The organism is Photobacterium profundum, from assembly GCF_003026285.1.
GTDB lineage: Bacteria > Pseudomonadota > Gammaproteobacteria > Enterobacterales > Vibrionaceae > Photobacterium > Photobacterium profundum.
The window spans coordinates 576,715-1,038,087 of the sequence record NZ_PYOD01000002.1; the positions used below are offsets into that span (position 1 = coordinate 576,715).

Sequence of the window (461,373 nt, forward strand, 5' to 3'; positions counted from 1 at the left end):
TGGCACTACTTTTACCTGCATTATCAGTCACTGCGGCTCAGAATGATCACGATGAAAGCCTATCAAACATGCACGCTGAACAACTACGGATTAGTGCATTGGGTACATCACCTCAATCTGCACCATCAATTGCTTATACCGACCGTGATGAAAACACAGGCACCTTATACGCTGAATCATTACGTCAAAAAGCATTAACACCAAACATCCAAAACACCGTGTCTTATAACGTGATTGGCCACGATGAAAAAGTGTCTACCCGTTATGCCACGCAATTACGTATCGATGCGTTAAATAAGAAAAGTTAAGTGAACTATATGTATTAAAGATACGTATCAAAACCCAATAACTTATTTCAAATAAGGAAACACCATGAAAATTTCAACTGCCCTATTCAGCCTTGCTTTACTACTTCCAGCATTATCAGCAACGGCTGCTCAGAATGATCACGATGAAAGCCTATCAAGTATGCATGCTGAACAACTGCGAATTAGTGCATTGGGTACATCACCTCAATCTGCACCATCAATTACTTATACCGACCGTGATGAAAACACAGGCACCTTATATGCTCAATCATTACGTACAAAAGCACTCACACCCGTAACACGCGATGTGGTCTCTTATACAACGATAGATCGCGATGAAAATGTAGCATCGCACTATGCAACCCAAGTACGCATTGAGGCACTGAACAAAAAGAGATAATGAACCTAGGGCGGCTTATTGCCATACGGAAATGGTATAAGCCAAATATTCTCATCCAACAATATGTATCACGAACAAATATACTGATTACAGAACTAAGGTGCTTTTATGATTCAACAACAAATAAAAAAGCCGATTCAACCTAATGCTGAATCGGCTTTTATAATTTGTGTTCACCACTGCGCTTAAATAAATAGTCAGAGGTTTACAATAATCTCCATTCTATCTATTCGTTATGCCGTGATTAACCACGAATTTGACGAACACGAAAAGAACGTCCTTTCAACTTACCGTCTTCTAATTTTTTCATTGCAGCACGTACTGATTCACTTTTCACAGCCACATACGCAAAGTTATCAAAAATTTGAATTTTGCCTACTTGTGCGCCAGCAATACCGTTTTCACCCGTTAGAGCACCAAGAATATCACCAGGACGAATCTTCTGACGCTTACCGCCATCAATTTGCAGTGTTGTCATTGCAGGGCGGAATGTTGGTTGATCAAGCAAGTCCATTGACGGTAATGCTTCACCACTGATTGCTCTATCAAGGTAATCTTCCAGCATGGCTACTTTGTAGTGCTCTTTATCACTAATAAGAGAACATGCTACACCTTTGCTACCTGCACGGCCTGTACGACCAATACGGTGAACGTGTACTTCTGTATCACGTGCAAGGTGGTAGTTAATCACAGCATCAAGTGAATCAATATCTAGACCACGAGCCGCAACATCTGTTGCCACTAATACTGATGTACTTTTGTTAGCAAAACGAACCAATGCTTGGTCGCGCTCGCGTTGCTCTAAATCGCCATGTAAAGCAATTGAGCTAAAACCATAATCCACTAAATCGTCTGATACTTCTTGTGCTTCACGTTTAGTATTACAGAATACAACGGTTGACTCTGGACGGTGTTTTAACAGTAATAAACGTAACGCGGTTAAACGCTGCTCGTTACCATCGACTTTGTAGAAGTGCTGTTGAATACTGCTGTCGTCGTGCGTAGATTCAACTTTCGCCATCACAGGCTTGAACATAATGCGGTCAGCAATAGACTTAATCTGAGGCGGGTACGTTGCACTGAATAGTAATGTTTGACGGCGCTGAGGGGCTGCATCAATGATTTCATCTAATGAATCTTGGAAGCCCATCTCTAACATGCGATCAGCTTCATCTAGAATTAGCATTTCTAGATCATCAAGGTTCAATGTACCTTTACGTACATGCTCTTCAATACGACCCGGTGTACCCACAATAATGTGCGCGCCATGTTCTAGCGAACCAATTTGAGGGCCAAACGGCATACCACCACATAACGTCAATACTTTGATGTTATGAATAGTACGTGCCAGTTTACGGATTTCTTTTGCTACTTGATCAGCAAGTTCACGCGTTGGGCAAAGTACTAAAGACTGAACACGGAAACGCTTCACGTTCAATTTTTCTAATAGACCAAGACCAAAGGCTGCTGTTTTGCCTGAGCCCGTTTTACCTTGAGCGATAACATCCTCGCCCGCCAAGATATGCGGTAAGCTCTGCGCTTGAATCGGAGTCATTGACTCGTAACCAAGAGAAGTCAGATTTTTTAGCAAATCCGCGTGCAGGTTTAGGGTAGAAAAAGCTGTTTGGCTCAAGGTGATAATCCTATTTATGATGCTGAATGACTATCGTAACCGACAGGCAGCAAAGTTTATTTAATGCGATGGAATGGTACAAGGGCAGCGACACTACCAGTTTATGCCAGCCTAAACAATCTATGTGATGCTTTTACTGCTAGCTAACTCTCTCTAGAACATGACATGTGCAATATATTAACATGAAAGCGGCTCTACTCTCACACCTCTCCCTAGTTAATATGTTCATTATTAACATTTAAAATCAGTACGATAAGTGATGTTAAAAGCCTTTGTTACTGATGTCGAAGATAAACAAGTAAACGCTCACCTTATCGCGCCTAATAATGATGATAAAAAACGATTCAAACTGTATACAGAAAGATACGCTTGTAAAAGTACATTAACTGCTTATGCGTTACATACAAAAAACAAAGCGAATTGGTCGTAACTATTCACTTTGACAATAAATTTTGATCACATTTCAGTACGACATAGGGTATAAGTTATTGACTATAAGTATAAACGCCATTAAATTGACACTAAATTAGAGTTATTACTCAACATTGAGAGCAAAAATGAGAAGAAACGGCTTTACCCTTATAGAGTTAGTTGTCGTTATTGTGCTTCTGGGGATTTTAGCGGTAACTGCCGCTCCCCGTTTTTTAAACCTACAAACCGATGCACGAAATGCTGCACTAGAAGGCTTAAAAGGCTCGATAGAATCCGGCTTAGGGGTTGGCTACGGTAAAATGGCGGTCGCGGGGTTAGAAAGCTTATCTTATGTAACCAACAATAAAGATTATGTCAGAGCTATTCCCATTACTGGTTGTGAATCAAGTGAAACTAACACCTGTACTTTTCGTGATGGCTACCCCGAAGCTGATTTTTACACCATAACCACCTTGGTTGATGGTATCAACAAACATTACGAGAAAATCAAAGACTGGGGGATTATTCGCCAAGGTTCCAAAGGAGGTATCACTATCACTTCGGTAAAAAATCTTGATTACTCAGGTAAAAGACCTGTGTTAATTAATGATAATTGTTATCTAAGGTACAGTAATCTGACATCAATAGAATCACCTTATACTATCGAAGTTGTTCCCTGCCTATAGCAACCATACCTGACACGAATAGAGTTCACATATCACCACAATTAGGTTACGCCAAAAGACCTCATGAGGAAAAGCTTATCGAAATCACACGTGGAACTGAATAATTACGTGTGGTTTCTCTAACTTTCTATCATGCGGCCTTTGTGTTCAGGCATTATTTGGCAACTGATACGTGAGATTAAACGGAAGAGCCACATCCAACAATTTTGGTGTTGCCAGATTGCTATCCCTCTTTGTTCGTATTTCTATGTACTGCTTTTCTGTCACCGACGTATTAATCATTACGTTGTCACTCTTCTGTGTCGAGAGCGATGAACAAAGTTCAGGTTCTTCATTTTCAGAGGGGTAGTCATGACACAAATACACATCCGTGTCTTCAGGTAGCTCAAAGAGACGAGAAATAGACCGATACAAGTCTTTAGCGCTTCCACCGGGGAAATCCGCCCTTCCAGTCCCGCGTTTGGGTGCAAATAACGTATCACCAACAAAAATACTGTCACCGATATGATAAGTCAGATCCGCTGGCGTATGACCCGGCGTTGACAATACTGACACCTTTTCTCCACCCAAACTGAGCTCATCGCCTTCATCAAGTAGCACATCAAATTGTGCTAACGGCTGGCAATTCACTTTAGACGACCAAGTATCATACACATCAGTAATCTTTCGGCTAATGGCTATTTTACCACTAAGTGCACCCTTGACTGCCAGTGCGGCTGATAAATGGTCTGCGTGAATGTGTGTCTCAAGAATATATTTGAGCACTAACCCCTGCTCTTTGACAGCGTTAATCACTTGTTGCAGTGACTTCGTCGTTAGCTTGCCTTCTTTATAGTCGAGGACTGGGTCGATAATCACGGCCTCTCCACTGTCCGATACGAGATACGTCAGTGTCCCTGTAGCACGATGAAAAAAGTGTTGTACATTCATATTCAGTTTTCCTAAAAAACTGTTAGGGTCTGTCGCAAATAGATAGTTAAAGAACAAAAATGTCGAAATTTGCTATTTGCAACAGAGCCGGATTAACTCCAACTCTCTACGCACAGTGGCACGGTGAATTTGACCACCACAGCTATCACTATCCATCACACTGATTATCACTTTCGTACGGGTGGCTATTTTCATAATCACATATACAGGCTTGATAATTAAAGCTGCCACCGTTATCTAAACAGATATCTATCTTCGATTGCGTTTCAATAGAGTTAAATAAAAGCCCACCAAGACCAATAATTACCACCAAACTCAGTAACAATAATAGTTTCTTCATTTTTAATTCCTCTTGGTCAACATATTTGTAGGTAAGAGAGTAAAATAGCCTTTAAACTTAATGATTATTACCTCTTCTGCAATACCATTAAGCCTAGACAGACTGCATATAATTACCACCTCAGCTTGTTCTACTGCCTATAACTCCGCCTACAAATTTACCTCTAACAACGCTATAAACACTTATTTAGAGAGAAAGTTGGCACCTTCATGTGTCAGTAACCATGCCTTGGTATCGATTCCACCAGCGTAACCCGTTAACTTTCCACTTCGTCCAATCACCCGATGACAAGGCACTATGATAGGTACAGGGTTGCGTCCATTCGCCGCACCGACAGCACGCACTGCTTTCGGGCTGCCCACGTCAATCGCAATATCGGTATACGAACAAGTTTGCCCAAAGTCGATCAGTTCTAACGCCAACCACACTTGGTGCTGAAAATCCGTTCCTTGCATATCTAGGGATACTGAAAAGGCTTTGCGATCACCGGTAAAATATTCATTCAACTGATCAAAACATTGCTGAGTCACAGTATTCATTTTTTGTGATGCCGCTTGGTCGGCATTAAATTCAATGGCTACCACACCTTTGTCGCTCGCTTTAATATTAAGCCAGCCTATTGGGGTATGTATTAACTGATTAAACATGATCGTTCTCCGTTATAACGTGGTTAGTCACAGTCGGAACTGTGGCTGAATCAAGATCAGCACTCCATAAATAGAGGGTTAAGTAACTGCGCCATGGCGCTGCTGCATCGGGTGAAAACGCCTCATTCATCTTGGCTAACGCCTTCTTAATACCTAGATCGCCAATCAGAAAAATATCAGGATCACTTAATCCTCTCATTCGTAAATAATGCACTGTCCATGGTCCAATACCAGCAATGGCTAATAACGCTTTACTATCATCTAATGGTTTATTACATGCGTAGTTCGCAAGTAATCGGATTGTTTCTTTGCGTTTTCCTGGCATTTTCAAATAGGTGAGTTCGTCAGCGATAAGCTGTTGGGGCAAAGGGAAATAACACCGCTCATCAGTATTAATAGGGTTATTCCCCACCACTTTAGTCACTAAATTTCTTGCGGCTTGTACAGAAACTTGCTGACCGAGTATCGCTCTAATTCCCGCTTCAAAAGGGCTCCATGTGCCCGGTAGACGCAAACCAGAGATCGCCAGTATATCGGTATTTAATGCCCGCTTTAGTCGCGCTTCGATATGTTCTATATCGGCATCTAAATCTAAACATCGTCGAATATTGCGAATAACACGATTGAGATAACGTAAATCAGAAAGCTGAATTCGCACCAAAAATACCGATTTCTCTGGTATATGGAATGCAGTAAATTCACCAATGCAATCGAAGGCATCTTCACTATGGTTAATATTTTGCCCTGTATTCAGTACAGAGTGAGAACAGTCATCCGAATCAAAACTGAATGTTCGCCCATAGCTATTTTCATCACACCACTCTAGCCCCTCTATAATACGTGAAGCATAAAACTGCTGGAGATGCTGCCAATTATAGGGCGGTCGGTACGATAACGTTATAACGATATCTTCAGCCTGGTCATGTTTGTTTTCTACAGCATTTTTTCGTACTTGAGTCGGCGTAAGTGAAAACAATTTTTTGAAACAATCGTTGAATCGACGAACGCTATTAAAACCACTGGCAAGCGCAATGCTGGTGATATTCAATTGCGTATCATGTAATAATTTTTTAGCCAATAAACACTGCTGATAATGAGAGTAAGCAATCGGTGACAAGCCAAGTTCTTGTTTAAACAACATTCGTAAATAACGGTCGCTAATACCTAACCGTTCGGCTAATTCAGCTAATGATTGTTGCTGTAATGCGCCATCATCAATCAAATGTATGGCTCGGTGCAATGTCGTATTTTTACCTTGCCACGCTGGTGATCCTGGCGCGCTATCAGGTCGGCAACGTAAACAGGGGCGATATCCTGCATTCGCCGCAATCACTGCCGACTGAAAATATTCAACATTCTTTTCTAATGGCGCGCGGGCCGGGCAAATAGAGCGGCAATAAATACCCGTCGTTTTTACCGCAATAAAGAACAGCCCATCATAACGAACATCTCGTGATAATCGCGCTTCACGGCATTGCTCATCAGACAAGGCTGGTTTATTTAATGGGACGTTATCTGCTATCAATTCCGTATTCATACAACCAACTCAATATAACTACTCATTTCTTAAAACTAAGTCTAAAGACTATACCGAATTAAGCTAGCCAGATTCGGAAGTGACTGTACATTGTGATACATACCCACTGGAAGCCAACTTCTGTGTCTAGCTATTTCAAAAGAAAACCACTCTTCTATCAAACACTATCCTTAAACTCGACTCCCAGTGGTATTCTGAATGGTCAGATAATTAATAGAATTGGTATAACCATCAAGTTAAACATTGATTTTCAGTCATAAAACTGCACAAATAGGCAATACGTTCATTGCAGGAATTAAGCATGACAGCCTTTTCAGAATTTATTAAACATGTTGGGCGCGGTGAAAAAGGCCGTCGTTCACTGACACAAGAAGAAGCGCGCGAAGCGTTAAATATGTACCTCGATGGTAAAGCAGAGCTGCTTCAGCTTGCTGTATTGCTTATGCTGCAACGTGTCCGTTGTGAAACGGGTGAGGAGGCTGCTGGATACATCGAAGCGTTACGTTCTCGTATTTCGCCGCAATGGCAATCCATTGATGTCGATCTTGATTGGCCATGCTTCGCTGGTAAACGACGCCAGCCACCGTGGTTATTATTAGCCGCGAAGATATTAGCGCAAAATGGCAAACGCGTTTTCCTTCACGGTCATGCTGCGATCGATATGGTGAAATACCAAATAGAGACAGCCTGCCCGGCTTTAAATATTCGCCAAGCAAACACTGCTGAAGAAGCAGAAGCCATTTTGGCACTTGATAATATCTGTTATGTACCGCTTTCATCCTATTGCAATCCATTAGTAGATTTATTAGCGCTGCGCAGTCAAGTCGGGTTACGTACACCACTAAATACTGTTGCACGGGCGCTAAACCCAACAGCTGCCCCTTTTTCTATTCACGGTATATTCCACCAAGGTTATGAAAAGCTGCATGCCGATGCTGCCGCACTGGTGGGTGATGACAATATGGTAGCTTTTAAAGGGGAAGGCGGTGAAAGCGAACGTAGCCCACGCATTGCATGTCGGTTAGCGGGCGTCATTAACGGTGAGCGTTTTGACGAAGAATGGCCTACATTCCTTGAAGGTGCCTCTGGTAAACATGGGGAAATAAACGGTGAGTACCTGCAGAAAGTGTGGCTAGGTGAAGAGGATAATAACTACGGTAGCCATGCGGTTATCTCAACATTAGCCATTACACTAAAATTAATGGGCCTATGTGAAACACAAGAAGCTGCATTAGTATTGGCTGAGAAATGGTGGTTAGCACGTCACGATTTAAATCTGCCTAACGAATAGCTCTATCAAATAAAAGGTCGCATCATAATACCAACACGGTAAATGAACTTTCATTTACCGTGATTTAAACCACATATTGAATACACAACTAAAGTAAAACATCAGTACCAATATGCAATATTTCGCTAGTCTGTACCCACTAACTTAACGCAATCTCGCCCTGACGATTTAGCGTTATATAATGCTTTATCAGCCTGTGTTAACAGCGTATCCCATTGCTCAAATATCTCGTCGTTTTTAATCCCACCGATGGCACCAATCGACACAGTTAAAGTCAATTTGTGGTTAGCAGTTATTATTGGGGTTGATGATATAGATTCACGTAAGCGATTAAGTACAAATTCAATATTCGACTCGGGGGTTAGCGCTAAAACTAGTACAAACTCTTCCCCTCCCCAACGAATAACTAAATCATTATGGCTACGTGCGTTATCTTTCAAACGGTGCGCAATCTCAGTGAGCACATCGTCACCTATATCATGACCATAGTTATCATTCACTTTCTTGAAATGATCGACATCGACGACGAGCAAAATCAAATCATGGGCATCTAATTGATGATTTTTTTCAGCGGTTTCTAACCACTGTTCTAAATACCGTCGATTATGGAGCCCAGTTAAAGGATCTTCCAATGATTGCGATGCTAATGTGGCATTAGAACGACGTAGACTAAAGTTAGTTTTAGCCACTAACGTATAACGACGATAAAGAATATAAATCACTAAACAAAAAATAAGCGCTACCAGTATCCACAATTTGTCTAATGTTTGTTGCTCAGATATACGGGCTGTCTTCAATGCATTTTCATATGTTAGTAATTCAATTTCAGTTTCTTTATTCTTAGCCTCATAACTTTCTTGAAGGGCAAATAGCTGCTTACGGCGCTCATCAAATAAGTAATCCTTACCTTCATCTGTATATTGCTTATAAAAAGTGAGGGCTTGTTTATAATCTCCTCTTTCTTCATGAATCTTTGAAATAAATTCCTTCAATAAAATTGATTTTTTTCTATTATTAGTGGCCTCAAATTGTGCTAAAACCTTTTCAGCCAATTCCAAAGCTTCATCGTACCGCTGTTGTTTTAAATAAGTTTCAGCAACAGCTTCATTGCAATACACAATACCAACCTTGTCTGATACTTCGTTTGCAAGTACCAAGCAACGCTGGGCACTTGCTATCGCGCCCTCTAACTCACCTTCTTGAAGTAATAAGGTAACCAGATTGGAAAGCGCATAAATCTGAGCATAACGTGACCCTTTTTCAGTCGATAACTTGACTGCGGTACGAAGATGCTTCGCTTCTAATTCAGGTTTATTCAAATTCTTTGCAATGATTCCTGCGTTAATGTGTAGCATTGCTTTTACGCCCGGATTATCAAAATTCACTTTATCAATTAATTTAAATGCACGACGGCTATATTTATCGGCCTTCTGCCATTCTTCTAAACGAAAATAGACCGTTGAGATATTAGACAATACCCTTGCTTGTTGAATCTGATCTTTTTGATAGGCAAAGATTTTTAATGCAGAACGATAATCATCCATTGCTTTAGGATAATCTGATGATTCCACATATATATTGGCACGCCATTTCATCGCTCGAGCCAGTAAATGCTGATACTTTTCTTGCTTGGCGATTTCAATAACTAATGCAATGTTTTTAGAAGCTTGGTCGTAATCACCGGTTTCAACAAATTCAATCACTTGCTCTAATACCGCTTCACCCATCATCCAATTTTGATTTAAACGTTCGCCTAAAGATATGAGTTTGGCTATGTAGTCTTCTGCATATTTATTACCCGCCCATATTTCAGTCGAACCAAGTGCCCCTTCTAAGCGAAAAATTGTCAAATAATAAAGGGCTTGTCGAATGTTATCTTTTTTTTCGAGCTGCTCTAATGAAAATTTAGACAGTTTGTTACGCGCGACTTCAGGCTCACTATCGGCTAATTGATAGATTGAGAATAAAGATCGATCTTGCGCTGTTAACTTATTGGCAAGAAAAGGAGAAATAAGCGGTTGTTCTTCGGCCTGTACATTCAATGACAAGACAAGTAACAGAGAAGATACCCAAAATTTTGAGTAACCAAATAACGCTTTAGGCATAAGAGGTTTGGGCATAATTTAAATAGTAGGCAATAAGATATCAAGATCTTGATATCTTATTGTTTCGTAGTCAATGTTTTATACACATTAAAACAGGGGTATCTGTAAACTCACAGAGTCGCTGTACATATTTTTTTACTTTATAAATGGGGTTGTTGCAAAAAGTTCAGATCAAACATGGGAGCTACAGTGAGCTCCCTGCATGATCAAATATTGACTCGCTGAACCACTTATTTATCGAAAAGTGGTTTACTGTAATTTGAATTTATCAACAACAGATTTTAACTGACTGTTTGCAGCAGCCAGATTGATGGTCTCATTAGTTGTCATTTCTCCATTAGAAGATAACTCCCCTACGATTTCACGAATAGCTGCCATGTTACGAGTTATTTCACCCGCAACAGAGCTTTGCTCTTCGGCTGCGGTAGCAATGTGGGTATTGAGATCATTGATGTGCGTAACTGAGTTAGCAATAGTATCAAGGTCATTTTCTACCAAAGATGTACTTTCTGCTGTTTTCTCGCATGTTGATTTAGTCGCTTTCATTGCAGAAATTGCAGAGCTTGAACCGCTACGTAGTTTATTTAACTTTTGTTCAATTTCAGCTGTACTCGTCTGCGTTCTAGCGGCCAATGCCCTTACTTCATCAGCGACAACGGCAAATCCTCTGCCTTGCTCTCCGGCTCGGGCTGCTTCTATGGCAGCATTTAACGCAAGCAAGTTTGTTTGATCGGCGATTTCACCTATCACATTCAGCACATTGGTGATCTCCAAGGTATCTTTTTCAATTTCAGCAATACTGATAGATGTATCTTCGACGTTCTGCACAAGTTGAGATACCGTAGTTGTAGCACTGATTACAACATTTTTAGAGTCTGTAACTTGCGAATTGGTTCTATGAGTAAATTGGGAGGCTTCAGCGGCATTACTCGCGACATCATTCGCAGTGACGCTCATCTCCTCAATAGCAGTAACAATTTGCTCCGTCTCGGTTGCATGAGCAGTTAATACGTTGTTGTTAGCGTCTGCTTGGTTTTTAAGCTGGTCAACGCTTCGAGAAATGTGATCAGAAGACTGCGAGACTTCTAGCATCAAGGATTGCAGATTCTCGATAAATGTATTAACGCCTTCTGAAATTTGGCCCAAATCGTCACGACTGGTAACTGGCAGTCGTCGGGTGAGATCACCGTTTCCTTTTGATAGATCAAGTACCACATCTTTAAGTGTAAGTATTGGGCGGTATAGCTGATTTAATACAACAATGACAATCAGGAGTGCAATGATAAGAATAACAGCAGATGTTGATAATGCTTTGATTAATGCAACTTCAACATCGGCATAAACCACCGATTTATCAACGCCAACGTAAAGATACCATTTACTTCCGTCAACCAGTGGAATATCTGAAAAATAAGCACGCTTATCAGCTCCTGACCACTGATAATCAGCCGCACCAGAGCCTAAGGCTGCCATCTGCTGCTCTAATTTTGGAATACCAAAATAGCTCCCCAGTTCATCACTGGGATCTGTCGATGCCAGTTGAGAAAATTCTTCACTTAAGATTAAAATTACCGCACCAGGAAAATCAACGTTATTAATTGCGTCATTAAGACTTTTCAATGAAATATCACCGACCACGACACCCTCACTGTTAACTGGGGTCGCAATGCTCACCATCAAATCTCCAGTTGTGTCATCGGTATAGATATCGGTCAGTATGGTTTTATTTTTTGCCCGTGCTTGCTGGTACCAATCACGGGTACGTGGATCATAATCAATAACATCAAAGACACCATTGTTACCACCGGAATCACCGAAAGCACGGCCATCACTGTAGCCAACGGTAAAGCTGGAATATCCACCCGCTTCGGTGACCAACTTTGCAACCTCAACATATTCGCTATTTGAGTGATTAGTTCGGAAAAAAGCTTTGCTTGAGCTGAGTGCATCAACTTTTGTCTGCATCGATAATTCGACTTCACGTTTTGCACTTTTTACAATCAATTGCGATTTTTCTTCAATCGATGCAATTTTATCGTTTTTAAAATTGTTATAAGACAGCCAATTGGTGACCAACAGTGCCGCTGATACCAGTAAAGCAACAGTAAATATAATGCGTTGCTTAAAACCAACACGTCGAAATGAGAGGTCTTTCATATCTGCCTTCTTAGCTACTACTATAATAAATATATGATTTATCGGACGGATGAAGATTTTAATCTTAAATCGATGCACTGTAGAGAGCTGAGATTATCCATGCTCTATAGGGTTGAAATAGAAGTCGAATATTATGATAAGTGCTTTTTTGGGCAACCCTGACGGCACAGGGTTATTTTTATCTATTTATACAATAAATTAGTCACAATAATTATTGGCTGAAATAAGATAAAATCAGATAGACTGTGAAAACATAAACAGTCTTATTGCATACAAAACTACATACGTTTGCATTCAAGTATTTATTATATTGTTGTGTTTTGTGATGTTCGACCGATTTGATAGTCATTGGAGACATGAAAAAATACCGTGATGTCTCTCGCAAAGGTTTAGTCGCAAATTTATACAAACGTATAAACGTACTGATTTTCAAGTTTACTGGTTAGATCTGCATTCTCTTATTAATAACAACAAGCCCTTATAGCTAGACTTATGTAAGCCCCCACACAATTACACACCTTCCAAACTATTAATTCCGTTTTTACGTACAAGAAAATCCTCCTGCCACGCCACAATACGCTTTGTAGTGTCGCTTGAACATACATAGCGATCCCCATTCCGACTCATTTATCAGGAGGTCACCTTGGTAAACATATTAAAAAAATCCATTGTTGCAGCAACATTGGCAACATGTGGTATTACATCGGCTTATGCTGCTGAACAACCCAATATTTTAGTCATCTTTGGTGATGATATCGGTTACAGCAACCTATCAACTTACAACCAAGGCATGTTGGGATATCAAACACCAAATATCGACAGTATTGCCAACCAAGGCGGTAAGTTCACATCTTACTATGCACAACAATCATGTACTGCTGGTCGCTCTGCATTTATTACAGGTCAAATGCCTATCCGTACAGGCCTAACCAAAGTAGGGCTTCCAGGTGCTGATCAAGGTTTACAACCTGAAGACATTACCATGGCACAAGTGCTACGCGATATGGGGTATGCAACAGGTCAATTTGGTAAAAATCACCTTGGTGACAAAGAGTACATGTTGCCAACCAATAACGGATTTGATGAGTTCTTAGGAAACCTTTACCACTTAAATGCTGAAGAAGAACCAGAGAACCCTGACTACCCTCAAGATCCCGCATTCCGTGAGAAATTTGGTCCTAGAGGTGTTATTAAATCTTTCGCTGATGGTCGAATGGAAGACACAGGCCCATTAACCCGTAAGCGTATGGAAACCATTGATGACGAAACGCTTGGCGCCGCAATGGATTTCATGGAACGTCAGGTCAAAGCCGATAAACCTTTCTTTACTTGGTACAACACCACACGCATGCACGTAAATACACATGTGAAAAATAGTAATTTAGGTCGTACCGGTCTTGGTTTCTATGCAGATGCAATGGTAGAGCATGATGATCAAATCGGAGAAATTTTAAAGAAAGTTGATGACCTTGGTATCGCGGATAACACCATTGTGGTCTATACCACCGATAACGGACCAATGAATGCAACATGGCCTGACGCATCGTTTGGTCCATTCCGAGGCGAGAAGAATACCGGATGGGAAGGCGGGTTCCGAGTACCAGCACTGATCAAATGGCCGGGTCATATCAAGCCGGGATCCTTGTATAACCAAATGTTTGCTGGTGAAGATTGGTTCCCAACTTTAGTTTCAATGGCGGGTAAGAACGATATCAAAGAGCAGCTGCTAACAAGCTATACTGCAAGCAATGGACGTACTTATAAAAACCACCTTGATGGCTATAACCAACAAGATTATTTAACCAATAAAACAGATGAAAGTGCACGTGAGGAGTTCTTCTATTGGTCTGATGATGGTGATTTGTTGGCTTTACGCGATGGACGATGGAAGATGCATTTCAAAATCCAAGAAAATGAAGGTTGGGATGTATGGACGCGTGAATTCACTAACTTACGTATTCCACTGATCTTTGATCTTGAGGTTGATCCTTACGAAAAAGGTGATCAAGGCTTTGGCTATGATCGTTGGATGTTTGATCGTGTATTCCGTTTAGTACCAGCACAAGCAAAAGTCGCTAAAATGCTAAAATCATTTAAAGAATTTCCACCACGTCAAGAAGTGGCCAGTTTCTCTATCGATAAAATAATGGAAGAAACAATGAATGCCTCTAAGGCTGCTGAAAAAGCAGGTTTAGTGCAAAACAATTAAAAGCTAGTTTAGTGACAAACAACGAATAGCATACGAGTAAACTAAGATAATAATTACCTTATTATTCGTTATATAATTGGGAGTGAAAGCTCCCTTTTTTTACGTTCATCAATAGAGTAAATAGTGTGCTTACATTTAAAAAGTTTGATGACTTCAGGCAAACATTAATGCGCAACCTTAATGCCGATGTTTACCTTGGTCGTTGCCATAAAAATACCACCGTAAACAGCCTTACAGCACCTATATATCAATTCGATGAATTACAACGAATGCCTGTAACATTTTATCTTGCCTCTTCACCTGACCAAATTTATGGATTTGCACACAGCTTTAATATTGTACCTAACGTCAGCGCAGCAGAAGATAAATCCGCTTTACTAATGTTTCCGCTCGAAGCTGGCAGTTTTATCTTTAATGGTGTCACGTTAAATGCAAACCAGATGGGGCTTGTTACTTCACATTCAGGCTCAGCTTATTGTTTTCAGGTTCCGCCAGACACCCGCTGGATGATGATTCGATTTGAAACAACCTCAAGACATCTGAACTTAATTAGCGCATCGATGATGCCCATCGAAGTAAAAGAAAACCAACTAAATAAAATTCGCTTAATCGCACATAGTATTCTCGATGACAGTGATTCTAATAAAGGCTACATTGAGGAAAAGAAACCCGGATTAGAAATTGTTTTACAGCTACTGAAAGAACTTGAAAGTACCGCTCCACCACTACGCCCGCAACAAAACCAAGGTCGTAGCCGATTACCGAGAAAGCATATTCTTCCTTTCGCGATAAAAGCACTGAAAAATTTCACGCAGAACACGGGGTCAATAAATTCCATTGCCTCCACACTTGGAGTTTCAACACGCACATTAAATAATATGTTTTATGAAAGAGTTGGCTTAGCACCTAAGCAATACGCGATGTTAATTAAACTTTATGCATTACGGGATATTCTTCTTAATAAAGAATCGTACTCAATTACTGATGCTGCCTTGGCATTGAATATAACTGACTTAGGTCGCTTTTCTGCACGTTATAAATCGTTATTTGGCGAATACCCATCGGATACACTAAAACGCTAATTTACGAAACAAGCAGTTATAAATATCCAAGTATTCCAACAGTAATACTACTTACATTTACACTGTAATTTCAACTCGGTTGCCTTCGGGATCCAATATTACACTTTCGTAATAACCATCCCCCGTCCATCGTGGACCGTCTAGAACTTCGTAACCATCGGCGATAAATATCTCTGTTATCTGATTCACTTTTTCTTCAGAACCCACAGAAAATGCCATATGTGCGAGTCCTGTAAATTGGACGTAAGGATCTGATGGTAATATTTGAAATGACGCCATACTCATCAGCTCAATACGCGCCCCCTCAGGAAGAGTCAAAAAGTAGGAAGAGAATTTCTTCGCTTTATTTTCATATTTACCGCTACTTTTAGCACCAAAGTAGTGTTGATAAAATGAACTCATATTTTCAAGGCTATTACACCAAATCGCAACATGCTCAATTTTCATTTTGACTCCTTTTTACCCTGTGTATCCCAATCATAAAGTGATAATAGTGACGACATATAAACAATTGCCTCTTCCTCTATCATATTTCGAGTAGCAACCAATCGAGCTCGATAATGTTCAGCTAAAACTGTGTTGCCAGCTCTCTGCTGAATGATTCTTTTAATAACGTCTAACATAACCACGACCTCTGCTGCGTTAACAGATTTCATTATCAACCCAAATAGGGAACACATAAACAGAGAATAAAAACCGATTTACTTCCTGTTTTTAGCCATATTTCACGTAATCTATACCGCCACAAGGCATTAATGGCTAAAATGAGGAACCAAAAAATATAAACTGGTGCTCATTTTGTCTAAGTCTAAGAGTAAACTGATCCTCTACTATCTACGTATAGCCAAATTTGGGGTAAGAAAAGAAATTCTCATCACTCTGCATGACGTAGCGGAAGCCATGTTTACCAGTACCAGACATAGCCGCACCCTATTAAAGGAAATGCAAAGTGTTGGGTGGCTAGAGTGGGCTCCGAAGGTTGGTCGAAACCAGCGATCCATGCTTCACCTGAAATACAGACCGGATGAGTTGACGGCGGATCTCGCCAAAATGATGATCTCTGAAGGAAAATATGAAAAAGCTTTAGCACTTATCGACAATGACCAAACGCTATTTGGACAGCTACTACAAAATACCTCTGGCGCAACCCGACGTGAAGGGCAGCTGCATGTTCAGCTAACCTATCGTCGTCCCTTTTCACAACTACTGCCTCATATTCCACAGAGGAACAGTGAGCGCTTTCTGCTACGCCAAATATATTGCTGCCTAACCAAATGCGACGAGAATGGTATTGTCACTCCTCAGTTAGCACATCACTGGACTTATAATGAAGAGCGATACCACTGGCGCTTCTATTTACGCCCACAATTATCATTTCATGACGGCAGTGTAATTAGCGCAAAAGTGATAGCCGAATTATTTACCCAATTAAAAGATTGGCCGGGATACCAGAAAGAACTGGCACACATGGAAAGTACTTCTGTCATTAACCCTCACTGTGTGGAATTTCAGCTAAACCAGCCAGATCCAGGGTTTGCAGGGCTAATTGCAGATACAAGGTACTCAATTCAGCCAGTTTCACAGCTCTTTACCCCAACAGTGATTGTGGGTAGTGGCGCATTTCAAGTTCAAGAACACTCAGATAAACGATTACAGCTACAAGCATTCGATAACTATTACGGATGCCGTGCGCTCACCGATACTGTCACCGTCTGGCAGGTATCGCCACAAAAAGACGATTCATTTTGTACAACGACACTGCAAGCGGATATCGCACAAGATAAACGTTCTGTTTGCTCGCACTACCTCTCTATCAACGGAGAGAACATAGAAGCTGACAATGGCCAGCAGACCAGAATCGAAGACGGTTGCTTGCTTATGCTATTCAACCATCAGGCTGATCTTCCAATATTGCAACGTAAGTATCTGAGTCAGATTCTGACTACAGAAGAGATAATGGCGTATTTAATCAATGCAAAGAATCAGATAGAAGCAATCCCTGCGCACAACTTATTACCAACCTGGATAAAACCCTTTGGAATACCAATAACACAACAGCCATTGCCAGAAAAACTAACCATTGCAGTGTTTAAACATCAAGCTCTGATGGATTGCTCTGAAGCTATAAAAGAAATACTGAATCACGCCGGTGTTAAATGCCAGATCAACCTCTATTCCTTTGGCGATTTTCACGATAAAGCTGGCGCAAATCGCCTTAACGAAGATCTTATTCTGACGAGCTTAAACTTAGACGATAATCGCCCTACCTCTGCATTTCGCTGGTTGTTATCCAACCCAGTTCTACATCAGAGCCTAACGCCTGAAAACAGTAAATGGTTAAGTAAAGAGTTAATCAATATCCGACATAAAAGCCCTTTAACAGAATACCTACGTGAGTTGGAACCTATTGCTACCGCGATGATCAGCGAGAACTGGTTATTACCATTATTTCACCACAGGCAGACTCTGCATTTTGAAGGAATACTAAAAGGGGTATCCATTACAGCTTGGGGTTGGCCATCAATTCAAGAAATTTGGTCGGAAGATTAAAGTATAGAAAATAGTGGGAAGGCAGAGCCCACTATTCATATTTGGTATTAGCAACCAATCCGATAAACGGGCGACCTCTGCCGCTCCTGTATCGAGGGGCTATTTAAAGTAAACGTGCCCATAGTGGTCTTAATGACCATAACGTGAAGAACAGAGCAGACGGAGCATATTTCTTTTTGCGCCAAAAAAAACGTGACTGTTCTTTTAAAAAATCAGCGCCTAAAAATGAATCTGCAAGCTGTTCAGATTCACGTGAATTAGTCACTTTGAGCTCTTCTAAAGGGCTTCCTGCTAAAAATTGACGCGATTCATTATTTGCAACCCAATCTTGAGCAATGCGCTCAGCTTCTTCCATAAGCTGATGCTGAGGGACAACTTTTTGAACTAACCCAACGTCTAATGCTTCTTTGGCATTGGGTTTCCAACCTTCACTGCCTAACATACGCTGTGCATTCTTTTCACCCAATAATCGAGGAAAATGAAAACTAGAGCACCCCTCAGGGGTTATACCTAGAGCCGAAAAGGGAGTTGAAAAAGTTGCATTGTCTGATGCAATAATGCTATTTGCTAAAGTGGCAGATGTAACACTGGCACCTATTGCTGGGCCATTAACGGCAATAAGTAACGGCTTGTTACAGTTAAGAAAAATATCGAATAGCCTCAGGTTATTTTTTACGATCAAATTATGCAGCTTTTTCGGGGGCATAACTTTAAGTGACCCGCCTAAATTGACACCCGCAGAGTAGTATTTACCGGTACCCGATAAAATGATCGCTTTAACGGCATCGTTGGTATCTGCAACTAAAAACACTTCGCTAAGAGCATCCATCATTTCCATCGTCCACCCATTGAGTTTCTTGGGGCAATTCATGGTAATGGTAAGCACATTATCTTTGATATTAGTCAGTAGATGACTTGCTGCAACGCTTGAGAGTGTGAGGTTATTCATGATGATGCTACTTCCTGTAAAATATCCCTTAAATTTAATGCAACTCTAGCCCATATAATACGACCTTATATAAGGTGACATCATATTTTTTGAATAAGAAACACTTCAAAAATAAAGTGTACTAATTTGCTATGAGTATTAGCTCTAATCAACTATAGGACAAATCTGATTTAAGTGATCATCCTAAGTCACTTATGGGCATCAATATCTGCGGCTTTTATTTCAGAACTATAAAATGCCATGTAAAAAACTATATGCCATCTACCCTGAACATAATTATTTACCCGCAAAAGTAGTTTTTTTTGACTTGATTATTGAAACTCACTCCACTCTCCCCTATTTGAGTATTTGGGGAGAGTGTTATATCGTGCTATGAGTTCTTTGCTTAGAAATACACACGATTATCGCGTCTAAGAATTTTAACTTGTTTTAAATAACCCCAGTTGTCCTACGATGTTGTCTGTAACTTCACTAAGGTAGTACCCTTGTTGTTCAAGTTCAGCACAATCATTAGCATTTGAGCTAGAAAGCGTTTTTAATGCTTCAATCTCTTTACTGATATCTCTAACCAGCTTGTGAACATAAAGAATATCAACACTATCACTTTCACTGTCTTGACCAATAAGCGGGAGGATTTCATTAATATTTTCGCAGGCCGCTTCGAGCCCTGATTGGCTGGTTGTCGTGTAGTGAGACAATGATGTTATCGCTACAGACTGAGTTTTCATCTGTTCACCAGCGTCAAGAACCGCTTCAGATATCCCCGTTATTATCTGATTGATATCATCTAAACTTTCCTGAGTAGATTTCGCTAAGTTTCTCACTTCATCCGCCACTACAGCAAAACCTCTTCCATATTCTCCCGCTCTGGCAGCTTCTATCGCGGCGTTTAAAGCCAAAAGGTTCGTCTGATCAGCCAGGTTATTGATGACCGATACTACTTTTTCAATAGATTGTGTTTGCTTCGATAATTGGTGAAATTTGCTCTGAAGTGAGTCATTGTTTTGGATGTAAGTACCTATCTCTTTTACCATCACTCCCATTGTACTGTTTGAGGTAAGTAAATCATCTCGGGTCTGTTCAACTTTTGAGCGCGTTTCTTCTGCTTTGGACTGAAGAGTTATCGATGTCTGATCCAAAGTCTCAACTTGATTTGTTATAAAGTGGACTCGATTGTCTTGTTCCTGAATCCTTACTGAAATGTTTTGAGTTTTAAGCTTAAGTAAATCGGAGATTTCATCAGAGGTATTGGCCTGTTGTTGTATATCTACCAGCGCACATTTCACATTTTCTCTGAAGGTATTAATAACATTGAGTACATTACCCATTTCTTTGTTGTACTTACTGTTTATTTCGCAAGGCACAGAAAGATCTTTTCTTTCGAAATTCTTCATATAATTTGTGACATTTTCCAGAGAATCGACGCCCCAAAATTTTTCATCAATATCATGGGTAATCAAAGAAACAACAACAACATATTGAATGATTTGTGAAAATAACACATCAGTAAAAAATGTAGCATTTACCAAAAGTGCAATCGCACCTAACCAGTGAATGAACCTCATTCGAATAAAAAGTGAACGCATATACTGTCCCATTATAAGTGATGTTTTTTACTGGGTAATTCGGCATCTCTACTGGCTTTTATCTATTGTTAAGCTTGTATGCTTGTCCTTGATTATCAGTAAGTATTAAGATGTTAGCCGCTTCCCTATTGCGCAACATCCTATATAACATGCATATATAATACAAGTTATAGTTAACCCGAATCTTGGACGACAAAAAGAACGGTTGTGCTTCTTATATTATCCCTATCATTGCTCTACTTAACGCTTGGAACTTAGTTTCGTATAAAACTCGGTCTATTGGAGGGGGAATGACATTACGGCAGGGTTTGATCGATATCACTAACTTAACGGGGCATAAATACGCTAAAATAGCGCGCTATTATCTTAGCTCTGAGCCCTTTATATTAATGACTACTGCCACAACGCCAGCCAACTTTACAGAACTTGGCCTTATTTCACCTCTATTAGCTAGATTAACTGAGCTGGAATATCAACAGCCAACGCCTATTCAAGCGCAAGTGATCCCAAGTGTATTAGCAGGACGTGACTTAATTGCAGGGGCAAATACTGGTTCTGGTAAAACTGCTGCTTTTGCACTGCCTATATTACAGCACCTTTTTCAGCAACAACACGCTAACAAACCATTAAGCAGTAAAGGTAACTATGTTACTGGACTGATTTTGGTACCTACCCGAGAACTGGCTAAGCAAGTTGCTGACAGCATTAAATCTTATGCAGTGCATTTTAACGGTGCGATTAAAACGGTTGCTGTTTTTGGTGGTGTATCAGCGAATACTCAAATGCTCGCATTACGTGGCGGCACTGATATTTTGGTTGCAACGCCTGGTCGATTACTCGATTTGATTTCAAGTAATGCCATTAAGCTCGATAGAGTTAAAACCCTAGTGCTTGATGAAGCCGATCGAATGTTAAGTCTAGGCTTTACTGACGAGCTATCTGCATTGTTGGATTTATTGCCCAAGAATAAGCAAACGTTATTATTTTCAGCGACCTTTCCTGAGCAAGTACAGGCGTTAACTCAAGAATTGCTTAACGATCCTGTTGAAATTCAATTGCAAAGTGCAGATGCTAGCACTTTAGTTCAGCGTGTTTTTACCGTTAACAAAGGTGAGAAAACCGCCTTATTAGCGCATTTGATCAAGCAACATGAATGGCGACAAGCGCTTATTTTCGTTAATGCCAAAAACAGCTGTGAGCACTTAGCAGACAAACTCTCTAAACGTGGTATTACCGCAGAAGTGTTTCATGGTGATAAAGGCCAAGGCGCTCGTACTCGCGTGCTTGAAGCGTTTAAATCAGGCGAGATTGAAGTGTTAATTGCTACAGATATTGCTGCCCGTGGTCTAGACATCGAAAAACTGCCAGTGGTGATCAATTTTGACTTACCAAGAAGCCCGTCAGACTACATGCACCGTATCGGTCGAAGTGGCCGTGCTGGTGAAGTGGGCTTAGCATTATCACTTATCGATCATGACGATTATCATCATTTCAAAGTCATCGAAAAGAAGAACAAGATCCGACTTGAACGTGAGCAAGTAGAAGGCTTTGAAGCTGATGAAGTGAATGAAGCGTTTTTAATTGCAAATAAGCCGATGGCAAAACCTGAAGGCAGCGGTAAGAAAAAACGAAAAAATAAAGCATCTTTGAATGAAGATATCTGGCTGGACAATTTTTAACCAGATAAAAAATCAATCTAACAACAATCTGATTTTTAAATGGAAACCATTTAAAGGTTAATTTGTAACATGAACACCTCTCTGCAGGGCTAATCGATTTAATCATGTATTAGCTTGAAGGGGGGTGTAATACTCATTTTCCCTTAAGCGGCCCTCGCGACCACATCACATCAACGGTGAGTTGATCTATCAAATCCATCACAAGCCTCATTCGCAACCTCTGAATCCCCCGATGAAGTATTCGTATTATCTGAGATAGGGGTAATGATAATTTCGGTTTTGTCGCAAACTGGGGCGGTAGGTTATGATCATCCTCAACATTCATCACTTCCAATATTATGACTATTAAATTCACAGGCCGTCATTTTCCTTCCAAGATCATACTGCAGTCCGTTAATTTAATGATCTATTTAGGTGTAGTAAAAATGAATGAATAGAAAGTTATCGGATTTAGTATTATTGCAGCGCTCGCTTCACCCCGGCAATATATTCAGGGTACAGTGAAATATCGTTATGATCGGCTCCGCTGACTAGAACCGAGTCGATCAGTTGCTCTGTGAATTGAGCTTTTAACCGCTCGCTTCTTGCCCGCGGGATCACCCGATCGTTTTCCGCAATAAAGATATAAGTTTGTGCAGTAATGTTTTTCGCCCTGTTTATTGACTGGAACTTATCCTGAAGAAGCAGGGAGACCGGAAACATCCAGTAGATATTCTTGGCGACATTTACGATGCTATCAAAGGGAGTGACCAGTAGCAGTTTTTCCACCTGCCGGTTAACCGCCACATAGGTGGCAACACCTGAGCCAAGGCTTCTGCCCATCAAAGAGATCTGTTCATGGTTTACCTTTACCCGATCAAAAATATACAAAGCATCGTGATAGAGATATGCTTCGCTAGGCGTACCGGTACTGTTACCATACCCCCGATACGGAATTAAATATACGCTATAATTCGACAATACAGCTTCAAAAAATGCGATGTTATTTTCAATACGTTCTGCATTGCCACCATAATAGATTAATGCTTTCGGCTGGCCCTCATTAACCACCCAGCCGCTCAACTGTACACCGTCGGTAGTAAAGCTGATTTCAGTTATTCCTTTCACCGCAGCTGGCGGTTGCGGAAAATATATAAATTTACGTTGCAAAACGAACAGCAGTAGACAGAAAATAATATAGATTAGCAGTATTGTCGTTAAGGTACTTTTCATCCCCGTTTCCCGTCGTGCTTAGCCATACGCTTATAATAGACAAGACAATAAATACAGAGGTTAATTAGTAAAGCAAAGATGCCAAGCATTACCTGAATATTAGGGGTTAAATTATTCGGATAAATGATAGGAATCAGATAATGCTCGACAAATCCCTGCTCATAATCAGCCGAACCAGCAACTCGCCTCAAGTGATTTTCCAACGGCGTCAATGGACAAATCCAACCCTTAAAACTAATCAGCGCTGCCCAGATGACGGCAGGGAGGTGCACAAAAATAAGAGAGCCGCGCAACATAAGCAATAGCCCGCCTAAGAGTACAAAAATGATAAATAGCAAATGCACTAGCACCAACAAATCTGCCAGTATTAGGTAAGTCATTATTTTCACCTTACATATTAGCCCATGCTTGGCATTATAAGTTATATACCCGTTACCTATCGAAATGCAAAAATCAGCATATCTATAGCAATTCCAGATATTGATAACGCCTATAAAGAGCTTTGTTGAAGCGATCTGATAATACTCAATTATTCCATTAACACTGAGCTCAGTTATCATAACCAGCTCTTCATTCCGGTTAGCTGTTTAACACATGCCCTACAAACATAATGACGCCAAACGCCATCATTTTAAGAAGCATACCTACGCGTTAAATAACTATCGCGAGTACAACCAGGCTCTCAGGCAACGCGGCCGGTTCGACATTTGGATATCTGAAGAGATCATCAACCATTGGTAACATGATGAACGCGTTTATGATGGTACCGGCTCTTCCAAATAATCATCTTCACTAATCAGCGGAAAATATCAACAAAGCCACTATACTTACCAACTGGTACGATCTGCTAGTCTATTTATAGCCATTTCTGTTACCCCACAGAAGTTGGTTATCATAAAAGGAGGATACAAGCATGACGGAGTCAGTGGTACGGGAAAATCAACTGATAAAACGAACATTGGATGACCTACCCCAACCTAAAGGCTGGCCATTGTTGGGCAATTTCCTGCAGCTACAGTCTAAAAAACTGCATCAGGTGCTGGAGCAATGGTGTTTGGAATATGGTAATACATACAAAATCGATATTGCTGGCCTGTTGTTTGTGGTGATAGCAGACCCTGTGGTGGTCAAAGATATCCTGCGGCGGCGCCCAAAGTCTTTCAATCGTACCGCTAGTCTCGAGCGGGTATTCAAAGAACTCGGGATCCACGGTGTACTTTCAGCCAATGGCGAAAGCTGGAAGCGACAGCGCAGGCTAATCATGCCCGCATTCAGTAAAAAGAGCCTAGCTTCATTTTTTCCTCTGCTGGAACAAACCACTGAACGGCTTCGCCTTCGTCTCGTTAAGAAAAAAGGACAAGATACTCTCGCCATCCATGATGATCTTCGCCGTTTTACCGTCGATATCACCACCTCTCTGGTGTTCGGACATGACACCAGATTACTGGAACATGACGGAGATGGTCTGCAGAAACATCTAGAAGTGATCTTCCCGCAGTTAAACAGCCGCACCAGGATGCCTTTTCCCTACTGGAAATACATCAAATTTAAAAAGGATCGCAAATTAGATCAGGCACTGATTGAAGTTGAGAAATATGCGCTAAAGATAGTAGAACAAACTCGGGATGAACTGCAATTCAACCCGCAGCTGGCAGATGCTCCCGAAACCATACTACAGGCGATGGTCGCGGCTTCTGATGATAATAACCGCCTGACCAACGAAGAACTGTTTGCCAATATCCTGACATTACTGCTGGCAGGTGAAGACACAACCTCTAACCTGATCGCCTGGATGCTGTATTTTATCAGCCAGAGACCGGATATTCAGTGCAAAATAAATGAAGAGGCGGAACAGATCCGATTGAAGCATAAGGGTCAGATCAACGTACAGGGGCTGGATGAGCTGACTTATCTGGAGGCCGTCGCCCGTGAAACCTTACGCCTAAAGTCCACAGCTCCCATGATATCAGCTGAAACCGTTGATCAGGTGACACTACTGGATGGCACAGAGTTACCAGCTGGTACCGGTCTCTTTTTGATGACGCGGCTAGGCGGACTTAACCCAGAGCACTTTAAGGACGCAGAGCAATTCAGGCCTGAGCGCTGGCAGGAAGAAGCCGTGGCAGCAGAAGCTTGCCCGCACAAAGCAACCAGCCACTTTCCCTTTGGCGGTGGTGCACGCCACTGCCCCGGTGAAACTCTGGCTTTTATGGAAACAAAAATGGTCATAGCCATGCTATGCCAGCAATTTGACATCTCTCAGCCGGAGAGCCCGCCAGTAGTGGAAGAGTATGCCATTACCATGCGACCCAAGAACCTTCAGATCTGTTTGCAACTCAAAACTGTGGGCAAATAACCCGCCCACAATACTGCTGTCTAGTGTTTCAACAAAAACCACCTCCATTGGAGGTGGTTTTCACGATAGTACCTCTTTAAAACATACTTAAAGAAAAGAGATAGCCGCTACTTTAACGACACTTTCTTAGGATAAACATCTGATAGCCGAACTGACCAAGATAGTTGCTGTAAATGTCGACTTCTTTACTAATTTCTTTCAGTACCTGAGAGCCTTGCATTTCTGGTTGTACTTCTTCAATGCGCAATTTCAATGGTTCATAGTAGTTCAGCCATGCTTGGCGACTGAGCGTAAAGTTATTAATAACGTCATAACCAGCAATTTCCATCTGTTTGATACGTGTAGTAACCGTTTGAATATCAGGATATTCATGCTTCCAGAATTCGATAGCTTCCTCATTCGGCGTATCTGTCAACCAAACTAAGTCGCTTAGCATTAAAATACCTCCGTCATCAAGCAGAGGCTTCCATTGAGATAAAGCCTTGGTCACACCCATGATGTAAGCGCTTCCTTCTGCCCATAAAAGATCGAAACTCGCCTCACTAAAAGGCAGCGTCGTCATACTGGCACAAACTGTTGTGAGTCGAGATGCTAAGCCATCCGCTTCAAAACGGTCACTGAGTCTTGTTAATGCCGATTGCTCGTTATCCACAGCTGTAATAGATGCGGTCGTATTATTTGCCAGTACCGTCGTGGCCAGACCTTTACCACAGCCAATTTCAAGAATGACTTTCGGTTGCTCAGGTAAAAGCGACAACGCTTTGAGTGTTTCACTTTCACTTCCTGGCGCCCAACGGTCAAGTGCTTCAAAGACCGTCATAAATTCGGCCATATACTGTTCGTGTTCGTTCATGTCTTTTGATAACCATTTTAATCGCAGCGCTTCTTTTTCACTGAACCCCTGCTTCATTAACCAATCTAAATGCGCATCAGGCGCTAATTTATTTGTATTTTCATGCCACTCTTTAAGATTCCCCTCACCAAGCATCGCCGCGAGAAGCTGTCGCGACTGTTGTTTTTGGGCAATTTCATCATCCAATTTATATAATCGACGTTGTAAAAGTTTACGGTCTACTTTTGCCTCTAAGCACGCTTTACACTCTTTGAGGGTTAATCCTCCAGCCTGAAGTTGCCGAATTAAACGGATGCGCTGAAGATCACTCTCGCTGTATACTCGATAGCCGTTACTTAATCTTCGACCTTTTATAAGGTTTTGTTTTTCATAATAAAGTAGAGCGGTGCGTGACAGCCCCACTTCAACAGCGAGCTCAGAAATTCGATACACCATTTAATTCGATTCCATTGTTTGAATAAGAGCACTTTAAACTATGAAGTTATAGACAGGTCAATAACAAGTTTAGAAATAGCTAATTATTTTCAACTTTTGACTAAGCTTCTTAGATAACAACTAGCTAGTTAGAGGCCGTAATGAAAAAGCAGTTGCAAGTTGTCGTAACGGGTGGTCCCGGTGGAGGAAAAACCACAGCACTGGATCTATTCCGTAGAGAGCTAGGCCATAAAATTGCCGTTGTACCCGAGGCTGCAACCTTGCTCTTTTCCGGAGGGATAACGCGATCAGATAATGAGCAAACACTCAGAATGATTCAGAAAACTATTTTTCAGCTGCAGAAAAATCTGGAAGAAATCCATAAAAAACAATTTCCGGATAGGTTGCTGGTCTGCGATCGCGGGTCACTTGACGGCCTAGCTTACTGGCCAGGTACGGAAAGTGACTTTTTTAAAGATGTAAATTCAACCTTTGACCACGAAATCGCTCGCTATGATGCCGTGATTTTTTTTGAATCAGCTGCAGCCACCGGACATGATATCAGCAGTAACAATCCGGTAAGAAACGAGTCTTCTGAACAGGCAGTTCAATTAGATAAAAAACTGCAGAAGATTTGGTCTAGGCATCCTCACTTCTACTTCGTTGGCACTTCCGAGTCATTTGTCAGAAAAATTATGTTTGGAATAATGACCATAGAAAATGTGATAAACAGGTACCATAGATCATAGACAGTACCCCTTATTTTGCTGCTTGGTTTGTAGCTTTGGTGATGCTCTCGGACCAAAGAAGTAACATTACGGATATTCCCTCGAACTTGTAGGCACATTACTTGGATTAAGAAAACGTGGTCAAATAACGGTTTGATGAACAACTCGGGCATTGTTCGTAACTGGTGAAAAATTGAAGTTGCAATCAATTACGCCCAACGATTTCTTGAAGTCCAAACTTAATTTGGCTACTTTTCTGACTATATCTGGGGCTGAATTAATAAGATTGATATAAAACACTTTTTAAATAAACAGACCCAATGGGTCTGTTTATTTATATCTTTATTAATTGGGGTAATGCAGAAACAACCTAACCATAATTTGTTTCTTAATCATTCTTGATACCAAGTATATAAAGACATCGAACTAGTTCACGTCCTTACGTTGCCACTTGTGTCATATGTGTTGAGAGAACATGACCATCATGGAAATTCACAGGTATTACCGCATGTATTTCAGGTAAAAAGAGATAAGCATTATCAATTTCATAGTTATGCATTTCTACGATGACTTGTAAATGCTGTTCAATTGCTTTCTGTAGTTGGAGTGTACGCGGTTTACTACTTTGAGCACCAAACTTACAATAGTGATCTTTACTTGAATATACCCAGATATTGAAATTCTGCTTTCCACTTTTAAGTTGCTCGATAATATCGGCAATATTTCTCATGAAATTCCCTTTAAATAAATATCTTCGATTTGACGACTTAATTATTATGTACTAGAAAGTTTGTTCTTGGAATTCTCGTCCTCTATTTTTGTTGTTTTATGAGATCTTGGTGATGTTTTTTGAGAGCTACTGGTTGGTTTAACTGCCAACTAGACCATAAGGAGCATATGCGTTCGAAAATATCTAAATATTAGATTCAATACTCTAATTACATTGAGAGTTCATTTATTTCTAAATCAAGTTTTTTAAGCTACTTTTATATGTACGACGTGGTGATTATGTTTATTACCGACATAATCATTGACAACCATTTAACGCAACACTAAAGAGGTACTTTACACTAGGGCATTATATTCATATAAGTAAATTTAAACTAATATTAGGATAAAGGTATAACTAAGCTTTCTGAATCTCTTAACCCATAAAACTACTCATTACCACGTTAGTTTATTCGTTATGATATATTGAGTATAAGAATGAAAGGTAATACTTCGTTTGAGAGAGTGGATAAATTTAGTTAATCGTCAGCTGTTTAAAAATGCCGGATCTCTCGGATAAAAGAAAACAGGAAGCATGAAGTGAATAACTTTCACACAATAAAAACATAATGATGCGTACAGGAAAAGATAGCAAATTGGTGATAGATAAAAAGAGCAACATAGTAAACATACTACAAAAAAAACATTCTAAAGATCCTTTCTATTACCTATTCCTCATCAAATAGTCACAAGCTTATCTCCAAAGAACCCTTTAGTACTCACAAGACAAGTAGCGATATCTCAAACTTACTTCTGGACAGAAGCGTGTTAGCTCTTAAACTTATAACACGCTTCTATTTCATTAGTAATAACTAATGCACTGACTAACTAAATGCCTTTTTACCACGGGCAACATAACCCACAGAATAGATGTCTCCATCCATTTCATTAAACAGTTCTGAGTGAGTTATCCACGTGACCCCCAGCGTATTCCAGGAGGTAAAATTCAGACCGTAAACATCTGCATCCAGACTGACTTGATGATGTATACAAGCAAAATAACATTCCGAATCGGGTACCTTTGCTTCACCGTCAACAAACCAAATCTTAACTTCAGGCTGGCCAAACTGCTCACAGAGGCTTCTAAAACCATCGCTTTTAAGAAAAGAGACCATTGACTGATGATCCTGCCAAATATAAAACGGGGCATAGCTGTTTACTAAGGTTTTATAATTCTCTGCATCCTTACGTGAGTATAGGTATGCCTTAAAAACCAAGCCTGGATATCCATCTAACAGATATCCTTTTTCTCTTATTCGCGTTTCAATTTTTTCCATTGGATAATCAGCAGGGAGAACTATTTTATATTGCATTGCTATCATTTTACTTTCCCCGCTACGTCTTTCCATGAGAGGCCTGAAGAAAAAGACCAGTCTTCTGCCTCGTTAAATTGAAGAACCACCATGATATCTTCTTTACTAATGACTGTTTTTTTCTGAAGTTGTTCACACAGCGCTTTATACAAAGCTCGCTTTTGCTCATGACTGTGCGGTTTTCCTGCGAAGACATGAAATAGAGCACCGAATTTGCTGCGCCCTTGGGTTAAATTTGGGTAGTATTGATTAAATACTTTCTGCTGTGGACTGTGAACATCGAACATTTGAAAACAATCTCCACGTGGCACGTCAAAATGTTTTTCTAAACACTGCTGTAGAATCCTTGAAATTTGATGTTGATAATTTTTAAATAACTCATTACTAACTGATATCCGTGTCAAAGGCATTAGTAAGTCCTCAAACCGTTAATATCATCTAAGCGCTCGATTGCTGAAGCCGTCACAGGCCAGCCCGCATAAAAAGCCAAATGTGTCACTGCTGCACTCAACTCTTCTTTGCTGAGTCCATTATCTAATGCTCGTTCTAAATGCCCCGGTAATTGTTCCATTCGATTTAAGGCGACCAACGCGGTAACTGTTATCAAGCTACGATCCCGCAGGCTCAGACTTTCATCACGCCAAACTTGTTCAAACAGTACCTTAGAGGTGAGCTGATGAAATTGAGGGGCAACTCTAGCAAACGTCGCCATTAAGTCTTTTTCTTTTGAGGTCATATATTTTCCTTAGCTAATTGAGCTTACGGAACAATAATAAGTTGATCTTTTAATATAAAAAATCAAAACTATTTATAGTAACTGTTTTGATTTTCGGGATGATTGGTCATGCGTAATTTGGATTTGGATGCCTTGAGGTGTTTTGTCTTAGGTATTGAGCTGGGGAGTTTTGCTCTTGCCGCAGAACGACTTAACCGATCTCCTTCTGCTGCCAGTGCTCAGTTAAAAAAGCTTGAGCAGCAATGCAATACTCCATTAGTCGCTAAAATAGGCCGACACCTAGAGCCTACTGAAGCTGGAGAAATAGTTCTGGCTTATGCCCGACGTATGCTTCAGCTAAATGACGAAGCGCTGCACAGGTTAATGGGAAATACACTTGAAGGAAAAGTCGCCTTTGGCTTACAAGAAGACTTCAGTGAGGTTCTGTTACCACAACTTTTAGGCGCATTTTCACGAACACACCCACAACTGCAATTGCAATCTGTCGTTGGTCGCCATAAAGAACTCATTAATGGTATCAAATCTGGTGAATTAGATTTCTCATTAGGTTGGGAAGGAAAAAAAGCCGCACCATATAGTGAGTGTTTGGCAGAACTACCACTGCATTGGTATGGGCCGAAAAGCAAACACTTGAAAGAATCCGTTCAGTCAGCCAAGCCCTTACCTTTAGTGATGCTCGATTCCGCATGTATGATAAGACAACAAGCAACAGAAGCACTGGATCACGAAGGCATCCCATGGAAAATTACTTTCGTTGGCCGAAGCTTAAGCAACTTATGGCGAGGAGTTGAGGCCGGACTAGGTATTACTGTCCGCTCTTCTTTCAGTCATCCAGACAGCGTCAGCAAGTTGAATGGATTACCCAAACTTGGAAAACTTCGATTATGCCTTGATCGCAATCAATACCAGCTAGAGGAAGTTCAAGCTCAGCTATATGGTGAATTAAAACAACAGCTTTTGCAGTATCTTGAAAAATAGATTTATAAATGACCAGACATTTCTCGAATTAGATACGCTCAGTCAAAAGCTAGTTTTGACCAATATTGTTTTATGTGCTTTAACTCGTTTCGGGGCAAAAGTAAGTTAGTAACTCAGTTTGTTGGACATTTCATAAAACGCTAAATAGAGAGTTTCGAAGCAAACTGTTCAGAAAAGAGGAAACAACTTGTTCCCCTATTTTGGTCAGCAGACTGTTGTCAAATTGATGGCATAAATCCAAATCCATTAGCCAGCTTTATCAGAAGTAGAGCGCCCTCTAAAAAGGTTTGGGGCAGAAATTAGTTGAGATGATTTGTGTAGCAGGTTACTGCACAATTGGAAAATGAATCCTCCCATAAATTACGAAACAAGCCGCTTCGCAATTTAGTTTTATGCTTATCGAGCCACTGTTAAACACCGAATGAGGCAACTCTTAGTTTGTAGCCCTGCTAGCCTAGGTAGTAGCCTTACCCTTGTGCTTACTGGCTTTAGTAATTAACTGGAATTCCAAACCTGAATACTTGGTATTAAGCCTCATAAATTAACGTAGTTTAACCGCAGTGCCATAGGCAAGAATTTCTGAAGCGCCCTGCATGATCGCACTTGTTGTAAACCTAAGGTTCACGATGGCATCAGCACCTTGCGATTGTGCATCGGCAATTGCACGGTTTAAGGCCTCTTCACGCGCTTCTGTGAGCATTTCAGTATAGCCGCGAATTTCACCACCAAAGATAGTTTTAAAACCTGCCATAATGTCTCGACCTACGTGCTTAGATTGCACAACATTGCCCGTAACAACACCCAATGTTTCTGTAATTTCTCGTCCAATAATATCTGACGTTGTAACACATAACATAATGATTTCCTTTTTGTTATTCGAATGTTTACAGGTGCATTGCATACAAGCGCAAGGCGGGCTGATTATCTGGTTCTTCAACTGTACTTTCAAAGTCGAGCCCCAACTTTTCTAACAGCGTTATAGAGCGTTTATTATCAGCGGTAGTAATCGCAACTAACCGTTCAATCTTCAGGGCATCTTTAGCATAGGATTTTAGTGCAACACCCGCTTCATATGCATACCCTTTACCTTCAAATTCAGGTAAAAAACCGTAGCCGATATCGATATCATTAAGAGAGTCACGCTTTATTAAGCCACTAATACCTAATGCCGTCTTGTCCGATTTTAGTTCAACCATATACAAGCCCATACCAATGCGCTCATACATATTTAATGCACCCGTCAGTAAGTACTTACGAGCATCGTCTATTGTCTGTAAATTCTTATCGCCCACAAACTGTAAGAATGAATCGGTGTTATAAAGTCTATAAATAAACTCAGCATCATCTTCAATTAACCAGCGAATCGTTAATCGTTCTGTTTCTATGATATTCAAACTGTCTCCTCACTCTTCCATCATTCTTAGGGGCATTGCCATTGCATAAGCCAGTATGCTCGCAAAATTGTTTACTCACAATCGAATCAATAATTACACTATGATTTTTCCCTTATATTAAAAGGGTTACGTTTAACGCAACCCTTTTGGCTCGACGTCAGAAAATGGCTATTAAATTTAACTTGCAGAGACAGTTATTTAATTTCTGCTAAAAATTCAACAAAACGTGCCCAAGATTTTTGATCGGCAGCTGCTTGATAGCGATCGGAACCTTCAACAGTAAAGCCGTGTGGCGCACCACTGTATACAATCATTTCACTGTCGACATTACTGGCTTCAAGGGCTGTAGAAAGATCGACAAAGTCAGCCATAGTTACAGAGATATCGCCACCACCATGGAACACAAGTACCTTACCTTTTGTTTTCGCGTAATCAGCCCCTTCTGGTGTTTTTAATCCACCATGGAAGGTGACATAGGCTTTCATACCTGCGCCACTGCGAGCCATTTCAAGTACTGCTGCCCCGCCAAAACAATAACCCATTGCAACGGTATTATCGGCTTTTGCACCCAATGATGCAGCTTTCTCTAATGCACCATCAAGCAAGCCCAACATTTTTTCTTTATCTTGATATAAAGCGCCTGTTAGCTTTTTCTTTTCTTCTATTTCTGTGGGGCGTACATCTTTACCAAAGAGATCAGCTGCAAACACCGCATAGCCTTCATCAGTTAGCATACCTACGCGCTTTTTTTCATAGGCGGTAAGTCCATCCCAGTCATGAACCATTAAGATTAAAGGCGCACCTTTTTTGGGTGCCATATAAAAACCTTCATATTCTTCGCCATTGACTTGATAGCTTACGGATTCTCCTTGTGAAGCAAGCACAGACGTTGATACAAACAATAATATTGCTAGCAGCTTCTTCATCTCATTATCCTTTCACTTATGGGCGACAAGTCGTTTTAGTGTAGTTCACGCGATAAAACCAGAGCTTCTACGTTGGCGTCATGACCTATAAAGTACATATACCACAACACGATTAACTATAATTTAAACACCGACAAACACCCGCAAATAATCACCAATAAAGAGGTAAATAAAATACCACTTTGTAAATGGGAATATAACTAGTTATTAATACCAAACTTCAACTTTGATATTTATATAATGCTAGATAGTTATAATTAATCTTAATGCTGAGCTTGATCAATAACGCTATCAATACAATACTTCAAACAATAAATATAATAATTAATAAGCTAGGTTGCTGTGTTGTATAAATATATAATTATTACATTGCTCGTATTGATGAACAGCCCATCGATGGCCTCATCAACGCTGCCCGTTATTGTACAAACACCTAAATACAGCATCACCGCAGAACCCACTGAATTGCCTATTGTTTTAAATAAAATTCACTCTTGGATTATTCATATCGATGACACAACAGGGCAACCTGTTCAAGGGTTAGAGTTTCAAATAAAGGGAGGGATGCCCGCCCATCAGCATGGCTTACCGACGCAACCTCTGCTAATTAATGAACCGAAGCCCGGAGAATACATTGTTGATGGCGTGAAGTTTAATATGTATGGGGCGTGGATAATCGAATTAATTGATTTAAACCCCGATTCAAAATCCCATCAAAAAATAGAATTTGATCTGGATCATACTAATGCTAAATAAAGCAATGGTGATTGTAGGCTCAGCTATAACAGTGTTATTAATTTATTTAATAACCTATAACCCAGCGCCTGTAATAACAATTTGGACTGATGAGGAATTAGCCATACTTCGCAGCTTGCGCCTTCCAAGTAAATGGGAAATAAATGATCCGTCTAATAACTACTTACTCAATCCGCAGGCTGCATTACTTGGTAAGTTACTCTTTTCTGATACTCAACTGAGCCGCTATCAACAAATCGCCTGTGCGAGCTGCCACCAGCCAGAGCACTATTTCACCCTAGCGGCCAATAGCGATATCTCGTTAGATAAACAAGTACCAACATTGTTGGGTGTTGCTAGCTTCAACTGGTTTATGCTGGATGGCAGTGCTGATAGCCTATGGGCACAAGCATTAAAACCACTAGAAAATCATATTGAACATGCCGGCACTCGTACGCAATATGTGCAATACGTGTTAAATCGATATCCACAACTTTACCAGACTGTTTTCGGTAGCCTCCCTGCCCTGCTTATGAATACCATTTTACCAGAGCAGGCCTCTCCGACTAGCCAATACGTAGAAGAACAAAAGAACTGGCAGTGGCTAGGCATTCAAATACAAACGGAAATCAACCGTGTTTACGCAAATATAGGGAAATCATTAGCCGCTTATCAAGCAACCCTATGGCCTAGAGATACTCGGTTCGATCGCTATATCGATCAAGTCACCGCTCCACCCAGATCGCCCGATATCGGCGGAAAGCCTTTATTAAGCGAAAACGAAATTGCAGGGCTTAAACTGTTTATCAGCGCACAAGGACAATGTATTCGTTGCCATAACGGCGCACTCTTCTCGAATGGTGACTTTCACGCTACAACGGTTCCGATGCCTCACCTTTCCGCCCAGAAAGGACGATTTACGGGAGTAGAGCATGCTCTCAAAGACCCATTTAATTGCCTCGGTTACTATAGCGATAGCGAAGCAGCACAATGTAAAGAGCTGATTTTTATCAAAAGAGCCAGTGATGAACTAAAGGGCGCTACAAAAGTACCGAGTTTAAGGAACATTGCCGATACCGCCCCTTATATGCATGCAGGGCAATTCTGCACACTCACAGAAGTACTCCACTATTACAATCGGGCAGCCACGCCATTCGGGGCACATTCAGATTTAGCACCGTTGAAATTATTACCTTACCAACTCAACCAGCTCGAAGTATTTCTTCGAACGTTGTCAGAAGAAAACATCGACGAGCCAACAAGATAATCACAGGTTAGCCCTTTGGAAGAACAGATAATGAACAGAATACAACGAATACGCGCTAAACAATGGCTCTGCATCGTAGCTTCTTTTCCTGCACTTTGTTTTAGTCAATTTAGCCATGCTCACGTGAGGTGGTTTATTGCAGATGGCACCAATCCAGAGACAAGCCTCCCTTTCGATACCATCTCTTTTGCTATTGTTATCACAACACTCAGCCTTTTTTTGTTTGCAACGATGATCACATACGCTCCCATACTGCCTAACAAACTAAAAGCAGGGCTAACTCAACCTATTGTCACACCGCACCCTTGGATATGGTACTTCTTGGTACTCGTCATTAATTGTTATCTTGCAGTTAACCTGTTGCTGGGGGAGTTTCTTGCTCCAAACCTCTACTTATCACCTCAACTTGCGTTGTATGGCGTTATCATTCAGGCGTCGGCAATCGTGCTAATGGCCGTCTCGGTCAGCCTAACAGGCGTCGCGATTGCGCTAACATCACTCGCTCTATTCATTTTCTTTCCTTTTTTTATCGCGTTTGATTACCTCTTTGAGTTCTTATTTGTTGGTCTGTCGCTTATCTTTATTGGCCCCAGCTTAAACAATAATGACTACCGCCTATGCAAGTATTGGAATCAAGACAAAGAACAATGGCGCAGAATCGCAGTCCATTTAGTCCGTATAGGGCTAGGGCTTCAATTGCTAGAATTAGGTATCCACAATAAGTTAATGCTTCCAGGCATGGCATTGGCTTTCATCAACCAAAACGACTATTACAATTTCTTCCCGCTGCTTAGCCTCCCGCAAATTAGTAATCTGCATTTTGTTGTTTTTGTCGGTATCAGCGAAGTCATTCTTGGACTAATACTTATAGCCAACCTTGCCAACCGGATCATATACGGTCTGTTGCTGGCTATATTTATGACAACCTTTTTACTTTCGGGATTAGAAGAGCTTGTCGGTCACATGCCGATTATAACGATCCTCTTTATTTTGTTTCTCGAAGCTGGGAGACAAAAACCAGCTTGATCAGTAAAGAAGAATGCCAACTCCACTAATTATCTCTATTTTTCAAACAGGTGATGTAAAAACGCCAACAATTACGTTGGCGTTTTCAATACTAAACAGAACTTTAAAATCTCACATTGAGACAGCATGATTAAAGCAGAGATACCCACACTAATTACGCCACTTCTTGCATCTCGTTTTTATTAAACATCAACTCAAGTTTGGTGCCTTGTTCGAATAAACGCTCTGATGAACGGTTCAGCATATCAACAATAATGCTTGGCGTTGGTGCAACGTTTGGTTGCTGTGTTTCGTCTTGAGAAAGCACAACTTGATAACGAATCACATTGCCTAATAATTGATGGCTAACCACATTCGCTAATACCGGGGCTGAAATATGCTCACCATACTGACGACCCGCTTCACGTACATAGATAGATTCTGGTCTAATTGCGAGTTTTCCATTAATCGACATACCGAAAATATCGTGCACTTGTTTTGCACCCAGTAAATTGTAATTTCCCATAAAACTGGCAACAAATTCACTCGCGGGCTGGGTGTATATTTCTTCCGCTGTGCCACTTTGTACAATCTCACCTTTATTCATCAGGAAGATACGATCTGACATCGTTAAAGCTTCTTCTTGATCATGGGTAACAAAAATAGTGGTTAGGTTCATCTCTTTTTGAATAGTTCGAATTTGCTCACGAAGGTGCTTACGAATACGTGCATCCAGTGCGGATAGAGGCTCATCCAATAGTAAAATTCTGGGTTTAACCACCAATGCTCGTGCTAAAGCAACACGCTGGCGTTGCCCGCCAGACAACTGATGAGGGTAATACTGCTCACGCCCATTTAACTCAACCAACTCAATGACTTTACCTACTTGCTGCTTTAAATCAGCCGCTGACACTTTCTGCATTTTCAAGCCAAATGCAATATTGTCCCATACGGTCATATTGGGAAATAACGCATAGCTCTGAAACACCATACCAATGCCACGCGTTTGCGGCGCTGCATGGGTAATATCTTCACCTTTAACAATGATATTACCGTTATCAACATCATTCAGGCCGGCAATACAACGTAATAGTGTCGATTTACCGCAACCACTCGGGCCAAGCAAAGTAACAAACTCTCCTTGTTTAATCGTCAGGTTAATACCTTCAAACACAGTGTTTTGACCAAAGCGTTTACTTAAATTTGAAACTTCAACGTAATTCATGGTTCAGCTTTCCCTGTGTTCTAACGACTAAAGCGCGTTGCTAACCACGTTAAAAATAACGTGAAAAAGAAATAAGACATCACCAACGCAGAAGTAAAGTGACCACTGGTTTGGCGCATGTTGTAGAGATAAACTTGTAAGGTTTCAAAGCGCGTTCCAACCAATATATTGGCGAAGACAAACTCCCCAAGAAGAAAAGAGAACGATAAAAACAACGATGCTAACAACCCTTTACGAATATTGGGCAATACAATCGAGACAAAGGCACGGGGTGTGCTTGCCCCCAGTAAATGAGCTGCATCCATCAAATCGCGTAAATTGATCCCCTGTAGGCTATTTGCTAGGGCGCGATACATAAACGGTAATGCAATGGTGAAATACGTACCAATTAATACCCATGGTGTACCCACAATCGGAATTGGACCATCAGCATAGAGCTGTAATAACCCCACCGAAGATACAACCGGTGGTACGGCGAATGGCAGTAATATCAGTAAATTCATCCAACTATCTAATCGTGGAAAATAATAAAACACCACAAAAATAGTCGGAATAATTAATGCGCAACTCACCGCTAACGAAATAAAACAGAGCAATAATGAACGACCAAACGCCGCTAGAAATCGAGGGTCTTGCCACAGCTGTAAATACCAATCAAACGTAAAGCCATCGGGGGTAATAGTGGCGCCCCATCGCTGGGCTAATGAATACACTAACGTCGCAATAACAGGAATGGCGAGTAGCGAAATTAATCCATATACCACTGATTTATGGTACGTCGTCGCACTCATTTTAAAATTAACGTTTTGCATGGTAGCTCCTTTTCAGCAACCATTGATTTATCGCTGTTACGAAGCCCAGAATGATCATGAGTAATACCGATAAAGCCGCGGCTAAGTTCGGCTCAAGGAACAAATCACCCGACACTAGACTCGCGATACGAATCGTTACTAAGTTGTAATTACCTGTTGTTAACGCATAAGCACTGGCATACGCCCCCATCGCGTTAGCAATCAGAATAATTAACGTACCCAATAATGCTGGCGATAACACAGGTAAAGCGATGTGTAACCAATAGCGCCATTTATTCGCGCCCAATAACGCCGCCGCTTCTTCCCAATCATCGCGCAGGGCATCAAAGGCGGGGTACAGCAACAACATGGCTAGAGGAATTTGGAAATAAATATAGATAAACGTTAAGCCCGTTTTAGAGTACAAATTGAAATCGTCAATCCAACCCCATTGCTTTAATAGCAAGGTAATGGCGCCGTTAAAACCAAGAATAATCACGAAAGCAAATGCCAGCGGCACCCCGCTGAAATTGCTCGCCATATTCGTAAAGGCCACGACCCAATCTCGTATTTTACAATCCACCCGTCGTAACGATGCAACACCAACCGTCGCAATGGCTAGGCCTACCACACTCGACCACATCGCAATCGACATACTGTTACCAAAAGACTGCAATAAGAAGTCAGAATCGAAAATTTCATGGTAGTGTTCAACCGACCACGATTCATCGTAGATAAAGCTGTTAACAAATACCCATATCATTGGCGCAAGTTGGAAGAAGAAAAATACCACACTGAATGGCAGTAATAATAACGCCGGACGCCAGTGTTTATAGTGCGATTTATATTGCGGTTTAAAGCGTGCTGTCACCTGAACAGTACTAACGCTTGCACCATTACTTGGCTTCTTGGCAGAAGAAGCCGTTGGGATTAATTCACTCATTTAGACCCTGCTAATAACATCTTACAGCTGGCTTTATCGTGATGTTCTATACCCAATAAATCACACACTAAACCGCAAATTTCAGTCTGTTTCGGAGGCTCAATATTTTCCACAACATTACGGTGTGCAAACTGGTTTCCTATTACAAACATCGGTACTTCACGTTCTTCTGCTAATACACCACCATGGCTACGATCGTTATTCATACCATGATCGCTGGTTACAATAATTTGATAACCTTGATCTATCCATTGCGGAACAAAACGCGATAGATAAATATCGGCATAACGCGCTGAATTACGATATTGCGATGAATCCAAACCAAACTTATGCCCGGTATCATCAATGTTCATCGGGTGAATCAAGAGAAAATTAGGATTGTACTGACGGCGCAAATACTCGGCGTCCAAAAACAAATGCTCGTCGGGGTAATGATCTGAATGGTAAAAACAGCCATGCTGAATATTCAACGTTTCATCATTTGTTACGCGGTCACGAATAGCGTCATACGGGGCGCGATTATACAGTTCACTCATCCAGTGATAAGCCGCTGCCGCTGTAATTAATCCAGCGTCTTTCGCTAAGCTAAATACACTACTATGATGAGATAAACGCACGACTTCGTTATTCACAATACCGCTTTCAACAGGACGCTTACCCGTTAAAATACACTCATATAACGGGCGTGACATAGATGGCAGCTGTGCCTGTACTTTATACAACGTGGCTTGATGGGTTTCGATTAAACCGTTTAGGTAGCCCATGCAATCATGAGCTACCTGATAGTTCAGTCCATCAAGCACAACAAGAATCACCTTATTGCGCATATCAACCTCTTACTGCATGTGAATTAGAACGTTTTCTTGCCATTGGCGCGGCAATTTGCGGGCTGTTTTTTCCCAACGGTCAAAATCTGAAATTGGCTTCGCATTGGTATATTGTTCATTAGGCAATAACTTGGCTTTCACATCATCAGGTAAAGTGATTGATGAACGGATAGGACGCGCATAACCACGTGCTAAGTTAATTTGGCCTTCATCACTCAGAATATATTCGCGAGCTAACTTGGCAGCGTTAGGGTTTTTCGCAAATTTATTGATAATGGTGGTATAGCCCGAAATAACAGAGCCATCAGAAGGGATAACAACCGTAAAGCGAGAACGGTCAATTTGGTCACGGTAGTTCAAGGCATTGAAATCCCACATTATGCCCACTTCCACTTCACCTTTTTCAAGATTGGCGATACTTGGATCATTCAGTGATAAACGGCCTTGCTTTGCCAGCTCACCAAATAACTGTAGGGCGGGTTTAATGTCTTGCTCATTACCACCTTTCGCAAAGGCCGCCGCTAATACTGCATTGTTTGCTTGTGCTGCAACACCCACATCACCCACGGTGACGCGATATTGCCCTTTCACCAAATCATCCCAGCTTTTAGGGGCATCTTTAACGAGGTTATTATTGATAATAAAAGCGATCGTGCCTGTATATGCAAGCATCCAATGGCCATCTTTATCTTTCGCCCAATCTGGAATGTCTGCCCAAGTAGTCGGTTTATAAGGTTGAGTTACCCCTTTCTTCACTGCTACTCGACCGAAGGCAAAGCCCACATCGCCAATATCTGCGGTCGCATTTTTTTTCTCGGCTGCGAATTTCGCAATTTCTTGTGCTGAGCTCATGTCTGTATCTTGGTGTTTCAAACCATAGGTTGATGCCATATCAGCCCAAGTATCTTTCCAGTTTGCCCAGCCATCAGGCATACCGACACTATAAACTTGCCCTTCTTTTTGAGCCGCTTTAATTAATTGTTCAACATTTGGTTGAGCTTGTGCAGCCGTGCTTACTGTAAGAGCAGCAAAAGTAAGGCCAGCAATAAGTTGTTTCATTGGTTTCCATCCTCTGGACTAGGTCAGTTTTGTTGAGGAGGATATTAGAGGGCATTTATGACAGTGCTGATTCACATTGATGACAGTTATAAAAAGAAAACATGACGCTTAGATGACGAGTACTCATATTCATAGAAACATAAGTCCACTGAAAGATTATTGAAATACCAATGTCATTCAATTGTTATCTTTAGCGTCTATTTATAGAGGCCTAATACGCTAATGGACTAGGTCAGAACGACAATTACATGAAAAATCACGGCATATCACAGCTCAGTACAATTCGTGAAACGTTAAACCAGCAAATTGATAGTGGGCTGTTTAGTACCCGATCAAAGTTACCTTCAGAACGTGAACTCAGTGATATTTTCGAGACCAGTCGCATTACGATAAAAGATGCGTTAGTGGCTTTAGAAACAGAAGGAAAAATCTATCGTGAGGAACGCAGGGGCTGGTTTGTTGCACCTGAAAAAAGGTTGCGTTATAACCCGCTAAGCCGCTCTCATTTTCATAAGATGGTGGCAGAGCAAAAGCGATGCGCAGAAACCCAATTACTCTCGGTGTATTCTGCACCTGCTGGTATAGAATTAATGCAAACGATGGCACTCGATACTTTCACCAAAGTGCACCATGTTCATAGGTTACGTTATTTAGATAAAAGGCCAGTGCTATATGTAGAGAATTGTCTGATCGCCGAACACTTTCCCGATATTCTAGAGCAAGACCTTACCCGCTCATTAACGGAACTCTATAAAAACCGCTATCAACACGACACCAGTCGATCTCAGTTTGAGGTATTACCCACTGCCGCTAAAGGTATAGTCGCTAAAAAGTTGAATTTAGCAGAAGGGCAGTTGGTACTTAAAATACGTCGAGTGAATTACAATCAACACGGGGTAATTATTGATTGTGAATACGAACATTGGCGACATGATGCCGTAATGATTTGTATCGATAGTGCCAGTAATATCTAGCTGCACCATTAGCAGGTCTATCGCATGCCGAATAAAAAAAAACGCCACCACTCGGACTAATAAGTGGCGACGGATTATTATTTCAAGTTTTTATTTATGACTACTTTAATAACCACAATTAACAGCAATTATGATCTTAGCAATCCTTTAATAAAAACCTTAATACTTCACTTGATAATTTACGGTGTAAGTACGGCCGCGACCTTTATAGTCAAACATTTCTTCAGGTCCATAATAAGCGTACCAACCTTTTGCACGCTGCCCCCACACAGTAGTGTAGTCTTCATTAAGCAAGTTTTGGATACCAAAGCCTAAACGACCAACCGGTAGCTCGACAGAACCAATAACATCAAAGGTCGAGTAGCCATCGATTTCACCATCAGCATCATCGCTCAAATCAAATAACGTCTGATTTTGCAGCTTTACAGAATAATTACTCTCGTACCAACCAATCCATGCACCAGCTTTTGATGCACTGGCATAATTGATAGACAACTTCTTCCAATCATCGTTGGCATCTTTCTCTTCTGACTTAACAAAATGCCCCATAGCGCCAAGCTGCAAGTTGTCCATAACCCAATAAGACGCCTGCGCTTCTGCACCATAAACGCGCTTATCAGCATCAATGACTTCAACCGATAAGTTCTTGCTGCTGTGCTTAACAACTTTATCTGATGTAGAAATATACGCAGCAGCTTGTACACTAAATGCATCAACATTATGGCGGAAACCAACTTCGTAGCTATTTGTTTTCACACCTTCTAGCTTGGTATTGGCAACATCAATACCATCAACTAATTCATAATGACCATCATTATTGCTATCTGAATATTTACCCACGCCGTAATACTTTGCTGGATCAGGTAAATCGAACCCTTGCGAGAAATTCGCCCATATTTGAGTCTGCGAAGATAGGCGGTAGATGGTTCCAATATTGAATAAACCAATTTTATAATCAGTTTCACCACCAGGTACGGCATCTGCTGATGTACCAGCACCTAGTGCAATTTGGGTCTGCATTTTTGATGATACAAAATCATCAACAGTATTTTTCATGTATTGGTAGCGGTAACCACCTTCAACAGACCAAGCATCTGTGATGTCGTAGCCAGCCTGCACAAAACCAGCCAAAGAAGCGACTTCTGTTTCTGGGTAGCGCCCAATCGTATCTTTCGTTTTATTCACTAAGCCACCCGATTGGTAACTCGTTGCTGGATCGAAGATAACTTGATCACTGTCTAATTTGTCAATATAACCATCAACACCGTAAGTAAGTGTTAAGCGATCCATCGACTTCACCATAGCCGCTCTTACACTGAATACGTCGGTATTCTGTTGCGATGCAGCAAGGTAGGTACCGTAGATAAACGGGCTAAACGACATCTCTTCAGAACGGTACGAAGCTTGTACAAACAACTCATGACTTAAAAATTCTGCGTCATGGTAGGTTGCATTTAGCATTAAACGTTCAGTCGACGCCTGACGATCAGATTGATACCCTTTTCGTGTTTCTATCAAGCCAGTATCAGCAGGATTACCTGTAATATTATTGGGTGCACCCGCTAAATTTTGACCGAAATAAATGCCATATGGACTATCTTGTTCACTCAGATAATACTGTGCTAATACATTAATGGTTTTCGTATCTGTTGGTGTGAAGCTCAGTGACCCCATCGCATCAATAACGCGGTTAAATTGAAGAGACCCCTGAGTGATATCAGGTACAATAATATCCCCATTAGCATCGTAGTAACCGTTGGTCTCACCGTATACTAACGACGCACGACCACGTACTTTATCATTACCACCACTGACTGATTGTGCCAATTTATAGTCAAAATCATCACCACTATTAAAGCCTGATGAACCACTGACATACGTTTCTGCCTGTACCTCACCGTCTTCAGCTTTCTTAGTAACAATATTAATCACACCGCCCGTCGCACCGGCCCCATAAATAGACGTTGCACCCGATAACACTTCAATTCGATCGATATTAAATGGGTCAATTGAATCTAACTGACGGCTAATAGAACGCGATGAATTCAACGATACCCCATCAATCATCACTAGCATGGCACGCCCACGAAGGTTTTGACCGTAATTGGTTCGTCCTTGGCTGCCTAAATCTAACGATGGTACGGCTGAAGATAAAATATCACTCAGATTTTTACCTCCACGATATTCCTGATCGATTTGCTCAGAATCCACATACCAAACGGTACCTGCAATATCGCTGATACTTTTAGGTGCACGACTCGCGACCACCACCATTGTTTCCTCTGCTGATTGATATGACGATTCTTCAGCATAAGCACTTGCTGAATACATTGTTGGGCTGGCTAGCATCATTGCATATACCAAAGGGCTAACTACAAACTTCCTTGACTGCATAACTTATATTCATCTCTAATTGTTGTCGATGGTTCAAATAACGACGACTGTCGCTATCAGTAAATTCACAACCGCAAATAGCATTGATTGTGATAATTATTTTTATTCAACCTTTTGATTACAAAAAAACTATACAAGACGCGTGATCACTCGATCTATCTGCTGCTGTTTAGTCTGGCGATTACAGGTGCCACAAAGCTGCTTTTCAGGTAATCGGTATTTAAGACAACAGTTATTACGACGAGGAACCATTATTTCAAATTCACCTTTCTCTATCACCAACCACTCGAGTGCCTGTTGTAATTCTGGGCACAGGTGAGAGAAAAATTGCTGAACATCTTGTGCAACGATTTTTCCATTCACACCTTGCCCAACAAGCCGGCTCCAAGGTGAGGCAATTGCTAAAGCCGCATTCCCCCAAAACGTCTTTGGCGGAATCGCAAACGTATGGCGAAATAATAGGTAAAACGACTGAATCAGCCTTTCTATCCAGACAATGGAATCATTTGAAGGCACAGCACAAAACCCTTCATTCAGCCACATTACTGGCTTGCTAAAATCGGAAGGAATAACTAAACCAGATAACGAGAAGTGTGGTGACTGCTCAGATAACACATGCACAGCCACTAATGGCGAGATCAGCTGAGTCATCAGTTTTTTCTGAATTAATGATGCTGCTACTTTATCGTTAGGGGCCTGTAATGTTAGGCGGGCTTTTTTGACCTGTTCCGCTATCAGCGAGGTATTTAACAGCGCTGAAATTGTAACGGTATTTTCATCATTGCTTTGCTGCCAGCACCATAATGGATTTAATAGTGCCAATTGCTCATTAACTGAATTGGTTTCTTTAAGTTCAGGTAATAATTGATGAAAACATGTCATGATTTAATACACCATTTTTAGCATCGGCTTTCTTATCCCCCTAACGATGAGTTACTGAGCGGAAACATCGTTAAGTATTGAGGCTGTGGGAAGTCTTTATTTTTCATATTAACGCTACGTCCCCAACTATTGATGCGAATGATAATGACTATCATTCATTACATCAACCTTATAAAATTAATGGACATATGAAGTGAGTTTAAAAACTGTGGGATAAGAGCACAATTGTGTCGCTAAAAGTCAGGATATACCGTGAAATAACCATTAAATTAATCATATAAAAAGGTTATAAAACAAATAATTTTGCATATGAAGTTAAATAGGCTGAGATGTAATTCACAAAACCAGCCTATGAAGTAACGTCATTAAAGGTAAATAATCACTTACGCAGTAGGTATAAGAAGTAACCACCGCCAATAATGGAAGCAAGCAGACCAGCAGGGAATTGCCAAGGAAACCAGACATTACGCCCTACCCAATCAGCAAACACCATAATGTTTCCACCAAGCAAACACGCAATGACAAGCTGATGGCGGGCATTATATTGCCCTAGCGATTTAGCCATATGAGGAGCCAATAGCCCAACAAAGCTCAGCGGTCCCACTACCATGGTAGCTAAAGCCGTTAATGATGCTGCTGCTAACATCAATAACTGCCTGACTTTACGGCAATTAACTCCAATACTTTCAGCCACCGTTGAGCCCAGCGCCATGATATCAAGCCAGCGATGCCACAATAACAATAGACAACCTATGGATAGTATTCCGATAAGTAACAGTCCAGCATCATTGCTTCCAGCAAGGTATGTAGTCCCTGATAACCAACTAAGCAGTGCTTTAACATTGTCTTGCCCTGTTGATAAAGCAATGCGGATCATGGCATCAAGAAAGGCACTCAATGCTATACCCGTCAATAACATTTGCGTGGGAGCAAAGTTATTATTTCGCCCTGAAAGCCAAATGCAGCCCATTACCACCATCGAGCCGACAACCCCCAAGAGCATTTGCTCTGAGCGTGAAATAGCTATCCCGCTCATCGCCCCTAGCACAAGAGCAAAAGCAGCCCCAGCACTGATCCCCATTACTTCAGGGCTCGCCATCGGGTTACCCGTCATTCGTTGTATTACGGTACCGGATAATGCTAGAGCAACCCCAGCTAACATAGCGACCGCAACCCGAGGAAAACGCAACGCCAATACGGTATCGATCTGCGCACTGCCGCTACTATTAAGAAATACCCAACCGTTCGTACTATTACCAACGCACAATGCAAGGTAAATAACCAACATACTCACGATCACCATGCCAATAAAAACACCCCGAAAAGATCGTAGTTGATATTCAAGCAGGGCTTCTTGCTCTGTTTTTTGACTCGCGATAAACGAATGACGGTGTAATAACCACAATAAAAATGGTGCCCCAATTAAAGCCGTAATAGCACCAGTAGGTAGCAGCTCGCCGCCAACCCCAGATAACGGTTGGATCAGTAAATCAGCCCCTAATAGCAACATTGCACCAATCAGGCTGCTCATCAGCATGCGGGGGAAGAAATGGCGCACACCCGATAACGTCGCTAAAGCAGGTGAAACCAAACCAACAAAACCAATAATTCCTACTTGGCTAATAATGCTGGATGTCATAAAAACCGCGATAATCAATGTGGCTAAACGCAGGTAGGCAACTTTTACACCAACAGATTTAGCGACCTCTTCCCCTAGCTGCAAAGCCGATAAAGGCCGCTGTAACAGAAGTAATACAATAAAAGGAGTTACCACTAACGGAAGTAATTGCAATACACCTTGCCAATCATTTTGGTTTAGCGCCCCTGCCCCCCAAATAAATACACTGTTTAGCTGCTCTTCATTTAGCAACAGCAACATCATATTCAACGCGCCAAAAAATAGGCTTACCACCATGCCTGATAACACCATTTGCAATGGCGCAAAACCTTTTTTAGCGGTTAATACAAACACCAAGCCAGTTGCAACTAACCCACCAGAAAATGCAAACCAATAGTTACTGATCCCCAGCGCGGCAGGCACAAATAAAATGCCACAAACCAAACCAAGTTCAGCCCCTGCTGCCACACCTAATGTAGTTGGCGACGCCAACGGATTACGCAATACATGCTGCATAACACAGCCTGCCATTGCCAAGCCAGCACCGCAAATCAGTGCCATTACAATTCGAGGTAAATATGTGTAATGAATAATAATTTGTTGATAATCAGTCGGATCCGGTTGAAGCGTAGCATTTACCCATTGCGCCATAGACAAAGAATAAGGAGCACTTCGATGGAATAACCAAACAAACAAACAGATCAAGAACAATGTGACTATTGCATGAGAATGGCACATCACACGCCAATTCAGCATAGAACGGTTTTTTATGACTCCCCATACTGCTAACCGAACGTTCATCATTTTCTAACGACCTTATTAATATCCGATGCCGATAATAAGAGTGCCGTAATACTGTTACTTAGCCGTTGTGCTGATTTTAACCCCCCAAAGGTCCATACTGGTGGTAACTCATACACTCTTTTTTCTCGACTAAATGCCATGGCTTTCCACAACGGTGTAGCAAAGAATGTTTGCTTATATTTGTCATCTATCGGTCCAAAATAAATAAGGTTCGCTTGTTGTTTATCTGCTAATTTTTCTAACCCGATCGAGGCAAATCCCCATAGGTTCGTTTCGCCTTGCCAAGCATTGGTGAGCCCCATATTCGCTAATGTTTGACCCGCTAATGATGTGTTGCCATGCACGCGTAAATGCTTGTCACCAATCAAGCGCACCATCAATAATGCGCGAGTATCTTGTTTGGCTTGGCGTAAACGATCAGCATTTTCGACTAACGTCAGTTTTGTTTCATTAATGACTTGATCGGCTTTTTCTGGTCGTTCAACAATATTTCCTAAATTCCTCAATAAATCTTCTGCGGCGTGATAGGGATCTTTCTTGTTCGAATACACACTCATTACAACCGTTGGGGCAATGCTACTTAACTTCTCAAACGCTGGGCTTAAATGTTGACTCATAATAATGAGATCAGGTTTTAACTGCGCCAATAATTCTAAATTTGGCTCTCTTCTTGAGCCTACGCTATATACCGATTCAGGTACGGCAGGCAATTGAACCCACTCTTGATAGCCCTTTTTATCTGCCATGGCATAAGGGGTAATATCGAGTGCCAATAAGCTTTCAGCTATCACCCAATCTAATGCAACTATTTTTTGAGGTGATGACGTTAATTCAATCTGCCCCATTTCATGCTCAATTATCTGTGCTTGCAGCACTGAACTAAATAACAGAGCAGGATTAAATAAGAATCCAATAAGAATAAACAACCGCACGATACTCTCCTTGTTGGGCATTCACTGTAATGTAAATATTTATGGTTTGAATAATGACAAAAATAGGGAGGATCGTTAGCGTACGTAGCTGATCGCTTGCCCTGTTTCTGGATGGGTAAATATATTAAGTGGCACGCCATAAATGGCTTCTAATACTGATTCACTCATTAGCTCTTGTGGCGTACCAGATGCCATAATTCGACCTGAATGCATTGCGACAAGGTGATCACTGAACCGGGCTGCCATGTTAATATCATGCAGCACCATAATGACGGTGATCTTGAGCGATAGGTTTAATTCACGAATCAAAGAGAGCAACTCATATTGATGAGCCACGTCTAGTGCCGATGTCGGCTCATCCAGCAATATACATTCACTGCGCTGAGCTAATAACATCGCGACCCAAGCACGCTGCCTTTCTCCTCCCGATAACGTACTCACAAATCGATCGGCGAAATCAATTAGCCCCACATGCTCAATAGCTTGCTGTACCCATTCTTCATCTTGCTTGTTGTAACGTCCAAATACTCCTTTCCACGGATAGCGACCAAAACGGACTAACTCTCTTACTGTTACGCCATCGGTTATCGGTGGGTGCTGAGGTAAATACGCAACTTTCAGGGAAAATTCTCGGCTACTTAGCCGTTCACTCGGTAATCCATCGATATAAATTTTACCGCTACTGGCAGGTTGCTGACGGCTAAGTAACTTAATTAACGTAGACTTACCACTACCATTATGACCGAGTAGCGTCGTTACATTTCCTTTCTGAAAATCGATTGAAGTTGGGTGAAGAATGGTTTTGTCATGAATACAAAACGACGTCTCGGCTAAGGTGAACATTGAACGATTACGCTCCTTGTAACGGGTTCAACATGGTCATTTCTTGTTATATCGCTATAAAAACCATATTAATGCAAATGAGAATGATTAGTATATTCATTATAAGTAATGCACCTCACTCTGTCATTCATCTGTTCACAATACTTTTTACTGAGCCCCATATATGCGGATATCGCCAACCTCAAACCATAAAGAACATAACCGCACCACACTCTATTTAATCGCCGCAGTTGCCACCTTAATGGGCGTAGGACAGAACGGTTTACTGGTTTCATTACCAATATTGGTACAGGCTTCTGGTATTAACTTACCAACCTGGTCCATCATTATTGCGATAGGTAGCGTACTATTTTTACCAGCAGCCCCTTTTTGGGGGCACTACAGTGATCGCCACGGCCCGAAAAAGGTAATAGTGCAAGCTTTAGTCGGATTCATGGTGAGTTTTGCCCTGTTACTTATAATGAGTTTTATAGGCAGTGAAGGCCTGTTACCCAACAATGCAATCATTGCCGGACTCGTATTTGCGAGGATTATTTATGGTTGCACAGTAGCAGGTATGGTTCCCGCATCTCAGCATTGGGCTATTTTATTGTGCGGGGAAGATAATCAGTTATTGGCGATCACCACCATCAGTGCGGGATTAAGTACAGGTCGATTTGTCGGTCCATTATTAGCGCTAGTCACCTTAACTTGGCACCATTTCGCCCCCTTAATGTTAATGACTATATTTCCATTTATAGCTTTGATGGTAGCTCTTCCACTCAGGGGGCCCGAGCACTTACATGCGAGACATCAAGCCCAGAAGCAACACCCCAAACGGCATCCAAACTGTTGGCAATCGCCTCCTCGAGCTTTAGTGCCATTATTGCTAGTGGCTATTTGCCTATGTACCGCCGTTGCTTTAATGCAGTACAGCCTGTCACCATTAATCAGTCAGGTCACAAACTGGTCTACTGATGAAATCACTCAAACAATCGGCTATTTATTAACATTAAGCGCAGCTGTTACTTTGCTTACTCAGCTTAGCGTCATAAAGAAAAAGCGCTTGAGCATTTCAAGCTTATTTAAGGTAGGCGGTCTCTGCTTTAGTTGTGGCTTTATACTGTTTCTAATTCCCCACATAGTGCTGTTTTACCCCGCAATAACCTTAGTTGCATTTGGTGCAGCAATGATCGTTCCCGCTTATACAGCATCAGCAAGCCAAGTATCCAGTCATGGGCATGGCATTATTGCGGGGTATATATCAATGTCTCATACTATTGGTTACGGGATATCGGCGTTACTAGCATCACTGGTTTTTCTCTCTGCGTCATTGCCTATCTGGGTATGTGTAGGCTGTGCTTTGCTGTGTTTAAACATTCCTCTTTTTTACCGGCAGAAAGAAGTATTAACTACAAATCAGTAAGCACAGTTGATAGCTAGTTGCTATCAACGCGCAAACATACACTAAATCATCGATGCCAAAGCTTACGCCAAAATCAAAAGTGGGAAGCCAATCCATAATACCGTTGCCATTGAAAACCAAATGATATAAGTCACTTTAAACGACATGTTGAGCCTTAATATTATTACTATTTATAGAAATAGATTACGTGAGTAAATCAGCAAGAAAAATTCAATAATGATTAAAGAGACAATCATGAATATTGAATAAAAACAGTGGGAAATATGAAGCACTTACTTCATCATGTACGTAAATATTTTAAAAGGCTAATACGTATGGCTCAAGCACAACACCCAATAATCAAGGTTTTCAAAATACTGCACATCATCGGATTAGTTCTGTTTCTTGCTGGCACGATAAGTCTTTTCATGACAGATATAGGGCAGAATGTAACAGGTATGGTCGTGATCAGCAGTTTGATTGGTTTAGGCTTAGTGCTGATTTCCCCCTTTCCTATTGCTTTGGTTTTCCAGTGGGCAAATAACAACAAATAAAACTAGAAAAACTAGAAAAACTAGCGGATAAGTATCAAAAAAACGGTATGAATAGCTACCCCAATTCAAACGTCGTAATACCAAAAATTTTATTATTATCGATATTGGGTAACCCTTTTTGATACATTCTCGCGGTAGCGAATACAACACACATCTTTTCTTGCTCAGCTATTTTGACCGCTTCTTGATTAATTTCAGGTACATCGAGTAATACTGTTTCCCCTTCGATATCGACCTGAACCGCGTTTAATAACTGTTGGGCTACCTCGGCATTATCAGCAAATAAAGGACCAATTTTGTACCCTTCAAGGCAACGACGCCTGACAACATATCCCTTAATTTTACCGTCTGCAGTGTAGAACAATGATTTTGCCTGAGGTTGTGTAATCCAATGCGTTAAAAAGTTGTTTCTTGGTGCAGGAAAGCACTGACGGTCATAAACGAAAATCGGCTGTAAATCATCATTCGTAATAGGTTTGATATAGATAGGATTAAATAATTTTGCCGATGCCGTAAATTGATAACGGCGATTTTCATAAAAGGGAACATAACCTATGCGCTGATAAATCTTCACGTTTTCTAACACACCATCGATACCGATATTACGATCACCACAGTGTGCTAGGCGATGTTTTGTTAACGCTAAACCATACCCTTTACCACGATACTCTGGTGCGACGATATATAGCCCACAGAAAGCAAATTGATCATCATAAATAACCGCGCTACCTACGGCGATGATTTGATCATCAAGTTCACCAACAAAAAAGCCACTGGGGTCAGCATGATAAAAGGTTGAAGCATCGTTAAGCCCTGGGTTCCATCCTTCTTTTCCTGCCCAATTCACCGCAAGCGAAACGTCATCAGCCGTCATAGTACGTATAATGTAATTCTTATGATTGAACTGATTATTAACGGGTTTGTTATTAATAAATTGATTATCAGCCATATTTACCCTCACGATTATGCAGAAGCGGTATCGCTATCATTAATAACTATATACCCAAGTTATCTGAAGGTGCAGGATTTAGAGTGACTCCCGAAGAGCAAGTTTGATTGGGATCTATACGACATAACGAATCTTCAACGCAGAACCACTGTATCTAATTCGACTTTACCGTTAAAAAACCATGACTCGCGTATATTCAGTAGAGAAAAATACACTCTTAAAATACGCCATATGCGCATAATATTATTTACATCTAGCCAGCATAGAAAATTTTTCCATATATAGCCAAAAAATAGAATTTTCTTCTTAATAAACATTCATAAGCCTGCATCTTAGTAAGTTATTCCCCAGTGAAGCACGTATATTACCCGCGTATTAACTGCAAGACACAATATTAAACCACTATAAAAACAAGGCTATACGTCAGCGTAGCTGAGAATTAAAACGGATATTAACTATGAATAAGAAACGCCTTCCACTGCTATTATTTTGCTCTGTATGCTTTATTTGGGGAACCACATGGCTAGCGATGGAAATCGCTGTCGATACCATCCCACCTATTTTCGCAACGGGTTTACGCTTTCTTATCGCCTCACCAATCTTAATTTTGCTGTCGAAGATATTTAACCAACCGTTATTCTTTCCTAAAGGAAAAAATAAATGGGTCGCCATTGTAGCTATATTCTATTTTGCGATTCCTTTCACCTTAATGATTGCGGGAGAAATGTACATTTCCTCGGGGTTAGCCTCGATCATTTTCGCTAATATGCCCATTGCTGTGATGATCACATCCACCCTCTTTTTGGGGCTACGCCTTGCCATTCATCAATTTATCGGACTTTTTATTGCGGTGATCAGTCTCTTTATTATTCTATCAAACGAGTTGGGGATAGGCGGTGACAACTTACTGATTGGCTCTGGGGCATTGGGGCTAGCTGTTGCCATTCATGCTGCAATGTATGTGATGGTACAGAAGCATTGTAAAGATATTCAAGTGATCACCTACAATGCATTACCCAGTTTAGTGGCTGCTATCTTATTATTTATTACCTCATTGGTCTTTGAAAATATTAACGTACAGGCTTTCTCTTCATCATCACTAATGGCAGTAGGATATTTAGGCGTCTTCGCCAGTGTAGGCGGTATTGTGGCGTACTTTAAACTTGGGCAGATTTCGACACCCTTTACCGCATCAATCTGTTTCCTCATTTTCCCGTTGGTTGCTTTAGCACTTTCTGCTGCTACATCAGGCACGGCAATTTCAGAACAATCGCTCTTAATGTTATTGCCTTTATTAAGCGGAATCTTACTGACTAAAGTACCGTTAAGTAAATTTAAAGCAGCCCGTAAGCTGGTCACGAGTGCTTAATAGACCAATGTTCTGATAAAAATGCTCTGATATCACTGTATATCAGGGCATTCGTACAATTCAGTATCCTATATATGGATACATTAACACCTATCACGAGTTTCCTACCCGTAATCAAACAAGTCATCAATCATTTAAAGATACGCATCCTCGTCATATCGTTAAGAATCATTTAACCTGCGTTTAAATATTATAAGTTTTAATTAAACAACAAAGTACCTTAGTATCCATTTTGTTCAGAGCTAAAGGTATATCCATTAAGTGTTTAAGCAGGTTAGATTTGTTGCTTGGCTTTGGTAGCTTAAGTATTACCGTTGACGTTCAAAGTATCTTTAACTAACGAGGAATAATATGCATGCACTATAAACACATAATGTTAGCTGTTGGGTTAGATATGAACGCTAGTTCTTTAGTGCACAAAGCACAAGAAATAGCAGTAGCGAATAGTGCGAAGTTAAGCATAATCCATGTGGATAGAGATATTGCCAGTTTTTATGACGGTATTCTAAGCGTTGACTTAAATGAACATGAAGAAGCAAAACACCACAGCTCAGTTGCCATGATGAGGAAGCTACTTGATAATTTGAGTACTCCAATTTACAAGCATCTCCTTTACACTGGCACAATCGAAGATGAGATTTATCGGGGTGTGATTGAGAACGATGTAGATCTATTAATTATGGGTCATCACAGATCAGATATGCTTAATCAAATTTTCTTATACCCGACAGACCCATTAGTAAAAGAAATGCCTTGTGACTTGCTATTTCTAAAACCTTAATCCACAAGTTGCTGCCTCTTTCTGTCCTTTAATCGGCAATCCTACTATCGGGACAGTGGCTCACCACCGAGTTAGTTGCAATCTCTGAACACTTTTGCAGCAGACAGTAGCCGCCTGTAAGGGCGGCTTCTTTAATTTCATCTGTAATACCAACCTAAATAAGTTGAGAACAAAAATGATGTTAGGTCAATCAAAGCAAAATCACCCCCACGCAATCAAAGAAATTGACGAACTTAAGTACGGATTAAAAATTAGTTATACCAATGACGGTTTCTTCATGGCTGAATCGGAGCGCGTATCATTTACTTCTAATCAAGCTAATGTCTATCTTTCTGAGGTGATTGATATAGAAACTCGCGCTAAAGCATTCGCAATTAAAGACACTAATGGAAGAATATCGTTTGATATTACGCGTGGTGACTTCGGCACTATCCGAAATACATTAAACCTAAGAGTTGTTAGTCTAGAGCTATCATAAAGGGTCACATACATGATGATGGATGCAAAGAAAAAAACGTTAAAAGAAGATAGAGAAAGGCAGAAAGTATTAAAGCTTCTTGCTGATACAAATAAAGCAGTATACAACAAAAAATGGCAATCATGGCAATGTCTACTAATACCGATATTATCAATCATGGGATGTTTAATGTTAGCCATAATATGGTCACTGCTTTAATGAAAAAAGCCTGACTCAATGCTGTTATTCCACAAAATTTGCTGTTCATTGCTCAACACCTACTTTAGAAAACTAAAAAAAACCAAGTACATTGAATATACTTGGATTTTACCCCTCTACAAGAATCGGGCTCGACATCATTATCAATAGTACTTCACTTGCTGCTGTTCGATGTTATCTCACAGCAGCTTTATTGCTTTAAAAGATCTTCGCGGCCTCTGCTTCAATTTCAACTTTCCATCGTTCATCAAATAAACCATTTACGAACAATAATGTGGTTGGTAACCCGCCGACATCGAAAGGTAATCGTTGTTTAGCAGCCTGATATTCAGGTACCTCGTTACGGTTAACTAAATATAGTCTTACACTGGTTATATCTTCCATATCCATTTTATTTGCCTGAAGTACGCCTCTAACATTTTGCCAAGCTAATACAATTTGTTTTTCCGTGCTTTCTGCTACATTACCATCAGCATCAATACCTAACTGCCCTGCAATATGTAATCGGGTTGAACCTGTTGGTATTAAAGCGCATTGATGATAATTGGCTGCAGGGGCTGGCACTGAACTAGGGCTCCAGATCTTATTCATCACACTTCCTTAGACATCACGGTTATCACTGGCGCATCCGTAAGCATTGCACCTAAACGGTCAAAGTCACCAATGCTTTTACGCCAACCAATGTACTTATCAAAATGTGCAGGGCTTTCCCACTGTTCAAATAGATTAAGAGCATTATCAACCCGATCTTTGTTGTATAGTTCTGCAGAAATATTACCGTCGAATGTGCGTGTATCAGGCAATATCTCATTAAAAAAACGGATAATTCCCGCAGTATTTTCTGATGTATGTCTGAGTGTAAATTGCACTAAAATCGTCATTATTCTCTCCATTTATTGGATTTATCAGGGGGTAAAGAGAAGTCTACTTGTTTATAAACATAGATAAATACAGTAATATTTTACATATAGTTCGAGAATATAAGACAATCAAATACGATGAAAAACGAATTACATCGGATGCAAGTGTTCGCCCAAATCGTAGAATCTGGGTCTATAACCAAAGCAGCAGAAAAACTAGATCTTTCAAAATCAGTAGTTAGCCACCACCTACAGGCGCTTGAGCAATACCTCGAGGTCAAATTACTCACACGGACAACCCGCCGTCAATCATTAACAGATGCAGGAAAGCGCTTTTATCAGCGATGTTTGGAAATGCGAAAATTAATGTCATTGGCAGAAGAAGAGGCACGAGAATCCTGTACAGATTTCGCTGGCACCATTACCGTGACTTCACCCCATACATTAATGACGCATCTGATTGGCCCTACAATGTGTGAATTCATGCAGACTCATCCTCGCATAGAACCTCAATTATTGGCTAACGATCTACGACTCAATCTTATTGATAAGTACATAGATTTATCCGTTACTGTCGGTGAACTGCCTGATTCGACGTCGCGTGCCGTCAAGCTTGGTAACCTTGAACAAGTATTGTGTTGCCACCCTCACTATTTGGTAAAAAAAGAAATTCAGCTACCTGTTAATGGTACTGATTTTTCTGGTTTCGACTATATAGCCAACCAATGGGAAGGCATGAACATCGAAAGAAGTTTTAATATAGGTAAAGGTCAAATTCAAACTTACCAATTCCGAGCTAATCGAGTCGGAGATAGCGTTCCGACCATTCGAATGATGACTTTAGCTGGGTTAGGAATCGCTTGTTTACCTAAACGAGCAATCGAAGAAGAACTACGCCACAGTAAATTAGTAAACATATTGCCTAACGATATGAAACTAGAAGCCCCCTTTTATGCAGTACACAATTACGGGGCACAAATGCCTATCAGGATCAGAGCGTTCATCGACTTCCTTAAAATACGAGCTGAATCGCAAACATGGTAAAACGAGCAATACCGAGAGTCGAGTCACGCCTAAACAAGTGCTCATGTTTATAAAAAGAAAACAAAAAAAGCCGACGGCCATGCTCATGACTGTCGGCAAAAAGGTAAAGATACGCGAACGTATCAAACTTCCACAAGATTCAATAATTAGGTGTGAAACTCAAATGATCGTCATCACACCAACAGTGAGATCAGCTCCAGTCCCAACACACCACTGATGGCAGTGACAACAATAAGCGACGTTTTAAACACGGTTTTTGACCATGCCACATAACTATCTTGCGTAATCGGTTTGAACGTCACTCGGCACCACATCAAGCATACCAAAGATGACACCACCAAATATTCTGCCCCACCATGGCCAAACACAAAGAGTGCCAATGCCACCAGCATAAAAGCCACCACGTACGCCATCATATGACGGCGGGCGGTGTGAATCCCTTCTACAACAGGTAACACAGGGATCCCAGCTACTGCGTAGTCTTGCATTCGGAACATAGCAATGGCATACGAATGTGGCATCTGCCACAAGCAAAACAAGGTAAACAACAACACAGCATCGACACTAATAAAGTTGGTAACAGCCAAATACCCAACCAACGGCGGAATAGCTCCCGATACACTGCCCACCAAGGTGCCATACACCGAATGACGCTTGTACCACATGGTGTAAAAAAACACGTAAAACACATAGCCGAGTAATACCACCACGGCTGACAACGGATTCACCCAGCGATACAAAAGTGCCGTACCTAATAGCAGCATCAACAAGGCATACAAAAATGCCAGATCCACGTTGATCGTGCCTTGGGCTAACGATCGTTGTCGGGTGCGTGACATCTTTAAGTCGATATCACGATCGTAAATGTTATTGATCACACAGCCCGAGGCGATCACCAGCGCCACCCCCACCAAAGTACAGGACAAAAGGGGTAAAGATACCCCCTCTGTTTTGGCGGCTAAGAAAAAGCCCGCCAGTACGGAAATGAGGTTGCCGATAATGATCCCGGGTTTAGTGATAGCAATATAGCCTTTGATCATTTCGGGCCTCTCACTACATCATCATGTTGTGGTTCAAGTTCCACATAATCCACAAAGATCCGGCAATCAAAATAAACACCACGATACCAGTGAACACTAAAGACAACAGATTCCATTGGCCTTTTTCAGAGCGATCCATGTGCAGGAAGTACACCAGATGCACCACCACTTGTACGATGGCGCAGGCAAACAAAATCACCAGCGTAACTGCATGTGGCAGCATCTTGGTAGCAGCAAAGTAAAACGGAATAATAGTTAACACCAACGAGCCAATGAAACCCTTGGTATAACCATTCATACTCGATTGCGCATGTTGGTTACTCATTACACGACCCCCAACAGATAAACGATGGTAAATACACAAATCCACACAATATCGAGGAAGTGCCAGAACAAACTCAAACAATAGAAACGAGTCTGCATCATGCTGGTCAAGCCTTTGGTGCTAACTTGGTAGTAACATACCGACAGCCAAATCAAACCGGCTGTAACATGCAAACCGTGCGTACCCACCAATGTAAAGAACGCCGACAAAAATGCGCTGCGTTGCGGGCCAAAACCTTCATTAATCAGGTGATGGAACTCCCATAACTCCATCGCAATAAAGCTCAAACCAAATAAGAAAGTTATAGCAAGCCAACGTTTCAGCCCTGCGACATCATTGCGTTTCATTGCAATGATGCCAAAACCAAACGTGATGCTACTGAACAGCAGTAGCATGGTTTCAGTAAATACAAATGGTAGGTCGAATATATCTTTGCCACTTGGCCCACCAGCAATACCGTTCACCAGTACCGCATAGGTCGCGAAAAGGCTGGCGAACAAAATACAGTCGCTCATCAGATAAATCCAAAAACCGAACTGCTTGGTTTCACCCATATCATGATGATCATCGTGGTGATTATCATATCCAGCCACAGCTGATAGTGCCTGTTCGCTGATGTCAGAATTAGCGTACATAATCGACCTCCAATCCATCGTTCTCATCTGTCGTAGGCTTCGATTGACCTGCCGCTACACGTGCCTTATGCGCCATTTCAATATCACGTACTTCATCTGCCGTCACGTAATAATCAGTGTCTTCATTGAAGCTATGGGCAATCCACGCACCAACCATACCCAGCAATCCAACGCCAGCCAGCCACCAGATGTACCAGATCATCGCAAAGCCAAAAATCAACGAGAAGCCTGCAATGTAGATACCTGTCGCCGTATTACGTGGCATATGAATTGGCTGGTATTCTTCATCAGCGGTTTCACTTTTTGGCGACAATAACGCGGCTTGCTTCTCGTACCAGTAACCATCTAACACATCGCCTTTCGGTAACTTGGCAAAGTTATAAAACGGTGGTGGTGACGACGTCGACCACTCAAAAGTACGAGCCCCCCACGGATCGCCAGTAATATCGCGATTGCTTTCACGGTCGCGAATACTGACCACAATTTGGGTAACCTGGCAGATGATGCCACACATAATCAGCGCAGCACCAAATGCGGCTACCGCCAATAATGGTAAGAACTGAGGATCGATATTCTGACTTAAACGTCGCGTCATACCCATGAAGCCCAAGGCATACAGCGGCATAAAGGCTACGAAGAAACCGATGATCCAAAACCAAAATGCGCGTTTACCCCACATTTCATTCAAGGTGAAACCCGTTGCTTTCGGGAACCAATACGCAAAGCCAGCAAAACAGCCAAACACCACGCCCCCAATGATCACATTATGGAAGTGAGCAATCAGGAATAAGCTGTTATGCAGTACGAAGTTTGCACCTGGTACAGACAACAACACACCAGTCATACCACCCACCGTAAAAGTAATCATGAAACCTAATGTCCATAACATCGGTGTCGTGAACTCAATCCGACCACGGTACATGGTGAACAACCAATTAAAGATTTTCACTCCAGTTGGAATTGATATAATCATGGTCGAAATACCAAAGAAGGCATTAACGTTAGCGCCCGACCCCATCGTAAAGAAGTGATGAAGCCACACGACGAACGACAAAATAGTGATCACCACCGTCGCCCATACCAGCGAGGTATAGCCAAACAATTTTTTACGCGAAAACGTCGCCACTACTTCAGAGAACACACCAAATACAGGCAACACCAAGATATATACTTCGGGGTGTCCCCACGCCCAGATCAGGTTGATGTACATCATCATGTTGCCACCCAATTCATTGGTAAAGAAATGGGTTCCGACATAACGATCTAACGTCAGCAATGCGATGGTCACAGTCAAAATTGGGAATGAAATAATGATCAACACATTCGCGCACAACGATGCCCAAGTAAAAACGGGCATTTTCATCATTGGCATAGACGGCGTACGCATACGTAAAATTGTAGTGAAGAAGTTCACTCCAGATAATGTGGTACCAATACCGGATATTTGTAACGCCCATATCCAATAATCGACCCCGACCCCGGGGCTAAATTGCTGCTCCGACAACGGTGGGTACGCCAACCAACCAGTACGGGCAAACTCACCCACACCCAATGACAGATTGATCAAAACCACACCGACAATGAATAACCAGAAACTAAGATTATTCAGAAACGGAAAGGCCACATCACGCGCACCAATTTGCAGCGGCACAACAATATTCATTAAGCCAATAATAAACGGCATGGCCATGAAGAAAATCATGATCACCCCGTGGGCAGTAAATATTTGATCGTAATGGTGAGGCGGTAAATATCCTCCTTCACCCGCTGCCGATAGCAATTGCTGGCTACGCATCATGACAGCATCGGCAAAGCCCCGCACCATCATCACAAACGCCACTACGATATACATAATGCCGATTTTTTTATGGTCAATAGAGGTAAACCATTCCGACCACAAATACTGCCATTTCCCGTAATACGTGATCAGGCCAACCACTGCAGCACCAATCAAAGCAATAGCGGTGAGCGTAACCATAACAATTGGCACATCGAATGGGATGGCCTCAATACTTAATCTTCCAAACATAACGTGTCCTACTGCGTGGTATGGGCCGAGTCCATTTTCATGTCCATCGGCTTATCAACGCCCATATCCATGTTTAATGACCCTTTAAATTGCTGAACGATCGAGCCGTACAAATAATCTGGCAAGTGTGAGTAATACGTCACAGGAACCTGCTTACTTGGTGCTGCCAACGCTTTAAACGCAGCCATATCAATCATTGGAGGTGCCGACTGTTGAACTTGCTTCACCCACTGATCGAATGTTGCTTGATCAGGCATCGCCTGCGCTTTGAACTTCATATCAGAGAAGCCCGCACCGCTGTAGCTTGACGAGATGCCGTCATACTGACCCGCTTCGTTTGCCACCAAATTCACCCGCGTAACCATGCCAGCCATCGCATAAATCTGACTGCCAAGTTGAGGGATAAAAAAGGCGTTCATCACACTGTTTGATGTAACTTTAAAAGTGACAGGGACATCTTTAGGAAAAGCCACATAGTTCACCGTAGCAATGTGCTGATCGGGATAAATGAACAACCATTTCCAATCTAATGACACCACTTCAATGGTCATAGGTTTGACCGAACTCACCAGTGGCTTACCGGGGTCAAGTTCATGGGTGGTTTGCCACGTTATTGTGCCCAATATCGCGATAATAACGATAGGGATAGTCCACACTACGACTTCGATTTTGGTTGAATGCGCCCATTCTGGCGTATATTTTTCACCTGTATTTGAGGCGCGATATTTATATGAAAAATAAAACGTCATCAAAATAACGGGAATAACCACAATTAACATGAGAAGTAAGGACGTTATTATGAGATCTTTTTCTTGTTCGCCAATCAAACCTTTTGGGTCAAAAAGCACAGACTGACAGCCGGAAAGTAGCAACACTGAAAATGTTAGTATTCCTCCTAACACGAGGCGTTTATATCTTGAGGCTTCCATTTACAATTCTCGGTTTATTTGCCTGTTTTATTTTGGTGTGACAAAGCACAGCTCATGAAATAAAAACTGCATTATTGTTTTAAGTGAAATAATAACTAATGTGTCTATTTTTAGTGTGTATTAGCCTGACGTGCCAGTTATCGCATGTGTTAACAAATATCACCAAATGATGTTGTTATGGCTTAGCTGAACAAAGTGAATTACTCACTTTTCTTATTTTCATGATTAAACAACCCTCAATAAGTTAGCTACTTAGTAACACACAAGATTAATAGTCAGTTTGTTACACCCCCAAGAGCATTCCGTTACATTTGATAACATTGTGCTGATAAATTCGACACATAACACCATCCAAAAATGCAACATAAGTTTCATTATTTGAAGCACGCATTATATGTTGAACAATGTATACCTCATCAATATGGGGGATATTAATTACCGCTTCCACATAATATAAACTGAATTATTACCCATAAAAAAACAGCTCATACACATTAACAAGCTTATTAAAAATAACGTCACCGTCTTCTTTATTATTGCATTAAATATCTAAAAAACACTCAAGTGATATTTTTATCATTATCTTTTATTAATGATAAAATCGCCTCTCACGCCTTAAAAAACGGCATCTTTTACATCGGAATTACAAGACCCCCCCTTTCTTGGCCTGCAATAACTAGGTCGATAAAATAGTAGTCGTCATATTTTGCTTTATCGTCTTTCAACGTAAAAGTATCACTCAATTTGGGGCTTTTATCTCAATACACTTGTTGATCAGACTCGCCAGTTTTTTATAACTAATACCAGCAGAGAGTAGAGTTTGTCCGCAGTATGCTTCGATAGAAAAATGCACCTTTAAAGATACTGAATTTGTGATCTTATTGGCATTTATACAAAAGACTCAAAGGGAAGAAAAGTTAGACAATACTGTAGCCATTAAACATCCCTCAGTGGGTAAGAAACTCTCATAACAAAAATAAGCAGAGATCAAATACACTTATGGGTAGATGCTTTTTGGATAGCATAATGACTACATTGATTAAACTGAGCAAATGCCTGAAGCTTTTCTTCTAAAGCAGTAAAAAATATTTCTTTTTCCTTCACTGACGATTCAATGAATAAGTGAATCACATTGAGTGTGCTAGTTTGTTTATCGACCTTACAATCCGCCCTCGTAACTAGCGTCCCATCCCACACAACCGGTAAACAAAAATAACCGAACTGACGCTTGGCGGCAGGAACATAGCATTCAAGAAGATATTTATAATTAAAAATAGATTGTGTTCGCTTTCGCTGGATAAGTAAGTTATCGAATGGAGAAAGAATGTGAACTTGTTTTTTATTTAGCCGCTTGTCGAGTAGAAGCAAGGCATCACAGCAAGCAAAATAAACAAACTCATTAATGATGACTCTTTTAATATCGCCCCTTTCAAGCAACACATTCAACGCTTGACTAGCCAATGTTTTAACATTTTTAAGTAGGTAGGTAATTTCAGCCAAATTTCCGAAACCGTGAGCTCTTAAGTAACTCAATACTAAAAATTGCCCATGCTCTTGCTCTTGCTCTTGCTCTTGCTCTGTAGGTATTGAGGCATCTACATCATTTGGTAATACTCGCTGCGTTAAATCATAGACCTTATGAAAATTTTTACGCTCAGCGATCATAAGATCCCCCTGCATAAATAAAGTTTCTAAGGCTTGTTTAGAGGGTTTACTGCCCCACCCATTCGTTTTATGACTTTTAGAGACAAAGTCTTTCGCCATTAATGGGCCTTCACTCTCTATTCGCTGAAGAACATCAGCCATCAGTTTGTGATCTTTCTTATACCAATGGCTTTGTTGACCCATTTTGAGCGCCGTCTTGCGAGGTAGGCTGAATCGATAGTCCCTCATTGGCAGGTAAGAGGCAGCATGCGACCAATACTCAAATACTTTTTTGTCTGCAACGAGCTGATCAAGGTGAGCAACTTGATATCTGGGGTTTCGACTCCAAAGTGTATGATGATGTGCGCGCTGAACGACTGATATGGTATCTATCTGCACATAACCTAAGCGCTCAAAAACGTTTAAGGTTTCTGTATACGCGCTACCTTTTAGCGACCTTGTTGAAATACATTGTGAAAGCAGCGCAAGCTTTCGTGCCTGAGGCAAAGAAAGTGTTCTCATATTACTTTCCCTCATGAGTTAGGATTGCCACTAATAACCCTTCTATTCACATTACCCATTAGTATAGAAGCCATTTGTTGAAAGAAATGAGGCTTAAAACGCAAAGCAACCAAGTGTATAGTAAACAAAGCATTTGGGATTCAATATTACTTGGAGAGAGAAAGGTCCGAAAAAAAATTCGCAGTTTCATCACTGGCTCAAAAGGACTTCTAACAAAACCGAGAATGGAAAATCACACTGGCAATTATGTTCAAGAATATAAAGTATTCATCCAAGAGTTAGGGTTATAAAAACATCACGTTGACGCGTTTTACTCCGTAGTTTTAGTATGTGGTGTGCTTGGAAAATTAGTCGTGGCGCACCTTATGCCCGGCGGTAAATTTGAAGGCATTGTCAAAACTCGAGTGAATTTGGTGTAGAATTATAGAGTCGTAAACTGCACAAAAGTTAGGTATGAATGAACAATAACCGAGAGATAATCGCGCTTCTACGTGAGCGTATCCCGTCGTTCGAGTGTGTGGAGGGGTGCCACGATTGTTGCGGACCAGTAACAACGTCTTCGGAAGAAATGTCACGCCTGCCAGTGAAAACGGACGCTGAACATGAAGCCGCATTAAATGAGTTTGATTGTGTACACCTAGGTCCTAAGGGTTGCACAGTGTACGAGGAACGACCATTGATCTGTCGATTGTTTGGCACAACACCGCGTATGCCCTGCCCAAATGGTTGTCGCCCAAAAGAGATGATTGACTTGAAAACCGAGCGTCAGATCCATCATTACATCAGGAACACACGGCAAGTGTTGGTGTAGAACAGATAAGGATATGTGTCGCGAAGCTGGCACCGATCCGAAATCTTGAACAAGTTCGAGATCTATTGGCTATACACTTTTTTGAACATAATAAAACGTATGGCAAATCGCACAATCAACGACAAATGAAGCTTATGATTTCAGCGAAAACAAAATATCGCTGAAACAAAAGGTGTCTTTCCCTTCAAGTAATCCAAACTGAGTTTTCTAACAAAAAAAATCTTACATGGCGCTGAATCTGTCTGTAACTCTTTTGTCCAAGGGGCTGCACTAGAGCTTACCGACGGCAAGCGCATCAATAGTGTGAGCCTGGGTATGATTAAACAAACTATGGATCTGATACCTGGTTTAGATACAACTGGCGCGATCGATATTGATAAGGTGGTACAGGCATACCGTGAGGTGATTATGGATAGCAAGGTGAACGGTACAGTGCTGAAGATGATGCCATAGCACTTAAAACATTCGGAGCTATCTTAGCCGCAATGCCTAAACAGTAAGCTGGGTACAGCTAAATTCACAGGAAATGAATACCATCCAGCCGCACTATTATTATTTTTTTAAAGCCTCCTAATGTTCAAGAGAATTGCATAACAATATGAATTATAATAAAAATTATCACATCTATAAATTTACATTGCTATTGCAACTCCACTTAGAATCAGCCTTTGACACGCGGCGAATTGTCAAAGGCTGAGTTCAATTGAATAGCTTAGGTTAGGAGTAATAGTTTCTTTATATGTATTCGATAGTAGCCAATAGCACTGCTTATAATAAATAGAACATCTAATAATACCGCGACTGGAGATCCAACAATGATGTCGTGAATAAGCCAAACCACGGTACCTATAACCATAAGCCAACGCATGAGCTTATCGTTACGACTAAATGAAGCCTTAGTATGAAATAGCGACCCGATACAGCTCAATACACTCGTGATACCGCTGAAGGTTAGCGCCGTGCCCAGTAGTGTGACCAAATAAAATAGCCATTTCATTCTAGGATCGGATATGAAGATTCCAGCTAAGTAACGACATGCCCCAATGACAAGCAAGCATGCAGCCGTCCATTCTTTTAACAAGGCAAAATGAGCAGCAATTAGTAACGCGGAAATAAATAAAGTCGTTAAAAGTTTATTTCGATTTTTGAACTGGAATGAGGCGATATCGAATAGCGAAGCCAATCCAGCTAAGATTTGAGAAGCGATAAAAAATGACACATGTCCTCCATTGAGGAGATATAAATGATCAGGGGTAAGATGTGAAATTCACTTGCAGATGTGCTCTATATTAACAATGTGAAATAGCATTAAGTCATGAGCAGAAAACACTAACAAGAGGCTCAGTATTAAAAGCGATCAAGCTCGCTGGCAATGTTTAATGTCATTACTATCTATTTCAACGCCTTAGATACATTGAGTGAACGAATAGGAAGACTAATTACTGGGGAGGTAAACGGCAACGGCTTGAGAGGATAGGTAAATACGATATAGGCTTGAGAACATTGGACTAGCTAAAAAGCGCATTACTTTGTTCTCCGTTTTTACTTATTTGTAAAATAATTGAGTCGTCAGTTTATACGTTCACTCTAAACAAATAAACCAATGTTACTTTTTATTACAGTTCTATCCATCTAATGGAACCAATATATAATCACTCCATCGCGATTAGATTAATTCAAGTAGCATCAAATTACAGACAAAAAAATACTCTGATATCGGTACATATCAGAGCATTCAATCGATAGTGATGTACTGGAGTTGTTTAGCGACGCCTCTGTTTTTGGGTTAATTCAACGGCACGTAACTGAGCCATTGCTTTCGCCAAATCCATCTGCGCTTGCGCAAAGTTGATATCGTGACCTTGCTTATTAATATTCTCTTCTGCTGCACGTCGTGCTTCATTCGCACGAGCTTCATCAATATCTTTACCGTGCATGGCTGTATCAGCCAATACCGTTACTAATGAAGGTTGAACCTCAACAATACCGCCTGAAATGTAGAGAATTTCGTCATCCCCTTTCAAATCAGTTTGAAAATAAGCAACGCCAGGTTTAATACGACTCAGCAAAGGAGAGTGACCAGGGCGAATACCAAGTTCACCATCAAGACCCGAAATAGCCAAAGCATGTGCTTTACCACTAAATAACGGACCTTCTGCACTCACAATGTTGAGTTGGAATGTATTCTGAGTAACGCCGATAGCCATAAATCCTCCTCAAACTTACATAGTTTTCGCTTTTTCGATAACGTCTTCGATAGAGCCACAGTACAAGAATGCTTGTTCTGGAACATCATCGTATTCGCCACTCAATAAGCCTTTAAAGCCATTCAATGTATCTTTTAGTGATACAAAAATACCCGGTTGACCCGTGAATACTTCAGCAACATGGTAAGGTTGAGTTAGGAAACGCTCGACTTTACGTGCTCGGGCTACGGTCAATTTGTCATCTTCAGACAATTCATCCATACCTAAGATCGCAATAATATCTTTCAGTTCTTTATAACGTTGCAGTACAGTTTGTACGCCACGAGCAACTTCATAGTGCTCAGTACCAACAACTAAAGGATCAAGCTGACGCGACGTTGAATCTAGTGGATCAATCGCTGGATAAAGACCTAATGCGGCAATATTTCGCGACAGTACAACTGTTGCATCAAGGTGAGCAAATGTTGTAGCTGGTGATGGATCCGTTAAGTCATCCGCAGGTACATAAACCGCCTGAATCGAGGTGATCGATCCCTTGTGCGTAGATGTAATACGTTCTTGCAGCACACCCATCTCTTCAGCCAATGTTGGCTGGTAACCTACCGCAGAGGGCATACGGCCAAGCAGGGCTGACACTTCTGTTCCTGCAAGGGTATAACGGTAGATGTTATCGATGAACAACAGTACATCACGGCCTTCATCACGGAAGCGTTCTGCGATGGTTAACCCTGTAAGTGCAACACGTAAGCGGTTACCAGGAGGCTCATTCATCTGGCCATAAACCATGGCAACTTTATCAAGTACACCGGCTTCTTTCATTTCGTAATAGAAGTCGTTACCTTCACGTGTTCGTTCACCCACACCTGTAAATACAGATAGACCTGAGTGTGCTTTCGCGATGTTGTTGATTAACTCCATCATGTTGACGGTTTTACCAACACCCGCACCACCGAACAGACCAATTTTACCGCCTTTAGCAAACGGACAAATCAAATCGATGACTTTTACACCGGTTTCTAATAGTTCAGTGCTGTTCGCTTGTTCTTCATATGATGGTGGCTCGCGGTGAATTGGGTAAGAGGTTTTCTCACCAATTTCACCACACTCATCAATTGGATGGCCTAATACGTTCATGATACGGCCGAGGGTTTCTTCCCCCACAGGCACAGTAATCGGTTCACCCGTATTCACTGCGGTTAAACCACGGCGCATACCATCTGACGAACCCATTGCGATACAACGAACGACTCCGCTACCAATTTGTTGCTGTACTTCAAGTACAAGAGAGCTGTTATCGCCATCAATGATGTTCAAAGCATCATAAACACGTGGCACACTATCTTGGTCAAATTCCACATCAACGACAGCGCCGATGACTTTGACAATTTTACCAGTACTCATTTGATATCCTCTGAATTCTGTTTAAACGGCTTGTGCACCGGCTACGATTTCACTTAACTCTTGGGTTATAGCGCTTTGGCGAGCTTTGTTATAAATCAGCTGCAAATCGTTAATAATATCGCCTGCATTATCTGTCGCCGATTTCATCGCGACCATTCGTGCTGCTTGTTCACAAGCAATACTTTCAACGGTACCTTGATACACCTGAGATTCGATGTAACGCTGCATTAAGGCGTTGAGTATGTCTTTTGGATCGGGTTCGTAGATGTAATCCCAGCGACTATTTGCATCATTGGGTTTATTGTCTTGCGACTCATCGTTATCTGGATGCGGCAATAATTGCGTTATACGTGGATTCTGTACCATCGTATTAACAAATTCGTTGTATACCAAATACAAGCGATCAATTTTACCGTCATCAAAGTGCTCAAGCATGGCTTTAACAGTACCGAGCAAATCTTCCAATTTAGGCTTATCACCCAAACCCGATGTTTGTGCAATCACGTTGCCAAAACGGTGGAAAAACGAAACTGCTTTTGAGCCGATTAACGTCAAATCTACTTCAACGTTTTTCTCTTGCCATTGACGCATATCCGTTATTGCACGCTTAAACAGGTTGGTATTTAAGCCACCACATAAGCCTCGATCTGAGGATATGATGATGTACGCCACACGTTTTGCTTCACGCTCTTCAAGATAGGGATGCTTATACTCTAATGAGCCCGATACAACATGGCTGATTACCTTGCGCATGTTTACAGCGTAAGGACGGGTTGCCGCCATGTTGTCTTGCACTTTCCGCATCTTACTTGCGGCAACCATTTCCATTGCACTGGTGATCTTTTGCGTATTTTGTACGCTCGCTATCTTGGTGCGAATTTCTTTTGCGTTTGCCATTTTTAGCTCCTATCAACATTCACGATGGGTTGATGTCAGCGAGATTTACCACGCTGTATTTACCCTGTTTCGAGTTACCACGACTGTGTCGCGGTGAATGTTTTCAGTAGCTTGTGTAGGCTTTGTTCAATATCGTCGTCGTATTGACCCGTCTGGTTGATGGTATCTAGCAACGATGAATGTTCGCTTTTCGCGTACGCCATTAATGCGGATTCAAATTCCCCAATTCTGGCTAGTGGCACATCACCTAAATAGCCTTTTTCAGCAGAGAAAATAGCGATCGCTTGCTCCGCAACAGACATTGGTGCGTACTGCTTTTGCTTCATCAACTCTGTCACTTTTTCACCGTGATCAAGTTGCTTACGTGTTGCGTCATCAAGATCTGATGAGAACTGAGCAAAAGCCGCAAGTTCACGATACTGAGCAAGTGCAGTACGAATACCACCAGACAGTTTCTTCACAATTTTCGTTTGCGCCGCACCACCTACACGAGATACCGAAATACCTGGGTCAACCGCAGGGCGTAAACCCGAGTTAAATAAATGCGTTTGTAGGAAGATCTGTCCATCAGTAATCGAGATCACATTCGTCGGTACGAAAGCTGATACATCACCCGCTTGGGTTTCGATAATTGGTAGTGCTGTTAATGACCCCGTTTTGCCTTTTACTTTACCTTTAGTAAAGCGCTCAACATACGATACGTTTACACGAGATGCACGTTCTAACAGACGAGAGTGGAGGTAGAACACATCGCCAGGGAAAGCTTCACGACCCGGTGGACGCTTAAGCAATAGTGAAATTTGACGGTAAGCAACCGCTTGTTTAGACAGGTCATCATAAACAATCAATGCATCTTCACCACGGTCACGGAAGTATTCACCCATGGTACAACCAGAATAAGGCGCTAGGTATTGAAGTGCTGCCGCATCAGATGCTGTTGCTACAACAACAATCGTATTTTTTAACGCGTCATGCTCTTCCAGCTTACGTACTACGTTAGCAATGGTTGATGCTTTCTGACCAATCGCCACGTAAACACATTTAATACCAGAATCTTTCTGGTTAATAATGGCGTCGATCGCCATCGCCGTTTTACCCGTTTGACGGTCACCGATAATCAGCTCACGTTGTCCACGACCAATTGGCACCATCGAATCGACCGCTTTATAACCCGTTTGGATAGGCTGATCGACTGATTGACGTTCAATAACACCAGGGGCGATAATTTCGACAGGTGAATAACCATCGTTTTCAATTGCGCCTTTACCATCAATCGCTTGACCAAGCGTATTAACAACACGGCCCAGTAAACCACGACCAACTGGTACTTCAAGAATACGTCCAGTCCCTTTTACTTTAAGACCTTCAGCAAGATCCGAATACGGACCCATTACCACAGCACCTACGGAATGGCGCTCTAGGTTAAGCGCCAATGCGTAGCGATTACCTGGTAGTTCAATCATCTCGCCTTGCATAACATCAGCAAGACCATTAATACTAATAATACCGTCACTTACTGAGACGATAGTACCTTCGTTACGAGCTTGGCTCGTCACATTAAAGGTTGCGATACGTTGTCTAATTAGATCGCTGATTTCATTTGAATTTAATTGCATATCTATTACCCGTTACGCTTGTAGACTACTTGCTAGTCGGTTCATCGAGCTCTTGAGAGTGCCATCAATAACCAGTTCTCCAGCTTTGATAAGCATGCCGCCAACTAGCGATTCATCTATCTGACAATCCAACTCAACACTGCGAGAAAGACGCTTTTCCAATGCTTTAACCAAATTAACTTTTTGTTCTTCCGTTAATGGTTCAACAGATAACACTGTCGCTTCTATAGTGCGTTCAAAGTCCGCTTTCATTTCCATGAAAAGATTTAGAACGTCAGGAAGAACAATTAATCGGCTATTTTCTGCCATCACTCGAACAAAGTTCTGACCATGTTCATCAAGTAAGCCTTCACAGATATCTAAAAACATCAGCGTAAAAGCCTCGGCGTTTTTCGCGCCTTTGAAATCAATTTCTTTGATTTCCTGAAGAATCACGGGCTGGTGAGCAACATCTGCTGCGGCCATTAACATGTATGCCCACTGGTCGAGCGACTTATTGGCTAAAGCAAAATCAAACGCGGCTTTGGCATAAGGTTGAGCTATCGTTTTTAGATCTGACATGGTGATCTCCCCGATTACATTTCCGTAATTAGCTTATTAACAAATTCACGGTTTGCAGCATTATCAAGGTTGCGTTTAATCAATTTTTCCGCGCTTTCGATAACCAAATCTGACATTTCTTGACGAAGTTCTTGCCTTAGGCGATTACGCTCACTTTCGAGCTCTGATTGACCCTGAGCAATGATTCGAGCTTTCTCGGTATCACCTTCTAGCTTGGCATCTTCAATAATTTGGCTACGGCGTTTATTGCCTTGTTCAACCAAATCACTTGCACTTTGTTTCGCTTCAACCATTAGTTGATCACCGTTGGCTTTTGCTAGTTCAAGTTCTTTTGCCGCTAGATCCATCTGGCTAAGCCCTTCGGCTATTTCACGCTGACGTTCATCAATCAATGCGGTCAATGGTGGCCATACGTATTTCATACATAACCATACAAAAATCACGAAGGATATTGCTTGGCCAAGCATGGTTGCATTTAAGTTCATACATCCTCACTCTTTAATTAATGCTTGGTAGCAACAGCGCTAAACATCAAGTACTTCGCGCTGTATCACCGCAGTAGTCATTTATTAAGCAACAGCGAAAATGATATATAGACCAATACCAACACCGATCATTGGAACCGCATCGACAAGGCCCATCATGATGAAGAACTGAGTTCGAAGCATTGGAGTAAGATCCGGTTGACGCGCTACACCTTCAAGGTATTTACCCGCCAAGTTACCAATACCACTTGCAGCACCTGCCGCACCTAAACCAATTAATAGTGCGCCAGCAACGTAAAGAACTGCACTTACGATATCCATGAATGACTCCAAATTTGTTATAAATTAAATTAACGATAAATAAGATAAATAGTGGCTAGAGATTGTTAATAGCTAAGACGCTAAATAACTAGTGCTCTTCTGTTGCCATAGCTAAGTAAACAATGGTTAGTACCATGAAGATGAAAGCTTGTAAGAACACAATCAGTATGTGGAACAAGGCCCAAGGTACACTCAATGCCCACTGCATCCACCAAGGCATTAATGCAATCAAGATGAATATCATTTCACCTGCGTACATGTTGCCGAATAATCGTAAGCCGAGTGAAATTGGCTTTGAAATTAATGTAATTAATTCCAAAATGAAGTTCACTGGGTATAACAATGGATGTTCAAATGGCTGTGTTGTTAGCTCTTTAATAAACCCGACTATACCTTTGTTTTTCAAGGTATAACCAATAATTAATATAAAGACACCTAACGCCATTGATATAGGAACATTCACATCAGCTGATGGTAAATCTCTGAAATGCTCGACACCAAATAATCGGGTTAATGCAGGAACAAAATCGATAGGTAATAAATCGATACTGTTCATCAAAAAGACCCAGACAAAAATAGTAAGAGCTAATGGACCAATGAGCTTATCTTCAGTTTTAAATATTTCTTTAACTAGGTTATTTACAAAATCAAAAGTTATTTCAATGAAACATTGCAGGCGACCAGGAACACCTTTAGTCCCTCGGGTTGCAACATATCTAAATACACCAATGAAAAGTAAACCTACCATCCAAACCATGATCATGGAGTCAATATTAATACTCCAAAAACCTTTTCCTAATGTAAGGAAGGTTAGATGGTGCTCAATATATTCGTGAGCGGAACTGACATTATCCACCTTACGTCATCCTAAATTGAGGTTTATTAAGTATCGGGGTTAAAAAGCATCCTAAAAATGTCATGCCATAAGCAGATAACATTATTACATTACTCAATGCCATGAACCGGAAGGCTAAAATGAACATAACAACGGTGTACACAAGCTTGACCGTTCTAGTAACCCTAATTAACTCACTGATACTGCTATCTTTCTTTAGTTTCACTTTAAACGTTGCTGTTATCATTCCCATCATCGATGGAATAACAGCGATAGCCATACCTATTAACGCTGATTCGATACCTAATAGATCAGAATACATTACGACATAGGGCAAATAAATTGCACCACATATAATTTGACTAATTAATATCTGTTTTGCAGCTAATAATATATCACTACGACTGGAAGGAACTTCCATAGATTATCCCTCTTACATTAAACAGTATTTATATTCACCTACTCCTTAAACAATACTTACCCAATAAAAATAACGTCCACCCTTTATCACCATTACAATATATGTAATTACTTAAAATACTAATGGCACATTTTAATTAAAAGGAAAACTCCTTTAAATAAGCATCCAACCTTTTACTTAATTACAAAAACTGCAATGTGGGTTACCTACACTTATAAAAAGTTTGGAATCATTAATATTGACGTGATCTTCATTAAAAACTTGATGGTTGAAATTTACATCATACAAACTGTGACCGCTATCATAAAAAATGCAACAATGATTTTCATTTTTGAGTGTTGCTTGTTTTTCAATAAAAGAGAAACATATAAAACAAGAGCATACGGTTATTAAGAACTTACTTCTATTCACAATAATATTTATTAATAAATATATTTACACACCCTTACGAGTAAATAATTGCCACTTCAGAAGTACTTAATGAAACAGTATTCGTTAAAGTGATAACCATGGGCGGTTCAATTAAATGAAAAAAACAACCGAAATATTTATTCAAGAAGCGCATCATGTTCATAGCCAACGATACCACTATGAAAATTTCATTTACCTGAATGCGAAAACAAAAAGCCTCATAACCTGTACACTACATGGTGATTTCGAACAACGCCCTGATGCACACCTTGCAGGCAGAGGTTGCCCTAAATGTGCTGGCAAAGAAAAGAAAACAAAAGAGCAATTTGTTTTATCAGCCCAAAAGTTGCATGGTAAAAAATATAATTATAGCCAGTTTGAATACTTAGGCGCACTGACTAAAGGGCTAATATCGTGCCCTGTGCATGGTGATTTTGAACAGCGACCGAATGCTCACCTTTCAGGTAAAGGGTGTCCTAAATGTTCGAAATCATACCCAAAAAACCGCGAAGTGATCGTAAATGAAGCGATAAAGGTACATGCGGGTAAATACGATTATTCGAAATTTATTTATACCGGCGCGCTTTCTAAAGCCATTATTACCTGCCCCGAACATGGGGATTTTGAGCAACGCCCCGATGCCCATTTACGTGGTGTGGGTTGTCCGCTTTGCGCCAAAAAAGGCAAAAAAAAAACCAATGAACAGTTTACGCAGCAGGCTCAATGTATTCACGGCGAACGCTATGATTACAGCTTATTTGGCTATGTAAACGTACGGACAAAGGGCACCATTATTTGTTCACTACATGGTGAATTTGAGCAGCTTCCATCGAATCATCTTGCGGGTAATGGCTGCCCTCGATGTGCTGCATTAAGTAAGAAAAACCAGCAAATATCACCTAAAAAAGAGCCAGTAAAACAACAATATTTGATGTGTTAAAATCAATTACCACGAACAAAAACAGTCCCCTATTTCCATTTTAATGAAAATAGGGGGCTATTTTAGTTTAGCACTTGTATACCCAGCTAATTCAAGGCACTAAACTTAGAGTGACTTCAGCGTGAAAGCTGATTATTTAAATAGCTTTCCTGTAATGGTATACCAACCTCGATAAAGCAGTAACGCAAAAAGGATTAATGAACACCCTATTACCTTTTCTACTGGCATCTTCTCGCCGTACCACATAATACTCAAAAACACCGTCCAGACCGGCTCTAAAACCATAATAATGGCGGCATTAGCCACACTCGTGTGTTTCTGTCCTGCTGTTTGTAGTACATAGCGAATGCTTGTTGCTATCAAGACGCTAGAAGCAAACCAACCCCAAATTGCTATATCGACCGTTTGTGGCCATTGTTCAAACATGAGTGAAGCAATAAGCCCCATTAGACCGGTTACAAATAATTGAACACATGTCAGTAATAGCGTGGGAATACGCTGCGCATATCGACTATTAAAATTAAACTGCAATGCCAATAATGCTGCTGCCAATAAAAACCACACTTGGCTCACTGATTGATGCCAACCACCGCCAGATAACGATAATAAAACCAGACCAATAATGGCAAAGGGCAACGAAATCCAAAAAGGACGACTTGGCTTTTGTTTAAATAGCGGCCATGCCACTAACGGAACCAATAGCATAGAAAGGCTCATAATAAATGCCCCCTCGCCAAGAGTATCACTGACCGAAATCGCATAGATCCAAGTCAGTAATGCCGCCCCCAACAACATACCGACCAATGACGATTGCGCAATATCTTTCAGGCTCACTTGCTTAAATAAACGATAACAAAAAGGAAGTATAAGCAGTGAGGCCAGTACAAACCGTAAACCAATAAACCCAAAAGGCGGGAGCCCTTGAATGGTTTGCTTAGAGAAAATCCAACCCGCCGAAGCCAGTAATGTTGCACAAACTATCAATAAGTCTGCGCGTCTGTGCTGTGTCATAACATACCTAAATAACAAAAAAGAGGATAAAAGAATGGTTGGATGGGAATGCCATTCCTACACATGTTTCCCTTGAATTAAACACACTGAGGCCACTCTGAATCCTGCACCTTGAGGTGACTTGGGTATATAAACTGATATACTTGCGTTAGATTCTTTCATTGGCAATAAACATGACTCAAACAAACAACCCTCTTCACGGCATCACTCTCGAAAAGCTATTAACTGAACTTGTCGAGCATTATGGTTGGGAAGAACTAGGCTATCGCATCAACATTCGCTGCTTTAACCAAGATCCAAGCATCAAATCTAGCCTAAAGTTTTTACGTAAAACGGAATGGGCAAGAACAAAGGTTGAAGAACTATACATACGCACGAAAAAATAAACATCGTTCGTAGCTAGGGCGAGTATGCTTTCCAAAGAGCCCTCTTTGAATGATACTCGCATCTTAGAATAAACGACTATCAACCCGGTAGTACAACAACCCCTAAAGGTTCAAGTAATTGCTCTTGCTGCCAATCACAAATAGTCACCTTTGCAACACTCACTCGACGAATATCAAGCCCGGTAAGATCAACATGACACAAGTTACATTCCGTCATATCAAATTGTCCCCACGCTTCTGGCGAAAACTCACCACGACTTAAATCAGAACCTTTGAATGTAGCACCTAATAGGTTGGCACCATTCCATTTATTTTCGAATAACTCACACTTTTCTAAGCGTTGATTTTCAAAATTAGCATACGATAAATTACAACGAGAAATATAAGCAGAGCAAAAGAAGGTATTATGGGTGATGTAATTCGCAAAGCTGGCCAACACAAAATCAGCCCCTTTTAACTGGCTATCTCTTAATTCAATACCAAAGCACTGAGCACCTCGAAATTGCGCCATGCTCAAATCACAATGTTTAAAGCTAGCATCTTTTAATTTTGTATACTCAAACTGACAACCATCCACGTCGCCGCGCTCAATGAATTGGCATTCAATAAACGCGGCATCAGATAAATTTGCACGGTTAAAATTACAACGATAAAACTGACAATTTTCAAAACGAGCATCTTGAAGATCTTGCTCACTAAAATCGTGTTCAGTAAATGTTTTATTCGTAATATGCATGAATTGCCTTTTGCTTAAATGAGTAATGCCATACTTAACAAGTAGATGGTCAAATATTTGTGCAAGAAAAATAGTGAATAACAAAACAATAATTTGAAGTAACTAGGATCTGTTTACAAAATGTCTAACGTTGTTAGGCAATTAAAACCCGCAAGGATGATCTGATACTTGTCCATATGTCCATACCCAATATACCTCACTAACATACGTAGTGGACCGCAAAAATGCAATGTTCCCATCGTTCAATGCAATGAGAAGTAATTGTGTTAACTCATTTATTTAATAGCAAAAAAATACGACTATTTGATAAATACAGCCGTATTAATGATATAACTAAGTTACCTCAAGATGCTCGTTTCAGATAGAGTTGTTAGCTTTTCGTATCTCTACAAATTTCAGCAATCATACGCAACCGACGTTCAGGCTGGGCAACAAATGGATTGTCCGTATCCCATGCGTACCCTGCCAAAATAGAACAAATCATCTGTTTGATTTTATGGTCGGGATTTTCATGAAAAATCACATCTTGCAGCTCACCAGAATACCAACCTTCAACATAGGCTCTAAAAGTATTCACCCCTTTCATTAACGCATCAGCATAGTCTTTCTGCCAATCAACCAATTCACCATCGAATTGCCTAACCAATAAATCAGTCGCAATTTCAGATGACTTCATCGCAATTGTGACACCAGAAGAAAACACAGGATCCAAGAATTCTCCCGCATTACCTAAAAGCGCAAATTTATCGCTGCATAGCGTTTTTACATTCGCGGAATAACCGCCAATTTCACCTGCAGGGTTGGGGAACTCTGCCTTGGCTAGTAATTGTCGTAATCTGGGCTCTTCGCTCGCAAGTTGCTTAAGTGCCGCTACATCATCTTCTGGATAATCAGCAAAAAATGCAGGCTCTGCGACGATACCCAACGAACACGTTCCATTACTAAATGGAATTAGCCAATACCAAACATCCGGATTAGCAGGATGAACCGATATTAAAATTTTATTGCGATCGTAATCGAGGCTTTCTAGTGCTGATGTATCGATATTGTCGACTATATGCGTAAATAGCGCTCTTCGTGTTGGTAAACATGATGGTTCTTCTAATGCTAATAAACGTGGAAGCACCCGCCCAAAACCACTCGCATCCAATACGAAATCGGCCTCTAATTCATAACTCTTATCGTGTTCATCATTTACGGTTAGTACTGAGTACTTACCCGCAAGATCAATATTCATTAATGTGTGTTGATAACGAATTTCAACACCTTGCTCAACCGCTTCGTCGGCAAGCACTTTATCAAAATTTGCCCGCTGTACTTGAAATGTAGTGCCAGCACCTTCGGTAAATTTGTCCGTAAAATTAAAACAGGTATATTTGCCATCACGATGAAAAGCCGCACCATCTTTAAATTGAAAATTGGCACGTTCTACCGCTGATAACATATTCGCTTTTTCTATCACTTCCATACAGGCAGGTAGCAGGCTTTCACCAATAGAAAAACGTGGGAAAAGGCTTTTTTCAAGCACCACCACATCAATCCCTTTTTGGTGAAGTAATGCTGCGGCAACCGAGCCAGAAGGGCCTGCACCAATAATTGCAACTTGCGTACGCTGTTTTGAACTCAAACGGTAAATCCTCAAAAAAGGCAGTGAGCATTAATTAATGGTCGTTAAGTTATAACGCCCTAATTTTCTTTTGCTCATAAATTATTGTCATTTCTATTATGAGAATTATACCAAACTATCTGCATTCTCTTCATGATGAATCCCCTCCGGTACTAACATTTAATGAATGCAAGCTCTTTTGAATCATCACTCAAGATCATAAAAATAATGAGATGAGATTGATATGATCCATTTTCTACTTTCTTCCGTACAAATAACACAATCGGGGAGGTGGTAATGAAAAATATTATTGGTTTGATAGTTATCTTATTTTTTACTCAAGGGTGTGCAAACACTGCCTTTTTCGCGCCATCTAAAGCACAAACTCTTAATCCAGATATTCGCTGGATAGAGTCAGAGTCTGGTAATCGTATTGCACATTTATGGATACCAGCAAAAGAGGATATTCAGCATCGAGGTTTTGTTGTGCACTTCCATGGCAATAGCGGACACATGGAGCAAACCCAAGAAAAAGTCGATTGGCTCGCGAAACATGGATACGATGTGATGGTGTTTGATTATTCCGGCTTTGGTCATTCAACAGGTAGTGTTGGCGATAGATCTGCCTATTTAGACGCGATAAGTATCTTGAAACACATAGAAAAATTACAAACACATATTCAACAACCGACCTTCACAGTTGCTACGTCTACTGGCGGAAATATTTTTTTGCGGGCACTGGCCGATAATCCAATAAACCTTGATGGCATCATTATTGATTCATCGTTTACAAGTTATGTTGATGAAGCCAAGTTTGTATTAGATAAAGGCATGTTTGGCGAATGGTATTCATGGATTGCACATTTTATAATGCGTGACAATTACGCGGCTAAAGAGTTTGTGGCTACCTTACCTGAAATGCAATCATTAGTTATTCACTGTGAATCAGACAATATTGTACCCATAGCGTCAGGCGAAGAAATTTATCAACAGCTGCCTGGAAATAAAAATTTCTGGCGATTAGATACTTGTAATCACGCTCAAGCAATGACGAATGCCTTCCCTGATAATCAAAAGCGCATAGTGAATTGGTTAGAACAAGCTGCTCCATTAGTTGAAGCAGCAGATTCAACAGCGATGCCATACCAAGTCGCGAATACTAATTCGCCGGCATTTACTGAGAAAGAACTGACTAATAAAAGATCTTCCAACAGCAATAATATGAAAGATCAGCAGCCCCTAGGTTTAGCCCGCTTTTAATTCTAATAAAGTATGACCAAGGCCAATATCGTCGGTACGTGTCGCGACCACAAAGCCCGCCTCTTTAACAATTTCTAGAAAATCATCACTTCGATAGAAACGGCTGTTGCCATTCGCAAGGCATGTAAAATACAACGAGGTGGCATTTAAACTGTATGCAGCGGCATCATAGCGTTGCGAATCCCAGAATAGCTCAAGAATATAGACAGTCGCATCGTCAGACATTGCAGCACGTACACGACGTAGAATACTGAGGATTTCCATTGGCGAGAAACAGTCCAAAAATTGGCTCATCCACCACACATCAGCGCCCGTTGGAAGTGAATTAGAAGCATCCAACATGTTAGTTGGGTAGCCTTTTATGCGTTCAGAAAAACCATTTTCATCCGCATTTTTTAATGCCATTTCAATCTGCTGAGGCAAATCAATGATGGTCACTTCAACATCAGGATTATGATTACAGCATTGCAATGCCCACTTTCCCGTATTGCCGCCAATATCAAATAATCGCTTGGGTTTACCCTCAAATACACGATCGAGTAACACAGGGAAAGAACGATCTGAATAAAAGTGATCGAAATTAAACCAGCTTTCTTTCGCTTTTTCTGGCAACTGAGATAAACCTTCGTAGATCGTTGTCCAATCACCCAGCTCTTTCAAACCCGCAGGCGTGCCTTCTTCTATCGCTTCGGTCAAATGCATCATTGCGGCGTAACAAACATCCGCAGTGAAATCCATATTGGCACGAGTCATCCCATCATTCGCTAAGAAATAGCCTAGATTCGCCAAAACATAATTAGGTTTATCCCACGTAACAATATGCGCACTCAATGCCATATCAAGTAAGACTTTTACACCATATTCACTTACATTGGTTCTTGTAGCGATATCTACCGCATTGAGCCCTTGCTTACCCGCTTGATCTAATGCATTTAGAATACCTAAATCACGTAGTGTTCTTGCAGTATGAAAAACGATAGGAGCAAAAGCCAACTTTTGAGCTTCTGTTTTTGCATCAAGTGCATTAAATGGGTCGTTTTGATATAAAGTCACAGACAAATCCAATATGAAAGCGAAAGATAAAGTGCGTAGTTTGAGTAAATTATCATAATAAGGTGTTGTTCAAGGACAAAAATATGACGAATTTCTGAACTCCACAATCAACACGCTATATCATAACCCATCAAATAAATATGCTGTATTACAGAGCTAGCATAGCCAGCTTTCTCTTAATATCGACATCAAGGTTATTGACCCAACGATTATAGTTACGGTGTATTTTACCGTCGCTATACTTGAGGTTTTCTGAACTAACATAGTTAATTGAGTAGGTTTTATTATTGTATTCAACATCAATAACTGCATCATGAGATCGCGTAGAGTATTCGCCACGAATAGTTCCAGGTTTAGTTTCAGTCATTATCCAACCGCGGTTCATACCAGACTCTATAATTGCTTGTTTTACTTGCGAAATTTGAAGGTTATAAGCAACTGGAGTATTCTCTACATTATGGATTGGTTGTACACGACTACAACCTGAAACAGCCAATAATATTACAGCAATGGTCAGACCTTTAAATAGTTTCATTGTTTCTCCTTTTTTAATAGTTAAGGGCTTTTATGGGTGTTTTTTGTATTGTTAACAGATAAGCAAGTACAAGAATTCATTCGCGAAACATACACTTCATGGTGAATTCATTAACATTACTGATAGAACTAACAAGCCAACGAGTATACAATACCAAAAATGAACAGTGTACATTTCAATGTAATTAATTTTATCGCGCTATCGCCAAGTTTATTGGACCATAATGCGTGGCAAGAGTGGGCTAGCAATCAAAAGCTGTGGCCTGAGCCACTTACGCCTGTACCTCACCATTTAATACCGCCGATGATGCGTCGCCGAATGAGCGCATTAAGTAAACTGGCAATGCAAACAGCACTTGAATTAACGGAAGGTCATAACGTTGACTATATCGTTTTTGCCAGCCGCCATGGCGAACTCACAAGAACAGTCAAGTTAATGCAGGATATCTTAGCTGGCGAAGATGCTTCACCCATTGCATTCTCTCAGTCAGTACATAATACGGCTGCAGGTTTATACACAATAGCAACAAAACAGGCAATTCCGGTTACTTCGATCGGTGCTTGCGAGAATACACTTCATGCCGCTTTAATTGAAAGCGCAGCTTACTTAAGCGATAACCCTGATCATAAAGTATTGGTGGTTGATTTCGATGAGCCTCTTCCTGAACCTTATCAAAAATTTGATTCCACAGAGCTAAATACGTCTGCATACCACGGTTATGCCTTGGGTATGATTCTTTCGAGTGGAGATGGTTATCAGTTAGCCTGGGAAGCAGGGCTCAAAAATAAAAACGTACAAGAGTCAAAACAGCAGTACCCACAAACACTGAATGTAATCGCTAATTTACTTAGCGATAAACAAGAATGGACGATTACAGCGCCTCGTACGCTATGGCATTGGAAACGCTAAAACGATGGAATCTCGACCTCTTACAGTCAAACAAAGAGTCAATAAAGTGTGGCGAGTATTGGCTACTGGTTTGTGCTTTTCTATTTTTGGCTTAGGGGCGCTTTGCCTTACCTTCATCGCTTTTCCAATCATGACAATATCGGCTAAAAATCAGCACCAACGTGAAATGCGTGTACAGTCGATTATTCAGCAATCCTTTGCTTTTTTCTGTCGAACAATGCGATCTTTCGGTGCTATCGATTACACATTTATAGGTGTAGAAACACTGCAGCAAGATCGTAATTGCTTAATTGTGGCCAACCACCCAAGTCTGATCGATTACGTTCTTATTGCCTCATGTTTACCGCAATGCGATTGTTTAGTTAAAGCCAGTCTTTGGCAGAACCCGTTTATCAAAGGCATTGTAAAAGCGGCGGGATATATACCCAATCGAGATCCTGAAAGCTTAATTGAAGACTGCAATCAACGCTTAGAAAGTGGAAATGTATTGCTCGTATTTCCGGAAGGTACGCGTACGACACCAAACAAAACATCTAAACTTCAACGCGGGGCTGCACAAATTGCAGTCAGAACAGAAGCTGACTTACGCGTCATCCATATCACGGTTACGCCCAGTTTTTTGACAAAAGAGAAGAAATGGTACCAGGTACCGGATACTAAACCCTTTTTTCGCGTGGAAGTGAAAGGTAAGATAGCCGTTACACCTTTTATCTGTAAGGCTGATTCAGCAACATCGGCAGCAAGACATGTTAACCGCCATCTTGCTACGGTGCTTTTTCCACCTTCAGACTAACAATAAGCACTCAAATAGAATAAGTAGGCCCCAGTGGAACAATTACAGACCGAATTAAAAGAACTCATCATTGAAGCGCTTAACCTTGAAGATATCACGGTGGATGATATTGAAACGGATGCACCTCTTTTTGGTGACGGTTTAGGGCTCGATTCAATTGATGCATTAGAACTTGGCTTAGCCATTAAGAAAAAATACAACATTGTTATTGATGCAGACGATACCAATACACGCGATCACTTTGCATCTGTTGCTAACCTTGCAGTTTATATTTCAAAGAACAAAGCGTAACTAAACATTATATCTAGCCATAAGTAATGCCAACATTTGTGGGCACAGAAAAAGCGTATACATTATGACAGAAGTAAACCGTAACGAAGTTTTCAACCAAGTACGTGATGCATTGGTTGAACTATTTGAGATTGATGTTGATGACATCAAACCTGAAGCACAACTTTATCAAGAGCTTGATTTAGACAGCATTGACGCCGTTGACCTTGTTGTTCACCTACAAAATTTAACGGGTAAGAAAATTAAACCTGACGAATTTAAAGCAGTTCGCACCGTTGATGACATTGTAGATGCTGTCGTTGAACTACTAAAGGCTGAATAATGCGCTGGCTGACAATACTGTCAGCAATTGCACTGTTAGCTTATCCATTAGCCGTATACTACGGGCTTAGTCGTTGGGGGCTCGGTGCCGTTGCTGGATTGCTAGTGGTGCTATTTTTGCTGCGGATCATTGCTGGTAATCAAACTCGCTTACCCGAACTAAAATACATTGCTTGGCTTAGTGGTGGCGCTGGTATCGTGCTGGCTTTACTTGGCAGCCTGTTTAAGCAGGAAGGATGGTTTACCTTCTATCCCGTTATCGTTAATACCTTAATGCTAGGTTTGTTCAGTGCCAGTTTATGGCAAAAGCAAACACTGATTGAACGCTTTGCGCGCTTACAAGAACCTGAATTACCAGCTAGTGGTATTCGTTATACCCGTACTGTAACCAAAGTTTGGTGTGTTTTTTTTATCATCAACGGTTCAATTGCATTAACAACATGCTTTATGACGTTAGAAGTCTGGACCCTGTACAACGGACTCATCAGCTACTTATTTGCCGGTAGTTTATTTATTGGTGAATGGTTTGTTCGTCAATGGGTTAAAAGAAAGCAGGAACAATAAAGCACCATGAAAGAAACAGAAGTCGTTATGACCTTAAAATCACTGACTAACTTGATGGTTCAACCTTGGCCCGATACGCAACCAGTAGTTATCGCTCCATTAAATTGCACTGATTCTGAAAACACGGCATCTAACCGCATACCATCCGGTAACGTATTATGGTCACAATTCCACTCAGATGTAAATGTATTAACCCAGCAACTTACCGCCAGTAAACACCAACGTTGGGCTATTTGCTTTGACGATAGCTATTTTTTTGCGGTCGCCTTTATGGCTGCCGCACACGCTAATCGCCACATCATTTTACCAGGAAACTACCAGCCAGCAGCTTTAGCTGAACTAGCACCACACTTTGATGCCGTTTTACACGATGGCGTGGCCGATCTTAGTACCACAGACATCGAACTATTCACCGTAGATGCAGCATCGCTCATTGCGATGAGTGACTCTCAAACGACAAATAGTCCCCCATTTACATCATTACTTCTTAATGCTATTTGTTTAACGCTATTTACTTCAGGGTCAAACGGTACCCCTAAAGCGATAGACAAAACGCTTGCGTTACTCGATGCTGAAATTGAACAACTTGATGCGGTTTGGGGTGAAAAGCTTTCAAACTCAGCCATTACCAGTACCGTATCGCATCAGCATATCTATGGCTTATTATTTCGTGTTTTATGGCCATTATGTTCTGGTCGTGCATTTGAACGCTTAAATGTTATTTACCCAGAACAAGTCATTGCACACGCAAACCAAGACACCACTCTAATTAGCAGCCCTGCGTTGTTAAAACGGCTCACTGAAGAACATATGTCTAAGCCGTATCGTGCAATTTTTTCTTCCGGTGGCCCACTGTCATTGGATGCTGCACAACACAGCCATAATCTGTTTGAACAACGCCCTTTTGAAGTCTTTGGCAGCACTGAAACTGGTGGGATTGGTTACCGACAACAACAAGATGCCACGACCCCTTGGTTACTATTTCCAGCGATTAATATGATGTTAAATGCTGAAGGCTGCTTACGTTTATTATCACCTTTTATCGACCCTAACAATTGGTATCAAACCAGCGATCAGTGCGCATGCTTAAGTGAGCGTACCTTTATGCTAAAAGGGCGAGCCGATCGTATTGTAAAAATAGAAGAAAAACGTATTTCTTTAACCGAAGTAGAACGTCGTTTATGCGAGCTAGATTGGATTGAAGAAGCGGCTGTATTTCCACTGGAAGAAACCAACCGCTTAATTTTGGCTGCCGTTATTACATTGTCTGAAAATGGTAAGAAGACCATTGATGAATTAGGCAAAGGAAAGTTTTGGCTAACATTACGCCAAGCCTTACGGCAGTCAGTAGAACCTGTTGGCGTGCCCCGCCGCTACCGTACTGTTGATGAAATCCCGCTAAATAGCCAAGGTAAGCGTTTAGTACGAGACTTAGAACAATTGTTCATCGATTAAAATCAACACGATAGATAAGAGCATCATGATAAAACGTAAGCCTACAATTATTGCTCAACGCATTTCAGACAATAGCGCCGTACTCACGCTAAAAGCTGACGCTGATATATTGGACTTTCAAGGTCACTTTTCATCTCACCCTTTACTACCAGGTGTTACGCAAATCGACTGGGCTATGCATTATGGTCAAACATTACTTCATGCCAACCCTCTTTTTGCTGGGATGGAAGTAGTGAAGTTTCAAGAGCCTATTTTACCCGATAGTACCGTCGAATTATCGTTAACATGGTCAGATGAAAAACAGAAATTACATTTCGTTTATACATCCGATAAAGGCACCCACTCTTCTGGTCGTATTAAATTGGATGCCAAGTAATGACAACCTTCCATCCTTGTTTTCTGATACCTTGTTATAACCATGGTGAAACAGTACCTACTGTTATTGACTCGCTTGAACCTTATGGCTTCCCTATTATCGTAGTTGACGATGGTAGCGAAGAAAGCACCAAAACCATCTTGTGTGAGCAATCAAAGCGTGACAACGTCACTGTTATCACGCTTTCAGAGAATCAAGGAAAAGGTAGTGCTGTTACCGCAGGGGTCTATCAAGCGTATAAGCAGTGTTTTAGCCATGCAATTCAAATAGACGCAGACGGACAGCACAATTTAGACGCTTTACCCAAACTCATTACAGAATCAAAAACACATCTTACAGCGCTTATTTCTGGTCAGCCGGTATATGACGAATCGGTACCTAAATCACGCTTATATGGTCGCTACGCCACTCATATTTGGGTATGGATTGAGACACTTTCTTTCACCATCAAAGACAGTATGTGCGGTTTTCGCTCTTACCCTATTGGCCGTACTATCAAAATATTAGAACGTAATAATATTGGTAAGCGCATGGATTTCGATACCGAAATAATGGTACGCATGTATTGGGACGATTGTGATATCCGCTTTATCGATACCAAAGTGATCTATCCTGAAGGCGGGATCTCTCATTTCGATGCATTGTGGGATAACGTAAAAATCAGTGCCATGCACACCCGTTTATTCTTTGGCATGTTACCGCGAATTCCTAAGCTATTAAAACGCAAAACCAGCCAGCAACAACATTGGTCATCGCATACTGAACGCGGCACGATCATAGGCATTAAAGCGTTGTTAGCGGTATATGCGTTATTGGGACGTACAGCCTTTAATATATTATTAAAAGCAGTAATAGCGTATTACTACTTGACGGGAAAAGCTGCACGTAAGGCATCAGAAGAATACCTTGATCAGCTTAAAAAACACGCCCAGCAGCAAAACATAGCTTTACCCGCAAAGCTCAGCAGCTATAACCATTTATTGTCTTTTGGCCATACCATGCTTGATAAACTATCAGCATGGCGCGGCGACTTTTCTGAGAAAAACCTGACCATACATGGTCAAGAACATTTTGACGGCATTGTCGAGCAACAGCGTGGCGTGGTAATTGTCGGCTCCCATTTGGGTAATTTAGAACTTTGCCGAGCACTAAGCCGTCGCCATAAACATATAAAAATTAACGCGTTAGTTTTTACCGAACATGCTGAACGTTTTAATGCCGTTATGAAGGCTGTTAACCCAAATTCTGATCTCAATCTTATTCAAGTCAGCACGCTTGGGCCGGATACCGCTATTTTACTGCAACAAAAAATTGAACAAGGGGAATGGATTGTCATTGTTGGCGACCGTACCTCTGTCACCAAAGAACAACGTGTTGTCTGGGCTGATTTTCTTGGCCAACCAGCACCATTTCCTCAAGGTCCATTCATGTTGGCTGCCGTGCTAAAAGCACCGGTTTACCTCTTATTTGGACTTAGGGATGATAATCAAAAGACACCGCACTTCGATGTCTATTTTGAACCTTTTAGCGAACAAATCAAATTGCCCAGAGGTCAACGTGAAGAAGCCCTTACTCAGGTGGTCAATCAATATGCAAATCGTTTAGAACATTACACGATGAAAGCACCACTACAATGGTACAACTTCTTTAATTTCTGGCAGTTAAGTGGAAAAGATAATGACAAATAATACTCAGCAACCTATTACATTTGGCGCAGAACGTCTCACCATCGAAGATGTTATGTCTATCGCCAATGGCGCACCAGCCGCCATGAACAGTACCCCTGAATACACCGGGAAGATCGATCGTAGCGTTGCATTTCTAGAGCGCCTTTTGAAAGAAGAAGGGGTTATTTATGGTGTAACAACAGGCTATGGTGATTCATGCACTGTCGCGATTCCACCCAATCTTGTTGATGAGTTACCACTTCACTTAACCCGTTTTCACGGCTGTGGCTTAGGCGAAAATCTTGACCACCAGCAAGCCCGTGCGGTATTAGCGACGCGTTTGTGTTCTTTGTCTCAAGGTTTTTCTGGCGTGAGCCACGATTTGCTCAATCAACTTGTAACGTTAATTAACCACGATATTTCACCTCGAATTCCTCAAGAAGGTTCTGTCGGTGCAAGTGGCGATTTAACCCCGCTATCGTATGTTGCTGCGGTATTAATTGGCGAGCGAGAGGTTATCTACAAAGGTGAGATTCGACCAACAGCAGACGTATTTGCCGAATTAGGTATTACACCTATCAAGCTAAAGCCTAAAGAAGGCCTAGCCTTGATGAACGGCACCTCAGTGATGACAGCATTAGCTTGTATCGCTTACAAACGTGCCGAATACCTTGCTCAGTTAGCAACCCGTATTACAGCAATGGTGTCTTTAGGCATGCATGGTAATGACTTCCATTTTGATGAAGCATTATTTGCTGTAAAACCGCACCCTGGCCAGCAGGAAATTGCAAGCTGGTTGCGTTCAGATCTTCAAGCGGATACACCACCACGCAACAGTGATCGCCTACAAGATCGTTATTCACTGCGCTGTGCTCCACACGTGATCGGTGTATTGCAAGATACCCTACCGTGGCTACGCCAGATGATCGAAAATGAACTTAATAGCGCCAACGACAATCCAATTATCGATGGCGAAAACGAGCGTGTTCTACACGGTGGGCACTTCTATGGCGGTCATATCGCGATGGCTATGGACACCTTAAAAACCGCGGTTGCCAATATTGCCGATCTTTTGGATCGTCAAATGGCGCAGTTGATGGATTATAAATTCAATAATGGCCTACCGTTTAATCTAACCGGTGCAGAAGGCGAACGTAAGCCTATTAATCACGGCTTCAAAGCGGTACAAATTGGTATTTCAGCATGGACAGCCGAAGCATTGAAAAACACCATGCCAGCCAGTGTGTTCTCACGTTCTACTGAATGCCATAACCAAGACAAAGTCAGCATGGGCACCATTTCCTCTCGTGACTGTTTACGTGTTTTGCAATTAACCGAGCAAGTGACAGCGGCTTCACTATTAGCGGCAACGCAAGCGCTAGAGATCCGCAAGCGCCATAATGAGCTCGACGAGAATCACTTTAGCCCTGCGCTGAAATCCATGACGGAAGCTGTGCTTAATGATTTCGAATTTGTTATTGAAGATCGCCCACTAGAAGGGGATCTACGTCATTTCATCGAGATGATTCAACAGCAGCATTGGGATCTTTACTGATTTTCACCATCATTGATCCATGATCAAACACGGAGCTTTTTTAAATGACAGAACAACACCGTATTCTAGATGCCGACATCATTATGGTGACATCTTTCCAAGATGCCGATCCCATGGGTGTGGTTTATCACGGTAACTACTTCCGATATTTTGAAGAAGCTCGCCGTATTTTGATGGAAAAAATTGCCTACAGTTACCATGACATGATGGCTTCTGGTTACATGTGGCCGATCATTGATACGCGGGTTAAGTACGTTAAGCCTATCCCGTTTAATCATCAAATCCGTATTACTGCAACGTTGACCGAATGGGAAAACCGCCTGCGGGTTGATTACGTTATTTACGATGCAGAATCAGGGGTACGTATGACCAAAGCACATACCATGCAAGTTGCAGTTGGTATTGAAGATGGTGAGATGTGCTTTGTTTCGCCTAAAGCATTCACCGATAAAGTGGAGACATGGCATGCCGGCACAGAATAATATCGCGAGTGGCGACATTCGCAGCCCACGAACAACAGCTAAGCGTTTATTACACAACGTCACTCTTGGGTTAAGCCTATGTGCAGGGCTTATCAGCTTCTCTGCTAACGCGATAACATTACCTGATCTGCAAAAGAAATTATCGAATCAGCCGATTGTTCGTGGCGACTTTGAACAAACTCGAAAAATGGAAATGTTCAATGCACCATTAACCTCGCAAGGACAATTTCTATTAGCAGAAAAGCAAGGGTTACTGTGGCAGCAAACTACCCCTTTTCCCGTTGCCTTAGTGCTAACCAAAGACAAGTTAAGCCAGCAATTTGGCGATCAAGACGCACAAGTGGTTTCTGCAAGTGAAAACCCGATGGTGTTCTATTTTAGCCACGTATTCCTGTCATTATTTAAAGGCGATACGAGCCAATTAACTGAACAGTTTAAGCTTGCCTTAAACCAACAGCCTAATAAAGAAGAAGAGTGGCAGTTAGTACTTACGCCTAAAGCTGCTCCTTTGAATGCTGTCTTTAAGACAATCACAATCAATGGCGATACGTTCATTAACCATTTAACGTTAACCGAAATTCGTGGCGATGTGACTGACATTACATTTTCCAACCAACGTACAGCCCCTGCTGAACTGACTGTAGAAGAACAACGTGCCTTCCAATTCTAAACTTGCCTTTGCTTGGTTATTCATCACTCTGGTTTTTATTGGTGCCTTAGGGTATCAATTGACCGTGCGTAACCAGTCACCAATAGAAACTAATATTCTGGCATTGCTACCGGAAAATCGACAAGATCCTATCGCACAAGAGGCCTTTGATCAGGTCGCGAATAGCATGAGCGATAAAGTTATCTTTCTGATCGGAGGCCAAGATAAACAAGCGTTATTAGCGGCTTCTGAGCAATTATCAACAGAACTAGCAACGGTAGGGCTATTCAGTAAAGTCACAGGTAGAATCAGTCAGAACGCACAACAAGCTTGGGGTGAGTTATATTTCCCTAAACGCTTTCAACTACTGACACCTGAACAACAAGCACGCTTACAACATACCCCTGAACTGCAAAATCAACAGGTTCTTCAAGCTCTGTATAACCCATTTTCAGGGGTAACAGGCAATGAACTGCGCAGTGATCCGTTTCTGCTCTTTCGTGATTTTCTTTCTCAACTAACGAAGCAATCAGGAAATTTTCAATTAACCGATGGCTTTTTAACAACGGATTATCAAGGCAAAGATTACATATTAATTGCTGCCGATTTATCAGATTCAGCCTATAGCTTAAGTCTACAACGCCAGCTGCCAGCACTCACCACGTTAGAAAATAATATTCGTCAGCAATATAATGTCGACGTACTGCACACTGGGGTGATCTTCTATGCGGCACACGGTACTGAAAGCGCTAAAAGTGAAATAAGTACCATAGGGCTAGGCTCGCTGCTTGGCGTTATCGTTTTACTATTGGCGGTATATCGCAGCGCTTTACCTATCGCTCTTGCCTTGCTGTCTATTAGCTGTGGGTTACTGTCGGCATTTGTATTAACCGTCGCTATTTTCGGTAAAGTCCATCTGTTCAGCTTGGTATTCGGTGCCAGCTTAATTGGCGTATCTATCGATTACGCATTCCATTTCCTTACAGACCGTTTAGCGGCAGGCAATAAATGGAATGCACAACAAGGCTTACACCATATTTTTGCAGCTATCACTTTGGGGCTTATTACCAGTTTGATTGGCTACCTTGGTATGCTTATCGCACCTTTCCCAGGCTTGCAGCAATTATCTTTATTCTCTGCTATTGGCTTAACCGCGGCTTACGCGACAGTCGTATGTTGGTATCCGATTTTAGCGCGTAAACCTAGCCAACAACGCAGTGCCTTGCCATTCATGCATACAATGACAGCATGGCTAAATTTATGGCAAAAGCCGGTTATTCGTATTGCTCTCCCTTCCATCATATTCATCGCCGCTCTGATGGGTATGTATCATGCCGATTACAACGATGACATTCGCCAACTACAGGCATTGCCGTCTGATTTAAAACAACAAGAAGCAACGATTAAATCAATCACTGGCGTAAGCAGTAGCCAACAAATGTTGTTAGTAAAAGCCGATGATGAACAAGACCTGCTAAACCAATTACAACAAGTGACTCAGCAGCTTGATACGTACCAAAAGCAAGGTGCATTAGGCGGATACCAAAGCATTAGCCAATACTTGCCATCTGAAAATACCCAGTACAACAATTTCGCCTTAGTAAAACAGCTTTATCAACAGCAAGGCGATGCATTAACACAGCAGTTAAAGCTCAATGCACCTGTAGCATTTGAACAAACATTTACTCCTCTAACCATTGATGATTTTCTGGCGTCCTCCGTTGCTGACCCATTGCGCTTTATGTGGCTGGGTAAGTTACAAGGAATACAATCTGCCATCATTATGTTGAGTGATGTGCATCAACCTGAAATCATTCAACAGTTTGCGACTCAGCATCTTAATATCAGTTACCTTAATAAAGCGGATGAGATCTCCCTGCTATTTGGTGAATACCGAGTACGAGTGACAGAATTACTGATTGGTGCAACATTGGCAATTTGGGCGTTGCTTGCTTGGCGCTATGGCATGAAGAAGGGTGTTTTACTTATTTTACCACCAGTTATCGCAGGCTGTGTAGGCATAGCCGTTACGACAATTACTGGTGTACCGTTAAACTTATTTAACTTGCTCGCGCTAATATTAATTTTAGGGATTGGGATAGATTACACCCTATTCTTTGCTGAGCAGGATCATGCTATTGATGATAACGCTGAAGGCAACTCGGAATCGGTTTCGACCCAAAGTACATTTCTGGCAATCAGCCTATCAGCAGCTACGACACTATTGTCATTTGGTTTATTGGCCTTGAGTGCGACCCAAGCAATACACAGTTTTGGCATTACCGTACTGACCGGCATTATAGTGGCGTGGTTACTCGCTCCTTTATCCATGTCGGTTCACGCTAAACAGACCAGCAACACTCGACACAATGAGGCGAATGAATGATGTTCACCGTAACACAGCGATCAGTCTTGCAGAAAGTGCCATTCAAACCATTTGCGTTAGCCATGTTGGTATTCACCTTCAGCGGTTGTGCGATGAAGCCTGAACAACAAGCTAATCAAGTTAGTATTGCACCCGATACCTTGGTCACATTACCGACTGCAGCCCAATTAGGGCATTCATTAACCGCAAGTCAATTGATCACCGCTCAGTGGGCAGAACAAACCCACCAGCTCCCCGTGCAACTGCAAGTCGATAGTCAGAAGCTGGCACTGGCTGGCTTTTCATCGTGGGGATCTCGTATTCTGAGCTTAACCTATGAAAACCAGACAATTGAAGCCAGTGTATTACCAGGATTAGGGGACACGCTGCCCAAGCCTGAACAAGTATTGTTTAACTTGATGCTGACTCTATGGCCGTTAGATGCATGGCATAAGCCATTAAACGATGTGGGATGGCAACTAATAGAAACAGCACAGCACCGCCAGCTCATTGATAATAAGGGTATTGTTGTCGCTGATATAAACTATCAGTCATCACAACACCTTGATGGTGATATTACCTTTATCAACCATCAACTTGGCTACACAATCACCATTAAAACGTTAGATTACAACCAAGAATAATAAGAAAGGCGATGACGATTAATATGTCGAACACCACGAAAAAAGACAATAAAAGTACGCCCGTGTATATTCATGGCTGTGGGTTTCATTCTGCGTTAGGCAAAAATGCAGAAGAAATACATTCACGCCTGCAGCAAGGGGCTTCACCCGATATGCTGCCAGTAAAAGGCTGGTTGAATGATGGGTCTGATACGGTTGTAGGTAAAATACGCGAATTCCTACCTGCAGTGCCAGCACGCTACCAGCAGCAAGATACTTTCAATAATCGCCTTGCACTATCAGCCTTGCAGCAAATTACTGCACCGATTGAGCATGCGATTAATCAATATGGCAAAGATCGTCTCGCTGTAATCATCGGCACCAGCACCTCGGGTATTTCAGATGGCGAGAAAGCCTTAAGCCAGCAGATGGATAACGGCTCTTTTCCTGCTGATTATCATTACTACCAACAAGAAATTGGTAATCCCGCTGAATTTGTTGCTGATTATTTCGGGCTAGAAGGGCCAACCTATACCATTTCAACGGCTTGTTCTTCAAGCGGTAGGGTTTTTCTTTCAGCCAAACGATTATTAAAAATGGGCATTGTTGATGCTGTTATCGTCGGTGGGGTCGATTCTCTTTGTCAGCTAACCTTAAATGGTTTCCACGGTTTAGACGCACTTTCAAACACCTTATGTAACCCTTTTAGCAAAAACCGTAATGGCATTAATATTGGTGAAGCGGCCGCATTCATGTTGTTAGCCTTAACGCCAGAGTCTGACGAAAAACAAGCCAAACAGAAGATCGCTTTGTTAGGTGTTGGCGATAGCTCTGACGCCCACCACATCTCGGCGCCACACCCTGAAGGCAATGGTGCAGAAGAAGCAATGCGCAAAGCACTGGATGATGCAGGGCTAGCCCCAGAAGACATTGGCTACATCAATGCACACGGTACAGCAACCCCGTTAAATGACGAGATGGAAGCGAAGGCTATTCATCGTGTCTTTGGTACAAAAATACCAGTAAGCTCAACAAAACCTTTTACTGGCCATACTTTGGGTGCAGCGAGTGCTGTAGAAGCGGCTATTTGTTGGCACATATTACATTACGGCATTGATCTTCCTGCACAAATAAATGATGCAGAAATAGCAAATAGCCTTGCCCCTATTACGTTAGTTGAACCGAAAGCGAAACTTGTTCAGCCCGCGATTTTAAGTAATTCATTTGCCTTTGGTGGCAATAACATCAGCCTGATATTTGGGTATACACATGACTAATATTCCACATCTGCATCAACTTATACCTCATGACACACCGATGGTGTTGGTTGATGAGCTCATCGACGTAGGTGAAGAACATGTTCATTGTCGGGTGAATATCAACGAAAATTGTATTTTTTTCGATCCTGAAACCCGTAGCATTCCTGGCCATGTCGGCATTGAGTTTATGGCTCAATCTGTTGCTGGTTGGGCGGGTTATCATGCTTGGAAACAAGGTAAACCCTCCCCTATTGGTTTTTTACTCGGGTGCCGCCGCTACCAAACAGAATGCAGCGCTTTTAATGAGGGTGACTTACTCGACATTTATGCCGAGCGCCTAATGGAAAATAATGGAATGGCAGTTTTCACTTGCCGTATTGAACATCAAGGAACAGTGTTAGCCACTAGCCAATTAAATGCATTTGTTCCATCACCAGAAAAATTAGATCAAATGATCGGCCACTCTCAAGAAAATAGGAATCCTTCATGACCCGACAGGTATTAGTAACAGGCGCGAGTAAGGGTATCGGACGTGCCGTTGCTACACAGCTTGCTAAAGACGGCTTTACTGTCGCAGTCCATTACATGAGTGACAAGTCTGGCGCAGAAGCGACATTAAGCGATATTCAACACGCTGGCGGTTCGGGTCGTATTATTCAGTTCGATATAAGTGATCGTGCTCAATGTCGTGAACAACTTGAAGCCGATATTGCTAAATATGGAGCCTACTATGGCGTCGTCAGTAACGCTGGTATTACCCGCGATACCGCGTTCCCTGCGATGACAGAAGAAGAATGGGATGGCGTGATTCACACCAACCTCGATAGCTTTTATAACGTACTTCACCCTTGCGTTATGCCAATGGTACAGAAACGCAAAGGTGGCCGTATTATTACATTAGCGTCTGTTTCTGGCATTATAGGTAATCGTGGTCAAACTAACTATAGCGCAGCAAAAGCAGGCGTGATTGGCGCAACTAAATCGTTAGCACTAGAGCTAGCTAAACGAAAGATCACGGTAAACTGTGTCGCACCCGGCTTAATCGATACCGGTATGGTTGATGAACATGTTAAAGAACATGCCTTGCCACAAGTACCATTACGCCGCATGGGCGAACCTGAAGAAGTAGCGGGTCTTGTTAGCTACTTAATGTCTGATATCGCGGCGTATGTAACCCGCCAAGTAATTTCGGTAAATGGAGGACTAATATGATCCGTCGTGTTGTTGTAACAGGCATGTCTGGCGTAACTGCTTTAGGGAATGACTGGAAGGCCATCGAGCCTAAATTGCGTGCTTGTGAGAATGCGACCCAGTATATGGTCGACTATGAACAATATGATGGCTTAAATACAAAACTTGCCGCGCCTATTAATGACTTTTCACTGCCTAAGCATTACACCCGTAAAAAAATTCGCTCTATGGGTCGGGTATCCAAACTCTCAACCTTAGCGACAGAGAATGCCCTGATACAAAGCGGGTTACTCGATAACGACGTACTGACTAACGGTGAAACTGGCATTGCTTACGGCTCATCGACCGGTAGTACCCCCGCTATTGGTGCCTTTGGTGTCATGCTAAATGAAAAGAGCACCAGAGCCATCACCGCTACAACCTATGTGCAAATGATGCCCCATACAACCGCGGTTAACGTCGGTTTATTCTTTGGTTTTCGTGGTCGTGTTATTCCAACCAGTAGCGCATGCACATCTGGCAGCCAGGCCATCGGTTATGCCTATGAAGCGATTAAACACGGTTACCAAACCGTCATGATTGCAGGCGGCGCTGAAGAGTTATGCCCAACAGAATCAGCAGTTTTTGACACTTTGTTCGCGACTAGCCTTAAAAATGATGCTCCGAAAACAACCCCTCGCCCCTATGATACCGATCGCGATGGTTTAGTGATTGGTGAAGGTGCAGGTACCTTGGTACTCGAAGAATACGAACACGCTATTGCGCGTGGTGCCAAAATTTATGCAGAACTGGTTGGCTTCGCCAGTAACTGCGATGCGGCTCATGTCACTCAGCCACAACAAGAAACCATGCAACTTTGTATGGAAATGGCGTTAAAAAATGCGGATTTGTCGCCAGAATCTATCGACTACGTTTCTGCACATGGCACGGCGACAGAAAAAGGTGATATTGCAGAAAGTAATGCAACAGCCAACATCTTCGGCGATAAAGCACCGATTAGCTCATTAAAAAGCTACTTTGGTCATACTCTTGGTGCCTGTGGTGCCATTGAAGCATGGCTGAGTTTAGAGATGATGCACACGGGCTGGTTTAGCCCAACCTTGAACCTTGATAATATCGATGAACGTTGTGGTGCATTAGATTATATTCGCGGTGAAGGGCGCAATATTAATTGCCAATATATTATGAGCAATAACTTTGCGTTCGGCGGTATCAATACATCATTGATTTTCAAACGCTGGCAAGAATAGAATTAAAAAAGAGAACGTAGTGCTAGAAATTGAAGAGCGGAGCTTAGGGCACGCTCTTCAACTAATAGCAGGAGTTCAATCTTGAGCAAACCTACCGTCACTTTCTAAGTTGCATCCCCTCACTGTAGGTCATATGTTACCAAACCTCTGCATCAAAACACTTAGGCTAGCAATTCTGGTTACTTTGATAATCATATTTCAGCGATAGGTTTTGAGTTAAAACTCTATTTGCCATCAAATATTGGACGAAAATCACAATTTCCACTAACGGAATATGAAACCATACAAGTTATCTTCTACACGTTATTTTCTATAAATTCTTTTATAGAAACATTTTCCCTATTCTGCTTATCAGATTAGGGCTTTTTTTTGCTTATACAATAGTGATAAACCGCACCATTATTGCTAGTACATTGCAACTTTACACCCCACATTGGAAGCAAGATCACAAAACCATCAACTCATATGCCTATAATAGATTAGTTACCGCTTGGACATACTTTATATGTATGGGTCATTCTTTTATTCGTGAGTCGGTAGGATCTATGCAAATCATTGAAAAGTGCCCTTTTTGTCATGAGAGTTCCGTGTTTAATCAAATACACAGAACACTCATAGAAAAAACAGTTAAAAATAAATATCTTAAATATAAATGTGTAAATTGCTCTACTGAAATTTACTCCCACAAAACTCATCGAGATGTAAAAATGTGCCAAGATCGATAGCTAATTAATGAGTAAGGACTCACCTCGATTAATCTAGCTAGAAGCTGTAAGTTGGGCTTGTCACAAGGTTACTCAACAAGCCGAGAGTAATTATGCCCAACATGGAACCTTGATAACATCGATGAACGTTATGACGCATTGGGTTATATTCGCGGTGAAGGGGACAATAGGATTTAACGTAATGGTAAGGATCCACATGCGTGAATCCTTTCATCAATAAGAACCAATTAAAAATTAATTAGAAACGACATCCAACTTAAATGCCGTCACTTCATGCACTAATTCAGCCATACGTTGTTGAACAATATCCATTTCAGCATGAATACTAACAATCGTTTGATTAGTGCTTTGTGCCATTTCTAATAAATTATCAACATCGGAATCAACAGTGTTTGTTGTTTGCGATTGTTGCTCAGACGCGGTAGCAATGCTGGTATTGAATTCTGCAATGTCATTTACAGTACCAATCAACGCTTCCATTAATGTTTTCGTTTCTGACACAACACTTTGCGTTTCATAACTCGCTTCACGACTTTGCTGCATATTCACAAATGACACTTTGGCATTCTCACCGATACCATCAAGTAAATGTCGAATATCTTCTGTTGATTGCTTACTACGCTGTGCCAAAGTTCGTACTTCATCGGCCACAACAGCAAAACCACGCCCTTGATCGCCAGCACGGGCTGCTTCAATTGCAGCATTCAAAGCAAGTAAGTTTGTTTGCTCAGAAATAGCATTAATCGTATCTAATATCTGCGATACATTAACCATCTGCTTTTCTAGCCCTTCAATGCACTCATAAGTTTGATTAACACTATCAAGCAAACGTGTCGTGGTGACAAAAGATTGTTCACCATGATCATAACAGGCCATCGCGTTGGTTTTCACCAAATCAGTACTCGTTTGTGCTTCACCCGTAATGCCTGCAACTTGATCACTCGTTTGCGCCATTTCAGTCATCGCAGCGGCAATACTGTCACAACGTTGATGGGTCTGCTCACTCACAGTACGAGCGGTATCAACTAACGCGACCATGGCCACCATTTCTTGTTGAGTCTGACTCGCAACACGTAGGGATTTAGTTAAGGTGTCACTCAAGCTAATAGCAAGACCATCAAAGTGACGAGCGATTTCACCTAATTCATCATTTTGGTTATCAGATAAACGTACAGTGAGATCTTTGTTTCTAGCCATCATATCCAGCTTTTGCGTAAAGCCAGATACTCGACGACGTAGCTTTATAACAGACTGCATAGTTAGCAAAATTAAAGGCAAGATCACAAGAATACTTAAGCAGATATACAGTAATCGAACAAAACTCGCATTGTCTCGGTTAGCTTGAGCTTTTAATAAAATATCAGCAGTCAAACTATCGCGTAATCCTTTAACTAAACCAATTCGTTGAGTGGCTAAATCAAACCAAACAGAAGCTGTCGGACCTTGAATGGATGGCAACGCATTTTTCTGAGATAAATACTGTTGTTGAATCGTCATCACTTGTTGCCAAGTATTGGTTTGCGCTGTTTCGCTAATACGACGTTTAGCATCACCTTCCAATAACATGTTAGCTTGACGTAAAGCGTAACGCTCAGCATCAATATAGCTACTGACTTGGGCATATTGGTCTAACGAAGAACGCTTACCTGCAAAAGCACCGTTTAATGCCCCCCTAGCTTTACCTGCTTGCTCTTTAACGACAAGTAAAGACAGCAACCCTTGCAGTTCTTGTTTTAAATCACGGTTGCTAATTTGTGTCAGCAACATAGATAGGTTATCGAGCGATAAAGTATTCACATTTGAATAATAAGCAAAGGGTGAATCAACAATGGCTAAACGATCCACTTGCGTACGAATATTTTGACGATTATCTAATTCATTCTGTACAGCACGCAACAAATCACGCACTAAAACCATATCAAGGCTTTCTGGTTTAAATTCAACTAAATTACGGTAAGCCTGATCTGCAACGTTACGTTGATTATTCAATTTATCACGCTGCGTACCTTGCCCTTTAGCTGCGATAACGCCCGCAGTTAAACCACGTTCAACCGCAAACTGATGGGCAACTTCATCGTAAAGGTTAAACAGTTCAATAGTTTCACTTGATACCTCAGCATTAGCAAGTTGCTTATTTGCAGCATCAATTTGCATTCCAATAAAGAATAATAAAAAAGAAGTTGGAATGACAAAAACTAACAATATTGTCGTTCGAATTGTAATCGAGCGAAATGGCTTAGGCATGCTTAACCTTAACTATAATGTGTATTAGAACTGCATAATTTATCAAATGACACCGCATATAAATACAATACCTCACAGGTATTTAAGGTAATAGTGACCCAGCGCAACCAGGGTCAATTTCTTGACTTTTAACGTCATTATTAAGTCTTAACATTGCAGTTAGCACCACGACAAAACACCCCATAAGTGGTATTTACAGTATCACGCGGAATCATTTTCGGATAAATATTCACAGTGTGAATGTGGAATACAAAGACAGGATCGAGATTATTAAGCACCTCTAGTGATAATCTGATTAATATAAATTAACGCTTAGAGGGAATGGTGATATACCAAAGCCATAGTTACCCACTGTTTTTGTGGATAAGAACTTTTAATCCTTTAAAAACATACAGATAACTATTTCAATGATAATAACTATAATATTTTTCAAAATTAAATTGAAATAATGCAAAACGCTTATTGAATTGTAGCCGTTGCAGCCACTCGCAAGGTTTGGCAAATGAAACCGCTAGAAATAAGTGGAACCTTACTTTGGTGTTCACATCACACGGCTTAGAGTGATCACCAACCACAATCTATAAAAGATGGCTAAATTCTCAGCTTCACTATAGTTCTCCCCAGAGAGGTGCGCCAGATAGTTAGCGCACAGCTTCAATTAACATTGGGAACAATACCTGCCAGCTAAAGGCTACGATCGCCACTATCACAACTGTCCACACTAAACGTTCGATCCAACTCTTGCGGCTATAGTAGTTAAATGGGTCTGGCTCACCACACTGTGGGCAGCTATGGGCTCGTTTTGAAATTAATTTTTCGCAAGTTGGGCAGGCCAAAAGTGGCATATGACTTTACTCCTTCCGTTACAGTGACAATCTAAAGGTAGTGCAAAAATAATACATTATTAGCAACAGTTAATAAGTATATTCAATAATATCAAGATCTACCTGCTTTGCTTTATGCTACCCATGAACGGCCTTAAAACGTACAACACATTTCGGGGCAAAGATGAGTCAGCCAAGAGTTTAACATCAGTACAGTTCACAGTTTAACCGACGATATCCGACAAACGACAGTCACTATTTGATTGAAATTCAAGCTGCTTATTTTTGGTTTTTCTTGATTTTCTGAATTAGAGTGAACTTCTCCGGTGCTAGACTTAAGGCAATCATATAATAACTAATTGGAAAAAAGTAATGAGCTATAAGCACATATTAGTGGCTGTTGATTTATCTCAATCCAGCCAGATCGTCATTGATAAAGCGATCTCATTAGCTAAAGGCGCTAATTGCAAACTTTCATTTGTTTTTGTGGATGTTGATAAGGTGGTTTTGGCACAAAAAGAAAAACTGACATTACAGAAAGAGTTACAAACCCTGGCGGATCAGAGTGATTATCCGATTACAGACACCTTAGTCGTCATAGGCGATCTCCATATAAAACTCTCAGGGATAGTTAGAGAAATGGATATCGACTTAGTTGTTTGCGGCCACCATCATACATTTTTGAGTCGTCTATTCTCATCTGTGCCCAAATTGGCAAATGCCGTTGAGACCGACTTATTAGTTGTTTATCTTGACCAATAATGGAAGCATCATATTCGTAAGGCGTACCAAACGTCATACCCGTTTGAGAGGCATTAAATCAGCCCTTCTTCTCGGGCCTGCTCTAGTACAGCCTCATCTGCATCTGCCATCACCACTTCCCAGAGTTCACCGATCTGATCTGCCTCTTCGCCACTGGTCAGCTTCTCCAACTTGTCGAGATGGCGCAGTGATTCAATGGTTAAATGCTCCTTAAACAGGGCTTGAGCTTGGTGTAAATGGGTCATCATCTGTCCTTTGGTTAACTCGCAGTAGCAACCGCTTCGGTAATGAATGCAAAGGCATCCGGTAAAGTGCTTTCTAATCTCTGGGCCGCTAACAACCAAGCGGCAAATCATTCACTGTCATTGATGCCGCCGTATTTCGTTAATGATCGTCGTACTTTCACCTGCGGTGAAATAGAAAACTTACCCACTTTATACTAGACCTGATGAGCCATTTCGTGCGCCCAAGTCGTCACAATTCTGACTGATAAATTAAGTTAATTCTCTGTCGCCGCTGAAAATTACCAATATCGCGGGAGACAAGGTGCGGTAAGTGTCATCATTAAGAGCTAAATCTAAGGGAATGTTCATCTGCTTTCCTTCATGGGGGCGCTCTAGAAAATTCAGATACGTTTTTGAGCCAGTCACCATCACGGCAATAGCTTCAACATAGAGAGCTAATCATGGAGGGTTTATCGAAACCAAAAGATAAGCCGCACCATTGCAGTGCGGCTTTGTTCGATTTACTTACCTTCGTCTACCTACTCAGCACACGCAAGGTTTTTACTGTATATCGTCTTTCTGTCTTCGCCACTCATTACGATGAGTATGCCGTATTCGATGCTATAAGTAGCTTTATCGAACTAGTCTGTATTGGCGAAGTAAAACAAATTTTCGGTGTATCTACCAAATTGTTAACACTGAAGTTGTCGACTTAGTGCTTTTCGCATTACACATTTACTTTCATTTTTACTTGTTACTTTGCTTCTTTTACTTATTGCTTTGTTGCTTTGTTGCTTTGTTGCTTTGTTGCTTTGTTGCTTTGTTGCTTTGTATCGTAAGGTACCTGATGTAATCATCAAGCACACCCTGAAACCTGCATTCTGAGTAAGACGAGTACCACTCATATCCTCCGAGAAGCTAAACCATTTAAACACTCAATACAGGTCACAACTTAAATATGGTCAAGGATTACGAATTAAGCAAATTATTTTTCTATATCTATAGAGACAACTACAAAATTTCATTTGTCCAAAGATTTACACTGACTTTCACCACTAAAACGACGATAAAATGTTGATTAGAAATGTCACTTTTAAGCATCGATTAAACAATACAATGTTATTTTAGTGTAACCTTTGAAACGGGTTTTATAGTGCCAGATTTGAGTGCATTCTTAACCCCATGAAAATGAATAGAAATCAGAAGGATTGTGATATAGATGTCACCGATAGGCGTTGCTTTACAACAAGTTCCTACAGCCCAAGCCGCATTAGCATTGGCTTTTACAGGGTTAGGATTAGCATGGTCACTCTTTTTACCCAGTAGTGGCGATATTATTCGCGGAATATGTGCTCTTATTGGCGCCTGCCTATTAATACCTGTAGTACTCAAATATATCTTCAATCCGCAATTATTTATTGTCGATTTAAAGCACCCACTTTATGGCAGTTTAATGGCACCGATGTCGATGACTATGCTGGTTTTATCAGATTATTGGTCTTCTATGCATGTAGTGAGTGCCCGCTTACTTTGGTACCCAGCCTTACTGCTTCACTTTACTATGATGATACTTTTTTTTAGTTTTCAGCTACGTAAATTCCGCTTAATCCATCTCTACCCTAGTTGGTTTTTATACCCTGTAGGAGCTATCAGTGGTACGTTAGCAGGCGCTCAACTAGGACACTCCGATTTAGCCGTTACCATGACGCATTTCTGTATCGCAGTATATTTTATCATGCTACCTGTTGTGCTATATCGTTTGTGCTTTGCAGGTAGAATGCCTCGCCCAGCAAGACCGACATTGGCTATTATGGCTGCCCCTGTTAACCTTTCTTTAACCGCTTATTTACTGAATGTCGCTGAACCCGACCCTGTTTTAGTGGGCGCATTAGCAGGCATAGGTATCACCATGACTATTCTGGTGTATTTGTGTTATTTCGATCTTTTAAAACACCGGTTTCAACCATCATTAGCGGCTGTTACTTTTCCTTCGGTAATCAGTGCGGTATCGATCGACCGCTTAACCGACTGGCTAGTAATTGATCACCCACACTGGGCTTGGTTAGAACGATTAGGCATATTTGAAATTACCGTCGCGACAGGGTTAGTCTTGTGGGTAGGGTGGCATTATATTTTTTATTACTGGCCAAAAAAAAAGCCCGCAAGTAGCTTATCAACTAAGTAACGACTATCAATCAGCGTTCTCTATTATAACTTAGCAATATTGGTCAGGAACTTCATTCTCACAATACGGATACTTACTGCCATTCAAAAACAGATTTACAGATACATTGTGAATGCAAAAAGGTCATACAGTGCAGATAGACGAAAGTTACCAAAGAAGAATCAATAAGGTGTGTGACTATATATACGCACACCTAGACGACGAGTTAACCGTTGAGGAGCTCAGTAAAGTCGCTCACTTCTCTAAGTATCACTTTCACCGCCAGTTCACACACTATATGGGTATTGGTGTATTCAAATTTATTCAACAGCTAAGGCTTAAGCGCGCTTCTTATCAGCTTTTTTTCCATCAAGACACGCGCATAATCGATATCGCTCTTGATGCTAACTTTGAGTACCCAGAATCTTTTTCACGTGCATTCAAAAAAGTATTTGCTCAATCCCCTTCTGAATTTCGCCACCAATCCAACTGGTTGCAATGGCATCAAAAATATCATTATCGAGAGATAAAATTGGAGAAGAATATGAATGTTGAAATTAAACACTTCGATAAAACAAAAATAGCCGTTATGGAGCACCAAGCAGCTCCTGAACTCGTCAACGAATCAGTCAGCCGGTTCATTGAATGGCGTAAAACCACGGGTCTATCGCCCATTCTAACCAGTCGATCTTTTGGTATCATTTATAACGACCCAAAAGTAGCAGCACCTGAAGATTTTCGGTTTGATATTTGTGGCGAAGTAAAAACAGCAATTAAAGAGAATACATTTGGCATTGTAAGTAAAACACTTTCAGCAGGTCGATGTGCTGTTATTAGGCATTATGGCTCTCATAATGGCTTAGATACGAAAATTCATTACCTTTATGGTCAATGGTTACCTGAAAGCGGTGAAGAATTACGCGATGATCCCTGTTTCTTTCACTATATGAATTTCTTTCCTGAAGTGTCTGAACATGAATTAATCACTGATATTTACCTGCCATTGAAATAAATGAGTAAAGCTAACTTATCTTGAAGTAACTTGGGTATAGACTCGCTTAACTACATCGATATCTAAACGGCTTGTGGCATCAGAGCCGTTTTATTTAAACAGTCAGTGAAGGCGTCCGCATTTCCCCTCTTTAAATTATACTTTCATGTGTATAGGTTACCTTTCTTAAATATAAAATTGATTAAATGTACATTTTAAATACCTCTTTATAGGGGTAGTATCGTCGTCACAACTAACAAAAATGAAAATGATGATGGCTATTTCTCGTCGTACCCTATTAAAAACCTCTATTGCCACAGCTGTTGCCGCAGCGGGTGGTTTAGTGATCTTTCCAGCATCGAAAATTTTTTCTGGCGATGATGTTGATGTGATTCCGCACGCAAGTCACTGGGGGCCTTTTAACGCGATAGTTAAAGACGGTATTTTAATTGGTGTTCAGCCCCGCAAAGAACTGGATGCAATGCCAACTGAAATGTTGACTGAAGGCCTTCTAAGCCGTGTCTATGATAAGACTCGGGTGAAATACCCCATGGTAAGACAATCTTACCTTGCCGATCCAAAAGGTGACAATAAACCCCATTTACGCGGGAAAGAACCTTTTGTACGAGTGAGCTGGGAGACGGCGTTATCCCTTGTGGCCGATAGCATTCAAACCACAGCCAAAGAGTTTGGAAATGAGGCTATTTTTAGTAGCTCTTATGGGGGTTGGTCTCATGCTGGTTTAATGCGACCTCAAGTATTGCAGGGACGTTTCTTCAATTTAATCGGTGGTCAAAGTACAACAACGGGCGATTACTCTGGTGGTGCATCTCAAGTTATCTTGCCTCATGTTATTGGTGATATGGAAGTCTACTCACCACAAACCGCATGGCCTGTTATTGAAAAGCATACCGAAGTATTTGTACTCATCGGTTGTGACCCTTGGAAAAATAACCGCATTGAATTTCGCGTCGCAGATCATCAAATGTACCCTCGCTGGAAACAGTTTGCAGAGAAAGGCATTAAATTTATTTCGATCAACCCACAGCGTACCCGCACCGATGATGAACTGGATGCTGACTGGGTAAAAATAGTACCTAATACCGATACCGCCCTATTTCTTGCCATGGCGCAATGTGCCTATGAAAAAGAACTGTATGACCTAACGTATTTAGCGCGCTATACCGTGGGTGCCGATAAATATATTGACCATCTGATGGGCAAAAATGATGGGGTTGTGAAGTCACCACAATGGGCAGAGAAAATCACTGGTATTTCTGCTGAAAAGATCAAAGAAATGGCAGAGCTATTCGCTAATAAAAAAACGCAGTTTGCCGCAGGTTGGTCACTTCAACGGGCAGATCATGGCGAAATGGTTCATTGGGCGATCATTAATTTTGCAGCTATGTTGGGCAAAATAGGTAAGCCCGGTGAAGGGGTCGGTTTTAGCTGGCACTATGGTAACGGCGGTATGCCTCAATCAGGTAAAGCATTACCTGTTGGTTTATCACAGGGCAAAAATCCGGTAGATAAAATTTGCCCAGCATCGCGTATCTCTGAAATGTTAAATAACCCAGGTAAACGCTTTACTCGTGATGGCATCGAATATACCTACCCTGATGTTAAAGTCGTTTATAACGCAGGGAATAACCTCTTATCACATCAACAAAATACCAATGAATTGATCGCAGCATTAAACCAAAAGGTCGATACCTTTATTTGCCAAGATCCATGGTGGTGTGCTTCTTCTCGCTATGCTGACATCGTACTGCCGGCAACAAGCTCGCTAGAACGTGACGACCTTTCTTCAGGCGGCACGTACAGTAACGATAAAATCTATGCAATGCGCCAAGTAATCAAACCTTACGGCGAAAGCTTGGATGACTTTGAAATTTTCCGCTTACTGTCAAAAATGTTTGGGGTCGAAAAGCAATTTACCGATGGTTTAGCCTTTAATGATATTTTAAAACGTGCTTATAAAGCCTCATCGGCCATTTTGCCATTTGATGAGTTTTGGCAACAAGGTGTCGCACATCTTCCTATCGCTGAATCTGCTAATGATTGGGTAAGACATGGTGACTTTTATCAAGATCCTGAACAATTCCCACTTCATACCACATCAGGAAAAATTGAACTTTACTGTCAAGACATTGCTGATTTTGAGGTAAAAGATTGCCCACCTATGCCAACGTTCATTGAACCGTTTGAATACCTTGGTAATGCAAAAACCAATGCAGTGCATGTTGTTAGCCCTCATCCGTATATGCGTTTGCATTCGCAAATGGCCAATGCGGATGTACGTAAACGTGAAGATGTACAAGGAAGACAATACGTACTGATCAATGATCAAGATGCAGAAAAGCATGGGATCCGTTCTGGCCAGCTAGTAGAGATCTTTAATGATCGCGGACGAGTTATTGCAGGCGCAAAAGTGTCGAAAAAAATCATGCAAGGGGTGATCAGTCTAGAAGAAGGCGCATGGTTACAGTTTGACAGCCAAGGACGTTGTAACAGCGGAGCGATTAACGTTTTAACCTCTAGCAATGCTTCCAGTGAATTGAGCCAAGCCAACAGTGCAAATACCTGTTTGGCATATATTCAACGCTGTCGAGACTCAGAATCATCAAACTTGGCGTTCGAGCCCCCACAAATAGTCGCAATAGACGGCAACACTAACCTTACTAAGCCTGATATCACCCTTGCCGTCGATCAAATAAAGCTAAATGATGTTACGCAAAGTGCAGGGGAGAAACTTTTTTATCAGCGTTGCACCATGTGTCATTCAGCAAAAGATCCCCGTCAATACACTAAAGTGCAATGGCAAGGTATAACCAAGAGTATGTTCCCTCGGGCAGGATTAAACCCCGCCGAAAGAAAGCAAGTAATGGACTTTCTTGAGGAAAACGCAAAAGACAGCAAAGATGGATCTAAAATAAGCAACCTCTAATCCCCCTAAAAGAAAGAACGGCTCTAAGCATACCCTAAGAGCCGTTTTTCAAATAAAACAACAAGTCATCTTGGCCGGTATAATATCTAGCTAAGAAAGCACGTAATTACATGCTTATATTTTTCGTCATATTGTAGCCCGAGATTGTAAACCCAACCTCTTGATACAGTGCGAGTGCTCGTTGGTTATGGTAAGCAATGAAATAGCCGCAGTAAGCGGAATACTCATTCACACGCATATCTCGAAGGTTAACCACTTAAAAATCCTTTTGGGTTGTCAATGAATGCATAGACCTAGCAATGACTGCTACCACATTGATTATCGTACTCCATTAAGCCAATTTATACCCAGTTTGCTTGAAGTAACTGCAGGATTAAGCAATTTCGTTCAATACTCACAATACAGTTCCATTTAGTATGATAACAGTCAGGTTAAATTCGGAATCACCATGCAGTCAGTTTTGCTTTCTATGTCAGTCTTTGCTTTTGTGGGTGCGGTATCACCGGGCCCCGTCAATATCATCGCAGCCAGTGCTGGGGCACAATTTGGGTATCATAAAGCAGTCTTTCATGTTCTTGGTGCGACATTCGCTTATACCCTTATCGTGTTCCTTTGTGGACTTGGGCTAGAACAAGCATTGAAGATACTACCTGAAATGACAGGGTGGCTTACAGTGTTTGGCGGGGTATTTTTACTTTATATGGCGTTTAAAATTGCAACCACTGTTGGAACTGAAAACGCTAGAGGCTTAAAAAAGACAGCTCATCCTACTTTTTTTGAGGGCGTCTTGTCTCAAGGGCTAAACCCAAAAGCATGGCTCGTCGCGATGTCTGGTGTAAGCTTATTTGTACTGAAACACTCACCCACAATGTTGTACTTAATTATCTTTTGCGCCATCTCCTTTGTGGTATGCTTTTTAGGTGTCTCTGTATGGGCTGCTGCGGGAAATTATATTGGACGTTATTTATCCACCACAAAACGACAAGCCACTTTTAATATTATGATGGGATTACTTTTAAGTGGGACAGTGATTAACATGTTTTGGGGATATTAAGGAAGTCGCAATGAAACAAGACGACACCGTTTTTCTAATACAATGCGAAACCTTGCCTTTTGTGGAGGTCCGAAAAGCATCAAAGTCAGCCGCTTGTTACCAAGCGCATTCTCATGATGAATTTTCGCTTGGTGTCATCGACCGTGGCTCCGCCAATTATAAGAACTTAAATAAAAGAAACCGTATAGAGGCGACAAACACAGTCACCATAAACCCAGGTGATATTCATTGCTGTAATCCCGATTCTGATGATTGGTGTTACCGGATGTTATTTATTGATACACATTGGGTCGGGAAACTGCAATCTGAAATACTCGGGCGTGATAATATCGATTATCTCCCCTTTCCAAACAGCTATGAGACAGACCCTAACCTATACCGCGAATTTAATGTCCTGTTCGATACTTTAATGAATGAACGGAACCCTCTATTATCAGAAAGTATCTTCATTCAATATTTATCTCGATATTTTGGTCCCAGTAAAACCGCTTTCTCAAAAGCTGAAAAACAGATCTCACCCTATATAAAACGAGTGCATGAAAAATTACTCGATCAGCTAGAGAACAATCTCACGTTAAATGATTTAGCCAAAGAAGCAGGTCTAAGCCGCTACCACCTCATCCGACAATTTAACGCAATTTATGGCATGCCTCCCCATGCGTTGCAATTAGATGAACGCATAAAAAAATCAAAGGTCTTGCTCAAAGCAGGCAATACCTTAACAGATGCATCAGCACAGCTAGGCTTTGCCGACCAAGCACACTTTCAGCGACATTTTAAAAAACGTACAGCCATTACACCCAAGCAGTATCAGTCATTTTTTATTTAAAATATCAGTAAAGACCCGTACCTTTTACATCCTGCGCTTATACTTAACTATCAAATACAAACCTTAATTTACACAACAGACGGAATGGAATAAGCAAATGCTTATACTGCTCGCTATTGCATTATATACAGATATAAAAAAACGGCCCTGAGCATACACTCAGAGCCGTTTTCCCGTTCCGTAATCCCTGCGTTCCAAACAGGGTATTGCCAAGTTCATAGGCAACTTGGCAATACCAACCTTTGAAAGGTTGGTAAAATCTATTAAGCGTGTAAAAGCGCCATAGATTCTTTAGCAATTACCCACTCTTCATTGGTTGGAATAACCATTGCAAGAGGTGTATTTGCCTGCGTGATAACACCGTCTTTCCCAAAACGTGCATCAGCATTTGCTGCTTCATCTTCACGATAACCAAAGATCTTAAGAGACTTAAGAATTTGGCTACGGATAGGTAATGAATTCTCACCAATTCCACCCGTAAAGATGATGCCATCTAATTCATCTAATGCCACCATGTAAGAGGCAATGTATTTTGCTACACGGTAAGTGAAGATTTCAAATGCTAGTGTTGCACCAACATGACCTTCTTCCATCGCTTCAATAACACCACGACAGTCACTTGTTAAGCCAGATACGCCCAAGAAGCCAGAGTTAGAATTTAACTCTTTAAATACTTGCTCTGGAGACCAGCCTTTTTTCAGCAAGAATTCAATAATGCCTGGGTCCAAATCGCCACAACGTGTGCCCATCATTAAGCCAGATAACGGTGTAAAGCCCATGCTTGTATCAACACTTTGACCGTCTTTAATTGCACATACTGATGCGCCATTGCCTAGGTGTACTGAAATAAAGCTGCTTTTTTCAATCGGCTTATTTATTACTTTAGCGGCTTCGCGGCTCACAAAGTAATGGCTTGTGCCGTGGAAGCCGTAACGACGAATACCGTAGTCATCATATAGCTTACTTGAAATCGCACCAGTAAATGCTTTTGCTGGCATTGTTTGGTGGAATGCAGTATCAAACACTGCATATTGAGATAATGCAGGAAAAGCAGCGATTGCAGCTCGCATACCAACAACGTGTGCAGGGTTATGCAGCGGTGCTAGATCACTAAGATTCTCAATTTCTTGTAAGACAGATTCATCAATCTTAACAGTTTGAGTAAACTTCTCGCCACCATGTACAACACGGTGACCAACAGCAACGATATCTTGTTTAATACCTTGCTCTTCAAGTAAAGCAACAATACGGTCAATTGCTTGCTTATGGTGGTTGCCGTTATCGCTTAGTTGAAACTCATGTTTCTTACCGTCGATTTTCCAGCTAACGTTTGCGTCAGCAAGACCAAAACACTCACCAAGACCATTTAAGGTTGCTTCGCCACTAACCGTATCGATTAGTGCAAATTTAAGTGAAGAACTACCAGAATTGATTACAAGAACTAAAGAATTGCTCATGGTTATCTCATCAGAAAAAAGGTAAACAGGACAAAATGCTGTCCAAACACACGTCAATCAGACTTTGCAACGGAAAATGTGTCGTTCTGCATTTTCTTCGTTTTTATTTGCATAATCACATCATACTCAATTTTTTTTGAAAGTCTCAACTTTTGTTTTAATTCGAGGCTAAAAATTTAAGCGATACTGGTTTAGATCAATTTTCATCGGGTAAATGACGATTATCCGAACAAAATGCCAGCAAACATTCAACTTTAGTTGAGTAAAAGAAGCGAGGGAACGTCCTTACTTCAATTCTTTTTAAGGTTGAAGATGATAAATACTCATCTTTGGTGCAAGAAAAAAGTGATTTCACGTATTGCTCACTCACATTGTTCAAAAATGAAGGAACTCTAAGCCTTATTTGAGCGTGGTATATAAAACGAGGTAAGACAACGGGGCAACATGGGCATGGCAACCACCACTTTCGATAGACAATATAATAGGTATATTTCTCTATTATTTCTCATCTTGTTTTTGAAACCACGATCTTAAAAAAACCATTAAATGATGAATTCGAGGGTTCACCTGCACATCTCGATGACAAACTAGCCACCATGCAATATTAGGTAATGGGATATCTTTGAATATTTCAATCAAGCTAGGTGTTTTCTTGGCTAGTTCCGTAATCGTTACAGCAACACCTGCTTTTGCTTGAACTAAATTTAGTTGCATTTGGTAACTATCAGTTCGAAAGGTAAATTGCTTTTTGGATAAATTACGCCCCGATTTTTCAGCCTCGCTAATATACATATTGCTGTAGTCAAATCCTATAACGCTATACGGCGCATGATAAATATCATCTGGTGTTTTAGGATAACCTACATCACCGATATAAGCTTCATGAGCAAAAAAACCTAGGGTTCTACTCATTAAATATGTAACAACAAGATCGGGCTGTTCCGGTTTTTGCTGGCATATCGAAATATCTGCATCGCGTTTATTTAAATTCACTTTGCCATTCGACACAATCAACTCGACATTAATTAAAGGATGCATTCGGTGAAATGCAGCTAAAGCATCAGGTAGAAAATGAAAACCAAATAACTCACTCACAGCTAAACGTACATTGCCTGATTCTTCAATTGAACTGCCGTTAACCTGACGAGAAAAACGCTCTGCACCTAGTGCTGTATCTTTCGCTGACTCTAACAATTGACGACCGACTGGTGTCAGCTTTAAACCACTTGTTGAACGTTCAAATAAATGTAATCCAGTTCGCTCTTCAAGCGCCAGAATTTGACGACTTACCGTCGGTTGAGACATCCCCACAACATGCGCAGCAGCCGACATACTTCCATGTTCAGCCACTGCTAGAAATATCCGAATACTGTCCCATTCCATGCTATTCATATTCGTATATCCACCATACTTTACTGTAGGTTTACTATATCGCTAATCCACGACAGACTGCTTAATTAAATAGATGAGGTAACTCGCATAGATGAGGATATTGAATGAAAAATGCATTAGTCTTTGGTGTCTGTGAGGAAATGGGGAAACATCTTTGCCAAGCATTAATAGAACAACATTGGGAGGTTATGGGAGTAATCAAGGAAAACGAAATTAATGCGCCAGTTCTTGGTAATTTAACGTTGGTCGAACTCGCTCATACTGATATAGACTTTCTTTATGATCTCGTCGAAGATGTTGATGCTATTTTTATTCATCAACCAGAGAGCGATACTAATCAACACGACAACCTTATCTTTCCGTTAGAAAAAATCATTCAGTTAGCTGAATTTTTTAACCTCCAATTAATCATCACAACAAGTAAATATCACATTAAACAAACCCAACTCCTCTCATTTGCTTTTAGACATCAAAAGAAATCGATTAAAATTGCACTGCCACATAAACTGCATAAAAGGCTATACCATGCTAGCCAAACTGGTGTAAGAGTATTAGTAATAGGCTGCGGACATACACTCAGTTTTACCCATAGAAAGTGTCACTTAGCCATGCTCATAAAGGAAACTGAGCACCAACTTCTTTTGCAATCACCTAGCGAAAAAGCCATGAAACATCATTGGACCTATTTGCCCGACCTCGCTAAAAATTTGGTCCAGATTGTTACTCATCAACAGCATGAATTTAATACTTTCGATACGCTCTATTATTCAGGGCATACCGCGAGCATTAATGATATCGCACGCTGCCTAGCGTTAAGCAGTGGAAAGCCAGTAATGGTTACTCCTTTGCATTGGACAATAATGGAATTTATCGCCTTATTTTCTCCCTTATTTAGGGGGCTTTTAAAAGCACGGGCATTATGGCAACAAGGGGGGATGTGTCCTCATAATACCTTCCCGCGAATCAATAACAGTGAAATAACACACACGCCATTGGAATTAGCCCTTCAAAAATGCTGGGAACAACGCCATTAAGCCGTCGTAATAAGCGTGAAGAAGAACCTGAAGCCCAACGCACACAATAATACCAAGCGCTATAATTTCAGTATCTTAGTTTGCAGTTTTAACGCATGGGTTAGAGTGACTGACATTGGGTAAACTGTCTACAATGTCTGGTTGTAACTGGTGGAATCCTTATAGTTCAAGCCAAACCAGATGCAACAAAATATAAGCTTAAACGAATATATAAAAGCCATATTCACTCCGTCAGATCCTGCTAATAAACGTCTCATGTATAAAAGGCAAAGTTGTGATCGCCTCTCAATCATAAAGCGTTGTTATGCACAAAGAAAAAGTAAAAATCAGAGATCACCAATCCGAAATGTCGCTGTTTACTCGCCGCGCCATTACCGCTTTCTTATTTATGCTTGTCGGTGTAGGTGTGTTACTTACCAACCTCTACCATTTGCAAATTGAAAACCACAGCCAATATCAAGCACGATCCAATAATAACCGCATAAAAGTCATTCCTGTCGAGCCAAATCGTGGGCGTATCTACGATCGTAATGGGGTGTTATTGGCGCAGAATACGCCAGTCTATTCTCTCGAATTAATACCAGAGAAAGTACACGACATGGACGCGACTTTAGCGTCGTTAAAAAGCTTATTAGGCTTGAACGAGCACGACATTGCTCAATTCAAAAAAGCCACGCACCGAACGTTGCGTACCCGCCCGGTTACTCTAATTGAACAGATGAATGAAGTACAAGTTGCCAAGTTTTCGGTAAATCAATTTCAATATGACGGAGTCGATATAGATGCTTATCTTGAACGCTATTACCCGTACAGTGCGAACCTAACACATGTATTGGGGTACGTCGGTAAAATTAATGACCGTGATATTCGCCGTCTAAAAGAAGAAGAGAAGTACACCAATTACAAAGCAACACGCACCATCGGTAAGTTAGGAATTGAACGCTATTACGAAGACACGTTACACGGTGAATCGGGTTACGAGAAAGTCGAAATTGATAGCCGCGGCCGCGTGGTACGAACACTCGATTATGTCGCGCCTATTTCGGGTCAAGATATCAAATTAAATATAGATGTAGGCTTGCAGTTGTACGCGAACAAGCTGCTGACCATCAAAAAAGAAAATCCGATCACGCACAAGATGGAAGATTATCACCGCAGAGGCTCGATCGTAGTGTTAGACCCTCGTGATAATTCAGTATTGGCAATGGTATCTAGCCCAAGTTACGATCCGAATTTGTTTGTGCATGGCATATCATCGAAGCGCTACAATGCATTGCTGAATGACCCTGATCACCCGTTATTAAACCGATCAACTTTGGGCGTGTATCCACCGGGATCGACAGTGAAGCCACAGATTGCCGTAGCTGCATTGAGTGAAGGGGTAATTTCTCCAAACACCACGCGCAACTTCCCTGGTTGGTGGCGTATTCCTCATTCGAAAAGCCGTAAGTTCCGCGATGATGTACGTTGGGGGCACGGTGAAGTGAATGTCGTACAAGCGATCGAACAATCTGTAGATACCTTCTTCTACCAAGTGGCGTATGACATGGGGATCGATCGTTTATCAGTATGGATGAACAAGTTCGGTTATGGTAAACCGTCTGGCATTGACATCAACGAAGAAAGTACCGCCAATATGCCAACCCGTGAGTGGAAGCATGCTCATTACCATCAAGCGTGGTACCAAGGTGATACAATTCCAGTTGGTATTGGTCAAGGCTATTGGACAGCGTCACCGATGCAGATTGCGAAAGCGACTGCTGTGCTGGCTGATGAAGGTGTGGTACATCGCCCACACTTGTTGAAAGCGGTAATGGAAAATGGGCAGTTTGAGCCCGTGCTGTTCAAAGATTTTCCGCGTATCAGTGAAGCTAAAAAGCAAAATTGGGATTTAGCAATAGATGGTATGCACCGCGTGTTAGTTTCAGGAACAGCGCGTAAGTTATTTAAAAACTTGGCATATGAGGCGGGTGGTAAAACCGGTACCAGTCAGGTATTTGGGTTGGCAAAAGGCCAAAAATACAACTCGAAAGAGGTGGCTGAACACCTTCGTGACCATGCTTTGTTTACAGGTTTCGCACCATTGAACCATCCGAAGGTATTGGTAGCTATTGTGCTAGAAAATGCTGGTTGGGGTAAATATGCGGCACCACTTGCGCGTAATATCATGGATTATGTTCTGGTGAAGCCGACCATTAATTTAGATACTGATCCATCAAATTTACCGCCAGATCAATTAATAACACACGATGGGATACATGTGAATGTACAGAAAAATACACAAACAACATTACCCAAGAAAGAGCTAGCGCATCACAAAGTAAAAACGCTCGACAGTGAACAAGTGAAGCACAGTTAATATACGCTGATTGCAATACGTGAAATAAACAGTAGGCAATTCAAAATAGGGCCATGGTATTGTTCCAATCAACCGTACCATGCCCTATACACAAGTTACCTCAAGATACTCGTTTCAGCGAGAAGTGAGGTAGGTTGGGTATATTATTTCCACATCTATTCATCAGCCTTTTTTAACATATCCTGAAACTGAAGAAATCGTTGATATAAACCATCAATATCAGAGCTACACATTAAATCCATATTGGCTTGTAACACTTCAATAGGCCAATTCCACCACTTCATTTCAAGCAGCATTTCAATTTGTGGCTCAGTAAAACGGGATTTCACTGCGTTACCGGGATTACCAACAACAACGGTGTAAGGTTCAACGTCTTTTGTCACTACTGCCCGCGCACCAATAACGGCACCATCCCCAATAGTGACACCTGGCATGATGACACATTCACTGCCTACCCAGACATCATTGCCAATGACGGTATTACCCGCTAATTCGAAACCAGACTTTACTTTATCGCCAAAGACCTCGTAATCGAATGGGAAAGAGGATATCCATTCGTGCCGATGCCCTTGATTACCCGCCAACATAAATGTCGCACCAGATGCAATTGAGCAATATTTACCAATGATCAGCTTATCGACGTCACCAAACACCCCTGACTCCCACACACTGTGGCTAGAGCTATCCCCAAGTAAGTAACGCACACATTGATCTTCAAAGTGCTTATCGTGGTAGTAACCAGAATAATACGTGAAGTCACCCACTTCGATATTGGGATTAGTAACATGCTTATTTATTTCGTAGCCACCAATCCATGTTGAAAAAATGGTAGAAGATGATTTTGAAGACATAGAAACACCCTATTGTGCGCTGAATCATTATTGTATTTTGACTAGAACCTTATCTATGCACTTTTTTATTGGCATTTCTAATAAGAACAACTCTATATTCATAACGCAATAAGTGTTCAGCACAGCCGTTATCTGCTTTTATTAAAAAGTATAGCCTGTTACTCACAACGACAATATCTCACTTTGACGTATATCGTCGATATTTCTTTATATTGAAACCATTATTTCAAGCGAACAACACCTCTATACCCAAGTTACCTTTAATCACAGAACTAAACGAATGTTTGAATGGCTCAATATCGCAAACTTTTCGATTAAAACGATAATTTACCGTTTAAAGATAACAAAACATCAATATGCACCTTGTGGAAATGATTTTGCTGTATTAACTGTGTATGCAGAGAGGAAATTAGGAGCAGTTAGCATGGAAGAGGAAAGACCTATTCAATGTGTTATTTTTGATTGCGATGGCACACTAGTTGACAGTGAAAAGCTATGTAATCAAGCATTAGTCAATATTTTTTCCAAGTTTGGTGTAACACTCGACCTTGACGATTGTATGCGTCATTTCCAAGGTGGAAAGATGGCTGATATTCTAACTGAAACCTGCAAGCGAGCTGGCTTAACCATTTCTCTTGATGTACTTGAACCTATTTATCGTCAAGAATGTAATCAGCTATTTGAGAAAGGCTTACAACCCATACAAGGTGTACCTGAGTTATTAGCAACGCTGACGAATAATAATTATGAAATGTGCATTGCGTCGAATGCTCCTATTCATAAAATTGAACATATACTGAGTTTAACAGGCTTACTGCCATATTTTGATGGGAAGCTATTTAGTGCCTTCGAAGCCAATAGTTGGAAGCCTGAACCTGATTTACTTCATCTTGCGGCAATGAATATGGGAATCCCATTGCATCAATGTATTTTCGTTGACGATACAATAACCGGCGTAATGGCAGGCATTAACGCCGATATTCGCACATTCCATTTTCTCGCAACCCCAGAATCAGAACAAATTGAACATCCCAATGTTACACAGCTCAACGCGATGCCGCAGTTATTAGAATATATTTAAGCGTAACGTCCATCAGGGGAAAAGCTGAAGAACAAAACCAAAAGGCTCAAAGAATGAGCCTTTTGATCATGTGAACGTTATTCAAACAACACACGCTTTAGAATTGCATCTCGCTACCTAGAGGTAACCTTATCTTGAGTTTCATTCTCTAATGAATCCCAAGATGATGCCCAGCTTTGCTGCTGGTATTGGCTGGTAGCTGTCTCATTTTTTTCCGCTGCTTGCCCATTTTTTGTTATCTCAGCACTCTTTGTTAGCACTGCACTTGTTGTTACATTTGCATTAGATTTTACTGATTCAGCTGCAAACATGGGAATAATCGGAATATCAGTAACAATCTCTTTCGTTGGTTCAGCTTCCGATAACACATTACCTGGCAGAGTACAGTCCGATATTATTCGGTTCAATTCTTCATCTGTTGGTTGATAGCCAGCTCGCCCGTAAACCTGATCCAGAAGGTCAATTAAAGAATGTGATGCAACAGGTTGTACGCGTAACGCTTTATACATTGACTTAGCAACGTTCTGGACATTCAAAATCGATTCAATACCAATATGTTGTACCACTTCATCACGACTTTTTTTAGCGTCTTTATAACCCGATGCATAAGCAATCGAAAACCATATATAGGCTACCGCAGCATCATTCGCGTTTGACCCTAAATGCATTTGAGCTGCGAGATATTGCGCTTCACTATTGCCTTGCTCAGCTGCTCGCTCTAACCAATAAATAGCATAGATCCGATTCTTTTCGATCCCAATGCCACTTTGGTAACAGTAAGCCGTTTTAATAAATCCTTTAACATCATTGTTTTTTGCTGCTCGTAGACGCCAAATAAATGCACTGTGAGGTTCTTTTAGCGAATTAGACTCAGCAACGTACCAATCCCCTAAAAATAGCTGCGCGGGAACATATTCCATCTCGGCAGATGCAATGATCTTTTCAATACCCGATCCAATATCAGACTCAACACCACTTCCTTGAATGAGAAATTTTCCCAACGAAAACAAAGCCTCTTCATCTTTGCGTTTTGCTTTTACCACCGCCTCCCAGTACAAAGATTTAGCTTCACCATCCGGATCATCAATATCAGCACGGCTCAATCGTGCCATTGCATTTTGGCCAATATCATTATCTAAAACAGCGGCTTTGTTATACCAATTAAGCGCTTCACGAATATTGGTCAATTCATATTCTTTACCGAGCGAAAGCTGACTGAGTATATGGCCCGTCTGGGCTTTAAACATTTTTTCTTCTCGCTCTGCGATCTTCGCTTTTTCTAAAACTAATCGGTATCTTTCATCTTTCAATGCTTGTTGCTTAGCTTGCTCTTCTTTCTTCTTCACCACAAAGGAATACCTGACCACTCCCCAAATCAGTGGCACTACAAGTAATCCTAACCACATAATAAAATCTGGCATACATCCTCAAACAAAAAAGTAACTCACCACTTATAGCGGCATGGTTTCCTAATTCTGAAGCACAAAATACTGAATTTAATGCGTGATTCTTCTGTAAGAAGAAAAGAGTTAAAAAACCTACCGAATAATCTTTCATTTCGCTTATAACAATAAGAGTCATGTTGATATGAAATCTTATAAGACAATAACTTATCTGTTTTTTTTAGAATAAAAGATCATTTAGAACTACAATCTATGCAACTGTGATGTTAATGTTAACTTATTAACAAATTACGTTAACAATCAAGACTCAACAACGTTACAATTTATGGCTTACCGGCGTTACATTGCAAATAGAGACTTTAAGGAGCACGGATGTTTCTCGACTATTTCGCATTAGGGTTACTTTTCTTTGTTGCTATCGTCATTTTTTATGGCGTCATCGCAATACACGATATCCCTTATGAAATTTCTAAAAAACGTAATCACCCTCACCAAGATGCTATCCACTATGCAGGATGGGTAAGCTTGTTCACATTACACGCTATATGGCCTTTCTTATGGATTTGGTCCACATTATGGCGAGAAGATCGTGGCTGGGGTTTTACTAAAATTCAAAACGAGCAAAGTGAACTTCACCATGAAATAGGGCAATTAACCGAACAAGTCGAAAAATTGACAGAAAAAGTGGCTCAGCTTGAAGTAGCACAAGCGAAAAAACCACCAGCTCAAGCAGCACAACAAGGGGAGGATATCTAATGGATTTACTACTTATTCTTACCTATACCGCATTATGTATTGCTGTATTTAAAATATTTAAAATCCCATTAAACAAGTGGACTGTACCGACAGCGGTGTTAGGTGGCATTGCATTAGTTGGCACACTGATTCTATTAATGAACTATAACCACCCTCATACGGCACTTGGCGGTCAATATTATGTTACAACGCCTATTGTTCCAGGTGTTCGAGGTGAAGTTATTGAAGTACCTGTAACAGCTAATGTGCTACTGAAAAAAGGGGAGGTATTATTCAAATTAGACCCAACGCCTTTTCAAGCAGAAGTGAATTTACAACAAGCCTCGCTAGCCGAAGCAAAACAATTGGTATTAGGGCTAGAGGCTTCATATAAAGCCGCTCAAGCAACAACATTTAAAGCCAAAGCCGAACGCGATCGTACGTTACAGCAATTCAAACGTTATGAAAAAGGCTATAAAAAAGGCGCATTTACTCAATCAGATGTTGATAACCGTCGCCAATTCTACTTAAGTGCAGAAGCATCATTGGAAGCAGCAAAAGCTGAAGAGCGACGTGCAAAACTGGCTTTTGAATCAGAAATAATGGGAGATAATACCAAGGTTGCCCAAATTCGTGCACTATTAACCAAAGCACAATTCAACCTTCAGGAAACCGTTGTAACAGCGCCAACAGATGGTTACGTTACACAGCTTACCTTACGTCCCGGTATGATGGCTGTACCTGTACCATTACGCCCTGTAATGACTTTTCTTCACCAAGAAGAAGAGTTTTATGTCGGCGCTTTTCGTCAAAACTCACTGCTACGCTTAGAAAAGGGATTTAAAGCTGATTTCATTTTCAAAGCATTACCAGGTAAAACATTCCAAGGTGAAGTAATCGGTGTTCTTCCTGCAATCGGGGAAAGCCAAATTCAAGCACAAGGTACGTTAGTCGGTACTGACGCTCTACGTCGTCAAGGACGTCCATTGGTAACATTGCGTATTACCGATGATATTTCACAATATAATCTACCACGTGGTACGAGTGTTGAAATTGCGGTTTATTCCGATAGCTTTGAGCATGTCTCTATTATGCGTAAAGTCCTTATTCGGATGAAGAGTTGGCAGAATTACCTTTACCTTGATCATTGATCCGTAATTGATGTTCAACAGCAAATTTAAAAGCCCATAAACTTGTAACAATAAGCTGATGGGCTTTCTTTTATGCTGATTTAAAGTCTAAAGCCAACACCTAGAACAACGGCGTTATTTTCAACTTCACCCATATCTCGATACTCATAACCAAGGGTTAAATCGATTAATGGGATTAATGTTAAAACAAAACCTGCTCCGCCAGTAAATCCCCAGCCATCATCTTTAAAACTCGCATTTGAAATATCAACATCGTAATAACTAGTACCAGCTTTAGCGTAAAGGCTACCAATCAATAACGGCAAATCACCACGAACCGTGATTGGTACAGCGGTATAATCAATATCATTTTTAGATGATGAAAAATCATCATCCACATCAGCACTACCCTGAACGATACCGACATTCACACTAAAAATATCATTAATATGGTAAGTACCATCAATACCATATTCATACCCAGTATCACTGTTACCTTTATAGTCAACACGTGATGCACCCGCACTTGCACCAACAGAAATCCCTAGTATATCGGCACTAGCAGGTAGGCAAGTCAATGCGAGCGTAGCAGCAAGCAATAATTTCTTCATTACAACGTTCCTTCGTTTAGCTATCAATATGAAATAAAAGGGGGTTTTTCCTAACTATAACTTTTAGCCCATATTGATTAACTACGCCAACTTACATCCTGTGTTTCGTGCTCAACCTTTGATTATTTTACCAATATCAGCAGTAAGAATTTATCGTCTAAGATCTAATAAAATATTGCGAAGGTGATGTAGATGTATAATCCATTAAATGTACGTCTGAGGCTAAACAGATTATTTATTGTTTTTTCTATTCTCGCCATAATTCTGATTACTGTAAGTTGTGATGATAGACACCAGCATGCCGACAATATTTCCTCAGCCGATACTATCTATTTAAATGGTAATATTTTAACCATGGCAATCCCTGAAACAGCAGAAGCACTTGCAATTACAGATGGAAGAATCATTGCTGTAGGTAATGTAGAGACAATCAATTTTTACCGTAATGCTAACACTACCGTCATCGATTTAAAGGGGAAAACCCTGCTACCTGGCTTTATTGATGCTCACAGCCACTTCACAACCGTCCTTAAAATTAATAATTGGGCGAATATTTCAGCTCCCCCTGTTGGCATAATCGAAAACTTTATAGATTTGCTCGCAGCATTGCTTAAACACAAAGAACAACACGCGATCAAAAAAGGGGAATGGATCATCGCTTATGGTTATGATCCCACCGCATTAGAAGAGTTATACGACATAACGATCAATGAACTTGATCCTGTCTTTCCCGATAATCCAGTCATGATCATGCATGTATCAAACCATGGTGCAGTGCTGAACTCACTCGCGCTTGAAGCTTTCAACATTAATAAACAAACACCCACTCCTTATGGCGGTATTATTAGCCGGATCAAAGGCACAAACGAACCCTCAGGGTTAGTGATGGAGGCTGCGTTTCTCCCTATTTATCGAATAAAGTCTAAACTTGATGAACAAGCATTGGGCTCTTTATTTCGAGCCCAAATGGAATACGCAAAATATGGCTATACAACGATTGTTGATAGCTCAACATTAGAAAATGAGTTTGAATTACTACAAAAAGCTGCACTGAATAAACAACTCTTTCTCGATGTTATTTCATTACCGTTATTCACTGATATAAAAAACATTCTAGATAAAAATAGCGTGGAACCCGCGCAATATTCCGATCGTTTAAAACTCGGGGGAATGAAACTTATCATGGATGGCTCACCACAAAGCAAAGGAGCTTGGTTTACTCAACCGTATTTAACAGGAAATGCTGACCCAGATAATCTAGATAACACCAACTCAGCTTGGCGTAGTGAGCCAATTATGCCTTACAGTAAATTCAAACAATATTATCAATATAGTGTTGAACAGGGCTTACCCGTTTACACATCAGCGAATGGTGACGCTGCAATCGACACAGTCATTCAAGTTAACTATGAACTCAAAATCAATCACGAACAAAACCACCGTCATGTTGTGGTCAATTCACAATTCATGCGCTCTTCTCACTTTGATCAGTTTAAAAAGCTTGGGCTTATCCCTAGTTTTTTTAGCAACAATGCTTTTTTCTGGGGTGATGCACAGGTAAACAATTTAGGTAAAGAACGGGCTTTTACGTCCAATCCTATGCAATCAGCTTTAGAACAAGAATTACGATTCACTAACCATACCAATTTCTCGGTGACCCCTTTAAACCCTTTATTCATGGTATGGACGGCGGTCAACCGACTATCTCGAGGTGGCACTATAATTGGTACCGATGAACGAATATCTCCGGTTCAAGCTTTAAAAGCAATCACCATCAATGCGGCTTACCAATTTTTTGAAGAATCAGAAAAAGGATCATTAGAAGCTGGTAAAATCGCAGACCTTGTCATACTCGATAAAAATCCACTCACTGTCGCTGCTGGCGAGATAGATACCATTCAGGTTGTCGAAACAATCAAGGCAGGTAAAACAATTTATCCCCAAACACCCGTAGATCAACTTGCGCCAGAGCAATCAGAATAACAATTTTTATTCCTCACTTATCTTTTCATACACCAGTTAGATGAGAATTAACTGAAAACATTCGATGAAAACCATTACAAGATCACATTATTAATATTTTGTATTCATCTTGTTCATAGTGCATCACATGAAAATAAAAATCATATTAATTCAATAACTAACAACTAATATAAATATCATTAAGAATTTATTCAGCACCAATAAATAGAGCTTTAGCAAACGATTCCCCTCTCATTTTCAACAGATTTAGTTATCAAGGTGCTATTTTTGTTAGGGAAGAAATAAAAATGTGATCATGATCTCGAGACAAGAAAGAGCAGTTCCATAAACTAGCCACACAACAAACGGTAAGCTTTACCAATTTGAAATTGGCATTGATTAAAGGCGCCTTCCGATAAAAATCGGACCAATAGAGCAGCCTATTTACCGTTGATATTTTATGTAGATATGTAACACACACAGAGGGTAAACACATGAGCGAGATTATGCTTGCTATTTTTGCTGGCTTCATTGTTGGCGCATTCTTTACTGCGGTTAAACTGCCGTTACCGGCCCCCCCCGTACTGTCTGGCATTATGGGAATCGTAGGTGTTTACCTTGGTGGTGTTGCCTACCAAACAGTTATTGAACGCTTTTTCTCGTAAGTATTAACTTACAGATTCAACTATTCTAATCAAATTTCTAGGACCTAATTATGGCTACTCCACATATTAATGCTGAACTTGGTGATTTTGCAGAAACAGTCTTAATGCCAGGTGATCCGCTTCGCGCAAAATTCATCGCTGAGAATTTCTTGGAAGATGTAAAACAAGTGTGTGACGTACGTAGCATGCTAGGTTTTACTGGCACTTACAAAGGTAAGCGCGTTTCAGTAATGGGTCACGGTATGGGTATCCCTTCATGTTCTATTTACGTTCATGAACTTATCAAAGATTTTGGTGTGAAAAACATCATTCGTGTTGGTAGCTGTGGCGCCGTACACGACGACGTTAAATTAATGGACGTTATCATTGGTATGGGTGCATCAACTGATTCTAAAGTGAATCGTATCCGTTTCAATGACCATGATTTCGCAGCAATTGCTGATTTCCACTTACTAGAAACATCTGTACAGCAAGCACGCCTACAGAACGTTAATGTACGTGTGGGTAACATTTTCTCTGCAGATTTATTCTACAGCCCAGAAGAAGGCCTTTTCGATAAGATGGAAAAGCTAGGTATGCTGGGTATAGATATGGAAGCGGCTGGTATCTACGGTGTTGCTGCAGAATTAGGTGCAAAAGCACTGACTATTCTAACCGTATCTGATCACATTAAACGTGGTGAGAAACTAAGCTCTGAAGATCGCCAAAAATCGTTTGGTGAAATGATGAATGTTGCGCTAGAAACAGCAGTAAACATCTAAGAAAAGTAGCTTCAGGCACCAAAACAAAACATTGCGGTTAGGGTTTTCCCCGATTCTCTGGCCGCTCTTCTGCCCACGCAGAGTTAATATCAATGGCAGTGTGATTTAAGTCAAACTGTCATCGCTATTAACGTAAAACAGAAATACGAAAAAGGGAAAAGTTAGTGTCACAAGGAGGCTGTTATTGAGCATTATCGCAGCTCAATTTTTTGTAAAATGTGGCGTCTTACACAATTTGAATTGAGAAAATAATCATGTCGATTCTTTCTCAGCGATTAATACAAAATAACAACTAACTTGCACAACGCTAATGCCGTACTGGACAGAAGGTTTACTGCCTTTTGTCCAGTGCCCTTCTCCCCCAATCTTATTGCTCCAGCACAAGGATAGGGTTAGGCTGTCATGATGAAAACACTTCACTCAAACACTGACAATACTTTGCTGCCTCTAGCGCATGAGTCTTTGCAGCTAAATCATTGCAAAACAGTCAGTTGCAAAAATTTTGGTTCCAAAAATGAACACCACTATGTTATGCAACGCACGAACCCAAGCCGTCCTACCTTAATATGTCGTGAATGTGGTGCTTTTCCTCCGGTATTAAACAACCATGACGTAGTCGCTGAAGTTACTCGCCTAAAAGTCGCACAAAGTAGTGGCTTACCGGCCTGCTGTAACCCTGATTGTAATAACCTTGGTTTACCCGTGCTGACACATCGTCACCTTTACCATGCTTTTGGTTACAGTGGTGATCGACAGCGTTATCGCTGCAAATGTTGTCAAACAACCTTCGTTGATCGCTGGTCTGGCTTTAATGGCAAACACCTTGTGCAACAGAAGTTACTCGCAATGCTTTTCACTGGCTATTCTGTCCGTGATATTTGCCGCCGTTTGAGCATGAACCCTAAATCGTTCTACGATCAGCTTTCACACATTGCCAGCCGTTGCCGTCGTCAGCTCTCGATGTTTGATGCTCGCTTGTTTAAACATGCACAAACACTCAGCTTAGCGACAGATATGAAACCATTACAGCCCACTAGTGATAATGGTGTGTTATGGATTGCAACTGGTGAAGCCACATCAGGCTATATCGTCGGGCAGCATGTAAATTATCACCAAAGTGATGTCCAAAACCCGAGCGAAAGTCACGACCCATATAAAAATGATACCCGCTTTATGGCAGCTCCTGCGCCTAAATTGGTAGAAGTACCATCAGCACACCCTCAAGGTATTTTAGCGCGCGTTGATGCGATGTATCGTGAAGTATTAGACCGCACCAATATGGAAGATCCACTCAGTAATATTGCACGGTTTAATTACCCTTCAAAAGGGTGCTTAATCCGCCCACAATATACGGTCTATGCGCATTATCTGCACTTATCACAAATGCTTGAATATAATGAATCTTTGGCAATATTTATGCCTCAAGAAACCTTATTGCGCTCTGCATGTGTCTCTGTTTTTATTGACCGAATTAAAAATAAAACCATTAATCCACTTTACGTCGTAGAAGATAAAGGCTGGCAACGCGGTCAAGTGGCTGGACGTGTTGATATCGTATTGATGGGATGGTGGCGTGATCGCTGGGCATTTACTCGTCATGGTGAAATAAACAAAGGGATAAGTCATTTAGGCGGTGACAAAGGTAACGAGGCTAAATGGCTAGAGCTGGCATCACACCGCAATATTAGCGAATACCAAACACGATTCCATGATCAGTTTTCGCAGTTAGTGAATGAACCACGTCGTAAGCTTCGTCCTGCAGGTTTACTACCTTTACTGGATATTTATCGAGCATGGCATAACCTTTGCCGTCAAGATCGATCGGGTCTAACGCCAGCTCAACAAGTTGGACTCACGCCTGCCCCATTAACACTGGAACAGTTGCTTAATTAATTCTTTTAACAACACGTAACCTTACAACCTCTGTCAGCAAGGCGGGCATATACCTAAAGTCTGCCTTGCAATCCGCTTTCCTTTCCCTCTTCGCATACAATAATCAACAGATAAGCATTGGTATCATCACATATTATTGAGATATAGATAAAATTGTTAGTAAGCAAGTCGATACTAAATGTATAAATATTGTTAATATCGCTATTCCGTCGTTATTGCTACAGAGAATCGCGTCGTTATGGTTAGCTTGTACTCACTACGTGCCTTCGTTCGATATTGAAATGGATTTCATAAAAGAGATGTTATGCGGTTAATTCCAAACAAAATTAAGCCTATTTTATTAGCCAGCATGTTAGCTGTTGGTATTCTTCCAGCTTTCTTATACAGCTGGATAAGCAGTGAGAAACTGTCAACCGTGGCATTGGGACAAATAGCAAAAGGGATCAGTAGCCGGACCAACATTGCGGCGAAAAACATCGATGATATTATCGCTAATCGATTATTAAGCTTAAAGGTATTATCAAGTTCACCAATATTTGAACAAAATGTACCTATCGCATCTGACAGCCAAAAGTTTATCAGTCACTACCTGACCAAGGTCACTGAGGTTGATCAGGCCTTTAATGCTATTCATCTTGTTGAGCAAAAAGGTGATGATTTTTTTATTAGCAGTTCTTCCCGCTCTTTAAAAGCCGTTAATCTTGACAGTGAACTACGAAAATTCGGCCTAATAAACATTGAGTCCGCCATTAAACATATGGCAGCGACAGGCGATGATGTCTTCATTTCGGTGCCACAAGATCTAATTTCTGTACCTTGCTTTCTACTCGTTACCAAAGTAAACAATGATTCAGATACAGCCACGAGCAAAGACCGTTACCTCGTCGTTGAATACCTTTTAACTGAAATTAATGAACGTCTAAGTTATTTTTCCGATAACATCGCCAGTGCTGAGTATGTTTTCATCATCAACAACGAAGGTAATACGATTCTGTCAGGTCAGAATCAAGGACGGTCATTACAAGTCTTCAACGACTTTAAACAAAATTATAGTGCAGGTGCATTTAGTGAGAACAATATGCAATATGGCGTTTCTCATTACACAAATCGTTATAATGAAGAGTTATTTACGACAGTATCACCACTGAATACACTCAGTAATGACAATAAAACACAGTGGTCATTAGTCACTATTACACCGCAACATGTAGCAACCCAAGCTATCGATTACCTTCATCGGTATTTCATGCTGGCGCTATTGTTTACCGCTTGTATTGTCATGGTTTTGTCGATAGTGCTGACAAAGCGAATCACCGTACCGCTAGCAAAACTCGCGCGTTTTGCGGCACAATTTAAGCTTGGTAACTACACCAGCCAGCATACTCTTAAAGGTCCACATGAATTTCAAGTGCTGCAAGAAGCACTGAATCAAGGCGCTACAAAAATTGCGTATGATACACAACGGTTGAATCAAGCATTAGAAAAAGCAGAAGCCGCTGATCGCGCAAAGTCGACCTTCTTAGCCAACCTCTCGCATGAAATTCGCACCCCAATGAATGGGATGTTAGGGCTATCACAGTTACTATTAAAAACAGACCTAACACAAGAACAAAGACATCACCTTCTGACGTTGCTCGATTCAGGTAAGCACATGATGTCGATACTCAACGACATTTTGGATTTCTCTAAAATTGAACAAGGACAGTTCAAACTTAATAAAGCCAATTTCTGTATTACAGATTTAGTCGGCACAATTGAAAGTACTTACTATTCACTGGCAAAAGAGAAAGGTCTCGGTTTCTCCATTCAGTGTAACTTTGACTATAACAGTTGGTTTTTTGCCGATAAATCTCGTATTCGCCAAATACTGTTTAATGTGATTAACAATGCCATCAAGTTTACTGATAAAGGTGAAGTAAGCGTGTCGTTAAACCAAGATCAATGTGACGACCCTAGAGAAAGAAGACTCATTATTACCACTCAAGATACAGGAATTGGTATTGCTGAAGATCGTATGCAGCAAATTTTTGACCCATTTTCGCAAGCAGAAATATCAACCAGTCGTCGGTTTGGTGGCACAGGGTTAGGTTTAAGCATTGTTAGCCAGCTGGTAAACCTAATGAATGGTGATATCCAATTAGAAAGTACATATGGTAAAGGATCAACGTTCACTATTACCTTATTGGTAGAACAAGGTCACTATGAGCAAGAAAAACAACAAGAAATTGAATTTGACCGTAGTGCTTTTATTGATTTAAAAGTGCTTATTGTTGAAGATAATAATTTGAATGTACTCATCATCGAATCATTCCTTAAACAATATGGCTTTAATACACACGCTGTAGAAAATGGCGTGGAAGCACTAAAAATACTCGAACATGGATATTTTGATATGATCTTAATGGATAATCATATGCCAGTAATGGATGGCATAGAAGCCACTAAACGTATTCGTGCACTTAATTCAGCTATTTGCCAAATACCCATCTTTGCATGTACTGCCGATGTATTTGAAGAAACCCAAAAAAACATGCTCAATGCAGGGGCAGATTGCGTTATCACTAAACCACTTGATGAACGTAAATTGCAGGATGCATTACAACGATTCAAAAGCAAAATTACAGCAATGGCCTCACTAAGAGCTGAGCCAGAATACATTACACCAACAATGACAGCTAAAGCATCTAGCTCGCTATTACTGAATAACAACATTAAAGAGGCTGAGTTCCTTACAACCGAATACTACGGCGCAAGCGGTAATATAACACTCGACCCAACGCAGTTTAGGTCCATCGAGTTGAATACCTTATTAGACATGATGGACGACGACCATAACATTGTTGTTCAATTTCTGATGATATTTGCAGAAGAGCACGCCAATGATGTCAGTAAATTCGAACAAGCACTGAAACGCTCTGACTTTGATGCGGCAGTTTTAATTAGCCATTCTTTAAAGGGAGCATCGGGCAGCATAGGTGCATTTAAGGTTAGCCAGGCAGCTCAAAACGTCGAAAAGAAAGTCAAAATAAAAGCATTGCCGACAGATAATGAAATCGCATTACTCACAAATGAACTGCATTACGCAATCGACGAAATTCACCAACAAATAACAGTTACAGCAATATAAAACTGCAATAAAAAACAATCATAATAGCGTATGGATCGACTTACTATTTGGTCCATACGCTTAATGACTTACTCTACCAGTACACCGACTGCATCGCATAATCAACAGTAATTGCTCACCAACACCGAACATTTGATCGCAGTATGGATCATTTGCTCATTAATTGACTACACTGAACAAAGATTAAAATCGCTCATCAATGCGGTTCATTAGGTAATAAACAGAACTTACCTGATAAAAAATGAGATCTAAACACGCTTTGATACAGTTGATAATTGACAAATTCCAGTAAAAAGACAATTATCGATACATCAATTGCTCTTAACCAACCCATTTGTTCACCAGGTATGTTTTTGGTTTGCAGGAATTACGTTAAGAACTCGTGAATATACTTTTGCTAGCTTCACTTTAAGCTAGCATTGAGACAAGCCCAAATAAGTTGAAGGTCGAGATATATGAGCACTAAACTGGAACAATTGCGCGCACTAACCACTGTTGTTGCTGACACTGGCGACATCGAAGCAATCAGTAAATATCAGCCTGAAGATGCAACGACAAATCCATCGTTGATTCTTAAAGCAGCTCAGATTGCTGAATATGCTCCTCTTATCGACGCTTCTATTGCTTACGCTAAAGCACAAAGCAATGACAAAACTCAGCAAGTTGCAGACACCTGCGACATGCTTGCCGTTAACATCGGTAAAGAAATCCTAAAAGTTGTACCTGGTCGTATTTCAACAGAAGTTGATGCGCGTCTTTCTTACGATACAGAAGGCAGCGTAATCAAAGCACGTCAGCTTATTAAAATGTATAACGATGCTGGCATCACTAACGACCGTATCCTTATTAAGTTAGCGTCTACTTGGGAAGGCATTCGCGCCGCTGAAATCCTAGAAAAAGAAGGCATTAACTGTAACCTAACACTTCTATTCTCATTCGCTCAGGCACGTGCTTGTGCTGAAGCGGGTGTGTTCTTAATTTCTCCTTTCGTTGGTCGTATCATGGATTGGTATAAAGCGAAAGAAGGTCGTGACTTTGAAGCATCTGAAGATCCAGGCGTGGTTTCGGTAACGGGTATCTACGACTACTACAAATCGTATGGCTACAAGACAGTTGTTATGGGTGCTAGCTTCCGTAACATCGGCGAAATTCTTGAGCTTGCGGGTTGTGATCGTCTCACTATCAGCCCTAACTTACTTCAAGAACTTGAAGACGCAACGGGTGAAGTGGTTGAGAAGCTGATTGACACGAATGGCACTAAAGAGCGCCCAGCAGCAATGACGCACGCTGAATTCCTATGGGAACATAACCAAGACCCAATGGCTGTTGAAAAGCTGGCTGACGGTATCCGTAACTTTGCGGTTGACCAAGGTAAACTTGAAGTCATGATTGCAGAGCGTCTATAAGACTTTATTGTATTTCAGAAAGCGGCCTTCCAGCCGCTTTCTTACTTTTGAATCGTTTGAATTTTTGGTGAAATGAATATGGAACATAACGGTCTTTCTCGCAAAGTGCTGGCAAATGCAATCCGTGCCCTAAGCATGGACGGTGTTCAACAAGCTAACTCTGGTCACCCTGGTGCACCAATGGGTATGGCTGATATCGCTGAAGTACTGTGGCGCAGCCACATGAACCACAACCCACAAAACCCACAGTGGGCTGATCGCGATCGCTTCGTACTTTCTAATGGTCACGGTTCAATGCTGATTTACTCACTATTGCACCTAACAGGTTACGATCTATCGATTAACGATCTGAAAAACTTCCGTCAACTTCACTCTAAAACGCCAGGTCACCCTGAATACGGTTACGCACCAGGCATTGAAACAACAACAGGTCCACTAGGCCAAGGTATTACTAACGCGGTAGGTATGGCGATTGCTGAGAAAGCAATGGCTGACCAATTCAACCGTGACGGTCACAAGGTTGTTGATCACCATACTTACACCTTCTTAGGTGATGGCTGCATGATGGAAGGTATCTCTCATGAAGCATGTTCTCTAGCGGGTACGCTGGGTCTTGGCAAGCTGGTTGCTTTCTGGGATGACAACGGTATCTCTATCGATGGTGAAGTAGAAGGTTGGTTCACTGACGATACACCTAAGCGTTTTGAAGCGTACGGCTGGCATGTTATTCCTGCGGTTGATGGTCACGATGCTGACGCAATCAACGCGGCAATCGAAGCTGCAAAAGCTGAAACAGGTAAGCCAACGCTTATTTGTGCTAAGACTATTATCGGTTTTGGCTCTCCAAACAAAGCGGGCACACACGATTGTCACGGTGCTCCTCTAGGCGCAGAAGAAATCGCAGCGGCACGTGAATTCCTTGGCTGGAACCACGGTCCTTTCGAAATCCCGACTGACATTGCAGCAGAATGGGATGCGAAAGAAGCAGGCTCTGCAAAAGAATCAGCATGGGACGAGAAGTTTGCAGCATACGCAGCAGCTCACCCTGAACTAGCAGCTGAATTTAAGCGTCGTTCTGTTGGTGATCTTCCTGCTAACTGGGAAGCTGAAACAAATAAAATCATCGCTGACCTTCAAGCTAACCCAGCAAACATTGCTTCACGTAAAGCGTCTCAAAACGCACTAGAAGCATTCGGTAAGCTTGTTCCTGAATTCATGGGCGGCTCTGCTGACCTTGCACCGTCTAACTTGACGATGTGGTCTGGTTCGAAAGCACTAGAAGCTGGCGACTTTAGCGGTAACTACATCCACTATGGTGTACGTGAATTCGCAATGACCGCTATCATCAATGGCATGGCACTACACGGCGGTTTCGTACCTTACGGCGCAACATTCCTGATGTTCATGGAATACGCACGTAACGCAATGCGTATGGCTGCCCTGATGAAAATTCAGAACATCCAAGTGTACACGCACGACTCAATCGGCCTGGGTGAAGATGGTCCAACGCACCAGCCAGTAGAGCAAATTGCTTCACTGCGTCTAACACCTAACATGAGTACATGGCGTCCATGTGATCAAGTTGAATCAGCTGTTGCTTGGAAACTGGCAATCGAGCGTAAAGATGGCCCTACAGCGCTTATCTTCTCGCGTCAGAACCTAGCACAACAACCACGTACAGATGCACAAGTGGCTGATATCGCGAAGGGTGGTTACATCCTGAAAGATTGTGAAGGCAAGCCAGAGCTGATTCTTATCGCAACAGGTTCTGAAGTTGAGCTAGTAACAGAAGCTTACGCGCAGCTAACCGCTGATGGTCGTAAGGTTCGCGTTGTTTCTATGCCAGCAACAGATACATTTGATAAGCAAGATGCTGCTTACCGTGAGTCTGTATTGCCTTCTGATGTGACTGCACGTATTGCAGTTGAAGCGGGTATTGCTGATTTCTGGTACAAGTATGTAGGCTTCGACGGTCGCATCATCGGAATGACAACATTTGGTGAGTCTGCACCAGCAGGCGAGCTATTCAAGATGTTTGGCTTTACGGTTGAAAACGTTGTTGATACAGCAAAAGAGCTTCTTGCTTAATAAACAACGGTAGAAAGAACTATTTGTCTCTTTCTCGATAAAAACTGATTATCTATAAAACCGAGTGTAGGCTCGGTTTTTTTTCGCCTGAAAATAAACAGAATGGCGAACTATATAACCATTGAGTAATTTTATAGTACTGCGTATGATAAAGATCAAAGACAGTCAGCTCGTGATGTCTTTGGGACAATCGGAATCCAATTAACAGACAATCTCCCTGAAAAGAGAGAGGCGTGTGTATACATGCTATAAAAGTATCTGTATTGCCTACTTATTGTAGGCTTTTTTTTGCTTTCGTTATACTGTCCACACTCCGTTCTTCTCCGGCTATGCTCATCATATACATTCACTAAGAAAATGGCATTCAACAAGCCAACAAAAATGATGATGTGTATATCAGTAACCTCCTAACGAACAAAATTATATATTCCATTCAACTCACAGTTCACATTTGGTCACAAAAAAGTCATCAAAATTGCAAAAACACTCTGATTTTTAACCCTATAAATTCATACTGTAGGATATGCTCTACATCTTTCAGGTATATTGAATATCAGATTGAACATTTACGTATTTAACGAACCTAATAAAACAACTGGTTATTATGCCTATGTACAGGCAAAAAGACGTAAAGTAAGTATTACTACTCACATATAAGGTATCGACTATGACGTTGCAATTATCAGATCTTCTTCCGATTCTAAGCGAGCATGAAGGTTGGCAGATTGAAACCAATGAGCAAACGCTTGTTCTACGTAATGAAGATAACATCGAAGCGTACCTTGCCGTTGCGGGTGAGCAGATTCTTGTTGAAGTATTATTATTTCCACAAGACCAAGTAAAAGATGTGAATGCGTTAAACGATGAGATCTTACGCACGCACATGATGTTCCCATTATCGACCATTGGTATTAATAGCATTGATGGTCACAGCTATTACATTGCATTTGGTTCTTTATCTTCTCAATCCAATGCACAAAGTGTTGTTATTGAAGTAGCAACTTTATTCCGAAATGTAGAAGCATTTATCGAACTTTACCAAGAACACCTAGCGGAGACAGTATAATGAGCGTTTGGAAAAAATTATTTACCGCAATTAAAGGCGGAGCAAACGACGCTGCAGAATCTGTAGCTGATGGTCAGGCACTGCGTATTCTTGATCAAGAAATCCGTGAAGCAAAACAGGAACTTCGTCGTTCAGATGAAGCACTTGTTAGCATTGTTGCAAAACGTAAAATGTCACAACAGAAAGTGGAAGCATTCAACAACGGAATTACAGAATATGAAGGCCATGCACGTGGCGCAATGGAAAAAGGTCAGCAAGAACTGGCTCTTGAATGTGCGCAAAAAGTGGCTGCACTGCGTAACGAACAGCAAGCTGAGCAAACATACCTTGATCAGTTTGTAAAATCAGAGCAAAGCATGCGCACTAATATTGCACAAGCAAAAGACAAACTACGCCAGCTAGAACAACAGGTCGATGTTGTGAAAGCTAACGAAGCAGTACAAAAAGCACAATCAGCAGTATCGGCAACTAACGTGGGTGCCAATGCTAAAATGCACACTGCTGTTGAATCACTAGAGCGTATTAAACAACGCCAAACAGAGAAATCAGCACAACTTGAAGCTGCAGCAGAAATGGCTGAAGAGCAATCTGGTAGTAGCCTTGATAAGAAACTGGCTGAAGCGGGTATCACCGCTGGTGGAAAATCATCGGCAGAAGATGAACTTGCGCGTATTTTAGGTAAGTAATTAGACTATCCTTCGTTATAATATTGAAGGATAGCGACAAGGAGGTAATTAATGTCGATATGGATTCTCTTTCAACGTTGGGCCGTAAAAAACTTAGGGCAGTTGAATGGACGAAACCTTTTACTTACCTTGCTTGGTTATAGTGCAATAAGCTGGCTATTGCTTATGATAGCCGGTGAGCGTGCACTTACGCACTCACTTACCGATTTTGTTTATTATCTATTCGTAACAGCATCAACAGTTGGCTATGGTGACATGTCACCAACCACTGTGATGGGTAAGTGGGTCGTTTCTTTATTCATTATTCCCGGTGGACTTGGGTTATTTGCACTCGGTGTTGGGCGTATTGCAGGATTTTTCATTACTTATTGGAAAAGTGGCCTGTTGGGAAGACGGAGTCTTAAAGTGGACAATCATATTTTAGTGCTTGGCTGGAATGCACAGCGCACCTTGCATCTGATAAAAATGCTGCAACATGAAGAAAGAGGCAACCGCCCTATCGTATTATGCGTGCGCCCTGAAATAGAAAATCCATTACCGGGTGAAGTGGAGTTTGTCCGTGTGGCGAGCTTTACCGATAATGAAGGGATGGCACGAGCAAGCATTGAACATGCAAGCTGTATTGTGATTGATAATCCTGAAGACGACGTAACGCTATCGGCAGCCTTATACTGTGCCAATAAGAACCCTACCGCACACCTACTTGCCTATTTCAATGACGAATCCTTAAGCCAGTTGCTTAAGCAGCATTGTCCGAATGCTGAATGCATTCCCTCTGTCGCGGTAGAGATGCTAGCAAAAGCAGCGGTTGACCCTGGTTCAAGCGAGTTACACCACGAATTACTGAGTACGGATCAAGGCATGACTCAATACTCTGTCACTTACCCAAGTGGTTCAGCTATTACGACTATCGATATTTTATTCACGCTCTTTAAGCAAGAACACGAGGCGACTCTCATTGCGATTGATACGGGAGATGGCGTAGAGCTAAACCCTGCGCTACAGCGTGAAGTACCACCAGGAGCTAAACTTTTTTATATCTCCGATGAACGTATTAACAAGTTCAACTGGAAATAATAAATCTCTATTTGATATTCTTCTGAAACCGTTTAGGAAGCAACATGTTTAATTGGTTTAAAAAGAAAACAACGCCTGAAGTTAGCGTACCTAAAAGCCCTGAAATCTTAGGATTAAGGCTTGGTGGGGCGTTTGAACTAGATGATCTTAAACTTCGCCTTATTGAACCGGATCTTGTTATCGAGGGTGCATCACGTACTCAGCTTATCAAAGCCGTTGGCGTCGTTCAGCTTGATGAGCAAACGCGTTTAATCCGTTATTACACCGATGACGAAGGCTTTATTCAAGTGCTAACCCAAGGTGAAACAGAAGCCGATGTCAGTGAAGTGAAACTGTATTACTTCTACGATACCAAACCGATTGATACGGAATCGGAATGGAAGCATTTGCTCCATAACCAAATTGTACAGCCAACGTGGGAACTCGAAGGCCATACGTTTGATAAAGTATGGGACAACAGTAAACCCGTCGCGATGACAGAAAAAACCTGGCTCGAAAATGGTTCAATTAGTGAAACTGATCAATTTGTTATGATCTATGAACGTAAAGTGGGCAATGACATTTTTGAATCTGTTTTAGTATCAGGTGAAGAAAAGATAATCCATAACCGTGCCGAACGCTGCTTAGCCACGAGCACTGGTATAAATCTATCCCCTACAGACTTTAAGCTCATTGGCTAGTTTGTAATAACTTACTTATTTAGGAATCCACATGGATGTTTTAGCAAATTCGCTGGCAGGCCTTGGCTCTTTTCTTCTCTATTTCTCAATGTCATTGGCTTTCTTGATGTTGTTTAAATTTGTCTATGTTCGCATTACGCCACACGACGAATGGAAACTGGTTAAAGAAGATAAAAATATCGCGGCTGCAATCGCGTTGGCGGGTTCAATTATTGGTTACAGCATTGCCATTGCTGGGGCTGCAAGTAACTCGGTAAACTTAGTCGACTTTGCCGTTTGGGGCATTGTGGCGCTTCTTGCTCAGCTTATTGCTTTCGTTATCGTTCGCTTTGGTTTTATGCCAAAAATTGTTGAACGTATTGAAGCTGGCGAAATACCGGCAGGTATTCTTATGGCGGCAACCTCTGTATCTGTTGGTCTACTGAATGCCGCTTGTATGACTTACTAGGAGCAGCCAAAATGAAACGAAGTAATCAGGTTGTACTAGCCAGTATGCGAAAAAATTGGCGCACATATTCTGTTGCGCCAGTTACTGTCGCTTTTGCAGGTGTGTTATCTGGATGTACTGATAACAGCAGTGAAGCATCCATTTATCAAGGGTTAAACGACTGTGTCGATGACAACCCTAGCTACACCAGTGAGTGCCAAGCTGCCTATCAGAATGCGCTAGCAGAAGCAGAGCGCACAGCACCAAAATATCAAACCCAATACGACTGTGCTGCAGAGTTTGGTAACAATGCTTGTGTACAGTCGCAACAGAATAATTGGTTTATGCCAGCAATGGCAGGCTTCATGTTCAGCCGAATGATTAACAACAACAACCGTGGCTATTATTCACAGCCAATGTTCCGCTCATCATACCCAGGAAGTATTTTTTATGATCGCTGGACGACGGCAGATGGTAATGATTACGGCCGTAGTAGCTATAAAAAAACCAAAGTCCGAGTATCGAAAGATCAGATGAAACCTAAAGCAACAGTCAACCGTACGATCTCTCGTGGTGGGTTTGGCTCAACGGTTTCAGCGAAGTCGAGCTGGAACAGCAGCAAATCATCATCCGGTAGTAAAGGATGGGGTGGATAAACCCTCCCCCGCAATCCAAACGTCATTAATGAAGCACCAATAGCACACTAGCGAGTCGAGTCATTATTTATGATTCAGGCTCGCTTTCTTCATTTATAACCTCAGGAAAAGGGTTACTGAAGATGGGATTCACTAAAAACGCTTCGTCTGTTAATGCTTCAAGAAACATGACCAACGCCTCTTTCTCTTCTTGGTTAAGATCAAAACGTACCGGGCGACCGCTAGAAGAATTCCTTCGCCTTAGCGCAGGGGCTAAATTAGGGTGTGCCTGAACACCGCTATTATAAAATTCAATCACTTCGTCTAAGTTACTAAAACGACCATCATGCATATAAGGAGCTCTTACCGCGACATTACGCAATGAGGGTACTTTAAAGAAACCACCTCCCACACCTTGATCAGCACTTGTATTGGCATCTAAACCATTTACGTGTTTATTGTCGGCCGCATGCGCTGATGTCTGGTGGCAAGTATCACAGCCAAGTGAATCTGAATTATCATCTGGCACACCAGAAAAAAGCTCTAAGCCTCGTAGTTCTTGCTCAGAAAAAACGGCGCTAAAATCCGGAGTATCAGAGCCACCTACCGTAAAAGCTTGGTCATATTTAGAACCATAACTCACCATAGAGCGAATAAACTGTGCTAGTGCTCTTGATATACGATCACTGGTAATTGCATCGTCACCGAATGCAGCTAAAAATAGAGGAGCATAAAAACTGGTTAGTCCTAACTTAACTTCAAGATCGAGTAAGTTCATTCCCATTTCAACACTATCTTGAATGGGCATTAGTACCTGCTCTTCTAGCGTACCCGCTCGCTCATCCCAGAAGAAACGGCCTCTAGAATAATAAGTTGCATTGGTTAACCCCATAGAATGACGACCTGTTTTACCGCCATCAAAGCCATTGCTCAGCACTTCAGGATCAGAGAACCCATGTAGCTGAATATGGCAAGACGCACAAGCCACACTATTGTTAGCCGACAAGCGAATATCGTAGAAAAGCACTCGACCAAGCATTGCCCCCGCATTCGAAACGTTGTTATCTGCAGGCGTATTATCTTGATCGACCACATTACCAAAACGCGCACCTGCGTCCATGTAATAGCTTGGTCTCGCATTTAAATAAGCTTCGTAGTCGTGGAGAATACTCAAATCTGGCAGTGGTAAACCATCCTTATCGAATAGCTTTACTGTCGGCTCTTCTGGTGGAGGGTCTGCTGGTGATGGATCAATAGTATCATCAGGCGGTGAGGTATTACTTCCCTCAGAATTTTCAGTGCTTTCTTCTGCATTTACAGTACTATCGGAAACGACAGTGGGAGTTTCATTGTTTAGCTCGTCGTTATTCAATGTGTCATCAGAACTATCATTGCAGGCAACAACAGTAGTCAAAATAACGACCATAACCAATACATTGGAAGTAGTCATAAGATACCAAAACCTAGCAAGCTCATTATTATTAATTTATACAGGTAACTACCTCAACAAAGGTAAGTCGCATATTTCCTCTAACTGTAAAGACAGTCAAAAGCGCTGATATTTATTACCGTAGCTACCCTATAATTCAGGGTATATTTAAATGGCAGGTCTTAATTCTGATTAATGAGATAGTTAAAGCAGTATCAATATGTTGCTAGTATCTGTTGTCGTAATTGATGCGTAATATACCTACGCGGCATAAAAATAGAATGATAAAAAGATCGAAGAATCAATACTTCATCAACAAAGCTTTATTTTTGAATATGCCAACGCATCTCTTTTAATCCATATTGCGACAATGTGTGAAAATAAACAGTTTGCTCATCTAAAAACACCCCATCAGTACCGATGTATTGCCATAAATAAGGATCGTATAATCGCTGCTTGAGGCTAATGCTGGTTTTATTCACATCAAGTACAACCAAACCCGACGGGGCAATGGGGTAGACAACTCTTTCCACTTCATTTTGGTAATCAATAATCGCAGGCTGAGCTTCACGCACAAAAGGGGGTAACATGCTGAGTGCATTTACAACGGACCCTTGCTCATCAATTAAGTATGCGAAACCTGTATTATTTTCCTTCGTGCCAGTAATTAAGAATCGATTCACGGTAGGCAAAAATTGCACATCATACGTGTAGTACTGAACATCGTCACGGAGTGCCATTGGTTGCTTAAGCAAGGTGTTTTTTATTGGATCATAAATCGAATACATTAATTGAGCATCTGTTTTATCATCAACAAATCTCTGCCATAGCAATAGTGCAACATGCTGAGAACCCGCTAATATTGGCCACCAATCACGATGATTGTCACCAACAGATACAGAAAGCTGCCCTAGCTCTTTTCCTATTGAATTATAAGTTTTAAGCAATACATCATCACCCGAGCCAAGATCATCAACCCCGCCTCCGTCTACCCACCCTTCAGAAAAGAATATAACAAAGAGATTATCAACAGCAGCAACATGCCCCGAATGCCCGCCATCAAAAGCAACTTGTTGGTAAGGGGCTATCGATTTAAATTGAGTATCAAACACGGCATAAGATTGCATTAATTCATGCTTAGCCTGATAAGCATCTTCCATCGTCACCATGATATGACCATCACGGCTTATTGCTGAGCTTGCAGGCTCTTGAGCAGTATGATCGGGTGCAGAAATTAATAATTCAGGAGAGAGTCGCGTAGAGACATTGGAAAATGAAGCCATATATACGTCATGGCTCCATTCCTTATCATTATTTGATAATTGTAATTTATCTGATACAACAGAAGACCAAATTGACACATACTGACCATTCGGTAACGGCAGAATATCTAAGCCATGCTGAAAGGCACGAAGATCGCGATCTTCGGTATGCCCTACAGACGCATAGAGCAATCCTATTAGCAACAAAGCCTTAGCGCCAAATGTCCTAAATCGTTCAGTTGTCATACTTACGCATGTCAGCATGTACTTACTCTCAGCCTAAAACAATTCGAGTATGATAAGACTAATACATAAGAAAAAAGTCGTAAGCTAAACTTGCATTTAGGGCTTTTTTGAAGCGCTCAAATAACGTTCAATATTTCATTGCCACTAATATAAGGCTGGGTTCAATTATCATAACCAGCCTTACAAAGGTAATAACGCCAAACACCATCTTTTGAGCCTGCTAGACAAAAATATTCGCCAGTACAAAACCGAACGGTACAGCAGCCACGATACCCAACATGCCCGGCAGGAAGAACGGATGGTTAACAATGAAGGAGCCATTCCACCGACTGCTGAGGAAAGAGCCAGTGTCATCCGTTGCAATGGCGAAAGCCGTTGTTGGATAAATATTGGTCATATACAGCGCACTCACCGCAACAAAACTGGCCAAGATTGTAGCTGGATCAACATTTAACGACGCTGCAATTGGCACTAACAAAGCACTGGTTGCTCCTTGGCTAAACAGCAAAGCCGATGTACCAAAGAAGACGACCGCCAGCAGCGCCGGATACTCATTTAGTACATCACCCGCCAGTATTTTTATCTCAGGAATATGCACCCCAATAATGGTCGAGCTCAACCAAACAATACCGAGGATCACGACTAAGCTTTCTGCACCATCAGCAAAAATCGGTGCTTTCTTGATTGAAGTAAGCTGAACCTTACACACCATTGCCATAATAAAGCTGGTTAGCAGCATCACAATAACGATGATGTCACGAGAACCCAAGGCATGACCTAGCAGCGGTTTAAACAACAACAAGGCGACAATAAATAACACACCGCCAAGGAACAACCACACCGAACGCTTGGCTTCAATCGTCGGTTCAATCTGTTTCTGCTCTTCCGGCGTAAAGTTTACCAACCCTTTCTCGACACGTTCTTTGAAGATTGGATCATCTTTCAGCTCACACCCCTGACGACTTGCCACGAATGAAGCAACAACAGTACCAAACAAGGCAGCAGGCATGATCACGCTTAGCGCAGTGCCAAAACTTACCCCCATAGTTTCAACCACGACGTACATCGCAGCGGTCGCTGCCGAAATCGGCGAAGCGGTAATCGCGATTTGAGAGGCAACAACTGCCGAGCTTAGCGGCTGACTAGGACGAACCCCGTTTTCCTTGGCGACTTGCTGGATAACATTCAATACCGACATTGCCGTATAACCCGTGCCCGCAAGTGTCGTCAGCACAAAAGTAGTGGCCGGAGCCAGAATATTGATGTACTTAGGGTTATTACGCAGCATTTTTTCAGCGCAATTTACCATGTAGTTCATACCGCCCGCTTGCTGCATCACCGACAGCGCCAAGATCACGGACATAATGATCAAAATCACCGAGACCGGAATATCTCCCGGTGGTAAGCCAAGCCCAAAAACAGCAATCGCCATTCCTAAACCACCCGCCAACCCTACCCCGATACCACCTAAACGAGCAGCAAGAATAATCGCGCTTAATAACAATACTATTTGAAATATAATCATCGGATACCTCCTTCCACTCCCGTTATTAATTCAGGAGTTGGTTAAGTTCTTCATACGTTGCAGTTTCTAAATGCGCTAATACTGTTAGCCAGTACAGGCATCGATTTTCGCCATATTTGGCTACAACACAGGCCATAAACTTCCGGTCTATTTCTTCCTGTAAAAAGGGCTTTTCTGGGTTACCTTTCGCGAGATCGTTATCGAGGCTGATCATCTCGCCATTTTTTAAATAAACCTTGATTTTGACAGGAGCCGTACCGATGAACCCCAGCTTTTCGAGTTCGGGATCAATACGCATCTGAATCTTCAGCATCAGCGCCTGAATACGCTGATCCAATACCGCTTCATCGGTAAATTCAGTCAAACCCACCCCACCATGAATCAATCGAGCAGCAAGGGCATACGGCATTGAAAACTTAGCCTCAATGGCATTTTGGGGGCAATTACACACCAGCTCTCTTGGCCCCAATAAGCTCACGCCAACCTGTAAATACTCAATGTCATCAGCACCTAGTGACCTTTCTTGCAAAAAAGCATCCCAACAATCAATGGCAGGATGGCTGCCGCTACAACACGGATATTGCTTGAAAACCAGACCATTTTCTTTCAGATCCCAGTATTTACCCAATGTCACCTCTGCCCCTTCGAGGGTAGTAATACCGGTGAAACACTGAGCGAAACCATCAGCAGACTCAATCACATTGGGCTTCCCTGTTACGCCAATCATTGCCAACTCAACGGCATTGATACCGTTAAACGCTGCCAACCCTGCATGCATCGCTTTGGTTTGACTACCGAAGTTCCCTCGAACGCCGGATGCCGACGACGCGGCAATCGCTAGCGCATGAGCTAAGGTATCTTCATCAAGATCAAGCAGGATCCCAGCAGCAACAGTTGATCCAAAAACACCAATCGTCGGGGTGGTATGCCAGCCCTGCTCAGACAACTGCGGCATCACCCATCTTGCTATCTGATGTTGAGCTTCAACGCCTGCGATATAAGCTCGTAAAATGCTCGCACCATCCAACTTCCGCTCTTCGGCTACAGCAAAGGCCACAGGAGCGACAGTCACAGTTGGGTGACCAATCGTCGCCCAGCTCACATCATCAAAATCAAGAGCGTGAGATGCAGCCCCATTCGCATAACTGGCATAAGCCATATTGCTTTTTTGTTCAGTGCCAAACACACTACAATTACCCTGTGGCGCACGCTGAATGGCAAACTGTTGAAGATTTTTGGCAACTGGCATATCGCTACCGGCAATAGTGACGGCAACATAATCGGTCAATGCTGTTTTGGCGATATCGATAACTTCATCAGGAATATCTTCAAACCGAAGACCCACGCACCAACGTGCGATTTGCAGTATTAAGGAGTCAACCATTATACCAACTCCTTAGTATTAACCTCAGAGTTCAAGTTTTTCTGAGGAGTCGCTATTTCCTGTTGATAACGAGTGACTGCCGCCGCACTGGCTTTGGGGTCAGTCATAACCATCGGATCCAACAAATAGTCAGCCTGCTCTGACGTTAGCAACTGCTCGTCTAATACTACATCTCGCACACGTAGGTTCTGTTCGAAGGCTTTCGCAGCAATACGGCATCCTATTTTGTAGCCAAACAGAGTCGCTATCACCGTGGCTAATGCGGTACTTTTCTCCGCATATTCACGACAAACAGGCTCGTTGGGTAACAAGTCTTTCAGACACTTTTCAACAAACAATGGGATAGCATTGGTTAGTAAGTTACACGACTCAAACAGTGCTTTAATAATTACGGGCTCCCAGACATTGAGATCCAGCTCGCCACCTTCAACCGCCATCGTAATCGTCACATCATTACCAATTACCTGATAGGCAATTTGATTGATCAGTTCTGGCATCACAGGGTTAATTTTGCCCGGCATAATTGAAGAGCCTGGCTGAACAGCGGGTAAGAATAATTCGTTGAAACCAGCACGCGGACCACTTCCCTGAAGACGAAAATCAGTTGCCATCTTAGATAAAAATGCAGCCAACTTTTTCAGCTGGGCTGCAACTTCAAGGTAGGTATCGCCATTTTGCAAACCGTCGAAGAAGTTATCTTCAGCAATAAACTGTTCACCCGATATTTCCCGAAGCTCGATATATACCTGCTCTAGGTAGCCCTCATGCGTAGACAAGCCCGTACCAACCGCCGTAGCACCTAACGGTAAATCAAGTGTTTGTTCGCTTGCTGTTTTCAACGATTGATGCAGACGGCGAACTTGATGTAAATAGCCGCTGAATTGCTGGCCAAGAGTAATCGGCACCGCATCTTGCAGGCAGGTTCTCGCCAGCTTCACCACGTGATCAAATGCTTGGGTTTTCTCTTCCAGCATGGCTTCAAGTGCTGCGACCTCTGCGATCAGCGCATGTAAGTTAATACGGCAAGTCATCTTCATCGCTGCAGGGATCACATCGTTAGTCGACTGCCCCATATTGACGTGAGTATTGGGATGTACAACATCATAGCCTTTCTTTCCGGTAAGAATTTCGTTAGCGCGATTTGCTATCACCTCGTTGGCGTTCATATTGGTCGAAGTTCCGCCGCCACCTTGAAAAATATCAATCGGGAACTGATCATCGAAACGGTGATCCATCATTTCCTGTGAAGCCTGTACAATCGCTTTGGCCACAGTGGCGTCTAGCGCACCAATTTTGCAGTTAGCTTTAGCTGCAGCTTGCTTGATAGCCGCTACGGCCCACAAATAATGCGGTACATCTACCGCCGTACGACCAGATACAGCAAAGTTATCACGGGCACGAACAGTCTGAATACCGTAGTAAACCTCATCGGGTAACATCATCTCGCCTAATACATCCGTTTCTTTTCTCATCGCTAAGCCCTGCATTTTTTAGATATTTTGGAAATACTTTTTAAGTACTTTCGGAATAACTAGGATTCTATGCCATGGCTTTGTTTGATTTTTTGACGTAACTCCGAACTTAGCTAGCAGTGGAGAATATAATAGAGAGTATTAGTTCAACTTATAATGCAGCCACATATGGACAATATTGCCTTTGATCTTCGCCAACTCAGAACCTTCATTACCGTGGTCGAGACCGGCTCATTTAGCAAAGCGGCCCAACAGCTTAATCAAACCCAATCTGCGGTTTCACAGCTGGTTCAGAGCCTAGAGCAGATACTTGACAGCAAACTGCTAGACAGAAGTAAGCGTCCAATCAAACTGACACTGGCTGGACGTGAACTGTACGAGCAGGGCAGCAAACTACTGGCTGAATCGCGCAAACTGCAAGACTGGATGCACTCGATAGAAAAAGGCAAGCTACCCCGATTGCGTATTGGCATGGTCGATTCGGTTACCCAAATTGCGGGTATAGAGTTGCTCAAATATCTCCAACCCAAAGTTGCCCATATCAACCAGATAACTGGCACCGCCCCAGAATTGCTAACCTCACTTCAGTCAGGCAAAACCGATATCATCATCAGTATGGCTAATCAGGATATCCCACAGGATCTCGCCATGTTCCCACTATTGGGAGAGCAATACGTCGTTGTTACCCCTGCAAACTGGGAAACGAAAGACATCCAATGGCTGGCTAGAAACAAGCCTTATATCGCCTATGAAAACTGGACACCGACAGGAACCCAAACCAACAATTGGCTACGCTGGCGTAACTACAAGCCACAGAGTCAATTCTCTCTTGATCGCGCCGATAACGTGCTGGGTATGGTGGCAGAAGGATTGGGGTGGTCGCTTTCCTCACCCACGTTTTTGGCTCGACAGCTTGAGCTACTGGATAAGCTGGAATGCCAGCCATTACCTGCTCCTGGCATCACCCGACAGTTAGCCGTCATCAGCCGAAAGGGGGAATTTGGCAGCTTGATTGAAGAATTTGTTGAGGATATTAGGAATATTGTTCTCAATCAGAAAGTACAAGAAGTGCAAAGGCGCTGGAATTGGATTAACGTCGAAGGGCTTTAGCGCCAATAATGAAATAAAGAAGAACGGTCAACAAGCTTCTCCTCATCGGAATTATTGGATGCTATCTTACCGTTTCAACCAAACCAGCACTTAACAATCAGTCACTGACGTTGTTCAGCATAAAATGATGAGATGTTATATTAAAGCCTTCACGAAGATAAAAGCGATGAGCACCATAACGCTGTACACCTGAATCTAAATGTATTTCTCTACATCCTTCGTTTTTAGCGTACATCTTTAGCCATTCAATCATGTGCTTGCCCGCCCCAACAGATCGTGTGTCTGAATCGGTAACCAAGTCATCAACGTATATTGATTTACCCCACGCCAATTTTAGGTTAACTGTAAAGCCAGCCACACAAACAACTCGCCCATCGAGTTCGACGTAAGCGACTTGATATCCCTGCTTTTGCTGTTGAATAATTTGTTCACACAATGAAGCAATATTAAATGCAGGGCGTAATTGCACAAGAACAGTGGCAGCCCTTTCTAATTCTTGTTGGGTTTTAGCAATATGTACTTCCATGATTCCCTCCAGTCAACTTCATAAGACCAATAAGACCAACTATCATAATTACAGTTTCTGACGTTTTAATGAATCTGTTATCTCAATTTCAGCGTTACTTATTATTGTGAGTTAAACACCAATGGAATTGCTGCACCTTTGTCATAAACATCTTGCCACCAATACGCCGTTTTCTCTGCTAAAGGCAGATCAATAGAAGCACCTACCATCGGTGTCACTAACTCAACACCATATTTAGCCGCTTCTGCAATCAAATCATTTACAGGCTCATCCCACTGATGAATAAAAAGTTCATACGTTGACCAATGGACAGGAAACAATTTATCAGCTTGAACATCTAAATGTGCCTGCATGGTATGAGATGCTTGCATATGCCCCCAGCCTTCAACAGGATAACCACTGTCTTCTTTTAAGTTGGCTGCAACTTCAATAAAAGCCAAATCGAACGGACCTAAGCGTTCGCCTATTTGCTTAAAATGCTCACCATAAGCAGTATCGCCACTAAAAAACACACTACCAGTATCAGCCTGAATTGCCCAAGAAGCCCATAGCGTTTTGTTTGAATCAAACAGCCCTCTACCTGAATTGTGGTTGGCTGGTGCCGCAGTAATGGTTACCGAATTTATTTTCTGACTTTCCCACCAATCAAATTCTTTAATATTTGTTGGTGGAACACCCCATTTTTCAAGGTGACGTCCAACCCCTAGCGGCACAAAAAACATCACATCTTTGTTGGCATAAAATCGGGCTGTATTTTCTTCTAAATGGTCATAATGATCATGCGAAATCACAATCACATCAGGTAATGGTAAATCTTCACGGCTTACAGGGGCCGCAACATTACGCTGAAACATTCGGGCAAAAAAAGCAGGGGCTGCATATTCAAATACAGGATCAATTAAAATACGTGTTTTGTCGGCTTCTATAAATAATGACGAATGCCCGAGCCAAGTCACACGTAATTGCTCACTAGGGTTTTGTAATCGTGTAATATCAACATCTTGATACGGTAATGCTTGTGAAGGCTTATATTGGCTACGTTGGGCAAAAAATTTCCATAGCGTTTTTACAATACCCTCTTGGTTTTCAACCTGTGGAATGCGAGAAATAACTTTGCCATCAAAGAATTGAGCTGATTGTTCAATACGCGTTTGACGTAAATCAGCACTCAGAACATGTTCCCCCGTAATAGGATTATCATTACAGGCAGCCAATCCAAGTACACTCATTAAAGGAATCAACGATGTTTTCAACTTGGTATTCATATTTATGCTAGCCTCAAAAGTAAACGATGGTGTATACTTTTAATAATAACGTGAACCACCACAAAGTAAACACATACGTTTACTTTTATTTATAATATTGAGTGATATATGGTTAAAGTTGCTGAAATAAAACAAGAAAATATTATTCTGGCTGCTATAGCCCTTTTCACTGAGAAAGGGCTAGAACAAACCAGCATGGAAGCAATATCCAAAAAAGCAGAAGTCTCTAAGCGGACGCTTTATAAATATTATCCAACGAAAGACAGTCTATTTAGCATGATTATTGAGCGTCTATTCTCAAACATACACACCATTGCTGACGTTCAATTTAATACCACAACATCGGTAAAATCTCAGCTTACCGCGATAGCAGAAACAGAAGTCAAATTGCTTTGCAGCGATGAATTTCTTTCGCTTGCACGCATGGTTTTATCTGAATGTATGCGATCAAGTAAATCTGCGACCATCATGCAAGAAAAAATTCAAGATTTAGAAGGTTGTATTGGGTTAACTCAATGGATAGAAGCAGGGATTGCAGCCAATAAGCTTGATGTCGCTTATCCAAAAGTCGCTTCTGAACAATTTTTTGCCTCAATCAAAGCGATTATCTTTTGGCCTCAAATATTAGTCCACCTTCCACCAGCAAATGCAGAAGAACAACAAATAGCGATTGAAACATCGGTTACACAATTCTTATGTACCTATTTAAAAGAATAGTATTTCAAATCAGTTCAAAATCGGTACTCATCTTCTGGTGAGTGCCGCATCCGCAATACATTTCAATAAATACCTTTCCCTGATCCCAACTTTAGGCAAGTAAGCATTCAATAGTTGAATGCCTTTCTGATTAAAATTCCCAATATATATATAAAAAGGTTTACACGCCAATCTATTGACGGTAAATTTCCACAAAATATAAAACACCGTTCAACACTTAAAGGGAATAAAAATGAAATGCTCAAAACTACTTGCGCTAATAACATTGTCGCCATTTATATTGGCAGGGTGCCAGACAACAAGTATGTTTGATATACCTAAATTAGTGAAATCTGGTCGTATTGCCCCAGTAACTACAGAAGAATTACATGCCATCGATAAAGGCACCGAGGTTAAGGTCGTTCAAAGTATGTTCACCCGTGCTGGTGGGACATGCACCCTCTTGGAGAAGGCACTTGAATGCACAGATAAAAACTCCGTGTATAAATTTAATATACTAGATGGTGCAGTCGTAAGTAGTAAGCACCAAAAAATCATGTAACCGACTTCTCTTATATTCCATAACACCGTATATCTTTTCTAAATCAATTTAGGTGTATGAAATACCACTGTACATAAAGCCATTGGAAATCCTTTTACTTTGGCTTTTTAATGATCCCTTCGTTTAACTCGCTCCTCCTCAATATTCGGTATTCGTCTTTAAATATTACAACTCAAGTTTGGCTATCACGCTGAAAAGTGTCATATTCTCAGTAGCGTAACGCTTTATACCCAAGCCACCTCAAGGTAACTTGGGTATAACACCCTTTGTATGCAGTAAGGACAATCACGAATGCTCAGAATTGACAGTAAGGAACGTAAACATTGGCGTGAATTAGCCGCCGAATATGGCTTTGGCTTTCACTCGATGTATGAAGACCCTTATTGGGATGAGACCGCTTATTATCAATTCACGTTAGAGCAAATTGAACGTGATATCGAGGATCCAACCGAAGAGATACACCAGATGTGTCTTGATGTGGTAGATACTGTCGTACGAGATGAATATTGGTTACGTAAATTCCAAATACCAGAAGCCATGTGGCAAAACGTATTAGATTCATGGCAACGTAAAGAACCCTCACTTTATTCTCGCTTAGATTTTGCCTATGACGGTACAGGGCATGCGAAGCTATATGAAAACAATGCGGATACGCCGACCTCTCTTTTCGAAACAGGGTTCTGGCAATGGCTATGGCTTGAAGATCAAGTTAAAAGCGGGGCTATTCGCCGTGATGCAGACCAATTTAACTTACTGCAAGAGCTGCTGATCAATCGCTTTAAAGAGTTAGCGCATTCTCAGCCAGGCCAAACACTGCACTTTTCTTGTTGTCATGATACAGAAGAAGATCGCGGCACTGTTCAATACATGGAAGATTGTGCAAAAGAAGCCGGACTATCGACTGCCTTTGTTCACATCGAAGATATTGGCTTGAACAATAGAGGGGAATTCACCGATATGGCAAGCCGCCCTATTCGTTGGATGTTCAAACTGTACCCTTGGGAATTTATGTTCCGTGAAAACTATGCAGAAAACCTAACCGATGCCAAGGTTAACTGGTTGGAACCGATGTGGAAATCAGTCATTAGTAATAAAGCACTATTGCCCCTTTTATGGCAAAAATTTCATAATCACCCCAATCTATTGCCCGCCTACTTCCCTGATGACAAAGGGCTTAGTAGCTTGCGAGACTACGTTATCAAGCCGTTATTTGCACGTGAAGGAGCTAACATTTCCATCGTCCAAAATGGTAAGCAAACCTTGCGTGTTGATGGTCCTTACGGTGATGAAGGGGTGATTTATCAGGCATACCACCCTTTGCCTAAATTTGGTGATTATTACACCCTAATTGGCAGTTGGTTAGTTAATGACAAACCGGGAGGGATCTCGATAAGAGAAGACAAATCGAAAGTGACTCAAGATATGTCGCGTTATTTGCCACACATTATTTTGTAGTTAATACAAAGAAGGGAATACAAAAGAAATGGATCTCAAACCTATTCATACCGGGCAATGCCATTGCGGTGCCGTGAAATTTACCGTGAATTTACCTAATGGACTGGAAAAATTACGCCGCTGCGACTGTTCCATGTGCCGACGTAAAGGGGCTATCGTGGCATCCGTAACCTTATCCAACCTGACTATCACAGCAGGCGAAGAAGTATTACGTTTATATCAGTTCAATACCCACACGGCAAAACACTACTTCTGCTCTAACTGTGGTATTTACACACACCACCAACGCCGCTCAGATCCGACGGAATTCGGTATCAATGTAGGGTGTTTAGACAGCATTAACCCGTATGAATTAGGTGAAGTGCCGGTTAGTGATGGTGTAAATCACCCTGCAGATCGTCAATCTTAGGGTAAGTTAAGTAGAGCAAACAATTCTGACGAAACCATAGCTTCATCACCATTACAACCCACGTTGCCACTCAGCTCAAAGAGGCATTACATCTGGGTTCGAAGCATGATCAGAGCGAAACACGGTTTTATCCAGCTCAAGGTGTTCCAATAATACTTTCATTTCATTAAACAGCTCAGCTTGTGTTAATTGACGAAATTGCCCATTAAATCCCGCGGCAAAACGTGCTTCTCCTAAAGGGAAAGAGACTACCAAAGTCGATAAATACTCTGGCTGAGCAGCATTCATCAATTTTGCTGAAGCAATCGCATGCTGCTCACTTAAAAGTGGTCCCCCCAAGCCATTAAGGATCATAACCGAACTTTTCATACCTGCGACTTTGATCTTATTCAGCACAATTAACGACGACTCGAATGTCTCGCCTTTTTGTACTTTGGCTAACACTTCGTCATCGCCACTTTCACATCCCACATACAATAAACTCAAACCTAATTGGCGTAACTCGGCAAGTTGATCTTCGGTTTTATTAGTAAGATTACGGGGTAAACAGTAGCTCAAAATACGCTGAACGTCGGGTAAATACTGGTTAATCAGGGAACAAATATGCTGTAAACGCGCGAACGGCAAAGTCATCGCATCCCCATCAGCCAAAAACACGATGTACACGTGTGCCAGATGCTGCGATTTTTTGTAACTCTCGTTCAATATCATCAGGTTTCTTGGAGCGAAATTTCTTGTGTGGCTGAGTATACATAGTGAAAGTACACTGGTTATGGCTACATCCGTTGGTCACTTACAAGATCAACGATTTCCACTCAGATGGCGGACGAAACACTGGTTCAATGTAATTCAGCATCACAGATACACACTCCTTTTAACTAATCAATATATCGATATTATCTTACATTACCCAAGCAACCTTGGTTAATGTAAGAATGTCGCTCTCCAATGTTAGATTCGATTTTTATATTTTCAAATAAACCTTTACAATATTCGAAATCAAGGTACTATCCATCTCGCTCTGTTGTTCAGAGTTATTAATGAAACATCAAGTAAAAGTAAAACCTCAGAATTTCTTCGTTAGTGTTGTTATCCTCAGCGTTTCCCTTAGCTTCATCGTAACATTCAATAATTCAAGCTCTCAGCACATCACACTATCGTGATAATTTATGAATTTAAATATTAAGGGACACTACATGTCTAATACAACAACTGGTCTAGTAAAATGGTTTAACGAAGATAAAGGTTTTGGTTTTATTACTCAAGACAACGGCGGCGCTGACGTATTTGTTCACTTCCGTGCAATCGCTTCTGAAGGCTTTAAAACGCTAGCTGAAGGCCAAAAAGTATCTTTCGAAGTAGAGCAGGGTCAAAAAGGCCCTCAAGCAGCTAACGTAGTAGCGCTTTAATTTCGAAAGTCGACGTAAATGGTTTAATTATCATTTACGTCACTTTTTAATCAGTAAATTATATTGTATTTTAGAAAATATTAACATTTCAAACATCTGCTTTTTGTATATGTCGTTACGTTTCTTATTCACTTCGTTACATTATAATAATTAACATTAAATATCAATGGCTTAAAATCATATCTAGGTTTGTACTTATTGTGATATGCCATAAAGATAACAAAGCTAAGGATGCTTATGTCTCGTTCAATCGGTCGCAAAAGATTTTGGTACCAACAATCTCGTGAAGAAAATAGCACAACAAAAATAAAGGTGAATAAATGATAGTAAACTTTAATATTTTAAACAGTGGAATCTCTTGGAAAGCATTAATCCACCAATTAAATGGTGATATTTTATTGCGCCATATTTTAATGAAAGGCAATGTGGATGATATTAATCTTAAACTTTCATATTGCGAAGAAACATGTGAAGGAAATATCACTAATAGCAACAATCAGCTGATTGGTAACTTTTCTATTTCTTTCTAAGACCATTAGATAATTGGCATAATTATTAATTAAATATTCAGAATAACGATTATAAAAAATAAACCTATTTAATAGTTTTCTCCTCGTTATCTTTATTGCATGAATGCAAATATCAACATAGACTTCAGCTCTAACCTATATGATAAGCATGTTCTCACCTATTTAAAAATAACTGTGCATATAAATTATCTCATATAAGAATACTTCCGCTTTCAAAAATCCGAGAGATTTATTGCAGAGCTTAACACTTGAATGCTAGAAAAATTCGTTTGTTAAGTCAAAACGGTGCATAGCTTAAAATAGAAAAAGGATGGTTCATTTTAATGACCATCCTTAACGTTTACCTACTAACCAAGCCGCTTAATTTCACGATTTCATCAGCATAGCTGGTATACCAACCATCATAACTTCTAACTCCATGATTGTGCTTGCCGATTACTCAATCGTTGGGTACATAGCCTACCACTGAAAGACCAACACCCACGAAGAAACCACCAGCAGTACCTGCAAATTTAAAGCTGATTTTTTCTACTAACTTCACATTTTCTGATACCAATTTCTCTTTTACATTATGTACAACTAAGAATGTACTCATTACAAACAAAATAGCAATGAAGCCTTCCTTACGATAAAAACGCCGACCTCGTCATGGAAACGTTTCCAGTGGTTATTTACACTCGGTACAGAGTTAGGGCTCAACGATAAAAAACATAAATAAAAAGTAGGAAAACCATAATGGCACTTTCAGACATTATCCAACGACGTGACTGGGAAAACCCTCAATCCGTGAATATTCACTGCCTTAAAGCGCACAGCCCGCTTGCAAGCTACCGTGATATTAACCATGCCCGTGATGGTATTCACGCTCAGCGTCAGTCACTGAACGGTCAATGGAAATTCAAATTATTTAACGCGCCAGAGCAAGTTGAAGGTGAGTTTATTGATGTGCAATTCAATGATTCAGCGTGGGGCGATATTACAGTTCCTTCTAACTGGCAACTTCAAGGCTACGATAAGCCGATTTATGCCAACGTTAAATATCCGTTTGAAGTTAATCCTCCTTATGTACCTGCAGATAACCCAACAGGTTGTTACCGTACGCACCTGACTCTGACTGACACCGATCTAGAAAATACTCAACGTATTATTTTTGACGGCGTGAACTCTGCTTTTCACCTATGGTGTAACGGTGACTGGGTAGGTTATAGCCAAGACAGCCGCTTGCCAGCAGAGTTTGACCTTTCCCAATATTTAACAACTGGTGAAAACACTTTGGCAGTAATGGTGATCCGTTGGAGTGACGGTAGCTACCTAGAAGACCAAGACATGTGGTGGCTAAGCGGTATTTTTCGCGATGTGACTTTGCTGTCAAAGCCAAAACAGTGCATTGAAGATGTATTTATAACGCCCGATCTTGACGCCTGCTACCGTGACGGTAGCCTATCGATCGTTACCCACATTTCTGCGCCAGAAACTAGCCAAGTTCATGTGCAACTTTTCGAGGGTGAGCAAGCAATCACAGAGCCTTCTGTTGCTCGCCCACACAACCGTCGTATCGATGAACGCGGTAGTTACAATGACGTCGTATTCCACACACTGCATGTTCGTGAGCCACAGCAATGGACGGCAGAAACACCCAACCTTTACCGCGCAGTGATATCACTGCTAGATGCAGAGGGTAACCATTTAGAGAGTGAAGCGTATCAAGTTGGTTTCCGTAAAGTGGAAGTCAAAGAGGGTCAACTACAACTCAATGGTAAGCCGCTGCTTATTCGTGGTGTAAACCGCCACGAGCATCACCCAGAGCTGGGTCATGTAATGACCGAAGAAGATATGATCCGCGATATTTGCTTAATGAAGCAGTACAACTTCAACGCAGTACGTACCGCGCACTACCCTAACCATCCTCGTTGGTACGAGTTATGTGACCAATACGGTTTGTATGTTTGTGACGAAGCAAATATCGAAACCCATGGCATGATACCGATGAACCGCCTGTCTGCCGATCCGCAATGGGCACACGCGTACATGAGCCGTTATACACAAATGGTAATGCGCGACAAAAACCACCCATCGATTATTATTTGGTCTTTGGGTAATGAATCTGGTCACGGTAGCAGCCACAACGCAATGTACGCTTGGTCAAAGCAATTCGACCCATCACGCCCTGTTCAGTACGAAGGTGGCGGCGCAAATACAACCGCAACAGATATTATTTGCCCAATGTACGCGCGCGTGAATACAACCATTGAAGATGAAGCCGTACCTAAGTGGCCAATCAAGAAATGGATCTCTTTACCGAATGAACAACGCCCACTGATTCTGTGTGAATACGCCCACGCGATGGGTAACAGCCTTGGTAGCTTTAGCGAATACTGGGACGCGTTCCGCGAATTCCCTCGCCTACAAGGTGGCTTCATTTGGGACTGGGTAGATCAAGGGTTAAGCCAATGGGATAACGACGGCAAACACTTCTGGGCATACGGCGGTGACTTCGGTGACACGATCAACGACCGTCAGTTCTGTATCAATGGTTTGCTCTTCCCAGACCGAACGCCGCACCCAACATTAGAAGAGGTGAAATTCAGTCAGCGTATGATCACGGTTGCCCTTACACATCAAGACAAACAGCAATGTTGCTTAACTGTAACCAGTGAATACGTGTTCCGCAGCACAGACAACGAGCAACTACACTGGAGCGTATTAGAAAACGGGATTGAAATTCAGTCCGGTCAGTGCCCATTAACGATAGATGCTGGTAGCCAACAAACACTCGGTATTACTCTGGATTTCCAACCGGAAGCGGGAGCCCAATATCACCTCAACACAGATATTTGCTTAATCAGCGCAACGCCTTGGGCGCAAGCGGGGCATGTGTCAGCCACAGAGCAATTTGCGCTAAGTAATACCAGTAGCCTAACGCTACCAAAAACCAGTACTTTGCCAGCACCTCAATTAAGCAAACAAAGTGGCAACATTCTAGTATCTAGCCTAGACAAGAAACACCAATGGCAATGGAACATCGCAAGTGGCTTATTAACAAGCTGGACAGTTGACGGTCACTCTCAACTACTTCACGCACCAGAAGATAGCTTCTTCCGCGCGCCGCTCGATAACGATATTGGCATAAGCGAAATCGATAATATCGATCCCAATGCGTGGGTATGTCGTTGGGATGGGGCAGGTATTGGCCGCTGGGAACGTGAATGTGTTAGCTGTACAAGTGAATCATTGAGCCAAGCTGTAAAGGTAGCCTCAACTTTTGCTTACCACCACAACGGAGGTGTTCAAGCGATTACCGTTTGGACTTACACGCTGGATGACCAAGGTCACATGTATATCGACGTGGATATCAAATTGGCGGATCACTTACCGCCAATGCCACGTATAGGTCTAGAGCTAGCATTACCGCTACCAAGCGATAATACAACAGTGACTTGGCAAGGTTTGGGGCCCTTTGAAAACTACCCGGATCGTTTAGCAGCAGCAAGATTTGGGCAATATACTCAAAGCGTAGAAGCGATGCATACCCCATATATTTTCCCGACTGACAACGGTCTACGCAGTGGTACTCAATGGCTCAATGTGGGTAATGTGGAATTTACTGGTGACTTCTTATTCAGTGTGAGCCGCTTTAGTCAGCAGCAACTGACAGAAGCGAGGCACACCAATGAGCTGACGCCAGAAGATAAAATTTATCTACGCATCGATCATCAGCATATGGGAGTTGGGGGTGACGATTCATGGAGCCCGAGCGTACACAAAGAGTTTCAACTAACGGATAACGCATACCGTTTCAGTATTATGCTAAAACCCCATCACAACTAGGCATCACCCACAGAAGGTGCAATCAATCCCCAAGCCTACTTGGGGATTTTCATTCCAAACTAAGCGGTAAACTGGTATCACAGATCGCTAACAGCGAAGACACAGTATCAAGAGTAAATACGTTATACAGGCGTCTCCTTCTCGCTTTCCCTTTTCACTTACCTTTGTGGTGACGATTTCAGTAGCCTCACTTTTTAGGCGAAAGTTTCAATTCTTTGGCTGTAAATATCCATTCAATGTTTTCATCAATTACAGCAATAGGTTATATCGTTTATCCCGGTTACGTACAGAACACTATAATGCGCGGCTTACATACCAAGAAGTACATTTTATAGGGGATTTATGTCTTTTAAGACAAGTATTGTAGCTGTATCACTCGCGCTAGCATTCAGCGCTCAGGCGTCAACTATAACGAAAGATAACGGCGCATATGTTGGTGATAACCAAAATTCGATAACGGCAGGTGAGAACGGTAGCGTATTGCTGCAAGACGTTCACTTAATCCAGAAACTGCAACGCTTCGCCCGTGAACGTATTCCTGAGCGTGTTGTACATGCTCGCGGCACTGGCGCTCACGGCGTATTTGTATCAAGCGGCGATTTTAGTGAGCTAACGATTGCAGACCCATTTGAAGGTGCAGGTAAAGAAACACCTGTATTCGTTCGTTTTTCAACAGTAGTTCACTCAAAAGGCTCGCCTGAGTCACTTCGTGATCCGCGTGGGTTCGCAACGAAATTCTATACCGATGAAGGCAACTGGGATCTGGTAGGAAACAACCTACCTGTATTCTTTATTCGTGATGCAATCAAATTTCCAGATATGGTTCATTCATTGAAGCCATCACCAGTCACCAACCTTCAGGATCCTAACCGTTTCTTTGATTTTTTTAGCCATAATCCAAGCGCGACACACATGCTAGCTCAGCTTTACTCTAACTTGGGTACACCCGCGAGTTATCGCGAAATGGATGGCTTCGGGGTGCATGCTTACAAGTGGATCAATGATCAAGGTGATGTTAAATATGTGAAGTTCCATTGGCAAAGCCAGCAAGGCATCAATAGCCTACGACCGACTGAATTAGCCAAGGTGCAAGGTGAAGATTTCAACCACCTTACCAGCGACCTATACAAAGAGATTGAAGATGGGAATTTTCCTAAATGGGATCTATACGTAAAGGTTCTTTCTCCTAGTGAGCTTGTTGAACTTGATTATAACGGTCTAGATGCTACGAAAATATGGTTGGATGTGCCTGAAACCAAAGTTGGCACCATGACGCTAAACAAAGTACCTGATAACTTCTTCCAAGAGTCTGAGCAATCAGCTTTCGCACCTTCAAACCTTATTTCAGGCATTGAGCCATCGGAAGATCGCTTATTGCAAGGTCGAGTATTCTCCTATGCAGATACTCAACTTTATCGACTAGGCGCTAACCTCTCTCAACTACCTATCAATGCGGCTAAATCGAATATAAGCAACTACAACCAAGACGGACTTGGCAACCAAGGTAATACGCGTTCTGACATCAACTACGAACCAAGCCGCCATGTTGAATTAAATGAAAACGCCCGTTCTCGTGCTGTTGAAACGGATCTAGCGGGTACTGTTCAGCAAGTGGCGATCAAAGAGCAGCGTAACTTCTACCAAGCCGGTGTGTTTTACCGCGACCTTAGTCCCCAAGACAAATCAGACTTAATCACCAACCTGTCTGGCGATCTTGGCAAGGTGAAAGACGACGGTATTAAGCACACTATGCTGAGCTTCTTTTATAAAGCAGATAACGATTTTGGTCGTCGTTTAACCCAAGCGGTTAATGGCGATATCGACCGTGTGAAGATAATGGCATCAAGCCTTTAATCGATCCTATTTAATCTAATGCCAGCTGATGCCATACACCTATCAGCTGGCTTTTTGGTTGGAATATGAAAAAAATATTTATAGCCCTAGCATTCGTATTGTTATCGACAACAACATCTGCAATGAACGTAAAAATAAATGAAAACTCCGAATACCAAGAGTTGGTGAACTACTTTTTTGCTGCCGCGAGAGTGGGGGATATAGAAGTACTCGATAGATTCTTATCAGCTGGCTTCCCTATCAACCAACGAAATAACCAGACTTATACTGCACTAATGGTGGCATCATATAGCGGTCAAAAAGAGGCGACGCAGCTTCTTTTAGATAATAGCGCAAATGTATGTCTGCAAGATAAGCGCGGTAATACGGCCGTTATGGGTGCCTTGGTAAAAGGAGAGCTATCCATTGTTAGGATGCTATATAACACCCCCTGTAGTAAAAATTTGAAAAATGCGGCAGGCCAAACATTGGAGGCGTTTGCTGACATGTTTGGAAAAGGTGATTTTATTAACCAGTTAAAAAATAATACGGTCGATTAAGGTATAAATCAATATGTACCGCAGCCCTCAGATGAACGTAATATGAATAAGTACCTCACTTATCATTCAGTTCATTTAGTGTGTAATGCCCATTCAGGTTACATACAACAATAGAGATGGATAGTTATGAAGTGCGTCATATTGAGCCTTACAGCTTGCCTGTTCTTTAACTCTGCAGCTGTTTTTTCGCAGCCAAAAGAACCTCTAAATACATTGCCTCAGCAAGCATCAATTGAGCTGATCGCTTTTATCGATCATTCAAATATACTCAACAAAAAAGAGCAGCTTGAAGAAAAGATTATTACCCTAATAAATGATAATAATTTTGACTACACCAATGGCCATACTGATGGGCATATCGAAATTCGCAAAGGCGAACGAAAGCCCGAAGACGATGAATACTCACCACCTATCGCATAACCGTATCCACATTACCATTTACAATCCACGTTGCCACTCAGCGCGAAGAGGTATCACATCAGGGTGAGAAATAGCCATATTTACTTTATCTAATAGCTTGGCTTTATCGCGCCCAAGTATGCCTTTCAACACTAAATAGTTCGAAGCATGATCAGAACGAAATACGGTTTTATCCAGCTCAAGGTGTTCCAATAATACTTTCATTTCATGAAACAACTCCGCTTGTGTCAATTGACGAAATTGCCCATTGAAACCAGCGGCAAAGCGCGCTTCCCCTAATGGAAAAGACACCACCAAGGTTGATAAATATTCCGGCTGCACAGCATTCATCAATCTAGCAGAAGCAATCGCATGCTGCTCGCTCAAAAGTGGCCCACCCAACCCATTAAGGATCATAACCGAGCTTTTCATGCCTGCCGCTTTGATTTTATTCAGTGCAATTAATGACGACTCGAATGTTTCGCCTTTTTGAACCCTAGCCAGTACCTCATCATCACCGCTTTCACACCCCACATACAATAGACTCAAACCTAGCTGGCGCAATTCCGACAATTGCTCTGCGGTTTTTTTCGTGAGGTTACGGGGTAAGCAGTAGCTCGAAATACGTTGAACATCGGGTAAATATTGATTAATCAAGGTACAAATATGCTGTAAACGTGCGAATGGCAAGGTCATCGCATCCCCATCAACCAAAAAGACACGATGTACGCGATCCCCAGATGCTGCTACTTGCTGTAACTCACGCTCTATGTCGTCAGGCTTCTTTGGGCGAAATTTCTTTTGCGGCTGAGTATACATATCTATAAAAGCTACACTGGTTATGGCTGCATCCGTTGGTCACTTGCAAGATCAACGATTTCCATTCAGATGGCGGACGAAAGACAGGTTCAATGTAATTCAGGATCACAGAAATATACCTCTTTTAACAAATCACAACACCGTGAAATTAATCATATATCCAAGGTACCTCAAGATACACATTCCAGCGAGAGTTTGTTGGCTTCTAGCCAAATACGTCCCTTTCTTAATTAGTGTAATTTAAAATTTTCACAGCTAACTATACTTCCAATAAGCAATAAATCAGGCGTCCTGACTGTATTGCACATGCTGATATTTCAATTCATCGAAAGAATCTCAATTTGATTTGAAATACGATACTAATCCAGATGTTAAATAGACGCAGACTATAGCGACAAAGCACTGCGCATAACATTGTCTGATAAAAGGCGACGATCATGAAATGCATTCAAGGTGCGGTCATGGCTTTCTTGATTTCACTCTTTTTTACATCATTCGCATATGCTTCATACCAACACGCTCCCCCTAGCGAGCGACTTCCTTTAACCTTATTGACACCGTCATCACCCGCAATCACATTTGAACAGGTCACCTTTCACCTCGAAGTCGGTACAATTCGAAATAGCGATTGGGGACAATTTAAAATCAGACCCAATCAACTCTACGACCGATATGGTGCCCCCTTAGGTACTGGCTACATCAATGTTTTTCTTAATGGGCAGCGACAAGGCGGCAGCTGGGTCATCAATAATCTTTTTATTCCGCCCGCACCAGAACAACACAAACGGCATAGGCAGCATAGTCGGTACACTGGCTCACCATCAAATCCCTCATCTGCTGTGGTCGCGTCTTACTTTGATTTACGACCAGGGCAAACAGGTCGAGGAATAAAAAAACGAGTGAATGCAACGGTCTTATTTTCACCTCAACCGTTACCGACTATTATTGATATCGCCCTGTTGGCGCAGCGCTTTCCCTCATCGCGCTTTACCGTATTACCAGCGCACATCAATGCTGAAGGTGCTGGTGAAATCGATGGTCGAATGCGAACAACCCCTCAACGCTCATCAGCGCCCCGCTCATTGGCTTTAGGTTTTCCTCCACAAGCCATTGAACCTAGCTCAACACTGCCTGACGATCTCCTATTTCCGATTCAAGTCATTCAAGCCAGTGACCAAAATCTGGATGCGGCAAGAAACCAATGTGTTCCAATGGCAAATGCCAACGCCTTACAGTACCTCGAAGATCGCTACGATAACTTACCTCTCGTATGGCGCTTACCTGAATTGCATATTCGCGGTATTGGTCGTATAGGCGCAGCAGGTGATGTTCTTTTTTGGGAACCCATACCTGAAAATAGTTTGGTTGCCAATGTCGATACGTTTGGCCGACGCAATGGTGTGCATGATCTTGACAGTGGCAGTTATACCAGTCTGTGTGGGTTGATCCGCGGAGTATTGGGCTACCTCACACAATCTGGTGATCAAGCTATCACAACAGTGCGTCATCAAGGCAGTAGCTCTCTAGAATTAGGAGATAATGGTGCAGATTGCGATACTGAAACCATGTTATTAGGCGGTATGGTTTCTGTACGTGATGGTATCGAACCGACATGGGAATGGATGTTCGAGCAATTACAACTAGGGCGGGCCGTTACCATTATTTACAGTTGGTATGATTTCCAAGGCGAATGGCAGGGAGGGCATAGTGTACGGGTATACGGTGCCTCTGAGTTTGATGGCCGCCGTTACATATACACCTTAGATGATGCCGATCAAGGCGATAACTTCAGTAATGTCAGCGATCCGAGAAAACAACAATGGGAGGTAGCTGATACTGGTAGCCCAGGTCTTCTTGGTGTACCAAATGGTCGTTTAAACATGGATGGCATGAACTGGGAAATCACCTTTGCCCTTTCTCTCGAAGCCAAACCAACCTTGGTCATTCCTTAATAGCCCACTCGGTACCTTCTACTATCCACAGGCAGGACGCCAGTGGATGAGTACAAGGTCATAATATTATCTTTCACCCAGACAACATGGGGCACCTTATTACATCTGTATCATCAGAGCTGGGTATTTCAATTGTTCCAAAATGCAGATACTCAATAGCTACCGAGTCGAATAACCAAAAATAACCTGCAACTTCAAAGGTTATCTGCCAATTTAAGATCGAACCACCAAGGCCGATTCTATATCGATAAAATCATAGTTTAGACGTGTTTACGGCCCTAAAAATCGAGGAGGGAAGCTATACAAAACAACGTTAGCTAGGTAGTATTCTGTCAGTAAATATTGAATAGTGTTATCACGATGGAACAAAGTAAAAGCGTTAAAAATGCAGACATATTGTTGCAACAATATGCAGCCGTTGCCGATGGTATTACCCTACTGTTTTCAGATTATGTTGAAGTCATTATTCACGATCTGGACAGTCAGAGCGTGGTCTATATTGCCAATAATATCTCTAAACGAAAAATAGGTGACCCGTCCTCGTTAGAAGACGTTAATTTCGATCAAGCGGAAACGGTAATTGGTCCCTATGAAAAACTAAATTGGGATGGCAAAAAGATATGCTCAACGAGTGTGGTGCTGAGAGACGCAAAAAATACTCCAATCGGCATGTTATGTATCAATATGAATACAGCACCAGTCGAAGCCGCACAAGAAGCATTAGCTCTATTGTTGCCGATCAAAAACCTCATCCCACAACCTGAAAAATTATTTCATGATGACTGGCAAGATAAAGTAAATAGCTTTATTCATGCTTGGCTCGCAAGTAAACATCAAACTATCTCTTCATTGTCACAACAAGAGAAGCGGTTGTTAGTTGAGGCACTGTTTGATGAAGGGGCTTTCAAAGGAAAAAGTTCGGCGGATTATATTGCTAATGTATTAAGTATGGGACGCGCGACAGTCTTCAATTATTTACGTGAGATCAAAAAAGCACGTCAAAAATAGCAATCATGCCCTCAACAAATTAAGGGCATGAATTTCAATATGTTAGTGTGATATTTCAGCAAGAAACTCAGAAACCTTCTTCAACCCTTCTTTTAGCACTTGCGGGTTGTTGGCATAACCTATCCGTACATACCCTTCCATTTCTAATACACTTCCGGGCGTAAACATCACCCCTTTTGATTCAAGTAACCTCACGCAAAAGTCGCGCGATGACATGTCTAAATCATATTTTAGTAACGCTATCGTTCCCGATGTTGGCTTTACATAGGTAATAAGTGGTTCATTCTTGACCCAAGCATCCAACACTGCTCGGTTGGTTTGACAAATATCGCGACTTCTTTGCAAGATAGCGTCACGACACTCTAACGCAATACAAGCAAAGTGATCATTCAACATGCCAACGCTTATCGTATTGTAATCACGGTGAATGCAGACTTTTTCAATCAGCTCTTCAGGGGCTGCAATCCAACCAAGTCTTAATCCAGCCAAGGAAAACGACTTCGACATGCTTGCCGTGCTGATCCCCTTCTCGTATAGATCGGCTATCGAAGCCGTAAAACCATTACCTTCAGCATCGGTGCCTCGATACACCTCATCACACAAGATATATGCGTCACAAGCTCGAGCAATGTCTACAATTCGCTTTAATAAACTTTCATCCATTAATGCCCCTGTTGGGTTATTAGGGTTATTGATAGTAATTAGGCGAGTATTTTGCGTCGTGAGTTTTTGTAGCTGTTCTAAATCGGGTAAAAATTGATTTTCTTCTTTCAGCTTTAGCACCTGCACGTCTGCGCCATAGCTTTCTGGGATCGAGTAATGCTGCTGATAGGTAGGAAGCACAGATACGACGCGATCACCCGGTTCAATCAAGGTTTCATGAATCAGCGCATTCGCTCCAATTGCACCATGGGTGATCAATATATTGCTGCGCTTCTGATTATGATAAAGCGTGGTCACATTATCACGCAGTCGATCAGAGCCTTCAATCGCACCATATGTCAGCTTCATGGGTAACAATTCGTCGATGATACAATCTTTCTTACCCGACATATCGAGTAGCTGCTCGACCGTCAATGACTCCACACACGTTTCTGCTAAATTATAGATACAGCTATTTTCGTATTCATTCATCCAAATCTCGACACCAAACTCTTTGATTTTCATTGTATATCCTTTATTAATGATGGTCTGAAAGTAACTGGTATTTTAGGTTATTCACCTTTTAGAGCTTGTTGCCAAATGCCATAAGCGATCGCAACATCCTCCAACCCCAATCCAATTGAACGGAAGAAAACAGGTCTTTTATAATCAGGCATATCACACTTTCCTGAAACAAGATCTGCAAGGTCTCCTACTATGTTATTGGTATCCCAATCGTGTAATTTGACCGCTAAACACATTTCTCCCGCACTGCTCGGTGTCGTTTCTTTGTAATCACAATATACATCGATATCATTAAGCATTTCTGGTGGGATTTCATGAGCGTTCACTGCGTTGGTACTGATAGAAGTGATCAGTGCCGATGCCTTTACATGCGCTTTGGCAATCACAGGGGCCGCTGAAGAAGTGCAGAGCATGATGACATCCGCTTGGTTTGTTGCATCCATAACAGAAGTTGATATTTCGATTCTTGGGTCCATGGCACTAACGATCGCCTGACGTTCTAAATCATCACTTAATTCTGGCGCGAAAACATGAATGGTTTTCCAATTACGTAGATCTAACACATGACGAAGATGAGCTAATGCAACATTACCAGCCCCGACCATAGCCAATTGTTGGCTTTGTTGAGGTGCAAGGCAATCAATCGCGAGGGCAGTTGTCCCTGCCGTTCTTTCTACCGTCAGTTGTCCAGAATCACACCACAGTAGTGGTTGTCCGGTCTTCATCGACATCAAATTCGTCCATGCAGTAATAATCGGCGTGGTTTCTGTCACTATATACGGTGAAAGCTTAGCACCAAATACGCCTTCATCAGCTAACGCTCCCAGGTAAGTAATGTAGTCCCCTTTATCACCAGGAAAAGGGGTGAGTGTTTGATTTGGCTGAACCGCCTTTTGATTTGCGATCGCGATAAACAACTCTTTCATGAGCGATTGAACATCTAGTTTAGGTAATAATTCACTCACCGCTTTATCATCTAAAATGAAAGGAGCGTGGCTATGATTGAAGTGGTCTATAAGCATCTTTTTCACACATCTGATTGATTAACACAACAAGAATAATACTACTTAGTATAATTTATACTGTGAAGTATATTGTGTTTTTAATTTAATCCCCCTCTAATAACTTATCGAAGAAATACGTGTTTTGTTGCAAACCAGAGTGATAAGACGTGATCAGGCTCAATACCAACGAAGGCACCAAAAAATGAGCTTAGGAATAAAATGTTTCTATTATAATTGAGGGATGTTCATGAATCGCTAAACTAGCTTTAGGGAAAGAAGAGATACTGAGACGTGGTTAAATTTTCATTTGCTTTACATTGTAAATTTCATACAAAGTCATTATTTCCTTTTAACTTTAAATCCTTAATACCTTGCTTAATCAGCATATTAATTTGTTCTCGGAACCAAATATGCATCGGTTCTTTGCTAACTCGAGCATTCCAATACAGGTAAATATCTACTTCTGGTAATCCTTCTACATCAGTAATAACTAACTCACTAGAGTCTTGTGCCATGGTACTCACCACTAATCGGTTAAAGCAGGCAATATGTCGCCCTAGTTTGATCGTTTCAAGCGCAATGTTGTACGACGGCGTTTTTAGCGTAATGGGACGATTAATACCTTGCTTTCGTGCCGCCTCATCAACTAAACGTTCACCTTCAGCCCCTGGATAAATTCGCACATGAGGAAACGAGAATACATCTTCCAATTTAGGCGAAGAGATTCGAGTAAATGGATGATCAACATGAGTAACTACCGATAAACGAGAGGTATAATATTTCACACCATAAATACTCGGTGGAGCGGATCCTAATCCACCGAAGACCACATCTATATCACCATTTTCAAGCGCATTAAAAATGTCAAACGGCCATTCCACCAGCTCTATACACAGGTTGGGGGCAGCTACAGAGATCTGACTGAGAAGCGGTATCAATAAATGCTTTAACGAGGCATCTTGGGTACAAAACCTGATTGTCCCTTCTGCATCAGCAGGTAAAAAAGTACGCTTGTAAACCGTGCTATCTAATTGATTAAACAGCTGCGATAACGGAACTTGTAAGGCTGCTCCCAAATTGGACAATACCATCCCATTTTTACTTTTGATCAGTAGCGGATCATCAAACTCTTTCCGTAACTTTTGCAAGTGATAACTCATAGTAGCTTGGCTAATATTCAGCATTACGGCAGTTCGGCTTACATGTTTTTCTTCTAACAATGCAGCCAAGAAAACCAGTAAATTTAAATCTTTTTTTGCCAAACGTTGTAATAATTCGAGCTGCATTACCTGCCCCTTATGGATTATTGAATTTATCGATAACAACTATAGAAAACAGTGTATTTTAAGGTAATCATTATTTAGATACTATAGTCCCATCACCAACAAACACAACGGTAGCGCAGACAATGATGAAAAAAATAACGATTCTACTTGGGGCTTCTTTACTCACCGCATGTTCTTATAACGCAGCACCAGTCGTAGGGCCTCACGACAAAACAGATCAAGAATATCAACAAGATTATGCCGAGTGTGAAATGTACGCAGCAAGAGTAGACAAAGGCGAAGCGGTTAAAACTGGTATAGCAAATGGTGCATTAGTCGGCGTGGCGAGTGGTGCTATAGCAGGCCTAATTGATGGTGGCGTTGTCGAAGGTGCGGCTATCGGTGTAGCTGTTGGGGCTGGTTCTGGCGCAGCTGGTGGGGCATTAAAAGCCACTGACGATCAAAGTTTAGTATTACGTCGCTGCCTAGATAGTAAAGGCTATGACGTTTATGACCTACGCAGCTAATCGTTATCAATTAACGCGGCATGGTTTAGCTACGCGAATAAAACTTCTGAGCTCTCTCGCAAAGTAATTTTATCGTAAAATGATGCTACTGTGTAAACCGACCATTGATTATTTTTATTCTATATTATCAATAGCTTCTACTAAATGAGACGAGAATCATAAAAAGAATATTCTTTTGATTAAACATCAATACTCAAGGCGTATCATGTGCAACCTGTACATATACCAATCAGGAGTATTGTTGTTATGAATATTTATGGCATTTTATCTGGCAAATCAAAAAAGGCTATATTGGCTGTTCTATTTTCAGCTATTTTCTCGTTATCCTCTTCAACAGCAGTGGCTTCTCCGTCAGGAAAGGACATGTCAATTTGGTTTGATGTCGGCGGCCCAGTAGGAGGACCATACGCAACCGTTGTTCAAAATGGAGCGACACAGGCGGCGGATGATTTAGGGGTCGATCTACGCGTAATGTACTCAGATTGGCAACCGCAAAAGATGATTGAAAATTTCAAGCTGGCATTGGCTGCCAAACCGACAGGTATTGTTGTAATGGGGCACCCTGGTGACAGTGCCTACGAAAATTTGGTTAATGAAGCATTTAGCAAAGGCATTCAAGTTACGTCTGTTGATACAGCCCTTCCAACCACGATGGCAAATGAACAGAGTAAAGGGTTTGGCTATGTCGGAGTGAGTAACGCTGCACGCGGTATTCACTTGGCCAAAGAAGCATTACGTCGCGGTCAGTTCAAGGCAGGTGACCAAGCAATGGTCTGGGGGATCAAGGATATTGCCGAGCGTAGTGACTCAACACGGGGGCTGATCAGCACTCTTGAAGAAGCAGGTTTAGCCGTCGATTTTCTTCAAATCTCACCAGAAACAGATAAAGACCCTTCTCTGGGAACCAATGTAATCACGGCCTACCTAGCACGCAATCCGAATGTGAAGCTGATTATGGTGGATCATGCAGCGCTTACCTCACAAATGGGGAACTTCTTGCGTAATGCAGGTATTCGCCCACAAGAGCTGTATGTTGCAGGATTTAGCCTTTCGCCAGCAACTGCGGATGCAATTAAAACAGATTACGTCCAGCTTGTTGCCGATAGTCAGCCATATCTGATGGGTTACCTGTCTGTGGTACAGGTTGTATTGAGCAAACGTTATGGTTTTTCTGGTCTAGATATCAATACTGGCGCTGGATTTGTCAGCCAGAATAATATCGATTTTATTGCGCCCTTGGCAGCAAAAGGGATTCGTTAATGACGGATCGAGTGCTTAAGTTGACTGGGCTGAACAAATGGTTTGGCCAAGTCCACGCGTTAAAAGATATTAACTTTTCACTTCATCGTGGTGAGGTATGTGCTTTGCTCGGTGATAACGGAGCCGGAAAATCAACCCTCATCAAATTGATTGCCGGTGCCGAGCAAATTGAAAGTGGTCAATTAATAATTGGTGGCGAGAAGGTGCCAACTCATCGCTATACGGTACAACATGCCCGTCATTTAGGCATTGAAACTGTCTATCAGTCTGGTTCTCTCGGCGAACAGCAGAGCGTTTGGCGTAATCTGTTTCTTGGCCGGCATCTTCGTAACAGGCTGGGGTTTATTGATCACAAAGAAGAGCGTCGTCAGGCCGCTCTGCTCCTCAAGAAATTAGACTTTCGTGGGGTCGGAGCCAATATCGATGCCCCTGTGAGTTTACTATCAGGCGGTGAGCGTCAGGGATTGGCCATCGGTCGTGCCATGCTATTTGATGCTCGGGTGGTGATATTAGATGAGCCGACCACGGCGTTATCGTTGGGCGAGGTCGAAAAAGTGTTGTGCTTTATTGAAACATTGAAATCGCAAGGCAGAGCATGCCTGTTAATCACCCATAACATGAATGACGCCTATCGGGTTGCTGACCGATTTGTGGTAATGGATCGCGGCAGTATGGTAGCTGAATACCGAAAATCAGAAATGACTCAGTCTTCGTTACAGTTGGCACTGTTAGATGCTGTAGGACGGGGAGCATAATGAATTCATTTATTACTCGTCACCGTGTTCCATCATTGACCGCATTAATCCTTGTTGCCTTATGGGCACTCTTTACGGTGTGTAGCCCAGAAACCTTCCTACATGGCCGTATTTACACCGCATTCATGTCGACGATTCCGTTCACGGCTATGCTGGCTTTTGCTTTGACGTTGCTCATTATCGCGCGTGAAATCGACATGAGTTTCCCCGCGGTTGTCGCGCTGGGAGGCTTCGTTTTCTCTGCCACCTTTCAGGCGACAAACTCCCCTCTGTTGGCCCTCGGATGTGCGATTGCTGCAGGTTTAGCTTGTGGCATCCTGAACGGAATACTGGTGGTCTATTTTCGTATCCCTTCGATCATTGCAACCATCGGCACCCAGTTTTTTCTGGGTGGACTAACAACCGTTTTGGCTGATGGTCTCGCCCTGAGTATTCCGCAAATTCGTGACAGTTGGATTCACACTCTGATGGTTGGGCGTATTGCCGAAGTGATTCCTGCTCAGATGTTATGGGCCTTACTGGTAATTTTCTTGCTCTGGCTGCTCCTTTCACACCATGTTTTTGGTGATAACGTCAATTTTATTGGTGATAACCCGACTGCAGCACAAGTGATGGGAGTACCGGTTGAACAGACTCGCTTGTTGTTATTTATGCTGATGGGCGCGATGTCGGCTTTCGTCGGAGTCTTTGTCAGCCTTGAGATGAGTAGCTGGTGGCCTAATCAGGGGCAGGGTTACATGCTATTGGTTTTTGCCTCGGTATTCATTGGCGGAACCTCTGTTCTCGGCGGGCGCGGCACCTTGATGGGCACACTGTTTGGTGCCTGCATTATCGGTATTTTGGAAGCCGGGATCATCAGTGCCGGGTTGGCGGGTTTTTGGACTCGCCTAATCTACGGCGTCACCATTCTTGTTTCGTTAATGGTCCATAGCATGCTGTTAAAACAGCACATAGGATCATGGCGACGGTTACTTTTTAATAAGGTATAGATATGACTAAAATAACCATTATCGGTGCGGGTAGTGTGATGTTCACCCGTCAGATTACTTCAGCCTTACTCTCTTATCCGGCATTAAACGATATTGACTTGGTGCTGATGGATATCGATCCCGAGGTACTTAAAAGAAGCCATCAGCTTATTAGTAAAATGGCAGAGCAAGCTAACACTCGTGCTCGGATCAGTATGACCACAGATAGGCGTGTGGCGTTGACCGGTGCTGACTTTGTGATTAATGCCATTCAGGTTGGAGGCTTAGAACCGTGGCGACTGGATATGCAGATTCCGACCAAGTACGGTGTAATACAAGAAGTTGGCGATACCATGGGGCCGGGTGGCATTTTCCGCGCTCTACGCCATATCCCCCCAATGTTGGCCATATTGCGAGACATGGAAGAGGTATGCCCCGAGGCGTTGTTTATCAATTATGCCAACCCACTCGCGCCATTAACTTGGGCAGCAAAAGATTCCAGCCCGATTAAGTCTATCGGTTTGTGTTATGGCGTGCGCTATACCGCGGCTCAGCTTGTCGGGTATTTAGGCGAAGGCGACTGGGTAGAGCACCCTTCAACCCCCGAACGCTGGCAACGACTGATGTATCACGATGTACCTTCGCACATTGACTATGAATTCGCGGGCATTAATCACATGACGTGGATAACCAAAATGATGGCGAATGGCAAGGATATGCAGCCTAAAATCCGTGAATTGGTTAATAACCCGAAGGTCTACGCTGCTGATGGTGTGCGCTGTGAAGTACTGAAATTTTTTGGTTTATGGTGCACCGAAAACCACTGGCACTGTAGCGATTACCTGCCCTATTTCCGTAAAAATGAAGAGATGATTAATCATTTCCTTCCTCAGCGCTGGGATTTATTGGCGTTGGAAGAAAAAGTCCATTCTGCTGGTGAAGCTGAAATTGACGCCCAGTTGGCAGGAATACAAAAGTTTACGATTGAACCAAATATGCTAAATGCACCGAAGCTGATTAACGCGATGCTCAGCGGTGAACGGACACGGATCAATGGTAATGTGCCAAATCGCCAATCTGTGGGGTTATTGATCGATAACCTACCTGAAAACTGTGTTGTTGAGGTACCGATTTGGGTTGATAACCAAGGGATTCATCCGCAGAAAATGGGCCGTTTACCGATGCAATGTGCTAGTTTGATCAAAACCAATACCGCGGTACAAGAGTTAATTGTTGAAGCGGCGCTGACTTGTAATCTTGATGCTGCACGGTATGCCCTGGCTCTGGATCCGGTAACGGCGACAGTGTGCACCCTTGAGCAAATTGATGCGATGTTTACTGAAATGTTTACTGCACAGCGTCAATGGTTGCCACAGTTTGCCAATGTACCTTCAACTTCACTGTAGCTAAACGTGCAATAAAGATAGTGACGCTGATCATACCCAAGTTACCTCAAGATGTTCGTTTCAACGAGAACTTAGGTAGCTTGAGTATATAAGCAATTTTATCCAGTAAAGATGATCAGGTACTTATCTAGATTGATATAAGTTTTATCACTCCTTCACATACAACGTCGCTTTCGACTCTTTAATTAGCTGTGCCGCATAAGACGGTGTTACTTCACGCAGCTGACCTTTAACAGAGTGAAAGTACCCTTCCCAGTAGTGATCACGATAGATACCATTTTTTTGGAATTCAACAACAACTTTCATAATGTACTCACTTGTTATGATCTCGTTGTTTAAACATAACAGGTTATAAAAATCATAAATGCAACATTAGATTTACAATAACTTGCATTTTTCGTTGAACTTTATAACCCATTTATTTCATTACACTAAACCCATAAAAGCAAAGCCAGCCCATACATTTGTCACACAAAACGATCTATCATAATAACGAATACAATTAGGATTTACCCGAGTGCCATACTGGCACGTTATTGATGATGGAGTAACAATAATGCGTCAGTTAATCAAAAATGCGACGGTAATTGATGGTCGTGGTAGTAATGCTTTTAAAAGTGATATATTAATTAATAATCAAGTTATTACTGACATTTCCCCTTTTATCACAACCGTGGTTGATCACGTCATCAATGCTGATGGTGCTTTTGTGACACCGGGATTTATTGACGTTCATAGCCACACCGATCTAGCAACGTTTTTACCACAAGGGTTTAAGCCCAAAATAATGCAAGGCATCACCACCGAGCTTGTTGGCCTCTGTGGTCTTGGTGTTTCACCATTGCTAAAGGAACTGCAAGCTGAACACAGAAAGCGTCTAATTATAGGTAATCCAACGATCGATTGGGACTGGGACGATTTTCCCAGTTATACATCTGCTCTTGAGCAGCAGGGATTAGAAGTTAACGTATCCGCTTTCTTACCGCATGGCTTACTGCGTTATCAGATCTGTGGTAACAGCAGCATACCTATGAATAAAAATCAGCGAATGAAACTGGCTCAATTAACAAATGAAGCCCTAGGAGCTGGAGCCAGAGGGGTCAGTCTGGGATTGATCTATCACCCTGCTTTATTTAGTGATCGCGATGAACTGTTAACCGTAGCTCAGGTTGCAGCTAAACATCAGAAACCAATTGTTGTACACATGCGCAGTGAAAGTGATCAGATCCTTGAAGCACTACAAGAGATGATCGCATTATCTGAACAAGCTGGTTGCCAGTTACATATTTCCCACCTGAAGCTAATTGGCCGGCGTAATGCGGGAAAACTATCATCGTTACTATCATTGATCGAACGTTATCAGATCTCCTTCGACCAATATCCGTACCATTACGGAAGTACAACGCTATTTTCTATATTGCCTCCGGCCCTGATCCGCGCCTACGCACCGGATGAATTGATGGAAAAATTACACACCTCCACCGTCAGACGACAAGTCCATGACTGGCTTTCTGAACGTATTTTACCTCAGGCAAGCGAACCTTGGGATAACCTACCCGCGTTAGTCGGTTGGGAAAATATTCTTATTTGCGAAGTTGAAAGCCAAGAAGCTCAGAAATGGGTAGGGATCTCTATTGCTGAATGTGCACAACAAACTGATCAACATCCCGTCGATTTTGCGTTAGATCTTCTCATCCGTGAACGGGGTAATGTCCGGATGATTGATTATTTTATGGATGAGGCACTTGTTGAGCAGATCCTTCAGCACCCACAGGGTATGGTTGGCTCAGACACCCTACTCGGAGGCAGGCTTCACCCGAGAGTCAGTGGCTCGTTCCCACGGATCATTAACCAATTTGTCACTCAACGTAAATTACTGTCGCTTGAGCAGGCGGTTCGTAAAATGACGGCGTTAAGTGCAGAGACATTTTCACTTCACAAGCGGGGAAAGTTAGCACCAGGCTATTATGCCGATATTGCTATGTTTGGCGCTGATTTCAGTGATCATGCAACGATAGAGCAACCAGAAAGGTATGCAACCGGTCTACACAATTTATGGGTAAACGGTCAGCAAAAAGTCGTCCAGGGAAAATATATGAACACACGTTCAGGTCAAATTTTATTGGCAAAAAGCGGTAATAACGGTGTTTAGATAAACACGTTATTACCGCTTTATTTTCACTATCGGTTTTTTCAGTTCACTTTACAGCTATGCAGTCGCCATTTTTTGTTGACGTGCTTTGACTTTCTTTTGGGCTAACGCGACGCCACTTAATACCATCACCCCACCAATATAATGATAAGACTCTAACTGCTCATTCAATACTACGCTTGCAATAAATGCAGTAATGACTGGCATCAAGTTCATAAACATTGCAGTACGGTCAGCACCTAAGCGTTGAATACCTAACAACCAGCACCAAGGAGCAATTAATGAACCCAGCATTGCTGCATACATCACTAATGGAAATGCTTCTGCAGTAATTGCCATACGTTCACTGCTTAAAAACATTGGAAACAGCATGATGACAGCGAGAACACCTTGTACATACACTGATTGCCAATTTGTGAGTGGCATCTGCCAGCGTTTCAATAAAACACAATAAAGTGCGTAAACAAAAGCAGCGAGCAACAACAAACCATCACCTTGAGTAATTCCTTGCGCAGCTAATTGATTGAGATTACCGTGGCTAAGCATCAACACCAATCCACCTAAAGACAATATTGCCCCAACAATGGCAAGCGGCGATAAACGTTGACTAAGTAATGGCACACTTAAAAACATACTGATCAACGGCACTAGCGATATGATCAATGCCATATTTGTCGCTGTGGTTGTCGCGGCGGCAAAATAGCCCAAAGACTGATTTAACACCATGCCTAATAACGACAGAAATGCTAATTTTGGTAAGTACGGTTTAATCGTTTTACGATGCTGCCAAATAGATTTTGCTAAAAATGGGGTCAGCACCAGCATGGCAAAAAACCATCGATAGAATGCGATCGCTCCTGGATCAATCACGCTAAAAGAAAGTTTGTTTACTATGGCATTCCCTGCCCAGATAGAAACGGTTAATAAGGGAAGTAGGTAGAACATTGATTGCCTTTTTGTATGAGTTCGTTTTTTATCGGGATAACGTATTTTTCTTAGGTGTATTCTGACACGTCACTAAAGATATAAATATCTGCAATCAGACATATAGACTCTATTGTCAGACATTTACTATTTCAGCGGGATAAAATAATTTCACCCATTAAACCGTCATGAACAAAAACAAAATAAGCTTTTGATTTTAAATATAAAAAATAAATCTTTCATTTAATAACTGAATCTTTCCTAATAAGAAATAGTGTAAAAACTGTGAGGCATGACCATGACGTATGGTTGATTTTTGACCACACAAAATGTAGCGTGGTCAGACCAGAGTGCTATTTGGAAAAGGAATTTTCAATGCGTAAAAATCTTAAAACTTATCGTCGAATAACCAAGCTACCATTCGGACAACATCTATTCACTTTTATAGTTTGCCGTATGGCACCTTATTTTTCTTCCATAAAGCCCTTAGTCACCGATCTAAAACCTGGCTATTCAAGCGTAAGTATTAAGAAGCGTAGAAAAGTGCAAAACCACATTAAAACAGTACATGCTATTGCTATGTGTAATATGGCAGAGCTCGCAGCAGGAATGATGACCGATGTTTCTGTGCCAGTAAAGAGTCGCTGGTTGCCAACTGGCATGTCTGTTCAATACCTTAAAAAAGCAAAAACAGATTTAGTTGCTGTGGCTGATGGGGGAAATATTGATTGGGATACTGACGGGGATAAATTAGTACCTGTAAGTGTGACTGATACTGAAGGTAATCTCGTATTTTCAGCTGAAATTACGATGAACGTACGCTTTACATAATTACCTGATCATCTTCTGCCTTTAAAGGGTAAATTTGGTATGGGTTATTACCAACACAACCCATACCAAAGCATGATCACTTATGTTTTTCTTGAGTATCGCTATCGCAAAAAAGCGTTCTTGTTAAACGAGCAAGGTTATACGCATCAACATAACCTGAATGCTGTCGACCTTCCCACTCAAGACCTGCGATTTCCATGGCAGCGCGTTGACCACAACGCTTCTTTTTTACATGACGTTGTAACCGAAAAATCATTGCTAAATTTATGTACTCAGTAAAAGGGACTTTTAAACCTTTCGCAGCACACTCAGCATGTAAAATACGATCGTCGTGTCCCCATGCAGCATAAATTTTGTGCTTGCCACCAAATTTAGACTCCATAGAACGTAAGATTTCAGCTAAAGGCTTACCATTTTTATGAATAACCTGCGGTTTAATACCTGTTAACTCGGTACAAAACTCAGAGATTTCATCATGCTCAGGTTTTACATAATGTTGAGTTCGTCGCACGATCTCACCAGTATCTAAATCCAATTCCGCTAACCCAATTTCAATGATTTCACCGGTTTTTGGATCCCGGCCATCATTCCAACAACACATTTCGAGGTCAAAACAGACAATACGATTAAAATTCATTACTTTTCCGAGCACAACGCTAAAACTGGGCAGGAAGGATACCATTTAGAGCGCTATTCGCCAAAGCGAGTGAATAGAAAAAACAGTCAGCCCAAAGAATGACTAGGGTGAGTAATAGCAACTCTCAATGCTTCCCGCTTTGTTTTGTGAAAAGGATCATTTGCATAGCGCCGATGATAGATCATATACAGCTTTAGTGGTTTTATCGCAAAAGGATATTTATGAATTCGCAGGTTTAGTTTAGGAGCCAATTTTTCTGCAATTGAGCGAGGAGAAGAAGCAATATAATCACTTTCAGAAGATAAGATTAACATACTAGATAATGAGCAGGTTTCAATTTTCACTTTACGCGGTTCAATGGGCTTCTCTGATAGGTTATTAATAGTATTCGTGTTGTTTCGAGTGATTTTTACTGCTACGTGCTCTTCTTCAAAATATTCTTCTAGCGTAATTTGAGATTGAATTCTAGGGTGATCTAACCTTGTTAGACATGTCGGTTCTTCTTGATGAAACTCTTCCACAATAAGTGAATGTTGCTTGCTAGACATTACATCGATAACTAAATCGACTTTTTGAGTAAAGAGATCATCAAAGATAGCTTTTTCTTCCAGTGGTGTTTCACTTAGCTTTATATTTTCTACATGACAAACTAGATGCAATACCACTTCGCTGCAATAGACATTAAGGTACTCTTGCTGTTGGCCAATCGTTTCTAATACGGTTATCGGGGATTCAATTTTGTTTGCCAACGCGACAGCAGCGCCAGTTGGTGAGATCCCTCGCCCCTCTCTAACAAATAGAGGTTTACCTATTACACTTTCTAGTCTTTTTAACGCAGCACTCACTGCTGGCTGTGATACATCTAACTCTTCTGCCGCGATGGTAATAGAAGTGTGTTTATAGACAGCCATAAATGTTGTCAGTAAATTTAGATCCATGCTCACCTACATCTCTGAGTGGCTAACTGTCATTACCTCAATCAGGTTTTATGTAATTCCAGCCGACATTAAATTTTTTTGTGACTTTGACTAGTTTAGTCCTTATTTGATTCAAAATAAGTAAAACTGGAGTTAACCAGCACATGCACCTCAAGATAGAAGAACAAAATAGTATTCGTATCGTATTAAAATACGGGAAATAAATCAGCACCGATTAGCCAATTATTTTGCCAGAGGTCTACTTTAGGAAGATTGTATCGTAGAGGTTTTGAAGGGTCGTAAAATTGCTTTCCTCTCACCACTCATATTTGAGCCCGTTTCAATGGTTTAGAAAAGTGATGACTGATAAGTCGAAGAAGATCTATCAGTCATTCATTGAGGTTTAATCGTTGTTCAAGGTGGCTTGCGAATCATGTTCCTGTTTTACAAATAATGATAAATCACCACTGCTAGATGCTAAGGTATCTACTTGCATCTGGTCCGTTCTAATTATTAAACGTTCGTAAGGTTGATGAATATCTGTCATCGACACGACTAATGCGCACAATAAAGCGATTGCTAAATATTTCATTTAAGTACCTCTGAATCAGGAAAGAACTGAGTCCAAATGCCAAAATGCACACCGTTATGGGTCGCTACTTGTTCGCCCATTGTGTTGACCAGTTTTATCACATCACCATCGGTAGAAATCTGCAGAACATCATCATTTAGTTCGAAGACAAAGCCGTCATTCGCACGTGCAAAATCAGGGTCGATAGCAATTTGCTGTGTACCATTGTCGTATCCTAGAATCTCTGATTTAGGGTTAAGACGTGAATCTGTAAGGTTTAATGTGTCGAACATGAAGTCTGGGTTATCAATGTCACGCTGCTCCTTCAACGGTTTCTCGAATAAACCTAACAAAATGCTATCAATAAAACGCTCCATACCATAAATGTATACCTTTGCATCAGGGTACATCGTTTTCGCTTTTTCCCAATCCATTTGAGTATTAGGATGAACCGTGGTCATGTGATCGGTAAACTCTGACTGCATGGTAATCTGTTGGATAGCCGTACCGTTATTAACATCTTTAAAAATAAGGTTATTATGCGCTTGGCCTAATACCTGCAAATCGGAAGTACCAAGACCATAGTCAGTTTCAACGACCATTGGGAGATTAGAAAGACCACAGTAAGTAATTGCATAGCCTGTTCCTTCCGACTCCCAACCTGCTACGTGAGGCACTTGAAGGTGGTAACGAGGAAAGATTCGAATTTCACCGTTAATCTCAGTTACATATACTCGCGAATCTTCCTCTGGGATGAACCTGTTCGCATCCTCCACAGAGTAGTATTCAGCGTTTAATTGCTCTGTCGGGAACGCGGTAGGCATTGCGTAAGACTGTGCCCAAAAAGTTATGCCAATACCAATAGATGCTAAGCACATCCATAGTGAGTTCCAGAATTTTCCACGAATGTTCGCTATCCAAAGAATAATTAATGCAACAATTTGCCCAGCCCAAAATAGAGGCATATAGCGGAAGTAACCCAATAACCAGTCTCTTGGCACACCAATAACTTGGCCGGGCTCTGTCATCAAAACAACACAAGAAATAGCAAATACCGCGAGTGTTAATGCATACAAATTAAATATAGTTTTCATACAAATATCCTAAGGAGTGCCTGCTTGTAACCCGTCCACGTTAAACAAGCACTGAAGAGGGAGTAGCTAACGCATTATTCGTCATTCCAATGAGCTACTATGTTTAATATTCAAAAACACCACCGATCCCAGCCGCAGGTTGGTTCCATCAAGATCTAGTTTTCCACCTATATATCAAATGTTATTAGTTACTTAATAAGCTCTCGATTTCAGTAATTCGCAATTTTTTCGGTACAGTGAGTGGGAGCGCCTTTGTTGTTTGTATTAAAACACTGGATGACAGCGGAATACATAATGCTATCGATGGTTTATATATAAACCGTAGTTATGTTTTCACAACACTAAAACTCGGTAGACCATGTTATTTAATCTTCACTTCAGCAGCCAACCCAAATGAAAATTTTTCATTATCTATTCAATTCCCCTTTATATTACTTATTTTCAACGTAGAGCGTAGGTCTATAAATAAGTGCCTTGCCTAGAGCCCAACAAATTCTCGCTGAAACGAGCATCTTGAGGTAACTTGGGTATAAGTTGCTATGAATGCTTAAGAGGATTATGTTAGTTGAAATCCATACACCTCTTTATTAATAAGGCTATGTTTGATGTCTAAAATTTATCGACCATTGTTTGATGATGATAATCCACCTGGCGATATTTTTTTTGGTCATGAAGTTTTTCTGCCTAATACGACAACGCAAAAGCACAAACACTCTTGGGGACAACTGCAATTAATCAATGGCGGAATATTAGAGTTACATGCTGAAGGTAAACATTTTTTATCACCCTCAGAATATGCCGTTTGGGTGCCTGCTGGTATTGAGCATGAAAGCCATATGCGCCGCAGCATGAACTATTGTTCGATGAATATTATACAGCCACTTGCGATTCGATTACCTAGCTACGCCTGCCTATTAGAAGTGGACCCTATTGTCAGCGCAATAATTAATAGTTTGCGTGAGCGCTGTGTCTCGGTACCTAAAACACCTGAAGACCATCGTTTAGTTCGTGTGTTATTAGATCAGGTAATCAATGCTAAAGAGCATCAACAATTTCTACCAACCAGTGACGACAAATTACTCAAACCTATTCTTATAGAACTAGAAAAAAATCCAACCAATAATAAAACGCTCGCACAATGGGCTGAGACTATTCACACAACAGAGCGCACCTTAGCAAGACACTGCCAAGATAAACTCGGGATGAGTTTTACAGAATGGCGACAACGCCGTAAATATGTTTATTCCTTACATTTACTGCGTAAAGGGTTATCCATAAAAGAAATAGCCTTAACACTCGGTTATCACCAAGCGTCACCTTTTATTACTCTATTTAAAAAACACGCCAACTGTACACCAGAACAATATCGCCAGCGATTAGGCATTAACCAAACATGACACCCCAGTTACATTGATTCGCAGGTAACCATTGTCCGTTAATGCCCTATTCTTGCTGAACGAATAGGGTATTAACGGAAGCATGATCAAGAGTGACATTGAAAATATATTGGCGGTGAGTGTCGGCAATATTATCTGTGATGAAAGATTAGCAATAGCGTTCATTCCGTTGGCTTAGCATGTACATCAATATTGTCGGCTGTTTTTCAATTATGCAGGAATATACCCCTTAGCTTTAATGATTTTCTGACCTTCAGGCGAATCAATCCACTTAATAAAATCTTTTGCTGCAACCTTTATCTTACCAGGCTGGCTCATCACGATGAATGGACGAGACAGTGGGTAACTATTGTTCATCACGTTCTCTACACTTGCTTGGTGTCCATCCACATTGATCGCTTTCAAGGAGCTATCAATAGAGCCAAGTGAGACGAAGCCTATGGCTTCTTTATTATTGGCCACAACCGTTTTTTCAATACCGTTACCACTTGCTACTTGAGCATGTTGGCTAATGCTGGAGACCTTGATTCCGTTAATTTTAGTCGTCAGTTCTATTAATTCTTCAAATGCACCACGTGTACCTGACCCATTTTCACGAGTGACCACGACAACAGGTTGGCTATCACCGCCTACGGCAGACCATTGTGTAATATCACCAGTAAAGAGCGATGCAATTTGCGCTTTACTGAGAGATTGAATTGGATTAGCAGGATTTACAACCACCGCGATACCATCACGAGCAATCACGTTTTCTATTAGGTTTGCTTGCTTTTCTTTTGTCGATAAATTACGTGATGCCATACCTAAATCGGACACACCTTCAATGGCTGATTTAATTCCTGCACTTGAACCCGTACCGTTTACATCAATAAAAACATCTGGATGAGTTTGGTGATAGGTCTCAGCTAACACTTCCATAATTTCAGTAACAGACGTCGAACCTGAAATTGAAATATGATCATTAGCAAATGCCGTTGCAGGAAGAAGAATAGAAGCTGCAAGTGACAGTGTAATCAGAGATTTTTTCATTACATTAACCTTATTATAAAACACCAGAACTTAATTGATGAAATGCCTACTTTACGTACAAGTAAGCAGTGTTGAATTTATGCTACAAACGTTAACTATTAAATGTGACAAAAATGCTTCAGCTATGTATCTTCAGGTGAAATGTAAGTTTTCAAAAATGTAATAAATAGAGTTTGAGAGATAAGATAAAAAGTGAAAAATTCAATATTTACAATGTAAATCAGCATCTTGGATTGTTAAAGTAATTTTCGACATAACTAAATTACGTTTGATTATTGATAATCTTTGTTTTTGTGATGTGAACTTGCTTGAAGTCGCTATGTCTTATTCTCGGTACTTCATCTTGCTTGTGAGTAATTTGAAGCAACGTTGACTCTCTATAAATAGAATTTATTTCTTTTGGTGATGACATGAAAAAAACGATTCCTCTAGCGCTGTTTTTACTTTCATTTTCGGGACTATCACAAGCTGCTACCGTTGATTACCTTCAGTCACGTAACGGTGTTGCCTATCAAGTAAATCAGGAGAAACCTTTCTCTGGCACGTATGTACAAAAATACGAAAACGGTCAAAAAGCCATTGACGTAACCTTCAAAGAGGGAAAAGAAAACGGTGTGGCCACTGAGTGGTATGCCAGTGGTGAAAAGCGTGGTGAAGCGCATTATCTTGACGGTAAAACAAACGGTTTGATGACTAAGTGGTATGAGAATGGTCAGAAATCGTTTGAGACGACCTACAAAAATGATATGAAAAACGGCGTAACAACAGAATGGTACCGTAATGGTCAGAAGTCTGAAGAAGCGACGTTTAAAAAAGGCAAAGAAAATGGCGTATCCACTGAATGGTACGTGAACGGCCAGAAACGTGAAGTGGCAAACTTCACCAATGGTAAGAACAGTGACGGTGTTATGACTGGCTGGTACGAAAACGGTAAGAAGGCCCTTGAAGTGACATTCAAAGATGGTCAAGAAGTATCACGCCAGTATTGGACTGTTGATGCAGCCTAAACATGGCTTTATTGAAGCACTCTGATAATACTCAATAATTCCATTTCCATAACGTTTAGTGATTATAGCCAACCTCTTTATCAGGTTGGCTATTTCCTTGAGGTTATTTACGCTCACCTTCTTTAAGGTAACGAATAGGCTTCGCGGGAGATCCGACACAGACACTGTTTGAAGGCAGATCTTTCACCACCACACTACCAGCCCCCACAACAACATTATCGCCAATGCTCACGCCGGGGCAAACGGTAACATTGGCACCAAACCATACATCATTGCCAATCGTAATCGCTTGAGCAAACTCATCCCCCCTCGCCCTTTCAACAGGATCAAGCGGATGACCTGCCGTTGAAATAACCACTCCAGGGGCTAGTAAACAGTTATCACCAATCGTAATAGGTGCAGCATCAAGAATGGTACAACCATGATTGATATAAAAACCGCTACCGACTTTTATGTTGTAGCCATAATCACAGTTAAAGGGGGATTCAATCCATGCGTCACTGTTATAGCCAAGTAGCTCATTAATCAAACCCTGTCGAACATCTTTCTGAGTCGGACAGGTTTGATTGATCTTAAAACATAACCCTTTGGCGCTATGGCGTTCGGCGGTTAGCTCTTCATCCCACGCTTGATATATTAAACCAGATAACATCTTTTCTTTTTCTGTCATTACCATTCCATTAAGCAATCTTTATAGTCGATATTATGCGAAATTGTATGGAGTAACTCATAAAAAGTCATTCACGAGATAGAAGGTAAAATCAGTTTTTCAGCCATGATCACACTTGGTAGGAGTGATGAATCACCCAAAGAAATGGTCTTCAGTATTAATATACTCAGCGCAAATTTCCCCTCTATTTAATTAACACTTGTATCACCACGCAGCACAACAAACACAGGCTAAAATTACGTTTTAATTTGCGAATAGAACATCACTAATTCCGCGATAGTTTTTGCATGAAGTTTCTTCATCAAACTAGAACGGTGCACTTCAACCGTACGTACAGCAATACATAATTCATCGGATATTTGTTGGTTTTTATAACCTTTGACTAATAAACGTAAAATGTCTTGCTCGCGAGTCGTTAATGTTTCAAACGCTTTGTGTAATAACAGTTGGCTTTGATTGTGTAAGGATTTTTTTTCAGCATGATGAATTGCAGCCACTAGTTTTTCACCATCAACCGGCTTTTGGAAGAAATCAATCGCACCATGTTTAAGTGCTTCAACAGCCATAGGCACATCACCATGACCAGTCAAAAAAATAACCACGAGGGGGCTGTGTTTATCTTTTAATAGCCGATGAACTTGCTGTCCCATCATGATTGGCATTCGAATGTCTAACACCACGCAACCGGCTTGTTCAATATTCGCTTGATCAAGAAACGTTACACCATCAGCATAACTTTCAACCTTAAAATCATACCCCTCAAGCATGAAGGCTAATGAATCACGTACTGATTCATCATCATCAACAACAAAGACTGGTAATGGCACGTGTAGTTTCCTTCTTTAATTTTCGGTATTAGCGATATAAGGCAAACGCACTTCAATACGACAGCCATGAGGATTATTAGCGGTCATCGCCAATGTACCGTGATGATCTTCAACCACATCACGGCAAATAGCTAAACCCAAACCTAACCCCTCTTCTTTTGTGGTAAAGAAAGCACTCTGCAATAACGCAGCATCTGCTTCCAATCCAATACCATTATCCGTAACCACCAGCTTCATTTGTTTTTCTACTGGTAGGTATTCTGTATCAATCACTATTTGATACTTTTCTTGAGTATGCTGCTTCTGAAGGCTCTGCTTTTGATCATTCAGCACACAAGCATCCATCGCATTTTTGACTAGGTTCAACAGTAATTGCTGGAAGCCAATAGGGTCAAGATAGACAGGCACAGCTTGTCCGCTTTCTGTCATCGATAACGTAATTTGATGCTTAATTAAGTCATGATCTAGCAACATGACGGCATCGGTGATCAATGCCTGCACATTGCTGTATTGCTTGTTGATTGGCCGTTTTTTTATCAAGGATCGTAACCGCTGAACAATATCATCCGCCCTAATAACTTGTTGTTGGATTTTTTCTAATACCACTTTAAGATCGTCAGCTGATGATCCTTTGTTTATTCGCACTAAACCACCTTGGCTATAGTTACGAATAGCAGATAACGGCTGGTTGATTTCATGGGCAATACTGCCGCCTAACTCGCCGACAATTGCCACTCTTTGGGCATGTTCTAGCATGGCATTTTTTTCTTTTAATCGATTTTGAGTCGCAATTAATAGCCGTTGATTGCGGCTAAAACGGTACTCCAGTAAAAAGTGATACAAATTGAGAACAACAACAAAGAGTAGAAACGTCCAACCCCATTGCTGATTACTCTTCAGCCAAGTTAATGCTTCTTGCCACCATGGCTTTTGTAACGGGTGAAGATCAAGATCTTGATACAACTTATCAATTTTTAATTGACTGATCGGTGCCGACCAACCTAATGAATTCGCAGCGATTGCCGCAGGATCTCGCTCTGGAAGATCCAACAATGCGCGTGCAATTTTCTTGGCTAAGGTTTCAGATGCTTTACCTGTTTTGGCAAAAGACCAATTAGGGTATAACGCAGTTGATACTTGGCAGCCAAAACCCACTGGCGCTTGGTTATCTAAAACTCGGTACTGACTAAAATCAATTAACCCTTCCTTTCCCATTGTTTCTAGTTGGCAAACAGGTAGTACCGCCGCTTCTACGTGTTTATCACGTAATTTGTACAAAATGGCATCGAGTGGAAAACCAATAAAATCAACTGTCGAGAAAAAACGATTCGGATCTAAGCTCAGTTGCTGCATATTTCGGCGTAAGGTTAAATAGCCGCCAAATGCACTATCAGATACCGCAGCCACTGGCTGGTTATCTAAATCAGTAAGCGTGAAATATGGGGAGTCGTTACGCACTACCAAAGCAGAACCTATTGCCAATGTCGTGCCACCTTGTTGCTGACTTCTTAACGTTGCCAACCAAGAAAGGGGATATTGACGCCCTAATCGAACAGACTGCCCAGGGTTGGTGATCACAAAATCGACCGTCTGAGTTTTTACCGCATCTGTCATTTGTTCAAGCGTATAGGGGTGTAATAAAAATTCAGTACGGGGAATTTTACGTTCTAACCAATCCATGGTTGGCTGCCAACGGTTTAAAGCTTCTAAACTACCTCTAGTGGCTAAAATACCGACATCAACTTTTTGATTAATGGCACTATTGGCAGGCGGGGGATCTTTCGCGAAAATAGTGTGAGGAAAAGCGATAGCAGCAAGAATCACCACAGAATAACCGATCACGTTAAGCCAATATCCACCAGCAACGCATGATCTTTGCTTCTTTTTGGGCTTCTTTTTTTGTGAGTTTCTTTTCAGGCTAGGCACTATCCAACACTTCATTTCGTTCATTTATCCACTTGGTCATGATTGCCGATAAAAGATTTTTCTTGACTCATTATGACACTAACTTCACCGAGGATGATGCGAAGCGTGAGGTATAACACTGTTTTTTCTTGTCTTAGATCAATCCTAAATAGGGTATGTGGAAAACCACAATAGGCGCTGAACCATCGATTTCCGACAATCATCTTGTCTCTTCTACTAATGAGCAAGGTATGCAGTATGGATCCGAGTAAAAGACGATTGTTATCAGGCATTGGCGCAATAACCGCGGGTGCCGCATTAATTCCTGTCGTACAAGCAAGCAACACCTCAACAGGTCACATTGTGGTGGGCAATAAATTTAAAAACAACGATCAACCTGACCGCAAAGGCATGAAAGGAAAACGCTATGCCATGGTGGTCGATTTACGTAAGTGTGTCGGCTGCCAAGCTTGTACAGTCGGCTGTAGTATTGAAAACCAAGCGCCTATTGGCCAATTCCGCACCACCGTAAAGCAATATGAAGTTACCCTTGATGATGGTAGTACAGACACGAAACAGGTGAAGTCTTTTATGCTGCCTCGTCTATGTAACCATTGTGATAACCCACCCTGCGTCAAAGTCTGCCCAGTACAGGCCACTTACCAACGTGAAGACGGCATTGTCATGGTTGATAACAAACGCTGTGTTGCCTGTGCCTATTGTGTACAGGCTTGCCCTTATGATGCTCGCTTCATCAATGACGAAACCCTTACAGCCGATAAATGTACGTTTTGCGCCCATCGCTTAGAGCAAGGTTTATTGCCAGCTTGTGTGGAAACGTGTGTGGGTGGTGCGCGGATCATTGGGGATTTAAATAACCCAAACAGCGAACTCAGCCGACTGCTCGTTGAACATAAAGACGAAATAAAAGTATTGAAACCGGAAGAGAACACCAAGCCACATGTGTTCTATATCGGTTTAAACACTGAATTTAGCTCACACATTGATGGTAAAGCGGCGATTTATGATCCCCAAGGAGAGAAGTAATGAACATCACTGAAATTCTTGTTCCTCCACAGGACATCGCTTGGTTGCCCTGGGCAGTACAATACTTTTTCTATATTGGTTCAGCTTACGCCGCGGCCATTTTATTTTGTATCGCATGTGTATTTAAACACCACACGAGCCATGCGTTACGTGCGGCCCTCGCACTTGTGTTAGCTATTTCAGCGGTTGTCGGTCCGTTAGCGTTAACTGCCGATCTTCATCAACCAGGGCGTGCTTGGCACTTCTTTACCCATTTAACATCATGGTCGTGGATGTCGAACGGATCATTATTCTTACCGATTTTTTCTACTTTAGCAGTGTTAGTCGCATGGCTGTATTTGCGTCCTGATATTCAACAACTCGAAAACAGCCCCTACCGCATCGTTAAACTCGCCAGTAAGTTAACCCTTGGAAATTGGACGGTACCATCAAACGCTTTTATCGCATTAACCGTATTGACCGCACTATCTGGTTTAACCATTGCGCTGTATACCGGCGCTGAAATTGCGGTACTTCAAAGCCGTCCGTTATGGCATCAATTAGCTTCACCATTACTGTGGTTTGTCACCGCTTTTCTAGGAGCGATTAGCTTAACCGGCATTATGTTGCTGCTCACAACCGAGCCGAGCCTCACAGCAAAACCAGCCTTCACTAATGGTGATAGTATTCTGCTTAAAAGAACCACCTTATTAAGCGCTATTTTGGCATTAATCTTATTGCCTCTATGGGTAGTGAACAGTAATAGCTTAGCGTTACTTAACGATCCGCAATGGGTTACTCGTTTAACCGTGCTCACTATTTTATTTATTTGCTGTATTGCCCTTGCCATTCGTTTTACGGCACAGTGTTTTTCCACCAGAAAAATAGGCTTAGTCATTACCAGTACCATCACGTTAATCAGTTGTTGGTATCTTCGCTGGGTCACCATTATGGATGTACAAACCATCCCCCGTTACGATGCTGGCACTTATCCTTATGAGTTGCCAATGGGACCTGCAGGCCTATTGGGCATTGTCGCCATGGCAGGTTTGTGGATTGCACTAGCCGCGGTATTAAGCGAAGTCGTGCATCAAGCTAAAACTTCCCGAACTCTTTCATCTTCATCTGTTGCGCCGTCTGCGCACCACGTACTGTAGAGGGCAATATTATGGATAAGAAACGTCGTCAATTTATCAAGTCTGGCCTAGCTGTCGGTGGTGTCACTGCATTTGCGGCAGGCTATTCTTCAACCGCTCAAGACATGGTAGAAGGCTTAGTAACAGGTACATCAGGTGTACCGACCAAAGATGCTCACTTTGGTAATTCACTGGAGCCTGAATACAAAGTTAATGAGAACGGTAATTTAATTTCAAACCCTAATCAGCGTGTTGCCCCGTCCATGTGTTTCGGTTGCTGGACACTATGTGGTGTAAGGGTACGCGTTGACAATAAGACAGACGAAATTTTACGTATTTCAGGTAATCCTTATCACCCGCTATCAAATGATCAGCAAATTCCCTTTAACACCCCAGTAAAACAGGCGTATCTGTCGCTAACAGGTGAAGCCGGTTTGGCAGGGCGTTCAACTGCCTGTGCGCGTGGTAATGGCATGTTAGAAATACGTAACAGCCCATACCGAATTACCCAACCGTTAAAGCGCGTTGGTAAGCGTGGTGAAGGAAAATGGATCCCCATCAGTTATGAACAATTACTCACAGAAGTGACTGAAGGGGGCGATCTATTTAACGAAGGTCATGTTGATGGTTTAAAAGCCATTCGCGACCTAACCACTCCCGTCGATCCCAATAACCCTGAATATGGCCCTAAGGCCAATCAATTATTAGTGACCAATGCCGGTAATGAAGGACGTGATGATATTCTAAAGCGCTTTGCCTTTAACAGCTTTGGTACGCGTAATTTTGGTCATCATGGATCGTACTGTGGCTATGCCTTCCGTGCTGGTTCAGGCGCACTGATGAATGACTTAGATAAATTTTCACACGTAAAACCCGATCTGGATAATACTGAATTTGCATTGTTTATTGGAATGTCGCCGGCACAAGCGGGCAACCCTTTTAAACGCCAAGCAAGGCAACTCGCTAATGCCCGTACCAATGGCAGTTTTGAATATGTCGTGGTTTCCCCCGCCCTGCCTGCCTCATCAAGTTTAGCCGCAGGGTTAAACAATAACTGGCTACCGATCAACCCCGGTACCGACTCCGCCCTTGTGATGGGCATGATCCAATGGATCATTGCCAACGAGCGTTACAACCGCACTTTCTTATCACAACCAAGCGCTCAAGCCATGCATGCAGCAGGTACTGCGCACTGGTGTAACGCGACACACTTGGTGATCAGTGATGAAAGTCATCCGCGATTTGGTTCTTTCTTGCGCGCTTCCGACATGGGTATGCCTTATGAGGGTGAAGTGCGTTCAGAAACAGATGCTTATTTAATAATGGATGCAAAAACCAATACCCTGAGTATCAATACCCAAGCAGAACCTGCTCAATTATTTGTTGATACAGAAATGGAAACGACACAAGGTACGGTACGGGTAAAATCATCCTTTCAGCATTTAAAAGAACAAGCCTTTAAATACGACATCGCATACTACAGCGAACAATGTGGGATCTCAGAAAACCAAATTATAAGCCTCGCTCAGCGCTTTACGTCACACGGCACTAAAGCTGTTGTCGATACCCATGGCGGCAATATGCACAGCAACGGTTTCTATAACGCCTATACCATTCTGATGCTGAACGCGATGATCGGTAATATCAATCTAAAAGGTGGTGTAATGGCCAAGGCTGGTGGCTACCCAACATCCGGTAACGGACCGCGTTATGATTTCACCACCTTCCCAGGTAAAGTTGGACCTAAAGGCGTGTTTTTATCACGTAGTAAATTCCCTTACGAAAAAACCAGCGAATACAAACGAAAAGTCGCGGCAGGCACATCGCCTTACCCTACTCGTGCGCCTTGGTATCCAATCTCTGCCCCGTTATTAACGGAACATTTATCAGCCGCAATCGATGGTTATCCTTACCGTTTAAAAGCGTGGATCAATCATATGGCTAACCCTTTATATGGTGTACCAGGCTTACAAGATCTTATTGGTGAAAAGCTCAAAGATCCGAAAGAGCTGCCATTAATTATCTCTGTCGATGCATTCATTAATGAAACAACCGCACTTTCTGATTATATCGTGCCAGATACAGTCACCTATGAAAGCTGGGGAATGACCAGCCCATGGCATGGTGTTCCGACCAAAGCTGTAACAGCACGTTGGCCAATCGTGAAGCCTCTTACAGAAAAAACTGCCGATGGGGGCGCCATTAACTTAGAAAACTTTTTCATCGATATTGCCAAGCGTTTATCTTTAGGAGGCTTTGGTGAAAAAGCGATTAAAGATGCACAAGGTAATTGGCACGCTATTCATAATGCTGAAGATTTCTACTTACGCTCGGCTGCTAATTTAGCGTATGTCGCAAAAAGCGTACCCACCGCCAGTGCAGAAGATATGTACCTATCAGGGTTAGAACGCCTACTGCCCGATATGCAGCGCGTTCTGACAGAAGAGGAATTGGGTAAAGTCGCCTTTATTCTTTCTCGTGGTGGGCGCTTTGAAGATGCCTCTGAAAGTTATAGCGGTGAATTCATGAAGTATCAGTGGAAAAAGCCATTAGCAATTTGGAATGAAAAATTGGGTACGTCACGAAATACGCTATCGGGTCAGTTTTATTCTGGTTGCCCAACATGGTATCCACAAAAACTGGCTGATGGCACGCCCCTTCGTGAACAATATCCCGAACAAGAATGGCCATTTACTTTAACGAACTTCAAATCCAATATTCACAGTGCAGTTTCAAATTTATCACCGCGTTTAAATTCGATTAAGGGGGTAAACCCAGTGTATATACACCCGCAAGATGCGCTGAAGTGGGAGTTAAATACAGGGGATCAATTCACGATTACCACCCCGAGTAATTCGACAGTCGCTATCGCGATGATTGTCGAAGGGGTACAACAAGGCACTCTCGGCATAGAGCATGGCTTTGGTCACAAAGAGCTAGGAGCAAGATCGCACACCATTGGTGATAAGGTTCAGCCAATTAATCAATATAACGCTGATGGCGTAAATATTAACGATATAGGCTTAACCGATCCAACACGAAAAGGGAAAGGGGTATTACTTGATTGGGTAGTCGGTGCAGCAGCAAGGCAGGCTCTTCCAGCTAAAATAGCAAAGATCTAAAAAGTATCTTTGGTATTATTTTGATTAGATAACACCCTGACAAAAAACAGGCAAAAAAAAAGCGAGCCATATACGTGGCTCGCAAAAACTCATAATTTACATTTCAATAAAAAAGAACATTCAACATCTACCATCCATGACAGATCATCAACATCCCGCAGCTCTTATTGAAAGGGACAAAGGTTATATCGCTAACCAGTTTGCCTTTTCCTTTATATAAAATGTCAGCCTAATGTCAAAACATTCATGTTGTTAATCAATCGTTTTCATTATTTGAAGGAGCCCCCCAAAGAGAAATAGACTGAACTCTCTTTGCCATCCGCTAGACCATAACCTAAATAAACAGGCCCGATCGGAGAATCGATCCCGATATAGAGACTACCTGCAGTAATCGCACTATTCCAATTGATGTCTGACTTATCATTCCACACGCCACCTTGTTCTAATGATCCGCCAAGGTAAATCGGGGTAGAGAAGATACCAAAGTCATTATCAATCCAACGGTAACGATAAATAAGCGCACCAAAAGCACGGTAACGACCATTCAATTCGTAGCGATGATAGCCAGATAGATTGAATAACCCACCAAGGTCTTGTACGTATATCGGCAGTAATTCATTCGAATCTGAACCGCCTGTTTTCAGCAAAACAGATACTGTATGCCTATCATACGAAAAAGGTTTCATCAGATTAATATCATAATAAAATGTCTTATCATCTGTTTCATTACTACCGACTTGGCTGCTGGTTTGACTATGCCCGAACCGAGCATCAACCAGTAAACCAGCTGATGGGAAGTAATAACTATCAAGCGTATCGTGAGTCGCGGCAATATAAGGACCATATGCACTGTATTTTTCTTTGGTGCCATCATTGTCGATTAATGTGACATCACCTCGTTGTCCTTGATAACCCACCTTGAGTGCGCTCCACGGACGTATATTCCAGCCAATCTCAGCAAATGTATTCACATCCTCATATTGAGTCTCAAAATTAAACAGCCCAGGTTCCAGCGTTGAAAATGAGTCGTTCCCTGCGGTAAATTTACGTATTTCGTTATTCCACCCCAGACCAAAAGCAGTGAAATACTCTTGTTTGTAGTCAATAGGAAAGTAAAACTCAGTATTTACTTTTTTCCAGCTTCCTATTTCCCATTCCAGTTTCCATTCACCACCACGATCGGTTAAATCGGTATAAATGTACTGGGCACCAAACGAAAAATCGGAACGATTGGTAAAGTCATCTTCAAATGAAAATTTGAAATTAAGGTAGCCAGGTCCCCACGACTTTTCTGTCACATCAAGATTCAGAACGTTCTCATCACCTTTTTGATCAATAAAATACGTGATTCGAGAAAAATTATCTTGCGCATGCAAACGTTCTACCGCTTTCTCAAGTTCTTCGGTCGAAATAACCCGTTCAACAGGAAGATCCAATAAGGCCAACAATGCCTGATCCGACAACAAAGTATGATTATCCAACACAATGTTATCAATATAATATGCAGGTCGACTTGATAAACGGCTACGACGATCTTGTTTTGCTTTGATATAAGCAATGTAATCTTCTTCAGATAACTGATATGGCAGCAATTGTGGTAAAGAGGTTCGCGCAACGTTTTTACCTGCTTGATAAGCTAATTCCATCTTATCAAAATCAGGTGCGAGCATGAATGCCACATCTGGTTGCAAATACACATCGCCATCTTTCATTAAGCTGATTTGATGATCTGTATTTGAATTTGTCATGAAAGTGGTTAGCTGAGAAATAATATTTAGCGCACTATTAAGATCACTTTCAGGTAATAGAGGGTCGCGTAAATCAACGGCAATAATAACATCAGCGCCAAGGCTTTTAGCCACATCCACGGGCATGTTATTCACTACCCCGCCATCAACTAATTGTTTGTTATTCCAAATAACAGGCTTTAACGCACCAGGTACTGTCATAGATGCTTGCATGGTCGTCGCAAGATGCCCAGAATCAAGTACAACAGGTTGAACTTTAGCAATATCTGTCGCAACACTACGATAAGGGATAGCCAAGTCATCAAAGCTTTTTAATGTCGGTAGATTGTGGGTTAATGAGCGTAGTAACACCGCCATACCCTGCCCTTGAAATGCCCCCGGCTTGGATTTAAACTCGCCCTCAAGGGAAATACCGAGATCAGTATGCAGTTGGTAATCATCATTTTGTTGTTTACGACGCAGTACTAAATCATTGCGTCCTACTCGCTCTTTATATCCCCCCTCCCAATCGGCTCCAAAAGTACGGTTTTTAACTTCTGTTGCATCTAATCCCATGGCATACATGCCGCCAACATACGCGCCCATGCTAGTACCAGTCACAATATCGACCGGAATTCGATTAGCCTCAAGTACTTCAATCACCCCAATATGCGCAGCACCTTTCGCGCCACCACCACTGAGCACTAACCCTATTTTTTTCCTATCATGGTTAGGCTCAACATCAGTGGTCACTTGGGCAAATGCCATTTGATTAAACGCCATAAGGCAAAAAATACTTCCTAGCATTCGATATTGCTTAAACAAAATACGTCCTTATACATCGGTAAAAAGTGCAATATCATTCTAGATAAGTAAATGGTCAAATAATTGCGCAGGAAAAATTGATAATAACAAGGCAGAAATTGAAATAACGAGTGGCTCTAATGATGAAATTTCTAACGATGTTATAAGTAATTTTAACTAACAAGGATGCTCAAATACTTGTCTAGATTGGTATTACTATTCAACTACTAATTTACGGGGATTCAGCTAAAAGTAAACGTTAAAAAATATGTGTTTAGCGATTGTATGATTAAAAGAGAAAGGCTAACCAATAAAAATGGGAGACATCTTAGTGATGTCTCCCATTGGTATATTTACACATTCTCTCTGAGTGGCTTTCAAGCAAATTGTTCAAAATATTTACAGTGTAAATAGCTTAATGATAATTACTTTATTATGATTTAGACGCCACGAGCCACATCATCTAATGCTGCCAATACTTGTTCATTGACATGACCTTCATGAACAAGTTTACAAACCTTACGGCGTACTGCAAGACCGGAAATGAGACGCTCAATGGATAAGTGTCGTTCACCTTCTTGATTATTGTATAACTCAACCGTCTTACTCAGTGTTTCATAGCTAACGACTTCAGTACCCACATATAACCACTCAAGCTTCTGTAAGAACGCCTGACACTCTTCAGTGACAGTTGTCGCTGAATGACCAGTCATTGCAGATAATGCCGTTATACTGCGCTGTAGCGCCTCTGATGACGTATATTTGGATAAAACTATTGTTAATTCATCAGCATTAATTTCAACTAAGTGTTTTCTTAGCTTCACCCGACGGCCTAAACGCCCCTTCGGTCTGCCTTCTTTTCGTTGAATAGGTTCAAATTCACCATCAATGATCTCGGATAACTGATCAAGCTGCTTTTTAGGCATGATCTCGTTACGAAGCGGGTTTGGCATCGTTGGTGCCATGTTCCGCTTCCCTTCATTGGTGGTTTTAGCTCGAGAATAACGGATCACTTCATCAGCATCACACTTAATATCGATTTGATAATCACAATAACGTTTAGTCACATCTTCAGGTTTGATGGTTAAGTGATAACCAAACAAATTAACCGCAAAGACATCAGCAGTCACTGTACCTTCAGCAAGTTTGCGTAATTCACGAATTAAATCAGACGAGAAACGGCGCCATTCAATATTACGTGCCAGTTTCTGATTTAACTCACTGAGCATCATTGAATCATTGGCACGGCGTGACATACGACTACGGAAGAAGGTGTACAGCTGAAAGACTAAAGTATGCTGACGTAAGATTTCAGGTGGAAACAAGAAGAAATAATCACGCGTTAACAATTCATCGAAAAATGACGGTTCCCACACCAAAATATAAAGATTTGGCTTAATACGGATCTCGCCATCATCGCCTTCTTGTGGTGCTTCTTCTGATGCTGTGATTGTTCGCGCAATAAAACGGAAGCGATCACTTTTAAAGCCTTCTGGCATATTGTCACTTAACCAACGGCCTGTGAGTTCATGCAGTTGAAAGTCTGTAAATTCTATGCGATCAATACTTTCACGAATCGAATCACGGGCTGGACCACTGTCTTTTTTACCACGAAGGGCAAGAATATCAGTAATATAGACTGGCGTTTTATTGCCCAAAGTGCGAGATTGGATCTCATAATCAGATAAATGATGATCATGATATTGAACCGTTAGCGTAAATAACGCGAATAACGTCATCAGATCATCAACAGTCATGATCGACTTTGATGATCGTGTTTCAATGATTGCTTTGGTACCACTGATCGCAACCATCGACTTTTGATAGCTTTTTTTAGTACGAGGTGGGGCTAACGCTTGATCAATGATCCCTGCCCAGCTGGTGGGTGAAACAACGATTTGATCCGCTTCATCAGGCATTGATGGTGGAGTGCCTAACCCATATTCATTTAACAAACGTCGATTAACGTGATTTTGCGCTAATGCTTTTGAGCGCTTTTGTTTATCTTTTTCTTTGCTTTGTTCTGATAGTAAACTGCCAGTACCAAGTTGAGAAATAAGTAGAGCTGGATTAATGAAATGATGAAGCATGGTTTTACCAGCAAGGCCTTGTTCAAATCGAACAGGTTCTTGATTAAATAAACCAACATTTACAGCAGCTCTGAGCCTTTGTTGAATGGCAGCACGCGTTAGTTGACCTTCTGTTGCTTCTACAAGTTCAGTGGTTGAAACCAATCCGTCTTTCGTCGATAGGCCTCGTAATGAGATCAAGTTTAATAATTCAATGATGCTTTTGGTCACACCCTTGAAATGTTGATACTGCGGTAACCAATCAACCAAAGCCGACGGAATTGAAAATAAATGTCCATCTTTGTGAGATCGAGGATCGAGGATCAGGATTTTCTCAATTACTTTTTTATCGTTATTTGGAGCCGGTTTCATTTGTCATTAGCCGTAGAAGCATCATCTTTCCGAAAGAATAATCTAAAAAGATCCAGAAAGAAAGTTCTTTTTATTTAAAGATTTAAATACTGATCTTTATGTTTAAAGTGATCTATATGATTAACTGATCTAATGATCAGGCTGAAGAAGTACGTGTAACTCTTTGATTGTAAGGAGTTAAAAAAAGAGTCATTTCGGAAGTATGATCATGGAACTTACGGAAAAGTGATCAACAAACCATTGAAAGCATGATCATTAAAGCATTGGAAGTATGATCATTATAATCGTGAAACCATGATCACTAGCAATTCGTAACGATGATCAAGATATTCTTACAGCTTACCCCCAGAGTTATCCACAGGCTTGAGACAAATTTAAATTCTATTGATGAAAAAAACGGTTTTTTGGTACAGAAAGATGATCATGGAAACGCTTTTCAACCTACTTTCATCTCTTACTGTGGCTTTACAATGCTTTTAGCGCTTTATTTGCCTTAATTGAAATGACACTTACCGTAAGATGTTACTGATTTTATATGTGTCCGACTATGGATTAATGATCAAGTGCTATTGTTTGCGTTTGAATTTCGATTTATTGCCATTTTAGCGTAATTTTTTTGCTTTGTTAGCGTCTGTGTTAACAACAAACCCCTTTTATAACCTACGTTCACCGTAAATTATCACCTGATATACATGCTTCCGGCGGGATCCCTAAGTTTGATAGCTATTGATTCTCGCTCTTGATCATACTTCCGATCTTATTCGTATCATAGTTATTGAATTTACATTGTATATTTCATCTTCTCGCTCTTGATCATTGTTTCGATATAGCGCGCTTTTAACCAGAACGATGATCAAGTTATTGCCAATTCAATCGTATGTCTTCTTAAAGCACTGCAACACTGACTTAGTCCCCTACCTTCTGTATTTCGTCGGTTTAGAACCAAGATTAGCTAAGTTGTATGTTTTTATCTGATTTCATATTTAAAATGAGGCTGAAATTATTGAAATTACACTAGCCGTAGTTTAGGTGTAATTTATCACGCTTCCGGTAGCAAGTTTTATATTCTCTTTTTCTTCTTCAAGAATGATTTACAATGTAAAAAGGTGACGCTGTAACAGTTTTAATGTTTGATGTTTAGTGTGTGATTATCAGTAAACATCAAGCAATTATTTATCTTAAAATTTAGCTTTATTCCATTAACGGAGTTTTTTACTTGAGATTAACATCACATCCATATGTTCAGCTTTTTATTGTTCTAGTTTTGCTTTGCTGTACAATGGATTGCAGTCAACAGTAATGGCGAATAATAAAAATGAATAGGGAAAAAACGATACAGAATTTGCTCAATATTGCTGAGCAAACAAAACAGGTTCAAGCTGATCGAATTGAGATCGTATTAGAAGAACGCCGTGATGAACACTTCCCTCCAATGTCAAAAGCATTGATGGAAACACGTTCTGGGTTAACGCGCAGAAAGCTTGATGATGCAATTTCTCGTATGGAAGCGACGGGGCATCAATTTACAAAAAATAATGCTAATCATTATTCAATTACGCTAGATGAAGCGCATAAGTTAATGAAGGCAGCTAAAAAACCTGCTTTTCATGAACGTGAAGGTGCGGGAAGAAAGCCTTGGGTTGTTAACGTCCAAAACCAAAAGGGCGGTACTGGTAAATCAATGACTGCCGTTCATATTGCGGCTTGTTTGGCACTTGACCTTGATAAGCGTTACCGTATTTGTTTAATTGACCTCGATCCACAGGGATCATTACGTCTATTTCTGAACCCATTAATCAGTGTTGGCAAGCAAGATACCATTTATTCTGCCGTCGATGTAATGCTTGGAAATGTGCCAGAAGGTCAAGAAATGGATAGAGATTTCTTGATGGATAACGTGGTTTTGCCTACTCAATATCCTAACTTAAAGACGATTGCAGCCTTCCCTGAAGATGCGATGTTTAATGCGGATGCATGGCAAGATCTGGCGGTAAATCAAGACTTAGATATCGTTCGTTTGTTAAAAGAGCGCATGCTCGATCCTATTGCTGACGAATTCGATATCATCATGATTGATACTGGCCCACACATTGATCCACTTGTTTGGAATGCGATGTATGCATCAAATGCGCTGATTATTCCGTGTGCGGCTAAACGTCTTGATTGGGCTTCAACCGTTAACTTTTTCCAGCATTTACCGACTGTATATGAAATGTTTCCGGAAGAATGGCATGGCCTTGAGTTTATTCGACTTATGCCAACAATGTTTGAAGATGATAATAAAAAGCAAGTATCTGTATTAACCGAGATGAATTACCTGCTACAAGAGCAAGTAATGATGGCGACAGTTCCTCGTAGCCGTGCTTTTGAAACATGTGCTGATACGTATAGTACTGTTTTTGATCTAACAGCTGCTGAGTTTGAAGGGGGTAAGAAAACTCTTTCAACAGCACAAGATGCAATTCAGCGTGTTGGTCTGGAATTAGAGCGAGTGATGCATAGTCACTGGGCAAATTTAAACCAGGAGTAACATAACAGATGGCGATTAAAACCAAAGATCTTAATGCTCGTCTGTTTGGTAAAGCGGATAAACGCCGTGCAACCAATGTGACAGAAGCACAAACAGCAGCAAAAGATAAAGCCGCTGTTATTGAACTTGCAATTGCAGGTGAAGAAACGGTTGCTTTTGAGCTGATTAAAATTAATGCCGCAGAAGTAAAAACGAAAACGCAGGTTTTTTCACAAAATGCACGTGAACAAGCGTTTTTAACTGAGCATGCTCTAGCCGACATTCTTACCACATTAAAAGATCGCGGTCAGCAGTATCCTGCTGTTGGTCGTTGGTTAGAAGATGGAAAAATTGAAGTACTCGACGGTAGCCGTCGTCGTATGTCATGTATTTTAGCTGATAAAGACTTTCTGATTTATGTCGCAAAAGGCATTAATACAGAACATGCTAAATTTCTATCTGATGTCGCAAATGCACATAAACCCTTGTCATTATTTGAACGTGGCAAAGAGATGCAAGCCCTGCTTGATAGTGGCAAAGTTACGGATCAAAAAGAGCTCGCCAAATATTGTCAATGCAGTGAAGCATTAGTCAGTGGTGCATTGAAAGCGGCAAGTTTACCAATGGAATTGCTAATGGCATATCCAAGTGTTGGTGAATTAGGTCGACCAACAATTGTTAAATTACATCGTATTTACTTTGGTCTTGCAGGGCAACAGCAGCAGCAGCTAATTGAACAATTAACGTCAGCTGACAGTGCGATGTGGAAGCGAATTGATGCGCAGGGCATTACTAGAATTACGCGAGAAGTCACGATTCAACTTGAGCAAATGGGGGACTCACTGCAGCCCAAGCTTTTAGTTGAAAAGGCCAAAGCGCAAGAATTGGTTAAAGGAAAAGTGACCTTTACTCGAGATGGTGACAAGCTTCAGCTTAAACTAAAAAAAATGAGTGATCGCCAAGTCGAAGATATTTTGGCTTATTTAAACGATTATTTAAAATAAGTTATTTTGATTCTTTATTAAAGGCCACGTCAGTCGACGTGGCTTTTTTATATCTGATATTTAACTAGATCAGATAGCGCTCTAGCTTGGGTATATCATCGGGTGCTATGATCAGTAGGTTGTTGTTTTATGAGTATCACTATGACTGATTTATTGCCTTTTTCATCCCAATTAATAGCTCAAGCAAAGAACGCCAATTGCCGTCATTTAGTGGTATTAGCGGGTGACCTAGCGTGGGGAACTGAGTCTGCTAATTCCTTTACTTCAGGTTACCCAAGCTATTTTTGGGCTGGGGAGAATGCGCCTGAAAATGCCGACTCATTATCGATTAAAAAAGCAAAAAAACTTTTAGGACAAGAAACAGATTGTTTAGTTTTTAATGCGCATAATGGCTTTGACGCTGATGCATTTGGTGCGCTTTCTGGCACTGTTATTGGGGGCGGTTTATTACTGTTATTAGTACCGAGCTGCTGGTTTGATGCTACGCTAACACAATTGCCTTTTATTCAGCGCTTAGTTAGATTGTTATCTGCACCTGATGTTTTGCTTATTCAGCAGTCAGATACTTGCCTTCCTGATCTACCACCTTCTTATTTGGCTGAAAATGATTATCAAGATTTACGGTTCAGTTGTTTAACTCAAGAGCAAACATTAGCTGTTGAAGCAATTAAAAAAGTGGTGACTGGACATAGAAAGCGTCCTCTTGTTTTAACGGCTGATCGAGGCCGAGGAAAATCGTCTGCGTTAGGTATCGCTGCTGCAAGTTTAATGACAGAACGTAGAATTCGTATTGGGGTAACATCGCCAAGTTTTGCGAATGTGAATACTTTATTTACAAGAGCCGCAGAAGTATTAGGTATCGATTATAAGCAAGAAAAAAGTTTATCGTTCGAATCTAGTGACATGGTATTTTTCGCTCCTGATACATTGCTGACAACACTACCCGGCATAGATTTCTTGATTGTTGATGAAGCCGCTGCCATACCAGCACCTTTACTTTCGCAAATGTTGACACATTATAATCGGGTGGCTTTCGCCAGTACGATTCATGGTTACGAAGGAACCGGGAGAGGTTTTGCTATTAAATTCCGTCAACAACTTGATCTGAAAACACCACAATGGCGTCAGTTATCGATTACTCAGCCTATACGTTGGGCGATTAATGACCCTTTAGAAAAATGGGTATTTAGCGCTTTATTACTTGATACTGATGTTATTCCAAGTCATTGCTTATCAACAAAAGCGAGTTCAGAAATTACGTATCGTACGGTGCCAACGAAAGAACTTATTGTTGATGAAGTTTTGTTATCTTCGTTGTTTGGCCTTTTAATAAATGCACATTATCAAACGTCTCCTAACGATATTAGCCAACTGCTTGATGATGCGAATATACAGTTATTAGTCGCAGAGTTGAAGAATGACAGTACACAGGCTGCAAGCATTGTTGGTTGTTGTTTAGTTTCTCTTGAAGGTGGTTTCGCCTCCGATTTAGCCCAGCAAGTTATGTTAGGTAAACGGAGAGTAAAGGGGCATTTATTAGCGCAATCTGTTGCGGCTCATATAGGTATTCTTCAAGGGGCAACTCAGCATTGTGCACGTATACTTCGTATCGCTGTGCATCCCTTTTTACAACAACAAGGTATTGGTTCATCATTAGTAGGCTTTACTCAAGAATGGGCTAGTCAACAAGGGTTAGACTATATCGGAACCAGTTTTGCTGCTGCCCCTGAGTTGGTGTCTTTTTGGCGCAAAGCTGGTTTCTTACCTATTCGTTTGGGGGTCACTAAAGATGCTTCTAGCGGTGCCCATTCTTTATTAGCTGTTCAACCAATATCTGACGCGGCGCAATTTTGGCTGCAATGTGCTGTCTCGCTATTTTCAGCAAACTTTTTAAGCCAACGAGTCGAACAATTTAATAAGCTTGAGAATGAGTTATTCATTTCCCTTTTTCAATATTCTTCTGCGCAGTTAGATATTGCGACGTACATGCCGCTGCCATTATCGTTTCGTGACCTTCAATTAAATTGTTATTGTCAAGGAGGGTTAGGGTATGATTTAGCTATCGCGAGTATTGAATCTTGGTTATCTGAATGGGTCACTTCAGACGATTTTATCCATGATCCTACTGCGGCTTTGGCGGTGGTTAAAGTGCTTCAGAAACAGAGTTGGGATACGGTTGTTGCGCAGTTTTCATTACCAAGCCGAAAACATGCAGAACATGCTTTACGTTCTTACATTACCCAGCATTATCAATCTTCATTGTAGGAAAAGGACATTATGCAGCTTCTTGTTGATACACATACGCACACAATTTCTAGCGGCCATGCTTATAGCACTGTATTGGAAAATGCCGCGGCAGCCTCGCAAAGAGGGTTGGAAATGTTCTGTGTGACAGATCATGCTCCGACAATGCCTGGTGCTCCGCATTTTTGGCACTTTGCAAACCAACGGGTTATTCCACGTATTCTTCATGGGGTTGCTGTTTTACGCGGTGTTGAAGCGAACATTCTTAATACTAAGGGTGAGATCGATTTAGATGAGCGCATTACCAATCAATTAGATTGGGTTATGGCGAGCTTTCATGAACCTATATTTAGATACACCAATAAAGCAGATCATACCCAAGCTTTGCTAAATATTATTCGTTCTGGCCGCGTTGATGCGATCGGGCATCCTGGGAATCCCAATTACGATTTTGACTTTGAATCTGTTTTTAAAGAAGCAGCTAAGCACAACGTTGTGATGGAAATAAATAACTCATCATTAAGTGGTTCACGTGTTGGTAGCGAAATCCGCTGTGAAGACATAGCAATGTATATAAAAGAAATTGGTGGTCGAATTACAACGGGATCTGATGCTCACTTCGCTGCTGATGTGGGTAACTTTGAAAGTGTTGAGCCGTTATTGAAAAAAGTTAACTTCCCAATCGAGAGTATTATAACTCGTCATCCTCGATCTTTTCTGAACTTCCTTGAAGAGAGAGGTAAAAGTACGATTTCAGAGTTAGCTCACCTCTAGCGTGTTTCTATTTACAGTGTAAATTTTGTTTTTCAGCTTGATAATCTATTTACACTGTAAATCCACCTCTCTTATTTTTAATACAACCAAATGTATTAACTACAAAAAAATACTTTATCGTCAATTTATCGTCTACAGTTAAGATCTTGAGGGTTATTTTGGCTCGCGTTATGTTTTGCGAGAAACAGAACCTTTTTAAATCATGCATCATGCTTACAAGGGATTTCGAGATACAAAAGGAATCATTGTATTTAGGAGAGTGTCATGAGTTTAGTCAAAATTCAAAGTAAAGTACTTAAGCAACTATCGGACCCTATTCATTCGATAACCAGAGCAAACGTTTCTTATACATTAAGCAATGGTGGTGTGGCTGCGCGTTTATATAAACATGTGATGTTTACAAATTCACATGCATATGATGTGGGGCTTAGAGTATCGATTGTTCGTCTATACCGAAATAGTATGATAATAATCACTGACCGTGAGTTAGATGTATTGGGATCTTACGAACTGAGTTTGCAAGGCATTCATCAAATGAACGGTTATATTACAATGCAAGAAATGGCTAGTGATAGTGCTGAGTCTTATACGTATGAATTCCATCAAAATGACAGATTAACAGATCAAGAACTGAGTTTGCTGATTGCTGATCTGCTCTAATTTAATTATGCGGCTATAATGTTTGCTAAGACGCCCTGAATACTCAGGGTGATAAACATTGTTAATACGCATCACATCCCTTTTGAACTCTGCTTTACATGCATTTTCCAATTTATTTAGTGGTTTTTTAAACCCTTTTATTGGGATCTAATACGCCTATATATAGTTATTTCAGATACTACCTCTACTTAATATTGCAATTATTAATATTTATACTTTATATGCTTAGCCATCCTACATGACAATGTCATGAGCTATGACGCTAGAGGGTCTTCAATGTTACTCTCCATTGTCTCTCATCCCGAATTGTGACTCGTCTACTCCTGTTATACTGATGGTTGGGTTAATATGTAATAGTCGACGTTTTACTGAACATCACGATTTATGGCTTTTAACGAATGGATATAATTTAGAGTGAAGGATCCCGCTATGTCACAACAGCCTCTCCAGCTGTATCAGCAAGGTCATACTGTCTCTTTACGTGTAGAGCCGTTGGATCATGCTGAAATGGAAGTTTCGAGAGGTGATGTATACGCTGCACTTTCAGATATTAATGCGAATCAATTTTTTATCTTTGAAAATGCTATTGATTCTGCACTTGAAGTTTTCAATAGTGACTCTGCATCAAATATTTCAGTCGAACCTAAAACCATTATTATTGCGGAAAAACGCTCTGCGACGTTAATAGTAAAAACATCGCCAGATCTAATGACAGCTTCAATAACTATAGTTGGTGCTTACGGTGGCAATCGTGTGACTGCGAATGAACTACTTTCAGCTTTGAAAGATAATCATATTATTAAAGGTATTCGCAAAGTTCAGCTGCAAGAGTTACTAACAAAAGGTCAATCACTTGCCTCTGGAGAGAAGCTGACTTTGTCTGTTGCTTTTGGTAAACCTGCTGAAAATGGGACCGATAGCCAATTTAAACCCTTAGTCGAAGATATTAGTCAGCGTGTATTACGCCCGCAGCATAAGGCTGATGGTACCGTCGACATGCTTAATCTTGGTGAAATGGTAACTGTTACAATCAGCCAAGCAATTATGCGCCGTATGCCCGCAACGCCCGGTGTGGTTGGTTTTAATGTTATTGGTAATGATCTTGATTGTGTAGCAGGGCAAGAAGTGCCGTTTACGGTCGGTGATGGTACAGCTATTAGTGATAACAATGAAAATTTATTAGTTGCAACTAAATCAGGTATCCCCTTAATTACGAAAAACGGGATGCAAGTTGATGACGCCTTAATTGTTAAAGGTGTGAATGCCACGACTGGGCACATTAATTTTGATGGTAGTGTTGTTGTACAAGGTGATGTTACCTCTGGGATGAAAGTGACAGCGACGGGTAATATTTCAGTAAGTGGCTTTGTTGAGCTTGCTGAATTAAACGCTGGCGGTGATATTGTCGTTGTTAATGGTATTATTGGGAAGCCTCATCATAGTAATGAGGGGCACCTAGCCTGTTATATTAAGGCAAAGGGTAGGGTAACCAGTAAATTTGCTCAATATGTTGAGATTGATGCTGGAAGCAATGTGGAGTTATCGCTCCATGCGCTACATTGCCATATCCGTTCTCAAGGTGAAGTTATTGTTCTCGATCAGTTTAAAAGGCATGGAACATTGAGTGGTGGCATTATCGAGGCGGCTTACAGCGTTAAAGCACTCAATATTGGTGCCTTGGCAGGTACTCCGACAGAAATTTCAGCCTTTAGTAAATGCTACGATTTACGTAATCAGTTAAATAATACTTTTAAGTTGCTTGAAGACGAACAAATTCAAATGACAAAAATTCGAGAGGTCGAATTGAAACTGCTACAAATACCGAGTACCAAAAGGCCAAGTGAACTTGTAACGAAGGTGATGGAGACGAAGGAGAAGCACGTAAAAAAAATGTCTTCGTTAAAAGAACATTACCGAACTCTTCAAAGTGAATATGATGAGGTGCGTGGTGCTGTATCTATTGCTGCGCTTAACCATTTTTTTTCTGGTGTAAGTTGCCGTTTAGAAAAATTAACAATGAATGTTAATGAAGAACACGGCCCCTGTCATATTAAGTTCTCCGCGAATAAACTAGATATTACCCCTCTTTAATCGCCTAGTTTACACTGTAAATTCGCTTTTGATTCTTTTGCTTTACACTGTAAATTGAGGTCTATTTATAGCATCTTAATACTATTAGGGGCTGATAAACTACCAATCATATCTTTTTCAACCAATACTTCATTTCTTTTTTCGATAATATAGCCTTGAAATCCGTTAACAAATAATTCGGAAAGCCTTTCTAGTTGTGTTTCTGTCTCAACCCTTGTGGCGATTGTTTTGATATTTAATCGGTGAGCTGTTCGTGAAATAGAGGCTAACAAATCTGACTTAGTTTGATCATTTAATTGATGCGTATAAGCAAAATCGATTTTGACGTAATTAGGGCGGAATTCATTAAGGTAATCTAATGATTTAAAATGGCGTCCGTAGTTATCGACCCCAAACCCAAACCCATGAAACTGCATTGCTGAGCAAAGTAAACCAGTCGCATCTGGCTGTCGAATAAAACTGGCTTCGGGCAACTCGAAAAACAATCGACCCGCCAGTACTTTGTTATGTTGTAGCAGACTGCCTAACCATCTGATGAAGGTTGGGTCGCTTATACTGCTATAAGTTAGATTTACAGCAAGAGGACCTAGCTTTCTGTCGTTATTTAATTTTTTAATAATGTCTTGTATAACGTGTCGATCAAATAAGCTTCCGATCCCAAGATCTTCAAGTGCACCCAAAAACTGTCCTGCGCTGAATTCTTCTTTTCCCTTTTTTATCGATGTTAATACTTCAAGATGGTAAATATCAGCTGATTTAAATATGACGGGCTGAAAATGAAATACAAAGTAATTATTGGCAATGGATTCTAACAAGAGTGATTTCCATTGTTGTTTTCCCAATGCAGTTTCAGCCTGAGATCCTTTAACTAATACTGCTGGTAGCTGAGGATCCTGTGCTGCTTTTGATAATGCATTGTCGAGTTGAGTGAGCAAAGTTCCTGCTGTAGTGGGTATATCGTTTAGTAGCAATCCGACACGGGTTGATTGTTCGTCTTGAATCGATGAATCAAGTTGTACCTTTTCGACAACGCTTAATATTGTTTCACCCATTAATTTTAATTCTTCGACGGTAATGCTAGGCACTAAAATAGCAAATTCATCAATGGATAAACGTGCAAGAATTAAGTCTGAATAAATGATGGATTCATTAAGTTTAGAGGCGATTTTTTTAACGAGGCAGTCGCCAGATTCATAACCAAAGTTGTGATAATAATCATCAATTAGGGTGGTCTTTATTATTGCCAGCCCGCCGTTATGTGATTTTTTAAGCCAAGAATTTAATTCGTTAATAAAAAAAATACGATTTCCAAGACCTGAAACTTCGTCACGGTACGCGCGCTCTCGTAATTTAATGGCTTCATTAGCTTGCTCTCTGAAGTTGACTTCAAGATGGGCGTTCATCTGATTCATCGTTCTGACAATTGTTCGTAAATCTTGCTGTTGCGGTAGCAAAATTGGCTGATAAGGCTTTCCATCTTGGAGGCGAGCAGATTGCTCCGTAATATACTTTAATGCACGTAAACCATAAGCAAGTAACGGTATGATCAAGAAGATGCTAACAATAAAAAGCATCAATGATATGAACCCATAATGCAATGTCATTGACCACAGTTGTTGGTTAGAATATAGCGCGTTGGTGGTAATTGTTATTTTTACGAAAGGGTCTACTAGCTGCTTAGATACCGTTAACGTGTTTATTGACAAGACAGACTTAAACCAAACAGGGGCGCTAGCGACAGAGGTGTTTTGAATGCTATTCGTTATATTGTTACTAATAGAATTTGGATTAACTTGAAAATTGGCATCACTGATCATTGGTTGATGTAATAGGGTATCTAATGTTGATTCAATGAGTTCTGATTTTGCTTTTTGTGGTATATCACTATCTATTATTGATGTTAAGACCGTGCTATTTAACGATAGGGTTTGTTCTAAATAACGGTCCTGTTGGTTATTTAATACAGTGATATGTGAGAAAAACAGAACAAGAAATAAAATTAAACACACAGTAAAGCTACAAGAAATTGCACCTAAAGTAAGTTGTTTGTATAGAGTCATGTTGTTTCAACCATCTGATTAAAATTATTATTTTTCGCGAATTGCTACTACTTAGGATTCTTTCTCACTCTAAAAAAGAGAAAAACTGATTGAATTGAAAGTTATACGATATATAAAATGTAATTTAGCAAACCTACTTCCAATCATTCACACTGTTTTTTCTAAGGACGTCAGTTTCGATATATGTGTCGAATACAAAATGCAAGAAGAGGGCAGTTACATGTAAATTATGGGGTTATTTTAGTAACTAGAGTGACTTGATAAGCTGCTGCCGTTAGAGTTTTTTCGCTGGAAACTGTGGCTTTATGGGGAAGATTAATAACTGGGAGTTTAATGCCAAGGTGTTTGGTAATACTACTGAGTGAGCAGTATTACCTTGAAAAATATAGCCCATTAGGAATAAAGTACCAAGTAACTTGGGTATAATCTAATGCGCTACTTTAAAATCGTCTTTATCAATACCGTGCTTCTTCATTTTGTCGTACAGCGTTTTTCTCGCTAAGCCGAGTTCTTCTTGCGCCTCTTTCAAACACCCATTATGGCGTTTTAACGCATCGCAAAGTAATGTGAATTCAAACCGATTCACGCGATCGCTCAGGGTTAAATTAAATTGCTCATCACTTATCTCTCCTTCATTACTCAGGCCTACCGTGTCTCCCATTAAAACTAGGCGTTCTGCAAGGTTCCGTAATTCACGCACATTTCCCGGCCAGTCATATTCGAGCAGTTTAGTTTGTTGTTCTGGGCTAATTATTGGGTGCTCAATACCATAGCGTGTTGATGCCGTACGCGTGAAATTTTGAAATAAGATCAATAGGTCATCTTTTCTGTCGCGTAAAGAGGGAAGGTTCACACTCACAACATTTAAGCGATAATAAAGGTCTTGATTGAATTCACCTCGTTCGCTCATCGCTTTTAAGTCTTTCTTGCTTGCACTAACAAAGCGTATATCAAGATCCATCATTTGATTGATGGCTGAAGATTCAACATTTCTATTTTCCAAAACGCGTAACAGTTTTTTTTGAAGAGGCGCTGGCATCGATTCAATTTCATTTAAGAAAAGCGTTCCTCCATTTGCATGCGTAAGCTTTCCTGAACGTTTTTTTTGTCCACTCAAAAATGTGCTGGATTCAAAACCAAAGAGTTCGCTTTCGATCATATTCTGCGGTATAGCATTACAGTTGATTGTGATAAAAGGTTTATTTTGTCGGGCACTATGATCATGTAGGAAGCGGGCAACAAGCTCTTTTCCTGTTCCATTTTCTCCTTGAATGATTACATTGGCAGCGGTATCTTTTATATGACTTAGAATTCGACGCAGCTGTTTTATTTGTGGGTTACTGCCTAGGATTCGGGGGCCAGGACCACTTTGCGCCTCTAATTCACGGCGCAGTTCTCTATTTTCTAAAATAAGCTCGCGTTTATCGCCTGCCCGTTTCACTACGTCGAGTAATGTTTCCGTTGAAAAAGGTTTTTCTAGAAAATCATATGCGCCGATCCTCATAGCATCTACGGCCATAGTTATATCGCCATGTCCGGTTAAAAGAATGATAGATAGTTCCGGATCTATGGCTAAGGCGCGCTTTAAGAAGGTTAAGCCATCAATACCTGGCATATTGATATCTGAAATGATTACACCTGTATATTGATTATCAATAATATCTAATGCTGGTTTTGCACTTGAAAATAAACTTACATCGTAATCTTCAAGTTCTAATGTTTGTCCTAGTGCATTGCGAATTGACTTCTCATCATCAATAAAAATAACATGTTTGTTCATTGTACATCCTTAATATTGGCAGGCAGTTTGATGATAAATTCCGCGCCACCGTCACTATGATCTTGAATGATCAGGCTGCCAGAAAAAGAATCGATGATCCTTTTTGAAATAGTGAGCCCCAACCCTAATCCATCTTTTTTTGTGGTAAAGAAAGGAGTGAAGATACGTTGTTTTTGAGATTCATTGAGTCCTGGGCCGTTATCCCATATACGAATTTCTACACTATCACCTTGCTCTGTTAACTCTATGCCGATTTGAGGGGAGTACGTATGTTCCAGTGCCTGAATAGCATTATGCAGTAGGTTGATTATTACCTGTTCTAATTGAACTGCATCAGCGTTAACTTGTAAATTATCAGGCAGCTCGCCTAAGCGTAAAATTACCCCGCTTTTGATCAGTTTATTTCCTAATAAGCTGATTGATGAGCGTATTGAGTCTGCAGCAACAGTACAGCGATTGGTTTCTACTGATGTTTTACGTGCAAATACTTTAAACCGAGCAATAATTTCAGACACCATGATATTGAGCTTAATTATTTCATCTATATTGTTTGCTACAGAATCATAACGCTCTTTAACTAAGAGTTTACGGCTGTTTTCTGCATATGTTCGCATTGCTGCTAATGGCTGATTGATTTCGTGGTTTATACTGGCAGAAAGCTCGCCGAGCATGGCTAATTTTGCGGCTTGTACTAATTCATTTTGGGTTTGTCTTAGCTCTGCTTGGCTATGTTCGTATTGTTCAATGGTATCGCGTAGTTGTTGGTTGGTTTCTAATAAGTTATGTGTTCGTTCAATAACTAATTGTTCCAACTTATCATTGAGTTGTGCTAATTCTTTTTTAGTCAGTATGGTTTGTAGCCAAGACATAAGAGCAAAACATAGCAACATATAAAAAGCTGTAAAGATGACGATAGCTTGTAGAACATATTGATAAGCCGTGCTGATTGGACTAAATCCATAAATATTCCAACCTGCTTTATCCATATTGTGGGTTGCAATGAGATAGGCGTCCCTTTTCCCATTATCAGACTTTTTTATATTGCTGATCTCTTGGCGTTCAAAAGCATCTAGATCTTGGTATTCACTGAGAGCATTGAGTTCTGTTTTACCATACTGACGTGAATCCAAAACTTTCTTGCGTTGCTGTTCATCTAGGATTGTTAGCGAATGATAGAGCCAGTCATCTTCAGAGCTATAAAATATGACACCTTGCTGATCGGCAATAGCATACTCAATTTGATCGTATTGCCAAATATCTTCGATTAAAGACAAATCGACTTTGATCACCAATACACCAATAATTTTGTCTCGCTCATAAACAGGCGCAGAAAAGTAATAACCGCGTTTTTGTGAACTAATGCCTAGCGCAAAATATTGCCCCAGATTTCCTACCATTGCATCTTTAAAGTAAGGTCGGTAACCGTAGTTTTGCGCAACAAAGCTTTTATCACTTTGCCAATTACTTGCCGCTATTGTATTACCACCTTGGTTAATGAGGTAAATAGTATCTGCATTAATACTATTCGACCATGTTTGTAATAGACGGCTGGTTGTTTGATATTGCTGTGAAATAGGAGTTGTCGCTGTTTTGTTTGCAATGAGTGGTGCTAATAATCTCGGGTCGTTAGATAACACCTCGGGTAACTGGCTATAACGTGAAAGTTGAGCATCTAGTTTTTCACCAAGTTGGTTTACATCATTGATAATTTTATAGGAAAGGTGTGTTTTTGCTTGCTGATAAGTCACATTGGCTATTAGCCCACTAAGCAGTAGCCCAATAATGATGAGTAAAGTGAGGTATTTTTTCTTTTGCACGTTAGCACCTAGCTTTTGTTTAGAATGAAACGCTAGCAAATTTTTAGTCTTGAAAACAAGAAGTAGCTTGCAGAGATCTAACATCATTGTATATATCGGGAATAAATTATTGAAGAAAAGAAGCTAAGGTTAGGCTGGTACTTGTTTTTCGTATTAGCAAAGCGCACAATTTCTATTATTGCATACAGGCTTGAGCCAATAAACGGAGATAACAATGGATTTGTCTGATATTCGTCGTGAGTATACGCGAGGTGGGCTACGCCGTAATGATTTGCCAGATGAACCACTACCTTTATTTGAGAAGTGGTTGCAGCAAGCGATCGATGCAAAAATCACTGATCCAACGGCGATGACTGTTGCTACAGTTGATGAATCAGGTCAACCTTTTCAACGTATTGTTTTGCTGAAACATTTTGATCGTGATGGCTTTATTTTTTATACCAACTTGGGTAGCCGTAAAGCACTTCATTTAAGCCATAATGCAAAGATAAGTTTGCATTTTCCATGGCATGCTATTGAACGCCAAGTTCATATTACAGGCGAGGTTGAGAAACTGTCGTCGTTAGAGGTTATGAAATACTTTACCTCTCGCCCTAAAGAAAGCCAAATAGCGGCTTGGGCAAGTAAGCAAAGTAATCGAATTTCTGCACGACAAGCGTTAGAAGGTAAATATTTAGAACTGAAACAAAAATTTTCTCAAGGTGAAGTACCTGTACCCACTTTTTGGGGTGGGTATCGTGTAAAAGTTAACTCAATTGAGTTTTGGCAGGGTGGAGAAAACCGTCTGCACGATCGTTTTATATATTCCCATGATTCATCTAATTGGAATATTGATCGTCTAGCTCCATAAATATAACTAAATGTTATTGTTAAAAAATAGAAGTGCAGTGAAATACCTACGCTTCTATTTTTTTGAGCTGAATATACCGAGCTTTATCGTTATTAGAAGTATTATTTATCAATATTGTTCATTTGAGGTCACGATACTAACCCCTTCAGGGTGACGTGTATTCAAGGTTTCTTCCGCATTTTTGATCGAATCAATTTCAGAGTTAGCTAAAATGTTAAATTTAAACGGTATATTAAAGTGCGGATGTATAACGTAAGTAATTGTAAAAGGTTTCATACTATTCCCAATGATAATCAATAGTCTGATGCAATAATTGTATTACCTCAGATTTTTGCCATCTTGTATGGCGGTTCATGGGACGTATTTTAGCTTTTTCAAAGTGAGTTAAATTTGATCTAAAAATTGATTATTTAAAGGAATAGCCTCATTACAGTAAACTTAGATTCATGGATTACACAAAATAACTGTATTTCTTATTATTCTTTAAGTATTACAGATAGTTGGCGTTTTAACATGCTTTCTGGAATATGCGATCCAAAACCTAAATCTAATGCTAAATCGATTAATTCTGCTTTGGAGTTAGCGTTAAATTTTTCACGTAACCGCAGTACATAGTTTTCTACTGTTTTTACAGAGACATTAAGTACCTTTGCAATGTACTGAGGCTTCTTTCCGTAAAGTAATAAAAAAAGTACTTCAGATTCGCGTGTATTAATGGCTACTTTTTGATTATGTAAATCTAAGCTAAATGATGCCTGATCATTTTTACTAATACCTGCGGCTCGACAAATCCAATGTCCGACTTCTAGAATCGCGGTATCTGTTAGTTCTACGCCTGAAAAAATAGTACCAACCGTTTTATTCTCTTCATTTTTCCACGGTGTTTTTGTGAATAAGTGTGCACGCCAGCTTCCGTCGGAATAAGGGTGTATATCAAGCACTCGCATGCGCTGGCCAGAAGCCATTACTTGCAAATCCTGTTCTTGAAATGACGGAGCACATTCAATGGTTGGGCTTGGCATATCAAAATCAGTGCGACCAATACAATCTAAATGATGCTCAACACCAATTATTTTCCCGTATTCTGAATTAGCGTAAACAAAGACAGAATTTTCATCTTTACAACCCCAGCAACCAGGAAGTTGATTAAAAATATGGAGCAAGGATGGATCTACGTTGTCTTTCACTCTTTTAGCCTAGCAGTATCAGGATTAAATTGAGAATAAGAGTAAGTCTAATAGATAGCAGAAATGTTACAACCAGCAGCAGAGTGTTTATTAAACAAAATCGTAAATAAAGGTAAAAAAAAGCCGGTCATAAGACCGGCAAAGACAAGAGCTTGACTCCGAAGAGTACAATCCTGTACGACGTGTAGAAGAGGTATCCAATAAAGTTCATATCTAAAATATGAGGGTATATATAAAAGTAAACTCTATTGGCATGTATCCAAAGTTGGATACTGCAGACAGACAGCAGTGAAGTATGCCCCCTGTCTACGAAAGAAACTATAACCGAGAGAGAACCAATAAAGAAGGGGGGAAATCACCTATTGACACCCCGGTTAATATTTGTTTGTGCTTTATTTGCGCTTAATTACAGTGAACTTTTTGTCTGAGAATGTTTATTTTTTGATGGCTAATTGAATAACTAACTATGCAAAACGCGCGAAAAATTCATGTTTAGTGATTTGTTATTCGAAAAGGTAATAATAACCATAAGCAATAATTAAAGCTGGGATCGATGAATACACCGTTGCCATTAAGGCTGCTTTAGGCGCAAGTACAATCGCTGGAAATAAAGCATCACCGTCATTACTGATTGAATTGCCCAGTTGTGCAGACAGTGGCACTGCACCACTGATATAGAGGCTGGTGACTAATATTTGAGGACCACAGCCTGGCAGTAAACCAATAACAACACCCATTAGGGGAATGTAGGCTGACCATTCTGTAAATGCAGATGCTAAATTGACACCCGTCCAATACATCGTTAATTCAAATAATAAGAAAGCACAAATTACCCAGCTTGTTACAAAATTGGTATCTTGGGCGACTCGTTGAAAAAGGGTATTGGTTTGCTCTTTGGGATCTTCTGATACCGCTGATTCATAGTCTGTAATGTCTCGGCTTATTGCCCACAAAATAATAGAAACAATAGCCGCAGTTGCACCAATAACGTTGATCGTACCTGCTTCAAGATGAAAAAATTGGTCAATGTTAACTTGGAATGATCCCATAATCGCAATCACCGAAGCTGGTAATAGCATCCACTTCCAAAAGTGACCCTGTAACTTCAATGAGGATTGATGTGGTTCATTTTTATTCGCACAAGATGGGGTAGGTGCATCTTTAATGACTGGTCGCATGAAATGCTCACCGTGAATAGCATCGACAACCCAACCAGAGAGCAAACCCACGACAAATCCTACGCTGATAACCAATAAGCCAGTTTTGGGTTGTGCGGCAAGCAACAAAAAAGCGGCATCCCCCATGGTTGCAGTGAGTACGGCGACAACAGACCCAAAACTTAGCCGACCTTTCACATATTGTGTAATAACAACAATTGCGCCCCCGCACCCAGGTAAAGCCCCCATAGATGCTGAAAATAAGACCTGGAAATAAGTACTTCTATTGAGTAGCCCAGTGAGCTTGTTGGTATTACTTAATCGTGATGAAATCGCATGGTAGATAGTAAGGGTGGCAGCAACATAGGTTGCAACTTGCCAAAAAGCATCAGATAAAACAGAAATAGTGATCTCTCTAGTATTCGCCACCGTGAGTAGAGCAAGCAAGATAATAGGAAGGATGAGGCGTTTATTCGTTAAGCGCCATTTTATATGCTCTTGTAGCTGGCTTGGTTGTTTAATCTGTGATGCCATAAATAGCTCCGAAATGTTCAATCACTAAAATGATGAGTGTCGGTATATTTAAATGCAAATGAGAATTATTATCAAGTGTTTGTGATGTGTTATTTGAAGTGAGCTATCTAAGATGGGGATAAAGGCTAGATAACCTTAATCCCCTAAATTGTCCATAATGAAGTCTAAAAAACATCGTACTTTAGCTGACATATGCTTACGACTTGGATATACCATAAAAATATCAATAGGCAGGCGAGGAAAGTCGGAGAAAAGGGCAACTAACTTCCCTTGTTCTATTTCATCGTGTAAGTGAAAGTGCGGCAAGATTGTGATCCCTTGGCCTGCCATACACAGTGCTAATTCCATGTATGAATTATTGGTTACTACTTGGCTTTTAATGGGTATATGAATTGTTTGCCCGTCTTTATCTATTAAATCCCAAGAATTACCTTGGCGAATATAACTATAACTAATGGTTTTATGTTGTGATAATTCACTTGGATGTTTGGGAGTGCCGTGCTTTTTCAGGTAATTAGGAGAGGCAATAACAACGGCATAAGAACGCCTTATTCGGCGGCTAATTAAGCTCGAATCATCAAGTTGCTTTGAAGCGCGTATTGCGACGTCATACCCTTCAGCGACAATATCAATTTTTCTATCGTTTAAATCCAATTCTAAAACTATTTTAGGGTATTGCGCGGTAAATTGAGACAGAATTGGACGTAAATTTGATAAACCAAAACTGACAGGGCAACTGACTTTTAAACGCCCTTGCGGTTTTTCTTGTTGGCCTGTAATTGCATTCTCGGCTACTTGTGCATCTTCAATGAGCTGCTGGCATTGCTGAAAGTAGAGTTCACCTTCAGGAGTTAAGCTTAGAGTGCGCGTCGTACGATGAAGTAACCTTATTCCTAAGCGGGCTTCTAGTTTATTAATCTCTTTGCTGATGTAGGATGTCGAATGACCACTGTTTAACGCAGCTTGTGTAAAGCTACCACTGTTCACCACTTCTGTAAAAACCACCATGCCATCAAACAAAGCCGCGTTAAAAGCCATTGAATCCATCTCTTTATTTTATATTGGAAGCCATATGGAAATAATCATTACACATTTAGGCTATTAATCAACATATGAGTACAAAGTATAGTTAGTCCATGGAACAAGCAGGCATAGAAAGGATCATATGATGAAACAGATTACCCGAATTAATCATATTGGCTTACGTGTTCGTAATTTTGGAATCGCGCGAGATTTCTATGCCAAATTAGGATTTGAACATATTACTGGTCCTAGCGGTTCAGAGCCTGTTGCGATTGTTGAACACCCTGCAGGTATCAATATTAACTTTATTCTTAATGCAGATCAGAATGATGATGTTAATCAGCTGATGGATATTGAGACCAAACATACAGGGTATACCCATATCGCGATAGAAGTCGACAGTATGGCAGATACTTTAGCTGAACTGAGTAAGCTGGATATACCTTTAAGTGGTCAAACAATGAAGCACCCTACAGGCGTATCTTGTTTTATCCGAGACCCAGATAAAAATGTTATTGAGTTCATTGAATATATCGGACTGAATGCGTTTAAAAAATAAATATAAAGGAATCATTATGAAAGTATTAGCTTTAGCGGCAAGCAGCAGCTCAACATCTATCAACAAACAATTGGCAACTTACGCAGCAAGCTTAGTTGAAAATGCAGAAGTAGAAGTCTTGGATTTAAATGATTTCGATATGCCCATTTTCAGTGAAGATAGAGAAAAAGAACTGGGACAGCCAGAGCCTGCACAGCGTTTCTACAAGAAACTAGGTGAGGTTGATGCCATCATTATTTCTTATGCCGAGCACAATGGCTCATACACAGCTGCATTTAAAAATGTGTTTGATTGGACGTCTCGCATCGACATGAAAGTCTACCAAAATAAACCTGTTCTTATGCTAGCAACATCGCCGGGTCCAGGTGGTGCATCGTCTGTATTAGCGGCGGCGACAGGTTCAGCGCCTTATTTTGCGGCTGACGTGAAAGGCTCTTTATCTATTCCTAGTTTTTACGATAACTTCGATATGGCACAAGGCAAGCTAACGAATGCTGAACTGCAAGATAAGCTAGCAACTGTGGTTGCTCAGTTATAGCAGAAGCGCTATGCATTATTAAAAGCATCTTAGTTGAACAGTCGACTGTTTAATTAAGATAGCAAGGGCGTATTTTACGATTCTAGTGCCAACAAAGATCGTATGAATACGCCCTTTTTGTATCTGAAATGGAAAAGCAAGTAATAGAAAGATAGAGAGGGCACCATGGATACGGGACTTCTAAATAAACCAGTAAAAAATGCATTGGTATCAATGGCGGCTCCCGCGGCGTTTGGAATGCTAATGACCTTTATTTTTCAACTGGTTGATACCTTTTTTATTGGTCAGCTTGGCACGAAAGAACTTGCCGCAATTAGCTTTTCTTATCCGATCTATATCTTTATTGTTAGTTTTTTTATGGGAACGGCTGCTGGCGTTTCTTCTGTGGTAGGTAAAGCGTTAGGAGAAGGGGATTCAAGCAAAGCACAATCACTAACAACCCTTTCAATTCTTGTCTTTATGTTTCTCAGCGTATTACTTGCTGTTGCGGGAATCTTCACGATTCAGCCTACTTTTTCATTACTTGGTGCGACAGCTGAAACCATAGCGATGATTTCAAGCTATATGTTGCCACTGTATATCGGCATGTTTGCATTAGTCGGTACTTTAATTGGTAATGCAGCGCTAATGTCAAAAGGCATCATGATTCAAACAACTGTTATTATGGCGATTGGTGGGATCATTAATGTTATTTTTGATTACTTTTTGATTTTTGGTATTGGATTATTTCCTGCTTTAGGCTTGCAAGGGGCTGCGATAGCGACACTCATCTCTTGGGTGAGTATTTTTGGGTTAATGCTTTTAGTATTGATTAAGGAAGGTTTGTTTTCTCTATCATCATTGCGTTCTTTTTCACAAGCGAAAGTCTATTTTAAAGAGATTATGAGCATCGCATCCCCCGCGATTGCAGCACAGATTCTAAACCCAGTAGCCATTGCGGTGATCACTCGTATGGTCTCTCAATATGGTGATAATGCCATTGCAGCTTATGGGATTGTAACTCGCATTGAATCACTTATCTTAACTGGAATACTGGCGTTGAGTGTTATCGTAACGCCATTTGTTGCCCAGAACTATGGTGCTAAATCGTACAAGCGATTAGATCAAGTGATTGCGTATTCCGGCAGAATGACGGTCTATTGGGGGTTATTCTTTTTTGCCATTATGGTGTTATTTTCTCAATCTATTATTAGTGTTTTTACTGACAGCCAAGAAATTATTGAATATGGGAAAATGTACTTCAATCTTGTGGGATTATCTTTTCCTGCTTTTGGATTGGCACTTATCACGACATCATTTTTCAATGGGGTTCAGCAAGCAAGCTTGTCGTTACGTTTAACTTTAGTGAAGTCCATTATCTTTATTCTTCCACTTACGGTTGTAGGTGCTTGGATGGGGCTTACATTCATTTGGATTGGGATAGCAATAGCGAACGTATTGGCTGCTGTTTATGCTAAAAAATTACTGAATGAGTGGTTAGAATCAAATCATTCTGAGCTTATAATGGCTTCTCCTTTATTTGATTACTTTAATGACATTAAATCATTGTGGTCGAAGCGTCGCATTAGCCAAAAGTAACAATTAAAATGACGGAAAAATCAAGTTAGGCATATATCGTTGATCTATCTGGTGTTCTTATCGTATCAATGAATCCAAATGGAGAGCGGTTTCCATTTCAGTGAAAACCGATAATTGAAAATAGTCGTTATCTTAAGCTGAACGTGATTTATGCGCTGCGGTTACGCTTTAATTTCAACTCTTGTTCGATCAGCATTTTTTCGTGTACTTTAAAAAAAGGCTTATAGATAAACCACGAATTGAGAATGGCTAGTAAGCTCATACAGAGGTTATTAATACTACCATTTGCAGCCCAAGCAGCACCGATAGGTGCAGGCATAGACCAAGGTAACATAGCAACAAATCTGTCTAAGACTCCGATATCGGTTAGGTACCATGCTAGTGATGCATTAAGTAACGGTACACAAATAAATGGAATTAAGAACAGTGGATTCATAATTATTGGAAAGCCAAATAATATGGGCTCATTAATATTAAATAGTGAGGGTATTAAGCCTACCTTTCCTACCGAACGTAGTTGTTTTGATTGACTGCGTATTGCCATGAATATTAATGGTAGTGTTGAGCCTATACCGCCAATTAAAATATAATAATCCCAGAAACCTTGTAAATAAATGTGTGGCAATTGTTCTACACCGGATGCTAAAGCCTGCTGATTTTCAATTAAAGATCTCATCCAAAACGGGTTCATTATTCCTGTGATTATTAACGCACCATGAATACCTACAAACCAAAGTAAGTGGCTAATTAATAATGATATTAATACGGCTGTTAATGTATCTGATGCAACAAGTAACGGTTGAAATAAGAGCTCTACAATTTGTGGGAAAAGAAGTTGAAACTCATGTTGAAGATAAGCATTAAACAGTGTGAGCGTAAAAAGAATAAATATTAATGGTGTTATTAATTTAAAGCCTTGTATGGTGATAGTCGGTACTTCATCGGGTAGTTGAATATACCATCCTCTAAGATAGAAAAAGCGTATAATTTCAATGGCATAAAAGCTTGCCATTAATGCAGTAAAAATCCCCATCCCTCCTAAATAGCGCATTTCTGAAGGTTCTGGGCCATAAAATCCCGCTAGTAATAAAAAAGACAAACAGCCCGTTAATCCAGAGAGTCTTTCAGGAATTTGGTATTGCTTTGCCAAACTAGCTGACGTACCAAAAGCAATCATTAAGGCAATTAAACCAAGGGTTAGCTGAAAAGGCGGTAATAGAAGTTCACGCCACTCAACCGAGAAACGGTACCAAGCACTACCTATACCTGAGCCTGCATCTTGTAAAATAGGGGGGAAAATTAAAGGAACAAAAAGGCTTCCCACTATTACAAAAGGCATTGCGAGTTGAAAACCATCGCGAAGTGCTGATACATGCTTACTACGAGTCAATACATTTGCTAATGGTGAGATATATTGCTCTATACCATTAGCGACGACCCGCATCAGTTGTACATTCATCACTTATTCCTTACCAATATTGTGGGGCTAGCCTACTATCATTGGAAACCGACGGAAACATAAAAATAATAAGCTTGAGGTTATTAACTAACCTGATACTTAAATGGTGATCTACAGCTCAAATTTATGGAGTGAATATATTTTAATTCTTATGATTCTCTAACTTAAAAATAAAATCGCTTTTATATGTAATCTACCCCTTCATCTTTTAACGTTTAAAATCAAACCCTTAAAAAGCACGCTCATTATAAATCAAATAGTTACCTTCAATTTAATTATATTCTAATTCTTATATCGCTTTGATCACAAAAAATATGATGATCTTATTAATCTTATTGATCTCATTCACAGTTCAACTGGAATCTTAGGGAAACCGGTTTCCATTGGTTTCCTTTGGGTCTATATTTCTCTCCATCGAGGCAATTAATGCTTCTTCTTAAATCGATTTGGAGAGATGAAATGAAAAAAATCATGCTTTGTTGTTCTGCGGGAATGTCGACCAGTTTGTTGGTGAAAAAAATGGTTATTGAAGCAGAAAAACGTAGCTTACCTGTTGAAATTGAAGCTTTTGGTGCATCTGAGTTTGATCAGAATGTAGGTAATTATCAAGTCGTGCTACTTGGACCTCAGGTGAAATATATGCAAAGTGATTTACAGAAAAAAGCGGATGCTCATGGCATAAAAGTTGAGCCAATCAACATGATGGATTACGGCATGCAAAAGGGTGACAAGGTATTGGATTTTGCTTTATCGCTGATTGATTGAAAGTGAAAAGAAGGATGTCTATTTACAGTGAATAAGCGAAAACTCAGAAAGGAATAATAACAATGAGTGCCCTATACGATAAATTAGTTGGTGTTATTGAACAAAAAATAACACCAATCGCAGGTAAAATTGGTCAACAGAAATATGTGACGTCCATACGGGATGGTTTTATTGCAGCTTTACCCTTCATGATTGTTGGTTCGTTCATGCTGGTGTTTATTTTCCCTCCTTTTTCTGCAGATTCGACTTGGGGGTTTGCCCGGGCATGGTTAGATTTTTCAGATGTACATCGTGATGCACTAATGCTTCCGTTTAATCTTAGTATGGGAGTAATGACCGTATTTATTTCGGTCGGAATAGCATCAAGCTTGGCGCGACATCATGATTTAGATCCAGTTACAACTGGGCTTCTGGCTTTGATGTCGTTTCTTTTAGTGGCTGCACCTGTTCAAGATGGCATGCTATCGATGCAGTACTTCTCAGGGCAAGGGATCTTCACTGCTATTATTATTTCGATTTATTCAACTGAGGTATATGCGTTATTAAAACGTAAAAATATCACTATTAAATTACCACCTGAAGTACCTACAGGTGTGGCACGTTCTTTCGAAATTCTAATTCCTGTTTTAGCGGTTATTTTAACATTACACCCTTTGAATTTATTGATTGAAGCACAGACAGGCATGATTATACCTCAAGCGATTATGTCGCTAGTTGAGCCTCTTGTTGCAGCATCAGATACTTTACCGGCACTATTACTTGCGGTACTCGTTTGTCAAATTCTTTGGTTTGCTGGTATTCACGGTGCGCTTATCGTGACGGGTATCATGAATCCTTTTTGGATGGCTAACTTATCGATTAACCAAGCCGCAATGGCTGCGGGTGAAGTGATTCCGAACATTTTTGTTCAAGGCTTTTGGGACCACTATCTATTAATCGGCGGTGTTGGTTCAACATTACCGCTGGCATTCTTATTATTGCGTAGTAAAGCAATTCATTTACGTACGATTGGTAAAATGGGTACAGTGCCAAGTTTCTTTAATATCAATGAACCGATTCTTTTTGGTGCTCCTATCATAATGAATCCAGTGTTCTTCCTTCCATTCATCTTAGTACCGATGATTAACGCTACGCTTGCCTATTTCGCTCTACAAATGGATTTAGTTGCACGTGTTGTGTCGTTAACACCTTGGACGACACCTGCACCGATAGGTGCTTCGTGGGCTGCAAATTGGGCGTTTAGTCCTGTGATTCTTTGTTTATTGTGCATGGTGTCTTCAGCAATGATGTACCTACCTTTCCTGAAAGCGTATGAAAAGCAGCTGCTTGAACAAGAAGCGAAAGATGAACAAGAGTTAGTTTCAGACCAGCCAGTAACTGCGTAATTCAAGTGTGATATCTGACTACACAGCTTATCTCTATTAATAAAGGGCGGTGATATCACCGCCTCATAAATCGGAATTTACTACTATGAAATATCAATTTCCTGAAAATTTTTGGTGGGGCAGTGCCTCATCAGCAACACAATCTGAAGGGGCTGCTTTTGACGGTGGCAAAGGGGATAATATTTGGGACCTTTGGTATCAAGAGCAACCTAACCGCTTCTTCAATAATGTAAGCGCGACAAAGGCGTCAACGTTTTATCAAAATTACCAAACTGATATAGCGTTAATGAAAGAGATTGGCCATAACACATTTCGTACCTCAATTTCTTGGTCGCGTTTAATACCAATGGGTCGTGGGGAAGTAAACCAAGAAGCCGTGGCATTCTACGGTAAGGTGATTGACGAGTTAATTGCGAATGATATTGAACCCTTTATTTGTTTATTCCATTTCGACATGCCTGTCGCAATGCAAGAAATTGGCGGTTGGGAAAACCGTGAAGTTATTGAGGCATATGCTGACTTTGCCGATATTTGTTTTAAGCTTTATGGTGATCGCGTAAAGCATTGGTTTACGTTTAATGAACCGATTGTGCCTGTTGAAGGTGGGTACCTTTATGATTTCCATTACCCTAATGTAGTCGACTTTAAACGTGCTGCAACGGTTGCCTTTAATACGATGCTAGCCCATGCAGAGGCAGTAAAGCGTTATCGCGCTCAGCAACTCGATGGTCAAATTGGTATTATTTTAAATCTGACCCCGTCGTACCCACGCTCACAAAATATTGCTGATGTAAAAGCGGCAAATATTGCTGACTTACTGTTTAATCGCAGCTTTTTAGATCCGTCGGTTAAAGGTGAGTATCCGCAAGAATTGATAGCCTTTCTACAAGAACATGATCAAATGCCAGTCTGTCAGGAAGGGGATCTTGCCACTATAGCTGAGGGTAAAGTTGATCTTCTTGGCGTTAATTATTATCAACCGCGTCGTATTCAAGCCAAATTGCATACAGTGAATACCGACGGTCCATTTTTGCCTGAATGGTTCTTTGATTATTATGAGATGCCAGGCCGTAAAATGAACCCACACCGTGGCTGGGAAATCTACGAACAAGGTGTGTATGACATCCTGACGAACCTTCGAGAAAACTACGGCAATATTCCATGTTATATCTCTGAAAATGGTATGGGAGTCGAGGGTGAAGAGAAATTTATTGAAAACGGTCAAGTAAAAGATGATTACCGTATCGACTTTATTAAAGGGCATTTAACTTGGCTACATAAAGCGGTTCAAGAAGGGGCTAACTGTAAGGGTTACCACCTTTGGACATTCATTGATAACTGGTCGTGGGCTAATGCTTATAAAAACCGTTATGGCTTCTACCGCCTCGATCTTGAAACACAAACACGTACTGTAAAGCGCAGTGGTGAATGGTTTGCCCAAGCGTCTAAAGCGAACGGGTTTGATTAAATTGTTATTTAGTACATCCAACTATCAGTTTTAATTGTTTTAATTTTGGCGGTTTGGCAATATCCATTATTAATAAGCATCTTAACTTTTTATGTTTGGTTATTAATAATAGTGTTAAACCGTCTTTGCTCACTATTAATTGAATATTTTTACGGGAGAGAAATAATGGATTTAGAAGAACAAGTTATGGGTATTATTATTAATGCAGGTCAATCACGCAGCTTATGTTATGAAGCCTTAGGTCATGCTAAAAAAGGTGAATTTACTGAAGCTGAAGGTTTGTTAAAAGAAGCTCAAGAATTTGCAAATCAAGCACACCTTGTTCAAACCCAATTAATTGAAGCGGATGAAGGTGAAGGGAAAACGAAGATGACGTTAATCATGGTTCATGCACAAGATCATTTAATGACCTCAATGCTGGCGAAAGAGCTTGTGATTGAAATCATTGAGTTGCATCGTCGTATTGCTGTCGAATAAAGCAGGTTTATCTATATATGTATTGGGCTGAGTATTCGTTTCTCTTCAGAGATCATACTGCCCACTCGTAACCTTTTCCCAAAAGCCATCGAACAATATGAAATACCATAGGAAAGGTTGTCGATGCTAGTCATTCCAACGATCTAACAACCTAAAGGTATCTAAACATTAGTGTGTAGTTAGAATAAACTTTGCAAACAAATAATAAACTAGTTCCCTATATTTTATAGGCTAATTACGATTTTCTAACTAAGAATGAATGTTCGTATAAACATACGGTACCTTTATTTAATTAGGGGAGAATACTCATTAAAGATATTGTTGCTTATATTAATAAAAGAATTCAATACAAACGGCTTATTAAATAAGTCGGCATCATTATTTGGTTTATTTTAAGGGATATAAAAATGAAACGACTACCAATAGCAATGGCGGTTGCGGCGATCTTATCGCCAATGTCGGTAATGGCTGAATTATCAACGACAGCACCTTCACAAGTTCCGAATCAAAATCCGGCAACGTTATCAGGTGATTTTGTTGATGTTGATAGTAAAGGTAAGTTGGAACAAGAACCCGTATCCATTTTACCAACGGTAACAGAAGCCGTAGATAATAGCTTGACGTTCAGTGGTTATGCGCGAATGGGGGCTGGTTTCACTGACACGGATCCTGGTTCAGAACTGTATGAAGGGTCGATTCAAAATGGCCAAAATATTATCCGTACCGCAGGGTCACAATACCAAGCAACAGGTCGTCTTGGTAATGAAGGTCACGGGCTTGAGTTTGGTTTAAATAAGCGTTTTGATCATGTCAAAGGTCACTGGGATGTTTTCATCATGGTCGATGATAATTACGGCAGTGGCTCAAACTGGAATGATGGTGATGATAAACTAAAAATCGCACAGGCATTTGCGGGGGGGAATGGCGTATTTACTGCCCAACCTGACGCATATGTATGGGCTGGTAAGCGTTTTAATGGCCGTGAACATGTCGATCTGAATGATTATTTCTGGTTCATGAATGATGGTAATGGCGGTGGTGTTGACGATCTTGACTTTGGATTCGCTAAGTTCGATTTTTCGGTAGTTGCTGGTGATAATGGCAACAATGGTCGTTATGCGTTAACCACGAAATTGCACAGTATCACCATAACCGAGAATGCCAGTGTACGTTTCTTGGCTAACTATGGTTTTGGTTCTGCCAATGAAGTTGAAAACGACGATGGTTTGCTAGAAGACGTGAAAGACTCTTACCAATTGGGTGCCATTTATCATCAATCTTTTGCCAATGGTTGGAGCGAATTTGGAGCGCGTTATAACGATGGCGCACGTAATCAGTTATTAGGCGGCAACGGTAAAGACGGTGATGGTATGGCATTAACCGCGCAAGGTGAATTTGAGTTAAGCAGCGCATGGGAATTGGCGTATGCATTAATATACGAAAAAAACGGGATGGAAGATGAAGATCAAACATGGTCACAAGCAGTCGTACGGCCTGGATACCGTTGGAATGATTACTTAAGTACGTGGCTTGATGTGGCGTATGACCAAGTTGAGTTTGATGGCAAAGGTACAAACTCTTCGTGGAAGGCAACAGTGTCACAAAATTTCGGTTTAGGTAGCTTCTTGGGGTCTCGCCCACAAGTACGTGTATTTGCAACCTATGGTGAACTGGATACCGAATATGTTGGTGACTCTGGTGCGAAACAGGGTAAAGATTCAGCAACAACGATCGGCATTATGTTTGATGCGTGGTGGTAATTTTTGTTGAAGTGATTCGATAATACTTACCAATAGTATGAGTAGGCATTACGTCATTATGGCCAACCAGCTTAAATTGGTTGGCCTGATAATAAATAGCTAAAATTTCAGACTTCCATCTGAATGCCTTCATCATGTTGTGCACATATGTAAAAATATTCGGCGATATTCCTTGTTGTTTCTTGTTCGGTTCAGACTCATCAGTAAGAACGATGTGGTACAATCTTTGAGTATTTTTCTGTTGTATAGCGATGCTATAAATATGTCGATAAAGAGTATGGCAACAATTACTGATGTATCCCGATTAGCGAATGTGTCTAAAGCTACGGTATCACGCGTTTTGAGTGGTACAAGAGGTGTGCGTGAAGACAGCCGTCAAGCTGTATTACGTGCTGCTGATGAACTTCAATATAAGCCAAATGCAGCTGCACAAGCTTTAGCTGGGAAAGCGTCAGAGTATGTTGGTGTTATCTTATCTTCAGCAGATGCTGGGCGTATCTCGTCGTATTTACCTTTGATTGCTAAAGGTTTACAGAAGTACAGTAAACATATGCTAGTACATTTTGCAGAAACGCGAGAAGAGCAAAAAGCATTAGTTAACGAACTCGGAAATGGCCATTGCAGTGCGATTATTTTAATTGGTGGTAAAGATGCCAATTTACAATCAGATAAATTAATTCATCTTGATGGTGTTGCATTAGATTCCCCTTATTCTATCGGTTTTAATTACTCGTTTGCGGCAGAAAGTGCATGTCGTTTTTTAATGAGTAAAGGTCATCGTAATATCGCGCTTATTATCGATAATAATAAAGACGCGTCATCGCTTAAAACGGTTGAGGGTTATAAGCTCGCTTTACAAAATCAAGCGTTGCCGTTTAATCGTCAATTAGTTGTAGAGACAAACAGTAACCCTGAAGAAGCTGTAATGGCTTTACTGAATAGCTATACACAGTTTTCGGCTGTAGTGGTAATGCATGATAGTCATGCTGCCCATGCTATGCGCTTGTTTCGTGAGTTTAACCTTGCAGTACCGCAAGAGGTTTCAATTATTAGTATTGAAGACTCTGAACTTGCAGGCCAACTTAACCCTCCTCTAACATGCATTAGTTTTCCTTCAGAACAGTTAGTTAATGAATCAATGCGTATGTTAGGCGAGCTACTTAATAACCGACCTACTCAAGTACAAGAACAGCGTGCTCTTTCTGGTCGATTAATAAGCCGTGAATCGGTGTCGACTCATCGTTAATAATTGCACTGATTTTATAGGTTCAAACTGTTTAAGATAGTTATTCCTAAGCTACACGAAAACAGTGATCCCACTGTGGTAAGGGCAATAATATTGGCTGCTAGCTTTGCATTTGCCCCCATTGAGCGTGCCATGACATAACTTGCTGCTGCCGTTGGTGCGGCACTCATCAAGAAAATAACTCCTAGTTCTAACCCTCTAAAGCCCAGCATATAGCCAGCAAGCGAAATTAACACCGGAGCGATGATCAAGCGCCCACAGGTTGAATATTTTGCATGAGTAGAATCTTGGCGCAGTTGTTTCATATCTAAGCTAGCCCCTGTGCACAGTAACGCCAAGGGCAGTGTCATATCTGCAAAGTAGCTCCCTGATTTAAGTAGTACTTCTGGAATACTGATATTTAAATAGGAAAAGGGGACTGCAGCACAAATACCGATGATTAAAGGATTTTTTACTATAGAACGTAATAAATAGCCGGTATTTAGTGATTGGTTACCAGGGGAAGATCGCGTTAGCGTTATCACGGCAAGAATATTGTAAAGTACCGTTATTACAGCAACATATAATGATCCAACCACTAAGCCATTTTCGCCATAGGCATTGGAAACATATGCCAGGCCAATGATTCCTGTGTTTGCTCGAAACGCACCTTGAACAACCACGCCTCTTTCTGCTTTATTTTTTACTAACCAATGCGCTAAACATTCAAAAATGACAAAGGTTGCGGTGTTTGCTGCTAAAGCAAACAGCAATAAGTTGATATTACCCACCTGTGCTAAGTCCGCTTTTACCACGCTTAAAAATAATAATGCTGGCAGCGTAACGGTAAAAACGAGCTTCGACCCCGTTTCAATGAACTTTTCTTCAATGATCCCCCAGCGTCTAAGCGCAATACCGAGCCCGAGCATGATAAAAATAGGTCCAGTGACAGAAAATGAGTATTGCAGTTGGATCCAGAATTCGTTCATTTCAATATCCTTATTAATCGGTCTATTTGTAACACAAAAAGAGCGATATATGGATAGTCCAAGTTGTAACATCTTGATATTATACTTAATCTATTGTTTTTAATCGTTTTTATTAATGGGGTGTTTTAAATGGTCATGTTTTTTTACTGGAACAATGATCAAGAGGCACGAATAAACGGGGGGTGTCATCTCAATTGGAACGATGATCAAGAAAGATCTTATGTTTAGATCGTTAACTATTCGGATCGATGATCAAGAGGGGATCTTATTTTCTTGTCTAGTTTAGAGCTACTTTTACTTATGCCACTAAAAAACTGGAACGATGATCAAGTATGTAGTTTATTTAAGTTTTTGATTTTATGTGTTTATATTAGTTTTTGGTACATTTTACGGTATTTTATCGATATGCTTTCGAGTGATGCAGAATGACCTGTGAGCCCTTGTAACATAAGGGAATAAGCGTGATCGCCGAAATTGAAATCACACTGCCCGTAAAGAATACTATCTTGATCACTTTTCCGGTGTGTTTACGTGGCGAAAGCACTATACCCAAGCTACCTCAAGAGGCTCGTTTCAGCGAGAATTTTTTGGGCTCTAGCTAAGACACTTATTTATAGACCTAGTGGTTCTACGTTGAAAATAAGTAACATCGCATAGAGCCCAACAAAACTCTCCCTTCGGGAGTGAATCCTGCATATTGAGGTCGCTTGGGTATATATTTAGAAGAGAGATTGTTCATTAAGAGAAAAGAAACTAGAGTCTAGGCACGGTTACTGAGACAATGCTTTATTCATTATTGGTTTATTTGTTATAGATGAATACTAAGTTTAAACATTCAGAAATTGTCATACTGCCAGAACAGATGGAACACCATAATCATGGCTATAACCAAGTTGTGATTGGCTTATCTGGACAGACAGAGTTTGATATAGAAGGCTATGGTAATCTTGTTTGCCCTGGTCAGGGGTGTTTAGTGACCGCTGATTCTGAACATGCCTTTTCTGGTTTAGGTCGAAATGAAATATTGGTTCTGAATATACCAGTCTCCCAAAATTCGTTTGAAGAAACCTACGGCCATTTACAACCTTCTTATGCGGTGGAACGTGTCGAACGCTTATTTGATCAGTCGAGCTATTTTCATCTTGATAGCCAAGCTCAAAACCTTATTAATGCACTGACTGTTGAAATGACAGCGCACCCTGATGATCTGTTATTAAGTAAAGCATGTACTGATACACTGATGTGCGTATTACAGCGACATTTTAAGCCGTTAGCATCCGATCGCCATATTGCACGTTTAAATATGGATATTGTCGATCAATACATTATTAAGCACCTAACGCGTAAAATTTCTGTAACACAATTGGCGGGGCTGGTTTTTTTAGGTGAAAGCCAATTTCATTTATTGTTCAAGAATCAAACAGGTGTAACACCACACCAGTATGTTTTAAAAAAGCGCCTCGAAATGGCGAAACAATTAATGGAAGAATCGCAGTTGAGTTTGGCCCAGGTGGCACAAAGCTGTGGATTCTCGGGTCAGAGTAGCTTTACACAAGCGTTTTCACGTTTATATGGCATGCCACCTGCGCGTTTTAAAAAAGATAACTTATAGCTTCATTTATTGTCTTAGTTGAATGGTGGTTTTTATATTTAATTTAATTCAACGGCTTAATTGAAAGTGTCATTTTTTTTGTTGCTTATATTCATCATTTTTTAACTCTTCTCTGTGTCTCTTCTTCTCTAGCCTCTCTCGTTACCATATTCATACTTACGTAGGAACATTCACTGTTTTTGCGTAACTTTTTATGTTCATTTTTTGCAGCTAACTTTACGTTAATCGGTATGAAACAAGTTTTTTTGATGATGTTTTGTGTCTAATTTTGTTAAAAAACGGACTTTTTCTAAAAATTAACGGAGAATATGGCAAGACTAGACGAGCTGTGGAAAATAGAATCCCCTCAATAGTAACACTGGTGTAACATTTATCCTGACGATATAGATAAACTTCAGGATTCATTATTGAGGGAATGATTATGTTCAATGCGGCAGATGTACTTCAGCCATCCTTTATTGAGCGTCCGTTAAACGAAATCTGGACACTGATTTCGCCGCTCTATTCTGTTGATGAGTCGTTATGGCTAGAACAGCTATTGCCTTTGGCTGAGCCGTCAGATGTAGAACGTAAACACACAACAGATAAAGCTGCTGAGCTTATTAAGCGCGTGCGTGCCGATGAAAATGCGGTTCAAATGATTGATGCACTATTATTGGAATACAGTCTAGATACTAAAGAAGGTATTTTACTGATGTGCTTAGCTGAAGCTTTGATGCGTATTCCTGATGCCGCAACGGCTGATGCTCTTATTCGCGACAAACTCAGTGTTGCTGATTGGAAATCCCACCTTAAAAATTCTGATTCTCTGTTTGTCAATGCCTCGACTTGGGGCCTGATGCTGACGGGGAAAGTAGTCACAATGGATGCCAAAGAAGACGGTAAGCCATCTCATGTGATTAATCGCTTAGTTAATAAAATGTCTGAGCCTGTGATTCGTCAAGCAATGAATCAGGCGATGAAGATTATGGGTCACCAGTTTGTACTGGGGCGTACGATTTCAGAAGCAATGAAAAATGGTAAGAGTAACCGTGATAAAGGTTTCACTTATTCATTTGATATGTTGGGCGAAGCTGCATTAACGGCACAAGATGCTCAAAAGTATTTTAAAGATTACATCATGGCGATTGAATCTGTTGGTCGTGATGGGTATGCAAGCCAAAAAGGCAGTAATAAAAAATCGCCAGATCCAACGGTGTCTATAAAGCTATCTGCTTTACACCCTCGTTACGATGTAGCGAATGAAGCCCGTGTATTAGATGAAATGTATGAATCAGTGCTTACATTACTTTCACGTGCGCGTGAATTGAATGTAGGTATTACGATTGATGCTGAAGAAGCCGATCGTCTTGAGTTGTCATTAAAGTTATTTGCAAAGCTCTACCGTTCAGATGCAGTTAAAGGCTGGGGCCGATTTGGTATCGTTGTTCAGTCTTACTCTAAGCGTGCATTGCCTGTACTGGCATGGTTAGCAGCATTAAGCAAAGAGCAAGGCGATATTATTCCTTTACGCTTGGTGAAAGGCGCGTATTGGGACAGTGAATTAAAGCTTTCTCAGCAAAGTGGTTTTAGTGACTACCCAGTCTTTACCCGTAAAGAGTCAACAGATAGCGCATATCTTGCGTGCGCTCGTTTCTTATTGTCTGAGCATTTGCGTGGGGTGATTTATCCGCAGTTTGCTAGCCATAACGCTCATACAATCTCTGCTATTGTGGCAATGACTGATCACCGTGATTTTGAATTCCAACGTCTGCATGGCATGGGCGATGCACTTTATAATCATGCAATGGACATGTATCAAGCGAATGTACGTATTTATGCGCCTGTTGGTAGCCATAAAGATTTGCTGCCGTACCTTGTGCGCCGCTTACTTGAGAACGGTGCTAATAGCTCGTTTGTTCACCGTTTGGTTGATGCCGATTGCCCGATTGAATCATTAACAGAGCATCCGGTAGATACCTTGCGCTCTCGCCCTTCGTTAAATAACAGCCTTATTCCACTGCCACCACAGATCTTTGGTGAGAGCCGTAAAAACTCTGCCAGCATTAATATTGATATTGAATCAGAGTGGACACCGTTCAATGCTGCTATTCAGGCATTTAGTCAGCATCAATGGCAGGCTGGCCCTATCGTTAATGGCGTTACGCTTGATGGCGAACAACACGCAATTACTGCCCCTTATAATCGTACGGAAAGTGTAGGGCAAGTCGCATTTTCTAGTGCAAGCCAAGTTGCTCAAGCCATTGATGTTGCAAGTGAAGCATATCCAGCATGGTCACAAGTGGCTGCTTCTGAGCGCGGGGAGTGCTTACAACGTTTAGCTAATTTACTTGAGCTTCACACTGGTGAGCTGGTTGCCCTTTGTCATCGTGAAGCAGGCAAAACAATTCAAGACAGCATTGATGAAATTCGTGAAGCCGTGGATTTCTGTCGCTTCTATGGTGAGCAGGCGTCGACTGAATTAGCCAGTGCAAAATCAATTAAAAGCTTTGATGGTTTAACCAAACAGCTGACTTATCAAGGTCGTGGTGTATTTGCATGTATTAGCCCATGGAACTTCCCTCTAGCGATTTTCTTAGGGCAAGTATCAGCGGCATTGGCTGCTGGTAATACTGTTGTTGCCAAACCTGCTGAACAAACTTCGTTGATTGCTTACCGTGCGATTGAATTAATGCTTGAAGCGGGTATTCCTGCTGGCGCGATTCAATTATTACCAGGTACAGGCGCTGAAGTGGGTGCAACGCTTACAACAGATGTACGTATTGCTGGCGTGGCGTTTACCGGTTCAACAGAAACCGCCCAACGTATTAACCGTTCTTTAGTCGCACGTGATTGTGAAGCCGTTCCGTTTATTGCAGAAACTGGCGGGCAGAATGCGATGATCGTTGATAGTACTGCGTTACCAGAGCAAGTAGTGCGTGATGTGGTGCGTTCTGCTTTTGCTTCTGCTGGGCAACGTTGTTCTGCGTTACGTGTGTTATTTGTTCAAGCCGATATTGCTGATCGCATAATTACTCTTATCAAAGGTGCGATGGCTGAGCTATCTGTCGGGCGCCCTGAGTTACACAGTACTGATGTTGGTCCTGTTATTGATACCGCAGCAAAAGAAAAGCTGCTAACTCACATAGAGTCGTTAAAGAATCAATCGAAACTGGTAGCTCAAGCTCAGCTGAGTGATGAATGTAAGTTGGGTGATTTTGTTGCACCAACAGCATTTGAAATTAGCAGTATTGATATTTTGAAAAATGAAAACTTCGGCCCAATTCTTCACATCGTTCGTTTTAAAGCGAATGAAATCGATCAGGTTGTCGATCAGATTAATCAGACAGGGTTTGGTCTAACGCTGGGTGTTCACAGCCGTAACGAGCGAACTTATTGTCGTATCGAGCAACGCGCTCGGGTGGGTAACTGCTACATCAACCGCGATCAGGTTGGTGCTGTGGTGGGTGTTCAGCCGTTTGGCGGACAAGGCCTATCGGGTACTGGTCCAAAAGCGGGTGGTCCACATTATCTGTATCGCTTCACTAAAGGTGTACTGAGTGCGTAATAGCAGCTGTGTCTGAATTGAGAAGGAAGAAGTTATGACTACAAATATTCAAACCATGGTGGATAGCAACCTATCAACCTGGGAAAGCTGGAATGGCTTAGGTTACAGCGAGCGTACTGCCATTTTAACGCAGTGGGCTAGCCAGCTAGAAGCCAATGCGAAATCGATGGTGGAGTTTCAATGCCGCAATGCGTTAGAGCATGTGGGGGAAACACTATTAATGCCAGGGCCAACAGGTGAAACCAACGAACTGTACAGTGCAGGTCGTGGTGCATTTGTGGTAACGGCTGATATTGAGGCAACTGTTACGGCAATTGTCGGGCAAATTACAGCGGTATTAGTGACAGGTAATACCCTGTTTATATGTTTGCCAGCTGACAGTGCATTATCAGGAAAAGAACTGGTAACACAGCTTGAAAAAGCAGGCTGTCCGCAAGGTGTTATCGTTGCTGTTGATAGTGATCAACTTGCAGATTTATCAAGCCATACTGCAATCGCGGGTGTGGTTTATGCGGGTAAGTTATCAACGTCACAAGCGATGGCTCGCCAGTTAGCTGCGCGTGATGGTTTATTAGCACAGTTAGTAACAGAAACAGATTGTGAGTTGTTACCTGTGATTGGTAGCCCAACGTACATCTTGCGTTTTGTGACGGAAAGAACACGCACCATTAATATTACCGCTGTAGGAGGTAATGCAACACTGCTTGAACTGGGCAGTGGCGAACATTAATTTTTAGTGGTTGGCTGGCTTATGGTTATTTCCCTCAATTATGTCGTGTGACTGAAGGAAATAGTGATAGGCCGGTTAACCAAGTAAACATGCTGAATAGAATATTCAGTAAATAAAATACCCGCAATGAATGGGTATTTAAATAAGTGAGGGAACTCGACAATGATTGAAAACAGCTTTGCTATTACAGGAACGTTTATCGTTTATCTAATAGCTATGATGGCAATTGGCTATATAGCCTATAAGCGTACATCTAATTCATCTGATTATTTCTTAGGTGGTCGTTCGTTAGGTCCATGGCCGGCTGCGTTATCGGCAGGTGCTTCTGATATGAGTGGTTGGTTACTACTGGGTCTACCTGGTTATGCTTATGCTGCTGGTATCGAATCACTTTGGCTAGCTGGTGGCTTGTTACTGGGTACATGGCTGAACTGGTTGATTTGTGCGAAGCGCCTTCGTACTTACAGTATTACTGCTGATAACTCGCTAACACTTCCTGAGTTTTTAGCACGCCGTTTTGATGATAAATCTAAACTGATCCAAACTATTTCAGCATTCTTTATTTTGCTGTTTTTCCTTTTCTACACCAGTTCAGGTTTAGTTGCAGGCGGTAAATTATTTGAAACAGTATTCGGTCTTGATTACAGCATTGCTGTTATTGTCGGTACTGTTTGTGTTGTGTCGTACACCTTATTTGGTGGTTTCTTAGCTGTATCATGGACAGACCTTGTACAAGGTTTATTGATGTCTGCTGCATTGCTTATCGTGCCGATTGCAGCAATGAGTGGTGGCGTCGGTGATCTTACGGCAGCGCTAGAGCTGAAAAACCCAGAACTAATGACTCTGTTCAACGATGTGAAAGGCCAACCGTTATCTGCCATTGCGATTATTTCTCTTGCAGCGTGGGGTTTAGGCTACTTTGGTCAGCCACACATTCTTGCACGTTTTAAAGCAACACGTAGTAATGCTGATATTACAACAGCACGCCGTATTGCGGTTATCTGGACTGCATTATCAATGACTGGTGCGGTACTTGTCGGCTTGGTTGGTATTCTTTATGTTGATAACCAGTTGGCTGGCGATCTAGCTGATGGTGAGAAGATCTTCATGTTACTTGTGAACTCAATCTTCCACCCTGTGGTTGCGGGTATTCTATTAGCCGCGATTCTTGCGGCTATCATGAGTACTGCTGATTCACAGCTATTAGTGTCATCTTCTGCATTAGCGGAAGATTTCTATAAGCAAGTATTCCGTCCTGCAGCTCCAACAGAAGAAATCGTCATGGTCGGTCGTGTTGCTGTTATCGGGCTTTCTATTGTTGCACTGGTACTAGCAATGAACCCTGATAGTTCGGTACTTGGTTTAGTCTCTTATGCGTGGGCTGGGTTTGGTGCGGCATTTGGTCCTGTATTGTTACTTAGTCTTTACTGGAAGCGTATGAACCGTAATGGTGCGCTAGTCGGTATTATTGTTGGTGCATTAACAGTTGTTATCTGGAAGCAGATTACAGGCGGCATCTTCGATATCTATGAAATCGTACCTGGCTTTATTTTAGCGACATTGTCGGTAGTGGTTGTGAGCCTGACAACGGGTGAGCCATCAGAGAAAATTCAAAAGCAATTCGAACAATACGAGAAGAACCTTGTAGAGTTTGATTAATGCTTAATCAGTGTTAATTGAAAATAAAATGCCAGTCTGATGACTGGCATTTTTTTTGTCTGATGGATATACCCTAGTAGAGTGTTCGAACTAAACTTAACGAGCTTAGTTTTTTATTTTCGTGATTTTGCCACATTCGCATTTGAAAATAGAGGTGTACAACCAGCGTTGAAACCATGTCCGTTTTATTCTAATTATATTTTTATTACACATCGACCACCTCTGTTTTATGAACTGTTTTAGCTGCTTTTGATACTGACCATTAAATCGTACTTCATTCTGTATATGGGTTCAATACAGATGTGAATTTGAACGTCAATATTTTGTCGCGGCTAGCAAGACAAGGCAGAGTGGGTAAAACAGTCTAAAAAATCATCAAGGTAGGAGGTAAGTCAAAGTTCATGAACAAGAAGATTATTATGATAAACAGGAACTAAAGCTGATTAGCTTTGGGTTTTATTTCATTTTCAGCGTATTAAGAGAGGGTACTATGACAAATTATCAGCACTATTTGGCGACCGTTGAACGTGTGTACCCTGTCGTATTAGCAGAGCTTACAAATAGTACATGGTGTGTCGAATGTTCAGAAACCCGTCGTGATCAAATTAAGTTGGTTGCGACTAACGGAGCGGTTTATCACCGCCTTGATCTAACGCCAGCCAATACCCCAGATATGTGGCCAGATAAACAACCAATTTCAGAGGTATTTATTGATTATATTGCACGTGGATTTTCGCGTGTTGCACCACTACGTCAGTCTGTTTATCGCAATAATATGAGCCATTGGTTAGAGCACGGCTTACAAGGGTTACAGTCCATATTTTCAGAACAAGGGGAGTTACTACAAGCGGTGAGTCAGGCTGATTACCCGTATCCAAGTAAAGTGAAATTGGATGGTGATTATTTTCCGTGTTGGGTGTTGGGTGAAAAAGACAGCCAGATCATGGTAGCGGTTATTGACCGTCGATGCGGCACATTGATGAAGTCGTTGCCTGTCGTGAGTGAACAACTGGTCGATACCGAACACTGGTTCAGCGCGCAGGTAATCGATTCAAGTGAAGAAGCGATCGAGACTGCCCACCATCATGTTGCTGATTTAGTTACAGCACCGATAGATCGCACCGATGATGAGCCAAAGCTTGCCGATGTTATTACCAACCCTTGCGCATCAACCATTAGCCCCGTGGTGAGCGTAATGTTGATGATGGCTGTGGTTGTGGCTTTCTTTGTTATTCTTAAAATTGTACTTGGCTTTTAGCATAGGCAAAGATCCTAGGGGGCTTGGAATGAAATGATTAGATTGGTATTACAGCTAAAATCTTATAAGATCGGTCATCAATCGTAATGCTGTCGAGATCAATTATGCAAAACCTATCACTTCTATCCCAAACAGAGAGAAATCGCATCGAATTAGATAAGCAGGCTGCTTATACCGTGTGGAAAGTGAAAAATGCCAAAGCGGGTTATGAAGCATTTGCAGAGTTGAGTAATAATATTTCAGACGATGATGACCGTGATTTATTTGAACGTGCAGTCAGTAAATACAAGGTGCAAATGGGTGTAAAATAGCCGTGATTGATGGCGGTATATTATGAATCGTGCCTTTCGTGCTTGAACTGTAGAGTGATCACCGACAACGAAAGGCATCAGTTAGTACTTATACCAATCTAGACAAGTATCTGACCATTTACTTATCCAGAATGGTATTACACACTTTGCGGCGCTTAGGTAAAGCAAATCTTTACCTTTATTCAGATAAAGGCGATTAAGCTGAACTTTATAACAATAAGCTTTCTCCCAGTTTTTTAGCCACTGTGTCATCCACTACTACTTGCACTGAGATATCCATATCATTATTCCATTTCAGCGCATACGCTGATATAGCTGCTGCGCTATCAGATTCACAGATTGCGGCTCCTGTGCCACTGACTAAATCATGCCATCGCCCAATCATTTTAATCTCATCCCCCATCATCGCTTTATCTTGTTCGTCGGAAAGTTGAGAGAAGTGAGCTAATATCGGGTGAAGTTTACCCTGATGGATCTGCCATGTGATTAAAAAAGTCATCGTTAATACCTCATAGAAGCAGAGGTATTAAGTATAGACGGTGATTTAATCTGTATTTTTTACCAAAACAGGGAAATAGCGGCATCAAAAACTAGGCTATATTATTCAATGTAATGATGTTTATGTCTTGGCGATTTATGGTGTTAATTGAATAAGGAACCTTGATGAGTGTAAAGGGAAATACTCTCAAAAGAACCGTTTATATAGGTATACATATTTGTCTATTAGTCGGCATATTGCTTTGTGTCGGCTTAATTCTTCCTAGTGCCATGGCAGCACAACCCGTTTCTTGGGATCGCCAAAATCAAACATGGTTAAGCCAGCAATCTGAACATTTTACCATTCACTTTCGTGACGGGCATCAATCACAAGCTGCTAAATCATTAGACATTGCAGAACGTGTTCACAGCGAGCTGCTGCCATTTTTTATTTATGCTCCAGAAAAACGTACCGAAATTGTATTAGTCGATGATTTTGATTTTTCTAATGGCTGGGCAACGCCGCTTCCTTTTGCACAAATCCGTTTATTCATAAGCCCCCCAGAAGATGTTAATGGTCTTGAGGCGAATGATGATTGGTTACACATGCTTATTCGTCATGAATACGCGCACATCATGCATATGGAGCTAGGTGCAGGGGCTGTAAAAGGAGTCCGAAAGGTACTTGGTCGTAATGGCTTGCTATTTCCTCATGCCTTAACGCCTTCGATGCTTATTGAAGGGGTAGCTGTTTACTTAGAAACAAATAAAATACTGGGCTATGGTCGATTACAAGGTAGTGTGTATGACATGCAAATGCGGATGGAAGTGGCTAGCGGTAAGTTTAATGATCTTGAACAGGTTGTAGTGGCGTCGCGTGAATGGCCGCTAGGGTCGCAATATTTGTATGGTGCATATTTTATTGAATACCTTGCGACAATGTATGGTGAAGAAAAACTAGCGCTTTTTTTACAGGATTATAGTCGAAAATTACTCCCCTATTTTTTATTGAATGGTTCGGCTGAAACTGTATTTGGTAAAGATTTTTTCCAATTGTGGGATGATTTTCAACAGGATTTTGAAATACGTTATGACACACAAATAAGAGAACTTGCTCAGCAGGCAGTAACTGGGCGTGATATTGCTATTAATCCATATTTACAAGTAACCACACCGGGTTATCATGGATTATTAGTTACCCGTAAAAATGGTGAAGATCGTGCGGTTATTTCTCGGCTCAATAATAGCGTTCAGCCTGAAGATAAATGGCAAAATATCACTAATACCAAAGGTGTTACAGCGTTAGATCTGCACCCTATTGGTGGGTTAGTTGTATCACGGATTATTAATTATACTGATGGTAGACAAATTAATGATTTATTTCGCTATCAAGATAATGGCTGGATAAGGCTGACAGAAAGGCAACGTTTTCGCAAAGTACGCTGGATGTTAAATGGTAGGCAGCTATTAGCCAGTCGAAAAATTAATGGATTAAGCGAACTGTGGTTAATCGATTTGCAAAATTCACATACATCCTTAGTGTGGCGCGGTGAACAAGGTGATGTGTTAGGTGGTTTTGATATATCACCAACAGGAGACTTTGTCGTTGCGTCAATGAAACGGCCACATCAAGGGTGGAATTTAGAACGTCTGCCTATTACTGCTCTTCAAACAGATAATCTTTTAGACATAGATTGGCAGCCCCTTACCGATACAAAGGCAACTGAAAATAGCCCTGTATATTTACCTGATGGGCGCATTGCATACAGTGCTGATTATGAAGGGGTATATAATATTTTTGTTATCGCCCCCAACTCTGGTGAAGTAATGCAATGGACGCGTGAAATCGGAGGGGCATTTCAGCCACAGTGGCAGCCTTATTTAGGATTAGCCTATCAAGCGTATGATACTGATGGGTATCACTTGAAAGTGATTGAGCAGCCTAAGCCATTAACAACATTTACGGTGAACAGTCAGCAAGGTCGTTATGATTACCCGCCAGTTGTGGTTAATACCCGTGAAAAGTCAGCCGTTGAATCTTATAGCCCATGGTCAAGTTTACGTCCACGAACATGGCTGCCATTACTTTTTATTGATGATAACTCAACGGAAGTTGGGTTTCTTACCTCGGGCTCTGATGCATTAAGCCGCCACAATTATTGGATTTCAAGTACTTGGGATTTTGACAATGATGTCGCCAATTTTAATGCAGCTTATCGTTATGACAATCGTTGGTTATTTACTTATGAACGTAGCCATAATTTTGAAACGTTTATACAAAACACCTCGTCAGGTAATGAGATTACAGGCAAGCGTATTACTCAAGATGACAGTATATTATTGCAACGTAATAACATTTTCACGTCATGGGAAGATGATCTAGCGTTACATGCTGGTGTTACTTGGGAAAAAGAATCACTGGTATCAGAACCTAGCTTGCCTAACCTTCCGCCATATCGACCCGCTGATGAATCATTGTTCGGCTTTGCGTTTACGTTCGATAACCGCGAAACATATTTAAATGTGCCCGGTATTGGCTGGGGACATTATGCGGATTTTCTTGTGGAAACAAACGCATTATTTAATGGTGATTATAGCGGTGAAAAATATCAAGGGCAGTGGCTAGGAACATGGGATTTCCCCGGTAGAACCACGTTAACTGGGCGATTAAGTTTTGGTTATGCCGATGATAGCGCGAAGTCATTCCGATTAGGTGGAACTGATCTTCTTGAAGAATCGCGTTTATTTGGACGAGATACGCAAGCACTACGTGGCTACGATGAATCGGTACAGCGAGGTCATCGCTATGCAACGCAACGGCTAGAGGTCGAAACATGGTTGGGTCGATTAGAGCGAAACTGGAGGCTGTATCCCGTTGGTATTGGTGATATCTCAGGCTCAGTGTTTATTGACTCAGGTGCTGCGTGGAATGAGAGTCATAATATTGAGCAGTTAACGGGGGCAGGTATACAAATATCGATTGAAGCTAAGTTAGGGTATGGCTTAACGTTACCAGTTACCTTGGGTTATGCGCATGGATTTGATGACGAACTTGGGAAAGAGCAGTTTTATCTCAATATTTCGGGCAGTTTTTGGTAATCCCAAGAAAAGATAATTAACGTTGGAACTATCAATCTAATATTCCAAAAACGATCATACAAAGCGACTGACTGAATAGTCATTTTTCAGCATTTATTCAGAAATGTACTGATATTATAAAGCGGTATATTATACGGTGGTCGTGCCATGGCTCGCTGGGTATATTTTTCAAACAATACAGTGTTATTCAAGAACGTACAGTCTGTAAATTTATGGCTATACTTCATTATTTCTTGATCTAAATATTTCTTTTGTGGTTACCAATTTGATAAACCTTAGACTTAATGTATTAAGTCTAATTATGATACACTGTTTTTTATTGTAAGTACCAAGCGTTCTTTATGTGCAATGAATAAGGAATTATTTTCAAATTATGAGTAAGTTTACCCCCCCTACGTTTAAGAAAGCTTTTTTACACCCACGCTATTGGCCGACGTTAATGATGATATCTATTTTATATCTGATTAGCTGGCTCCCTTATTTTATTCAATTCCGTATGGGGCAAGGTGTAGGTTGGTTAGCTTTTCGCCTTGCATCCCGTCGTAGAGAAACAGTTAAGCGCAATCTAGAGCTGTGTTTTCCTGATATGTCTGAACCAGAGCGTGATGCCTTGATTCATAAGAATCAGGAAAATACAGGTTTAGCGTTATTCGAAACCGGAATGGCGTGGTTTTGGCCAGATCTTCGTGTTCAACGGCATGTTGAAGTTGAAGGTATAGAGCATATCAAAAAACTGCAGGCTGAAGGTAAGGGCGTTTTACTGATAGCTATTCACTCGATGAATTTGGAGTTAGGTGCCCGTGCGTTTGGTTTAAGCACCCCAGGAGTTGGTGTTTATCGTCCGAATAACAACCCTTGTTTTGATTATTTTCAATATAAAGGTCGCTCGCGCTCGAACAAAGACATGATTGATCGTAAGGATGTAAAAGGCATGCTACGCGCTTTACGTAAGGGCGAGTTAGTCTGGTACGCGCCTGATCATGATTATGGTCGCCGTCGTTCGACATTTGCACCGCTATTTGCAGTTGAAAATGCCTGTACAACAACAGGTACAAGCCTATTGGTTGATGCATCTGGTTGTGCGGCTGTGCCATTTGCCATGATTAGAAATAGCGATTCAGGAAAATACACATTAAAGATTTTCCCACCATTAGATGCCTTTCCGCATAAAGATCTTGATGCTGCTGCCGCTTATGTTAATAAGGCTGTTGAGCGCTCCATCATGGAAGCCCCAGAGCAGTACTTGTGGTTACATCGTCGCTTTAAAACACGCCCAGAGGGTGAGCCATCACTATATAAGTAAATCATGAAGAAGAGGGCTTTTTAGCCCTCTTTTTTATATGTTTTTTCTACCTGCTTTATGATTTTCTCATTAGCATCGAATGTTTTTCTTCATATTCTCACAGCCTCATTCATTGTAAGAACGTTTCCTTATATCAAAGTTCCCTTATATACGTGGCATGCTTTATGTATGTGTATTTACAGTGGACGCTATTTGAAATTAAAGCGTTATTCGAAACGGAAGGTTTGAATTTAGTGAGTGTTCGTGAGAGGTATGAAATGAAAACGATATACCTTGTTTGTGATATTACTTTGCATAAGGGAACAAGTTTTTTTGATTATTTGTATCAGTTAGAAACGACAGAATATCGCTTTGTGCTCGTTACACCAGATATTACAAGAGATGCTAGGAATGCATTGGAAAACAAAGGATATAAATATGAACGCGTATCGAATGTGGTTCAGTTGATGCTTCTGCTGCGAGGAAGTCCTGCAAATATGATTCATTTTCATTTTTATGGTATAGGGCATTCGTACTTATTGTGTTCAAGACTACTTTGTTCGAATATCATTTTGACTGCGCATCAATCATTACCCAAAGAAAAGCAGCCTCTTAACGTGAAATTTCGTTCAAGAATACAATCTGCTTTGGTGAGGGGTAAACGTAGAGTATTAATTCTTTTTTTAAGGCGTACAGTGGCGGTTTCATCGTTTATTTATCGTTGGCTTATAAATGATATTCCGAGTCATTCTGTAGTTAAAATTGAAAATGGAATTAATTTGCAACGTTTTTCTTATGTTGATCTACCGCCTGTTTCTACTACGTTAAATTGTTTTTTTGTTGGTTACTTATCTGAAGAAAAAGGTGTTTGCAAATTACTGTACTTATTCTCTGATTCTGAAATATCAAAGGTGGCCAATATCAGTATTATTGGCGATGGCCCAATGCAAGAAGAGGTCAAACAGGCGGCAAAGAAATTTTCATCCATTACCTACCTTGGTCCATCAGAATATGTTGAACAAGATTTAACAGGTGCACACCTTTTGCTTGTTCCATCCCAATGGCAAGAAGCATTTGGCTATGTAGCTGTTGAAAGTATGGCGATGGGACGTCCTGTTCTCGCCCAGCCTACAGGTGGATTAGGTGAGTTGTATTCACATAGTAATCATAGCTGGTATGTTGATTTTAATGATAAAGGTGCCGTTGAAAAATTACTTAAAACATTATTATCTCAGCCTGAATTAATAAGAATAACAGGTATTAAAGCGCGCAGATGGGTTCATGAACACTATTCTTTAACACGTCAAATAAATCAAACTCATGCACTCTATTCTGAATTGCTTAATTAACGTAATGAGTAGGGTTTATCTTTGATAAAGGAGCGACATATGATTAATACACTCAGACGGAATATAAAAAAACAAGACTCAGTAGTGAGTCAGCTTCTTTATCGTATAGTGAAATTTGCAAAATACGGCCAGCTACCGCCACTGACAATACTCTATAAGCTTGTTTATTTATGTTACAAATTGATGGGTATCGCTTTTCATCGTTGCATGAATTTATTCATCTATCTGCCTATGCTGCAATCGCAATTAACTCAATACGCAAAGGGGTTGCAACTTGAAAATGGTATGCCATTAATAGTTGGCCCGGTTTCAATTTCTATCGGTAATAACGCTTGTCTTAATGGTGCGATGAGTATTCATGGACATCCTGATAATGAACAGTGTCAGTTAGTGATTGGGGATGATTGTTATATTGGCTGGCAAACGGGTATTACCGTTGGTACAAAAGTCATTATTGGTAATAATGTGATGATTGCCGGTAGAACAATGATAAGTGGCCATAGTGGCCATGGTGTGAGTATTAATGAACGTGATAACCCTAAAATGGCTGATTTAGTCATAGAAGACAATGTGTGGTTATGTACCAATTGTCATATTGTTCGGCCGGTTCATATTGGTAAAGGTTCTGTTATTGCTGCTGGGTGTATTGTGACGAAAGATGTACCAGAAAATGTATTATTTGGCGGTAACCCTGGTAAAGTTATTCGCTATTTAAATACCTAATAACGTGTATTAACGCTTTTTATTGGCTTTTGAATATCGAATAGCTATAGGTAATTTAATGACGTTATTACATGAAAATCTGTTCTCACAATTGAAAGATGAAGGTGTTGTTGTACTGCCTGATTTGATAAAAAGTGAACAATTAAGTGCAATGAAAAATGCATTTGAATGTCAGCTGCAACAACCGAGTTTTAATGCGTGGCAAGGTTATCATCAAACAGATCGGCGCCGATTGATGCTTGATCAATTATTGACTGTTGAACAAGGTTTTGTGGATGTAGCCTTACTTTCTTTAGTGCAGGTTTTAGTTAAACGTTACTTAGGTGAATCGGCTTGTTTACAAGAAGCAAAAGGGTGGCAAAGTTTACCTTTTAAGGATAATTTTCATCCCCTTCACCGAGATGAATGGTATTGCCGCAATCACTATTATGAGCAGAAAAAGCCGATGTCATTGAAGCTCGGCTTGTACCTTGATGACGTTGATACGGGGGCTTTTGCTTATATTCCAGGCTCACACTGGAATGTGGGTGGGGATCATGGCACTGTTGATGAGCTATCAACACTGATCACTGGAAAAGCAGGCACGGTGTTCTTGTTTGATCCTGAAGGATTACATCAGCAAAGTTTTCCAAATTTAAAAAAACGTAATGCCGCCTTTTTTCATTTTTTTTCCAGCGATATTGTATTGTCACAAAACTTTATCCGTTGGGGGCGTTTTCGTCAGTTATTAATTGAGTCAAGCTATTTACACTCATGTTCGCCAGAGCAATTAGCCTTTCTTGGTATAGGTCGGCAGCCATCAACTCACCCTATTGAGATTCAGCATTTTCGCTGGGCGCGTTATTCAATAAATGGTTTAGTGCGTGGAATCAATGAAGGGCAATATTGGTTTCAACGCGTGCAAGCACGGCTTAGCCGTCGTTAAATATTAGCGCCTGTCTTTCTATATAGAAAGGGTAGTACGAACTTTCGGTCATTCAATGTTGTGAGAGTGGGAGTCAAACAACACCTCATTTAAAAAGCCCGTACTACATATTCATATCTACAGTGTCATATTGGAATTGAGCTGCCAGTTACCACCGAGGGCTTTGTGCAACCCTACCGCGATCTGAGCAGTCTGTAAGCGTGCGGTAACAACACGATCTTGTAATAAGTGCTGCTGACGCTGTGCATCTAATACTGACAAATAATCTACTAAACCGGCTTCATAAAGTGATTCCGCTTTTGATACTGCACGATCTGTTTGCTGCTTAGATTCTAATACTAGCGATTGATACTCCTGACTATTACCGTAGCCTTGAAGTAAGGTTTCTACTTCGCCAATCGCATTGTTGACTGCGTATTGATAGGTAAGAGCACTGTTTTGAAAACGGGCTTCTTGAATATCTACCATAGCATCGCTTCGTCCACCATCAAAAATATTCCAACTTACCCCTACACTGGCAATCCATGCGGTTGAACCACTGCTAAATACGTCATCGAAATTACTTGCCACAAGACCAGGTGCGCCAGTTAAGAAAAACTTCGGATATTTAGCCGCAATCGCTGCGCCTAATTCCTCATTTATCGCTGCCATTTCACGCTCTGCAATACGTAAATCAGGGCGGCGTTGTAGTAAGTCTGATGGTAATCCTACTGGGATTAAACCAGACATTTCAGGCATTTTGTTTGCCGAGGTTTTTTTGAGCCTCTTGTGCATTTGTGACGGTGTGTCACCGAGCAAAATTGCTAAGCGTTGGCGGTGCACATTTTCAGCTGTTGCCAGTTGTGGCACGACGGCTTTCGATGCGGCAAACATGGCTTTCGCGCGTGCCAGATCTAACTCAGAACCGTACCCACTCGCGAGTACTTTTTGTACTAATACCAGTGTGCTTTTTTGATCTTTCACGGTTTGCATTGCGATTGTTTTTCGTTCTTGAGCCCCGCGCATTTGCAGGTAATTATGAATCACATCGGCTGTGATAGCGGTATTTAAGCCTTCACGGAAAATGATTGCCTGTTCTTTTCGTATCGAAGCGGCTTGAGCTTGGCTATCGATACGGCCAAATAAATCCACTTCCCAAGCAATGGTTGCCCCAGCGAAAAAACCACTTTGTTTAGCATCCATTAATGGCACTCCCAGTGGGTTATTAGCCGAAACCACCGGACCTAATAACGGGTCATTATCACTGAACTGCGCCGTACTGTAGCCAGCACCTAGACTAACGGTTGGCACTTTAAATGACTCTATGGCGTGTTGGTAAGCCTGCGCCGCTTTAATGCGTTCTGCTGCCATTTTTAAGGGAATATTCTGTTGTTGAACATCTGCAACCAACTGATTCAAAACAGTATCATCAAACTGATACCACCATGGCGTATTATTCTGTTGAGTATAGAGTTGAGATTGAACCTTTTGCTGATCATCTTGTACGGTACCGTTTGTATCTTGGTATAAGTACTCAGTATCAATTGTATGCTCTGGCTTTTGATAATCAGGCCCTACAGCACACCCCGTTAGCGTCAATGCAAGTACAAGTGCAATCGGAGACCACTTAAGCGTTTTCATATTGACTCTCCTCTGCTTGAGCTTTTGTTTTCGGGCGATAGAACAAACGATACAACGCGGGCATTACAAACAGTGACAGTACCGTTGCTGCAGCTAAGCCTCCGATAATCGTGGCGGCCATTTGGTCGAACAAGCGGTCAGATAATAATGGAATCATACCCAGAGCGGTGGTGAGTGCACCCATTGAAATAGCCATGGTTCGGTTGAGTGTTGCTTCTTTAATGGCCTCATCAAGTTCACGGCCATTAGCACGCTCTAATTCGATTTGATCCATTAACATGATGCCATTTTTGATAATCATGCCCGATAGTGTGATAGCGCCAATGAGTGCCATAAACCCAAAGGGTTTATCTAACAATAACAAGGTCCATGTTGCGCCAGTAGCTGCGAGAGGAAGCGTGATTAAGATAATAACGGGCTGTTTAAAGCCATTAAATAAGGCAACCATAATGATGACCATAATAAGCATCGCTTTAGGCATTTGCTTTAAGGTGTCAGTGATCGAGCGGTGTTCATCGTAGTATTCACCTCCCCATTCAAACTGATAGCCAGCAGGCAATGCAATAGATTCAATCGATTGAGCCAGTTGCTTACGCACATCAGATGCAGTGGCACCGCTGACATCCGCTTGTACCGTGATTGCTGGTAAGCGATTACGTCGCCAAATCATGCTCTGCTCTGTCTTAAGCTCAAAGCCATCAACCACTTGCCCTAAAGGTACGCTGTGCATACCGATAAGCGAACGAACGGGCAGTGTTTCCATCGATCCTATATTGGCTTCGGCACTTCGCAGCTTGATAGGAATAAGCTCATCCCCTTGATGAAGCTGACTTAATGTGACGCCATCGGTTGCACGTTTCATCGCAAGCGCAATATCGGTGCGGTTTATACCTGCACGACGGGCTTGTTCTTGATTGATGATCGGTACAATGACTTTGCTAGGTTGACGCCAATCATCGCGGATATATTTCGTATGAGGGTTAGCCGCCATAATGGCTTGGGCCTGCGTTGATAATTGCTGCAATACCTCTGGGTCTGGGCCAATAAAGCGCGCCTCAATACTGTATTTATCTTTGGTTGCGAGCTTTAAAGGACGAAAGCGTGGTTCTGCATACGGGAACTCAGCTTTAAGCCATGCATCACCTCGAAGAGTTAATGCCGTGATAGCTTCATAGTCTGTCGTGTTAATAACAATTTGACCATAGCTTGGATCATAAGGTTCTGGTTCAACGGTGACCGAGAAACGAGGTGCACTAGCACCGATATAAGCTGAAATAGTAGTGACTTCTGGCTGTTTGATTAGCCATTGTTCTATACGCTTCATATCTGTCGATGTTTGCTCTATTTTGGCGCCATTAGGTAGCCAGTAATCAAGAAATACCATTGGGCGATCAGAGCTAGGAATAAAGTTAATTGCAACGTTGGGCACAGCAATACCAGTAGCGACTAATAATGGGATCAATAATGCTAATGTTTTTAGCGGATTCGTGACTGTCCAAGATACTGCGCGATAGTAAGTTGAGGCTTTCGGATCCGAAACTGCACCTTCTTTGACTTTTTTGGGTTTAATCCATAACCAACACATAAGCGGCGTTACTGTCATGGCAATGAGCCAAGAAAACAGTAGCGATGAGCAGACAATTAGAAAGACGGAACTGGCAAATTCAGCAGAATCTGTTTTTGAAAATAGAACGGGGCTCGAGCCCATAATCGCAATAATGGTAGCACCTAATAAAGGCACCCCTGCCTCTTTCACCGACCCAATTGCTGCTTTAGTGCGATCAATACCTCTATTGAGTTTAACAATAAACATATCGGCGATGACGATGGCATTATCAACCAACATACCGAGCGCTAAGATGAATGTGCCAAGCGAAACCCGTTGCAAGTCGATACCCGCAACATACATGTAAATTAAGGTGAGGAGTATGGTTAGTAATAAGCTTGAGCCGACAATGACTGCGCTTTTAAAGCCCATAAAAATCAGTAGAACAATAACAACAATCGCGACACTTTCGATTAGGTTAGTCACAAAGTTATTGATTGATTTACTGACTTCATCAGGTTGGAAAGCAATGGTGCCGATCTCGACCCCAAAAGGTAATGTTTGTTGATATTCGTTAATGATATTGGTGATTGAATCGCCCAAAGACACAACGTTAATACCACTTACTGGGCTAACAGCAAGAGTGATGGCATCGTAACCATTAAAGCGACTTTCTGATAATGCTGGGGTTTGGTAGCCCATAGAAACATTGGCAATATCACCAAGGCGGATCAAGCCTGTACTGAATTTACTCACACCGCCTTTAATCATTAAATTACGAATATCATCGAGTGATTTAAATGCGCTACTTTGATCTATGCGAATACGCTCAACGCCTGCTGCGTAACTGCCCGCATCGAATGTCATGTTTTGGCTGGTCAGTTGGTTGACGACTTGCGCGGCTGAAATCCCGTATTCAGCTAAACGCTCGTCGGGTAAATCAATATTAACCACTTGATTGCGTACACCATGAAGCTCAATTTTCTTTATGCCTTCAACGGTTTTTAAACGACGTTGAAGCTCTTTGGCGTACAAACGTAATTCTGATGGTTCGATACCGTCACCATAAACAGAAAACAACATGCCATACACTTCAGAAAACTCATCTTGCACAATACTGATTTGTGCCGTGGCTGGCAGGGTAAGTTTTACGTCATTCACTTTACGGCGCAGTAAATCCCATTGTTGTGGCAGATCTTTAGAATTGGTTGCTTCTTGCAGATCAATAAAAATCATCGAACTACCCGGACGAGACAGTGAACGCAGTTTCCATACTGAGCCCATTTCTTGTAATCGAGTTTCAATTTTATCGGTGACTTGTTGTTCTACTTCTTGCGCTGATGCCCCTGGGTAGAGTGCTACTACCACGGCGCTTTTTACGGTAAAAGAAGGGTCTTCTAATTTTCCGAGTTTAAAATATGAACCAATACCTGTAATCACACACAATACGCAGAAAAAAACCACGAAAGTGCGTTGCTTAATAGCAAATTCCGCTAAATTCATCGTTCTGTTCCTTATTGGGTGATCTTGATTGTTTCAGTTTTGCCAACCTGAATACCAGTTTCTAAAAAATGCACCCCCGCAGTCACTACTTTGTCGCCTGCTTGTAGTTTGCCTGTAATACAGGCTTTATTTGCATTGAGGGCATTAACTGATACGGGCGTTTGTACTGCAATATTGTCTTTAACGAGAAAAACAGACTGTTGATCATTGCTTGATATCAGTGAGGAATATGGCACGCAATATTGGTTGTTCATTTGCTGAAAAGGCACATCAAGCTGAATGGCCTTACCGGCCAATAAGCTATCGTCAGTCTGGCTTAACAAAAAGGTGACGGTGAAGGTTTGTTTGATCGGATCAGGAATGGTACTGATTTCTTTTAAGGTTGCAGGAATAGATTGTTGGCTGCCGTACCAGCTTACGTTTATTTGTTGCTGGTTAGTGTGTTCTGTTTGTTGAAGGTCGCGATTACCTTGGCTTTGGCGCTGCTGAATTTGCGCTCTTTTTATCGAAATAAATTGATTAGCTAGATTCTCTGGTACGTCAATCACCGCTTGTAATTGGTTAGGCTGATGCAAGGTAAAAGCTGGAATGCCAGGGGCCGCTTGTTCAAATTGGTCAAAGAAACGATGGCCAATTACACCATCAAACGGGGCTTTTAGCTCAGTATAAGACAATGCATCTTGGGCTTTCCTTAGATTTTGCTGTACGACTTGTACCATGGCTTTACTGCGTTCGTAGCCACTGATTGCACGATCTAAATTGACTTCAGCAATGGCGTTATCTCCCGTTGCTTGTTTCACGCGTTTTAGTTCTATTGCTGCGAGTTTATGGGCTGCTTTTGCTTCTGCTAAACGGGCGTCTAATTCTAATACGGTAACTTGGTAATCATTCGGATCGAGGCGGGCAATAACCTGACCTTGCAAAATAGTGTCACCCGCATTGAATAATATTTCGGTAATGGTACCCGGAACACGAAAAGCCAGATTGGCAGAATCAGTAGATTCAAGCACACCTGAAAAACGTTTAACACTGGTGCTATCGAGCGCATTTAATTGCATTACTTGAATAGGGCGAGGGGATTTATCTGCCGTCATGGCAGGTGCATCAGTACAACCTGATAAGATAGCCGCTGTAATTGGTGCTACTAGGCATAAGGCGAGTTTCTTTTTAAATCTACTTTCTTGTTTTATAAGCGATAAATTTTTCATTATTGACTCCCACTGTCATTATGGGGGCCAGTCTAATCGGTTCATTGCAATAGATAATCATGCCAACGCATGAATAACTGTCTCGATAATCATGACAATTAAAGTTTCTTTGGCAGCTCTTGTAATAGTAAATCAATCAATAAACGGGTGGCGTGGCTGATGCCGTGACGATCTGGGTACAATAACCACACATCATCTGCACGAGATTGATATTGAGGTAAAACGCGAACCAAAGCCCCACTTTCCATTGAGGCAAGTGCGAGCAGTGGGGGTAAAAAACCAATTCCTCGTCCATCTAGCATGGCTCGGCGTATAAAGCCGATATTATTACTGGCGAGGCGAGAGGTAACTTTTACTTCTTCATCAATCAAGTCCCAGTTATCTTCCAGTGTGCCATCTGGCCATCGGTAACAAATACATTGATGAGTGGTGAGTTCAGCCAATGTATTGGGCATGCCGTATTGCTCGATATAACTTGGGCTGGCTAAGAGCATTCGGCCGAGTTGAGCGATATGACGGGCAACAAAGCTAGAGTCATGAAGTTTACCTGCATGAATAGCAAGATCTAATCCTTGCTCATACATATCGGTATAGCAGCTGTTGGTCGAACGAATGTCTAGATCGATTTCAGGATACATATCTTGGAATTGGTAGAGAATATGCTGAATAGCTTCGTCACTTTCAGGTAATAACCCCAGCTTCACTTTACCGGCAGGGCGGTCATCAAGTTTGAGCAAGGTGTCATTGGCTTTTTGGTAAGCCTCTAAAACAGCTAAGACTTCTTTATAATAAGCTTCACCATGCTGACTTAAGCGCAATTTTCGTGTGGTACGAAAAAAAAGTTGAGCATTGAGTGATTTTTCAAGCTCACCAATTCGGCGACTCACATTGGCACGTGGTAAATCCATGGCATTTGCAGCAACTGTAAAACTACCCAGTTGGACTACAGTTGTGAACAGTTTTAGATCATCAATACGCATGATATTCACTTAAAGCGACGACAGATAAAAAATCATTTTGAAGCAGTCTGGTTCACGGAGCAATAAGATCATGCTGTTATCCCATATTTCCGTAGTTTACTTTGTAGCGTTGTTCTGGGTATTTTCAGCTGTCTTGCCACTTCGCTATGGTTGTTTTTATATCGTGCCATTGCATTCGATAATAATTGTTTTTCATAGCTCGCAAGGTGCTCGGTGAGTGATTCTGGGATTTCACTGTTTTTTATTGGTAACTTTTCTTGATAATGCGTAATGGACTCTATTGCTGTGAAAGGCTGTGTTAATGTGTCGAGGTGATATTGATTCAGTGCATCATCATTGGTTTGTGAACACATTAACATGCTACGGAGTACTACATTTTCTAGCATCCTTACATTTCCAGGCCATGACCGTGACTCAAGAGATCGGATGAAGTCTGGTGTATAGCCATTAATGTGGGTGTTTAACAATGGATTATGTTTACGGATAAAAAACTCAACCAAGTGTGGAATATCATCTAGCCTATTTTGCAGCGAGGGGAGAACAACCATACAAACACCGAGACGATAGAAGAGGTCTGAGCGTAATTGTTTTTGTTGGATCGCAACCTCTGGTTGTTCATTCATCGCGACGATATAGCGAATGGTGACTTTTTTTTCATCGTTCCCCCCCAAAGGTCGAAAGTAACCATCTTGAACAACTCGCAGCAGTTTGCTTTGTACTTCAATCGGCATTGAGTTGATTTCATCTAAAAACAACGTACTGCCATTCGCTAATTCTAATAGCCCTTTTTTATTTTCAGCCCCGGTAAATGCCCCTTTTACTGTTCCAAATAGGGTACTTTCAATTAAGGTTGGCGGGATTGCACCACAGTTGATCGTTACCATCGTACTATTTTTTGCCGCGCTGTTCTGGTGAATATACCGAGCAACTAATTCTTTCCCTGTACCTGTTTCACCAGCGATCAAGACAGGGAGCGGTGTCTGAGCGAAACACTTCGCATCTTTGAGTAACCGCTTGAATAGCTTATTTTGCGTGACAATCTGTAGATCTTGATTAGGCAGGGAACGCGTTTCTTTTAAGGTCTCAGTCAAATGGATCACATGATCGGTTAACTCTCTCAAGTTACTGATGTCATGAACGACTTCGATGACAAACATTATCGTGTTATCAGGGTTAACTATGGGAAATGTTGACGAGGTTAGGGTCATCACCTTACCTGCAGGTGTCTGGTAGCTTTGTGCTTTGTTCCAAATTGGCACATTGCTATTTAGTACCATGATCATTGAACTTGAGCTTCTTGTTAGACTTGGAAAAGCATCTAGCAATTTTCTATGAAGTACTTTTTCTACCTCTACACCATCAAGTTTCGCACTCATTTCGTTATAGGCAATAATTGTTTCTGTAGCATCGATAATAATGTACGAGCTGGACATGCGATCGAATACCGCCATTATTTGGGAAAGAAAAGGCAGTAAAGGTGTTGAGACTTTCTCTATCATTACCATGTTCCAATCTGACGATATATCGTCATATTAAATCATTATTTTATGGCCAATATCGCGAAGTGATTCACAGTAATGTCTTATTAATCAATAACCTTTTCATAGGTGCTGAAATTTCACCACTGACGATATTTCGGCATGGCATAAGTTATTGTTTTTCTGTGCCCACTCCACGTAACCTATTGAATTTTAATGTGTTAAGTGTTTGGTTTTATTGTGGCATAGTTCTCGCTTATAAGTAATTACTTAGCGTTAAAAACGGATAATAAAAGGAATGATTATGTTTAATTACATTATTGCGCGTACCCCTTGTAAAGCACTTATCGATGGTATTTCATCTGCAGATGATGGTAAACCAAACTACGAGCTGGCGATGAAACAGCACCTAGCTTACTTAGATGCGCTCAGAATGTGCGGTGTTGAAATATTGTTACTTCCTCCCCTCGAAAATTATCCAGATTCTGTTTTTGTTGAAGATCCTGCGTTGTGTACCAAGCACTGCGGTATCGTAACCCGTCCGGGGGCGGACAGTCGTCGTGGGGAAATTGATTCAATTGAACCTGCACTTCGTCGTTTCTATGGTGATAACGTCGAGCGAATTGAAGCCCCTGGTACGCTTGATGCCGGCGACGTCATGATGGTCGGAGATACCTTTTATATTGGTCTGTCGGCACGAACTAATGCTGATGGGGCTGGCCAATTGGTAGCCATACTTGAGAAATACGGTCTAACCGGTCGCTTAGTCACAATGGAGAAGGTTTTACATCTGAAAACTGGGTTGGCCTACCTTGAAGATGGCAATTTACTGGCTGCTGGTGAGTTTGTTAATAAGCCTGAATTCTCACACCTTAATATTATCGAAATTCCTGAAAGTGAAAGCTATGCAGCTAACTGTATTTGGGTAAACGGCAACGTCATTATGCCAAGTGGCTATCCAATCTCTGAGAGTAAGATCCGTGACCTGGGGTATAACGTGGTAACGGTTGATACTTCAGAGTACCGAAAAGTTGATGGTGGCGTCAGCTGTATGTCATTAAGGTTTTAGGATGTGATAAGGAGGGCAGGATGCCCTCTCTTTAAGGAGAAAGAAGATGGCTCGGCAGAGTGAGAGTAAACTAGGGTTGTTGGCAATGACGGCTCTTGTAACAGGGGCGATTGTTGGCAGTGGAATCTTCAGTCTGCCGCAAAATATGGCTGAAGGAGCGGGAGCTGGCGCGATCATTATTGCTTGGATTATCACTTTCTTTGGCATGATAACCTTGGCAAAAATATTTCAATGGTTGTCGATCAACCGTTCAGATATTGATGATGGTGTTTATGGTTACGTTCGAGAGGGATTCGGTGACTACCTTGGCTTCAATGCCGCATGGGGATATTGGATTTCGGTTTGGGTTGGTAACGTTGGTTACCTTGTCGTAATTTACAGCGCACTCGGTTCATTTCAAGCTTTTGACTTCTTTGGTGACGGCAGTACTTTTCCCGCTATGGTTTGCGGCATCATTACATTGTGGGTACTGCACTTTTTTGTGTTACGCGGTGTTCAATCCGCAACGACACTGAATATTATCGTGACTATCGCAAAAATAATTCCCATTCTGTTATTTATCTTACTCGTTGCATTAGCATTTAAAATTGAAACGTTCCAAATTGATTTTTGGGGATCTCCTGAACTCGGATCTGTGACTAGTCAGGTTAAAAACACCATGCTTTACACTGTGTGGGTATTTTTAGGTATTGAATGTGCCACGGTTTATGCGTCTCGCGCTCAAAATATGCAGGTTGTTAGCCGGGCAACGATCTTAGGGTTTCTGATTACAATCACTCTTCTTATCTGTGTTTCTTTGCTTTCTCTCGGCGTAGTACCACAAGCTGAACTTGCGGGAATGAAAAATCCATCAATGGCGCAAGTTCTTGAATTTGCAGTTGGTCCTTGGGGAGGTGTACTGATTAATATCGGGTTGATTGTCTCTGTTGGTGGGGCATTGCTGGCATGGACAATGATATCTAGTGAAATGCTCTTTCTTGCTGCTAGAGGGTCTAAAAATACCGCACCATCTATTTTTGGAAAACTTAATAGTAAACAAGTGCCTGCCAATGCAATGTGGCTGACTAATAGTCTTATCTCGCTATTTTTAGTTATTAATTATGTTAATGATGCTGGTTATAATATCTTAATTCAACTGGCCTCATCGATGGCGCTAATACCATACTTGTTGTGTGCTGGTTTTGGATTGAAGCTCGCGCTTAAGAATAAACAACATGCGGTCTCTTTATTGCTGATGACATCAATTGGCTCTGTCTACGGTTTATGGCTGATCTATGCTGGTGGGTTAGACTACCTATTATTGTCGCTATTACTTTATTCGTGTGGATTACCATTTTTCTTCCGTTCAAGAAAAGAACGCGGGCTAAGTTTTCTTATTAGTCCAATAGAAAAGGTTTTAGCTGCGATGGTTATCGGAGGAGCTCTTACTGCTTTACACTTGATTCTTTCAGGTACTTTGTCACTTTAGCTGTTAGCTATGTATTGTATATTACATATAGGCAGTATTTAAAACGATAAGGTTGCCACAAGGGCGACCTTATCGGTATTAACCTCAACGCCAGCTTAGATGAAAATTATTGGCAATCTTGCGTCATGCTGCCAAGCGCTGCTGGTTGTGTCATGGTGTATTTACCCTTTAGGCTTCGGTATACACGTGTATTCCACACTTCACCATTATCTAACTCAAAATCAATCGCATAGTTTATGCCGTTTACAACTTGCGTTTTTACATCCAAAATTTTGGATAATTGTGCTGATGTATTCATCATGGCTAACACACTGTCTACCGCAGCTGTTGCTTCTGGTGTTACAGCTGAATCATGCCAGCCGCCGGGCATACCCGCTTCAGTATTACAGAGTGGGTTGATGTTTTGCTCTTTTTCTGTCGTCGCTTGCGTCGATTGCTGTGAACACCCAACCGCAGTTAGAACACAGAATGATAAAACCAAGGCTAATCGTTTTTGCATGCGAGATGACTCCCCATCGTTCATATACAGTTACAGAAAGATAAATTCCCTTACTATTTGTACGTCAATATATTTGATATTAAATCATTGTTCAAATAATTTATAAAATAGATTTGAAATGCCAGTATTGAATAGCGTCCCCCTTAGTCCCTCGTAAGCACTATAGTAAAGAGACCTTCTCTACAGAGAGAAACACGATGAAAAATTTCCTTATTGTCGTGTCGTTATGGCTATTCTTTTCAGGTGGAGCTGGTGCGGCACAGCAATTCAACTACGTTACAGCTGTCGCAACGCCGGGGGAGGGGCGGTTAATCACCATGGAAGATTACTGGCTAGTAGCCCTTAGCGATACGTACGAGATTCGCTTACCCGAAGAGGTGGATGAAGGACAAAAATTAGATATCAAAGTCTTTCACGATGGCAAGTGGCAACAAGAATTATTTATAGTGCGTGCCATCAGCATTCACAATGACTTGTGTCGGCTTCATGCACAGCATCCAAGCAAGGATGGACGATTCCCAAGCAATGCTATTTATGTTCAGCCTTGCCACTCTAAATAAGCAGTATGCCCCGAATTATTTGCCGTAAATAATTCGGGGTACATAGCGAATGTTAAACCAGTCCGGTTGCGAGGTGGACCACAATTACCGTGAAGGCTGATAACAATGGAATTGCCATGGTGACAACGGCGATATCCCCATAGCTTTGTCGGTGGCTCAATCGGCAAACTGCCAGCAAAGTGATTACTGCACCGCAATGCGGTAGCGTATCGAGCCCCCCTGCGGCGAGCAATACTACTCGGTGTAGAACTTCTGGGTTTATTCCTGTACTTAGGAAGTCGTTGCCGAGTAGAGCCAATACCATTCCTGTTCCGCCTGAAGACGAGCCTATGATTCCAGCCAAACTGGTTGATGTGATTGCTACCTTGAACAAGTCGGGAATATCAATGGCGGCAATACCGGCCTTAACCACAAGAAAAGCAGAGAGAGCGGTGATTACTGCCCCGTAACCGACTTCGGAAGCCGTATTGAAAATCGGTAATAGCGAGCCAACCGAACCATCAAAAACCTGTTTGTTGGGATCGATTAGGTAGCGACGGAAAACAATCAGCATAAAGGCAATGGCAAATCCTAAAGCCAAAATCACAGACCAAGTGCCGTTGATACTGGCTTCTAAGGTTTGGTAATTGGCAACAACAGTAGGTGATTTGAAATAAATATTTGTCATTAAGAAATTGATGATAAAGACCAATAAAATTGGAATCAGTGACATTAGGACTCCAGGACTCTGCGTCGAGGCTAGATCTTTAGATTCTGTATCTTCATCTTCGCCATAGCCTTCACCTGCCGCTATCGCTTTTCCGGCGCGAAATTTTATCCAGAGTATTCCCAGAGTCAACATCATGGTTGCCGCTAAGATACCCAAAATGGGTGCGGCGTAAACTGTTGTCCCAAACGGAATGGTAGGCATGGTATTGAGGTATTGAGGTGAGCCAGGTAGTGCCGTCATCGTAAAGGTAAAGGCGCCTAGGGTAATTGCTGCGGGCAGTAGGCGCTTGGGAATACCAGCCGCGCGGAAAGTTTCAGCCCCTATCGGGTACATAGCAAAGACCACGACGAAGAGAGAAACCCCACCATAGGTAAGGAGCGCGGTGGCTAATACCACAGACAGAATGGCATGGCGTGGACCCAGATTCTTGATTATAAAAGCAGAAAGTGTTCGTGCGGCCCCCGAAGCCCCCATTAGTTTGCCGAAAATAGCACCGGCGATAAATACAGGAAAGTAGAGCTTAATGTAGTTGGCGGCAGCAGGCATAAAGACATTAGAAAGGGCATAAAGAGAAGGAAAGTCATTGGTTAACAGGGCGGCAAGCATTGCAAGGATAGGTGCCAGAACAAGCACGGAAACACCACGATAGGCAAAGTACATTAAACCTATCAGGGTGAGAAGGATTACGGCAACATCCATATTAGTTTTCTCCAGCAAGGTAAAGTAAGTAACAGTTTGTTAACATGCTAGAACGTCTAATGAAGAATGGAAACAACGTAAAACAAGGCACTTACATCGAAGCATGCAAAGTGAGATCTAACTCAAGTAATGGCCTCTCCGATGACGGTTTTATTACGAAGGTAATAAGCATTAACTACTTTTATATCAGTGGCTTAATTTAATTTCATGTTGGTTGAAGAACAGATTTGGAAAAGATAATTTCATTTATGGATATTAAACCGAACCGTAAGTACTCATACACTTTTTTGCATGGTTAATAAAAATAATTAATAAAAAGGAACAGTGTATGCCAGTCTGCCAACTTACCGCTGAGCAAGCGGCCACCTGGGTACAAGATGGACAGTCTCTGATGTTGGGCGGCTTTATTGGTTCTGTGGTGCCGGAGTCTATTGTTCGAGCAATCGGAGAGCGCTTTTCCCAGACAGGTGTACCTCAGGATCTGACGTTGATTTTTGCGGCAGGACAGGGCGATGGGAAAGGTCGTGCGGCTAATCATTTAGCTCAGCACGGGTTGGTGAAGCGGGTAATCGGTGGCCACTGGGGGCTGGTTCCTGAGTTGCAAAAAATGGCGCTCGATAATGAAATTGAGGCTTATAACTTGCCGCAAGGGGTGATCTCCCATCTATTGCGTGATACTGCTGCTGGTAAGCCTGGCACCTTGACTACTACCGGCCTAGATACTTTTGTTGATCCTCGGTTGGAAGGTGGAAAAATAAATGCGATCACCAAGGATGACCTCGTTCGTATTCATGAGCTGGACGGTCAGGAGTATCTATTTTATTCAAGGCTGCCAGTTGATGTGGCAATTCTACGCGGAACGACCGCTGATGAAGACGGCAACATCACTATGGAAGATGAATGCTTAATCGTCGAGAATCTGGCTGCTGCTCAGGCAGCTCGAAATCAGGGAGGCCGAGTGATTGTCCAAGTGAGGCGCATTGTACCCTCAGGAACACTTGATCCCCACAGTATTAAAATTCCGGGAATTTTTGTTGATGCTATCGTATTGTGCCAAGACGAAACTGAACATATGCAAACCTTCGCGACGCGTTTTTCCCCAGAGTTTGTCGGGCGTCGATCTTCGGCAATAGCCCACATTGCGAAGTCGTACGCCAAAGAGAAAACCGCTGCAGTACTCGATGCCAAAACCCTGATCGCTCGTCGGGCCGTAATGGAGTTAGAATCTGGGGCAATATTGAACTTGGGTATAGGGGTGCCAGAATATATTGCAACAGTCGCAGGGCAGGCTGGCATACTCGATAGTTTAACCTTGACGATTGAGCCTGGTGCAATCGGCGGATTGCCGGCCAGTGGACTAAATTTTGGTGCTAGCTTCCTTCCCGAAGCTATTATTACCCAAGATCAGATGTTCGATTTCTATGACGGTGGTGGTATCGACCAAGCTTTCTTGGGTTTGGCACAGTGCTCGCGCCAAGGTGATATCAATGTCTCGCGTTTTGGCAATAAACTCCCGGGGTGCGGCGGTTTTATCAATATTAGCCAGCATACTAAATCACTCTTTTTTTGCGGCACCTTCACTGCGAATGGGCTCGAGGTTGCCGTCACCGACGGTCAGGTCGATATACGATCTGAAGGGAGATTGAAAAAATTTGTCACGAAGGTTGAACAAATTACCTTTTCTGCCTCAAGAGCAATCGCGACACAACAGCCTGTACGTTATATCACTGAACGGGCAGTGTTCCGTCTTGATGAGAAGGGATTGATACTGGAAGAGATTGCTCCGGGCATCAACCTAGAGCGTGACATTCTGGCTCAGATGGCATTTCACCCTATTATTGACCCTGATCTTAAATTAATGCCCGCGTGTGTTTTTTCTCCTGATTTTTCGCTGAATAGTGATTAGGTGTGGGAGTGAAATACTGTGAGGCAGATTACAAGAAACTGACTTTCCGGTTGGTGGAATTTTCCTTACCAAGCATCATAAATGGCAAACTTATGATCAACAGGGAAAGGTTATGTCATTGCCAACAGCCGGAATAAATCCCCGTCAGCAACAACTGAATAAGATCGCATTTTTTTGTTCTGTTATCCAGAATGGTTCGTTTCGGGAAGCCGCTGAAGAGTGGGGGATTTCTGCAGCCGCAGCTAGCCGGTGGATCAAAGAGCTGGAAACCCTGATGGCAGTAGAGTTGATAAAACGTAGTACTCGTCAATTGGTTCCTACTGATGCTGGTGAGTTGCTCTACCAGCGATTTTCTACCTTGCTGCCGGAAATCGATACTATCTGCTCTGAGGTGGAAAGTATGGCTGATGAGCAGCGAGGGGTGATCACTATCTCTTCCACTCCGCTATTTGCGTCCTACTACCTGCGTGAGATTATCGCGGAATATATGGAAATGCATCCGAAGGTAAACTTCCGACTGTTTATCGAGGCCGGTGAAACCGATCCCTTGTATGTGGATTTTATCATTCGTGCCAAAGCGACCAATAGGGAAACGGAAGAAAAGGATTCATTGCTAATCCGCCGTCCGCTTCTGAGTGAGCCGCTGTATGCCTGTGCAGCACCTAGTTATCTAGCCCGCTGCGGCACGCCGGTAGAACCGGAGGAATTGGGCGATCACCGATGTTTGTATGCGAGCTCTCTTGTTGGTGGGAATCGCTGGTATTTCTGTCTTGATGGTGTGAACCGAGCGGTAACAATTAGCGATGCGCTGGAGTGTGATAACAGTGAGATTTTGCGGGATCTGGCAATCCGTGGGGCGGGAGTCGCTTATTTACCTTATTCAGTAATCCGCGGTGCGCTGGCCGATGGACGACTCAAAGTGTTTCTTACTGATTTTGTTGCCAGCCGATTTGATATCAATCTCTATTTTCGCCCTCGTCATCCGATGTCGGTTCGTTGCAAGACTTTTAAGGACTACATGTTACGCCGTACTAAAGAAATCGTGGGGTAGCTTTTGTAGCTACACGTCTGTCCGGTTACAATAATAAGAAAGAAAAACGTCAAAAACCGGACTTCGACGATGATTATTGACCATGATTCTAAATTTAATGTTGATGATATAGATACGCAGATTATTGGCATCGCCGCCGATGTCGGTCGTCACGATTCAGGTATGCACCAACATCAAAAAGCACAACTTTTGTATGCTCCAGCGGGCTGTATGACAATTACGTTAGATAATAAGCAGTGTGTATTACCGCCAACGAGAGCCGCTTGGATTCCTGCGGGTACTGTTCATTGTGCTCAAATGCGTAACGTTGTCGCGTATCGTTCAGTGTATTTTGATGTCGCGACCTTTCCAGCATTGCCAAGTAAAATGAAAATTATTGGGGTTAATACATTGCTACAGGCGCTTATCGAAAGAATGGCTATGTGGGAGTGGGATATGCCAGCTCAGCTGCAAAATAATATTTCTGCGTTATTTATTGAAGAGTTAGCGGCAGCGCCAGAGCAATCATTACAATTAGTATTGCCGACAGATGGGCGATTGATTCTGTGGTTAGATTCATTGCAATCGGGTAGTAAAAACCCTCAACAGTTGAACCAAATGGCACACGAGATAGGTGCTAGCGAGAAAACAATTACCCGTATCTTTACCAAGCAAACAGGTATGTCTTATCAAGCGTGGCGACAGCAATGGCGTCTACATGGTGCAATAGAGCAATTAGCGGAAGGTAAGAGTGTGTCTGATGTGGCTTTTGCGTTGGATTTTTCGAGTGACAGTGCTTTTATCAGCTTTTTTAAACAACACTTAGGTGACACGCCAAGCCAGTTCATGCGATCGAAAATAGAATAAGGTATTCATTGAGTGCGTGGCCTATTAATAATCATTTTTTGATAAACAGCTAAAAATATTTCCCCGGTGTTTCGCCAAACTGTTTTCCAAACGCAGCAACAAAAGCAGATAAAGATTCATATCCGCACTCCATAGCGACTTGGGTAACGGGCATCGCTTGTTCTAATAAATTTAATGCAGAAAGTAGCCGTAAGCGTTGTCGCCATTGTTGAAAGGTTAAACCTGTTTCTTGTTTGAATAACCGGCTGACGCTACGCCCAGATAACCCCACTTTATGACCAATCTGATCAATATTAATCTGTTCACCAGTGTGAACTTGTAGGTAATCAAAAATAGCCAATAAACGCTTATCACTTGGCATCGGTAATTGTGTTTGTGCTTGGGGTAAATCATCAAGTGTATCTAATAGTACATTTGCGAGACGATTTTCTTTTCCATTAAGTTTGTACTCACTATCAAAACAGCCAAAGCGTAGTATGAGTTCTTTCGCCAAAGAACTGACTTCACAAACACATGCGTTGTGCCAACATAAATTTATTAAACTACCCGTTCGTATATATAAACTGCGCATTTGAGCAGCACCGCTTGAAATAACTTGGTGCTCAACCCCTTCAGGCACCCAAATGGCGTATTGCGGTGGTGCAACAAAACGACCCGCGTGAGTATGTACAACAAGCACGCCTTTTATTGCGTAAGACCATTGCCCCCATGCATGCGAATGCCACAGTGTTTGCGTTCCTGAGTGATCCCAGTTTTCACTGCGAGCATACACAGGACGTGGTAACTGTGTTAAAGCAGGAATAGAGCGATATTGTCTTTTATTCGACATTTACTAGCAACTTATCGATAGCGAGAAATAATGATATTAGTATCCTACTTATAGAAAGTCATCACTATCGAAAGGATATAATATGGGATCTGCCTGTATTCAATACATAAAAAAAGAATGGTTCTTAATGGGAATGTTAGCCGCAATTGCATTGGCTGCTATCTTACCGTCATTAGGGCAATCGGGCGGTTTATTGCATCTCGATACCATTACAGGTTTAGGTATCGCTTTAATCTTCTTTTTGCACGGTGTTGGCTTATCGCCACAAGCGATCAAACAAGGTATTAGCAATTGGCGTTTGCATATCTTTGTACAAAGCGCGACGTTTATTGTGTACCCCTTATTATGGTTGTTATTCGGTCCTGCTTTTCAAGCTGTTATGCCATCGGCATTGGCTTTTGGTTTTTGCTACTTGTTTGTCTTGCCGAGTACAATTTCTTCATCTGTCGCAATGACCAGTGTTGCCAAAGGAAACGTGCCAGCTGCGATATTCAATGCATCGTTATCGAGTTTGCTAGGCGTGTTAATAACGCCGTTTCTCATTCAACTATTCATGGGGATGGAAGGGGTTAAACTCGATATTCTCGATACTGTATTATCCATTTCAAAATTGCTGTTATTACCTATGGTTGTAGGGCAGCTTTGTCGACCTATTGCATTAAAAGTGCTGGAAAAAAGAAAAACAATTATTAATAAAATTGATAAATGGGTTATTTTACTGATTGTCTATAATGCCTTCAGTGATTCTGTTGCTGATGGTATTTGGCATAATTTTGAATGGCAAACATTGGGCGTTGCGTTAATCGCTGCCACGTTGGTTTTATTGCTGATGGTTCACAGTATTACATGGGCTGCTCGCCGTGCTGGTTTTAGCCGTGAAGATGAGATAACCGCTGTTTTTTGTGGCACCAAGAAAACACTGGCAGCTGGGGTGCCAATGGCGAAAGTGATATTCGGTGCAAACCCAATGTTAGGTATGATCTTGTTACCGATTATGTTTTATCACCAGATTCAAATATTTTATTGCGCAATACTGGCCAATCGTTATGCCAAGGAAGCAGAGTTGATGACTGAAAATGAGTGATCGAGCTATCTACATTTATCTTTATGATGATTGATAAAAGTCGTATAGATATGTTAAAAAATGCCAGTCAATGTTGAATTGACTGGCATAGTATTAAAGGGACCACTGCTTTATAATAAGAGGTACGGGCGCTTTAATGATTAAAGTGACAACATGCCTTCCCAAGCAATTTGACGGTAACGATCAGCGTTGGTATCGCCTTCAGTACTGAAAATCATCACAACAGCATCTTGATCAAGCCCGATGCTCTGCGCAATTTTTTGTCCTTCAGGATGGTTAGCCAACAAGTACAGTAAACCCATAGTAATAGCACCAGATTCACCACTGGTGATAGCTTGATCACCCTTTAAAGGGTTGCCTAAAATACGCATGCCTGTTGCTGCAACGTTGTCGTCAACAGAAACAAAGAGATCACTACAATCACGTAGAATTGGCCAGGTCACTGGATTTGGTTCACCACATGCTAGACCAGCCATGATTGAATTTAGATCGCCTGATACATTAACCATATTGCCGTCTTCACTGGTTCCAGAGCGGAAAATACAATCAGCTACAGCAGGTTCAGCAATGATGGCTTTGAAATTATCAGCACCTAGTCTGTCAGCTAAATAGCCCAGAATACCGCCAGCCATTGCACCTACACCAGCTTGAAGAAGCACATGTGTTGGTTGACCTTCAGGCATTTCAGCTGCTTGATCAATGGCTTCATCTGCCATTGTCATGTAACCCTGTGAGATCCACGTTGGAATTTTATCGTAACCTTCCCAAGCGGTATCTTGCACTAGCATCCAGCTATTTTCTTGGGCTGTTTTATTGGCCAATCGTACTGTGTCATCGTAGTTTACATCGGTGATGATGCATTCAGCACCTAGCCCACGTATACGCTCTGCACTGACTAGTGAAGACCCTTTTGGCATATAAACAACCGCTTTCTGACCCATCTCTCGAGCAGCCCAAGCAACACCTGTACCGTGATTACCAGCGGTTGCTGTTGTAAAAACTAGCGGCTTGTCTAATTTTGAAGAGACTGTTTTTAAATCAATTTCAGCAATATCAATATTAAGGTATTCAGCTAACAAACGGCCTAGCGCGTATGAGCCACCAAGTACCTTAAAAGCATTTAGCCCAAAGCGGTGAGATTCATCTTTCACTAAGATTGATTTTACACCTAGCTTTTCAGCTAATAATGGTAATGAAACCAAAGGTGTAGGTTTATAGCCTTCTATTTGGCCATGAAACGCACGAGCTTGTTTAGCAATGTCTTTATTAAAGATTGGCGATGTTTGGCCAGTATAAAAACTGTTTTTAGATACGTTAAGCATGATGTTTACTCAGAAAGAAAGGTCGAGAAAATAAGGCTACATAAGCAGCCTTGTGGTTAATTATTTAATAAAAGCAATTGCTTCTACTTCTACCAAGGCATCTTTAGGTAAACGCGCCGCTTCAACACATGAACGTGCTGGCGCAACGTCTGTTCCGAATACTTCAGTGTACACTTCGTTGAAAGCGACAAAGTTTTCCATATCAGAAAGGAAACATGTTGTTTTCAGTACTGTATCTAAACCAGCGCCACTTTCTTCAAGTACGGCTTTTAAGTTTGCAAGAGATTGACGTGCTTGCTCTTTAATACCACCTTCAACAAATGCCATGGTGCTTGGATCTAGCGGTAACTGACCAGATGTAAATACCATATCTTTAAAAGCTAAACCTTGTGAGTAAGGGCCAATTGCTGCAGGTGCAAGATCTGTATGGATTTTTGTTTTCATTATCTTCTCTTTATCTTTCAGTCGATTATTACGCTTTAAATTCGCGAATATATTTATAAATGGCATGACGAGTGATTCCAAGATGCTCGGAAACCATCGCTGTTGCCTCTTTTAATTCAAAGATGCCGTTTTCAAGCAATAATTTAGTAATTGCTTTGTTTCGGCCCTTTAGGTTGATCGATGCATCCCCGTCAATTTCGAGTACAGCATGATTAATTGCTTGCTCTATTACATCTGTTGCCGATGAACTGAAATTCTCGCTAACGCCGACATGTGAATGCGCCATATCAGGCATGAGTGTTTTAATTATTTCTGGAAAAGGATGGGACAAGTTCATGTTGATACAGAACAAGCCAATCGGTTTGCCATTTTCACCAGCCAATACGCAAGTTGTTGATTTCAATAAAGAGCCATCTTTACTGTTGGTGAAGTAACTCTTTGGCGTCACTTCGCCTGTTTTTTCGATCAGGCTGAGCATTTTTAATCCCAAATCCGTGATCGGTGAGCCAACTTTACGACCAGTATGGTGTCCATTCACTATCTTGACGACTGACTTCTCAAAACTTTCGAACGAGTGGATTACCACTTCACAGTGAGGACCAATGAAGTCAGCAATCGTGTCGGCAAGCCTAAAATAAGTTACCAGGAACTCTCGATCTTTGTCGGTAAACTCTGCATTAAACGCTGAATATGCTACTGGTTTCATTTTGGTTCACTATAGTTAACTAATTCTGTTAACTATAGTGGTCTTCATAAGCCCAAAAGACAAGTTCAAAATCAATTTTGTGTAACTATAAAACTATAAAATGCGATGTCAGGCAACTCTAAAGTTCACTAAATATAACTAAAATTGATTTTAATCACAAGTTTATTCAAATTAGGTACCCTTTAGGTCACTAAAGTTAACTGCGCGACTTGGGTCACATTATTTAACTGAATAGTCAGTAACATGCAGCTCCCTAACGTAAACAATATTGAACTGTGTAGCGGTTAATCGTTCACTTTTGTGCACTGCAACTAGTTGCTATACGACCATTACAATAAGGAAGAGGTTGCAATGACTAACTATTTACAACGTGGTTTTGAACAGTCTGAGTTTGAACATAGAACAGCACGTGCACAGAAAGTTATGCACGAAATGAATTTGGACGCGATGATTTTCACTACTGAACCTAATGTGCGTTATTTCACCGGTTTTCACACTCAGTTCTGGCACAGCCCGACTCGTCCTTGGTTTGTTATTGTGCCAGCAGAAGGTAAGCCAATTGCGGTTATTCCTGAAATTGGTGCAAGTGGTATGGCGGGAACCTGGATTGAAAACATCATTACTTGGCCATCGCCTCGCCCTGAAGATGATGGCATCAGCTTAGTGGCGAGTGCATTGAATTCATTGCCATGTCGCCATGGTCGAGTGGGTGCAACATTGGGTATTGAATCCCACTTACGTATGCCTGTTAACAATTACTTGAAGTTAACCACCATGGTTAAAAAAGAGTTTGTTGATGTATCACTGGCAATGCATGAGTTACGTCAAATTAAATCTCAAGCAGAAATTGAGAAGACGCGTGAAATTTGTCGAATTACTAATCTTGGTTTTAACAAGGTTCCTGACTACGCCCGTTCAGGTATGACTGAACGTGAAATTTGTAAGCAGTTCCGTATCGACATGCTGTTAGACGGTGCTGATGAATGTCCGTATATCATTGCGGGTTCTGGCCCTGATGGTTACGACAGCATCATTATGGGACCGACAGATCGCATTATTGAAGAGGGTGATGTGCTGATCATTGATACCGGTGCAGTACGTGACGGATATTTCTCTGATTTTGACCGTAATTGGGCATTTGGTCATGCAAGTGAACAAACTAAAGCTGCATACCGTGCGACTTATGAGGCAACCACGAAAGGCTTTGAAGCTGCACGTCCAGGTGCCACAACTACCGACATCTATAACGCGATGTGGGGAGTATTAGAGTCGAACGGCGCACTTGGCAATGACGTTGGTCGACTAGGTCATGGTCTAGGTATGGAGTTAACAGAGCGCCCATCAAATACGGCTACCGATAACACAGTATTGAAGCCTGGCATGGTAATGACCCTTGAGCCTGGCATGGTATATGCGCCAGGTAAATCAATGGTTCACGAAGAGAACATCGTGATCACTGAGAACGGAGCGGAATGGCTAAGTGAGCGTGCTGAGCCTGAATTAATCGTAATTAAGTAATAAAAATTTTGCCCAAGACCCTGTGCCATGTTGAGGGAATTCGACATGGCAACATATAACTATAAGAAAGATCATAATCATGCAAACGATTGAAGAGTTCAAAAAATTTGAAACCCCCCTTGCCCATACACAAGCTTCACGTATTAATCGCACCCACATCGGGTTAGTTCAACTGAGTACAGATCACTCCCTAGAAATGGACTGGGCAAAATTGCTTGGTACGCAGGCTGGTGTATTCAGTTCTCGTGTTTATTACAGTAGTGAAATGACCCCAGAAGCGTTAGATCAGATCGCAGTCGGTATTAGCGAAGCCTCTGATTTAATTGCAACAGGTTTGCCGATGGATGTAATGGCATTTGGATGTACTTCTGCTTCTATCATCATTGGTGAAGAAAAAGTCGCGAATTTGTTGACTAAAAACCGCGGTGATATTCCAGCGACGAACCCTTGGACTGCCGCTCAAGCAGCATTCAAATATTTGGGTGCAAAGAAAATTGCGGTTTTCTCTCCTTATACAACAGAAGTTAACCTTCCTCTCTATCAACAACTAACCAACGCTGGTTTTGATGTTGTTGTTCTTGGCTCGCTGGGTATTGAAAAAGATACCGATATTACCACTGTTGCGAAAGAGTCGATGTTTCAATCTCTGGATCAAATTTTACCTGAATCTGGTGCTGACTTGGTCTTCATGTCTTGTACCAATTTACGTGTACTTGATCATATCCAAGAAATTGAAGAGAAATTTGATATCCCTGTTGTGTGCAGTAATTCAGCCATGTTCTGGCATGCCATGCACCTCACTGGAAAGTCTCCACAATGTCCAGGCTACGGACGTTTATTGAATCAATAATTGATGACAGGAAAGGATTAGATCATGACAAATACAATGAAAGGTTGGATCGCGGCGATATTTATCGGTTCACTTTGGGGTATTCCGTGGATTGTTGGTACGCCAATTTTGGAAGTAATGGATCCACAAGTATTGGTGTGGGCACGTTATACCGTTGCCTTTATTACTTTAGGGATCGTATTTAATGTCGGTTTGGCAACTGGAAAGCTGAAGAAAAAACAAGATTTTAAACTGACGTGGGCTAATCGCCATGATGTGTTTTGGGCTGCGGCTTGCGGCATTATTGGGCAGGGAGCGTTCAGTTTCTTCTCATTTTTATCGCTGGATTATATTACAGCCTCAGAGAATGGCGTTATCCAAGGATTAATCCCTATTCTTATCTTGAGTGTCGGCTTCTTTCGTCATAATGCGCGCTTTAATATGATGCAAATGGTTGCTGCACTGGGTGCATTTGCGGGTGTTGCGATTCTAGTGATGGATCCAAACTCAGAAACTAATGGCTTTAATATTGGTCACCTAATTTGTTTGGCAAGTGCTGCTAGCTTTGCATGTACGGCTTATGCTCGTGCAGAATTAGCTGAAAAGTATGGCTCTGTTGCCACTATGTTCCACCAGTTCGTTTTTGCCTCTATTGGTTTTGGTTTTTACTTAATGTTCTCTGGCGCAGACTTCTCGTCAGCACTGGGTATTTTCAGTTCACCATTACGTATTCTATGTATCGTTATTCTGGGTGTGGGTATTTCTGGTACGAGTTATCTTGTTTACATTTACGCGATGGAGCGTGTAGGTGTTGATGGCACAGGTATGGCTCTGAACCTAATGCCACTGTCTTCGTTTGTATTAGCAGTCTTTGCACTAGGTGAAGCCGTAACACCTATGCGTCTGCTTGCGATTGGTGTCGTTATTGCTTCTATGGTGTTGTTCATGAAGTTTGGACGTGAAAAAGCATCTGAACAAGAGACAGTATTAAAACCTGTAACAGATTCTCAGTAATTCACTATTAGGCAGTACGTAACAGTGCTGCCAATTCAATCCTATTTGATTAACGTATCGACTGGAAAGATCATGAATATAACAAAGAAAGATGCACTGTGCGGATGGATTGCAGCCATTGCTGTAGCTATTATTTGGGGCGTTACGGGAGTTGTTTCGAAGCCGCTGTCTATGGCCGTTGATCCTATGACCCTTGTTTTCTTCCGTTATGTCACTGCTGTAATTGGTTTAACGATTATTTATAGCTTTACGTCTCGTAGTGAAAGTCTCAGTAAAGACCTTGGTAAGTCTCTAAAAATTGAAAAGAAAGATTACCTAAGAATTGCATTATGTGGAATCGTTGGCCAAGGGGTGTTTTCACTCTTTAATTTTCTCTCTTTATCCCATATTGGTGCCACAGAGAATGGTGTGATTCAAGGTATGCAGCCATTTGCCACTGTCTTTTTTGGCATGATGTTCATGAATTTTAGAATGAACAAGGTTCAGTGGGGAGCATTTATTGCATCAGCTGTTTGTATTTATGCAATGAGTGTTGGACCAACTAATAGTATAGAAGGTGGTACACCTCTACTTGGCTATGTTTATGTAACTTGTTCAATGTTAGCACTTGCATGGACGGCTCACCTGCGTGCAAGTCTTGCAGATAAGTATGGTTCTGTTGTGTCAATGCTGTATCAATATATATCAGTTGCAGCGTTGGGTATTGTAATGGTCTTTGTACTGGATTTAGACTTATCACAAATTAATATTATTTTATCTAGCCCATTACTAATTGGTTTACTTATTTTCCTTGGCACAGGTATTTCTGGGGGGAGCTACCTAGTTCAGCTTTACTCATTTAAACGTATTGGTGTAGAGAAAGCCACAATGGCACTAAACCTAATGCCGTTAGTCGGGTACTTAGTTGCTGTTATGACACTTGGCGAGGAAATGGTACTGGGTAAAACAATTGTTGTGTCACTAATTGTTGTTGCACTGTACGTATTTACTAAGTTTGAAACAAAAGAAACTGACGAAAAAGCCTTAAAACCTCAAGAAGCTTAATTGATAGATGCGCAGTGGTAATGTACCACTGCGCAGATTTTGTTGGAGAATATAAATGACCATTGAACAGAAAGTTATCGACTGGCGTCGTCACTTACATAAGCATCCTGAATTTGGTACTGAAGAGTATAAAACATCAGAATTTGTTGCCAACAAACTAGAAGAGTTTGGGCTTGACGTTCATCGCGGTATTGGTGGTACTGGTGTTGTAGGGATTCTAAGGTGTGGCAATAGCAATCGCTCTATTGGTCTACGCGCTGATATGGATGCATTGCGCATTTGCGAGGCTAATACATTCTCTCATGCATCTATTCATGATGGCGCAATGCATGCCTGCGGTCATGACGGTCATACCGCGATGCTTCTTGGGGCCGCACACGAGTTATCAAAAAATAGAAACTTTGATGGCACAGTCTACTTTATTTTTCAGCCGGATGAAGAGCGTGGTACTGGTGCAAAAGCAATGATCAAGGATGGCCTATTCACGCGTTGGAATATGGATGCAATTTATGCCATGCATAACTTGCCTGGTATTCCAGAAGGGCAATTTTTAACGCGACCTAGTTCGTTAATGGCCAGCGAAAGCAGCTTTGAAATTGATGTTATTGCAACGGGTGGTCATGCGGCTATGCCACATATGGGTACCGATCCGATAGTTGTCGGTGCGCAGATTGTTACCGCAATGCAGACGATTATATCGCGTAATCTGAGCGCGATTAATGAAACTGCAGTTCTTTCAGTGACTGAGTTTGCCACTAACGGCACTGTGAACGTTATTCCATCTCAGGTGAAGATTACGGGTGATACTCGTAGTTTTACTGATGAAGCATTAGGCAAGATTGAAAAAGCGATTGAGCGTATTGTTGCTGGTCAATGTATGTCGGCAGGTGTGGATTATAAGTACCATTTCAATAATAGCTTCCTTTCTACCATTAATACCCCAGAAGAGACAGCACGCGCTATTAAAGCCGCAGAGAAGGTAGTCGGTGCTGAAAACGTGAATGGTAGTTGTGAACCCTTCACTATCAGTGAAGACTTCTCTTTCATGCTTCGTGAAGTGAAAGGTTGTTATATTTTGGTTGGTAATGGGCAGGGGGAATGTGGTGGTACGGCACTGCATAATCCACTGTATGATTTTAATGACAATATTTTAATGAAAGGTGTGAATTATTGGCAGGCGCTTGTAGAAGGTCAGCTTAATAAAGGCTAGAACACACACTATATAATAATTGCTCCGTATTATGATAACAGAGGCTTGTAATGTTCAGGCTTCTGTTAGCCTTTATTGTGTTTAGAGTATTCCCACCTGTGGATATAACTTGCATTGATTTATATTTATCCCTAACGACTAATAGTAAAAATATAGCAAGCTAATGCCGATAGCTTATCGATACTTATAGTCTTAAGAAAAAGGAGTTTGTTATGACTGCGCTAAAAAAAGGATTGTTTCCTATTTTATTCAGCTTAAAGTCTTTTTTTTATCTATCTTATCCAATGTTGCAACTTCTGTGTTCTCTAGGTATAGGAATCGGTCTTTTACTTAGTGTTTCATCATCAGATGTAAAAGAAAGCAGCAACATTATTACCGTAGTGTTCATATTCTTTAGCCTGTCATTGGTATTGTTTAAACAGCATTATCGGGAAATATTAATATGGTCAGATTTGCGAAGTAATAATGTTATCTATTTGCATTGATTCATTACTGGTATTAAGGCGCCACTTTTTACAACATCATCAGCCATATCACGCCGATTTCTTGCTTGATTAGTCGTACTTGCTTATGCCGAGACGGGGAGCTCAGGGCAGAGAGAGCATCAACATTAATTACATTGTTCAGGATGAATAGTATGTTTTCTCGTCTTCATGGGAATTTCATCGCGATTATTGCGTTTGTGATCTGGGGGGGATTACCTTTATATTTTCAGTTTCTTCCTCTGGCTGATACTAATGAATTACTTGCGATGAGGATTATCTTCTCGGTACCATTAATGTTGCTGGTTTTGAAATGCTTTAAAATATCAAATTTAACTTTTTCTATGGCGATAAAATATAAAAAAGCATTATGCCTTTGCTTTCTAGCCGGATTATTTAATTGTATATCGCTTTATACGTTTACATGGGCAATAACGCATGAACAGGTATTAGCAGCAAGTTTAGGATATTTTATTAATCCACTATTCTCTGTTGCACTAGGTATGGTTTTTTTTAAAGATAAGCTATCTTTGGCTCAACAAATAGCCGTTGTTCTGGCAGTCTTCGGTATAGGATATCAAGTGTATGGATATGGTGAGCTACCATGGGTTTCATTAGTTATGGGCTGTTCATTTGCGTTGTATGGCCTAACAAAAAAGTTTATTCAGTTTGATTCGTTAACATCAATGTCGATTGAGGTAACGTTGTTAATGCCGTTCGCATTAGGTTATATGTTATTGAGCTTTTTAAGCCAGACGTCGACTGTATTTTCTAGTGATTTCTCGACGGCTGTTTTATATGCAGGAGCAGCACCAATTACTTTGGTTCCTCTGGTATTATTTGCTGTTGCTGTTAAGAAAACGACACTGACTATGATTGGTTTAACCCAATATATCGAGCCTAGTTTACAGTTTTTACTCGCAATTTTTGTGTTTCATGAAGTATTGGATCAGGTGAAGCTGGTGAGTTTTAGCTTTATCTGGCTTGGCTTATTATTATGTACTTTAGAGGCATTAATACTATCTAAACGCGTATTTCACCGCGCTTAAATGATAATTGCATAGTACTCGCTCAATATATCGTTACTTGTTGGTCATGAATATTTTCTAATGCTTGAATCCGGCGGTATTGGTCGGATTCAAATGTAAGTTCACGCAGTGTTTGTATAGCTAGCCGTTTGTCGTCTTGGTTATTGTTTGTATTGAGCAATATCTGTTCTCGTTTTATTAAGTATTCATCAATTTGTTGTTTGAAGCTTTCTCTCTTTTGATCTAAATTTGTGAGTCGCATTGCTGCTTCACTACCCACTAGCTCTTCTCTTATCAGGAACTGGCTTTGTGCATCCATATCTTTGGTTAATTCTAATCGGTTGAGCAGGCTAGCATTGCGATAGCTTTCTTGTAAGTTGGGGGGTAACTGGTTTAATTCATCTTGCCAAAGTTGTTGGTAGTCTACGGGTGATTGCGCTTGGTGTTTGAGTTCTTGTTGCTTTAAAGCAAGTTCTCGTAGTTGGTTTTCTTCCCCAAATAAAGCCTGTTGCTGTTCGGGAGTGAAAAATTGTCGTTGTATCTCCAATAATTGCTGATGTATTGCTGAAAGCTGAGAATTTACTGAGATTTCACCATTACTCGTCGTACGTTCTAAGGTAAATAATGCCGCTTTATAGTCGATATATTGTTGAAATAGTGCCTCATCGATTTTGACTGTGTAGTTTTGCTGTTCATTAAATTCGGCAAAATTCTTCTTTAGGGCCTCAATGTCTTTTTCACCTAAACCAGAGAGAAAATACTCGAACGTATCTCGGTTAGAATCAATATCAACATTGGTATCATTTTGCGATGCGGTTTTGATTGCTGACGGTGCTGGCATCGATGTTGTTAACAAAGGTTCTGCCTTATCAGTATTAAACAGGTGCAAGTTGAATATGACCGCACCAAAAATACAGGTAGCAAAAACGATAGATATTTTAAGCGCGGTCTTTTTCATGATTACAATCCTTGTAGCTGTAAGCGGTTTGCGTGCTGGCGATAAAGGGTTTTAGGATCCGTTTCAAATAAATGATGAATACCGAGTAAACCGTTAATTTCATCAAGATGATTCATTTTATAATCATCGCGAATAACCTTCCCAAGATGCGAGCTGCATTGACCGACTAAGCCATCATTCGGCTCATCGAATGCGAAGCCTAAAATTAACATCGCAGGATCAATAGGGTCGAGTACGTTGGTATAGTTTGAAGTGCCCGTCCATGAGTAATAATACACACCGTTATCGGCAACCCAATCACCGTCGCCACAGTCTGAAGTGGGGATCCCTTCCGGGTATTTTTGGTTAAATGCTAAAGAACCTGCTGTGGTTAAGGCTTCAAGTGATGCGAGTGGATCTTGGGGGAGATCACTGCCACCAGAAAGTAACCCAATGAGTGTAGTTAACCCTCCTGCCAATTTAACCGCAATATCTTCTGGTAATGAGCCTTCAGGAATGGTTCCTCGCATGATGTCGGCAACAGTTGAACCTTTATTGACTCCGCCAATACTGGTTACTGAAGCGACATATTGAGGGGCGACGGATGCGACATAACGTGCAGTTGGTCCGCCATGGCTATGCCCAATAAGATTCACTTTTTCAGCACCTGTTACAGCAAGTACTTCTTCAACTTGTAAAAGTAGTTGTTCACCACGTAGCTCTGAACTATTAGTGGCAGATATTTGGGCAACATAAACTTTAGCACCACTTTTACTGAGTTCTTGAGGGATACCGTAAAAGTAATCAAACCCTGCAAGTGAATCAAAACCAAATAACCCGTGCACTAAAATAATGGGGTATTGGGTCTCTGTGTAGCCTTTTTGGGTTGCATTATTTGCACTGGTTGATGCTTGGCATGTGACTGCTGCTAAGCAAAGGGTGAGTAGAACAATTAATTGTTTCATTTATTCTTCCTTGTCAGACCTCCGATGAGTATTTGATGATAGTTAATGAAAATATTCTTTCCGGGAATAATTTATAAACTGTGATCTTGTGTTAAAAACAAATCATTCTCGTGGTGAATATAATGATTATGTGGTGATTATCAATTACATCTATTATTCATTGCTTTAGGTGATTATATATATCTGTATATATGAAAGGTCATCAAGGCTTATTATTCATTAGTACAGTGAATATGGTTGAGGGGATAACGCTATTAAATCGGGTACTGAAAAAAACATTGTACATTGGTATGGTATAACATAACAATATTGGGTAAAGTACGCCCCGTCAAAATCAATAAGGAGCACAAACTGTGGATTCAAGTAGTTGTTGTATAAATACTAATTTAAAATCACTCTGACAGTCTCTCCATTGAGCTGCCTCCAGAGTGAGGCGGTGTAAAGTTCTCTTCAAAGCACTTCTACCTGCCCGGTCAACAGACCATCTTTGTTTTTAACAAGGCTACATCATGCAATCAAGTAAACAGGAACCCCCTAGTCGGCGGTTTACACTTTCTCGCACCTGATGATCTGAAGACAACTACGTCTTCAGGTCTGGAGACGTATTATGGAATTAATTCAAAAAAATGTAATTGAACAAAAAAATAAGATCAATGAAGGCATCGAGATGCTTCGAAAAGTTGAAGAAAATGGAAAAGTGCTATCAGAAGCTGAAGTAACAGAAGATATTCATAAAGGCGCTTCCATCGATACACTGAGTGTCAGCATTAAAGATGCATCGATCAGTATGCTCTACAAGAAACGCGTATTTTGGTTAGTGCTGCTTGTGTTTGGAAACCTATTTTCGGGTGCTGGTATTGCTTATTTTGAAGATATTATTACCTCCTATATCGCACTTGTTTTCTTCTTACCATTATTGATCGATAGTGGTGGAAATGCGGGCTCTCAATCATCGACACTCATGGTTCGCGCTTTGGCAGTGGGCGATGTCGCGCCAAAAGATTGGGCAAAAATGCTTGGACGGGAAGTATTTGTTGCGCTTGCTCTTGGTTTAAGTATGGCTGTAGCGGTCTTTTTTTTAGGGGCATACCGTGGCGGTTATGAGATTGCAATGGTTGTTGCATTAAGCATGATCGTTATTGTTCTGATTGGCAGCTTAATTGGTACTGTTCTTCCTTTCGGTTTACATAAAATGAAGTTAGACCCTGCTTCTGCGAGTGCCCCAATGATTACTTCTATCGCAGATATTACAGGCGTTATGATCTATTTTGCTATCGCTTCATCCTTACTTGATATTGGTGGCTAACCCGCTATATCTACTGTTTGAACCTCCGAGCGTTTCTATTAGTAATAATTGATGGTCGGAGGTTTTTCACGTTAAGGTAGGCAACATTTTACGCTATATTTCTCATGGTGGGTTTCATAACAGTTTTCATATATTGCTTTGGGGTAATACCAAACTGTTGGTGAAAACGTTGACCGAAGCGTGATTCTGATTGATAACCACAACGTAGTGCTAGTTCAAGTTGAGTATACGAATATTGCTGCATTAAGCTGAGCCCATGCAACATTCGTACTTCAGCTAACACGTCGCGAAATAGCGCATCTTCCTTGGCTAAATGGCGAGTTAACGTCGCTTTACTGGTCGCAAAGTGCTTACAGGTTGTTTCGATAGAATGATGATCCGCAGGGTTGGTGGATAAGTACCGACTGACTTTTTCTCGCATCGATAAAGTAGAAGCGGGGAAAAGTAAATGCAATGCGCCTATTTCCAGTAACTGTTGATAAAAACCATTTAAATAATGTTGTTGTACCTCAATACTTAGCTTTTGTTTCACAATGGCTATCAATTGCGAGAAGACAAAATCAAGGGCGGTATCCGTCGCAATTAAGGGTCGCTCAATATGCTGTAAGTTATGGTTGTACTTGTGGTTATGATTATCAATCGCACTCATTATCCCCTCAGAAGGTGGTGATAAAAATGAAATCTGGACGGAATTAAATTGCGCCTGATGTGGTTCATTAACAAAAGTGAGTTGTTGATTAGCGGGAATAACTAACCAGTTTTTCTTATTAAATGTTAACGCATCATCATGCCATTTCAATATTTTTCGACCAGACTGAACGGCAATAATACTTGGGGTGTAGATCGGCACATTTCGTAATGGCTGTGGTTTTGTTGCATGGTAGGTATTGACCCGAATTAGTGCTTTCAACTGACACCCCAAGTGATTTAATTAACGAACATACGTTGCGGTTAATATTGCTTTATCTATTGCCATACTATTGAGTGTAAACCCTACAACGGCAGGTGAAATATCTGCAGGCAAATCGATTTTCTCTTGTGGTAATGCCCACACTGTAAACTGGTAGCGGTGCATACCATTACCCACAGGTGGACACACACCACCAAAGCCAGGTTTACCATAATCTGTTCGTGTTTCTAAGCCTTGCGTTAATTTACCTGATGCACCTTGTGGCAGGTTGTTTGTTGTTGCTGGAATATTTAATACTGTCCAGTGCCACCATCCGCTGCCTGTTGGTGCGTCTGGGTCAAAAGCGGTAATCGCGAAACTTTTTGTGCCTTTGGGTGCATCTGCCCAAGATAGCTGTGGCGATTGATTTCCACCATCACATCCCATACCTGAGTATTCGAATGTTTTTGCCATCAATTGTCCTTCATGAATATCCTGGCTTGTTATTTCAAGTGCTTGGCTATTGAATGAAACGGCAGTCGCCAACACAGATAATAAGTAAATATATTTCATTAGATAATTCCTAAGTTCAACAAGATAGTGGAATCATCTTAGTGCTTTACTCATGAATAAAATTAACACTAAGTGTCATATTAACTTTGAAAATACATAAAAGTGAGTCTTAAGGTGACTTTTAGGGCGAAGGTAGAAAACAGAGAACAAGGGCTGATAAGGGAAGGTAGATGAGGTTGCTGTTATTGAGATATAAAACTAGGTATAAAAATGGGGGCAATATATACCCCCCTTTTATCAAATGTCAGAGCATGAATCGAACTGATTATTCGTTAGTATCGTCGCTTGCGTTGTCTTCAGTGCTGTTGCTTGCACTTGGAGCCACGTCAGTTTTTTTAACGCGAATTTTATTACCAGCAACTTTTAGACCGTTAAGAGCTTGCATTGCAGCTTTTGCTTCGCCAATTTTTGGCATTTCAACAAATGCAAAACCCTTTGAAGCGCCAGTCTCTTTATCCATGACCAATGAGCAAGATTGCACTTTACCGTGAGTCTCAAACATTGCCTGAAGTTCAGCTTCAGTTGTGATGCGATCAAGGTTGCGAATTAATAGTTTCATGGGTGCGCCGTGTAGTTATAAGTTAATAATTTTTATTTCGTGAGGATTGTCGCAGATATTTGAGAGTAAACCAAGAAAAGGACGCATGCGAAAGGCATTGTAATCATTTCCTCAATGCTAAATACGGCATTCCACTATTCGCGGTGTCACTATCGGGCTAGATTGCCAGTGCGATCCACAGTAATAAAGGCAATGTAATGATGGCGAAAAAATTGCCAAATAACACCATTGATGCCACATTTTCAGGTTCGATATTAAAGCGTTCTGCAAACAAAAAGTTCATTACTGCAGGCGGTAGCATAGTGAATAACACCATCATTTGCAGTTGTTGATGTGGTAAGGGTAAAAAGAAATAAATAACAGCAAAACTAATGGCACCAGTGGTTAAGCTAAATAGGGTAGTCATTAAGCCTACCCGTATACCTGACTTATGTAGGTTGACCATTTGTGCGCCCAACGACAGCAGCATGACAGGTATCGATGCTTGACCGAGTAAATGCGTGGCTTCGTATAAGGGCTGCCATATCGGTATATTCAATAAATTAAAAGTTAATGCTGCCAGCGTCGCCAGAAAAAGAGGTGTTTTAAAAAGTTGTTTGAGCGAGAGTGATTCTTTATTACTCAGTAACGCCATGCCTAGAGTGATGTGTAGGGTGGTTGCAACTACAAACAATAATACCGCCGCCCCCATTGCCGATTCACCAAAGGTATAGCTAAACAGTGGAATGGCAAGGTTGCCGCTGTTTCGAAACATTTGCGGTGGTGCCCACGCTTTGAAAGACAACTTATTTATGCGGGTGAGTGGGATCATTAGTAACCCCGGCAATAATACTGCGCATGCAGCCGCGACCAATAGCCATAACTGGGTGGTATCGGGTTTCATCATCACTAAAGATGAAAAGATCAAAGCAGGACAAAACACATCCATATTAATCCGGTTAATCGGTTTGAAATCGGGTTTGAGTAATTTTGCGATGGCATAACCCACAAGTACAATTGCAAAAACCGGAAAGAGTATGCCAATAACTTTTTCTAACACGTTAACATCCTTGTGATATGACTCATCTTGCCTGATAGCGATAAACATCCAGTATGTTACGTACTGAACGTTTAAGTACTAATCACTTTATTTTGTCGTACAAATTCATATCATGCAAGGAAGAGAGGGGCTGGTTTCGAGTAATTATCTTATTTATCAAAAAGCCGCTTCTCTGCGTGCACCAAAGAAACGGCTAGGTGTTTGTAAACGGGGCTATTTAGATGTTAATGGTGCTGCTCTTGTGTTTTTTCAGGTTTCATTTCCATCTGATATGTTGCTTTTTCAACGGCAACTTCAATCGTGATTTTTCCCGCGTTTTTAAAATGCAGTGTTAGTGGGAAGCGATCGCCTAGTTTTGGCACCTTAGTAAGGTTAAAAAACATGATGTGGTTGGCACCAGGTTTTAGTGCCGTACCATCATTCGCTGGGATCTCAATATTTTTAACTTCACGCATTTTCATCATGCCGTCTTCATGAATATGAGCATGTAATTCTACTTTGCCAGCAATTGGGGATTCAGCACTGATCAATACATCATTTTCGCCGCCATGATTCGTTATATTGAAAAAAGCTGCAGCAACCGATGAATTGGGTGGTACTGCTTTTGACCAAGGGTGGTCAATTTGCAAGTCGCCCGCTTTGTAATCGTGCGCATTTGCAAAGCTTGATAGAAATAGTGCGCTACTAAATAGCAGGGTGATGAATGTATTTTTTTTCATAACTTTCTCCATGTTCCACCTCGTTGTGCTTGTTTTCAAACTGCATTGTGCATGGGTGGATATTTTCTTCTAATTGTTAGCTGATTTTTTTAGTTATTTTTTCATAGCGATAATGAAGAGGGCGGAGATTGTTTAGGTGCATAAATAAGGTACATTTTTTCATAGCAGAAAAAGGGGCAAAGCGAGAGCCTCTTAAGCATCACCACAATTAACATTGCGAAGAGGATGAATATACCCAAATACGCCAATAGTTCTGCGGGTTGGTGGTGCTTTAAGAGCGGGCAGTGAAATTGGTAGTGTTGGTATTGATTGTGATTAAGTGATGATTTGTCACTGGCTATTGCTGATTGTTGAGCATTCTTTTGCAGTAATGTACTTGGGTCTATCCATTGCAGACCTTCTGCTGTACAAATTAATACTTTTTCAGTGAGCGGTGCTGTTAACCAATTACTATTGCCAGAAAATGCGGTTGGGTTAAGCACAACAATGGACGATAGAAAGCCGTTTAACACGATCGACAATATGATAAGCGCACTTACCCTACTACTATTTTCACGAAACCTTCTACGGCTAGCTTCCAATGCGCTTATCACTTCCTTATATAATTTCGAGCATGTTATCAAAAAATAGCTCAACATCGTAACTTGTTGTATTAATTGTTTTCCAATCGTTAAGTTGAGGTGACTTTATAAAGGGGAATTGCGGACGGGGAAAAATAAAAACTCAAAAAACGTTTTAGTGATAAACCTTAGGTAGCTCATTACAGCTAAGCTCATAAAGTGGTGGTTTTGGGCGTTAATATGCTCGTAAGATTTTGTCAAATGGCCAACCAATATAATTAGGTTGGCCATGATAACTGAGCTATTTAACAAAGTTGCTCGTTGGTTATTTCAATATATTACGGTTTATATTGTTTTTGAGGTCGGTCAAGGTTCCTTTGCTGGTATCTATGATGAAGTGGTCGCTGGCTTCACCTGTGGCAAAGCGTTCAAGAATGTAAAACAGCGATCCAAAACGATGTTTAAAAACATCTCCTACTTTTACGTCACCGAGGTTGTCTTCAACAGAGGCGTACACATTGGGCTTAAAATTGGTTAATGCTTCACTTACCAATTGGTATTGATGTAAACGTGTTTTTTCTATATCGCGGAATGCGAGTTCATCGGCATTGCGTAACCGATAAAAATCGGTTGCTAGCGTCATACCGTCCCATTGAGAAAGATCGCTTAGCTTGATCCCTTTCGCATTAGCCATTTTAGCTGCGAGTTCCTTTGCTGTATTCCAATCATGGTCGAACGTGGTAAGCAGCTTTTTATCATCACCTGATGGGCAACTATTTTTGTCATCCCCCGTTGCATTTTGCAGTTCGCAAAGAGAGATATTTGTATCAATAAGCGATAAAATCAGCATCTCTTCGCCATTCATTTTAAACAGTAGTTCGCGTATGTCTTCAGGCCACTCGTTAGGGAGAAAACGTAGCCTAGTTAGTTCTCGAATATGCCAGTCGGTTAGCTCGTAGTAATTTTCAGAGGTCAGGATATCTTTGTTCCAAATGCTGTCTGTTTGATTCAAGTTTTCCTGCATTAAGTAGTTGTATTCTGTTTCATAATGTTCAAACAGTTCATCAAACCGTGGCACATCTTCAATAATGACAGTTTCGACTTCAATCTTACTATCGGGCTGGATATTCAATATCTTATATGCAGGGACATAAGCCGCCAGTGACGGTGCCTGAATATTAAACAGGGTGTGCTTTTTGCCATCGATATTGTAGGTTTTAACACCAGTATCATTGAAATGCATATGACCTCCAACGTGCACATTAAGCCCGGTAGATGCTAGGGCTTTGCTGGTGTCACTTTCCGGATTGCGTGCCAGTTGGAAGTTGCCTTCGCCAAATATATCTTCAATCTCTTCTGATGCTCCGTTGTAGAAGTCGGTCATCGGAAAGTGACTAAATGAAATTAAGGTTTTATTTTTCTCTTTTGCTGCTTTCACGATATCGCTGATCCACGAAACCACATGTGCCTTATGGGTAAGCATCATGTTATATCCTGCATTGCCAGAACCATCGTATTGATTGGGGTTGCTTTCTCCCCCGATAGTAGATGCCTGCGGTTTATAGACATTGGCATCAATGGCGAGTAGCCATAACCCTTCAACGGGCTCTACTAAGTAACTGGTATCTGGAACTATCGAGCAGCTGGTGTACCCCTCTTGCTTGTATTCTCCGCCTGTACCTTCGTAGCAGATTTCATACTGGCGATTTGAATACTCGGCCTCGAGTTTTGCAGTTTCAAATTGATAATTTTGACGTGCTGCATCACTGCTGTAGGGGGTTTCAAAATAGATATAGTCTTGTTGTGGAGTGAAACCATGGCTAGATAAGATCGCCATGATCTCTTTGTATCCCCATTGTTTGATTTCCTCAGTGCAAATCGTGGGTAGTGGATTCCCTATATCAACCGTCGTCCATTCGGCGGTGTAATCGAAGTTGCATTCGTTTTTGCCTTTACTAAAGAGACGTTGTTCGGCGCCGTCTTTACCTAAGAAGTCACTCTTTCCCTCTGGGCGGGAAAAAGGCCGGACAGGATCATGGTTGCCGGGGGCGGCAAAAAATACTAAGCCGTGTTCTTCATGGTAACGATCAAGAATCTTAGCGAGGCCGCGCATGTGGATGGGTTGGCCATCATCACTGAAATCCCCCGGTAATGCGACATATTTAATTCCTTTTTCCACGACATCATCTAGCGCAGCGAGAAGTGCAAAGTAGTTCTCATTGAATAGGCGTGTGGAATTCATTTGTGCTTGCATGGTACGGATTGTGGCTTTGCTGTTGTTTTGGCTACTAGGGAGGCCAGAAAACGATCCATCTTCAAATGTTGCATAAACATCATGGAAATGAATATCTGGCATGAAGGCTACTTTTACCGGTTGCTGTAAGTCACCAGCTTGGGTGCTCTGGCTCTTTTCAGAAATATTGGCGCTGCAGCCACTGATCAATGCGGCCATCAGTATTGCTATGGGCGTTAGTCTGTTTTTGTCCATGTTTTACCTACATTATACTACTGTTTCACGAAATGGTCTGACAGTCGATGTCCGTCAGTTTTACTCTTCTTTCAGCACGCGAGATCGCGTTTATCATTGTTTTGGCAGAGTGGTTATTTGAACGACATATTGGAAATGACAGATAGGTGATCAGAAGAATAAATACCATCTCGGATGACATTTTTGTATTCAAAGGTATTTACAGTTAACGAATCATTAACAAATATGTAGTCAATGTCTTCGGAGGGCGCATTTCCGTAGCCATGGTAGGTGTACGCTTTGCCATTATCAGCTCCTTTGAATGGTGCTTTGGTGATCTCTCGGGCATCATTAAACAAGTTTGTGATCGCATGGTAGGACACGGTGTCGGTTCGTTCAAAATTCAGATCGCCAAGAACAATTACCGCATCATTTCCGTCACCAATGATCTCTTTTGCCCTATCACTCATTAATTTGGCGCTTTCTTGACGAGCAACTTTGCCGATATGATCAAAATGAGAATTAAACACCAATACACGTTTTCCTGTGCCTTTCTCTTCTAGCCTTACCCAAGTTGAAATTCGAGTCAGTTCGGCATCCCAGCCTATACTAGCAACCAGTTCGGGTGTCTTTGATAGCCAAAAGGTGCCACCGGACAGTTTCACATACTTGTCGGAACGATAGAAAATTGGGACGGCTTCACCTTTGGCGTTACCATCATCACGACCCACACCGACCCAGCTGTATTCAGGCAGATTTCTCGCAAGGTACATGATTTGATCGCTGAAGGGTTCTTGCAATCCAGCAATATCAATATTTTGGTCGTGAAAAATGGAGGTAACGATTTTTTTTCTATTTTCCCATGTATTGTTTCCGTCATAGATACTGCCAGAGACACTATCTTTGCTGTTTCTGACATTAAATGACATCACGTTAAAGTCATCAGCTATGGCAGGAAGTGAGCCAGAAATGGCTAGTAAAGAAAGAGTGAGTAAAGAAACGTTTTTTTTCATGTAGAGACCTTTTTCTTATTTAATTAAAAAACCAAGATTATTTTTAATTACGAACTTTAATAAATATATATTGATTGGTAAGTAATATTATTCTCGTAAGTTAAGTGTTTATATTTAGTGCGAGCTTAATTTAAATATTTAAATTCTATCGAGATCGAGATCACAAGTGGAATTAATTTGAGGTGTTTTTTTGGTTTTGTATTGCAGGTTGATATTTTATGGGTTATTTAAGTATTTTATGTTTTTCATGTGTATTTGATCTTGGGTTTTGATTGTGTAATGCAATAATGATTATGGTTGTGATTATGCGTATGCCATATTATTAATTGTGAGTTTTCTGTCTTCGATTTTCTTTTATCTGTTGGGGGGTTAAATGTTCATTTGTTATTTTACATTTATCCATAATTTCACGAAACGTGATCATACCCTCATATTTAGGTTGGGTTATAGAATAGAATCTACGGCAATACTTCACTGGATAATGAACTGAAATGAATAAATTTAGCCATAAAAAAATTGCAGAGGAGATAGACATGTTGTTGTCTATTCTTTGCCGTTTTTTTGCTGGGTTTATTTGTTGTAGTAATTATTTGGATTCAATGGAATCTGCAAGTGAATCTACCGTGTTGTCAGTCGATGATGAGTCTGTAGAAGGCACTTTTTATGAGCAGTGGTGTGAGATGTGGTCTGCATCAGTATCATTGATGAAGAGAGTGAATATAACTCACCATACAAAAGACGACTCAATGATTAAACAGAGTGAATTTGAATCGTTGTGCTTGGTAAAGCACATCAGCCAAATGGTTAAAGCTCTGTCTTACATTGTGATAGTAAGTTTCACTAATATGCTTAAGTCATGCGTATGCTCTTTGGTTTATAGAGTATTTCATGGCGAATGTGGAATGTATAACCGTTTGAAAACACAGCACCTTTTAGGTCGCTGTGTTTTTTTTTGCATGAATGAAAATAAGGAAGAATTATGTATATCGTATGTGTAGCTGCTTGTCCAACTGGCGTTGCCCACACCTTCATGGCTGCTGAAGCATTGGAAATTAAAGGTAAAGAGCTTGGAATTGAAATTAAAGTTGAAACTCAAGGGAGCATGGGGGCTGACAATATCATTTCGATGATGGATATCGAACGTGCTGATGCTGCTATCCTAGCTGCTGATGTAGCAATCAATGACGTTGAACGCTTCAGCGGCCTGCCAAAAATTGAATGTAGTGTTGCAGACCCGATTAAACATGGTGATGCACTGTTTGCAGCATTGAAACAGGAGGTTTTGTGATGGCAACGTTTAAAAGCAATAAGTCGATTGGTCTGGATTTAAAAAATGCGATTATGACCGGAGTTTCTTACATGCTTCCATTCATCATTGCCGGTGCGGTATTGATGGGGATTGCACGTATTGGGGCATCTATGTACGGCATAGAAAATATATGGGATGCCAGCCATAGTGAATCTGCAAATAACCTTATTCGTATTTTTCATGATTTCGATGGCTTTGGTGGTTTAGCACTCTCACTGATGCTACCGATTGTGGCTGGTTATATTGCCTTTGCTATTGCAAATAGGCCAGGGCTTGCACCAGGTATGATCGGCGGGATATTGGCTGGTTCTTTGGGGACGGGCTTTCTAGGGGCGCTGGTAGCTGGTCTTATCGCGGGTTATATCGTGAAATTCTTAGCTGAAAAAGTAAAGTTACCGCGTGCGCTGGCATCTGCTGGTCCAATTTTTATCCTACCTGTTGGCGGTACATTACTTACCTGCATTATCATGATGTATATTATTGGTGATCCGCTTTCTATGATGAACAAAGGTCTAGAGGCTTGGTTGTTATCCATGTCTGGTACCAATAAGGTTCTTTTGGCTGCGGTTATCGGTGGTATGGTAGGTTTTGATCTGGGGGGACCTGTAAACAAGGCTGCGGTAACGACTGCAATGGCACTACTTGCTTCTGGTATTTACGACCCAAATACTGCAGCTCAAGTAGCGATTATTATCCCGCCAATTGGTCTTGGCCTTGCGACTTTAATTTGGAAACACCGTTTTCCTGCTTCATTGCAGGAAGCTGGGAAGGCTTCCACCCTTATGGGGTTGATTGGTGTGTCTGAAGGAGCAATTCCATTCGCTCTGGCAAATCCTAAAATTATACTAATTAACGTTCTGGGCTCTGCAACGGGTGCTGCGATGGCTGTGGGTTTAGGTGCTGTTAATAAAGCGCCGATCTCTGGTTTTTATGGGTGGCTGGCTGTTGAAAACTGGTTTATATATATAATATCTATTGCCGTTGGTTCCCTTATTATTACACTTGGTTCACTACTGTTTTTCAAAGTGGACGAAAATAATGATGATAAGAAAAAAGAGATGGTAAAAACAGAATCAAAAACATTTAGTGTAACCCGTTAATTAGTTATTTAATGGTCATGTAGATATGTGGCCTTTATGTTTCAATTAATCCTGCATAAATAACTGGGAGGGTGAGTCTCACCTCGCTAATTTAATATGAAAAAAGTTCATCTTGTTCAACATACTCATTGGGATCGTGAGTGGTATTTCACAGAGAATGATTCTAAAGCATTACTTTATTATTTTATTGAAGATGTTATTTTTCAAATGGAAAGAGATATTTCTCTTCCTCCTTTTATTCTTGATGCTCAGCTTGTAGTTCTTGATGATTATTTTGATGTTGCGCCAGAAAATAAAAAGCGTATATCTGCATTAATTAAACAGGGTCGGATATTAATAGGCCCCTGGTATACCCAAACAGATTTTTTAATTGTTAGTGCAGAATCTATAACTAGAAATCTGTTATTGGGTATCAATGGCGCAGAGAAAGTTGGGCAAGTAATGAAGGTGGGTTATGTACCTGATTCATTTGGCCAAACTGCTCAGTTACCTATGTTTTTGAATGAATTTACTATCGATCGCGCAGTGGTGTGGCGTGGCTGGTCAGAACACGAGGTTGATAGTACGGAATTTATGTGGCGTTCTGCGGGGGGTGACACTGTCACTACAGCGGTATTTCCTTGGGGGTACGGTTGTGCCAAGTGGCTTCCTACCGATGAACCTAGTTTCACCAAAACCATCGTTGAAAAAGCTCGTAAGCAAAGCCAGTTTTCAGCTACTGACGTGGTCATATTGCCTAATGGTAATGATCAGTCACCATTTGAATACCAAGTGCCTGGAATGCTGGAGCGAGTAAACGCTGCGCAAGACGAGTACAACTTCAAAGCCAGCAGCTTTGATGCCTTTTTTGATGATTTGTCGCAGCAGAAAGGCTTACTCCCTACTTTTGAGGGGGAGCTACTTAACCCCAAGTATATGCGTATTCATCGGGGGATATTCTCAACACGAATGGATATCAAGCTACTAAATACAAAACTGGAAAAAACTGTCAGCCAGTATCTAGAGCCCTTGCTGTCTTTGAATATGCTCAATGGATTTCCTTATCCCCAGACAGCGGTAAATAACATCTGGCGAGAGGCGATGAAAAGCCATGCTCACGACAGTATCGGTTGTTGCAACTCTGATCGGGTCAACAGCATGGTCAGTAACCGGCTGCAATCTGGGATTGAAATGGCCGAACAGTTGATTGAACTGAACTTCAAAAAACTTTGTGACGGTATTACTGCTAGCCAACAGGGCACCAAGGTTGTTGTCTTTAACAGTGTACCTAAAAAGCGGGATTGTCAGGTTGAATTGACGATCTACACGCCAGCCAATTCGTTCTCACTGGTCGACGGCAATGGGAATCCGGTTTGCTTCCAGATCGTGGCGGAAGCAAGGCAGGACATGTCGACCATTATCCAAGAATTATCCAACGATACGACCATCACGTGGTACCGAAAAATCAGTTTATTGGCGGATGTAAAGGATATCCCAGCATTCGGCTACACAACGATTTATATTCAAGAAAGTAACGAAGGTCTTCTTGAAACGCAGAGTGAAGAAGCCTTTGGCGAAACAATTGAAGTATCCAATCGTTGGTTATCGTTGAAAGTAGAAGCAGACGGATCATTAACCTTGTTGGACAAGCGGTCGGGTAAATCTTTTTATCGTGTATTTGAGCTGACCAATGGCTCAGACGAAGGGGATAACTATAACTTTTCTCCGCTTGCCGATGATTGGGTGATCAGTAGCTTGGGACAAGCGGTTAACTACCGTGTTACCCACGGTGAGTTGGTCAGTACATTGGAGGCCCGACACGTAATCAAGGTACCGAAAGATCTTAGTGAGAGGAAAAAACGTCAGGCGAGCCGAGAGCTGATCATTAATATGACTTTAACCCTTCCTCATAACAGGGCGAGTATTGATGCAAACGTGGTAGTGGAAAATAACATCGAGGATCATCGTATTCAGGTCTTGTTCCCGACAGGCATCATGTCGGATGTTCATTATGCAGACCAACCCTTTGGACTGATCCGTCGCGAAAACCAGCCGAAGGTGATGGATATCTGGAAGGAAGAAAACTGGACTGAAGCGCCGGTTGCTCTTTATCCCATGCTGAGCACTGTATATATGAATGACGATACACAGGGATTGGCTATTGTTGCTGACGGGATCCGTGAATATGAGATCCACGACAACAGTCCCGAGACTATCGCCATAACGCTGCTACGATCTGTGGGCTGGTTGGGGCAAGCGAATTTGACCTACCGACCAGGTCGCGCCTCGGGCATGGTTTTACCATCACCGGACTCTCAAATTCAAGGTATGCATGCGTTTACATTTAGTTTGATCCCGCAAGACAACGGCGCTGATGATACGTTTTGGCGTGTCGTCGAAGACGTTAAAACACCACCGCTGGTGTATGTTGGTACTGACTGGTCGCGATTTAGAATGAATGGCCATTCGCTGAAATTCCCCGAACAATACAGTGTGTTTGAGTGGAACACATCGCTTCATTTCAGCACAGTTAAAAAAGCAGAGTCTTCTGACGATCTTATTATTCGGACCTTCAACCCCAGTATTGAGCCGATGGATATGGGCACGTTGAGATCATCGTTGGGTAAAAGAATTACCCGCTGTAGCTTGTCTGAACAGGCCAAAGGAAAGCTGAATGTGTCGGTTCAAGCCTGCACGCCTATTACGTTAAGAGTTGAAAGCTAATATGTTAGAAATTCATTTTATCTGCCCGCTTCCTAATGGGGTGCATGCACGTCCGGCGACCGAAATTGAATTGCGCGCCAATAAATTTAAGTCAGACATTACTATCGAAAACGTGACCAAGAAGACTAGCGCAAATGCGAAAAGCGTGCTGTCCATGATTGGTGCCGATATATTATTGGGTGATGAGTGCCGATTCATTATTCAAGGGGAAGATGAGCAAGAAGCACATCGGCACTTGGGGATATTTGTTGATCAAGAACTGACGGGAATCGATAGCCCACAGGCCGAAGTAACAGGCAGAGAGGCTAAAGCTCTGCCTGGGTATTTGAGAAGAACTAAACCGAATCTACTTAGAGGTAGTATTGCGGCCAGCGGTATTGGGCGTGGTAGGCCTGAGGTGGTGGGATGCGTTGATCTTCATGCACTAGCGGCAGAGCTGCCAGTGGTCTCTCTGGATGACAAAGTGGCTGCTATTGATCTTGCTTTAACTAAAACAAGGCAAGATCTTGAAGACCAAATAGCACTTGCGGGGGATGACGTCAGAACGATCCTGACCGCGCACCTGTCTATTCTCAATGATGCCACCTTGACTGCGAACATTGAAAAAAATCTGGGGCAATGCAATGCCGTTGCTGTAATTGCCGCAACCAGCGATGAACTCTGTGAGTCATTGCTTCACAGTGAAAGCGCTTATCTGCGCGAGCGAGCGCTGGATATCAGAGACATTGCCTCGCGCCTTGCCAGTAATATTGTTGGGTATTCCGTTTCTGCGGATATGCACCTGACTCAAGATAGCGTGATTATTTCTAATAGCCTGCTGACACCCAGTCAACTTCTTGCATTGCCACTGGATAAAATTAAAGGCTTAGTCATGGGAGAGGGCGGTGACACCTCTCATACTGTGATCTTGGCACGTTCATTTGGTATTCCCACACTGAGCGGAATAAAAGAGGCGGCTACACTCTGTCGACAAGCCAGCGTAGTGATCCTTGACGCGGATATTGGTGCATTGGTGATAGATCCAAGCTCCGATACTGATCGTTACTATATGCTTGAGGCTCAGAAAAAAGAATTAATAGAGCGCAGGCTTAAGATGGTTAAGTTTCGAAAGATTGCGACCAAAGACCACGTGCCTGTTAATGTTTCAGCCAACATTGTGACATCTGGTGAAATCGATACGGTATTGGACAATGGTGCCGATGGGGTCGGACTTTATCGTACTGAAATGCTGTTTTGTGAGTGTAGCGCACCACCTTCGGAGCAAGAACAGTTTGACCATTACAGGCGGGTTATTGAAAAAGCACAAGGCAAGAAGGTTATCATACGTACGCTCGATATCGGTGGTGATAAACCGTGTGAGTTTATGGGGTTCCCGAACGAAGAAAACCCGTTTCTTGGTTATCGTGCCATTCGTATGTACTCAGAGTATATCGAGATAATAAAAAACCAGTTTCGCGCGTTAATTCGTGCGAGCCAGTTTGGCGATGTATCGATTATGGTACCGATGATATCCAATCTCGATGAAATCCGTTGGATTCGTTCACTACTCGATGCTCTGCGAACAGAGCTTGAACAACAAGGAGTTGCGATCGGCAAGGTGTCTTTGGGGATCATGGTGGAGGTTCCATCTACGCTGTACTTGCTTGAAAAATCTTCGGAATATATTGATTTTGTGTCTATCGGAAGTAATGACCTGACTCAGTATTTCTTTGCCTGCGATCGCGGAAACGAGCATGTAGCTTACCTTTATAATCATCGTGACCCCAGCTTTCTGGCACTGATCCGAGACATTGTTGCCCGTGCAAACTCTGCAGGGTTGGACGTAAGTATGTGTGGTGAAATGGCTGCAGACCCAGTGTCTATTCCGTTGCTTGTTGGTGCGGGGCTGCAAAATTTCAGTATGTCTGCGTCGCGTATCGGATTAACAAAGGAACTGGTTGAGAGCCTTAGCCAAAGCTCCTGCCAAACTTTGTTGGAAGAAGCGATTTCTTCTGAGTCATCAAAGGCAGTGACAGCGTTGGTGGAGGAAGCATTTGCGGTTAATCAGCAGAAATATATCTTGGATGAAAGCCTAATCTTTACCCATCAATCATTGGCGACTAAGGCTGATGTGATTAAGGTGCTTACCGATAATCTAGAAGTACAACAGCGTACTGGAACTGCAGCAGATGTAGATCGAGATATTTGGGAACGTGAAGCTATATTCTCGACTGCACTCGGATTCTCCGTAGCTGTTCCACATTGTAAGTCGGAATATGTTATCCACAACAGCTTGTCGGTGATGACACTCGAGAAGCCAATATCATGGGGGGAAGGTATCGATGTGGAGATGATCATTATGATCACGGTGAACAAGAGTGATAGCGACGATACACATATGAAGGTTTTCTCAAAAATTGCCCGCAAACTAATGCATGAAGAATTTAGAAATGCACTTCTTAATTCGTCTGATCGTCAGGATGTCCTAGCGCTGATGCAGGAAACTATTACCGTATAACCGGTGTTGATATATTCATTAATAAGGAAGGTCAGCCTATTATGCTGGCCTTACATCACTATGGCTAATACAAACCGAAACGGATTGGTGTTGCTTTCTCTGACTTTTTTGTCATGGGGGCTACTTACATCCGCAAATAGTATTCTTGTCCCTCACTTTCAGTCGCTTTTTGGACTGAATTATAAGCAGTCTATGTTGGTACAGATAGCCTTTTATCTGGCCCCTTTTGTGACCTGTATTCCCTGTTCACAAGTGATGAACAGATTAGGTTATAAAGTATCATTGAGCCTGTCGTTACTTCTGGCAGCTGTGGGCGGTTGCTCTTTTAGCTTCGCTATTGCCATGGGTTCTTTTACTGGTTCTCTTGTTGGTATATTTGTGATTGCGCTTGGTGTTGCTGCAATGCAGGTGGTTGCAAACCCTTATGTTACGCAGATAGGTGAAGTCAGAACGGCATCTCGACGGTTAACTTTTACATCGTCGATCAATTCACTCGGCACGACTTTGGCTCCGCTAATCCTTGGTATAACATTGGCGTCAGCAGGGGTTGAGAATATTTATCTTATTCTCTCTGTTGGTTTGTTGCTCTTAAGTTTACTTACTTGGAAAGGACCGTTGCAAGATGTACGGGGGAAAGGAGGGGTTAAGTTGCATGGCCAGCTGATTGCACTAACGAATCACAAACCTTTCTTACTTGGTGCTGTAACTATCTTTGTTTATGTCGGTGTTGAAGTAGCAATTGGAACAGTCACTATCAGTTACTTGAGTGATAAAAATATCGTCAACTTAACGAGTACTGCAGCGGCAAGTTTGATCAGCCTATATTGGGCTGGATCGATGGTTGGTCGTTTTGCTTACAGCTTTTTGGGTCGTAAGGTCGAGTCAATGAGGGCTTTATTTTTCAGCGCATTACTCGCCGTTCTGCTTATTATCCTCGCCATGTTTAATGGCAATGTATTTGGCGCAGTCTGCCTGATAGCAATAGGCCTATGTAACTCATTTATGTATCCGGTAATTTTTTATAAATCGATTGAAGGGCTAAAAGATCTAACCAGCTCAGGTTCCGCAGTGCTGGTGATGTGTAGTGTCGGTGGTGGTATAGTTCCTTTCGTTCAGGCAAGTCTGATTGACCATACCAGTATCCCATTTAGTTATATAGTGCCGCTGCTGGGCTATCTGATAATTGCCAGTTATGGGTTATATAGCAAATCCTCAAGTTCGAAGCGCTGACGAGTGCCTCGCTATCAAATATTCGCTACACTGACTGTATATTTAAATTCATACAATCAGGTCATGGTTATGAACAAAAGTAGTTCTGTTATGTCTCATCTTTTAGTTATGGTGAGTTTTTGTATTGGGGGTAATGTATTCGCTGGTGTGATAGACCCTGACTGTACACCAGAAAAAGCCATGAAAAGCACAGCGGCTAAAGCGACAGTTGGCGTAAGTGGGCGATGTTCACCGACAGAAGCCGCAAAGGATACGGCGACAAAATCGGTGGGTAATGCATTGCCTAATGATGGTGTAGCAGGAAAAGCCGTTGATATGGCAACTCCAGATAAAGATCAAGGCGCATTAAAAAAAGCGGGCAAAGCGGCGTCTAATTAGATCAACCGAATAAGGAACATGAAGTTGAGCGTTTTAAAGCATTAATCAAAACACCTTTCTATTTTCTTTGCTGATTGAAAGAAAATAGAAAGGTGTTTTTTGTCATTGTAATAGTTATAAACAATATTTCGGTTAGTATTGGCTGCCTAAATTAAAGTAATTATATACATTGGGAATATAAGACATATTGATGGTTAAGGGTAATAATGAAAATTAGTTTGGTCCAGATGGATGTCATTCATAAAGATGTGGCAGGTAATATTGCCTTGCTAGATCAGCTTATGAACCAAGCAGTCAATAATGCTATTGATATATCTGGTGGTGGTCTAGGTGAACTGGTTGTTACGCCTGAACTTTTTTCGACGGGCTATCTTTTTGACCACCCAGGCGAGATCCATCAATTAGCAGAAAGCATTGATGGAAAAACGGTTACGTCTTTGATTACACTTGCTAAGAAGTATCACGTTACTTTGGTTGCTGGTATTGCAGAAAAGCGACATGGTGAATTTTATAATAGTGTCATTGTTGTTAATGAATCAGGTTTGCAAGAAGTTTATCGAAAGTTAGCGCTTACTAATGTCGATAAGCAGTATTTCTCTCGTGGTGATGAATTAGTTACGTTTAAATTACAAGGAATATGTTTCGGTATCGCTATTTGTTTTGATCTATGGTTCCCTGAAATTACCCGCTTGTACGCACAACGTGATGTTGATGTGTTATTGCATCCTGCCAATTTTGGCGGTGAGCAAAGCTTAGTAATTAGCCGTGCCCGTGCTATTGAAAATGCAATGTATGTTGCAACGTGTAATCGCGTTGGGATAGAAGAAACTCAAGCGATTAGTGGTCATTACTGTGGTGGTAGCCAAATCATCGACCCAACAGGAAATGCATTAATTCAAGCTGACGATCAACAAGCATTACTCACCGTTGAGCTGCCTATTTTGACCGGCAATAAACCGAAACGAGTGATTGGTGTCCCAATGCTGGATGAAGCGTTATGTATAAATACAGTATTACAGGTATCAGATAAGCATTCATTAAATTGATGAAGTGAAGAATAGTATGTCAGGTTTTTGTTATAAAGCCTGAAATCTGAATGGGCATCAAGAAGCGAAGATAAAATCATACACAGACTAAATTGTGTTCATAGACTGTTAGGAGAACGGTGACTTAAGAGAGTATTTATTGATGGAAAAATATAACCTTTACCAAGCTAGCTATCAGCGTTGTATGGGCAATGATGATTTTTTACCTTTATTCTATTCGTTATTTATAAATGCAGATATTGCTATTAAAGATATGTTTGGAAGTACGGATAAAGAACAGCAAATACTTACATTAAAAGCATCTCTCGCGATGCTCCAGCCTGCTCAAGACCTAATTACTCACGAACAGTTAATCAAAAGTATTGCCCTACGCCATAAAAAAATGAATATTGCTCCTCATTTATTCAATGTTTGGTTTGATTGTTTAATGCAAGCCGTCAAACAATACGACCCTCAGTATAATGAGGACTTGCATACCATCTGGCGCGAGCAACTCGATTTTGGAATAAAGCTAATGACCAAAGAAAGTCAGTAGCTTGTTGTTTGCATGTAGTGTTCAGCGCTTCATTCAACTTTCGGGATGATTGGGGTATGCGCCTCTCCCTATATTCAATACTGCTTCTCATCTTGTATTATGACTAAACCGTGAGATGATGATTTTCCGCATTCATTATCAATATTCCGCGTGAAAACCTCATTTTTTGTCTTAACAAGGCATAACTGCTGCAATCGCCCTTGATAGAATTTTAATCTCGAAAACTATTCGTGAAAACAATCTCGAAAACATCATGTGTATCTCATAAAAGGACGATCATCTATGCCACTACTGACAGGCACATTGACCCATTTTTCTAACCATAAAGCACATTCAGATACTGAATATTCTGCCGATCAGCGCACTATTTTAAGCGTGGAAAGTGCAGATCAAGCTATCAGTGATATCACACAGTGGCCGGGTTACGCTGTCACGCCATTGCATTCATTGAATGATATTGCGATATCAACAGGGCTTGAGAAGTTGTGGTACAAAGATGAATCACAGCGCTTTGGTTTAAAAAGCTTTAAAGCATTGGGTGGCGCTTATGCCGTGGCACGTCAGTTACAAGCGGTGCTGACGGTTCGATATGGAAAAACCCCCACGATTACGGATTTATTGGCTGGTAAGTGGCAATCTGAAGCTGCTGAAATTGTGGTGAGCTGCGCGACGGATGGCAACCATGGTCGTTCAGTTGCTTGGGGGGCACAGATGTTTGGTTGTGGCTGTGTGATTTACATTCACCGCGATGTATCGGAAGGGCGTAAGCAAGCGATGGAAGCTTTTGGTGCTGAGGTTGTTCGTATCAGCGGCAATTATGATGAATCGGTGCGTTTGGCTGACTCTGAAGCTAAAGCGCATAATCGCGTGATTGTGTCAGATACTTCGTATGAAGGTTACATGGAGATCCCAAAAGATGTGGCATTGGGTTATACCGTGATGCTGGCTGAAATTGTGGAACAATTGAACGATGAAATCCCAACACATGTTTTTGTACAAGGTGGTGTGGGTGGTTTAGCCTCAGCAGTATGTGGTTACTTTTGGGATTTATGGGGTAAACAGCGCCCACGTTTCATTATCGTAGAACCAGAGCAAGCAAACTGTCTTCAGCAAAGTGCACAGGCGGGCAAACCTGTTGTTGTTGGTGGCGACCTTGATACCTTAATGGCAGGCTTGGCGTGCGGTGAAGTGTCGAGCTTGGCGTGGACTATTCTGGAAAATGGTGCTGATGACTTCATGACTCTCAGTGAAGATGCTATTCCCCAAGCGATGCGCTTACTCGCGAAAGGCTATCAAGCCGATACTGCAATTGAAGCGGGTGAATCTGCAGTGCCGGGTTTTGCGGCGGCTGTATTAGCCCGCCAACATCCTGAATTTGCACAAGCGATGCAATTGGACACATCAAGTCGCGTGTTAGTGATTGGTACTGAAGGGGCGACTGATCCCGACCTGTATAAACAGCTTATCTCTGAATAGCTAATTGCTTAATAGTAAGTGATTTATTAGTAGTTAGTTAATAGTAAAAAAACGGTGTGAAGCTGATCTTCGCACCGTTTTTTTATCAATCTTGTTGGTCATCAATTGGGATGGTCAGGCCCACTTTGACTGGATCCATCACTACATTGGTTTGAAAGCTTTTGATATTAGCGTTATCAAAGAAGGCTTCACGGGTGAAATTATCGTATCCCTCCATATCGACAGCCGTCACAATCAAAATGAAATCTGAACTGCCTGTTACGTAATAACACTGTTGAACAGATCGGTTAGCATTCATCTCTTTTTTAAAGTTGTGCATCAAATCTACACGTTCGCGTTCTAACGTTACTTGAACCACAAAAGTCATCGCATGCCCAATCGCTTTTGGGTTGATGACTGATACGTCAGCTTGAATGATGCCCTGTGCACGCATACGTTTTAAACGACGTTGAACTGCAGCTGGCGATAACCCTACCTGTTCTGCAATCTGATCTGACGTTGTTCGGTTCGATACTTGAACAATATCCAGAATTTTACGATCGAAATTGTCTACGGATGGGGTCGGTGAATGAGCCATACCAATGTATTCCTTGTTTTTTTGTTGTGAAAATGTTGCTCGTTTTATGTGACCGATCTAAAGGTAATTTTTATCACGTAACGTACGTGTTTGGCTCGGTAATGAAAAAGTACTATAGCGCAAGAAAAATGCGGATATTCCGCATTATTTAGGGTGTTTTGAAGGAATTTCTTTAATGCGCTCGAGGCATTATTGATCTTGTAAACGAAATGTAAAGAAAAGAGTCGTGTGAAATTGGTTGGATTGTAAATAAGTGATGATTACATCGTTTTAACAATGACAAGGATAGATTGTATGAAGGTTGAAACTGTTGTTCCACGATTTGAATTAGAACATTTGGCCCCTGCTGGACGCATTGGCGTTGTGGCATTGGCGACAGATTTCAATATCGAAAGCGATCTACGTCAGTTATACCCGAGCGATGTACAAGCATTTACTAGTCGTGTGCGTAATGTAAACCCGTTAACGATCGAAAACCTGCGTAGCATGGCACCAGGGATCAGTGCAGCCGCTGATACTATTCTTCCTGGTACCGATTTGGATGTGATCATCTACGCATGTACGTCGGGTACGGTAGCCATTGGCAGTCAACGTATTACGGACCTAGTGCATCAAATACGTCCAGGCGTCGCGGTGACTAATCCTGTAACCGCCGCTCTAGCCGCTTTTGATATTTTAGAAGCCAAACGCATTTCTATTCTGACGCCTTATACCGATGACGTGAATCGAGATGTGGCAACACTGTTTACTGAGCAAGGTTATGACGTACTGAACATTGCCGGTTTTGGCTTTGAAGATGACACCGCGATGACTTACATCTCGCCACAAGATATTCAGCAAGCGGCATTGAAAGTGTGTGATCCTGACGCTGATTTGTTATTTATTTCTTGTACGGCTTTACGCGCAGCAGGCGTTATTGAACACCTTGAAGCGACGTTGAATAAACCCGTTGTCAGTAGTAATCAAGTACTGGCGTGGCACTCATTACGCCTTGTGAATTACCCACAACCCGTTAACGGATTTGGGGTGTTAATGGCAAAGCACCTCGCGCAATAACATGATTTTATATTTTATTTCCAGTCTTTGAATATAGGGCCCACCGCCAAGGAGTATTCACTATGTCACCGCTTTCATCACCCTCTATTTCTCCCGAACAGCTTTCTTTGCAATTGATTGCTGACATGACGGAATGGCGTCAGCATCTACATCGCTTTCCTGAATGTGGTTTCGATGTGAACCTGACCGCCAATTTTATTGCAGATAAACTGCAAAGCTTTGGTATTGATGTGGTACGTAATATTGGTAAAAGCGGGCTGGTGGGTATTTTACGTAATGGTAACAGCACTGCCAGTGTTGGCCTACGTGCTGACATGGATGCATTACATATTCATGAACAGAATACCTTTTCACACTGCTCGCAACATGACGGTAAGATGCATGCTTGCGGTCATGATGGTCACTCCGCCATGTTATTAGGGGCTGCGTGTTATTTGGCCGCAAATCCAATATTTGATGGCACGGTATACTTTATCTTCCAGCCCGATGAAGAGCATGGTCATGGTGCACAAGCCATGATTGATGATGGCTTGTTTGAGCGATTTTCAATTGATGAAGTGTACGGCATTCATAATTTCCCTGGCTTAGCAGAAGGCGAGTTAATGGTGCGTCCGGGATCGTTAATGGCGAGCGAAAGTAGCTTTGAAATTACCATAAACGGTGTCGGTGGGCATGCCGCATTACCGCATCAAGGCATTGATCCAATTGTCGTTGGAGCACAAGTGATCATGGGTCTCCAAACTATTGTGTCGCGCAATCTCAGTGCAATTCATGAAACCGCAGTCGTGTCAGCCACTGAATTTGTTACCAATGGCACCGTTAATGTGATTCCGTCACAAGTGGTGATCAAAGGGGATTGTCGCTGTTTTACGGAGGATTCATTAACGCATATAGAACAAAACATGGCGCGTATTGTGGCGGGTATTTGTCAGGCAGCGGGCGCAGATCATACATTTGAATTCATTAATACTTTTTACCCTACGGTAAATAATCCCAAACAAACTGCGTATGCAGTACAGGCTGCACAACAGGTCTTGGGTGCCGACAAAGTGAACGCCGCTTGTGATCCCCTTACGATTTCAGAAGATTTTTCTAGCATGTTGCGTGTGAAGCCGGGCTGTTATGTGTTGTTAGGTAATGGCACAGAATCAGTGGGTGGCTGTGCGTTGCATAATCCCAAATATGATTTCAATGATCGCATCTTAAAACTGGGTGCGAATTATTGGATCCAACTGGTCAATGGTCGGTTAAACGTAACGGTTTAGCCCTTGTGGTGTAAAGAACAGATCGATTGAATCAGACAACAAGCTGTTAGTGAAAACAGTGGATAGCTAACCATTTTGAATAGAATTATTCAATTCAACGTGTATTTAGGACAGCGACTTAAAAGGAAGAGCAGGATGAAACGATTAGGTGTAGCACTACTGAGCTTAGGTATGATCTTTAGCGCAAATGCAGAGACATGGAAGTTCGCCTCGGAAGAAGACAAAACCGACGTACAAGATATCTATGCGCAAAAATTCGCGGAAGTAATCAAGAAAGAGTCGGAGGGTGATATTCGTGTACGTATTTACTATTACGGTCAGTTAGGTACTGAAAACGATATCGTCGAACTTGCAGCCAAAGGTACGATCCAATTTGTGTCTGTGGGGGCAGGGCATTTGGGGTCGTATGTGCCGGAAGTGCAAGCTGTGAGCTTACCGTATGTACTGGGCACCAATGAAGCAGTGACGCACAAAGTATTGACGGAAAGCCCAACGATTTATAATGAATTGGCGCCGAAGTTTGAAAATGTAAATCTGAAACTGTTGTCGATGATGTCGGAAGGTGAAATGGTGTGGGGCGGTAATAAACCGATCCGTACACCGGAAGATTTCGCTAACCAAAAAATCCGTACCTTTACATCAACGATTCCTGTTGAAACTTATAAAGCGTTTGGTGCTACACCGACACCCTTGTCATGGGGTGAAGTGTATGGTTCTTTACAGTTGAAAACCATCGATAGCATGGTGAACCCAATTTACTTCATCTACAACGCGAAATGGCATGAAGTACAAGATTACTTGATGTTCCCAGGTCAGCAGCCTTATGTCAGCACTGTTTCGACCAACAGCAAGTGGTACAACGACTTGTCAGCTGAAAAGCAAGCAATGGTCACTAAAGCCATTAAAGCTGCAGACCAAGCGGCATACGACTACCAAATCCGCATCAACAAAGAAAACATGGCAAAAATCCTGAAAGAACGCCCGGAAATGCAAGTGGTGGTCTTAACGGATGAAGAGCGTAATAGCTTTAAAGTGTTGAGTGAAAAGCTGCACGCCACTTACTTTGATGTGGTTGCTAATGCCTACCCATCGGCAGAGCAAGATGCTGCACGTCAGGGTGCTGAAGACATCCTACAAAATATTTTGAAAGAAGTGAAAGTGGCGTCTGCCGCGCAATAATATTATCTCGCATGGAGTGCTGCTATCCGCTATGTCAGCGGATAGCGTTTTCCTTAATACTTTTGCCTATTTACAGTGTTCGTAACTGACAAAGTATTCATGGAAAAGATGTCGCTGACCGTTGTATGGAGCTCAGCTTGTTATGAAAAACTTATTACATAAAATCAGTGTGGTGACCGAGAAGATAGAGCGCTTTTTGATCATGACCGCAATTCTCGCCATGATGGTGAATTCGACGGCTAATGCGATTGGTCGTTATGCCTTCAATAAAAGCATTTTCTTTTCTGAAGAACTTAATCAATTTTTGATTGTGGCTGTGACATTTATCGGTTTCGCCTATGCTGTTAGAAAAGGCCGTAATATTCGTATGACTGCCGTGTACGATTCACTCAGTTTGCGTACTCAAAAATGCCTTACTACTGTTATTGCACTGTTTACCTCATTACTAATGTTTTATCTTGCCTACCAAGCCTTTTTATATGTTGCAGAGTTGAAAAACCTCAATCGACTGAGCCCTGCATTGCAGTTACCGGTTTACTGGATTTACGCGATTATTCCTGTTGGTTTTGCGATAGCAGGTTTGCAATACGGGATGAGCTTCATCATGAATCTCCTTCATAAAGAGATCTATCTGTCTTTTGATGTGATTGAAAATAAAAACGACAAAGTAGGTGAGTTGTAATGAGCGAAGTTGCGCAGTTTTTCTCAGACATTATCGCCGGTGAGCCCGATATTTACGTTATTACGTTTACGCTAGTGGCCGTGATGGTGGTGTTACTTTTTCTAAGCTTTCCAATGATTGTACCGTTGGCGGTCGGTGCGTTGATCGGGTTAATTCACTTTTCACAAGTCGATCCTGAAGTCATTATTCAACAAATGGTAACGGGTATTTCACCGAATGCCTTGATTGCCGTACCTATGTTCATCCTTGCTGCCGATATCATGACGCGAGGGCATACAGCACTGAATCTATTAGGGCTGATTCAAGCATTCGTTGGTCACCTTCGTGGTGGTCTGCCGATTACAACGTGCATCAGTTGTACCTTGTTTGGCTCGGTATCTGGCTCGACGCAAGCAACGGTGGTATCTGTTGGGCAAATTATGCGCCCGAAGCTACTTCAAGCGGGCTATAAAGACAGCTTTGTGATGGCTCTGATCATCAATGCTAGTGACATTGCGTTTTTGATTCCACCCAGTATTGGTTTGATTCTTTATGGTACTTTGGCCAATGCCAGTGTCGGCGAATTGTTCATTGCCGGTATAGGACCTGGCTTGGTGCTAGCAGGTTTATTCTCACTATACAGTTATGCATACAGCGTGAAGCACAGTGATAGTTTGACCTTGGTAGAGAAAACCAACACCGCAGAAAAAATACTTGCCATCAAAAAAGCGATCCTACCGTTGGGCTTTCCTACGCTGATTATTGGCGGTATCTATTCGGGCATTGTGACACCGACTGAAGCAGCCTCGTTTGCAGTATTGTACGCCATCATTGTGGAATGTATTTTCTATCGCAAGTTAGGCGTGAAAGACATCTGTGATGCCGCGTTAAGTACGGGACTGATCACTGCCGTGGTCTTCGTGTTGGTGGGTATCGGTCAAGCTTTTTCGTGGTACATCTCGTTCGAACAAATCCCGCAAGAATTGCTAGCACCGTTAGATCTTGAAAATGCGTCACAAGAATACATTCTGTTTGTGATTGCTTTGGCTTTCTTTGTTGGCTGTATGTTTGTGGATTCGCTGGTGGTGTTGTTGATTTTGACACCAATCTTTATGCCTGTGGTCAATGCAGCAGGACTAGATCCAATTTTGGTTGGGGTTATGGTGACGTTGCAAATGGCTATTGGTTCAGCCACACCGCCTTTTGGTTGTGACATCTTTACTGCTATTGCGATATTTGAAAAGCCTTACATGGAAGTGATTCGCGGCACTCTACCGTTCTTTTTGATTTTACTCTTTATGTCGGCATTGTTGATTTTCTTTCCGGGCATCGCCTTACTGCCACGTGATGTGCTGTTTAACTAATTAGGTCTGATGATTTATCTGATACTCACTCAATAAAGGATGAATGTAATGAGTACACTGCCTTTGGTTTCCCCCGCGCGAGGATTCGAATTTGCTGAGTTTGAGCAACGCACTAGCCAATTACAGCAATATATGCATGATCAGAAGATTGATGCGGTATTTTTTACCACTGAGCCTGAATTTCGCTATTTCAGTGGCTTTAAATCGCAGTTTTGGGAGAGCCCAACTCGGCCGTGGTTTTTGGTCGTCCCCTCGGTCGGGAAGCCGATTGCTGTGGTGCCAGAAATTGGTGTCGCAGGCTTTGAACAAACGTGGATTGATGATGTGCGCAGTTGGCCATCCCCACGACCTGAAGATGATGGCATTACGCTATTGGCGGCAACGCTAGCCGAAGCCAGCACGCGTTCTCGTCGATTGGGGGCCATGCTTGGTCCTGAAACTCACTTGCGGATGCCTGCAGCGAACTTTACAGCATTGCAACACCGGCTTAGCCAGCATGACATGGTCGATGTCTCTTTGATTGTGCGTAATATTCGTAGCATTAAATCCGCAGCTGAAATTGAAAAAATTCGCTTTGCTTGCCAAGTGACGGCGGCCGGGTTCGACTATTTGCGGCATCATCTTGCGATAGGCATGACAGAGCGTGAAGCGTGTAAAGCGATGCACTTAGAAATGTTGCGATTAGGGGCAGATGCGTGCCCATATTTAATTTCAGCATCAGGCCAAGGTGGTTATGACAATATTATTATGGGGCCAACCGATCGGGTGTTGAACGAAGGAGATGTGCTGATCATTGATACTGGTGCTAATTTCGATGGTTATTTCAGCGACTTTGACCGTAATTACGGCTTTGGCCATGTTACTCCCGATACCGTAGATGCGTATGAGGCTGTTTATGCCTCGACAGAAGCAGGCCTGAACATTGCCGCACCGGGTAGAACAACAGGTGAAGTTTGGCAGGCGATGTGGTCGGTACTTGAAGAAGCAGGCGCATTAGGTAATGACGTTGGTCGGATGGGACATGGTTTGGGCATGCAACTGACTGAGTGGCCGTCAAACGTACCCAATGGTGATGTCGAGCTAAAGCCGGGCATGATTTTAACCTTAGAGCCGGGAATGGCTTTTGCGCCTCATCGTATGATGGTGCACGAAGAAAACATTGCTATCACCGAATCAGGTTGTGAAATGTTACACGATAGAGCGTGGCAACAGATGCCCATTATTCAGTAAATCTGCCTTGTTGTATTAAATTTATTATTCATCCATCAATCAGAACGACCGACATTATACGGTCGTTTTTTTCTTACCTGTTTTAGTTGTTGCTATATTCCCGATATTCGCCATTTATTTTCTGTCTAAATACTTCGCTAATCGTTTAGCTAAACAAATTAACGTATACGTTGGCGGTAGCCCCCACGCTTCTGGAATGACAGAGGCATCACAGACGTATAGCCCTTGAATGTCAGACTGTAAATTGGCATCGACTACTTCGCCAATTTTAGCGCTACCACCTTGATGGGCCGCAAAATGATGAGTGCGATACAGGCTGGTCGCACCCGCTTGGTGTAAAATATTTTCTGCAATATCAGCACCTGTATTGAGCCTTTTTTTGTCATCACTACTCAATGTTTTATTGACCCATTTAGCCCCGATATTACCGCTTAATTCATCTTTCGCTTTCACCATAATGGATAGGGTATTGTTAGGGGATAATAAGTGCTGAAATTTACCAACTTGTGCCGTGAATAAGTGGAAAAAAGGTTTAGGTAAGCTTAAGTCTGAAAGCATCAAACCTTCTTGAGGAAGGTGTAATCCCGCCGCCATTGGGAGTTCCCCATCGGGGTAGGATTCTGGTACTTTTCCCATCACCGCAATAACGGGATCCATAAAGAAATGCTGCCCTGCATTGTGCACTCCGCTTGCTTGTAATATCTGGGCGGAACCTATTCCTCCCGCTGCTAAAATGATGTTGCTAGCAAAGGCAGATTCAATTTTGCCGTGGTGTTTGAATTGGACACCGATTGCTCGATGTTCTTTGGTAATAACCTTCAGTACTTTTGCATGTGTTAGCAGCATACTACCTTGTTGTACCGCAGTATCGAGGAACATACGTGCATTCCATTTTGCATCATAGGGGCAACCGTATGAACACAGGTGGCAAGCAGAACGGCATTTGTTTATATCAATGAATTTATCGAGTTTATTCCAGTCGAGACCAAGCTGTTGAGCGGCAGAAGCAATTCTCTGTGCCATCGGGCCGATAAGTTCATCAGGTAATATTGAAAGGGGAAGGGTACTTTCAACGTCAGCTATTTCTGCCGTTAAATCGATACCATAACGCTGAAACATCTCGACGGGTGGTTTCATGGCGGTGGCATAATTTATTGCTGAACTACCACCTGCAGTAATACCCCTAATGAGCAAAGATAAATCTGAGTTAACAAAAGCCCCTTTGCCTGGAATAGCCGCCATCTTAGCCATTTGGATGAAAGAGCCTTTGAGTGGTTCATTGTCTCCCCACTCAAGAATAAGAATACGTTGTCCTTTTAGTGCTAACTCGTTGGCGACGGTTGCACCACCAGGACCACTACCTACAACAATGGTGTCATAAGTGCTGTGTGTGTTTTTATACATGGCTCTGGTACCTAGAATGATGAGGTGACTGGGGTATAAAATTAGCGCCACTATACGGTAGGTGCACTTTTAAATATACGGACATCAGTCAGTTGAAGAACATAACAACCTAAACGGCCAGCTTATTGTTATGAAATGATAAAAAATAACGCCATGCTTAGTACGGCTGTGAGCAATACATTTTTGGTGCGCCATGCCAGTAATATGGCAAATAAAGCTGCGATTAAATAAGGGTTCTTGTACGAAAGCATCAATTCGCCTTCGGGTAAAAAAACAATCGGTGCCCAAATAGCCGTTAATACCGCAGGGCTGGAATAGCTTAATAATTTTTGAGTTTGCGCAGTGAGCCGCAAAGGCAGCTTTGGCTCTAAGAATACATAGCGACTGGCGAATACAAGCAATGCCATCGCGGCAATCGTTAACCAAATCATGCGTCATTCCTTTTGATGCTATCGATTGAATAACCACAGAACATGGCGATTAAGCTGGCGATCATTAACCCACCATCAACGTCAAAATATTGCAGTATTACTGAAAGAGTCATCGCGACGAATACGGTGACCAAAACTGATAATTTCTTGATTGTAGGTATGACAATGGCAATAAATGTGGCCGCGACAGCGAAATCTAACCCGATCGTATCAAGGTTGGGTATGAACTTTCCGGCAACAATGCCTGCGAAGGTGGCAATATTCCAGCAAATGTAAAACCACAGACCAGTGCCAAGGGCATACCAACGATTGAATTCTTTTTTCGATTGGTGTCCACACAATGCAAACAATTCATCGGTTAATAAAAAGCCGAGGCCTAACCGCCAACGCAGAGGTAAAGGGCTTATCTTGTCGCGCATTGTCACGCTATATAATAAATGACGAGAAGTAATGAATAGCGTTGTCAGTAAAATAGTCCCTAATCCTGCCCCCACTTTGAGTAAACCGGTGGCGACAAGTTGGGCAGAACCCGCAAAAACAATGGCTGATAATGCTTGGCTTGCAAAAGGGTCGAGACCAATCTCGATCGCAAATGATCCCGCTAATAATCCCCACGGGATCACTGCAATGCACAAAGGGGTAACGGCGATGGCACCTTGTCTGAATAATGCTCGTTTTTCTTGGTTCGTTAATTCTGAATTCGTTATTTCTATATCGTTATGAGACGTGTCCATATTCCCTCTTATAATTCATTACGTATTTCTATACGCTTCACTTTATGTTCATCAAATCGAATTAACTTGTACATTATTGCGCTTTCATTGTGCGATATTTATTGGTGAACAGCGTGAAATAATTCAGAAATATAGGTGTGCTATTGCGATGGGGGATGAAGTAGGGCGTCGCTGTGGTTTTAAAGGCGCAGGTGAATGTGTTGTCATTCTCTATTTGACGGTGAATTTTCTGGGGGGCACCTCGCGTGAGATGCTGAAATCTTATTAAACAATGAGTACGCCATTACTAACCAGCATATCAATGGTTTTCTTTGGGATAGAATGGTCGGTAATTACACCTTCAAAATCAATTAAATCAGCGACAGGATAAAATGAAAATTTATTAAACTTGCTGCCTTCTGCAATCAGATAATTTTCATTTGTGTTATTCATTACTAGCTGCTTAGTCTTTGCATTGATTGCATGCGGTGCAGTCACTCCATGGACCAAGTCAAAGCAATTAGTCGAGATAAATGCGATATCAAATATATAATGCTCTAATTGATTTAATGCAACATTCCCTGTAGTGAATTCGCAATTGTTCGATACAACTCCGCCGATAAGTGTCGTTTGGCACTGGTTATAATCCTTTAAGAAGAAGGCAATATTCATATCGATAGTGATTATATTGATGTTCATGTGGCATAAAACTTTTGCCAGTGACAATGCTGTTTTGCCACTATCTAGGTAAATAGTCTGCCCGTTCTTAACCTTATGAGCCGCTCTGGCGATTAAACTTGGTGATACAAGGTCGCTACGTTGGTTTCTATTACTAACAAAGGCGTTAATTGAAACGCCTCCGTGTGTTCTTTTTATATTTGGATACATGGTCACCATCGCGGCTACATTGCGGCGAACAGTGCTGGAAGATACATGAAGCATTTCACTGATCTCTTGAATACTAAGCGAAGAACGCTCATTAAGAAGGCAATGTATTGACTCTTGATGTTTCAGTGTTTGGTTATGTGATGGCATATAACTTCCAGCAGGTATTAACGATTAGACTCTTTTCGGAAGAACTCAATGACTTTAACTAAAGCGTCATCGTCGCCATGACTACCGGCCTTAGTTGCTATAAGCGTTCTTTCGATACCGTCCAAGTATCCGACAGGGATACAAGGCAATATTTCTCCTTTAATTGTATAGCTCTTACTCCCAAGAGACGCTGCGCATGATATTGCGATGTCGCCACCTGTAAATAAAATACCGGATAGATTAACACGATGAGTGATGGCCGATGCTAAGTTACCTAAGAATCCAGAAATGAAACTACCAAAATCAGCACGTGTTAGCCCATAAAGCTTACAGTTTGCATCTACATCGAAGCGGTCTTGCTCTGACTTAGCTGATTGGATAATGCAGTTACGCCCATCATCCAGAATAGGAATGATACCAGCTAAACATTTATCCAAATAATCTTGGTCTTTCATGATTGAGTGGATATCTACAAAGTATACAATGGCAGCATCATTCTCTACGGCGACTTTAGTTTGGTTAATTGTTACTGGGCTCATCGTTCCTGCGATCACCAAGCTAGGTTTGATGAAGTCTTGTTTGTAAACAGAGGGCGGCAAGTGAGATGCAAGACCAGACGAGCCGATTAGAATTCCGCCGTCCATAACTTCTGCGATGGTTTGGCCAATGTATGCCAAATCGTCATTAGTTTTTGTATCTACAACGAAGACAACGTTAGTGCTTGGGTCTTTTTCTGCCGCTTTGATTGAATCTCGTAAATCGTATTTACAGATCGAATATACGTTGATGGATGATTGGCTGGCAATTATTTCAGTGATGCTATCACTGATTACAGGTGTTTTTGGGTCGGTTGCGAACTCACTTTTAGTGACGCCTTGACCGCGATACATACATTTTCCATCTTCTATCGTGCGGTGCTTACTCGGTAGTGCATTACACAATATAGCGAAGCTGAAATGAGTCGAGTCAATCAGTGCCTCTATTTCTGAACCGATATTACCTCGGAACGTGGCATCAATCTTTTTGTAGATAAATGTGTCTTTAGTGATGGAGCAATGATCGATGACTTTGAATATTTCAGTCTTCGCATCTTCTTGGGACATACTACGGCTGTCAGTATTGTATACGACGATATCGCAATCGAACTCTCCAGCCTCATTTATTAATGACACAGCGACGCTACATCCTTGATTATAAAACTGCATACCAGTGTCATTTGCCCCAGTAAAATCATCTGCAATAACAACGAATGAATCCATACTACATACCTCTAATTAACATGACGTGAAAAACTTCCACGTCATCTGATATTTGTGTGACTTAAAAGTGGGAAATACTTTTGCACGTAATGATAATACCGAGAACTAAGATGGTGAAGTTCATGATTTTTTTAACATCAAACTCTTTACGTTGGACGTAATCAAATAAGCGCATACCGATTAAGCCACCGCCTAACATTGTTGGTATTGACCATGCGGTGATTGTGCCTACATCTTCAGTGATTACACCGTTGCTGAATAATTTAAAGATTACAGTTAGCATGGCTAAGAAGAAGTAAAAGTTAGTTGTTGCCTTGATTTTCTCGGCACTAACCTTCAGGCAGTTCATGTAAGTAACAATTGGAGGACCAGATTCACCAGCACCTGCCCCTAATACACCTGATAGCAAACCACAAATAGCCGCAGAAAAGATATTATCCTTAACGCGAATAGGGCGGTTAATAAGCGTTGATCCGCCAACAAATATTAAGATGATACCCATAGCCAACAAGATGTAGGCTGATTCAACGTTCTTAAGCAATTCGCCGCCGAATTGGATGCCAACAATTGCTGGGATATACAGAAGAAACGCCAGTTTAAAGTTAATGTGTTGTCGCATTTTAAGGCATACAGGAATAGTAATTAACCAGCCAAATACGGTGGCAATCGGGATCGCCATCTTCACGTCTAAGAATAGTGATAGGATTGGAACAGACACCATACCAAGTCCGAACCCAACCATACCTTGTACAAAACTACCAATAAATAATGTTCCTGCTGCTAGAGCAATGATAAGTGGCGTCATGTTAGCCTCCGTTGTTAATTATCATTTATGGTTATGGTAATTAATCAGACGGAATAAATAGTTGATCATACAAGCTAGAGTTGAGCAGATAGATAGTGGGTTGATTGAGGTCTCTATTTAAATGCGTGTAAGTCAATATTTCGTGATGCGCAGCACTAAATAACAGCATTATTCAACATTAATATATGCACGTTAGGTGGCGTTGAAATTGTATATGCGCAAAATAATTTCAGAATAAGAGAGAAATGAGCAAATAGAATGGGAGAAGTGACCATAATTTCACTTGGTTCACTAACTATATTAATTGTCGAATTTTATGCCCTTGGCTAATGAGGGGGTAGACTCTGGTAATGACTGTATAGTAAAACAAAAAGGATCAGGGGCAGAGATAATTTATAGGCTGCTCGTACCCACTATGACGTATACATTACAAGGTGTTGCTGGTGAAGATGATAACGTCACTGGTGATCTGGATATCTATTCTTCTGACAATATTTAAATTATTGGTACTGGTGCTTATCAGACAATCATCCAGGCAGGTGAGATAGCAACTGACGTTTCAGTTGACCGAGTTTTCCATATTAAAAGAAACAGCGAAGGTATCTCTGGTGATGTGCTGCTATCAGGTGTGACGGTTAGACTCGGAGATGTGGGGGAGGATTATGCTGGTGGGGGGATTCTTGCCAGTGGTGGGAGCGGAACGCGCTTAACTATCAAACAATGTGTGATTACAGCCAACGAAGGTAAATGGGGAGGCGGCCTTTCTCACGAAACAATCGATGGCATTCTACACATTAAAAGTAGCTACTTTACTGATAATAAGACGACCAGATTTGGTGGCGGGGGCATCCGTCTCAGCGGTACTGATAGTACAACGACGATTAAAGGGAGTACGGTTTCGCGTAACGAGGGCATTTCTGAGAGGGGAGGGATTGAACACTTCAGCACAGGTGGCGATTTAACCATCCGCAATAGCTTAATTAGTAATAACACGGTTACGGAAGGGCACGGTGGCGGGATAAGTCACGACGGCAATGACGACGGTTCCTTAACTATTTACGGTAGTCGTATTCAGGGTGATTTTGCGGAAACGAGTGGTGGCGGTATGTTTGACGAATCTACAGGGGAAGATAATGTCATATCTTTAGTCGGTGTCAGTATAAAAGGTAATACCGCTAACGCGGGAGACGGCGGAGGGATCTTACAGTCTGAGGCAACCCTTAATGTTAAATTCAGTACGATTCGCAATAATACTGATGTCGGTGGTGAAGCACCCGACTGCAGTGGCACCTTAAATGCTAGGTATTTCGTACTTATTGGTGATCCAACAGGATGTACTATTATCGAATAAGTGAGGCTTTCTAATATTCCCCCTGATATTTTCAGGTTTTCTGTCTAACTCGCTTGTTGTATTCAATTTTTAAAATCCGCAGTGGAGACACTGCGGATTTTTATTTCCCTATCCTTCGCTACGTATTTTTAATGCTTCATAGACGGAAGGGATCTTCTCGTTGTAGATGCGTTTTGACGTAAATGTATAGAAACGGCTAACAAACCGTTTCTTTTTTGAGGGAGGAGGTGAAATATCCCTAAATAAGTTTATTGCGAATCTGAATTACCACAGCTTCAGCAATAATAACGACGGCAAAAATGCTGACTAATACCATTGCTACTTTTTGCCATTCAAATAAGTTCTGAGCATCATTCAAAATAACGCCTACACCACCGGCACCTACAAGCCCTAATACCGCAGACTCACGTACGTTTATATCCCAACGGAATAGTACAATTGAATAGAAGGCGGGCATTACCTGAGGCCAATAGCCTTTTAATAAAATACTTGCCGATGAAGCACCTGTTGCTTTTAATGCTTCAATGGGGCCCATATTTACTTCGGTAATGGCTTCTGCCAATAGTTTTCCGACAAAGCCAATACTTCGAATGGCAATGGCCATAATGCCGGCTAGCACGCCAGGACCAAATAGAGCAATAAAAAGTAAAGCCCAAACCAAAGAGTTGACCGAACGAGACGATACCAAAAAGAATTGAGCAATCCAGTTAAGCGTTTTACTCGGTGTAATATTGGGGGCATTCAGTAACGCTAACGGAATTGCAAAAATTAGCGTAAATAAGGTACCAAGTGTAGCGATATGCAGCGTTTCAATCATGGCTGCGTGAATAGATTCAGGATAAAACGCAAAATCTAATGGCACCATACGCTGAAACATATCGGCAAATTGAACGGGGGCGTCGTAAAGGAATTCAGGGATTACTTCAACGGTTTGCCAAGACCAAACAATCGCAGAAACTAAGCATAGGTAAATAGCAAATCGGGCAATGCGTTCGCTGGGTGTGAAGCGTTGCCATTCTTTATCGATGTGTGCCGTTGTCATTAGAAAATTCTCCTAACAATATTGGAAAGAAACTCACCGACTAAAATCAGTGCAATGATGGTGATTAAAATAGCCGCGACAAAATCATAATCAAACCGCTGAAAAGCAGAGAATAGTGTGCCACCTAAACCGCCAGCGCCTACAATGCCAACCATGGTGGAATTGCGTAAATTGGAGTCGAGTTGGTAACTTGCAAAGCCAATGAAACGGGTAAAGACTTGCGGCATAACAGCATATAAAATCACCGACATGAAACTGGCACCTGTTGCCCGAATTGCTTCAACGGGTTTAAATGAAATCTCTTCAATAGCTTCTGCAAACAGCTTAGCAATGAAGCCAATAGAGGCAAATACCAAAGTTAATATGCCGGCTAATGCACCAAACCCTACCGCTTTTACAAAAAGAATTGCGATGATAACGGGGTGGAAAGATCGACATAATGCGATAAAGCCACGAATTGGGATCGATACAATTGCAGGCATCATATTGCGCGCTGCCATTAGCCCAAGAAAAAGTGAAATTACAATGCCAAAGAAACTTGAGATGATCGCAATTTGTAGACTTTCAGCTAAACCGCTTAGCAGTAAACTTGTACGTGAAAAATCAGGTGGAAACATACGAGAAAGTAAACGTTCACTTTCTCCAAACCCGATAATCAATCGATCTAACGTTAGTCCTAACGTCGACATGCTATAAAATAGATAACCGATAATGGCTGCAAAAATGAGCCTGTTTACCCAAGACGTTTTAAACGGGGTTTCTTGGTTGGGTGTTGAGGTTAGTCCAGCCATGATTCGCCTCCATAGATCACTTTTAAATCTTCTTCTGTTATGCCTTCAGGACTACCGTCGTAGTGCACTTTTCCGTCACACATGCCGATGATGCGTTTAGCAAAACGTTTGGCTAAGTTCACGTCATGAATATTGACCAATACTGGAATGTTCTTCTGCTGAGCGAAAGTTTCCATTAACTCCATAATTTCAACTGCCGTTTTAGGGTCAAGTGACGATGTCGGCTCATCTGCTAGTAAAATATAAGGGTCTTGCATGACGGCGCGCGCAATACCCACCCGTTGCCTTTGACCGCCTGACAAGCTATCGGCACGTTGATTGGCGAAATCGGATAGTCCAACAAAACTTAAGAGTTCAAAGGCATTATTGAGATCTTCAGAGGAGTAATTTCGTCGCCAAGCATTCCAGGCACTTATGTAGCCCAGACGCCCACTTAACACATTTTCAATAACAGTTAGGCGCTCAACAAGGTTGTATTCTTGGAAAACCATACCAATATGCCTACGTTGTTTACGAAGCTCTTGTCCCTTTAATTTAGTGAGATCTTCACCATCAAAAAGTATTTCACCCTCAGTTGGATCATTAAGGCGGTTGATACAGCGAAGTAGGGTACTTTTACCTGTTCCTGAAGGGCCGATAATTGCGATGATACCGGGTTGGTCGATATCGATATTAATCCCTTTAAGGATTGGTTTACCTGCTACATATTGATGATAAAGATTGTTGATTTTTATTCCGTTACAGCTGGCTACGGTCATGCTACTTATCCCTGTACGAATATTTGAATGTTCTATGCCCTACCCGTGAGGGCATAGAATTATAGAGAGGTTAGATTTAGGTAATGGCTGGGTATTAACCAATCACTATTGGTTGCTGGCTTGTTTTGCTAGCAGGGCAGCTTTTTTCTTTGCACGTTTGGCGGCATCTTTTTCAGCAAGCTGTTTTAGACCTGCTTTTGTGTATGCCGTGCCGGTTGCATGGGCGATATCTCGAATGACACCCCATTCTTCTTTGTAAGTGATTGGTGCGAAGCGATCAGCACCTTTGAAGGTTGCGCTCATTTCTGGAGTGAAACGGTAGCTATAGAAAGCCTCTTGGATTTTTTCAACCAGCTCTGGTTTTAAGTTATGCGCGTAGCCAAAAGCGGATGTTGGAAAGCGTGGACTACGGTAGATTATCTTAAGTTCAGAGCCATCAACTCGACCAGCATCGACCATACGATCGTATACGTCAGATGCGACAGGTGCTGCGTCGTAGTCTCCATTGAATACACCGAGAATAGATTGGTCATGCTTACCTGAGTACAGCACTTTGTAATCTTCATCGGGTACTAAACCTTTGGCTGGGAAAAGTGCGCGTGGTGCAAGGTTGCCTGAATTTGAAGACGCTGATGTGTGAGCGACTTTTTTACCTTTGAGATCAGACATTGAGTTAATGCCGCTGTCTTTACGCACGATGGTGATCAGGTTATAGCCTTGAAAGCCATTTTCATCCCCTTTAACTGCAATGGGCACGTAACCTGCTAGGTTTACCGCATAACCTGTAGGACCGGTTGAGAAACCCGCCACATGAAGACGACCAGAACGCATGGCTTCTACTTGCGCAGAGTTTGAGTGTACGGTGTAGTAGATAACGCGTTTGCCTGTAATTTTACTTATATGTGCTTGGAAGTCGGCAAAAGCATCTTTGTAGAGTGCAGGATCTTCAACGGGTGTATAAGTAAATACAAGTGTACTTGGATCGCTCCACTCTTCGGGGTCTTTAGGTGAATCGGCCACTAAATCTTTATCTTCATCACAGTATCTATCGTCTAGTACACCACGACTAGAGCACTCACTTGCCATAGTGATTGATGGGATCAGTAGTGAGCTAGCGATTAACAGTCCTTTAACACTGATTTTCATATTCAAACCTTTTATTTACGTATTGTTAGAATCACTTTATCTATAGCAGGCTTTGTGCCAACTTTATTTTCATTTAAATTCAATGCTTTAATTTATTTCAGTTACTGTTGATTGAAGCTTGGGTCATTTGTGTCCAGTGATTAAATAGGGGGTTGGGTCATTTTTGTCTTGCCTTAAAATAAGTAAAAGAAAAGAGCTCGAAAGCTCTTTTTTAATTAAGTACGGCACCTATATGCCAAGGTAAAACGTTATTTAATATTCATGCAGTTTGCATAGTAGGTAACAGTTGCAGGCCAATCACTAAATACACCTAATACTTTAATATCTTGTGCAAGCACATCGAGCATTTTCATCATGTCGCCATCATTGTTGATACCTTCATTAACACTTTGATAATACCAACCGCCACCTTGAGCAAGTGGACCTGAACGTTCAAGAGTCCATGCGATAATGTCTAAATTAGCTTGTTTAGCAAGCTTGGCGTAATTAGAAGCAACCATTTCATTTTTATCGTTTAATTCGACTAAAGCAAAAAGTGGTGGCGCAATGATGTTGACCCCTGCCTCAGCGAGCGCTTTCATGTTTTCTTTTGATGCGACAAAATCTGTTTGTTCATAGACGCGATCATCCAGATAGACAGCTTGTTTACCAAAACTTGGGTTTTTCTCAATCCAATATTTGACGTCATCCAAATTGAAAGATTGCACGTAGCTGTCAGACGCTGGTATGCCTGCAGCTTTGAGTTCATCAATCAATTTTTGAGCATACATCTCTTGAGTGAAGCCATTAAATGGCATGTCAGCGGCGGCTGACTTCAATTCTGGTGTCACTTTTACGCCGTGTGCTTTGAACAATGCGGCACTTTCTGCATGAGTCATGAGCGTTCCGTTTTGAACGTACAGATCGGTGCGCCAAGCGGGTGTACCTTTCATATATTCTTCGACGGTTGTCGCTTTGGGGTTTGCACCATCCATTTTGCCTTTTAAGGTCTTAAATTCCGCCAGAGTGAAATCAGAGGTACGACATTCTGCTTTTGCTTCTTCACCCGTTGTCGCATTTGCTGGCGTAAACGGAGTGGTACATTTTTTCGCGAGATCGGGGTGGGCGAGTACATCGGTGGTGGTATGTAGATCGTTTTGTGAGTGTCGACAGACGAGCTCTTTGTCTTTCGTGAAGGTAACATCACATTCAACTACCCCCGCGCCCATTTCAATGGCAGCGAGATAAGACTCTTTAGTGTGCTCTGGAAATTGCATTGCAGCACCACGATGACCAATAGAAAAGTTGCTTCGATAAAATGGGTCTTCACTGCATTGTAATAACTTTGTTTTGAGTGGGCCATCATCCATGTTATTGACCAAATATAAGGGGCGAGGGCCTAAATTAGCGGATGGTTGAGCCCAAACAGTGATTGAGCTTAATCCTAGTATTAGAGCGATAGAACCCTTCAGTATTTGCTTCATTTTTATCTCCTTGCAATAAGCAATTATCGAAAATTATCCATTTTTCTGGTTGTGTAAATAAAACCAGTAACGGGTGACATTTCGTCACCACATGGGTAATTGCACGCATTGTGCCAAGTATTATATTTGTTAAATAACATGGCCTTATTGTAATTTGATGTTCTGGTTTATAGTTTGTGGGTCATTTGTGTCTCTGTTTTTATGAGTGTTAATGGTAATGAATGATGCAGCCCTATTGTGTTTTGAAACTGTCTTTATCGAGGTGGTGTTTTTTCATTTTCCGGTAGAGGGTTTTACGAGGTAAATTGAGTTTCGTTGACACCTCATTGATGTTACCCAATGTTTCGATGAGGGCTTCAGTCAGTACATTCCTTTCGTATTGTTCCATCTGTTTTTCGAAAGCAAAATCGTCGCCACAAGACTCAGCGATAGGTGTTTGTAAGTCGAAGCCATCTCCGACAATGCCCAGTACAAAGCGGTCTGCAACATTACGTAATTCACGGACATTTCCAGGCCAAGAGTGACGGCAGAGTTGTTGTATTTGTTCGGCATAAATAGTGGAAGGGCGTGTTTTATATTTCTGACTCGCTTGAATAACAAAATGTCGGAATAACAATTGGATGTCTTCTTTACGTTCTTGCAATGAAGGGAGGTGTAAGCTCGCAATATTGAGGCGATAAAAAAGGTCGGCACGAAATTCCCCCGATTCACTGAGGCTAGCAAGGTCAGCTTTACTGGCTGCAATAACAACCATATCAATAGGGATCAGCACATTACCGCCTACCCGCTCAATTACACGCTCTTGAATGACGCGCAACAGCTTAATTTGCACTGCAATAGGCATGCTTTCTATTTCATCAAGAAATAGAGTGCCACCATTGGCTTGTTCTAGTTTTCCTATACGCTTTTTATTCGCACTGGTAAATGATCCTGCTTCATGACCAAATAATTCACTTTCAATGATGCTCTCTGTCATTCCTCCACAGTTGATGGCGACAAAAGGTTTGTCTTTGCGGCGGCTAAAGGTATGTAACGCACGAGCAATGACTTCTTTTCCTGTGCCTGTTTCACCATTGATGATGGTATCTACACCGGTATGGGCAAGTGCCAATACTTGTTTGCGAATATTCTCAATGGATTTCGATTGGCCAATGATGGCGGCTTCTATAGGTATATCAGGTGTGGTATCTGTTGAAGATTGGGCTGTTTGGGTTTGTTGACTGTGCGTTAATGCGAGGTTCAGTTTACTAATTATTTCATCTGCATTGAGTGGTTTTTCAAGAAAATCGAAAGCACCTAGTTTGATTGCTTCTATCGCCATCGGAATATCACCATGTCCACTCATTAATAGGACTGGCACATTGGGTGCTCTGTGTTGAATGGCACTCAGTAATGTTAATCCATCAATCGCGGGCATCCGAACATCGCACAATACAACTGAACGACTATTTGGAGTGAGTGACTTCAAGCCCTGATTTGGATCGGTGAAGGCACTGACCCGAAAGCCTTCTAATTCCAGCATTTCACTTACGGCTTCTACAACGTCGAGTTCATCATCGATGAGTACAATGTGCTTGTCTAAAATCATGATTGTGTGCCTTGCTGTAGAGATACAATGAATTCTGTGCCTTGGTGTTGGATAGATTCGGCTCGAATCGATCCTCCAAAGTCTTTAATGATGTTATAGGCAATCGATAAGCCTAACCCTAAGCCTTTGCCTGATACTTTTCGGGTATAAAATGGATCGAATATATGCGGGATATCTTCAGTTGGGATCCCTGCGCCATTGTCTTTTACGATAATTTGAACCGTGGATAATGATTCACCAACCGCGATGGTTATTTGTGGGGTCGGATTGTGTTCGACAGCATCGATAGCATTGCTAATGAGATTGACCAACACTTGTTCTAACCGAATGCTGTTAGCACGAACCCAATAAGGCGCTTGGTTAGAGTAATTAATGACGATGTTATTGCGGCGGCTTTCAAATAATTCGATAGCATCTTGGATCACGCTAGCAAGTTCGACGTCTTCCATCTTTCCATCGCTTTTTCGTGAAAATGCTTTTAAGTGACGAGTGATGGCTGCTGTTTTATCTAATAACACATCTATTTTTTGTAAATTGATCAACGCTTTGTCGACTCTCTGTTTTTCTAGCCATCGCTGTGCACTACGAACATGGCTATTTACAGCGGTAAGTGGTTGATTGATTTCATGAGTAATACCAACACTCAGTTGCCCTAAAGCGGCTAATTTACCTGCTTGGATTAATTCATCTTGGGTAATTCTTAGCTTTTCTTCTGCTAATGTTCGTTCTCAACCTCGGCTTCTAATTTTCTATTGGTTTGCTTAACCACCTTGGCGGTTGTTTGGAATACGGTGAGGTACTTTGCCATTTGAGTCACTTCATCGTGGCCTCTAATCGCGACTTCAGTATCTAAATGACCCGTTGAAATAGCAAACATATTGTCTTTTAGATGAAGTAAGCGTTGCAGAATGTTTTTACGTACGTAGAACCATGAAATCGCAGCCGCTGCGACCACACTGAATATTGAAAGGAGTAAAGATAGGCGTTGATTATCCATTAAAGACTGCTGTGCTTGGCTGATCGACGTGTCGATATTACGGTTCATTTTTGCGGTGTTACTTTCTATTTGTACGATCAGTTGGTTGAGGTGTTTACGGCTATTTTGTAGGAAGTATTGCTCTTGATAGCGATGATCGAGCGTTTTGTTTTTAAGTGCATATAAACTGCTGCTACTTGACGCGAGGTTGTAGATGACGGTGAGCTGTTGATCAAGAGTTGGGTGATTTTGTTTAAGATTACCGATTGCCCAGAGTTTCCACCATTCCTCTCCGATTTGTTCTAGGCGATAGCTGGTGTAATCTAATTCATTAAAGCTGGAATCGTTATAGAGTTTTTCGACTAGCCCCAATTGGTAGTACAGCAAAGATTTGAGTTGCGCATATTGGATTTTATTTTTGCTGCTTTCTGATAGTTGGTCGAGGGAAGTACTGGCTTGTTTTAATAATGGATAAAACCCTTCGAGTAGATTTCGCAGTTCTTGATTAAAATGCTGAGATTCTATTTCACTCTGAAACAATAAACTGAGGCTATTGCTGACCTGTGCAATAAGATCTTTGTAATAAGAATGATATTCAGGAAAATGGATCATGATGTTATCCATGGTAAGGATAGCGTGTTCAATTTTTTCCATGGCTTGCTCACGTTCGATATTAGATTCTGCCTCACTGAGCTCAGAAGAGGTCGTAATGATAATTCGGACCATATCGTTCAATCGTGCGGCTTGCTCTAAGGCGGGAATATCACTCTCTTTTAAGGCGACTAAACGTTGATTTAAATCGTTGAAAGTAAAAGATGATATGCCAGAAAGGAACAACGTTGTCATCGACAGCATTGCGAGCGCCAATACAAGTCGAAGTTCAATTCCTTTCCATTTGAACATAGCTTTTCCCATGACAACCTATTTGCTATAAAGCAGAGAAACGAAGTTATCACAATATAAGTTGTTAACGATGTGTTAACATCTCATATTGTTAATCTAAATGATATTTTTATCGTTTATTCTTCAGGTTGATGTGTTCATACATTGCACACCGTAAAAATAGAATGCTGATTTCTTGAGGGGAATAGTGCTGTCTCTGTTGCTACTGGCTCTTTATCTTTAGATGTTTCGCGAATTGCCCTGGAGTGATTCCAATTGCTTTTTTGAAGTGGCGGTGTAGGTGGCTTTGATCATGAAAGCCAGCTTCTTGAGCGGCATCAGAGATTTTATGTCCTTGGCTAATGAGCTTTTTAGCCAATCGTAAACGAGATTGAATTTGATAAGCATGTGGCGGCAAACCAAAGGTTTTTTGGAATGAACGAACTAAGTGGAAAGGGCTTATTGAGGCTAATTGTGCCAATTCTTGCAAGGTAATATCAGCACTGGGGAAGTCATCTAAAAATTCTTTAACAAGAGCAAGTTGACGCTGGCTTTTTGGTGGTTCGCTCAGTGTTGTTCGACCTTTACCATGCTTACACATTAACTTTGTGAGCGCGCTATACAATAAGGTTTCGCGTAATAAACGGTTAGATGATTTTTCTAAGGTATCGAAAACTAAACGTAATTGATTAGCGAGTTCGAGATCGTAAACGACAGGATCAGAGAAGTAGGGCGCACTTGAGCATGGGGCGTTCAATTCTTTTCGTATTTGCTCAAACTGTGCAGGCAAAGGGTACATCGCCTTGTATGACCAACCTCCTTCAGCTGCTGAATGACCACTGTGAACATCATCGGCGTTAACCAATATAATACTGCCTTGGGGAGCAACATGGTTTCCCCCTGTTCGATAGAATTTTTGTGCGCCTTTTTCAATAACGCCAACGGTATAGCCTTCATGGCTATGGCGGGAAAAATTTTGATGATGGTACTGCGCATCCAAAACTTCTAAGCCACCGAGTTCATCTGCGAAGCGATAGGTCGCTTGTTCCTTGATGGCTGGCGATTTCTTGATACTGTCTTGTTGGCTTGTATTTTTTGACTCAGACACATCCACCGCCCAGTAAATTGAAAAAAGAAACACAGCGATAATTTGCTATGCCTTTCATCATAACCTACTCGGAAAACCTTTTTTTGTACAAAATTGCTCAAATGAATGCAGTGATAGCGGTTTGAGCCTCTGGAATATGCAGTACGCCAAGTTTTACTGCCGACGGTACATTTAAAGAGCCTTTTACTATTTCAATCAAGGCATCAATATCGCTAACGATGGTATCGTTGATGTTTGTTCCTGTTGGTATTTCATGCAGTAAAACGCTCGCTTTTCCTTCTTTGAACATCACTTTAAAGTAGTGCCCTTTACTGGATTCGAACACATAGAACTCAGTGTTTTCTTGTTGAGTTAAATCTTTTTTATTTAGTTTCATTTGCATTTGATAGAGCAGCATACTCAGCTTTTGGTTGTAGTTGCCACCTTGCGAAGCTGAAATGAAATTCGCATTTATAGCCTGATACATAGCGGCTTGCACCGAGAATGTTTTACTGGGTACATGAGTTAATGCACCTGAACCTAAACCGTCCATCACACAGGCGAAGCTCGTGCTGGGTAAGATCAATGATATTGCTAATAACAGCGGTTTGATTGTCCGTTTTTTTTGACCCGTGCTTGTTTCTTTATCAAAGAATGATATGGGAAGTAAACGCATTAAATATACCTCTGAATTAAATAAATAAGACATTGTTACATTAAAAAAAGCCACTTAGCGTTATTTACATCAATCGATACAGGGCTGAACTCTTGATGTGAGGGGCTCTATTAAGTGGCTAGTTTTTTCTGTCATTAGTTACCCATACTGTTTTTCAACGGTAATTTTATTGATTAACTAATGATATCGTTTAGGTTATGTATTAACGGTTGATCGGTGATTCTTGTGTTTTCGATTTACCGTAACTGTAGCCTGAGTGGTCTTGTGGCTCGATGATATTGAAGTAGGCTTCAAAATTATCTAAGTAGCCTGTCAGTTCACCCAGTTTGTCGAGTGTACCGTCGAATTCAACTTCGCCCGTTTTGATCAGCTCTTGCATCGTGGCTGTTTGGGTCAGTAGTTTAGTGAAAGCACTGCGATTCATCGTCAGTGAAAAATCAGGGTTAATAACGTCAAATCCTTCGATAGAGCTTAAGCGTCCGTTCTTTACTTCAACAGCGAACTTTTCATTATCATCTTTCACTATAAGGTTTGCGCGCATTTCAAAGCCCGCTTCAGCCGCTTTAGGGCCATTAAGTCGTACACCCATATAGTTTAAGAAGTCAGACGTTGGCATATTTTGAATCATATCGGCACTGGCTGTTTTGGTTGATGCGCCTTTACTAATACCATGGCGCAATTCATCAACCCCAACAAGGAATACGTTACGCTCACCCGATGACTCGCTTTGGTATCCTAGCTGTTCTAAACAGTCTGCCTGTAAAAAGCGAGCCTGTTTGTTGGTTGGCTCAGCAAATACCACCTTATTTACAATTTCGGCACACCAGCGGTACTCTCCTTTTTTAAAGGCTTTAAAACCCGCGTTCATGATGTTCTCTGTACCAAAGTCAGCCACATAACGATCGGCCGAATCTTTTGTGCTTAACGGTATCAACGTCGCAGGGTTCATATCAAAATAACCTAAGTATTTATTGATTACTGCTTTGGCATTACGGTGGTAACTGCCATGATAACCTCGTAAATACCATTCGTTAGATAGCGCATCTGGTACGTAGAATTCATCTTGAATATCGTTAATGTTGACACCGTGGTTAGCTAATCGAAGTGATTCATCGTGAATATAACCATACATATCGCGTTGCTTTTCAAGGAAATCGACAATGTTGTCATTGCCCCAACGCGGCCAAGTATGGGATGCAATTAGGGTCTCAGCATCATGACCAAACGAGTACAGCGCTTCGTTAATCACATCAGCCCATTGCAACGTATCGCGAACGAATGCACCACGCAGGGTGTACACATTATGTAATCCACCAACAGTGGTTTCTGCACCCCAATAGGTTTTGTATTCTGGTATATAGGTATTCATTTCTGATGGTGCTTCTGTTTCTGGTGCGTTTTGCATCACCATCTCTAGCCCATCGACTGTAATAGTTTCTATATCATCTTTGATTTCTTTGGTTGGGATGATCAGAGACAGCTCACCTGAGGCCACACTTTTACCGATAGCAGCATCAACTTGTCCTTGTGGCCCTTTATCAAGCGCGGTGCCGTATTGGTACAGTACACGGCGTGACATGGCAGTACCGGCTAAAATATTTTCAGAGATTGAATGTTTAGTGAAACCACGCGGTGCAATAATTTGTACTTTACCTTCGTTCACTTCTTGTTGAGAAACAATGCCTTTTACGCCACCGAAATGGTCTGCATGGGAGTGTGAATATACAACGGCTTTAATGGGTAGATTGCCGTCTTTTACATGTTTCTTAAAGAGAGTGTATGCGGCTTCTGCTGTTTCTGGAATCGTGAGAGGATCAAAAACAATCCATCCATTATCTGAACGGATAAATGTGATATTTGCAAGATCGTAACCACGTACTTGATATACGCCGTCACGTACTTCAAACAAACCATGCTTCATATTTAGAACGGCCTGACGCTGCATGCTTGGGTTGACAGTATCGAAGTCTTTTCCTTCAAGAAGGAAGTCGTAATTGCCTAACTCCCAAGCCACATTTTTACCATCTTTACTTATTATTTTGAGATTATCTTCACGAGCAATTAAACCTTTATCCGCGAGCTTAAAATCTTTTTTATCGGCGAAATTAAGCTTCTCTCTTAACGATTGATTAAATTCAGCTGTTGTCTCTGTTGCTGCTTTAGATTCTGCCGTGAATTCAGGTAGCGTGATTAGATTTGAATTTGCATATGAGAAAGGAGCTGCAATCGCAAGCGCTAACGGTAGTAGTTTAGTTTTCATGTCATCTCTCTTTAAATTAATGTAGCGATTCGAAAGGACCGTACTGTTTTTATGAGATGATTTTAAAAAAAACAGCTATATTGAACACTATAGTCAACGTATGTTTAAGTATTTACAATATGAATGGCTGTTTCTTTTTGCTCTTGGGTCAGTCGTAACTGCACTTATTATATTTACAATGTAAATAATGATGATAGTTCTCATGCAGTGTGAATAGTAGGGATACTGATGTCACAGAATAAACATTTTGATTTGAACCTGTTACGTGTTTTTTTAAGTGTATATAACACGTGCTCATTTACAAAAGCGGCAGAAGAGTTAGATCTTACTCAATCATCAGTGAGTAATGCGATTTTGCGTTTAAAGAAAACAGTCGGGGAAGAATTGTTTATCCGTGCTGGGCGTGGCATTCAACCGACAGCGGTAGCGAATCAGCTGTACCACCAACTCGAAAACTCCATGTTGAAAGTAGAGCAAACGGTGAATAGCTTTGAACAATTTGATCCATTACATACCGCACGAGAGTTTCATGTTTATGCGATTGAATCCGTGATACATATATTGCAACCGAGGCTAGATAAGTATCTAAAAGATTACGCCCCAACGATTATTTTTCATGAGCTACCTGCTCAAGAACAGCAAATGTATGATCAGTTGCAAGCTGAACAAATTGATGTTGTGCTTGATATTGTTCAACCTGATGTTGTCTCGTTATCGAGTGAGGCAATATTAAGTGAAAAAATGTGCTGCGTTGTAAGCCGTCATCATCCACGTATTAATGAAGTTCTATCGAAAGAGCAATTTCTTGAAGAGTCTCATGTTTTTTTCAATATGCGACGCTTTAATCTGACGATTGCTGATTATTTTACGTATGAGCGACTGCCTTACCGAAAGATGTATTGTGAGCATAGTTCACTCATGAGTATGCTAGCGACAACCGCACGCAGTGAAGCCATTTCAATGGCACCCTATTCATTAGCTAAACAATGTGAAGGTATGTTTGAATTGAGGCTAATTGATTCTCCTTATAAAACGAAACCAATCAATATTTTTATGGTGTGGCCTTCTCGTTTAAAAAATAATACCTCGCATACTTGGTTACGAGAAGCGATATTGACGGTTTCGAAAGAATTGAAGAGTCACTGATTTACAGTGATGGTACGTTGGCTTGTTATCGTTCATTGTAAAAGCTCCTATTATCAAGGAGCTTTTATTGAATGACGAACAAAGCGGTTTAGAATGTATATGCCAAGCGGTAGATCAAAATGTCACCATACCCATCAGCGCCTAACTTGTTATGATAATAACGGTACATGATCGTTGTATTAATATTATTCGTGATATTCCATCCTAAATTCAAACCACCATTAAGACCTGTACTTCCATTGTTATTAGTTGCGTAATCGTCAGCACGGAATAATTCAATTTCATTCCAATTGGCCAATAGTAAGTCTTCACCCATAAACTCAAATACATAACCAGCACTCCAACCAACCGTTGCGCCATTAAATCCGTTAAAATCTGTAATTACATTAAAGTCATTTTTAACGTTGGTATAATTAGCAGCAACCCAAGGTGTAAACCACCAACCATCACCACCAATATCGGTATATCCGAAGCCTAAAAAGCTATTTGTCTCTTTTCTATTGTTCTAAATTTTTCTGCTTTATTAACTTCGATTAATCTAGTGCCACCAAAGAACAGATCAACAATTCCTTTTTCTTTTGATAAGTCACGCCGAACTGTTCTTTCGTTTACATCAAATGTATCGCGTTCTCTTATCGCGTTTTGTGTATATGTGAAACAATTGTGCTTTGAGAAGTAGATCTTGAAAGTGATGAGAAGAGAGCTATTCATGATTCTTCGCTGGCTGCAATTCGCTTAAATACCCCAGTATAGTATTTATCGTTAATGTCATCTTTACCTATGAAAATGAATTGGTCTTGATCGAGAAAGCGAATTGAGACTAAAGATGCTTTTTTTATCTTAATAACGGAAGGTATGACTTGTAATTCATTATTTATGTAACAGGTGGACTCTTGTAAATCTAACAGAATTCTTTTCTCAGATTTTTTTTCATGTTGGTAACGATAAGTGGTTTGACAGATGTAATTATTTATATTGCTCTTCGTATTTTTATCCCATTCCCTCTTAATCATAGAAATGACCATTTTTTTATTTGTTATATCAGCAAAGTGTTTGGTTGTTTTTATAACGTTTTTTCTTTCTGTAATTGTGATGGCAAGCCATCGCCCCATTAACGTTGGAGAGTTATTTTTTGAGATTATCTTGAACGTTAATATTATAGTTGAGATTAATAATATTAACGTAATGATAGGTAATACTAAATTTCTATGCAATGTAAAATCTCTTTAGATGCATCATAGCGGCAGTGATATTCATTAAGCCCAGATGATATTTCAATTGAAAGGCTGTTATCTATATTCTTCAGACGTAAGGAGTTATAAGAAAATTCATAGTGCCCATAAGGAGAGTAATGATCGTCAGATACGAAAAGATTGAGAAATAAAAGTATTAATACCAACATAGTTAATATGGCTATTGGGTAGTACAGCGTTTTTGATGAATTAGGCTTAAACGCCCAAGATGTAGAATCGAGCATGCTATTAGCTTGTGTGTTGTCAGTAGGTATAGTTTGTGCTCTGTTTGTGCTCTCACATTCAATGTGAATATTTTCAGTTCTGATTGTCAGGCGATACCCTCTGCAAGGTGTATTTATGATCAACGTTTTGGCATCGTCACGAATAGCTTTGCGTAAGCGCTTAATAAGCTGAGTGACGCTCTCGCCACAGATATGCCCAGAGGGCCATATTTCATCAATGATTTGCTGTTTTGTCACATAGTTAGGTGACCCCTTCATTAAAAGAAAAAAGAGATCGCTTTCTTTACGTGTTAGATGCTGTTTATAGCCACCTATATGTATTTCATTTGTATTTTTATCAATAAAAATTTTGTTATTATTGATTTCATTTGGGTTCATAAAAGCTACGTCAATTGGTAAGTATTGAGTGTGTTGATGTAAGTTTTGTTATTATAATTCGTGTAAATAATGGATGGCGACAGTCTTGATAAATATAACTCATGTTTTTTTATAAAAAAAATTAATCTTCCTATATATGTTTGATATTGCTTCCAATTAACTTTTTCAGATTTTTAGCGTATCTCGTTTTTAGAAAGTGTCATATAAGCATGCCAAATAACCGTCATTTTATTAATGAATGAGTGGCGTTTAAATGTTGAGGTTCTACTCTAAATTTATGGTGATGCAAAAGGTTAAATATTTATTTTACCATCAATCATGTTGTTTATATAAATGAATCGGTGTAGCTGTCATATTGAACTTTGACGTTATTACCTTTATGGCACTTGCAAATTTTGTGTTGAGGGTTAGGTTTAATGATCTAACCATAGTTTAGCTAGTGAGCGGGTTGTCTTAATGATTCCGTGTTGAACACTCAATTAGTTTCAGTAATCAATTCACTTACGTAATAGGTGGGTTAACGGCTTAATTGGACGGGATAAAGCTGTCGCTCGCTCAATTTATTGGTGAGCGAGCGGCAGTATAGCGTCGAGGTTAAGATTATCGAGGTGAAAGGACTACTGTGAGCGAACCATATTTGCATTAGCGATCTGTACTGAATGCTTTTGACTGCTATGTTGAATATCTCTCCATAAAAGAGGTGCAACAATTAGAGTCAGCACAATATTTGAAATTGGTACAGAAAGCCAAATACCATCTACGCCTAACCATTGTGGTAAAAAATACAAAAATGGCAACTGGATCAGCATATTACCGATCGAGATTGCGAGCGCTTTACCACCTTGATTGACGGCCATAAAATACACCGAAGCTAAGAAAATAAAGCCATCAAGATACAAAGCAAACAAGTGTAAACGTAAACCATTTTGGGTTTCTGCAAGCAACAATGGGTCATTTTTACTGAACAAGCTAATAACTGTTTCTGGGTACAAATTTAATAGTGCAACAGAAACAACACCAGAAATCAGAATGATTTTTAATGCCAGCATCACTGTTGCTTTAATTTTGTCTATTTGTTTAGAACCAAAATAATAGCTTACTGGTGGCTGCATACCACCTGCAATACCTTCTGCAATTAGATAATACATGGTACCCAAATAACCAATAATGGCAAAAGCGCCAACATGTATAGAAGAGCCATAAACCATGAAAAGCTTATTGTGTAATGCGACAATGAAGCTAAAGTACAAAAACATAAATAAGCTCGATGCTCCGAGTGTTACCGCTTTCGAAGCAATTGAAAAATTGAGGGTTAGTTTATTTATTTTTATCTGAGAACGTGCCGAGAAAAAATATCCCACCCCAATAATAAAGACGGTAAGTTGCGAAATAACTGTCGCGATTGCGGCACCTTTTAAACCGAGATCAAATAATCCAATAAATAGATAATCTAGGATTATGTTCATCACCGCGCCAAGAATCATTAATCCAGTAGCAAAGTTAGGGCTATCGTCATTGCGAATAAGCATTGGCAATGCGCCTGCGGCTATAGTGAAACCCGCTCCCCAAGTGAATACATTAATGTAATCGAGGCTGAAGTTGAGCGTATTACCAACAGCGCCTTGTGCTGTGAGTAATGTTGTACCAAAGTAATGAATCAATAGCATGGATAAAGCACCAAATAGCGCAATTAACCAAAGACTGCTAGACAATGTTTGTTGTGCTTTAGCATTGTTGCCTTCGCCACGATAAATTGAGAGTAAGCTACCAGCACCCATGCCGATCATGATGCCTAAACCCGCAATAATACCAATAATTGGCCACGCGATATTAATCCCCGCAAGACCTTCATAGCCCACGTAATGACCAACAAAAATACCGTCGATAACCTGATATAAGCCATTTACAACCATCGCAGCGATAGAAGGGATAGCATAGCGCCAAAAGGTACGGGCAATGGATTCGTTAGAATCGATAGTAATTGTATTGTCTTGCATAGCATTGTCTTTCACTGAATATGATGAAACACATTATGCTTGTTATACAGATTGGTGGAAGTTAGTATCTATCCGAATTTCGGATACTTCTGGGGTGAGAAATGAATTGGACATTGGATCAACTTGAAGCGTTTGTCACGTCTGTGAAGCAAGGCTCATTTTCTGCTGCGGCACGAAAGTTGGGAAAGGCGCAATCTAGAATAAGTACTGCAATTGCTAATTTAGAAGCGGATTTAGGTTTTGAACTTTTTGATAGAACAGCACGACTACCCGTATTAACGCAGCAAGGCGAAGATATGTTTATCGAAGCACAAGCAGTGTTATCCCAATGTCAGCGATTACAGTCTCGCGCACTTACTGTGAGCTCTGGTGAAGAACTGTCGCTAACGGTAGCGATGGATGAAGCTGTCCCTATTGTTGCATTTGAATGTTTCTTTGAAAAAATCGCCCAGCGCTACCCATTGTTAAAATTAACCATTATCAATGGTTCTCAAGATGATATAGCCCAATGGGTCGATGAAAAAAAAGCGGATCTTGGCATCTTGTTCTATCTCAAAGAATTACCTGACAGTCTTGAGTTTGTCCCGACAGGTCAGTTTCGTCAGTCATTAATTGTTTCTGCTAATCACCCATTATCAAAGATTGCAGTGCCGACATTTTCTGATCTTAACCAATATCGCCAATTAGTCATTCGTGATCGTATGGGGGACACACAGGCGAAATCTATTTCTTCTCAATATTGGCATATAGACAGTTATTACTATATTACAGCGCTGGTAATTCGTGGTGTTGGTTGGGCTTTAGTGCCTGAACATGTAGCAAGTGCAGAGTGGTATACCAATGATCTTGTTGAATTATCAACCAAACATATCCCCGATTCATTGGTGGTTGAAATGGGGGTGGTGAAACGCCGTGATAAAGGTAATGGTCCTGTTATGAATTGGATGTATTCACAGATGGAAATAATGTTCTCGGAAGACGCCTGACCTTTCTAATCTATTCATAACTTTACATTCAGGTAACTCACTTCGTTCAAAAAAAGGGTATGATTATTGATGGTTTCTAGTGAAGTGTCTAGTTAGGGTTGTGTCCTGTTTATGTCTGATTGTTCGTCTACTGCTATGTCTTCGTTTATTGGTTCTTCAACTGCCTTACCACTATTGCTGGCTGGCCCTATTCTACGAAAAGTAACACCAAGCGACATTGCCGTTTGGTTAGTCACATCGAAACCGCTTGTTGCCACCTTTTCATTATTCCATGAAGGTCAAGAGAGTGCGTTTTACCATGCGACGATAGATGAACAAGCACAGATCCAAATCGGCAAATCTGCTTGGGTAGTATTAGCGCAATTTCAGGGTGAGTTTCCAGTCGATACGGTATTGGAATATCAATTGGATACTCAAGATGGCGATATCACGCATTTAGTGCCCAGCCTTCTATATGATGAAGAACAGCGCCTATCGTTCACTATTAATCCCCGAGCAGATTACGTATTGCATGGCTCATGCCGAAATCCGCATTACCCTAGCAAAGACAGTTTAGTGGCTGCTGATAACAAAGTCGCTGGGCAAAAAACGCTTGAGCGCCCTTCATTATTAATGATGAGTGGTGATCAGATTTATGCTGATCATGTCGCAGGCCCTATGTTGGATGTGATTCAGCAAGTGATTGGTTTGCTTGGTTTACCTGATGAGACGTTTGTACAAAGCCCCGTCGCAGATAGTGCGAGTTTGTATCAGCATGATTGTAACTTTTATGGGCGTGATAAAATCTTGCCGCACTACCATGATGAAGCCTCACTATTTCGTACATTCTTGCGCAAGAAAGGACTATCAACCAGTTGGGTTCCTCATCGTGGTTCGCCCGTTTTTAGTTCAAGTGAAAGTGAAAACCATCTAATTACTTTTAGTGAGTTTTTCGCGATGTATATCTTGGTTTGGTCGCCGCAGTTGTGGGCATTAGTCGATTCCTCGCGATTACAGAAAAATGATTTCCGCAGTGGTGAGCAGATACTCACGCCTAAATGGCAACAGCTATGGCAAGATGAAAAACAGAATATTGATAATTTTGTTGCAGGTTTACCGCAAGTTCAACGCTTAATGGCGCATATTCCTACCTATATGGTTTTTGATGATCATGATGTAACCGATGACTGGAATTTAACCGTAGGGTGGGAAAAAGCGGCTAACGACAACGCCTTTTCACGACGAATCATCGGTAATGGCTTATTAAGTTATTGGTTATGTCAGGGCTGGGGCAATGCTCCTCAAAATTTTGATGAATCGTTTTTAATGCTCGCGAGGCAATATTTCGCTACACCCACTGCTACCCATCAAGATGTTTTTATCGATCATTTGTATCGGTTCGAGCAATGGCATTACACCATTGAAACGACCCCTAAGATGGTTGTTCTAGATACGCGTACTCGTCGTTGGCGCTCAGAGTCTAAAATGAATAAGCCATCAGGGTTGATGGACTGGGAAGCGTTAATTGAAATGCAGCATGAATTATTACATCAACCTGCTGTGATCATCGTATCGGCAGCACCCATTTTTGGCGTGAAGTTTATCGAAACATTGCAGCGAGCAATGACGTGGATTGGTCAGCCTCTAGTGATTGATGCCGAGAACTGGATGACGCATCCGGGATCGGCTAATACATTATTGAGTATCTTTACGCATACTAAGACGCCAACCAATTTCGTGATTCTATCGGGCGATGTGCATTACTCGTTTGCTTACGATATAAAAATGCGTTTTCGTCGCAGTAGCCCCAATATCTACCAAATAACCTGTAGTGGGATTAAGAATGAATTTCCTAATCAGTTACTGCGTTTTTGTGATGCAATGGATCGTGCTTTATATAGCCCACATTCGCCATTGAACTGGTTTACTAAACGTAAGCGTTTAAAAATAACTAAACGTGATCCTGATGTTGCTGGTGGTCATCGATTAATTAATCGCAGTGCAATTGGCGAACTACGCCTAGATGCAGAGGGTAAACCCAGTGATATTTCTATTCTGACCGCAGAAGGGGAACGAATAACGTTTCCACCCATTAAGAGATAACGATATTTAAACAAGTGACCTCTTACTCTTTGTTAATTAATGATAAGCCGATTGTTGTTGAAATCCACCCTGATAATTATTGCACCTGTTGGTACAGGTGTTGTTTTGTATATGATTTATTTCTACTTATTGATCATGCTATTACGTGATATGCTAAATGCTGCGTATTCAGTGAACTAAATTAGATAATAAGTATCCAACCTTAAAACCTGAATATGAACTGATGACAAATCAGTCACATACTATAAGCATAAAGATTAAATACTATTTGTACATAAACCATATTTAGTAATGTTATTACGTTACTTTGATGGATAAATATCTAAGCTGTGAATGTAAAAGGGATGCGATAAAAAGTCATTATGAACTTACGAATAGCGGTAGAAAAGGATTTAGAGTGTATTTGCTTTCTCGCACAGCAGATAAATAGCCAGCATTATAATGGCGCGCCCCATGTTTTTGCTGAGCCTGAAGGGGTTCATCGAGATAGAAGCTATTGGCGAAGTAATTTTAGTGCTGATAACACGGTATTTATTATTGCTGAAATAAACGATGAAATAACAGGATTTGTACTTGCGAGTATTACTGAAAATACGACAGTAACGTTTCTTCAAAAGAAAAAGCTATGTCGAGTACGAACAATTGTTGTTTCGGATAAACATCAAGGTCAGGGTATTGGTAAAAAGTTGTTGAAAGCTGTTGAATTATGGGCAATCGGTGAATGTGTAGATGAAATAAGGCTTGAAGTGATGGCTTTTAATAATGGAGCACAACAATTTTACGATACTCTTGGTTTTGAAACACAATCACGTATTTTGTCTAAAAAGTTAAATTAAGGGTCATTTCAATACTATTCAATATAATTTATAGTATGCCACCCTAAAAAATAAGTGGCGCGAATGATACCTTCTCTAGTCATGTTTATTTTTGATGTGTTATAAGTGAATTATTAACCTATTTCAAGTCGGCTAATCCATTGTTGAATAATAGGCTGCAATATCTGCGAGATCTTGATTTTTTAAGCTTGATAACTGTTGTTTCATCATCTTTCCCATCGTATTCGTACGCTCGCCGTTTTGATAAGCCTTCATTGATTGGTAGAGATATTGTTCATTTTGACCATTAATATTTGGATAGGTAGGGTTTGCTGCTATTCCATTGCTACCATGACAAAATTGACAAGTATACGCTTTAATTTTTCCTGCATTAGTATCCGTTGTTGTTATGCCCATAGAGACATTACCTGAGGAAAACGTTGTGCTAGAGAAAACAATGGAAGTACAAATAGCAATATAACTCAGTGCTTTGATATTTTGCATTTTTATTGATAGTGATAATATTCTGATTATTGTGTCAGTTATTCTCTTATAAAGTATTGGGCGAGGTCAAGTGAGTGTTTTTTGTTATTTTAAATCATGCTTATATGGTCGAAAATCGGTACTTTTCCCGTTACAATATTCCCTTGGATGCTTTGTATTCGAGTATTTAATACCATTCTAGATTGGTATCTCACTAGGGTCTGTTTAATAAAAGGTAGTTAATAATGATTGAACGTCTGGAAACTGGCGCACGTATGAGCCGTATTGTTAAGCATAACGGAACAATTTACCTATGTGGTCAGGTGTGTAAAGACGCAACTCAAGGTATTAAAGAACAAACAGAAACAATGTTAGAGAAAGTTGAAGCACTACTTGAACAAGCCGGTAGTGATAAAGAACATATGCTTTCAGCGACGTTATACATAAAAGATATGAAAGATTTTGCTGAAATGAATGCAGTGTGGGATAGCTGGGTTCCTGAAGGTCATGCACCTGCTCGTGCTTGTGTTGAAGCAAGCATGGCGCGTGATGTGTTACTTGTTGAGATTTCTGTGATTGCAGCAGAAAAATAAGCTCAGCTGTTCATATGATTACCTCGCCATTGTGTGAAGTGGAATATGTATATAGAGAAGCAGTTACCTTGGTAGCTGCTTTTTTATTACAGCGCTAAGCAAAAAGCATATTCGAGGTTCGTATGTTGTTAAGTTTTACTTAACGAAGTAATAGAAAGTATCAAATATTCAAACAAAGTCAATACGATTATCCTTACGGAACATTAACCATTAATGAGTCTTTAGGGGATAATTCAATGCCAGGAAAGCATATTTCATGCGCGATTAAAAATTATGAATCATTGTCTTTTCTCTGCCCTGATGTAACGAAAGTTGCATTAGTTACAGAAGGAGGGGGACAGCGAGGTATTTTTACTGCGGGGGTATTAGATGCCTTCTTAGAGGCTGATTTTAATCCGTTCTCATTAATGGTTGGCACATCTGCTGGTTCATTAAATTTGGCATCGTTTATCTGTGGTCAGACTAAGCATGCGTACCGTGTTATTACCGAAGCAACGACAGACCACGATTTCTTTGATATTTATCGTTTCCTGGCTGGCAAAGAAGGTTTAAACCTAGATTGGCTATTAGAGCAAACTCAAACTCGTTTGCCGTTAGATTGGCAGCAAGGCCACGAGAATATGCGCTCTTGCACAGTACTTGCCAGTGCAAGCCATGCCGATAATCATCACGCGACATTTTTTGATCTAGATAATGATGATTGGCATGTTGCTTTAAAGGCATCATGTGCAATTCCTATATTACGTCGTCAACCGATATTGAATAAGCAGCAATATTGGGTTGATGGTGGTGTAGGTGCACCTATTCCTGCTCAAGAAGCTTATGAACGTGGATTCCGTCACATTGTGGTGATTCGTACCGTTCCCATTACTGCACATTTTGATCATTGTTGGATGTCGGTTATAAAAAAAGTGTTGGGTAAAACTAAAGCGGCTGAGGTTATAGCTTTACTGCTCGAACATGAAGAAAACTACCGACAAACCCAAGAGTTTTTGAATAATCCACCGGCAGACGCAACCATCTACGAGATTCACCCAACAAAAGAACTGCATTCCAAGTTAATCGGCAGCACAAGCGATTCGTTAGAGCACGATTATCAGCTAGGACATCGTTCTGGTCGTTATTTTATGGCGACAGTTGGACGTAACTTTGGTGTAAATGCTAAGCCTGAGAGTAACAAAGAAAAAATTTGTGCATAGGAAATTAAAATGACTCAATTATGCATAACGGAACTTGTCACGAAGGAATCGAGTTTTACCACGTTAATGACACATGAAATTCATCAAATGTGGCAACAACGTCAGCAAAATATATTTCTGGGGGTAAATAATTTACCGATCAGTTGGGTCAGTATTACAAACCCTAAAAATACACAGTGTGTTGTTATTGTTAATGGTCGCAATGAAAGTTTTTGGAAATACCAAGAAGTATTTTATGAATTTAGTCGTCGTGGCTTTGATGTGTTTGCGTTGGATCATCGTGGACAAGGGGCTTCAGGACGTATGACCGCAGATCCTGAAGTCGGTCATGTTGATAATTTTACTGACTATGTTGAAGATCTACATCAATTTGTTGATTCTATTGTAAAGCCAACTAATTATAACCATGCGTTTATTCTGGCGCATTCAATGGGCGGTGCAATAACAACACTATATCTAGAGCAGCATCCTAATATCTTTGATGCAGCAGTGTTAAATGCTCCCATGTTTGGCCTATGTATGCCTGCGGCGTTGCATTCTATTGCGCCGTCTCTGGCGAAAGTATTGACGAAAATCGCAGATAAGTACCAACAACATCCCTCCTATTTAGTTGGACAGAAGGCGTATCATGAAGCTCCTTTTGAGAATAATGACCAATGCCAAAGTTTGATACGTTACGTATGGGCGAAGCATTTATATCAAGTTCACCCTGAACTACGTATTGGAGGCCCTAGTACTCGCTGGTTGTGGCAAGCGTTAACTGCGGCAAATAACTGTATTCGTGATGCCAAAAAATTGAAGACACCTGTTTTGTTATTGCAGGCGGGTAGCGACACAATCGTTGATAATAAAGCTCAGCATCGTTTTAATTGTGTGAGTGAACAATGTCAGATAAAAGTGATAGAGCAGGCTAGGCATGAACTATTGATGGAGAAAGATGAACTTCGTAACCAAGCATTGACGGAGGCTGTCTCCTTCTTTGACCGTTTTACTGTGCTCAATTAATCGTTATCTACTATTCTGTAATACTTCGCAATATTTTTTTCAGCTGTTATATCCAAGCCACCTCAAGTCACTCCCGAAGGGACGGCGTTGCTCATTTTAAACGTAGAACCACTAGGTCTATAAATAAGCGCCTTGCCTAGAACCCAACAAATTCCCGCTGAAACGAGCATCTTGAGGTAACTTGGGTATACAATCGCTATATTAATGTTTTAACTAAGTAGTGATTAACAATGAATGGTACAAGCCGCTCAGATATTCATGCTGGATTAGAAGTACAAATCGTTTTAAAAGAAGATCAACGTACAGGCAATTTAACGAAAGGTATTGTGAAAGATTTACTGACTAAATCTGCAACGCACCCTCATGGTATTAAAGTTCGTTTAGAAAGTGGTGATGTTGGGCGAGTAAAAGAAATTCTGTAATGACAATAAACTTAACTGTGTAAGGCTCTGTATAACAGCGCCTTTTTTCGATTAAGGTGAACAGTTAAGCCACTGGTTACCTTATTTTAAGACAGTTTTTCGAGTGAAAACGAAATTTATCTGTACAAAAGCGACATACCTGTTAGTATGTCGCTCAGCAATTCAGAGAGTTATTACATGCAGCATCAAGTACAAGTTAAACTTACAGCTACAAAAACGTTATCGTTATGTGCCTATATGTTTCCTTTTATTTAGCGTAATAGTGTATAATTCAACAAATTATCACGTCGCATATGCGACATTTGAATATTAAATAAGGGACAAACATGTCTAACACAACTGGTATCGTGAAGTGGTTTAACGAAGAGAAAGGTTTCGGTTTCATCACTCAAGACAACGGCGGCGCTGACGTATTCGTACATTTCCGTGCAATCGCTTCAGAAGGCTTTAAAACGCTTGCTGAAGGTCAAAAAGTTTCTTTTGAAGTAGAGCAAGGCCAAAAAGGTCTTCAAGCTGCAAACGTTGTAGCTTTATAATTCTTTAATAAAAAGAAATGATAGAAGGTCGCCTAGGCGGCCTTTTTTGTTTCTGGAATTTGGAGAATTAGACTGTGGTGTTATGGCTATCGGCAATATAGAACGATGAAAAGCCGTAAAAATACGGCTTTAGTAGATAGGATTTCTTAGTTAGGTGCAAATTACTGGCTATTAATCGCCTAAGGTTGCAACCATAATTGCTTTAATTGAGTGCATTCTATTTTCTGCTTCATCGAAACAAATAGTGTAAGAAGATTCAAAAACGTCTTCTGTCACTTCAAGACCTTTCATATTGAATTTCTCTTCTATTTTTTTACCCACTCGTGTTTCGTCATTATGAAATGCAGGTAAGCAGTGCATGTATTTAACCGCTGGGTTCTGCGTTGCTGTGATAACCGACATGTTCACTTGATAGGGTGCTAGATCGTTTATGCGAGCTTCCCACAGTTCTTCTGGTTCACCCATAGAAACCCATACATCACCGTAAATAAAGTCTACGCTATCAACACCTTCCTGGACATTATCGGTAATAACAATTTTACCTCCTGAAATTTTGCACAACTCATTGCACTCCGCAACAAGAGCTGGATCTGGCCAGTAGGCTTTAGGGCCAACAAGACGGATTTCCATTCCCACTTTTGCCGCGCCAACCATTAGTGAGTTACCCATATTATTTTTTGCATCGCCCATATAGGCGAGTTTCATTTGATTTAGGCGCTTGCCGTTACCGTGTTCTAGCATTGTCATCCAATCTGCGATGATTTGAGTTGGGTGCCATTCATCGGTTAAACCATTCCAAACCGGCACGCCGGCATGCTCTCCTAGAATCTCAACGACATCCTGCCCAAAACCACGATATTCAATGCCATCATAGAAACGACCTAAAACACGGGCAGTATCTTTAGTACTTTCCTTATGACCCATTTGCGAGCCGCCGCCAATGTAAGTGACATGTGCTCCTTGATCATGGGCTGCTACTTCAAACGCACAACGGGTACGAGTGGACGTTTTTTCAAAGATGAGAGCGATATTTTTACCCTTCAGCTTCTGTTGTTCAGTGCCCGCATACTTGGCATGTTTTAAGTCTTGCGCCAATGCTATGAGGTGTTCGATTTCTTTGCCTGTGAAATCAAGTAATTTTAGAAAGTTACGGTTGCGAAGATTAAAAGACATAGTATTACCTTATCGTATCTCTGTGATGTAGTTATAAGCGCTTAATGTATTTTCTATGGGAATGTACATAGGATTAAGTCGCCGTGTTGTTTTGCAATTACTATTCTCTTTTCCCTTCACAGCGTCTATTCGAGTTTAATTAAACCAGTATTAATATTTTTTTAATCAAGGAATTATACTCACTAAATACCGCATATTTATTCTGACTAACAGTTAACACTTTACTGACCGTTAGCAGACAGATGTATCGCTATAATTGAAAGTTATCGATAGGCAGTTGTATATAGGTGTACTGATGAAACGAAATCTACTAGTTGTAACAGTTATGGGATTATTATTGGTTGGCTGCGATCAAAAAGCTTCAACAGAAGTAGTGCAACCTGAGCAGGCTGAATCTACTATCGTCGCTGCAATTCAAGATCAAGCAGAAGTCATTGCAGATGCACATAACGCACGTAATGCACTGGATTGGAATGGTACATACAATGGCATTTTACCGTGTGCTGATTGCTCGGGTATAGAAACACAGCTAATGCTTAGGCAAGACGGCTCTTATATGCTTACTGAAACCTACCAAGGAAAAGAAGGTGGCGATGTCGAGCGCAGTGGTCAACTTGAATGGAATGCCGCTGGTAATACAGTCACGTTGCTCAACGATAATGGAAGTAGTATTCAGTACTTTGTTGGAGAAAGGCGCTTGTTTCGTTTAGACCGTGAAGGGAAACGAATCACTGGCGATTTAGCTGAAAATTATATATTACAAAAGCAGTAAACCGTCGTAACGTTAGTGTACTTTGGGCTTCGAAGTTCATTCAGGTAGTGCAGATCGCCCTAATGAAATCACTCGTAGTATTGAGTCTTTAAACAGATAGAACAGCATCACCGCTAAGGTTGTAACTTGGGTATATATTTATGATGGATGTATACAACATTATTTGGACAGTAAACCTGTTACTATTCTTATAAGAATAAGAAATAAAGCTTTGGTAAGGGATATAACATGAGAATAATGAGCCAGCTGTGTGGGGTATTGATAGCCCTAACAGCAACAAATAGTGCTTGGGCTGCAGATAAAGTGGTGGTGTTAGAAGATGGTCGACAAATTGTATTACATGATGACTTCACATGGGAATACCAAGCAATAAAGACGACCGTTTTACCTGTAGAGGTGAAATCGACGCCAATCGAAACGATAAGTGCAGTACCAATAGCACCTGCTACCTCTAGTATTACGAAGGGTGCTACCGCTATTCCCCTTACTCAGGCACCTAAAGGAGCACGTATAGAGCTGGGCACGAGTAAAAACATTCAACAACTGAGTAATAGTGGTATTGATGTGCTACTTACAGCTGCCGAGTATGACGATGGTGTGCTTGTTATTCCGACAATGATGACAAATCAGAGTTTGCAATCGGTCGTTACAGTGATTGTAAAGGTTGCCTTAAACGATGAAAATGGAAATCAAATCGGTAGTGAAGAGGCGAAAATTTGGTCATCAATAAAACGTCTTCCTGATACGTATTTTAGACCTAAGACCCAGCAAAAAGGTAACCCTATCACTTTTACAGTACCTGAAAAGTCGGTTTACTTTATCAGCGCTGAAATTGTTGAAGTTGAGCATTGGTAATATAAATAAGAGACTAAATACGAAAGTGTCGAGACTTTTATAATGACGTAATTTTAAAGAGCATGAAATCGAATGATTACATGCTCTTTTTTTATAACAAAATTATTTATTATATTTAGTGGTGTGACTATTACTATCATCTATTTATTTTGTTATGTTTGTTTTATGTAAATTAAGCGCTTTAAATTTGTTTCTATTTCTTTGTTAAAAATCAATGTATTGATAATTCCATACTCATTGTGTGTGTTAGTCACAAATTTAGTGTGGGAAAATCTAATTCCCTTGTAAGTGTCATCGGATAAGTGGAAATATATCCCATAGATTAAAGATTTGGGAAATAAGCCCCATGGATAAAAAAGACTTCATCAATGCAGTAAATGGGTTAGGGGCGCTGACTGTAGCAGAAGAGCGTATTACCCAGTACTTTATGAAGCATTATACCATGCTGCCTTTTGCAAAAATTGATGAGTTATGCAAGCAGATTGGGGTTGGAAAAGCGACATTAGGGCGCTTTTTACAACACTTAGGCTTCAGTGGCTTTTTGGAATTCAAGAAACATGTAGCCGATGAATTAGCCCAAACGTTGACGACCCCCGTTGAACGATATGAGGTTACACAACACACTGATAATGAAAGTATATTGACGAAACATTACGATGAAGTAATGTTTAATATGACTAAAACCTTTGCATCAATTTCGGATGACGATTTCGAACGTGCGATTAGGTATATGCAGAACCCGAAAGGAAAGTTATACGTGATGGGCAGTGCTTCATCAGAAGCCTTAGCTAATTATTTCTTTTTATTGGCTAGGTACTTACGTAAAGATGTGGTGTGGTTGAAAGCTGATATATCGACATTACCCCATCAGTTGGCGGATGTGACAGAAGACGATACCTTATTTGCGATTTCCTACCACCGCTTTTCTACAATTACTATACGTTTAGTGAAGTGGTTTCATCAGTTTGGCGGCCGTATTATTTTTGTTACCGATCAGCCTGTAAACCCGTTTGTGGCGTATTGCGATATTCAGTTTGCAGTTGAAAGTGGCAGTGAAGGTTTTTTTAATAATCGATCTTCTGGCTTTGCATTGATTGAAGCCTTTATTAAAGGGCTTTCAAGGCAGAAAGAAAAAAATAATCGTTTTAATCGTATTGAAAGTGTATTTGATGAGTTCAGTGTTTTTTAATTAATTAGATTATCGCTAAAAATAACATTTAATGTACAGCTGTAATTCATCAATGAATGACAGTGTAACTTTGTGATTTCTATAAATAAGTTTTTTGATTTGTGCTCATTTATTTTAAATGAGCAGCCCTACTATGACTGTAAGATAATGAGGTTTTAAATGATTACTTTATTAGCGTTACCTACGATATTAGGCGTCGGGTATTTTATTGTAAAAAAATATAATACTCAGGCGGTATTATTCCTTGCCGGTTTATTAATGATTGCGCTTGGTGTGCTAAATGGTACGACAGATTTTCTTCCTAAAGGGGGAACTCCAACCGGCGCCATCATCGTTGATTTTTTTGAAGTAATTAAAGTTATTTCTTCATCAACGTTGGCGAAGTTAGGTTTGATCATTATGGCCGTGGGGGGCTTTTCGAAATATATGGGGCACATTGGTGCTGCCAATGCGATGGTCCAAATTGCGACTAAACCACTTTCTCACATTAAAAATCCGTATCTAGTATTAGCGCTGGCGTACATTATTGGTCAGTTGATTAATATTTTCATTCCGAGTGCGACAGGTTTAGCACTGTTGTTATTAGTCGCTATGTATCCAGTACTTGTGGGGGTTGGTTGTAACCCAGCAGCTGCGGCGGCAGTGGTTGCGACAACGGGCTGTTTGGATTTAGGGCCAGCCTCTTCAGCCGCGAATAAAGCAGCTGAAGTCTCGGGTATCGACGTTGCAACGTATTTTGCGAGCTATCAGCTTCCCGTTGCGATGGTCGCGATGTTAGTGATTGCAGCGCTGCACTTTGTATGCCAGCGCTACTTTGATCAGAAAGACGCAGAAAAAGGCGTTACCCACGAATTTAATCTTGATGCAAAAGAACAACGTGATGCGCCTAAGTGGTTTGCAATTCTGCCTGTATTGCCACTGATGTTACTACTAACATTCAGTAAGTTTGCTGTTACCTCTGTGCGTATGGATGTGGTAACGGCGATGTTCATTGCCCTGTTTGTGTCAATGATATGTGATTACATTTACACTCGTGATGGTAAGCAAGTGGCTGCGTCACTGAAAGTGTACCTAGAAGGAATGGGTAATGTATTTACTGGTGTAGTGAGTTTAATTATTTCTGCTCAGGTATTCGTAACTGGCTTAACGGCGATTGGCTTCATTGATTTATTGCTTAACTCGGCATCTAGTATGGGGTTAGGTTATTTGGCGATGGTAGTGGTATTAGTACTGATTATTGTGATGGTGACTATGTTGTCTGGTTCAGGCAATGCCTCGTTCTTTAGTTTTTCTAACTTGGCACCTGATGTGGCTGCGCAAGTGGGTACAGCTGCTGCGCACGTTGCATTACCAATGCAATTAGCCGCAGGCTTAATGCGTTCAGCATCGCCAGTTGCTGGTGTCGTCATTGCGTGTGCTGGTGTGGCTAATATCTCGCCAATTGAGTTAGCAAAGCGTACCGCAATTCCGATGTTCGGAGGTTTATTGACTGTGCTTATTTGTTCTCAGGTTTTGGTATAACCACGTTAAATTGAAAAAGCTATATGTTATCAGGCCGTACAGAGATCTTGTGAAGTACTGTGCGACCATTTACTGAAAATATGCCTTAATATCCATTAAGGCTTTTTTTGAAATAATGCAAAGCGTTGGAGTTATACATGAACATTGTTGATCGTTTCTTACATTACACCCGCATTAATACGACAACGAGCCGTGAGAAAGGTGCTGCTGGTATCATGCCTTCTTCTGATGGTCAGATGGAATTGGCGCAATTATTGGCGAAAGAACTCGATGCGTTAGGTATGGAAAATATTGTGTTGCGTGATACCGCAATTCTTACTGCCACCTTGCCTGCAAATATTCCTTCAGTTCAAGGAGCTAAACCTATTCCGACGGTCTCATTTTTTGCTCATTTAGATACCAGTGCCGAGCAAGCGAATGACACCCATGCACAAATTGTTTGCTATCAAGGTGGTGATATTTGCTTGAATTCGGCATTGGATATTGTGCTTAAAGAAAGCGAGTTCCCAGAACTAGCAAACTACGTTGGTGATGATATTCTAGTGACCGATGGTACTAGCTTGTTAGGTGCCGATGACAAAGCCGCTATTGCCGCCATCATGCACGCATTACAGGTGTTAAAAGCCAATCCAGAGGTTCCACACGGTACAGTTAAAGTGGCATTTTTACCGGACGAAGAACAAGGGTTACGTGGCGCAAAAGCTTTTGATGTTGAAGGCTTTGGTGCTGATTTCGGTTATACCTTAGATTGCTGCGGGATCGGTGAATTTGTACATGAAAACTGGAATGCGGGTAATGCGGTTGTGACGTTTACTGGGCAATCTGCTCACCCTATGTCAGCCAAAGGAAAGCTCAAAAACTCGTTATTGATGGCACACCAATTTATTAGCATGTTACCCGCAGGGGAAGCACCACAGTATACCGATGGACGAGAAGGGTATTACTGGGTGAAAGAAATGGCGGGTAATAGTGCAAAAACGATACTGAAGATGGACATCCGTGATTTTTCTCAGGAAGGTTATCGCGACCGCATGCGCTTTTTACAAAATTTGTCAGACAGTTGTGGCAAGCTGTGGGGTGAATCTGCAATTTCCATTCAATTGGATGATCGTTACGAAAATGTGGCAAATAGCTTAGAAGGTGAAGCGAGTTTTCCTATTGATATCGCGAAAGAAGCTTATGCACGAAACGTCATTGCGATGAAAGCGATCCCTATGCGTGGTGGTTACGATGGTGCAGTTCTATCGCAAAAAGGTTTACCATGCCCGAATATTTTTACTGGTGCCCATAATTTTCATTCGATTTATGAATACCTACCTGTGAAATCTTTGCAGGCCGCGAGTGATGTGGTGATTGAAGTGATTAAGATTACCGCAGAACGTCATCAGTAAATCTAATCAGACCTAAAAAAGAGCATGTAATCGAATGATTACATGCTCTTTTTTGAATTGAAAAATCGATTTGTTCAGTCGTTACAGTATTTCTGTTATTGCAGTGTTGAAATGTACTGCACAACAACGTTTTTAACGAACTCTTGATTATCTTTTGCTGTTGTAGGGTCGTACTTGCCGCCATTCGTTAGGTTATTTGATAACACGCGAATGCCAAGAAATGGCACTTGGTACGCTTCAGCAATAAGTGCTGCTGACGCTGTCTCCATCTCTTCTACACTGGTACCAAAGTTTTTGTGTAGCCAGTTCATACGGTCGATTTCATTATTCCAGAAGTTTGCTGAACCAATAGTCCCCTCAACCACTTTGCCACGCTTATAACTATCTTTAACTGCATGCGCAGCAGCGAGAAGTTCAGGGCTGCCTTCGTAGTAACGAATTTTTTCGGCATCTGAACTTTCACCAGCACTACCAGATGAGGCCATTACGTCCATTGGAATCCAATTAAATGGGTCTGAACCTTGGCCTTCTGCTGTGATCGGTGTTTTTAAGTTGCCCACATTCACGGAACGTTTACCCAATACAATGTCGCCTACATTCAGTGATTTATCATGGCCACCAGATGTACCCTGATTAATAATTGCACGTGGATTATAGCGCTCAATGGCAACAGCAGTTGCAGCAGCAGTATTCTCAACGCCTTTACTCGTTTGAGTTACTACGATTGGGTAACCATTGAGATCACCAATATAAAACGTGAAGTTACCCGTGCTTTCAATTTTTACGTTGCTCAGTAAACCTGCAAAATATTCAGCCTCAATTGGCATAGGTCCTTGAATCAAAATCGGCTGTTTTGGCGCAGTATGAGAAGGAACTGACACACTCTTCATTGTGCTTGCAGTCGCAAATGATGTAAATAGCAGTATAAAAAGCGTTACAAGCAGTTTTTGGGGCATGGCGAACATTGTTCGTACTTCCTGTTTATGGGTTATAAGGGGGTATGAATAAAAATATAATGAGCTGTAATTTTTAAAGGAATATATAATGCGCAAACGATTGCGTCAAGGGTATTGAGCAGAGAAATATTTGTCATTAAAGGCTTATACCAAGTATAAACTATTATAAATTAAGCTAATGTTTTTATTATTCGTCATGGAGTTATTTATATATTACTAAACCAGTGTTGATATTGTTTGGAAGGTAAGTGAGTTGATTTTCATACGTCAAGGTAATTGAATGTATTTTAATATTTATATCTCGTATGTGAAAGAAAAAGGAAACGATATTATCGCTTCCTTTTATTGTCTATGGTGTTGAGGTGGTATTTATATTGTTTTTAAGAAACTTTCAATTTTCATTTTGTGTTCGGCCAGTGTTTCTTGGCTTGGTTGCTTAATATGATTGTGAGTGAAGTAAACTAGCAGTGCCATTTGGGCTGTTAGGCGGTTTTCTGCTTCATCAAAAATAACAGAGCGTGGTGACTCCATCACTTCTCGAGTACATTCGCGTTGATCATTGGCTGGTAAGCAGTGCATGAACATTGCATCTGGTCCTGCTTTTTCCATCATGGTTTCAGTTACAACGTAATCAGGGATAAACGTTGAAAGACGGATATCTTTTTCATCTTCTTGACCAAACCAGTAGAAGCTATCGGCTACAATAATGTCACAGCCAGCAACTTCGTCAGTATTATCGGTAATAACGAGCTTACCGTTAGATGTTTCACAGTTGTCTAAAGCAATATCGACCCACTTCTGCGGTGCTTTAAAACGTTCAGGGCAGATATGTTTGAAGGTCATGCCAAACTTAGTACATGCAAACATCAGCGAAGAGGCAACGTTGGTGGCATCACCCACAAAGGCAACCGTTAAATCACTAAGCGTTTTACCTTCAGGTAGGTGCTCAAGCATGGTAAATAAATCTGCCATAATTTGAGTTGGGTGTAACCAGTCACATAAACCATTGATAACGGGAACAGTTGCTTGTTCAGCTAAGCCTGCAACCGTGCTGTGATCATCAACACGCGCCATAATAACATCGACCATACGAGACAATACTCGCGCTGTATCTTCAAGTGATTCTTTACCACCAAGGTGAATATCTTTTGGCGACAAGAATAAGGCATGGCCACCAAGCATTGTTGCGGCGGTTTCAAAAGAGACACGTGTTCGAGTTGAAGGTTGCTCGAAAATCATAGCAACAGATTTACCTTTGAATAGCTGGGGTAGTGCATTGTCATGGCGTGCTTGTTTTAGCATTGCCATTAGTTCAAGAATATCGTTTAACTCTTTTTTAGAGTAATCTTGAGTTTTCAGGAAATGACGTAAACCTTCTTTATTCAAATTAGTAGCGCTTGAAGATGGCGTTTTCATGATTTTTCCCTTCTAAATAACGGTTGTTGTCGAAACGCGTAATAAGTTACGACATGTAATAAGATGTTCTATCTATTCTTTATGTTTTTATTATGTGCTGGTTCGGTGATTAATTCTTAAACTAGAATCACTAATCGATTTGTTTTCAAATAAACGAAAAATGTTCATGGTATAAATCACAAATAATTATTTGCTTGGCGATTAATAGTCGATAATTGATTCTGATGTTTAAATAGCGCTGTCTAAATATTTTGAATTATAAAAGACCTATTTTTATTAATGGTTATGGATAATAAATGCCAAGCAGCAGAAAAACGCTTATAACCGTAGTTATAAACGTTTTTTGCCAGGCTAAAAGTTGACTTAGTGTGTGGTTATTTCAATTGGTTTTCTTGGTAAATTTTTAGGAAGGTAAGTGCCTAAGTAGGCTTCTGTTAACGTGATCGCTTCACGTGCCATCTCTGGTGGAATACTGCCATTTTCTCGGTAGTTCATTGAGTAAACTTTATCGGCTACTTGCAAAGCTATGGCAAAAATATTCACATTGGTAGGCAGCTCTGGCAATACGAAATATTGACGATAAATTGCTTCGACATGTTCGGCCAGTAATAGGTCATTTTGTGCATCAGCATGGCGGATAGAAGCGTATATGTGCTGCCCAAGTAAAATGCGCTGAACAAGCGGGTTCTCGCTGTAGTAACTGACAAACCCTTGCTCAATCATCCGGTTGATGTCACTCCAATGATGGATTCTTTCAGCGATGATAGAGTCCTGTAAGACGTTTGTGAAATCAACGAAAATATCTTCCATCAATTCGTATATTAACGCTTCAATATTAGGGTAATGATGGTAAACGGTAGATGCTGCAATCGCGGCTTCTTTAGCGACATCATAAATAGAGATTGAGTTGACGTCACGATGAGCGACGAGATGAGTGATAGCTTTATGAATCCTTTTAAGCCTTTGATCTGTTGATTCCTTTTTCATCTCGACCTCTTATTTTTTTTGTACATATCCAGATTATTTGAGCCACTATTATTCTTATATTGTGCTTGCGCTTTTTTTAGGTAACGGCCATTAAGCTCGAATGTGTGTGCCAGATTGATCCATCATTATTTCGTATGCCTTATGTAATGAGCCGATATGGCCTGTGCCTAACGTCTCTAAGGCAAATTCACAGCAAGCATCGACTTTGGGTGCCATAGAACCAGCTGCAAAGGTGTATTGGTTCAGTTCTTTAACGGTTACATGTTGAAGAGGCTTTTCAGTTGGTGTCCCCCAATCAACACACACATTGTCACCATCCGTTAAGATCAAAAAGTGCTGTGCACCAAGCTCTTTTGCCAGCATCGCTGCTGAAAGGTCTTTATCAATAACGGCTTCGATACCATCGTAACCATTTGACGTTTTAATCACTGGGCAACCACCGCCACCGCAGCATATAACGGTATGATCTGCCGCTAATAAAGTACGAATGCTATCAAGTTCAAGTATATGTTGCGGTTTGGGGGATGGAACAACGCGGCGCCAGTACTGCCCATCTGGCTTTATTGTCCAACCAAATTGTTGTGCTTTATCTTCCGCTGTTTGTTGGTCATACACTGGGCCGATAAATTTATTTGGTTCTGCAAAAGCAGCGTCATTCTCATCGACAATTACTTGCGTTAATAGCGTGGTGAATTTTCCGTTGGGGGCAGATCGCTTTAATCCTTGTGCCATCATGTAGCCGATCATGCCTTGTGTTTCAGCGCCAAGCACATCCAACGGGTAGGGAGGAGCATCAGAGTAAGCTAAATTTTGTAGGGCTAATAATCCAACCTGAGGGCCGTTTCCATGCACGATAACGACTTGATATTCCTCACTCAACTTCGCTAATGCTTGTGTTGCGACGGCAATATTATTGAATTGATTGTCGTAGCTCATTAGCTCACCACGTTGCAATAAAGCATTTCCACCTACAGCAACAACAATGATTGGTTTGTTCTTTTTCATGCCACTCTCCCTGTTTAATGATTTATCTAACAATATTGGTTGGCATAAAAAGTATCCCTTAATGGCATCTTATTCACTTGATCAGAATCAATTTTATCGAATAAGAGGGATTGAGTAGCCATATCTGAATTTCAGGTCACGCCTTTATCATCATTAAAGGTGAACTCGTCGATAAGTGATTCTAATAACGAAACAATGCTGCGTGGTCTGTTTAGATAATAACCAACACGTGAGAAGTCTTAGCAATAAAAATAAATATTATACGTTTGAATAACCATGGAGATGGATTATGGACACGCAAGCATCGACAGGAAAGATGGGGGTCACAAGTCTGGCTCTCTTTAGTTTATGCGCCGTTATTGTTGTCGATACATTAACGGCTTCAGCATCGATTGGGGTGAGCTCTATTGGCTGGTGGATTTTAACACTGGTTGTTTTTGTTATTCCTTATGGATTAATTACCTCTGAATTAAGTACAACCTACCCCGGTGAAGGGGGGATTTATGATTGGGTAAAAAAAGCCTTTGGTTATAAATGGGCAGTAAGAACAACATGGTTTTACTGGATAAATGTCGGGTTATGGATGCCTGCTGTTTATATTATGTTTGCGGGTATGTTTTCTGAATTATTTTTCCCTGGCTTATCTTTATTCTGGCAAGTTGTTATTTGTATTGTACTAACATGGTTAACGATCTGGATTTGTAATGTATCGGTCGATGTGGGTGTATGGGTTACAAATATTGGTGCAATACTGAAAATAGCGGTTATTTCTGTATTGGGTTTCGGTGGTTTTATTTACGCCGCTAAACATGGTGTTGCGAATGAATTTAGCTTTTCCGCCATGATGCCAAGCTTAGATACTGGGGTCGCCTTTCTGCCTGCATTGGTGTTTAACTTGATGGGCTTCGAGCTTGTCGCTACCATGACTAAAGAAATGAAAGATGTACGTGACATGCCCAAAGCCATTTTCCTTGCCGCAATAATTACAGCCTTTCTTTATGTGTTTGGTACTGTTGGTATTTTGATGGCATTGCCTGTTCAAGATATTGGTTTAGTTGCTGGTATTATCGATACGTTACGTAAACTGTTTGGTGACGGTGATTTTGGTCAGATGATGGTCTACATTATCGGCACAATGGCACTGCTGACCTTCATTGGTAACATGGTGACATGGACAATGGGCGCAAGCCGAGCAGCAGCAGAAGCCGCAAGTGAAGGCGAACTGCCTGATGTCGTAGGTAAGATGTCTGAAAAGCATGATACCCCTATCGGTGCTAATAATATTACCGGTGCACTCTCGACTGCAGTTATCTTAGCGTATGCCATCTTTGCCCAAAGCAGTGATGAATTATTCTGGTCAGTGTTTGCATTCTCAAGCTGTATTTTCCTTTTACCTTATTTATTCATGTTCCCGTCGTATTTGAAGTTACGTATTAGTGATAGTCAATGTGAGCGTCCTTTCCGTGTACCTGGTGGTATGGGGGTGCAGTGGTTATTAAGCACAGTGTGTTTCCTTACTATTGCGCAGGCTGTTGTATTGTTTATTTTCCCTGATTTGATTTCGCTCTCCGTTAATTGGACCTATAGCGCGCCTGTATTAATTGGTGTGTTGCTGACTATTGCGATTGGTGAATATTTATTGAAGCTGGCTATAGCGAAGAAAAAACAAGCCAATAAATCACAAGATTACCAAGAACATACTGCATAGCGATGGTATATATAAATTATAAAGGTGAATATCATGACTAAACAATTAAGCACAAACCCAAAGCAAGATGGATTTAGAATGCCAGCAGAGCACGAACCTCAATCTGCTATATGGATGGCATGGCCAGAGCGTACCGATAATTGGCGTTATGGCGCAAAACCAGCACAAGCAACATTTGTAGAAGTTGCCAAAGCCATTGCGAAAACAACACCGGTTACTATGGTAGTGAGTGCCGAGCAGTTTGAAAATGCCCGCGTAGTATTGCCAAGTTATATTCAGGTACTAGAAATGAGTACCGATGATTCTTGGATGCGCGATATTGGTCCTTCGTATGTGGTGAATGATCATGGTGAACGACGCGGTGTTGATTGGCACTTTAATGCGTGGGGCGGATTGGTTGATGGGCTCTATTTCCCATGGGATAAAGACGACGCAGTCGCACGAAAAGTGTGTGAAACGTTAGGCGATGATAGTTATCGTGCTCCTATCGTACTAGAAGGTGGCTCTATTCATGTGGATGGTGAAGGAACGTTATACACCACTGAAGAATGCTTGCTTCACCCAAGCCGTAATCCCGATTTAACTCGGGAAGAGATTGAAGATGTACTGAAAGCAAACCTCTCTATTGAGAAGGTAATATGGATTCCCCAAGGCTTGTATAACGATGAGACTAACGGTCACGTTGATAACTTGATTCACGTTGTACGCCCAGGTGAAATTGCACTGACATGGTGTGATGATGAAACGGATCCTCAGTATATTATTTCACGAAAAGCGATGGACGTATTATTAACCGAGACTGATGCCAAAGGTCGCCAGATTAAAATTCATAAACTACCGATGCCGGGCCCACTGTATATTTCAGAAGATGAAGCGAATGGTGTTGATGTATCAGAAGGGATGGAGCGAGTACCGGGTGAGCGTTTAGCAGGATCTTATGCAAACTACCTGATTTCAAATAAACATGTTATTTATCCGTTATTGGACGAAGTACATGATAAAGACGTCGCGATGCTGCTAGCTGATTTATATCCAAACTATGAAGTAACGGGTGTGAATGCGCGTGAAATATTATTGGGTGGCGGAAATATTCACTGTATTACCCAACAAATCCCTAAGGTTTAATAAAGTAAGCTATTCGTCGTTGATAAGATAAAGTGAATAAAAAAGAGAGAGCAATTGGCTCTCTCTTTTTGTTTTCTTACTGTGAATGACTAAGCCATAATTGGCTGGGCAGGAAGGTTATCTTGCTGTGAACCAGGAAGCTTGATAGTGAGCGCAATGATGAGCGAGATCACCAATAGCGCCAACATAAGGTAGAAGGTTGCTACGAATCCACCGAAGAGCGAGGCGACAATAGAGCCAACAATACTGCCGATACCAAAGCCAAGGTAAATTAAGCCGTAGTTTTTCGTTAGGTTGTTTAAGCCGAAGAAATCACTGATCAATGATGGGAATACAGTAATTGTGCCGCCAAAACTAAATGCAATACATGCGACAGCAAAATAGAAACTAACTGTACTTTGGTGCGCAAAAAGTAGCGCACACACACCGATTAAGCAAATGAAGAGTGCAATAGCGATGACTTTAATACGGCTAATGCTATCTGAAAGCACGCCAAGCACTAAACGACCACTTAGGTTTGCTATGGCAATGATAGCGACTGAGGTTGCTGCAATTGCCATAGGAAGGTGCTCATAACTCTCACCGATATCTTTTGCGACACCAATAACGTACAGACCACTCATGCACACAGTTAGAAAGACCAATGCTAGCATCCAAAACTGTGAGCATTTTACTGCCTCTGCCAGGGTGTAATCACGAACCGGCGTTTCTGCTGTATTTTGTTGTTCTTGTTTAGGGGCATCTTTCATCATTAGACCGCCAAGGATAACCATGACCATGGCTATAACTCCCCAAGTGCTGAACGTGTTTTCCAATCCAGTGTTTGTTAGGAAGTACATGTTGATGTATTTAAACCCAAGGCTACCTAAACCATACGCGCCAATTGCACACGCAGAGACCAAGCCTTTACGCTCGGGAAAGAGCTTCACACAGTTAGATAGTGTCATCAGGTAGCCTGTACCGTCGGCAAAGCCCACTAACAACCCCGCGAAGATATACAGTAAAATCAGGTTCGATGCATGGGCTGTCAGCAATAAGCTTGCACCTAATAATAGTCCAGAGCAAATAGTGACTTTACGTACACCAAAGCGTTCTTGCAGTTTGCCTGACAACGATGATGCAACGGCTAACGCTAAACTTAAAATACCAAAAGAAAAAGCCACACGGCTAACAGGCTCTGATAGCTTGTCTGCTAGCTGTGAGTTAAATAGACTCCACGTATACACCGACCCTAAAGCAAATTGGGTGATGATAGTGCCAAACAACGTAAAGAGTCGATCTCGGTTTGATATTTGAGTCGCCATAACGTTAATCTCCAACGAATTTAAAAGCATGAAGGCGACAGTGTTTGTCACCTTGTTAAGCTACTAAAATACGGTCTACGTTGGAGATGACAATAGGGAGAAATGAATAAAAAATGAAATGCAATAAGTGCGGAATGAAGTGCAATATAGCGGCATGAATTACAATTTCATTAATTCACGAAATGCTTTTATATTGCTACGACTCACTGGTATTTCACTGCCGATACCGTGCACTTTAAGTTGGTAGGTACAGTTTATCCAAGGAATGATTTCTTGAATTTTTTCTATGTTCACACAGTAAGAACGATGGGTGCGGAAAAAATTTTTTTCAGGTAAGCGATTGATTAATTCACTCATAGTGAAAGGGACAATAAAAGCACCTTCTTTAGTAAATACATTGGTCACTTTTTCATTGGCCACTGCATAATAAATATCGTCGACTGCGGTAACAAAAATGCGGTTGTCTTTGACCAAGTTAATGGTTTTAGCCCTGACTTTTTCGGGTGGGGCGACGTGGCATTGATGGGTTGCTTCTAGTTTGGCTAATAACCCGATGATGCGCTTTTCGTTCAGTGGCTTTAGTATGTAATCAAAGGCTTCAAGTTCAAAAGCATCGACCGCAAATTCTTTATAGGCTGTCGTAAATACAATATGCGGTTTTTCAGAAAATTGATGAATGTTACGTGCTAGCAACATGCCATCGATCGATGGCACATTAATGTCTAAAAAAGCAATATCGACCTTATGGGTTTGGAGATACTTAAAGGCCTCTAAACCATCTTCAAAGGTAGCGATAATTTGGATATTACTATGGCGCTCAATTAAATACGTCAGCTCTTCCCTTGCTAAATATTCATCTTCTACGATTAGGGCTTTCAACATGGTGTGACCTTTATTTCAATTCGTTGACGTAAAATACGACTTCTGTGCCTTGCTCAAGACGTTTGATGTATAAACCTTCGCCATACAATAATGAAATCCGCTGATGTACATTCATTAAACCAATATGGTGGCTTTCCATCGTGCCGTTATAAAGCTTATCAATGGCATTTTGGCTAATCCCTATTCCTGTGTTTTGAATAGTTATTTTGAATCGTTCAGCATCCCGCTTTACCGAAATATTCACTTTACCGGGCTGGCGAGAAGGTTGAATACCATGCTGAATCGCATTCTCTACCAATGGTTGAATCAATAAACAGGGAATAGTGGGATGCACATCATCAACATCGAACGTTACTTCTAGCTTGTCACCAAAGCGGGCTTGCTCAATGGCGACATAATCTCTTACTTGTTGTAACTCTTCTTGGATATCGATCAAGTCATTATTACGTTCGAGGTTATATCGCAGAAAATCCGCTAAATTAGCAATTAATTGACGCGCTTTATCAGGGTGAATACGCACTAACGTTGAAATGGCATTCAATGCATTGAATAAAAAGTGCGGATTAATTTTGCTTTGTAGTGCAGAAAGTTCAGCTTTGCTGGTCATGGCTTTCAATTGTTCAAGACGTGATACTTCCATCTGAGTAGAAATCAATTGTGATAAGCCTATCGTCATTTCACGTAATGACGGCCGAATACGGTGTGGCTGGTGGTAGAATATTTTTAACGTTCCGCTAACGGCACCATTTTCCCATAGTGGAATAATTAACAGTGAATGAAAGCCATGCACATTAAGATTATTACTAATGATTTGCTCGCCAGTAGTGACGGCTTGTTGGGTCATCAAACTGATTTTATGGTACGCATCCAAGTAATTTTCTTGTCCTATACCGACATAAGCTAATACATCTTTTACATCAGTAATAGCGACGGCATCTGCATGGGTTTCTTCGCGAATAATGCCACATACTTTCGTCAGTGAATCTCGATGATTATTTCGAAAGTAGGGTAAGGTTTTGTTAGCGATATCGAGGGCAAGTTTTGCTTGTTTAGCTGCGATTAAATCTTTTTCTTCATCTAAATCTTGAACCAATTTAATAATGAGCCCAATGCATACTGCCCCGGCGATCATAGGTACGCTAATATGTTCCACAATGGTGTAAGCCAACTGTTTATTTTCAGATAAGCTCACAATTAAAATCATGGTTAAGATTTCGCAGAACATGCCAGCAAGAATTCCCCATTTTGCGTACGATTTTTTGTGGCATCGAAAGTGGATCCATGTTGCTAATAGCCCCGCAATCGTACTGGAAATTAAACAAGCTACCGATGTTGGTCCGTTCATGTCGATAAGATAGCGGTGTAAGCCTGAAATAATACCTGCGGGAATTCCCACCCAAGGCCCAAAAATGATCCCACCAGATAAGACTGCAATAATACGAACATTAATGAGTGAGCCATCAACATTGACGCCCGTGTAGGTACTAAAAACAGCGAATAGAATGAAAAGTGCAGAGATGAGCGCTGTTTCAACGGGGTGTCGTTGGGTTTTGATAACAATATGCTGGAATAGGTTGGTACGCGTTAAGAAAAACAGCGCCATTAGCATCAGTGCTGCGCGTTCAAATACCGCTAGCAGCATCATAAATTGTTCGGTGTACACAGAGAAAAGCCTTAGTGTTGTCGGATAGAAGAGATTTTTCGCTTTTATTGTACACGGGGCGTGTCTTTAACCCCACAAGTTGTGGGGCTTGAAAAGATAGTTTGCTGAAATGGTGTTTAAGAACGACTATTCTGGTTGCGTGTTCTTGCGTAAGAAACCCATGCCGATTGAATCTTTATTTTTATATCCGATGGCTGAATAAAATAAGATAAAAACGTAGCAGATAAAACTGAGCAAAAAAGTATTAGCAATAAAAAATTGGTCAGCTAGCAGTGCTTGGATTAACGGTAATATGGCCCCGCCAGCTCCCGCCATGATTAAAATACTCGATGCTTTTGCTATTTGATCACCTAATTGACGAATCGCTAATGAAAAAATGACTGGATACATGATGGAGTGACATAATCCAAGACCAATCATTAGGTAGCCGCTTGTGAGCCCTGGCAATAAGATAGCCCCTAAAATAATAAGTCCAGAAAGAGCAGCATTAATACATAGTACTTTCCGAGCATTTATTTTACTAAACAACAGGCAACCTGCTATGCGTCCAGCCATTGCGCCTCCCCAATAGAAAGTTACTAATTGCCCTGCTGTATTTAATGGCAGGTTACCAGCTTGGTTCAAGTAACTGACTAAATAAGTACCTATACTGACTTCTGTACCGGTATAGCAAAAGATAGCTATTACCCCTAACCAGTAGTGTCGCTGATTGAGTGTGGCATTATCGACGTTGTTTACTTGGTTAGTTGAATTAACGTCAGCGGAGGTTTGTGTGCGTTTTGTTGGTGGTGTATTGAAACGAGTTACCAGTAAGGTAATTGTGACAATACTAATGAAAGTGGCTAACAGGATAAAAGGTATTTGAAGGTTGTTTGCTTTTTCTATCGGAGATTGAGTTATTTCGGGAAAAAAATATGCAGCAGCAAGCCATGGCGCAACGGTTGTTCCTAGTGCATTGATAGATGATACAAATGTCATCCTGTTTGAAATGGTATTGTCGCTCCCTAGCGATGTCACGATAGGGTTGGTGACAACTTGCATCGCTGCGACAGACATTGCGACTATGAAGATAGCGACTAAAGTTACGCGGTAAGAGTAGTGCCATGCTGCTGGCAAAACGAGTATACAGCCGAGTACTGCAAAGCAAAGCACACCAATAAGTGCGGGTTTGTAGCCTGTACGGTTAATGATTGCTGCCATTGGTAAACTGATGATCAAAGGTGACAATGAAAAGATAACTTGTACCCAAATGGACTGGGTATAACTTAGGGAGTAGACATCTTGTAAATAAGGGACTAATAAATTAGTAATAGACGTTAGCATTCCCCAAATAAAAGGAACAAGGCTTATTAACCATAACGTTAGTTTGGTTGATGGTGTCAGTAATGAAAACATACAATGAAACCTGCTAAAGTTGCCTTAATCAGTGGTTAAATACCACCCAAGGCTACTCTCTGATCATTTATTAAGATGGTATAAAAAATATAAATAAGCCCTTCAAGTTAAGTATAAAATATCCTGAAGGGCGGTAGTTGAGGTAAGTTAACCTTTTAGTATTGCTGTTATTGCGGGAATACTCGCTTGAATCGCATACCCATTTTTGCGTTGTTCAATGTCAACATTAGCACCTGACTCTTGTAGAATAATGACACCAGCCATGATATCCCAAGTATTAAGGAAGTCCTCTCGGTAACCATCGAAGCGTCCTGCTGCTACATGTGCTAACCCTAATGCGGCAGAGCCGTGACGGCGATGTTCAATTCCATGATCGAGAAGCCGGGTAATGGTTTGTAAATAGGCATCTAAGGGCATTTTTGCTGAATATCCAACGTTAACGATACTAACTATGTCTTGAATGCCTTGGTTTACATACATGGCTTGTTCATTTAGCCAAGCCCCACTCCCCTCAAGTGCAGAGAAAAGCTCGTCATGTGTCGGATCATAAATGACTCCAATGATGGGTTTGTCATCAATCATATAGGCTATCGATATGCACCATAATGAGTGCTGGCGTAGGTAATTTGTTGTTCCATCTATAGGGTCAACAACCCATACTCCTTGCCCTTTTTTATGTTCCTCCTGCCCGGTTTCTTCACCTAAAAAGCCATCTTCAGGGTACGTTGTGGCAATACAGTTTTTAATGAAATTTTCTGTTTCTTTATCTGCTTCACTTACAAAATCTTGGCGCCCTTTTTGGCTAACGGTTAATTTGCCTTGCTGAAGTTGAGCTTGGAAGTTAAGGGCAAGAGTGCCAGCTTCTTTAGCGAGTAATTTTGCAAAAGCATATTTTTGTCTTAATTTATTGTTCATGGGCTGTTCTTAATGTGTATTAAAGAGTGCTGCGTCGAACGAGCTCAACATCAAGCTGAATGGTTCGGGCTTCTTGTTCTGGATTATCAATACGGTTTTGCAGGAGTTGAACTGCATGCTTTGCCATTATGGATGTTGTTTGCTTTACCGTTGTAAGCTGATAACTTACCCAACTGGATTGCGGCATGTCATCAAAACCTGCAATGGCAATATTGGTGATTTTTTCAATTCCTAGGTGTTCTTTCAGACCGTCAATGACACCTAAGGCTAAATAATCATTGGTACAAAAGATCCCATCTGGCAATGTCGGGTTGTTTAGTAAGGATTGAGCTGCGGTTAAGCCACCTTGATAGCAGTGTTTTTCAGGTCGCAATATTTCGATATTAATATTTTCTGATGCCGCATATTCACAGAAGAAAGATTCTCGTTGTTGAATACTATAGGAGTAATTTTTAGAGCTAATGATCGCGATGTTTTGACACTTTTTTGCTGCAAATTCTTTTATCAGCAACGCAACGCCTTTTTCGTTATCGCAAATAATTCTATCGACCTTTGCATGCTGAGCCAGCTTGTTAATCAAAACGACAGGAACATGGTGCTCAATGCAGTTTTGAAAAATGGCTTCTGGTGGCGTATCTGACGTGATGATCACGCCAGATACGTTGTAGCACATCAACATATCTATTATTTGAGAACTGTCGCGATCTTTTGCTGTAGGAATTAATAATGGTCGATAATTATTTGCGAGCAGTGCATCACTTAAATCATTCACTTGTTGGCTTCTAAATGGGTTATCCATGTCTGTGACTACAAGGCCGACAAGATCTGAACGTTGACGGTTAAGACTTCGAGCCAGATAGTTAACGCGATATCCAAGCCCTTTTGCCGCAGCCATTACTTTGTTACGAGTGGTTTCTGAAACATAACCATTATTCGAAAATGTACGTGATACTGCAGCACGTGATACGCCTGCTGCTTTGGCTACATCAACAGAGGTTACCTGTTTCACTTTAGGTGCAATCACAGTGTTGATTCCTGCTTTTTAAGCCACTCTTTGTACGCATTACTGAATGCAAATGGATGGTCGATATTGACCATGTCGGGGTATAGTGCAATAAGCTCTTCACTTGTAGTCAAACAGTGCCCAGGATAACGTAGCATCACTTTAATGCCATGATCACGGCAAGTACTAAACTCGCTGAGATCGTCAATTAGATAATCATATTCAATGATGGTAGGCGCACCATCTGTGATTAAACTTTGTAGATCTGTAAAGTCTTGACGACGCTTCATTAATTGCGCTGTTGGATAACGAGATTCAATATCTTTAATATAGCTATTATTAAAGCTCCAAAAAAAACATCGTGAAAGCGCATTATGGCTAACTACTTCAGCTAATACTTGATCGATATTGGCTTCTTTTAGTTCCACATATAGTGACTGGTCGAATTGGGTTGCTATGTGTAAAAAATCGCTGAATAAGCAAACATTTTGTTGGCTAAAGCTCGGATCGAACCAGCTACTAGCATCACACTGCAAAAGCTGGTTTGCGGTTAGCTGGCTAATGGGGCCTACTAGGTTTGTGGTACGATCGGCCGTCGTATCATGTATTACCATCAGCTGATTATCGGCACTGGTATTGATATCGAGCTCGATAACACTAGCGCCCATGCGATAACCAATTTCTGTGCTTGCAAGGGTATTTTCAGGTGCAACATTGTTAGCGCCACGATGTAAAACTAATTCAATTGGATTTCGCTTATCAGGGTGATACCCAGAAATTAGTTCGGGTAAATCACTGCAAATACCTATGACTGGCATTGCCATTAATTTCTGAATTTCTGTCGAGCGTTCTTCATGCCAAATAATAATGGGTAATGAATGCTGTTTGGCTGTTGCTAATAGCTCTTCTGTTAATAATTTATGAGGAGTATCAGAAGCGCGTTCCCAGCATAAATGGATCATATCTGCTTTGGCTTTTCGGGCTAGCTTAAATGGGTCATCTCCTACTCGAACAAGTACAGATAACGGGTACGGACTTTTTGCATGCTCCAGTTCGGCTACCCATTCTGGCACGAAAGAGCCTATTGCTATGTTGTCATAATCTGTCGAGGCTAAAATTTTGAGTATTTCAATCCCCGCACCTTCGCCTTTGAGTTCAATATATAAACCGCAATTTGTGGTAATTGCTAAATCAAGCACAACCTGAAAAGTGGGTACTGTTTCGCCATTGTTGAGAGTGTATGTCTGTAGCTCTTGATAGTTAATCGCAGAGATATCGACATTAATTCCCGCAGTATGGAGTAGGTTGTCGTCATGGCTTACAACACAAACACCATCAGCCGTTAACCTTACATCAATCTCCCACATGTCGGCGTTTAGTTTGGCGGCATACGAGAAGGCTTCTAATGTATTTTCTAACTTATGACCGCTCGCGCCTCGATGAGCAATACAAAGAGGCTGAAAGCGAGCACGATCAACTAGCTTTTCTAAACGTTGTTTGCGAAGCATATAGGCGATCTCCATTGTTATTAAAGACGAGAATGTGTTGTGGTTGAATAACCCAATTTACTTCATCCCCCAGTTTTAAATCATCACGTACAGGCTGGATGGTACGAATGATTTTTCCGCCTGCTAATTTAAGGTCATATAAATTTTCACGACCTTGGTTTTCAATGAAACATACAGTGGCTTTGTTATGTGAACGGCGAACTAGTTGAATGTTTTCTGGACGAAGCCCAATTTTGACATTGTCATAATCGTCGCTGTAAGTTGGAAGGGGGAGTGAAATATCGTCGTTATTGTTGATGAAGTGCTGTGATGTTAATTGTCCTTCAATAAATGAAATAGGTGGATTACCTAGAAAGCTAGCAACAAAATCATTTACGGGGTTGTTGTACATTTCTATGGGGGTATCGACTTGAACTATTTTCCCATCATGCATTAGGGCGATACGGTCACACATACTCATGGCCTCTACTTGGTCGTGAGTAACCAATACTGCGGTAATCCCTGTTTCTTGTTGAATACGACGAATCTCAGAACGCATTTCTAAACGTAGTTTGGCATCAAGGTTTGCGAGCGGCTCATCAAGTAGTAATACGTCAGGTTTACGTACAATGGCGCGGGCTAAAGAGACTCGCTGCTGCTGACCTCCGGAAAGCTCTGCTGGCTTTCGGTGTAGCAAGTTGTCAATACGAACCATCTTGGCCATTTCTAAAACTTTGCGTTTTATTTCGGCTTTACTTTCTTTACGGATCATCAGCGGGAATGCAATATTCTCTTCCACTGTCATATGAGGATATAGTGCATAAGATTGAAAAATCACGCCGACATTACGTTTTTGTGGCGGTTGGTTTGTCACATTTTTACCGGCAAATAAAATGTCGCCTTCATTAATTTTGTGGATACCACTAATTGCAAATAGAGTCGTTGATTTTCCACAACCAGAAGGGCCAAGCAGGGCAATCATTTCGCCAGAACCAATGTGCAGGTTCATATTATCGATTACTTTGGTGTCACCGAACATTTTGGTGAAGTTATTAATTTGAATACCCATTAGCCTTTATTGCCTCCGCCGTACATATTCATCAGCTGTTTTTGGAAAATGATGAATAAAATAATTACAGGTAAGACATAGAACAGCCCTACCGATTTAAACATTGCCATATCAAAATTGTTGTCATCGGCAATTAAGCCCGCAAGGTATACTGAGAGTACCTGGGCATCATTACCTGGTGCCAATACCTGTGGCAGAATGAATTCACTCCAGCTAGCAAGAAAAGAGAAAATACCAAGAGCCGTTAGAGCGGAACCTACTTGCGGTAATACGATTTTCCGCCACACCATAAAACGACTTGCACCATCTTGCATGGCCGCCATTTCTAATTCCCATGGCACTGAATCGTAGAAACCTTTTAATATCCAAATACCAAATGGAAGTTCCAGCGACGCTTTTACTAATATGACTCCTATTAAGGTATCGTAGAGCCCGACATACTGAAGGATCAAAAAGATAGCAATCAGTAATGTTACGGTTGGGAATGAATGTAAAACCATCACGCTGCCAAGAAAGAAACTTCTCATCGGGATATTTAAACGCGATAAGGCATACGCAGAAGTTGATGCAATGGTTAACGTTAGTAGGGTCGATACCACTGAAAATATCAATGTATTGAACGTGACTCCCCAAATGTTTGGTTTTCCGGGTAAGTCTTCCCACAAGAATCGCCAGTGTTCTAGCGTAAACTCATAAGGTAAAAGAGCGCCTTGGGCCGTATTGGAAAATGTATCAATGACGAGGTATAGATACATCAATAGTAATGGGGCGCTTAATATCCCCAGAGCAACGACCGACTTCCGGCTAGTGCGAGTATCAGACATGGTTCCCTCTAAATCTCAATACGTGGTTTGGCGACCATTTTCTTGAAGCCAAATAATTTCAGATAAACAATAGACATAATCAGGCCTATCCCCACAAGTACCATGGCAAGTGCCGCACCATAGCCATATTGCAGGTTACCGGCATAGTTACTTAATGCCGTGTTGTATGCCCTTAATGCCCAAACTTCCGTTGTACCGCCAGGTCCACCGCCAGTAGCAAGTAAAATGTAATCAAACGAGGCCAATAAAGAGAGGGTTTGGTAACAGGTCATGAATAAAATTGGCCAACGAAGCTGGGGTAAAATAATGTGGCGAATTTGTTGCCATCGGTTTGCCCCATCGACTTCACTTGCCCAAAAGTGGCTTTTGGGGATAGCGTTAATTGCCGATGACAACACCAACATCCCCATCGATGCTCCAACAAAACCATTGATTAGAACAATAAATGTCCATGCATGAGTTGGTGTATCTAGCATCCAGTTTTTCGCGGGAACACCAAAGGTGCTGAGTAGGTTGGAAATAAAGCCGGTATCCCATGCTAACCATTTCCAGAGCAGTACATACAAAACTGGCGGCGTGATACGTGGCAATAACCACACGGCGCGGTAGAATCCCGCTGTACGTTTTGGCATGTAATGGGTAGCAAGAGCTAAGACCAAAGCGAAACCAATATTGAATAGTGTCAAGGTTGTGAATACATAAATCAGTGTGTTTGATAGCGCTGTTTGTGTATCAGGCAGTGACTCCATGCGTCTGTAGTTTTCTGTCGTCCATACCCAGCCAGTATAAGATGCTTTGATTAAGGCGTTTTGCTGAGTCGCATCTAGTTCAATACCAGCATTGGTGACAGCCTGTAGCATGGCTGCACTATCAGAGTAACGCGTTGTGCCAACAGATCGTTGAAATGAGTCAGCCAGAGTATTAATTTCCCTAGTACTACGTGGGCTATGACCTAAGTTTTTTAGCGAGCGAGAAAGTTCTCTGCGGCTTTTAAAATTTTCACCTAATAAATTATTCTCTACTTGGTTGATAAAGCGATTATCGACATCTTTATGATGAAGTGCATCAAGACCTAACTTATCAACAGTGTACCGGCTTTCTTTAAGTTGGTTAGCAATGGCTGGCATCGCAAATTCATCGCTTAGGCGGCGAAGTGAAGACGGTGTAATTTGGTAGGTTCCGTTGCTTATTCCTGTAGCTGTACTCATATTTGTGAATGAGAATACAGCGGTCATAACAACAGGTAATAAGAAAAAAAGCAGCACGAAGACTAAAGTCGGTGCCATCATTACCGGACCTAAGGTTTTTGAACTATTCATGGTGGTTCTCTCAGATACCCCGCTCTCTAGTTAGTCGAACGGGGTGAGTGATAAATCAAATAACCCGTTGTCTTATAAAACTATTACGTTACCCGCAAGTGTGCCGCGGATTTCTGTTTCAGCATCGGCAACAGCTTGTTTTGCTGTTTTCTGACCTGTCCAAGATGCTTCAAGGCCTTTCCAATAGATATTCCAGAAAGAGCCAAAATCGGCATTATTTGGCATAGAGTTAGCGTGAGGAAGTAAGCGCTTAGTAGCTTCTACTGACCAGCGGTCATTGCTGTAAAGGCTAATATTCATTTGTTCAGGGTTAATACCTAAATGTGATGACTTAATCGCATGTAACGTATTGATTCGTGGCTCTGAAGCAATTTTGATTAGCTTGGCAGCTACATCCATTTTGTCTTCATTGTCTTGATTTGTGAGCAGATAAACTAAAGGTTGCGTTAATGTGTTGGCTTTGCCGTTTTCAGCTCCTTTGGGAATTAAGCTAAATTGAATATTGCCAAAGAAATCATCAAGGCCTTCAGCTTCTGTGTAACGTGAGTAGTGCCATGTTCCACCGTGCCAGAAAGCGGCTTTACCATTGGCAACTTCGGCATACCACTGATCCCATGGGGTACCGAGGTGGTTGCGTCTGGTAACACCTTTTTCTACGGCATCAATAAAGAATTGATAGGTTTTTTCTAGTGCTGTTTTATCTAAGATCAAGCGCCCTGTTTCAGGGTCTTCAAGCTTGCCACCAAAGCTGGTATAAAATTGCCAAAAATCAGGACCATTAGTGACTCGAGGATAGAAACCGTAACCTTTTTCAACTAAACCAAGATCTTGGGCTTTTTTTGCGTCGTCGAGCATGTTGTAAAGTGTATATTCTCCGGATTCGATACGATCAGGCATTACCTCTATTGCACTTTCATCATAGCCAAGAGCTTTAAGGTGTTTTTTCCAAGCAAAGAAAGGACGGGCTTCAGAATCTTGAGGTATGCCGTAAACCATGCCATTGAAAGATGAAATCTGAATGAGGTTTGGATACAAACCATTTAATGGCCAAGAATCAAGATCAATATAATCTTCAACTGGGGTGATTAATCCAGATTGCGCCCAAGGTGCAATGTCGGTATGGCTTGTAACAACAATATCGGGAGCACTACCAGATTCAGAAGCAAGAGTGACGGCTTGTTTGAAGCTATCCCAGTCGGAATAGTTACGTTTTTTTACGGTGATGCTTAACTCTTCACCTGCTGCATCTGCCTCTTTCATCAAAATGTCTGCCGCCATTTCAATTGCATCGGTACGGTAATGGTCGTTTGGACCCGCACCGCCTGCAACAACAGAAATTTCGTAATTAGCAGCTGTAGCCAGGCCTGCATATGACAGTGATAGGCATAATAATCCATGTTTCAATGCGCGTTTCTTGGTTCCTGAATTTATCACTAGGTATCTCCAAAAGAGGTAAACAAAACAAGTGTGAACACGTGTACATACTTTAATGCTGAACATTATTGATAAACTAAATGACAGTGGAGTGAACTTGGTGTTACGAATTGGTGATAGAAATAATGCGGATATAACGTAACTGGTATTCAACTCAGAATTTAAGCGGGTAGGAGTGGTTTGTTTTTTTGTGATGATAAAGTCGAGAATCAGCTCTATCGCGAGTATGTGATAGAGCCAGAGATATCAGGCCGAATACGCGAGCTTTGACGTTAATTTAATATGTAAGAGATAACGTTAATTAACCCACTTTTATTGCGACCTTCTTGGTTGTAATTATCTCACTGGCTGAAATAGCCCCTAGAACAATCAGCATCATTGCCAAAATGGTATTCATATTCAGTGACTCAGCAAACATAGGCACGGCAATTAAAGCGGCTAACACAGGGGTAAATGATCCTAGTGCGGCACTCATTTCAGCGCCTAAACGTGAAATAGCATAGCCAAAAGTGAAGTTCGCAATAAGCCCGGCAGCAATACCTTGGATAATAAAATGAAAAGCAATCTCACTGCTTGGTGCATTCAGTAAGTTAAAATCAACGAAACCCAATAAGTACAAAACAGGTAAGCAGATACATGCCGAGAGTGATAATACCGCCCCGCCTTCAATAGGGGTTAAGCCCGATACTCGCATCGCAATAGTAAACCACGCCCAACTGAAGCTCGCCATTAAAAGCAATGCATGCCCCGTGGCGATTTGATCGCTTCCACTTAATAGAGAGGTTGCTAGAAACAGGCAAATACCAAGAAATATCAGCATAATGCCGGCTTTTCGCATTGAAGAAATACGTTCCCGATAGCAAATAGCTGCAATAGACGTTACGAACAAGGGCAAGATACCAGGGATCAACGATGCACCATCAGCAACGGGGGCATAACGTAATCCATTAGCGGCCAGTAATAAAAAAGGTAAGCCAGCACCAAAAGCAATAGCAAACAGGTAGCGTTTGGGGGCGTGTTTAATCTTTGCTGCTTTGGGGAAGGCCAACCAGCCAAACACTAATGCGGCGGGTAAGAAGCGTAATAATGCAATATCCCCAACAGTGAGTGAAGATTGGCTAGATGCACGTAGTGAGATGAAAAAACTCGCCCAAATGAGCAATGTTACTCCCATTGCCATTAGGCCAAAGCCGAACTCTTTTCTTTTCTGGATTTCCATGTCTCACCATTCTTTTATCGATAACTGGTAGCACAGCATGTGCAGTACTTTATTATCGGTAACAACGACAGGGTAATGTTGGCAAAGTAGTGTTGATTATTTCTCAATATTGGTGATATTTTCTAAGATTGAAGGGTAAACTAGCTATTTTTATCAAAACTGGAAAAGGGATAAGCTGGTGGATAAGAAAGATAAGCAAATATTAGCGGAACTTCAGAGTGATGTTCGCAAAACAACGGCTGATATTGCCGAGAGTGTCGGGCTATCGACATCTCCTTGTGCTCGTAGAATTAAAAAATTGGAATCAGACGGGATTATTTCGGGTTACCAAGTAAAACTGGATCGGCAAAAATTGGGTTTGATGATGACATTTTTTGTCAATGTAAGCCTAAGTAACCATCGCGACCAAGCCATTAGTGAATTTGAAAGTGCGGTGAATTGCATGTCAGAAGTGATCAGTTGCCATGTGATTTCTGGGTCATACGATTATTTGCTGGAAGTAGTGAGTAAAGATTTGACCCATTACGAATCGTTTATGCGCAAGCTACAAACATTAAGTATGGTAAAAGACATTAATACTAATTTAGCGATTAGACCGGTTAAATCGGGAACACCATTGCCATTATGAATATGAGGTAAAAGTATTATTTTTGAGGAGAGGTGATACATATGTAGGGAAGGGTAGTTAGCTGTATGTCTTTCTACTTTATGTAAGTCCAATCTCGTGTGAGATCGAACTTACAACCATTTATTAATCAATCTGTGAGTGATTAAACTAGTTTCATCTCTTGGATGATATCTGAAGCAATTTCAGGTTTTGTGCTAGTTGGCTTTGAATGTAGGTCTGCTTTCAATTGACCTTTTCGGTTATGTAAGCCTGTTTCTAGCTTTTTCAAGGCCGCAGAAATTGCTGGGTACATGACGCTTTCTGTTGCTTTCGCTGAAACTCGTACACCCTCATAATTAGTAAATACTTCTACGCGGTGTTGGTTATGTTCTTTCGTGATAATAATGTCTGAGCTTACTAGATCTGGGAAATGAGAGACGATTTTGCTGAATTTACTTTCAATGTCTGTTCTTGTCTCATCACCTAATGATACATGGTGATTTTGAATGTTTATTTTCATAAAGTCACTTCTCTCTTACTTGTTAGCCTGTAATTAAGTTATAGCAAAATGAATGTTATTTACGAACACAAACGGTCAAAAATGACGAGTTGATCGAGATTGCTGGTAAAATGACCGCAGTAATCAAGGTGAACTTTTCACGTCTAACACGTTGATAACGTGCATGATTTCCTTATGGCACGTTGTTCAGGTTGCATTTAACTTATTGATTAACAAAAGATTAAATCATCACTGTCTTTTGTATGAATACTTTGTTTAGACAGGTGATTGCTATAATTGGTTCGATTTTTTTATCTAATGTTTCTTTGTGCTAATGAATTATTGAAAAGTAATGTTCTAGTGGCTTTAATCGTTGGTAGAAACCTACGTTATTCTTTCGATATCACGCGAAGGAAAGGGCTTAATATTCCATTCTATAATTAACGATATGATATGCGTAGAGTTGTTTATCTTACTTGTAACATTGATTATCATTCTGGTTGTAAAAACTACGAAAATTCGTTTGAGCGATTATTTGCTTCAAAAAAACACTGTCTAAGTCAAAGTTTCTATCAGTTTGCAGTGATTTCCCTTTAACATTGATTAACACTATCAATTCTGTGTTAATGAACCGTGTAATGTTGCTAGGTTAGAAGGAATTCCATAATGATTGCGAACAAAAAGGTGCTCGTCGTTGATGACGATCAGGAGATTCGCGAACTCTTAGACGAGTATTTGACCAAGTCTGGTTTTACTGTCACCACTGCAGCTGAAGGTGAAGAAATGAAGCGCCGTTTGGCGAGTGGATATCCTGACTTAATTTTAATGGATGTGATGATGCCGGGTGACGATGGATTCACTTTGTGCCAATACATTCGCAAAACGTCGGATGTGCCAATCATTATGCTGACTGCCGTGTCGGATGAAATGGATCAGATCATTGGGTTAGAGCTAGGTGCAGATGATTATATTGCGAAACCTTTTAGTCCTAGGCAGTTAATGGCGCGTATTAAAGCACTATTGCGTCGTGTTAAACCCACCGTCACGCAGAAGATGCCTGAAACACCTAAGTCTATTTTGTTTTCTCATTGGCGTTTAGAGACAGCCTCTCATCGTTTATATGACTTAGACAAAGGCAAAGATTACGAGTTAACGGGCAGTGATTTTTCGTTGTTAATGTTGTTTTTATCACGCCCTAACGAAATTTTAGATCGCGATACAATTTCTTGTGCCACGCGAGGTCGAGAAGCCTTACCATCAGAGCGTGGTATTGATGTGCAATTAAGCCGCTTACGTCAGCGTTTAGGCGATAAAGGCAAAACGCAGCGTATTATCAAAACAAGCCGAGGTAATGGCTATATCTTCACCCCTGAAGTGAAATACGAAAGCTAGACTTCATTTTTCTATAATGCCAGCCGAAAGACACTCACGCTTAGGTTGGCTCCCATCTTCTTTTTTTCGATAAACGCTCCTGACGTGTTTTGATACTTTTGGTATTTCAGATATAAGCGGTTTATTGCAAAAGGCGACTATTCAAATGACATTGAAATCTCTTTGGCCGAAGTCTTTATTGGCTCGCACGCTGTGGTTTACACTTCTGGCGGTCTTTCTTGCTCAAATGATTGCGACCATGATTTGGTATGGTCAATCAAAACAACGTGATCTTGAAGGCTTAGAATCTACCTCGGCCAGTATGGCTAATATGTTTGCCTCTACAGTTAATTTCTTTCAATCATTGCCATTAGAATATCGTCATATTGTTTTAGACCAATTACGGAATATGGGTGGCACACGTTTTTTTGTCTCCTTTAATACCGAAGAAATTCTGATTAAACCCATTCCTAACTCTGTGATGAAAAACACGGCTGTTACAGTTTTTGAAAATGTATTGAGTGAAAAGTTACCAAGACTTGATGAAATCAAAGTGGAATTTTCACGACCAGAAACATTACATGTCTTAAAAAATGATATTTTACTGAGTGATTTACCTCCATCTTGGGCACACTACACATTGAGTTTAGAGCCATTAAATCCGCCTATCTTAGTAGTGCAAATTGAGCTTGCTGAAAATGAGTGGTTATATATTGCAGCGTTATTGCCAGCCCCTTACGTGACACTCGAAGATGAAATCATTACTAAGCAGCAAGTTATCTTCTTGGTTTTCATTACCGCATTATTGCTTTTCTTCACTTACTTAATGATTCGTCGTCAAACCAAGCCGCTAAAACGTTTAGCGAATGCTGCCAATGCATTGAGTCTAGATATTTATCAGCCACCTTTAAGAGAAGAAGGGGCGAGTGAACTTGTAACGGCAACTCAAGCATTCAATCGGATGCAACAGAGATTACGACGTTATATCGACGACCGTGAACACTTGTTCTCATCGATTTCTCATGATTTAAAAACACCGATAACGCGCCTGCGTTTACGGGTAGAGTTGATGGATGATGACACCAAAATTGAGAAATTTAACCGCGATCTTGATGAATTAGAGATGATGGTAAAAGGGGCGTTGCAAACGGTACGAGATACCGATTTGCATGAAAACCTCGTTAAAGTGGATCTTTCTGAAATGCTGCACAGTATTGCAGAACGTCATAACACGGGACTAATCCATGTTGTGATTCCAGATACTAAGGTATCGCCTCTAATGGGTAAGCCTCTCGCATTGAAGCGATGTCTAAGTAATCTTATTGATAATGGTGTTAAATATGGGAAGTTCGTTGAATTAATCATTTCAGATGAACCGGAAGACGTCGTACTAATCATCAAAGATCAAGGTGATGGTATTCCCGAAGCATTATTAGAAGATGTGTTTGAACCTTATTTTCGTGTAGCGAAAGATGACGAAGGGCATGGCTTAGGTATGGGTATCGCTCGAAATATCTTACATGCCCATGGTGGGGATCTCACAATCCATAATTCAGAACAAGGTGGCTTAGAGGTTAAAGTCTTTATTCCGCGGTTGGTTAAAACTGTTTAGGGTCTCTATTGAAAGAGAAGCCATTTCGAGCACACATGCCACGTAAGAGCGTCTTATTGTGGCTATAGCACATAGAGCAAGACATGAAATTATCCCGAATATTGCTGGGTGCCACATTTGCCCTCGCACTTTATGGTATGACAGCCAATAGCTATGCTGGTGAGGTTGAAGTACTTCATTGGTGGACATCTGGCGGTGAAGCAAAATCTGTTGATGTACTCAAGCGGAAGATAGAAAAACAAGGGAGCAGTTGGAAAGATTTTGCCATCGCTGGTGGTGGTGGTGAAAGTGCCATGACGGTACTGAAAACCCGTGCTGTATCTGGCAACCCGCCTTCTGCGGCACAAATTAAAGGGCACGATATTCAAGAGTGGGGGCGGTTAGGCTTCCTCACTAGCCTTGATGATGTAGCAAAAGCTGAAAAGTGGGATGAGGTTATTCCTGCAGTTGTTGCGAATATCATGAAATATGATGACACCTATGTGGCTGTGCCTTTTAATGTTCACCGTGTGAATTGGCTCTGGGCGAATCCCGATGTATTTAAGAAAGTAGGGGTGACGGTTCCCACCACACTTGATGAGTTTTTTAATGTTGCAGATAAGATCAAAGCAGCTGGCATAATTCCATTGGCTCATGGTCGGCAAGCTTGGCAAGACGCCACATTATTTGAAACAGTTGCTTTAGCCGTTCTGGGTTCTGAAGATTACAATAAGGCCTTTGTTGAACTAGATATGGATGTATTGTCTGGTGAAAAAATGGTGGATGTGTTTACTCAGTTTCAAAGAATGAAAAACTATATCGATCCAAAATCAGGTGGTCGTCGTTGGAACTCTGCAACTGCGATGGTAATTACTGGTGAGGCAGCCATGCAAATTATGGGTGACTGGGCCAAAGGTGAGTTTGCAGAAGCCGGAAAAGTGCAGGGGAAAGATTATATTTGTGCTCCTGCGCCAGGAACAACAAATCAATTCACTTTTAATATCGATAGTTTTGCCTTTTTCAAACTCAGCGGTGCAGAAGAAGATAAACAAGCGCAGAAAGATCTTGCGAAAACAATCATGACCAAAGATTTTCAGCAAATCTTTAATTTAAATAAAGGGTCGATACCGGTTCGAACCGACATGAACATGGCAAAATTTGATCAGTGTGCACTTGACTCGATGGCAGCCTTTAAAGCAACCGCACAAAGTGGTGATTTAGTGCCAAGCATGTCGCAAGGGCTATCGACGACCAGTTATGTACAAAGTGCCATTTTTGACGTGGTTAGCACTTTCTTCAATCAAAAAGGTGCAGATCCTAAAGAAGCAGCGCATAAACTTTCACGAGCTGTTAAAGCGACAATGTAACGTGACTTTATGGTCGTTCTATATATAACGGCAGAAATAGCGAAAGTACATATCAGTTGCGATTGAAGAATAGAAAAAGCGCAGTTTTTATGGCGGTCATCATGGAGTGAAGGTGATAGCGCAAAATAAGCATTAATCGACTACCTTTGAGCAGCTAATATCTCCGGTTTATTAGCTGGCTTAAATGATAAATAAGCCGGAAAGAGTTTTGCACTCTTTTTGGCTTATTAGTATTAAATATTACGAGGTGTTAGTGTCTTGTTCTTCGGAAACGGCTTGGTGCTTCAGGTGCAGTAGGAGCTACAGGTTCAGAATAAGTTGGTGCTTCAGGTTCTGTAGGTGCGACAGGTTCAGAATAGATAGGAGCTTCAGCTGCTGCCTCTTCTTCATCTTCCTCAGCTAACAATAAAATATGATTTTCAACATAGGCAACGAGTGCTTGTTTGTAAGTTGGAGAAAGTTGCTTGAATAGTGAACGCGAGGTTGCAGCGTCTCCACCGTGATTCATGACGGCATCAGTGATCGTTGGTGAGCGACCATCATGCATGTAAGGTGCGGTTGAACCAGCCCCCCATAGTGGTTGGGTTATAAATACAGATGCACCTGTACCTTCTTCATCGACTGATTCTGCAATTTCATACCCAAGATCATGACGTTTTAGGTCTGAATATATATCAACACTGGTACGCCCATAATTGTCTTTCTTAAAGTTACCAAGGTGTACAACATTGCCATTTGGCAGAGTAATAATATTATCAGGCATGTCAGCGGCTAAATCGAAGGTGATCGCATTCGCTGGCGTTAAGCCGTGGCTAGCAGGTGAATCCCCGTTAGGGAACAGGGCATCTCGGTGTGTGGCACTTTGGCTTGGCTCACTAAATATTGAGTCATCAAGGTAAAGGGTCGGTACGTGACAAGAAGCGCACTGCACTTGGTTAAAGAGATCTTTACCCTTTAGAATATCTGCTCTTTCTTGGTAGCTTAATTCCATTAAACCAAGATCGGCCAACTCTGTTTTAGTGACAGGACGTGGTTGACCTGCTTGGTAAATAGCAAGTGCGGTAATGTCGCCAACAGAAATTTCATTGATTATACCATCATAGTCACCATCATAATTACCTACAAGCTCTGTTGCTTGTAACCCTATCTCGTTATTTTCTGCTTCTCTAACAAAGCTTCGAATACTAAGTTCAACCCCTTTCCATTGTAAGGGTTTAACGATCAAGTCTTCATCGACACCTTCTACCATCGAAGTGTTTACACTACCGTCTGGGTTCGCTTTTATCTTCCCGAAAGAGATGTTTTTTGCAATTAAATCTTTAGTGACCATAGTGTTATAACTGGTTGCTTGCGCGATAGCCGCGGCTTTTATCGCAAGTAGTTCTGCGGTCATCTCTTCTGCTAGTTTTTGTTTTGCACCAATACCAAAAATATGCGGAGGCTGACGAGTAATGAAATCTCCTATCTGTCCGCTGCGCATTGGGTCGCGGACATTATTGCCTGAAATAGGCCCCGAACCATCACTAACCGCTTGGAAATGACACTCAATACAAGCCTGAGAGTTTGGACCTGTTACTCGGGCTGGAGTGTGGGTTGCCCATTCACCGTAACCGTTAAGATCCATTCGAGGAAACTTCGCAAACCGTTGACCTTCCCCAACGTTTGCCCCTGCGCCATCTAATTCATTAGCAGGAGCTTCAAATAATTCGTCACCGACTTCAAAGGCGGTAATAAACGCTGCGGCAGGATCATTATTGACGAGTATGTTAAGTTCAGATTGTTCTATGTGCTCTAATTGAGGCTCATTCGTTTGGCTGCTCTGATTTAAATCACTTGCCAAACCAGATGCGTTGGCTTGCGAAATAGCAAATAACACAAGTAAAGAAGTCAAAGTTCTTGTCGGAAGTTGTTTTTTATTTTTAACGTATATCATAACTGCCCCTATTTAACGTCATTAAATAACTAACCGGATATGTTCTTTTTGATAGCTTTATTATATCGCTACCTTTTATTTGAATTGTTACGGCTATTTATAAGGATAATCAGCGTAGTGATTATAACAATGCTAATTCAAATGATTGTTGACGGTATATTAACATTAAGAATGAAGTCGGTAATAGTGAGAACGGTTTAAGTATAATTAACAATTAAGTCATAATAACGATAAGTCTGTTTGTTTTAAGAAAGGTGTTAATTATTGAGAATGTCTAATGATTGTTCAACTGTATGATTGTAAGTGCAAATTATATTTACAATATAACCTTTTTTATTGTAAGTGTATATTTATCGTCGACTAGTTTTCTATGAGCTGAGCTCTTATTTTCCTTACAATTAAAGGGAGGGAAGTATTAAGTAAAGTGGCAATAATAATCAAGCTTATACCTGTTACTTTATTCCATTCTAATGACTGATTGAAAAAAATGATTTGCCAAACAAATGAAAATATTAAATTAGTGAAAATTAAAGGGGCGAGTTGTGAACTAGAGCTTGATAGTTGATAAGCTTTTACTCGGAATACTTGGGTATTGACAATGCATACAGCCAGCAAGATCAACATGGGGAATAATAATGTTTGTATATTAGTCATGTTGTTTACTGTTTGTTGAAGCATTAAGGCATCTGTCTGAAAGATAGCGACAGGAAGTATGATGACTGCAGCAAGTAAGAATCCCCAAGCATTTAGCGCGATAGGCGAGAGTGAACCTTTACTCACTCGGTATAAACTTACTTGAGAGCCTGCATTAAATACCCCAGCCCCTAAACCTACGAGAAGTTCAGGTTTTAATTCTATTCCTGATGTACCATCTGCCATCAAAAGTACACCTGTAAATGTGATTGCTAAATTGATTAAGGTCGTATTTTTAATTTGTATTTTAAATAATAGTTTTTCTAACAAGGGGATGAAAAGAGGACCGGTGCTAAATAAGACAACCGTTTCAACTAAGCTGAGGCGATTAATAGCAAACAAAAAGCACAACTGGCTCGCTGCAATACAAAAGGCGCGCACACCTAATGCTTGCCACATTTTTCTATCGGGAACAGCCCACTTTGTTAGTGCCATCAACCATAACAGCAGTACGGCTGGTAATAAAAAACGTAGAAAGCTGAGCATTTCAATACTTAAACTTTCACTCAAAAACTTAGCCAGTAAGCTATTGAGAGATAAGCTAAATGTTGATATCAGCATGAAGATTACAGGGCGTGAGTCAGTTATCATTTTACCACTCCTTAGAGGCTAAAAAGTATAGAACGGTTGCACTCATCAAAAAAGCGAATAATATTAACTTAAACTGTTAGGAAAACTTACAGATGCGAAAGTTAATCCCCCTTAAATCTATTTATGCTTTTGTGGCTGTAGCAGAAACAGGCAGTATGACTGAAGCGGCAGCGGTACTCAGTGTGAGTCACTCGGCAGTGAGTCAGGCAATAAAGGCACTAGAAACTCAGCTAAGTTTGCCTTTATTTCGTAGGGTTGGTCGTCGGGTTGAATTAAATCAGAATGGTCAAAAATATTACCGCAAAGTCGCTCCTGCATTAGAACAAATTGTAGATGCCAGCGAAGAGTTAATGCACCACAATAACATCAATCATAATCGTTTAATGGTTAACATGGTGCACTCGCTAGCCCTGCATTGGTGGATCCCTCGAGTACCTGAATTTCAAGATATCGCCCCGCACATTGATGTCCGTATTTCGAACTTAACGCAGACGTTTGATCTTAATCGAGAAGGTATCGATGTCGCCCTGATTCATGGTAAAGCAGATGAATGGAAAGAATACTACTGTGAAAAGTTAGGGAGTGATGAGCTGATTATGGTCTGTAGCCCGCATTTACTTGAAGGGGTAGATGATAAATCCCCCGAAGCCCTGTTAGAGAAATACCCAGCTATCTTTGTGACGAACCCGCGCCGAAAATACGATTGGTTGGTATGGTGTGAAGCCAATGGTTTTATTGTGCCTAATAAGCAGAAGAATTTAACCTTTACTGCTTCTATACAAGCGGTACAAGCCATTACTCGACGTTTGGGGGTATTGATTACACATGAGCTATTTGTGCGTGATGATATTCGTCATGGTGTATTAACCAAAGTAGGTGAAGCAGTACCCAATCCTCATCAAGATTTTTATTTTGTATGCCTGCCTGAAAAATTAACCCAAGAAAGTGTACTTACATTGCGTTCTTGGTTACGTAAAGAATTTATAGGATCGGTACAAATACGTAGCGGAAATAAATAGGTTCCCTAAATTAGCTCAGATCAACAAAAGCGCAGTTATCGCGGCGTTTCACCAGACTTCCGTTTACAGCCATTACGTCACGATGTAAAAATCACATCACTCTCGATGTTAAGGTTTCTGCATGCAAACGACTCTCGACCAAGCAATGTTACAAATTGCACTCGATCTTAATTTAAATTTGCCTTCAGGGCACCATTACCAACGTTTAATGCAGTCACTGCAAGCAGTACTACCTTGTGATGCTAGTGCTTTGTTTATTCTGGATGATTCTGGTTTATTGTCTGCAGCTGCCGTTAATGGTTTGTCAGATGAAGTACTGGGTCAGAAGTTCGATCCGCAGCTACACCCTCGTCTTCACGCTATTTTAACCAGTCGTGAGCCGGTACGATTTCCTGCAACTTCAACCTTACCCGACCCATTTGATGGATTATTAAAAAATGATCCAAACCGATCGGTAAACGTGCATGACTGTATGGGGTGTAGTCTATATGTCGAAGATCATTTAGTCGGGCTTATCACTCTTGATGCTATGCAGGTCGGGGCTTTTAACAGCATTGATGATATTACCGTTGCGACATTTGCAGCGTTAGCCGCGGCGACAATTAGAAATGTAAATCAAGTTGAAGCCCTGCGAAAAAGCCATCGCCAACAGAAAAACATGAATCAAGTTTTGATCCAAGAAGCGCGTAAAAAAGGTGGCGAGTTGGTGGGTGTAAGCCCTGAGATCCAAAGCCTGCGTGATAATATCAGTATGGTTGCCTACTCTGATTATGCGGTACTCATCAGTGGTGAAACAGGTACAGGTAAAGAGCTTGTCGCTCATGCTGTACATTCAAATTCATCACGTGCTACACAGCCGATGATTTACGTAAACTGCGCCGCACTACCAGAGTCACTGGCTGAAAGTGAATTGTTTGGTCATGTTAAAGGTGCTTTTACTGGTGCAAATAGTCATCGCGCAGGTAAATTTGAATTGGCTGATGGCGGTACGATATTCTTAGATGAGATTGGTGAGTTACCTTTATTAATGCAAGCAAAATTGCTACGCGTTATCCAACAAGGTGAAGTACAACGTGTCGGTGCAGATAAGAACTTAATGGTTAATGTCCGTATTATCGCTGCAACTAACCGTGAGCTAACCGAAGAAGTCGCTGCAGGTCGTTTTCGAAGTGACCTATTTCACCGTTTAAATGTATTCCCGATAAATGTGCCACCGCTGCGTCATCGACAAGGTGATATAGCGGTATTATCTGGGCATATACTTGACCGAGTGCGTACTCAATTCAATGTGGCTAAATTACAATTACACCCGAAAGCCTTAACTGCACTCACTGGCTATAGTTGGCCTGGTAATGTTCGAGAATTAGAACATACCTTAATGCGTGCAGGCTTACGGACTATTCAGGCACAGCAAAGCTTGATCTTACAGGAACACCTGTCTGATGAAGTGAGTCATACATACTCTAACTCGACAGGCTCAGAAAACGATGATTTGCCCACGACATCGTTTGAACTACGCGGTGCCGTTGAAATTTATCAAACCAAGCTTATTTCCCACGCCCTACAGCAATCAAACTTTGTATGGGCACAAGCAGCGGATTTTTTACAGATGGATCGCGGGAATTTATACAAAATGGGAAAGAAACTTGGCATAGAACCCAAAGAGTTACGTACGACAGAGCTAGTATAAAATTAATATTGACGCACTTGATGTGATTATTACATCAAGTGCGTTGTGATAACCACATCAAGCGCTATGCCAATAAAAAATAAAATCATTTAAAATCAACACGATAAAAGTTGGCACGTTAGATGCATTTAGATTCTGAAATCATCGTTAACTCGATATTAATAATATAATTATAACGGAGTCTTAAATGTTCTGTATTCAATGTGAGCAAACTGTCCAAACACCTACAGCTAAAGGTTGTTCTTATACTCAAGGTATGTGTGGTAAAACGGCTGATGTGTCTGACCTACAAGACGTATTAGTATTTAACTTGCAAGGCGTATCTTTCTGGGCAGAACTAGCGCGTAAATACAACATTATCGATGCTGAAATTGATGCTTGGGCACCACGTGCTTTCTTCTCTACATTAACTAACGTGAACTTTGTGCCAGAGCGTATTACTGAATACACTGAGATTGCTGAGCGTTATAAGATCCAATTAAGCACCCAAGTAATGGCAGCAGCAGCAGCAGCTGGTGAAGCATTACCTGAATTATCACCAGCAGCGCAGTTTGTGTTACCAGCAACCGCTGAAGAGATCATGAACTTTGCACCTGAAGCGGCTGTAAACCGTGGTCACGAAGAACTGCATGAAGACATCATTGGTTTACGTTTATTATGTTTGTACGGCCTTAAAGGTGCTGCAGCATACATGGAACATGCAAATGTACTTGGTCAAAGTGAAGAATCAATCTGCGCTGAATACCACCAAATCATGGCGTTTTTAGGTACTGATCCAACAGATGCAAATGCTCTGCTTGAAACATCAATGCAAATTGGTCTACTTAACTACCGCATTATGGAAATACTTGACCGAGGCGAAACAAATACCTTTGGTCACCCACAACCAACACAAGTAAACGTAAAGCCTGTTGCTGGTAAGTGTATTCTTGTTTCTGGTCATGACTTACATGATTTAGAAAAAATTCTACAACAGACTGAAGGCAAAGGTATCAACGTTTACACCAATGGTGAAATGTTACCTGCACACGGTTACCCAGAATTAAACAAGTACCCACACTTAGTTGGCAACTTCGGTAGCGCTTGGCAGAATCAACAAAAAGAATTTGCTAATTTCCCTGGCGCAATTGTGATGACATCAAACTGTCTAATCAATCCAAACGTAGGTCAATACGCAGATCGTCTATTCACTCGTAGCATTGTTGGCTGGCCTGGTGTTGTTCATGTTGAAGGCGATGATTTTTCACAAGTTATTGACTGTGCTTTAGCGCAACCAGGTATCGCGCATACTGAAATCGAGCACATGATCACTGTTGGCTTTGGTCGCAATGCACTAATGGCTGCTGCACCTGCGGTTATTAATGAAGTTAAATCAGGTAATATCAAACACTTCTTCCTAATCGGTGGTTGTGACGGTGATAAAGAAGAGCGTAGCTACTTCTCTGACCTTGCTGTTAGCGCTCCTGAAGATTCAGTTATCTTAACGCTAGCTTGTGGTAAATACCGTTTCAACAAGAAAGAATTTGGCGATATCAATGGTATTCCACGTCTATTAGACATCGGCCAATGTAACGATACTTACTCTGCAATTCAGTTAGTGTTAGCACTGGCAGAAGAGTTTGATTGTGGTGTGAACGAGCTTCCATTAAGCATCGTCTTATCTTGGTTCGAGCAAAAAGCGATCGTTGTGTTACTAACGCTATTCGCTTTAGGCATCAAAGGTATTTATACCGGTCCAACTGCACCTGCATTCTTAACTGACAACCTAATCAAAGCATTACAAGATAACTTTGATATGCGCAGCGTTGGCAATGTTGAAACAGATTTAGCGACTATGTTAGCGGGTAAATAATACTTGTTAATAAATAGTGCTCGCTAACAAATCGTACTCGTTAGTAAATAGCGATCATATGCTGCATTGGTTAAAGGCGTTCGACTGTTATCAAACATCGATCGACTTTAATCAATGCTCATTTCTCCCTCCTTACACATTCAACCTTTTATTATTACAGCCATGGGTGCAAATAATGTCTTCTTCGAAAACGCCTTCATCTACACTATCAGCACCGGCTCTTAAGCCACTTAAACTAAATAGTTCAGGTCTTGGTCAATCAACAAAACCGTCATCACCAAAGCTATCTACACCTAAGCTTAGCTTTTCACTCGGTGGTGATTCACAGAATACAGCTAAATCAGACACCACAAAAACATTTGCAAAGCCTCAATTTACTAAACCAAAGTTGGCTGCACTCTCTCTTGGCGAGTCAACCGCTAATGTTATTAAAAAACCAGCGCCATGGTCACCATCAACAACAGCATTAATCTTAGTCAAACGTGAAGTAGAAACACATGACTCGATGAGCTTTACCTTTGCAGCCGCCGATGAAACATTGTTTGATTTTAAGCCCGGTCAGTTCGTGACATTAGCCGTCAAAATAGATAACAAAACACATTATCGTGCTTATTCAATTAGTTCTGTACCGCAACAAAAACAATTACGCTTAACCATTAAACGCGTACCAGATGGTTTAGTGTCTAACTGGCTTGCCGACAATCTAAATATCGGTGATAGCTTGTCAGCATTAAACATCGCTGGTCAATTCAATAGTAGTGACTGCAAACACAAACCTAAACTACTGCTTATCAGTGCGGGTTGTGGTATTACCCCTGTTATGTCGATAGCCAAAACATTGTTAACGCATGATAGCGACACTGATATTGAATTCTTACATTGTGCCCGAGACAAAGACAACGTTATCTTCCATGATGAAATGAAGACGTTACTTGCTCAATATCGCAACTTTAACGTGCAGTTACTGTTAGAAAACAGTGATGGTTTTGCCAGTTTTAGTGCCGATGAAAATACGGATAGCAGTGCTTTGTCACATCAAACTGGCATGGTGAGTTCAGACGTTATTCAACAGTTATATCCCGATCTCAAAGAACGCACTATCTTCCTGTGCGGTCCTGTTGGTTTTATGAAAGCGGTAGAGAATATTGCCCAAGAAAGTGATTTCGATATGGCTAACTTCTTTCAAGAAAGTTTTACCCCTGCAGCAAATAACGAGCACCAAGATCAGATCTCATCAGACGCTTCAACAGCAAGTGTCATGTTGCACGTTCCTGACTTTTCTGTAGAGAAAGAGGTCGTACAAGGTTCATCACTATTAGAAGTATTAGAAAATAATGGCGTACCTATTATTGGTGCTTGTCGCGCAGGTGTTTGTGGTTCGTGTAAATGCAAAGTCACTAAAGGCTCAGTAAAATCGACCAGTACTGAAACGCTTACCGCAGAAGAAATTGCACAAGGGTATGTATTAGCCTGTTCAAGTACCGTTGAGGAAGATCTCGCTGTAGCACTCAGCTAATACTCAATTATTTCATCATCATTAAGTTTAGTTATCATGGCCAATCTATTAATTTAGATTGGCTTTTTTATATGTCTCTTATGACACCAAACAGTAATTCTTTTAAGAAACATACCTGTGCGTTCAATAATGACTGTTAGTACAACCTAGCTCTCTGACGGAGGAGATAGCACTGGTAGCGGTAGTGTCGGTTTTAGTGAGGTATTGCTACTGTTTGCTTTATTGACGGGGTGTTTACGTTGCTCTAAACAGAATAGAACAAAAAGGAAAGTTGTCGTTAATTACAGGGTTAGTGATTGATTTAATCGGGTGGTTCTACGTTATTTATAATCGTGGAGGTTGTGTGAGATTACATGGTGAATGTAATCTCATACAAAAAGCAGTTCATTTAACATAGCTTCATGTCTCCAATACTTTGTAGGGCTGTCTTTTATTGGCAGGGCTACATTTCTACATGTTGCGGTTATGAACGTATAGCTGGGGGGGTGTTTATGCTTTTAACAGTTCCGAAGCGATGATTGTGCTTACCGGAATCAGTAAGAGCATGAACGAGACTTCTATATCAGAAAACCAATTATGGTTAAGAGCATGAGTACCTAACGCGACAGCAGCGAATGCAACGAGTGGATACATGATTGATTTTTTCATTTTTCACCTTGCTGAGTATTGCCTCTAAGAAGAGGAGGACGAACTTTCGAGTCGTAATCATCAATCTGAATCGATGAAATAGATAGTTTTTTGAGTGAAAGCTCAATTTTCAAGAATGAAACGACGATCAATATTTCTATAAATATCAGCGGGGTATTACTTAAGGTCTAGCTACGTTCTAAGCGTGGTCAGTAGTTTTATATTTTAAAATACAGGGATATTTTTAACGATTATCTGGATGTTGTAGTGGAATAAGTGATCATCGTTTATTTTAAGATAACGCGTTTTGTTGTGTTCATATTTGCAAATCCGCTTCCTATTTTTGGCTATCGATAGATTGAATTTTAATCAGGTAAACTCTCAACCTTCTTCAACCTTCAACCTTCAACCTTTAATTTTTAATGTCAGGGATTGACAGTAATATTCCCTCGATTTTTATAAAAATAGTCCGGAGCAAGTTATGTCAACTAATACGGCTACCTATCAAAATCATTCATTCTTACAACGATTTTCGTCACTGTGTACGGCAATTGTGCAACGCTATTTACCTGATCCTTTTATATTTGCAGCATTACTTACTTTTGCTGTATTTATTGTTGCGATCCCCGTTACACAGCAAAGTCCAATTCAAATGGTTGATGCTTTTGCTGGTGGTTTTTGGGCGTTATTAACCTTTGCTATGCAAATGGCATTAGTGGTAGTAACAGGTCATGCAATGGCATCGGCACCTGTTTTTAAACGCGGTTTAGCTCGCCTTGCTACGGTGGCTAAAACCCCCGCTCACGCCATTCTTATTGTCAGTGTTGTCTCAGCGATAGCATGTTGGATAAATTGGGGATTTGGCTTAGTTGTTGGTGCTATCTTCGCGAAAGAATTGGCAATAAGAGTAAAAGGTGTCGACTATCGGTTGTTGATTGCATCGGCCTATACAGGTTTTTTGTTTTGGCATGCTGGTTTATCGGGTTCTGTGCCACTAGCACTAGCCAGTGGCAGCAACTTAGATGCGGTGACTGCAGGCGCTGTAATGGAAGCAATAGGAACAAGTGAGACAATATTTTCGAGTATGAACCTCATTATCTTATTTGCGATGTTAATTACTATTCCATTGTTGAATAAAGCAATGCATCCATCAGCAGAAGATGTATTCACAATTCCAGCGAAGCTGCTGGAAAAAGACACTGTTGATGATGATTTCATACCATCGACGCCAGCTGAAAAACTAGAACATAGTCCTTGGATTAACCGATTACTAGCTCTGTTAGGTGGTGTTTATATTGCCAGCTATTTTATAAAAAATGGCTTTGCCTTAAATCTTAATATCGTAAATTTTATCTTTCTGTTCACCGCTATTTTGCTGCATGGTACACCCGCTAAATTGATTAAAGCGGTAGCTGATGGAACAAAGAATACAACCGGCATATTACTTCAATTTCCTTTTTATGCAGGGATCATGGGAATGATGGTCGCGAAAGGACCTGAGGGTATTTCTTTGGCGGGTGCGATATCTGATATGTTTGTATCTATTTCGAATGAATATACTTTCCCACTCTTCACATTTCTTAGTGCTGGCTTAGTTAACTTTTTTGTACCATCGGGAGGTGGTCAGTGGGCCGTTCAAGCACCCATTATGATGCCTGCAGGTTTAGAGTTAGGTGTACCTGCTGCTAAAACAGCAATGGCTATAGCTTGGGGAGATGCCTGGACGAATATGATACAACCATTTTGGGCATTGCCTGCATTGAGTATTGCTGGGTTAAATGCGAAAGATATTATGGGCTTTTGTATTGTAGCGTTACTTGCATCAGGGCTGATTATTTCATTAGGTCTTTTACTTCTGTAGCGTTGTTTAGGCTGTTAAGTTCTATATTTTAAGAACTTCTAAGATCAGATTAACCGATTAAACAGCCCGTATGTCGGGCTGTTTTTACATTTGTTCACTCTTTATTTAATACCGCCGCTTTACGGTTTTATTGCCAGCTCTGGCAGTACTGATGGGAATCCCCAACCGTTTTCACCAACAACGACGTTTTCCCGTGTGATGTATTGATAAATTGTGGGAGCGAGTGAGCCATTAGCCACCGATTTTAGTTGTTCGCCGTTACCAACGGGCGTGCCCCAGAAACCAATAAATGCATCTTTTTCAAGGTAGTGTTCACCAGCGTGTCGACCAGGCACTATGGTGTTATAACCAATACCTTCTTTGGGGAATAGATTAACGGTACCTGCACGATCTTCATCATAAAGATGGGCGAGCTGATTAACCGAATCAGGTCGTGGTGTCATGCTGGTTAGCTGTCGCCATTGCTTTTGATTACACCAAGTATCAGTATCATTTTCTTGTGCGTCTGTGATGCACATTTTAATGAGTTTTTGTTTTTCGTAATGTTTTTGTGGGGTTAATGCTTGGCTATAAGGATTGGTCGATTCAATGTCGAGCAATTGCGGTATGTTACTCGTTGCGAGTGAGGAATAAAAAGCCCGTTCTCCCTCACGCTGAATACTTTCGTCAATACGTTTACCATTGCGGTGAGCGACAAGACGAATAGTACAACGGGTGAGGTTACAGTTACTTTCACGCACAACCAGGTAGTCGAGAGTTTCACTTAAGCGGTTACTGATCTCGCTGATCATATCGATGGATTTCCCTTTAACTGTGCTATCGAGTGGTCGCCATTGGGTTAATTCGTTGTAATGAGGTTGATATGACCAGCCTTGCGTCGAGTTAAAGAAGTCCATCATGAAATTTCCCCCAGCTGTCGAGGCGACCACAACATCGATACCTTTATTAGTTGGGTAGTTCAGTGCATTGGTTATCTTTGGTCCTTCGCCCTCATCGGATGATATTTTTTCTATTTTTAAGGTAATGCTATAGTCTTTTTCGAGTTGCTCTAATACTTGTTTTTCAGGGTTTAACGCATAGAAAACGGGCGTTAATCCATGATCGCCTGCCATTCCCCACAAGGTTTGATCATAAATACCCGCATCTTTATAGGTTTGAGTAAATTGTGTTAACCAGTAATCGAGGCGATTTAATTCCCCTGTAGGCGCAATAACTTCGTCACTGAAAGGGCCAGTGAAGTGGGAAAAGTGATCCGGCCATGGATTATAGATCAGTGTGTAATCGGGCATACCCTGTTCATCACGTTGTGCCAATTGTGCAATCTGTTCATGGATGTGCTTTTTCTTTGTAATACGAGTGAGCGGTGTCCATAGGCTAATGTCTTGGTAATTACTGATCTGTTTGATCAAGGCCGATCTTGCTGCTTTTAGTTCTTTCTCAACTTCTGCGCGGTTAGTGAGTTCACGTAAACAGCGTTGCTCACCAAAATCACGTATTGCTTCACCAACAGCCAGATTGATTAATCCATCATAGCTGACCTGTGCATTCCAATCGTATTGCGCATTGCAGTTCAGGGTTTTTAGGTAATTAAGACGATCAAACATGGTTTGCACATGGTTATCTTCTATTAGGCGATCGAGTTGCAAAGCATCGTTACCGAAGAAGTAATAGGCGCGATCTATTTCACGATCTACAAAGTGAAAGTTAGGGATACCTGTTCCGCCATTACCCGCTACATTCGCCCCTGTCATTATGATTGGGAGGTTTCGTACGCTAATCGTGGGTGTCGATGAAATACCGGATTCAGCAATACTACGAGAATAGCTTTGATAGAGTGATTTGAAGAACGGTAAGTAATGTGCATCGTTTGTTGATGATGGGTTATTTGTTGCTAACGATGTTAAATAATCTAACTGTTGCTGGTGTTCAGGCTGAATCGTCTTTTCGTGTTTTGGTCGGTATTGAATAGCGTTGAGGTGTGTAGCGTAGGCATGATCAATAAATGGATTATACGATTGAGTCGGTGAGTTGTTTCCTGCCAGCGCATTGATCATGCCTTGCTGTAAGCCATCGACCGTTATTTGCACACCATAACGCTTATTATTTTGGCTTTGTAGAAATAGAATCAGTTCAGGCGGATTTTGATTAAATGTATTTTCCATCCAGCGACTGAAAGCATCGATACGGTGTTGTTCTAATGAATATTGTCGGTAGCCTTTTAAAACATTTAAGCGAACGAAATCGACCAAGGTTATTGTGATTGCTTGAGCTTTATTATTTGGCTTATGGGCGCTTTCAGGCTTGGCATCATCAATAATAGCCATGATTGCCGCTTTAATTTCACCGTCTTCTATCGATTGGCTATATTGTGTCATCAACTCAATAATTAACGCTTGAATTGTATTAATCAGCTTTAGATCTTCAGGGCTTTTTGTTAGGTACGTATAGTGCTCTGGTAGATTGTTACCTAGTAGCCATTCATCGTTATTAAACAGGGTATCGTAAATGGTAACCATTGAGGCAATGAACTGATTATTAAATGATAAGCCAGTATTTTTAGCCGTATTATCGGATGTTATTGTCGGATTTAGAGCGGATTTCTTGTAACTCAATAATGAGTGTTCGTACTGTTTTAGATCTTGTTCTGTGTATACCGTTTGCAGGTAGTTTTTGAAAATGTCGGTGTTTTCTAACCCGGAATAGCGGTCGTAAAACATATATAAGAAGTGCCCAAGTTGTATTGAATACAAAGGGTTCGTTAAGCGGCTGATAACTCGAGCTTTTACTTTGGTATCAAGTGGAAGTGTTAGTATGTATGCGTCTAACGTGACACCACCAATCGTAAATAAGGTAGCATCACGGGTGGTGACTGCTGTCTTATTGATACCCGAATATATTTTTTCTTTGATGATCTGAGTGGAATTATAGAAAGCACCGACAATCGGCGTACTACCAATATCAGCTTGTGCTGATGTGTTGAACATACAGCTACTCATTAAAGCAGCAGAAAACATGAGTCGATATGGCTTTCGTGGTTTTTTTGAGGCGTGTGTTAATTCTACGCAGTGACGATAATCGAACTTCACCATTTTTAGTGCTCCATTCATGATGACAATATACCCAATAAAACTCGCTCATAAGGAGGATATCGGTTATACAATGGCAAATTCCGTTTGCTTGATTTTATACCATTAATGATAAATTCGTAGAAAAAACATGCAGTAAATAGAGCGGTAACAAATATTAACAATCATATTGAATATACACTATTTGCTACCACCAGCTATTCAGTGTGTGTTAAAAGCTGTAGCGATAACCGACTTGGTAATTGGTTTCATCTAGGTTATCCCAATGGCGGTAACCCGCATTCAATTCTAACGCTGAATGTTGCGTGAATTCGATTAAGTTAGTGAGACGCAACTCGTGTTGTCCTTTTTTACCAAAATCGGTATAGCGGTATGAGGGTTCCATTTGTAGCCAACGTAGTGGTTTAAAGCGTAGCCCTATCTCACCAGATATTCCGCTACCATCCTCACTGAATGTACGTTTTTTGCACTCTTTATCGTTGTCTAAAAGACCACAGCCAGCATCAATATCTCGTTCCGCGTTGTAGCCTGAATAGCCCATCGATGCATATATGCTAGTGTCTGTAGCTAGTGGAATGTAGTAACCCATAGCGAGGTAGTCTTGAACAAGTGTTGACGAAGAGCGGGTAGTAGCGCCAGTGCGGTATTCAGCAAAGAAGTGATCATAAAAATTCCAGCTGCCGCGAAAGTACAGCCCATGTAAATATTTGCTGTCTTCACTATTGTTGTATTTGTCAGCAAAATATTGTCCCATGCCATTTTCTGCAACACGAGTAAATTGATAACCACCAGAAAGGAAAGAGTAAGACTGAGTGGCATTGGCGGTAAGGCTAGTGAATGCTATTGCTGCTAAAAGTAATCGTTTCATTGTCATTATTGTTATTTATTTAAAAGGTAGAGGCATAATAAATATCAATAGAACAATATTCAATAAATAATTGCACGTTGTTTTATATTTTTATTGCGATGAAAGCATCTTTTTCAACAGAAATTGGTATTTAAGAGGAATCTGTCCAATTTAATGTGAAATTTCTGGGTGAGTTCTCAGTATATTAAAGATAAAAAATAATATTCTTTTCCGTACAAGGAATAACCGCAAGCGTTTGCGCGGTAAAACAATATTGGCTATAGTGCCTGCGCCTCGCTGCTGCGGGGCATTTTTGTATATAAATCTTCTCAAACCGATTAAAAAGGAAAGTGAATGACGTTTTTCAAGCCACTAACAGCATTATCTGTTGCCTTGATTCTTGCTGGCTGCTCACAAAGCTCTCAACCTGACGCTGTATTTAATTTAACAGTGGCACATATTAACGATACTCACTCTAACTTTGATCCTGTTAAATCGAGTTTTGAAGCGAACGGCGATAAAGTTTATAACGAGTTCGGTGGATACCCGCGCTTACTTACGATGGCTGATGAATACCAGCAAGATGCGAAGCAAAAAAATGACAGCTTCTTGTTCTTACATGGTGGTGATGCGTGGCAGGGCAGCGCTTACTTTAAGCTAAACCAAGGCGCGATGAATGCTGAATTGCTAAGTAAAATGGGCATTGATGCAATGGCATTGGGTAACCATGAATTTGATTTGAATAACAAGAAATTGAATGAATTCATTGGCAGTATTAATTTTCCTGTTTTAGCGGCAAACATTGATGCTAGCAAAGATGCCGATCTAAAAGATCAAACTAACCTACGTCCATTTATGGTTTACGCATTTGATGGTAATCAGAAAACCGTTGTTGATGATCTAGATAATTTACCAACTGATAAAGATCTAGTCGCGGTATTCGGTATTGCACTCGATGATATGCCAAACCTTGCGCCCAATACGGGTGATGTGCAGTTCTTTGATATGGTTGAATCGGCGCAGACTACCGTTGATATGTTAAAAGCTAAAGGTATTAATAATATCGTTGCTGTAACACATATTGGTAATTCAGTTGATGTCGATATCGCGTCAAAAGTGAATGGTATCGATCTGATTGTTGGTGGTCACTCACATACATTATTAGGCGATTTTACCAACTTAGGCATGAACAATGACGGTATCTATGCGCAATTGGTGAAAAACCCAAATGGTGTAGGTCAAACGTGTGTTGTTCAGGCGGGTCAATATGCGCAAGCGATTGGTCGTCTACAAGTCGGTTTTAATCAGCAAGGTGATGTCGTTAACTGTAATGGTAAGAATACATTATTAAGCAATGATGAATTTTATACTCAGCCAGCACGTCAAACGAGTGAAAAGTTTGACGCAGCAGCTACACAACGTGTTGTTGAGTTTATTGAGCAAGAAGATAACATCGAAATTACGGATGAAGATGCAAACATGCGTAATTTAATCAATGTTAAATATAAGCCAGCGGTTGATAAAGCATACGGAAAAACAATCGCGCAAGTGCCTGTTGAGTTGATTCATGAGCGTCGTCCTGGCGATCGTGGTACCGACAAACACGGTTCAGATGTTGCACCTTTAATTGCGGAAGGTCAGTACTATTGGGCGAATACAGCAGCAGTACAAAAAGTGACTGGCATGAAGGTGGATTTTGCACTGATTGGTGCTGGTGGCATTAGAACAAACATTGAAGCGGGAGAATACCGTGAAGGTAATGTGTCGTTAGAAATGCTGCCATTTTCTAACTTTATGTCGGTACTGCCCGTTAAAGGTAGTGCGATTAAAGCATTAATCGACAGTACAGTAACCGCGACCTTACCTGAAGGTTCACATGCGGGTAAGTTCCCTTATGGCGGTCATATTCGTTACAGCTTTACTGAAACGAAAGCGCAAGAAGCGGGTAAACTTGATGCTGTTGAAATAATGACAGGTACAGAAGCAAATCCAGTATGGACGAAAATTGAAAACAACAAGGTGTACAACATTGCGCTGAATAATTACAACGCAACGGGTAACGATGGTTGGACACCACTGTATGAAGCACAGAAGAATAACTCGGATCGTGTTGATTTAGCTTACGTTGATGGTAAGTTAACGGGCTTTGATGTGAAAAATATCGCGAAGGTCGGCGATAAATACAAAGTCAATTACCAAGGTGCTGCGCCTAATTGTAAAGCGGCAAACACCGTGTGTAATACAGATGCTCAAGCGATGATTGATTACATTGCGGCAGAGCGTCAAACCGTTACGCCATTAGGCTACGAAGTGGTTACATTTAATCGCGCACAATAATCGGTTCTACATGTTGTTTTAGTCTTGTTTAATACAGACAGTGTAACGCTATTTAAGGCCATCAATGATGATGGCCTTTTTTGATCGTATCAGTTAATGCTATCTGTTGGGATCATTTGCGACAATTGCTGCTGAAGCCAGCGAATGAATGCGGTGTGTTGTAAATCATCGGTATGGCGCTCTTTGTATACCACGTAATCATGGTGGGAAGGAATAAAACCGAAAGGAGCAATAAGCGCCCCACGCGCTAAATCATCTTTCACTAAAGGGTATGACCCTATAGCGATGCCTAATCCGTCGATAGCGGCTTGTAAGCAGAAGTAGAAATGATCAAAATGACGATGTTGCCCATCTAACAGTACCGTTTGTTTTGCGTCTGTTGCCCATGTTTTCCAAGCAGTTGCCCGAGTATGTGTATGCAGCAGCCGCAGGGGTGAAGCTTTCAAGGAAGCATTTTCATTTGGTTCGCTAGGGCAAACTGTTTGCCAATATTCCGGTGAACAGACGGGGCCGACCCATTCTTCCACTAAATGTACTTTGTCATAATCTTGATCAAGAGCGAAATCGTCACGGCGAATTGCGAGTGAAAAACCCGCTCGTTGTAGATTCACAGGTCCGCCTGCGGTTGATAGACGTACATCAATGTCGGGATGCTGATCTTGAAAGTCGACTAAACGGGGCATAAGCCAACGCATGGTCAGTGTTGGTTCACAAGACACATCAATGGCTGTATGTGACGACGTCATGACTTTATCTATACCTGCCTGTAGCGTTCGAAAAGCATCTTGGGTGTAGTGTGCCAAGGTTTCACCATCTGATGTAAGGCTTACATGCCGTCCATGACGAACGAATAGTGGCTTACCTACATAGTCTTCCAATACTTTAATTTGTTTACTGATGGCACCGTGAGTCAGGCACAACTTCGTAGCTGCTTCTGTAAAGCTTCTTGAAGTGGCAGCAATATGAAAAATTTGAAACGCTTTTAAATGTCTCATGTGAATTAAACTCACAGCTAAAGTGACTTTTATTCGATTTTAGCGAGTGACGAAGTTACCTACAATAGCTACATGTTGTTTTGAAGGAGTGAGCAATGGAAATTGTAGGTTTATTGTTATTGGGTATCTTAATCGTTATAAGTCCTGGGGCTGATTTTGTTTTAGTGGTAAAAAACAGTTTAGCTAATGGTCGTCGTGCTGGCTTATTAACAGCGTGTGGTATTAGTACTGCTATTGGTATACATGTCGGTTATTCAATGCTGGGAATCGGTTACTTAATCTCACAGAATGAGGTTTTATTTTCACTGGTTAAATATGCAGGCGCGGGGTATCTGTTCTATTTGGGAATTACTGCATTGTTTGCCCGTAAATCTGTGGTGTTAGAGAAAGGACATACGACGGATCTGTCTAGTGCTGCGTATTGGCGACAAGGCTTTTTCTGTAATTTGTTTAACCCTAAAACGATGTTGTTCTTCATAAGCTTATTCAGCCAAATTATTACTGCTGAAGGCAGTAGCCCTGTGTTGGCAGTATTGTATGGTGGGTATCTTGCACTACTTCACTGTCTATGGTTTGGTCTTGTGGCTTATGCTTTATCTGCACCTGCATTTGAAGGTTATGTGAATCAGTGGAAACAACGAATTCAACAATTATGTGGTGTAGGACTAATGGGATTAAGCGTGGCATTGGTATTAAAAAGTTAGGGTTATTTAAATATGATGTAATGGGCTGCCGCACGATCTGTAGGCTTAAAAACAGCGGTTAGCTCACAATTTTCGGTTGTTCGCTTATCTATATGAAAAAACATGCTTAATTACAAGAGGGGTGTATTTGTGCCCCTTTTTTCTGCGGTACCTCTCATCTTTCCTCTTTGGTTGCAAAATTGTTATTTTTTGTGTCAATTAGTCCTGTTCATTTTATCAATATTACGACCATAATTTAACGTGGTATTAACATTTGATTTTAATCACATGATGCATTAGTCAATTCGACAAGGTGAATACAATACCATTTATCGTTTGTCTAAGCATTGTTCAGGACATCCCACTTTCATAACAATAAAAAGTAGTGGGTTTATTTAAGGATAAGAGGACAGTGAAATGAAGCATTTAAAGACAACCCTTACAGCATTAACACTTGCTTTTGGCGTAGCGGGATTTGCACATGCTGCACCTATCGAAATCAAGTTCTCGCACGTTGTGGCAGAAAATACACCCAAAGGACAAATGGCGATTAAGTTTCAGCAATTAATTGCCGAGCGTATGCCAGATAAAGTCGAAGTTAAGGTGTATCCAAATTCACAGCTTTTTGGTGATAACAAAGTGCTAGAAGCTATGATTTTGGGTGACGTTGAAATGGCTGCACCATCGGTATCAAAGTTTAATAAATACACCAAGAAACTACAGATCTTTGATTTGCCTTTCTTGTTTAAAGATATGGATGCGGTCGATCGTTTCCAGCAAAGTGATTCAGGGCAAGAACTACTGAATTCATTAAAGAAAAAAGGCTATGTTGGATTAGGTTATTTACATAATGGCATGAAACAAATTTCGGCAAGTAGTCCGTTACAAGTACCTGCAGATGCAAAAGGTAAGAAGTTCCGTATTATGAGTTCAGATGTATTAGCCGCCCAGTTTGAAGCGCTTGATGCAGTTCCTTTGAAAAAACCATTTTCTGAAGTATTTACGCTACTACAAACCAAAGCCATTGATGGGCAAGAGAATACATGGTCTAACATTTATTCGAAAAAATTCTTCGAAGTTCAGCCTTATATTACTCAGTCAGATCATGGGGTATTGGATTACTTAGTGGTGACTTCAACGGAATTCTGGATGGGATTACCTGATGATGTACGCGCTGATGTGAAAACTGCGCTTAATGAAGCCATTGTTTACGGTAACAAAGTCGCTAACGATAAAGCCATGGCAGATAAGCAGGCGATCATCGATTCAGGGCGAAGCAAAGTCATCGTATTGTCTGATGACGATCGTCAGCAATGGATAGAATCAATGAAGCCGGTATGGAAGCAGTTTGAGAAAGAGATAGGTCCCGAGCTGATTCAAGCAGCCGTTGCCTCAAACCAGTAATACCGTTGTGAAAGATGCCAGAGCTTGCTTTGGCATCTTTGCATTAGGAGCAAGGGAATGATTAAGTTTCTTCATAAGTTCGAAGAATCAGCAATTGGATTATTATTAGTCGCGACAACATTGTTGGTATTTATCGAAGTTGTTTTACGGTTTGTTTTTAATACTGGTTTGTTGTGGGCACAAGAGTTAACCCTTTATATGTCGGCGTGGATGGTATTAATGGGAGCCTCTTGGGGGATTCGAGAAGGTGCACACATCGGTGTCGATGCCTTTGTAAAAAAGCTGCCTGAATCAAGTCAAAAAATCGTTACGTTAATTGCACTGGCAATGTGCCTAGCGTATTGCGGTATGTTTCTTTATGGCAGTTGGATTTATCTGAGTAAGATGCATTTGATTGGCATCGAGATGGAAGATTTTGCCATTGAAAAATGGAAAGCAATGAGTTGTTTAGTGTTGGGTTTTTTATTGCTGACATTACGTATTGTTGTTCTAGCGATTCAAGTGATTAAAGGTGAGCGGCTTGGTTTTGGCTTTGCTGATGAAGCCAAAGAGAGCATGCACCTCGCTGAAGGTAATGATCAAACGGAATTACCTCCAAGCAACAAGGAAGGGCAGTAGTTATGACTATTTTTGCATTATTCGGCTTACTTTTTTTCTGTATGTTTATTGGTATGCCCATCGCGATTGCGCTCGGGTTATCAAGTGTCGCAACCATCCTGTTATTCTCGAATGATTCATTGGCCTCTATTGCCTTAAAGTTATTTGAAGCAACTAGCGAACATTACACCTTATTAGCCATTCCATTTTTCATTTTATCTTCTGCTTTTCTATCAACAGGGGGAGTTGCCAAACGATTAATAAATTTTGCCATTGATGCTGTCGGCCATATTCGTGGCGGTCTTGCAATGGCATCGGTGATGGCATGTATGTTGTTTGCGGCGGTGTCGGGGTCTTCTCCTGCGACGGTTGCGGCAATTGGCTCGATTGTTATCGTTGGTATGGTGAAGGCTGGTTACCCGAAAAGTTTTGCGGCAGGTGTGATTGCGAATGCGGGTACATTAGGAATTTTGATCCCTCCTTCTATTGTTATGTTGGTTTATGCGGCAGCAACCGAAGTGTCGGCATCCCGTATGTTCATGGCAGGTTTTATTCCCGGCTTAATGATGGGAGGCATCTTGATGATTGCCATTTACATCGTTGCCCGTATAAAAGGATTGCCATCACAACCGTTTCCAGGTTTTAGTTCATTGCTTATTTCGGGGCTGAAAGCGCTTGGCGGTTTAATGCTCATCGTGATTGTATTGGGGTCTATTTATGGTGGTATCGCAAGCCCAACTGAAGCGGCATCTGTTGCTGCGGTATATGCATGGTGTGTGAGTGTTTGGGGTTACCGCGATATTGGTCCGTTGAAAGGCGTACCATGGCGATATGAACATGAACATGTTGTAAAAGCAATCGTGCGCAATACCGCCAGCTTTCCATTGGCATTAATCCGCTCGTTTACCGATAAAGAAGTCAGCCACGTTGTGAAAGATGCGGCGAAAGTCAGTATTATGCTGTTGTTCATTATTGCTAATGCAATGCTGTTTGCACATGTGCTTACAACCGAACGTATTCCACATATGATCGCCGAAACTATTGTGAGTATGGGTCTACCTGCTTGGGGATTCTTAATTGTCGTGAATATCTTGCTGCTTATCGCAGGTAACTTCATGGAGCCCTCGGCAATATTACTAATAATGGCGCCAATATTGTTTCCTATTGCAGTTCAACTTGGTATTGATCCTATTCATTTAGGTATCATTATGGTGGTCAATATGGAAATAGGCATGCTAACCCCGCCTGTTGGGCTTAATCTATTCGTGACGGCTGGAATAACAGGAGAAAGCATGGGGTGGGCAATTCGTGCTGCATTGCCATGGCTTGGCTTATTATTAATCTTCTTAATGTTGATTACTTATATTCCTCAGATCTCATTATTTCTACCGGAATATATTGATAGCCTTCGGGTACCAATAAAGTAGCTAGACTGAAGCTGTTGAAAAAATATTGATGGCTTTAAGGGGCGGCTGCATATTGTTGCTGCCCTTTTGGGTTATATACCCAAGTCATTCTTCTTCTAGATGCGCCGCTGTTATGTTCTCAACTTGGATAGTATGTAGGAAGATAATAATGAACTGATTGCAGTATGACTTAGAAAGGGAGTGACGATTAGTGAATCTAATGGCCAAAAATTGGAAGTTGTGGGTGTTGATAATGATTATAACCCACGACTCTGGTTTGCGACAAAACCTAGAAAAGGCTTCATCATTCTATCTGCAACTTGAAACTATTTAACGGTTAGTAACCTCTTCCTGGCGCTTTTGTAAAGCTTATTTAAAACCTTCTTGGGGTTTGATAAATTCCATCTCAACCACGCTATGATTATTATTCTCTTTCTTGATTTGGTATTCTTACCTGTAGGGTTTCTTTTCATATACGAGTAATATCGTTCAGTAGATTTTCTTTCCCTCATTGCTTGATAAAACTCTTCAGCAACTATGTGATTACCAATGAAATCTCTAATTAGAAGTGACAAATACCCACATGCTGATACTGATTCTATCCCCCGATGTCCAACGCCATATGTGTGAAGTTCACTTGCTGGTTGTAGTGATAATGCTTGCTTTTTGTCATTTGCACAGAATGGGTCATAAACAACGGTTATATGCATGCTATGCTCTGGCAGCGTCACGCTATAAAGGGTAGGGGAGAATAGTAGCGCCCTGTCTATCATCAAATGGTGAGACAGTAGCAATGCACCACAGGCGCCCATACTCACGGCATAAGCTAATCGCTCTTTATGGTGTTGAAACATAAAAGAGTTAGATTTTGCCCACTCAAGGAGCTCTATTTCTTCATATTTGTGATCCGCAGATATTGGGTTGAATGAAACAACGTTAACTCCTCGTGATGATAAGTATTTAAACCCCCAAGGAAGCTCGCCGTTATCCACTTCATAGTGTGTTAGTACTGTACCGGCTGGAGCAAATGCAAATACAATGGGACCATTGTCAATTATGGCACCTTGTATTAAAGTGTTTTTTACTGTTATCCTAAATTCTCGATTATTTTCCATCCGTGCTCTATTAGAAACTTCTAGAGATAACTGCTTTTGTTCTGTTCTATTTTTCTTATTCATCTATCTAAATCCAGTATTTTTACAGACGTTATGGTAAATAGGTCTTACTTGTTCATTGATACGATAATGTTAATCCACTAATGCTAGTCGGTGGTTGTTTGTTTGGAGTCACAATAAATTCTATAGATAATGAATATGTTCACGATAATAAATGATATCTTTATCATTGTACCGCCGTTCTACTTTAGAAATAAGCTTTTTAGTCAATAAAATGACATGTTGAGTGCATATGAATACCTTGGGCTTTGATTAGTCCCTAGCTTGTTACTGATGTTCCAAAGATATTTAAATTTCACAGCTATCCTTGAGTGCTTTAAGTTATTGAAAGTTAAGGTGTTGTTCTTTATTTCTGGTTGTTTTTATTGGCAATCGAACGTATGGGGCACATATGACCGCCGAAACTATTATGAATATGGGTTACCTGCATGGGGTGGGCAATTCGTGCTGCATTGCCATGGCTTATTATTAATCTTCTTAATGTTGATTACTTATATTCATCAGATCTCATTATTTCTACCTGAATATATTGATAGCCTTCGGGTACCAATAAAGTAGCTAGACTGAAGCTGTTGAAAAAATTAAAAGAGCGCTGATAGAGTGCTCTTTTTTATTGTGTATTTATACCAATCTAGACAAGTACCTGAATACTCCGAATATTGGTTCACCAATGCCATGTGAATGATAACCATTCTGTGACCTATTTAACAAAAAAAGTATTGTTATAAAGTGTAAGTATATTTTTGTGAGCAATAGGGACTGAAAATTAAAATTGGTTGATCTGATTGGCACTTTCACCTTATTTGGTTAACCAGTTTGTTTTTCTGCCTATATTATTAGAACTGTTGGATAGCAGTGGCACATAATAATAAGGATTCCTATGAACCGTAAACTCTTTACCTTAGCACCTATAGCAGTGGCGCTAGTACTCGCAGGTTGTAATTCATCAAACTCAAATGACGGCAAGGATGATCTTCTTCAACCAATTGTTCAATCGAAAGTACACGACATTCTTAACGTTGATGGTTACCAATTCCGTGATGCCAATGGTGATGGCAAGCTTGCACCCTATGAGGACTGGCGTTTAACGTCGGCAGAACGTGCTGCTGACCTAGTTAGCCGTATGACTCTCGAAGAAAAAGTCGGCATGATGCTGATCGATACTTTGAATGCTGAAGCGTATGGATATATTGGTAGCGAACACCAAAATTTGGTCAATCGTCAGATGATGAATCGTTTTATCTTCCGCAATACGATTCTGACTCAAGACGAGATTAATGCACTGACTGATGAAGAGCGACAAGATGGTGGTGCAGGCGGGCCTATGGGGGCTAACTATAAAATCAGCCCGATGGAAGCTGCTCAGTATATGAATAGCATGCAGGAGTTGACTGAACGTACTCGTTTGGGTATCCCTGCGTTATTTAAATCGAATGCGCGTAACCATATCGACCCGAATGCTAAAGCGGGTATCAATGTTGATTCAGGTGCTTTCTCGTCATGGCCGAAAGAAGGTGGGCTTGCAGCTACGGGTGATATGGCGTTGATCGGTGAATTCGGTAATATTATGCGTGCAGAGTGGAATGCTATTGGTTTGCGTGGCATGTACGGTTATATGGCTGATCTCGCTACTGAACCGCGTTGGTATCGTGTGCATGAAACTTTTACAGAAGATGCAGATCTGGCTTCAGAAATTATGACATCTTTGGTTGGCAACCTACAAGGTAAAGACGTTTCCTCCGACAGTATCGTACTAACCATGAAGCACTTCCCTGGTGGCGGCCCGCAGTTCCTTGGGGCAGATCCACATTATATTGCTGGTCAACATCAGAGCTATCCGGCGGGTAATTTTGATTACCACGTCAAACCCTTTATTGCAGCGATTGATGCAGGTGTTGCTGCAATGATGCCTTACTACGGAATAGTCGGGGGCGGTGAGTGGTCAATCAACAACCCTGATAGCACAGACTTGGATGCTGGTGGTATACCTCTAGGCGATCTTCTACATGACCGCGTGAAAAATACAGTCCGTGTACCGAACAATGATTACTCTACTAGCGTCGGTACGCCTGCAGGTAATGTTGGTGTCGCTTTTTCGAAAGGCATCTTAGATGGCCTTCTGCGTAAAGAGCTGGGCTTTAAAGGGGTTATTAATTCCGATACGGGTATCATCAATGATCAAAATGAAGTGCATACTGATTATGAGATGATGCACAATAATCGTGCTTGGGGTCTACAGGATAAAGACAAGACAGAGCAATTTGTTATCGCCATTGAGGCAGGTACAGATGTATTTTCTGGGTTCAAGAATAATGCAGAAATCCGTACTGTGGTTGAGCAAGGATTAGTTTCTGAAGCACGTATTGATGAGTCAGTTAAACGTCTTCTGGAAGTACAATTTGACTTAGGGCTGTTTGAAAATGCTTATGTCGATGCCGACACAGCGAACGCTATTGTGGGTAATGCTGAATTCCAAGAAAAAGCTCAGCTAGCACAGCGTATGGCCGTTGTATTACTTGAAAATACAGATGCAACTTTACCATTACCGACTGCATCTAGCCTCTTTACTATGGGTATGGATGGCGAAATCGCAGAAGAGTACGGTTTCGATGTAACCATCGGTGATGACGATGAAGGTAATAAAGTAGCAGCTGCGACTGAAAGTGATTATGCATTAATCCGTGTGCGTGTTGATAATATTCCGGCAGTTATTACGGGTGATACTCCCACTAACCGTGCATTAGTATTTGGTGGTTCTGATTTTGACGAATTGTCAGTACTTGATTTCACTGGCATGGCTAAATCTGAGTCTTGGGTAATTACTCCGTCTCTAGACGATATCCAAGCTGTGATGGGGGAGGTTGGTGCTGAAAATACCGTCCTTTCTGTGTACTTCCGTCAGCCATACGTGCTGGATGATACCAGCGGTTTGAAGGGCGCTGGCGCGATACTAGCAACATTTGGTTCGGATGATCGTGCTGTGATGGATGTTATCAGCGGTGAGTTTAAACCTACCGGTAAACTACCATTTGCATTGGCTAACAGTGCCCAAGCGATTCTTGACCAAGATTCTGATGCTCCGGGTTACAAAGAAGGTGATGAGCTATATCCATTCGGTCACGGATTAAACTACAAGTAAATAAATGAGTTTAGTGATTTCAGCGAGATAAAATGCCAGATAACTATCTGGCATTTTTTATATATGAATACGGATCAAGATCAATAAAATACGACTAACTGGTCAACCAATTGATTGTGGTGGTATATAATGTTTATATTCCATTCGTAAACATACTTTTGGTAATACTTTAATTTTCAAATCATTTAGATTGATAGAGGTTCTTTTGTTTAAAGGTAATTTAAATCAGTTACATTCAGTTTCAGGTTTACCTGAAAAAATATTGGAATGTATCAATAGCGTAAAAAACATTTTAGACCACAATGCAGAGGTGGGCACTTATCCATTGCTGGAAGATAAAGCATTTTTCTTTATTGTTAATGACCATACAGAACTATTAGAAAAAAGGCGCTCTGAATGTCACCAAAAGTATATTGATGTGCAAATAGTATTAGAAGGTGAAGAAACCTTTGGTTATAGCGAACATCCATTTTTATCGTTAGATGAAGACTTGTTTGAACAAAAAGATATTGCTTTTAGTGAAGACATTATTAATGAACAATTTGTAACACTACAGTCTGGTGATTTTATTGTTTTCACTGCAGAACAGCCTCATCGTCCATTAATCGCAGTTAATACGCCAGCTCCAGTTAAAAAAGTAGTTATTAAAATAGATAGAACATTAGTTAATTAGGTGAAAACATGAATCAATATATTAATGTACTTACTTGGGATGACAGTAATATTCCGCATCGATTGTGGGTTGAAAAATGTGATAATGGCGGTGCTCGTTTATGTTTGAAAGTGATTAAAGATGTTGAACCTGAAATACTGTATTTAGACTTACCCGTTAATCAGCAGCAAGTAATAGGAGCATGGCAGGGGAAAGCATCACCAATATCGGATGAATTCAATGATGGGAAGCTGTATTCTCAAGTAAGAAGCTTACTTAACTTACCGCAAGGTTGCGTCGTTTGGACTGTTAATCATATTCAGATGCCGAGTGGATTAAAAATGTCGGCAGATAAATTGGCATTTATACCAGAAATGAAACAAGAACATGGTTTGTTAGTTGCTATATAGTCAGTGTGATACAGTTTTTAATAAAACATCCCCATCAATGATGGTGTTATATTATGGGGATAATTATTTTATGTATTTTACGATTGTTATATACCCAAGCTACCTCAAGATGCAGGATTATCTTGAGGTAACTTGGGTATAACTCACTAGACGGTGAGTTGTTTGGAATTACGATACATTTTATAGATAGTCACTGCGTTCACGATAATAAACGTTGCTTCCATCATTGTGCCGCCAATCGAACCTAATAATAAATTATTTGTTAGCCAGCAAAATGAATTAAATAGAATTAATAAGCGCATATGAATACCTCGGGCTTTAAATAAGCCCCAAGTAGCAACTGATGCCCCAAATATAGTCAAAATTTCATAGCTATGTTCAACATTGGGTAATCCCATTACCCATAATAATCCAATAAAAAACCACATTACGAGGCTGGATTGCGTTTGGGTGGAGGCATAACTGCGTAGCGCGCTGATTCCACAGCCTACGGCGGCAGTAACCGCACCCATTAAAATGAAGTGAGAGCAAAGAACAATTTGAAATACGGTTAGATGAAGCCGAAACTTATGTCCATCTTGATGCAAAAATGCTGTCGCGCCGATTAAAAATGCAACTATACCAATAGTTTGTGGAAAATCTAATTCAGGCATGTGGCTTTACAGCCTCTGCAAGGTAACGAAGGCACAGTTCTGGGCTCGTTAATATTTCAAAGCTGCTTTCATTACAATACTGTATTGCAGGTGCCATAGATGTTTGCGCTAATACAATAACAGTTGGTTTGGTCTTTACTGCATTAATATGTGCTGCGATTGTTCTGGCATACATTTCTGTATTTCCAGCGAAATAATAGGGCCAGGCTTTAGGTACTAATTCCGTTTGGATGAATGGCTGCTTTTTCCGTTGAGCTGTTGGTTGATCTAGGTGTTTGCTTGTTTCCACTTCGGTATTAACGGAATGCAATAATTCAACGGTAGGTGTTAATGTGCTAGAAAGTGCTGCAAGTACCAATATATTGTCATGTTGAATAGCGGCTTCTGCCATTGGGCGATCGACACGAATAACCTTCGCCGAAACATTAGGCGTTTTTTCAGCTAAATCACCAATAGTAGAACAGGTACAAATAATGATATCTACATTACTTTCTGCAATTTCTGTGATGGTTTGTTGTACGTCATTGGTTACTTGTTCGGTTAGACCGTCTTCCATAGCGTTTTGTAATAAACGTTCATTAGTATGATGTGAAATCGTAACCGAGGGGTCTTTAAGGTATCTATCAATATATGGCTTAAAGAGCGCTTCATTGGCTTTTAGGGTATAAAGAAAGCAGATATTCATTGGTGAAGTTCCCTTTATAAGTTGGTTTAAGTCATCTATTGGTATCGCGTATTTTCAGTAAAAGAAAGGCCTCCAGATGGAAGCCTTAATATTATAAAACTGCTATATCAATTATTTCACTAAGTCGGCAGCTTCACGCGCTAAACGACCAATTTCATCCCAACGGCCTTCGTTGATCATCGTCTTATCGACCATCCAAGTACCACCACATGCGTAAACTCGGTCAATGGCGAGGTAGTCTTTTACATTGTTAATGTTGATACCACCTGTCGGCATTAGCTGAATTTGAGTATACGGCGCAAGTAGAGATTTCAGCATATTAATGCCACCTGATGCTTCCGCAGGGAAGAACTTCAATGTAGTTAGACCAAGTTCTAACGCGGCTTCAACTGCACTTGGGTTGTTAACACCAGGAACGATATCGATGCCAATTTCCTGACATGCTTTAACGGTTGTTGGGTTTAAGCCTGGAGAGACAACAAACGTTGCACCTGCATCTTTCGCTGCCTGTGCTTGTTCGCGGTTAAGTACCGTACCAGCACCGATTAGCATATCTGGTTGGGCTTCGCGAAGCAGACGAATTGCCTCTACTGCTGCATCTGAGCGGAAAGTGATCTCAGCGGCAGGTAGGCCATTTTCAGCCAATGCTTTGCCCAGAGGAATAATGTCTTCAGCGCGGTCGATAGCGATAACTGGAATAACTTTAATTTCGGCTAGTTGTTGTGCAATGGTGCTCATTGTCTGACTTCCTTTATAATTTTGTTGTTATGGTTGAAGCGGTCGAGTGGAGATTAAAATCCATCGCTTCGGTGGCATAGCATGGGATAATCGCCCCTTTGTGCTGGATCACCGTACCGGCTAACTGATGACCCTGAAGCGCCGCTTCTCGTGGCGTTTTATCGGTAAGGTAACCTGATAAAAAACCGGCATTAAATGAATCACCAGCCGATGTAGTATCAATAACCGTTTCTACTGGTGTTGTACCAATAAGTTCTGGCTTATCGGTAGTGTAATCAGTATATAAGCAGCCTTTGGGCCCCATTTTAAGCACGACTTTTTTCACGCCAGCGCTCTCTAAACGATCCAATGTTGCTTGCGATGAAGTATCTCCCCATAAGGTTTCTTCGTCGTCGTCAGTCACTAACGCAAGGTTGGTAAACGACAATATTTGCTTGTAGCACTTACGCGCTTCATCGGCATTTTCCCACAACGCAGGGCGATAGTTGGAATCAAAAGCAATTTCAACGCCATTGCGAGACAGTTGTCCAAGCAACGTGACTAATTGTTGACGATCTTTCACGGGTAAAATCGCTAAGCTAATACCGCTGACGTAGACCATATCAACGGTTTGCAAATGGTTTTCTACTTGCGAAAAATCAGGGTGACGAACAAGATAGCGTGCCGCCGATTGGTTACGCCAATACAGGAATGTACGTTCACCTTGCTCATCAAGTTGGATCAAATATAAACCAGGCCGACGTGTTTTATCACGTAACACGTGTTCGGTATTGATCCCTTCTTGTTGCCAGCGAGAAAGCATACCGTCACTGATAGCATCGATACCTAGTGCGCTGATGTAATCAATTTCGACAGATTGTCCTGCGGTACGTGCCATATATACCGCAGTATTCAGTGAATCGCCGCCATAGGCTTGCTGCATGGTGCCAAAAGGGGCGCCATTGAGCTCGATCATGCATTCGCCGATAATTGCGATGCGTTTCATGCAAACTCTCCAGGTAATTTGAAGTAATTTTTTGCGTTGTTGAAAGCGATATCTTGAACAAGCTTGCCTAACATTGCCATGTCGTGAGGTGCTTCGCCATTTTGTACCCACTGACCAATCATGTTGCACAGAATACGACGGAAATATTCATGGCGGGTATACGATAGGAAACTACGAGAATCCGTTAGCATACCCACAAACTGGCTTAACAGACCCAATTGAGACAATTGTTCCATCTGACGTTGCATGCCATCTTTTTGATCGTTGAACCACCAACCCGAACCAAATTGTACTTTGCCAGCAATGCCGCCACCTTGGAAGTTACCAATCATTGTCGCCATCATTTCGTTATCGCGAGGGTTCAGGCAATAAAGAATGGTTTTTGGTAGCTCATTTGTGATGTCCATGGCATTAAGTAGCGAGGCCAATTCCAATGCAAACGGACGGTCACCTACAGAGTCAAAACCGCTGTCGGCGCCTAAGAGCTTGAACATGCGGGTGCTGTTATTGCGTTGTGCGCCAATATGAAGCTGCATTACCCAGCCACGCTTCGCATATTGAGTTCCTAGCCACACTTGAACAGCTGTGCTGAATTGGTCGACTTCTTGTTCAGTCAGTATTTCGTTATTAAGACGTCGTGCTAGCATGGTATCCAATACAGATTCTGCTGGTATTCTGCCGTAGCGAACAATCTCAATGCCGTGGTCAGCGGCACGGCAGCCATGCGCTGCAAAATGCTCAAGGCGACGATCCAATGCTGTGAGTAAATCTGCGAAACGGGTAATCTCAATATCAGCGACTTCACCTAAAAGTTGCATATATTCTGAAAAGCCGTCTAGCTCGATTTTGAAGGCACGATCAGGGCGCCAGCTTGGTGCCACTTCGATATCACAAGTCTCATCTTCAGCAATGGCTTTATGGTGCTCTAGTGTATGGATAGGATCATCGGTAGTGCCCGCCATAACCACGTTCATTTGTTTCATGATACCGCGCGCAGAAAACTCAGGGCTCGCTAGCATTTCATTACATTCGTGCCAGATATCTTCAGCGGTTTCAGGGCTGAATAGTTTGCCAGTAATACCAAATGGACGACGTAATTCTAGGTGAGTCCAGTGGTACAGTGGATTGCCCAGTGTCTGTGGTACTGTTTTAGCCCATGCCATGTATTTTTCAAAATCAGAGGTTTCTTTACCTGTGATGAGCGACTCGCTAATACCAGCAGCTCGCATACCGCGCCACTTGTAGTGATCGCCTTCTAGCCACATTTGACCAAGATTGTCGAAACGACGGTTATCTGCGACTTCTTGCGCGTTAAGATGGCAATGGTAATCATAGATAGGCATGTCTTTCGCGAAATCATGATATAAACGACGTGCAACCTCATTGGTTAGAAGAAAATCGTCACATAGAAAAGCTTTCATAGATGGCTCCAGAAAAGTCTCCCCTCGAAAAGTGTATTTTTCGAGGGGATAGAATTAATTAAAGTGATGCAACCGCAGCACGAGCGCCGTCAGTGATTATTAGCTGATAAGCGTCGGTTATAACTGTAACCAATTCTTCGTTCTTAATAAGATCGGTACCGAAGATAGCTTCAATGCCAAGAAGAGCCTTAACCACAGAAGTATTAATACCGTGCTGCTGGTAGATCTCTTTAAATAGGTCAACCATTGGATCACGAACATCAATAGGGTTCGCTTTTTCGTCAGAGCCGCTGATGTACGTCATCCAACCTGCAATACCCATTGCCAGCCATTTGTAGTCAGAACCAGCGTCAAGGTGGAAACGTAATGAGCCCCCCATACGTTGAGGGATCTTCTGGCTACCATCCATCGCGATTTGCCATGTTTGGTGCTTCAAGCTTGGGTTGGTGAAGCGGTTGATAAGCAAGTTTGCATAACCTTCTAAATCGGTGCCTTCAGGCATGTTTAGGGTCGGTGCTTGTGCTTTCATCATCATGTCGAAAGCCGCTTTACGGTAGCTTTCATTGGTCATGGTGTCAGATATATGCGCGTAACCTCCCAAATAGCCAAGGTAGGCTAAGAAAGAGTGACTACCATTGAGCATACGCAGCTTCATTTCTTCGAAAGGCACAACATCAGCGACAAACTCAGCACCAACGATATTCCATTCAGGTCGACCATTGACAAAGTTATCTTCAATAACCCATTGTCTGAATGGTTCACAAGCGATACCACATGGGTCTTCAACACCGACTAAGGTTGTGATTTCTGCTAGTGTTTCAGCGGTTGCTGCTGGCACTATGCGATCGACCATGGTGCATGGGAAAGTCACGTTAGCTTCAATCCAACCAGCAAGGTCTTTATCTACTAGCATTGCAAAATCTAACACTGCTGCGCGGGCAACATGACCATTTTCTTGCACGTTGTCGCAAGACATGACGGTGAAGGATTTGATGTTTAGTTCACGGCGGATGCGCAAAGCTTCAACAATGTAACCAATGGCAGATTTTGGCTCGCTTGGATTAGCTATATCGGCTTTAATTAGACTATTGTTTTTATCTAAACGACCAGTGGCAGGATCGGCACAATAGCCTTTTTCTGTAATAGTCATTGATACAATAGCAACCTGTTCTTCTGCCATTTTTTCAAGTACGGCACGTTGTCCATCAAGTACAGGATGCAGAGATTCAGTAACAGAGCCTACCATTTTCACTGTAGTCGCATCGGCACCTTTTTCTGCCACAGTGTATAAGTGGTCTTGCTCACGTAGTTGCTTGATAAGCTCTTCACCGCCGAACAAGTTAATTTCACAAATGCCCCAATCACTGCCATTCTTTTCTAGCATTTCACTGGTAAATAACGCTTGGTGAGCACGGTGGAAAGCACCAAAGCCTAAGTGAACGATACGGCTCTTAAGGGCTGTTCTATCGTAATTAGGACGGATGACTTGAGCATTGATTTCAGTATTAGCAATATTTGACATGTTGTGTTTCCTTTATTTTCTCACCGGTATATTACCGGTGAGAAATGTATTAATCGGGATATTCTTATGTATTGATAGTTGTTTAGTAACCTAGCACTAGACCAGGTAGGAATAGGCTTAGTTGTGGAATAAAGGTAACTGCCATTAGTGCAAGAACCAGTGCCGCATAGAAAGGTAGTAATGGTTTTATGATCTTATCAATCGAGACTTTTGCAACCGAACAACCAATAAATAACGCGCTGCCTACAGGTGGAGTACAAATACCAATAGCAAGGTTAAACGTCATCATGATGCCGAAGTGTACTGGGTCGATACCTAAATCTAATACGATAGGTAAGAAGATAGGAGTGAAGATAAGTACTGCTGGTGTCATGTCCATGAAGATACCAACAATTAATAAAATAAGGTTGATAATCAATAAAACAACTAGAGGGTTATCAGAAACAGCCAGTAGTGCGTCGGCAATCATGTAAGGGATATCGGCGTTAGCCATTGCCCATGACATGCCCATTGATGCACCCACTAACAGTAGAACAATTGAGGTTGTCACTGCTGACTCTAAGATGATAGCAGGAAGCTGTTTTATTTTTACTTCACGGTAAACAATTACTGCAAGTATAAAGGTATACATCACTGCAATAGCCGAAGCTTCAGTTGCTGTGAAGATACCGCCAATAATACCACCCATAATAATGACGATAAGCATTAAAGAAGGTAACGCTTTTAGTAATGTATCCCACACTTCAGCCATACTTGGTTTTGCTGCAACAGGGTAGCCACGGCGCTTGGCAATAAAACCAGCAACACACATTAAGCTCAAGCCCATAATCAGACCAGGGATATAACCCGCTAGAAATAATGCTGCAATCGATGTGCCGCCAGAAACAAGAGAGAATACGATTAAGGTATTACTTGGTGGTATCAGTAAGCCAGTAGGGCATGATGTAATGTTCACTGCCGCAGAGAAATGCTCATCATAGCCGTCTTTCTTTTGCAAAGGAGACATGGTACCGCCAACTGCTGCTGCAGAGGCAACCGCTGAACCTGAAATTGAACCAAACATCATATTTGCCATGATGTTTACGTGCGCCAGAGAGCCAGGTAGACGACCACCTAATACTTTTGCAAAATTAATAAGGCGAATCGCAATACCGCCTTGGTTCATAATATTTCCCGCCAAAATAAAAAACGGGATCGCAAGTAATGCAAAGTTATCAAGGCCAGCGGCCATACGCTGTGCTACCACGGCAATTGCAGGTTCAAGTGGCAGGCTTAGCATAATGGTTGCTAAAGAAGACAGACCAATAGCAAATGAAACCGGAACCCCTAACGTTAAGAGAACCGCAAAGCTACCAAATAGAGTAAGAATGACTTGCCATTCCATAATGAAATTCCTTTTTAAATTAGTTTTATTGAGGATCTGCGGCTACTTGGGCTTCACCTGATATCAGTTGTTTCACTTTTTCTGAGCCAAAAACAAATGAATAAAAAATTATTAATGCCCCGCTTAATGGTAAGCAGAAATAGATGTAGCCCATCTCCCAACCCAGTGCTGGTGTTACCTGACCTGTCGCTAACGTTTTAAGTGCGAGATTGGTGCCGCCGTAGATCAGTACAATAAAGGCAAAAACGGCAATAGTGACTTGAATAAAAATTTCGTTAATCAGCTTCCGCTTGCCTGTTAATTTCATTGTTAATAAATCGATAGCAAGATGACGTTTTTGACCAGTAGTGTAAGCCGCACCAATAAGTGCAACCCACATAAATAGATAGCGTGCTAATTCATCCGTGATAGTGCTTGGTTTGCCAATAACATAACGTGAGATCACCTGCCAGATAACACAAAAAACAAGGAAGGTAGAGAGAGACACAGTAAATGCTGCCAACCCTCTATTGATATAACCAACCAATTTATTCATCTTTAATTCCTTAGTGTGTGGAAGTATGGGAGTTAACAGTTGGTTAACCAATGTAAAAAAATATTAATCAACGTTATTTGTCACATACTCGTTTCTGGTGTGGATTATAGGTAATGGTCAATAAATGTCATGTGAGCTACTTCACAATTGAATTGGTTGACCAATATGGGGGTTATTATTGTGATACAGGTCAACCAATTGATGTTTTTGTTTTGACGAGGTACATATTTGACGCCAATATTGGTCCCGTATTCCAATATACCCTACGAAATGGACAACCAATCTCACGGAGATATAACAATGATGACACGTAAAAGTGTACTAACAGCTCTAATCGGTACAGCGCTAACAATTGGTGCTTCAGCTTCTGCTTTTGCTGCAACTACATTTAAGCTGAGCCATAACCACCCACGTGACCACGCAGTCCATCAAGCAATGGATTCAATGGCAAAAGAAGTACGTGAGCTGACAAATGGTGAAGTGCGTATTCGTATCTACCCTGATGCACAATTAGGTACGCAACGTGAATCAATGGAGCTAATGCAAAATGGCGCACTTGATATGGTGAAAACAAATGCTGCTGAATTAGAAGCATTTGCCCCAGCTTATGCGGCATTTAACCTACCGTACTTATTCCGTGATAAGGAACACTATTACAATGTAATGGAAGGTGCGATTGGCGAAGAGATTTTAGCGTCATCTCGTGATAGTGGTTTCATTGGTTTAACTTATTACGATGCTGGTGCACGAAGCTTTTACGCGTCTAAGCCGATTAATACACCAGAAGACCTTAAAGGTTTGAAAATCCGTGTACAACCAAGTCCTTCTGCAATCAGCATGGTTCAGTCTTTAGGTGGAAATGCGACGCCTTTGGCTTATGGTGAGCTGTATACAGCCCTACAGCAAGGGGTGGTTGATGCCGCAGAAAATAACATTCCTTCATTCAGTTTAAGCCGCCATGGTGAAGTCTCTAAATACTACAGTTTAGATGAGCATACTATGGTTCCAGATGTGCTGGTTATCTCCAACAAAGCTTACGATGGCCTGTCAGAAGAGAACCGTGCAATACTTAAAAAAGCAGCGATGCATTCTGCAGAGTTGATGAAAAAATTATGGGCGGAATCAGAACAAACTGAACGCGCTAATGCAGAGAAGTTAGGTGTGACATTTGTAACACCAAACAAAGCAGCCTTTGTCGACGCAGTACAGCCAATGTATGATGCTTTAGATAAAACAAACCCAGATCTAGCTGAAATTGTTGAGCGTATTAAAGCTGTTAAATAATCGATAGATTAGTTATTAGCGTAAAAATAACAAGGTGTTGCTACTCTTTACCATAAAGAGGTTGACCAATTTTTTTAGGTCTTTATGATGGCGTAGAGTGCAATGGAATATAGTGACAATATCAATATGATGCCTTTTGAAGCAAAAAGACCTTATCAAGAATTAGGGTTGATACTAAGACAAGAATTAATGAGCGGTCAGTATAGTGTGGGTGACCGCCTGCCACCTGAACGTGACATCGCTGAAAGGTTAGATGTGAGTCGTACAGTGGTGCGCGAAGCCATCATTATGCTTGAACTTGAAAATCTGGTTGAAGTTAAAAAAGGATCAGGGGTATATGTCCTTAATATTCCTAGTGAAACGAATAGCCGCGAAAATGTGATTAGCGATGAAGCCGGTCCATTTGAAATGTTGCAAGCTAGGCAGTTATTAGAAAGTAATATTGCTGAGTTTGCTGCGATTCAAGTAACACCGGGTGATATTGTGAAAATGCGAGTCGCACTTGAGCTTGAGCGTAATGAAATCGCAAGTGAATCTACAAATTGTAACGGTGATGAACAATTTCATCTTTGTATTGCCGAAGCAACCCAGAATTCAGTGCTGGTGGATATGCTTAAACATTCTTGGGCGCGTCGTGAGCAAAGCCCAATGTGGAAAAAGCTTCATTCTCGTATTAATGATCAGGCTTATCGCGAAGAGTGGCTAGACGATCACGCAAAGATTCTTTCAGCGATGCAGCGAAAAGACCCTATTGCAGCAAAAAATGCCATGTGGCAACACCTTGAAAATGTAAAACAACGATTACTTGAGTTATCCGATATCGATGATCCAAATTTCGATGGATATTTATTTAGCTCAAACCCTGTTGTCCTTCTTGGGGATGATAAATAAAATCGAAACCTTAATATAAGGCATCGATAAATAAGACCAGCATCCTTGTTGGTCTTTATTTAGAACTGCTACTTCTAAGTGACAGTTAATTAAATTTTTTAAATACTTTACTCGTCAATATTTTTCGAGCGGGTTAAGTGTGTCTGCAAAAGGTGATTGTCATGGAACAAACTTGGCGCTGGTATGGTCCTAATGACCCAGTTTCTCTAAACGATATTCGTCAGGCTGGAGCAACGGGTATTGTGAACGCGTTACACCATATTCCGAACGGAGATGTGTGGACGAAAGAAGAAATTCTTATTCGCAAGGCTTTAATTGAAGATAAAGGCCTTACATGGTCAGTGGTTGAGAGTGTTCCTGTACACGAAGAGATCAAAACTCAAACGGGTAATTACCAGTTGTGGATTGATAACTATAAACAAACATTACGTAACTTAGCAGAATGTGGCATTGATACCGTATGTTATAATTTTATGCCCGTTTTAGATTGGACACGTACTGATCTTGAATTTGAAATGGCCGATGGTTCTAAAGCACTACGCTTCGATCAAATTGCATTCGCTGCTTTTGAATTACATATTTTAAAACGGCCAAATGCAGAAGATGCTTATTCTGACGAAGAACAAGCACAAGCTAAAGTCTATTTTGATAATATGTCTGATGCCGACATAGCTAAATTAACAGGTAATATTATTGCAGGGCTACCAGGCGCAGAAGAAGGCTATACATTACAAGAATTCCAAGCCCAACTAGATCGTTACGACGGTATAACGAAAGATAAGCTTCGTGAACATATGGTGTATTTCTTAAAAGAATTAATGCCTATCTGTGATGCTAGCGGTTTAAAAATGGCAGTACACCCAGATGATCCACCACGCCCAATTTTAGGTCTACCTCGTATCGTTTCAACGATTGAAGATATTGATTGGCTAACAACTGAAGTACCAAGCCAAATGAATGGCATTACAATGTGTACTGGTTCGTATGGTGTACGTGGTGATAATGATTTAGTGAATATGATTAGACAACACGGCGATCGTATTTATTTTACTCATTTGCGTTCGACTCAACGTGAAGACAATCAGCTTAGCTTCCATGAAGCTGCACATCTTGATGGTGATGTTGATATGTATAACGTCGTGATGGAAATCCTGAAAGAAGAACAACGCCGTGACGAAGCTGGTGATGTACGGTTAATACCAATGCGACCAGATCACGGTCATCAGATGTTAGATGATTTGAATAAAAAAACGAACCCTGGTTACTCGGCTATAGGTCGCTTGAAAGGTCTTGCTGAAGTTCGTGGGTTGGAAATGGCATTAAAGCGCGCATTTTTTACAAAATAAAAATAGAATAAATTGTATAAAGGTCCGATTATCGGGCCTTTTTTATTTGTTTGTAATCAGAGAGTAGAGCTTTGTTGATTATCTTTCAATCGTTATGTGAAAGATAATCATAGGCCATTATTTAATTTATTTTAAATACTTTACATGGGCTTCCATTTCTTCCCCTATTTCTTTACGCATATTCATTAATTTAATGGCTGAATCACGTAATTCAATATCTTCAGGAGTCTGCGGAATCCATTCAGGAATAGGCGTGGATTTACCGTCTTCATCAACAGCAACCATAATGACAATACAATGCGTAGTCAGACGGCGTTCTAATTGTTTTGGATCGCTTGCTTGCACATCTATCGCGATATGCATTGAAGATCGCCCTGTATAAATAACCTTGGCACTGACTTCAACAAGGTTACCTACTTGAATGGGGGCGACAAAACGAATCCCACCAGCATAAGCAGTAATACAGTATTTAGCACTCCATCCGGCAGAGCAGGCATAAGCGGCTAAATCGATCCATTTCATGACAGCGCCGCCATGGACTTTACCACCAAAATTAACGTCACTCGGTTCTGCTAAAAAACGAAGTGTTACATCACGCTGTCCACCTTTCATACAACTATTCCTCAGAGCTAAAGAGATACGATTTAATTTTATGTAAAAACAGATGTATCAGTAGTGTTAATTATTTGTTTTGCTATTACACCCTTACAAAACTGATAGATCAAGCGCTTAGTGGTTAATTTTAGGAATAAATACCCCCGCTAGCCTTAACGTTGCTTGAATTGTAACTTGAACGTAACAAGGTGCGGTTCTACTAGTGCTGGGGGATAAAGTGATGATCTTGTTGTCAAAGTGGTTACGTTTACAATGATGCAATAAAGTGTTTTCAATGGGTTGTATCTAGTCACTACGCTAGCATTGATAGTTGTGTCACAAATTTTACATTTTGTCATATGTGAGTTTTTAATGAACAGAAGAACAATAGAAATTATAAATATTAAATAAAATCATGAGTTTAAAATCTGATTTTTTCTTTATGATAGTGTGGTCAATTAAATTGTTTGTAATGCTTATTTATCGTCAAGTTATTACTGCATTTCTATGAAATTCTGTAGTTTTATTTGTTGTGTGAATGCATTTTATTCATATGAATTACAAATCTATCATTATGATTACTAGGAATAAATTTATTAATGTCATTCCAGTTAGCAATTTATAAGTGTATGAATATTAATCGGCAACATAGTTGGCAAAACTAACTAACATTACGCGGTTGTAACTATTGTTACATTGGGGAAACGTTTACATTAACACCGTATCGATCACGTTAAACCTAATTCCAATCAATGTAGACTTCGCTTAGAAAGGTCAATCGAGCAGAGGATATTGCTCGAACCTCTCCCTACAAAAGCAGTATAACTATAATAATTGACAGGATTAGTTCGATGAAAAAACTGACTATACTCGCTACTCTATGTGCTGGAATGTCTTTCGGTACTAGCGCACTTGCTGAAACGACGCTTGGTTTTACGGTTTACAAATATGATGACAACTTTATGGCCGTTGTTCGTCAAGCTATCGTGAAAGTTGCAGATGAAGACAAAGATGTTCGTTTGTTAATGAATGACTCTCAAAATAGCCAATCAATGCAAAATGATCAGATCGATATTATGCTTGCTCGTGGTGTGAAAGCCCTTGCAATAAACTTGGTTGATCCTGCGGCGGCTCCCGTTATTATTAAAAAAGCAAAAATGGATGATGTGCCAATTGTTTTTTATAACAAAGAACCATCAGCGGCTGCATTAGCAAGTTACGACAAAGCATATTATGTCGGAACTGATTCAAAAGAGTCTGGTATTATTCAAGGCGAACTGATTGCTAAGCAGTGGTCAGAAAATGCCGATTGGGATTTAAATAACGATGGTGTTATTCAGTATGTTTTACTTAAAGGTGAACCTGGACACCCAGATGCTGAAGCACGTTCGAGTTATGTAATCAAAACATTGAACGAAAAAGGATATAAAACAGAACAATTACATCTTGATACTGCCATGTGGGATACCGCAATGGCAAAGGATAAGATGGATGCATGGGTTTCAGGACCTAACGGCAGTAAGATTGAAGTTGTTATTGCTAACAACGATGGTATGGCAATGGGTGCTGTAGAATCATTGAAAGCGGCAGGTAAAACCGAGCTTCCAGTATTCGGTGTTGATGCATTGAGTGAAGCATTAGCGATGGTACGTTCTGGCCAAATGGCTGGCACAGTATTGAATGATGCAAGTAACCAAGCAAAAGCAACATTTGAATTAACCCGCAACCTTGCAAATGGTCTTCCTGCAGGTGATGGAACAAATTGGAAAATAGAGAATAAAGTTGTACGTGTACCGTACGTTGGCGTTGATAAAAGTAACCTAAACTAATTTTCTGCCAACTAGAAGTGGGAGACGTTCTTCTCCCGCTTTTATAACCTTCTGGTTAATGCCGCTATGACAATAATAAATAAAAATGAATTTCTGTTGGAAATGACAGGAATAAGTAAAGAATTCCCTGGGGTTAAAGCACTCGATAAAGTGAACTTGAAAGTGCGCCCTCATTCTATTCATGCATTAATGGGAGAAAATGGCGCAGGGAAGTCGACTTTATTAAAATGCTTGTTTGGGATTTATGAGAAAAACGAAGGAGACATCGTTTTCTTAGGTAAAAGTATTAATTTTTCATCATCAAAAGAAGCGTTAGAAGCTGGTGTTTCTATGGTACACCAAGAACTAAATCAGGTTCTGCAGCGTACCGTTATGGATAATATTTGGCTTGGCCGTTATCCGACAAAAGGTTTCTTTGTTGATCAAAAGAAAATGTATGAAGAAACTAAAAAAGTATTTGAAGAACTCGATATTGATATCGACCCTAATGTAAAAGTCGCGACCTTATCTGTATCTCAAATGCAGATGTTAGAAATTGCAAAAGCATTTTCTTATGACGCAAAAATTGTGATTATGGATGAGCCAACATCGTCATTAACTGAAAAAGAAGTTAATCACCTATTCAAGATCATTAAAAAGCTAAAAGAGAAAGGCTGTGGCATTGTTTATATTTCTCACAAGATGGAAGAAATATTTGAAATCTGCGATGAAATTACCATTTTACGCGATGGTGTTTGGGTTGATACACGCCCGTTAGAAGGTTTAACCATGGATCAAATTATCGGTATGATGGTTGGACGTGAATTAACGCAGCGATTTCCTGAAAAAACAAATACGCCGAAAGAAACCATTTTAGATGTGAAAAATTTAACGGCGTTGAATCAGCCTTCTGTTAAAGATGTTAGCTTTGAACTCCGCAAAGGTGAAATTCTAGGCATTGCTGGATTAGTGGGGGCGAAGCGAACCGATATTGTCGAAGCCCTATTTGGTATTCGTGAGCGTAGCAGCGGCGATATTATTTTACATGGTAAACACCTAAAGAATAAAGATGCCCACGAAGCCATTAATAATGGTTTTGCGTTAGTGACAGAAGAGCGACGCTCTACAGGCATTTATAGCAACCTCGATATTACATTTAATTCTTTGGTAGCAAATGTTGAACAATATAAAGAAGGCTTAGGGCTGCTCAGTAACCGAAAAATGAAAAGCGATACCCAGTGGGTAATCGATGCAATGAGTGTGAAAACACCGTCGCATAAGACAATGATCGGTTCATTATCTGGTGGGAATCAGCAAAAAATCATTATTGGGCGTTGGTTATTAACCGGTCCTGAAATATTAATGTTAGATGAGCCAACGCGGGGTATTGATGTTGGTGCGAAATTTGAAATCTATCAACTGATATTAGAGTTGGCCAATAAAGATAAAGGGATAATTATTATCTCTTCTGAAATGCCTGAACTTTTAGGTATTACTGATCGCATACTCGTGATGAGTAATGGTCGTGCTGCTGGCATCGTAGAAACAAAAAATACCACACAGAATGAAATTCTCGGTTTGGCCTCTCGTTACCTTTAAGGATTAGGGTTAATGGAAACTTTAAAAAAACTCAGCATGATGCGCTACCTCAAAGAAGGGGGCATTTATGCGGTGCTATTTATTTTATTGGCAATTATTGTTATTCAAGAACCAAGCTTTTTAAGCTTAAGAAACCTGAGTAATATTCTTACCCAATCATCTGTACGTATTATTATTGCATTGGGTGTTGCAGGACTTATTGTTACTCAAGGTACTGATTTATCGGCAGGTCGTCAGGTAGGTTTGGCTGCGGTATTATCGGCTACTTTGCTTCAAGCGGCAGATAACGTTAACAAGGTTTTTCCCAATGTTGGTGAAATTCCAATTGTTGGCGTTATTATCGTTGTGTGTGCCGTGGGTGCATTAATCGGTTTGATCAATGGCATTATCGTTGCGTATCTACATGTTACCCCGTTTATAGCAACATTGGGTTCAATGATCATGGTATACGGTGTTAACTCGTTATACTTTGATTCAGTTGGGGCATCACCGGTTGCCGGTTTTGATGAGCGTTTTTCTGATTTTGCTCAAGGCTTTATTCGCTTTGGTGATTTTAGATTATCGTACCTTACGTTTTACGCCATTATTGCTATTATATTTGTCTGGATTCTATGGAATAAAACTGTTTTTGGTAAGAACATTTTTGCTATTGGTGGTAATCCAGAAGCGGCAAAAGTATCGGGTGTTAACGTGCCAATCACACTGCTTAAAATCTATGCCTTATCGGGTGTGTTCTATGCATTTGGCGGTATGTTAGAAGCGGGTCGAATTGGTAGTGCGACTAACAACCTTGGCTTCATGTACGAACTTGATGCCATTGCTGCCTGTGTTGTGGGTGGTGTGTCATTTGCGGGTGGTGTAGGTAGTGTTGCAGGTGTTGTAACTGGGGTATTAATCTTTACCGTGATTAACTACGGTATGACGTATATTGGTGTTAGCCCTTACTGGCAGTACATTATTAAAGGCGGCATTATTATTTTCGCTGTGGCACTTGATTCAATGAAGTATGCAAACAAAAAATAATAATAAGTAACGACAAAGGCAAAGAGCTAATCGCTCTTTGCCTTTTTTCGTTTAATTGAAATAGGAATTCAACGTATGTCTTTTAAAGGTAAAATATACGCATTATTTGGGTTTATTATTGCTCTTGCAGTATCAACGTCATATTTAAGCGTGAATTATTATATTAGTCAGTATATTAACGATAACAGTATTAACAATATAAACCATCAGCTTAATTTGGTGCGTGATAAGCTTTCTGGTGATATTAAAAATAAAGTCTTACTCGCTGAAAATATAGATACAAGTTCATCAGGGTTAGCAGAGTTACAGGAACAGTCTGGGTTCTATCGCATCAATAAAATCATTCAAGGGATGGTTTTTACTGATACTGGTACGGTGACTGATCCTACGATTACTGAACCATTGGTGTCTATGGTGAAGGCTGCGGGTGATAAGGTAACCGTTAGTGACATCTTTACTGATCAAGGCAAGGCTGTGATTACAGTGACCAAGCCGGGAGCTAATGGGCGAGGTGATATCTTCTTCATTGATCTGGGTGATATTCAAATCTTGCTAGAAAGCTCGACGGCTAAAGGTAGCTATCTTGAGTTGACTGATCAGGCAGGCACATTACTATTCAGTAATAAAGTGTCAGGTGATTTAATTAAAGCGGAATACCCCGTGGCGGTGGGTGATAAGACTTGGTTGTTAACGGGTTATATTGATAAAGCCTTTATCGAACAAGATACGAGTGTGCTTAACAATGCGATTACTTTGGCATTGTTCATCGCTGGCGTGGCGATCATTATAATTAGTATTGTGCTAGTGAATATTGCCTATCGTCCGATTAGTAGTCTTCGTGACGTTGTCACTGATTTGGCTGGGGGAGAAGGGGATCTTACCAACCGATTAGATGTGTATAGCAAAGATGAACTCGGTCAGATTGCCGGAGCGATAAATCAATTTACTGAAAGCTTACAGAAACTCATGCTGGGTGTTTCTGATTCCACTAAAATACTGGGTGATGGCGTAGGGCAAATTTCTGCGCATGCAGAACATAACCAATCTTTAATGGCGACGCATGTCGCTGAGACCGAGCAAGCCGTCGCGGCGATTACAGAAATGAGTGCAACTGCTGATTCTGTCGCCCAAAGTGCTTTGTCAGCAGCACAGCTAACAGAACAATCAACGCAACAGGCTGAACAATGCAAAGCGTTAGTTGGGCAGTCAGTGCAGAGTGTCGAAGCTTTAGTGAATGAAGTGGAACATATGTCTGGCTCTATCCATACCTTAAATCTAGATATTGGTAAAATTAGTAGTGTATTAGGGGTAATAGGTAGCATCGCTGAACAGACCAATTTGCTAGCGTTAAATGCTGCGATTGAAGCCGCGAGGGCGGGTGAGCAAGGACGAGGTTTTGCGGTTGTTGCCGATGAAGTACGTGCGTTAGCCGATCAAACCCAAAAAAGCACTAAAGAAATTAATGAGATGCTAACGAAGTTGCAGTCAGGCACGAGCTCTGTTGTATCGGCAATGGAGAAAACGAAGCAAGGTTGCCAAGTATCAGCTGCCGCGACAGCGCAAAGCACAGTATCGTTAGATGCCATGACCATATCGATTGCTGATATCAACTCGCTTAATACCCAAATAGCCACAGCCGCTGAAGAGCAAAGTGTCGTGACGAACGAGATTTCTCGTAACATGGAAACGATTCAAACTATGATTGCGGAGCTAGATGAGAGCGGTAAAGCAACACGCTTGAGTACTGCTCAACTAGCGGAAACAAAAGCGCAATTAGTCGAGGTTGTTGAGCACTTTAAACTGGCTTAATGTGTGAATCCAATCTTGACACGTACTAGAACATTGACTTATTTATTTGGATATAAAAAAACAGTTCACTCTTACATAATTGTAGGAGTTGAACTGGTTTCTATTTTTTATCATGGCGATTTTAAACCGATTTACACCGTAAATTTTGCCATTTCGTTATTTAAATCGACCACTTTATTTTTGATTTCTTGGGATGTGGCATTTGCGCTGTCGCAATTATTAGAAACGTCATTGGCGGAATCTGATAGTTGATGAACGAGATTTGCCAATGATTGTGAAACCGAAGATTGTTGCTCGGTGGCTACAGCAACATCACTGACTTTTTGCGAAACATCCTGCATTTGATTAATGGTTTCAAGCAGCATATTACTGGCTGTAGAGGTTTGTTGGGTACCTGTTTGTACTAACCTTTGACTCTCGCCAATAACCTTAACTACTTGTACGGTTGAGCTTTGAATTGCTTCAACAATGCTATTAATTTCGGTGGTCGAGTCTGTTGTACGCTGTGCCAGTAATCGAACCTCATCGGCGACAACCGCAAAACCCCTGCCTTGCTCGCCCGCTCTTGCGGCTTCGATTGCTGCATTTAATGCTAATAGATTCGTTTGCTGTGCAAGGCTTTCTATTACCTCGGTTACCCGCTCTATACGGTTACTTTCTTCACTTAAACTGTGCACCATACCACTGGCACTTTCAATTAACTGGTGAAGCTCTTCGGTGGTCAGTTTATTTTGAGTGAGTGCTTGCTCACCATTGGTTAAGTACTCTGTTGAAGTCTGCAAACTTGCAGAAACATCTTGTGTGTTTTGAGCTGTTTCATTTGCTGTGACAGAAAGTTCTTCAATTGCCGTGGCCATAGAGCCTACTTTATTCGCTTGATTCTGCGTTTCATTCGCTGTTCTAGTATTTATATTAAGTAAACTTGTCATACTTGAATCGACGTCGCCGGCTTTGTTTGAAACAGCTTGAACTAAAGAAGAGAGCGAGCCTGTCATACGGTTTACTGCAACCATTAATGTGGCTAGCTCATCTGAGTCACTATTTTTTAGTGGGCTACCTGAAAAGTCCCCGAGAGAGATATCTTCTGCACGCTTAGCGATAATGCCTAGGCGTGAGCCAATATTACGACCCAGCCATGTCGCAATAATAAGGGCACTCACACTTGCAATAATGGCGGTAGCACCAAGCATCCATATAACATTAGCAACACTCGTATTGATAGCGAAGCCGCTTGCCTGTGCGGTTGTTTGCTGGTTTTGTACGACTTTCTCGAGTGATAATTCAAGTTGGGCTGCGATAGGTGTGACGTTATTGGCCATCAAGAAGTTCGCTTTGTTCCAATCCGGTGCTTGGCGCAATACGATAACTTGATCTGCTAATGGCAGATACATTTTCTGCATCTCTTCAAATAGTTGCCACAAATTCACATCACTTTCACTTAAGCGGTCGATTTTAGCGTTTATTTCAGCCACTGATTTTTTATGACTGATAATTAAATCATTGTATTTGTTTGCATAATCTTGTTCGCCATACAATAAAAAGTCACGCAGCACACTTAGGCTGTTAGCTAACGAATTATAGCTATCTGCATAAACTTTAATTAGGCGCTTTCTCTCACCACCAAAAGGATTGTTTTCTTCTTCATTTAACAAGCCTTGAAGCTGGTCAAGCGCGACCTCTGCAATCGGTGCGGCTTCATTTAATAGTAAGGTATGAGCGGGAAGGTTCTCTTCAGTATGACTGATATCCATTATCTTGTTTTGTGCACTTACCAGGCTTTTCCACTGTAGGTCTATTTGGTCATAATTATCAGAGGTTAAATGTGCTTGTAGCGTCGGTAATAATGCATCAACCGATGCGATTGTTTTTGCCAGTTCACCTTTCAATTTAGCTGCGGTATTTTCATTTGTGCCGAGTAGCATGTATGCCCGAACTGATGACATTGAGGCTTGTACTGATTGCTGTAGAGAGCGACTAGCATCGACTGTGGGTAGGTCAACATTCAGCAAGGAATTGGCATTGGTTTCTACTTGGGATACCAAGTTATACAGTGCGATAGAAGAGAATAAAAAGAGGGCTGTAACCAACGAAAAGCTTAGTCTGAGTTTTCGTGCAATCGATAATTTCATAACATCGTAAATCCATTTACAGTAAAGTCATGGTTAATATAATGTTAAATTAATCAATTAGGAATGGTCGTTTTATCAAACTGTATCGAAATGGCGTATTGTTCTAAACGAGTATATATAAAAAGATTTTGATGCTTTATAGACCGAAAATATTGATTGGATGTACCCAGTTTATTGAATCCCTATAACCATATATGTGGTTGTTTATTGCTCATATTTAAGTCAATGGGCGTAGAATGCTTGGCTCATATGTATGACTTATATCGCTTGATTGGTAAAAGGTACAATTCAGGACTAGCCTGATCATTATTAACATCGCAGGTGTGGCTGCGACGCTTAACTAACGATATGAATTAACATAAGGATATGTGATGAGTGAGAAAGTGTACCGATTTAATACTCCGCAGCGACTCTTCGTGGGTTATACACTGGCTGTTTTGGTCGATCTGACCGTCCTTAATTTCTATGATGAGTACTGGGAATTCGTCAATATAGAGTCTTTTACGGTTTCATTTGCAGCAGCGTTATTATTGCAGTTGTTACTCAAGTTATCGCTTGCCGCTGAACACAAGCTAGCAAATTATTTCAAACAAAAACCAGGTGCTGCCGCAAAATTTTATCGTGGTATGAGCACATATATCATCTTAGTGGGCTCAAAGTTCGTCATGCTTGAAGCAATTAATATTTTGTTTGGCGATAAAGTGCAATTTACGGGGCCACTGCATGGTGTTGTGGCATTCTTTGCTGTTGTATTCACTATCTTAATCAGTGAAATTATTGTATCTAAAATCTATTTCGCGCTGGATAACGGTAAAGAGTAATGGTCACCTTTGTTTCCAACCTTTGTCCCCAATAAAAAAGCAGCGGCCTAGCCGCTGCTTTTGTTTAATATTTTTTAGTGCCGTTGTGGCGAATGATATTAATTGCGTCGTTAAACTTTAAGCCCTTTCATTAATCCTTCCAGAACATCAGCTTGATGATTCAGACGCTGTATTTCGCTGGTTGATTGAGTAACCATATCAGCCACGCGTTGCGACTGTTCACGTACTTGTTCAACGTCTGATGCGATATTATCCGCAACTGCACCTTGCTCTTCTGCTGCGGCTGCAATTTCAATACTACGATCTGCAATATATTGGTTTTGCTCAGAGATATGACTAATATCTTTACTGACTGACCCCATCATTTTTTCGCTTGATTCTGCATTATTAACGGTAAGGTGCATGACTTTCATCAAGCTCTGGCTATTGGTTTGTAGCGCCTCGATCATTGACTTAATTTCAACCGTTGCAGTTTGAGTTCTACCTGCAAGGGTACGTACTTCATCAGCAACAACAGCAAATCCACGGCCTTGTTCGCCTGCACGCGCTGCTTCGATGGCTGCATTCAATGCAAGTAGGTTTGTTTGTTCTGAAATAGCATTAATTGTTGTTACAACATCATCAATTTGGGCGGCGTTACTATCGAGTTCAGCAACGGCTTCAGCGGCAGAATTTATCTCTACTCCTAATTGATTTATAGATTTAAGCGTTTGATTTACCTGAGCTAAACCCTTGGTTGTTGTTTCTGTCGCTTGGCTAGTTTGGCTTGATGTATCTTGTGCATGACTAGCAACTTCGCGAATTGAACCTGCCATTTGTTCTGTTGCACTGGCGAGAGAATCAATTCTATCTTGTTGCTCGTGTGTTAATTGCTCATTTTCAGAGCTTCGTTGGCGTAGCTCTGAGCTAATTTGCTGAATTAAAGCAATGGCTTCTTGTGTTGCTTTCACTAACTGTTGCTCTCGATCTGATACGCGATCGATTGTTTGTGCAATAAGATTAAAATCGTTTCGTGCAGGAGAATACGCAATACGTGAGACTAAATCGCCATCAGCAAGACGTTGAACAGCATTATAGATATTATAAAGAGCGCCACCCATGAAAGTCATGATGTAGTAAAGGCACATAATAATGAAAAGGCATGAAGCTAAAATAATGCTTATGTGGCTGAAGGCCAATGATGAGATTAAGCTCGGCTGCTCTTTTATCGCGAGGCTGTAAGAGGTATTGGGTACTGAAACGGTATCGATGCCATAGCCACCAACCTGAATATTACTGCCAGTCAGAATACGATTAACGTCATTTTCAGTCAGATTTGATTGAGCGATTAAGTTTGCAACAGTTCCCATGTTTTGTTGTAGCAATTGTTTTTGCTGGCTCTCTGATGCATTTATTAATGTCAAGCTGACAATGATTATTGCTAGAACTGGCGTGAAGAAGAGAATTAAAAAATTCTCTTTAAGAGTCACATTGACTAAATATTTATCAATCCAACGGAATGCAATTTCTTTCATTGTATTTATTCTCTAAGTACAGCTATGAATAGTCAGGGTTTTAAACTGCTCATATTATGTATGTAAACAATGTTCTAGTTCTGTTGAATTAAGTGATCCCAATCACGAATGTAATGATCAAAGTTATTCAGCCACTCCGCCCTTCCAGAGAACCAATTGAAAACGAGAACTTGGTGTTCACGTAATGGCCTCTATTTAATTATCCAGCGGTTCAATACGTCGTGATCAATATTGATTCTTATCCAGCATAGGCGGCTTCAATTTTACGGTAACTCAATTTGAAAAAGAGATAGTTCTGACTCATTGAAGGATGATATCTGCTGGAAAATTGAAGCCAAAATTTGATGGCCATTCTACTGGGAGTAGAGAGTGGTGACGGAGATCATAACTTATTGATCCTGCTTGAGATATTACCCAAATTTGATACGTGTGTGGCAGTTTTAAACTTACTGAATGATATAGTCCTCGAAAATACCTATCTATAACAAAAGGTTATGATAATTATATCAATAATTTAAAACATACAGTTTAGCGTAGATTTCCACAGTTCTTACCTTATTAATATCATGAACAAATTGATAATGCCTAACTAATAAGGCACACAACCGACACAATTAAGCCCACATATTTGGAGTGAAACATGCAAGACCATAATTCAAGGTTCCCTACGATTTCTAAGATTCTTATCTTACGGCAACTTCTTTGGGGGGCTGCCTTCTACGGTACGTACGTACTTTTAACTAAATTTTTTCTAAATGACTTAAATTACAGTGAAGCAGACACCATTATGATGATGGGTGCCTTCGGTGCTGTTGGTCCTGTCTTCTCGGCGGTTGGTGGGTTTGTTGCTGACAAATATATTGGTGCTTTCCGCGCTGTCTATATTGGCTACACAGCGTATTTAGCTGGATTTGTATTGCTGGGAGTTGGTGCTAGCGGCCTCAATGTACCTTTAAGTATCTTTGCGATTGCATTAATTGGTTATGCACGCGGCTTATCTGCTACTTGTCCAACGGTTCTTTTGGGAAACTCCTATTCAGAGACCAATCGAGAGGCATTCCAACAGGGTCTGACGGTAAACTATTCAATCAACAATCTTGGCTCTTTTTCTGCTAAGTACCTATTTCCTTTCTTGATTGCTTACCTTGCATATCAGGGGGTTTTCTTTATTGCTGGGCTACTCATGGCTTGCATCTTGATCATATTTTTCAAGTTCCGTAAAGAGCTAGAGAGTGTGGGTAACGATTTAGATAAAACACCACTGCCATTCATGACATGGGCACTCTTTTTTGTAGGTTCAATTGCGACGTTAGGCTTGGTATTTTGGATTTTCTCAAACCTAGATATGGGGAAATACATTCTTTACTCGCTAGGCTTTGGTGCTATTGGCTACTTTATTTATGAAATCACTAAAGCAACTCGTGCTTATCAATTCAAAATGGTCGCGGTACTGATCACTGTTTGTATTCTAATCGTGTTCTATTTTTTCTACGGCCAAATGTTCACATCAATGAATATGTACGCTATTAACCTGATGGGTGACAAGCTACTTGGTTTCATTCCAATTTATCCTGAATCTAATATGGCATTCAACCCACTATGGTGTTTTGTTCTGGGTGGGCCAATGATCCAGATATATGCTTGGTTAGATCGTAAAGGCTATTCTCCGACGATTCCAACTAAGATCGCAGGCGCATTTGTACTCAGTGCTATCGCGTTTACGTTATTGGGTCTATCTTCAGAAAACATGGGGCCGGATGGTAAAATCTCAGCAGACTGGATTCTATTAGTACATTTCTTTCAATCTGGAGCTGAGTTGATTGTCGGTGCATTAGGTGCTGGCTTTATTTTTGAGATGGTACCTCGCTATTTAGCTGCTTTCTCTATTGGTTTGCGCGCCGTCGCGATTTCACTCAGTGGTATTTTGGCTGCGGTAATTGCAACTAAAATCGCGTTGCCTAAAGACATTGTATTTACGCCAGAAGTGGTCGAAGCGGTCTATACGGGTTATTTTTATATGTTAGCCCAGATTGCTGCATTCATGTCTGTCTTGACCTTCGCTTTGTCACGCGTGATCCAAAAGTTGATTTTACGTGGGGAAGAGCTTGAAGCAGAAGAAAAAGGCGAAAAAGAAGCAGCTCTGTCGCATTAAGTGTTGTGAGTCGCGAATGTAATGATGAAGCTTGTTCAGTAATCAAATAATCGTTCTTCATAGGTTTTGTATCATTTTACGGTAATACGAATTAGAATCATTATCTAAAATTTAAAGGTGTGTGACTTATGAAGACGATTGCTATTTTTGGTGCGAATCGAGGTTTAGGCTTAGCAATAGTTAAGCATTATGTTCAACAAAACTATTCAGTGATTGCGATGGTACGGAGCCCTGAAAAGGCAACCGAGTTGGCTGAATTGAACGTCAAAATCATTCAGTGTGATGCTGTTAATCAAGCCGATGTTCAATATGCTGTGGGTTGCTTACCGAAAGATGCCATTGTGATTTCGGGGATGGGAAGTTTTCAAGCTCAGCAACCTGTCGACTATATCGGTCACCGTTATTTGATTGATGCGCTTGAAGAACAAGAAATACAGCGCTTCTTAATGGTGACGTCGCTAGGGTGTGGTGATTCATGGTCGATGCTTTCTGATCGTGCAAAAGCGGTATTTGGCGGTGCGGTACGTGAAAAAAGCTTGGCGGAATCTTGGTTACAAACCAGCCGATTGGCTTACACAATTGTAAGGCCTGGAGGTTTAAAAGATGGTGAATCAACAGGAAACGCTGAAATTTACCAAAATGAAGAAGTGCATGGTTTGATTAATCGAAGTGACGTTGCTGTGATAACAGAAAGGTTGCTGAATGATGACTCTTCTATCGGGCAAATTTACGCAAGTGTTGATCCTACATTGGGCTACTAATAAGGTTGAGTCTAATTCTGCTATAAATCATCTAAAAAGGAGAGCATCGCTCTCCTTTTATTCAATTATTGGGGTGAGATTAGTCACCGCCTCCATCATCGTTATTAGAAGAAGCTCCGCGCGCGTATTTTTTATTCCGTTCTTCCAATTCGAGTTGATCTTCCTCTTTTTGCTTATTGATAACAGCTTCTGCTTCATCATCTTTTGGCGTGAATAAACCTTTAGCCCATTCGAACATATCCTGTACCTTTGTTGCTTCATATTACGAAGCTTTGTTTAAAGTTTAGTCTACATTAACAGCAACATTAGTTGTGCTTTTCTGAGCTGACAACCTTTTTGTATTTATCGGCTTGGCTAGCCACACAATAGGAATTAAGCATAAGCATAAAATGCCCGTCATCCAGAATATGTCAGTAGTTGACATCATATAGGCTTGGCGAGTTAATTCGCCATTCACTGCGGTTAGGTTATCGCCCATTTGATGGATGAATTCCATTGCGCTTTGATTCGCATTGGTAAAACCTTCCGCTAATCTGGCATGGTGAAATTCCATGCGTTCATCCCACATTGTTGTGACGATAGAAGATGAAAAGCTACCAAACAAGGTTCTAAAGAAGGTCGATAATGCAACGGCATTGGCGATTTGGTCACTGCTGACGCTTGTTACAACCAGGTTTTGTAGTGGTACAAAAAACGCTAAGGTGGCAGCCCCTAGTACGAATTGCGGCAGCATAATGTAACTGTATGGAGCATCAAGGCTATAACTGGCTCGCCAAAACCCAACAATAGAAAACACAACGAAGGCATAGCTGAGTATGATCCGCAGATCGACCTTTTGTACGAGCTTACCAATAATGGGGGCGCTGATTATTGCCAATATACCGATGGGTGCTACTGCATAGCCAGACCAAGATGCGGTGTAGCCCATCACACCTTGTAACCATAGAGGAAGTAAGACGGTTGACCCAAAATACATCATGAAACCCAAGCACATCACAACAACCGCAACAAGGAAGTTACGTTGTTTGAAAAAACGGAAATTCACGATTGGGTTATCATGATACCATTCCCAAATAATCATTATCCCCCATGACAAAATGGCCACGAAGGTCAAGCCAACAATGAGGTTTGACTGAAACCAGTCATTATCTTTACCTAAATCGAGCATCATCTGTAAGCTACCCGCCGCGATAACCAACAGACCAATACCAATATAATCGATGTTCTCACGCTGTGTTTTGGTATCGCGATCCTTAAGCAAAACATAAACCAGTATACTGGCAATAATACCGATGGGTACATTGATGAAAAATATCCACGACCAAGAGTAATTATCGGTAAGTACGCCCCCCAGAATTGGGCCCATAATGGGGGCGACAACCACGGTCATCGACCATAAAGCCATTGCCATTCCGTGTTTTTCTTTTGGAAAGTTACGTAATAATATACTTTGTGACAAAGGAGCAATTGAGCCTGAAACTGCCCCCTGCAGTACACGGAAGAAGATCAGCATCTCGATACTGCTAGAGATCCCGCACAGTATTGACGTAACAATAAAACCCACAACAGCAAATGTGAATAAACGTACTTCACCAAATCGGCGGCTTAGAAAGCCAGTCATTGGCATTGATATTGCGTTGGCGGCACCAAACGCGGTAATTACCCATATACCTTGGTCGGTAGATATGCCTAAGTTACCCGCAATAGTGGGTATGGCAACATTGGCAATAGACGTATCCAAGACCATCATAAAGGTCGCCATTGATGTGGCGAGAGTGATCAATAAGAGGCGAATCCCTTTGACAGGTGCTAAATCATTCATATTATCACCTCATTACAAGGTGATTTGATGAACAAATGTGTCAATATGTTGATCAACAGCTTGTAGGTGCTGTTGAGTAATATTGGCAAGGCTTTCATCAGTGGTAAAAACAGAGTGGTCAAAGGGTTGATTAGCAGCCGATTCAGTATCAACCGTTACTTTCATCGACATACCGATACGAAGTGGGTGGGTTTTGAATTGTGCTGGATCAACGTAAATACGTACCGGTACACGCTGAATCACTTTGATCCAGTTACCTGTCGCATTCTGTGCTGGAATCGCAGAGAACGCACTGCCAGTACCTGCTCCTATACCAGCAACAACGCCTGTGTAAGTGTGTTTGCTACCGTATAAGTCAGAGATTAACGTAACAGGTTGCCCTGCTTGCATATTGGTTAGCTGAGTTTCTTTAAAGTTTGCTTCAATCCATACTTTATTCAGTGGTACTAGCGTCATAAGTGCTTGTCCTGGTTGAATCTGTTGACCAACTTGTACGGCACGCTTGGCAATCATCCCGCTTTTAGGCGCAATAATTGTGCTGTTGACCTGTGCCAAATAGACTTTACGCAACTGTGAAATAGCGGCTTCAACCTGTGGGTTATTAAGCAGTTTCTCTTTAGGCAGTAATACCTCAGAAGCTTCCAGTTGTTTGTTCAATGCTACAAGATTTTGTGAGCTGATGTTGACTGCGTTTTTAGCATGAGCAAGTACTTCTGGTAATACTGAGCCATCTTTGTCGCCGCCAATTCGGCGGTTGTAATCTTGTTTTGCTTGTTTGTAGGCGATTTTTTCAGCTTGAACTTGCGCTTTTAGTTGGTCGATTTTGATGTAATTGCTTTGAACCTGACGCAAGGTAGCTTTTAGGTTCGCTTCAGCTGACTGTTGCTCTAATGATAATTTATTACGATTCAAAGTGAGTAGTTCACTGCCTTGCTTAACCGCTTGTGTATCATCAACGTTAATCGTGTCTATTGTTCCGGGTTCTTGTGAGGTAATCATTACCTGCTGACCAGCCACATAGGCATCGTCTGTTTGCTGTTGCGTAGTCGGTAGTAACATGAACCAAATACCTGCCGCTACCGCAACAATAAGGGTGAAGCTGGTTAGAATAATATTACGTTTTTTCTTTGATGAGTTAGATAGTGTTTGAGCTGTCATTGTTATTCTCTTTACTCGTTGTTGCTTGGTGTTGATGCCAAAACGGATTGTTCTTGTTGGTAATCACCACCAAGTGCCACGATTAACTGCAATTGATTTTGTAAAATAGCGGATTCAGTATTGGTGGCCTTTACAACCTGTTGGTGCCATTGCATACGGGCACTGTTCATATCAGCAAAGCTTGATAAACCACGCTCGTAACGATTATTTAAAATGTCGTATGCTTGCTGGTAATGGGCAACGGATGATTGTGCGAGTACTTGCTGTTTTTGTGCTTCTTGTAAGCTGACAATGGCATCGGAGGTTTGTTTTACCGCGTTAAGTACTGTTTGATTGTAATTTGTGACAGCTTGATCAAAGTGAATATTGGCTGATGCGTAATTGGCATCGCGCACCCCACCGTCATAAAGCGGTAAGCTCGCTGCAACTGTGGCACCCCCTAAAAATAAGCTGGCAGGGTTCATACTTGAGAGCTTTTGAAATACACCCATTACCATCAAGTTCACGTCTGGATAATATGCCGCTTTGGCTTGTTTAATACCTTGCTCGTTCGCTTCCACCATCCATTTGCTGGCAATAATGTCAGGACGACGACCGAGTAAATTCATCGGTATCGTATCGACTGCTGCCAATTGGTTGATTGCTTGAGCATTCGGTAAGGTTAATTGACCTAACTGATCGGGAGTTTTAGCAAGATACAAAGCGAGTTGGTTTTTTGCTAATTGCTGTTGGGCTTTTGCATCTGATAACTGAGCTGATAAGGTATCTATATCACCTTGGTTTTGAAACGATTCAGCTTCACTGGCTAAACCACGCTTTACTTGCGCGGTAATCACTTTATTTTGATGATTAATTTCGTCTAATAACGTGGTTAAGTTTTGCTCTAGACGATAATTATTCTGTAAAGCAAAGTAACTGCTGGCAATAGATGCCGATATTACTAACCGAGCTTGTGCTTCTTGCGCTTGCAAAGACAGCTTTTGATCACTTGCTGCGGTAATTGTCGCTTCGTTCTTGCCCCAAAAATCAAATTGGTATGAAAAAGAGGGGAGGAGCATACCTATAGCAGAGTAGTCAGCATTTGAGGTATTGAACGATTGCGTATTAGCGCCAATACCACCGCCACTTACATTTAGGTTTAGTTTGGGTTTATCACCAGATTCAGCAAGAGCCACTTGCTGAGAGGCCAAAGCAATGCGCTGTTTGGCTTGTTGTAATGTAAGGTTATTTGTAAGCCCTAGTTGGATTAGCTGTGTGAGCTGTTGATCACCAAATTGATTCCACCATTGACGATGAATAGCTTGAATATCATGACTTTTTAGTTGAATTTGTTCATTTGTTAACATCGATTGATGTTGCGGTTCTTCTGGGGGAATCATGCTACATCCAGAAAGTACCGATAGGGATAATAATATCGGAATGGATGCATTTTTATGAAAACGGTTCATCGTCTGTCCTAATCTGTTTTATAGGGCAAAGTATAAATATGATCCAATTGTTGATATATACGTCATAAAGGAAAAGACTGTTGCAGACAAAAAACAATAAGATTGGTTTCGATCTGAATACCCTTGAGATGTTTGCGCGAGTAGTCGAGTGCCATAGCTTCACACAAGCTGCGGCAGAGTTAGAGATAACGAAATCAACGATTAGCCGAAAAATCGCAGAGTTAGAAAAACATTTAGGGGCTCGACTATTAACACGATCAACGCGAACCTTGGTGCTAACGAAAGAGGGCGAAACGTTTTACCAATCTTGTACCCATATCATAGAGCTTATTGAGCAAACTGAATTGGAAGTTATGGCAAGCCATGATCTGATTCGCGGGCCATTGAACATTGTTATGCCTGTAGAGGTAGGGAATGGGTTATTAGGACGGTGCATGAAAGAATTCATGAAATTACATCCTCAAGTAACTATCCATTTGGAACTATCTAATAGAAAAGTTGATCTGATTGCTGAAGGTATTGATTTAAAAGTACAAGTCGGAGAGCTGGATGAGTCGTCGTTAATTGCCCGAACATTCCACTATTCGACGCGAATTCTTGTAGCTAGTCCCGAATATTTAGCAGAATACGGAACTCCACAATTACTTAGCGATTTAAAAGCGCCTCATCAGCAAATTAAAAATAGTAGTTCAGTACGAACAGCAGATAAAAACGTATTAGCTGGATTGCCTTACCGCTTCAATGTGAACACGATAAATTCATCATTGGAAGCTTGTTTAGATGGTTTTGGTATTACTTTTATGCCTGAGTTTATTTGTAAAGAACACATAGTGACAGGACGTCTAGTACACGTTTTACCTGATGTATATTCGGCCCAGATCCCCATTAGTTTTGTTTATCCCGAGAGAAAGTTGATTTCAAAGCGGTTGAGAGAATTTATTGACTTTTCCATTATGCGTTTTGAACAAGAGATAACGTTACGAAAAGTAAATGAAATTTAGATCTCATTATGTACAGCGTGTGCTACGTGTTTAGAGGCGGTTTATAGCCATGCAGTGTGATCTTGGTCATCTTTTACAGTGCTATGCAAATGAAGGTGAAATTGATAATGAAGCGATTGGTAAAACTATTGGTTGTTCTATTTAGCTTGTCTCTCACTGCTTGCGCTAATAACGGCAGCTCCTCTTCATATAATGCGAACTACTACACTGGGTCGTGGTGGTATGACGATTACTACTATTACTGGGCCGATAACTATCCTTGGTGCTGTGATTCTGATGATAAGTGGGATGAAGTACTTAATAGCTGGTGGAATAATCTAGACGAAGATAAACAGCAACAAGTAAAAGATAACGTGGCAAATTGGAAAGAGAATGGTGAGAAACCAGATTTAACAACATTGAAATCTGATTTCAAAACACATTGGAGCAGCCTACCAGAAGAAAAGCGCAACAAGGTACTTGATTCACGAGAAAAGCATTTGAATGATCCATCGACAGCCAAAGACCGCCTCGAAAGTGTAGATAAAGATAAAGTTGCTCAGAAGGTTAATGATAGTGATAAATTGAGAGCTAACCTAAATGCTGATCATCGTTCCCAATTTCAGTCTCGTATGGGAAGCGCACCAGTAATGATGCGTGGACGTTTAGGTGGTGGTTTTAGGCATTAAAGAATGCCATTCCTACAGACATTTCCCTTGAATTAAACACGCTGAGAACACTCTGAATTCTGCATCTTGAGGTGATTTGGGTATAAATGGACATCAGATTCTGCTGTGCTAGGTAGATTATATGGTGTAGAACGGGATTATTACGTTATTTCACTTTTATTAATCAGAGATATAAAGGTGAAAATGCTTAATAAAGAGGCGAACAGTAAGACCCTTATGTTTTCAGGTTCTTTATGGTGTTTTTTTAAGTCTCTGTTATATAGGTATTTCCGTAGGCGCGTATCAGAATATGTGTGCTTTTTTTGATTTTTTGCCACATAAAAAACAAAAAAGACTACCCAAATCCTTTTAGGATGCTATTATTCTTTCCGGCTGTAATTCAGACCTATTTATATGCAATATTATGTTTTAGAAAACCTTTGCTGCACTGCTTTTCAAGTATGTTGTTTTTGAAGATTTCACTCATAAGTTATCATCACATAAATAATTCTATTCTGGCTAAAACCGCATTATTGCGAATTATTTCGAAAATTTAGGAGACTATCATGTCTAACACAACTGGTATCGTTAAGTGGTTCAACGAAGAGAAAGGTTTCGGTTTCATTACTCAAGATAACGGCGGCGCTGACGTATTCGTTCACTTCCGTGCTATCGCTTCTGAAGGCTTCAAAACTCTTGCTGAAGGTCAAAAAGTTTCTTTTGACGTTGAACAAGGCCAGAAAGGTCCTCAAGCTGCTAACGTAGTTGCTCTTTAATTTAGAGTCTATGTAACAGTATAAAATGTCGGCTTAGCCGGCATTTTTTTTATCTGCTATTTGTATACCCACTTTTATACCAAATCCTTTCTGTGTGTTTAATCACCGATCATCCGTGGTTGCTAAATACGTTCAATTTGTTGATTTATATATAAAAAAATAGTTATGTGAAAACTTTAATATGCACTTAGTCACATTTGTGGGATGTTCGGTAAATAAAGCTACCCAACCGTATATTCTGTGGTAATATGTGTCTCGGCCTGTAATTCAGACCTTATTTATATGCAACATTATGTTTTAGAAAAGCTTCGCTGTACCGATTTACCCAGTAAGTTGTCATGAAGGTTTCCACTCATAAGTTTCGTTCACATAGATAATTCTTTTTTCGGCTACAAACGCATTTTTGCGAATTATTTTATTGAAAATTTTGGAGACTATTATGTCTAACACAACTGGTATCGTTAAGTGGTTCAACGAAGAGAAAGGTTTCGGTTTCATTACTCAAGATAACGGCGGCGCTGACGTATTCGTTCACTTCCGTGCTATCGCTTCTGAAGGCTTCAAAACTCTTGCTGAAGGTCAAAAAGTTTCTTTTGACGTTGAACAAGGCCAGAAAGGTCCTCAAGCTGCTAACGTAGTTGCTCTTTAATTTAGAGTCTATGTAACAGTATAAAAATGTCGGCTTAGCCGGCATTTTTTTTATCTAAAATTCAAAATTAACGTTATTTTGAATCACCCATCATTTTCCTTCATGTTTGTAATGATTCCTATCAATTTGAGTCATAACCTTCTATTTTGTACACTGTACCTAACAAAACGCGCTGAGATCACCCTTAATTCTGCACCTTGAGGTTACTGGGTATAATCGTATTGCGGAGGGGATATGACAAACAATACAGATATCTTGCTATCAATTAATCAGTTAGGTTCTGGGCTTGAAACTAAAAGCGGTATGTTACTGACTAAAACCGTTAAGTCTGGCGAACACCTTGCCATATCTGGATCATCAGGATGTGGAAAAACGAGCTTATTAATGGTCTTAGCTGGGCTGAAAGAACCCAATAGTGGAAGTTTTTTCTGGCAGGGACAATCCGTCTTGGTCGACAGACTCACTTGGTGGCGACAACAATTTTGCTATTTGCCACAGCAGCCTGTTATGGGGGCTGAAACCATTAGCCAAGTACTGCGGTTACCTTGGACACTAAATGCGATAAGAAACGTGCCTTCTCCTTCTTCTGAAACATCACTATTGAGTCAAGACGCCGCAACTGAACCAAGTGATCAAGCTTGTATTCATGCTTTGCGACAAGTAGGGCTGAAACAATCATTAGACACTGATGTTAATTTACTTTCTGGTGGTGAAAAGCAACGTATTGCTATCGCCCGTGCTGTATTAATGCAGCGACCATTGTGGTTATTAGATGAGCCAACATCAGCATTAGATGGCACAAGTCGTGACACTATCATTGAATTGCTAGCCAAACTTGCCCCTACTCGAATATCTGTATCACATGACCCTGTGTGGTTGGCATCGAGTGATCACCTGTATCATATGGAATCAAATAATGGATAGTGTGGCCAATATTCAGAATGTCGCCTTAGCTGCATTCTACCTGTTGCTATTATTGCCCTTATTTTTATTTCATCGTTGGCAGCTAGGCTTAACACGTGCTGTTGTTGAAGCGGTATTAAGAATGACGTTACAACTTGCTATTGTTGGCATGTATTTACAAACGTTATTTACTTGGCAAAACCCAACGTTGAATATTATTTGGCTGTCTATCATGGCGTTTGTTGCCAGTTATAGTATTTGCCGAAGAGCAGAAGTTAATCTGCGGAAAGTATTTCCAGCAGTATTGCTAGGGCAGGGGGTCGCATTATTGGTTGTCTTACCGGCTATGTTAGCGGGAGTGATCCAAGCTGAACCTTGGTGGCAAGCGCAATATATGATTCCAGTGGCAGGAATGTTATTAGGTAATTGCTTAACTGCCAACGTATTAGCGTTGGAACGCTGGCATAGTAGCTTACGAGATAAACAAAATGAGTATCAATTTTATCTTACTTTAGGGGCGCCTAACCCGGTTCAACCTTTTATTCGTACGGCTGTAAAAGCAGCGCTTGCGCCTCAACTCGCATCGATGACAACATTGGGAATTGTGAGTTTGCCAGGCATGATGACAGGGCAAATTCTTGGTGGAACAGAACCACTGCTTGCTGTGAAATATCAGCTTGTCATTATGGTGGCGATTTTCATTGCCGGTGTATTATCGGTAACAACTTGTTTAGCGCTTGTGAGCCGTTATGCTTTCAACCGTTACGGGCAATTGATGATATAGAGGTTGAATGCAGAGACTGCATTGATGCCATAATATTTGCCAATTTTTCAATTTTGAGATTAGAAAGTTGGCGATAATCAAAGTAAGGACACACTACCACTCTATGCTCTTCATTTATGGCAAATTCGTGATCAAGCCAAGTGAGTGAGACTGTTAATTTACCTTCGCTAACGAGCCGTTTAGCATACGTTCGTCCCATAATGATATGGAAAGATTGTTGAGCATGCTTTTCTGGTGAAAATGGTTCAGATGATGGAGGCAATTCAGGTTGTGGAGATAAAGCTGGTGGTGAGAACAGCAATGCCGTATCGCTATTTGTTTGAAGCAATAATTGGTCACGATAATCTTGCCAGCACGACGTAGACTCGACAAGGTTAAATAGCCTTGTATCTAACGTGAAAAGTAATTTGGCGTAAACGTTAAAAACTTTCCTCCAGCCATTGCCACAGGCTTCCCCAATAGCGGTAACCTCACCGGGCATTACTGGGGTTATCTCAGTTAATGATTGGTAGTTCATCATGGCTGGAGTATTTTCTATGTACACTGCAATCTGACATTCTGGGCACCCAAGACCAATACGCTGTTTCATCGAAACTCCTTGTTACATTTAATTGCTCTTAATCTAGTCTGAACCAGAGCGTTTTATAGTAGTTATAACTAGCCGTTTTTAATAGATTCTTAGCAAAGAATGGAACTTATTCGCTATGTTTTTGTCCAATTCTGTCGATCTCATAACACGGCACTGACTTTGGCATGACACTTGCCGAAGGTTCAAATGTACCATGTTCATAATAAAAATTACTTATGAGCATTTTATGAAATTATTAATTTCTATTTTCTTGATGATGTCATTCGCGATTCCTTCGTACGCTTGGGCAGATAAGGGACATGGCAAAGGGCACGGTAAAGGGCATAAAAAGCACCATCACCATAATACTGTTGTGGTCGTAAAGCCGAAATATAAGAAGAAAAAACATCATCATCATCACAATACTGTTGTGGTCGTTCAGCCGCCACGTAATCGCTATTATCACCGTTCTCGTTTACCTGAGATTGCAACTTTTGCAGTGATTGCTGGTGTCTCTTACGCTATTGTTGATAACGTTTTTTATAAGAAATCGGGTGACCGATATGATTATGTAGACAGTCCACGTCGTTAATATGATATTCAGAGATGTATAAAGTAGGCATTAGACATGTACGTTTGATGCCTATTTTTTCCCTTCCTTCTTATTTATTCCACCTCCAATCTCATCATTTTTCATCGTATGTTCTACAAAGGCTATAAATGGGCGCTTGCTCACAAACAGAATAATGCACTGCTTTTTAGCTGCTGAATACATCATTACATTCTCTATGTGATGATTTTTAGTTGTTAATTATTAGTGGTTTACGGTTTTATTGGTGAACCCATCTAGTTTTACGCTAGTGTAGATGCTTAATTTGAAGTGTTAATCTGATTTAATGTGAAATAGTGGTTTATAATTTCGTATTATTTGTTTTAATCGAAATTTAAATTGTCTTTACTTGGCTTTTGCAGTTTTTTGTTTAATTCTAATTGTAATCGAATTGTTACAAAGTGGCGGCGCCGAATAACATTCTTAAGCGTTAAACAGAATGTTGGTTTTTGCTAGGGATTTAAGCAAGCATTAGGACAAGATGATATGAATTCTACGCTAGATCGTACTCTACAACTGACTCAATTAAGTGGACAGGCTGTAAAAGAACTTTCTCCATCATTCGACCAATTACCCAAAACTGATCACGCTGATGGTGAATATCGATTACGTCGTTATTCAATTGTGAGAGTAAGTAATGGCAAAGTTCAAGCTATGCCTAAACGTCGCTTTATGCAGTCTGATGAGGTTAATACCTTTCAAGGAAATGTTTGCCGAAGCTTTGAACCATTAGATGAAAGCATGCTTGGTAGCGCCGGTATGTTTGAGATGTGTGAAGTCTTTAAAAATGCCAACGTACTGTCTGATGAGCAAGAGATCGAGATTCATCAAATTCGTATTGCTGCAATCAATGATGAAACACAAGTTGCACCAGAAGGTGTTCATCAAGATGGGTTTAATCATATTGCCGTGATTGGTATTGACCGTCATAACATTGAAGGTGGCGAATTCATGGTTTATCGAGATAAAACAGATATCCCATTTTTAAGCATGGCGTTACAACAGGGCGAAGTTGCCATTCTGGCGGATAACCAACTATGGCATAACGCTCGTCCAATTAAAGCGGTAAAGCAAGATGAGCAAGGCTATCTTGATTTATTTGTACTGACTGCAAAGGAGGCTACTCATGCTCTTCACGCCTAGTGCTGTTCGCCCTGCCTTTCCTGCCTTACATCAAACTGTCAATAATAAGCCCGTTTACTTTTTTGACGGTCCTGGCGGATCACAAGTTCCTCAGTCTGTTTTAGATGCAATGGTAGGGTATCTTGGACACTACAACTCTAACTTGGGTGGTTCTTTTTTCTCAAGTTCAGTAACCGTATCTTTGATGCAAGAAGCGAGAATATCGGCTCAAGCATTATTAGGTGCAGCGTCACCCAACAATATTGTGTTTGGCGCAAATATGACCTCACTTACCTTCCAATTAAGTCGTGCGATTAGTCGCGATTGGCAAGTAGGTGATGAGGTGATCGTTACAGCATTAGATCACTATTCAAATGTGTCTAGCTGGCAACAAGCCGCAGAAGACAAAGGTGTAATTGTTCACCAAGTACGGGTGAACGAAGATGATTGCACATTAGATTATGATCATTTTGAATCTTTGCTTAGCGATAAAACCCGTTTGGTTGCCGTAACGTATGCCTCGAATACGAGCGGCTCTTTAGTGGATGTGAAGCGATTAATCGATGCTGCACACGCTGTTGACGCGCAAGTTTATGTTGATGCGGTTCACTATGCGCCACATGCCCTAGTGGACGTACAAGATCTTGATTGTGATTATTTAGTGTGTTCAGCCTATAAGTTCTTTGGTCCGCATGTGGGGATTGCTTACATTGCTCCCCAGTGGTTACAGACATTACAACCTTATAAAGTTGAACCTGCGACAGATGAAGGTCCCGGACGGTTTGAAACGGGCACACAAAGTTTTGAGGCGTTAGCTGGATTCGTTGCTGCGGTGGATTATCTTGCACAGTGGGGCGATCAAGATGCATCGTTACGTCAACGCTTATTAACGAGTTTTGTTCAATATCAAGAGCATGAAAAAGCCCTTAGTCATCATTTTTTAAGCAAACTTGCAGAGTTTGGTAACGTTAGTCTCTACGGAATTAATAGCCCGCACCAGTTAAGTGAGCGCACACCAACCTTTGCTATACGAATTGATGATGTAATGCCATCAGATGTTGCGGCACATCTTGGGCAAAATAACATGTGTGTGTGGAATGGTCATTTCTACGCTCAAGGGTTATGTAAACAGTTAGGTGTGATGGATAACGGTGGTGTTATTCGCATTGGTTTAATGCACTACAACACGATCGATGAAATTGATTCACTATTTACTGAGTTAGCGCCATTTCTAATAAAAAAGAAGTAACGTTTATAAAGATAAACATAAAAACAATAAGATATAAATAGATTCAAACGATGTCACAGGCTTGAAATTTATAGGTATTGATAAATCATTCACCATAAATTTCTAAAATAACGATAAAGCCCTGCAAGTCTACCTCGTGAAGGTTTACTTCAGGGCTGTTTTGTACCGCTGATGGTTTGGTATTAATTGCCTTATTCGGTGTGTACTCGGTGGATTACTTTGAATTGGGCTGTGCAGCTAAAAAGCTGTCGTATACCCACTGGTAAGATGTATGTTCTCCTAGTACACCACCTAGCTCCATCCCTTTTTCACTTCGCCAATCATGCATGAGTTCAGCTAACACTGCTGCCCAAGTGGTAACTTTTACCCCAGCTTGCGTCATACGCATCATTGCTGCATTACGCACCGTTTCATTCCACGTTCCTGATGCATCAACCACAGCATACACATCGTAACCATCAGCCACGGCAGAAATAGCGGGGAACATCAAACAAACGTCTGTCACTACGCCTGCCATAATGATTTTCTTGCGACCTGTCGCTTCAATAGCACCTTTGAAATCAGTGTTATCCCATGCGTTGATTTCACCTGAACGCTCTATCACATTATTACCTAATAGTTCGAGAATATCGGGCATGATCGGACCGTTTGGCCCTTGCGGCATGCTTGCAGTGATCACCGAAGGCAAATCTAAGGTCTTAGCCATGCTGCACAAACCACGAATGTTGGCTTTCGTTAAATGTACATCTTGGTCACGACAGCTGAGAAGCAAACCGGTTTGATGATCGATCATCGCAATCACGGCATTACCTGGGGTTAGGCGCTCAGCGAAAACAGATTTGTTTTGTGTGTTCATGGTGACTCTCCTTGATGATTGATATATATGCTTTCTTTATAAAATCTAATGTTTACTATGCCGTTGTTGCTTGAATCACAATTAGCTGCACTATGTCTTGTGCTTCAATTTGTAAGTAATCTCCGCGCAATAAATCGCCGTCTTGTACGATTTCACCATTAGCGGTTGCTGTGCCTTTGGTTAAGTACGCTAAATATGTACTGTCGAGAGAGAGCTGTTCGCCAGCTCGTAATACCGCAACACTGATCTGTGTTTTGGCAGGGAAAGTGTCGGCAGTTGTTGAACCACCATAAATACGGCTGAGTGTGCCATCTTCAGGTTGATACACTTTATAGTCTGCTGCTTGACCACTAGTTTCAGGTAGTACCCAAAGCTGCACCATGCGGTTCCATGCTGTATCTGGGTTAATTTCATTGTGTGAGAAACCTTCACCACCAGCTCGTTGTACCTGCACATCATGAGTATTTAAATCTTGTCCGTGTCCCAATGAACCTTTATGGGCGATACGGCCTTCAACCATGACTGAAATAACATCGACTTCGTGGTGGCTGTGCATGTGGGTTTCACCGTGCGGTGCAAAGCGAGCATCAGCAAGGTAGACAAAGTTGCCGAGCCCCGGCCAGCTGCCATCGTTGTTAGCTGTTGGTCCGAAAGCAAAGGGGGCTTTCACCATACGATGCTCACGCACACCTGCAAATCCACCTTGGTTTAATGTGTCACGTCGTAAAATTTCCATGGCTAACTTCCTCTCTGCTCGTTGTTGTGTTGCCGTTGATTAGAAGCATAGATTGTTCTTTAATTTTGATAAATGGTGTAATCTGGGAATTACTGTTCTAAAAATGGAACAATTGGAGTGTTAGATGCAGGATTTGAACGACATGGTTATTTTTGCACGCGTGGTACAAGCGGGAGGCTTCACTGCTGCTGCAGAGATACTGGCGTTACCTAAATCGAATGTGAGTCGGCGGGTAGCTCGGCTAGAAAGTGATTTGGGTGTGCGGCTGCTAGAACGTACAACGCGCAAAATTCATGTAACAGAAATTGGTGAAATCTATTTCCATCATTGTTTACGGATTATTGAAGAGTCCGAACATGCAGATCTTTCAGTGCAATCTATGGTGGCTGAGCCTCGTGGTATTTTGCGGGTGAGTGCATCTGTGACGACAGGGCAGCAATTATTGGCTCCACTATTACCATCGTTCATGGCACAGTTCCCGAATATTGAGTTGCAATTAGAGTTGACTAACCGTCGGATAGATTTGATTGAAGAGGGGTTGGATGTTGCGATTCGTGTGGGGTTGTTGGAAGATTCACGTTTGGTCTCGAGAAAGCTAGGGGTAAGCCAGCACCACTTGTATGCGAGCCAAACATATCTTGATCAGCAAGCACTGCTTACTGAGCCTGAACAACTTTGCTCTCACCGCGTATTATTGATGAGCGATCAGGCTGGCGCAAAAAAGCATGTTGTGGTACTGAATAAGAATGAACAAACACAACAGATTAGTGTTCAACCTTTGTGTACGGCAAATGACTTTCATAGTTTGCATCAGTTCGCCAAGCAAGGCATGGGTATAGCCGTATTACCACACTATATGTGCCATGATCCTGACGATAAACTCGTGCGGGTTTTACCTGCATGGTCATGTCCGTCATTAGATTTTCATGCGATTTACCCAAGCCATCGTGGTGCAACGCCTAAGTTACGGGTATTCCTCGATTTTATGAAAATAGCGTTTGCTAATCGGTTACAATAATATCGTGATAACACTAGTACTTGATTTGTTTTAAAAATGTCAAAAAATCACACCATTAGTCTGCTCACGGTATAAAATTAACGGTAAGATGATTGAGAATATTATGTTGAAAGATACATAGACTCTATAAATAGAAAAATAAATGGTGAGTAGCAAATGTTAAAATATATTGTATTGGCGTTAATTGGCTTTGGTATTTATATTGGTGTGAATTATCAAGAGCAATTTTCTGATCTAACAAATTCCCGGTCATTCGAAGATGTTCAAGATGTCTATGAAGATGTTAAAGATCAAGCGATGGATGATTTTAGTACCATTTCTGACAAGGTAGAAGACCTCCAGAATTAATAGTAAACCTCGCTTGTAACTTGGGCTTGGATTCAAGCAAAAAGGTCGAGTCTTTGAAAAGTGACTCGACCTTTTTTGTATTATCTGAGCTATACGGTATTTATACGCACCGTATTGTAAGGGATTAATTCTGTAGTTTAGTGGCTAGCTACAATGTAGAAGTAGTAAATCATTGATGCCGCGATAACATAAACAGACCAATGGTCCTCTTTATACCGGCCTGTCGCGAGTTTTAGGAATGCGTACACTAACATTGCAGCGGCAATACCATTGCCCGCATTAAAGCTAAATATACTCATGGCGACACAAACGAACGCAGGTAGGTATTCAGTAATGTCGTCGTAGTTTACTTTCTTCATTGAACCCATCATCGAAATACCAATGTACATCAGAACGGGGGCCGTTGCAGCAGTAGGAATCATGCCCGCAAGTGGTGCTAAAAAGAGCGTTAAGGCAAAGCAGCCTGCCGTTACAATGGCAGTGAAGCCTGTACGACCGCCAGCTTCAACACCCGCAGAACTTTCTACATAAGTGGTTAAAACTGGACATGAAAACAGTGCGCCAAATGTTGTTGCACAAGAATCAACATGGAAGTTTTTCTCTATGCCCGGCAGATTTCCGTCTTTATCTAAATATCCCGCTTGTGAACCTACACCTAGAAGCGTGCCCAGCGTCGAGAAGAAATCAGGAATAAAAAAAGCAAGTAAAAACGGCAAATATGCAGGACTTAGTGCACCCATAACATCAAGCTGGAGAAACATACTATCGATAGAGCCTGGCATGCTAAAAAAGCTATCTGGAATGCTGGTAATACCGAGAGGTAAACTAATTAATGTGGTGAGTAAGATAGCGATAATAATGCCACCCTGTATTTTTCGCGCCACAAAAAAGAGCACTAAGAAAAAACCGAGCATGGCGACTAACGTATTCGTTGCTGCTAAATCACCAAAGATGAGCACATTCTTCTTTGGATCCGCAATAATAACGCCAGCTTGTTTAAAGCCCAATAATGCGATAAATAAGCCAATTCCCACCCCAACAGATACTTTCACACTATGAGGAATAATACGCACAATAAAGTCTCTAACTCCTAGAAACGATACCAGCATAAAGAGCACGCCACTGATAAAGACAATCCCAGATGCAATACTTAACGGTACATCGTTACCCAGTAGAGTGAATGAGAATATTGCAACACTACCTAAACCTGGACCAAGCACAAACGGTCGGTTGGTGTATATACCCATAGCAACGGTTGTTAATACCGTCATTAGTACTGTAATTGTTAACGCTGTATCAAAGGGTAAGCCACCTTTACTTAGCATGCCCGGAACAACTGCAACCATGTAAGCCATAGTCGCAAAGGTAGTGAATCCGCCTATGACTTCATTTTTTAAATTAGTTTTATTTCCTTGAAAGTCGAACCATTTGGCTAGACTAAAAGTCGATTTCTTTACGACAGTTTCCATGGTATTCCCTCTGCACGTCGTGTTTATTATGCTGTTTTATGTTGGGTTTTAATCTTCAGAGCGGTTAATACTGACTGTGAAAATTAACGTCGGTATTGAATTAAGTGCTCTTGAGGGATAACGGGCTCTGTGGTCAGTTTCGCCCGTAAACTATCAAACATTTCTGACCATGAAATCCGCCATTGCTGCTTTTGTTGTTCTGTTATCCAGCTTGCGTCAATGCTGTTAAGCATCATTACGCGCAGGCTATCAAGGTCAAAACCGAAGTCTTCAACCATTACACGGTAGCAATTGGCGCTGGTGGTATTGTGAATATGCCAATCATCAGTGCAAGGAATGATATTCAATCCCGCTTTTGCCATGGCACGAATAGGGTGTTTTTGACACCAATCTTTATGCTCTGGCCATTGTTTGAAGTAATAGGTATTTGAGGGAATAACAGTAAACGGAACGCCTTTTTGAGCGTATTTTTCTGTTAACTCTGGATTGTCGATGATGGTGTAACCGTGGTCGATACGTTCAATATTTATCAGCTCAATGCCCGTTTCAACATTTCGCCAATGTAAGCCAAATTCAGAGCAATGGGCTGTAAGTCGGTAATGGTGTTGCTCTGCCAAGCGATACGCTTTCCAAAATTTTTCGACTGAAGCATTGTGCTCTTTATAGTCGATACCAATGCCTAGTATATAGGGGTGAGGGTAGGCAATCATGTCGTTAACCATGTCGATTGCTGCCTCTGGTGATTTCTCGCGGTTAATCGAAGGGATTAAACGTATAACCAGTCCCATGGTGTGCTCAACATGTTCTATGGCTTCTGCGAGTGCATCTGTCACTGTTTGGTAATTCATGTTGGCATATTCTGAAGGCAAGTCGCTCGGGTTCCAGAATGTCTCGATGTATTTTACGCCGCAAGCATGAGCATCTTCTGCTACTTCAACTAATACCTGAAAGTAATCTTCCGGCGCTCGCATTAAGCTATACAGCAAGGTTAACGCTTCAATACCACCTTTCATTTTTCCGGTTTCTTCTTGATGTGCGCGGTAATAGCACTTGGCATCTATTTCTGATAATTCAACATTGTATTTGTCAGCCAATGCCAGCATGGTGTTGAGTCGAACCCCGCCTAATAGATGGTAATGCAGATCTGCCTTAGGGAATTGATGATAAAAATCTGAAAGAGTGAGCGATTCTTGCTGCATTTTGAACCTTTTGAAATTGAGCGCAATCGTTTGCCTTTGGTGTGAGTATCTATCGATAATTCCCTTCTGTGAAATGCAAATTTTGATATGTCAGTGCCGAAATGGCACTAAGGTTGGAGGTTAGAGCTGAAATCGTATTACTAATGACAAAGAACTCGTTGATTTAACTGCCATTCTACGTGCTCTGTTAGGGCGTATCCCATGGTGTTGTTAGCTGCCAATGCGTAAGAAGTTGCTCTTTCAATGTCTCCCATACTGTTTCGGCATCATTATGTAGCGGGGAACCATTACGGTATAAGCGGATTTGGTAGGGAATACGATATTGTTTGGGATCAATCGCAACGAGCTGACCATTGGTCAGTTCTTGCTGAATGAGTGTATCGGGCAGCCAAGCAATGCCTTTGCCTCGTAGTGCCATTTCTTTGTGTAATTGGCACATGGACGATTCAAATACAGGGTAGGTATTTAACGTTGTGAGTTCTGGCTGTTTTTGTTCGATTAGTCGAGCGCTGTACGACTCAGAGCTATAGCGTAAAATCGGTACGCTCTCAGTTTGGGGGGCGAATTTAGCTTTCCCTTGTGAATCAGTAACAGATACCAATAAGAAATCACCTTGCCCTAGGCACAAGTTTTTAAACGGGGGCTGCAGCAGAGAAAGAATTTCAAAACCCAGTAAAAAATCACAGTCACCTTCACTAAGCGATTGCACAGCATAGTCTACACGTAAAATATCGACTGAAAATTGAGCGCTAATTTCACTCTCTTCTAAGTGATGAATAAGATCTAACAATGTTGGCGATGAAAGCGAATGGGGCGTCGCAATTCTAATAGGGTTAAGTAATGGCTTCTCGATACCATTTAGTAACTTTAAACCGTCTTCCATTTGAGAAACGATGTTTCGGGCAATAGTGCGGAACTGGCGTCCTGCTGGTGTTAGGCTAATAGGTGTTGTTGAGCGATTAATTAAGGTTTGCCCTACTGCCTTTTCGAGTGCGCGAATGTGCCGACCAAATGCAGGCTGGGTGATATGACGCGCTTCAGCAGCGCGAGAGAAATGCTGCATCTCTGCTAACTGTAGAAAGTCTTCCAGCCATTTAGTATCTAAACTCATCGTTTTATCTCTAATGTAGGTATAAAGATTATAAAGAAACAAAAAAAAGCGGCAACCTAATGGTTACCGCTTTTCATGTCTATTACGTTGCTAAATATGTTTATTACGCAACGTGAGGTGATGCCACTTTCGCTTCAGCAGCTTTACAAGCAGCGGCTGTGAAAAGAACATCTGTTGAGCTGTTTAGTGCTGTTTCAGCAGAATCCTGAATAACACCAATGATAAAGCCAACAGCAACAACTTGCATCGCCACTTCGTTTGGAATACCAAACAAGCTACATGCTAGTGGGATAAGTAGTAGAGAGCCACCTGCCACACCTGATGCGCCACAAGCAGAAACGGCTGCTACAACACTTAATAGTACCGCTGTTGCGATATCAACTTCCACGCCCATAGTATGAACAGCAGCAAGCGTTAGCACTGTAATCGTAATTGCAGCGCCTGCCATGTTGATGGTTGCACCTAGTGGGATAGATACAGAGTATGTATCTTCATGTAGGTCTAAATCTTTACACAGTTGCATGTTTACTGGGATGTTTGCAGCAGAGCTACGTGTGAAGAAGGCAGTAATACCACTTTCACGAATGCAGCGGAAAACCAGTGGGTATGGGTTTTCTTTTGTTTTGAAGTAAACAATCGCAGGGTTAACCACTAAAGCAATAACAGCCATAGAGCCAAGCAGTACGGCAAGTAAGTGTGCATAGCCAGCTAGTGCAGCAAAACCTGTTTCAGCAAATGTGTTAGCAACCAGACCGAAAATACCGATTGGTGCTAAGCGAATAACAAAACGAACAATCAATGTTACGCCGTTAGACATGTCGTGGAACACTTGCTTCGTTGCATCACTTGCTTGGTGCAGTGCAAAACCTAGTGCGATAGCCCATGCAAGAATACCAATGAAGTTTCCTGACATTAGTGCATTTACAGGGTTATCAACGATTTTGAATAAAAGCGTGTTAAGAACTTCAGCAATACCTTCGGGAGGTGATGCTGTCGCGTTGCCAGCAACTAGCGTTAAAGTGGTTGGGAAAAGGAAGCTCATTACTACTGCTGTTAATGCAGCCATTAGTGTACCGAATAGGTACAGCATAATGATTGGCTTCATGTTCGTGTGGGCACCTTTCTTTTGGTTTGCAATAGAAGAGGCAACAAGAATGAAGACCAGAATAGGTGCTACAGCTTTAAGTGCACTAACAAATAAACCACCAAGGAAACCAACACTGATTGCTGATTCTGGTGCTACAGACGCAAGGAGAATACCTGCGACGATACCAACGATAATTTGGATAACCAAACTTCCGCTAGCGACTCGGGCTAAAAATGGTTGTGTTTGACTCATAATATATCCTGCATATTTTATATTTATATATCGGAGCGTTTTATTTCGCTCTCAGGCCAATTTTTAACAGGATCTGCGATAGATTACCAGCTATCTTTTTAGAAACTTTTGCATTACAAGCTTTTAACCTTATTTGTTGTGATGTAGGTAACCAATGGGTTTTAAATGGGATGGATGACTTTCTTGAGGCGTTATTTCAATGACGATTGTTAAAAAAGCTCATGTTTTTGCATGAGCTTCTAAAGGTGGAATCCTATCATTCGTTTGAATGATTATTCAGGGTTTTGTTGGGACAAGCTCTTCCAATGCCGAAGATTGTAATGATTGAGCAGAGTGGTTGCGTGCTTGTTGTAATAAAGACAGCAGTATTGCGTTATTCCATACGGCGCTGTTATTACCTTTTTGGCTGTGTTTACTATAAATAGCAGCCATCATATTCGCGACTTCTTGATCCATCTGGGTAATTAAATCATCAGGTAAAGAATGTTTAGCCCACTGTTGATAATAGGTTTGTACTTTTAATGCATTATTCACAGTAACCGCTTGTACTAACCGACTGTAATTATCTGATGATATGGCTGTATTCTTAGCTGATGCGCTAGCAGCTGGCGCTACGTTTTTTCTCGCACGTAGCCAAAGCAGTAGTGTAATGACCCATAAGCTGGCAAAAATAGCAGTTAGCCAAGGCCACCAACCTGAATTGGTAACCACAGTTATTTCAGTTGGCTTTGTTTCTTTTGTGGGTTGGCTATCAGGTAATGTAGGCACCATAGGTGTACTGATCGTATTCGTGTTATCACCCGGTAATACCGTTAATGCAAGTCCGTTCACTTTACTGGTCTCTTGGGTGCCTGTAATCGTATTCCACCAGTTGATTGACAGTGCAGGTAGAATGAGCGAACCATCTTTTCGCGGAATAATAACTTGTTTTATTGTCATGCTAGTGAAGCCATTGTTACTGCTGTATACCGGCTTTTCATCATACATTCTGACTGAACTAGGGTAGGTTAATGCTAAGTTTGGCATACTGCTTTGGGCGGTATTTTTAATGTGTAACGTGATAACACGTGTAATTGGTTCACCCACATGAACGTTATTTAATTGCGATGACCCCTGTTGTGGCTGCCATTGTTGCTCAATTTTTAGCTCTGGGGTTGGTAACCACAAGCCTTGATAATCATCTGGCTTGCCTTTGATATTCAATGTGATGTCTTTTGCTTTTTTATCAACAGGCACACTTAATGTTGAACCAAAACCACGGCTGCCTTTTACAACACTTCCTTTAAATTGTGCACCCTCTAACGTAATGGCACCTGCTTTAGTTGCACTAATTTGGTAATAGCGAGTAATCACTATGTATCGGCGTCCGTTAAGCACTGTTTCTGCTTGTCTATCATCACCATCTTGCACAATATCTAGGCCGTCACCAAAGGGTGCAACTAAAGCTGCTTGATCCATTTGCTCTCCGATTCGAATTTGAACCCGATAGCGTAAACTTTCACCCACGTATAGCTGATTTTTATCTATTTCAGTGTCTACCTTAATGTCGGGCTCTGTCGATTTGGTGGCAGGGTTTGCGTTACTGCTTTTTAAGGACGTAATGGTAATGGGTTCAGTGGTGGAGCTGCCAATTCGAAAACTCGGTATAGTAAATTCACCAATTTCTTTGGTTGCTATAGCCACCTTCCATTCTGTATTACGTGAAACCACACCATTATTGAATGAATTCATACTACTGACATTAGGGCGTCCGTAGGAGAAATCTTTTTCAAGTGGTGACAAATCCAGAGAGTTAGTGTTTATATTGGCATCGACAGAGACAACTAATTGAAAGACTTCGTTCACACCCACAATATTTTTAGACACAGTTGCTACTGCTTGTGCGGCTGAAGCGGTAGTTGGTAGTGAGCCGATAATGAATAGCAACGCCCCTAAAAGGGATATACAAGGGCGCTTTAACTGAAAATAACGTTTCATCATTTTGTTCATTGTTTTTATCACCATGAATTTTCGGTAGCTGTAGGTGCTTGCTTTTGTCTTGCTTGCAGTAGCAGTTGAGCACGAATAAGCCCGCTCGTATTGTCGGGTACTTGTTCTAGCTTCTTTAGCACAGGATTGCTGGCTGACAAGGGGCTAGCATTACTATTTTCTGGGCTGTTTTTTATGTCGTTACTGCCTGCGGGCACAGCTTTTATCTTTTTGTCGGCATCATTTTTCTTGTTGTCTTGTGGTGAAGCTTGTTGCTGAGCAATTTTATCTTCGTCACTTGGTTCATTGCTATCGGTTTCATTGGCTTGTTGATTTTGGCTTGGTGAGTTATTAGCGCTAGCATCTTGATCACTTTGTTTTTCGTTTTGTTGCTGACTATCTTGTGGTTGGTTCTGCTGTGGGTCATTTTTTTCACCATCAGCGCTCGATTGTTGGTCTTTCCCTTTTTGCTGCTTCTCTTGATCAGCGTTTTGCTGATCTTTATTTGGTTGACCGTTTTTTTGTTGATCTGAGCTCTCTTGCTTTTGATCGTTATCTTGCTGAGAGTCAGATTGTTCTGATGGTGATTGCTGATTATTGCTGTCATCAGATTTATCTTGTTTTGAGTCAGACTGTTGATCCTTTTGTTCCGACTTGTTTTTATCAGCATTGTTCTTATCTGATTTGTTTTGCTCCGATTTTTGTTGTTGCTGCTCTTGTGCTTTTTTCACTATTTCAAGATTCTTTTTTGCATCAGTGTTATTAGGATCATCTTTTAAGATTGATTCATAGATAGCTTCTGATTCCTCAAGTTTCCCTGTTTGTGCGTAAGCATTCGCTAAGTTATAACGCGATCTTTGATCGGCTAATGGCTTTAAAGTTTCAATGGCTTTTTCGTAGTCGCCTGACTTGTATTCAGCAATCCCTTTCCAAGCGGGTGAATTAAAGTTTCTTGCGGCTTCTGCAAAGTTACCTTGTTCATAAAGTTGATAACCGCGCAGATTACTGTTTACCCAAGGGGAAGCATTGGCATTGTCGATTGGCATTAATACGAACATTGCAGCAATCACTACACCACGTCGAAATCCAAGTAATGCGAATAAAACCAGTGGAAGTAATAGCCAAAACCCGTTGTTTACACGCTCTTCTAATTCTTTGGTTTTATCTAAATTGGCTTGTTCTCGCGGTTTAGCCGTTAATGCAACAATGGTGTCGACATCACGGTTATTGGCTTGAGATAACTGCAAATTTCCTCCTGTGCTCTTTACCAGTGGTAGTAGGGTGTCAACCTCTACACGGGCAATAACAGGGTTACCATTGCTGTTACTTAACAATGTGCCATCAGGTTGTTTGATGGGGGCGCCTTGCTGTGTACCTATGGCTAATATTGATAAGCGGTAATCCTGATCTTTGACTAAGGCCATGGTTTGATCGGATTCTTGCTGGGTCATACCATCGGTAATAATAATGATGTCGCCAGCTTGATGCCCCGCTTGTTTTAATAGTGAAATCGCTTCTTGCACACCCGCTGCCGCATTGCTGCCTTGAATTGGCATGATCTCTGGCGATAAATTTGGGATCAAATTCTTTAAGGTGCTACTGTCTTCGGTGAGTGGGCTAACCACATAGCCATCAGCAGCGTATGCGACGAGACCAGTGCTACCTTCTTTCCAGCCTGGCAACATATCTAATGCCTTAAATCGTGCCTGTGTTAAGCGGTTTGGAGCAATATCTGTTGCGTACATTGATCTCGACATGTCCATCACCAATACTCGCGCACCAGAAAGGCTGTAAGCGGGTAGGGTATTTTTTTCCCAACTTGGTCCTGTTAATGCGAGTACTGATAGTAACCAACCCAACGCTAAGATAACGAAAGGTGTGTTTTTCACCTTGCCTCGTTCAAGCCCTAAATGCTTGGCAAGGTGCGGTGCAATCAATCCTGAATGGTGTGCTTTACCCTTTAACCAAGGCAATATTAGCCCTAAAGGAATAAGAGCGAAGAACCAATACGGATGAAGAAATGTGAAATTAGCCACGACGTTTCCTCATAAAAGCAATGATAACGGAGAGCATCAATGCGATGGCTAATGGATAGCGGAACAGTTCGTCACGTGGACGCCATGTTTGCTGTGCAGTGTTTATCGGTTCCAGTTGGTCGATAAGCTGATAGATGTGTTCAAGTTCTTGTGGGTTGCGTGCTCGGAAGTATTGTCCCCCAGTCATATCTGCAATCTTGGTTAGCATTCTTTCATCAAGGTCTTGTGAAGGGTTCACTTTACGATTGCCAAAGAAACTTTTTTGAATCATTTCTTCAGCGCCAACCCCGACGGTATAAATGGTGACATTACTTTCTGCTGCAAGTTTTGCCGCTTCTAATGGCTCAATAACACCGGCGGTATTTGCGCCATCACTGAGTAAGATAATCACCCGCTGTGGTGCTTCACTGTTGATGAAGGTTTTGGTGGCAATGCCAAGGCCTTCACCGATGGCGGTGCTTTGCCCTATTAACCCTAATACTGTACGTTCGAGCTGTTGTTTAACGGTATTGCGGTCGAAGGTGAGGGGGGTTTGCAAGTAAGCGTGCTGGGCAAATAAAACTAAACCTAAACGGTCACCTTTACGTTGCTCAATAAATTCAGCCAGTACATCTTTAACGGCTGCTAGACGATCAATGCTTTCACCACTTTGGGTTATCATATCTTCGATCGACATCGATCCTGATAGATCGACAGCCAGTAGCATATCGCGATGATCTGGCTGTACTTCGATAGGATCGCCATACCAAACAGGACGGGCTAACGCACCGACTAAGCATACCCAGAGTAAAGACATCATCACTTTGCGCCAAATACTATTCGGCTGCTGTTGTCCTATGCCTTCAGGCAATTTGGGTAAGGTTATTGCTGCGGGTTTCATTACCGGTTTACTAAATCGATAAACCAGCCAAGCGAGGGGTAATAGTGCCCAAGCCCAAATCCATATGAATTCAAACATCTTGTTGCTCCTGCTTAGAAGCCGAGGTGTTATCGACAGAAGCATTATCTGTTACGTGTTTATTTGGCTTTGGCGGCAATGCGCAGGTGATCCAGCTTGATGCGAGCTTTTTACATTGCATTAATTCGTCTTCACTAAGGCCATTGGGAGAGAAAAGACCTTGTTGCCAAATATCCGAATAGGCTAAAAAACCTTGTTGCTTCGGTGGCAATTGTTGATCAAGAAAAGATAGCCAGCGTTGACCTGTTAACCCTGCAACTTGTTGGCGAGGAAAATAGCTAAGGGCTGCTTTACGCAGCAGTTCATTAATATCACCCAGTTGGGTTGTTTGTGCCATTGCTTTGAGCTGTTGTTTTGCTTCGTGCTGAGCTTGTTTGGATGCACGATGCTGTTTGATCTTTCTGAATAACAATCTAGAAAGATAAGAAAGCGCAATTACGCCAATAATAATACATAGCCACCATCCCCAAGCGAGTGGCCAAGAACCCGGTATATCTTGAAGATGTACATCGGCAAGTGGCAGCGGAGTGGTGGCTTTATTCATTGGTATTGTTGGATCAGCCATGGTGAATGCGTTGACCTCCTAACTGTTGAAGTAAAGGTGTAGCTGCTGATAAGGAATGCAAGGGTATCGCTAAGGTTTGCGCCATGTCTTTAATGAAAAGTTGATGAGTTAGATATTGTTCACTCAGTTTCTCTTTAGTTTTTTTCGCCGAAAAGTCGAGCCACAATGATTGCTTATTATCTGTGACACTTTCATAACCTGTAAAACTAGTTTGTCCTTGCTCTAAAGGATCATGAATTTGCACGAATTGAATTCGATTATGATGGCGTAGTTGGCTTAAACGGCGTTTATCACTTAATGCTAACTGGTAAAAATCACTAATGATCACAATCTCACTGCCTTTCGGACATAGGTGATGGAGATGTTTTAATGCACCTGAAAAAGGCACTGAATAGCTGTTCCCGCTAGTTTGTTGTTGCTGACTAGATTGTTCACTAGATGAAGAAGGTATGTGTACTTTGTGTGCTTCAATTAAAGCATTAATAACCCGCAATGGTCCTTGTTGGCGTGCCGTCGGCTTACATTCTGTTAATCGCTTACCGTCATAGATAATTGCGCCAATACGATCTTTTTCTCGTACCGCTAACCAGCTAAGTAAACTAGCAAAATGTGCCGCTTGTACTGATTTTAATAATAATTGTGAACCGAACTTCATGCTGTCACTAATATCAATTAATAACATCACGGGTTGTTCGCGCTCTTCGGTAAATAGTTTGGTATGGGTTTTACCTGTCCGTGCGGTTACACGCCAATCAATGGCGCGAATATCATCACCCGCTTGATATGGACGAACTTCTGAAAAGTTCATCCCTCGTCCTTTTTGACGGCTTATGTGTTGACCGTTTAACTGAGACCAAACACTTTGCGCTGGTGGAAGCCAGCGCACAGCTTGGTTTTTGTATTGCAGTAATTCAGCCAGACACAAATTCACACCATCGCTATGCGAAGGGAGAGTTGGTGCTATCTGTGATTCTGTCATGCGCAAGCAACCTGCTCGATCAAGTGGCTTACAATTGAATCAGCTGCAATGCCTTCTGCTTGTGCTTCATAGCTCAATAACAATCGGTGACGAAGTACCGGATAAGCCATTTTTTGTACATCTTCTGGCGTGACAAAATCACGACCGTTCAACCATGCATGGGCGCGTGCACAGCGGTCGAGAGCTAATGTTGCTCGTGGGCTAACTCCCATTTGTAACCAGTTGGCTAATTGGTCGCTGTAACGCTCTGGCTGGCGTGTTGCCATGGTTAAGCGAATAATATAACGCTCAACATCCTCTGCCATATGAATGCTTAATACTGCTTTACGTGCAGCAAAAATGGATTCTTGTGTAATGTGTACCGGATCTGCTTTCTCAATACCCAGTGCTTCACCGCGATTAAGGCGAAGAATTTCTAATTCGCTGGCTTCATCGGGGTAGTTCACATTCAACTGTAACAAGAAGCGATCCAGTTGCGCTTCAGGTAACGGATAGGTGCCTTCCTGTTCAATTGGGTTTTGTGTTGCCATCACTAAGAACAGCTCAGGTAATGGGTATGTTTTTCGTCCCGTAGTTATTTGTTTTTCAGCCATTGCTTCTAACATCGCGGCTTGTACTTTCGCAGGCGCGCGGTTGATTTCATCGGCTAGTAATAATGAATTGAAAATAGGACCCGGCTGAAAGGTAAATTCAGCGGTCTCTGGACGAAATATATCAGTTCCCGTTAAGTCTGCTGGTAATAGATCAGGGGTGAACTGTACACGGTGAAAACTACCTTCAATACAGTCAGATAAGATTTTTACAGCGCGTGTTTTCGCTAAACCAGGAGGTCCTTCTACCAAGATATGCCCATCTGCTAATAAGGCAATCAGTAACTGTTTTACAAGATCGGGCTGACCAATGACCTGAGTTTCGAGATAAGTTTTAAGGCGTTGAAATGTAGAGGCTAACATCGAAATATATGTCCTTGAAATACAAACAGTCAAACAGAAATGATGAAATTTAAGACTTAAAAATGACAATAAAGTTCATGAATTTTATCGTTTAAGTCTTTGAATCGTCATACGTGTTCTTATTAGAGGGTAGTGTGAAAGCAAAGGAATTAACATTAATTATTTTTTATTCATAGGCTTATAGATAATCAATGAACAGGCGCGATTAAGGTGATAAAAGATGACTATTTACTTTTCTGGTGCAGAAAAAGTCATTCCAAGACGGTATAAAAGTACCAAGATGGTGCGTAGAGCTTGGTACGTTGCACTACTGTGGAATTACTTGAGGGTATAAATTAAATTTCACTGAAATTGTTTTCTATCTAATTGATTGATTATATTAGTTTTTAATATTTTCTGATTGTATTGTTAATTTTGGCGTGATGCTTGCTCTATGTGAATGGTTATTCACAAGGAGTCCATTTATATGTCTGTAAATGTAAAAGCACTAAAATTAGCTGTACTGGCTACATCATTAGGTATTTCTTTCAGTTCTGTAGCGCTTGCAGCAGAAGATACGATTAAAGTAGGTGTATTGCATTCGTTGTCTGGCACCATGGCAATCAGTGAAACTACGCTAAAAGACACCATATTAATGATGGTGGATGAACAGAATAAAAAAGGAGGGGTACTGGGGAGGCAGTTAGAAGCCGTCGTTGTTGATCCAGCGTCGAACTGGCCACTGTTTGCAGAGAAAGCAAGAGAGCTGATCGAGAAAGAGAAAGTTGACGTGGTGTTTGGCGGATGGACATCTGTTTCGCGTAAATCCATGCTGCCAGTATTTGAAGAGCTAGATAGTCTCTTGTTTTACCCTGTGCAATATGAAGGTGAAGAATCATCGAAAAATGTATTCTACACGGGGGCCGCGCCCAATCAGCAGGCTATTCCGGCTGTTGATTACCTGATGAATGAAATGGACGTAAAGCGCTGGGTGTTAGCCGGCACTGATTATGTCTACCCGCGTACGACCAATAAAATTCTTGCTGCATATCTCAAATCGAAAGGTGTTGCTGACAGCGATATCATGATCAATTACACCCCTTTTGGCCATTCTGACTGGCAATCAATCGTTTCTGATATTAAAAAGTTTGGTGCTGCAGGCAAGAAAACAGCCGTCGTTTCGACTATTAATGGTGATGCCAACGTTCCTTTTTATAAAGAGCTCGGTGCACAGGGTGTTTCAGCAGAAGATATTCCAGTCGTTGCCTTCTCGGTGGGTGAAGAAGAATTATCAGGAATGGATACCTCGTCACTGGTGGGCCACCTTGCGGCTTGGAACTATTTCATGAGCGTTGAAACAGACGAGAATGAAGCGTTTATTGAAAAGTGGCAGCAATATACCAAAGACACGAAACGAGTGTCGAATGATCCAATGGAAGCCAGCTACCTAGGCTTTAACATGTGGATTAAAGCGGTCGAGAAAGCGGGCACGACAGATTCAGATTCGGTACAAGATGCAATTATTGGCGTGACAGTACCTAACCTTACAGGCGGCTACGCCACCATGATGCCTAACCACCACATCACAAAGCCAGTATTACTGGGTGAGATTCAAGATGATGGTCAGTTTGAAGTCGTTTGGGAAACAACGGGTGTGGTTGCAGGAGATGCTTGGTCAAATTATTTGCCAGGCTCTAAAGATTTGTATGCAAGTTGGTTGAAGCCTATTTCATGTGGCAGTTTTAATGTTGTGACTGGAAAGTGCGCAGGTGCAAGCCAATAACGGTATAGATTAAAGGTTTGTTTATAGAAACCTACCCCGTTTAAAAGTCAGATACTACCTGACTATCCCCACTTTATTGTCACTTATTGGTTTGGATTATTGATGATGAAGTGGGGGTTCTATTATCTTCATGGAAGAATACCTTATGTACAAATCTTGGTGTGTTCTCTTACGAATACAGGCTTTGTTTATTGCGAGTTTATTTGCGTTTATCTCATTATCTTCGTGGGCTGCTCAGCCTATTAATTCCTTTTCTGATGTTGAGTCACTATTATCGCAACGCAATTTTAATGAGAAAGCACGGGCAGTTAATTGGCTAGCTGAAACGAAATATCCAGATACAAAGCAAATATTAAACTATCTATTAGCTGGAGATATTTATTACCACAAGAAACAAAAGCAGCTGTATCTGATCGCCGATTATGCGGATCAACAGCCTGCCATATTGTTATCTGATAACAAGAAGGAAATTATCATTAATAAAAAGCGTGACTATAAAAAAGTGGCGCTGAATAACCAATTACGATCGGCTATTCGACATGGTATTGCTCAACTTGATATCACGTCTGATGATTCTCAAGTTCGGAATCAAGCCATTAAAAGTATGCTGGGTAATACCGATACTAACATTCAAACATTGTTGACTGATGCTTATAGCGTAGAAAGTGATGAATCCAATAAATCTAAGCTAGCACTGGCAATTGCTATTGGTACATTAAATAGTGGCAATAAAGCAGAAAAGCTAGCCGCAATAGATATGATTGGCGATTCAATTGAACCCGCAGCTTTTCGTGCATTAAGCAATGCAGTCTCTGTAACTGAAGATGCTGACATTATACGGGTAGCAGAACGCGGTATTGGTAGTTATCAGCAAAGTCAGCGTGTGTATTCCACGGTTGAAACCCTGTATTTTGGTTTAAGTCTAGGCTCGGTGCTTGTACTTGCGGGTATTGGTTTAGCCATCACTTTCGGCGTGATGGGCGTAATCAATATGGCGCATGGTGAATTGATCATGTTGGGTGCGTACACCACGTATGTTATGCAGCAGTTAATGCCGAATCATATTGGTCTTTCATTAATTTTATCAATTCCTGCTGCGTTTTTTGTTGCTGGCTTAGTCGGTGTTGCTATTGAGCGAGGTGTCATCCGTTTTTTATATGGTCGCCCGCTTGAAACGTTATTAGCGACATTTGGTATCAGCCTTATTTTACAACAAGCAGTACGTAGTGTTTTTTCGCCATTAAATCGTTCTGTCGCCACACCTGACTGGATGAGCGGTATGCTGGAAATTAATCCAATGTTATCGCTGACTTATAACCGCCTTTATATCATCTTCTTTTGTTTCTTCGTGTTTGCAGCACTGGTGTTTGTATTAAAGAAAACCCCACTTGGCTTACAGGTGCGTGCCGTTTCGCAAAACCGATCAATGGCTCGCTCCATGGGAGTTCGCTCAGAGTGGGTTGATGCCATGACATTTGGTTTGGGATCTGGCGTTGCCGGCGTTGCTGGTGTAGCGCTTTCTCAGTTGACCAATGTAGGACCCAATATGGGGCAAAGCTACATCATTGATTCGTTTATGGTCGTGGTATTTGGCGGTGTGGGTAATTTATGGGGCACATTGGTTGCAGGTTTAAGTTTAGGGTTGTTTAACAAGATCCTTGAACCTTGGGCTGGCGCAGTCTTAGCCAAAATACTGGTATTGGTATTTATTATTTTGTTTATTCAAAAGCGTCCGCGTGGATTATTCCCACAACGTGGTCGGGCAGTAGAGGGCTAACAGATGCAGACTTTGAACAATAATGCACAGGCAAAAGGCAGTACATTTAAAAATACGCTGAATGCCGTATTTAATCGCAGCGGATTATATGAAGATCGCGGTGGGCTGCTTTTATTATCGCTGTTGTTAATCTTGGGCTTTGCTATTCCAGCGCTGAATCTACTCTTACCCCAAGGACATTTCTTCCATATTGAAACCTATACCATTTCATTATTGGGTAAATATTTAACGTATGCCTTATTAGCCATGGCGGTTGATCTTGTTTGGGGTTACCTCGGTATTCTTAGTCTTGGGCATGGGGCTTTCTTTGCTTTAGGTGGTTATGCCATGGGCATGTACTTAATGCGACAGATTGGTGATCGCGGTGTGTATGGAAATGCTGAATTGCCAGATTTTATGGTGTTCTTAAATCTTCAGGAGTTACCGTGGTTTTGGCAGGGCTTCGACATGTTTTGGTTTGCCTGCTTGATGGTGGTATTAGTGCCGGGTCTATTGGCGTGGTGCTTTGGTTATTTGGCGTTCCGTTCTCGTGTATCTGGCGTGTATTTATCGATCATGACCCAAGCGTTGACGTTTGCCTTAATGCTCGCATTCTTTCGTAATGAAATGGGGTTTGGTGGAAACAATGGCTTAACCGACTTTAAAGATATTCTTGGTTATAGTTTGCAGGCTGACAGTACTAAGATTACCTTGTTTGTCGCTTCCGTGATTGCCCTAATTTTGGGCTACCTTGTTTGTCGTATCGTGATATCTAGTCGATTAGGGCGTGTCGCGATCGCAGTGCGAGATGCAGAATCTCGCGTGAGATTCATGGGTTATAACGTTGATAATATTAAAGTGTGTATTTTTATTCTATCTGCGGTATTAGCTGGTATTGCTGGGGCGTTATATGTACCGCAAGTGGGCATTATTAACCCCGGTGAATTTGCCCCTCTGAATTCGATTGAAATTGTGGTGTGGGTTGCCTTAGGCGGTCGTGCAACATTGTTTGGTGCAATCATTGGTGCGGTTACGATCAATTATGCTAAAAGCTGGTTTACCATCGAATTTCCTGAAGTGTGGCTATTTGCGCTAGGTAGCATGTTTGTATTAGCAACGCTTTTCCTACCTAAAGGTATTACAGGGCTGTTTTCACGTAAGGAGGCAGCGTAATGACGACGATTCATCAACGCGTTGTTGAGGCTGAACGACTCAATAAAAAAGAACACGGATTAAGTGCACTACTCCCTTCTCAATTTCGTCAACCGCTTGGCAACTTTACCCGTCGAGATCAAGTGTTTGATTTTCTAAAACCGCAACAGCATCCATTGCTTGATACGCGCCATAACATCTTGTTGTATCTAGAGGGGGTTTCTGTGTCGTTTGATGGCTTTAAAGCAATTAACGATCTGAATTTATATATTAAGGAAGGGGAATTACGCTGCATTATTGGTCCTAATGGTGCAGGTAAAACGACCATGATGGATATCATTACCGGTAAAACGCAACCTGATGCTGGTGAAGTATGGCTTGGTTCTAATATCAATTTACTGAAGTTAGATGAAGCTGAAATCGCCAATGCAGGTATAGGACGTAAATTTCAAAAACCGACTGTTTTCGAATGTTTATCGGTTTGGAATAACCTTGAGTTAGCCATGGCAGGAGAGCGCCAAGTTTGGTCTGTGTTTAAGGCGAAATTAAGTGGCGATCAAAGTGATGAAATTCAACGCGTATTAACGTTAATTGGTTTGCATGATCAAGCTGCGCTTCAGGCTGGCAGTTTATCGCATGGTCAAAAGCAGTGGTTAGAAATCGGCATGTTACTCATGCAAAAACCTAAACTCTTACTGGTGGATGAACCTGTTGCCGGTATGACCCATCAAGAAATGGATAGAACTGCTGAGTTACTCACTTCTTTAGCGGGCGATCATTCAGTCGTCGTTGTCGAGCATGATATGGATTTTGTTCGTTCAATTGCCAGTACGGTATCAGTTTTGCATCAAGGCCATGTACTGGCAGAAGGAACGATGACCGACATTCAGAATAATACCCGCGTGAAAGAAGTCTATCTAGGAGAGTAAGGATGTTAGTGATTAAAGGATTAAATCAGTTTTATGGTGAAAGCCATACCTTATGGGATTTGAACCTGACGATACCGGAAGGGAAGTGCACGGTATTGATGGGACGAAATGGCGTAGGTAAAACGACTTTATTGCAATGTATTATGGGGTTATTGCCGACTAGAACGGGTGAAATCGTACTTAAAGGGAAAGATATCGCGCCGTTAAATGCAGAAAGTCGTCCTCGACATGGTGTGGGATATGTGCCGCAAGGCCGACAGATTTTCCCCTTATTAACCGTTGAAGAGAACTTGCAGATAGGTTTGCCTATTCGAGCTAAAGGCGATCGAAAAATTCCAGATTTTATTTATGAG

General features: G+C 41.2%; 405 protein-coding genes and 2 pseudogenes (2 of these 407 cut by a window edge). 212 read left to right on the forward strand and 195 right to left on the reverse strand.

Features of this window, described 5'->3' with window-relative positions; all coding sequences use genetic code 11:
- Nucleotides 1-308, forward strand: the 3' portion of a protein-coding gene (locus C9J48_RS07355; RefSeq protein ID WP_006228865.1) for a hypothetical protein. The gene continues 28 nt to the left of window position 1, outside the view; only the last 308 of its 336 coding nucleotides appear in the window; its start codon lies beyond the left edge, outside the window; the stop codon is at nucleotides 306-308.
- 64 nt (nucleotides 309-372) lie between these two features.
- A complete protein-coding gene (locus tag C9J48_RS07360) occupies nucleotides 373-708 on the forward strand; it encodes a hypothetical protein (RefSeq protein WP_006228864.1) in 336 nt (111 codons plus the stop codon).
- Between the two features lie 244 nt (nucleotides 709-952).
- Here the strand turns inward: C9J48_RS07360 and dbpA are convergent, their stop codons facing one another.
- The gene (gene dbpA / locus C9J48_RS07365; RefSeq protein WP_006228863.1) at nucleotides 953-2,341 is read right to left on the reverse strand and encodes an ATP-dependent RNA helicase DbpA; all 1,389 of its coding nucleotides are present in this window, start codon (nucleotides 2,339-2,341) and stop codon (nucleotides 953-955) included.
- A 557-nt stretch (nucleotides 2,342-2,898) separates the two neighbouring features.
- Here dbpA and C9J48_RS07370 point away from each other — a divergent pair.
- Nucleotides 2,899-3,438: a type II secretion system protein gene (locus tag C9J48_RS07370; RefSeq protein ID WP_006228861.1), complete on the forward strand. Its 540-nt coding sequence runs from the start codon at nucleotides 2,899-2,901 to the stop codon at nucleotides 3,436-3,438.
- 147 nt (nucleotides 3,439-3,585) lie between these two features.
- Here C9J48_RS07370 and C9J48_RS07375 read toward each other — a convergent pair whose 3' ends face one another.
- The 4 genes from C9J48_RS07375 to C9J48_RS07390 all read right to left on the reverse strand — a co-directional run bounded on the left by C9J48_RS07375 (nucleotide 3,586) and on the right by C9J48_RS07390 (nucleotide 6,892).
- The gene (locus C9J48_RS07375) at nucleotides 3,586-4,368 is read right to left on the reverse strand and encodes an MBL fold metallo-hydrolase (protein WP_006228860.1); all 783 of its coding nucleotides are present in this window, start codon (nucleotides 4,366-4,368) and stop codon (nucleotides 3,586-3,588) included.
- Nucleotides 4,369-4,516: 148 nt separating this feature from the next.
- A complete protein-coding gene (locus C9J48_RS07380) occupies nucleotides 4,517-4,708 on the reverse strand; it encodes a hypothetical protein (RefSeq protein ID WP_006228858.1) in 192 nt (63 codons plus the stop codon).
- Nucleotides 4,709-4,890: 182 nt separating this feature from the next.
- Nucleotides 4,891-5,355 (reverse strand): methylated-DNA--[protein]-cysteine S-methyltransferase, encoded by a 465-nt coding sequence (locus tag C9J48_RS07385; protein ID WP_006228857.1) that lies wholly within the window; start codon nucleotides 5,353-5,355, stop codon nucleotides 4,891-4,893.
- Nucleotides 5,348-6,892 (reverse strand): DNA-3-methyladenine glycosylase 2 family protein, encoded by a 1,545-nt coding sequence (locus tag C9J48_RS07390; protein WP_006228856.1) that lies wholly within the window; start codon nucleotides 6,890-6,892, stop codon nucleotides 5,348-5,350. Before C9J48_RS07390 ends, C9J48_RS07385 begins: the two co-directional genes overlap by 8 nt.
- Nucleotides 6,893-7,193: 301 nt before the next feature.
- Between C9J48_RS07390 and C9J48_RS07395 the strand changes: the two genes are divergently transcribed.
- A complete protein-coding gene (locus tag C9J48_RS07395; RefSeq protein ID WP_006228855.1) occupies nucleotides 7,194-8,183 on the forward strand; it encodes a glycosyl transferase family protein in 990 nt (329 codons plus the stop codon).
- Nucleotides 8,184-8,308: 125 nt separating this feature from the next.
- Here C9J48_RS07395 and C9J48_RS07400 read toward each other — a convergent pair whose 3' ends face one another.
- Nucleotides 8,309-10,303 (reverse strand): diguanylate cyclase, encoded by a 1,995-nt coding sequence (locus C9J48_RS07400; protein WP_006228854.1) that lies wholly within the window; start codon nucleotides 10,301-10,303, stop codon nucleotides 8,309-8,311.
- A 234-nt stretch (nucleotides 10,304-10,537) separates the two neighbouring features.
- Nucleotides 10,538-12,445: a methyl-accepting chemotaxis protein gene (locus tag C9J48_RS07405; RefSeq protein ID WP_006228853.1), complete on the reverse strand. Its 1,908-nt coding sequence runs from the start codon at nucleotides 12,443-12,445 to the stop codon at nucleotides 10,538-10,540.
- Between the two features lie 643 nt (nucleotides 12,446-13,088).
- On the opposite strand from C9J48_RS07405, the gene C9J48_RS07410 reads away from it, so the two are divergent.
- The gene (locus C9J48_RS07410; protein WP_006228852.1) at nucleotides 13,089-14,654 is read left to right on the forward strand and encodes an arylsulfatase; all 1,566 of its coding nucleotides are present in this window, start codon (nucleotides 13,089-13,091) and stop codon (nucleotides 14,652-14,654) included.
- Nucleotides 14,655-14,821: 167 nt separating this feature from the next.
- A complete protein-coding gene (locus C9J48_RS07415) occupies nucleotides 14,822-15,736 on the forward strand; it encodes a helix-turn-helix domain-containing protein (protein WP_006228851.1) in 915 nt (304 codons plus the stop codon).
- 57 nt (nucleotides 15,737-15,793) lie between these two features.
- Here the strand turns inward: C9J48_RS07415 and C9J48_RS07420 are convergent, their stop codons facing one another.
- The gene (locus C9J48_RS07420) at nucleotides 15,794-16,183 is read right to left on the reverse strand and encodes a VOC family protein (protein WP_006228850.1); all 390 of its coding nucleotides are present in this window, start codon (nucleotides 16,181-16,183) and stop codon (nucleotides 15,794-15,796) included.
- Nucleotides 16,184-16,534: 351 nt separating this feature from the next.
- On the opposite strand from C9J48_RS07420, the gene C9J48_RS07430 reads away from it, so the two are divergent.
- A complete protein-coding gene (locus tag C9J48_RS07430) occupies nucleotides 16,535-18,286 on the forward strand; it encodes an SgrR family transcriptional regulator (protein ID WP_242610783.1) in 1,752 nt (583 codons plus the stop codon).
- A 103-nt stretch (nucleotides 18,287-18,389) separates the two neighbouring features.
- Here the strand turns inward: C9J48_RS07430 and C9J48_RS07435 are convergent, their stop codons facing one another.
- A complete protein-coding gene (locus C9J48_RS07435; RefSeq protein WP_006228847.1) occupies nucleotides 18,390-19,235 on the reverse strand; it encodes an enoyl-CoA hydratase/isomerase family protein in 846 nt (281 codons plus the stop codon).
- A gap of 419 nt (nucleotides 19,236-19,654) precedes the next feature.
- Nucleotides 19,655-20,821, reverse strand: coding sequence for a methyl-accepting chemotaxis protein (locus C9J48_RS28340; RefSeq protein ID WP_006228846.1), 1,167 nt, complete (start codon nucleotides 20,819-20,821; stop codon nucleotides 19,655-19,657).
- 389 nt (nucleotides 20,822-21,210) lie between these two features.
- Here C9J48_RS28340 and C9J48_RS07445 point away from each other — a divergent pair, with 389 nt between their 5' ends.
- On the forward strand, nucleotides 21,211-22,500 hold the full coding sequence (locus C9J48_RS07445) for a DEAD/DEAH box helicase (protein ID WP_036802855.1): 1,290 nt from the start codon (nucleotides 21,211-21,213) through the stop codon (nucleotides 22,498-22,500).
- A 456-nt stretch (nucleotides 22,501-22,956) separates the two neighbouring features.
- Here C9J48_RS07445 and C9J48_RS07455 read toward each other — a convergent pair whose 3' ends face one another.
- Together C9J48_RS07455 and C9J48_RS07460 are read right to left on the reverse strand one after the other, a co-directional pair.
- The gene (locus C9J48_RS07455; protein WP_006228843.1) at nucleotides 22,957-23,712 is read right to left on the reverse strand and encodes an alpha/beta hydrolase; all 756 of its coding nucleotides are present in this window, start codon (nucleotides 23,710-23,712) and stop codon (nucleotides 22,957-22,959) included.
- Entirely contained in the window at nucleotides 23,709-24,092 is a 384-nt protein-coding gene (locus C9J48_RS07460) for a DUF2784 domain-containing protein (protein ID WP_036802853.1), read from the reverse strand. Before C9J48_RS07460 ends, C9J48_RS07455 begins: the two co-directional genes overlap by 4 nt.
- A gap of 533 nt (nucleotides 24,093-24,625) precedes the next feature.
- Here C9J48_RS07460 and C9J48_RS07470 point away from each other — a divergent pair.
- Complete coding sequence (locus C9J48_RS07470) at nucleotides 24,626-26,068, forward strand: cytochrome P450 (RefSeq protein WP_006228841.1); 1,443 nt, start codon at nucleotides 24,626-24,628, stop codon at nucleotides 26,066-26,068.
- Between the two features lie 112 nt (nucleotides 26,069-26,180).
- Here C9J48_RS07470 and C9J48_RS07475 read toward each other — a convergent pair whose 3' ends face one another.
- Nucleotides 26,181-27,353, reverse strand: a complete 1,173-nt coding sequence (locus C9J48_RS07475) for a MerR family transcriptional regulator (RefSeq protein WP_181320804.1) — start codon at nucleotides 27,351-27,353, stop codon at nucleotides 26,181-26,183.
- 143 nt (nucleotides 27,354-27,496) lie between these two features.
- On the opposite strand from C9J48_RS07475, the gene C9J48_RS07480 reads away from it, so the two are divergent.
- Nucleotides 27,497-28,084: an AAA family ATPase gene (locus C9J48_RS07480; RefSeq protein WP_006228839.1), complete on the forward strand. Its 588-nt coding sequence runs from the start codon at nucleotides 27,497-27,499 to the stop codon at nucleotides 28,082-28,084.
- A gap of 418 nt (nucleotides 28,085-28,502) precedes the next feature.
- Here the strand turns inward: C9J48_RS07480 and C9J48_RS07485 are convergent, their stop codons facing one another.
- From C9J48_RS07485 to C9J48_RS07500, 4 genes are all read right to left on the reverse strand, one after another.
- Nucleotides 28,503-28,793 carry a hypothetical protein gene (locus tag C9J48_RS07485; protein WP_006228838.1) on the reverse strand — a complete coding sequence of 97 codons (291 nt, stop codon included), beginning with the start codon at nucleotides 28,791-28,793 and terminating at the stop codon, nucleotides 28,503-28,505.
- Between the two features lie 862 nt (nucleotides 28,794-29,655).
- A complete protein-coding gene (locus C9J48_RS07490; RefSeq protein ID WP_006228837.1) occupies nucleotides 29,656-30,153 on the reverse strand; it encodes a DUF4865 family protein in 498 nt (165 codons plus the stop codon).
- Nucleotides 30,150-30,554: a tautomerase family protein gene (locus C9J48_RS07495; RefSeq protein WP_006228836.1), complete on the reverse strand. Its 405-nt coding sequence runs from the start codon at nucleotides 30,552-30,554 to the stop codon at nucleotides 30,150-30,152. The genes C9J48_RS07490 and C9J48_RS07495 overlap by 4 nt, the downstream gene beginning before the upstream one ends.
- Nucleotides 30,554-30,880, reverse strand: a complete 327-nt coding sequence (locus C9J48_RS07500) for a carboxymuconolactone decarboxylase family protein (RefSeq protein WP_006228835.1) — start codon at nucleotides 30,878-30,880, stop codon at nucleotides 30,554-30,556. Before C9J48_RS07500 ends, C9J48_RS07495 begins: the two co-directional genes overlap by 1 nt.
- 108 nt (nucleotides 30,881-30,988) lie before the next feature.
- Here C9J48_RS07500 and C9J48_RS07505 point away from each other — a divergent pair, with 108 nt between their 5' ends.
- Nucleotides 30,989-31,858, forward strand: a complete 870-nt coding sequence (locus C9J48_RS07505; protein WP_006228834.1) for a LysR substrate-binding domain-containing protein — start codon at nucleotides 30,989-30,991, stop codon at nucleotides 31,856-31,858.
- Nucleotides 31,859-32,399: 541 nt separating this feature from the next.
- On the opposite strand, the gene C9J48_RS07510 is transcribed toward C9J48_RS07505, so the two are convergent.
- From C9J48_RS07510 to C9J48_RS07520, 3 genes are all read right to left on the reverse strand, one after another.
- On the reverse strand, nucleotides 32,400-32,714 hold the full coding sequence (locus tag C9J48_RS07510; protein WP_006228833.1) for a heavy metal-binding domain-containing protein: 315 nt from the start codon (nucleotides 32,712-32,714) through the stop codon (nucleotides 32,400-32,402).
- Nucleotides 32,715-32,742: 28 nt separating this feature from the next.
- Nucleotides 32,743-33,252 (reverse strand): GNAT family N-acetyltransferase, encoded by a 510-nt coding sequence (locus tag C9J48_RS07515; protein WP_006228832.1) that lies wholly within the window; start codon nucleotides 33,250-33,252, stop codon nucleotides 32,743-32,745.
- Between the two features lie 194 nt (nucleotides 33,253-33,446).
- Complete coding sequence (locus C9J48_RS07520) at nucleotides 33,447-34,178, reverse strand: dienelactone hydrolase family protein (RefSeq protein ID WP_006228831.1); 732 nt, start codon at nucleotides 34,176-34,178, stop codon at nucleotides 33,447-33,449.
- Nucleotides 34,179-34,520: 342 nt separating this feature from the next.
- Between C9J48_RS07520 and C9J48_RS07525 the strand changes: the two genes are divergently transcribed.
- From C9J48_RS07525 to C9J48_RS07535, 3 genes are read left to right on the forward strand one after another with little or no spacing between them, the layout of a single operon-like run.
- A complete protein-coding gene (locus C9J48_RS07525) occupies nucleotides 34,521-34,934 on the forward strand; it encodes a FixH family protein (RefSeq protein ID WP_036802514.1) in 414 nt (137 codons plus the stop codon).
- Nucleotides 34,924-36,180: a cytochrome-c peroxidase gene (locus C9J48_RS07530; RefSeq protein ID WP_006228829.1), complete on the forward strand. Its 1,257-nt coding sequence runs from the start codon at nucleotides 34,924-34,926 to the stop codon at nucleotides 36,178-36,180. Before C9J48_RS07525 ends, C9J48_RS07530 begins: the two co-directional genes overlap by 11 nt.
- 30 nt (nucleotides 36,181-36,210) lie before the next feature.
- The gene (locus C9J48_RS07535) at nucleotides 36,211-37,206 is read left to right on the forward strand and encodes a hypothetical protein (protein ID WP_006228828.1); all 996 of its coding nucleotides are present in this window, start codon (nucleotides 36,211-36,213) and stop codon (nucleotides 37,204-37,206) included.
- 154 nt (nucleotides 37,207-37,360) lie between these two features.
- Here C9J48_RS07535 and C9J48_RS07540 read toward each other — a convergent pair whose 3' ends face one another.
- The 5 genes from C9J48_RS07540 to C9J48_RS07560 are packed head-to-tail and all read right to left on the reverse strand — an operon-like array spanning nucleotide 37,361 to nucleotide 42,030.
- Nucleotides 37,361-38,410, reverse strand: coding sequence for an ABC transporter ATP-binding protein (locus tag C9J48_RS07540; RefSeq protein WP_006228827.1), 1,050 nt, complete (start codon nucleotides 38,408-38,410; stop codon nucleotides 37,361-37,363).
- A 20-nt stretch (nucleotides 38,411-38,430) separates the two neighbouring features.
- Nucleotides 38,431-39,222 carry an ABC transporter permease gene (locus C9J48_RS07545; RefSeq protein WP_006228826.1) on the reverse strand — a complete coding sequence of 264 codons (792 nt, stop codon included), beginning with the start codon at nucleotides 39,220-39,222 and terminating at the stop codon, nucleotides 38,431-38,433.
- Nucleotides 39,209-40,144 carry an ABC transporter permease gene (locus C9J48_RS07550; protein WP_006228825.1) on the reverse strand — a complete coding sequence of 312 codons (936 nt, stop codon included), beginning with the start codon at nucleotides 40,142-40,144 and terminating at the stop codon, nucleotides 39,209-39,211. The genes C9J48_RS07545 and C9J48_RS07550 overlap by 14 nt, the downstream gene beginning before the upstream one ends.
- On the reverse strand, nucleotides 40,141-40,971 hold the full coding sequence (locus C9J48_RS07555; RefSeq protein WP_006228824.1) for an alkaline phosphatase family protein: 831 nt from the start codon (nucleotides 40,969-40,971) through the stop codon (nucleotides 40,141-40,143). The genes C9J48_RS07550 and C9J48_RS07555 overlap by 4 nt, the downstream gene beginning before the upstream one ends.
- 9 nt (nucleotides 40,972-40,980) lie before the next feature.
- Nucleotides 40,981-42,030: an ABC transporter substrate-binding protein gene (locus C9J48_RS07560; RefSeq protein WP_006228823.1), complete on the reverse strand. Its 1,050-nt coding sequence runs from the start codon at nucleotides 42,028-42,030 to the stop codon at nucleotides 40,981-40,983.
- A gap of 248 nt (nucleotides 42,031-42,278) precedes the next feature.
- Between C9J48_RS07560 and C9J48_RS07565 the strand changes: the two genes are divergently transcribed.
- Nucleotides 42,279-43,004: a UTRA domain-containing protein gene (locus tag C9J48_RS07565; protein ID WP_006228822.1), complete on the forward strand. Its 726-nt coding sequence runs from the start codon at nucleotides 42,279-42,281 to the stop codon at nucleotides 43,002-43,004.
- A gap of 159 nt (nucleotides 43,005-43,163) precedes the next feature.
- On the opposite strand, the gene C9J48_RS07570 is transcribed toward C9J48_RS07565, so the two are convergent.
- From C9J48_RS07570 to C9J48_RS07590, 5 genes are all read right to left on the reverse strand, one after another.
- Entirely contained in the window at nucleotides 43,164-45,398 is a 2,235-nt protein-coding gene (locus C9J48_RS07570) for a TonB-dependent receptor (protein ID WP_036802510.1), read from the reverse strand.
- Nucleotides 45,399-45,527: 129 nt separating this feature from the next.
- Nucleotides 45,528-46,280: a (2Fe-2S)-binding protein gene (locus C9J48_RS07575; RefSeq protein WP_006228820.1), complete on the reverse strand. Its 753-nt coding sequence runs from the start codon at nucleotides 46,278-46,280 to the stop codon at nucleotides 45,528-45,530.
- Between the two features lie 379 nt (nucleotides 46,281-46,659).
- Entirely contained in the window at nucleotides 46,660-48,702 is a 2,043-nt protein-coding gene (fhuB, locus tag C9J48_RS07580; RefSeq protein ID WP_006228819.1) for a Fe(3+)-hydroxamate ABC transporter permease FhuB, read from the reverse strand.
- Nucleotides 48,699-49,634: an ABC transporter substrate-binding protein gene (locus tag C9J48_RS07585; RefSeq protein ID WP_006228818.1), complete on the reverse strand. Its 936-nt coding sequence runs from the start codon at nucleotides 49,632-49,634 to the stop codon at nucleotides 48,699-48,701. Before C9J48_RS07585 ends, fhuB begins: the two co-directional genes overlap by 4 nt.
- Before the next feature lie 75 nt (nucleotides 49,635-49,709).
- Entirely contained in the window at nucleotides 49,710-50,477 is a 768-nt protein-coding gene (locus tag C9J48_RS07590; protein ID WP_006228817.1) for an ABC transporter ATP-binding protein, read from the reverse strand.
- Between the two features lie 163 nt (nucleotides 50,478-50,640).
- Here C9J48_RS07590 and C9J48_RS07595 point away from each other — a divergent pair, with 163 nt between their 5' ends.
- Both C9J48_RS07595 and C9J48_RS07600 read left to right on the forward strand, forming a co-directional pair.
- The gene (locus C9J48_RS07595; RefSeq protein WP_006228816.1) at nucleotides 50,641-51,882 is read left to right on the forward strand and encodes an MFS transporter; all 1,242 of its coding nucleotides are present in this window, start codon (nucleotides 50,641-50,643) and stop codon (nucleotides 51,880-51,882) included.
- Between the two features lie 314 nt (nucleotides 51,883-52,196).
- Entirely contained in the window at nucleotides 52,197-52,415 is a 219-nt protein-coding gene (locus C9J48_RS07600) for a hypothetical protein (RefSeq protein ID WP_006228815.1), read from the forward strand.
- Nucleotides 52,416-52,470: 55 nt separating this feature from the next.
- On the opposite strand, the gene C9J48_RS07605 is transcribed toward C9J48_RS07600, so the two are convergent.
- Nucleotides 52,471-53,364 carry a GNAT family N-acetyltransferase gene (locus C9J48_RS07605; protein WP_006228814.1) on the reverse strand — a complete coding sequence of 298 codons (894 nt, stop codon included), beginning with the start codon at nucleotides 53,362-53,364 and terminating at the stop codon, nucleotides 52,471-52,473.
- Between the two features lie 457 nt (nucleotides 53,365-53,821).
- Here C9J48_RS07605 and C9J48_RS07615 point away from each other — a divergent pair, with 457 nt between their 5' ends.
- The 4 genes from C9J48_RS07615 (at nucleotide 53,822) to C9J48_RS07630 (ending at nucleotide 56,190) form a co-directional block, all read left to right on the forward strand.
- Nucleotides 53,822-54,733 carry a DMT family transporter gene (locus C9J48_RS07615; protein WP_006228812.1) on the forward strand — a complete coding sequence of 304 codons (912 nt, stop codon included), beginning with the start codon at nucleotides 53,822-53,824 and terminating at the stop codon, nucleotides 54,731-54,733.
- A gap of 355 nt (nucleotides 54,734-55,088) precedes the next feature.
- Nucleotides 55,089-55,514, forward strand: coding sequence for a universal stress protein (locus tag C9J48_RS07620; RefSeq protein ID WP_006228811.1), 426 nt, complete (start codon nucleotides 55,089-55,091; stop codon nucleotides 55,512-55,514).
- Between the two features lie 175 nt (nucleotides 55,515-55,689).
- The gene (locus tag C9J48_RS07625; protein WP_006228810.1) at nucleotides 55,690-55,992 is read left to right on the forward strand and encodes a hypothetical protein; all 303 of its coding nucleotides are present in this window, start codon (nucleotides 55,690-55,692) and stop codon (nucleotides 55,990-55,992) included.
- Nucleotides 55,993-56,004: 12 nt separating this feature from the next.
- Nucleotides 56,005-56,190, forward strand: coding sequence for a hypothetical protein (locus C9J48_RS07630; RefSeq protein WP_006228809.1), 186 nt, complete (start codon nucleotides 56,005-56,007; stop codon nucleotides 56,188-56,190).
- A 198-nt stretch (nucleotides 56,191-56,388) separates the two neighbouring features.
- Here C9J48_RS07630 and C9J48_RS07635 read toward each other — a convergent pair whose 3' ends face one another.
- Both C9J48_RS07635 and C9J48_RS07640 read right to left on the reverse strand, forming a co-directional pair.
- Nucleotides 56,389-56,784, reverse strand: coding sequence for a RidA family protein (locus C9J48_RS07635; RefSeq protein WP_181320802.1), 396 nt, complete (start codon nucleotides 56,782-56,784; stop codon nucleotides 56,389-56,391).
- Nucleotides 56,781-57,074: a putative quinol monooxygenase gene (locus C9J48_RS07640; protein WP_181320805.1), complete on the reverse strand. Its 294-nt coding sequence runs from the start codon at nucleotides 57,072-57,074 to the stop codon at nucleotides 56,781-56,783. Before C9J48_RS07640 ends, C9J48_RS07635 begins: the two co-directional genes overlap by 4 nt.
- Nucleotides 57,075-57,188: 114 nt before the next feature.
- Between C9J48_RS07640 and C9J48_RS07645 the strand changes: the two genes are divergently transcribed.
- A complete protein-coding gene (locus C9J48_RS07645; RefSeq protein ID WP_036802503.1) occupies nucleotides 57,189-58,094 on the forward strand; it encodes a LysR family transcriptional regulator in 906 nt (301 codons plus the stop codon).
- 173 nt (nucleotides 58,095-58,267) lie between these two features.
- Here the strand turns inward: C9J48_RS07645 and cyoE are convergent, their stop codons facing one another.
- The 6 genes from cyoE to C9J48_RS07675 all read right to left on the reverse strand — a co-directional run bounded on the left by cyoE (nucleotide 58,268) and on the right by C9J48_RS07675 (nucleotide 65,218).
- Complete coding sequence (gene cyoE / locus C9J48_RS07650) at nucleotides 58,268-59,134, reverse strand: heme o synthase (protein ID WP_006228805.1); 867 nt, start codon at nucleotides 59,132-59,134, stop codon at nucleotides 58,268-58,270.
- Nucleotides 59,135-59,147: 13 nt separating this feature from the next.
- Nucleotides 59,148-59,459 (reverse strand): cytochrome o ubiquinol oxidase subunit IV, encoded by a 312-nt coding sequence (gene cyoD / locus C9J48_RS07655; protein ID WP_006228804.1) that lies wholly within the window; start codon nucleotides 59,457-59,459, stop codon nucleotides 59,148-59,150.
- Complete coding sequence (cyoC, locus tag C9J48_RS07660; protein ID WP_050764835.1) at nucleotides 59,459-60,013, reverse strand: cytochrome o ubiquinol oxidase subunit III; 555 nt, start codon at nucleotides 60,011-60,013, stop codon at nucleotides 59,459-59,461. The genes cyoD and cyoC overlap by 1 nt, the downstream gene beginning before the upstream one ends.
- A 70-nt stretch (nucleotides 60,014-60,083) precedes the next feature.
- Nucleotides 60,084-62,123 (reverse strand): cytochrome o ubiquinol oxidase subunit I, encoded by a 2,040-nt coding sequence (cyoB, locus tag C9J48_RS07665; protein ID WP_006228802.1) that lies wholly within the window; start codon nucleotides 62,121-62,123, stop codon nucleotides 60,084-60,086.
- Between the two features lie 8 nt (nucleotides 62,124-62,131).
- Nucleotides 62,132-63,052 (reverse strand): ubiquinol oxidase subunit II, encoded by a 921-nt coding sequence (gene cyoA / locus C9J48_RS07670; RefSeq protein WP_050764819.1) that lies wholly within the window; start codon nucleotides 63,050-63,052, stop codon nucleotides 62,132-62,134.
- Nucleotides 63,053-64,039: 987 nt separating this feature from the next.
- Nucleotides 64,040-65,218 carry a winged helix-turn-helix domain-containing protein gene (locus C9J48_RS07675; RefSeq protein ID WP_006228800.1) on the reverse strand — a complete coding sequence of 393 codons (1,179 nt, stop codon included), beginning with the start codon at nucleotides 65,216-65,218 and terminating at the stop codon, nucleotides 64,040-64,042.
- Nucleotides 65,219-65,675: 457 nt separating this feature from the next.
- Here C9J48_RS07675 and C9J48_RS07685 point away from each other — a divergent pair, with 457 nt between their 5' ends.
- A complete protein-coding gene (locus C9J48_RS07685) occupies nucleotides 65,676-66,029 on the forward strand; it encodes a YkgJ family cysteine cluster protein (protein WP_006228799.1) in 354 nt (117 codons plus the stop codon).
- 315 nt (nucleotides 66,030-66,344) lie between these two features.
- Nucleotides 66,345-66,482, forward strand: coding sequence for a hypothetical protein (locus C9J48_RS27850; protein ID WP_165481758.1), 138 nt, complete (start codon nucleotides 66,345-66,347; stop codon nucleotides 66,480-66,482).
- A gap of 259 nt (nucleotides 66,483-66,741) precedes the next feature.
- Here C9J48_RS27850 and C9J48_RS07690 read toward each other — a convergent pair whose 3' ends face one another.
- The 10 genes from C9J48_RS07690 to C9J48_RS07735 all read right to left on the reverse strand — a co-directional run bounded on the left by C9J48_RS07690 (nucleotide 66,742) and on the right by C9J48_RS07735 (nucleotide 74,773).
- Nucleotides 66,742-67,248, reverse strand: a complete 507-nt coding sequence (locus tag C9J48_RS07690; protein ID WP_006228797.1) for a YgjV family protein — start codon at nucleotides 67,246-67,248, stop codon at nucleotides 66,742-66,744.
- Between the two features lie 544 nt (nucleotides 67,249-67,792).
- Entirely contained in the window at nucleotides 67,793-68,236 is a 444-nt protein-coding gene (locus C9J48_RS07695; protein ID WP_006228796.1) for a F0F1 ATP synthase subunit epsilon, read from the reverse strand.
- 15 nt (nucleotides 68,237-68,251) lie between these two features.
- Entirely contained in the window at nucleotides 68,252-69,637 is a 1,386-nt protein-coding gene (gene atpD, locus C9J48_RS07700) for a F0F1 ATP synthase subunit beta (protein ID WP_006228795.1), read from the reverse strand.
- 21 nt (nucleotides 69,638-69,658) lie between these two features.
- Entirely contained in the window at nucleotides 69,659-70,534 is an 876-nt protein-coding gene (gene atpG, locus C9J48_RS07705) for a F0F1 ATP synthase subunit gamma (RefSeq protein WP_006228794.1), read from the reverse strand.
- A gap of 74 nt (nucleotides 70,535-70,608) precedes the next feature.
- Entirely contained in the window at nucleotides 70,609-72,150 is a 1,542-nt protein-coding gene (atpA, locus tag C9J48_RS07710; RefSeq protein WP_006228793.1) for a F0F1 ATP synthase subunit alpha, read from the reverse strand.
- A 12-nt stretch (nucleotides 72,151-72,162) separates the two neighbouring features.
- Nucleotides 72,163-72,711 (reverse strand): F0F1 ATP synthase subunit delta, encoded by a 549-nt coding sequence (locus C9J48_RS07715; protein ID WP_006228792.1) that lies wholly within the window; start codon nucleotides 72,709-72,711, stop codon nucleotides 72,163-72,165.
- A 14-nt stretch (nucleotides 72,712-72,725) separates the two neighbouring features.
- Complete coding sequence (atpF, locus tag C9J48_RS07720; RefSeq protein ID WP_006228791.1) at nucleotides 72,726-73,196, reverse strand: F0F1 ATP synthase subunit B; 471 nt, start codon at nucleotides 73,194-73,196, stop codon at nucleotides 72,726-72,728.
- A gap of 84 nt (nucleotides 73,197-73,280) precedes the next feature.
- A complete protein-coding gene (gene atpE, locus C9J48_RS07725; RefSeq protein ID WP_004730405.1) occupies nucleotides 73,281-73,517 on the reverse strand; it encodes a F0F1 ATP synthase subunit C in 237 nt (78 codons plus the stop codon).
- A gap of 88 nt (nucleotides 73,518-73,605) precedes the next feature.
- Nucleotides 73,606-74,373, reverse strand: coding sequence for a F0F1 ATP synthase subunit A (atpB, locus tag C9J48_RS07730; protein ID WP_006228790.1), 768 nt, complete (start codon nucleotides 74,371-74,373; stop codon nucleotides 73,606-73,608).
- A gap of 1 nt (nucleotide 74,374) precedes the next feature.
- Nucleotides 74,375-74,773, reverse strand: a complete 399-nt coding sequence (locus tag C9J48_RS07735; protein ID WP_006228789.1) for a hypothetical protein — start codon at nucleotides 74,771-74,773, stop codon at nucleotides 74,375-74,377.
- A 526-nt stretch (nucleotides 74,774-75,299) separates the two neighbouring features.
- Between C9J48_RS07735 and C9J48_RS07740 the strand changes: the two genes are divergently transcribed.
- Nucleotides 75,300-76,124 (forward strand): DUF723 domain-containing protein, encoded by an 825-nt coding sequence (locus C9J48_RS07740; protein WP_006228788.1) that lies wholly within the window; start codon nucleotides 75,300-75,302, stop codon nucleotides 76,122-76,124.
- A 132-nt stretch (nucleotides 76,125-76,256) separates the two neighbouring features.
- Here C9J48_RS07740 and C9J48_RS07745 read toward each other — a convergent pair whose 3' ends face one another.
- Entirely contained in the window at nucleotides 76,257-77,135 is an 879-nt protein-coding gene (locus C9J48_RS07745; protein WP_006228787.1) for a DMT family transporter, read from the reverse strand.
- A gap of 173 nt (nucleotides 77,136-77,308) precedes the next feature.
- Between C9J48_RS07745 and C9J48_RS07750 the strand changes: the two genes are divergently transcribed.
- The gene (locus C9J48_RS07750) at nucleotides 77,309-77,521 is read left to right on the forward strand and encodes a VF530 family protein (protein ID WP_006228786.1); all 213 of its coding nucleotides are present in this window, start codon (nucleotides 77,309-77,311) and stop codon (nucleotides 77,519-77,521) included.
- Nucleotides 77,522-77,600: 79 nt separating this feature from the next.
- Here the strand turns inward: C9J48_RS07750 and C9J48_RS07755 are convergent, their stop codons facing one another.
- Entirely contained in the window at nucleotides 77,601-78,257 is a 657-nt protein-coding gene (locus tag C9J48_RS07755; protein ID WP_006228785.1) for a Qnr family pentapeptide repeat protein, read from the reverse strand.
- Nucleotides 78,258-78,627: 370 nt separating this feature from the next.
- Nucleotides 78,628-79,884: an NAD(P)/FAD-dependent oxidoreductase gene (locus C9J48_RS07760; RefSeq protein WP_006228784.1), complete on the reverse strand. Its 1,257-nt coding sequence runs from the start codon at nucleotides 79,882-79,884 to the stop codon at nucleotides 78,628-78,630.
- Between the two features lie 276 nt (nucleotides 79,885-80,160).
- On the opposite strand from C9J48_RS07760, the gene C9J48_RS07765 reads away from it, so the two are divergent.
- On the forward strand, nucleotides 80,161-81,123 hold the full coding sequence (locus tag C9J48_RS07765) for an alpha/beta hydrolase (protein WP_006228783.1): 963 nt from the start codon (nucleotides 80,161-80,163) through the stop codon (nucleotides 81,121-81,123).
- On the opposite strand, the gene C9J48_RS07770 is transcribed toward C9J48_RS07765, so the two are convergent.
- Both C9J48_RS07770 and C9J48_RS07775 read right to left on the reverse strand, forming a co-directional pair.
- On the reverse strand, nucleotides 81,109-82,176 hold the full coding sequence (locus C9J48_RS07770) for a methyltransferase (RefSeq protein ID WP_006228782.1): 1,068 nt from the start codon (nucleotides 82,174-82,176) through the stop codon (nucleotides 81,109-81,111). The genes C9J48_RS07765 and C9J48_RS07770 overlap by 15 nt on opposite strands.
- 148 nt (nucleotides 82,177-82,324) lie before the next feature.
- Nucleotides 82,325-82,711 carry a hypothetical protein gene (locus C9J48_RS07775; protein ID WP_006228781.1) on the reverse strand — a complete coding sequence of 129 codons (387 nt, stop codon included), beginning with the start codon at nucleotides 82,709-82,711 and terminating at the stop codon, nucleotides 82,325-82,327.
- 159 nt (nucleotides 82,712-82,870) lie between these two features.
- Between C9J48_RS07775 and C9J48_RS07780 the strand changes: the two genes are divergently transcribed.
- The 17 genes from C9J48_RS07780 to C9J48_RS07860 all read left to right on the forward strand — a co-directional run bounded on the left by C9J48_RS07780 (nucleotide 82,871) and on the right by C9J48_RS07860 (nucleotide 98,461).
- Complete coding sequence (locus tag C9J48_RS07780; protein ID WP_006228780.1) at nucleotides 82,871-83,620, forward strand: beta-ketoacyl synthase chain length factor; 750 nt, start codon at nucleotides 82,871-82,873, stop codon at nucleotides 83,618-83,620.
- 4 nt (nucleotides 83,621-83,624) lie between these two features.
- On the forward strand, nucleotides 83,625-84,413 hold the full coding sequence (locus C9J48_RS07785; protein ID WP_036802487.1) for a lysophospholipid acyltransferase family protein: 789 nt from the start codon (nucleotides 83,625-83,627) through the stop codon (nucleotides 84,411-84,413).
- Nucleotides 84,414-84,446: 33 nt separating this feature from the next.
- Nucleotides 84,447-84,704, forward strand: coding sequence for a phosphopantetheine-binding protein (locus C9J48_RS07790; RefSeq protein ID WP_006228778.1), 258 nt, complete (start codon nucleotides 84,447-84,449; stop codon nucleotides 84,702-84,704).
- A gap of 64 nt (nucleotides 84,705-84,768) precedes the next feature.
- A complete protein-coding gene (locus C9J48_RS07795; protein WP_006228777.1) occupies nucleotides 84,769-85,026 on the forward strand; it encodes an acyl carrier protein in 258 nt (85 codons plus the stop codon).
- Complete coding sequence (locus C9J48_RS07800; protein WP_006228776.1) at nucleotides 85,026-85,589, forward strand: COG4648 family protein; 564 nt, start codon at nucleotides 85,026-85,028, stop codon at nucleotides 85,587-85,589. Before C9J48_RS07795 ends, C9J48_RS07800 begins: the two co-directional genes overlap by 1 nt.
- A gap of 54 nt (nucleotides 85,590-85,643) precedes the next feature.
- Nucleotides 85,644-87,044, forward strand: a complete 1,401-nt coding sequence (locus tag C9J48_RS07805; protein WP_373456042.1) for an AMP-binding protein — start codon at nucleotides 85,644-85,646, stop codon at nucleotides 87,042-87,044.
- 25 nt (nucleotides 87,045-87,069) lie between these two features.
- On the forward strand, nucleotides 87,070-87,420 hold the full coding sequence (locus C9J48_RS07810) for an ApeI family dehydratase (protein WP_006228774.1): 351 nt from the start codon (nucleotides 87,070-87,072) through the stop codon (nucleotides 87,418-87,420).
- Nucleotides 87,420-89,108, forward strand: a complete 1,689-nt coding sequence (locus C9J48_RS07815) for a glycosyltransferase family 2 protein (RefSeq protein ID WP_006228773.1) — start codon at nucleotides 87,420-87,422, stop codon at nucleotides 89,106-89,108. Before C9J48_RS07810 ends, C9J48_RS07815 begins: the two co-directional genes overlap by 1 nt.
- Nucleotides 89,098-90,642: an HAL/PAL/TAL family ammonia-lyase gene (locus C9J48_RS07820; protein WP_006228772.1), complete on the forward strand. Its 1,545-nt coding sequence runs from the start codon at nucleotides 89,098-89,100 to the stop codon at nucleotides 90,640-90,642. The genes C9J48_RS07815 and C9J48_RS07820 overlap by 11 nt, the downstream gene beginning before the upstream one ends.
- Before the next feature lie 44 nt (nucleotides 90,643-90,686).
- Nucleotides 90,687-91,124 (forward strand): acyl-CoA thioesterase, encoded by a 438-nt coding sequence (locus C9J48_RS07825; RefSeq protein ID WP_006228771.1) that lies wholly within the window; start codon nucleotides 90,687-90,689, stop codon nucleotides 91,122-91,124.
- Nucleotides 91,108-91,794 (forward strand): LolA family protein, encoded by a 687-nt coding sequence (locus C9J48_RS07830; RefSeq protein WP_006228770.1) that lies wholly within the window; start codon nucleotides 91,108-91,110, stop codon nucleotides 91,792-91,794. Before C9J48_RS07825 ends, C9J48_RS07830 begins: the two co-directional genes overlap by 17 nt.
- On the forward strand, nucleotides 91,778-94,159 hold the full coding sequence (locus C9J48_RS07835; RefSeq protein WP_006228769.1) for an MMPL family transporter: 2,382 nt from the start codon (nucleotides 91,778-91,780) through the stop codon (nucleotides 94,157-94,159). Before C9J48_RS07830 ends, C9J48_RS07835 begins: the two co-directional genes overlap by 17 nt.
- Nucleotides 94,156-94,782, forward strand: coding sequence for a DUF3261 domain-containing protein (locus C9J48_RS07840; RefSeq protein WP_006228768.1), 627 nt, complete (start codon nucleotides 94,156-94,158; stop codon nucleotides 94,780-94,782). Before C9J48_RS07835 ends, C9J48_RS07840 begins: the two co-directional genes overlap by 4 nt.
- 11 nt (nucleotides 94,783-94,793) lie before the next feature.
- Nucleotides 94,794-96,038, forward strand: a complete 1,245-nt coding sequence (locus tag C9J48_RS07845) for a beta-ketoacyl-[acyl-carrier-protein] synthase family protein (RefSeq protein WP_006228767.1) — start codon at nucleotides 94,794-94,796, stop codon at nucleotides 96,036-96,038.
- Nucleotides 96,031-96,510 carry a hotdog family protein gene (locus C9J48_RS07850; RefSeq protein WP_006228766.1) on the forward strand — a complete coding sequence of 160 codons (480 nt, stop codon included), beginning with the start codon at nucleotides 96,031-96,033 and terminating at the stop codon, nucleotides 96,508-96,510. The genes C9J48_RS07845 and C9J48_RS07850 overlap by 8 nt, the downstream gene beginning before the upstream one ends.
- On the forward strand, nucleotides 96,507-97,232 hold the full coding sequence (locus tag C9J48_RS07855; protein WP_006228765.1) for a 3-ketoacyl-ACP reductase FabG2: 726 nt from the start codon (nucleotides 96,507-96,509) through the stop codon (nucleotides 97,230-97,232). The genes C9J48_RS07850 and C9J48_RS07855 overlap by 4 nt, the downstream gene beginning before the upstream one ends.
- The gene (locus C9J48_RS07860) at nucleotides 97,229-98,461 is read left to right on the forward strand and encodes a beta-ketoacyl-ACP synthase (protein WP_006228764.1); all 1,233 of its coding nucleotides are present in this window, start codon (nucleotides 97,229-97,231) and stop codon (nucleotides 98,459-98,461) included. Before C9J48_RS07855 ends, C9J48_RS07860 begins: the two co-directional genes overlap by 4 nt.
- Nucleotides 98,462-99,420: 959 nt before the next feature.
- Here C9J48_RS07860 and C9J48_RS07865 read toward each other — a convergent pair.
- Nucleotides 99,421-101,430 carry a methyl-accepting chemotaxis protein gene (locus tag C9J48_RS07865; RefSeq protein ID WP_006228763.1) on the reverse strand — a complete coding sequence of 670 codons (2,010 nt, stop codon included), beginning with the start codon at nucleotides 101,428-101,430 and terminating at the stop codon, nucleotides 99,421-99,423.
- A gap of 641 nt (nucleotides 101,431-102,071) precedes the next feature.
- Nucleotides 102,072-102,275: a hypothetical protein gene (locus tag C9J48_RS07870; protein WP_006228762.1), complete on the reverse strand. Its 204-nt coding sequence runs from the start codon at nucleotides 102,273-102,275 to the stop codon at nucleotides 102,072-102,074.
- A gap of 351 nt (nucleotides 102,276-102,626) precedes the next feature.
- Between C9J48_RS07870 and C9J48_RS07875 the strand changes: the two genes are divergently transcribed.
- Nucleotides 102,627-103,016, forward strand: coding sequence for a universal stress protein (locus tag C9J48_RS07875; RefSeq protein WP_006228761.1), 390 nt, complete (start codon nucleotides 102,627-102,629; stop codon nucleotides 103,014-103,016).
- 53 nt (nucleotides 103,017-103,069) lie between these two features.
- Here the strand turns inward: C9J48_RS07875 and C9J48_RS07880 are convergent, their stop codons facing one another.
- Nucleotides 103,070-103,264: a hypothetical protein gene (locus tag C9J48_RS07880; RefSeq protein WP_258191555.1), complete on the reverse strand. Its 195-nt coding sequence runs from the start codon at nucleotides 103,262-103,264 to the stop codon at nucleotides 103,070-103,072.
- Between the two features lie 39 nt (nucleotides 103,265-103,303).
- Between C9J48_RS07880 and C9J48_RS27855 the strand changes: the two genes are divergently transcribed.
- The 5 genes from C9J48_RS27855 (at nucleotide 103,304) to C9J48_RS07900 (ending at nucleotide 109,342) form a co-directional block, all read left to right on the forward strand.
- The gene (locus C9J48_RS27855) at nucleotides 103,304-103,459 is read left to right on the forward strand and encodes a hypothetical protein (RefSeq protein WP_181320803.1); all 156 of its coding nucleotides are present in this window, start codon (nucleotides 103,304-103,306) and stop codon (nucleotides 103,457-103,459) included.
- A 242-nt stretch (nucleotides 103,460-103,701) separates the two neighbouring features.
- Nucleotides 103,702-103,956 (forward strand): hypothetical protein, encoded by a 255-nt coding sequence (locus tag C9J48_RS07885; RefSeq protein ID WP_006228758.1) that lies wholly within the window; start codon nucleotides 103,702-103,704, stop codon nucleotides 103,954-103,956.
- 503 nt (nucleotides 103,957-104,459) lie between these two features.
- Complete coding sequence (locus C9J48_RS07890; protein WP_006228757.1) at nucleotides 104,460-105,425, forward strand: TDT family transporter; 966 nt, start codon at nucleotides 104,460-104,462, stop codon at nucleotides 105,423-105,425.
- A 130-nt stretch (nucleotides 105,426-105,555) separates the two neighbouring features.
- Nucleotides 105,556-106,416 carry an AraC family transcriptional regulator gene (locus C9J48_RS07895; protein WP_242610781.1) on the forward strand — a complete coding sequence of 287 codons (861 nt, stop codon included), beginning with the start codon at nucleotides 105,556-105,558 and terminating at the stop codon, nucleotides 106,414-106,416.
- Between the two features lie 253 nt (nucleotides 106,417-106,669).
- Nucleotides 106,670-109,342: a molybdopterin-dependent oxidoreductase gene (locus C9J48_RS07900; RefSeq protein WP_006228755.1), complete on the forward strand. Its 2,673-nt coding sequence runs from the start codon at nucleotides 106,670-106,672 to the stop codon at nucleotides 109,340-109,342.
- A gap of 106 nt (nucleotides 109,343-109,448) precedes the next feature.
- Here C9J48_RS07900 and C9J48_RS28345 read toward each other — a convergent pair.
- A pseudogene (locus C9J48_RS28345) lies at nucleotides 109,449-109,541 on the reverse strand (GNAT family N-acetyltransferase); the annotation flags it as partial.
- 249 nt (nucleotides 109,542-109,790) lie between these two features.
- On the opposite strand from C9J48_RS28345, the gene C9J48_RS07910 reads away from it, so the two are divergent.
- Complete coding sequence (locus C9J48_RS07910) at nucleotides 109,791-110,396, forward strand: LysE family translocator (protein WP_006228754.1); 606 nt, start codon at nucleotides 109,791-109,793, stop codon at nucleotides 110,394-110,396.
- Nucleotides 110,397-110,406: 10 nt separating this feature from the next.
- The gene (locus tag C9J48_RS07915) at nucleotides 110,407-111,225 is read left to right on the forward strand and encodes an AraC family transcriptional regulator (RefSeq protein WP_006228753.1); all 819 of its coding nucleotides are present in this window, start codon (nucleotides 110,407-110,409) and stop codon (nucleotides 111,223-111,225) included.
- A 263-nt stretch (nucleotides 111,226-111,488) separates the two neighbouring features.
- Here C9J48_RS07915 and C9J48_RS07920 read toward each other — a convergent pair whose 3' ends face one another.
- On the reverse strand, nucleotides 111,489-112,682 hold the full coding sequence (locus C9J48_RS07920) for an acetate/propionate family kinase (RefSeq protein ID WP_006228752.1): 1,194 nt from the start codon (nucleotides 112,680-112,682) through the stop codon (nucleotides 111,489-111,491).
- Between the two features lie 498 nt (nucleotides 112,683-113,180).
- Nucleotides 113,181-114,074, reverse strand: coding sequence for a LysR family transcriptional regulator (locus C9J48_RS07925; RefSeq protein WP_036802477.1), 894 nt, complete (start codon nucleotides 114,072-114,074; stop codon nucleotides 113,181-113,183).
- A 104-nt stretch (nucleotides 114,075-114,178) separates the two neighbouring features.
- On the opposite strand from C9J48_RS07925, the gene C9J48_RS07930 reads away from it, so the two are divergent.
- Together C9J48_RS07930 and mrdA are read left to right on the forward strand one after the other, a co-directional pair.
- A complete protein-coding gene (locus C9J48_RS07930) occupies nucleotides 114,179-115,108 on the forward strand; it encodes a Rossmann-fold NAD(P)-binding domain-containing protein (protein WP_006228750.1) in 930 nt (309 codons plus the stop codon).
- 304 nt (nucleotides 115,109-115,412) lie between these two features.
- Complete coding sequence (mrdA, locus tag C9J48_RS07935; RefSeq protein WP_006228749.1) at nucleotides 115,413-117,467, forward strand: penicillin-binding protein 2; 2,055 nt, start codon at nucleotides 115,413-115,415, stop codon at nucleotides 117,465-117,467.
- A 155-nt stretch (nucleotides 117,468-117,622) separates the two neighbouring features.
- Here mrdA and C9J48_RS07940 read toward each other — a convergent pair whose 3' ends face one another.
- On the reverse strand, nucleotides 117,623-118,318 hold the full coding sequence (locus C9J48_RS07940; RefSeq protein ID WP_006228748.1) for a CatB-related O-acetyltransferase: 696 nt from the start codon (nucleotides 118,316-118,318) through the stop codon (nucleotides 117,623-117,625).
- Nucleotides 118,319-118,742: 424 nt separating this feature from the next.
- Between C9J48_RS07940 and yieH the strand changes: the two genes are divergently transcribed.
- Nucleotides 118,743-119,399, forward strand: coding sequence for a 6-phosphogluconate phosphatase (gene yieH, locus C9J48_RS07945; protein WP_036802833.1), 657 nt, complete (start codon nucleotides 118,743-118,745; stop codon nucleotides 119,397-119,399).
- Between the two features lie 113 nt (nucleotides 119,400-119,512).
- On the opposite strand, the gene C9J48_RS07950 is transcribed toward yieH, so the two are convergent.
- Complete coding sequence (locus tag C9J48_RS07950; RefSeq protein ID WP_006228746.1) at nucleotides 119,513-120,820, reverse strand: tetratricopeptide repeat protein; 1,308 nt, start codon at nucleotides 120,818-120,820, stop codon at nucleotides 119,513-119,515.
- Between the two features lie 354 nt (nucleotides 120,821-121,174).
- Between C9J48_RS07950 and C9J48_RS07955 the strand changes: the two genes are divergently transcribed.
- Both C9J48_RS07955 and C9J48_RS07960 read left to right on the forward strand, forming a co-directional pair.
- Complete coding sequence (locus C9J48_RS07955) at nucleotides 121,175-121,558, forward strand: DUF3302 domain-containing protein (RefSeq protein WP_006228745.1); 384 nt, start codon at nucleotides 121,175-121,177, stop codon at nucleotides 121,556-121,558.
- Nucleotides 121,558-122,688 carry an HlyD family secretion protein gene (locus C9J48_RS07960; protein WP_006228744.1) on the forward strand — a complete coding sequence of 377 codons (1,131 nt, stop codon included), beginning with the start codon at nucleotides 121,558-121,560 and terminating at the stop codon, nucleotides 122,686-122,688. The genes C9J48_RS07955 and C9J48_RS07960 overlap by 1 nt, the downstream gene beginning before the upstream one ends.
- An 80-nt stretch (nucleotides 122,689-122,768) precedes the next feature.
- Here C9J48_RS07960 and C9J48_RS07965 read toward each other — a convergent pair whose 3' ends face one another.
- Nucleotides 122,769-123,278 carry a porin family protein gene (locus C9J48_RS07965; protein WP_006228743.1) on the reverse strand — a complete coding sequence of 170 codons (510 nt, stop codon included), beginning with the start codon at nucleotides 123,276-123,278 and terminating at the stop codon, nucleotides 122,769-122,771.
- Nucleotides 123,279-123,470: 192 nt separating this feature from the next.
- On the opposite strand from C9J48_RS07965, the gene C9J48_RS07970 reads away from it, so the two are divergent.
- The 13 genes from C9J48_RS07970 (at nucleotide 123,471) to C9J48_RS08030 (ending at nucleotide 139,772) form a co-directional block, all read left to right on the forward strand.
- The gene (locus C9J48_RS07970; RefSeq protein WP_006228742.1) at nucleotides 123,471-125,261 is read left to right on the forward strand and encodes an amidohydrolase; all 1,791 of its coding nucleotides are present in this window, start codon (nucleotides 123,471-123,473) and stop codon (nucleotides 125,259-125,261) included.
- Nucleotides 125,262-125,734: 473 nt separating this feature from the next.
- The gene (locus C9J48_RS07975; RefSeq protein ID WP_006228741.1) at nucleotides 125,735-125,905 is read left to right on the forward strand and encodes a XapX domain-containing protein; all 171 of its coding nucleotides are present in this window, start codon (nucleotides 125,735-125,737) and stop codon (nucleotides 125,903-125,905) included.
- Nucleotides 125,906-125,955: 50 nt separating this feature from the next.
- On the forward strand, nucleotides 125,956-126,666 hold the full coding sequence (deoD, locus tag C9J48_RS07980; RefSeq protein ID WP_006228740.1) for a purine-nucleoside phosphorylase: 711 nt from the start codon (nucleotides 125,956-125,958) through the stop codon (nucleotides 126,664-126,666).
- 402 nt (nucleotides 126,667-127,068) lie between these two features.
- Nucleotides 127,069-128,559 (forward strand): hypothetical protein, encoded by a 1,491-nt coding sequence (locus tag C9J48_RS07985; RefSeq protein ID WP_006228739.1) that lies wholly within the window; start codon nucleotides 127,069-127,071, stop codon nucleotides 128,557-128,559.
- Nucleotides 128,560-128,863: 304 nt separating this feature from the next.
- Entirely contained in the window at nucleotides 128,864-131,686 is a 2,823-nt protein-coding gene (locus C9J48_RS07990) for an ATP-binding protein (RefSeq protein ID WP_006228738.1), read from the forward strand.
- 455 nt (nucleotides 131,687-132,141) lie between these two features.
- On the forward strand, nucleotides 132,142-133,092 hold the full coding sequence (gene tal / locus C9J48_RS07995; protein WP_006228737.1) for a transaldolase: 951 nt from the start codon (nucleotides 132,142-132,144) through the stop codon (nucleotides 133,090-133,092).
- A gap of 78 nt (nucleotides 133,093-133,170) precedes the next feature.
- The gene (gene tkt / locus C9J48_RS08000) at nucleotides 133,171-135,180 is read left to right on the forward strand and encodes a transketolase (RefSeq protein WP_006228736.1); all 2,010 of its coding nucleotides are present in this window, start codon (nucleotides 133,171-133,173) and stop codon (nucleotides 135,178-135,180) included.
- Between the two features lie 667 nt (nucleotides 135,181-135,847).
- On the forward strand, nucleotides 135,848-136,246 hold the full coding sequence (locus C9J48_RS08005; protein ID WP_006228735.1) for a DUF2170 family protein: 399 nt from the start codon (nucleotides 135,848-135,850) through the stop codon (nucleotides 136,244-136,246).
- Nucleotides 136,246-136,932 (forward strand): PspA/IM30 family protein, encoded by a 687-nt coding sequence (locus tag C9J48_RS08010; RefSeq protein ID WP_006228734.1) that lies wholly within the window; start codon nucleotides 136,246-136,248, stop codon nucleotides 136,930-136,932. The genes C9J48_RS08005 and C9J48_RS08010 overlap by 1 nt, the downstream gene beginning before the upstream one ends.
- A gap of 51 nt (nucleotides 136,933-136,983) precedes the next feature.
- Entirely contained in the window at nucleotides 136,984-138,009 is a 1,026-nt protein-coding gene (locus C9J48_RS08015) for an ion channel (RefSeq protein ID WP_006228733.1), read from the forward strand.
- 44 nt (nucleotides 138,010-138,053) lie between these two features.
- Nucleotides 138,054-138,689 carry a YjfK family protein gene (locus C9J48_RS08020; protein WP_006228732.1) on the forward strand — a complete coding sequence of 212 codons (636 nt, stop codon included), beginning with the start codon at nucleotides 138,054-138,056 and terminating at the stop codon, nucleotides 138,687-138,689.
- 31 nt (nucleotides 138,690-138,720) lie between these two features.
- Complete coding sequence (locus C9J48_RS08025) at nucleotides 138,721-139,137, forward strand: DUF350 domain-containing protein (RefSeq protein ID WP_006228731.1); 417 nt, start codon at nucleotides 138,721-138,723, stop codon at nucleotides 139,135-139,137.
- Nucleotides 139,138-139,148: 11 nt separating this feature from the next.
- Nucleotides 139,149-139,772: a DUF1190 family protein gene (locus C9J48_RS08030; RefSeq protein ID WP_006228730.1), complete on the forward strand. Its 624-nt coding sequence runs from the start codon at nucleotides 139,149-139,151 to the stop codon at nucleotides 139,770-139,772.
- A 67-nt stretch (nucleotides 139,773-139,839) separates the two neighbouring features.
- On the opposite strand, the gene C9J48_RS08035 is transcribed toward C9J48_RS08030, so the two are convergent.
- From C9J48_RS08035 to C9J48_RS08055, 5 genes are all read right to left on the reverse strand, one after another.
- Complete coding sequence (locus C9J48_RS08035; protein WP_242610779.1) at nucleotides 139,840-141,201, reverse strand: cytochrome-c peroxidase; 1,362 nt, start codon at nucleotides 141,199-141,201, stop codon at nucleotides 139,840-139,842.
- Between the two features lie 302 nt (nucleotides 141,202-141,503).
- Nucleotides 141,504-142,688, reverse strand: a complete 1,185-nt coding sequence (locus tag C9J48_RS08040) for a hypothetical protein (protein ID WP_242610778.1) — start codon at nucleotides 142,686-142,688, stop codon at nucleotides 141,504-141,506.
- A 220-nt stretch (nucleotides 142,689-142,908) separates the two neighbouring features.
- Nucleotides 142,909-144,213 (reverse strand): anaerobic C4-dicarboxylate transporter, encoded by a 1,305-nt coding sequence (locus tag C9J48_RS08045; RefSeq protein WP_006228727.1) that lies wholly within the window; start codon nucleotides 144,211-144,213, stop codon nucleotides 142,909-142,911.
- A gap of 25 nt (nucleotides 144,214-144,238) precedes the next feature.
- The gene (locus tag C9J48_RS08050; protein ID WP_006228726.1) at nucleotides 144,239-145,597 is read right to left on the reverse strand and encodes an MmgE/PrpD family protein; all 1,359 of its coding nucleotides are present in this window, start codon (nucleotides 145,595-145,597) and stop codon (nucleotides 144,239-144,241) included.
- The gene (locus C9J48_RS08055) at nucleotides 145,597-147,069 is read right to left on the reverse strand and encodes an aspartate ammonia-lyase (protein WP_242610777.1); all 1,473 of its coding nucleotides are present in this window, start codon (nucleotides 147,067-147,069) and stop codon (nucleotides 145,597-145,599) included. The genes C9J48_RS08050 and C9J48_RS08055 overlap by 1 nt, the downstream gene beginning before the upstream one ends.
- A gap of 156 nt (nucleotides 147,070-147,225) precedes the next feature.
- Between C9J48_RS08055 and C9J48_RS08060 the strand changes: the two genes are divergently transcribed.
- Nucleotides 147,226-148,179, forward strand: coding sequence for a LysR family transcriptional regulator (locus C9J48_RS08060; protein ID WP_242610776.1), 954 nt, complete (start codon nucleotides 147,226-147,228; stop codon nucleotides 148,177-148,179).
- 97 nt (nucleotides 148,180-148,276) lie between these two features.
- Here the strand turns inward: C9J48_RS08060 and C9J48_RS08065 are convergent, their stop codons facing one another.
- Together C9J48_RS08065 and C9J48_RS08070 are read right to left on the reverse strand one after the other, a co-directional pair.
- Nucleotides 148,277-148,705, reverse strand: coding sequence for a GNAT family N-acetyltransferase (locus C9J48_RS08065; protein ID WP_006228723.1), 429 nt, complete (start codon nucleotides 148,703-148,705; stop codon nucleotides 148,277-148,279).
- Nucleotides 148,706-148,806: 101 nt separating this feature from the next.
- Nucleotides 148,807-149,970 (reverse strand): MBL fold metallo-hydrolase, encoded by a 1,164-nt coding sequence (locus tag C9J48_RS08070; RefSeq protein WP_006228722.1) that lies wholly within the window; start codon nucleotides 149,968-149,970, stop codon nucleotides 148,807-148,809.
- Between the two features lie 108 nt (nucleotides 149,971-150,078).
- Here C9J48_RS08070 and C9J48_RS08075 point away from each other — a divergent pair, with 108 nt between their 5' ends.
- The 4 genes from C9J48_RS08075 (at nucleotide 150,079) to C9J48_RS08090 (ending at nucleotide 153,092) form a co-directional block, all read left to right on the forward strand.
- The gene (locus C9J48_RS08075; RefSeq protein WP_006228721.1) at nucleotides 150,079-150,687 is read left to right on the forward strand and encodes a TetR/AcrR family transcriptional regulator; all 609 of its coding nucleotides are present in this window, start codon (nucleotides 150,079-150,081) and stop codon (nucleotides 150,685-150,687) included.
- A gap of 232 nt (nucleotides 150,688-150,919) precedes the next feature.
- The gene (locus tag C9J48_RS08080; protein WP_006228720.1) at nucleotides 150,920-151,228 is read left to right on the forward strand and encodes a hypothetical protein; all 309 of its coding nucleotides are present in this window, start codon (nucleotides 150,920-150,922) and stop codon (nucleotides 151,226-151,228) included.
- Between the two features lie 291 nt (nucleotides 151,229-151,519).
- On the forward strand, nucleotides 151,520-152,683 hold the full coding sequence (locus C9J48_RS08085) for a glutathionylspermidine synthase family protein (protein WP_006228719.1): 1,164 nt from the start codon (nucleotides 151,520-151,522) through the stop codon (nucleotides 152,681-152,683).
- A 28-nt stretch (nucleotides 152,684-152,711) separates the two neighbouring features.
- Nucleotides 152,712-153,092 (forward strand): GFA family protein, encoded by a 381-nt coding sequence (locus tag C9J48_RS08090; RefSeq protein ID WP_006228718.1) that lies wholly within the window; start codon nucleotides 152,712-152,714, stop codon nucleotides 153,090-153,092.
- A 75-nt stretch (nucleotides 153,093-153,167) separates the two neighbouring features.
- Here the strand turns inward: C9J48_RS08090 and C9J48_RS08095 are convergent, their stop codons facing one another.
- Entirely contained in the window at nucleotides 153,168-153,725 is a 558-nt protein-coding gene (locus C9J48_RS08095; RefSeq protein WP_242610775.1) for a radical SAM protein, read from the reverse strand.
- 563 nt (nucleotides 153,726-154,288) lie between these two features.
- Between C9J48_RS08095 and cspE (C9J48_RS08100) the strand changes: the two genes are divergently transcribed.
- Both cspE (C9J48_RS08100) and C9J48_RS08105 read left to right on the forward strand, forming a co-directional pair.
- Nucleotides 154,289-154,501 carry a transcription antiterminator/RNA stability regulator CspE gene (gene cspE, locus C9J48_RS08100; RefSeq protein ID WP_006228716.1) on the forward strand — a complete coding sequence of 71 codons (213 nt, stop codon included), beginning with the start codon at nucleotides 154,289-154,291 and terminating at the stop codon, nucleotides 154,499-154,501.
- Between the two features lie 320 nt (nucleotides 154,502-154,821).
- Nucleotides 154,822-155,031, forward strand: a complete 210-nt coding sequence (locus tag C9J48_RS08105) for a hypothetical protein (protein WP_006228715.1) — start codon at nucleotides 154,822-154,824, stop codon at nucleotides 155,029-155,031.
- Between the two features lie 439 nt (nucleotides 155,032-155,470).
- Here C9J48_RS08105 and C9J48_RS28475 read toward each other — a convergent pair whose 3' ends face one another.
- The gene (locus C9J48_RS28475; protein WP_006228714.1) at nucleotides 155,471-155,626 is read right to left on the reverse strand and encodes a hypothetical protein; all 156 of its coding nucleotides are present in this window, start codon (nucleotides 155,624-155,626) and stop codon (nucleotides 155,471-155,473) included.
- Nucleotides 155,627-155,763: 137 nt separating this feature from the next.
- On the opposite strand from C9J48_RS28475, the gene C9J48_RS08115 reads away from it, so the two are divergent.
- The 4 genes from C9J48_RS08115 (at nucleotide 155,764) to C9J48_RS08130 (ending at nucleotide 161,672) form a co-directional block, all read left to right on the forward strand.
- The gene (locus C9J48_RS08115) at nucleotides 155,764-158,859 is read left to right on the forward strand and encodes a beta-galactosidase (protein ID WP_036802471.1); all 3,096 of its coding nucleotides are present in this window, start codon (nucleotides 155,764-155,766) and stop codon (nucleotides 158,857-158,859) included.
- A 342-nt stretch (nucleotides 158,860-159,201) separates the two neighbouring features.
- A complete protein-coding gene (katE1, locus tag C9J48_RS08120; protein ID WP_006228712.1) occupies nucleotides 159,202-160,713 on the forward strand; it encodes a catalase KatE1 in 1,512 nt (503 codons plus the stop codon).
- Between the two features lie 65 nt (nucleotides 160,714-160,778).
- A complete protein-coding gene (locus C9J48_RS08125; RefSeq protein ID WP_006228711.1) occupies nucleotides 160,779-161,252 on the forward strand; it encodes an ankyrin repeat domain-containing protein in 474 nt (157 codons plus the stop codon).
- Between the two features lie 126 nt (nucleotides 161,253-161,378).
- Nucleotides 161,379-161,672 (forward strand): hypothetical protein, encoded by a 294-nt coding sequence (locus C9J48_RS08130; protein ID WP_006228710.1) that lies wholly within the window; start codon nucleotides 161,379-161,381, stop codon nucleotides 161,670-161,672.
- Nucleotides 161,673-161,690: 18 nt separating this feature from the next.
- On the opposite strand, the gene C9J48_RS08135 is transcribed toward C9J48_RS08130, so the two are convergent.
- A complete protein-coding gene (locus tag C9J48_RS08135; RefSeq protein ID WP_006228709.1) occupies nucleotides 161,691-162,470 on the reverse strand; it encodes a radical SAM protein in 780 nt (259 codons plus the stop codon).
- 437 nt (nucleotides 162,471-162,907) lie between these two features.
- Between C9J48_RS08135 and C9J48_RS08140 the strand changes: the two genes are divergently transcribed.
- Together C9J48_RS08140 and C9J48_RS08145 are read left to right on the forward strand one after the other, a co-directional pair.
- Nucleotides 162,908-164,422, forward strand: coding sequence for a hypothetical protein (locus C9J48_RS08140; RefSeq protein WP_006228708.1), 1,515 nt, complete (start codon nucleotides 162,908-162,910; stop codon nucleotides 164,420-164,422).
- 360 nt (nucleotides 164,423-164,782) lie between these two features.
- A complete protein-coding gene (locus tag C9J48_RS08145) occupies nucleotides 164,783-165,430 on the forward strand; it encodes a helix-turn-helix transcriptional regulator (protein ID WP_006228707.1) in 648 nt (215 codons plus the stop codon).
- 42 nt (nucleotides 165,431-165,472) lie between these two features.
- Here C9J48_RS08145 and C9J48_RS08150 read toward each other — a convergent pair whose 3' ends face one another.
- The 3 genes from C9J48_RS08150 to C9J48_RS08160 form a co-directional block, all read right to left on the reverse strand.
- Nucleotides 165,473-166,597, reverse strand: coding sequence for an aminotransferase (locus C9J48_RS08150; protein ID WP_006228706.1), 1,125 nt, complete (start codon nucleotides 166,595-166,597; stop codon nucleotides 165,473-165,475).
- A gap of 47 nt (nucleotides 166,598-166,644) precedes the next feature.
- On the reverse strand, nucleotides 166,645-167,619 hold the full coding sequence (locus C9J48_RS08155; protein ID WP_006228705.1) for an ornithine cyclodeaminase family protein: 975 nt from the start codon (nucleotides 167,617-167,619) through the stop codon (nucleotides 166,645-166,647).
- 308 nt (nucleotides 167,620-167,927) lie between these two features.
- On the reverse strand, nucleotides 167,928-168,887 hold the full coding sequence (locus C9J48_RS08160) for a LysR family transcriptional regulator (RefSeq protein WP_006228704.1): 960 nt from the start codon (nucleotides 168,885-168,887) through the stop codon (nucleotides 167,928-167,930).
- Nucleotides 168,888-169,009: 122 nt separating this feature from the next.
- Between C9J48_RS08160 and C9J48_RS08165 the strand changes: the two genes are divergently transcribed.
- The 5 genes from C9J48_RS08165 to C9J48_RS08185 all read left to right on the forward strand — a co-directional run bounded on the left by C9J48_RS08165 (nucleotide 169,010) and on the right by C9J48_RS08185 (nucleotide 173,782).
- Nucleotides 169,010-169,393, forward strand: coding sequence for a glycine zipper family protein (locus C9J48_RS08165; RefSeq protein WP_006228703.1), 384 nt, complete (start codon nucleotides 169,010-169,012; stop codon nucleotides 169,391-169,393).
- 363 nt (nucleotides 169,394-169,756) lie between these two features.
- Complete coding sequence (locus tag C9J48_RS08170) at nucleotides 169,757-170,653, forward strand: sugar ABC transporter substrate-binding protein (RefSeq protein WP_006228701.1); 897 nt, start codon at nucleotides 169,757-169,759, stop codon at nucleotides 170,651-170,653.
- On the forward strand, nucleotides 170,653-171,408 hold the full coding sequence (locus C9J48_RS08175) for an ATP-binding cassette domain-containing protein (RefSeq protein WP_006228700.1): 756 nt from the start codon (nucleotides 170,653-170,655) through the stop codon (nucleotides 171,406-171,408). The genes C9J48_RS08170 and C9J48_RS08175 overlap by 1 nt, the downstream gene beginning before the upstream one ends.
- On the forward strand, nucleotides 171,408-172,397 hold the full coding sequence (locus tag C9J48_RS08180; RefSeq protein ID WP_006228699.1) for an ABC transporter permease: 990 nt from the start codon (nucleotides 171,408-171,410) through the stop codon (nucleotides 172,395-172,397). Before C9J48_RS08175 ends, C9J48_RS08180 begins: the two co-directional genes overlap by 1 nt.
- Nucleotides 172,398-172,399: 2 nt before the next feature.
- Entirely contained in the window at nucleotides 172,400-173,782 is a 1,383-nt protein-coding gene (locus tag C9J48_RS08185; protein WP_006228698.1) for an alpha-glucosidase/alpha-galactosidase, read from the forward strand.
- A gap of 147 nt (nucleotides 173,783-173,929) precedes the next feature.
- On the opposite strand, the gene C9J48_RS27860 is transcribed toward C9J48_RS08185, so the two are convergent.
- Nucleotides 173,930-174,088 (reverse strand): hypothetical protein, encoded by a 159-nt coding sequence (locus C9J48_RS27860; RefSeq protein WP_006228697.1) that lies wholly within the window; start codon nucleotides 174,086-174,088, stop codon nucleotides 173,930-173,932.
- A 250-nt stretch (nucleotides 174,089-174,338) separates the two neighbouring features.
- Here C9J48_RS27860 and C9J48_RS08190 point away from each other — a divergent pair, with 250 nt between their 5' ends.
- Nucleotides 174,339-175,934, forward strand: a complete 1,596-nt coding sequence (locus C9J48_RS08190; RefSeq protein ID WP_006228696.1) for an N-acyl-D-amino-acid deacylase family protein — start codon at nucleotides 174,339-174,341, stop codon at nucleotides 175,932-175,934.
- A 57-nt stretch (nucleotides 175,935-175,991) separates the two neighbouring features.
- Here C9J48_RS08190 and C9J48_RS08195 read toward each other — a convergent pair whose 3' ends face one another.
- Nucleotides 175,992-176,879, reverse strand: coding sequence for a DMT family transporter (locus tag C9J48_RS08195; RefSeq protein WP_006228695.1), 888 nt, complete (start codon nucleotides 176,877-176,879; stop codon nucleotides 175,992-175,994).
- A 354-nt stretch (nucleotides 176,880-177,233) separates the two neighbouring features.
- On the opposite strand from C9J48_RS08195, the gene C9J48_RS08200 reads away from it, so the two are divergent.
- Nucleotides 177,234-177,689: a hotdog fold domain-containing protein gene (locus C9J48_RS08200; RefSeq protein ID WP_006228694.1), complete on the forward strand. Its 456-nt coding sequence runs from the start codon at nucleotides 177,234-177,236 to the stop codon at nucleotides 177,687-177,689.
- A 76-nt stretch (nucleotides 177,690-177,765) separates the two neighbouring features.
- Here C9J48_RS08200 and C9J48_RS08205 read toward each other — a convergent pair whose 3' ends face one another.
- The 4 genes from C9J48_RS08205 to C9J48_RS08220 all read right to left on the reverse strand — a co-directional run bounded on the left by C9J48_RS08205 (nucleotide 177,766) and on the right by C9J48_RS08220 (nucleotide 180,908).
- Nucleotides 177,766-178,326, reverse strand: coding sequence for a 3'-5' exonuclease (locus C9J48_RS08205; RefSeq protein WP_006228693.1), 561 nt, complete (start codon nucleotides 178,324-178,326; stop codon nucleotides 177,766-177,768).
- Nucleotides 178,327-178,412: 86 nt separating this feature from the next.
- Nucleotides 178,413-179,264 (reverse strand): LysR family transcriptional regulator, encoded by an 852-nt coding sequence (locus C9J48_RS08210; protein ID WP_006228692.1) that lies wholly within the window; start codon nucleotides 179,262-179,264, stop codon nucleotides 178,413-178,415.
- A 382-nt stretch (nucleotides 179,265-179,646) separates the two neighbouring features.
- Complete coding sequence (locus C9J48_RS08215) at nucleotides 179,647-179,835, reverse strand: hypothetical protein (protein ID WP_006228691.1); 189 nt, start codon at nucleotides 179,833-179,835, stop codon at nucleotides 179,647-179,649.
- On the reverse strand, nucleotides 179,832-180,908 hold the full coding sequence (locus C9J48_RS08220) for a DUF3179 domain-containing (seleno)protein (RefSeq protein WP_006228690.1): 1,077 nt from the start codon (nucleotides 180,906-180,908) through the stop codon (nucleotides 179,832-179,834). The genes C9J48_RS08215 and C9J48_RS08220 overlap by 4 nt, the downstream gene beginning before the upstream one ends.
- Nucleotides 180,909-181,513: 605 nt before the next feature.
- Here C9J48_RS08220 and C9J48_RS08225 point away from each other — a divergent pair.
- Nucleotides 181,514-182,305, forward strand: coding sequence for an AraC family transcriptional regulator (locus C9J48_RS08225; protein ID WP_006228689.1), 792 nt, complete (start codon nucleotides 181,514-181,516; stop codon nucleotides 182,303-182,305).
- Nucleotides 182,306-182,515: 210 nt separating this feature from the next.
- Here the strand turns inward: C9J48_RS08225 and C9J48_RS08230 are convergent, their stop codons facing one another.
- On the reverse strand, nucleotides 182,516-183,334 hold the full coding sequence (locus C9J48_RS08230) for a phosphate ABC transporter substrate-binding protein (protein WP_006228688.1): 819 nt from the start codon (nucleotides 183,332-183,334) through the stop codon (nucleotides 182,516-182,518).
- Nucleotides 183,335-183,744: 410 nt separating this feature from the next.
- On the opposite strand from C9J48_RS08230, the gene C9J48_RS08235 reads away from it, so the two are divergent.
- Entirely contained in the window at nucleotides 183,745-184,341 is a 597-nt protein-coding gene (locus tag C9J48_RS08235) for a toxin-antitoxin system YwqK family antitoxin (protein WP_006228687.1), read from the forward strand.
- Nucleotides 184,342-184,444: 103 nt separating this feature from the next.
- Here C9J48_RS08235 and C9J48_RS08240 read toward each other — a convergent pair whose 3' ends face one another.
- From C9J48_RS08240 to C9J48_RS08250, 3 genes are all read right to left on the reverse strand, one after another.
- The gene (locus tag C9J48_RS08240; protein WP_006228686.1) at nucleotides 184,445-185,011 is read right to left on the reverse strand and encodes a sugar O-acetyltransferase; all 567 of its coding nucleotides are present in this window, start codon (nucleotides 185,009-185,011) and stop codon (nucleotides 184,445-184,447) included.
- A 236-nt stretch (nucleotides 185,012-185,247) separates the two neighbouring features.
- Nucleotides 185,248-185,838 (reverse strand): response regulator transcription factor, encoded by a 591-nt coding sequence (locus tag C9J48_RS08245; protein ID WP_006228685.1) that lies wholly within the window; start codon nucleotides 185,836-185,838, stop codon nucleotides 185,248-185,250.
- A gap of 15 nt (nucleotides 185,839-185,853) precedes the next feature.
- Complete coding sequence (locus C9J48_RS08250) at nucleotides 185,854-187,788, reverse strand: sensor histidine kinase (RefSeq protein ID WP_006228684.1); 1,935 nt, start codon at nucleotides 187,786-187,788, stop codon at nucleotides 185,854-185,856.
- 213 nt (nucleotides 187,789-188,001) lie between these two features.
- On the opposite strand from C9J48_RS08250, the gene dsrO reads away from it, so the two are divergent.
- The 3 genes from dsrO to C9J48_RS08270 are packed head-to-tail and all read left to right on the forward strand — an operon-like array spanning nucleotide 188,002 to nucleotide 193,027.
- The gene (gene dsrO, locus C9J48_RS08260) at nucleotides 188,002-188,790 is read left to right on the forward strand and encodes a sulfate reduction electron transfer complex DsrMKJOP subunit DsrO (RefSeq protein WP_006228682.1); all 789 of its coding nucleotides are present in this window, start codon (nucleotides 188,002-188,004) and stop codon (nucleotides 188,788-188,790) included.
- Nucleotides 188,790-189,926, forward strand: a complete 1,137-nt coding sequence (nrfD, locus tag C9J48_RS08265; protein WP_006228681.1) for an NrfD/PsrC family molybdoenzyme membrane anchor subunit — start codon at nucleotides 188,790-188,792, stop codon at nucleotides 189,924-189,926. Before dsrO ends, nrfD begins: the two co-directional genes overlap by 1 nt.
- An 11-nt stretch (nucleotides 189,927-189,937) precedes the next feature.
- Entirely contained in the window at nucleotides 189,938-193,027 is a 3,090-nt protein-coding gene (locus tag C9J48_RS08270; protein ID WP_006228680.1) for a tetrathionate reductase subunit A, read from the forward strand.
- A gap of 269 nt (nucleotides 193,028-193,296) precedes the next feature.
- Here C9J48_RS08270 and C9J48_RS08275 read toward each other — a convergent pair whose 3' ends face one another.
- Both C9J48_RS08275 and C9J48_RS08280 read right to left on the reverse strand, forming a co-directional pair.
- Nucleotides 193,297-195,561 (reverse strand): patatin-like phospholipase family protein, encoded by a 2,265-nt coding sequence (locus C9J48_RS08275; RefSeq protein ID WP_006228679.1) that lies wholly within the window; start codon nucleotides 195,559-195,561, stop codon nucleotides 193,297-193,299.
- Between the two features lie 437 nt (nucleotides 195,562-195,998).
- Nucleotides 195,999-197,999: a replication initiator protein RctB domain-containing protein gene (locus tag C9J48_RS08280; protein WP_006228678.1), complete on the reverse strand. Its 2,001-nt coding sequence runs from the start codon at nucleotides 197,997-197,999 to the stop codon at nucleotides 195,999-196,001.
- A 1,315-nt stretch (nucleotides 198,000-199,314) separates the two neighbouring features.
- Here C9J48_RS08280 and C9J48_RS08285 point away from each other — a divergent pair.
- From C9J48_RS08285 to C9J48_RS08310, 6 genes are all read left to right on the forward strand, one after another.
- Nucleotides 199,315-200,529: an AAA family ATPase gene (locus tag C9J48_RS08285; RefSeq protein ID WP_006228677.1), complete on the forward strand. Its 1,215-nt coding sequence runs from the start codon at nucleotides 199,315-199,317 to the stop codon at nucleotides 200,527-200,529.
- 8 nt (nucleotides 200,530-200,537) lie between these two features.
- Nucleotides 200,538-201,512 (forward strand): ParB/RepB/Spo0J family partition protein, encoded by a 975-nt coding sequence (locus C9J48_RS08290; protein WP_006228676.1) that lies wholly within the window; start codon nucleotides 200,538-200,540, stop codon nucleotides 201,510-201,512.
- Nucleotides 201,513-201,641: 129 nt separating this feature from the next.
- Nucleotides 201,642-203,777 carry a tRNA(Met) cytidine acetyltransferase TmcA gene (locus C9J48_RS08295; protein ID WP_242610774.1) on the forward strand — a complete coding sequence of 712 codons (2,136 nt, stop codon included), beginning with the start codon at nucleotides 201,642-201,644 and terminating at the stop codon, nucleotides 203,775-203,777.
- 12 nt (nucleotides 203,778-203,789) lie between these two features.
- Entirely contained in the window at nucleotides 203,790-204,530 is a 741-nt protein-coding gene (locus C9J48_RS08300) for a phosphatase (RefSeq protein WP_006228674.1), read from the forward strand.
- Between the two features lie 264 nt (nucleotides 204,531-204,794).
- Nucleotides 204,795-205,190 carry a hypothetical protein gene (locus C9J48_RS08305; RefSeq protein WP_006228673.1) on the forward strand — a complete coding sequence of 132 codons (396 nt, stop codon included), beginning with the start codon at nucleotides 204,795-204,797 and terminating at the stop codon, nucleotides 205,188-205,190.
- Between the two features lie 429 nt (nucleotides 205,191-205,619).
- Nucleotides 205,620-207,281 (forward strand): flagellar assembly protein A, encoded by a 1,662-nt coding sequence (locus tag C9J48_RS08310; protein WP_006228672.1) that lies wholly within the window; start codon nucleotides 205,620-205,622, stop codon nucleotides 207,279-207,281.
- A gap of 65 nt (nucleotides 207,282-207,346) precedes the next feature.
- Here C9J48_RS08310 and C9J48_RS08315 read toward each other — a convergent pair whose 3' ends face one another.
- The 3 genes from C9J48_RS08315 to C9J48_RS08325 all read right to left on the reverse strand — a co-directional run bounded on the left by C9J48_RS08315 (nucleotide 207,347) and on the right by C9J48_RS08325 (nucleotide 212,938).
- Entirely contained in the window at nucleotides 207,347-209,341 is a 1,995-nt protein-coding gene (locus C9J48_RS08315; RefSeq protein ID WP_006228671.1) for a bifunctional diguanylate cyclase/phosphodiesterase, read from the reverse strand.
- A gap of 427 nt (nucleotides 209,342-209,768) precedes the next feature.
- Entirely contained in the window at nucleotides 209,769-211,121 is a 1,353-nt protein-coding gene (locus C9J48_RS08320) for a sigma-54-dependent transcriptional regulator (protein WP_006228670.1), read from the reverse strand.
- Entirely contained in the window at nucleotides 211,118-212,938 is a 1,821-nt protein-coding gene (locus C9J48_RS08325) for a sensor histidine kinase (protein WP_036802460.1), read from the reverse strand. The genes C9J48_RS08320 and C9J48_RS08325 overlap by 4 nt, the downstream gene beginning before the upstream one ends.
- Nucleotides 212,939-213,152: 214 nt before the next feature.
- On the opposite strand from C9J48_RS08325, the gene pdxH reads away from it, so the two are divergent.
- A complete protein-coding gene (gene pdxH, locus C9J48_RS08330) occupies nucleotides 213,153-213,788 on the forward strand; it encodes a pyridoxamine 5'-phosphate oxidase (protein ID WP_006228668.1) in 636 nt (211 codons plus the stop codon).
- Between the two features lie 476 nt (nucleotides 213,789-214,264).
- Here pdxH and C9J48_RS08340 read toward each other — a convergent pair whose 3' ends face one another.
- The 3 genes from C9J48_RS08340 to C9J48_RS08350 all read right to left on the reverse strand — a co-directional run bounded on the left by C9J48_RS08340 (nucleotide 214,265) and on the right by C9J48_RS08350 (nucleotide 217,704).
- Nucleotides 214,265-214,975: a helix-turn-helix transcriptional regulator gene (locus tag C9J48_RS08340; RefSeq protein ID WP_006228666.1), complete on the reverse strand. Its 711-nt coding sequence runs from the start codon at nucleotides 214,973-214,975 to the stop codon at nucleotides 214,265-214,267.
- 503 nt (nucleotides 214,976-215,478) lie between these two features.
- Nucleotides 215,479-216,666 (reverse strand): putative manganese transporter, encoded by a 1,188-nt coding sequence (locus tag C9J48_RS08345; protein ID WP_006228665.1) that lies wholly within the window; start codon nucleotides 216,664-216,666, stop codon nucleotides 215,479-215,481.
- 135 nt (nucleotides 216,667-216,801) lie between these two features.
- On the reverse strand, nucleotides 216,802-217,704 hold the full coding sequence (locus tag C9J48_RS08350; RefSeq protein ID WP_006228664.1) for a LysR family transcriptional regulator: 903 nt from the start codon (nucleotides 217,702-217,704) through the stop codon (nucleotides 216,802-216,804).
- A gap of 130 nt (nucleotides 217,705-217,834) precedes the next feature.
- On the opposite strand from C9J48_RS08350, the gene C9J48_RS08355 reads away from it, so the two are divergent.
- The 3 genes from C9J48_RS08355 to C9J48_RS08365 all read left to right on the forward strand — a co-directional run bounded on the left by C9J48_RS08355 (nucleotide 217,835) and on the right by C9J48_RS08365 (nucleotide 220,364).
- Nucleotides 217,835-218,248: a VOC family protein gene (locus tag C9J48_RS08355; protein WP_006228663.1), complete on the forward strand. Its 414-nt coding sequence runs from the start codon at nucleotides 217,835-217,837 to the stop codon at nucleotides 218,246-218,248.
- Between the two features lie 16 nt (nucleotides 218,249-218,264).
- Entirely contained in the window at nucleotides 218,265-218,786 is a 522-nt protein-coding gene (locus tag C9J48_RS08360; RefSeq protein WP_006228662.1) for an NADPH-dependent FMN reductase, read from the forward strand.
- Between the two features lie 165 nt (nucleotides 218,787-218,951).
- Nucleotides 218,952-220,364, forward strand: coding sequence for an MATE family efflux transporter (locus C9J48_RS08365; protein WP_006228661.1), 1,413 nt, complete (start codon nucleotides 218,952-218,954; stop codon nucleotides 220,362-220,364).
- 148 nt (nucleotides 220,365-220,512) lie between these two features.
- On the opposite strand, the gene C9J48_RS08370 is transcribed toward C9J48_RS08365, so the two are convergent.
- Nucleotides 220,513-221,823, reverse strand: a complete 1,311-nt coding sequence (locus C9J48_RS08370) for a PTS cellobiose transporter subunit IIC (protein WP_006228660.1) — start codon at nucleotides 221,821-221,823, stop codon at nucleotides 220,513-220,515.
- Between the two features lie 459 nt (nucleotides 221,824-222,282).
- Here C9J48_RS08370 and C9J48_RS08375 point away from each other — a divergent pair, with 459 nt between their 5' ends.
- The 6 genes from C9J48_RS08375 to C9J48_RS08400 all read left to right on the forward strand — a co-directional run bounded on the left by C9J48_RS08375 (nucleotide 222,283) and on the right by C9J48_RS08400 (nucleotide 228,924).
- Complete coding sequence (locus C9J48_RS08375) at nucleotides 222,283-222,588, forward strand: PTS sugar transporter subunit IIB (protein WP_006228659.1); 306 nt, start codon at nucleotides 222,283-222,285, stop codon at nucleotides 222,586-222,588.
- A 62-nt stretch (nucleotides 222,589-222,650) separates the two neighbouring features.
- Nucleotides 222,651-223,973 (forward strand): PTS cellobiose transporter subunit IIC, encoded by a 1,323-nt coding sequence (locus C9J48_RS08380; protein ID WP_006228658.1) that lies wholly within the window; start codon nucleotides 222,651-222,653, stop codon nucleotides 223,971-223,973.
- Nucleotides 223,974-224,058: 85 nt separating this feature from the next.
- A complete protein-coding gene (gmuD, locus tag C9J48_RS08385) occupies nucleotides 224,059-225,441 on the forward strand; it encodes a 6-phospho-beta-glucosidase GmuD (protein ID WP_006228657.1) in 1,383 nt (460 codons plus the stop codon).
- A gap of 165 nt (nucleotides 225,442-225,606) precedes the next feature.
- Complete coding sequence (locus tag C9J48_RS08390) at nucleotides 225,607-225,918, forward strand: PTS lactose/cellobiose transporter subunit IIA (RefSeq protein WP_006228656.1); 312 nt, start codon at nucleotides 225,607-225,609, stop codon at nucleotides 225,916-225,918.
- A gap of 407 nt (nucleotides 225,919-226,325) precedes the next feature.
- The gene (locus C9J48_RS08395; RefSeq protein ID WP_006228655.1) at nucleotides 226,326-227,678 is read left to right on the forward strand and encodes a carbohydrate porin; all 1,353 of its coding nucleotides are present in this window, start codon (nucleotides 226,326-226,328) and stop codon (nucleotides 227,676-227,678) included.
- A gap of 277 nt (nucleotides 227,679-227,955) precedes the next feature.
- The gene (locus C9J48_RS08400) at nucleotides 227,956-228,924 is read left to right on the forward strand and encodes a LacI family DNA-binding transcriptional regulator (protein WP_006228654.1); all 969 of its coding nucleotides are present in this window, start codon (nucleotides 227,956-227,958) and stop codon (nucleotides 228,922-228,924) included.
- Between the two features lie 14 nt (nucleotides 228,925-228,938).
- Here the strand turns inward: C9J48_RS08400 and C9J48_RS08405 are convergent, their stop codons facing one another.
- Nucleotides 228,939-229,892 (reverse strand): AEC family transporter, encoded by a 954-nt coding sequence (locus C9J48_RS08405; protein WP_006228653.1) that lies wholly within the window; start codon nucleotides 229,890-229,892, stop codon nucleotides 228,939-228,941.
- Nucleotides 229,893-230,706: 814 nt separating this feature from the next.
- Here C9J48_RS08405 and C9J48_RS08410 point away from each other — a divergent pair.
- The 6 genes from C9J48_RS08410 (at nucleotide 230,707) to C9J48_RS08435 (ending at nucleotide 239,009) form a co-directional block, all read left to right on the forward strand.
- On the forward strand, nucleotides 230,707-231,504 hold the full coding sequence (locus tag C9J48_RS08410; RefSeq protein ID WP_006228652.1) for an AraC family transcriptional regulator: 798 nt from the start codon (nucleotides 230,707-230,709) through the stop codon (nucleotides 231,502-231,504).
- A gap of 421 nt (nucleotides 231,505-231,925) precedes the next feature.
- On the forward strand, nucleotides 231,926-235,051 hold the full coding sequence (gene putA, locus C9J48_RS08415) for a bifunctional proline dehydrogenase/L-glutamate gamma-semialdehyde dehydrogenase PutA (protein WP_006228651.1): 3,126 nt from the start codon (nucleotides 231,926-231,928) through the stop codon (nucleotides 235,049-235,051).
- Nucleotides 235,052-235,085: 34 nt separating this feature from the next.
- Nucleotides 235,086-235,781 carry an aldehyde dehydrogenase family protein gene (locus C9J48_RS08420; protein ID WP_006228650.1) on the forward strand — a complete coding sequence of 232 codons (696 nt, stop codon included), beginning with the start codon at nucleotides 235,086-235,088 and terminating at the stop codon, nucleotides 235,779-235,781.
- Nucleotides 235,782-235,943: 162 nt separating this feature from the next.
- Nucleotides 235,944-237,440: a sodium/proline symporter PutP gene (putP, locus tag C9J48_RS08425; RefSeq protein WP_006228649.1), complete on the forward strand. Its 1,497-nt coding sequence runs from the start codon at nucleotides 235,944-235,946 to the stop codon at nucleotides 237,438-237,440.
- A gap of 490 nt (nucleotides 237,441-237,930) precedes the next feature.
- Nucleotides 237,931-238,698, forward strand: a complete 768-nt coding sequence (locus C9J48_RS08430; protein WP_006228648.1) for a hypothetical protein — start codon at nucleotides 237,931-237,933, stop codon at nucleotides 238,696-238,698.
- A 104-nt stretch (nucleotides 238,699-238,802) separates the two neighbouring features.
- Nucleotides 238,803-239,009 (forward strand): DUF3283 family protein, encoded by a 207-nt coding sequence (locus C9J48_RS08435; RefSeq protein WP_006228647.1) that lies wholly within the window; start codon nucleotides 238,803-238,805, stop codon nucleotides 239,007-239,009.
- 208 nt (nucleotides 239,010-239,217) lie between these two features.
- Here the strand turns inward: C9J48_RS08435 and C9J48_RS08440 are convergent, their stop codons facing one another.
- Nucleotides 239,218-239,508: a DUF3303 domain-containing protein gene (locus C9J48_RS08440; RefSeq protein WP_006228646.1), complete on the reverse strand. Its 291-nt coding sequence runs from the start codon at nucleotides 239,506-239,508 to the stop codon at nucleotides 239,218-239,220.
- 164 nt (nucleotides 239,509-239,672) lie between these two features.
- Here C9J48_RS08440 and C9J48_RS08445 point away from each other — a divergent pair, with 164 nt between their 5' ends.
- The 5 genes from C9J48_RS08445 to C9J48_RS08465 all read left to right on the forward strand — a co-directional run bounded on the left by C9J48_RS08445 (nucleotide 239,673) and on the right by C9J48_RS08465 (nucleotide 246,864).
- Nucleotides 239,673-242,585, forward strand: a complete 2,913-nt coding sequence (locus tag C9J48_RS08445) for a hypothetical protein (RefSeq protein WP_006228645.1) — start codon at nucleotides 239,673-239,675, stop codon at nucleotides 242,583-242,585.
- Between the two features lie 373 nt (nucleotides 242,586-242,958).
- Nucleotides 242,959-243,888, forward strand: coding sequence for an LpxL/LpxP family Kdo(2)-lipid IV(A) lauroyl/palmitoleoyl acyltransferase (gene lpxL, locus C9J48_RS08450; protein WP_006228644.1), 930 nt, complete (start codon nucleotides 242,959-242,961; stop codon nucleotides 243,886-243,888).
- 164 nt (nucleotides 243,889-244,052) lie between these two features.
- On the forward strand, nucleotides 244,053-245,216 hold the full coding sequence (locus C9J48_RS08455) for a glycosyltransferase family 4 protein (protein ID WP_006228643.1): 1,164 nt from the start codon (nucleotides 244,053-244,055) through the stop codon (nucleotides 245,214-245,216).
- 39 nt (nucleotides 245,217-245,255) lie between these two features.
- Complete coding sequence (locus C9J48_RS08460; RefSeq protein WP_006228642.1) at nucleotides 245,256-245,939, forward strand: acyltransferase; 684 nt, start codon at nucleotides 245,256-245,258, stop codon at nucleotides 245,937-245,939.
- A gap of 58 nt (nucleotides 245,940-245,997) precedes the next feature.
- Nucleotides 245,998-246,864 (forward strand): phytanoyl-CoA dioxygenase family protein, encoded by an 867-nt coding sequence (locus C9J48_RS08465; RefSeq protein ID WP_006228641.1) that lies wholly within the window; start codon nucleotides 245,998-246,000, stop codon nucleotides 246,862-246,864.
- Between the two features lie 117 nt (nucleotides 246,865-246,981).
- On the opposite strand, the gene C9J48_RS08470 is transcribed toward C9J48_RS08465, so the two are convergent.
- From C9J48_RS08470 to C9J48_RS08490, 5 genes are all read right to left on the reverse strand, one after another.
- Nucleotides 246,982-248,484: an efflux transporter outer membrane subunit gene (locus tag C9J48_RS08470; RefSeq protein ID WP_006228640.1), complete on the reverse strand. Its 1,503-nt coding sequence runs from the start codon at nucleotides 248,482-248,484 to the stop codon at nucleotides 246,982-246,984.
- Nucleotides 248,471-251,533 (reverse strand): efflux RND transporter permease subunit, encoded by a 3,063-nt coding sequence (locus C9J48_RS08475; protein WP_006228639.1) that lies wholly within the window; start codon nucleotides 251,531-251,533, stop codon nucleotides 248,471-248,473. Before C9J48_RS08475 ends, C9J48_RS08470 begins: the two co-directional genes overlap by 14 nt.
- Nucleotides 251,534-251,544: 11 nt before the next feature.
- Nucleotides 251,545-252,741 (reverse strand): efflux RND transporter periplasmic adaptor subunit, encoded by a 1,197-nt coding sequence (locus tag C9J48_RS08480; RefSeq protein ID WP_006228638.1) that lies wholly within the window; start codon nucleotides 252,739-252,741, stop codon nucleotides 251,545-251,547.
- A 98-nt stretch (nucleotides 252,742-252,839) separates the two neighbouring features.
- A complete protein-coding gene (locus C9J48_RS08485) occupies nucleotides 252,840-253,721 on the reverse strand; it encodes a LysR family transcriptional regulator (protein ID WP_006228637.1) in 882 nt (293 codons plus the stop codon).
- 68 nt (nucleotides 253,722-253,789) lie between these two features.
- Entirely contained in the window at nucleotides 253,790-255,220 is a 1,431-nt protein-coding gene (locus C9J48_RS08490; RefSeq protein WP_107281079.1) for a sigma-54 interaction domain-containing protein, read from the reverse strand.
- A gap of 283 nt (nucleotides 255,221-255,503) precedes the next feature.
- On the opposite strand from C9J48_RS08490, the gene ddaH reads away from it, so the two are divergent.
- Both ddaH and C9J48_RS08500 read left to right on the forward strand, forming a co-directional pair.
- Nucleotides 255,504-256,268, forward strand: a complete 765-nt coding sequence (ddaH, locus tag C9J48_RS08495) for a dimethylargininase (RefSeq protein ID WP_006228635.1) — start codon at nucleotides 255,504-255,506, stop codon at nucleotides 256,266-256,268.
- A gap of 46 nt (nucleotides 256,269-256,314) precedes the next feature.
- On the forward strand, nucleotides 256,315-257,736 hold the full coding sequence (locus C9J48_RS08500) for a basic amino acid/polyamine antiporter (RefSeq protein WP_006228634.1): 1,422 nt from the start codon (nucleotides 256,315-256,317) through the stop codon (nucleotides 257,734-257,736).
- Nucleotides 257,737-257,842: 106 nt separating this feature from the next.
- Here the strand turns inward: C9J48_RS08500 and C9J48_RS08505 are convergent, their stop codons facing one another.
- Nucleotides 257,843-258,235, reverse strand: coding sequence for a cystatin domain-containing protein (locus C9J48_RS08505; protein WP_006228633.1), 393 nt, complete (start codon nucleotides 258,233-258,235; stop codon nucleotides 257,843-257,845).
- Nucleotides 258,236-258,432: 197 nt separating this feature from the next.
- On the opposite strand from C9J48_RS08505, the gene C9J48_RS08510 reads away from it, so the two are divergent.
- Nucleotides 258,433-258,795 (forward strand): hypothetical protein, encoded by a 363-nt coding sequence (locus C9J48_RS08510; RefSeq protein WP_006228632.1) that lies wholly within the window; start codon nucleotides 258,433-258,435, stop codon nucleotides 258,793-258,795.
- 52 nt (nucleotides 258,796-258,847) lie between these two features.
- Here C9J48_RS08510 and C9J48_RS08515 read toward each other — a convergent pair whose 3' ends face one another.
- Nucleotides 258,848-260,203, reverse strand: coding sequence for a GntP family permease (locus C9J48_RS08515; RefSeq protein WP_006228631.1), 1,356 nt, complete (start codon nucleotides 260,201-260,203; stop codon nucleotides 258,848-258,850).
- A gap of 328 nt (nucleotides 260,204-260,531) precedes the next feature.
- Between C9J48_RS08515 and C9J48_RS08520 the strand changes: the two genes are divergently transcribed.
- The 3 genes from C9J48_RS08520 (at nucleotide 260,532) to C9J48_RS08530 (ending at nucleotide 264,006) form a co-directional block, all read left to right on the forward strand.
- A complete protein-coding gene (locus C9J48_RS08520; protein WP_006228630.1) occupies nucleotides 260,532-262,109 on the forward strand; it encodes an acyl CoA:acetate/3-ketoacid CoA transferase in 1,578 nt (525 codons plus the stop codon).
- A 112-nt stretch (nucleotides 262,110-262,221) separates the two neighbouring features.
- Nucleotides 262,222-263,160 carry a LysR family transcriptional regulator gene (locus tag C9J48_RS08525; RefSeq protein ID WP_006228629.1) on the forward strand — a complete coding sequence of 313 codons (939 nt, stop codon included), beginning with the start codon at nucleotides 262,222-262,224 and terminating at the stop codon, nucleotides 263,158-263,160.
- Between the two features lie 69 nt (nucleotides 263,161-263,229).
- A complete protein-coding gene (locus C9J48_RS08530) occupies nucleotides 263,230-264,006 on the forward strand; it encodes an AraC family transcriptional regulator (protein ID WP_006228628.1) in 777 nt (258 codons plus the stop codon).
- A gap of 49 nt (nucleotides 264,007-264,055) precedes the next feature.
- Here the strand turns inward: C9J48_RS08530 and C9J48_RS08535 are convergent, their stop codons facing one another.
- Nucleotides 264,056-264,835, reverse strand: a complete 780-nt coding sequence (locus C9J48_RS08535) for an AraC family transcriptional regulator (RefSeq protein ID WP_006228627.1) — start codon at nucleotides 264,833-264,835, stop codon at nucleotides 264,056-264,058.
- A gap of 82 nt (nucleotides 264,836-264,917) precedes the next feature.
- Between C9J48_RS08535 and C9J48_RS08540 the strand changes: the two genes are divergently transcribed.
- Nucleotides 264,918-265,919 (forward strand): bile acid:sodium symporter family protein, encoded by a 1,002-nt coding sequence (locus C9J48_RS08540; protein ID WP_006228626.1) that lies wholly within the window; start codon nucleotides 264,918-264,920, stop codon nucleotides 265,917-265,919.
- A gap of 140 nt (nucleotides 265,920-266,059) precedes the next feature.
- On the opposite strand, the gene dpaL is transcribed toward C9J48_RS08540, so the two are convergent.
- From dpaL to C9J48_RS08555, 3 genes are read right to left on the reverse strand one after another with little or no spacing between them, the layout of a single operon-like run.
- The gene (dpaL, locus tag C9J48_RS08545; protein WP_006228625.1) at nucleotides 266,060-267,241 is read right to left on the reverse strand and encodes a diaminopropionate ammonia-lyase; all 1,182 of its coding nucleotides are present in this window, start codon (nucleotides 267,239-267,241) and stop codon (nucleotides 266,060-266,062) included.
- A 60-nt stretch (nucleotides 267,242-267,301) separates the two neighbouring features.
- Nucleotides 267,302-267,685, reverse strand: coding sequence for a RidA family protein (locus tag C9J48_RS08550; protein ID WP_006228624.1), 384 nt, complete (start codon nucleotides 267,683-267,685; stop codon nucleotides 267,302-267,304).
- A 28-nt stretch (nucleotides 267,686-267,713) separates the two neighbouring features.
- Entirely contained in the window at nucleotides 267,714-268,391 is a 678-nt protein-coding gene (locus tag C9J48_RS08555) for a helix-turn-helix transcriptional regulator (protein WP_006228623.1), read from the reverse strand.
- A gap of 351 nt (nucleotides 268,392-268,742) precedes the next feature.
- Here C9J48_RS08555 and C9J48_RS08560 point away from each other — a divergent pair, with 351 nt between their 5' ends.
- From C9J48_RS08560 to rarD, 6 genes are all read left to right on the forward strand, one after another.
- Nucleotides 268,743-269,909, forward strand: a complete 1,167-nt coding sequence (locus C9J48_RS08560) for a M24 family metallopeptidase (protein WP_006228622.1) — start codon at nucleotides 268,743-268,745, stop codon at nucleotides 269,907-269,909.
- Nucleotides 269,910-269,988: 79 nt separating this feature from the next.
- On the forward strand, nucleotides 269,989-270,759 hold the full coding sequence (locus tag C9J48_RS08565; protein WP_006228621.1) for a maleate cis-trans isomerase family protein: 771 nt from the start codon (nucleotides 269,989-269,991) through the stop codon (nucleotides 270,757-270,759).
- Between the two features lie 24 nt (nucleotides 270,760-270,783).
- Entirely contained in the window at nucleotides 270,784-271,752 is a 969-nt protein-coding gene (locus C9J48_RS08570) for a DMT family transporter (RefSeq protein WP_006228620.1), read from the forward strand.
- 72 nt (nucleotides 271,753-271,824) lie between these two features.
- Complete coding sequence (locus C9J48_RS08575) at nucleotides 271,825-272,796, forward strand: DMT family transporter (RefSeq protein WP_006228619.1); 972 nt, start codon at nucleotides 271,825-271,827, stop codon at nucleotides 272,794-272,796.
- Nucleotides 272,797-272,851: 55 nt separating this feature from the next.
- Nucleotides 272,852-274,006, forward strand: a complete 1,155-nt coding sequence (locus C9J48_RS08580) for a M20 aminoacylase family protein (protein ID WP_006228618.1) — start codon at nucleotides 272,852-272,854, stop codon at nucleotides 274,004-274,006.
- A gap of 637 nt (nucleotides 274,007-274,643) precedes the next feature.
- Nucleotides 274,644-275,537, forward strand: coding sequence for an EamA family transporter RarD (gene rarD, locus C9J48_RS08590; RefSeq protein ID WP_006228616.1), 894 nt, complete (start codon nucleotides 274,644-274,646; stop codon nucleotides 275,535-275,537).
- A 22-nt stretch (nucleotides 275,538-275,559) separates the two neighbouring features.
- On the opposite strand, the gene C9J48_RS08595 is transcribed toward rarD, so the two are convergent.
- Both C9J48_RS08595 and C9J48_RS08600 read right to left on the reverse strand, forming a co-directional pair.
- Nucleotides 275,560-276,474, reverse strand: a complete 915-nt coding sequence (locus C9J48_RS08595; protein WP_006228615.1) for a lipase secretion chaperone — start codon at nucleotides 276,472-276,474, stop codon at nucleotides 275,560-275,562.
- Between the two features lie 2 nt (nucleotides 276,475-276,476).
- On the reverse strand, nucleotides 276,477-277,418 hold the full coding sequence (locus C9J48_RS08600; protein ID WP_006228614.1) for a lipase family alpha/beta hydrolase: 942 nt from the start codon (nucleotides 277,416-277,418) through the stop codon (nucleotides 276,477-276,479).
- Nucleotides 277,419-278,025: 607 nt separating this feature from the next.
- Between C9J48_RS08600 and C9J48_RS08605 the strand changes: the two genes are divergently transcribed.
- A complete protein-coding gene (locus C9J48_RS08605) occupies nucleotides 278,026-278,724 on the forward strand; it encodes a magnesium transporter (protein WP_006228613.1) in 699 nt (232 codons plus the stop codon).
- A gap of 88 nt (nucleotides 278,725-278,812) precedes the next feature.
- Here the strand turns inward: C9J48_RS08605 and C9J48_RS08610 are convergent, their stop codons facing one another.
- The 8 genes from C9J48_RS08610 to C9J48_RS08645 form a co-directional block, all read right to left on the reverse strand.
- A complete protein-coding gene (locus tag C9J48_RS08610; RefSeq protein ID WP_006228612.1) occupies nucleotides 278,813-279,634 on the reverse strand; it encodes a helix-turn-helix transcriptional regulator in 822 nt (273 codons plus the stop codon).
- Nucleotides 279,635-279,655: 21 nt separating this feature from the next.
- On the reverse strand, nucleotides 279,656-280,186 hold the full coding sequence (locus tag C9J48_RS08615) for a YbhB/YbcL family Raf kinase inhibitor-like protein (RefSeq protein ID WP_006228611.1): 531 nt from the start codon (nucleotides 280,184-280,186) through the stop codon (nucleotides 279,656-279,658).
- A gap of 265 nt (nucleotides 280,187-280,451) precedes the next feature.
- Nucleotides 280,452-280,745 carry an RNA recognition motif domain-containing protein gene (locus C9J48_RS08620; RefSeq protein WP_006228610.1) on the reverse strand — a complete coding sequence of 98 codons (294 nt, stop codon included), beginning with the start codon at nucleotides 280,743-280,745 and terminating at the stop codon, nucleotides 280,452-280,454.
- 157 nt (nucleotides 280,746-280,902) lie between these two features.
- Nucleotides 280,903-281,784, reverse strand: coding sequence for an AEC family transporter (locus C9J48_RS08625; protein WP_006228609.1), 882 nt, complete (start codon nucleotides 281,782-281,784; stop codon nucleotides 280,903-280,905).
- Nucleotides 281,785-282,008: 224 nt separating this feature from the next.
- Nucleotides 282,009-282,503, reverse strand: a complete 495-nt coding sequence (locus tag C9J48_RS08630; protein WP_036802449.1) for a copper chaperone PCu(A)C — start codon at nucleotides 282,501-282,503, stop codon at nucleotides 282,009-282,011.
- Nucleotides 282,504-282,604: 101 nt separating this feature from the next.
- Nucleotides 282,605-283,015 (reverse strand): hypothetical protein, encoded by a 411-nt coding sequence (locus tag C9J48_RS08635; protein WP_006228607.1) that lies wholly within the window; start codon nucleotides 283,013-283,015, stop codon nucleotides 282,605-282,607.
- Nucleotides 283,016-283,388: 373 nt separating this feature from the next.
- Nucleotides 283,389-285,551, reverse strand: coding sequence for a metallophosphoesterase family protein (locus C9J48_RS08640; protein WP_036802447.1), 2,163 nt, complete (start codon nucleotides 285,549-285,551; stop codon nucleotides 283,389-283,391).
- A gap of 113 nt (nucleotides 285,552-285,664) precedes the next feature.
- Nucleotides 285,665-286,543, reverse strand: coding sequence for an endonuclease/exonuclease/phosphatase family protein (locus C9J48_RS08645; protein WP_006228605.1), 879 nt, complete (start codon nucleotides 286,541-286,543; stop codon nucleotides 285,665-285,667).
- A gap of 491 nt (nucleotides 286,544-287,034) precedes the next feature.
- Between C9J48_RS08645 and C9J48_RS08650 the strand changes: the two genes are divergently transcribed.
- From C9J48_RS08650 to C9J48_RS08695, 10 genes are all read left to right on the forward strand, one after another.
- Complete coding sequence (locus C9J48_RS08650; protein ID WP_006228604.1) at nucleotides 287,035-287,541, forward strand: hypothetical protein; 507 nt, start codon at nucleotides 287,035-287,037, stop codon at nucleotides 287,539-287,541.
- Nucleotides 287,523-287,831, forward strand: a complete 309-nt coding sequence (locus C9J48_RS08655; RefSeq protein ID WP_006228603.1) for a PTS fructose transporter subunit IIB — start codon at nucleotides 287,523-287,525, stop codon at nucleotides 287,829-287,831. The genes C9J48_RS08650 and C9J48_RS08655 overlap by 19 nt, the downstream gene beginning before the upstream one ends.
- Nucleotides 287,831-288,952: a PTS fructose transporter subunit IIC gene (locus C9J48_RS08660; protein ID WP_006228602.1), complete on the forward strand. Its 1,122-nt coding sequence runs from the start codon at nucleotides 287,831-287,833 to the stop codon at nucleotides 288,950-288,952. The genes C9J48_RS08655 and C9J48_RS08660 overlap by 1 nt, the downstream gene beginning before the upstream one ends.
- A gap of 96 nt (nucleotides 288,953-289,048) precedes the next feature.
- On the forward strand, nucleotides 289,049-291,655 hold the full coding sequence (locus tag C9J48_RS08665; RefSeq protein WP_006228601.1) for a glycoside hydrolase family 38 N-terminal domain-containing protein: 2,607 nt from the start codon (nucleotides 289,049-289,051) through the stop codon (nucleotides 291,653-291,655).
- Between the two features lies 1 nt (nucleotide 291,656).
- Nucleotides 291,657-294,152 (forward strand): phosphoenolpyruvate--protein phosphotransferase, encoded by a 2,496-nt coding sequence (ptsP, locus tag C9J48_RS08670; RefSeq protein ID WP_036802444.1) that lies wholly within the window; start codon nucleotides 291,657-291,659, stop codon nucleotides 294,150-294,152.
- 60 nt (nucleotides 294,153-294,212) lie between these two features.
- A complete protein-coding gene (locus C9J48_RS08675) occupies nucleotides 294,213-295,382 on the forward strand; it encodes an MFS transporter (protein WP_036802441.1) in 1,170 nt (389 codons plus the stop codon).
- Between the two features lie 69 nt (nucleotides 295,383-295,451).
- Nucleotides 295,452-295,760: a hypothetical protein gene (locus tag C9J48_RS08680; RefSeq protein WP_036802438.1), complete on the forward strand. Its 309-nt coding sequence runs from the start codon at nucleotides 295,452-295,454 to the stop codon at nucleotides 295,758-295,760.
- Nucleotides 295,761-295,966: 206 nt separating this feature from the next.
- Nucleotides 295,967-296,806, forward strand: coding sequence for a carbon-nitrogen hydrolase family protein (locus C9J48_RS08685; RefSeq protein WP_006228597.1), 840 nt, complete (start codon nucleotides 295,967-295,969; stop codon nucleotides 296,804-296,806).
- 142 nt (nucleotides 296,807-296,948) lie between these two features.
- Entirely contained in the window at nucleotides 296,949-297,341 is a 393-nt protein-coding gene (locus C9J48_RS08690) for a globin (RefSeq protein WP_006228596.1), read from the forward strand.
- A 282-nt stretch (nucleotides 297,342-297,623) separates the two neighbouring features.
- Complete coding sequence (locus C9J48_RS08695) at nucleotides 297,624-298,817, forward strand: diaminopropionate ammonia-lyase (RefSeq protein ID WP_006228595.1); 1,194 nt, start codon at nucleotides 297,624-297,626, stop codon at nucleotides 298,815-298,817.
- 85 nt (nucleotides 298,818-298,902) lie between these two features.
- Here the strand turns inward: C9J48_RS08695 and C9J48_RS08700 are convergent, their stop codons facing one another.
- A complete protein-coding gene (locus C9J48_RS08700; RefSeq protein WP_006228594.1) occupies nucleotides 298,903-299,394 on the reverse strand; it encodes an Lrp/AsnC family transcriptional regulator in 492 nt (163 codons plus the stop codon).
- A gap of 294 nt (nucleotides 299,395-299,688) precedes the next feature.
- Between C9J48_RS08700 and C9J48_RS08705 the strand changes: the two genes are divergently transcribed.
- The 6 genes from C9J48_RS08705 to C9J48_RS08730 all read left to right on the forward strand — a co-directional run bounded on the left by C9J48_RS08705 (nucleotide 299,689) and on the right by C9J48_RS08730 (nucleotide 306,149).
- Nucleotides 299,689-300,450, forward strand: a complete 762-nt coding sequence (locus C9J48_RS08705) for a maleate cis-trans isomerase family protein (RefSeq protein WP_006228593.1) — start codon at nucleotides 299,689-299,691, stop codon at nucleotides 300,448-300,450.
- Nucleotides 300,451-300,512: 62 nt separating this feature from the next.
- Entirely contained in the window at nucleotides 300,513-301,715 is a 1,203-nt protein-coding gene (locus C9J48_RS08710) for a M20 aminoacylase family protein (protein WP_006228592.1), read from the forward strand.
- 135 nt (nucleotides 301,716-301,850) lie between these two features.
- The gene (locus tag C9J48_RS08715) at nucleotides 301,851-302,894 is read left to right on the forward strand and encodes a TRAP transporter substrate-binding protein (RefSeq protein WP_006228591.1); all 1,044 of its coding nucleotides are present in this window, start codon (nucleotides 301,851-301,853) and stop codon (nucleotides 302,892-302,894) included.
- A gap of 142 nt (nucleotides 302,895-303,036) precedes the next feature.
- A complete protein-coding gene (locus C9J48_RS08720) occupies nucleotides 303,037-303,576 on the forward strand; it encodes a TRAP transporter small permease (protein ID WP_006228590.1) in 540 nt (179 codons plus the stop codon).
- Nucleotides 303,576-304,919 carry a TRAP transporter large permease gene (locus C9J48_RS08725; RefSeq protein ID WP_006228589.1) on the forward strand — a complete coding sequence of 448 codons (1,344 nt, stop codon included), beginning with the start codon at nucleotides 303,576-303,578 and terminating at the stop codon, nucleotides 304,917-304,919. Before C9J48_RS08720 ends, C9J48_RS08725 begins: the two co-directional genes overlap by 1 nt.
- 48 nt (nucleotides 304,920-304,967) lie before the next feature.
- Nucleotides 304,968-306,149, forward strand: a complete 1,182-nt coding sequence (locus tag C9J48_RS08730) for a M24 family metallopeptidase (RefSeq protein ID WP_006228588.1) — start codon at nucleotides 304,968-304,970, stop codon at nucleotides 306,147-306,149.
- A gap of 114 nt (nucleotides 306,150-306,263) precedes the next feature.
- On the opposite strand, the gene C9J48_RS08735 is transcribed toward C9J48_RS08730, so the two are convergent.
- The 6 genes from C9J48_RS08735 to C9J48_RS08760 all read right to left on the reverse strand — a co-directional run bounded on the left by C9J48_RS08735 (nucleotide 306,264) and on the right by C9J48_RS08760 (nucleotide 311,796).
- Entirely contained in the window at nucleotides 306,264-307,553 is a 1,290-nt protein-coding gene (locus C9J48_RS08735) for a GMC family oxidoreductase N-terminal domain-containing protein (RefSeq protein ID WP_006228587.1), read from the reverse strand.
- Between the two features lie 128 nt (nucleotides 307,554-307,681).
- Nucleotides 307,682-307,984 (reverse strand): AzlD domain-containing protein, encoded by a 303-nt coding sequence (locus tag C9J48_RS08740; protein WP_006228586.1) that lies wholly within the window; start codon nucleotides 307,982-307,984, stop codon nucleotides 307,682-307,684.
- Entirely contained in the window at nucleotides 307,981-308,718 is a 738-nt protein-coding gene (locus tag C9J48_RS08745; protein ID WP_006228585.1) for an AzlC family ABC transporter permease, read from the reverse strand. Before C9J48_RS08745 ends, C9J48_RS08740 begins: the two co-directional genes overlap by 4 nt.
- Nucleotides 308,719-308,982: 264 nt before the next feature.
- A complete protein-coding gene (locus tag C9J48_RS08750) occupies nucleotides 308,983-309,732 on the reverse strand; it encodes a DeoR/GlpR family DNA-binding transcription regulator (protein WP_006228583.1) in 750 nt (249 codons plus the stop codon).
- 17 nt (nucleotides 309,733-309,749) lie between these two features.
- Nucleotides 309,750-310,991 (reverse strand): four-carbon acid sugar kinase family protein, encoded by a 1,242-nt coding sequence (locus C9J48_RS08755; protein WP_006228582.1) that lies wholly within the window; start codon nucleotides 310,989-310,991, stop codon nucleotides 309,750-309,752.
- Between the two features lie 61 nt (nucleotides 310,992-311,052).
- Nucleotides 311,053-311,796, reverse strand: a complete 744-nt coding sequence (locus tag C9J48_RS08760) for a sulfite exporter TauE/SafE family protein (RefSeq protein WP_006228581.1) — start codon at nucleotides 311,794-311,796, stop codon at nucleotides 311,053-311,055.
- Nucleotides 311,797-312,409: 613 nt separating this feature from the next.
- Between C9J48_RS08760 and C9J48_RS08765 the strand changes: the two genes are divergently transcribed.
- Nucleotides 312,410-313,147, forward strand: coding sequence for a right-handed parallel beta-helix repeat-containing protein (locus tag C9J48_RS08765; RefSeq protein WP_006228579.1), 738 nt, complete (start codon nucleotides 312,410-312,412; stop codon nucleotides 313,145-313,147).
- Nucleotides 313,148-313,385: 238 nt separating this feature from the next.
- Here C9J48_RS08765 and phnE (C9J48_RS08770) read toward each other — a convergent pair whose 3' ends face one another.
- The 10 genes and pseudogenes from phnE (C9J48_RS08770) to C9J48_RS08815 form a co-directional block, all read right to left on the reverse strand.
- Nucleotides 313,386-314,189, reverse strand: a complete 804-nt coding sequence (phnE, locus tag C9J48_RS08770) for a phosphonate ABC transporter, permease protein PhnE (RefSeq protein WP_006228578.1) — start codon at nucleotides 314,187-314,189, stop codon at nucleotides 313,386-313,388.
- Nucleotides 314,189-314,980: a phosphonate ABC transporter, permease protein PhnE gene (gene phnE, locus C9J48_RS08775; RefSeq protein ID WP_006228577.1), complete on the reverse strand. Its 792-nt coding sequence runs from the start codon at nucleotides 314,978-314,980 to the stop codon at nucleotides 314,189-314,191. Before phnE (C9J48_RS08775) ends, phnE (C9J48_RS08770) begins: the two co-directional genes overlap by 1 nt.
- Nucleotides 314,968-315,738, reverse strand: a complete 771-nt coding sequence (gene phnC / locus C9J48_RS08780) for a phosphonate ABC transporter ATP-binding protein (protein WP_006228576.1) — start codon at nucleotides 315,736-315,738, stop codon at nucleotides 314,968-314,970. The genes phnE (C9J48_RS08775) and phnC overlap by 13 nt, the downstream gene beginning before the upstream one ends.
- A gap of 105 nt (nucleotides 315,739-315,843) precedes the next feature.
- Entirely contained in the window at nucleotides 315,844-316,884 is a 1,041-nt protein-coding gene (gene phnD / locus C9J48_RS08785) for a phosphate/phosphite/phosphonate ABC transporter substrate-binding protein (protein ID WP_006228575.1), read from the reverse strand.
- 248 nt (nucleotides 316,885-317,132) lie between these two features.
- Nucleotides 317,133-318,347 (reverse strand): glycerophosphodiester phosphodiesterase family protein, encoded by a 1,215-nt coding sequence (locus C9J48_RS08790; protein ID WP_006228574.1) that lies wholly within the window; start codon nucleotides 318,345-318,347, stop codon nucleotides 317,133-317,135.
- 232 nt (nucleotides 318,348-318,579) lie between these two features.
- Nucleotides 318,580-319,935 (reverse strand): sigma-54-dependent transcriptional regulator, encoded by a 1,356-nt coding sequence (locus C9J48_RS08795; protein WP_006228573.1) that lies wholly within the window; start codon nucleotides 319,933-319,935, stop codon nucleotides 318,580-318,582.
- Nucleotides 319,932-321,811 (reverse strand): annotated as a pseudogene (locus tag C9J48_RS08800) (sensor histidine kinase); the annotation flags it as partial. The pseudogene C9J48_RS08800 and the gene C9J48_RS08795, both read right to left, overlap by 4 nt.
- Before the next feature lie 205 nt (nucleotides 321,812-322,016).
- Complete coding sequence (locus tag C9J48_RS08805; protein WP_036802815.1) at nucleotides 322,017-322,865, reverse strand: AraC family transcriptional regulator; 849 nt, start codon at nucleotides 322,863-322,865, stop codon at nucleotides 322,017-322,019.
- 133 nt (nucleotides 322,866-322,998) lie between these two features.
- Nucleotides 322,999-323,556 carry a hypothetical protein gene (locus tag C9J48_RS08810; RefSeq protein ID WP_006228569.1) on the reverse strand — a complete coding sequence of 186 codons (558 nt, stop codon included), beginning with the start codon at nucleotides 323,554-323,556 and terminating at the stop codon, nucleotides 322,999-323,001.
- A gap of 202 nt (nucleotides 323,557-323,758) precedes the next feature.
- On the reverse strand, nucleotides 323,759-325,816 hold the full coding sequence (locus C9J48_RS08815; RefSeq protein WP_006228568.1) for an alkyl/aryl-sulfatase: 2,058 nt from the start codon (nucleotides 325,814-325,816) through the stop codon (nucleotides 323,759-323,761).
- 228 nt (nucleotides 325,817-326,044) lie between these two features.
- Between C9J48_RS08815 and C9J48_RS08820 the strand changes: the two genes are divergently transcribed.
- Nucleotides 326,045-326,962 (forward strand): LysR family transcriptional regulator, encoded by a 918-nt coding sequence (locus C9J48_RS08820; RefSeq protein ID WP_006228567.1) that lies wholly within the window; start codon nucleotides 326,045-326,047, stop codon nucleotides 326,960-326,962.
- Nucleotides 326,963-327,050: 88 nt separating this feature from the next.
- Here C9J48_RS08820 and C9J48_RS08825 read toward each other — a convergent pair whose 3' ends face one another.
- The 5 genes from C9J48_RS08825 to C9J48_RS08845 form a co-directional block, all read right to left on the reverse strand.
- Nucleotides 327,051-327,419, reverse strand: coding sequence for an outer membrane protein OmpK (locus tag C9J48_RS08825; RefSeq protein ID WP_081450066.1), 369 nt, complete (start codon nucleotides 327,417-327,419; stop codon nucleotides 327,051-327,053).
- A gap of 17 nt (nucleotides 327,420-327,436) precedes the next feature.
- On the reverse strand, nucleotides 327,437-327,673 hold the full coding sequence (locus tag C9J48_RS08830) for a hypothetical protein (protein WP_006228565.1): 237 nt from the start codon (nucleotides 327,671-327,673) through the stop codon (nucleotides 327,437-327,439).
- Nucleotides 327,670-328,176 carry a hypothetical protein gene (locus tag C9J48_RS08835; protein WP_036802432.1) on the reverse strand — a complete coding sequence of 169 codons (507 nt, stop codon included), beginning with the start codon at nucleotides 328,174-328,176 and terminating at the stop codon, nucleotides 327,670-327,672. The genes C9J48_RS08830 and C9J48_RS08835 overlap by 4 nt, the downstream gene beginning before the upstream one ends.
- Nucleotides 328,161-328,817 (reverse strand): winged helix-turn-helix domain-containing protein, encoded by a 657-nt coding sequence (locus C9J48_RS08840; RefSeq protein ID WP_006228563.1) that lies wholly within the window; start codon nucleotides 328,815-328,817, stop codon nucleotides 328,161-328,163. Before C9J48_RS08840 ends, C9J48_RS08835 begins: the two co-directional genes overlap by 16 nt.
- Nucleotides 328,818-329,434: 617 nt before the next feature.
- The gene (locus C9J48_RS08845) at nucleotides 329,435-330,814 is read right to left on the reverse strand and encodes an MATE family efflux transporter (RefSeq protein WP_006228562.1); all 1,380 of its coding nucleotides are present in this window, start codon (nucleotides 330,812-330,814) and stop codon (nucleotides 329,435-329,437) included.
- 101 nt (nucleotides 330,815-330,915) lie between these two features.
- Between C9J48_RS08845 and C9J48_RS08850 the strand changes: the two genes are divergently transcribed.
- The 3 genes from C9J48_RS08850 (at nucleotide 330,916) to C9J48_RS08860 (ending at nucleotide 334,718) form a co-directional block, all read left to right on the forward strand.
- A complete protein-coding gene (locus C9J48_RS08850) occupies nucleotides 330,916-331,800 on the forward strand; it encodes a LysR family transcriptional regulator (protein WP_006228561.1) in 885 nt (294 codons plus the stop codon).
- A 111-nt stretch (nucleotides 331,801-331,911) separates the two neighbouring features.
- Entirely contained in the window at nucleotides 331,912-333,882 is a 1,971-nt protein-coding gene (locus C9J48_RS08855; RefSeq protein WP_006228560.1) for an alkaline phosphatase D family protein, read from the forward strand.
- A 362-nt stretch (nucleotides 333,883-334,244) separates the two neighbouring features.
- Nucleotides 334,245-334,718 carry a GNAT family N-acetyltransferase gene (locus tag C9J48_RS08860; protein WP_006228559.1) on the forward strand — a complete coding sequence of 158 codons (474 nt, stop codon included), beginning with the start codon at nucleotides 334,245-334,247 and terminating at the stop codon, nucleotides 334,716-334,718.
- Between the two features lie 132 nt (nucleotides 334,719-334,850).
- On the opposite strand, the gene C9J48_RS08865 is transcribed toward C9J48_RS08860, so the two are convergent.
- Nucleotides 334,851-335,201, reverse strand: a complete 351-nt coding sequence (locus tag C9J48_RS08865) for a c-type cytochrome (protein ID WP_050764818.1) — start codon at nucleotides 335,199-335,201, stop codon at nucleotides 334,851-334,853.
- A 224-nt stretch (nucleotides 335,202-335,425) separates the two neighbouring features.
- On the opposite strand from C9J48_RS08865, the gene C9J48_RS08870 reads away from it, so the two are divergent.
- The 5 genes from C9J48_RS08870 to cspE (C9J48_RS08890) all read left to right on the forward strand — a co-directional run bounded on the left by C9J48_RS08870 (nucleotide 335,426) and on the right by cspE (C9J48_RS08890) (nucleotide 338,935).
- Nucleotides 335,426-335,773 (forward strand): RidA family protein, encoded by a 348-nt coding sequence (locus C9J48_RS08870; RefSeq protein WP_006228557.1) that lies wholly within the window; start codon nucleotides 335,426-335,428, stop codon nucleotides 335,771-335,773.
- A gap of 236 nt (nucleotides 335,774-336,009) precedes the next feature.
- Nucleotides 336,010-336,972, forward strand: coding sequence for a patatin-like phospholipase family protein (locus tag C9J48_RS08875; protein WP_006228556.1), 963 nt, complete (start codon nucleotides 336,010-336,012; stop codon nucleotides 336,970-336,972).
- A gap of 9 nt (nucleotides 336,973-336,981) precedes the next feature.
- Nucleotides 336,982-337,977: an alpha/beta fold hydrolase gene (locus tag C9J48_RS08880; protein ID WP_107281081.1), complete on the forward strand. Its 996-nt coding sequence runs from the start codon at nucleotides 336,982-336,984 to the stop codon at nucleotides 337,975-337,977.
- Between the two features lie 230 nt (nucleotides 337,978-338,207).
- Nucleotides 338,208-338,399: a YwbE family protein gene (locus C9J48_RS08885; protein ID WP_006228554.1), complete on the forward strand. Its 192-nt coding sequence runs from the start codon at nucleotides 338,208-338,210 to the stop codon at nucleotides 338,397-338,399.
- 326 nt (nucleotides 338,400-338,725) lie between these two features.
- On the forward strand, nucleotides 338,726-338,935 hold the full coding sequence (gene cspE / locus C9J48_RS08890; RefSeq protein WP_006228553.1) for a transcription antiterminator/RNA stability regulator CspE: 210 nt from the start codon (nucleotides 338,726-338,728) through the stop codon (nucleotides 338,933-338,935).
- Nucleotides 338,936-339,106: 171 nt separating this feature from the next.
- On the opposite strand, the gene argF is transcribed toward cspE (C9J48_RS08890), so the two are convergent.
- Nucleotides 339,107-340,108 carry an ornithine carbamoyltransferase gene (gene argF, locus C9J48_RS08895; protein WP_006228552.1) on the reverse strand — a complete coding sequence of 334 codons (1,002 nt, stop codon included), beginning with the start codon at nucleotides 340,106-340,108 and terminating at the stop codon, nucleotides 339,107-339,109.
- A gap of 295 nt (nucleotides 340,109-340,403) precedes the next feature.
- Between argF and C9J48_RS08900 the strand changes: the two genes are divergently transcribed.
- From C9J48_RS08900 to pepT, 5 genes are all read left to right on the forward strand, one after another.
- The gene (locus C9J48_RS08900) at nucleotides 340,404-340,880 is read left to right on the forward strand and encodes a copper resistance protein NlpE (RefSeq protein WP_006228550.1); all 477 of its coding nucleotides are present in this window, start codon (nucleotides 340,404-340,406) and stop codon (nucleotides 340,878-340,880) included.
- A gap of 228 nt (nucleotides 340,881-341,108) precedes the next feature.
- Nucleotides 341,109-341,735 (forward strand): DUF3157 family protein, encoded by a 627-nt coding sequence (locus C9J48_RS08905; protein ID WP_036802426.1) that lies wholly within the window; start codon nucleotides 341,109-341,111, stop codon nucleotides 341,733-341,735.
- A gap of 346 nt (nucleotides 341,736-342,081) precedes the next feature.
- Nucleotides 342,082-342,924 carry a MurR/RpiR family transcriptional regulator gene (locus C9J48_RS08910; RefSeq protein WP_006228548.1) on the forward strand — a complete coding sequence of 281 codons (843 nt, stop codon included), beginning with the start codon at nucleotides 342,082-342,084 and terminating at the stop codon, nucleotides 342,922-342,924.
- Nucleotides 342,925-343,083: 159 nt separating this feature from the next.
- Complete coding sequence (gene dcuC, locus C9J48_RS08915) at nucleotides 343,084-344,445, forward strand: C4-dicarboxylate transporter DcuC (protein ID WP_006228547.1); 1,362 nt, start codon at nucleotides 343,084-343,086, stop codon at nucleotides 344,443-344,445.
- 137 nt (nucleotides 344,446-344,582) lie between these two features.
- Nucleotides 344,583-345,836 (forward strand): peptidase T, encoded by a 1,254-nt coding sequence (gene pepT / locus C9J48_RS08920; protein WP_006228546.1) that lies wholly within the window; start codon nucleotides 344,583-344,585, stop codon nucleotides 345,834-345,836.
- Between the two features lie 95 nt (nucleotides 345,837-345,931).
- Here pepT and C9J48_RS08925 read toward each other — a convergent pair whose 3' ends face one another.
- From C9J48_RS08925 to arcC, 4 genes are all read right to left on the reverse strand, one after another.
- Complete coding sequence (locus C9J48_RS08925; protein WP_006228545.1) at nucleotides 345,932-346,801, reverse strand: 5'-methylthioadenosine/S-adenosylhomocysteine nucleosidase; 870 nt, start codon at nucleotides 346,799-346,801, stop codon at nucleotides 345,932-345,934.
- A 360-nt stretch (nucleotides 346,802-347,161) separates the two neighbouring features.
- Nucleotides 347,162-348,208 (reverse strand): putrescine carbamoyltransferase, encoded by a 1,047-nt coding sequence (gene ptcA / locus C9J48_RS08930; RefSeq protein WP_006228544.1) that lies wholly within the window; start codon nucleotides 348,206-348,208, stop codon nucleotides 347,162-347,164.
- A 363-nt stretch (nucleotides 348,209-348,571) separates the two neighbouring features.
- Nucleotides 348,572-349,195 carry a TetR/AcrR family transcriptional regulator gene (locus C9J48_RS08935; protein ID WP_006228543.1) on the reverse strand — a complete coding sequence of 208 codons (624 nt, stop codon included), beginning with the start codon at nucleotides 349,193-349,195 and terminating at the stop codon, nucleotides 348,572-348,574.
- Nucleotides 349,196-349,285: 90 nt separating this feature from the next.
- Nucleotides 349,286-350,200 carry a carbamate kinase gene (gene arcC / locus C9J48_RS08940; protein ID WP_006228542.1) on the reverse strand — a complete coding sequence of 305 codons (915 nt, stop codon included), beginning with the start codon at nucleotides 350,198-350,200 and terminating at the stop codon, nucleotides 349,286-349,288.
- A gap of 289 nt (nucleotides 350,201-350,489) precedes the next feature.
- On the opposite strand from arcC, the gene C9J48_RS08945 reads away from it, so the two are divergent.
- Together C9J48_RS08945 and aguA are read left to right on the forward strand one after the other, a co-directional pair.
- Nucleotides 350,490-351,908 carry an APC family permease gene (locus C9J48_RS08945; RefSeq protein ID WP_006228541.1) on the forward strand — a complete coding sequence of 473 codons (1,419 nt, stop codon included), beginning with the start codon at nucleotides 350,490-350,492 and terminating at the stop codon, nucleotides 351,906-351,908.
- Between the two features lie 33 nt (nucleotides 351,909-351,941).
- Complete coding sequence (gene aguA / locus C9J48_RS08950; RefSeq protein ID WP_006228540.1) at nucleotides 351,942-353,033, forward strand: agmatine deiminase; 1,092 nt, start codon at nucleotides 351,942-351,944, stop codon at nucleotides 353,031-353,033.
- Nucleotides 353,034-353,122: 89 nt separating this feature from the next.
- Here the strand turns inward: aguA and C9J48_RS08955 are convergent, their stop codons facing one another.
- The 12 genes from C9J48_RS08955 to C9J48_RS09010 all read right to left on the reverse strand — a co-directional run bounded on the left by C9J48_RS08955 (nucleotide 353,123) and on the right by C9J48_RS09010 (nucleotide 367,547).
- The gene (locus tag C9J48_RS08955) at nucleotides 353,123-354,337 is read right to left on the reverse strand and encodes an OFA family MFS transporter (protein WP_036802423.1); all 1,215 of its coding nucleotides are present in this window, start codon (nucleotides 354,335-354,337) and stop codon (nucleotides 353,123-353,125) included.
- 159 nt (nucleotides 354,338-354,496) lie between these two features.
- Nucleotides 354,497-355,219, reverse strand: coding sequence for a LytR/AlgR family response regulator transcription factor (locus C9J48_RS08960; protein WP_036802420.1), 723 nt, complete (start codon nucleotides 355,217-355,219; stop codon nucleotides 354,497-354,499).
- A gap of 10 nt (nucleotides 355,220-355,229) precedes the next feature.
- Nucleotides 355,230-356,864 carry a sensor histidine kinase gene (locus C9J48_RS08965; protein WP_036802803.1) on the reverse strand — a complete coding sequence of 545 codons (1,635 nt, stop codon included), beginning with the start codon at nucleotides 356,862-356,864 and terminating at the stop codon, nucleotides 355,230-355,232.
- Between the two features lie 144 nt (nucleotides 356,865-357,008).
- Nucleotides 357,009-358,277 carry a glucose/galactose MFS transporter gene (gluP, locus tag C9J48_RS08970; protein WP_006228536.1) on the reverse strand — a complete coding sequence of 423 codons (1,269 nt, stop codon included), beginning with the start codon at nucleotides 358,275-358,277 and terminating at the stop codon, nucleotides 357,009-357,011.
- 147 nt (nucleotides 358,278-358,424) lie between these two features.
- Nucleotides 358,425-359,192, reverse strand: coding sequence for an inositol monophosphatase family protein (locus tag C9J48_RS08975; protein ID WP_006228535.1), 768 nt, complete (start codon nucleotides 359,190-359,192; stop codon nucleotides 358,425-358,427).
- A gap of 19 nt (nucleotides 359,193-359,211) precedes the next feature.
- Nucleotides 359,212-360,216 (reverse strand): LacI family DNA-binding transcriptional regulator, encoded by a 1,005-nt coding sequence (locus C9J48_RS08980; RefSeq protein ID WP_006228534.1) that lies wholly within the window; start codon nucleotides 360,214-360,216, stop codon nucleotides 359,212-359,214.
- Nucleotides 360,213-361,703, reverse strand: coding sequence for a glycerophosphodiester phosphodiesterase family protein (locus C9J48_RS08985; RefSeq protein ID WP_006228533.1), 1,491 nt, complete (start codon nucleotides 361,701-361,703; stop codon nucleotides 360,213-360,215). Before C9J48_RS08985 ends, C9J48_RS08980 begins: the two co-directional genes overlap by 4 nt.
- Nucleotides 361,669-362,751 carry an ABC transporter ATP-binding protein gene (locus C9J48_RS08990; protein ID WP_006228532.1) on the reverse strand — a complete coding sequence of 361 codons (1,083 nt, stop codon included), beginning with the start codon at nucleotides 362,749-362,751 and terminating at the stop codon, nucleotides 361,669-361,671. The genes C9J48_RS08985 and C9J48_RS08990 overlap by 35 nt, the downstream gene beginning before the upstream one ends.
- On the reverse strand, nucleotides 362,751-363,575 hold the full coding sequence (locus C9J48_RS08995; RefSeq protein WP_006228531.1) for a carbohydrate ABC transporter permease: 825 nt from the start codon (nucleotides 363,573-363,575) through the stop codon (nucleotides 362,751-362,753). Before C9J48_RS08995 ends, C9J48_RS08990 begins: the two co-directional genes overlap by 1 nt.
- Before the next feature lie 8 nt (nucleotides 363,576-363,583).
- Nucleotides 363,584-364,894: a carbohydrate ABC transporter permease gene (locus tag C9J48_RS09000; RefSeq protein WP_006228530.1), complete on the reverse strand. Its 1,311-nt coding sequence runs from the start codon at nucleotides 364,892-364,894 to the stop codon at nucleotides 363,584-363,586.
- A 72-nt stretch (nucleotides 364,895-364,966) separates the two neighbouring features.
- Nucleotides 364,967-366,328: an ABC transporter substrate-binding protein gene (locus C9J48_RS09005; protein ID WP_207383082.1), complete on the reverse strand. Its 1,362-nt coding sequence runs from the start codon at nucleotides 366,326-366,328 to the stop codon at nucleotides 364,967-364,969.
- 301 nt (nucleotides 366,329-366,629) lie between these two features.
- Nucleotides 366,630-367,547, reverse strand: a complete 918-nt coding sequence (locus C9J48_RS09010) for a DMT family transporter (protein ID WP_006228528.1) — start codon at nucleotides 367,545-367,547, stop codon at nucleotides 366,630-366,632.
- Between the two features lie 178 nt (nucleotides 367,548-367,725).
- On the opposite strand from C9J48_RS09010, the gene C9J48_RS09015 reads away from it, so the two are divergent.
- Nucleotides 367,726-368,175 carry an Lrp/AsnC family transcriptional regulator gene (locus tag C9J48_RS09015; RefSeq protein ID WP_006228527.1) on the forward strand — a complete coding sequence of 150 codons (450 nt, stop codon included), beginning with the start codon at nucleotides 367,726-367,728 and terminating at the stop codon, nucleotides 368,173-368,175.
- 142 nt (nucleotides 368,176-368,317) lie between these two features.
- On the opposite strand, the gene hpf is transcribed toward C9J48_RS09015, so the two are convergent.
- Nucleotides 368,318-368,674 (reverse strand): ribosome hibernation-promoting factor, HPF/YfiA family, encoded by a 357-nt coding sequence (hpf, locus tag C9J48_RS09020; protein WP_006228526.1) that lies wholly within the window; start codon nucleotides 368,672-368,674, stop codon nucleotides 368,318-368,320.
- Nucleotides 368,675-369,319: 645 nt separating this feature from the next.
- Between hpf and C9J48_RS09025 the strand changes: the two genes are divergently transcribed.
- The 3 genes from C9J48_RS09025 (at nucleotide 369,320) to C9J48_RS09035 (ending at nucleotide 372,982) form a co-directional block, all read left to right on the forward strand.
- A complete protein-coding gene (locus C9J48_RS09025) occupies nucleotides 369,320-370,045 on the forward strand; it encodes a response regulator (protein WP_006228524.1) in 726 nt (241 codons plus the stop codon).
- 145 nt (nucleotides 370,046-370,190) lie between these two features.
- Nucleotides 370,191-371,636: an ATP-binding protein gene (locus tag C9J48_RS09030; RefSeq protein WP_006228523.1), complete on the forward strand. Its 1,446-nt coding sequence runs from the start codon at nucleotides 370,191-370,193 to the stop codon at nucleotides 371,634-371,636.
- An 83-nt stretch (nucleotides 371,637-371,719) separates the two neighbouring features.
- A complete protein-coding gene (locus C9J48_RS09035) occupies nucleotides 371,720-372,982 on the forward strand; it encodes an ABC transporter substrate-binding protein (RefSeq protein WP_006228522.1) in 1,263 nt (420 codons plus the stop codon).
- A gap of 250 nt (nucleotides 372,983-373,232) precedes the next feature.
- On the opposite strand, the gene C9J48_RS09040 is transcribed toward C9J48_RS09035, so the two are convergent.
- On the reverse strand, nucleotides 373,233-374,915 hold the full coding sequence (locus C9J48_RS09040; protein ID WP_006228521.1) for a di-heme oxidoredictase family protein: 1,683 nt from the start codon (nucleotides 374,913-374,915) through the stop codon (nucleotides 373,233-373,235).
- A 360-nt stretch (nucleotides 374,916-375,275) separates the two neighbouring features.
- Nucleotides 375,276-376,199: a DMT family transporter gene (locus tag C9J48_RS09045; protein WP_006228520.1), complete on the reverse strand. Its 924-nt coding sequence runs from the start codon at nucleotides 376,197-376,199 to the stop codon at nucleotides 375,276-375,278.
- A 92-nt stretch (nucleotides 376,200-376,291) separates the two neighbouring features.
- Between C9J48_RS09045 and C9J48_RS09050 the strand changes: the two genes are divergently transcribed.
- The 4 genes from C9J48_RS09050 to C9J48_RS09065 all read left to right on the forward strand — a co-directional run bounded on the left by C9J48_RS09050 (nucleotide 376,292) and on the right by C9J48_RS09065 (nucleotide 382,276).
- The gene (locus tag C9J48_RS09050) at nucleotides 376,292-377,218 is read left to right on the forward strand and encodes a LysR substrate-binding domain-containing protein (protein WP_006228519.1); all 927 of its coding nucleotides are present in this window, start codon (nucleotides 376,292-376,294) and stop codon (nucleotides 377,216-377,218) included.
- Nucleotides 377,219-377,339: 121 nt separating this feature from the next.
- Entirely contained in the window at nucleotides 377,340-378,908 is a 1,569-nt protein-coding gene (gene norR / locus C9J48_RS09055; RefSeq protein ID WP_006228518.1) for a nitric oxide reductase transcriptional regulator NorR, read from the forward strand.
- Nucleotides 378,909-379,095: 187 nt separating this feature from the next.
- Nucleotides 379,096-380,760 carry a hydroxylamine reductase gene (gene hcp / locus C9J48_RS09060; protein WP_006228517.1) on the forward strand — a complete coding sequence of 555 codons (1,665 nt, stop codon included), beginning with the start codon at nucleotides 379,096-379,098 and terminating at the stop codon, nucleotides 380,758-380,760.
- A 175-nt stretch (nucleotides 380,761-380,935) separates the two neighbouring features.
- On the forward strand, nucleotides 380,936-382,276 hold the full coding sequence (locus tag C9J48_RS09065) for an FAD-binding oxidoreductase (RefSeq protein WP_006228516.1): 1,341 nt from the start codon (nucleotides 380,936-380,938) through the stop codon (nucleotides 382,274-382,276).
- Between the two features lie 489 nt (nucleotides 382,277-382,765).
- On the opposite strand, the gene C9J48_RS27865 is transcribed toward C9J48_RS09065, so the two are convergent.
- On the reverse strand, nucleotides 382,766-382,924 hold the full coding sequence (locus tag C9J48_RS27865) for a hypothetical protein (protein WP_006228515.1): 159 nt from the start codon (nucleotides 382,922-382,924) through the stop codon (nucleotides 382,766-382,768).
- 460 nt (nucleotides 382,925-383,384) lie between these two features.
- On the opposite strand from C9J48_RS27865, the gene C9J48_RS09070 reads away from it, so the two are divergent.
- The gene (locus C9J48_RS09070; RefSeq protein ID WP_006228514.1) at nucleotides 383,385-384,764 is read left to right on the forward strand and encodes a short-chain fatty acid transporter; all 1,380 of its coding nucleotides are present in this window, start codon (nucleotides 383,385-383,387) and stop codon (nucleotides 384,762-384,764) included.
- A gap of 119 nt (nucleotides 384,765-384,883) precedes the next feature.
- On the opposite strand, the gene C9J48_RS09075 is transcribed toward C9J48_RS09070, so the two are convergent.
- Nucleotides 384,884-387,853, reverse strand: a complete 2,970-nt coding sequence (locus tag C9J48_RS09075; protein WP_006228513.1) for an alkaline phosphatase family protein — start codon at nucleotides 387,851-387,853, stop codon at nucleotides 384,884-384,886.
- A gap of 208 nt (nucleotides 387,854-388,061) precedes the next feature.
- Entirely contained in the window at nucleotides 388,062-388,718 is a 657-nt protein-coding gene (locus tag C9J48_RS09080) for an outer membrane beta-barrel protein (protein WP_242610771.1), read from the reverse strand.
- 333 nt (nucleotides 388,719-389,051) lie between these two features.
- Here C9J48_RS09080 and C9J48_RS09085 point away from each other — a divergent pair, with 333 nt between their 5' ends.
- Complete coding sequence (locus C9J48_RS09085; RefSeq protein WP_006228509.1) at nucleotides 389,052-391,034, forward strand: bifunctional metallophosphatase/5'-nucleotidase; 1,983 nt, start codon at nucleotides 389,052-389,054, stop codon at nucleotides 391,032-391,034.
- A gap of 89 nt (nucleotides 391,035-391,123) precedes the next feature.
- Here the strand turns inward: C9J48_RS09085 and C9J48_RS09090 are convergent, their stop codons facing one another.
- The gene (locus C9J48_RS09090; RefSeq protein WP_006228508.1) at nucleotides 391,124-392,029 is read right to left on the reverse strand and encodes a LysR substrate-binding domain-containing protein; all 906 of its coding nucleotides are present in this window, start codon (nucleotides 392,027-392,029) and stop codon (nucleotides 391,124-391,126) included.
- Between the two features lie 95 nt (nucleotides 392,030-392,124).
- On the opposite strand from C9J48_RS09090, the gene C9J48_RS09095 reads away from it, so the two are divergent.
- The 4 genes from C9J48_RS09095 (at nucleotide 392,125) to C9J48_RS09110 (ending at nucleotide 396,140) form a co-directional block, all read left to right on the forward strand.
- Entirely contained in the window at nucleotides 392,125-392,733 is a 609-nt protein-coding gene (locus C9J48_RS09095) for a LysE family translocator (RefSeq protein WP_006228507.1), read from the forward strand.
- 396 nt (nucleotides 392,734-393,129) lie between these two features.
- Nucleotides 393,130-394,116 carry a TRAP transporter substrate-binding protein gene (locus tag C9J48_RS09100; RefSeq protein WP_006228506.1) on the forward strand — a complete coding sequence of 329 codons (987 nt, stop codon included), beginning with the start codon at nucleotides 393,130-393,132 and terminating at the stop codon, nucleotides 394,114-394,116.
- Between the two features lie 57 nt (nucleotides 394,117-394,173).
- Nucleotides 394,174-394,734 (forward strand): TRAP transporter small permease, encoded by a 561-nt coding sequence (locus tag C9J48_RS09105; RefSeq protein WP_006228505.1) that lies wholly within the window; start codon nucleotides 394,174-394,176, stop codon nucleotides 394,732-394,734.
- Nucleotides 394,735-394,736: 2 nt separating this feature from the next.
- Nucleotides 394,737-396,140: a TRAP transporter large permease gene (locus C9J48_RS09110; protein ID WP_006228504.1), complete on the forward strand. Its 1,404-nt coding sequence runs from the start codon at nucleotides 394,737-394,739 to the stop codon at nucleotides 396,138-396,140.
- Between the two features lie 305 nt (nucleotides 396,141-396,445).
- On the opposite strand, the gene C9J48_RS09115 is transcribed toward C9J48_RS09110, so the two are convergent.
- On the reverse strand, nucleotides 396,446-397,297 hold the full coding sequence (locus C9J48_RS09115) for an alpha/beta hydrolase (protein WP_006228502.1): 852 nt from the start codon (nucleotides 397,295-397,297) through the stop codon (nucleotides 396,446-396,448).
- An 877-nt stretch (nucleotides 397,298-398,174) separates the two neighbouring features.
- Here C9J48_RS09115 and C9J48_RS09120 point away from each other — a divergent pair.
- The 3 genes from C9J48_RS09120 (at nucleotide 398,175) to C9J48_RS09130 (ending at nucleotide 401,495) form a co-directional block, all read left to right on the forward strand.
- Nucleotides 398,175-400,433: a glycoside hydrolase family 3 protein gene (locus C9J48_RS09120; protein ID WP_006228501.1), complete on the forward strand. Its 2,259-nt coding sequence runs from the start codon at nucleotides 398,175-398,177 to the stop codon at nucleotides 400,431-400,433.
- Between the two features lie 205 nt (nucleotides 400,434-400,638).
- Nucleotides 400,639-401,106 (forward strand): NanQ anomerase/TabA/YiaL family protein, encoded by a 468-nt coding sequence (locus C9J48_RS09125; protein ID WP_006228500.1) that lies wholly within the window; start codon nucleotides 400,639-400,641, stop codon nucleotides 401,104-401,106.
- Between the two features lie 8 nt (nucleotides 401,107-401,114).
- Nucleotides 401,115-401,495 carry a hypothetical protein gene (locus C9J48_RS09130; protein WP_006228499.1) on the forward strand — a complete coding sequence of 127 codons (381 nt, stop codon included), beginning with the start codon at nucleotides 401,115-401,117 and terminating at the stop codon, nucleotides 401,493-401,495.
- 146 nt (nucleotides 401,496-401,641) lie between these two features.
- Here C9J48_RS09130 and C9J48_RS09135 read toward each other — a convergent pair whose 3' ends face one another.
- The 8 genes from C9J48_RS09135 to C9J48_RS09170 form a co-directional block, all read right to left on the reverse strand.
- Nucleotides 401,642-402,148 (reverse strand): YgjV family protein, encoded by a 507-nt coding sequence (locus C9J48_RS09135; protein ID WP_006228498.1) that lies wholly within the window; start codon nucleotides 402,146-402,148, stop codon nucleotides 401,642-401,644.
- A complete protein-coding gene (locus C9J48_RS09140) occupies nucleotides 402,141-402,833 on the reverse strand; it encodes a hypothetical protein (protein WP_006228497.1) in 693 nt (230 codons plus the stop codon). The genes C9J48_RS09135 and C9J48_RS09140 overlap by 8 nt, the downstream gene beginning before the upstream one ends.
- 111 nt (nucleotides 402,834-402,944) lie before the next feature.
- Nucleotides 402,945-403,571 carry a bifunctional 4-hydroxy-2-oxoglutarate aldolase/2-dehydro-3-deoxy-phosphogluconate aldolase gene (locus C9J48_RS09145; protein ID WP_006228496.1) on the reverse strand — a complete coding sequence of 209 codons (627 nt, stop codon included), beginning with the start codon at nucleotides 403,569-403,571 and terminating at the stop codon, nucleotides 402,945-402,947.
- 13 nt (nucleotides 403,572-403,584) lie between these two features.
- Nucleotides 403,585-404,556: a sugar kinase gene (locus C9J48_RS09150; RefSeq protein WP_006228495.1), complete on the reverse strand. Its 972-nt coding sequence runs from the start codon at nucleotides 404,554-404,556 to the stop codon at nucleotides 403,585-403,587.
- Nucleotides 404,553-405,977 (reverse strand): glucuronate isomerase, encoded by a 1,425-nt coding sequence (uxaC, locus tag C9J48_RS09155; protein ID WP_006228494.1) that lies wholly within the window; start codon nucleotides 405,975-405,977, stop codon nucleotides 404,553-404,555. The genes C9J48_RS09150 and uxaC overlap by 4 nt, the downstream gene beginning before the upstream one ends.
- 58 nt (nucleotides 405,978-406,035) lie before the next feature.
- The gene (locus C9J48_RS09160; protein ID WP_006228493.1) at nucleotides 406,036-407,499 is read right to left on the reverse strand and encodes a fructuronate reductase; all 1,464 of its coding nucleotides are present in this window, start codon (nucleotides 407,497-407,499) and stop codon (nucleotides 406,036-406,038) included.
- Between the two features lie 82 nt (nucleotides 407,500-407,581).
- Nucleotides 407,582-408,883 carry a TRAP transporter large permease gene (locus C9J48_RS09165; RefSeq protein ID WP_006228492.1) on the reverse strand — a complete coding sequence of 434 codons (1,302 nt, stop codon included), beginning with the start codon at nucleotides 408,881-408,883 and terminating at the stop codon, nucleotides 407,582-407,584.
- Between the two features lie 25 nt (nucleotides 408,884-408,908).
- On the reverse strand, nucleotides 408,909-409,418 hold the full coding sequence (locus C9J48_RS09170) for a TRAP transporter small permease (protein WP_006228491.1): 510 nt from the start codon (nucleotides 409,416-409,418) through the stop codon (nucleotides 408,909-408,911).
- A 300-nt stretch (nucleotides 409,419-409,718) separates the two neighbouring features.
- On the opposite strand from C9J48_RS09170, the gene C9J48_RS09175 reads away from it, so the two are divergent.
- From C9J48_RS09175 to uxuA, 3 genes are all read left to right on the forward strand, one after another.
- Nucleotides 409,719-410,702 (forward strand): TRAP transporter substrate-binding protein, encoded by a 984-nt coding sequence (locus tag C9J48_RS09175; RefSeq protein WP_006228490.1) that lies wholly within the window; start codon nucleotides 409,719-409,721, stop codon nucleotides 410,700-410,702.
- Between the two features lie 102 nt (nucleotides 410,703-410,804).
- Entirely contained in the window at nucleotides 410,805-411,593 is a 789-nt protein-coding gene (locus C9J48_RS09180) for an FCD domain-containing protein (RefSeq protein WP_006228489.1), read from the forward strand.
- Between the two features lie 161 nt (nucleotides 411,594-411,754).
- Nucleotides 411,755-412,939, forward strand: a complete 1,185-nt coding sequence (gene uxuA, locus C9J48_RS09185; protein WP_006228488.1) for a mannonate dehydratase — start codon at nucleotides 411,755-411,757, stop codon at nucleotides 412,937-412,939.
- Between the two features lie 126 nt (nucleotides 412,940-413,065).
- On the opposite strand, the gene C9J48_RS09190 is transcribed toward uxuA, so the two are convergent.
- Entirely contained in the window at nucleotides 413,066-413,551 is a 486-nt protein-coding gene (locus C9J48_RS09190; RefSeq protein WP_006228487.1) for an acyl-CoA thioesterase, read from the reverse strand.
- Between the two features lie 833 nt (nucleotides 413,552-414,384).
- Here C9J48_RS09190 and mglB point away from each other — a divergent pair.
- The 4 genes from mglB (at nucleotide 414,385) to C9J48_RS09210 (ending at nucleotide 419,772) form a co-directional block, all read left to right on the forward strand.
- Nucleotides 414,385-415,362 carry a galactose/glucose ABC transporter substrate-binding protein MglB gene (gene mglB, locus C9J48_RS09195; protein ID WP_006228486.1) on the forward strand — a complete coding sequence of 326 codons (978 nt, stop codon included), beginning with the start codon at nucleotides 414,385-414,387 and terminating at the stop codon, nucleotides 415,360-415,362.
- A gap of 66 nt (nucleotides 415,363-415,428) precedes the next feature.
- Complete coding sequence (mglA, locus tag C9J48_RS09200; protein ID WP_081450064.1) at nucleotides 415,429-416,940, forward strand: galactose/methyl galactoside ABC transporter ATP-binding protein MglA; 1,512 nt, start codon at nucleotides 415,429-415,431, stop codon at nucleotides 416,938-416,940.
- A gap of 12 nt (nucleotides 416,941-416,952) precedes the next feature.
- On the forward strand, nucleotides 416,953-417,963 hold the full coding sequence (mglC, locus tag C9J48_RS09205) for a galactose/methyl galactoside ABC transporter permease MglC (protein ID WP_006228484.1): 1,011 nt from the start codon (nucleotides 416,953-416,955) through the stop codon (nucleotides 417,961-417,963).
- A gap of 75 nt (nucleotides 417,964-418,038) precedes the next feature.
- Nucleotides 418,039-419,772: a methyl-accepting chemotaxis protein gene (locus C9J48_RS09210; RefSeq protein WP_006228483.1), complete on the forward strand. Its 1,734-nt coding sequence runs from the start codon at nucleotides 418,039-418,041 to the stop codon at nucleotides 419,770-419,772.
- A gap of 131 nt (nucleotides 419,773-419,903) precedes the next feature.
- Here the strand turns inward: C9J48_RS09210 and C9J48_RS09215 are convergent, their stop codons facing one another.
- Nucleotides 419,904-421,901 carry a HAMP domain-containing methyl-accepting chemotaxis protein gene (locus C9J48_RS09215; protein ID WP_006228482.1) on the reverse strand — a complete coding sequence of 666 codons (1,998 nt, stop codon included), beginning with the start codon at nucleotides 421,899-421,901 and terminating at the stop codon, nucleotides 419,904-419,906.
- 371 nt (nucleotides 421,902-422,272) lie between these two features.
- Between C9J48_RS09215 and C9J48_RS09220 the strand changes: the two genes are divergently transcribed.
- A complete protein-coding gene (locus C9J48_RS09220; protein WP_006228481.1) occupies nucleotides 422,273-422,722 on the forward strand; it encodes a hypothetical protein in 450 nt (149 codons plus the stop codon).
- 110 nt (nucleotides 422,723-422,832) lie between these two features.
- Here the strand turns inward: C9J48_RS09220 and C9J48_RS09225 are convergent, their stop codons facing one another.
- The gene (locus tag C9J48_RS09225; protein ID WP_006228479.1) at nucleotides 422,833-424,236 is read right to left on the reverse strand and encodes a methyl-accepting chemotaxis protein; all 1,404 of its coding nucleotides are present in this window, start codon (nucleotides 424,234-424,236) and stop codon (nucleotides 422,833-422,835) included.
- A 640-nt stretch (nucleotides 424,237-424,876) separates the two neighbouring features.
- On the opposite strand from C9J48_RS09225, the gene C9J48_RS09230 reads away from it, so the two are divergent.
- Together C9J48_RS09230 and C9J48_RS09235 are read left to right on the forward strand one after the other, a co-directional pair.
- Nucleotides 424,877-426,388: a peptide MFS transporter gene (locus C9J48_RS09230; protein ID WP_107251701.1), complete on the forward strand. Its 1,512-nt coding sequence runs from the start codon at nucleotides 424,877-424,879 to the stop codon at nucleotides 426,386-426,388.
- Between the two features lie 128 nt (nucleotides 426,389-426,516).
- Nucleotides 426,517-427,149, forward strand: coding sequence for an SDR family oxidoreductase (locus C9J48_RS09235; protein WP_006228425.1), 633 nt, complete (start codon nucleotides 426,517-426,519; stop codon nucleotides 427,147-427,149).
- A gap of 79 nt (nucleotides 427,150-427,228) precedes the next feature.
- On the opposite strand, the gene C9J48_RS27870 is transcribed toward C9J48_RS09235, so the two are convergent.
- Genes C9J48_RS27870 through C9J48_RS09250 form a run of 4 tightly spaced genes read right to left on the reverse strand, consistent with a single transcriptional unit; the run spans nucleotide 427,229 to nucleotide 431,577 of the window.
- Nucleotides 427,229-427,387, reverse strand: a complete 159-nt coding sequence (locus C9J48_RS27870; protein WP_006228426.1) for a hypothetical protein — start codon at nucleotides 427,385-427,387, stop codon at nucleotides 427,229-427,231.
- Between the two features lie 45 nt (nucleotides 427,388-427,432).
- Nucleotides 427,433-428,971: a DHA2 family efflux MFS transporter permease subunit gene (locus tag C9J48_RS09240; RefSeq protein ID WP_006228427.1), complete on the reverse strand. Its 1,539-nt coding sequence runs from the start codon at nucleotides 428,969-428,971 to the stop codon at nucleotides 427,433-427,435.
- Between the two features lie 12 nt (nucleotides 428,972-428,983).
- Entirely contained in the window at nucleotides 428,984-430,129 is a 1,146-nt protein-coding gene (locus C9J48_RS09245) for an HlyD family secretion protein (protein ID WP_006228429.1), read from the reverse strand.
- Between the two features lie 11 nt (nucleotides 430,130-430,140).
- Nucleotides 430,141-431,577, reverse strand: a complete 1,437-nt coding sequence (locus C9J48_RS09250; protein ID WP_036802395.1) for an efflux transporter outer membrane subunit — start codon at nucleotides 431,575-431,577, stop codon at nucleotides 430,141-430,143.
- 80 nt (nucleotides 431,578-431,657) lie between these two features.
- Between C9J48_RS09250 and C9J48_RS09255 the strand changes: the two genes are divergently transcribed.
- From C9J48_RS09255 to C9J48_RS09280, 6 genes are all read left to right on the forward strand, one after another.
- Nucleotides 431,658-432,578, forward strand: a complete 921-nt coding sequence (locus C9J48_RS09255; protein ID WP_006228432.1) for a LysR family transcriptional regulator — start codon at nucleotides 431,658-431,660, stop codon at nucleotides 432,576-432,578.
- A 107-nt stretch (nucleotides 432,579-432,685) separates the two neighbouring features.
- Complete coding sequence (locus C9J48_RS09260; RefSeq protein ID WP_006228433.1) at nucleotides 432,686-433,246, forward strand: hypothetical protein; 561 nt, start codon at nucleotides 432,686-432,688, stop codon at nucleotides 433,244-433,246.
- Between the two features lie 545 nt (nucleotides 433,247-433,791).
- Nucleotides 433,792-434,001 (forward strand): transcription antiterminator/RNA stability regulator CspE, encoded by a 210-nt coding sequence (gene cspE / locus C9J48_RS09265; RefSeq protein WP_006228435.1) that lies wholly within the window; start codon nucleotides 433,792-433,794, stop codon nucleotides 433,999-434,001.
- A gap of 439 nt (nucleotides 434,002-434,440) precedes the next feature.
- Nucleotides 434,441-434,650: a transcription antiterminator/RNA stability regulator CspE gene (gene cspE / locus C9J48_RS09270; protein ID WP_006228435.1), complete on the forward strand. Its 210-nt coding sequence runs from the start codon at nucleotides 434,441-434,443 to the stop codon at nucleotides 434,648-434,650.
- Between the two features lie 234 nt (nucleotides 434,651-434,884).
- Nucleotides 434,885-435,574: an ABC transporter ATP-binding protein gene (locus tag C9J48_RS09275; RefSeq protein WP_006228437.1), complete on the forward strand. Its 690-nt coding sequence runs from the start codon at nucleotides 434,885-434,887 to the stop codon at nucleotides 435,572-435,574.
- Complete coding sequence (locus C9J48_RS09280) at nucleotides 435,567-436,337, forward strand: ABC transporter permease (protein ID WP_006228438.1); 771 nt, start codon at nucleotides 435,567-435,569, stop codon at nucleotides 436,335-436,337. The genes C9J48_RS09275 and C9J48_RS09280 overlap by 8 nt, the downstream gene beginning before the upstream one ends.
- Here C9J48_RS09280 and C9J48_RS09285 read toward each other — a convergent pair.
- Entirely contained in the window at nucleotides 436,309-436,926 is a 618-nt protein-coding gene (locus C9J48_RS09285) for a DUF6942 family protein (RefSeq protein WP_006228439.1), read from the reverse strand. The genes C9J48_RS09280 and C9J48_RS09285 overlap by 29 nt on opposite strands.
- Before the next feature lie 226 nt (nucleotides 436,927-437,152).
- Here C9J48_RS09285 and C9J48_RS09290 point away from each other — a divergent pair, with 226 nt between their 5' ends.
- Entirely contained in the window at nucleotides 437,153-437,497 is a 345-nt protein-coding gene (locus tag C9J48_RS09290; RefSeq protein ID WP_242610769.1) for a hypothetical protein, read from the forward strand.
- Between the two features lie 51 nt (nucleotides 437,498-437,548).
- Here C9J48_RS09290 and C9J48_RS28220 read toward each other — a convergent pair whose 3' ends face one another.
- The gene (locus C9J48_RS28220) at nucleotides 437,549-437,683 is read right to left on the reverse strand and encodes a hypothetical protein (protein WP_258191556.1); all 135 of its coding nucleotides are present in this window, start codon (nucleotides 437,681-437,683) and stop codon (nucleotides 437,549-437,551) included.
- Nucleotides 437,684-438,001: 318 nt separating this feature from the next.
- Here C9J48_RS28220 and C9J48_RS09295 point away from each other — a divergent pair, with 318 nt between their 5' ends.
- Both C9J48_RS09295 and C9J48_RS09300 read left to right on the forward strand, forming a co-directional pair.
- Entirely contained in the window at nucleotides 438,002-438,658 is a 657-nt protein-coding gene (locus C9J48_RS09295; protein ID WP_006228443.1) for a 2OG-Fe dioxygenase family protein, read from the forward strand.
- Entirely contained in the window at nucleotides 438,642-439,886 is a 1,245-nt protein-coding gene (locus tag C9J48_RS09300; protein WP_006228444.1) for a cysteine desulfurase-like protein, read from the forward strand. Before C9J48_RS09295 ends, C9J48_RS09300 begins: the two co-directional genes overlap by 17 nt.
- Nucleotides 439,887-440,100: 214 nt before the next feature.
- On the opposite strand, the gene C9J48_RS09305 is transcribed toward C9J48_RS09300, so the two are convergent.
- Nucleotides 440,101-440,742, reverse strand: a complete 642-nt coding sequence (locus C9J48_RS09305) for an isochorismatase family protein (RefSeq protein WP_006228445.1) — start codon at nucleotides 440,740-440,742, stop codon at nucleotides 440,101-440,103.
- Between the two features lie 55 nt (nucleotides 440,743-440,797).
- Complete coding sequence (locus C9J48_RS09310; protein WP_006228446.1) at nucleotides 440,798-441,478, reverse strand: pirin family protein; 681 nt, start codon at nucleotides 441,476-441,478, stop codon at nucleotides 440,798-440,800.
- 124 nt (nucleotides 441,479-441,602) lie between these two features.
- Here C9J48_RS09310 and C9J48_RS09315 point away from each other — a divergent pair, with 124 nt between their 5' ends.
- Entirely contained in the window at nucleotides 441,603-442,496 is an 894-nt protein-coding gene (locus C9J48_RS09315) for a LysR family transcriptional regulator (protein ID WP_036802400.1), read from the forward strand.
- A 156-nt stretch (nucleotides 442,497-442,652) separates the two neighbouring features.
- A complete protein-coding gene (locus C9J48_RS09320; RefSeq protein ID WP_006228448.1) occupies nucleotides 442,653-442,844 on the forward strand; it encodes a hypothetical protein in 192 nt (63 codons plus the stop codon).
- Between the two features lie 137 nt (nucleotides 442,845-442,981).
- Here C9J48_RS09320 and C9J48_RS09325 read toward each other — a convergent pair whose 3' ends face one another.
- The 10 genes from C9J48_RS09325 to C9J48_RS09370 form a co-directional block, all read right to left on the reverse strand.
- Nucleotides 442,982-444,313 carry an NCS2 family permease gene (locus C9J48_RS09325; protein WP_006228449.1) on the reverse strand — a complete coding sequence of 444 codons (1,332 nt, stop codon included), beginning with the start codon at nucleotides 444,311-444,313 and terminating at the stop codon, nucleotides 442,982-442,984.
- A gap of 83 nt (nucleotides 444,314-444,396) precedes the next feature.
- Nucleotides 444,397-445,512 carry an adenosine deaminase family protein gene (locus C9J48_RS09330; protein ID WP_006228450.1) on the reverse strand — a complete coding sequence of 372 codons (1,116 nt, stop codon included), beginning with the start codon at nucleotides 445,510-445,512 and terminating at the stop codon, nucleotides 444,397-444,399.
- 187 nt (nucleotides 445,513-445,699) lie between these two features.
- Nucleotides 445,700-446,623 carry a LysR family transcriptional regulator gene (locus C9J48_RS09335; protein ID WP_006228451.1) on the reverse strand — a complete coding sequence of 308 codons (924 nt, stop codon included), beginning with the start codon at nucleotides 446,621-446,623 and terminating at the stop codon, nucleotides 445,700-445,702.
- A gap of 103 nt (nucleotides 446,624-446,726) precedes the next feature.
- Nucleotides 446,727-447,962, reverse strand: a complete 1,236-nt coding sequence (gene sstT / locus C9J48_RS09340) for a serine/threonine transporter SstT (RefSeq protein ID WP_006228452.1) — start codon at nucleotides 447,960-447,962, stop codon at nucleotides 446,727-446,729.
- A gap of 276 nt (nucleotides 447,963-448,238) precedes the next feature.
- Nucleotides 448,239-449,951 carry a BatD family protein gene (locus C9J48_RS09345; RefSeq protein ID WP_242610770.1) on the reverse strand — a complete coding sequence of 571 codons (1,713 nt, stop codon included), beginning with the start codon at nucleotides 449,949-449,951 and terminating at the stop codon, nucleotides 448,239-448,241.
- A gap of 8 nt (nucleotides 449,952-449,959) precedes the next feature.
- Nucleotides 449,960-451,966, reverse strand: a complete 2,007-nt coding sequence (locus tag C9J48_RS09350; RefSeq protein WP_006228454.1) for a VWA domain-containing protein — start codon at nucleotides 451,964-451,966, stop codon at nucleotides 449,960-449,962.
- Nucleotides 451,959-452,924 (reverse strand): vWA domain-containing protein, encoded by a 966-nt coding sequence (locus C9J48_RS09355; protein ID WP_006228455.1) that lies wholly within the window; start codon nucleotides 452,922-452,924, stop codon nucleotides 451,959-451,961. Before C9J48_RS09355 ends, C9J48_RS09350 begins: the two co-directional genes overlap by 8 nt.
- Nucleotides 452,917-453,489, reverse strand: a complete 573-nt coding sequence (locus C9J48_RS09360; protein WP_006228456.1) for a DUF4381 domain-containing protein — start codon at nucleotides 453,487-453,489, stop codon at nucleotides 452,917-452,919. The genes C9J48_RS09355 and C9J48_RS09360 overlap by 8 nt, the downstream gene beginning before the upstream one ends.
- Entirely contained in the window at nucleotides 453,482-454,468 is a 987-nt protein-coding gene (locus tag C9J48_RS09365) for a DUF58 domain-containing protein (protein ID WP_006228457.1), read from the reverse strand. Before C9J48_RS09365 ends, C9J48_RS09360 begins: the two co-directional genes overlap by 8 nt.
- Nucleotides 454,465-455,421, reverse strand: coding sequence for an AAA family ATPase (locus tag C9J48_RS09370; RefSeq protein ID WP_006228458.1), 957 nt, complete (start codon nucleotides 455,419-455,421; stop codon nucleotides 454,465-454,467). Before C9J48_RS09370 ends, C9J48_RS09365 begins: the two co-directional genes overlap by 4 nt.
- Nucleotides 455,422-455,887: 466 nt before the next feature.
- Between C9J48_RS09370 and urtA the strand changes: the two genes are divergently transcribed.
- From urtA to urtE, 5 genes are all read left to right on the forward strand, one after another.
- Nucleotides 455,888-457,183: an urea ABC transporter substrate-binding protein gene (gene urtA / locus C9J48_RS09375; RefSeq protein ID WP_006228459.1), complete on the forward strand. Its 1,296-nt coding sequence runs from the start codon at nucleotides 455,888-455,890 to the stop codon at nucleotides 457,181-457,183.
- A gap of 145 nt (nucleotides 457,184-457,328) precedes the next feature.
- Nucleotides 457,329-458,960, forward strand: a complete 1,632-nt coding sequence (urtB, locus tag C9J48_RS09380) for an urea ABC transporter permease subunit UrtB (protein ID WP_006228460.1) — start codon at nucleotides 457,329-457,331, stop codon at nucleotides 458,958-458,960.
- A 3-nt stretch (nucleotides 458,961-458,963) separates the two neighbouring features.
- Nucleotides 458,964-460,112, forward strand: a complete 1,149-nt coding sequence (gene urtC / locus C9J48_RS09385) for an urea ABC transporter permease subunit UrtC (protein ID WP_006228461.1) — start codon at nucleotides 458,964-458,966, stop codon at nucleotides 460,110-460,112.
- Nucleotides 460,112-461,020: an urea ABC transporter ATP-binding protein UrtD gene (gene urtD, locus C9J48_RS09390; RefSeq protein WP_006228462.1), complete on the forward strand. Its 909-nt coding sequence runs from the start codon at nucleotides 460,112-460,114 to the stop codon at nucleotides 461,018-461,020. The genes urtC and urtD overlap by 1 nt, the downstream gene beginning before the upstream one ends.
- A 2-nt stretch (nucleotides 461,021-461,022) precedes the next feature.
- A protein-coding gene (gene urtE / locus C9J48_RS09395; protein WP_006228463.1) for an urea ABC transporter ATP-binding subunit UrtE crosses the window boundary here: on the forward strand, nucleotides 461,023-461,373 show its 5' portion. 345 nt of this gene lie beyond the right edge of the window; only the first 351 of its 696 coding nucleotides appear in the window; it begins with the start codon at nucleotides 461,023-461,025; its stop codon lies off the right edge, out of view.

Coding starts and splice junctions, on each gene's coding strand:
- C9J48_RS08005 (WP_006228735.1), top strand. CDS start 135,848: ATGACGTTGCAATTATCAGATCTTCTTCCGATTCTAAGCGAGCATGAA.
- C9J48_RS08405 (WP_006228653.1), bottom strand. CDS start 229,892: ATGAACGAATTCTGGATCCAACTGCAATACTCATTTTCTGTCACTGGA.
- C9J48_RS07535 (WP_006228828.1), top strand. CDS start 36,211: ATGAACAGAATACAACGAATACGCGCTAAACAATGGCTCTGCATCGTA.
- uxuA (WP_006228488.1), top strand. CDS start 411,755: ATGGAACAAACTTGGCGCTGGTATGGTCCTAATGACCCAGTTTCTCTA.
- C9J48_RS07455 (WP_006228843.1), bottom strand. CDS start 23,712: ATGAAAAGTACCTTAACGACAATACTGCTAATCTATATTATTTTCTGT.
- C9J48_RS08665 (WP_006228601.1), top strand. CDS start 289,049: ATGAAAAAAGTTCATCTTGTTCAACATACTCATTGGGATCGTGAGTGG.
- C9J48_RS08090 (WP_006228718.1), top strand. CDS start 152,712: ATGGATCTCAAACCTATTCATACCGGGCAATGCCATTGCGGTGCCGTG.
- C9J48_RS07405 (WP_006228853.1), bottom strand. CDS start 12,445: ATGAAAGACCTCTCATTTCGACGTGTTGGTTTTAAGCAACGCATTATA.
- C9J48_RS09355 (WP_006228455.1), bottom strand. CDS start 452,924: ATGTTTGAATTCATATGGATTTGGGCTTGGGCACTATTACCCCTCGCT.
- C9J48_RS09035 (WP_006228522.1), top strand. CDS start 371,720: ATGAAATTATCCCGAATATTGCTGGGTGCCACATTTGCCCTCGCACTT.
- phnE (WP_006228577.1), bottom strand. CDS start 314,980: ATGGCTGGACTAACCTCAACACCCAACCAAGAAACCCCGTTTAAAACG.
- C9J48_RS08720 (WP_006228590.1), top strand. CDS start 303,037: ATGAAAAACTTATTACATAAAATCAGTGTGGTGACCGAGAAGATAGAG.
- argF (WP_006228552.1), bottom strand. CDS start 340,108: ATGTCTTTTAATCTTCGCAACCGTAACTTTCTAAAATTACTTGATTTC.
- C9J48_RS07970 (WP_006228742.1), top strand. CDS start 123,471: ATGTATAATCCATTAAATGTACGTCTGAGGCTAAACAGATTATTTATT.
- C9J48_RS07595 (WP_006228816.1), top strand. CDS start 50,641: ATGCGGATATCGCCAACCTCAAACCATAAAGAACATAACCGCACCACA.
- C9J48_RS07675 (WP_006228800.1), bottom strand. CDS start 65,218: ATGAGAACACTTTCTTTGCCTCAGGCACGAAAGCTTGCGCTGCTTTCA.
- dcuC (WP_006228547.1), top strand. CDS start 343,084: ATGATTACTTTATTAGCGTTACCTACGATATTAGGCGTCGGGTATTTT.
- C9J48_RS07695 (WP_006228796.1), bottom strand. CDS start 68,236: ATGGCTATCGGCGTTACTCAGAATACATTCCAACTCAACATTGTGAGT.
- C9J48_RS09280 (WP_006228438.1), top strand. CDS start 435,567: ATGGATAGTGTGGCCAATATTCAGAATGTCGCCTTAGCTGCATTCTAC.
- C9J48_RS08565 (WP_006228621.1), top strand. CDS start 269,989: ATGCAAACGATTGAAGAGTTCAAAAAATTTGAAACCCCCCTTGCCCAT.
- C9J48_RS07865 (WP_006228763.1), bottom strand. CDS start 101,430: ATGCCTAAGCCATTTCGCTCGATTACAATTCGAACGACAATATTGTTA.
- C9J48_RS08995 (WP_006228531.1), bottom strand. CDS start 363,575: ATGTCTGATACTCGCACTAGCCGGAAGTCGGTCGTTGCTCTGGGGATA.
- C9J48_RS08790 (WP_006228574.1), bottom strand. CDS start 318,347: ATGAAGCAAATACTGAAGGGTTCTATCGCTCTAATACTAGGATTAAGC.
- C9J48_RS08205 (WP_006228693.1), bottom strand. CDS start 178,326: ATGAATTTTAATCGTATTGTCTGTTTTGACCTCGAAATGTGTTGTTGG.
- C9J48_RS27855 (WP_181320803.1), top strand. CDS start 103,304: ATGAATGCAAAGGCATCCGGTAAAGTGCTTTCTAATCTCTGGGCCGCT.
- C9J48_RS07575 (WP_006228820.1), bottom strand. CDS start 46,280: ATGACATGTTTTCATCAATTATTACCTGAACTTAAAGAAACCAATTCA.
- C9J48_RS08750 (WP_006228583.1), bottom strand. CDS start 309,732: ATGCCATCACATAACCAAACACTGAAACATCAAGAGTCAATACATTGC.
- C9J48_RS07965 (WP_006228743.1), bottom strand. CDS start 123,278: ATGAAGAAATTATTGCTTGCTGCTACGCTCGCATTGACTTGCCTACCT.
- katE1 (WP_006228712.1), top strand. CDS start 159,202: ATGTCTTTTAAGACAAGTATTGTAGCTGTATCACTCGCGCTAGCATTC.
- C9J48_RS08700 (WP_006228594.1), bottom strand. CDS start 299,394: ATGGCTCATTCACCGACCCCATCCGTAGACAATTTCGATCGTAAAATT.
- C9J48_RS07755 (WP_006228785.1), bottom strand. CDS start 78,257: ATGCATATTACGAATAAAACATTTACTGAACACGATTTTAGTGAGCAA.
- C9J48_RS07490 (WP_006228837.1), bottom strand. CDS start 30,153: ATGATAGCAATGCAATATAAAATAGTTCTCCCTGCTGATTATCCAATG.
- C9J48_RS07900 (WP_006228755.1), top strand. CDS start 106,670: ATGGCTATTTCTCGTCGTACCCTATTAAAAACCTCTATTGCCACAGCT.
- C9J48_RS08685 (WP_006228597.1), top strand. CDS start 295,967: ATGAAAATTAGTTTGGTCCAGATGGATGTCATTCATAAAGATGTGGCA.
- C9J48_RS09180 (WP_006228489.1), top strand. CDS start 410,805: ATGGAATATAGTGACAATATCAATATGATGCCTTTTGAAGCAAAAAGA.
- nrfD (WP_006228681.1), top strand. CDS start 188,790: ATGAACATCACTGAAATTCTTGTTCCTCCACAGGACATCGCTTGGTTG.
- tal (WP_006228737.1), top strand. CDS start 132,142: ATGAGCACTAAACTGGAACAATTGCGCGCACTAACCACTGTTGTTGCT.
- C9J48_RS08235 (WP_006228687.1), top strand. CDS start 183,745: ATGAAAAAAACGATTCCTCTAGCGCTGTTTTTACTTTCATTTTCGGGA.
- C9J48_RS08270 (WP_006228680.1), top strand. CDS start 189,938: ATGGATAAGAAACGTCGTCAATTTATCAAGTCTGGCCTAGCTGTCGGT.
- C9J48_RS07880 (WP_258191555.1), bottom strand. CDS start 103,264: ATGATGACCCATTTACACCAAGCTCAAGCCCTGTTTAAGGAGCATTTA.
- C9J48_RS08230 (WP_006228688.1), bottom strand. CDS start 183,334: ATGAAAAAATCTCTGATTACACTGTCACTTGCAGCTTCTATTCTTCTT.
- C9J48_RS09250 (WP_036802395.1), bottom strand. CDS start 431,577: ATGAACCGTTTTCATAAAAATGCATCCATTCCGATATTATTATCCCTA.
- tkt (WP_006228736.1), top strand. CDS start 133,171: ATGGAACATAACGGTCTTTCTCGCAAAGTGCTGGCAAATGCAATCCGT.
- cspE (WP_006228716.1), top strand. CDS start 154,289: ATGTCTAATACAACAACTGGTCTAGTAAAATGGTTTAACGAAGATAAA.
- cspE (WP_006228435.1), top strand. CDS start 433,792: ATGTCTAACACAACTGGTATCGTTAAGTGGTTCAACGAAGAGAAAGGT.
- fhuB (WP_006228819.1), bottom strand. CDS start 48,702: ATGATGAACGTTCGGTTAGCAGTATGGGGAGTCATAAAAAACCGTTCT.
- C9J48_RS09360 (WP_006228456.1), bottom strand. CDS start 453,489: ATGGCTGATCCAACAATACCAATGAATAAAGCCACCACTCCGCTGCCA.
- C9J48_RS09085 (WP_006228509.1), top strand. CDS start 389,052: ATGACGTTTTTCAAGCCACTAACAGCATTATCTGTTGCCTTGATTCTT.
- lpxL (WP_006228644.1), top strand. CDS start 242,959: ATGAGTAAGTTTACCCCCCCTACGTTTAAGAAAGCTTTTTTACACCCA.
- C9J48_RS08355 (WP_006228663.1), top strand. CDS start 217,835: ATGAAACAGATTACCCGAATTAATCATATTGGCTTACGTGTTCGTAAT.
- C9J48_RS09260 (WP_006228433.1), top strand. CDS start 432,686: ATGAAGCGATTGGTAAAACTATTGGTTGTTCTATTTAGCTTGTCTCTC.
- C9J48_RS08180 (WP_006228699.1), top strand. CDS start 171,408: ATGAATTCATTTATTACTCGTCACCGTGTTCCATCATTGACCGCATTA.
- C9J48_RS08050 (WP_006228726.1), bottom strand. CDS start 145,597: ATGGTTGACTCCTTAATACTGCAAATCGCACGTTGGTGCGTGGGTCTT.
- C9J48_RS08530 (WP_006228628.1), top strand. CDS start 263,230: ATGATTATTGACCATGATTCTAAATTTAATGTTGATGATATAGATACG.
- C9J48_RS08280 (WP_006228678.1), bottom strand. CDS start 197,999: ATGAAACCGGCTCCAAATAACGATAAAAAAGTAATTGAGAAAATCCTG.
- C9J48_RS07645 (WP_036802503.1), top strand. CDS start 57,189: ATGAAAAACGAATTACATCGGATGCAAGTGTTCGCCCAAATCGTAGAA.
- C9J48_RS09225 (WP_006228479.1), bottom strand. CDS start 424,236: ATGAAAGAAATTGCATTCCGTTGGATTGATAAATATTTAGTCAATGTG.
- C9J48_RS09080 (WP_242610771.1), bottom strand. CDS start 388,718: ATGAAACGATTACTTTTAGCAGCAATAGCATTCACTAGCCTTACCGCC.
- C9J48_RS08460 (WP_006228642.1), top strand. CDS start 245,256: ATGATTAATACACTCAGACGGAATATAAAAAAACAAGACTCAGTAGTG.
- C9J48_RS08935 (WP_006228543.1), bottom strand. CDS start 349,195: ATGAAAAAGGAATCAACAGATCAAAGGCTTAAAAGGATTCATAAAGCT.
- C9J48_RS08475 (WP_006228639.1), bottom strand. CDS start 251,533: ATGAATTTAGCGGAATTTGCTATTAAGCAACGCACTTTCGTGGTTTTT.
- C9J48_RS08840 (WP_006228563.1), bottom strand. CDS start 328,817: ATGAACCCAAATGAAATCAATAATAACAAAATTTTTATTGATAAAAAT.
- C9J48_RS08130 (WP_006228710.1), top strand. CDS start 161,379: ATGAAGTGCGTCATATTGAGCCTTACAGCTTGCCTGTTCTTTAACTCT.
- C9J48_RS08155 (WP_006228705.1), bottom strand. CDS start 167,619: ATGCTTATAGACCACTTCAATCATAGCCACGCTCCTTTCATTTTAGAT.
- C9J48_RS08295 (WP_242610774.1), top strand. CDS start 201,642: ATGAGTATCACTATGACTGATTTATTGCCTTTTTCATCCCAATTAATA.
- C9J48_RS07875 (WP_006228761.1), top strand. CDS start 102,627: ATGAGCTATAAGCACATATTAGTGGCTGTTGATTTATCTCAATCCAGC.
- C9J48_RS09370 (WP_006228458.1), bottom strand. CDS start 455,421: ATGTTAGCCTCTACATTTCAACGCCTTAAAACTTATCTCGAAACTCAG.
- C9J48_RS08570 (WP_006228620.1), top strand. CDS start 270,784: ATGACAAATACAATGAAAGGTTGGATCGCGGCGATATTTATCGGTTCA.
- urtC (WP_006228461.1), top strand. CDS start 458,964: ATGCAGACTTTGAACAATAATGCACAGGCAAAAGGCAGTACATTTAAA.
- C9J48_RS09275 (WP_006228437.1), top strand. CDS start 434,885: ATGACAAACAATACAGATATCTTGCTATCAATTAATCAGTTAGGTTCT.
- ddaH (WP_006228635.1), top strand. CDS start 255,504: ATGTTTAATTACATTATTGCGCGTACCCCTTGTAAAGCACTTATCGAT.
- C9J48_RS09140 (WP_006228497.1), bottom strand. CDS start 402,833: ATGAATATCTGCTTTCTTTATACCCTAAAAGCCAATGAAGCGCTCTTT.
- C9J48_RS09010 (WP_006228528.1), bottom strand. CDS start 367,547: ATGGAAATCCAGAAAAGAAAAGAGTTCGGCTTTGGCCTAATGGCAATG.
- C9J48_RS08900 (WP_006228550.1), top strand. CDS start 340,404: ATGAAACGAAATCTACTAGTTGTAACAGTTATGGGATTATTATTGGTT.
- C9J48_RS07955 (WP_006228745.1), top strand. CDS start 121,175: ATGTTTCTCGACTATTTCGCATTAGGGTTACTTTTCTTTGTTGCTATC.
- C9J48_RS08390 (WP_006228656.1), top strand. CDS start 225,607: ATGGATTTAGAAGAACAAGTTATGGGTATTATTATTAATGCAGGTCAA.
- C9J48_RS27870 (WP_006228426.1), bottom strand. CDS start 427,387: ATGTTCGAATGGGCTAAAGGTTTATTCACGCCAAAAGATGATGAAGCA.
- C9J48_RS08870 (WP_006228557.1), top strand. CDS start 335,426: ATGATTGAACGTCTGGAAACTGGCGCACGTATGAGCCGTATTGTTAAG.
- C9J48_RS08855 (WP_006228560.1), top strand. CDS start 331,912: ATGTCTGATTGTTCGTCTACTGCTATGTCTTCGTTTATTGGTTCTTCA.
- C9J48_RS09135 (WP_006228498.1), bottom strand. CDS start 402,148: ATGCCTGAATTAGATTTTCCACAAACTATTGGTATAGTTGCATTTTTA.
- C9J48_RS07745 (WP_006228787.1), bottom strand. CDS start 77,135: ATGACACAGCACAGACGCGCAGACTTATTGATAGTTTGTGCAACATTA.
- C9J48_RS08290 (WP_006228676.1), top strand. CDS start 200,538: ATGGCGATTAAAACCAAAGATCTTAATGCTCGTCTGTTTGGTAAAGCG.
- C9J48_RS07520 (WP_006228831.1), bottom strand. CDS start 34,178: ATGAAGAAGCTGCTAGCAATATTATTGTTTGTATCAACGTCTGTGCTT.
- C9J48_RS08210 (WP_006228692.1), bottom strand. CDS start 179,264: ATGGATCTAAATTTACTGACAACATTTATGGCTGTCTATAAACACACT.
- C9J48_RS09100 (WP_006228506.1), top strand. CDS start 393,130: ATGAAGCATTTAAAGACAACCCTTACAGCATTAACACTTGCTTTTGGC.
- mglA (WP_081450064.1), top strand. CDS start 415,429: ATGACAATAATAAATAAAAATGAATTTCTGTTGGAAATGACAGGAATA.
- C9J48_RS08040 (WP_242610778.1), bottom strand. CDS start 142,688: ATGACAACTGAACGATTTAGGACATTTGGCGCTAAGGCTTTGTTGCTA.
- pepT (WP_006228546.1), top strand. CDS start 344,583: ATGAACATTGTTGATCGTTTCTTACATTACACCCGCATTAATACGACA.
- C9J48_RS09315 (WP_036802400.1), top strand. CDS start 441,603: ATGCAGGATTTGAACGACATGGTTATTTTTGCACGCGTGGTACAAGCG.
- C9J48_RS08160 (WP_006228704.1), bottom strand. CDS start 168,887: ATGCAGCTCGAATTATTACAACGTTTGGCAAAAAAAGATTTAAATTTA.
- C9J48_RS08035 (WP_242610779.1), bottom strand. CDS start 141,201: ATGACTACTTCCAATGTATTGGTTATGGTCGTTATTTTGACTACTGTT.
- C9J48_RS07550 (WP_006228825.1), bottom strand. CDS start 40,144: ATGAGTGAATTAATCCCAACGGCTTCTTCTGCCAAGAAGCCAAGTAAT.
- C9J48_RS08925 (WP_006228545.1), bottom strand. CDS start 346,801: ATGTTCGCCATGCCCCAAAAACTGCTTGTAACGCTTTTTATACTGCTA.
- mglB (WP_006228486.1), top strand. CDS start 414,385: ATGAAAAAACTGACTATACTCGCTACTCTATGTGCTGGAATGTCTTTC.
- C9J48_RS08955 (WP_036802423.1), bottom strand. CDS start 354,337: ATGGCGACTCAAATATCAAACCGAGATCGACTCTTTACGTTGTTTGGC.
- ptsP (WP_036802444.1), top strand. CDS start 291,657: ATGTTAGAAATTCATTTTATCTGCCCGCTTCCTAATGGGGTGCATGCA.
- C9J48_RS08820 (WP_006228567.1), top strand. CDS start 326,045: ATGTCACAGAATAAACATTTTGATTTGAACCTGTTACGTGTTTTTTTA.
- cyoE (WP_006228805.1), bottom strand. CDS start 59,134: ATGATCAAAGGCTATATTGCTATCACTAAACCCGGGATCATTATCGGC.
- arcC (WP_006228542.1), bottom strand. CDS start 350,200: ATGAAAAAGAACAAACCAATCATTGTTGTTGCTGTAGGTGGAAATGCT.
- C9J48_RS08810 (WP_006228569.1), bottom strand. CDS start 323,556: ATGCGTTTACTTCCCATATCATTCTTTGATAAAGAAACAAGCACGGGT.
- C9J48_RS07860 (WP_006228764.1), top strand. CDS start 97,229: ATGATCCGTCGTGTTGTTGTAACAGGCATGTCTGGCGTAACTGCTTTA.
- C9J48_RS27860 (WP_006228697.1), bottom strand. CDS start 174,088: ATGAAAGTTGTTGTTGAATTCCAAAAAAATGGTATCTATCGTGATCAC.
- urtD (WP_006228462.1), top strand. CDS start 460,112: ATGACGACGATTCATCAACGCGTTGTTGAGGCTGAACGACTCAATAAA.
- C9J48_RS07500 (WP_006228835.1), bottom strand. CDS start 30,880: ATGACCTCAAAAGAAAAAGACTTAATGGCGACGTTTGCTAGAGTTGCC.
- C9J48_RS07885 (WP_006228758.1), top strand. CDS start 103,702: ATGGAGGGTTTATCGAAACCAAAAGATAAGCCGCACCATTGCAGTGCG.
- C9J48_RS08055 (WP_242610777.1), bottom strand. CDS start 147,069: ATGAGAAAAGAAACGGATGTATTAGGCGAGATGATGTTACCCGATGAG.
- urtB (WP_006228460.1), top strand. CDS start 457,329: ATGTACAAATCTTGGTGTGTTCTCTTACGAATACAGGCTTTGTTTATT.
- C9J48_RS08910 (WP_006228548.1), top strand. CDS start 342,082: ATGGATAAAAAAGACTTCATCAATGCAGTAAATGGGTTAGGGGCGCTG.
- C9J48_RS08485 (WP_006228637.1), bottom strand. CDS start 253,721: ATGCGTATTGATGATCTAAAACTGTTCACAACTGTAGTCCAACTGGGT.
- C9J48_RS07950 (WP_006228746.1), bottom strand. CDS start 120,820: ATGCCAGATTTTATTATGTGGTTAGGATTACTTGTAGTGCCACTGATT.
- C9J48_RS08420 (WP_006228650.1), top strand. CDS start 235,086: ATGACTACAAATATTCAAACCATGGTGGATAGCAACCTATCAACCTGG.
- C9J48_RS08470 (WP_006228640.1), bottom strand. CDS start 248,484: ATGAAAACGCTTAAGTGGTCTCCGATTGCACTTGTACTTGCATTGACG.
- hcp (WP_006228517.1), top strand. CDS start 379,096: ATGTTCTGTATTCAATGTGAGCAAACTGTCCAAACACCTACAGCTAAA.
- C9J48_RS07625 (WP_006228810.1), top strand. CDS start 55,690: ATGATGTTAGGTCAATCAAAGCAAAATCACCCCCACGCAATCAAAGAA.
- C9J48_RS07750 (WP_006228786.1), top strand. CDS start 77,309: ATGACTCAAACAAACAACCCTCTTCACGGCATCACTCTCGAAAAGCTA.
- C9J48_RS08095 (WP_242610775.1), bottom strand. CDS start 153,725: ATGACTTTGCCGTTCGCGCGTTTACAGCATATTTGTTCCCTGATTAAC.
- C9J48_RS08660 (WP_006228602.1), top strand. CDS start 287,831: ATGGCAACGTTTAAAAGCAATAAGTCGATTGGTCTGGATTTAAAAAAT.
- C9J48_RS27850 (WP_165481758.1), top strand. CDS start 66,345: ATGATTAAACAAACTATGGATCTGATACCTGGTTTAGATACAACTGGC.
- C9J48_RS28475 (WP_006228714.1), bottom strand. CDS start 155,626: ATGAGTACATTCTTAGTTGTACATAATGTAAAAGAGAAATTGGTATCA.
- C9J48_RS07545 (WP_006228826.1), bottom strand. CDS start 39,222: ATGCAAAACGTTAATTTTAAAATGAGTGCGACGACGTACCATAAATCA.
- gluP (WP_006228536.1), bottom strand. CDS start 358,277: ATGTTTTCATTACTGACACCATCAACCAAACTAACGTTATGGTTAATA.
- C9J48_RS08885 (WP_006228554.1), top strand. CDS start 338,208: ATGAATGGTACAAGCCGCTCAGATATTCATGCTGGATTAGAAGTACAA.
- C9J48_RS09115 (WP_006228502.1), bottom strand. CDS start 397,297: ATGAATAAGAAAAATAGAACAGAACAAAAGCAGTTATCTCTAGAAGTT.
- phnE (WP_006228578.1), bottom strand. CDS start 314,189: ATGACAACGGCACACATCGATAAAGAATGGCAACGCTTCACACCCAGC.
- gmuD (WP_006228657.1), top strand. CDS start 224,059: ATGAAATATCAATTTCCTGAAAATTTTTGGTGGGGCAGTGCCTCATCA.
- C9J48_RS08135 (WP_006228709.1), bottom strand. CDS start 162,470: ATGTATACTCAGCCGCAAAAGAAATTTCGCCCAAAGAAGCCTGACGAC.
- C9J48_RS08045 (WP_006228727.1), bottom strand. CDS start 144,213: ATGATTATATTTCAAATAGTATTGTTATTAAGCGCGATTATTCTTGCT.
- C9J48_RS08200 (WP_006228694.1), top strand. CDS start 177,234: ATGCGTAAAAATCTTAAAACTTATCGTCGAATAACCAAGCTACCATTC.
- C9J48_RS08755 (WP_006228582.1), bottom strand. CDS start 310,991: ATGGATTCATTCGTTGTTATTGCAGATGATTTTACTGGGGCAAATGAC.
- C9J48_RS09235 (WP_006228425.1), top strand. CDS start 426,517: ATGAAGACGATTGCTATTTTTGGTGCGAATCGAGGTTTAGGCTTAGCA.
- C9J48_RS08745 (WP_006228585.1), bottom strand. CDS start 308,718: ATGGACACGTCTCATAACGATATAGAAATAACGAATTCAGAATTAACG.
- C9J48_RS08285 (WP_006228677.1), top strand. CDS start 199,315: ATGAATAGGGAAAAAACGATACAGAATTTGCTCAATATTGCTGAGCAA.
- C9J48_RS07445 (WP_036802855.1), top strand. CDS start 21,211: ATGACTACTGCCACAACGCCAGCCAACTTTACAGAACTTGGCCTTATT.
- C9J48_RS08350 (WP_006228664.1), bottom strand. CDS start 217,704: ATGGCTTTTAACGCGGCTTTGTTTGATGGCATGGTGGTTTTTACAGAA.
- C9J48_RS07605 (WP_006228814.1), bottom strand. CDS start 53,364: ATGGCTGATAATCAATTTATTAATAACAAACCCGTTAATAATCAGTTC.
- cspE (WP_006228553.1), top strand. CDS start 338,726: ATGTCTAACACAACTGGTATCGTGAAGTGGTTTAACGAAGAGAAAGGT.
- C9J48_RS08630 (WP_036802449.1), bottom strand. CDS start 282,503: ATGAAAAAAAATACATTCATCACCCTGCTATTTAGTAGCGCACTATTT.
- C9J48_RS08400 (WP_006228654.1), top strand. CDS start 227,956: ATGGCAACAATTACTGATGTATCCCGATTAGCGAATGTGTCTAAAGCT.
- C9J48_RS08795 (WP_006228573.1), bottom strand. CDS start 319,935: ATGATTTTAGACAAGCACATTGTACTCATCGATGATGAACTCGACGTT.
- ptcA (WP_006228544.1), bottom strand. CDS start 348,208: ATGAAAACGCCATCTTCAAGCGCTACTAATTTGAATAAAGAAGGTTTA.
- C9J48_RS08015 (WP_006228733.1), top strand. CDS start 136,984: ATGTCGATATGGATTCTCTTTCAACGTTGGGCCGTAAAAAACTTAGGG.
- C9J48_RS08735 (WP_006228587.1), bottom strand. CDS start 307,553: ATGTATAAAAACACACACAGCACTTATGACACCATTGTTGTAGGTAGT.
- C9J48_RS08705 (WP_006228593.1), top strand. CDS start 299,689: ATGAAGGTTGAAACTGTTGTTCCACGATTTGAATTAGAACATTTGGCC.
- C9J48_RS09365 (WP_006228457.1), bottom strand. CDS start 454,468: ATGACAGAATCACAGATAGCACCAACTCTCCCTTCGCATAGCGATGGT.
- mrdA (WP_006228749.1), top strand. CDS start 115,413: ATGCACAAAGAAAAAGTAAAAATCAGAGATCACCAATCCGAAATGTCG.
- atpD (WP_006228795.1), bottom strand. CDS start 69,637: ATGAGTACTGGTAAAATTGTCAAAGTCATCGGCGCTGTCGTTGATGTG.
- C9J48_RS09105 (WP_006228505.1), top strand. CDS start 394,174: ATGATTAAGTTTCTTCATAAGTTCGAAGAATCAGCAATTGGATTATTA.
- C9J48_RS08510 (WP_006228632.1), top strand. CDS start 258,433: ATGAAAAATTTCCTTATTGTCGTGTCGTTATGGCTATTCTTTTCAGGT.
- C9J48_RS08010 (WP_006228734.1), top strand. CDS start 136,246: ATGAGCGTTTGGAAAAAATTATTTACCGCAATTAAAGGCGGAGCAAAC.
- C9J48_RS09030 (WP_006228523.1), top strand. CDS start 370,191: ATGACATTGAAATCTCTTTGGCCGAAGTCTTTATTGGCTCGCACGCTG.
- cyoA (WP_050764819.1), bottom strand. CDS start 63,052: ATGGAAGCCTCAAGATATAAACGCCTCGTGTTAGGAGGAATACTAACA.
- C9J48_RS08535 (WP_006228627.1), bottom strand. CDS start 264,835: ATGTCGAATAAAAGACAATATCGCTCTATTCCTGCTTTAACACAGTTA.
- C9J48_RS07855 (WP_006228765.1), top strand. CDS start 96,507: ATGACCCGACAGGTATTAGTAACAGGCGCGAGTAAGGGTATCGGACGT.
- C9J48_RS08030 (WP_006228730.1), top strand. CDS start 139,149: ATGAAACGAAGTAATCAGGTTGTACTAGCCAGTATGCGAAAAAATTGG.
- C9J48_RS08345 (WP_006228665.1), bottom strand. CDS start 216,666: ATGGCATCACAGATTAAACAACCAAGCCAGCTACAAGAGCATATAAAA.
- C9J48_RS07565 (WP_006228822.1), top strand. CDS start 42,279: ATGAAAAATCACGGCATATCACAGCTCAGTACAATTCGTGAAACGTTA.
- C9J48_RS07975 (WP_006228741.1), top strand. CDS start 125,735: ATGAGCGAGATTATGCTTGCTATTTTTGCTGGCTTCATTGTTGGCGCA.
- C9J48_RS08730 (WP_006228588.1), top strand. CDS start 304,968: ATGAGTACACTGCCTTTGGTTTCCCCCGCGCGAGGATTCGAATTTGCT.
- C9J48_RS08070 (WP_006228722.1), bottom strand. CDS start 149,970: ATGAATACCAAGTTGAAAACATCGTTGATTCCTTTAATGAGTGTACTT.
- C9J48_RS09065 (WP_006228516.1), top strand. CDS start 380,936: ATGTCTTCTTCGAAAACGCCTTCATCTACACTATCAGCACCGGCTCTT.
- C9J48_RS09230 (WP_107251701.1), top strand. CDS start 424,877: ATGCAAGACCATAATTCAAGGTTCCCTACGATTTCTAAGATTCTTATC.
- C9J48_RS07820 (WP_006228772.1), top strand. CDS start 89,098: ATGACAAATAATACTCAGCAACCTATTACATTTGGCGCAGAACGTCTC.
- C9J48_RS08500 (WP_006228634.1), top strand. CDS start 256,315: ATGGCTCGGCAGAGTGAGAGTAAACTAGGGTTGTTGGCAATGACGGCT.
- C9J48_RS08975 (WP_006228535.1), bottom strand. CDS start 359,192: ATGAACAATAAATTAAGACAAAAATATGCTTTTGCAAAATTACTCGCT.
- C9J48_RS09130 (WP_006228499.1), top strand. CDS start 401,115: ATGAATCAATATATTAATGTACTTACTTGGGATGACAGTAATATTCCG.
- C9J48_RS07915 (WP_006228753.1), top strand. CDS start 110,407: ATGAAACAAGACGACACCGTTTTTCTAATACAATGCGAAACCTTGCCT.
- C9J48_RS07620 (WP_006228811.1), top strand. CDS start 55,089: ATGCACTATAAACACATAATGTTAGCTGTTGGGTTAGATATGAACGCT.
- C9J48_RS28220 (WP_258191556.1), bottom strand. CDS start 437,683: ATGATGTATTCAGCAGCTAAAAAGCAGTGCATTATTCTGTTTGTGAGC.
- C9J48_RS08880 (WP_107281081.1), top strand. CDS start 336,982: ATGACTCAATTATGCATAACGGAACTTGTCACGAAGGAATCGAGTTTT.
- C9J48_RS08440 (WP_006228646.1), bottom strand. CDS start 239,508: ATGACTTTTTTAATCACATGGCAGATCCATCAGGGTAAACTTCACCCG.
- C9J48_RS08370 (WP_006228660.1), bottom strand. CDS start 221,823: ATGAATGTACAACTGATGCGGGTCGTCGCTAATGGTATAGAGCAATAT.
- C9J48_RS08600 (WP_006228614.1), bottom strand. CDS start 277,418: ATGAAACAATTAATTGTTCTACTCACCCTTTGCTTAGCAGCAGTCACA.
- C9J48_RS07480 (WP_006228839.1), top strand. CDS start 27,497: ATGAAAAAGCAGTTGCAAGTTGTCGTAACGGGTGGTCCCGGTGGAGGA.
- C9J48_RS08680 (WP_036802438.1), top strand. CDS start 295,452: ATGAACAAAAGTAGTTCTGTTATGTCTCATCTTTTAGTTATGGTGAGT.
- urtA (WP_006228459.1), top strand. CDS start 455,888: ATGTCTGTAAATGTAAAAGCACTAAAATTAGCTGTACTGGCTACATCA.
- C9J48_RS08275 (WP_006228679.1), bottom strand. CDS start 195,561: ATGCTAGGAAGTATTTTTTGCCTTATGGCGTTTAATCAAATGGCATTT.
- C9J48_RS08515 (WP_006228631.1), bottom strand. CDS start 260,203: ATGGATGTTGCCGTAATCCTTCTCACCCTGATAGGTTTAATGTACTTT.
- C9J48_RS08945 (WP_006228541.1), top strand. CDS start 350,490: ATGGACACGCAAGCATCGACAGGAAAGATGGGGGTCACAAGTCTGGCT.
- C9J48_RS07540 (WP_006228827.1), bottom strand. CDS start 38,410: ATGAATTACGTTGAAGTTTCAAATTTAAGTAAACGCTTTGGTCAAAAC.
- C9J48_RS07560 (WP_006228823.1), bottom strand. CDS start 42,030: ATGAAACAACTTATTGCTGGCCTTACTTTTGCTGCTCTTACAGTAAGC.
- C9J48_RS08430 (WP_006228648.1), top strand. CDS start 237,931: ATGACAAATTATCAGCACTATTTGGCGACCGTTGAACGTGTGTACCCT.
- C9J48_RS08725 (WP_006228589.1), top strand. CDS start 303,576: ATGAGCGAAGTTGCGCAGTTTTTCTCAGACATTATCGCCGGTGAGCCC.
- C9J48_RS08965 (WP_036802803.1), bottom strand. CDS start 356,864: ATGATGCTGCTAGCGGTATTTGAACGCGCAGCACTGATGCTAATGGCG.
- dpaL (WP_006228625.1), bottom strand. CDS start 267,241: ATGCTTAACGTATCTAAAAACAGTTTTTATACTGGCCAAACATCGCCA.
- C9J48_RS08190 (WP_006228696.1), top strand. CDS start 174,339: ATGCGTCAGTTAATCAAAAATGCGACGGTAATTGATGGTCGTGGTAGT.
- C9J48_RS08395 (WP_006228655.1), top strand. CDS start 226,326: ATGAAACGACTACCAATAGCAATGGCGGTTGCGGCGATCTTATCGCCA.
- C9J48_RS08300 (WP_006228674.1), top strand. CDS start 203,790: ATGCAGCTTCTTGTTGATACACATACGCACACAATTTCTAGCGGCCAT.
- C9J48_RS08865 (WP_050764818.1), bottom strand. CDS start 335,201: ATGCAAAATATCAAAGCACTGAGTTATATTGCTATTTGTACTTCCATT.
- C9J48_RS08580 (WP_006228618.1), top strand. CDS start 272,852: ATGACCATTGAACAGAAAGTTATCGACTGGCGTCGTCACTTACATAAG.
- C9J48_RS07840 (WP_006228768.1), top strand. CDS start 94,156: ATGATGTTCACCGTAACACAGCGATCAGTCTTGCAGAAAGTGCCATTC.
- C9J48_RS08815 (WP_006228568.1), bottom strand. CDS start 325,816: ATGAAAACTAAACTACTACCGTTAGCGCTTGCGATTGCAGCTCCTTTC.
- C9J48_RS08905 (WP_036802426.1), top strand. CDS start 341,109: ATGAGAATAATGAGCCAGCTGTGTGGGGTATTGATAGCCCTAACAGCA.
- C9J48_RS08690 (WP_006228596.1), top strand. CDS start 296,949: ATGGAAAAATATAACCTTTACCAAGCTAGCTATCAGCGTTGTATGGGC.
- atpA (WP_006228793.1), bottom strand. CDS start 72,150: ATGCAATTAAATTCAAATGAAATCAGCGATCTAATTAGACAACGTATC.
- C9J48_RS08555 (WP_006228623.1), bottom strand. CDS start 268,391: ATGAAACCAGTAGCATATTCAGCGTTTAATGCAGAGTTTACCGACAAA.
- C9J48_RS08080 (WP_006228720.1), top strand. CDS start 150,920: ATGAAATGCTCAAAACTACTTGCGCTAATAACATTGTCGCCATTTATA.
- C9J48_RS07990 (WP_006228738.1), top strand. CDS start 128,864: ATGCGGTTAATTCCAAACAAAATTAAGCCTATTTTATTAGCCAGCATG.
- C9J48_RS07940 (WP_006228748.1), bottom strand. CDS start 118,318: ATGTCTTCAAAATCATCTTCTACCATTTTTTCAACATGGATTGGTGGC.
- C9J48_RS07375 (WP_006228860.1), bottom strand. CDS start 4,368: ATGAATGTACAACACTTTTTTCATCGTGCTACAGGGACACTGACGTAT.
- C9J48_RS09295 (WP_006228443.1), top strand. CDS start 438,002: ATGAATTCTACGCTAGATCGTACTCTACAACTGACTCAATTAAGTGGA.
- C9J48_RS07460 (WP_036802853.1), bottom strand. CDS start 24,092: ATGACTTACCTAATACTGGCAGATTTGTTGGTGCTAGTGCATTTGCTA.
- C9J48_RS08675 (WP_036802441.1), top strand. CDS start 294,213: ATGGCTAATACAAACCGAAACGGATTGGTGTTGCTTTCTCTGACTTTT.
- C9J48_RS07805 (WP_373456042.1), top strand. CDS start 85,644: ATGGTTCAACCTTGGCCCGATACGCAACCAGTAGTTATCGCTCCATTA.
- C9J48_RS08215 (WP_006228691.1), bottom strand. CDS start 179,835: ATGAAATATTTAGCAATCGCTTTATTGTGCGCATTAGTCGTGTCGATG.
- C9J48_RS09170 (WP_006228491.1), bottom strand. CDS start 409,418: ATGAATAAATTGGTTGGTTATATCAATAGAGGGTTGGCAGCATTTACT.
- C9J48_RS07810 (WP_006228774.1), top strand. CDS start 87,070: ATGATAAAACGTAAGCCTACAATTATTGCTCAACGCATTTCAGACAAT.
- C9J48_RS07850 (WP_006228766.1), top strand. CDS start 96,031: ATGACTAATATTCCACATCTGCATCAACTTATACCTCATGACACACCG.
- C9J48_RS07830 (WP_006228770.1), top strand. CDS start 91,108: ATGCCGGCACAGAATAATATCGCGAGTGGCGACATTCGCAGCCCACGA.
- C9J48_RS08540 (WP_006228626.1), top strand. CDS start 264,918: ATGGGATCTGCCTGTATTCAATACATAAAAAAAGAATGGTTCTTAATG.
- C9J48_RS09145 (WP_006228496.1), bottom strand. CDS start 403,571: ATGAGCACCATTGCACAACAACTAGCCGAAATTAAAGTTATTCCAGTT.
- C9J48_RS08305 (WP_006228673.1), top strand. CDS start 204,795: ATGAGTTTAGTCAAAATTCAAAGTAAAGTACTTAAGCAACTATCGGAC.
- C9J48_RS08465 (WP_006228641.1), top strand. CDS start 245,998: ATGACGTTATTACATGAAAATCTGTTCTCACAATTGAAAGATGAAGGT.
- C9J48_RS09320 (WP_006228448.1), top strand. CDS start 442,653: ATGTTAAAATATATTGTATTGGCGTTAATTGGCTTTGGTATTTATATT.
- C9J48_RS09285 (WP_006228439.1), bottom strand. CDS start 436,926: ATGAAACAGCGTATTGGTCTTGGGTGCCCAGAATGTCAGATTGCAGTG.
- C9J48_RS08165 (WP_006228703.1), top strand. CDS start 169,010: ATGATGAAAAAAATAACGATTCTACTTGGGGCTTCTTTACTCACCGCA.
- C9J48_RS09165 (WP_006228492.1), bottom strand. CDS start 408,883: ATGGAATGGCAAGTCATTCTTACTCTATTTGGTAGCTTTGCGGTTCTC.
- C9J48_RS07360 (WP_006228864.1), top strand. CDS start 373: ATGAAAATTTCAACTGCCCTATTCAGCCTTGCTTTACTACTTCCAGCA.
- C9J48_RS07415 (WP_006228851.1), top strand. CDS start 14,822: ATGCGCAACCTTAATGCCGATGTTTACCTTGGTCGTTGCCATAAAAAT.
- C9J48_RS07715 (WP_006228792.1), bottom strand. CDS start 72,711: ATGTCAGATCTAAAAACGATAGCTCAACCTTATGCCAAAGCCGCGTTT.
- C9J48_RS08250 (WP_006228684.1), bottom strand. CDS start 187,788: ATGAACGAAATGAAGTGTTGGATAGTGCCTAGCCTGAAAAGAAACTCA.
- C9J48_RS08490 (WP_107281079.1), bottom strand. CDS start 255,220: ATGATAGAGAAAGTCTCAACACCTTTACTGCCTTTTCTTTCCCAAATA.
- C9J48_RS07735 (WP_006228789.1), bottom strand. CDS start 74,773: ATGGAAGTTCCTTCCAGTCGTAGTGATATATTATTAGCTGCAAAACAG.
- C9J48_RS08455 (WP_006228643.1), top strand. CDS start 244,053: ATGTATGTGTATTTACAGTGGACGCTATTTGAAATTAAAGCGTTATTC.
- C9J48_RS08125 (WP_006228711.1), top strand. CDS start 160,779: ATGAAAAAAATATTTATAGCCCTAGCATTCGTATTGTTATCGACAACA.
- C9J48_RS07510 (WP_006228833.1), bottom strand. CDS start 32,714: ATGTTATGTGTTACAACGTCAGATATTATTGGACGAGAAATTACAGAA.
- cspE (WP_006228435.1), top strand. CDS start 434,441: ATGTCTAACACAACTGGTATCGTTAAGTGGTTCAACGAAGAGAAAGGT.
- cyoB (WP_006228802.1), bottom strand. CDS start 62,123: ATGTTTGGAAGATTAAGTATTGAGGCCATCCCATTCGATGTGCCAATT.
- C9J48_RS08085 (WP_006228719.1), top strand. CDS start 151,520: ATGCTCAGAATTGACAGTAAGGAACGTAAACATTGGCGTGAATTAGCC.
- C9J48_RS07380 (WP_006228858.1), bottom strand. CDS start 4,708: ATGAAGAAACTATTATTGTTACTGAGTTTGGTGGTAATTATTGGTCTT.
- C9J48_RS08615 (WP_006228611.1), bottom strand. CDS start 280,186: ATGAAATATATTTACTTATTATCTGTGTTGGCGACTGCCGTTTCATTC.
- C9J48_RS07370 (WP_006228861.1), top strand. CDS start 2,899: ATGAGAAGAAACGGCTTTACCCTTATAGAGTTAGTTGTCGTTATTGTG.
- C9J48_RS08760 (WP_006228581.1), bottom strand. CDS start 311,796: ATGACGCCACTTATCATTGCTCTAGCAGCAGGAACATTATTTATTGGT.
- C9J48_RS08145 (WP_006228707.1), top strand. CDS start 164,783: ATGGAACAAAGTAAAAGCGTTAAAAATGCAGACATATTGTTGCAACAA.
- C9J48_RS07400 (WP_006228854.1), bottom strand. CDS start 10,303: ATGCCCAAACCTCTTATGCCTAAAGCGTTATTTGGTTACTCAAAATTT.
- C9J48_RS09110 (WP_006228504.1), top strand. CDS start 394,737: ATGACTATTTTTGCATTATTCGGCTTACTTTTTTTCTGTATGTTTATT.
- C9J48_RS08375 (WP_006228659.1), top strand. CDS start 222,283: ATGAAAAAAATCATGCTTTGTTGTTCTGCGGGAATGTCGACCAGTTTG.
- C9J48_RS08620 (WP_006228610.1), bottom strand. CDS start 280,745: ATGAAACTATTAATTCGCAACCTTGATCGCATCACAACTGAAGCTGAA.
- C9J48_RS08650 (WP_006228604.1), top strand. CDS start 287,035: ATGAATAAATTTAGCCATAAAAAAATTGCAGAGGAGATAGACATGTTG.
- C9J48_RS09175 (WP_006228490.1), top strand. CDS start 409,719: ATGATGACACGTAAAAGTGTACTAACAGCTCTAATCGGTACAGCGCTA.
- C9J48_RS09330 (WP_006228450.1), bottom strand. CDS start 445,512: ATGCAGCAAGAATCGCTCACTCTTTCAGATTTTTATCATCAATTCCCT.
- C9J48_RS08505 (WP_006228633.1), bottom strand. CDS start 258,235: ATGCAAAAACGATTAGCCTTGGTTTTATCATTCTGTGTTCTAACTGCG.
- C9J48_RS09345 (WP_242610770.1), bottom strand. CDS start 449,951: ATGAACAAAATGATGAAACGTTATTTTCAGTTAAAGCGCCCTTGTATA.
- atpF (WP_006228791.1), bottom strand. CDS start 73,196: ATGAACTTAAATGCAACCATGCTTGGCCAAGCAATATCCTTCGTGATT.
- C9J48_RS08320 (WP_006228670.1), bottom strand. CDS start 211,121: ATGAACAAACATGTTATTTTTATTGATGATGAGAAGTCAATTCGCAAT.
- atpG (WP_006228794.1), bottom strand. CDS start 70,534: ATGGCAAACGCAAAAGAAATTCGCACCAAGATAGCGAGCGTACAAAAT.
- C9J48_RS09090 (WP_006228508.1), bottom strand. CDS start 392,029: ATGAGACATTTAAAAGCGTTTCAAATTTTTCATATTGCTGCCACTTCA.
- C9J48_RS09300 (WP_006228444.1), top strand. CDS start 438,642: ATGCTCTTCACGCCTAGTGCTGTTCGCCCTGCCTTTCCTGCCTTACAT.
- C9J48_RS08240 (WP_006228686.1), bottom strand. CDS start 185,011: ATGACAGAAAAAGAAAAGATGTTATCTGGTTTAATATATCAAGCGTGG.
- C9J48_RS07395 (WP_006228855.1), top strand. CDS start 7,194: ATGACAGCCTTTTCAGAATTTATTAAACATGTTGGGCGCGGTGAAAAA.
- C9J48_RS08195 (WP_006228695.1), bottom strand. CDS start 176,879: ATGTTCTACCTACTTCCCTTATTAACCGTTTCTATCTGGGCAGGGAAT.
- dsrO (WP_006228682.1), top strand. CDS start 188,002: ATGGATCCGAGTAAAAGACGATTGTTATCAGGCATTGGCGCAATAACC.
- C9J48_RS09290 (WP_242610769.1), top strand. CDS start 437,153: ATGAAATTATTAATTTCTATTTTCTTGATGATGTCATTCGCGATTCCT.
- C9J48_RS07930 (WP_006228750.1), top strand. CDS start 114,179: ATGAAAAATGCATTAGTCTTTGGTGTCTGTGAGGAAATGGGGAAACAT.
- C9J48_RS07795 (WP_006228777.1), top strand. CDS start 84,769: ATGACAGAAGTAAACCGTAACGAAGTTTTCAACCAAGTACGTGATGCA.
- C9J48_RS09310 (WP_006228446.1), bottom strand. CDS start 441,478: ATGGAAATTTTACGACGTGACACATTAAACCAAGGTGGATTTGCAGGT.
- C9J48_RS09045 (WP_006228520.1), bottom strand. CDS start 376,199: ATGATAACTGACTCACGCCCTGTAATCTTCATGCTGATATCAACATTT.
- C9J48_RS09095 (WP_006228507.1), top strand. CDS start 392,125: ATGGAAATTGTAGGTTTATTGTTATTGGGTATCTTAATCGTTATAAGT.
- C9J48_RS08020 (WP_006228732.1), top strand. CDS start 138,054: ATGTTTAATTGGTTTAAAAAGAAAACAACGCCTGAAGTTAGCGTACCT.
- C9J48_RS07470 (WP_006228841.1), top strand. CDS start 24,626: ATGACGGAGTCAGTGGTACGGGAAAATCAACTGATAAAACGAACATTG.
- C9J48_RS08380 (WP_006228658.1), top strand. CDS start 222,651: ATGAGTGCCCTATACGATAAATTAGTTGGTGTTATTGAACAAAAAATA.
- C9J48_RS08830 (WP_006228565.1), bottom strand. CDS start 327,673: ATGAATAGCTCTCTTCTCATCACTTTCAAGATCTACTTCTCAAAGCAC.
- C9J48_RS08560 (WP_006228622.1), top strand. CDS start 268,743: ATGACTAACTATTTACAACGTGGTTTTGAACAGTCTGAGTTTGAACAT.
- C9J48_RS08105 (WP_006228715.1), top strand. CDS start 154,822: ATGATAGTAAACTTTAATATTTTAAACAGTGGAATCTCTTGGAAAGCA.
- C9J48_RS07960 (WP_006228744.1), top strand. CDS start 121,558: ATGGATTTACTACTTATTCTTACCTATACCGCATTATGTATTGCTGTA.
- C9J48_RS08310 (WP_006228672.1), top strand. CDS start 205,620: ATGTCACAACAGCCTCTCCAGCTGTATCAGCAAGGTCATACTGTCTCT.
- deoD (WP_006228740.1), top strand. CDS start 125,956: ATGGCTACTCCACATATTAATGCTGAACTTGGTGATTTTGCAGAAACA.
- C9J48_RS08845 (WP_006228562.1), bottom strand. CDS start 330,814: ATGCAAGACAATACAATTACTATCGATTCTAACGAATCCATTGCCCGT.
- C9J48_RS08710 (WP_006228592.1), top strand. CDS start 300,513: ATGTCACCGCTTTCATCACCCTCTATTTCTCCCGAACAGCTTTCTTTG.
- C9J48_RS08060 (WP_242610776.1), top strand. CDS start 147,226: ATGCAGCCACATATGGACAATATTGCCTTTGATCTTCGCCAACTCAGA.
- C9J48_RS07890 (WP_006228757.1), top strand. CDS start 104,460: ATGTCACCGATAGGCGTTGCTTTACAACAAGTTCCTACAGCCCAAGCC.
- putA (WP_006228651.1), top strand. CDS start 231,926: ATGTTCAATGCGGCAGATGTACTTCAGCCATCCTTTATTGAGCGTCCG.
- C9J48_RS08025 (WP_006228731.1), top strand. CDS start 138,721: ATGGATGTTTTAGCAAATTCGCTGGCAGGCCTTGGCTCTTTTCTTCTC.
- C9J48_RS08740 (WP_006228586.1), bottom strand. CDS start 307,984: ATGATTTGGTTAACGATTGCCGCGATGGCATTGCTTGTATTCGCCAGT.
- hpf (WP_006228526.1), bottom strand. CDS start 368,674: ATGAAAATAAACATTCAAAATCACCATGTATCATTAGGTGATGAGACA.
- C9J48_RS07910 (WP_006228754.1), top strand. CDS start 109,791: ATGCAGTCAGTTTTGCTTTCTATGTCAGTCTTTGCTTTTGTGGGTGCG.
- C9J48_RS07570 (WP_036802510.1), bottom strand. CDS start 45,398: ATGCAGTCAAGGAAGTTTGTAGTTAGCCCTTTGGTATATGCAATGATG.
- C9J48_RS09210 (WP_006228483.1), top strand. CDS start 418,039: ATGTCTTTTAAAGGTAAAATATACGCATTATTTGGGTTTATTATTGCT.
- C9J48_RS08445 (WP_006228645.1), top strand. CDS start 239,673: ATGAGTGTAAAGGGAAATACTCTCAAAAGAACCGTTTATATAGGTATA.
- C9J48_RS08860 (WP_006228559.1), top strand. CDS start 334,245: ATGAACTTACGAATAGCGGTAGAAAAGGATTTAGAGTGTATTTGCTTT.
- C9J48_RS09190 (WP_006228487.1), bottom strand. CDS start 413,551: ATGAAAGGTGGACAGCGTGATGTAACACTTCGTTTTTTAGCAGAACCG.
- C9J48_RS07685 (WP_006228799.1), top strand. CDS start 65,676: ATGAACAATAACCGAGAGATAATCGCGCTTCTACGTGAGCGTATCCCG.
- C9J48_RS08480 (WP_006228638.1), bottom strand. CDS start 252,741: ATGAAAAATTTATCGCTTATAAAACAAGAAAGTAGATTTAAAAAGAAA.
- C9J48_RS09050 (WP_006228519.1), top strand. CDS start 376,292: ATGCGAAAGTTAATCCCCCTTAAATCTATTTATGCTTTTGTGGCTGTA.
- C9J48_RS07825 (WP_006228771.1), top strand. CDS start 90,687: ATGACAGAACAACACCGTATTCTAGATGCCGACATCATTATGGTGACA.
- C9J48_RS08850 (WP_006228561.1), top strand. CDS start 330,916: ATGAATTGGACATTGGATCAACTTGAAGCGTTTGTCACGTCTGTGAAG.
- rarD (WP_006228616.1), top strand. CDS start 274,644: ATGTTTTCTCGTCTTCATGGGAATTTCATCGCGATTATTGCGTTTGTG.
- C9J48_RS07420 (WP_006228850.1), bottom strand. CDS start 16,183: ATGAAAATTGAGCATGTTGCGATTTGGTGTAATAGCCTTGAAAATATG.
- C9J48_RS08695 (WP_006228595.1), top strand. CDS start 297,624: ATGCCACTACTGACAGGCACATTGACCCATTTTTCTAACCATAAAGCA.
- C9J48_RS08410 (WP_006228652.1), top strand. CDS start 230,707: ATGAATACTAAGTTTAAACATTCAGAAATTGTCATACTGCCAGAACAG.
- C9J48_RS27865 (WP_006228515.1), bottom strand. CDS start 382,924: ATGAAAAAATCAATCATGTATCCACTCGTTGCATTCGCTGCTGTCGCG.
- C9J48_RS07630 (WP_006228809.1), top strand. CDS start 56,005: ATGATGATGGATGCAAAGAAAAAAACGTTAAAAGAAGATAGAGAAAGG.
- C9J48_RS09025 (WP_006228524.1), top strand. CDS start 369,320: ATGATTGCGAACAAAAAGGTGCTCGTCGTTGATGACGATCAGGAGATT.
- C9J48_RS07495 (WP_006228836.1), bottom strand. CDS start 30,554: ATGCCTTTGACACGGATATCAGTTAGTAATGAGTTATTTAAAAATTAT.
- C9J48_RS09220 (WP_006228481.1), top strand. CDS start 422,273: ATGAGTGAGAAAGTGTACCGATTTAATACTCCGCAGCGACTCTTCGTG.
- C9J48_RS07780 (WP_006228780.1), top strand. CDS start 82,871: ATGAACAGTGTACATTTCAATGTAATTAATTTTATCGCGCTATCGCCA.
- cyoD (WP_006228804.1), bottom strand. CDS start 59,459: ATGAGTAACCAACATGCGCAATCGAGTATGAATGGTTATACCAAGGGT.
- C9J48_RS07985 (WP_006228739.1), top strand. CDS start 127,069: ATGATGAAAACACTTCACTCAAACACTGACAATACTTTGCTGCCTCTA.
- C9J48_RS07390 (WP_006228856.1), bottom strand. CDS start 6,892: ATGAATACGGAATTGATAGCAGATAACGTCCCATTAAATAAACCAGCC.
- C9J48_RS09215 (WP_006228482.1), bottom strand. CDS start 421,901: ATGAAATTATCGATTGCACGAAAACTCAGACTAAGCTTTTCGTTGGTT.
- C9J48_RS07815 (WP_006228773.1), top strand. CDS start 87,420: ATGACAACCTTCCATCCTTGTTTTCTGATACCTTGTTATAACCATGGT.
- C9J48_RS08075 (WP_006228721.1), top strand. CDS start 150,079: ATGGTTAAAGTTGCTGAAATAAAACAAGAAAATATTATTCTGGCTGCT.
- C9J48_RS08645 (WP_006228605.1), bottom strand. CDS start 286,543: ATGAAAAAAAACGTTTCTTTACTCACTCTTTCTTTACTAGCCATTTCT.
- C9J48_RS08985 (WP_006228533.1), bottom strand. CDS start 361,703: ATGCTTCGCAAACAACGTTTAGAAAAGCTAGTTGATCGTGCTCGCTTT.
- atpE (WP_004730405.1), bottom strand. CDS start 73,517: ATGGATATCGTAAGTGCAGTTCTTTACGTTGCTGGCGCACTATTAATT.
- C9J48_RS09325 (WP_006228449.1), bottom strand. CDS start 444,313: ATGGAAACTGTCGTAAAGAAATCGACTTTTAGTCTAGCCAAATGGTTC.
- C9J48_RS08150 (WP_006228706.1), bottom strand. CDS start 166,597: ATGAAAATCAAAGAGTTTGGTGTCGAGATTTGGATGAATGAATACGAA.
- C9J48_RS08170 (WP_006228701.1), top strand. CDS start 169,757: ATGTCAATTTGGTTTGATGTCGGCGGCCCAGTAGGAGGACCATACGCA.
- C9J48_RS07385 (WP_006228857.1), bottom strand. CDS start 5,355: ATGTTTAATCAGTTAATACATACCCCAATAGGCTGGCTTAATATTAAA.
- yieH (WP_036802833.1), top strand. CDS start 118,743: ATGGAAGAGGAAAGACCTATTCAATGTGTTATTTTTGATTGCGATGGC.
- C9J48_RS07485 (WP_006228838.1), bottom strand. CDS start 28,793: ATGAGAAATATTGCCGATATTATCGAGCAACTTAAAAGTGGAAAGCAG.
- C9J48_RS28340 (WP_006228846.1), bottom strand. CDS start 20,821: ATGCGTTCACTTTTTATTCGAATGAGGTTCATTCACTGGTTAGGTGCG.
- C9J48_RS07765 (WP_006228783.1), top strand. CDS start 80,161: ATGAAAAATATTATTGGTTTGATAGTTATCTTATTTTTTACTCAAGGG.
- C9J48_RS07530 (WP_006228829.1), top strand. CDS start 34,924: ATGCTAAATAAAGCAATGGTGATTGTAGGCTCAGCTATAACAGTGTTA.
- C9J48_RS09245 (WP_006228429.1), bottom strand. CDS start 430,129: ATGACAGCTCAAACACTATCTAACTCATCAAAGAAAAAACGTAATATT.
- C9J48_RS07615 (WP_006228812.1), top strand. CDS start 53,822: ATGAATAAGAAACGCCTTCCACTGCTATTATTTTGCTCTGTATGCTTT.
- uxaC (WP_006228494.1), bottom strand. CDS start 405,977: ATGAAAGCTTTTCTATGTGACGATTTTCTTCTAACCAATGAGGTTGCA.
- C9J48_RS09000 (WP_006228530.1), bottom strand. CDS start 364,894: ATGAATAGTTCAAAAACCTTAGGTCCGGTAATGATGGCACCGACTTTA.
- C9J48_RS09335 (WP_006228451.1), bottom strand. CDS start 446,623: ATGAGTTTAGATACTAAATGGCTGGAAGACTTTCTACAGTTAGCAGAG.
- C9J48_RS07920 (WP_006228752.1), bottom strand. CDS start 112,682: ATGAGCAATTCTTTAGTTCTTGTAATCAATTCTGGTAGTTCTTCACTT.
- C9J48_RS07925 (WP_036802477.1), bottom strand. CDS start 114,074: ATGAATAGCATGGAATGGGACAGTATTCGGATATTTCTAGCAGTGGCT.
- C9J48_RS08065 (WP_006228723.1), bottom strand. CDS start 148,705: ATGGAAGTACATATTGCTAAAACCCAACAAGAATTAGAAAGGGCTGCC.
- C9J48_RS07870 (WP_006228762.1), bottom strand. CDS start 102,275: ATGCCACTTTTGGCCTGCCCAACTTGCGAAAAATTAATTTCAAAACGA.
- C9J48_RS08220 (WP_006228690.1), bottom strand. CDS start 180,908: ATGAAAACTATATTTAATTTGTATGCATTAACACTCGCGGTATTTGCT.
- C9J48_RS07800 (WP_006228776.1), top strand. CDS start 85,026: ATGCGCTGGCTGACAATACTGTCAGCAATTGCACTGTTAGCTTATCCA.
- C9J48_RS08550 (WP_006228624.1), bottom strand. CDS start 267,685: ATGAAAACAAAAATCCATACAGATCTTGCACCTGCAGCAATTGGCCCT.
- putP (WP_006228649.1), top strand. CDS start 235,944: ATGATTGAAAACAGCTTTGCTATTACAGGAACGTTTATCGTTTATCTA.
- norR (WP_006228518.1), top strand. CDS start 377,340: ATGCAAACGACTCTCGACCAAGCAATGTTACAAATTGCACTCGATCTT.
- C9J48_RS09160 (WP_006228493.1), bottom strand. CDS start 407,499: ATGTCAAATATTGCTAATACTGAAATCAATGCTCAAGTCATCCGTCCT.
- C9J48_RS07600 (WP_006228815.1), top strand. CDS start 52,197: ATGGCTCAAGCACAACACCCAATAATCAAGGTTTTCAAAATACTGCAC.
- C9J48_RS07435 (WP_006228847.1), bottom strand. CDS start 19,235: ATGAATAACCTCACACTCTCAAGCGTTGCAGCAAGTCATCTACTGACT.
- C9J48_RS08595 (WP_006228615.1), bottom strand. CDS start 276,474: ATGAAAAAGACCGCGCTTAAAATATCTATCGTTTTTGCTACCTGTATT.
- C9J48_RS08140 (WP_006228708.1), top strand. CDS start 162,908: ATGAAATGCATTCAAGGTGCGGTCATGGCTTTCTTGATTTCACTCTTT.
- cyoC (WP_050764835.1), bottom strand. CDS start 60,013: ATGGGTGAAACCAAGCAGTTCGGTTTTTGGATTTATCTGATGAGCGAC.
- C9J48_RS09120 (WP_006228501.1), top strand. CDS start 398,175: ATGAACCGTAAACTCTTTACCTTAGCACCTATAGCAGTGGCGCTAGTA.
- C9J48_RS09075 (WP_006228513.1), bottom strand. CDS start 387,853: ATGGTGAAGTTCGATTATCGTCACTGCGTAGAATTAACACACGCCTCA.
- C9J48_RS08365 (WP_006228661.1), top strand. CDS start 218,952: ATGGATACGGGACTTCTAAATAAACCAGTAAAAAATGCATTGGTATCA.
- C9J48_RS08520 (WP_006228630.1), top strand. CDS start 260,532: ATGCCAGTCTGCCAACTTACCGCTGAGCAAGCGGCCACCTGGGTACAA.
- C9J48_RS07590 (WP_006228817.1), bottom strand. CDS start 50,477: ATGTTCACCTTAGCCGAGACGTCGTTTTGTATTCATGACAAAACCATT.
- C9J48_RS08575 (WP_006228619.1), top strand. CDS start 271,825: ATGAATATAACAAAGAAAGATGCACTGTGCGGATGGATTGCAGCCATT.
- C9J48_RS08175 (WP_006228700.1), top strand. CDS start 170,653: ATGACGGATCGAGTGCTTAAGTTGACTGGGCTGAACAAATGGTTTGGC.
- C9J48_RS07775 (WP_006228781.1), bottom strand. CDS start 82,711: ATGAAACTATTTAAAGGTCTGACCATTGCTGTAATATTATTGGCTGTT.
- C9J48_RS07845 (WP_006228767.1), top strand. CDS start 94,794: ATGACGATTAATATGTCGAACACCACGAAAAAAGACAATAAAAGTACG.
- C9J48_RS07740 (WP_006228788.1), top strand. CDS start 75,300: ATGAAAAAAACAACCGAAATATTTATTCAAGAAGCGCATCATGTTCAT.
- C9J48_RS09240 (WP_006228427.1), bottom strand. CDS start 428,971: ATGAATGATTTAGCACCTGTCAAAGGGATTCGCCTCTTATTGATCACT.
- sstT (WP_006228452.1), bottom strand. CDS start 447,962: ATGAGTCAAACACAACCATTTTTAGCCCGAGTCGCTAGCGGAAGTTTG.
- mglC (WP_006228484.1), top strand. CDS start 416,953: ATGGAAACTTTAAAAAAACTCAGCATGATGCGCTACCTCAAAGAAGGG.
- pdxH (WP_006228668.1), top strand. CDS start 213,153: ATGGATTTGTCTGATATTCGTCGTGAGTATACGCGAGGTGGGCTACGC.
- C9J48_RS09040 (WP_006228521.1), bottom strand. CDS start 374,915: ATGATATACGTTAAAAATAAAAAACAACTTCCGACAAGAACTTTGACT.
- phnD (WP_006228575.1), bottom strand. CDS start 316,884: ATGAAAATCAGTGTTAAAGGACTGTTAATCGCTAGCTCACTACTGATC.
- C9J48_RS08185 (WP_006228698.1), top strand. CDS start 172,400: ATGACTAAAATAACCATTATCGGTGCGGGTAGTGTGATGTTCACCCGT.
- C9J48_RS07505 (WP_006228834.1), top strand. CDS start 30,989: ATGCGTAATTTGGATTTGGATGCCTTGAGGTGTTTTGTCTTAGGTATT.
- C9J48_RS08435 (WP_006228647.1), top strand. CDS start 238,803: ATGCAAAACCTATCACTTCTATCCCAAACAGAGAGAAATCGCATCGAA.
- C9J48_RS08875 (WP_006228556.1), top strand. CDS start 336,010: ATGCCAGGAAAGCATATTTCATGCGCGATTAAAAATTATGAATCATTG.
- C9J48_RS08315 (WP_006228671.1), bottom strand. CDS start 209,341: ATGACTCTATACAAACAACTTACTTTAGGTGCAATTTCTTGTAGCTTT.
- C9J48_RS08640 (WP_036802447.1), bottom strand. CDS start 285,551: ATGGACAAAAACAGACTAACGCCCATAGCAATACTGATGGCCGCATTG.
- C9J48_RS07785 (WP_036802487.1), top strand. CDS start 83,625: ATGGAATCTCGACCTCTTACAGTCAAACAAAGAGTCAATAAAGTGTGG.
- C9J48_RS08525 (WP_006228629.1), top strand. CDS start 262,222: ATGTCATTGCCAACAGCCGGAATAAATCCCCGTCAGCAACAACTGAAT.
- C9J48_RS08655 (WP_006228603.1), top strand. CDS start 287,523: ATGTATATCGTATGTGTAGCTGCTTGTCCAACTGGCGTTGCCCACACC.
- C9J48_RS08360 (WP_006228662.1), top strand. CDS start 218,265: ATGAAAGTATTAGCTTTAGCGGCAAGCAGCAGCTCAACATCTATCAAC.
- phnC (WP_006228576.1), bottom strand. CDS start 315,738: ATGACCGTAGCCAGCTGTAACGGAATAAAAATCAACAATCTTTATCAT.
- C9J48_RS09070 (WP_006228514.1), top strand. CDS start 383,385: ATGTCAACTAATACGGCTACCTATCAAAATCATTCATTCTTACAACGA.
- C9J48_RS09150 (WP_006228495.1), bottom strand. CDS start 404,556: ATGAAACGCATCGCAATTATCGGCGAATGCATGATCGAGCTCAATGGC.
- aguA (WP_006228540.1), top strand. CDS start 351,942: ATGACTAAACAATTAAGCACAAACCCAAAGCAAGATGGATTTAGAATG.
- C9J48_RS08225 (WP_006228689.1), top strand. CDS start 181,514: ATGTCTAAAATTTATCGACCATTGTTTGATGATGATAATCCACCTGGC.
- C9J48_RS08715 (WP_006228591.1), top strand. CDS start 301,851: ATGAAACGATTAGGTGTAGCACTACTGAGCTTAGGTATGATCTTTAGC.
- C9J48_RS09305 (WP_006228445.1), bottom strand. CDS start 440,742: ATGAACACACAAAACAAATCTGTTTTCGCTGAGCGCCTAACCCCAGGT.
- C9J48_RS07555 (WP_006228824.1), bottom strand. CDS start 40,971: ATGCGCAATAAGGTGATTCTTGTTGTGCTTGATGGACTGAACTATCAG.
- C9J48_RS08960 (WP_036802420.1), bottom strand. CDS start 355,219: ATGTTGAAAGCCCTAATCGTAGAAGATGAATATTTAGCAAGGGAAGAG.
- C9J48_RS08990 (WP_006228532.1), bottom strand. CDS start 362,751: ATGGGTATTCAAATTAATAACTTCACCAAAATGTTCGGTGACACCAAA.
- C9J48_RS08605 (WP_006228613.1), top strand. CDS start 278,026: ATGGAATTAATTCAAAAAAATGTAATTGAACAAAAAAATAAGATCAAT.